403 protein-coding genes, 4 tRNA genes, 3 pseudogenes and 1 riboswitch (1 of these 411 only partly in view) are annotated in these 453,735 nt (G+C 65.8%); of the genes and pseudogenes, 219 read left to right on the forward strand and 191 right to left on the reverse strand.

Features of this window, described 5'->3' with window-relative positions; all coding sequences use genetic code 11:
• The first annotated feature begins 143 nt into the window (after positions 1-143).
• Positions 144-1,028: an SMP-30/gluconolactonase/LRE family protein gene (locus tag ACLB1G_RS13640; protein ID WP_491627767.1), complete on the forward strand. Its 885-nt coding sequence runs from the start codon at positions 144-146 to the stop codon at positions 1,026-1,028.
• A gap of 11 nt (positions 1,029-1,039) precedes the next feature.
• Positions 1,040-1,990: a LysR family transcriptional regulator gene (locus tag ACLB1G_RS13645; RefSeq protein ID WP_491627768.1), complete on the forward strand. Its 951-nt coding sequence runs from the start codon at positions 1,040-1,042 to the stop codon at positions 1,988-1,990.
• A 96-nt stretch (positions 1,991-2,086) separates the two neighbouring features.
• Here the strand turns inward: ACLB1G_RS13645 and ACLB1G_RS13650 are convergent, their stop codons facing one another.
• Entirely contained in the window at positions 2,087-4,933 is a 2,847-nt protein-coding gene (locus tag ACLB1G_RS13650) for a TonB-dependent receptor domain-containing protein (protein ID WP_491627769.1), read from the reverse strand.
• Between the two features lie 721 nt (positions 4,934-5,654).
• On the opposite strand from ACLB1G_RS13650, the gene ACLB1G_RS13655 reads away from it, so the two are divergent.
• Positions 5,655-8,474 (forward strand): TonB-dependent receptor, encoded by a 2,820-nt coding sequence (locus tag ACLB1G_RS13655; RefSeq protein ID WP_491627770.1) that lies wholly within the window; start codon positions 5,655-5,657, stop codon positions 8,472-8,474.
• Between the two features lie 163 nt (positions 8,475-8,637).
• Here the strand turns inward: ACLB1G_RS13655 and ACLB1G_RS13660 are convergent, their stop codons facing one another.
• Positions 8,638-11,436: a TonB-dependent receptor gene (locus tag ACLB1G_RS13660; RefSeq protein ID WP_491627771.1), complete on the reverse strand. Its 2,799-nt coding sequence runs from the start codon at positions 11,434-11,436 to the stop codon at positions 8,638-8,640.
• A gap of 444 nt (positions 11,437-11,880) precedes the next feature.
• On the opposite strand from ACLB1G_RS13660, the gene ACLB1G_RS13665 reads away from it, so the two are divergent.
• From ACLB1G_RS13665 to truB, 9 genes are all read left to right on the forward strand, one after another.
• Positions 11,881-12,834, forward strand: a complete 954-nt coding sequence (locus ACLB1G_RS13665) for a VTT domain-containing protein (RefSeq protein ID WP_491627772.1) — start codon at positions 11,881-11,883, stop codon at positions 12,832-12,834.
• A gap of 176 nt (positions 12,835-13,010) precedes the next feature.
• Positions 13,011-14,036 (forward strand): glucokinase, encoded by a 1,026-nt coding sequence (locus ACLB1G_RS13670; protein WP_491627773.1) that lies wholly within the window; start codon positions 13,011-13,013, stop codon positions 14,034-14,036.
• A 289-nt stretch (positions 14,037-14,325) separates the two neighbouring features.
• Complete coding sequence (gene scpB / locus ACLB1G_RS13675; RefSeq protein WP_491627774.1) at positions 14,326-15,075, forward strand: SMC-Scp complex subunit ScpB; 750 nt, start codon at positions 14,326-14,328, stop codon at positions 15,073-15,075.
• Positions 15,062-17,245, forward strand: a complete 2,184-nt coding sequence (locus ACLB1G_RS13680) for a pseudouridine synthase (protein ID WP_491627775.1) — start codon at positions 15,062-15,064, stop codon at positions 17,243-17,245. Before scpB ends, ACLB1G_RS13680 begins: the two co-directional genes overlap by 14 nt.
• A 291-nt stretch (positions 17,246-17,536) precedes the next feature.
• Entirely contained in the window at positions 17,537-18,025 is a 489-nt protein-coding gene (rimP, locus tag ACLB1G_RS13685) for a ribosome maturation factor RimP (protein ID WP_491627776.1), read from the forward strand.
• Positions 18,022-19,587, forward strand: a complete 1,566-nt coding sequence (nusA, locus tag ACLB1G_RS13690; protein ID WP_491627777.1) for a transcription termination factor NusA — start codon at positions 18,022-18,024, stop codon at positions 19,585-19,587. Before rimP ends, nusA begins: the two co-directional genes overlap by 4 nt.
• Before the next feature lie 44 nt (positions 19,588-19,631).
• Positions 19,632-22,472, forward strand: a complete 2,841-nt coding sequence (gene infB / locus ACLB1G_RS13695; RefSeq protein ID WP_491627778.1) for a translation initiation factor IF-2 — start codon at positions 19,632-19,634, stop codon at positions 22,470-22,472.
• 87 nt (positions 22,473-22,559) lie between these two features.
• A complete protein-coding gene (rbfA, locus tag ACLB1G_RS13700) occupies positions 22,560-22,955 on the forward strand; it encodes a 30S ribosome-binding factor RbfA (RefSeq protein ID WP_491627779.1) in 396 nt (131 codons plus the stop codon).
• A gap of 10 nt (positions 22,956-22,965) precedes the next feature.
• A complete protein-coding gene (truB, locus tag ACLB1G_RS13705; RefSeq protein WP_491627780.1) occupies positions 22,966-23,889 on the forward strand; it encodes a tRNA pseudouridine(55) synthase TruB in 924 nt (307 codons plus the stop codon).
• On the opposite strand, the gene ACLB1G_RS13710 is transcribed toward truB, so the two are convergent.
• Positions 23,886-24,185 carry a hypothetical protein gene (locus ACLB1G_RS13710; RefSeq protein ID WP_491627781.1) on the reverse strand — a complete coding sequence of 100 codons (300 nt, stop codon included), beginning with the start codon at positions 24,183-24,185 and terminating at the stop codon, positions 23,886-23,888. The genes truB and ACLB1G_RS13710 overlap by 4 nt on opposite strands.
• A 60-nt stretch (positions 24,186-24,245) precedes the next feature.
• A complete protein-coding gene (locus tag ACLB1G_RS13715) occupies positions 24,246-24,638 on the reverse strand; it encodes a hypothetical protein (protein WP_491627782.1) in 393 nt (130 codons plus the stop codon).
• A gap of 262 nt (positions 24,639-24,900) precedes the next feature.
• Between ACLB1G_RS13715 and typA the strand changes: the two genes are divergently transcribed.
• From typA to ACLB1G_RS13770, 11 genes are all read left to right on the forward strand, one after another.
• Positions 24,901-26,736, forward strand: a complete 1,836-nt coding sequence (gene typA, locus ACLB1G_RS13720; RefSeq protein WP_491627783.1) for a translational GTPase TypA — start codon at positions 24,901-24,903, stop codon at positions 26,734-26,736.
• A gap of 211 nt (positions 26,737-26,947) precedes the next feature.
• Positions 26,948-29,254: a DUF3141 domain-containing protein gene (locus tag ACLB1G_RS13725; protein WP_491627784.1), complete on the forward strand. Its 2,307-nt coding sequence runs from the start codon at positions 26,948-26,950 to the stop codon at positions 29,252-29,254.
• Entirely contained in the window at positions 29,251-30,201 is a 951-nt protein-coding gene (locus ACLB1G_RS13730; RefSeq protein WP_491627785.1) for a phosphate acetyltransferase, read from the forward strand. The genes ACLB1G_RS13725 and ACLB1G_RS13730 overlap by 4 nt, the downstream gene beginning before the upstream one ends.
• 2 nt (positions 30,202-30,203) lie before the next feature.
• Entirely contained in the window at positions 30,204-31,397 is a 1,194-nt protein-coding gene (locus tag ACLB1G_RS13735; RefSeq protein WP_491627786.1) for an acetate/propionate family kinase, read from the forward strand.
• Positions 31,394-32,176 carry an enoyl-ACP reductase FabI gene (gene fabI, locus ACLB1G_RS13740; RefSeq protein ID WP_491627787.1) on the forward strand — a complete coding sequence of 261 codons (783 nt, stop codon included), beginning with the start codon at positions 31,394-31,396 and terminating at the stop codon, positions 32,174-32,176. Before ACLB1G_RS13735 ends, fabI begins: the two co-directional genes overlap by 4 nt.
• A gap of 9 nt (positions 32,177-32,185) precedes the next feature.
• Positions 32,186-32,476 (forward strand): RNA recognition motif domain-containing protein, encoded by a 291-nt coding sequence (locus ACLB1G_RS13745; RefSeq protein WP_491627788.1) that lies wholly within the window; start codon positions 32,186-32,188, stop codon positions 32,474-32,476.
• Between the two features lie 216 nt (positions 32,477-32,692).
• Complete coding sequence (gene dusA, locus ACLB1G_RS13750) at positions 32,693-33,712, forward strand: tRNA dihydrouridine(20/20a) synthase DusA (RefSeq protein ID WP_491627789.1); 1,020 nt, start codon at positions 32,693-32,695, stop codon at positions 33,710-33,712.
• Between the two features lie 394 nt (positions 33,713-34,106).
• Complete coding sequence (locus ACLB1G_RS13755) at positions 34,107-35,855, forward strand: methyl-accepting chemotaxis protein (protein WP_491627790.1); 1,749 nt, start codon at positions 34,107-34,109, stop codon at positions 35,853-35,855.
• Positions 35,856-35,961: 106 nt separating this feature from the next.
• Positions 35,962-36,291 (forward strand): energy transducer TonB, encoded by a 330-nt coding sequence (locus ACLB1G_RS13760; RefSeq protein WP_491627791.1) that lies wholly within the window; start codon positions 35,962-35,964, stop codon positions 36,289-36,291.
• An 85-nt stretch (positions 36,292-36,376) separates the two neighbouring features.
• The gene (locus ACLB1G_RS13765) at positions 36,377-36,718 is read left to right on the forward strand and encodes an energy transducer TonB (RefSeq protein WP_491627792.1); all 342 of its coding nucleotides are present in this window, start codon (positions 36,377-36,379) and stop codon (positions 36,716-36,718) included.
• A 151-nt stretch (positions 36,719-36,869) separates the two neighbouring features.
• Positions 36,870-37,259 (forward strand): hypothetical protein, encoded by a 390-nt coding sequence (locus ACLB1G_RS13770; RefSeq protein ID WP_491627793.1) that lies wholly within the window; start codon positions 36,870-36,872, stop codon positions 37,257-37,259.
• A gap of 72 nt (positions 37,260-37,331) precedes the next feature.
• Here ACLB1G_RS13770 and ACLB1G_RS13775 read toward each other — a convergent pair whose 3' ends face one another.
• The 8 genes from ACLB1G_RS13775 to ACLB1G_RS13810 all read right to left on the reverse strand — a co-directional run bounded on the left by ACLB1G_RS13775 (position 37,332) and on the right by ACLB1G_RS13810 (position 44,605).
• Complete coding sequence (locus tag ACLB1G_RS13775) at positions 37,332-37,463, reverse strand: hypothetical protein (protein WP_491627794.1); 132 nt, start codon at positions 37,461-37,463, stop codon at positions 37,332-37,334.
• 137 nt (positions 37,464-37,600) lie between these two features.
• A complete protein-coding gene (locus ACLB1G_RS13780; RefSeq protein ID WP_491627795.1) occupies positions 37,601-38,047 on the reverse strand; it encodes a hypothetical protein in 447 nt (148 codons plus the stop codon).
• A 137-nt stretch (positions 38,048-38,184) separates the two neighbouring features.
• Entirely contained in the window at positions 38,185-39,528 is a 1,344-nt protein-coding gene (locus ACLB1G_RS13785; RefSeq protein WP_491627796.1) for an amino acid permease, read from the reverse strand.
• A gap of 51 nt (positions 39,529-39,579) precedes the next feature.
• Positions 39,580-41,151 carry a GH39 family glycosyl hydrolase gene (locus ACLB1G_RS13790; protein ID WP_491627797.1) on the reverse strand — a complete coding sequence of 524 codons (1,572 nt, stop codon included), beginning with the start codon at positions 41,149-41,151 and terminating at the stop codon, positions 39,580-39,582.
• 148 nt (positions 41,152-41,299) lie between these two features.
• Positions 41,300-41,375, reverse strand: a tRNA-His gene (locus ACLB1G_RS13795).
• A 108-nt stretch (positions 41,376-41,483) separates the two neighbouring features.
• Entirely contained in the window at positions 41,484-42,317 is an 834-nt protein-coding gene (gene murI, locus ACLB1G_RS13800; protein WP_491628219.1) for a glutamate racemase, read from the reverse strand.
• Positions 42,318-42,447: 130 nt separating this feature from the next.
• Complete coding sequence (locus ACLB1G_RS13805) at positions 42,448-43,977, reverse strand: fumarate hydratase (RefSeq protein ID WP_491627798.1); 1,530 nt, start codon at positions 43,975-43,977, stop codon at positions 42,448-42,450.
• Between the two features lie 16 nt (positions 43,978-43,993).
• The gene (locus tag ACLB1G_RS13810; protein ID WP_491627799.1) at positions 43,994-44,605 is read right to left on the reverse strand and encodes a TIGR00645 family protein; all 612 of its coding nucleotides are present in this window, start codon (positions 44,603-44,605) and stop codon (positions 43,994-43,996) included.
• A 210-nt stretch (positions 44,606-44,815) separates the two neighbouring features.
• On the opposite strand from ACLB1G_RS13810, the gene acs reads away from it, so the two are divergent.
• The 3 genes from acs (at position 44,816) to ACLB1G_RS13825 (ending at position 47,666) form a co-directional block, all read left to right on the forward strand.
• Complete coding sequence (acs, locus tag ACLB1G_RS13815) at positions 44,816-46,804, forward strand: acetate--CoA ligase (RefSeq protein ID WP_491627800.1); 1,989 nt, start codon at positions 44,816-44,818, stop codon at positions 46,802-46,804.
• Positions 46,805-46,876: 72 nt separating this feature from the next.
• Positions 46,877-46,967, forward strand: a tRNA-Ser gene (locus ACLB1G_RS13820).
• 267 nt (positions 46,968-47,234) lie between these two features.
• Positions 47,235-47,666, forward strand: coding sequence for a hypothetical protein (locus ACLB1G_RS13825; protein ID WP_491627801.1), 432 nt, complete (start codon positions 47,235-47,237; stop codon positions 47,664-47,666).
• Between the two features lie 429 nt (positions 47,667-48,095).
• Here ACLB1G_RS13825 and udk (ACLB1G_RS13830) read toward each other — a convergent pair whose 3' ends face one another.
• Both udk (ACLB1G_RS13830) and udk (ACLB1G_RS13835) read right to left on the reverse strand, forming a co-directional pair.
• Entirely contained in the window at positions 48,096-48,737 is a 642-nt protein-coding gene (gene udk, locus ACLB1G_RS13830; RefSeq protein WP_491627802.1) for a uridine kinase, read from the reverse strand.
• Positions 48,738-48,785: 48 nt separating this feature from the next.
• A complete protein-coding gene (gene udk / locus ACLB1G_RS13835) occupies positions 48,786-49,427 on the reverse strand; it encodes a uridine kinase (protein ID WP_491627803.1) in 642 nt (213 codons plus the stop codon).
• 158 nt (positions 49,428-49,585) lie between these two features.
• Here udk (ACLB1G_RS13835) and ACLB1G_RS13840 point away from each other — a divergent pair, with 158 nt between their 5' ends.
• A complete protein-coding gene (locus ACLB1G_RS13840) occupies positions 49,586-50,875 on the forward strand; it encodes a glycoside hydrolase family 28 protein (RefSeq protein ID WP_491627804.1) in 1,290 nt (429 codons plus the stop codon).
• A 24-nt stretch (positions 50,876-50,899) separates the two neighbouring features.
• On the opposite strand, the gene ACLB1G_RS13845 is transcribed toward ACLB1G_RS13840, so the two are convergent.
• Positions 50,900-51,784 (reverse strand): MBL fold metallo-hydrolase, encoded by an 885-nt coding sequence (locus tag ACLB1G_RS13845; RefSeq protein ID WP_491627805.1) that lies wholly within the window; start codon positions 51,782-51,784, stop codon positions 50,900-50,902.
• 99 nt (positions 51,785-51,883) lie between these two features.
• Here ACLB1G_RS13845 and ACLB1G_RS13850 point away from each other — a divergent pair, with 99 nt between their 5' ends.
• The gene (locus ACLB1G_RS13850; RefSeq protein ID WP_491627806.1) at positions 51,884-52,795 is read left to right on the forward strand and encodes a LysR family transcriptional regulator; all 912 of its coding nucleotides are present in this window, start codon (positions 51,884-51,886) and stop codon (positions 52,793-52,795) included.
• Here the strand turns inward: ACLB1G_RS13850 and ACLB1G_RS13855 are convergent.
• Positions 52,782-53,027: a hypothetical protein gene (locus ACLB1G_RS13855; protein WP_491627807.1), complete on the reverse strand. Its 246-nt coding sequence runs from the start codon at positions 53,025-53,027 to the stop codon at positions 52,782-52,784. The two genes, ACLB1G_RS13850 and ACLB1G_RS13855, sit on opposite strands and share 14 nt — an antisense overlap.
• Positions 53,028-53,125: 98 nt before the next feature.
• Positions 53,126-55,903 carry a glycosyl hydrolase 115 family protein gene (locus ACLB1G_RS13860; protein WP_491627808.1) on the reverse strand — a complete coding sequence of 926 codons (2,778 nt, stop codon included), beginning with the start codon at positions 55,901-55,903 and terminating at the stop codon, positions 53,126-53,128.
• 134 nt (positions 55,904-56,037) lie between these two features.
• Between ACLB1G_RS13860 and ACLB1G_RS13865 the strand changes: the two genes are divergently transcribed.
• The gene (locus ACLB1G_RS13865; protein WP_491627809.1) at positions 56,038-57,216 is read left to right on the forward strand and encodes a multidrug effflux MFS transporter; all 1,179 of its coding nucleotides are present in this window, start codon (positions 56,038-56,040) and stop codon (positions 57,214-57,216) included.
• Between the two features lie 54 nt (positions 57,217-57,270).
• Here ACLB1G_RS13865 and ACLB1G_RS13870 read toward each other — a convergent pair whose 3' ends face one another.
• Together ACLB1G_RS13870 and ACLB1G_RS13875 are read right to left on the reverse strand one after the other, a co-directional pair.
• A complete protein-coding gene (locus ACLB1G_RS13870; RefSeq protein WP_491627810.1) occupies positions 57,271-57,453 on the reverse strand; it encodes a hypothetical protein in 183 nt (60 codons plus the stop codon).
• Positions 57,454-57,523: 70 nt separating this feature from the next.
• Positions 57,524-58,246 carry a TetR/AcrR family transcriptional regulator gene (locus ACLB1G_RS13875; RefSeq protein ID WP_491627811.1) on the reverse strand — a complete coding sequence of 241 codons (723 nt, stop codon included), beginning with the start codon at positions 58,244-58,246 and terminating at the stop codon, positions 57,524-57,526.
• A 114-nt stretch (positions 58,247-58,360) separates the two neighbouring features.
• Here ACLB1G_RS13875 and ACLB1G_RS13880 point away from each other — a divergent pair, with 114 nt between their 5' ends.
• From ACLB1G_RS13880 to ACLB1G_RS13900, 5 genes are all read left to right on the forward strand, one after another.
• A complete protein-coding gene (locus tag ACLB1G_RS13880; protein ID WP_491627812.1) occupies positions 58,361-59,482 on the forward strand; it encodes an HlyD family secretion protein in 1,122 nt (373 codons plus the stop codon).
• Between the two features lie 15 nt (positions 59,483-59,497).
• Positions 59,498-61,111: a DHA2 family efflux MFS transporter permease subunit gene (locus ACLB1G_RS13885; RefSeq protein WP_491627813.1), complete on the forward strand. Its 1,614-nt coding sequence runs from the start codon at positions 59,498-59,500 to the stop codon at positions 61,109-61,111.
• A gap of 41 nt (positions 61,112-61,152) precedes the next feature.
• The gene (locus ACLB1G_RS13890; RefSeq protein WP_491627814.1) at positions 61,153-62,640 is read left to right on the forward strand and encodes an efflux transporter outer membrane subunit; all 1,488 of its coding nucleotides are present in this window, start codon (positions 61,153-61,155) and stop codon (positions 62,638-62,640) included.
• Positions 62,641-62,915: 275 nt separating this feature from the next.
• Positions 62,916-64,616, forward strand: a complete 1,701-nt coding sequence (locus ACLB1G_RS13895) for a DUF8614 domain-containing protein (protein WP_491627815.1) — start codon at positions 62,916-62,918, stop codon at positions 64,614-64,616.
• 101 nt (positions 64,617-64,717) lie between these two features.
• Positions 64,718-65,401 (forward strand): hypothetical protein, encoded by a 684-nt coding sequence (locus tag ACLB1G_RS13900; RefSeq protein WP_491627816.1) that lies wholly within the window; start codon positions 64,718-64,720, stop codon positions 65,399-65,401.
• Here ACLB1G_RS13900 and ACLB1G_RS13905 read toward each other — a convergent pair.
• Positions 65,388-65,711, reverse strand: a complete 324-nt coding sequence (locus tag ACLB1G_RS13905; RefSeq protein ID WP_491627817.1) for a hypothetical protein — start codon at positions 65,709-65,711, stop codon at positions 65,388-65,390. The two genes, ACLB1G_RS13900 and ACLB1G_RS13905, sit on opposite strands and share 14 nt — an antisense overlap.
• Positions 65,712-65,874: 163 nt before the next feature.
• On the opposite strand from ACLB1G_RS13905, the gene ACLB1G_RS13910 reads away from it, so the two are divergent.
• From ACLB1G_RS13910 to ACLB1G_RS13920, 3 genes are all read left to right on the forward strand, one after another.
• Positions 65,875-66,591 (forward strand): BON domain-containing protein, encoded by a 717-nt coding sequence (locus ACLB1G_RS13910; RefSeq protein WP_491627818.1) that lies wholly within the window; start codon positions 65,875-65,877, stop codon positions 66,589-66,591.
• A 152-nt stretch (positions 66,592-66,743) separates the two neighbouring features.
• The gene (locus tag ACLB1G_RS13915) at positions 66,744-68,045 is read left to right on the forward strand and encodes an MFS transporter (protein WP_491627819.1); all 1,302 of its coding nucleotides are present in this window, start codon (positions 66,744-66,746) and stop codon (positions 68,043-68,045) included.
• Positions 68,046-68,137: 92 nt separating this feature from the next.
• A complete protein-coding gene (locus ACLB1G_RS13920; RefSeq protein ID WP_491627820.1) occupies positions 68,138-70,264 on the forward strand; it encodes a metallophosphoesterase in 2,127 nt (708 codons plus the stop codon).
• 45 nt (positions 70,265-70,309) lie between these two features.
• Here the strand turns inward: ACLB1G_RS13920 and ACLB1G_RS13925 are convergent, their stop codons facing one another.
• The 6 genes from ACLB1G_RS13925 to ACLB1G_RS13950 all read right to left on the reverse strand — a co-directional run bounded on the left by ACLB1G_RS13925 (position 70,310) and on the right by ACLB1G_RS13950 (position 77,429).
• Positions 70,310-72,430 carry a dipeptidyl-peptidase 5 gene (locus tag ACLB1G_RS13925; RefSeq protein WP_491627821.1) on the reverse strand — a complete coding sequence of 707 codons (2,121 nt, stop codon included), beginning with the start codon at positions 72,428-72,430 and terminating at the stop codon, positions 70,310-70,312.
• Between the two features lie 107 nt (positions 72,431-72,537).
• Entirely contained in the window at positions 72,538-73,287 is a 750-nt protein-coding gene (locus ACLB1G_RS13930) for a substrate-binding periplasmic protein (protein ID WP_491627822.1), read from the reverse strand.
• A gap of 709 nt (positions 73,288-73,996) precedes the next feature.
• A tRNA-Lys gene (locus tag ACLB1G_RS13935) sits at positions 73,997-74,072 on the reverse strand.
• Positions 74,073-74,137: 65 nt separating this feature from the next.
• Complete coding sequence (tfpB, locus tag ACLB1G_RS13940; RefSeq protein WP_491627823.1) at positions 74,138-75,946, reverse strand: type IV pilus assembly ATPase TfpB; 1,809 nt, start codon at positions 75,944-75,946, stop codon at positions 74,138-74,140.
• 54 nt (positions 75,947-76,000) lie between these two features.
• Positions 76,001-76,801, reverse strand: a complete 801-nt coding sequence (locus ACLB1G_RS13945) for a spermine/spermidine synthase domain-containing protein (RefSeq protein ID WP_491627824.1) — start codon at positions 76,799-76,801, stop codon at positions 76,001-76,003.
• Positions 76,802-76,913: 112 nt separating this feature from the next.
• Positions 76,914-77,429, reverse strand: a complete 516-nt coding sequence (locus ACLB1G_RS13950) for a glycine zipper 2TM domain-containing protein (protein WP_491627825.1) — start codon at positions 77,427-77,429, stop codon at positions 76,914-76,916.
• A gap of 450 nt (positions 77,430-77,879) precedes the next feature.
• Here ACLB1G_RS13950 and ACLB1G_RS13955 point away from each other — a divergent pair, with 450 nt between their 5' ends.
• The 5 genes from ACLB1G_RS13955 (at position 77,880) to ACLB1G_RS13975 (ending at position 83,026) form a co-directional block, all read left to right on the forward strand.
• Positions 77,880-78,278 carry a barstar family protein gene (locus ACLB1G_RS13955; RefSeq protein ID WP_491628220.1) on the forward strand — a complete coding sequence of 133 codons (399 nt, stop codon included), beginning with the start codon at positions 77,880-77,882 and terminating at the stop codon, positions 78,276-78,278.
• Between the two features lie 112 nt (positions 78,279-78,390).
• Positions 78,391-79,005 carry a phosphoribosylglycinamide formyltransferase gene (gene purN, locus ACLB1G_RS13960; protein ID WP_491627826.1) on the forward strand — a complete coding sequence of 205 codons (615 nt, stop codon included), beginning with the start codon at positions 78,391-78,393 and terminating at the stop codon, positions 79,003-79,005.
• 16 nt (positions 79,006-79,021) lie between these two features.
• Entirely contained in the window at positions 79,022-80,311 is a 1,290-nt protein-coding gene (locus ACLB1G_RS13965) for an RsmB/NOP family class I SAM-dependent RNA methyltransferase (protein ID WP_491627827.1), read from the forward strand.
• An 85-nt stretch (positions 80,312-80,396) separates the two neighbouring features.
• A complete protein-coding gene (locus tag ACLB1G_RS13970; protein ID WP_491627828.1) occupies positions 80,397-81,716 on the forward strand; it encodes a mechanosensitive ion channel family protein in 1,320 nt (439 codons plus the stop codon).
• A 107-nt stretch (positions 81,717-81,823) separates the two neighbouring features.
• Positions 81,824-83,026: a DesA family fatty acid desaturase gene (locus ACLB1G_RS13975; RefSeq protein WP_491627829.1), complete on the forward strand. Its 1,203-nt coding sequence runs from the start codon at positions 81,824-81,826 to the stop codon at positions 83,024-83,026.
• Between the two features lie 387 nt (positions 83,027-83,413).
• On the opposite strand, the gene rpmG is transcribed toward ACLB1G_RS13975, so the two are convergent.
• From rpmG to radC, 3 genes are all read right to left on the reverse strand, one after another.
• Positions 83,414-83,581 carry a 50S ribosomal protein L33 gene (gene rpmG, locus ACLB1G_RS13980; protein ID WP_005665735.1) on the reverse strand — a complete coding sequence of 56 codons (168 nt, stop codon included), beginning with the start codon at positions 83,579-83,581 and terminating at the stop codon, positions 83,414-83,416.
• A gap of 13 nt (positions 83,582-83,594) precedes the next feature.
• Positions 83,595-83,831, reverse strand: coding sequence for a 50S ribosomal protein L28 (gene rpmB, locus ACLB1G_RS13985; RefSeq protein ID WP_491627830.1), 237 nt, complete (start codon positions 83,829-83,831; stop codon positions 83,595-83,597).
• Between the two features lie 161 nt (positions 83,832-83,992).
• Positions 83,993-84,667 (reverse strand): RadC family protein, encoded by a 675-nt coding sequence (gene radC, locus ACLB1G_RS13990; protein ID WP_491627831.1) that lies wholly within the window; start codon positions 84,665-84,667, stop codon positions 83,993-83,995.
• Positions 84,668-84,837: 170 nt separating this feature from the next.
• On the opposite strand from radC, the gene ACLB1G_RS13995 reads away from it, so the two are divergent.
• The 6 genes from ACLB1G_RS13995 (at position 84,838) to ACLB1G_RS14020 (ending at position 90,218) form a co-directional block, all read left to right on the forward strand.
• Positions 84,838-85,293, forward strand: a complete 456-nt coding sequence (locus ACLB1G_RS13995; protein WP_491627832.1) for an FKBP-type peptidyl-prolyl cis-trans isomerase — start codon at positions 84,838-84,840, stop codon at positions 85,291-85,293.
• Between the two features lie 6 nt (positions 85,294-85,299).
• Positions 85,300-86,292: a 4-hydroxy-3-methylbut-2-enyl diphosphate reductase gene (ispH, locus tag ACLB1G_RS14000; RefSeq protein WP_491627833.1), complete on the forward strand. Its 993-nt coding sequence runs from the start codon at positions 85,300-85,302 to the stop codon at positions 86,290-86,292.
• Between the two features lie 266 nt (positions 86,293-86,558).
• Entirely contained in the window at positions 86,559-87,488 is a 930-nt protein-coding gene (locus tag ACLB1G_RS14005) for a branched-chain amino acid ABC transporter permease (protein WP_491627834.1), read from the forward strand.
• A gap of 10 nt (positions 87,489-87,498) precedes the next feature.
• Positions 87,499-88,716, forward strand: a complete 1,218-nt coding sequence (locus ACLB1G_RS14010) for an ABC transporter permease subunit (RefSeq protein WP_491627835.1) — start codon at positions 87,499-87,501, stop codon at positions 88,714-88,716.
• Between the two features lie 12 nt (positions 88,717-88,728).
• Positions 88,729-89,496 (forward strand): ABC transporter ATP-binding protein, encoded by a 768-nt coding sequence (locus ACLB1G_RS14015; protein ID WP_491627836.1) that lies wholly within the window; start codon positions 88,729-88,731, stop codon positions 89,494-89,496.
• Entirely contained in the window at positions 89,496-90,218 is a 723-nt protein-coding gene (locus ACLB1G_RS14020) for an ABC transporter ATP-binding protein (RefSeq protein WP_491627837.1), read from the forward strand. Before ACLB1G_RS14015 ends, ACLB1G_RS14020 begins: the two co-directional genes overlap by 1 nt.
• A 46-nt stretch (positions 90,219-90,264) precedes the next feature.
• Here the strand turns inward: ACLB1G_RS14020 and phaP are convergent, their stop codons facing one another.
• Positions 90,265-90,825 carry a TIGR01841 family phasin gene (phaP, locus tag ACLB1G_RS14025; RefSeq protein ID WP_491627838.1) on the reverse strand — a complete coding sequence of 187 codons (561 nt, stop codon included), beginning with the start codon at positions 90,823-90,825 and terminating at the stop codon, positions 90,265-90,267.
• A 357-nt stretch (positions 90,826-91,182) separates the two neighbouring features.
• On the opposite strand from phaP, the gene ACLB1G_RS14030 reads away from it, so the two are divergent.
• The 3 genes from ACLB1G_RS14030 to pbpG all read left to right on the forward strand — a co-directional run bounded on the left by ACLB1G_RS14030 (position 91,183) and on the right by pbpG (position 94,018).
• On the forward strand, positions 91,183-92,079 hold the full coding sequence (locus tag ACLB1G_RS14030) for a DMT family transporter (protein WP_491627839.1): 897 nt from the start codon (positions 91,183-91,185) through the stop codon (positions 92,077-92,079).
• A 1-nt stretch (position 92,080) separates the two neighbouring features.
• Complete coding sequence (locus tag ACLB1G_RS14035; RefSeq protein ID WP_491627840.1) at positions 92,081-92,776, forward strand: nitroreductase; 696 nt, start codon at positions 92,081-92,083, stop codon at positions 92,774-92,776.
• Positions 92,777-92,929: 153 nt separating this feature from the next.
• A complete protein-coding gene (pbpG, locus tag ACLB1G_RS14040) occupies positions 92,930-94,018 on the forward strand; it encodes a D-alanyl-D-alanine endopeptidase (protein WP_491627841.1) in 1,089 nt (362 codons plus the stop codon).
• Positions 94,019-94,066: 48 nt separating this feature from the next.
• Here the strand turns inward: pbpG and ACLB1G_RS14045 are convergent, their stop codons facing one another.
• Complete coding sequence (locus ACLB1G_RS14045; protein WP_491627842.1) at positions 94,067-94,846, reverse strand: IclR family transcriptional regulator; 780 nt, start codon at positions 94,844-94,846, stop codon at positions 94,067-94,069.
• Positions 94,847-94,997: 151 nt separating this feature from the next.
• Between ACLB1G_RS14045 and ACLB1G_RS14050 the strand changes: the two genes are divergently transcribed.
• From ACLB1G_RS14050 to ACLB1G_RS14095, 10 genes are all read left to right on the forward strand, one after another.
• The gene (locus tag ACLB1G_RS14050) at positions 94,998-95,375 is read left to right on the forward strand and encodes a diacylglycerol kinase (RefSeq protein WP_491627843.1); all 378 of its coding nucleotides are present in this window, start codon (positions 94,998-95,000) and stop codon (positions 95,373-95,375) included.
• A 115-nt stretch (positions 95,376-95,490) separates the two neighbouring features.
• A complete protein-coding gene (locus ACLB1G_RS14055) occupies positions 95,491-96,498 on the forward strand; it encodes a sulfate ABC transporter substrate-binding protein (protein WP_491627844.1) in 1,008 nt (335 codons plus the stop codon).
• A gap of 12 nt (positions 96,499-96,510) precedes the next feature.
• Positions 96,511-97,101, forward strand: a complete 591-nt coding sequence (locus ACLB1G_RS14060; RefSeq protein WP_491627845.1) for an RBBP9/YdeN family alpha/beta hydrolase — start codon at positions 96,511-96,513, stop codon at positions 97,099-97,101.
• Between the two features lie 16 nt (positions 97,102-97,117).
• On the forward strand, positions 97,118-97,756 hold the full coding sequence (locus ACLB1G_RS14065; protein ID WP_491627846.1) for a peroxiredoxin: 639 nt from the start codon (positions 97,118-97,120) through the stop codon (positions 97,754-97,756).
• Positions 97,757-97,849: 93 nt separating this feature from the next.
• The gene (locus ACLB1G_RS14070) at positions 97,850-98,638 is read left to right on the forward strand and encodes a sulfite exporter TauE/SafE family protein (RefSeq protein WP_491627847.1); all 789 of its coding nucleotides are present in this window, start codon (positions 97,850-97,852) and stop codon (positions 98,636-98,638) included.
• A gap of 134 nt (positions 98,639-98,772) precedes the next feature.
• Positions 98,773-99,645, forward strand: a complete 873-nt coding sequence (gene cysT / locus ACLB1G_RS14075) for a sulfate ABC transporter permease subunit CysT (protein WP_491627848.1) — start codon at positions 98,773-98,775, stop codon at positions 99,643-99,645.
• 1 nt (position 99,646) lies between these two features.
• A complete protein-coding gene (cysW, locus tag ACLB1G_RS14080) occupies positions 99,647-100,570 on the forward strand; it encodes a sulfate ABC transporter permease subunit CysW (protein WP_491627849.1) in 924 nt (307 codons plus the stop codon).
• 2 nt (positions 100,571-100,572) lie between these two features.
• Positions 100,573-101,640 carry a sulfate/molybdate ABC transporter ATP-binding protein gene (locus ACLB1G_RS14085; protein WP_491627850.1) on the forward strand — a complete coding sequence of 356 codons (1,068 nt, stop codon included), beginning with the start codon at positions 100,573-100,575 and terminating at the stop codon, positions 101,638-101,640.
• Positions 101,637-102,569, forward strand: coding sequence for a CysB family HTH-type transcriptional regulator (locus ACLB1G_RS14090; protein ID WP_491627851.1), 933 nt, complete (start codon positions 101,637-101,639; stop codon positions 102,567-102,569). Before ACLB1G_RS14085 ends, ACLB1G_RS14090 begins: the two co-directional genes overlap by 4 nt.
• Before the next feature lie 169 nt (positions 102,570-102,738).
• Positions 102,739-104,466 (forward strand): methyl-accepting chemotaxis protein, encoded by a 1,728-nt coding sequence (locus ACLB1G_RS14095; protein WP_491627852.1) that lies wholly within the window; start codon positions 102,739-102,741, stop codon positions 104,464-104,466.
• 64 nt (positions 104,467-104,530) lie between these two features.
• Here the strand turns inward: ACLB1G_RS14095 and ACLB1G_RS14100 are convergent, their stop codons facing one another.
• Positions 104,531-106,969, reverse strand: a complete 2,439-nt coding sequence (locus tag ACLB1G_RS14100) for a TonB-dependent receptor plug domain-containing protein (protein WP_491627853.1) — start codon at positions 106,967-106,969, stop codon at positions 104,531-104,533.
• Between the two features lie 221 nt (positions 106,970-107,190).
• Here ACLB1G_RS14100 and ACLB1G_RS14105 point away from each other — a divergent pair, with 221 nt between their 5' ends.
• Positions 107,191-107,571, forward strand: a complete 381-nt coding sequence (locus tag ACLB1G_RS14105; protein ID WP_491627854.1) for a VOC family protein — start codon at positions 107,191-107,193, stop codon at positions 107,569-107,571.
• 2 nt (positions 107,572-107,573) lie between these two features.
• Complete coding sequence (locus ACLB1G_RS14110; RefSeq protein ID WP_491627855.1) at positions 107,574-108,314, forward strand: AraC family transcriptional regulator; 741 nt, start codon at positions 107,574-107,576, stop codon at positions 108,312-108,314.
• A gap of 74 nt (positions 108,315-108,388) precedes the next feature.
• On the opposite strand, the gene ACLB1G_RS14115 is transcribed toward ACLB1G_RS14110, so the two are convergent.
• From ACLB1G_RS14115 to ACLB1G_RS14135, 5 genes are all read right to left on the reverse strand, one after another.
• Positions 108,389-109,435 carry an aldo/keto reductase gene (locus ACLB1G_RS14115; protein WP_491627856.1) on the reverse strand — a complete coding sequence of 349 codons (1,047 nt, stop codon included), beginning with the start codon at positions 109,433-109,435 and terminating at the stop codon, positions 108,389-108,391.
• 17 nt (positions 109,436-109,452) lie between these two features.
• Positions 109,453-110,493 carry a quinone-dependent dihydroorotate dehydrogenase gene (locus ACLB1G_RS14120; RefSeq protein WP_491627857.1) on the reverse strand — a complete coding sequence of 347 codons (1,041 nt, stop codon included), beginning with the start codon at positions 110,491-110,493 and terminating at the stop codon, positions 109,453-109,455.
• A gap of 32 nt (positions 110,494-110,525) precedes the next feature.
• Positions 110,526-111,254, reverse strand: coding sequence for an arginyltransferase (locus tag ACLB1G_RS14125; RefSeq protein ID WP_491627858.1), 729 nt, complete (start codon positions 111,252-111,254; stop codon positions 110,526-110,528).
• 82 nt (positions 111,255-111,336) lie between these two features.
• A complete protein-coding gene (gene aat / locus ACLB1G_RS14130) occupies positions 111,337-112,065 on the reverse strand; it encodes a leucyl/phenylalanyl-tRNA--protein transferase (RefSeq protein WP_491627859.1) in 729 nt (242 codons plus the stop codon).
• A 3-nt stretch (positions 112,066-112,068) separates the two neighbouring features.
• The gene (locus ACLB1G_RS14135; RefSeq protein WP_491627860.1) at positions 112,069-112,626 is read right to left on the reverse strand and encodes an NUDIX hydrolase; all 558 of its coding nucleotides are present in this window, start codon (positions 112,624-112,626) and stop codon (positions 112,069-112,071) included.
• Positions 112,627-112,783: 157 nt separating this feature from the next.
• Between ACLB1G_RS14135 and ACLB1G_RS14140 the strand changes: the two genes are divergently transcribed.
• Positions 112,784-112,860: transfer RNA gene (locus ACLB1G_RS14140), tRNA-Met, on the forward strand.
• 76 nt (positions 112,861-112,936) lie between these two features.
• Here ACLB1G_RS14140 and ACLB1G_RS14145 read toward each other — a convergent pair.
• The 6 genes from ACLB1G_RS14145 to ACLB1G_RS14170 all read right to left on the reverse strand — a co-directional run bounded on the left by ACLB1G_RS14145 (position 112,937) and on the right by ACLB1G_RS14170 (position 118,521).
• Positions 112,937-113,398: a DUF29 domain-containing protein gene (locus tag ACLB1G_RS14145; RefSeq protein WP_491627861.1), complete on the reverse strand. Its 462-nt coding sequence runs from the start codon at positions 113,396-113,398 to the stop codon at positions 112,937-112,939.
• A 73-nt stretch (positions 113,399-113,471) separates the two neighbouring features.
• Positions 113,472-114,464: a MerR family transcriptional regulator gene (locus ACLB1G_RS14150; protein ID WP_491627862.1), complete on the reverse strand. Its 993-nt coding sequence runs from the start codon at positions 114,462-114,464 to the stop codon at positions 113,472-113,474.
• 31 nt (positions 114,465-114,495) lie between these two features.
• Positions 114,496-115,368 (reverse strand): acetyl-CoA carboxylase, carboxyltransferase subunit beta, encoded by an 873-nt coding sequence (accD, locus tag ACLB1G_RS14155; RefSeq protein WP_491627863.1) that lies wholly within the window; start codon positions 115,366-115,368, stop codon positions 114,496-114,498.
• 109 nt (positions 115,369-115,477) lie between these two features.
• The gene (locus ACLB1G_RS14160) at positions 115,478-116,518 is read right to left on the reverse strand and encodes a DNA-3-methyladenine glycosylase family protein (RefSeq protein ID WP_491627864.1); all 1,041 of its coding nucleotides are present in this window, start codon (positions 116,516-116,518) and stop codon (positions 115,478-115,480) included.
• Positions 116,515-117,405: a DMT family transporter gene (locus tag ACLB1G_RS14165; protein ID WP_491627865.1), complete on the reverse strand. Its 891-nt coding sequence runs from the start codon at positions 117,403-117,405 to the stop codon at positions 116,515-116,517. The genes ACLB1G_RS14160 and ACLB1G_RS14165 overlap by 4 nt, the downstream gene beginning before the upstream one ends.
• Before the next feature lie 69 nt (positions 117,406-117,474).
• Positions 117,475-118,521 (reverse strand): XdhC family protein, encoded by a 1,047-nt coding sequence (locus ACLB1G_RS14170; protein ID WP_491627866.1) that lies wholly within the window; start codon positions 118,519-118,521, stop codon positions 117,475-117,477.
• 37 nt (positions 118,522-118,558) lie between these two features.
• Between ACLB1G_RS14170 and ACLB1G_RS14175 the strand changes: the two genes are divergently transcribed.
• Positions 118,559-118,720, forward strand: a complete 162-nt coding sequence (locus ACLB1G_RS14175; RefSeq protein WP_491627867.1) for a hypothetical protein — start codon at positions 118,559-118,561, stop codon at positions 118,718-118,720.
• 2 nt (positions 118,721-118,722) lie between these two features.
• Here ACLB1G_RS14175 and ACLB1G_RS14180 read toward each other — a convergent pair whose 3' ends face one another.
• From ACLB1G_RS14180 to ACLB1G_RS14250, 15 genes are all read right to left on the reverse strand, one after another.
• On the reverse strand, positions 118,723-119,121 hold the full coding sequence (locus ACLB1G_RS14180) for a surface-adhesin E family protein (protein WP_491627868.1): 399 nt from the start codon (positions 119,119-119,121) through the stop codon (positions 118,723-118,725).
• Positions 119,122-119,131: 10 nt separating this feature from the next.
• A complete protein-coding gene (locus ACLB1G_RS14185; RefSeq protein WP_491627869.1) occupies positions 119,132-120,232 on the reverse strand; it encodes a M48 family metalloprotease in 1,101 nt (366 codons plus the stop codon).
• A 17-nt stretch (positions 120,233-120,249) separates the two neighbouring features.
• Positions 120,250-120,699: a dUTP diphosphatase gene (gene dut, locus ACLB1G_RS14190; RefSeq protein ID WP_491627870.1), complete on the reverse strand. Its 450-nt coding sequence runs from the start codon at positions 120,697-120,699 to the stop codon at positions 120,250-120,252.
• A 57-nt stretch (positions 120,700-120,756) separates the two neighbouring features.
• The gene (coaBC, locus tag ACLB1G_RS14195; RefSeq protein WP_491627871.1) at positions 120,757-121,977 is read right to left on the reverse strand and encodes a bifunctional phosphopantothenoylcysteine decarboxylase/phosphopantothenate--cysteine ligase CoaBC; all 1,221 of its coding nucleotides are present in this window, start codon (positions 121,975-121,977) and stop codon (positions 120,757-120,759) included.
• Between the two features lie 115 nt (positions 121,978-122,092).
• Positions 122,093-122,596: a signal peptidase II gene (gene lspA, locus ACLB1G_RS14200; RefSeq protein WP_491627872.1), complete on the reverse strand. Its 504-nt coding sequence runs from the start codon at positions 122,594-122,596 to the stop codon at positions 122,093-122,095.
• 127 nt (positions 122,597-122,723) lie between these two features.
• Positions 122,724-125,606 (reverse strand): isoleucine--tRNA ligase, encoded by a 2,883-nt coding sequence (ileS, locus tag ACLB1G_RS14205; protein WP_491627873.1) that lies wholly within the window; start codon positions 125,604-125,606, stop codon positions 122,724-122,726.
• Between the two features lie 65 nt (positions 125,607-125,671).
• Complete coding sequence (locus ACLB1G_RS14210) at positions 125,672-126,649, reverse strand: bifunctional riboflavin kinase/FAD synthetase (RefSeq protein WP_491627874.1); 978 nt, start codon at positions 126,647-126,649, stop codon at positions 125,672-125,674.
• A 240-nt stretch (positions 126,650-126,889) separates the two neighbouring features.
• Positions 126,890-128,113 carry a tetratricopeptide repeat protein gene (locus tag ACLB1G_RS14215; protein WP_491627875.1) on the reverse strand — a complete coding sequence of 408 codons (1,224 nt, stop codon included), beginning with the start codon at positions 128,111-128,113 and terminating at the stop codon, positions 126,890-126,892.
• Positions 128,114-128,185: 72 nt separating this feature from the next.
• Positions 128,186-128,617, reverse strand: coding sequence for an ExbD/TolR family protein (locus ACLB1G_RS14220; protein WP_491627876.1), 432 nt, complete (start codon positions 128,615-128,617; stop codon positions 128,186-128,188).
• Positions 128,618-128,677: 60 nt separating this feature from the next.
• Positions 128,678-129,106 (reverse strand): ExbD/TolR family protein, encoded by a 429-nt coding sequence (locus ACLB1G_RS14225; RefSeq protein WP_491627877.1) that lies wholly within the window; start codon positions 129,104-129,106, stop codon positions 128,678-128,680.
• Between the two features lie 6 nt (positions 129,107-129,112).
• A complete protein-coding gene (locus tag ACLB1G_RS14230) occupies positions 129,113-130,030 on the reverse strand; it encodes a MotA/TolQ/ExbB proton channel family protein (protein WP_491627878.1) in 918 nt (305 codons plus the stop codon).
• 86 nt (positions 130,031-130,116) lie between these two features.
• Positions 130,117-130,779, reverse strand: coding sequence for an energy transducer TonB (locus ACLB1G_RS14235; RefSeq protein ID WP_491627879.1), 663 nt, complete (start codon positions 130,777-130,779; stop codon positions 130,117-130,119).
• A 500-nt stretch (positions 130,780-131,279) separates the two neighbouring features.
• A complete protein-coding gene (locus ACLB1G_RS14240) occupies positions 131,280-132,818 on the reverse strand; it encodes a SpoVR family protein (RefSeq protein ID WP_491627880.1) in 1,539 nt (512 codons plus the stop codon).
• A complete protein-coding gene (locus ACLB1G_RS14245; protein WP_491627881.1) occupies positions 132,818-134,086 on the reverse strand; it encodes a YeaH/YhbH family protein in 1,269 nt (422 codons plus the stop codon). Before ACLB1G_RS14245 ends, ACLB1G_RS14240 begins: the two co-directional genes overlap by 1 nt.
• A 181-nt stretch (positions 134,087-134,267) precedes the next feature.
• On the reverse strand, positions 134,268-136,190 hold the full coding sequence (locus ACLB1G_RS14250) for a PrkA family serine protein kinase (RefSeq protein WP_491627882.1): 1,923 nt from the start codon (positions 136,188-136,190) through the stop codon (positions 134,268-134,270).
• A 530-nt stretch (positions 136,191-136,720) separates the two neighbouring features.
• On the opposite strand from ACLB1G_RS14250, the gene ACLB1G_RS14255 reads away from it, so the two are divergent.
• Positions 136,721-137,728, forward strand: a complete 1,008-nt coding sequence (locus tag ACLB1G_RS14255; RefSeq protein ID WP_491627883.1) for an adenosine deaminase — start codon at positions 136,721-136,723, stop codon at positions 137,726-137,728.
• Between the two features lie 3 nt (positions 137,729-137,731).
• On the forward strand, positions 137,732-140,263 hold the full coding sequence (locus ACLB1G_RS14260) for an ABC transporter permease (RefSeq protein WP_491627884.1): 2,532 nt from the start codon (positions 137,732-137,734) through the stop codon (positions 140,261-140,263).
• 8 nt (positions 140,264-140,271) lie between these two features.
• Here ACLB1G_RS14260 and ACLB1G_RS14265 read toward each other — a convergent pair whose 3' ends face one another.
• Positions 140,272-141,273, reverse strand: coding sequence for a response regulator (locus tag ACLB1G_RS14265; RefSeq protein ID WP_491627885.1), 1,002 nt, complete (start codon positions 141,271-141,273; stop codon positions 140,272-140,274).
• Positions 141,274-141,281: 8 nt separating this feature from the next.
• The gene (locus ACLB1G_RS14270) at positions 141,282-142,568 is read right to left on the reverse strand and encodes a sensor histidine kinase (protein WP_491627886.1); all 1,287 of its coding nucleotides are present in this window, start codon (positions 142,566-142,568) and stop codon (positions 141,282-141,284) included.
• Positions 142,569-142,728: 160 nt separating this feature from the next.
• On the opposite strand from ACLB1G_RS14270, the gene cqsA reads away from it, so the two are divergent.
• The 3 genes from cqsA (at position 142,729) to ACLB1G_RS14285 (ending at position 145,749) form a co-directional block, all read left to right on the forward strand.
• Positions 142,729-143,958 carry an alpha-hydroxyketone-type quorum-sensing autoinducer synthase gene (gene cqsA / locus ACLB1G_RS14275; RefSeq protein WP_491627887.1) on the forward strand — a complete coding sequence of 410 codons (1,230 nt, stop codon included), beginning with the start codon at positions 142,729-142,731 and terminating at the stop codon, positions 143,956-143,958.
• A 64-nt stretch (positions 143,959-144,022) separates the two neighbouring features.
• Positions 144,023-144,421 (forward strand): group II truncated hemoglobin, encoded by a 399-nt coding sequence (locus ACLB1G_RS14280; RefSeq protein WP_491627888.1) that lies wholly within the window; start codon positions 144,023-144,025, stop codon positions 144,419-144,421.
• Positions 144,422-144,447: 26 nt separating this feature from the next.
• A complete protein-coding gene (locus ACLB1G_RS14285) occupies positions 144,448-145,749 on the forward strand; it encodes a DNA recombination protein RmuC (RefSeq protein ID WP_491627889.1) in 1,302 nt (433 codons plus the stop codon).
• A 3-nt stretch (positions 145,750-145,752) separates the two neighbouring features.
• Here the strand turns inward: ACLB1G_RS14285 and moeA are convergent, their stop codons facing one another.
• The 3 genes from moeA to ACLB1G_RS14300 form a co-directional block, all read right to left on the reverse strand.
• Positions 145,753-147,669: a molybdopterin molybdotransferase MoeA gene (moeA, locus tag ACLB1G_RS14290; RefSeq protein ID WP_491627890.1), complete on the reverse strand. Its 1,917-nt coding sequence runs from the start codon at positions 147,667-147,669 to the stop codon at positions 145,753-145,755.
• Between the two features lie 2 nt (positions 147,670-147,671).
• Complete coding sequence (gene moaA, locus ACLB1G_RS14295; protein WP_491627891.1) at positions 147,672-148,781, reverse strand: GTP 3',8-cyclase MoaA; 1,110 nt, start codon at positions 148,779-148,781, stop codon at positions 147,672-147,674.
• A 141-nt stretch (positions 148,782-148,922) separates the two neighbouring features.
• Positions 148,923-152,240: an Rne/Rng family ribonuclease gene (locus ACLB1G_RS14300; protein WP_491627892.1), complete on the reverse strand. Its 3,318-nt coding sequence runs from the start codon at positions 152,238-152,240 to the stop codon at positions 148,923-148,925.
• Positions 152,241-152,853: 613 nt separating this feature from the next.
• On the opposite strand from ACLB1G_RS14300, the gene rluC reads away from it, so the two are divergent.
• From rluC to ACLB1G_RS14320, 4 genes are read left to right on the forward strand one after another with little or no spacing between them, the layout of a single operon-like run.
• Positions 152,854-153,900 (forward strand): 23S rRNA pseudouridine(955/2504/2580) synthase RluC, encoded by a 1,047-nt coding sequence (gene rluC / locus ACLB1G_RS14305; RefSeq protein WP_491628221.1) that lies wholly within the window; start codon positions 152,854-152,856, stop codon positions 153,898-153,900.
• 30 nt (positions 153,901-153,930) lie between these two features.
• Positions 153,931-154,590 carry an HAD-IIIA family hydrolase gene (locus ACLB1G_RS14310; RefSeq protein WP_491627893.1) on the forward strand — a complete coding sequence of 220 codons (660 nt, stop codon included), beginning with the start codon at positions 153,931-153,933 and terminating at the stop codon, positions 154,588-154,590.
• A complete protein-coding gene (locus ACLB1G_RS14315) occupies positions 154,590-154,961 on the forward strand; it encodes a Rieske (2Fe-2S) protein (protein WP_491627894.1) in 372 nt (123 codons plus the stop codon). Before ACLB1G_RS14310 ends, ACLB1G_RS14315 begins: the two co-directional genes overlap by 1 nt.
• Positions 154,962-155,013: 52 nt before the next feature.
• Complete coding sequence (locus ACLB1G_RS14320; protein ID WP_491627895.1) at positions 155,014-156,054, forward strand: S49 family peptidase; 1,041 nt, start codon at positions 155,014-155,016, stop codon at positions 156,052-156,054.
• Between the two features lie 111 nt (positions 156,055-156,165).
• Here ACLB1G_RS14320 and ACLB1G_RS14325 read toward each other — a convergent pair whose 3' ends face one another.
• Entirely contained in the window at positions 156,166-156,456 is a 291-nt protein-coding gene (locus tag ACLB1G_RS14325) for a hypothetical protein (RefSeq protein WP_491627896.1), read from the reverse strand.
• 136 nt (positions 156,457-156,592) lie between these two features.
• On the opposite strand from ACLB1G_RS14325, the gene ACLB1G_RS14330 reads away from it, so the two are divergent.
• The 9 genes from ACLB1G_RS14330 to motD all read left to right on the forward strand — a co-directional run bounded on the left by ACLB1G_RS14330 (position 156,593) and on the right by motD (position 166,494).
• Positions 156,593-157,309, forward strand: coding sequence for a pseudouridine synthase (locus ACLB1G_RS14330; protein WP_491627897.1), 717 nt, complete (start codon positions 156,593-156,595; stop codon positions 157,307-157,309).
• 126 nt (positions 157,310-157,435) lie between these two features.
• On the forward strand, positions 157,436-158,617 hold the full coding sequence (flhB, locus tag ACLB1G_RS14335) for a flagellar biosynthesis protein FlhB (RefSeq protein WP_491627898.1): 1,182 nt from the start codon (positions 157,436-157,438) through the stop codon (positions 158,615-158,617).
• Positions 158,614-160,728, forward strand: coding sequence for a flagellar biosynthesis protein FlhA (gene flhA, locus ACLB1G_RS14340; RefSeq protein ID WP_491627899.1), 2,115 nt, complete (start codon positions 158,614-158,616; stop codon positions 160,726-160,728). The genes flhB and flhA overlap by 4 nt, the downstream gene beginning before the upstream one ends.
• Before the next feature lie 44 nt (positions 160,729-160,772).
• Positions 160,773-161,771 carry an RpnC/YadD family protein gene (locus ACLB1G_RS14345; protein ID WP_491627900.1) on the forward strand — a complete coding sequence of 333 codons (999 nt, stop codon included), beginning with the start codon at positions 160,773-160,775 and terminating at the stop codon, positions 161,769-161,771.
• 210 nt (positions 161,772-161,981) lie between these two features.
• Positions 161,982-163,400, forward strand: coding sequence for a flagellar biosynthesis GTPase FlhF (flhF, locus tag ACLB1G_RS14350; RefSeq protein WP_491627901.1), 1,419 nt, complete (start codon positions 161,982-161,984; stop codon positions 163,398-163,400).
• Positions 163,393-164,217: a MinD/ParA family ATP-binding protein gene (locus ACLB1G_RS14355; protein ID WP_491627902.1), complete on the forward strand. Its 825-nt coding sequence runs from the start codon at positions 163,393-163,395 to the stop codon at positions 164,215-164,217. The genes flhF and ACLB1G_RS14355 overlap by 8 nt, the downstream gene beginning before the upstream one ends.
• Before the next feature lie 15 nt (positions 164,218-164,232).
• On the forward strand, positions 164,233-164,964 hold the full coding sequence (locus ACLB1G_RS14360; RefSeq protein ID WP_491627903.1) for an RNA polymerase sigma factor FliA: 732 nt from the start codon (positions 164,233-164,235) through the stop codon (positions 164,962-164,964).
• Positions 164,946-165,692, forward strand: coding sequence for a flagellar motor protein (locus ACLB1G_RS14365; protein ID WP_491627904.1), 747 nt, complete (start codon positions 164,946-164,948; stop codon positions 165,690-165,692). Before ACLB1G_RS14360 ends, ACLB1G_RS14365 begins: the two co-directional genes overlap by 19 nt.
• A 1-nt stretch (position 165,693) precedes the next feature.
• Positions 165,694-166,494, forward strand: a complete 801-nt coding sequence (gene motD / locus ACLB1G_RS14370) for a flagellar motor protein MotD (protein WP_491627905.1) — start codon at positions 165,694-165,696, stop codon at positions 166,492-166,494.
• A gap of 133 nt (positions 166,495-166,627) precedes the next feature.
• On the opposite strand, the gene ACLB1G_RS14375 is transcribed toward motD, so the two are convergent.
• The 3 genes from ACLB1G_RS14375 to flgA form a co-directional block, all read right to left on the reverse strand.
• Entirely contained in the window at positions 166,628-167,092 is a 465-nt protein-coding gene (locus ACLB1G_RS14375) for a flagella synthesis protein FlgN (protein WP_491627906.1), read from the reverse strand.
• Positions 167,093-167,100: 8 nt separating this feature from the next.
• On the reverse strand, positions 167,101-167,412 hold the full coding sequence (gene flgM, locus ACLB1G_RS14380; protein ID WP_491627907.1) for a flagellar biosynthesis anti-sigma factor FlgM: 312 nt from the start codon (positions 167,410-167,412) through the stop codon (positions 167,101-167,103).
• Positions 167,413-167,515: 103 nt separating this feature from the next.
• Complete coding sequence (flgA, locus tag ACLB1G_RS14385) at positions 167,516-168,211, reverse strand: flagellar basal body P-ring formation chaperone FlgA (protein ID WP_491627908.1); 696 nt, start codon at positions 168,209-168,211, stop codon at positions 167,516-167,518.
• A 158-nt stretch (positions 168,212-168,369) separates the two neighbouring features.
• Here flgA and flgB point away from each other — a divergent pair, with 158 nt between their 5' ends.
• The 11 genes from flgB (at position 168,370) to flgL (ending at position 179,199) form a co-directional block, all read left to right on the forward strand.
• Positions 168,370-168,795, forward strand: coding sequence for a flagellar basal body rod protein FlgB (gene flgB, locus ACLB1G_RS14390; RefSeq protein ID WP_491627909.1), 426 nt, complete (start codon positions 168,370-168,372; stop codon positions 168,793-168,795).
• On the forward strand, positions 168,795-169,199 hold the full coding sequence (gene flgC, locus ACLB1G_RS14395; RefSeq protein WP_491627910.1) for a flagellar basal body rod protein FlgC: 405 nt from the start codon (positions 168,795-168,797) through the stop codon (positions 169,197-169,199). The genes flgB and flgC overlap by 1 nt, the downstream gene beginning before the upstream one ends.
• Positions 169,200-169,201: 2 nt before the next feature.
• Positions 169,202-169,876, forward strand: a complete 675-nt coding sequence (locus ACLB1G_RS14400) for a flagellar hook assembly protein FlgD (RefSeq protein WP_491627911.1) — start codon at positions 169,202-169,204, stop codon at positions 169,874-169,876.
• Between the two features lie 24 nt (positions 169,877-169,900).
• The gene (locus ACLB1G_RS14405; protein WP_491627912.1) at positions 169,901-171,448 is read left to right on the forward strand and encodes a flagellar hook protein FlgE; all 1,548 of its coding nucleotides are present in this window, start codon (positions 169,901-169,903) and stop codon (positions 171,446-171,448) included.
• A gap of 20 nt (positions 171,449-171,468) precedes the next feature.
• Positions 171,469-172,209 (forward strand): flagellar basal-body rod protein FlgF, encoded by a 741-nt coding sequence (gene flgF / locus ACLB1G_RS14410; RefSeq protein WP_491627913.1) that lies wholly within the window; start codon positions 171,469-171,471, stop codon positions 172,207-172,209.
• Positions 172,210-172,284: 75 nt separating this feature from the next.
• The gene (gene flgG, locus ACLB1G_RS14415) at positions 172,285-173,067 is read left to right on the forward strand and encodes a flagellar basal-body rod protein FlgG (RefSeq protein ID WP_491627914.1); all 783 of its coding nucleotides are present in this window, start codon (positions 172,285-172,287) and stop codon (positions 173,065-173,067) included.
• 8 nt (positions 173,068-173,075) lie between these two features.
• Positions 173,076-173,726 carry a flagellar basal body L-ring protein FlgH gene (locus tag ACLB1G_RS14420; RefSeq protein WP_491627915.1) on the forward strand — a complete coding sequence of 217 codons (651 nt, stop codon included), beginning with the start codon at positions 173,076-173,078 and terminating at the stop codon, positions 173,724-173,726.
• Positions 173,727-173,734: 8 nt separating this feature from the next.
• Positions 173,735-174,904: a flagellar basal body P-ring protein FlgI gene (locus tag ACLB1G_RS14425; RefSeq protein ID WP_491627916.1), complete on the forward strand. Its 1,170-nt coding sequence runs from the start codon at positions 173,735-173,737 to the stop codon at positions 174,902-174,904.
• 10 nt (positions 174,905-174,914) lie between these two features.
• Positions 174,915-175,871, forward strand: coding sequence for a flagellar assembly peptidoglycan hydrolase FlgJ (flgJ, locus tag ACLB1G_RS14430; protein ID WP_491627917.1), 957 nt, complete (start codon positions 174,915-174,917; stop codon positions 175,869-175,871).
• Positions 175,872-175,964: 93 nt separating this feature from the next.
• Positions 175,965-177,914, forward strand: coding sequence for a flagellar hook-associated protein FlgK (gene flgK / locus ACLB1G_RS14435; protein WP_491627918.1), 1,950 nt, complete (start codon positions 175,965-175,967; stop codon positions 177,912-177,914).
• A 22-nt stretch (positions 177,915-177,936) separates the two neighbouring features.
• Positions 177,937-179,199 (forward strand): flagellar hook-associated protein FlgL, encoded by a 1,263-nt coding sequence (flgL, locus tag ACLB1G_RS14440; protein WP_491627919.1) that lies wholly within the window; start codon positions 177,937-177,939, stop codon positions 179,197-179,199.
• Positions 179,200-179,329: 130 nt separating this feature from the next.
• On the opposite strand, the gene ACLB1G_RS14445 is transcribed toward flgL, so the two are convergent.
• The 14 genes from ACLB1G_RS14445 to fliF all read right to left on the reverse strand — a co-directional run bounded on the left by ACLB1G_RS14445 (position 179,330) and on the right by fliF (position 201,197).
• Positions 179,330-188,962 carry an SPM autocatalytic domain-containing protein gene (locus tag ACLB1G_RS14445; RefSeq protein ID WP_491627920.1) on the reverse strand — a complete coding sequence of 3,211 codons (9,633 nt, stop codon included), beginning with the start codon at positions 188,960-188,962 and terminating at the stop codon, positions 179,330-179,332.
• Positions 188,963-189,026: 64 nt separating this feature from the next.
• On the reverse strand, positions 189,027-189,899 hold the full coding sequence (fliR, locus tag ACLB1G_RS14450) for a flagellar biosynthetic protein FliR (protein ID WP_491627921.1): 873 nt from the start codon (positions 189,897-189,899) through the stop codon (positions 189,027-189,029).
• Positions 189,900-189,933: 34 nt separating this feature from the next.
• Positions 189,934-190,203, reverse strand: coding sequence for a flagellar biosynthesis protein FliQ (gene fliQ, locus ACLB1G_RS14455; protein ID WP_491627922.1), 270 nt, complete (start codon positions 190,201-190,203; stop codon positions 189,934-189,936).
• Positions 190,204-190,212: 9 nt separating this feature from the next.
• Entirely contained in the window at positions 190,213-190,971 is a 759-nt protein-coding gene (fliP, locus tag ACLB1G_RS14460) for a flagellar type III secretion system pore protein FliP (protein ID WP_491627923.1), read from the reverse strand.
• On the reverse strand, positions 190,961-191,656 hold the full coding sequence (fliO, locus tag ACLB1G_RS14465; protein WP_491627924.1) for a flagellar biosynthetic protein FliO: 696 nt from the start codon (positions 191,654-191,656) through the stop codon (positions 190,961-190,963). The genes fliP and fliO overlap by 11 nt, the downstream gene beginning before the upstream one ends.
• Positions 191,653-192,081, reverse strand: coding sequence for a flagellar motor switch protein FliN (gene fliN / locus ACLB1G_RS14470; protein WP_491627925.1), 429 nt, complete (start codon positions 192,079-192,081; stop codon positions 191,653-191,655). The genes fliO and fliN overlap by 4 nt, the downstream gene beginning before the upstream one ends.
• 18 nt (positions 192,082-192,099) lie before the next feature.
• Entirely contained in the window at positions 192,100-193,080 is a 981-nt protein-coding gene (gene fliM, locus ACLB1G_RS14475) for a flagellar motor switch protein FliM (protein ID WP_491627926.1), read from the reverse strand.
• Between the two features lie 36 nt (positions 193,081-193,116).
• Complete coding sequence (gene fliL, locus ACLB1G_RS14480) at positions 193,117-193,632, reverse strand: flagellar basal body-associated protein FliL (protein WP_491627927.1); 516 nt, start codon at positions 193,630-193,632, stop codon at positions 193,117-193,119.
• A gap of 205 nt (positions 193,633-193,837) precedes the next feature.
• Entirely contained in the window at positions 193,838-195,799 is a 1,962-nt protein-coding gene (locus ACLB1G_RS14485; protein ID WP_491627928.1) for a flagellar hook-length control protein FliK, read from the reverse strand.
• A 41-nt stretch (positions 195,800-195,840) separates the two neighbouring features.
• Positions 195,841-196,281, reverse strand: a complete 441-nt coding sequence (gene fliJ, locus ACLB1G_RS14490) for a flagellar export protein FliJ (RefSeq protein ID WP_491627929.1) — start codon at positions 196,279-196,281, stop codon at positions 195,841-195,843.
• 35 nt (positions 196,282-196,316) lie between these two features.
• Positions 196,317-197,711, reverse strand: coding sequence for a flagellar protein export ATPase FliI (gene fliI, locus ACLB1G_RS14495; protein WP_491627930.1), 1,395 nt, complete (start codon positions 197,709-197,711; stop codon positions 196,317-196,319).
• A gap of 1 nt (position 197,712) precedes the next feature.
• Complete coding sequence (locus tag ACLB1G_RS14500; RefSeq protein WP_491627931.1) at positions 197,713-198,477, reverse strand: flagellar assembly protein FliH; 765 nt, start codon at positions 198,475-198,477, stop codon at positions 197,713-197,715.
• A complete protein-coding gene (gene fliG / locus ACLB1G_RS14505; RefSeq protein WP_491627932.1) occupies positions 198,470-199,468 on the reverse strand; it encodes a flagellar motor switch protein FliG in 999 nt (332 codons plus the stop codon). The genes ACLB1G_RS14500 and fliG overlap by 8 nt, the downstream gene beginning before the upstream one ends.
• Positions 199,461-201,197: a flagellar basal-body MS-ring/collar protein FliF gene (gene fliF, locus ACLB1G_RS14510; RefSeq protein WP_491627933.1), complete on the reverse strand. Its 1,737-nt coding sequence runs from the start codon at positions 201,195-201,197 to the stop codon at positions 199,461-199,463. Before fliF ends, fliG begins: the two co-directional genes overlap by 8 nt.
• Before the next feature lie 224 nt (positions 201,198-201,421).
• On the opposite strand from fliF, the gene fliE reads away from it, so the two are divergent.
• Positions 201,422-201,775 carry a flagellar hook-basal body complex protein FliE gene (gene fliE, locus ACLB1G_RS14515; RefSeq protein ID WP_491627934.1) on the forward strand — a complete coding sequence of 118 codons (354 nt, stop codon included), beginning with the start codon at positions 201,422-201,424 and terminating at the stop codon, positions 201,773-201,775.
• Between the two features lie 314 nt (positions 201,776-202,089).
• Here the strand turns inward: fliE and ACLB1G_RS14520 are convergent, their stop codons facing one another.
• The 11 genes from ACLB1G_RS14520 to ACLB1G_RS14570 form a co-directional block, all read right to left on the reverse strand.
• On the reverse strand, positions 202,090-202,851 hold the full coding sequence (locus tag ACLB1G_RS14520; RefSeq protein WP_491627935.1) for a flagellar brake protein: 762 nt from the start codon (positions 202,849-202,851) through the stop codon (positions 202,090-202,092).
• Positions 202,851-203,201 (reverse strand): EscU/YscU/HrcU family type III secretion system export apparatus switch protein, encoded by a 351-nt coding sequence (locus tag ACLB1G_RS14525; protein WP_491627936.1) that lies wholly within the window; start codon positions 203,199-203,201, stop codon positions 202,851-202,853. The genes ACLB1G_RS14520 and ACLB1G_RS14525 overlap by 1 nt, the downstream gene beginning before the upstream one ends.
• Positions 203,194-204,924: a flagellar hook-length control protein FliK gene (locus ACLB1G_RS14530; protein ID WP_491627937.1), complete on the reverse strand. Its 1,731-nt coding sequence runs from the start codon at positions 204,922-204,924 to the stop codon at positions 203,194-203,196. Before ACLB1G_RS14530 ends, ACLB1G_RS14525 begins: the two co-directional genes overlap by 8 nt.
• Positions 204,925-204,938: 14 nt before the next feature.
• A complete protein-coding gene (locus ACLB1G_RS14535) occupies positions 204,939-205,268 on the reverse strand; it encodes a flagellar protein FliT (protein WP_491627938.1) in 330 nt (109 codons plus the stop codon).
• Between the two features lie 5 nt (positions 205,269-205,273).
• A complete protein-coding gene (fliS, locus tag ACLB1G_RS14540; RefSeq protein ID WP_491627939.1) occupies positions 205,274-205,708 on the reverse strand; it encodes a flagellar export chaperone FliS in 435 nt (144 codons plus the stop codon).
• A 17-nt stretch (positions 205,709-205,725) separates the two neighbouring features.
• Positions 205,726-208,410 (reverse strand): flagellar filament capping protein FliD, encoded by a 2,685-nt coding sequence (fliD, locus tag ACLB1G_RS14545; RefSeq protein WP_491627940.1) that lies wholly within the window; start codon positions 208,408-208,410, stop codon positions 205,726-205,728.
• Positions 208,411-208,633: 223 nt separating this feature from the next.
• Positions 208,634-209,011 (reverse strand): flagellar protein FlaG, encoded by a 378-nt coding sequence (locus tag ACLB1G_RS14550; RefSeq protein ID WP_491627941.1) that lies wholly within the window; start codon positions 209,009-209,011, stop codon positions 208,634-208,636.
• Positions 209,012-209,102: 91 nt separating this feature from the next.
• A complete protein-coding gene (locus ACLB1G_RS14555) occupies positions 209,103-210,641 on the reverse strand; it encodes a flagellin N-terminal helical domain-containing protein (protein WP_491627942.1) in 1,539 nt (512 codons plus the stop codon).
• A gap of 359 nt (positions 210,642-211,000) precedes the next feature.
• Positions 211,001-212,557, reverse strand: coding sequence for a GGDEF domain-containing protein (locus ACLB1G_RS14560; RefSeq protein ID WP_491627943.1), 1,557 nt, complete (start codon positions 212,555-212,557; stop codon positions 211,001-211,003).
• 147 nt (positions 212,558-212,704) lie between these two features.
• Positions 212,705-213,352: a response regulator gene (locus ACLB1G_RS14565; protein ID WP_491627944.1), complete on the reverse strand. Its 648-nt coding sequence runs from the start codon at positions 213,350-213,352 to the stop codon at positions 212,705-212,707.
• A gap of 11 nt (positions 213,353-213,363) precedes the next feature.
• Complete coding sequence (locus ACLB1G_RS14570) at positions 213,364-214,545, reverse strand: sensor histidine kinase (protein ID WP_491627945.1); 1,182 nt, start codon at positions 214,543-214,545, stop codon at positions 213,364-213,366.
• 108 nt (positions 214,546-214,653) lie between these two features.
• Between ACLB1G_RS14570 and greB the strand changes: the two genes are divergently transcribed.
• Complete coding sequence (greB, locus tag ACLB1G_RS14575; protein WP_491627946.1) at positions 214,654-215,220, forward strand: transcription elongation factor GreB; 567 nt, start codon at positions 214,654-214,656, stop codon at positions 215,218-215,220.
• A 3-nt stretch (positions 215,221-215,223) separates the two neighbouring features.
• Positions 215,224-216,123 (forward strand): hypothetical protein, encoded by a 900-nt coding sequence (locus ACLB1G_RS14580; RefSeq protein ID WP_491627947.1) that lies wholly within the window; start codon positions 215,224-215,226, stop codon positions 216,121-216,123.
• A gap of 60 nt (positions 216,124-216,183) precedes the next feature.
• Here the strand turns inward: ACLB1G_RS14580 and ACLB1G_RS14585 are convergent, their stop codons facing one another.
• The 6 genes from ACLB1G_RS14585 to ACLB1G_RS14610 form a co-directional block, all read right to left on the reverse strand.
• Positions 216,184-218,277, reverse strand: coding sequence for a RelA/SpoT family protein (locus ACLB1G_RS14585; RefSeq protein ID WP_491628222.1), 2,094 nt, complete (start codon positions 218,275-218,277; stop codon positions 216,184-216,186).
• 383 nt (positions 218,278-218,660) lie between these two features.
• The gene (gene rpoZ, locus ACLB1G_RS14590) at positions 218,661-218,864 is read right to left on the reverse strand and encodes a DNA-directed RNA polymerase subunit omega (protein ID WP_005665923.1); all 204 of its coding nucleotides are present in this window, start codon (positions 218,862-218,864) and stop codon (positions 218,661-218,663) included.
• 19 nt (positions 218,865-218,883) lie between these two features.
• Positions 218,884-219,522 carry a guanylate kinase gene (gmk, locus tag ACLB1G_RS14595; protein WP_491627948.1) on the reverse strand — a complete coding sequence of 213 codons (639 nt, stop codon included), beginning with the start codon at positions 219,520-219,522 and terminating at the stop codon, positions 218,884-218,886.
• 81 nt (positions 219,523-219,603) lie between these two features.
• Positions 219,604-220,401: a DUF72 domain-containing protein gene (locus tag ACLB1G_RS14600; RefSeq protein ID WP_491627949.1), complete on the reverse strand. Its 798-nt coding sequence runs from the start codon at positions 220,399-220,401 to the stop codon at positions 219,604-219,606.
• 91 nt (positions 220,402-220,492) lie between these two features.
• A complete protein-coding gene (locus ACLB1G_RS14605; protein WP_491627950.1) occupies positions 220,493-220,888 on the reverse strand; it encodes a nuclear transport factor 2 family protein in 396 nt (131 codons plus the stop codon).
• Between the two features lie 108 nt (positions 220,889-220,996).
• Complete coding sequence (locus tag ACLB1G_RS14610; protein WP_491627951.1) at positions 220,997-221,887, reverse strand: YicC/YloC family endoribonuclease; 891 nt, start codon at positions 221,885-221,887, stop codon at positions 220,997-220,999.
• A gap of 88 nt (positions 221,888-221,975) precedes the next feature.
• On the opposite strand from ACLB1G_RS14610, the pseudogene ACLB1G_RS14615 reads away from it, so the two are divergent.
• The 5 genes and pseudogenes from ACLB1G_RS14615 to ACLB1G_RS14635 all read left to right on the forward strand — a co-directional run.
• Positions 221,976-222,083: pseudogene (locus ACLB1G_RS14615) on the forward strand (serine/threonine protein kinase); the annotation flags it as partial.
• A gap of 99 nt (positions 222,084-222,182) precedes the next feature.
• On the forward strand, positions 222,183-222,917 hold the full coding sequence (gene rph / locus ACLB1G_RS14620) for a ribonuclease PH (protein WP_491627952.1): 735 nt from the start codon (positions 222,183-222,185) through the stop codon (positions 222,915-222,917).
• A gap of 3 nt (positions 222,918-222,920) precedes the next feature.
• On the forward strand, positions 222,921-223,502 hold the full coding sequence (rdgB, locus tag ACLB1G_RS14625; RefSeq protein WP_491627953.1) for an RdgB/HAM1 family non-canonical purine NTP pyrophosphatase: 582 nt from the start codon (positions 222,921-222,923) through the stop codon (positions 223,500-223,502).
• Positions 223,499-224,818: a radical SAM family heme chaperone HemW gene (gene hemW, locus ACLB1G_RS14630; RefSeq protein WP_491627954.1), complete on the forward strand. Its 1,320-nt coding sequence runs from the start codon at positions 223,499-223,501 to the stop codon at positions 224,816-224,818. Before rdgB ends, hemW begins: the two co-directional genes overlap by 4 nt.
• A gap of 253 nt (positions 224,819-225,071) precedes the next feature.
• On the forward strand, positions 225,072-225,392 hold the full coding sequence (locus ACLB1G_RS14635; protein ID WP_491628231.1) for a hypothetical protein: 321 nt from the start codon (positions 225,072-225,074) through the stop codon (positions 225,390-225,392).
• A gap of 478 nt (positions 225,393-225,870) precedes the next feature.
• Here ACLB1G_RS14635 and ACLB1G_RS14640 read toward each other — a convergent pair.
• The 8 genes and pseudogenes from ACLB1G_RS14640 to tal all read right to left on the reverse strand — a co-directional run.
• Positions 225,871-226,866, reverse strand: a pseudogene (locus ACLB1G_RS14640) (IS5 family transposase); the annotation flags it as partial.
• A gap of 161 nt (positions 226,867-227,027) precedes the next feature.
• A complete protein-coding gene (locus ACLB1G_RS14645) occupies positions 227,028-228,785 on the reverse strand; it encodes a methyl-accepting chemotaxis protein (RefSeq protein ID WP_491627955.1) in 1,758 nt (585 codons plus the stop codon).
• Between the two features lie 128 nt (positions 228,786-228,913).
• Positions 228,914-229,996 (reverse strand): patatin-like phospholipase family protein, encoded by a 1,083-nt coding sequence (locus ACLB1G_RS14650; RefSeq protein WP_491627956.1) that lies wholly within the window; start codon positions 229,994-229,996, stop codon positions 228,914-228,916.
• A gap of 47 nt (positions 229,997-230,043) precedes the next feature.
• On the reverse strand, positions 230,044-230,310 hold the full coding sequence (locus ACLB1G_RS14655; RefSeq protein ID WP_491627957.1) for a hypothetical protein: 267 nt from the start codon (positions 230,308-230,310) through the stop codon (positions 230,044-230,046).
• Positions 230,311-230,382: 72 nt separating this feature from the next.
• The gene (locus ACLB1G_RS14660; RefSeq protein ID WP_491627958.1) at positions 230,383-231,840 is read right to left on the reverse strand and encodes an efflux transporter outer membrane subunit; all 1,458 of its coding nucleotides are present in this window, start codon (positions 231,838-231,840) and stop codon (positions 230,383-230,385) included.
• Complete coding sequence (locus ACLB1G_RS14665) at positions 231,833-234,985, reverse strand: efflux RND transporter permease subunit (RefSeq protein ID WP_491627959.1); 3,153 nt, start codon at positions 234,983-234,985, stop codon at positions 231,833-231,835. Before ACLB1G_RS14665 ends, ACLB1G_RS14660 begins: the two co-directional genes overlap by 8 nt.
• Before the next feature lie 12 nt (positions 234,986-234,997).
• Complete coding sequence (locus ACLB1G_RS14670) at positions 234,998-236,200, reverse strand: efflux RND transporter periplasmic adaptor subunit (RefSeq protein WP_491627960.1); 1,203 nt, start codon at positions 236,198-236,200, stop codon at positions 234,998-235,000.
• Positions 236,201-236,354: 154 nt separating this feature from the next.
• Complete coding sequence (gene tal / locus ACLB1G_RS14675; protein ID WP_491627961.1) at positions 236,355-237,287, reverse strand: transaldolase; 933 nt, start codon at positions 237,285-237,287, stop codon at positions 236,355-236,357.
• A 266-nt stretch (positions 237,288-237,553) separates the two neighbouring features.
• Here tal and ACLB1G_RS14680 point away from each other — a divergent pair, with 266 nt between their 5' ends.
• Positions 237,554-240,973 carry an MHYT domain-containing protein gene (locus tag ACLB1G_RS14680; protein WP_491627962.1) on the forward strand — a complete coding sequence of 1,140 codons (3,420 nt, stop codon included), beginning with the start codon at positions 237,554-237,556 and terminating at the stop codon, positions 240,971-240,973.
• Positions 240,974-241,103: 130 nt separating this feature from the next.
• On the opposite strand, the gene ACLB1G_RS14685 is transcribed toward ACLB1G_RS14680, so the two are convergent.
• From ACLB1G_RS14685 to zwf, 4 genes are all read right to left on the reverse strand, one after another.
• Positions 241,104-241,529 carry a response regulator gene (locus ACLB1G_RS14685; RefSeq protein ID WP_491627963.1) on the reverse strand — a complete coding sequence of 142 codons (426 nt, stop codon included), beginning with the start codon at positions 241,527-241,529 and terminating at the stop codon, positions 241,104-241,106.
• A 22-nt stretch (positions 241,530-241,551) separates the two neighbouring features.
• Positions 241,552-242,991: an ATPase domain-containing protein gene (locus ACLB1G_RS14690; protein WP_491627964.1), complete on the reverse strand. Its 1,440-nt coding sequence runs from the start codon at positions 242,989-242,991 to the stop codon at positions 241,552-241,554.
• Positions 242,992-243,115: 124 nt separating this feature from the next.
• Positions 243,116-243,970, reverse strand: coding sequence for an SIS domain-containing protein (locus ACLB1G_RS14695; RefSeq protein WP_491627965.1), 855 nt, complete (start codon positions 243,968-243,970; stop codon positions 243,116-243,118).
• A gap of 112 nt (positions 243,971-244,082) precedes the next feature.
• Positions 244,083-245,555 (reverse strand): glucose-6-phosphate dehydrogenase, encoded by a 1,473-nt coding sequence (gene zwf, locus ACLB1G_RS14700; RefSeq protein ID WP_491627966.1) that lies wholly within the window; start codon positions 245,553-245,555, stop codon positions 244,083-244,085.
• Between the two features lie 402 nt (positions 245,556-245,957).
• Here zwf and ACLB1G_RS14705 point away from each other — a divergent pair, with 402 nt between their 5' ends.
• Entirely contained in the window at positions 245,958-247,427 is a 1,470-nt protein-coding gene (locus ACLB1G_RS14705; protein ID WP_491627967.1) for a methyl-accepting chemotaxis protein, read from the forward strand.
• Between the two features lie 31 nt (positions 247,428-247,458).
• On the opposite strand, the gene ACLB1G_RS14710 is transcribed toward ACLB1G_RS14705, so the two are convergent.
• Positions 247,459-248,361 carry an SMP-30/gluconolactonase/LRE family protein gene (locus tag ACLB1G_RS14710; protein WP_491627968.1) on the reverse strand — a complete coding sequence of 301 codons (903 nt, stop codon included), beginning with the start codon at positions 248,359-248,361 and terminating at the stop codon, positions 247,459-247,461.
• Positions 248,362-248,371: 10 nt separating this feature from the next.
• Positions 248,372-250,021 (reverse strand): glucose-6-phosphate isomerase, encoded by a 1,650-nt coding sequence (pgi, locus tag ACLB1G_RS14715; RefSeq protein WP_491627969.1) that lies wholly within the window; start codon positions 250,019-250,021, stop codon positions 248,372-248,374.
• Between the two features lie 256 nt (positions 250,022-250,277).
• On the opposite strand from pgi, the gene edd reads away from it, so the two are divergent.
• Entirely contained in the window at positions 250,278-252,197 is a 1,920-nt protein-coding gene (gene edd, locus ACLB1G_RS14720; RefSeq protein ID WP_491627970.1) for a phosphogluconate dehydratase, read from the forward strand.
• Position 252,198: 1 nt separating this feature from the next.
• A complete protein-coding gene (eda, locus tag ACLB1G_RS14725) occupies positions 252,199-252,822 on the forward strand; it encodes a bifunctional 4-hydroxy-2-oxoglutarate aldolase/2-dehydro-3-deoxy-phosphogluconate aldolase (protein ID WP_491627971.1) in 624 nt (207 codons plus the stop codon).
• 65 nt (positions 252,823-252,887) lie between these two features.
• Here eda and ACLB1G_RS14730 read toward each other — a convergent pair whose 3' ends face one another.
• From ACLB1G_RS14730 to ACLB1G_RS14745, 4 genes are read right to left on the reverse strand one after another with little or no spacing between them, the layout of a single operon-like run.
• Complete coding sequence (locus ACLB1G_RS14730; RefSeq protein ID WP_491627972.1) at positions 252,888-253,121, reverse strand: BrnA antitoxin family protein; 234 nt, start codon at positions 253,119-253,121, stop codon at positions 252,888-252,890.
• 42 nt (positions 253,122-253,163) lie between these two features.
• Positions 253,164-253,391 (reverse strand): BrnT family toxin, encoded by a 228-nt coding sequence (locus tag ACLB1G_RS14735; protein ID WP_491627973.1) that lies wholly within the window; start codon positions 253,389-253,391, stop codon positions 253,164-253,166.
• A gap of 53 nt (positions 253,392-253,444) precedes the next feature.
• On the reverse strand, positions 253,445-254,407 hold the full coding sequence (locus ACLB1G_RS14740; RefSeq protein ID WP_491627974.1) for a GGDEF domain-containing protein: 963 nt from the start codon (positions 254,405-254,407) through the stop codon (positions 253,445-253,447).
• Positions 254,408-254,409: 2 nt separating this feature from the next.
• Positions 254,410-255,030 (reverse strand): chemotaxis protein CheC, encoded by a 621-nt coding sequence (locus ACLB1G_RS14745; RefSeq protein WP_491627975.1) that lies wholly within the window; start codon positions 255,028-255,030, stop codon positions 254,410-254,412.
• Between the two features lie 178 nt (positions 255,031-255,208).
• Here ACLB1G_RS14745 and rpiA point away from each other — a divergent pair, with 178 nt between their 5' ends.
• On the forward strand, positions 255,209-255,880 hold the full coding sequence (gene rpiA, locus ACLB1G_RS14750) for a ribose-5-phosphate isomerase RpiA (protein WP_491627976.1): 672 nt from the start codon (positions 255,209-255,211) through the stop codon (positions 255,878-255,880).
• A 152-nt stretch (positions 255,881-256,032) separates the two neighbouring features.
• On the opposite strand, the gene ACLB1G_RS14755 is transcribed toward rpiA, so the two are convergent.
• Both ACLB1G_RS14755 and argA read right to left on the reverse strand, forming a co-directional pair.
• Entirely contained in the window at positions 256,033-256,305 is a 273-nt protein-coding gene (locus ACLB1G_RS14755) for an oxidative damage protection protein (RefSeq protein WP_491627977.1), read from the reverse strand.
• Positions 256,306-256,342: 37 nt separating this feature from the next.
• Positions 256,343-257,653 (reverse strand): amino-acid N-acetyltransferase, encoded by a 1,311-nt coding sequence (gene argA / locus ACLB1G_RS14760; RefSeq protein ID WP_491627978.1) that lies wholly within the window; start codon positions 257,651-257,653, stop codon positions 256,343-256,345.
• A gap of 57 nt (positions 257,654-257,710) precedes the next feature.
• On the opposite strand from argA, the gene hrpA reads away from it, so the two are divergent.
• Both hrpA and ACLB1G_RS14770 read left to right on the forward strand, forming a co-directional pair.
• Entirely contained in the window at positions 257,711-261,871 is a 4,161-nt protein-coding gene (hrpA, locus tag ACLB1G_RS14765; protein ID WP_491627979.1) for an ATP-dependent RNA helicase HrpA, read from the forward strand.
• Positions 261,872-261,973: 102 nt separating this feature from the next.
• Complete coding sequence (locus tag ACLB1G_RS14770) at positions 261,974-263,212, forward strand: extracellular catalytic domain type 1 short-chain-length polyhydroxyalkanoate depolymerase (protein ID WP_491627980.1); 1,239 nt, start codon at positions 261,974-261,976, stop codon at positions 263,210-263,212.
• A 3-nt stretch (positions 263,213-263,215) separates the two neighbouring features.
• Here the strand turns inward: ACLB1G_RS14770 and ACLB1G_RS14775 are convergent, their stop codons facing one another.
• The 3 genes from ACLB1G_RS14775 to imuA are packed head-to-tail and all read right to left on the reverse strand — an operon-like array spanning position 263,216 to position 266,660.
• On the reverse strand, positions 263,216-264,460 hold the full coding sequence (locus ACLB1G_RS14775; RefSeq protein ID WP_491628223.1) for a putative Na+/H+ antiporter: 1,245 nt from the start codon (positions 264,458-264,460) through the stop codon (positions 263,216-263,218).
• Between the two features lie 57 nt (positions 264,461-264,517).
• Positions 264,518-265,987, reverse strand: coding sequence for a Y-family DNA polymerase (locus ACLB1G_RS14780; RefSeq protein WP_491627981.1), 1,470 nt, complete (start codon positions 265,985-265,987; stop codon positions 264,518-264,520).
• Positions 265,920-266,660, reverse strand: a complete 741-nt coding sequence (gene imuA / locus ACLB1G_RS14785) for a translesion DNA synthesis-associated protein ImuA (protein WP_491627982.1) — start codon at positions 266,658-266,660, stop codon at positions 265,920-265,922. Before imuA ends, ACLB1G_RS14780 begins: the two co-directional genes overlap by 68 nt.
• Before the next feature lie 130 nt (positions 266,661-266,790).
• On the opposite strand from imuA, the gene ACLB1G_RS14790 reads away from it, so the two are divergent.
• On the forward strand, positions 266,791-267,591 hold the full coding sequence (locus ACLB1G_RS14790) for an alpha/beta hydrolase family protein (RefSeq protein WP_491627983.1): 801 nt from the start codon (positions 266,791-266,793) through the stop codon (positions 267,589-267,591).
• 73 nt (positions 267,592-267,664) lie between these two features.
• Here the strand turns inward: ACLB1G_RS14790 and ACLB1G_RS14795 are convergent, their stop codons facing one another.
• On the reverse strand, positions 267,665-268,003 hold the full coding sequence (locus ACLB1G_RS14795) for a hypothetical protein (protein ID WP_491627984.1): 339 nt from the start codon (positions 268,001-268,003) through the stop codon (positions 267,665-267,667).
• Between the two features lie 34 nt (positions 268,004-268,037).
• On the reverse strand, positions 268,038-269,927 hold the full coding sequence (locus ACLB1G_RS14800; RefSeq protein ID WP_491627985.1) for a M61 family metallopeptidase: 1,890 nt from the start codon (positions 269,925-269,927) through the stop codon (positions 268,038-268,040).
• A 191-nt stretch (positions 269,928-270,118) separates the two neighbouring features.
• On the opposite strand from ACLB1G_RS14800, the gene ACLB1G_RS14805 reads away from it, so the two are divergent.
• The 5 genes from ACLB1G_RS14805 (at position 270,119) to coaD (ending at position 275,636) form a co-directional block, all read left to right on the forward strand.
• Positions 270,119-270,574 (forward strand): Hsp20 family protein, encoded by a 456-nt coding sequence (locus ACLB1G_RS14805; protein WP_491627986.1) that lies wholly within the window; start codon positions 270,119-270,121, stop codon positions 270,572-270,574.
• A 270-nt stretch (positions 270,575-270,844) separates the two neighbouring features.
• Positions 270,845-272,353, forward strand: a complete 1,509-nt coding sequence (locus ACLB1G_RS14810; RefSeq protein WP_491627987.1) for a DegQ family serine endoprotease — start codon at positions 270,845-270,847, stop codon at positions 272,351-272,353.
• A gap of 48 nt (positions 272,354-272,401) precedes the next feature.
• Positions 272,402-273,061, forward strand: a complete 660-nt coding sequence (locus tag ACLB1G_RS14815; protein WP_491627988.1) for a response regulator — start codon at positions 272,402-272,404, stop codon at positions 273,059-273,061.
• Positions 273,058-274,455, forward strand: coding sequence for an ATP-binding protein (locus tag ACLB1G_RS14820; RefSeq protein WP_491627989.1), 1,398 nt, complete (start codon positions 273,058-273,060; stop codon positions 274,453-274,455). Before ACLB1G_RS14815 ends, ACLB1G_RS14820 begins: the two co-directional genes overlap by 4 nt.
• Before the next feature lie 32 nt (positions 274,456-274,487).
• Entirely contained in the window at positions 274,488-275,636 is a 1,149-nt protein-coding gene (gene coaD / locus ACLB1G_RS14825) for a pantetheine-phosphate adenylyltransferase (protein WP_491627990.1), read from the forward strand.
• A gap of 64 nt (positions 275,637-275,700) precedes the next feature.
• On the opposite strand, the gene ACLB1G_RS14830 is transcribed toward coaD, so the two are convergent.
• The 7 genes from ACLB1G_RS14830 to ACLB1G_RS14860 form a co-directional block, all read right to left on the reverse strand.
• Positions 275,701-276,216, reverse strand: coding sequence for a hemerythrin domain-containing protein (locus ACLB1G_RS14830; RefSeq protein WP_491627991.1), 516 nt, complete (start codon positions 276,214-276,216; stop codon positions 275,701-275,703).
• Positions 276,217-276,301: 85 nt separating this feature from the next.
• Positions 276,302-276,592 carry a type II toxin-antitoxin system RelE/ParE family toxin gene (locus tag ACLB1G_RS14835; RefSeq protein WP_491627992.1) on the reverse strand — a complete coding sequence of 97 codons (291 nt, stop codon included), beginning with the start codon at positions 276,590-276,592 and terminating at the stop codon, positions 276,302-276,304.
• Positions 276,593-276,599: 7 nt separating this feature from the next.
• On the reverse strand, positions 276,600-276,863 hold the full coding sequence (locus ACLB1G_RS14840; protein WP_491627993.1) for a CopG family transcriptional regulator: 264 nt from the start codon (positions 276,861-276,863) through the stop codon (positions 276,600-276,602).
• A gap of 72 nt (positions 276,864-276,935) precedes the next feature.
• Positions 276,936-277,298: a DUF2844 domain-containing protein gene (locus ACLB1G_RS14845; RefSeq protein ID WP_491627994.1), complete on the reverse strand. Its 363-nt coding sequence runs from the start codon at positions 277,296-277,298 to the stop codon at positions 276,936-276,938.
• 82 nt (positions 277,299-277,380) lie between these two features.
• Complete coding sequence (locus ACLB1G_RS14850; protein WP_491627995.1) at positions 277,381-277,911, reverse strand: GNAT family N-acetyltransferase; 531 nt, start codon at positions 277,909-277,911, stop codon at positions 277,381-277,383.
• A 65-nt stretch (positions 277,912-277,976) separates the two neighbouring features.
• Positions 277,977-280,346 carry a TonB-dependent receptor plug domain-containing protein gene (locus ACLB1G_RS14855; protein WP_491627996.1) on the reverse strand — a complete coding sequence of 790 codons (2,370 nt, stop codon included), beginning with the start codon at positions 280,344-280,346 and terminating at the stop codon, positions 277,977-277,979.
• Between the two features lie 135 nt (positions 280,347-280,481).
• On the reverse strand, positions 280,482-281,270 hold the full coding sequence (locus ACLB1G_RS14860; protein WP_491627997.1) for a PhzF family phenazine biosynthesis protein: 789 nt from the start codon (positions 281,268-281,270) through the stop codon (positions 280,482-280,484).
• Positions 281,271-281,329: 59 nt separating this feature from the next.
• On the opposite strand from ACLB1G_RS14860, the gene ACLB1G_RS14865 reads away from it, so the two are divergent.
• The gene (locus ACLB1G_RS14865) at positions 281,330-284,500 is read left to right on the forward strand and encodes an error-prone DNA polymerase (RefSeq protein ID WP_491627998.1); all 3,171 of its coding nucleotides are present in this window, start codon (positions 281,330-281,332) and stop codon (positions 284,498-284,500) included.
• Between the two features lie 25 nt (positions 284,501-284,525).
• Here ACLB1G_RS14865 and ACLB1G_RS14870 read toward each other — a convergent pair whose 3' ends face one another.
• A complete protein-coding gene (locus tag ACLB1G_RS14870; protein ID WP_491627999.1) occupies positions 284,526-284,948 on the reverse strand; it encodes a PRC-barrel domain-containing protein in 423 nt (140 codons plus the stop codon).
• Positions 284,949-285,115: 167 nt separating this feature from the next.
• Here ACLB1G_RS14870 and pyrG point away from each other — a divergent pair, with 167 nt between their 5' ends.
• The 7 genes from pyrG to ACLB1G_RS14905 all read left to right on the forward strand — a co-directional run bounded on the left by pyrG (position 285,116) and on the right by ACLB1G_RS14905 (position 291,389).
• Entirely contained in the window at positions 285,116-286,780 is a 1,665-nt protein-coding gene (gene pyrG, locus ACLB1G_RS14875; RefSeq protein ID WP_491628000.1) for a CTP synthase, read from the forward strand.
• On the forward strand, positions 286,777-287,631 hold the full coding sequence (gene kdsA / locus ACLB1G_RS14880; protein WP_491628001.1) for a 3-deoxy-8-phosphooctulonate synthase: 855 nt from the start codon (positions 286,777-286,779) through the stop codon (positions 287,629-287,631). Before pyrG ends, kdsA begins: the two co-directional genes overlap by 4 nt.
• Positions 287,632-287,752: 121 nt before the next feature.
• Positions 287,753-289,036, forward strand: coding sequence for a phosphopyruvate hydratase (gene eno / locus ACLB1G_RS14885; protein WP_491628002.1), 1,284 nt, complete (start codon positions 287,753-287,755; stop codon positions 289,034-289,036).
• A gap of 89 nt (positions 289,037-289,125) precedes the next feature.
• Complete coding sequence (gene ftsB, locus ACLB1G_RS14890; protein WP_491628003.1) at positions 289,126-289,455, forward strand: cell division protein FtsB; 330 nt, start codon at positions 289,126-289,128, stop codon at positions 289,453-289,455.
• Positions 289,456-289,561: 106 nt separating this feature from the next.
• Positions 289,562-290,257, forward strand: a complete 696-nt coding sequence (locus ACLB1G_RS14895; RefSeq protein WP_491628004.1) for a substrate-binding periplasmic protein — start codon at positions 289,562-289,564, stop codon at positions 290,255-290,257.
• Between the two features lie 19 nt (positions 290,258-290,276).
• Entirely contained in the window at positions 290,277-290,840 is a 564-nt protein-coding gene (locus ACLB1G_RS14900) for a hypothetical protein (protein ID WP_491628005.1), read from the forward strand.
• Positions 290,841-290,855: 15 nt separating this feature from the next.
• Complete coding sequence (locus tag ACLB1G_RS14905; protein WP_491628006.1) at positions 290,856-291,389, forward strand: gamma carbonic anhydrase family protein; 534 nt, start codon at positions 290,856-290,858, stop codon at positions 291,387-291,389.
• Positions 291,390-291,692: 303 nt separating this feature from the next.
• Here the strand turns inward: ACLB1G_RS14905 and ACLB1G_RS14910 are convergent, their stop codons facing one another.
• Both ACLB1G_RS14910 and ACLB1G_RS14915 read right to left on the reverse strand, forming a co-directional pair.
• The gene (locus ACLB1G_RS14910; RefSeq protein WP_491628007.1) at positions 291,693-292,907 is read right to left on the reverse strand and encodes a glycerophosphodiester phosphodiesterase; all 1,215 of its coding nucleotides are present in this window, start codon (positions 292,905-292,907) and stop codon (positions 291,693-291,695) included.
• A complete protein-coding gene (locus tag ACLB1G_RS14915) occupies positions 292,907-295,342 on the reverse strand; it encodes a TonB-dependent receptor (protein WP_491628008.1) in 2,436 nt (811 codons plus the stop codon). Before ACLB1G_RS14915 ends, ACLB1G_RS14910 begins: the two co-directional genes overlap by 1 nt.
• A 149-nt stretch (positions 295,343-295,491) precedes the next feature.
• Between ACLB1G_RS14915 and ACLB1G_RS14920 the strand changes: the two genes are divergently transcribed.
• Entirely contained in the window at positions 295,492-295,842 is a 351-nt protein-coding gene (locus ACLB1G_RS14920; protein WP_491628009.1) for a hypothetical protein, read from the forward strand.
• Positions 295,843-295,845: 3 nt separating this feature from the next.
• Here ACLB1G_RS14920 and ACLB1G_RS14925 read toward each other — a convergent pair whose 3' ends face one another.
• From ACLB1G_RS14925 to ACLB1G_RS14945, 5 genes are read right to left on the reverse strand one after another with little or no spacing between them, the layout of a single operon-like run.
• Positions 295,846-296,478 (reverse strand): TetR family transcriptional regulator, encoded by a 633-nt coding sequence (locus tag ACLB1G_RS14925; RefSeq protein WP_491628010.1) that lies wholly within the window; start codon positions 296,476-296,478, stop codon positions 295,846-295,848.
• Between the two features lie 15 nt (positions 296,479-296,493).
• Positions 296,494-297,411, reverse strand: coding sequence for an ABC transporter permease (locus ACLB1G_RS14930; protein WP_491628011.1), 918 nt, complete (start codon positions 297,409-297,411; stop codon positions 296,494-296,496).
• A complete protein-coding gene (locus tag ACLB1G_RS14935; RefSeq protein ID WP_491628012.1) occupies positions 297,411-298,484 on the reverse strand; it encodes an ABC transporter permease in 1,074 nt (357 codons plus the stop codon). Before ACLB1G_RS14935 ends, ACLB1G_RS14930 begins: the two co-directional genes overlap by 1 nt.
• Positions 298,481-300,055 carry an ABC transporter ATP-binding protein gene (locus tag ACLB1G_RS14940; RefSeq protein WP_491628013.1) on the reverse strand — a complete coding sequence of 525 codons (1,575 nt, stop codon included), beginning with the start codon at positions 300,053-300,055 and terminating at the stop codon, positions 298,481-298,483. The genes ACLB1G_RS14935 and ACLB1G_RS14940 overlap by 4 nt, the downstream gene beginning before the upstream one ends.
• Positions 300,056-300,057: 2 nt before the next feature.
• Positions 300,058-301,053, reverse strand: coding sequence for a BMP family protein (locus tag ACLB1G_RS14945; RefSeq protein ID WP_491628014.1), 996 nt, complete (start codon positions 301,051-301,053; stop codon positions 300,058-300,060).
• Between the two features lie 91 nt (positions 301,054-301,144).
• Here ACLB1G_RS14945 and ACLB1G_RS14950 point away from each other — a divergent pair, with 91 nt between their 5' ends.
• The 5 genes from ACLB1G_RS14950 to ACLB1G_RS14970 are packed head-to-tail and all read left to right on the forward strand — an operon-like array spanning position 301,145 to position 306,471.
• Positions 301,145-301,933: a cysteine hydrolase family protein gene (locus ACLB1G_RS14950; protein WP_491628015.1), complete on the forward strand. Its 789-nt coding sequence runs from the start codon at positions 301,145-301,147 to the stop codon at positions 301,931-301,933.
• Positions 301,933-303,207, forward strand: coding sequence for an amidase family protein (locus ACLB1G_RS14955; protein ID WP_491628016.1), 1,275 nt, complete (start codon positions 301,933-301,935; stop codon positions 303,205-303,207). The genes ACLB1G_RS14950 and ACLB1G_RS14955 overlap by 1 nt, the downstream gene beginning before the upstream one ends.
• Positions 303,204-304,475: an amidase gene (locus ACLB1G_RS14960; protein WP_491628017.1), complete on the forward strand. Its 1,272-nt coding sequence runs from the start codon at positions 303,204-303,206 to the stop codon at positions 304,473-304,475. Before ACLB1G_RS14955 ends, ACLB1G_RS14960 begins: the two co-directional genes overlap by 4 nt.
• An 18-nt stretch (positions 304,476-304,493) precedes the next feature.
• Positions 304,494-304,898: an oxalurate catabolism protein HpxZ gene (gene hpxZ / locus ACLB1G_RS14965; RefSeq protein WP_491628018.1), complete on the forward strand. Its 405-nt coding sequence runs from the start codon at positions 304,494-304,496 to the stop codon at positions 304,896-304,898.
• Positions 304,888-306,471 carry a gamma-glutamyltransferase family protein gene (locus tag ACLB1G_RS14970; RefSeq protein WP_491628019.1) on the forward strand — a complete coding sequence of 528 codons (1,584 nt, stop codon included), beginning with the start codon at positions 304,888-304,890 and terminating at the stop codon, positions 306,469-306,471. Before hpxZ ends, ACLB1G_RS14970 begins: the two co-directional genes overlap by 11 nt.
• A gap of 5 nt (positions 306,472-306,476) precedes the next feature.
• Here the strand turns inward: ACLB1G_RS14970 and hslO are convergent, their stop codons facing one another.
• Both hslO and ACLB1G_RS14980 read right to left on the reverse strand, forming a co-directional pair.
• Positions 306,477-307,442, reverse strand: coding sequence for an Hsp33 family molecular chaperone HslO (gene hslO / locus ACLB1G_RS14975; RefSeq protein WP_491628020.1), 966 nt, complete (start codon positions 307,440-307,442; stop codon positions 306,477-306,479).
• A 3-nt stretch (positions 307,443-307,445) separates the two neighbouring features.
• Positions 307,446-307,970 (reverse strand): gamma carbonic anhydrase family protein, encoded by a 525-nt coding sequence (locus ACLB1G_RS14980; protein ID WP_491628021.1) that lies wholly within the window; start codon positions 307,968-307,970, stop codon positions 307,446-307,448.
• Between the two features lie 145 nt (positions 307,971-308,115).
• Between ACLB1G_RS14980 and ACLB1G_RS14985 the strand changes: the two genes are divergently transcribed.
• The 9 genes from ACLB1G_RS14985 (at position 308,116) to bamC (ending at position 316,390) form a co-directional block, all read left to right on the forward strand.
• On the forward strand, positions 308,116-309,000 hold the full coding sequence (locus tag ACLB1G_RS14985; protein ID WP_491628022.1) for an alpha/beta fold hydrolase: 885 nt from the start codon (positions 308,116-308,118) through the stop codon (positions 308,998-309,000).
• A 166-nt stretch (positions 309,001-309,166) separates the two neighbouring features.
• Positions 309,167-310,000: a 3',5'-nucleoside bisphosphate phosphatase gene (locus tag ACLB1G_RS14990; protein WP_491628023.1), complete on the forward strand. Its 834-nt coding sequence runs from the start codon at positions 309,167-309,169 to the stop codon at positions 309,998-310,000.
• Between the two features lie 136 nt (positions 310,001-310,136).
• Positions 310,137-311,015: a protease HtpX gene (gene htpX / locus ACLB1G_RS14995; protein ID WP_491628024.1), complete on the forward strand. Its 879-nt coding sequence runs from the start codon at positions 310,137-310,139 to the stop codon at positions 311,013-311,015.
• 3 nt (positions 311,016-311,018) lie between these two features.
• Positions 311,019-311,642: an L-threonylcarbamoyladenylate synthase gene (locus ACLB1G_RS15000; protein WP_491628025.1), complete on the forward strand. Its 624-nt coding sequence runs from the start codon at positions 311,019-311,021 to the stop codon at positions 311,640-311,642.
• 81 nt (positions 311,643-311,723) lie between these two features.
• Positions 311,724-312,392 (forward strand): site-2 protease family protein, encoded by a 669-nt coding sequence (locus tag ACLB1G_RS15005; protein WP_491628026.1) that lies wholly within the window; start codon positions 311,724-311,726, stop codon positions 312,390-312,392.
• Positions 312,393-312,399: 7 nt separating this feature from the next.
• A complete protein-coding gene (locus ACLB1G_RS15010) occupies positions 312,400-313,602 on the forward strand; it encodes a tryptophan--tRNA ligase (protein ID WP_491628027.1) in 1,203 nt (400 codons plus the stop codon).
• Positions 313,599-314,168: a class I SAM-dependent methyltransferase gene (locus ACLB1G_RS15015; protein ID WP_491628028.1), complete on the forward strand. Its 570-nt coding sequence runs from the start codon at positions 313,599-313,601 to the stop codon at positions 314,166-314,168. The genes ACLB1G_RS15010 and ACLB1G_RS15015 overlap by 4 nt, the downstream gene beginning before the upstream one ends.
• Before the next feature lie 72 nt (positions 314,169-314,240).
• Positions 314,241-315,119 (forward strand): 4-hydroxy-tetrahydrodipicolinate synthase, encoded by an 879-nt coding sequence (dapA, locus tag ACLB1G_RS15020; protein WP_491628224.1) that lies wholly within the window; start codon positions 314,241-314,243, stop codon positions 315,117-315,119.
• 86 nt (positions 315,120-315,205) lie between these two features.
• Complete coding sequence (gene bamC, locus ACLB1G_RS15025) at positions 315,206-316,390, forward strand: NlpB/DapX family lipoprotein (protein WP_491628029.1); 1,185 nt, start codon at positions 315,206-315,208, stop codon at positions 316,388-316,390.
• 132 nt (positions 316,391-316,522) lie between these two features.
• On the opposite strand, the gene ACLB1G_RS15030 is transcribed toward bamC, so the two are convergent.
• Both ACLB1G_RS15030 and ACLB1G_RS15035 read right to left on the reverse strand, forming a co-directional pair.
• Positions 316,523-316,774, reverse strand: coding sequence for a hypothetical protein (locus ACLB1G_RS15030; RefSeq protein WP_491628030.1), 252 nt, complete (start codon positions 316,772-316,774; stop codon positions 316,523-316,525).
• A gap of 325 nt (positions 316,775-317,099) precedes the next feature.
• A complete protein-coding gene (locus ACLB1G_RS15035; protein WP_491628031.1) occupies positions 317,100-318,221 on the reverse strand; it encodes a ribosomal protein uL16 3-hydroxylase in 1,122 nt (373 codons plus the stop codon).
• A gap of 93 nt (positions 318,222-318,314) precedes the next feature.
• On the opposite strand from ACLB1G_RS15035, the gene ACLB1G_RS15040 reads away from it, so the two are divergent.
• Positions 318,315-318,854 carry an FKBP-type peptidyl-prolyl cis-trans isomerase gene (locus ACLB1G_RS15040; protein ID WP_491628032.1) on the forward strand — a complete coding sequence of 180 codons (540 nt, stop codon included), beginning with the start codon at positions 318,315-318,317 and terminating at the stop codon, positions 318,852-318,854.
• 59 nt (positions 318,855-318,913) lie between these two features.
• Here ACLB1G_RS15040 and ACLB1G_RS15045 read toward each other — a convergent pair whose 3' ends face one another.
• The 6 genes from ACLB1G_RS15045 to ACLB1G_RS15070 all read right to left on the reverse strand — a co-directional run bounded on the left by ACLB1G_RS15045 (position 318,914) and on the right by ACLB1G_RS15070 (position 325,935).
• Positions 318,914-319,900 carry a hypothetical protein gene (locus ACLB1G_RS15045; protein WP_491628033.1) on the reverse strand — a complete coding sequence of 329 codons (987 nt, stop codon included), beginning with the start codon at positions 319,898-319,900 and terminating at the stop codon, positions 318,914-318,916.
• On the reverse strand, positions 319,897-322,596 hold the full coding sequence (gene mutS, locus ACLB1G_RS15050; protein WP_491628034.1) for a DNA mismatch repair protein MutS: 2,700 nt from the start codon (positions 322,594-322,596) through the stop codon (positions 319,897-319,899). The genes ACLB1G_RS15045 and mutS overlap by 4 nt, the downstream gene beginning before the upstream one ends.
• 332 nt (positions 322,597-322,928) lie before the next feature.
• On the reverse strand, positions 322,929-323,150 hold the full coding sequence (locus ACLB1G_RS15055; RefSeq protein WP_491628035.1) for a hypothetical protein: 222 nt from the start codon (positions 323,148-323,150) through the stop codon (positions 322,929-322,931).
• A gap of 213 nt (positions 323,151-323,363) precedes the next feature.
• Positions 323,364-323,987, reverse strand: coding sequence for a cytochrome c (locus tag ACLB1G_RS15060; RefSeq protein ID WP_491628036.1), 624 nt, complete (start codon positions 323,985-323,987; stop codon positions 323,364-323,366).
• A complete protein-coding gene (locus ACLB1G_RS15065; protein ID WP_491628037.1) occupies positions 323,984-324,859 on the reverse strand; it encodes a hypothetical protein in 876 nt (291 codons plus the stop codon). Before ACLB1G_RS15065 ends, ACLB1G_RS15060 begins: the two co-directional genes overlap by 4 nt.
• Before the next feature lie 32 nt (positions 324,860-324,891).
• Complete coding sequence (locus ACLB1G_RS15070; RefSeq protein ID WP_491628038.1) at positions 324,892-325,935, reverse strand: hypothetical protein; 1,044 nt, start codon at positions 325,933-325,935, stop codon at positions 324,892-324,894.
• A gap of 96 nt (positions 325,936-326,031) precedes the next feature.
• Here ACLB1G_RS15070 and ACLB1G_RS15075 point away from each other — a divergent pair, with 96 nt between their 5' ends.
• From ACLB1G_RS15075 to ACLB1G_RS15090, 4 genes are all read left to right on the forward strand, one after another.
• On the forward strand, positions 326,032-326,475 hold the full coding sequence (locus ACLB1G_RS15075; RefSeq protein WP_491628039.1) for a DUF6152 family protein: 444 nt from the start codon (positions 326,032-326,034) through the stop codon (positions 326,473-326,475).
• A 132-nt stretch (positions 326,476-326,607) separates the two neighbouring features.
• Complete coding sequence (locus tag ACLB1G_RS15080) at positions 326,608-329,247, forward strand: TonB-dependent receptor plug domain-containing protein (protein WP_491628040.1); 2,640 nt, start codon at positions 326,608-326,610, stop codon at positions 329,245-329,247.
• Positions 329,248-329,257: 10 nt separating this feature from the next.
• The gene (locus ACLB1G_RS15085) at positions 329,258-329,746 is read left to right on the forward strand and encodes a DUF6644 family protein (protein WP_491628041.1); all 489 of its coding nucleotides are present in this window, start codon (positions 329,258-329,260) and stop codon (positions 329,744-329,746) included.
• 9 nt (positions 329,747-329,755) lie between these two features.
• Entirely contained in the window at positions 329,756-330,226 is a 471-nt protein-coding gene (locus tag ACLB1G_RS15090) for a DUF6644 family protein (RefSeq protein ID WP_491628042.1), read from the forward strand.
• 38 nt (positions 330,227-330,264) lie between these two features.
• Here the strand turns inward: ACLB1G_RS15090 and ACLB1G_RS15095 are convergent, their stop codons facing one another.
• On the reverse strand, positions 330,265-330,903 hold the full coding sequence (locus tag ACLB1G_RS15095) for a glutathione S-transferase N-terminal domain-containing protein (RefSeq protein WP_491628043.1): 639 nt from the start codon (positions 330,901-330,903) through the stop codon (positions 330,265-330,267).
• A 104-nt stretch (positions 330,904-331,007) separates the two neighbouring features.
• Here ACLB1G_RS15095 and ACLB1G_RS15100 point away from each other — a divergent pair, with 104 nt between their 5' ends.
• Positions 331,008-331,322, forward strand: a complete 315-nt coding sequence (locus ACLB1G_RS15100) for a winged helix-turn-helix transcriptional regulator (protein ID WP_491628044.1) — start codon at positions 331,008-331,010, stop codon at positions 331,320-331,322.
• 2 nt (positions 331,323-331,324) lie between these two features.
• On the opposite strand, the pseudogene ACLB1G_RS15105 reads toward ACLB1G_RS15100, so the two are convergent.
• A pseudogene (locus ACLB1G_RS15105) lies at positions 331,325-331,438 on the reverse strand (LysR family transcriptional regulator); the annotation flags it as partial.
• 29 nt (positions 331,439-331,467) lie between these two features.
• On the opposite strand from ACLB1G_RS15105, the gene ACLB1G_RS15110 reads away from it, so the two are divergent.
• From ACLB1G_RS15110 to ACLB1G_RS15125, 4 genes are all read left to right on the forward strand, one after another.
• Positions 331,468-332,274 carry a helix-turn-helix transcriptional regulator gene (locus tag ACLB1G_RS15110; protein ID WP_491628045.1) on the forward strand — a complete coding sequence of 269 codons (807 nt, stop codon included), beginning with the start codon at positions 331,468-331,470 and terminating at the stop codon, positions 332,272-332,274.
• Positions 332,275-332,343: 69 nt separating this feature from the next.
• On the forward strand, positions 332,344-333,741 hold the full coding sequence (locus ACLB1G_RS15115; RefSeq protein WP_491628046.1) for an NAD-dependent succinate-semialdehyde dehydrogenase: 1,398 nt from the start codon (positions 332,344-332,346) through the stop codon (positions 333,739-333,741).
• A 94-nt stretch (positions 333,742-333,835) separates the two neighbouring features.
• Positions 333,836-334,861, forward strand: coding sequence for a glycoside hydrolase family 53 protein (locus tag ACLB1G_RS15120; RefSeq protein ID WP_491628047.1), 1,026 nt, complete (start codon positions 333,836-333,838; stop codon positions 334,859-334,861).
• Positions 334,862-334,997: 136 nt separating this feature from the next.
• Complete coding sequence (locus tag ACLB1G_RS15125) at positions 334,998-335,651, forward strand: hydrolase (RefSeq protein ID WP_491628048.1); 654 nt, start codon at positions 334,998-335,000, stop codon at positions 335,649-335,651.
• A 29-nt stretch (positions 335,652-335,680) separates the two neighbouring features.
• Here ACLB1G_RS15125 and ACLB1G_RS15130 read toward each other — a convergent pair whose 3' ends face one another.
• The gene (locus ACLB1G_RS15130; RefSeq protein ID WP_491628049.1) at positions 335,681-336,328 is read right to left on the reverse strand and encodes a response regulator; all 648 of its coding nucleotides are present in this window, start codon (positions 336,326-336,328) and stop codon (positions 335,681-335,683) included.
• Positions 336,329-336,464: 136 nt separating this feature from the next.
• Here ACLB1G_RS15130 and ACLB1G_RS15135 point away from each other — a divergent pair, with 136 nt between their 5' ends.
• Positions 336,465-337,370 (forward strand): alpha/beta fold hydrolase, encoded by a 906-nt coding sequence (locus ACLB1G_RS15135; protein ID WP_491628050.1) that lies wholly within the window; start codon positions 336,465-336,467, stop codon positions 337,368-337,370.
• 68 nt (positions 337,371-337,438) lie between these two features.
• Entirely contained in the window at positions 337,439-340,546 is a 3,108-nt protein-coding gene (locus ACLB1G_RS15140) for a sensor histidine kinase (protein WP_491628051.1), read from the forward strand.
• 159 nt (positions 340,547-340,705) lie between these two features.
• Here the strand turns inward: ACLB1G_RS15140 and ACLB1G_RS15145 are convergent, their stop codons facing one another.
• On the reverse strand, positions 340,706-342,937 hold the full coding sequence (locus tag ACLB1G_RS15145) for an NADP-dependent isocitrate dehydrogenase (protein WP_491628052.1): 2,232 nt from the start codon (positions 342,935-342,937) through the stop codon (positions 340,706-340,708).
• Between the two features lie 244 nt (positions 342,938-343,181).
• Complete coding sequence (locus tag ACLB1G_RS15150) at positions 343,182-343,409, reverse strand: hypothetical protein (RefSeq protein ID WP_491628053.1); 228 nt, start codon at positions 343,407-343,409, stop codon at positions 343,182-343,184.
• Between the two features lie 212 nt (positions 343,410-343,621).
• Here ACLB1G_RS15150 and ACLB1G_RS15155 point away from each other — a divergent pair, with 212 nt between their 5' ends.
• Together ACLB1G_RS15155 and ACLB1G_RS15160 are read left to right on the forward strand one after the other, a co-directional pair.
• The gene (locus ACLB1G_RS15155; protein ID WP_491628054.1) at positions 343,622-344,371 is read left to right on the forward strand and encodes an alpha/beta fold hydrolase; all 750 of its coding nucleotides are present in this window, start codon (positions 343,622-343,624) and stop codon (positions 344,369-344,371) included.
• 80 nt (positions 344,372-344,451) lie between these two features.
• On the forward strand, positions 344,452-344,877 hold the full coding sequence (locus ACLB1G_RS15160; RefSeq protein ID WP_491628055.1) for a MarR family winged helix-turn-helix transcriptional regulator: 426 nt from the start codon (positions 344,452-344,454) through the stop codon (positions 344,875-344,877).
• Positions 344,878-344,885: 8 nt separating this feature from the next.
• Here the strand turns inward: ACLB1G_RS15160 and ACLB1G_RS15165 are convergent, their stop codons facing one another.
• Positions 344,886-346,061, reverse strand: a complete 1,176-nt coding sequence (locus ACLB1G_RS15165) for an MFS transporter (RefSeq protein WP_491628056.1) — start codon at positions 346,059-346,061, stop codon at positions 344,886-344,888.
• Positions 346,062-346,241: 180 nt separating this feature from the next.
• On the opposite strand from ACLB1G_RS15165, the gene ACLB1G_RS15170 reads away from it, so the two are divergent.
• The 7 genes from ACLB1G_RS15170 to ACLB1G_RS15200 all read left to right on the forward strand — a co-directional run bounded on the left by ACLB1G_RS15170 (position 346,242) and on the right by ACLB1G_RS15200 (position 352,431).
• Positions 346,242-347,003: an alpha/beta fold hydrolase gene (locus ACLB1G_RS15170; protein ID WP_491628057.1), complete on the forward strand. Its 762-nt coding sequence runs from the start codon at positions 346,242-346,244 to the stop codon at positions 347,001-347,003.
• Positions 347,004-347,209: 206 nt separating this feature from the next.
• Entirely contained in the window at positions 347,210-347,881 is a 672-nt protein-coding gene (locus ACLB1G_RS15175; protein WP_491628058.1) for a heavy metal response regulator transcription factor, read from the forward strand.
• Positions 347,878-349,299: a heavy metal sensor histidine kinase gene (locus ACLB1G_RS15180; RefSeq protein WP_491628059.1), complete on the forward strand. Its 1,422-nt coding sequence runs from the start codon at positions 347,878-347,880 to the stop codon at positions 349,297-349,299. The genes ACLB1G_RS15175 and ACLB1G_RS15180 overlap by 4 nt, the downstream gene beginning before the upstream one ends.
• A gap of 88 nt (positions 349,300-349,387) precedes the next feature.
• Positions 349,388-349,861 (forward strand): VOC family protein, encoded by a 474-nt coding sequence (locus ACLB1G_RS15185; protein ID WP_491628060.1) that lies wholly within the window; start codon positions 349,388-349,390, stop codon positions 349,859-349,861.
• A gap of 10 nt (positions 349,862-349,871) precedes the next feature.
• Entirely contained in the window at positions 349,872-350,285 is a 414-nt protein-coding gene (locus ACLB1G_RS15190; protein ID WP_491628061.1) for a YciI family protein, read from the forward strand.
• 72 nt (positions 350,286-350,357) lie between these two features.
• Positions 350,358-351,167 (forward strand): YciI family protein, encoded by an 810-nt coding sequence (locus ACLB1G_RS15195; RefSeq protein WP_491628062.1) that lies wholly within the window; start codon positions 350,358-350,360, stop codon positions 351,165-351,167.
• 37 nt (positions 351,168-351,204) lie between these two features.
• Entirely contained in the window at positions 351,205-352,431 is a 1,227-nt protein-coding gene (locus ACLB1G_RS15200; RefSeq protein ID WP_491628225.1) for an RNA polymerase sigma factor, read from the forward strand.
• A gap of 106 nt (positions 352,432-352,537) precedes the next feature.
• On the opposite strand, the gene ACLB1G_RS15205 is transcribed toward ACLB1G_RS15200, so the two are convergent.
• The 3 genes from ACLB1G_RS15205 to ACLB1G_RS15215 all read right to left on the reverse strand — a co-directional run bounded on the left by ACLB1G_RS15205 (position 352,538) and on the right by ACLB1G_RS15215 (position 354,612).
• Positions 352,538-352,945, reverse strand: a complete 408-nt coding sequence (locus ACLB1G_RS15205; protein ID WP_491628063.1) for a response regulator — start codon at positions 352,943-352,945, stop codon at positions 352,538-352,540.
• Positions 352,946-353,144: 199 nt separating this feature from the next.
• The gene (locus tag ACLB1G_RS15210; RefSeq protein ID WP_491628064.1) at positions 353,145-353,651 is read right to left on the reverse strand and encodes a GAF domain-containing protein; all 507 of its coding nucleotides are present in this window, start codon (positions 353,649-353,651) and stop codon (positions 353,145-353,147) included.
• A gap of 82 nt (positions 353,652-353,733) precedes the next feature.
• Positions 353,734-354,612, reverse strand: a complete 879-nt coding sequence (locus tag ACLB1G_RS15215) for a LysR family transcriptional regulator (protein ID WP_491628065.1) — start codon at positions 354,610-354,612, stop codon at positions 353,734-353,736.
• Between the two features lie 87 nt (positions 354,613-354,699).
• On the opposite strand from ACLB1G_RS15215, the gene ACLB1G_RS15220 reads away from it, so the two are divergent.
• From ACLB1G_RS15220 to ACLB1G_RS15250, 7 genes are all read left to right on the forward strand, one after another.
• Positions 354,700-355,680, forward strand: a complete 981-nt coding sequence (locus tag ACLB1G_RS15220; protein ID WP_491628066.1) for an aldo/keto reductase — start codon at positions 354,700-354,702, stop codon at positions 355,678-355,680.
• Positions 355,681-355,820: 140 nt separating this feature from the next.
• Entirely contained in the window at positions 355,821-357,506 is a 1,686-nt protein-coding gene (locus tag ACLB1G_RS15225) for a RecQ family ATP-dependent DNA helicase (RefSeq protein ID WP_491628067.1), read from the forward strand.
• 74 nt (positions 357,507-357,580) lie between these two features.
• Positions 357,581-358,771 (forward strand): ligase-associated DNA damage response exonuclease, encoded by a 1,191-nt coding sequence (locus tag ACLB1G_RS15230; protein ID WP_491628068.1) that lies wholly within the window; start codon positions 357,581-357,583, stop codon positions 358,769-358,771.
• The gene (locus ACLB1G_RS15235) at positions 358,764-360,407 is read left to right on the forward strand and encodes an ATP-dependent DNA ligase (protein WP_491628069.1); all 1,644 of its coding nucleotides are present in this window, start codon (positions 358,764-358,766) and stop codon (positions 360,405-360,407) included. Before ACLB1G_RS15230 ends, ACLB1G_RS15235 begins: the two co-directional genes overlap by 8 nt.
• On the forward strand, positions 360,404-362,890 hold the full coding sequence (locus tag ACLB1G_RS15240; RefSeq protein ID WP_491628070.1) for a ligase-associated DNA damage response DEXH box helicase: 2,487 nt from the start codon (positions 360,404-360,406) through the stop codon (positions 362,888-362,890). Before ACLB1G_RS15235 ends, ACLB1G_RS15240 begins: the two co-directional genes overlap by 4 nt.
• Complete coding sequence (gene pdeM, locus ACLB1G_RS15245) at positions 362,887-363,684, forward strand: ligase-associated DNA damage response endonuclease PdeM (protein WP_491628071.1); 798 nt, start codon at positions 362,887-362,889, stop codon at positions 363,682-363,684. The genes ACLB1G_RS15240 and pdeM overlap by 4 nt, the downstream gene beginning before the upstream one ends.
• 138 nt (positions 363,685-363,822) lie before the next feature.
• Complete coding sequence (locus ACLB1G_RS15250) at positions 363,823-364,137, forward strand: KGG domain-containing protein (protein ID WP_491628072.1); 315 nt, start codon at positions 363,823-363,825, stop codon at positions 364,135-364,137.
• A gap of 111 nt (positions 364,138-364,248) precedes the next feature.
• Here ACLB1G_RS15250 and ACLB1G_RS15255 read toward each other — a convergent pair whose 3' ends face one another.
• Positions 364,249-364,767 (reverse strand): pyridoxamine 5'-phosphate oxidase family protein, encoded by a 519-nt coding sequence (locus ACLB1G_RS15255; protein WP_491628073.1) that lies wholly within the window; start codon positions 364,765-364,767, stop codon positions 364,249-364,251.
• A 122-nt stretch (positions 364,768-364,889) separates the two neighbouring features.
• Between ACLB1G_RS15255 and ACLB1G_RS15260 the strand changes: the two genes are divergently transcribed.
• From ACLB1G_RS15260 to ACLB1G_RS15280, 5 genes are read left to right on the forward strand one after another with little or no spacing between them, the layout of a single operon-like run.
• Positions 364,890-365,537: a PepSY-associated TM helix domain-containing protein gene (locus ACLB1G_RS15260; protein ID WP_491628074.1), complete on the forward strand. Its 648-nt coding sequence runs from the start codon at positions 364,890-364,892 to the stop codon at positions 365,535-365,537.
• A 19-nt stretch (positions 365,538-365,556) separates the two neighbouring features.
• Positions 365,557-366,075, forward strand: a complete 519-nt coding sequence (locus ACLB1G_RS15265; RefSeq protein WP_491628075.1) for a DUF2271 domain-containing protein — start codon at positions 365,557-365,559, stop codon at positions 366,073-366,075.
• Between the two features lie 17 nt (positions 366,076-366,092).
• Positions 366,093-366,959, forward strand: a complete 867-nt coding sequence (locus tag ACLB1G_RS15270) for a DUF4198 domain-containing protein (RefSeq protein ID WP_491628076.1) — start codon at positions 366,093-366,095, stop codon at positions 366,957-366,959.
• Between the two features lie 20 nt (positions 366,960-366,979).
• On the forward strand, positions 366,980-368,005 hold the full coding sequence (locus tag ACLB1G_RS15275; RefSeq protein ID WP_491628077.1) for an FAD:protein FMN transferase: 1,026 nt from the start codon (positions 366,980-366,982) through the stop codon (positions 368,003-368,005).
• Positions 368,002-369,366 carry a sulfite reductase subunit alpha gene (locus tag ACLB1G_RS15280; protein WP_491628078.1) on the forward strand — a complete coding sequence of 455 codons (1,365 nt, stop codon included), beginning with the start codon at positions 368,002-368,004 and terminating at the stop codon, positions 369,364-369,366. Before ACLB1G_RS15275 ends, ACLB1G_RS15280 begins: the two co-directional genes overlap by 4 nt.
• Before the next feature lie 208 nt (positions 369,367-369,574).
• Here the strand turns inward: ACLB1G_RS15280 and ACLB1G_RS15285 are convergent, their stop codons facing one another.
• The 6 genes from ACLB1G_RS15285 to ACLB1G_RS15310 all read right to left on the reverse strand — a co-directional run bounded on the left by ACLB1G_RS15285 (position 369,575) and on the right by ACLB1G_RS15310 (position 373,847).
• The gene (locus ACLB1G_RS15285; RefSeq protein ID WP_491628079.1) at positions 369,575-370,891 is read right to left on the reverse strand and encodes a DUF2325 domain-containing protein; all 1,317 of its coding nucleotides are present in this window, start codon (positions 370,889-370,891) and stop codon (positions 369,575-369,577) included.
• Between the two features lie 20 nt (positions 370,892-370,911).
• Positions 370,912-371,241, reverse strand: a complete 330-nt coding sequence (locus tag ACLB1G_RS15290; protein WP_491628080.1) for a hypothetical protein — start codon at positions 371,239-371,241, stop codon at positions 370,912-370,914.
• Positions 371,242-371,331: 90 nt separating this feature from the next.
• Positions 371,332-371,526: a hemin uptake protein HemP gene (hemP, locus tag ACLB1G_RS15295; protein WP_491628081.1), complete on the reverse strand. Its 195-nt coding sequence runs from the start codon at positions 371,524-371,526 to the stop codon at positions 371,332-371,334.
• Positions 371,527-371,683: 157 nt separating this feature from the next.
• Positions 371,684-372,472 carry a Crp/Fnr family transcriptional regulator gene (locus tag ACLB1G_RS15300; RefSeq protein ID WP_491628226.1) on the reverse strand — a complete coding sequence of 263 codons (789 nt, stop codon included), beginning with the start codon at positions 372,470-372,472 and terminating at the stop codon, positions 371,684-371,686.
• 266 nt (positions 372,473-372,738) lie between these two features.
• Positions 372,739-373,383 (reverse strand): response regulator, encoded by a 645-nt coding sequence (locus ACLB1G_RS15305; protein ID WP_491628082.1) that lies wholly within the window; start codon positions 373,381-373,383, stop codon positions 372,739-372,741.
• The gene (locus ACLB1G_RS15310; RefSeq protein WP_491628083.1) at positions 373,380-373,847 is read right to left on the reverse strand and encodes a universal stress protein; all 468 of its coding nucleotides are present in this window, start codon (positions 373,845-373,847) and stop codon (positions 373,380-373,382) included. Before ACLB1G_RS15310 ends, ACLB1G_RS15305 begins: the two co-directional genes overlap by 4 nt.
• A 402-nt stretch (positions 373,848-374,249) precedes the next feature.
• Between ACLB1G_RS15310 and ACLB1G_RS15315 the strand changes: the two genes are divergently transcribed.
• The 22 genes from ACLB1G_RS15315 (at position 374,250) to ACLB1G_RS15420 (ending at position 396,278) form a co-directional block, all read left to right on the forward strand.
• Positions 374,250-375,086 carry a protein phosphatase CheZ gene (locus ACLB1G_RS15315; protein ID WP_491628084.1) on the forward strand — a complete coding sequence of 279 codons (837 nt, stop codon included), beginning with the start codon at positions 374,250-374,252 and terminating at the stop codon, positions 375,084-375,086.
• On the forward strand, positions 375,086-376,984 hold the full coding sequence (locus ACLB1G_RS15320) for a chemotaxis protein CheA (RefSeq protein WP_491628085.1): 1,899 nt from the start codon (positions 375,086-375,088) through the stop codon (positions 376,982-376,984). Before ACLB1G_RS15315 ends, ACLB1G_RS15320 begins: the two co-directional genes overlap by 1 nt.
• 225 nt (positions 376,985-377,209) lie before the next feature.
• Positions 377,210-378,613, forward strand: a complete 1,404-nt coding sequence (leuC, locus tag ACLB1G_RS15325; RefSeq protein ID WP_491628086.1) for a 3-isopropylmalate dehydratase large subunit — start codon at positions 377,210-377,212, stop codon at positions 378,611-378,613.
• Between the two features lie 66 nt (positions 378,614-378,679).
• Positions 378,680-378,811, forward strand: coding sequence for an entericidin A/B family lipoprotein (locus tag ACLB1G_RS15330; RefSeq protein WP_491628087.1), 132 nt, complete (start codon positions 378,680-378,682; stop codon positions 378,809-378,811).
• Between the two features lie 54 nt (positions 378,812-378,865).
• The gene (leuD, locus tag ACLB1G_RS15335; RefSeq protein WP_491628088.1) at positions 378,866-379,513 is read left to right on the forward strand and encodes a 3-isopropylmalate dehydratase small subunit; all 648 of its coding nucleotides are present in this window, start codon (positions 378,866-378,868) and stop codon (positions 379,511-379,513) included.
• 10 nt (positions 379,514-379,523) lie between these two features.
• Positions 379,524-380,597: a 3-isopropylmalate dehydrogenase gene (gene leuB / locus ACLB1G_RS15340; protein WP_491628089.1), complete on the forward strand. Its 1,074-nt coding sequence runs from the start codon at positions 379,524-379,526 to the stop codon at positions 380,595-380,597.
• Between the two features lie 142 nt (positions 380,598-380,739).
• Positions 380,740-381,867 carry an aspartate-semialdehyde dehydrogenase gene (asd, locus tag ACLB1G_RS15345; RefSeq protein WP_491628090.1) on the forward strand — a complete coding sequence of 376 codons (1,128 nt, stop codon included), beginning with the start codon at positions 380,740-380,742 and terminating at the stop codon, positions 381,865-381,867.
• Positions 381,868-382,047: 180 nt separating this feature from the next.
• Positions 382,048-384,450, forward strand: coding sequence for a motility hub landmark protein FimV (locus ACLB1G_RS15350; protein ID WP_491628091.1), 2,403 nt, complete (start codon positions 382,048-382,050; stop codon positions 384,448-384,450).
• 69 nt (positions 384,451-384,519) lie between these two features.
• A complete protein-coding gene (gene truA / locus ACLB1G_RS15355) occupies positions 384,520-385,320 on the forward strand; it encodes a tRNA pseudouridine(38-40) synthase TruA (protein WP_491628092.1) in 801 nt (266 codons plus the stop codon).
• Between the two features lie 18 nt (positions 385,321-385,338).
• On the forward strand, positions 385,339-386,031 hold the full coding sequence (locus ACLB1G_RS15360) for a phosphoribosylanthranilate isomerase (protein ID WP_491628093.1): 693 nt from the start codon (positions 385,339-385,341) through the stop codon (positions 386,029-386,031).
• Positions 386,015-387,262 carry a tryptophan synthase subunit beta gene (gene trpB, locus ACLB1G_RS15365; protein WP_491628094.1) on the forward strand — a complete coding sequence of 416 codons (1,248 nt, stop codon included), beginning with the start codon at positions 386,015-386,017 and terminating at the stop codon, positions 387,260-387,262. Before ACLB1G_RS15360 ends, trpB begins: the two co-directional genes overlap by 17 nt.
• A 37-nt stretch (positions 387,263-387,299) precedes the next feature.
• Positions 387,300-388,097 carry a tryptophan synthase subunit alpha gene (trpA, locus tag ACLB1G_RS15370; RefSeq protein ID WP_491628095.1) on the forward strand — a complete coding sequence of 266 codons (798 nt, stop codon included), beginning with the start codon at positions 387,300-387,302 and terminating at the stop codon, positions 388,095-388,097.
• A 143-nt stretch (positions 388,098-388,240) separates the two neighbouring features.
• The gene (locus ACLB1G_RS15375) at positions 388,241-388,519 is read left to right on the forward strand and encodes a BrnT family toxin (protein ID WP_491628096.1); all 279 of its coding nucleotides are present in this window, start codon (positions 388,241-388,243) and stop codon (positions 388,517-388,519) included.
• A complete protein-coding gene (locus ACLB1G_RS15380; protein ID WP_491628097.1) occupies positions 388,519-388,758 on the forward strand; it encodes a hypothetical protein in 240 nt (79 codons plus the stop codon). The genes ACLB1G_RS15375 and ACLB1G_RS15380 overlap by 1 nt, the downstream gene beginning before the upstream one ends.
• A gap of 137 nt (positions 388,759-388,895) precedes the next feature.
• The gene (locus tag ACLB1G_RS15385) at positions 388,896-389,174 is read left to right on the forward strand and encodes a BrnT family toxin (RefSeq protein ID WP_491628098.1); all 279 of its coding nucleotides are present in this window, start codon (positions 388,896-388,898) and stop codon (positions 389,172-389,174) included.
• Positions 389,174-389,419: a hypothetical protein gene (locus ACLB1G_RS15390; protein ID WP_491628099.1), complete on the forward strand. Its 246-nt coding sequence runs from the start codon at positions 389,174-389,176 to the stop codon at positions 389,417-389,419. Before ACLB1G_RS15385 ends, ACLB1G_RS15390 begins: the two co-directional genes overlap by 1 nt.
• A gap of 109 nt (positions 389,420-389,528) precedes the next feature.
• A complete protein-coding gene (accD, locus tag ACLB1G_RS15395; protein ID WP_491628100.1) occupies positions 389,529-390,401 on the forward strand; it encodes an acetyl-CoA carboxylase, carboxyltransferase subunit beta in 873 nt (290 codons plus the stop codon).
• Positions 390,402-390,479: 78 nt separating this feature from the next.
• A complete protein-coding gene (gene folC, locus ACLB1G_RS15400; RefSeq protein WP_491628101.1) occupies positions 390,480-391,769 on the forward strand; it encodes a bifunctional tetrahydrofolate synthase/dihydrofolate synthase in 1,290 nt (429 codons plus the stop codon).
• Positions 391,770-391,787: 18 nt separating this feature from the next.
• Positions 391,788-392,867, forward strand: coding sequence for an SPOR domain-containing protein (locus ACLB1G_RS15405; RefSeq protein ID WP_491628102.1), 1,080 nt, complete (start codon positions 391,788-391,790; stop codon positions 392,865-392,867).
• Between the two features lie 31 nt (positions 392,868-392,898).
• Positions 392,899-393,387 carry a CvpA family protein gene (locus ACLB1G_RS15410; RefSeq protein ID WP_491628227.1) on the forward strand — a complete coding sequence of 163 codons (489 nt, stop codon included), beginning with the start codon at positions 392,899-392,901 and terminating at the stop codon, positions 393,385-393,387.
• A 52-nt stretch (positions 393,388-393,439) separates the two neighbouring features.
• On the forward strand, positions 393,440-394,966 hold the full coding sequence (gene purF, locus ACLB1G_RS15415) for an amidophosphoribosyltransferase (RefSeq protein ID WP_491628103.1): 1,527 nt from the start codon (positions 393,440-393,442) through the stop codon (positions 394,964-394,966).
• Between the two features lie 67 nt (positions 394,967-395,033).
• Positions 395,034-396,278 (forward strand): cystathionine gamma-synthase family protein, encoded by a 1,245-nt coding sequence (locus tag ACLB1G_RS15420; protein ID WP_491628104.1) that lies wholly within the window; start codon positions 395,034-395,036, stop codon positions 396,276-396,278.
• A 72-nt stretch (positions 396,279-396,350) separates the two neighbouring features.
• Here ACLB1G_RS15420 and lexA read toward each other — a convergent pair whose 3' ends face one another.
• The gene (lexA, locus tag ACLB1G_RS15425; RefSeq protein ID WP_491628105.1) at positions 396,351-396,992 is read right to left on the reverse strand and encodes a transcriptional repressor LexA; all 642 of its coding nucleotides are present in this window, start codon (positions 396,990-396,992) and stop codon (positions 396,351-396,353) included.
• Positions 396,993-397,228: 236 nt separating this feature from the next.
• Between lexA and rpsF the strand changes: the two genes are divergently transcribed.
• From rpsF to ACLB1G_RS15465, 8 genes are all read left to right on the forward strand, one after another.
• Positions 397,229-397,615, forward strand: coding sequence for a 30S ribosomal protein S6 (gene rpsF, locus ACLB1G_RS15430; protein ID WP_491628106.1), 387 nt, complete (start codon positions 397,229-397,231; stop codon positions 397,613-397,615).
• Between the two features lie 17 nt (positions 397,616-397,632).
• A complete protein-coding gene (gene priB / locus ACLB1G_RS15435; protein ID WP_491628228.1) occupies positions 397,633-397,953 on the forward strand; it encodes a primosomal replication protein N in 321 nt (106 codons plus the stop codon).
• Position 397,954: 1 nt separating this feature from the next.
• Positions 397,955-398,245, forward strand: coding sequence for a 30S ribosomal protein S18 (gene rpsR, locus ACLB1G_RS15440; RefSeq protein WP_072781043.1), 291 nt, complete (start codon positions 397,955-397,957; stop codon positions 398,243-398,245).
• 30 nt (positions 398,246-398,275) lie between these two features.
• Positions 398,276-398,728 (forward strand): 50S ribosomal protein L9, encoded by a 453-nt coding sequence (rplI, locus tag ACLB1G_RS15445; RefSeq protein ID WP_491628107.1) that lies wholly within the window; start codon positions 398,276-398,278, stop codon positions 398,726-398,728.
• 151 nt (positions 398,729-398,879) lie between these two features.
• Positions 398,880-400,265: a replicative DNA helicase gene (locus ACLB1G_RS15450; protein WP_491628108.1), complete on the forward strand. Its 1,386-nt coding sequence runs from the start codon at positions 398,880-398,882 to the stop codon at positions 400,263-400,265.
• Positions 400,266-400,341: 76 nt separating this feature from the next.
• Positions 400,342-400,968 carry a DUF47 domain-containing protein gene (locus ACLB1G_RS15455; RefSeq protein WP_491628109.1) on the forward strand — a complete coding sequence of 209 codons (627 nt, stop codon included), beginning with the start codon at positions 400,342-400,344 and terminating at the stop codon, positions 400,966-400,968.
• Positions 400,969-400,998: 30 nt separating this feature from the next.
• A complete protein-coding gene (locus ACLB1G_RS15460) occupies positions 400,999-402,012 on the forward strand; it encodes an inorganic phosphate transporter (protein ID WP_491628110.1) in 1,014 nt (337 codons plus the stop codon).
• 142 nt (positions 402,013-402,154) lie between these two features.
• On the forward strand, positions 402,155-402,787 hold the full coding sequence (locus ACLB1G_RS15465; protein ID WP_491628111.1) for a hypothetical protein: 633 nt from the start codon (positions 402,155-402,157) through the stop codon (positions 402,785-402,787).
• 20 nt (positions 402,788-402,807) lie between these two features.
• Here the strand turns inward: ACLB1G_RS15465 and ACLB1G_RS15470 are convergent, their stop codons facing one another.
• Entirely contained in the window at positions 402,808-403,704 is an 897-nt protein-coding gene (locus ACLB1G_RS15470) for an MBL fold metallo-hydrolase (RefSeq protein ID WP_491628112.1), read from the reverse strand.
• Positions 403,705-403,894: 190 nt separating this feature from the next.
• Here ACLB1G_RS15470 and ACLB1G_RS15475 point away from each other — a divergent pair, with 190 nt between their 5' ends.
• The 6 genes from ACLB1G_RS15475 to ACLB1G_RS15500 all read left to right on the forward strand — a co-directional run bounded on the left by ACLB1G_RS15475 (position 403,895) and on the right by ACLB1G_RS15500 (position 413,896).
• Positions 403,895-406,144: a heavy metal translocating P-type ATPase gene (locus ACLB1G_RS15475; RefSeq protein WP_491628113.1), complete on the forward strand. Its 2,250-nt coding sequence runs from the start codon at positions 403,895-403,897 to the stop codon at positions 406,142-406,144.
• Positions 406,141-406,554 carry a Cu(I)-responsive transcriptional regulator gene (gene cueR, locus ACLB1G_RS15480; protein WP_491628114.1) on the forward strand — a complete coding sequence of 138 codons (414 nt, stop codon included), beginning with the start codon at positions 406,141-406,143 and terminating at the stop codon, positions 406,552-406,554. Before ACLB1G_RS15475 ends, cueR begins: the two co-directional genes overlap by 4 nt.
• A riboswitch (cobalamin riboswitch) is annotated at positions 406,549-406,762 on the forward strand. Its footprint overlaps the gene before it by 6 nt.
• 161 nt (positions 406,763-406,923) lie before the next feature.
• Positions 406,924-407,490: a MotA/TolQ/ExbB proton channel family protein gene (locus ACLB1G_RS15485; protein WP_491628115.1), complete on the forward strand. Its 567-nt coding sequence runs from the start codon at positions 406,924-406,926 to the stop codon at positions 407,488-407,490.
• Positions 407,491-407,494: 4 nt separating this feature from the next.
• Positions 407,495-407,830 (forward strand): DUF2149 domain-containing protein, encoded by a 336-nt coding sequence (locus ACLB1G_RS15490; protein ID WP_491628116.1) that lies wholly within the window; start codon positions 407,495-407,497, stop codon positions 407,828-407,830.
• On the forward strand, positions 407,817-411,866 hold the full coding sequence (locus tag ACLB1G_RS15495; protein WP_491628117.1) for a cobaltochelatase subunit CobN: 4,050 nt from the start codon (positions 407,817-407,819) through the stop codon (positions 411,864-411,866). The genes ACLB1G_RS15490 and ACLB1G_RS15495 overlap by 14 nt, the downstream gene beginning before the upstream one ends.
• Entirely contained in the window at positions 411,863-413,896 is a 2,034-nt protein-coding gene (locus tag ACLB1G_RS15500; protein WP_491628118.1) for a TonB-dependent receptor, read from the forward strand. The genes ACLB1G_RS15495 and ACLB1G_RS15500 overlap by 4 nt, the downstream gene beginning before the upstream one ends.
• Here the strand turns inward: ACLB1G_RS15500 and ACLB1G_RS15505 are convergent, their stop codons facing one another.
• The gene (locus ACLB1G_RS15505) at positions 413,897-414,661 is read right to left on the reverse strand and encodes a sulfite exporter TauE/SafE family protein (RefSeq protein WP_491628119.1); all 765 of its coding nucleotides are present in this window, start codon (positions 414,659-414,661) and stop codon (positions 413,897-413,899) included. It abuts the gene before it with no gap.
• 163 nt (positions 414,662-414,824) lie between these two features.
• Between ACLB1G_RS15505 and ACLB1G_RS15510 the strand changes: the two genes are divergently transcribed.
• Both ACLB1G_RS15510 and ACLB1G_RS15515 read left to right on the forward strand, forming a co-directional pair.
• Complete coding sequence (locus ACLB1G_RS15510; protein WP_491628120.1) at positions 414,825-415,547, forward strand: glutathione S-transferase; 723 nt, start codon at positions 414,825-414,827, stop codon at positions 415,545-415,547.
• Positions 415,548-415,698: 151 nt separating this feature from the next.
• Positions 415,699-421,284, forward strand: coding sequence for a DUF3320 domain-containing protein (locus ACLB1G_RS15515; RefSeq protein WP_491628121.1), 5,586 nt, complete (start codon positions 415,699-415,701; stop codon positions 421,282-421,284).
• On the opposite strand, the gene ACLB1G_RS15520 is transcribed toward ACLB1G_RS15515, so the two are convergent.
• The 12 genes from ACLB1G_RS15520 to ACLB1G_RS15575 all read right to left on the reverse strand — a co-directional run bounded on the left by ACLB1G_RS15520 (position 421,281) and on the right by ACLB1G_RS15575 (position 432,388).
• Positions 421,281-421,481, reverse strand: coding sequence for a heavy-metal-associated domain-containing protein (locus ACLB1G_RS15520; protein ID WP_491628122.1), 201 nt, complete (start codon positions 421,479-421,481; stop codon positions 421,281-421,283). The genes ACLB1G_RS15515 and ACLB1G_RS15520 overlap by 4 nt on opposite strands.
• Before the next feature lie 62 nt (positions 421,482-421,543).
• On the reverse strand, positions 421,544-421,825 hold the full coding sequence (locus ACLB1G_RS15525) for a type II toxin-antitoxin system HicB family antitoxin (RefSeq protein ID WP_491628123.1): 282 nt from the start codon (positions 421,823-421,825) through the stop codon (positions 421,544-421,546).
• 161 nt (positions 421,826-421,986) lie between these two features.
• A complete protein-coding gene (locus tag ACLB1G_RS15530; RefSeq protein ID WP_491628124.1) occupies positions 421,987-423,837 on the reverse strand; it encodes a PhoH family protein in 1,851 nt (616 codons plus the stop codon).
• 263 nt (positions 423,838-424,100) lie between these two features.
• Positions 424,101-424,583 (reverse strand): peroxiredoxin, encoded by a 483-nt coding sequence (locus tag ACLB1G_RS15535; RefSeq protein WP_491628125.1) that lies wholly within the window; start codon positions 424,581-424,583, stop codon positions 424,101-424,103.
• A gap of 65 nt (positions 424,584-424,648) precedes the next feature.
• Positions 424,649-425,620, reverse strand: coding sequence for a polysaccharide deacetylase family protein (locus ACLB1G_RS15540; protein ID WP_491628126.1), 972 nt, complete (start codon positions 425,618-425,620; stop codon positions 424,649-424,651).
• Positions 425,621-425,623: 3 nt separating this feature from the next.
• Positions 425,624-426,676, reverse strand: coding sequence for a bifunctional UDP-4-keto-pentose/UDP-xylose synthase (locus tag ACLB1G_RS15545; protein ID WP_491628127.1), 1,053 nt, complete (start codon positions 426,674-426,676; stop codon positions 425,624-425,626).
• A 19-nt stretch (positions 426,677-426,695) separates the two neighbouring features.
• A complete protein-coding gene (locus tag ACLB1G_RS15550) occupies positions 426,696-427,670 on the reverse strand; it encodes a formyltransferase (protein ID WP_491628128.1) in 975 nt (324 codons plus the stop codon).
• Entirely contained in the window at positions 427,663-428,658 is a 996-nt protein-coding gene (locus ACLB1G_RS15555) for a glycosyltransferase (RefSeq protein WP_491628129.1), read from the reverse strand. Before ACLB1G_RS15555 ends, ACLB1G_RS15550 begins: the two co-directional genes overlap by 8 nt.
• An 11-nt stretch (positions 428,659-428,669) precedes the next feature.
• Complete coding sequence (locus ACLB1G_RS15560) at positions 428,670-429,803, reverse strand: DegT/DnrJ/EryC1/StrS family aminotransferase (RefSeq protein WP_491628130.1); 1,134 nt, start codon at positions 429,801-429,803, stop codon at positions 428,670-428,672.
• A gap of 74 nt (positions 429,804-429,877) precedes the next feature.
• Positions 429,878-430,249, reverse strand: coding sequence for an SMR family transporter (locus ACLB1G_RS15565; RefSeq protein ID WP_491628131.1), 372 nt, complete (start codon positions 430,247-430,249; stop codon positions 429,878-429,880).
• A gap of 62 nt (positions 430,250-430,311) precedes the next feature.
• Complete coding sequence (locus ACLB1G_RS15570) at positions 430,312-431,973, reverse strand: glycosyltransferase family 39 protein (RefSeq protein WP_491628132.1); 1,662 nt, start codon at positions 431,971-431,973, stop codon at positions 430,312-430,314.
• Between the two features lie 40 nt (positions 431,974-432,013).
• On the reverse strand, positions 432,014-432,388 hold the full coding sequence (locus ACLB1G_RS15575; protein ID WP_491628133.1) for an Mth938-like domain-containing protein: 375 nt from the start codon (positions 432,386-432,388) through the stop codon (positions 432,014-432,016).
• A 146-nt stretch (positions 432,389-432,534) separates the two neighbouring features.
• Here ACLB1G_RS15575 and ACLB1G_RS15580 point away from each other — a divergent pair, with 146 nt between their 5' ends.
• On the forward strand, positions 432,535-433,767 hold the full coding sequence (locus ACLB1G_RS15580; protein WP_491628134.1) for a pyridoxal phosphate-dependent aminotransferase: 1,233 nt from the start codon (positions 432,535-432,537) through the stop codon (positions 433,765-433,767).
• Positions 433,768-433,836: 69 nt separating this feature from the next.
• Positions 433,837-435,159 carry a homoserine dehydrogenase gene (locus tag ACLB1G_RS15585; RefSeq protein ID WP_491628135.1) on the forward strand — a complete coding sequence of 441 codons (1,323 nt, stop codon included), beginning with the start codon at positions 433,837-433,839 and terminating at the stop codon, positions 435,157-435,159.
• A gap of 50 nt (positions 435,160-435,209) precedes the next feature.
• On the opposite strand, the gene ACLB1G_RS15590 is transcribed toward ACLB1G_RS15585, so the two are convergent.
• From ACLB1G_RS15590 to ACLB1G_RS15640, 11 genes are all read right to left on the reverse strand, one after another.
• Positions 435,210-436,139, reverse strand: coding sequence for an ATPase (locus ACLB1G_RS15590; protein WP_491628136.1), 930 nt, complete (start codon positions 436,137-436,139; stop codon positions 435,210-435,212).
• Positions 436,140-436,157: 18 nt separating this feature from the next.
• Entirely contained in the window at positions 436,158-436,379 is a 222-nt protein-coding gene (locus ACLB1G_RS15595) for a hypothetical protein (RefSeq protein ID WP_491628137.1), read from the reverse strand.
• Positions 436,380-436,587: 208 nt separating this feature from the next.
• A complete protein-coding gene (locus ACLB1G_RS15600) occupies positions 436,588-436,908 on the reverse strand; it encodes a BON domain-containing protein (protein ID WP_491628138.1) in 321 nt (106 codons plus the stop codon).
• Between the two features lie 227 nt (positions 436,909-437,135).
• Positions 437,136-438,608, reverse strand: a complete 1,473-nt coding sequence (locus tag ACLB1G_RS15605) for a sigma 54-interacting transcriptional regulator (protein ID WP_491628139.1) — start codon at positions 438,606-438,608, stop codon at positions 437,136-437,138.
• Entirely contained in the window at positions 438,605-439,186 is a 582-nt protein-coding gene (locus ACLB1G_RS15610; RefSeq protein WP_491628140.1) for a hypothetical protein, read from the reverse strand. The genes ACLB1G_RS15605 and ACLB1G_RS15610 overlap by 4 nt, the downstream gene beginning before the upstream one ends.
• Positions 439,176-440,615, reverse strand: a complete 1,440-nt coding sequence (locus ACLB1G_RS15615; RefSeq protein WP_491628141.1) for a sensor histidine kinase — start codon at positions 440,613-440,615, stop codon at positions 439,176-439,178. Before ACLB1G_RS15615 ends, ACLB1G_RS15610 begins: the two co-directional genes overlap by 11 nt.
• A gap of 291 nt (positions 440,616-440,906) precedes the next feature.
• Positions 440,907-441,248 (reverse strand): ribonuclease E inhibitor RraB, encoded by a 342-nt coding sequence (locus ACLB1G_RS15620; RefSeq protein WP_491628142.1) that lies wholly within the window; start codon positions 441,246-441,248, stop codon positions 440,907-440,909.
• Positions 441,245-441,571 (reverse strand): nucleotidyltransferase domain-containing protein, encoded by a 327-nt coding sequence (locus tag ACLB1G_RS15625; protein ID WP_491628143.1) that lies wholly within the window; start codon positions 441,569-441,571, stop codon positions 441,245-441,247. The genes ACLB1G_RS15620 and ACLB1G_RS15625 overlap by 4 nt, the downstream gene beginning before the upstream one ends.
• Positions 441,561-441,971, reverse strand: coding sequence for a nucleotidyltransferase substrate binding protein (locus ACLB1G_RS15630; protein WP_491628144.1), 411 nt, complete (start codon positions 441,969-441,971; stop codon positions 441,561-441,563). The genes ACLB1G_RS15625 and ACLB1G_RS15630 overlap by 11 nt, the downstream gene beginning before the upstream one ends.
• A gap of 38 nt (positions 441,972-442,009) precedes the next feature.
• Positions 442,010-443,488 carry a sensor histidine kinase gene (locus ACLB1G_RS15635; RefSeq protein WP_491628145.1) on the reverse strand — a complete coding sequence of 493 codons (1,479 nt, stop codon included), beginning with the start codon at positions 443,486-443,488 and terminating at the stop codon, positions 442,010-442,012.
• Positions 443,489-443,492: 4 nt separating this feature from the next.
• Complete coding sequence (locus ACLB1G_RS15640) at positions 443,493-444,197, reverse strand: response regulator (RefSeq protein WP_491628146.1); 705 nt, start codon at positions 444,195-444,197, stop codon at positions 443,493-443,495.
• A gap of 178 nt (positions 444,198-444,375) precedes the next feature.
• Here ACLB1G_RS15640 and ACLB1G_RS15645 point away from each other — a divergent pair, with 178 nt between their 5' ends.
• The 5 genes from ACLB1G_RS15645 to ACLB1G_RS15665 all read left to right on the forward strand — a co-directional run bounded on the left by ACLB1G_RS15645 (position 444,376) and on the right by ACLB1G_RS15665 (position 450,633).
• The gene (locus tag ACLB1G_RS15645) at positions 444,376-445,437 is read left to right on the forward strand and encodes a porin (protein WP_491628147.1); all 1,062 of its coding nucleotides are present in this window, start codon (positions 444,376-444,378) and stop codon (positions 445,435-445,437) included.
• A gap of 9 nt (positions 445,438-445,446) precedes the next feature.
• Positions 445,447-446,454: a tripartite tricarboxylate transporter substrate binding protein gene (locus ACLB1G_RS15650; protein WP_491628148.1), complete on the forward strand. Its 1,008-nt coding sequence runs from the start codon at positions 445,447-445,449 to the stop codon at positions 446,452-446,454.
• 143 nt (positions 446,455-446,597) lie between these two features.
• On the forward strand, positions 446,598-447,686 hold the full coding sequence (locus tag ACLB1G_RS15655) for an ABC transporter substrate-binding protein (RefSeq protein WP_491628149.1): 1,089 nt from the start codon (positions 446,598-446,600) through the stop codon (positions 447,684-447,686).
• Positions 447,687-447,739: 53 nt separating this feature from the next.
• Positions 447,740-449,515 carry an ABC transporter permease gene (locus ACLB1G_RS15660; RefSeq protein ID WP_491628150.1) on the forward strand — a complete coding sequence of 592 codons (1,776 nt, stop codon included), beginning with the start codon at positions 447,740-447,742 and terminating at the stop codon, positions 449,513-449,515.
• 47 nt (positions 449,516-449,562) lie between these two features.
• Positions 449,563-450,633, forward strand: coding sequence for an ABC transporter ATP-binding protein (locus ACLB1G_RS15665; protein WP_491628229.1), 1,071 nt, complete (start codon positions 449,563-449,565; stop codon positions 450,631-450,633).
• 6 nt (positions 450,634-450,639) lie between these two features.
• On the opposite strand, the gene ACLB1G_RS15670 is transcribed toward ACLB1G_RS15665, so the two are convergent.
• The gene (locus tag ACLB1G_RS15670; protein WP_491628151.1) at positions 450,640-451,302 is read right to left on the reverse strand and encodes an energy transducer TonB; all 663 of its coding nucleotides are present in this window, start codon (positions 451,300-451,302) and stop codon (positions 450,640-450,642) included.
• 120 nt (positions 451,303-451,422) lie between these two features.
• Here ACLB1G_RS15670 and ACLB1G_RS15675 point away from each other — a divergent pair, with 120 nt between their 5' ends.
• From ACLB1G_RS15675 to ACLB1G_RS15685, 3 genes are all read left to right on the forward strand, one after another.
• Entirely contained in the window at positions 451,423-452,070 is a 648-nt protein-coding gene (locus ACLB1G_RS15675) for a response regulator transcription factor (RefSeq protein ID WP_491628152.1), read from the forward strand.
• A 4-nt stretch (positions 452,071-452,074) separates the two neighbouring features.
• Entirely contained in the window at positions 452,075-453,358 is a 1,284-nt protein-coding gene (locus ACLB1G_RS15680; RefSeq protein WP_491628153.1) for a sensor histidine kinase, read from the forward strand.
• A gap of 75 nt (positions 453,359-453,433) precedes the next feature.
• Positions 453,434-453,735: the start of a TonB-dependent receptor gene (locus ACLB1G_RS15685; protein WP_491628154.1), read on the forward strand. Its footprint extends 1,846 nt past the window's final position; only the first 302 of its 2,148 coding nucleotides appear in the window; it begins with the start codon at positions 453,434-453,436; its stop codon lies beyond the right edge, outside the window.

Below are 453,735 nucleotides of genomic sequence, written 5' to 3' on the forward strand. Positions count from 1 at the left end.
CCCCCCCCCCCCCCCCCCCCCCCCCCCCCCCCCCCCCCCCCCCCCCCCCCCCCCCCCCCCCCCCCCCCCCCCCCCCCGCTCTTCCTTGTGTGCCGGGTTCGCCGTATGATGGCGGCTCGGGAATCTCTACCGGAGCGGACTTGATGAGCAACTACGACGTGCAATGCCTCTGGGAGGCGAAAGCGCAGCTGGGCGAGGGTCCGCTGTGGGTGGCGGAACAGAAACGCCTGTATTTCGTGGACCTGAAGGGCAAGACCCTGCACGGCTATGACGCCCTGGATGGCAAGACCCACAGCTGGGCCATGCCCGACTACATCTGCTGGCTGGTGGCGCGCCGCGATGGCGACGGCTTCATGGCCGGCCTGCGCGACGGCATCGCCCGCCTGTGGCTGGAGCCGGAACTGCGCATCGACTACATCGCCCGTCCGTTCGCCGAAGGCGACGGCCTGCGCATGAACGACGCCAAGGCCGACCGCCATGGCCGCATCTGGGCCGGCTCCATGCACAACACCGACTACGCCCAGGCCGTGGGCCGCTTGTTCCGCCTCGATCCCGACCTGTCCCTGCACGTGGCCGACGACGGCTACCACATCTGCAACGGCCCGGCCTTCAGCCTGGACGGCGCCACCATGTACCACACCGACAGCTACGAAGGCCGCACCTACGCCTATCCGCTGGCGGCCGACGGCAGCCTGGGCGCACCGCGCGTGTGGCGCCAGTTCGACGCCGACAGCGAAGGCTCGCCGGACGGCATGACGGTCGACAGCGAAGGCTGCGTGTGGATAGGCCAGTGGGGCGGCGCCCGCGTGTGCCGCTACAGCCCGGATGGCGAACTGCTGCAGACCATCCCGGTGCCGGCCCGCAATCCGGCCTCCGTCGCCTTTGGCGGCGCCGACCTGAAAACCCTGTACATCGTCAGCGCAGCCGAGGACAACAGCCCCCAGCAGCTGGCCGACTACCCGCTCACCGGCGCCCTGTTCTCGGTGCGGGTGGAGGTGGCCGGCGTGAACCAGCCGCGCTTCGGCTGACGGGAGCGCGCATGGCCGACATCAGCAGCAGCGCGCGCAGCCTCAAGACGCGCCTGAAGACCCGGCAGCTGCTGTTGCTGATCGCGCTGGACGAGCAGCGCAACATCCACCGCGCGGCGGAGGAGATGGACATGACCCAGCCGGCCGCCTCCAAGCAGCTCAAGGAGCTGGAGGAACTGCTGGACGTGCAGCTGTTCGAGCGCACCACGCGCGGCGTGCTGCCCACCGTGTTCGGCGAAGCCATGATACGGCATGCGCGCATGGCCCTGGCCAACCTGGCCAACGCCCACGAGGACCTGGCCGCGCTCAAGGCCGGGCTGGTGGGACAGGTCAACATCGGCGCCATCATGACGCCCAGCGTGACCCTGCTGCCGGCCGCCGTCACCCGGGTCAAGCAGCACTCGCCGCTGCTGCGGGTGGGCATACAGGTCGACATGAGCAATACCCTGATCGGCCAGCTGCAGACCGGCGCCCTGGACTTCGTGATCGGCCGCCTGCTGGAGCAGCAGAGCAAGGCCCTGTTCCACTACGAGGAGCTGGCCAGCGAGCCGCTGTGCGTGGTGGCGCGGGTCGGCCATCCACTGCTCAAGGAACCGCGGCTGACGCTGCAGCAGATCGCCAGCTATGGCTGGGTGCTGTCGCCGCCGGGCAGCGTGCTGCGGCATAAATTCGACCTGATGTTCCGCCGCCTCGGCATCGAGCCGCCCAACAACGTCATCGAGACCAGCGAGATCCCCGTCATCAGCGAGCTGCTGCACCAGTCCGACCTGCTGCACGCCTTCCCGCGCGAACTGGCCAGCAACTACGCGCGCCTGAAAATCTTCGCCATCCTGCCGATCGACCTGCCGTGCCAGATGGATGCCTTCGGCATCATCACGCGCCAGAACCAGCTGCTGTCGCCGGGCGCCACCAGCCTGCTGAACGCGATCCGCGCCGTGGCCGGCGAAATCTACCCCCGATAAGACACTGGCCGCGAGCGCGGCCAGTGGTGCATCGATGTCCCGCCTGAGGCGTGGCGGGAGACGGCTGCTACCTTCCGTCCCCGCCGTGCCGCCATATCAGAACTTGTACTGCGCCGTCACGTAGAAGGTGCGGCCCAGGGGATCGGCGTAGCGGCCGTCGTAGCCGACCTGGTTGCCGCCGCCCGAGTTACGCACCGAGAACGGCGGGTCCTGGTCCAGCAGGTTGCGGATGCCGGCCGTCACGGTCAGGTTCTTCACGTAGTTCAGCTTGGCCTGGTAGTCCACCGTGGTGTAGGACTTGACGTCGCGCACCATGGCCGATACCGCGCCGATGCTGCCATCCGCGTTGACCACGCGCACCTGGGCGTCATCCTCGGTCAGCGGCTTGTCGTGGTAGCCGGAGCGGTAGTTGATGGTCAGCGAGTTGCTCAGCTTGTCCGAGGTCTTGAGCGCGAAGATCATGCGGCTGACCACGCGGAACACCACGTCGTCATAGGAGTTGAAGCGGCCGATGGATTTTTCCACGCCCACGCCCGGGGTTTCCTGCTCGGCTTTCAGCATGTAGGTGCCGGTCCAGTTGACGCTGGCCTTGCCGATCGGGGTGGCGGCGCGCAGGGTGGTGTCCCAGTCCAGGCCCTGGAAGTGCGAGGTTGCCAGGTTCATTGGCTGGCGTATCGCCACCAGCACATTGCTCTTCTGGATCGGATCGGCGTACACGGCGATCCACTGGTTGGCCAGGGTCGGGTTGGTGTACAGCTGGTCCTGCGAGAAGGTGCGGATCTGGTTCTTGAGCTTGACGTCCCACCAGTCCAGGCCGACCGACAGGGCGCTGAACGGCTCCAGGCGGAAGCCCAGCGTGGCTTGCTTGGAGGTTTCCGCCTTCAGCGCGTTGGCGCCGGTGGCCGGGTTGCCGCTGTCGAGCAGGCCGTATTCGGACGAGCCCGGACGGCAGTACACGGCGCGCGGATCGGGCGCCTTCACCGGGCAGGGGAAGGCGTTCGAGGAGCCGGCGTTCTTCAGCGGGTCGGCGATGTTGTTCATGGTCGGCGCCTTGAAGCCGGTGCCGTAGGAACCGCGCAGCAGCAGGGCCTGGCTCGGGGTGTAGCGCACGGCCAGCTTGTAGGTGGCTTTGGCCACGTCCTCGCCCAGTTTGCCGCTCTGGGCCACCTTGCCGGCCGTGTCGTAGCTGACGTTATGCTTTTGCACCGCGTCGTAGCTGTCGTAGCGGACTGCCGTGGTGGCTTCCAGGTTGGTGGCCACCGGCATCAGCAGTTCGGCAAACGCGCCCCAGTTGTTGCGGCTGGCGTCGAGCGCCTGCGAGCCGGTGCCGCCGCCGATTTCCACGTCGGTCCAGCCCGGGTTGCCGGGGCCGGGACCCATGGCGATCTGGGACGGGGTGTCCTCGTATTTCTGCTTGGTGTAGTCGGCGCCCAGGCCCAGGGCGGCCCTGCCGCCGGGCAGGTCGAACACTTCGCGCGAACCGTGCACGCTGACCACGTCCAGCTTGGACTTGATCACTTCCAGGTCCTGGTGCAGCACGGCCGGGGCCAGGATGGAGGCGGCGTTGGCAGTCGAGGCGAAGGGATTGTAGGCGCCGGTGCGTATCAGTTCCTCGAACTTGTTGCCGCTCATGTAGCCGGCCAGGGCCTTGTCGGTCTGCTTGTTCTGCGAGTGGGTATAGGCGGCGCCCAGGTCCCAGCCCGCGTAGTTGCTGTCCACGCCCAGCACGAAGTGAGCGGCGTCGGTGCGGTATTCGTCGGTGCGGCCGCCGGCGTCGGCGCCGCGGTAGTACAGGAAGGCGTCGGTGGCGTCGGCCGCGTTGATGCCCTGGCTGGCCAGCAGCGGCACGATGGACTTGTTGTAGGCGCCGATGTAGGCGCTGTTGATGGTCTTGACCTTGGTCACGGGGTCGGTGCTGAACACGGTCAGCGGCTGGGCCGCCGGCGCGTAGCGTGCGGTGTTGGTGAACTTGGACAGCACCAGTTCGCTGTAGGCGGTGGTGTCCTTGCCCAGTTTCAGCGAACCGTTGGCGAACACGCTGTCGCGTTTGAGTTCGGGCAGCAGCTGCACGGTGGCGGCGTAGTCGAAGCGGCAGGCGCCGCTGCGCGAGAAGGTGTTGGCCTGGGTGCAGGCCTTGTTGTTCAGCAGGTCGGTATTGAGCACCACGTCGTCATCGGCAGTCACCACCTCGACGTTGGCCGGGGTCGAGTTGATACTGGTCTGCCAGGTCACGTACTTCTTGCCGTTGTGGGTGAACGGCAGCACGCCGGACTTGGCGAAGTCGCGCTGGCTGGCGTTCAGCTCTTTCTGCTCGTCGTGGGCATAGGACAGCTGGACGTTGAAACCGTCATTGTCGAGGTTGCCCCAGCCCTTGCTGATCGAGAAGTTGCTGCTCTTGCCGCCCGATTTCTGCGGCGAGTTGTAGGTGCCTTCGACCACCAGGTCGGTCTGGTTTTTCTTCAGGATGAAGTTGATCACGCCGGCAATCGCGTCCGAGCCGTACAGGGTGGACGCGCCGTCGGTCAGGATCTCGACGCGCTCGACGGCCGCCAGCGGGATGCTGGCCAGGTTGACGGCGCTGCCGGTGCCGTAAGGCGCCATGCGGCGGCCGTTCAGCAGCACCAGCGTGTACTGGGTGCCGATGGCGTGGATGGAGGCGGTCTGGACGCCGCCGCCGCCGCCGTTGACGGAAGCCGAGGAAGTGATGAAGCCCTGCATGGAGGGCAGTTGCGCCACCAGGTCGGCCACGTTCTGCACGCCGCTCTGCTCGATATCGGAACGGGTCAGGGTCTGCACCGGCAAGGCGCCCTCGGCGGCGATGCGCTTGATCGAGGAGCCGGTGATTTCCACCCGCTGCATGGGGGCGTCTTCCGTCTGCGCCAGGGCGCCGGTGACGCCCAACAGCAGGCCACTTGCGCAGATCAGGCGGACTGAGCGCGACAATACAGTTTCCATCATCATTATTTCTCTACTCCCAATGTGTTTATTGGCACGTGTCGTGATTTTTTTATTTGCGGCGCAGCACCGCCGGCAGACCTTGTGTGTCTTACCTAAACGTCATCAAAGCACCGCGCTTGGCACAGTGTCAATGCACAAAATGGCCCTGTTGGGGCATGCAGAGGCTGCGCCGAATTGCACTGGAATAGTGCGCAAAACGCTCTAATTTGGTGCTGATAAGAAAATTAACGCGCCAAAACACCCAAAACAGGATTTTCAATGTTGAAAATCCGGCACGCCTTACTTGGGATGAAATATTTTGGTGCGTGAATACGAGCAATTGCCCGGTATTTTTGGCGAGAAATGTCTAGACGACGCGTTACTTTTATACGACAACGGAAGACGGTTTTATGCTGCGAAGCAGCAATTTAATGCATTCATGGAAACGTTTTCCGCAAAAAACAACAGTTTCATGTCTCATGAGCGTAGACCAGAATAAGGCCAGTTTCCGCATGATGCACCCATGCACGATAGAAAATGTAGTTTATTTGTGTATCAAATTGTAGCCTGTTGTTTGTGACAAACGGGTTACACGGCAGGCGTTGACCCCGGCTCCGGCCCCATGGTTTGATGGTTAATCGGGCAATAATTGCATTTATGAAATAAGTGTAATTTGGCAATCCACCCCATTCCTTGCCCGACCCTATCGTCCCATAAGGAGTTTTTGATGAAGTTGAAAATGAAGTCCATGCCGCTGGTAATCATGCAGCTTGCCGCCAGCGGCGCCCTGTCGGCGGCCATCAGCGCACCGGTCCTGGCCCAGAGCGGCGACGAGTCCATGCAGCGCGTGGTGGTGACCGGCTCCTACATCACCCGCGCCGACAAGGAAACCTCCAGCCCGGTGCAGGTCATCACCGCCGATGAGATGAAAAAGCAGGGCTACACCACGGTGTCCGAAGTGCTGCGCGACCTGACCGCCAACGGCCAGGGCACCATCTCCCAGAGCTTCAACCGCGCCTTTGCCGGCGGCGCCTCGGGCGTGTCGCTGCGCGGCCTGACGGTGGGCGCCACCCTGGTGCTGATCGACGGCCACCGCATGGCGCCGTATCCGCTGTCGGACGACGGCCAGCGCTCGTTTGTCGACATCTCCAACATCCCCTTCGACGCCATCGACCATATCGACGTGCTCAAGGATGGCGCTTCCTCCACCTACGGCTCGGATGCGATTGCCGGCGTGGTCAACGTGGTGCTGAAGAAAAGCTTCAAGGGCACGGCCATCAGCGCCGAGGGCGGTACTTCCGAGGCCGGCGGCGGCGAGACCGGCCACGTGACCCTGACCCATGGCTGGGGCGACCTGGACCAGGATGGCTGGACCGCCTTCGGCAGCATCGAATACCGCAAGCAAAAGAAAATCATGCTGACCCAGCGCGCCGACAAGGACTGGGCCCGCACCGACTGGCGCGGCGAGGGCGGCCTGGACCTGACCCCGGGCGCCGTCAACGACCTGACCCCGTTCCCGCGCACCCTGGTGCCGTATCTGTACAACCCGACCACGCGCAAGTACGCCATCTATGCCGGCGGCTGCCAACCCAGCGCCAGCAGCTGCGACTTCACCGACCCCTGGGCCCAGATCCAGCCGGAGACCTCCAACCTCAACGTGGTGGGCAGCTTCGTCAAGAAACTGGCCGGCGACTGGCAGCTGAACCTGAAGGCGTCCATGATGCAGAGCAAGGACGCGGTCGAGACCACGCCCGTGTTCTACCCGGCCGGCAGCTATGCCGGCAATACGGCGCTGGCGCCGGGCGTGGCCCCGACCCAGGTCGGCGTGATCCCGTCCTTCCTGGTGCCGGCCAACTACCCCGGCAACACCACCGGCGGCCCGGCCCGGGTGTACGGTTACCTCACCGACCTCGGCGGCCGCATGGACAATGTGGATTCCAAGTCCTACCGCGTGGTGGGCGAGGTGAGCGGCAGCGCCGCCGGCTGGGATTTGTCGGCAGCGCTAGGCTATACCCGCATCAACACCACCCAGACCTATAGCGGCTATGTCGACCGGCTGGCCCTGTACAACGCGCTGAACGACCCCACCAATCCGTACAAGATCACGGGCGGCAACAGCGCGGCCGCCAATGCCGCCATCTCGCCCACCTTCAGCTCGCGCCAGACCGACGAACTGGACTTCGCCGAAGTGCACGGCTCGCGCGCCATTGCCCAGCTGCCGGGCGGCGACCTGTCGCTGGCCCTGGGCGCTTCCTACATCTACAAGAAGCTGAACGCGCCGGCGGCCAACGAGTTCGCCAGCGGCCAGATCAACGGCAATACGGCGTTCGCCATGGGCACGGAGAAAAATGCCGCCGTGTTCGGCGAGCTGCGCGGCCTGGCGCTCAAGGAACTCGAGCTGGGCCTGTCCGGCCGCTACGACCATTACGACACCTATGGCCACTCGGCCACTCCCAAGGCCGACTTCAAGTACACGCCGAATAACTGGATCTCGGTGCGCGGCACCTATTCGCGCGGCTTCCGCGCGCCTGGTCCGGCCGAGAACGGCACCGCCGGTTCCAGCTTCAGCTTCAACCAGGTCAATGATCCGCAGCTGTGCCCGGGCGGCGATCCCAAGGCGGCTGGCGTGGTGTCGCAGTACTGCCTGTTCTCGCCCGGCTATGTGCAAGTCACCAGCAAGGACTTGCAGCCCGAGAAATCCAAGTCGCACACCCTGGGCCTGATACTGGAGCCGGTCAAGGGCTGGAGCACCACCATTGACTACTACTCGATCGAGATCAAGAACCAGATCGTGACGGCGGCCTCGTTGCCCGGCTATGTGCCGGCCTTCGTGCGCGGCACACCGACCCCGCAGGTGTATTCGGACGGCAAGGGCGGTACCTATGTCGCCACGCCGTCGGTGGGCCAGATCCTGTACGCCACCTCGGGCTACGTGAACGCCAACGCCACCAAGACCACCGGCGTCGACCTGAACACGGAATACACGTGGAAGAAGGGTGACCTGGGCAACTTCAAGGCCGGCCTCAACCTGAGCCACATGATCAGCTACACCCTGACCGCCGGCGGCCAGGACTATGAGCTGGCCGGCACCCACGGCCCCACCGTGATCTCGGGCGACACCGGCAATCCCAAGAACCGCGCCCAGCTGACCCTGGGCTACGAGAAGGGACCGTTCACCGCCAGCGCCACGGTCAACTGGATAGACAGCTACAGCGTGCTCGATCCGTCCACCGGCGGCGCCAACGACGATTGCGAGACTTCGCTGCAGAACTCCAACCTGTACTTCGCGTCCAGCACCTACCCGACCCACTACTGCCGGGTGAACTCGTTCACTACCACCAACCTTAACCTGACCTACAAGGTGAACGACAAGCTGACCCTGCGCGGCTCCATCCTCAACCTGTTCGACCGCCAGGCCCCGATCGACGCCCAGACCTACGGCGGCACCTCGATCGCGTCCGGCACCAACGCGCCCTACAACCCGTCGCTGCACCAGGCGGGCGCCGTGGGCCGCTACTTCAGCGTGGGCGCGAACTATACGTTCTAAGCCGAACGAACCACGTTCCCGTTGTATTGGCCCCGGGCTTGCCCGGGGCTTTTTTTTATGCGCGGCCCATGAAAAAAGGGACGGTGTCGCCACCGTCCCTGTGAGTTGCGCGCCAGGCCCAGCCCCGGCGCGCGGTGTATCCTTCTAGTTGGCTGTTATCCCATCAGAAGAACTTGTAGCTGGCGCCCAGCTTGAAGTAGCGGCCGATCGCGCCGGAGGCGTCCATCGGGTTGTAGCTCATGCCGCCGTAGGTCAGCGGGTCCAGCGGTGCGATCTTGTCGAACACGTTGTTGACCGATGCGAACAGCTGCAACTGCTTGCTGTAGTTCCAGCGCGCCGACATGTCGACCGTGGTGAACGAGGCGATCTTGCAGCCGTTCGGGGCGGCGGCGCCGCTGGCCAGGCTCGAGGCGCACAGGTCGCCTTCGAACAGCACGTTCTTCATGTCCGAACGGTAGTTGGCGATGGCGCTGAAGTTCCAGGCCTGGTTCGGATCCCAGGATGCGTTCAGGCTGATCTTGTCCTTGGGCGTACCGGCGCAGTTGGAGGTGTCGCAGTTGCCATGGGTGCCGGCGAACTGGTAGCGGGTGGTGGCCGACTCGGCGCGCACCCACGATGCCACGTGGGTCCAGGTCAGGCCGACCGAACCGCGGCCGTAGTCGCCCAGGCGCAGGCGCTGTTTCACGTCCAGGTCGATACCCTTGACTTCGGTGAAGCTGGAGTTGCGGTACGGGGCCTTGGTGATCAGCAGGGTGCCGGTGTTGGGCACCACCACGCCGTTGATGGTCAGGTTGTTGTCAGCACGCACGGCGGTCGGCAGGGCGGCCGCTTCGTTGTACGGCAGCGGGTTGATCTCGTCGGAACGCTTGATCTTCCAGCCGTCCAGCGACATCGACAGGTCGTTCAGCGGGTCCCACACCAGGCCCAGGGTGAAGCCTTTCGAGGTTTCCGGACGCAGGTTCGGATCGCCGATCTTGACCGCGGCCACCGAGGCGGCGCAGTCGGTCGAGGTCGCGCCCGGCAGCGGGGTGCCGTTCGGGCAGCGCACCGGATCGCGCACGGTCGAGGTGCCGGTCGATTGCGACTGCGCGCTGCTCTCGGCGGGGCCGGGAGCACGGAAGCCTTCCGAGTAGGTGCCGCGCAGGGCGAAGCTCTTGACCGGGGTCCATTTCACGCCGGCTTTCGGGGTGGTGGACGAGAAGCGGTCGTATTTGTCGTAGCGCACGGCGGCCGACAGTTCCACCGTCTTCAGCACCGGGGCCAGCAGTTCGACCGAGACGGCCGACACCTTGCTGTCGCCGAAGGCGGCCACGTAGCTGGAGTTGATGGTGCCGTTCTCGGTGCCCGACAGCGACGGGTTGGACAGCTTGTCCTTGCGGTGCTCGGCGCCGATTGCCAGGCCCAGGTCGCCGCCCGGCAGGGTCATCAGGCTACGGCTGGCCTTGAAGTCTATGATGTCCAGCTTGGTGACCGAATGCGAGTAGGCATGGGTGACCATGGCGGCGTACAGCGAGGCCGGATTCTTGTAGGCCTGGTCGCCGATGTAGTACGGGAAGTACTTGCTGGTCGGGTCGCCCAGGGCGGCTTTCACCACCGCCATGTTCAGCATGTTGCTGTAGTCCAGGTCCAGCTTGGACTCGGAGTGGGTAAAGCCGGTGTCGAAGTCCCAGCCGTAGGCCGAGCCTTTCAGGCCGACCACGAAGCGGGTGAAGTTGTTGTCCACGGCGCGGGTGCTGGGGCCGACGTCGAAGGCGGAGTAGCGCACGCGGGCGGCGGCGCCGAACGGGTTCTGCGGGTGCGACGGGGCCAGCACGATGGTGGTGCCGGCGCCCGAACCCCAGTTGATCACGCCGGACGGATTGCTGGCGTTGGGCGGGAAGGCCACGGTCGGGGTGATCGACGGCGGCACCAGGGTGAAGGCGGTGTTGCGCTGCGAGTAGCCGGCTTCGGCGTAAGCCTGGGTGGTTTCATTGATCTGCCAGGTGCCGCGGGTGTACAGGTTCACGCCTTCGATGTTGGGCTGCATGGAGCGGAACTGGTCCGCGTACCACAGGCAGCCGCCTTTCGGGTCTTGTGGCGAGGCGGTCGACAGTTTGGAGCAGCCCGGCAGCGACACGTAGTCGTTGGTGACCGGGTTGCGGATCGAGCCGGCCGGGCTGGCGGCGGCGTTGTTGTTGCCGCTGATGTAGCCGGACGCGAACTGGGTGCCGATCGGGTAGCCGTACGGACGCAGGTCGCCCTTGCCGATCCAGGCGCGGTCGGCGCGGTCGCTGTTCATCAGCATCTCGGACTTGAAGTATTCGGCGTTGATGACGACGTTGTACTTGTCCTCGTCCAGGTTGCCCTTGCCCCAGGTGATGGAGGCCTTGTGCTGCTTGGCGTCGCTGTAGCGCGAGGTGCCGGTGTCGCCCTTGACGGTCAGGCCGGTGAAGTCCTTGCGCAGGATGATGTTGACCACGCCGGCGATGGCGTCCGCGCCGTAGGTCGAGGAAGCGCCGTCCTTGAGGATCTCGATGCGCTCGACGATCTGCATGGGGATGGTGGACAGGTCGGTGAAGCTCTTCTGGCCGTCATCGGCGCGGGCGAACGGGGCCATGCGGCGGCCGTTCAGCAGCACCAGGGTCGAGGTGGCGCCCAGGCCGCGCAGCGAGATGGCGGTGGAGCCGGCCGCGAAGCCGTTGCCGAAGCCGGTAGGCAGCGAGCCGGCGCCGTCGGCGGTCAGGGTCTGCAGGTAGTCGGCTACGGTGGCCTTGCCGGATTTCAGCAGGTCGTCGCGGCTGATCACCTGGACCGGGGAGGCGGTTTCGGCGCTGGCGCGCTTGATGCTGGAACCGGTGATTTCCACGCGCTGCAGCGCGCCCTGGTTGTCCTGGGCCTGGGCCGCGCCGGCCAGGGTGGCGGCAGCCAGGCCGCCGGCGAACATCAGGCGCACCGAGCGCGCCAATACAGTCTCTATCATCATCGTTGATCTACTCCCGGAGTGGCTTTCTTGTTGAACGTTAAACGTTGCGATATGCTGAGAATTGCAATTTTTCTCAAGCGCGCCTATCAGATCACCCGTGGAAAATTGCGTCAATGCGGTGTTTTCCCGTATTCTTATGTGGTGAGCAACATTGGTGAAATGTTGTTGTAAGCGTGCAACACGGTATATTCCGGCTTCCTGCCTGCTTCTCCTTGTAATTTCCGGCAATTCGCGGCGCCGATTTGTTGTGTCAAACACAATTAGTTTCATGGAAACGCTTTCAAAATAAAACTCTTGCAATCCATAAATGTGCGATGCAAACCACACTTTGGGGATAAGATCAACCTTTCATGGGTAAAGTAATGTAGCTGAGCGTAAATTCATGTAAAGAGCTCCCGCCGATGGCGGGGCGCGGGACGCCGCGTTTTGCGTTAAGATATGAGGATGGCAAACTTAATCCTCCTGCTGCAGCAATACGGCGTACTGATCGTGTTCGCGGTCGTGCTCGTCGAGCAGATAGGCTTGCCCATCCCTGCCTTTCCCATCCTGATCGTGGCCGGCGCGCTGTCGGTGGACGGCGACAGCAATTGGCTGGCGGTGCTGGCGGTCAGCATGGCGGCCTGCTTGATCAGTGATTATTTCTGGTTCCGCGCCGGCCGCTACTACGGCAAGCGCATCCTCAAGCTGCTGTGCCGCATTTCCTTGTCCCCCGACTACTGCGTCAGCCAGACCGAGGACAATTTCAAGCGCTGGGGTCCCAAGGCCCTGGTGGTGGCCAAGTTCATCCCGGGCTTTAACACCATCGCGCCGCCGCTGGCCGGCGCCATGGGTACCCGCAATCCCGTGTTCCTGGGCTACAGCGTGCTGGGAGGCATGGTGTGGAGCGGGGCCGGGATCGCCATCGGCGCCTATTTCCACACCAGCGTCGACCAGGTGCTCGATATCCTCAGCACCATGGGCAGCACGGCGCTGATCGTGCTGGGCGTGCTGCTGGCCCTGTTCGTGGCCTTCAAGTATGTGGAGCGCAAGCGTTTCCACCAGTCGGTGCAGATAGGCCGCATCAGCATGGACGAACTCAAGGCGCTGCTGGAGCAGGGCCGCGAACCGGTGCTGGTGGACGCCCGCAGCGCCACCGCCCAGCTGCTCGAACCCGCCATCCCCGGCGCGCTGCTGTTCAATGGCGGCGAACCGAATGCCGAGATTTCCGCGCTGGACAAGGACCGTCATATCATTGTGTATTGCAGCTGCCCCAACGATGTCTCGGCCGCCCATGTGGCCAAGGAGCTGCATGGCCACGGCTTCCTGCGCGCCCGCCCCCTGCACGGAGGGCTCGATGCCTGGAACGCCGCCTTCCCCCGTGCTTCGGTGCTGGACGCCGAAGACCCCGCTTCCGTCTGACCATCGCTTCCCCGGCTGCCGTCCGGCACGGAGGTGTCAACGGCTGAGTAGTTGAACTACGCCAAAAAATCATCACTTTGTGTAAATCCGGTCATGGATGTACTAAAACTACAAACTTTGCTTGCGCAGGGATCAAGAAAACTTTAAGCTTGAGCCTCAACCATCACTGATCCATCATGACCGCACAGCCTTCGTCCACGCCTGCCTTCACCACTGCCAACTACGCCGGCGGCCCGCGCCTGCTGGCCGACGTGGGCGGCACCAATGCGCGTTTTGCGCTGGAGCCGGCGCCGGGCAAGGTCGAGGCCATCGAGGTGCTGGCCTGCGCCGACTATCCGACCCTGGCGGCGGCGCTGCTGGCCTACCTGGCTCTGCCCCAAGTGGCGGCGGCCGTGGCCGGCGGCATCCGCCATGGCGCCATCGCCATCGCCAATCCGGTTATCGGCGACTTCGTGCGCATGACCAACCATCACTGGGCCTTCTCCATCGAGGCGCTGCGCCGCGAAGTCGGGTTCGATACCCTGCTGGTGGTGAACGATTTCACGGCGCTGGCCCGTTCGCTGCCGCTGTTGTCGGCCCACCAGAAGCGCCAGGTGGGTGAGGGCGCTCCGGTACCAGGTACTCCGCTGGGCCTGATCGGCGCCGGCACCGGCCTGGGCGTGTCCGGCCTGGTGCCGGGCAAGGATGGCTGGACCGCGCTGCTGAGCGAGGGTGGCCATGTGAGCTTTTCGCCCGTCAACGAGCAGGAAGTGGCCATCCTGCGCTTTGCCTGGCGCGAGTTCGAGCACGTGTCGGCCGAGCGCCTGATGTCGGGCGTGGGCATAGAACTGATCTACCGCGCCCTGGCGGACCAGGCCGGCCAGGCGGCCGAGTCCTTGAGCGCGGCCGAGATCTCGCGCCGCGCCCTGGGGGGCGAGTGCCCCCTGTGCGATGAAGCCATCGAAGCCTTCTGCCGCATGCTGGGCACCATTGCCGGCAACCTGGCCGTGACCCTGGGCGCCCAGGGTGGCGTGTACATCGGCGGGGGCATCGTGCCCAAGCTGGGCCAGCGTTTCGACCGCTCCGGCTTCCGCGCCCGCTTCCAGCACAAGGGCCGCTTTGCCGGCTACTTGTCGCAGGTGCCGACTTTTGTGATCACGGCGCAGTACCCTGCTTTTGTTGGCGTTTCGGCAATCTTGTCCGAGAAACTTTCTCAATCGTAAGCGCTGTTACATTAAAGCGCGGAGGGAATTGCGCTTTTCTATCTTTTATCAGGTACAATTCAGGCAGTTTGCTTCGCGCCTGTCCGCCCGGACGTGCAAGCCTAGATAGTCCCGGATCGCGTTCCAGCCCGGTAGCATGTCTCTCTCTCCCGCCCGGCGCATGGCTCCGGGCGTCGGAAAAAACAGCTTCAGCGAGTCTTCCCGCCAGGCGGCATGGCCATGCCGGCCACCGCCTCACTGAATGTGATTGATTTCTTTCCTGCATGAGAATGCAGCCACAAGATAGCTTATGGATACAGCAGAGGCGAAAAAGGTCCTCGAAACCGCGTTGCTATGCGCGCATGAGCCGCTCTCGATCCACAGTCTGAAGAAGCTGTACGTCGAACTGGACGACCAGGGGGAAGCGCTGGGTCCGGGACTGGGCACGGAGACGCTCAAGGAGTTGCTGGAAGAATTGCAGTCGGACTGGTCCGGCAGGGGAGTGGAGCTGGTCAGCCTGGCAAGTGGCTGGCGTTTCCAGAGCCGCCCCGGCATGAAGATTTACCTGGACCGGCTGAACCCGGAAAAACCGCCCAAGTACTCGCGGGCGACGCTGGAGACCCTGGCCATCATCGCCTACCGCCAGCCGGTCACGCGCGGCGATATCGAGGAAATCCGCGGCGTGACCGTCAACTCGCAGACGATCAAGATGCTGGAAGACCGGGGCTGGATAGAAAGCATAGGCTACCGCGATGTGGTCGGCCGGCCCGCCCTGCTGGGCACCACCCGGCAGTTCCTGGATGACCTGGGCTTGAATTCGCTGTCCCAGCTGCCGCCCTTGCAGCAAATCAGCGATGGGCAGGGAAGCGGGCCGGACATGGCTGCGCTGGAAGCGGCCCTGCAGGAGAATTTTGAGAAGGCAGCGCACGACGCTGTGCAACAACCCGATGGTACGGAAGGCGCGGCGGCAGCGCCCGCCGCCGCTTTGACCCACGATATTGCGCCAGATTTAACGGTTGACGCTGAGCACAACCAAGATACGAACAATGAACAAACCTGATACCCAAGAGACGGTCGGCCAACAGGCCGATGTAGCGGCCAAACCCAAGCGCCGCACCAAGGCCCAGATCGAGGCCGACAAGGCGGCCGCCGCTGCTGCTGCTGTTGCCGCCGACGCGGCCGGCGCCGCCCCCGCCGCCAAGCCGAAGCGCAAGACCAAGGCCGCCGCCGCTGCCGGGGACGCCGAAGCGCCGGTGGCGGCTGCCGCCGCCGAACCCCAGGCTGATGCCCCGGCGCCCGTGAAGAAGCCGCGCGCCAAGGCCGCCAGGAAGACTGCCGAGGCGCCCGCAGTGGAAGCCGCCGCCGCTCCGGCAGCCGCCGCACCCGCGCCCGCCGGCGCTGCCGCACCTGCAGCCGTTGCTGCCTCGGCCCCCGCAGTTGCCGATGGCGCCGGCCCGGCCCGTGCGCGTGCCCGCAAGCCCAAGGCCGCCGCGCCGGCGTTTGCGTCTGAAGCCCAGGCTGCCGCTCCCGCCGCCGCTGCCGCCGACACGGCCCAGGCAGGCCAGGCGCCCGCCGCTGACGGCGAAGCCCGCCAGCGCGGCCCGCGCGGCCCGCGCCAGATGCGCGAGCAGCGCGCAGTGCGCCAGGCCCAGCAGCAGCAACAGCGCGCCGAACAGGGCGCCGCAGGGGAGGCCGCAACTGAAGGCGAAGCCGCCGCCGCGCCGGCTGGCGACCAGCCGCGCCAGCCCAGGGATGGCAAGCAGCGCCAGGAGCGCGGCCAGCGCAACGAGGCCCGTGGCGAACAGCGCAACGGCAAGCAGAAGGGCAAGAACAAACAGCAGCACGGCGGCAAGAACGGCGCCAAGGGCGGCGGCAAGGAAAACGAGGCTGACGCCGCGTTCTCGTTTGTCACCTCGGACGCCTACGACAGCGAGGATGGCGCCAAGGGCCGCACCCCGCAAAAGCCGGCGCGCCGCGACCTCACTGCCGAGGATGACGCGCCCAAGCTGCACAAGGTGCTGGCCGAGGCCGGCCTGGGTTCGCGCCGCGACATGGAGGAGCTGATCCTGGCCGGGCGCGTCTCGGTCAATGGCGAGCCGGCCCACATCGGCCAGCGCATCCTGGCCACCGACGCGGTGCGCATCAACGGCAAGCTGATACAGCGCCGCGTGAGCAAGAAGCCGCCGCGCGTGCTGATCTACCACAAGCCGGCCGGCGAGATCGTCAGCATGGACGATCCGGAAGGCCGCGCCTCGGTGTTCGAGCGCCTGCCCACCATGAAGTCGGGCAAGTGGCTGGCCGTCGGCCGCCTCGACTACAACACCGAAGGCCTGCTGCTGTTTACCACCTCGGGCGACCTGGCCAACCGGCTGATGCACCCGCGCTACGGCATCGACCGTGAATACGCGGTGCGCACCCTGGGCGTGCTGGAAGAAGGCATGCGCCAGAAGCTGCTGGCCGGCGTCGAGCTGGAAGACGGCGTGGCGCAATTCTCCAAGATCGCCGACGGCGGCGGCGAAGGCGTCAACAAGTGGTACCGGGTGGTGATCGGCGAGGGCCGCAACCGCGAGGTGCGCCGCATGTTCGAAGCCATCGGCCTGACCGTGTCGCGCCTGATCCGCACCCGCTACGGCGCCCTGACCCTGCCAAGCAGCCTCAAGCGCGGCCGCTGGGAAGAGATGGATGAGCACGCCGTGCGCGCGCTGCAGGCCGCCTACGGCGTCGAGAAGAAGGCCGAGGGCGACAAGCCGCCGCTGAACAAGGGGCCCAAGGCCAAGGGCGGCAAGCCCCAGCAACAGCCCCGGCAGCAGGCCAACGGCAACCGTGGCAACGAGCGCGACTACGACGATGACGACGAGGACGACGAGGACGAGCCGAACTTCAACCGCCTGGACCTGGACAACGGCAATGCCCTGCCGTTCGCCAAGCCCGCGCGCAACAAGAACCGCGGTGGCCAGGGCGGCCAGAATGGACGTCCGGGCGGCCGTCCGCAGGGCGTGGCCGGCTACGGCGGCGGCCGTCCTCTGGGTGAGGCGCCCGGCCGTGGCAACCGCAGCCAGGGCAGCCAGGGTGGCCAGGCCAAGGCCAAGGCGCCGCAGCAGCAGCGCGGCCCGCGCCAGCCCGATCCCTTGCAGACCACCTTCGGCTTCGGCGGCCCGTCGGCCCCGCGCCGTGGCCAGCCGCCGCGCGGCGGCGCCATGGACCACGGCGCGCGTCGCCGCAAGGGTTGATTTGGGTGCGTCCGGCCACATCTGTGGTGGCTGGACGCCCGTTTTGGCCTGTGCTGGCCAGTGTTTTGCCTCTGTTGTAACGTTATCCCAGCTGCTGTGCGGCATTGCAGCGTAATCAAGTTGGCGTTATAATAGGCAGCCTAGCAAAGTTTATCCCCGGCTAAACGCCTTGGTGGACTTGCATGAGGTGGCAACACAAGAAGATGGGCAATAGCCCATTTTTTTTTTGGTGTACCGTTTTGTATGGCCCGCTTTTGAGTATCAGAAACGGGTTTTGATCTGGAGAATTTCTTGCAGCTGCCGGAACTAATTGAAAAGACCGTATCGGGTCTGGGCTATGAGCTGGTTGATGTCGAACGGGCCGAGCGCGGACTGCTGCGCGTCTATATCGATTTCAGCGCCGCCGACGCCGAGGAAAAGGGTCCGATCACCGTGGAGGATTGCGCCACGGTCAGCCATCAGCTGTCGCACGTGCTGACGGTCGAGAACGTGAATTACGAGCGTCTCGAAATCTCGTCGCCGGGGCTGGACCGTCCGCTGCGCAAGCTGGCCGACTTCCAGCGCTTCGCGGGCTGCGAGGCGATCGTCAAGCTGCGCATCGCCATGCCGGGTACGAACAACCGGAAATCGTTCCAGGGCATCCTGCAGGAGCCCGAGGGCGAGCAATTGTCGTTGGAATTTGAAACTAATGAAGGTCCGGCCCAGCTGCAGTTCACGCTGGCCGACATGGATAAGGCACGTCTGGTGCCGCAGGTGGATTTTAAGGGACGCAAAGCATGAGTCGCGAAGTTTTGTTATTGGTGGACGCGCTGGCGCGTGAGAAAAACGTCGACAAGGAAGTCGTTTTCGGCGCACTGGAATTCGCGTTGGCGCAGGCCACGAAGAAACGCTATGAGGGTGAAGTGGACATCCGCGTTTCGATCGACCGCGAGTCGGGTGAGTTCGAATCCTTCCGCCGCTGGCACGTGGTGCCGGACGAGGCGGGCCTGCAGCTGCCGGACCAGGAAATCCTGCACTTCGAAGCCAAGGAACAAATCCCCGATATCGAAGTGGACGACCACATCGAGGAACCGATCGAATCCGTGGAATTCGGCCGCCGCTTCGCCCAGGACACCAAGCAGGTGGTCCTGCAGCGCGTGCGCGACGCCGAGCGTGAACAGATCCTGGCCGACTTCCTGGAACGCGGCGACTCGCTGGTCACCGGCACCATCAAGCGCATGGAGCGCGGCGACGCCATCGTCGAATCGGGCAAGATCGAAGCGCGCCTGCCGCGCGACCAGATGATCCCGAAAGAAAACCTGCGCATCGGCGACCGCGTGCGCGCCTACATCCTGCGCGTGGACCGCAATATGCGCGGCCCGCAGGTGATCCTGTCGCGCACCGCGCCCGAATTCATCATGAAGCTGTTCGAGCTGGAAGTGCCTGAAATCGAACAAGGCATGCTGGAGATCAAATCCGCCGCCCGCGACGCCGGCGTGCGCGCCAAGATCGCCGTGTACACGGCCGACAAGCGCATCGACCCGATCGGCACCTGCGTCGGCATGCGCGGTTCGCGCGTGCAGGCCGTGACCGGCGAGCTGGGCGGTGAGCGCGTGGATATCGTGCTGTGGTCGGAAGATCCGGCCCAGTTCGTGATTGGCGCGCTGGCCCCGGCCAATGTCTCGTCCATCGTGGTCGATGAAGAGAAGCATGCCATGGATGTGGTGGTGGACGAGGAAAACCTGGCCATCGCCATCGGCCGCTCCGGCCAGAACGTGCGCCTGGCGTCGGAACTGACCGGCTGGAAGATCAACATCATGACGGCCGAGGAATCGGCCGACAAATCGGCCGCCGAAACCGCCGCCGTGCGTGCCCTGTTCATGGAAAAACTGGACGTCGACCAGGAAGTGGCCGACATCCTGGTGGAAGAAGGCTTCGCCAGCCTGGAAGAGATCGCCTACGTGCCGATCTCGGAAATGCTGGACATCGAATCGTTCGACGAAGACACCGTCAACGAGCTGCGCACCCGCGCCCGCGACGCCCTGGTGACCGAGGCCATTGCCTCGGAAGAGGGCCTGGAGGGCATGGAAGAGGCGCTGGTGGGCCTGGAGGGGATGGACCGCATCACGGCCGGCAAGCTGGGCCTGGCGGGCATCAAGACTGTCGCAGGCTTCGCCGGTCTGGCCTACGACGAATTCGGCGCGATCCTGGCCCTGTCGGCCGACCGCGCACGGGAACTGATCAAGACTGAATTTGCAGATGTGACCGATGATGAGATGAAGCTGGTCGACGCCAAGTACGACGACCGCGCCAAGGCCCTGCAGGCCAAGGCATGGAGCCTGGCGGAAGCGGCCAAGGCTTGAGCAATATCTTTATCATCTACGCGACACATAGAAAAGAGGACTGAATGGCGAGTAACAACGTAGCCCAATTTGCCACCGAACTGAAGATGCCTGCAGACTTGCTGCTGACGCAGCTGCGTTCCGCCGGCGTCGAAAAAAGTTCGGCGTCAGATCCATTGTCGAAAGAGGATAAGGATAAGCTGCTCGATCACCTGCGCCGTACCCACGGCGCCAGCGCGGACACGGAAAAGAAAAAGATCACCCTGACCCGCAAGGAAACCACCGAGATCAAGCAGGCCGACGCCACCGGTAAATCGCGCACCATCCAGGTCGCGGTGAAAAAGGTGCGCACCTTCGTCCAGCGCGACGACGTGCCGCCGCCGGCGCCGCCCGCTCCCGTGGTGGACGCGGCTGAAATCGCCCGCCGCGAGGAAGAGGCCCGCAAGCAGGCCGAGCTGATCGCCCGCCAGGAAGCCGAGCTGCGCGAGAAACAGGAGCGCCTGGCCAAGCTGGACGCGGAGAAGGAAGCCCAGGCCAAGGCCAACGCCGAAGCCGAGGCACGCGCCAAGAAGGCCGCCGAGGACGAGGCCGCGCGCGCCGCCGCCGCCAAGTCGGCTGCCGCCAACGCCAGCGCCGCCGCCGCCGCCGAGGATGCGCAGAAGAAAGCCGCCGCCGAGGAAGCCAAGCAGAAAGCTGAAGCCGCCGCCAAGGAAGCGGCCGAACGCGCCGCCGCCACCGAGCGTGCACGCAAGGCCGTGGCCGACGAAGTGGCCCAGATCAAGGCCATGATGAACGCGCCGCGGCGCGCCATCAAGGCGCCGGAACCGGCCCCGGCCCCGGTCAAGCCCAAGGTGGCGGAAGGTACGCTGCACAAGCCGGCGGACAAGAAGCCGGCCGCCGGCGCCGCCACGGACAAGAAAGACGACAAGAAACCCGCCACCGGCGACAAGAAATCCATCAAGTCGGCCAATGTGTCGTCGACCTGGTCGGACGACGCCAAGAAGCGCGGCGCACCGGGCCCCAAAGGCCGTGGCGGCGCCAACGCCAACGCCAACGGCCGCGACAGCTGGCGCGGCGGCGCCAAGGGCGGCCGCCGCCATGGCCACTCGGAAGAACGCGAAAGCAACTTCCAGGCCCCGACCGAGGCCGTGGTCAAGGACGTGTACGTGCCGGAAACCATCACCGTGGCCGAACTGGCGCACAAGATGTCGGTCAAGGCATCCGAGGTCATCAAGCAGCTGATGAAGCTGGGCCAGATGTGCACCATCAATCAGGTGCTGGACCAGGAAACCGCCATGATCGTGGTGGAAGAAATGGGCCACAAGGCGCACGCTGCCGCCGAGGACGATCCGGAAGCCATCCTGGCCGACCAGGGCGAGCACGCCCACTTCGAGGCCACCCCGCGCGCACCGGTCGTCACCGTGATGGGCCACGTCGACCACGGCAAGACCTCGCTGCTGGACTACATCCGCCGCGCCAAGGTGGCATCGGGCGAAGCGGGCGGCATCACGCAGCACATCGGCGCCTACCACGTGGACACCCCGCGCGGCATGATCACCTTCCTGGACACCCCGGGCCACGAGGCGTTCACCGCCATGCGTGCCCGCGGCGCGAAAGCGACCGACATCGTGATCCTGGTGGTGGCGGCCGACGACGGCGTCATGCCGCAGACCAAGGAAGCCATCGCCCACGCGAAAGCGGCCGGCGTGCCGCTGGTGGTGGCGATCAACAAGATCGACAAGCCGGGCGGCAACGTCGACCGCGTCACCCAGGAACTGGTGGCCGAAGGCGTGGTGCCGGAAGAATACGGCGGCGATTCGCCGTTCGTGCCGGTGTCGGCCAAGACCGGCGTCGGTATCGACGCCCTGCTGGAACAGGTGCTGCTGCAGGCCGAGGTGCTGGAACTGACCGCGCCGGTGGAAGCCCCGGCCCGTGGCCTGGTGGTGGAAGCCCGCCTGGACAAGGGCCGTGGTCCGGTGGCCACCATCCTGGTGCAGTCCGGTACCCTGAAGCGCGGCGACGTGGTGCTGGCCGGTTCCTCCTATGGCCGCGTGCGCGCCATGCTGGACGAGAACGGCAAGCCCATCAGCGAAGCCGGTCCTTCGATCCCGGTCGAGATCCAGGGCCTGACCGAAGTGCCGGCCGCCGGCGAGGAAGCCATGGTCATGGCCGACGAGCGCAAGGCGCGTGAAATCGGCCTGTTCCGTCAAGGGAAGTTCCGCGACGTGAAACTGGCCAAGCAGCAGGCCGCCAAGCTGGAGAACATGTTCGACCAGATGGCCGAAGGCGAAGTGAAGAACCTGCCGCTGATCGTCAAGACCGACGTGCAGGGTTCCCAGGAAGCGCTGGTCAGCTCGCTGCAGAAGCTGTCGACCTCGGAAGTGCGGGTGCAGATCGTGCACGCGGCCGTGGGCGGCATCTCGGAATCGGACGTCAACCTGGCGGTGGCCTCGAAAGCGGTCATCATCGGCTTCAACGCCCGTGCCGACGGCCAGGCCCGCAAGCTGGCCGAGTCGAATGGCGTGGACATCCGCTACTACAACATCATCTACGATGCGATCGAAGAGGTGAAGGCTGCGCTGTCGGGCATGCTGGCGCCGGAGAAACGCGAAACCATCACCGGCCAGGTGGAAATCCGCCAGGTCATCCTGGTGTCCAAGGTCGGCGCCATCGCCGGCTGCCTGGTCACCGATGGCGTGGTCAAGCGTTCCTCGTCGGTACGCCTGCTGCGCAACAACATCGTGGTGTGGACCGGCGAGATCGATTCGCTCAAGCGCTTCAAGGACGACGCCAAGGAAGTGCGCGCCGGCCTGGAATGCGGCCTGTCGCTGAAGAACTACAACGATATCCAGGTTGGCGACACCCTGGAAGTGTTCGAAGTCCAGGAAATCGCCCGTACCCTGTAATCTGGCAGGACCGGGTAGCATCAAGGTGAAGTGGACGGGGGCGTCGCAGCTCCCGTCCATTTGCCGTTTTAGAAAGCAGTCGCCATCATGGCCAAACACAGCAAAAACATTCCACAGCGCGGCCTGCGCGTGGCGGACCAGATCCAGCGCGACCTGTCCGAAATCATCGCCTTCGAACTGAAGGATCCGCGCATCGGCATGGTGACCTTGACCGAGGTCCAGCTGACGCCCGACTATGCCCACGCCAAGGTGTATTTCACCCTGCTCAAGGACAGCCCGGAAGAGGTGAAGAACACCCTGGACGGCCTGACCAAGGCGGCCGGCTTCATGCGCAACCTGCTGGGCAAGCGCCTGCACATCCACACGCTGCCCTCGCTGCACTTCGTGCACGACCGCTCGACCGCGCGCGGCATGGAGATGTCGGCCCTGATCGACCAGGCCAACGCCACCCGCGCCCTGGACGATGGCGAGGACGCCGAGTAATTCCCACAGCATGAACAAACCGATGAAGAAGCCGCGCGACCTGGTCGACGGCGTGCTGCTGCTCGACAAGCCGGTCGGCTTTTCCAGCAACGACGCCCTGATCAAGGCCAAGCGCGTGCTCAACGCCAAAAAGGCCGGCCACACCGGCACCCTCGATCCCTTCGCCACCGGCCTGCTGCCGCTATGTTTTGGGGAAGCCACCAAGTTCTCGCAGGACTTGCTGGAAGCGGACAAGACCTACGAAACCATCGTCCACCTGGGCATCACCACCGACACCGGCGACACCGAAGGCGAGGTGCAGGAAACGCGTCCGGTGGACGTGAGCCTGGCGCAGATAGCGCAGGTGCTGGAACGCTTCCGGGGCGCTATCGAGCAAGTGCCGCCCATGTACTCGGCCCTCAAGCGCGACGGCAAGCCGCTGTACGAATACGCGCGCGCCGGCATCACGCTGGAGCGCGAGGCGCGCCACGTGGTGATCCACAAGCTGGAACTGGTGTCGTACGAAGCGCCGTTCCTCAAGCTGTCGGTCACCTGCAGCAAGGGCACCTACATCCGCGTGCTGGGCCAGGACATCGGCAAGGCGCTGGGCTGCGGCGCCCACCTGAACGCGCTGCGCCGCACCCAGGTCGGGGCCCTGACGGCGGACGGCATGATCACGATGGAAGCCCTGCTGGCGCATGAGGCGCCGCTGTCACTGCTGGCCCCGGTGGACGCGCTGCTGCAATCGTTCCCGGCCATCATGCTGACGGCAGAGCTGGCCAAGCGCTTCCTGCAAGGCCAGCGCCTGCCGCTGGGCAAGGAGCCGGCGGTACAGGTGCCGGCCGAGCAGGGCAGGGTGCGCATCTACCAGGATGGCAAGCTGCTGGGCACCGGCCAACTGGGCGAGTACAGCATCCTCGCCCCCGAACGCCTGATCGCCGCCGCGCAGAGTTAAGCGGCCAGGGCCGGATCGATAACGCGTCCGGCTTCGGCGGCAGGAATGCCGAACAGCTTGATGAAGCCGTCGGCGCCCAGCACGGCCTCGCAGCGCAGGGCTGTGATGCGCTGCGCTTCCGAGTTCAGGTTCAGGTAATCAGCCTTGGCCAGGGAACCCAAGCTCAACTGCTTATACAGCGAGGCCAGTGAAGCGCGCAACTCGGTCTGCAAGGCCTGGATTTGCTCAAGCTTGTCTTCGTCGAAGCCAGCCCCGAGCGTGGCCTTGGCCATTTCCTTGAATTCGGCGTCCATCATTGCACCTCCTGAGAAGTAAATCCGATAAGCCTTTTAACAAATATACGCCACTTAAAAAAGTTAGGGGCGTCTGCACATTTGTAATTGGCGCCATGGGCGCCGTACTGGATGACAGGACTTGAAGCTGGCCGCATCCAGCCCGTACGGTCCGTACACAAACACCGACCAGCCGTAGCCGCGCGCCCCGCAAACGGTCTGGCCGCAGGCGTACAGTATCCTGTTGGCTATCTGATGGCACACCCCGGTCACGCTGTACACGATGCCGGCCTGGTTATCCGCCCCAGCGAGGCAACGCGCCAGCCGCAGGTTTCCTGGCGCCTGGCAGATCAGCGCGCCGCCAGCGCAGCGGCCGCCGCACGGCCACCTGTCTCCGGCATCGCTGAGGGCATAGGTGTGATCGGCGGGTAGGCCCGGGATAGCGATTGCGTATCCTTTAAGTAATTGGTTGGACATGGCCTGCTCCCTGTGGTCGCGTATCCAGCAGCGTCCCACTCATCCACGCAGGCCAATATCGATTTCATCAAAGCGGCTGCGAATATTTGTCGCATCGCCGCGCTGTAAAAGCAACCCTTTGAAAATATTCAGGATTTCCCCGAGGGGTTGCAGCGCAACATGGTATACTACGCGGTTTCAGAAAATCGGCTCCGGCCACCCCTCTTGCCTGCGCCCGCGTGGGCCGGCTATCCAGCAAGACTATCAGCACAATATAACGATCATGTCTAATACTAAACGCGCAATCCGCAACATCGCCATCATCGCCCACGTGGACCATGGCAAGACCACCCTGGTGGACCAACTGCTGCGCCAGTCCGGTACCTTCCGTGAAAACCAGGCCGTCGACACCCGCGTCATGGACTCCAACGACCTCGAAAAAGAGCGTGGCATCACGATTCTGTCGAAGAACTGCGCCGTCGAGTACGAAGGCACCCACATCAACATCGTCGACACCCCCGGCCACGCCGACTTCGGCGGCGAGGTGGAGCGCGTGCTGTCCATGGTCGACTCCGTGCTGCTGCTGGTCGACGCCCAGGAAGGCCCGATGCCGCAGACCCGCTTCGTGACCCGCAAGGCGCTGGCCCTGGGCCTGAAGCCCATCGTCGTGGTCAACAAGATCGACCGCCCCGGCGCGCGCGCCGACTGGGCCATCAACCAGACCTTCGAACTGTTCGACAAGCTGGGCGCCACCGATGAGCAGCTGGACTTCCCCATCGTCTACGCCTCGGGCCTGAACGGCTACGCCGGCCTGACCGAAGACGTGCGCGGCGGCGACATGAAGCCGCTGTTCGAAGCCATCCTGAAATACGTGCCGGTGCGCGACGACAATCCGGACGGCCCGCTGCAAATGCAAATCACCTCGCTGGACTACTCGTCCTACGTGGGCAAGATCGGCATCGGCCGCGTCTCGCGCGGCCGCGTCAAGGCCGGCATGGACGTGGTATTCCTGAACGGTCCCGGCGACACTCCGACCAAGGGCCGCATCAACCAGGTGCTGAACTTCAAGGGCCTGGAGCGCGTGCTGGTCGATGAAGCCGTGGCCGGCGACATCATCCTGATCAATGGTATCGAAGACATCGGCATCGGCTCCACCGTGTGCGCCCCGGATACCCCGGAAGCGCTGCCCATGCTGACCGTGGACGAGCCCACCCTGACCATGAACTTCATGGTCAACACCTCGCCGCTGGCCGGCCGCGAAGGCAAATTCGTGACCTCGCGCCAGCTGCGCGACCGCCTGGACAAGGAACTGAAATCCAACGTGGCCCTGCGCGTGCTGCCGACCGACGACGACACCATCTTCGAAGTCTCGGGCCGCGGCGAGCTGCACCTGACCATCCTGATCGAAAACATGCGCCGCGAAGGCTTCGAGCTGGCCGTGTCGCGTCCGCGCGTGGTGTTCAAGATGGTCGACGGCGTGCGCCATGAGCCGTACGAAATGCTGTCGGTGGATGTGGAAGAAGCCAATCAGGGCGGCGTGATGGAAGAACTGGGCCGCCGCCGTGGCGACCTGCAGAACATGGAATCGGACGGCAAGGGCCGCGTGCGCCTCGAGTACCGCATCCCGGCCCGTGGCCTGATCGGCTTCCAGGGCGAGTTCATGACCCTGACCCGCGGCACCGGCCTGATGAGCCACGTGTTCGACGCCTACGCCCCGGTCGACACCTCGAAAGGTGAGCTGGCCGGCCGCCGCAACGGCGTGCTGATCTCGCAGGACGACGGCGCCGCCGTCGCCTACGCCCTGTGGAAGCTGCAGGACCGCGGCCGCATGTTCGTCGAGCACAACACCCCCGTGTACGAAGGCATGATCATCGGTATCCACTCGCGCGACAACGATCTGGTGGTCAACCCCATCAAGGGCAAGCAGCTGACCAACGTGCGCGCTTCCGGTACCGACGAAGCCGTGCGCCTGGTGCCGCCCATCCAGCTGTCGCTGGAATACGCGGTCGAGTTCATCGAGGATGACGAGCTGGTGGAGATCACCCCGAAATCGATCCGCCTGCGCAAGCGCTACCTGAAAGAGCACGAGCGCAAGAAGGCTTCGCGCGAAGGCGCATAAGCACAGCGCCCCTGGGCGCCGCCGCACCAGAAACCCGCCGCCGGCGGGTTTTTTTTCGGCCCCGGTATGTTGCATCGCGCAAGAGACTGAGGATACGGAGGGTTAACGATTTTGCAGTGCTATACTAGCGCGCAGGTCGTGGCTCCGGTCAGGATGGACCGGACGCGTATGGTGCGGTGCACAGCGCCGCTAATGGCATGGAGGAGTGCGTGTGACTGACTTCAAGTTCGAACCGCTGCAAAGCTGGTTTCCCTTCAACTTCGCCGCCGCCGCACAGCCGGCCGCGTCCGCTTCCTGGCCCGGCTGGCCGGCCAACCCGTTTGAACTGGGCAAGCAGGCCGTCGAATACTGGACCGACGCCACCCAGCGCTCCATCCTGTTCCTGGACGTATTGCGCCAGCGCGGCGACGACTACAACCAGCGCGCCGCCCAACTGGCGCCCAATGTGCTGCACTTCGGCCATGAGCTGATCATGTCCGGGCGCGACCTGGAGCGGCCCTGCAACTATGGCCTGCTGCGCATCGCCAACCCCGAGGGCATGCCCGAGCCCGATCCGTGCAAGCGTCCCTTCATCGTGTTCGACCCGCGCGCCGGCCACGGCCCCGGCATCGGCGGGATGAAGCAGGACAGCGAGATCGGCGTGGTGCTGCGCGCCGGCCATCCCTGCTATTTCGTCGGCTTCACCCCGCATCCGGTGCCGGGCCAGACCATCGAGGACGTGTGCTCGGCCGAGGCCCAGTTCATTGCCAAGGTGGCCTCGCTGCATCCGCATGCGGACGGCAAGCCGGCCCTGATCGGCAACTGCCAGGCCGGCTGGCAGATCATGATGACCAGCGCCCTGCATCCGGACCTGACCGGGCCGCTGGTGCTGGCCGGCGCGCCGCTGTCCTACTGGGCCGGGGTGCGCGGCAAGAATCCGCTGCGCTACCTGGGCGGCCTGCTGGGCGGCACCTGGCTGACCTCGCTCTCGGGCGACCTCGGCAACGGCATCTTCGACGGCGCCCACCTGGTGCAGAATTTCGAGAACATGCATCCCTCGAACACCTACTGGGGCAAGAACTACAATGTGTATTCCAAGATCGACACCGAGGCGCCGCGCTTCCTGGAGTTTGAAAAATGGTGGGGCAACCCGGTACTGCTGAACGCCGGGGAAATCCAGTACATCACCGATTCCCTGTTCGTCGGCAACCGCCTGAGCGACGCCGCGCTGCTGGACAGCCAGGGCCGCCGCATCGACCTGCGCAACGTCAAGGCGCCCATTGTCGTGTTCTGCTCCTGGGGCGACGACATCACCCCGCCGCAGCAGGCGCTGGGCTGGGTGCTGGACCTGTACGAGGACGACGAGGCGCTGGTGGCGGGCGGCCAGACCATCATCTATTGCATGCACGAGACCATAGGCCACCTGGGCATCTTCGTGTCGGCCTCGGTGGCCAACAAGGAGCATGAGGAATTCACCGAAGCCATGGACATGATAGACATCATGCCGCCCGGGCTGTACGAGGCCGTGTTCCTGGAAAAGAACGAACACACCGTGCACTCCGACATGCTGGACGGGAATTACGTGCTGCGCTTCGAGCGCCGCAACCTCGATGCGCTACGGGCACTGGGCGGCAACGACGTCAACGACGAGCGCCGCTTCGCCACCGTGGCGCGCCTGTCGGAAATCAACCAGGGCCTGTACCGCACCTTCCTCAGCCCGCTGGTGCGCGCCTCAGTCAACGACGCCAGCGCCGAGCGCATGCGCGAGCTGCATCCGTCGCGCCTGCGCTACCGCCTGTACTCCAGCCAGAACCCGCTGCTGCACGGGATCGAGGGCCTGGCAGCCCAGGTGCGGGCGCGGCGCCAGCAGGCCGCGCCGGACAATATCTTCCTGCGCCTGCAGGGCATCGTCTCGGACCAGATCATCGCGGCCTGGGACGGCTACCAGCAGGTGCGTGACACGGCGGTGGAGAATTTCTTCCTGTCCGTGTACGGCTCGCCGGTGCTGCAGGCCCTGGTCGGGCTGCGCACCGATGGCGGCCGCCCGCGCCGCATCGGCCGCGACATCGCGCGCGAAGCCGCCATCCAGGCCCACAAGCACGCGCTGGCGCAGCGCACCGCCGAGGGCGGCGTGACCGAGGCCATCGTGCGCGCGCTGCTGTACATCTACCGCAGCCCGGAAATGAGCGCGGCCGACGAACGCGCCTTCGCCACCCTGCGCGAGCTGCGCCTGCGGTCCTCGGGCGGCGCCGACCTCAGCCTGGTGCAATTCAAGACTATCGTGCGCGAACAGTACGTGATCCTGCAGCTGGCCGAGAAGGAAGCGCTGCGCGACCTGCCGCTGCTGCTGCCGGAAAGCCAGGAAGGGCGCGAACACGCCTTGGCCGTGGTGCGCCAGGTGGCCGGCGCCGAGGGCGCGCTGTCCGGCGACGGCGCCGAGCGCCTGCGCCGCGTCGAAATCCTGTTCGGCCACACGGCGCCGCAGCTGGCCGCGCCGCGCGCCAAGGCCAGGGCCAGGGCCGTGAAGGAGAATGCATGACCGGGTCCGCCGTACCGCACCCGCATTACGACCGCCTGATCGCCGCCGCCCGCGCCCGTCCCGCGACCCGCGTGGCGGTGGCCCATCCCTGCGACCGCTACGCGCTGGAGGCGGCGCTGGATGCCGCCGGCATGGGCCTGATGGCGCCGCTGCTGGTGGGACCCGAGGCGCGCATCCGCCAGGCCGCCGACGAGGCGCGGCTCGATATCTCGGGCCTGCCGCTGGTCGATACCGAACACAGCCACGCTTCGGCCGAGCGCGCCGTGGCCCTGGTGCGTGAAGGGCAGGCCGCCGCCCTGATGAAGGGCAGCCTGCATACCGATGAACTGATGGGCGCCGTGGTGCGGTCCGACACCGGGCTGCGCACGGCGCGCCGCCTGAGCCACTGCTTCGTGATGGACGTGCCGGGCTATCCCGACCCGCTGATCGTCACCGACGCCGCCGTCAACATCGTGCCCACCCTGGCCGACAAGGTGGACATCGTGCAGAACGCCATCGACCTGGCCCAGGTGCTGGGTTTCGAGCAGGTCCGGGTGGCCATCCTGGCGGCGGTGGAAACCGTCAATCCCAAAATGCCCAGCACCATCGAGGCGGCGGCCCTGTGCAAGATGGCCGACCGGGGCCAGATCACGGGCGCCGTGCTGGATGGCCCGCTGGCCATGGACAACGCCGTCAATCCGCAGGCGGCCGCCGTCAAGCACCTGGTGTCGCCGGTGGCAGGGCGCGCCAACGTGCTGCTGGCGCCCGACCTGGAGGCCGGCAACATGCTGGCCAAGAGCCTGACTTTCATGGCCGGCGCGGCGGCGGCCGGCATCGTGCTGGGCGCGCGCGTGCCCATCATCCTCACCAGCCGCGCCGACAGCGTGGCGGCGCGCCTGGCCTCGTGCGCCGTGGCCTCGCTGATCGCGCACCACCGCGCCGCGCACACACCGCTGGCGGGGAGCTGAGCATGGCGCCCAGCGATTGCATCGTCGTCATCAATGCTGGCTCGTCCAGCATCAAGTTCTCGCTGTTCATCGGCGACGGGCTGGACGTGGGGCTGACCGGCAAGGTCGAAGGCCTGGGCACGCCGCATGCCCATTTCATCGTGCGCGACGCGGCCGGCGCCGTGGTAGGCGAGCGGCGCTGGGAGCATGGCCTGACCCATGCCGAGGCCATGGCCTTCCTGGTCGATTTTTCGCACGGCCACCTGGACGGACACCGGGTGGCCGCCATCGGTCACCGCATCGTGCATGGCGGCGCCAGCTACAGCCGTCCGCTGGTGCTGGATGCGGAAGTGGTCGAACAGTTGGAGCGCTTGACGCCGCTGGCGCCGCTGCACCAGCCGCACAACCTGGCGCCGGTGCGCGCCATGGCCGCGATGGCGCCGCAGGTGCTGCAGGTGGGCTGCTTCGACACAGCCTTCCACACCACCCAGCCACCGCTGGCGCAGGCCTATGCGCTGCCGGCCTCGGTCACCTCGCGCGGCGTCAAGCGTTATGGCTTCCACGGGCTGGCCTTCGAATACCTGGCCAGCCACTTGCCGCAGGCCGACGCCCGGCTGGCCGGCGCACGCGTAGTGGCCGCGCACCTGGGCAATGGCGCCAGCATGTGCGCGCTGCAGGGCGGACGCAGCGTGGCCGCCACCACCGGTTTTACCGCGCTGGACGGCCTGCCCATGGGCACCCGCTGCGGCGCCCTCGATCCCGGCGTGGTGCTGTACCTGATGGAGGAACTCAAGATGGAGCCGGCCGCCATCGAACACCTGCTGTATGCGGAATCGGGCCTGCTGGGCGTGTCCGGGCTGTCGTCCGACATGCGCGAACTGGAGGCCAGCGACGATCCGCGCGCGCGGCTGGCCATCGAACTGCTGGTGTACCGTATCGGCCGTGAGCTGGGGTCGCTGGCGGCGGCGCTGGGCGGCATCGACGCGCTGGTGTTTTCCGGCGGCATAGGCGAGAACAGCGTGCGCTTGCGCGCCGCCGTCTGCGCTGGCGCCGCCTGGCTGGGCGTGGCGCTGGACCAGGAGCGCAACCGCACGCCGGGCGCCGGCGTGGAACGCATCAGCACCCCGGACAGCCGGGTTGCCGTGTGGGTGGTGCCGGCCAACGAGGAATTGATGATCGCGCGCCACACCCTGGCGCTACTGGAGCGGCAGCCATGAGTATCCCCACCAAATATCCCATCCTGCAGGGCAAGCGCGCGCTGGTGGTCGGCGTCGCCAACGAGCATTCGATCGCCTATGGCTGCGCCAAGGTATTCCGCGAACTGGGCGCCGAGCTGGCGCTGACCTATCTGAACGACAAGGCCAAACCGCACGTGGAGCCGCTGGCGCGGGAACTGGAGGCGCAGCTGCTGCTGCCGCTGGACGTGGCGCACCCCGGCCAGCTGGAAGCGGTGTTCGCGGCCGTGGAGCAGCAGTGGGGCGGGCTGGACATCCTGGTGCACTCGATCGCCTACGCCCCCAAGGACGATTTGCAGGGTGGACTGCTGGACTGCTCGCTGGACGGCTTCCTGGGCGCCATGGACGTGTCCTGCCATTCCTTCGTGCGCATGGCCAAGCTGGCCGCGCCCCTGATGCCGCATGGCGGCAGCATGTTCGCCATGAGCTACCACGGCGCCCAGAAGGTGGTGGCCAACTACAACGTGATGGGGCCGGTGAAGGCGGCGCTGGAAGCGTGCTGCCGCTACCTGGCCTTCGAGCTGGGACCGCGCGGCATCCGCGTGCATGCGGTGTCGCCAGGCCCGCTGCAGACGCGCGCGGCGTCCGGGCTGAAGGATTTCGACCTGCTGCTGTCGGAAGCGGTGGCGCGCGCGCCGATCGGCGAGCTGGTCGACATCATGGACGTCGGCGCCACCTGCGCCTACCTGGCCTCGCCCTACGCCAGGCGGCTGACCGGCAGCACCGTCTATGTGGACGGCGGCCTCAACATCGTGGCCTGAGGAGGGCGCATGCAGATCATCCTGTCCGGCCTGACTGGCGACGTCACTGAAGACAGCATTCAGCATGAGCTGTCGCGCTTCTTCCATGTCGTTGGCGTGCGCCTGGTGCGCGAGGGCGACGGCGACAGTCCGTGGGCGCTGGTGGAAGTCTGCGATCCCTATGCCCACGTCTGGAACAAATGCAACCAGCTGCGCGGCGTATTCCACCGCGGCAAGCGACTGCACTTCTACATCCCCATGCACCAGGAAGAACAGCCCTACGAGCTGCTGCATCCGCACGAGCGCATCGACATCGCCTGAGTGCCGCCTGCGGGCAAACCGGCGCCGGACCAGTTCGCCCCGCCGCGCCCTGCAGCCGGCGGCGGCGCGGGCCGGCTCAGCCGGCTGACTGCGTAGTCATGCCATCCACCGCCTGCGCGGCTGCGCCGTGCTGGCGCTCCGGCCGGGCTCGCATGCGCTCCGTGCCGGCCTGGCGTATAATGACGGCCCTTCATCAGTTCCCATATAGTTGCCGTCATGACCATCATTGCCACCGCCGACACCGCCGCGCCCGCCATCGGGACTGGCCGCCGCCTGTCCGTGGCCCCGATGATGGACTGGACCGACCGCCACTGCCGCATGTTCCACCGCGCCATCACCCGTCACACCTGGCTGTACACGGAGATGGTCACCACCGGCGCCCTGGTGTATGGCGACGTCGAGCGCCACCTGCGCTTCAACGAGGAAGAGCACCCGGTGGCCCTGCAACTGGGCGGCAGCGATCCGGCCGACCTGGCCACCAGCGCCAGGCTGGGCGAGCAATGGGGCTATGACGAGATCAACCTGAACTGCGGCTGCCCCTCGGAACGGGTGCAGAAGGGCGCTTTCGGCGCCTGCCTGATGGCTGAGCCGCAACTGGTGGCCGACTGCGTGAAAGCCATGCGCGACGCCGTCAGCATCGATGTGACGGTCAAGCACCGCATCGGCATCGACAAGAACGAGAGCTATGACTTCGTGCGCGACTTCGTCGGCACGGTGGCCGAGGCCGGCTGCACGACCTTCATCGTGCACGCCCGCAACGCCATCCTGAAGGGCTTGTCGCCCAAGGAAAACCGCGAGATTCCACCGCTGAAGTACGAGGTCGCCTATCAGCTCAAGCGCGACTTTCCTGACTTTGAAATCATCATCAACGGCGGCATCAAGACCGAGGCCGAGATCGATGTGCACCTGCAGCATGTGGATGGCGTCATGCTGGGCCGCGAGGCTTACCACAACCCCTTCCTGATGGCCACCTTCGACCAGCGCTACTATGGCGGCGCGGCGCCGGCGCCCACCCGCGAGCAGGTGCTGCAGGCCATGGTGCCGTATATCCAGGCCCAGCTCGCCAAATATGGCCCGCTGGGTTTGAAGCTCAATTCCATCACCCGCCACATGCTGGGCCTCATGCAAGGCCTGCCCGGTGCGCGCACCTTCCGCCAGACCCTGTCGGACTCCAAGAAGCTCGCCGCAGGCGACGCCCAGCTCCTGCTGGAAGCGGCCGCGCGCCTGCGCGCCTGAGGTTTGCTGACTGAGCGGCTTGCGCTGTGCAAGCGCAGCATCTGCGTCAGCGGTAAACCCAAAATTAATTTCCGTCAAGAAAAATAATTTTCTGTTGTTATTTCCACGCAGAAATCTTCACTGTGCATTTTTCAGGCAGTATTTGCTTGCCCTACGGAAAAATTTGCATCTATAATTCACGAATACACACACATATCCACCGTTGTTCTGCGTCTGTGTAGGGCAGTTTTAATGCTAGTTGGCCGGGGTGGAACAGCCAAGTTTGCATGCGCAGTCAAGTGTGGCGAAGCCTAAAAAAGTGCTTGTCACAAAGGTACGGTGGGGCCGCCAGGCGTACAGGAGCAGGCCGGCGGTCCTGGGGAAATATAAGCAGTGTCACTTACGAAGAGACCAAATGAATTTATCCAAAATGAAAGTCGGTATGCGCCTGGGCCTCGGATTCGCCCTGGTACTGATCTTCCTGGTCGCCGTCACCGCCGTCGGCATCGTGCGCATGGCGCAGATCCAGGACCGTCTCGACCACGTGATCAGCGTGAACAATGTGGTGTCGCGCCTGGTGGTCGACATGCGCAACAACGTCAGCGAACGCATCAACTCGCTGCGCGTGCTGACCATGATCGCCGATCCGGCCGACATGGAAGCTGACCTGAACCGCATCAAGGATCTGGCTGCCAAATACGCCGATCAACAGAACAAGCTGAGCGCCCAGTTCGCCAAGGAATCCAGCGCGGAAGAAAAAGCCCTGCTGGCCACCGTGAAGGAAAGCGAAGCCGTGGCCCTCCCGGCCATTGCCAAGGCCTCGGAACTGTGGCTGGCCGGTAAGGCCGAGGAAGCCACCCGCGTGCTGGTGAAGGAAATCCGTCCGGCCCAGAAAAAATGGATGACCGCTCTGGAATCCCTGGGCGGCCTGGAAGACAAGCTCAACGCCCAGATGCAGGTGGACGCCGCCAACGGCTTTTCCAGCGCCCGCACCTTCATGATCATCATGGGCCTGCTGGCCGTGGCGATCTCCGTGACCGCCGCCATCATCATCACCCGTGGCCTGCTGAAGCAGCTCGGTGGCGAGCCTGACTACACCGCCTCCATTGCCGGCAGCATTGCCAACGGCGACCTGTCGATCGCCATCGACACCAGCAGCGCTTCGAAAGACAGCCTGCTGTCCGAAATGGACGCCATGCGTAACAGCCTGGTCAGCATCGTCGGCCAGGTGCGCACCGGCACCGAGACCATCGGTACCGCCTCGCGTGAAATCGCCGCCGGCAACATCGACCTGTCCTCGCGTACTGAAATGCAGGCCAGCTCGCTGGAGAAAACCGCCTCGGCCATGGAAGAGCTCACCTCGACCGTGAAGCAGAACGCCGACAATGCCCGTGAAGCCAACCAGCTGGCCTCGGCCGCCTCCGACGTCGCCATTCGCGGCGGCAAGGTGGTCTCGCAAGTGGTCGACACCATGAGCTCGATCGACGCCTCCGCCAAGAAGATCGTGGACATCATCGGCGTGATCGACGGCATCGCATTCCAGACCAACATCCTGGCGCTGAACGCCGCTGTCGAGGCAGCCCGCGCCGGTGAACAAGGCCGCGGCTTCGCCGTGGTGGCTTCCGAGGTGCGTAACCTGGCCCAGCGTTCGGCCGGCGCCGCCAAGGAAATCAAGTCGCTGATCGATGACTCGGTCGAGAAAGTCGGCGCCGGCACCAAGCTGGTCGGCCAGGCCGGCGTGACCATGGATGAAGTGGTGTCCTCGGTGCGCCGCGTGACCGACATCATGAGCGAGATCGCCAACGCCAGCCAGGAACAAAGCGCCGGCATCGCCCAGGTCAACCAGTCCATCATCGAGATGGACGCCATGACCCAGCAGAACGCCGCGTTGGTGGAAGAAGCCGCCGCCGCCGCCCAGAGCCTGCAGGACCAGGCTTCCGAGCTGCAGCGCGTGGTCAGCATCTTCAAGCTGGCCGAAGGCGACCAGCCGGCTCCTGTGGCTGCCGTGGCCGCCCCGGTCAAGGCCGTGGTCAAGCCCCTGGCCCGTCCGGTCAAGAAGCTGGCCGCCGCCGCACCGGCCGCAGCGCCCGCCGCGCCGGCCCGTCCCAAGAAAGTCGCCGCCGCTGCCGCCACCGCCGGCAATGACGAGTGGGAAGAGTTCTAAGTTTTAGTTGTTCAGTTTCTCAGTTTTTTAAGTGGCCGGGATTTCCGGCCGAATCGAACCCCAGCAGCCACCGGCTGCCAATAACAAGATCGTAGGAATCCATATCATGAACAAATTTATCGCCGCCATCATCCTGACCGCCACCAGCGCCGCCGCTTTCGCCGCCGAAGTGCCCGCCACCGTCGACGCCTCCAAGTGCAAGGCTGAATACCCGAAAACCTCGCTGCTGAACGAAGAGCAGGGCACCGTCAGCATGGCCTTCCTGGTCGGGGCTGATGGCAACGTGGTGGACTCCAAGATCGACAAGTCGAGCGGTTTCAAGAACCTGGACAAGGCCGCCATCAAGGCCCTGACCGCATGCAAGTTCAAGCCGGGCACCAAGGATGGCGCCGTGGCGCAAACCTGGGCCAAGGTCGATTACGCCTGGAAGCTGTAAGTTTTTGTAGTAGCGAGCGGCGCATGGGGCGCCGCATAAATCAAGCTGTTGTCCATATAAATCATTGAATTATTGGGGAAAACAAATGTCTACTAAAAAAGTTCTGATGGGTCTGGTTGCTGCCGCCGTGGTGTCGGGTTCCGCTTTCGCCGCCGAAGTGCCGGCCAGCTTCGATTCCAAAAACTGCAAGGCCGAATATCCGAAAGCCTCGCTGATGAATGAAGAGCAGGGCACCGTGACCATGATGTTCCTGGTGAAACCCGACGGCACCGTGGCCGATTCCAAGATTGACAAGTCGAGCGGCTTCAAGAACCTGGACAAGGCCGCCATCAAGGCCCTGTCCGCCTGCAAGTTCAAGCCGGGCACCAAGGATGGCGCCCCGGCCGAGACCTGGACCAAGGTCGACTACGCCTGGAAACTGGACTGATTATTTCCCCGCCGGCCTAGCCGACGTTTGCAAGGGACCGCGCTGCGGTCCCTTTTTTATTTCGTGTTGCTGCGGCGTGTAACAGGCTGTAAATCTGCGTACGGGACCCGGAAACGGATTTATAGTACGGGAATCAAGGAGGATGTTTACCATGAAAGCTTTGTTCGCAGTGGCCGCCGTGGCGGCCTTGGCAGGCTGCGCCGTACAGCAGCCGCAATATGCGCGTGTCGTGCAGCCGTCCGATCCCTACCAGTGGCACACGGTGTCGGTGGAGCCGTCCAACCGGGTGTCCGGCAGCCCGAACGTGGTGTACAGCACCGAGCCGGTGGTGCAGCAACAGGCATCGACCACCGTGGTGTACACCGAGCCCGTGTACGCATCGCCGGTGTACAGCCCGGTGTACGTGGCGCCGCCCGTGTATGCCGCGCCGTCCTACTACTACCCGCCGGTGACGGTCGGTTTCGACTTCGTGTTCGGCAACTGGGGCCACCGCTGGGGCGGCTACAGGGGCGGTTACCGCGGCGGCTACCACCACCGCTAAGCAACTGCTACACCAATAGAAAATCCCGCTGGGGCTTGCGCCGCAGCGGGATTTTTTATTGGGGCCCGCACTTTAGCGCACCAGGTAAAGCGAGGTATGGCTGGCGGTCATGGTGGGGGTGTCGTCGGACACCACCACGTAGGTGGAAACGGCTGCAATGCTCAGCAGCAGGGTACCGTATGCGAGGGGGAGATAGCGTGCCATGGTGTGCTCCTGTCGGTCCTGGGTGGATGGAAAGTCGGTATGACTCCAGCATAGGACAGGCAGGGCTGAGCCGGCATCGGCCTATAGTCCGAGATCTTGTAGGACTAGAAGCCGTGTTATTTCCTACTGAAAATTCTTTATTTCTTACCCCAGACTACCACCGCGTCGGCCGGCGCCGTATCGAGGGCATTGGCCAGCGCCAGCCATTGCTGCAGGCGTTCCGGGCGCTTGAGATTGATGCCCATGCCGTCGATGGTGCCGATCTGTTCCAGCATGCGGGCGTCGATCTTGGCCTTGGAAACGGTGGGGGCGCTCATCACCATGCGGTCATAGGCCTTGCGGGCCTTGTTTTCCCACTTGTGCAGGCTGGTTTCGTCGAAGCGGTTGCCTTCGAAGTAGACGGTGAGGGAGCCATCGGGGTTGCCGAAGCCGACAATGCCGGAACCCTTGCGGATGGCGGCATTGGCGGCGGCGTCAAAGGCCTCGGTGGGGACGAACACGCCGGCGCGGCCGTCGGTGTCAGGGCGGCCTACGGGAGTATCCTTGCTGTAGGTGCTGACTTCGGAGAGTTTGATGTCGGACATTGGCTTTGATGCCCCGCGCGACGCTTGGGCGCGGCGGCAATCCTTGTAGAGGGTCTGTTTGGCTTTGCATGGGGATGCAAAGGCTATACATATTGTAGCCGCAAACTAATTCCACATGGCAATAGCCAGCGGGAATTTTATGTAACAGCGCGGTAGCGGTATCCTAGCGCCAGGGCCGCCAGCCAGGCCGGTATCAGGTACACGGACAGGCGCAAGTCCGGCGTCAGGAACATCACCACCAGGATGCCGGCCAGGAAGGCCATGCACAGGTAATTGGTGAGCGGATAGCCCAGGCTGCGGAAGCCCGTGGCCTGCCCGGCGGCGCGCTTGGCGGCACGGAAGCGCAGGTGTATCCAGCTGATCATGCCCCAGTTGATGATGAGGGCCGACACCACCAGTCCCATCAGCAGTTCAAAGGCCTTGCCGGGAATGAAGTAGTTGACCGCAACGCAGATCGCCGTGGCGCCGGCCGATACCGCCAGCGCCGCCAGCGGCACGCCGCGCGCGTTCACCCGCAGCAGCAGGCGCGGCGCGTTGCCCTGGCGCGCCAGGCCGTACAGCATGCGGGTGTTGCTGTACACGCAGCTGTTGTAGACCGACAGGGCGGCCGTCAGCACCACCACGTTCAGCACATGGGCCACGGCGTTGCTGTTCAGGGCGTGGAAGATCAGCACGAAGGGGCTGCCGCCGCCGGCCACCTTCTGCCACGGATACAGCGACAGCAATATGCCCAGCGCGCCGATGTAGAAGATCAGGATGCGGTAGATGGCCTGGTTGGTGGCGCGCGGGATGGAATGCGCGGGATCGTCGGCCTCGGCCGCCGTGATGCCGACCAGCTCCAGTCCGCCAAAGGAAAACATGATCACGGCCATGGCCATCACCAGGCCGCTGGCGCCGTTGGGGAAGAAGCCGCCGTGCCGCCACAGGTTGGCCACGGATGCTTCCGGCCCGGCCGCGCCGGACAGCAGCAGCCAGCCGCCAAATCCTATCATGCCGACGATGGCGGCCACCTTGATGATGGAGAACCAGAATTCCATCTCGCCAAAGGCCTTTACGTTGCTGAGGCTGATGGCGTTGATGATGAGGAAGCAGGCCAGCGCCGACGCCCAGGTCGGGATGCCCGGCCACCAGTACTGGATGTAGATGCCGACCGCCGTCAGCTCGGCCATGCTGACCAGCACATACAGCACCCAGTAGTTCCAGCCCGACATGAAACCCGCCCAGTGGCCGCAATACTTGTCGGCAAAATGGCTGAAGGAGCCGGCCACAGGTTCATCGACCACCATTTCGCCCAGCTGGCGCATGATGAAGAAGGCGATCATGCCGGCCACGGCATAGCCCAGCAGCACCGAGGGCCCGGCCATCTGTATGGTCTGGGCGATGCCGAGGAACAGGCCAGTGCCGATGGCGCCGCCCAGGGCGATCAGCTGGATGTGGCGGCTCTTGAGGCCCCGCTTGAGTTCTGTGCTGCCTTGATGCATGGGGATCCCCCGTAAGTACAAGCGGGCGATCTTTTCATAATTAACCAGGCATTACAAGTCTTTCTTGGGGGCCAGCTTGACCAGCACCACGTCGTTGCGGCGCATGGGGATGGTGAGCACGGCCCGGCCGCGCGCGTCGGCGCGCACGGTGCGCGTTTCGGGGCGGTCGGCCGTCAGCGACTGCAGCTGCGCCAGCTGCTTGCTGTCCAGGGTGACGGGCGAGCCCATGCGCAGGTAGGCGGTATGGGCGTCATTGGCCTGGTAGCCGGTGCGGTCGATCTGCACCGCGTAGCGGCCCGGGCGCAGGCCCTGGAATTGCAGGCGCAGCGAGGGCGCCGGCGTGGCCGGCTGCACGCTGGTGTACCAGGGCCGGTTGCTGCGGTCCTGCTGCGGCGTGGTGAAATCCCAGGCCAGCACCTGCAGGGCCTGGCCGCTGCGGGCGATATGGCTGCGGGCGTCGGCGCCGGCCAGGGCGGTGTCGCCCAGCTGGTGCAGGTATTTATAGGCGAACCAGGCCGGCTTGCGTATGCCCTGCGGGTTCATCAGGCCGAAGCCGCCCTGGAAGGGCGCCGTGGGCGGGCCGGGTTCCTCGAACAGGTCGCTATAGGTCCAGTAGCTCATGCCCTGGGCCAGGCCTTGGGCGGCTTTCAGCTTGTCCAGGATGTAGGCCGCGCTGAGATAGGCATCGTGCACCGGGTCGCGCGGCGTGTAGCTGGTGCTCCATTCGGTGAAGTACAGCGGCAGGTTGGGCAGGTGGCTGGCCTGGATTTGCTGGCGCACGCGGCGCACGTCGCCCGTGATGGCGTCCGGGGACGGGGACAGCTTGGTGTCGTCCTTGCCCTGTTCGTCGAGGAAGCCGCCGTCCACGCCATAGGTATGGGTGGTGACGAAATCGACGGCGCTGCCGCTTTGCCTGGCATGGGCCAGGAATTCCGGCACCCAGGCCGCGCCGGCTGTCGAGGGGCCGCCCACGCGCAGCGCGGGGTCGATGGCCTTCAGGGTGCGGGCGGTGACATCGTACAGGGCGAAATAGGCGGCCTGGTCGGCTTTTTCCCAGAAGCCGTCCAGGTTGGGTTCGTTCCAGACTTCGAACGGCCAGGAGCGCACTTCCTCGGCGCCGTAGCGCTGGCGCAGGTGGCGCACGAAGGCGTCCACCAGGGCTGCCCACTTGGCCGGATCGGGATGGGATGTATTGCCCTTCCAGTAGAAAATGGTTTGCTCGGACGAGCGCATGGCGTGCGGCGTGAAGCCCAGTTCGACAAAGGGCTTGATGCCTATCTTCAGCATGCGGTCGTACAGGGTATCGATCTTGCTCCAGTCGTAGACCGCCTGGCCGTCCACTTCCTTGTAGGTGCCCAGCACGTCGTGGAAGATGGCGTGGAAGCGCAGGTAGCGGAAGCCCAGTTCATCGTGGGCGGTCTTCAGCTGCGCCAGGCTGTCCTCGCGCAGCAGGGTGCCGGGATAGTCGGAGCCCACCGACAGGTCGGCAAACTTGTCGCGCGGCGTGGCGGGTGCGTTGGCGTCCACGGTGATGGTGCGTATGCCCTGCGCCCAGGCGGTGTGGGCGGACAGGGCCAGCAGCATGGCGGCGGCCAGCGCCGCGCCCGGCTTTTCGATCTGCATCGGTGTCGTCTCCGTGATGGGAATGCAGACCACATTCTGCGAGGCCGTGCTGGGGGCGGCAATTGCGAAATCCACCAAGCGGGGAAACGATATCCGGCAGGCGCGGAAAAAGAAAAAGCCGGCTTGCGCCGGCTTGATCTTGAAATCTTGGGGTGGCTGATGGGACTCGAACCCACGACGACAGGAATCACAATCCTGGACTCTACCAACTGAGCTACAGCCACCACTGGTGTATTTCTCTCACTGCCTTCGCGTTAGCAACGGCAGGCCCGCATTATACAAGCCGGGGTGCTTTCATGCAAACCCTTATTGTGGATTATTTTTCCTGGTGCCTAAATGGCAAGTTCTTCCACCTTCACCTCCAGCCCCAGCAGGGTGCGGAAGGCGCTGCCCAGGGCTGCCGCGCTGCCGGTGGTGTAGCCGACGATCTGGCCCTGCGCGGCCGGGCGCTGCAGGGCGCCGGCTTCCAGCAGGCGGTTGAGCTGGCGCGCCACGGCGGTGCCGGTGTCGATCAGCTCGATGGGGCCACCGGCAGCCTGCGCGGCCACCTGGCCTATCGCATCCTTGACGAAGGGGTAGTGGGTGCAGCCCAGCACCAGGGTGTCGGCGCCCTGTGCGATCAGTGGGTCGACGTAGCGGTGCAGCAGTTCCATCGTGGCCGGCGTATCGAGCTGGCCTTCCTCGATCAGCTGCACCAGGCCGACGCAGGGCTGCAGCAGGAATTCGGCCTGGGTGGCGGCGTGGATCTGGTCGCGCAGCAGCAGGAATTTTTCGCCGCGCAGGGTGCGCGCTGTGGCCAGTACGCCGACCTTGCCGCTGTGAGTGGCGGCCGCGCCGGGCTTAAGGCCCGGTTCTACGCCCACCACCGGTAATTCCGGATAGCGCGCCCGCACAGCCTTGATGGCGGCCACGGTGGCGGTATTGCAGGCCACCACCAGCGCCTTCACGCCGCGCTCCACCAGGAAGGCGGCCACGGCCAGGGCGCGCCCGGCCACGTAGTCCTCGGTCTTGTCGCCGTAGGGGGCGTGGGCGGTGTCGGCCACGTAGATCAGGTGTTCGGCGGGCAGCAGCGCGCGGATGTGGCGCAGCACCGACAGGCCGCCGACGCCGGAATCGAAGATGCCGACCGGGGCGTCGGCGGGATCGCTGAAGGGAGGCAGGGGGATCAACTCGGGTGTCCTTGTTGAGAGGCGCGGCGGGAGTCCAGGCGGCGGGTTCGCGGATTCAGCATGGAGGAAATCCGGGTAGTGCCCGGATTTCCGCGTGCGCGGCGGTCCGCCGATGCGGAGTGATGGATCAGGCGGTGACGATGGGCACGTTCAGCTGCTCGATCTTGGCTTGCCACTCTTTCGGGCCGGTGTTGTGCACCGAGGTGCCGGAGGCATCCACGGCCACGGTCACCGGCATGTCTTCCACCTCGAACTCGTAGATGGCTTCCATGCCCATGTCGGCAAAGCCCAGCACCTTCGATTGCTTGATCGCTTTCGACACCAGGTAGGCCGAGCCGCCCACCGCCATCAGGTAGGCCGACTTGTGCTTCTGGATCGCCTCGATGGCGGCCGGGCCGCGCTCGGCCTTGCCGATCATGGCGATCAGGCCGGTCTTCTCCAGCATCATCTCGGTGAACTTGTCCATGCGGGTGGCGGTGGTCGGACCGGCCGGACCCACCACTTCGTCGCGCACCGGATCGACCGGACCCACGTAGTAGATCACGCGGTTCTTGAAGTCCACCGGCAGCGGCTCGCCCTTGGCCAGCATGTCCTGGATGCGCTTGTGGGCGGCGTCGCGGCCGGTCAGCATCTTGCCATTCAGGAGCAGGGTCTGGCCTGGCTTCCACGAAGCGACTTCTTCCTTGGTCAGGGTGTCCAGGTTGACGCGCTTGGATTTCTCGGTATCCGGCGCCCACGACACATCAGGCCAGGTCGACAGCGGCGGCGGGGTCATGTAGGCCGGGCCGGAGCCGTCCAGCACGAAGTGGCCGTGGCGGGTGGCGGCGCAGTTGGGGATCATGGCGACCGGCTTGGAGGCGGCGTGGGTCGGGTAGGTCATGATTTTCACGTCCAGCACGGTGGTCAGGCCACCCAGGCCCTGCGCGCCTATGCCGAGGGCGTTGATCTTGTCGCACAGTTCGATACGCAGTTCTTCCAGCTTGTTCTGCGGGCCGCGCTGCTTCAGTTCGAACATGTCGATGTCTTCCATCAGCACTTCCTTGGCCATCAGCATGGCTTTCTCGGCGGTGCCGCCTATGCCTATGCCCAGCATGCCCGGCGGGCACCAGCCTGCGCCCATGGTCGGCACGGTTTTCAGCACCCAGTCCACCAGCGAGTCGGACGGGTTCATCATGATCATCTTGGACTTGTTCTCGGAGCCGCCGCCTTTCGCCGCGACCTTGACGTCGACGGTATTGCCTTCGACCAGTTCCATGTGGACCACGGCCGGGGTATTGTCCTTGGTGTTCTTGCGGTCGAAGTGCGGGTCGGCCACGATGGAGGCGCGCAGCTTGTTGTCGTCGTAGTTGTAGGCGCGGCGCACGCCTTCATTGACGGCGTCGGTGACGGTGCCGGTGAAGCCTTCGAAGCGCACACCCATGCCGATCTTCAGGAAGACGTTGACGATGCCGGTATCCTGGCAGATCGGACGCTTGCCCTCGGCGCACATGCGCGAGTTGGTCAGGATCTGCGCGATGGCGTCCTTGGCGGCCGGGCTCTGCTCGTATTCGTAGGCGCGCGCCAGGTGCTCGATGTAGTCGGCCGGATGGTAGTAGCTGATGTACTGCAGGGCGGCGGCGACGGATTCGATCAGGTCTTCTTGCTTTATGATGGTCATGATGTTCTCGCGAGAATTAATGGTGTTTGGATTCGTTGTGGGTGTTGGTCGTAATGCGGTCGGTGTAGGCGATGGCCAGTGCCGACAGCAGGAATACGATGTGGATCACGGTCTGCGAAATCAGTACCTTGGGCTCGTAGACGGCGGCGTTGATGAAGGTCTTCAGCAAATGGATGGACGAGATGCCTATGATGGCCATGGCCAGCTTGGTCTTCAGTACGGAGGCGTTCACATGCGACAGCCATTCCGGCTGGTCCGGGTGGCCTTCCAGGTTCATGCGCGAGATGAAGGTTTCGTAGCCGCCGATAATCACCATCACCAGCAGGTTGGAGATCATGACCACGTCGATCAGGCCCAGCACCACCAGCATGATGGTGGTCTCGTTGAGTTTGTCCGGTACCGGCGCGCCCGGCACGGCGACGGCCTGGAAGATGTGCTGCAGCGAAGCCTCATTGCCCATGGCGGCGCCGATCAGATCCTTCAACTCGACCCAGAAGTGGAACACGTACACGCATTGCGCCAGGATCAGGCCGATGTAAAGCGGCAGCTGCAGCCAGCGCGTCATGAAGATGAAGGCCGGGATGGGGCGCAGTCTGGGTTCTGGTTTCTTGGAATACGGATCGGTCATGCGGCGGTTCTCCGGAAAGGGGCAAAATCGAACTGCCGACATTTTACACGGGCTGAGGGGCAATCGCACTGGCGCAGGGCCCGTCGGCGCAAATGAAAGATTGGTAGAATGGCCAAGGCGCTGTCCGTCCAGCCAGCGCCGTTATGTAAGGCATCAGTAAGCGATGGCAGTTAAGGTATTAGCAAACGATTACTACACTGGAGACCCAACATGAGCAGCACCACCACCCAGCAAGGTCCACAAGAATCCCGCGTGTTCGCCCCGCCGGCCGCCTTCGCGGCGCAGGCCGCGGTCTCCGGGATGGAGGGCTACAACGCCCTGTGCGCGGAAGCGGAAGCCGACTACGAAGGCTTCTGGGCGCGCCTGGCGAAGGAGCACATCGAATGGAAGCAGCCCTTCACCCGCACCCTGAACGAAGACAACGCGCCGTTCTACAAATGGTTCGAGGACGGCAAGCTGAACGTCTCCTACAACTGCCTGGACCGCAACCTCGCCAACGGCAACGCGGACAAGACCGCCATCATCTTCGAGGCCGACGACGGCCAGGTCACCAACGTCACCTACAAGCAGCTGCACGAGAAGGTCTGCAAGTTCGCCAACGGCCTGAAAGCGCGCGGCATCAAGAAGGGCGACCGCGTGGTGATCTACATGTCGATGTCGGTGGAAGGCGTGGCCGCCATGCAGGCGTGCGCGCGCATCGGCGCCACGCACTCGGTGGTGTTTGGCGGCTTCTCCGCCAAGTCGCTGCAGGAGCGCATCATCGACGCCGGCGCGGTGGCGGTGATCACGGCTGACGAACAATCGCGCGGCGGCAAGCACTTGCCGCTGAAAGCCATCGTGGATGAAGCGCTGGCGCTGGGCGGCTGCGACACCATCAAGGACGTGATCGTCTACAAGCGCACTGGCGGCAACATCAACTTCAAGGAAGGCCGCGACCTGTGGCTGCACGAGCTGGTGGAAGGCCAATCGGCCGAGTGCGAGCCGGAATGGGTGGAGGCCGAGCATCCGCTGTTCATCCTGTACACCTCCGGTTCGACCGGCACCCCGAAAGGCGTGCAGCACTCGTCGGGCGGCTACCTGCTGTGGGCCGCGCTGACCATGAAGTGGAGCTTCGACATCAAGCCGTCCGACGTGTACTGGTGCACGGCGGACATCGGCTGGGTGACGGGCCACAGCTACATCGCCTACGGCCCAACGGCGGTGGGCGCGACGCAAGTGGTGTTCGAAGGCGTGCCGACCTATCCCAACGCGGGGCGCTTCTGGGAGACCATCGCCAAGCACAAGGTCAGCATTTTCTACACGGCGCCGACGGCGATCCGGTCGCTGATCAAGGCCTCGGACGTGGACGCCAAGGTGCATCCGAAGAATTTCGATTTGTCCTCGCTGCGCCTGCTGGGCACGGTGGGCGAGCCCATCAATCCCGAAGCGTGGATGTGGTACTACACGCAGGTCGGCGGCGAGCGCTGCCCCATCGTGGACACCTTCTGGCAGACCGAGACGGGCGGCCACATGATCACCCCGCTGCCGGGCTCGACGCCGATGGTGCCGGGTTCCTGCACCTTGCCGCTGCCGGGCATCATGGCGGCCATCGTGGACGAGGTCGGGCATGACGTGCCGAACGGGCAGGGCGGCATCCTGGTGGTGAAGCGTCCGTGGCCGTCCATGATACGGACCATCTGGAACAATCCGGACCGCTTCAAGGCCGGCTACTTCCCGGAGGAGCTGGGCGGCAAGATGTATCTGGCCGGCGACGGCGCCATCCGCAACAAGGATACCGGCTACTTCACCATTACCGGGCGCATCGATGACGTGCTGAACGTGTCGGGCCACCGCATGGGCACGATGGAGATCGAATCGGCGCTGGTGGCCAACCCGCTGGTGGCCGAGGCGGCGGTGGTGGGCAAGCCGGACGACACGACGGGCGAATCGATCTGCGCCTTCGTGGTGCTCAAGCAGGCGCGGCCGACCGGTGAGGAAGCGAAGAAGCTGGCGCTGGAGCTGCGCAACTGGGTCGGCAAGGAGATCGGTCCGATCGCCAAGCCGAAGGAAATCCGCTTCGGGGACAACCTGCCCAAGACGCGTTCGGGCAAGATCATGCGGCGGCTGCTGCGGGTGCTGGCCAAGGGCGAGACGATCACGCAGGATGTGTCGACCCTGGAGAATCCGGCGATCCTGGAGCAGCTCAAGGAGACTTCGTAACGCGGCCTGGAAAAGGGTTGGTGGTACGGAAAATCTTTGCTATAATACGCCGCTCCCGAATGCGGGAGAGCAGGAGAGATGGATGAGTGGTTTAAGTCGCACGCCTGGAAAGCGTGTATAGGTTCATAGCCTATCGGGGGTTCGAATCCCCCTCTCTCCGCCAGGAACACAAATGTAGAAAGGCCACCCTCGGGTGGCCTTTTTGCATTTGTTTCATGGCGGAGAGAAGCAAGGCCCCTGCGGGCCTTGCGCGGGGGATTCGAAGGGCTCCGCTTGCAAGCGGAGCCCTCTCCGAATCGCCCATCTGCCACCGCTGCGCGGTGGCGCGCCGGGAGGCGCCGGGGCAAAGCGCAAAATTCCTGACTAGAAAACGACGGCAGGCCCCAGAGCGCGATATAATATTGACAATCAACCACTGCCTTTGTCGATCATGAAATTTTCGACCCTGCTGTCGAACACCATTCGCGGCATTTCAATGACGTTTGGATGCCTTATAGTCGTCGCAAGCATCCCGCTGGCGCTACTCGGTGGCGCAGCGCCTCAGGATACGGTCCCCACCTTCTCGCCATTGCTGACTACACCTCTGGCTGCTTTTATTCTGGCATCCGGCTTCTTTTACGTCGCCATATTTGGACGGCGTCTTGCCACATCTCGGTGGCAATATTGGTTCGGCGGTTTACTGCTCGCAATACCATTGGGCGTGGGCATCTCGCTTTTGCGAACCCCTGAAGAGCAAAGATTGCACTTTCCGGGCCTTTTCTTCTTTGTTCCCGCATGCCTGTTATTCCTATGCTCAATCTGGCCGCTGCAGCTGACGGTGCTGGATAGTAAAAAAGACAAAAGTCGAAAGTCGGCCACATAGCGATCAAAAATGCCGTTCAGCAAAAACTAAGCGCTGGTTAGGCGTGCATGCACCCGGTTGACTGCCATACTGATCAACGAAGCAGCCAGATAGTGAAATCCGACCCAGCCTAGCAGGCAAAAAGCCCAGCCGACTCCACTGGGAAGGCATATGAAATTGGCGCAGGAAGACAACTTCATCCCCATCCATTCCAGTATCAGAGCCGGTCCCATCGCAGCGATGAGCCAGAAATCCCACATCAATTCGACCGCAAACCAAGTCAGGATCAAGTGAGAGCTAACTAACGCTACAAACAGCGTCCATTTCACATGCGATGAGCTGCGCATACCTACCCTCCATACGTTCTGTTGGCGAAAGCCAAGCATGAACGTTCTCGTAGGGTGTGGTTCTGCGCTATCTAAACTTGCGTTGAGATTGGTGACATGAACCTCAATCCCGCTGCGCCTGCCCAATCACACTAGCCACCTTGGTGGTAATCATATCCACCGCCGGCCCATTGGCTCCGTGCGGAATGATGATATCGGCATGGCGCTTGGTCGGCTCGATGAATTGCTTGTGCATGGGCCGCACGGTCTCCAGGTATTGCCCGACCACGCTGGCCACCGAGCGCCCGCGCTCAGTGATGTCGCGCTGCATGCGCCGGATGAAGCGGATATCCGACGCGGTATCGACAAAGATCTTGAGCGACATCATGTCGCGCAAATCCGGGTCATACAGGGCGAACAGCCCCTCGATCACGATCACCGGCGCCGGCTTGACGCGGATGGTGCGGGTGGAGCGGTTGTGGATGGTGAAGTCGTACTCGGGCATGTCGATCGCCTCGCCATTGCGCAAGGCCTGGACATGCTGCACCAGCAAGGGCCACTCGAAGGCCTCGGGATGGTCGTAATTCTTCTGGTCGCGGACTTCGGGGCTGACGTGGGTCTGGTCGCAATAGTAGTCGTCCTGCATCACTACCGAGACCATCTCCGAGCCGAACGCGGCCAGCACTTTCTGGGACACGGTGGACTTGCCACTGCCGCTACCGCCTGCGACACCAATGATAAACGGTTGGAAAGAAATCGTATTCATGCCGAATGATACCGGAACTGCGGCCGCAGCGGCAGGCCCCGGGCGCTATTACGGCCGCTGCAACTGCCCGATCACACTGGCCACCTTGGTGGTGATCATGTCCACCGCCGGCCCATTGGCGCCATGTGGAATGATGACGTCGGCATGGCGCTTGGTCGGCTCGATGAACTGCTTGTGCATGGGCCGCACGGTGCCCAGGTACTGGCTGACCACGCTTTCCACCGAACGTCCGCGCTCCGTGATATCGCGCTGCATGCGGCGGATGAAGCGGATGTCGGAAGCGGTGTCGACGTAGATTTTCAGCGACATCATGTCGCGCAAGTCGGGGTCGTACAAGGCGAACAAGCCCTCGATCACGATCACCGGGGCCGGCTTGACGGGGATGGTGCGGTCGGAGCGGTTGTCGATGGTGAAATCGTATTCCGGCATGGCGATCGGCTCGCCATTGCGCAGGGCCTGGACGTGCTGCACCAGCAGGGGCCAGTCGAAAGCCTGGGGATGGTCGTAGTTCTGCTGGCGGCGCACTTCCGGGGTGAGGTGGGTCTGGTCGCAGTAGTAATCGTCCTGCATGACCACCGAGACCATGTCGGCGCCAAACGAAGCCAGCACTTGCTGCGACACCGTGGACTTGCCGCTGCCGCTGCCGCCGGCAACGCCGATGACGAAAGGAGAGAAAGAAATCGTGCTCATGCTGAATGATACCGGAATCGCGCCCAGGCTGACAGTAGCCCATATGACAGGCAGTCCCATGCCGAGGGTCCAATAATCAGCAAATTGAACCACAAAATGCGCTCTATCCGGGCTGCTTGCCTTAGCATGGCGATCGTCACCCATCTCGGAAGGTTTCCATGACCACCAACGCCATCACCCGCCGCCGTTTGACCCTGTCCATGCTTGCCGCGCCCCTGCTGGCCGCCGTCCCGGCAATTGCCCAGGAACCCAAACGCGCCAACATCACCGATTTCGGCGCCGTGGCAGACGACGCCACCATCAACACCCGGGCCATCCAGTCCGCCATCGACCAGCTGGCCGCGCAGGGGGGCGGCACGGTGGTGGTGCCGCCTGGCGTCTTTGTCAGCGGCGCGCTGTTCCTCAAGCCCGGCGTGCACCTGCATCTGGACCAGGGCGCGGTGCTGAAGTGCTCGACCGACATGAGCAACTTCCCGCCCCGTCGCACCCGCATCGAAGGCCACTTCGAGGACAAGTTCAATCCGGCCCTGATCAACGCCAGCGGCTGCGACGGCCTGAGGATCACCGGGCAAGGCACGCTGGACGGCGCCGGCCGCCCGATCTGGGACCTGTTCTGGAAGCTGCGCGCCCAGGTCAAGGACCAGGGCAACTTCCCCAACCTGGGCGTGCCGCGCGCGCGTCTGGCGCTGATCGACAACTCGCGCGGGGTGGTGGTGGAGGGCGTCACCTTCAAGGATTCGCAATTCTGGAATCTGCACCTGTACCGCTGCCAGGACGTGGTGGTGCGCAACGCCCGCTTCCAGGTGCCGGACGACTACAAGCAAGCGCCCAGCACGGACGGCATCGACCTGGACAGCTGCCAGAACGTGCTGGTGGAAGGCTGCCATTTCTCCGTCACCGACGACTGCATTGCCGCCAAGGGGTCCAAGGGCCCGCGCGCCATGGAAGACCAGGACAGCCCGCCTGTCGAGCACATCCTGGTGCGCAATTGCGTGTTCAGGCGCGGCCACGCCATGATGACGGCCGGCAGCGAGGCGACCATCGTGCGCGACGTCATCGTGGAAAACTGCACGGTGCAGGATGTCGGCATCGTGCTGCACCTGAAGCTGCGGCCGGATACGCCGCAGCGCTACGAGAACATCCACATCCGCAATATCACGCTGGATGCGCGGGACGGGCGCATCATTTCCATCGTCCCTTGGAGCCAGTACAAGGACTTGAAGGGCGAGGCGCCGCCCAAGTCCACGGTGCGCAACATCAGCGCGATCGGCGTCAAGGGACGCTTCGGCAGCTTTGGCGCCATCCAGCCCAATCCAGGCCAGACCACCATCAGCGACATCCTGTTGAAGGACTTCGACGTGACGCTGGGGCAGGCCCAGCTCCAGGTGACGGGCGCCACTAACGTGGTGAAGGAAAACGTCACCGTCAACGGCAAGCCGGCCGCTTGATGGCGCCCGCTTGCCGCCGCAGGCTTACCACTGCATCTCGCCCTTGTTGACCTTGGCGCCGATGTCGAGCGCGATGCCCAGGCCGGCCTGCGGATAGGCTTGCTGCATGGCGGCGATCAGTTCGGCGCTGTTGCGGGCCTTGGCCGCTTCGCTCTCGAAGCGCTGCAGGTAGTTGCGGGTGTAGCGCACGGCGCTCACGTCCAGCGCCGTGCCGGCCGCCATGTGGCCAGGGATGACGGTGGCCGGATGCAGGGCTTCGATCTCATCGAGCTGCGCCAGCCAGGCCTTGCGTTCGCTGGCCTTCTGCGTATCGGCAGTCCACACGTGCAGGTTGCCGAAGATGGCGATATTGCCTGCCACGGTCTTGATCGACGGGATCCAGACGTAGGGCCGATGCGCCAGTTCGCCCGTGGTGCCGCGCAGTTCAACGGTTTCGCCATCCACGCTCAGCGTGTTGCCGGACAGGGCTTCCGGCACGATGGGCTGGCGCGGCGCGTTGGCGCCCATCTTCGGCCCCCAGAAAGCCAGCTTGCCGGCCAGCTTGGCCTGGATTTTTTCGCGCACGGCAGGCGTGGCCACCACGCGCGCTTGCGGGAAGATGGTTTTCAGGGTCTCGGCGCCGAAGTAGTAATCGGGATCGGCGTTGCTGACGAGGATGGTTTTCAGGGTCTTGCCGCTGTCCAGCACGTTGGCGGCCACGCGCAGGGCATCGGCGCGGGTAAAGCCGCTGTCGATCACCAGTGCTTCGCTCTTGCCGCTGACCACCACGGCGTTGACGTGGAAGCTGTTGGCGTCGGCGTTGTAGACCTTGATGGTCAGGGGCGGGGTGTCGGCGGCGCTGGCGGCGCCGGCGGCCATCACGGCCATGGCTGGGAAGACGAGGCGCAGGAATTTGCTGGTGTAGGACATGCTGGGCTTTCAGTGTGGTTGTAGTGAGCACACTGTAAGTCCGGCGAACTATTTGATAAAGTTCACTGTAATTGATTATTTATTGCGTGGATCGATGAAATGGATAGGTTGACGGCAGCAAAAGTCTTCGTGGCGGTGGCTGACCGGGGCAGCCTGACCCAGGCGGCCGAGCACCTGGACATGTCGGCCGCCATGGTCAGCCGCTACCTGGCGGCCATCGAGGAATGGTTTGCCGCGCGCCTGCTGCACCGGACCACGCGCAAGGTCAGCCTGACCGACGCCGGGCTGGCGGCGCTGCCGGCCTGCCGCCAGATGCTCGATATCGCGGAGGAGGCGCGCCACCTGGCGGCCGAGCGCAGCCGCGAACCAGCCGGCGTGCTGCGCGTGACCACGGCCAGCTCCTTTGCCGACGCCCAGCTGACGGACGCGCTGGTGGACTTCCAGCGCCTGTACGAGCAGGTGGAAATCGTGCTGTCGGTGGGCGACAAGGCGGCCGACCTGGTGGGCGACCGGGTCGACCTGGCGGTACGCATCACCAACACGCTGGACCCGGCCATGATCGCGCGCCCGCTGGCGCGGTGCCGCTCCATGCTGTGCGCCTCGCCCCAGTATTTGGAGCGCTACGGCGTGCCGGTCACGGTGGACGAGTTGCGCAAGCACCGCTGCATCGCGCACGCTTTCGGCATCGGCAAGCAGTACCGGTTCACACGCGATGGGGTGACGCGCGAGGCGCCCGTGCAATGGACTTTCCACACCAACGAAACCTCGGTGCTGCGGCGCGCCGTGCTGTCCGGCGCCGGCATCGCCATGCTGCCGACTTACTACCTGGGCGATGATGTGCGCAGCGGCCGCCTGGTCCAGCTGCTGCCGGACGAGGAGCCGGAAGTGCTGGGCATACACGCGATTTATCTATCGCGCCAGCACCAGCCGCTGGCCTTGCGCCTGCTGGTGGATTTCCTGGCGCAGCGCTTCGGCGGCCCGGTGGCGCCCTGGGATGCTAAGCCGCGCTGAGCAGCTGGCAAGCGTCGTCGCGCGAGACGTGGGCTGATTCGACATACACCACCATGCGGGTGGCCGAGGTGAGGTTGAACCAGCGCCCGGTGCTGCCTTCCTGATCGAGCTTGCCGCAGAGAACATCCCCCGGTGACGCGTTGCCGACCAGGAGGTTGCAGACGCTGTAGCCGCCGTCCGTTTCGACGGCGATGCGGCAGTGCTTGTCCGTGAATCCGACCGTGCCTTCCATGCTGATCTCCTGAAGAAAATCATGGTGTACGAAGTTTATGTTAGCGCGGTTTTACACGAAAATCGAGTGATATTTTGCGTTGCACAAAAGCAGTGTTTTCAGCGCAGCGCCGCCTTCCCGTAGTACACCGGGGCGCCGTCGTAGCTGATTTCCACCCGGTCCAGCACGAAACCGGGATCAAGCGCATGGATGGCCAGTTGGTGGCGGCCCGGGGGCAAATCGGGCAGCGCCAGTGTGCGCACGGCGGCGTTGGAAAGCACATTGTTCTTCCATTCGTCGCTGCGGCCGTGGGTGGCATAGTCCAGCACCTGCCAGGGCTGCTGGTCGATGCGCACGGCAATGCGCAGCTGATTGCCGGCGGTCAGGGGATGCACCGGCACCGCGACGATTTTCAGCCGGGCCGCGCCCTTGCTGTTACTTTGGAAGGCGTAGCGCAGCGCCGGTGCGGCTTCGGCCTGCGCCGCATCGCGCGAGGGCAGGGACAAGTCCGAGCGCATGGCCGTGCCGAAGCTGCCCACGTCGATGGCGGACCAGCCTGCGCTTGCGCTGGCCGTGGCGGCGGGCAGGGTGATGATGCTCTCGTGCTCGGTGGCCAATCCGTCCGGCGCGCCGGGCGCCAGCTGTACCTTGACTTGCAGTTGCGCCGCGCCGCAGCGGATGCGCAGCGGCGTGACGGCGCCCTTGCCGTCGTAGCGCACGTCGATGCGCTGTTCGTAGCCATTGGCTTCCTCCAGCTTGCCGCCGCTGGCGGACAGCCCCAGTCCCGCCGGCGCAGACGCCGACCAGTCCAGCGGCGTGGCGCCATACTGGATCACGGTCAGGGTCTTGGTCTCGGGACGGCCGCTGGTGTAGGCCAGCGTGGCGCCCTGTGCCGACAGCGGCGTCGGGTAGGCCAGGCCGCAGTCGCTGCGCGCCGGCTTGCCGTAGCTGGGGAACAGCGGTGGCAGGAACACCGGCAGGCGGCGCGGAGCAGCGTCCATCATGGCGCGCCACTTGCCGCCCTTGAGCGCGTTGTAGTGCGCCGTATCGGCGGCAATGGCGTCCTGCGCGGCCTGCGCCTGGCGCGCGTACAGCTGGGCCGAGGGCCGCCCCATGCGGGCGTATTGCGCGGCCAGGTCCAGCTTGAGGATGCGCGTGTTCAGGCTGGCGGCGGCGCGCACCGGGTACAGCACCAGCTGGTAGTAGGCGTCCTGGCGTTCGGCTGGCAGGTCGGCGGCGACGGCTTGCGCGCGCAGTGTGAGCGCCTGGTAGCGCGCCAGGCGCTGCTCGGCTTCCTCGCCACCGGACTGCAGGTAGTCGGTCTGGCGCGTGGGCGTGGTGGGTTCGGTCTGGCTAAAGCCCATGAATTCCGGGCGCCGTTCCCAGGCCAGGTCGTAATATTCCTGCAGGATGTCGGCAATGGCGCCGGCCTGGCGCTGGCCGAACTGGATGGCGGTCCAGGCTTGCAGGTGCTGCCTGGCGCCTTGCCCCAGCAGGCGGTGGTCGAAGGCCAGGTCGAGGAAGTACTGGGTCAGGTATTCGCCGGGCTTGATGTCGCCCACGTTGGCGATCCAGAGGCGGTCGGACCCGGTAGCGGCGGCGCGCTGCAGCTGGTCGCGCACCAGGCCCGGATGGGTAGTGGCCAGCCACAGGTAGTCATGCGGGCGGCCCCAGTAGGACAGGTGGTAGTAGATACCCGCGCCGCCGCCGCGCCTGGCCTCTGCCGGGGTGCTGAGCTGGTGCAGGTAGCCATAGTTATCGTCGGGCCAGACCAGGGTGATGTCGTCCGGGAGCTGCAGGCCGCTGTTGTAGATGTCCAGCACCTCCTTGTACACGGTGAGCGCCTGCGGCACCTGTGCCGGCGGCTTGCCGGTTGCGCGCGACAGCAGGCCGCGCTGGATATCGATAACGCCCGCCACGCCCTCGCGCGCCTGGTCCACGGTGGTTGCACCCTCCATGGCCGAGTCGTGCACGCCGCGTATGCCCACCGAGTAGATGTTTTCGTGGTCCTTGACCTCATGTACGCGCTGCTCCCAGTAGCGCACCAGGGCGTCGCGGTTGGTGAAGAAGTTGAATGCGCCATCGCTTTTTTGCCATTCGCGCACGTTGTTGCGCATCATGGGCTCGGCGTGCGAGGTGCCGACCACGATGGCGTACTCGCTGGCTGTCCTGGCGTTGCCTTCGATCTGGTAAAAGGGTTTGGTGGAGTCATGCATGGCGGGCCAGATGGTGTTGGCCTTGAGGCGCCACAGCAGCTCGAAGATGCGGGCATAGGTGGTGGGGCCGATGTCGTGCACCGGGTCGTGGGTCCGGGCGGCCCAGGGCTGCAGGCCCCAATCCTCGTCGTTGAGGAAGATGCCGCGATAGCGCACCGAGGGTCGTTGGGAGACGATGCGTGCGGCGCTGACCTCTACCTTGCTGCGCGCCGTGGGCGTGACGTCGGCCCACCATTCCCAGGCCGAGACGCCCAGGTCGCGGGTCAGGTCCACCACGCCGTAGATGGCGCCGCGCGCGTCGGAACCGGCGATCACCAGCAGCTGCGTGCCGGGCTTGCCCTTAGGCGTGGCGACGGTGCGCACGTAGCGCTCCCATTCGCCCTGGAGCGGGGCGAAGTCCAGCTGCTCGCGCTGCGCCAGCTGGCGCAGCAGCGGTGCGTCATGCCGGCCGATGACGATGCAGACCCGGGCGCAATCGTCCAGCCGGGTGATGGTGCGTACCTCGCGGCCGGCGACGGCCTTCAGGTCGCGCCGCAGCAGGTCGGCGGCCAGGCGCATGGTGGCGTCATCCTCGGCCAGGACGGTGGCGGCGCCTTGCGGGCCGGACAAGGCTATGGTGGCGGCGTGCGCCGGGCCGGCCAACAAGGCGAGGAGCAGGGCAGGGCGCCAGAAAATCGGCATGCTTGGACGGGCTGAGTTGGGATACTAAAATATTAGCATGTGCAAGCGTGCATATATTGCAGGCAAAGCTCATCCGGCTGATTGTTTGTAATTCTGATATAGTCAGGCAGCCTGATTAACTAGCTGGACTTATTTTGTATTCCTGGACCCTCACCATCACGCTGGCCGGCCTGGCGATGATAGGCGCTTTTTCCGTCGATACCTTCCTGCCATCCCTCCACGCGATCGGAGCCGAATTCGGGGTCGGCATGGCGACCGTGCAGCAGACGCTGAGCGCCTACCTGCTGGCGTTCTCCTTCATGAGTTTGTTCTACGGCACGCTGTCCGACGCCTTCGGGCGGCGGCCCGTGATCCTGGTGTCGCTGGTCATGTTCACTCTAGCCTCGGCCGGGGCGGCGTTCGCGCCCAGCTTCGGCTGGCTGCTGGTATTCCGCGTGCTGCAGGGCTTGTCGGCCGGGGCCGGGCGGGTGGTGGGCCAGGCCATCGTGCGCGACCGCTTCCAGGGCGCCGATGCGCAGCGCCTGATGGCCCACATCACCATGGTGTTCGGGCTGGCGCCGGCCATCGCGCCGGTGATGGGCGGCTACCTGCAGGCGGCCTTCGGCTGGCGTTCCGTGTTCTTTTTCCTGACCCTGGTGGGGGCCGTGCTGCTGCTGGCCACCTGGCGCGGCGTGGCGGAAAGCCTGCCGCCGGCAGGCCGGATCGCATTCCATCCGGCGATTTTGCTGCGCAACTACGGGCGCGCGCTGCGCCATCCGCGCTTTTTGGCCGGGGCGCTGGCGGTCAGCTGCGCCTTTGGCGGCCAGGCCATCTACATCGCCTCCGGCGCCAGCTACGTGGTCAACATCCTGGGCCTGCCGGAGACCGCCTTTGCCTGGCTGTTCGTGCCCATGATAGGCGGGCTGGTGATCGGTTCGGCCGCCAGCGCGCGCCTGGCTACGCGCATGGCGCCCGCGCGCGTGATACGGCTGGGGATGATCTGCCTGGGCGTGGCGGCGCTGGCCAACGTGGGCTACAACAGCCTGCTGCCGCCGCTGCTGCCGTGGTGCGTGCTGCCCATGATGCTGTTCGCCTTTGGCCTGGGTTTGAGCCTGCCGTCCATGAACCTGGCCACGCTGGACATCTTCCCCGAAATGCGCGGCCTGTGCGCCTCGCTGGTGACCTTCATCCAGATGCTGGTGTTCACGGCCATTTCCGGCCTGGTGGCGCCGCTGGTATTCGATAGCGCCCTGCATCTGGGAGGGGTGGAACTGGCTTGCTTCCTGCTGGCGCTGGCGTGCTGGACTTACGCGTCGCGACCGTCCGTGAAGTAAAGAGGTAAGAGAGTGGAATGCGGGCCGCGCGGACGGCGGCCCGGGAGTGGTGGTTTAGCTGGCGATGAATTGGCTGGGGATTTCGATGCCGCCGTTGCGGGCTGCCTCGGCATACGCCTGCAGCTGCTTGATGGCGGCGTCCAGCTGTTCCTCACCAGGATTGGCCTGGAAGGTCTTGATGCTTTCGTTCAGCAGGGATACCTGCCGGCTCCAGTCCAGTCGATTACTCTTGCTCATAATGGCTCCATGCTAAAAAAACCAGTATAGACCAAATGATAAAGTTTCTCTGCGTACCAACGCACATTTCTTAGCGCAATACGCTGCGCAGGAAGAGATCGACGCCCAGCCGTGCCTGCGCCTGCAGTGACGCCTCGTCCGGGTCCTGCGCGCGCGGGAACAGCATGCGCATCATGCTGTCGCCCATGATGCAGTTCAGCAGGTGCACGCACAGCACTTCGGTGCCGAGCTCGGGCCGCAAGCGGGCGCGGATGTCGGGCCGTGAAAACAGCTTGGTCAGCTCGTCGCGGGTGCGCTTGGGACCGGCCTCGAAGAAGGATTCGGCCAGTTCCGGGATGGCGATGGCCTCGGCCACCACCATGCGGTGCAGGCTGAGAAAGGACGGAGCGCTGACCAGGTCCAGGAAGCGCAGGGCGAACCCGTCCAGGATGGCTTCCAGCGGGCGGCTGTCGGTTTCCATGCTGTCCATGCCGGCGAAGAAGCGCGCCCGTCCGGCCGCGATCACGGCCTGCAGCAGCCCGGCCTTGCCGCCGAATTTCACATAGATGGTGCGCACCGCCACGTGGGCCTCGCGGGCGATCATCTCCAGGCTGACCTTGCTGTAGCCCTTTTCCAGGAACAGGCGGCCGGCCGTCTCCAGCAGCGCCAGCAGGCGCGCCTCCTTGTCGGCGGCGCGCGGCCGCCCGGCCGGCGGCTTGAGGCAGGGCAGGATGGCGTCGCTGATATTGACCCCGTTCAGTTCCGGACAATCCAGGTCCGGTTCTGCGGCAGCCGTGGGTGTGGTCGTATTCATGGCCTGTATTGTCGGCCAAATTAAAATGAAATGCAATCGTTTCATTTCTTGACTTTGGCCGGCAGCTCGCCAATAATGCACCTATCTCATTTCATTTATTCCCTGGAGTAGCCCATGTCCACCCCCCAAGCAGACCAAAAAGTGCTCAGCGCCGTGCCTCCGACCGCCGCGCCCGCGCCGGCCGCCGCTCCAGCAGCCCCTGCCAAGTCCAACCGCAAGGTGCTGATCGGCGCCGCCGTGGTGGCCGCCGTGGCCATCGGCGTTGGCGGCCATATGTGGTACCGCAGCGCCAACTTCGTCGAGACCGAGAATGCCTACGTGGCCGGCCACGTGCACCCGGTCTCGTCGCGCATTGCCGGCGTGGTGACCAAGGTCTACATCGATGACAACCAGATGGTGAAGGCGGGCGACCCGATCGCCGACCTGGATCCGTTCGACCAGGGCGTGAAAGTGGAGCAGATCCAGGCCCAGATCGCCAGCGCCGAGCAACAGGTGCAGCAGCAGGACGCCCAGATCGCCCAGGTGAAAGCCCAGGCCAGCGCCGCCGCCGCCCAGGTGGCCCAGTCGGAAGCCCAGCTGGTGCGCGCCAAACAGGACGCCGAGCGCTACGGCCAGCTGTACAACAGCCAGATGAAAGCCGTGTCCAAGGCCGAACTGGACGCCGCCGTGGCGGCCCGCGCCAGCGCCACCGCCGACGTGGCCGCGCGCCGCGACAGCGCTGCCGCCGCCAAGTCGCAGATTGCCTCGGCCACCGCCGCACGCGACGTGCTGAAAGCCCAGGTCAATGTGCTGAAGGTGCAGCTGAAGGACGCCCAGCAGCAGCTGGCCTACAACAGGATCGTGGCGCCGGTGTCGGGCCGCATCGGCAAGCGCACCCTGGAAGTGGGCCAGCGCGTCACGGCCGGCCAGTCGCTGACCGCCATCGTGCAGGAAAACGTATGGCTGACCGCCAACTTCAAGGAAACCCAGCTGGCCAGCATGAAGCCCGGCCAGGAAGTGAAGGTCACCATCGACGCCATCCCCGGCAAGGAATTGATCGGCAAGGTGGACAGCTTCGCCCCGGCTTCGGGCGCCCAGTTCGCACTGCTGCCGGCCGATAACGCCACCGGCAACTTCACCAAGATCGTACAGCGCGTGCCGGTCAAGATCACCTTCAAGCCGGAAGACGTGAAGGCTCTGAGTGGCCGCCTGGTGCCGGGCATGTCGGCCATTGCCGAAGTCAAGATCAAGCAGTAAGCGCGGGGTTCCGACATGAGCAGCACCACACAACAACTGCCCGCCGGCGCCAGGCCGCTGGGTCCGCCGGCCGTGGGCGAGAAGGTGTCCGGCCGCACCTGGATCGCAGTGGCGGCCGGCATGCTGGGCGCCTTCATGGCGGTGCTCGACATCCAGATCACCAACTCCTCGCTGAAGGATATCCTCGGCACGCTGTCCGCCACCCAGGAGGAGGGTTCCTGGATCGCCACCGCCTACCTGGTGGCGGAAATCATCGTGATTCCCATGACCGGCCTGCTGACCCGCGTGTTCGGCATGCGCGCCTACATGATGGGCACCACGGCGCTGTTCCTGGGCTTTTCCACGCTGTGCGGCTTCGCCTGGAACCTGCCGTCCATGATCGCCTTCCGCATGCTGCAGGGCTTCACCGGCGGCGCCCTGATCCCCATGGCCATGACGCTGGTGATGGCCAAGCTGCCGGCCTCCAAGCGCGCCACCGGCATGGCCATCTTCGGCCTGACCGCGACCCTGGCGCCGTCCATGGGCCCGACCCTGGGCGGCTACCTGAGCGAGCTGTATGGCTGGCCCTCCATTTTCTACATCAATTGGGTGCCGGGCCTGCTGCTGATCGGCGGCATCGCCTATGGCCTGGATAGCGAGAAGGCCAGGCTGGAGCAGCTGTTCAATGCCGACTGGCTGGGCATCGCCTTCATGGCCGTGGGCCTGGGCAGCCTGACCGTGTTCCTGGAAGAGGGCAACAGCAAGGACTGGTTCGATTCCGCCTTCATCAACACCTTTGCCGCGCTGGCCGTGGTTGGCCTCTTGGGCTGGGTGGTGACGGCCGCCACCCGCAAGCAGCCCTTCGTCAACCTGGGGCTGTACGGCCAGCGCAACTTCTTCGCGGCCACCGCGCTGTCGATGGCGATGGGCATGGGCCTGTACGGTTCGGCCTTCATCCTGCCGCTGTTCCTGGCGCAGATCCCCGGCTATTCGCCCATGCAGATCGGCGAGGTGATCATGTGGGCCGGCCTGCCGCAGCTGTTCATCATGCCTTTCGTGGCCAAGCTGTCGGCCAGGATCGACAACCGCATCCTGTGCACCTTCGGCCTGCTGCTGTTCGGCGGCTCCTGCCTGATGAACGCCTACATGGACGCCACCACCGGCTACGACCAGCTGCTGGTGTCGCAAGTGGTGCGCGCCCTGGGCCAGCCCTTCGTGATGCTGACCCTGTCCAACTTCGCCATGAACGGCATCGCGCCCAAGGACATTCCGTCGGCATCGAGCCTGATCAACATGACCCGCAACCTGGGCGGCTCGATCGGCATCGCCCTGCTGGCCACGGCGCTGACCTCGCGCGAGCACTTCCACTCGCAGCGCATCGGCGAATCGGTGACCGGCTACGCGGCCGCCACCCAGGAGCGCCTGGATGCGCTGACCGCGTCCTTCATGAGCAAGGGCTTCGATTCCACCGCGGCCTACGACATGGCCCTGAAGGCGGTGGACGGCATCGTGCGGCGCGAGGCTTACGTGATGGCCTATAACGATGGCTTCTTCCTGGTGGCCGCCGTGCTGTTCGGCTGCATCGCCGTGCTGTGGTTCTCCGACAAGGTCAAAGCCCCTTCCGGCGGCGGTGGCGGCGGCGCGCACTGAACGCCCGCGCTGAAAACAATTTATACAAATTCGAGGTAGCCATGCAAACATCCCTGAACTCCGCCCTCAAGCGCCTGACCGCGGCCGTGGCCGTGGCGCTGGCCGCCACCGGCTGCGCCACCGTGGGCACTGACTTCACCGCGCCGAAAAACGTGGCCGACGCCAGCTTCCGCCACGCCCCGCAAGGTGCGGCACAGGACAGCGCCGCGCGCCTGCCGGCCCAGTGGTGGACCGTGTTCAACGACGAGACCCTGAACCGCCTCGAGCAGACCGCGCTGCGCGACAACCCCAGCGTCAAGGCCGCCGCCCAGCGCCTGGTGCAGGCGCAGCAGCAGTCCAACCTGTCGCGCGCCAACGAGCAGGTCAACCTGAGCGTGAACGCCGGCATATCCAACTCGCGCACCTCGGCCAACACCTCGCAGGGCCTGGCCCTGGGCGGCCGTTCCATCGAAGGCAACAACTACCAGGTGGGCGCCGCGCTGTCGTATGAAGTCGACCTGCTGGGCCGCGTGCGCCGCCTGGTCGAAGCATCGGACGCGCAAGCGCTGGCGGCCGAGGCGGACCGCGACGGCGTGCTGCTGGTGCTGTCCTCGCAACTGGCCACCACCTACTGGCAGCTGCGCGGCCTGGATGCGGAAATCGCCATCCTGAACGGCGCCCTGGACACCCGCAAGGAAAGCGAGGAACTGGTGACGGCACGCTTCGACGCCGGCCTGTCGAATGAGCTGGACGTGTCTCGCGCCCGCATCGAGCGCGCCAACGCCCAGGCCGACCTGCACGAGGTGCAGCGCCAGCGCAACCTGCTGGAGCACACCCTGGCCACCCTGGTGGGCGCCTCGCCCTCCAGCCTGCAGCTGCCGGCCACCGCCAGCGCCCAGGCGCTGCCGCAGCCGCCGGCCATTCCGGTCGGCTTGCCGGCCAGCCTGCTGTCCCAGCGTCCCGACCTGGCCGGCAGCGTGGCCACGCTGCGCGCGGCCAATGCCCAGATCGGCGTGGCCGAAGGCGCCTTTTATCCTTCGCTGTCGCTGACCAGCAATTTCGGCTTTGCGTCCGAGAGCCTGCGCGAACTGGCCAAGGGCGGTTCGCGCCAGTTCAGCGTCGGCCCGCTGGCGCTGTCGCTGCCCATCTTCGACGGTGGCCGCAACAAGTCCAACCTGGCCATCGCCAAGTCGCGCTACGAGGAAGCCATCGCCAACCACGAGGGCAAGCTGCTGACCGCGCTGCGTGAAGTGGAAGATGCGCTGTCCGACGTCCAGCAGCGCCAGCTGCAGGGCCAGGCGCAGCAGGCGTCGCAAGTGGCGGCGGCGCGCGGCTACCTGGTGGCGCGCGCCCGCTACGAGCGCGGCGTGTCGACCTACCTGGACGTGACCGACGCCCAGCGCAGCGCGCTGGCGGCCGACCGCGCCGCCGTGCAGATCCAGACCCAGCGCCTGCTGGCGACGGTGGCCGTGGCCCGTTCGCTGGGCGCCGGCTGGCAGCCTTCGCCGGCGCTGGCCTCGGTGGCGCAGAACGGCGGCATCAAGCAGTAAGAACCCGTTGCAAAAAGACCATGGCGTCGTTGCCGCTCCTTGCCGTGCAGGCGCACCGCCTGCGTCGCCGCGCCTGGCCCTGCTCATTTTGAAACGGGTTCCAAGCCACGCTTCAAACGGTTACGCGAAGAGGCCAGCGGCAGCGGTGCCGCTGGTCCGTAGCGTTACCGATGCCAGGCGTGCACGGGGGGCTGGCCGTAAAGGTTTGCAAGGTCTGGCAAGGCGGGGGTGGAAATGGCACAATGGCCCGCTACCATCACCACCCCTTAGGCCCCATGAAAAAACTCCTGATTCCCCTGGCCCTGGCTGTCGCCGGCGCCAGCGTACAAGCGGCGCCCGCCAGCTTGGACGACCTGGCCAAGATGACACGGCGCTATGCGCCGGTCGAACTGAAAGCCGATACCTCCCACCTGTCCGCCGGCGACAAGCGCGCCATCGCCAAGCTGATCGAAGCGGCCAGGATCCTGGACGTGCTGCAGTTGCGCCAGCGCTGGGAAGGCAACGAAGCCCTGTGGGCCGCGCTGAAGAAGGACACCACCCCGCTGGGCAAGGCGCGCCTGGACTACTTCTGGCTCAACAAGGGCCCGTGGTCCATCCTGGACGACCACCAGTCCTTCCTGCCGGCCGAGGTGGGCGGCGTGCAGGTGCCGGCCAAGAAGCCGGAAGGCGGCAATTTCTATCCGGCCGGTGCCAGCAAGGCGGCGCTGGAGAGCTGGATGAACGGCCTGCCGGCCGACCAGAAAAACCAGGCGCAGTGGTTCTTCACCACCATCCGCAGCGGCGCCGATGGCCAGTTCAAGATCGTCAAGTATTCGGATGAGTACCGGCCCGAGCTGGAAAAGGCCGCCGCCCTGCTGCGCGGCGCCGCCGCCGATACCGATAACGCCTCGCTGAAGAAGTTCCTGAGCCTGCGCGCCGATGCGCTGCTGTCCAACGACTACCTGGCGTCGGACTTCGCCTGGATGGACCTGGACGCCCCGGTCGACATCACCTTCGGTCCCTACGAAACCTACAACGACGAGCTGTTCGGCTACAAGGCCGCCTTCGAAGCCTATGTGAACGTGCGCGACGAGAAGGAAACCCGCAAGCTGGACTTCTTCGCCAAGCACCTGCAGGAGCTGGAGGACAACCTGCCGCTGGACGCCCAGTACCGTAATCCCAAGGTGGGCGGGGCGGCGCCCATGGTGGTGGTGAACCAGGTTTACGGCGCAGGCGATGGCAACATGGGCGTGCAGACCGCCGCCTACAACCTGCCCAACGATGAGCGCATCATCAGCCAGCGCGGCTCCAAGCGCGTGATGCTGAAGAATGTGCAGCAGGCCAAGTTCAAGGCCACCTTGACGCCCATCGCCAGGCTGGTGCTCAAGCCTGCGGACCAGAAGGATGTCGATTTCGATTCCTTCTTCACCCACATCCTGGCGCACGAGATCACGCACGGCCTGGGACCGCACATCACCAAGGCGGGCGGCAAGGAATCGACCCCGCGCCAGGACTTGAAGGAAGCCTATTCCACCATCGAGGAAGCCAAGGCCGACATCACCGGCCTGTACGCGCTGCGCTACATGATGGACCAGGGCCAGTTGAAAGGCGTGCTGGGGCAGGGCGAGGCGGCCGAGCGCAAGCTGTACACCACCTTCCTGGCTTCCGGCTTCCGCACCCTGCATTTCGGCCTGACCGACTCGCACGCGCGCGGCATGGCGATACAGATGAACTACCTGCTGGACAAGGGCGGCTTCGTCTCGCACGGCGAAGGCACCTTCGCGGTGGACTTCAGGAAGATCAAACAGGCCGTGGCGGACCTGGACCGCGAGTTCCTGACCATCGAAGCCACCGGCGACTATGCGCGCGCCAGGGACATGATGGCCAAGTACGTGGTGATACGTCCCGACGTGCAGAAGGCGCTGGACAAGATGAAGGCCGTGCCCAACGATATCCGCCCATCGTTCACGACGGCCAATAGCTTGTTGGGCAAGTAACTGTACAGTTTCGTCTACGTAGTAATAAATCTGTTGTACGCATGCCTTGCGGCAATTTGATTGCTGTAAGGCATGCTAGAGTGGGTGCAAGGACTCCAGCCATGCACAAACTCATCTACTCCCTGTTTTCTTCTCTATGCCTGCTGAGCGGCGGGTCTTGCGCGGCTGATCTCACTGAGATGGAAACGCGCTGGCTGACCGCCGCGCTGCCGGTCATCAACTACGCCAAGCAGGAATTGAAGCTGCCCATGGATATCGTGGTGCAGCCGCAAGCCGGTCCCAACGACGTGCCGCTGGCCATGGGCTACATGAACGGGCGCTGCAAGCTGGTGCTGTCGCTGCGCGGCAATCCGGCTGCCGAAACCATCCTGGAAAAACTGCCGCAAGCGCAGCGCGGCCTGATGATAGAAGCCATGGCGGCGCATGAAATTGGCCATTGCTGGCGCCAGGCGCAGGGTGTGTGGCACGAGTTGCCGGCCGGTTTCGCGGCATCCGCGCAGAACAGCCTGCAGGCCGAGCAGTTGCTGCAGACCCAGCGCGAGGAAGGCTACGCCGACCTGCGGGCGCTGGCCTGGATGCAGCAGCGCCATCCGGGCCAGTATGCCGAGGTGGCCGGCTGGCTGCGCCAGGTGCGCGAACCGGAGCCCGGCGCGGCAGTGGCGATTTCGCACGATACCCGGAACTGGCTGCAACTGGCCGCCAGCGGCGCAGCCTTTGAAGCGGCGTTGCCGCTGACCGAGCAGGCCGGCCAGCTGTGGCGCAGGGGTTTGGCTAGCGGGGAGTGATGGCAGCCGCTGGTGGTGGCTGCGGTACGGCGGTATAGGGCGGCGCAGCCGTGCGCGCAATAAAATATGTTACCGCCACCAGACTTGCCACCACGCCTATCAGCTTCCATAGCAGGGCATTGGTCGCCTTGAGCAGGTCGTCTTTTGTCACGTAGTTGGACTTGATCACAGCCACTTCCGCAGCCAGTTTTGCCAGGTCTTCCTTGGTCGCCGAATTCGCGCGCATGACTGCGGCGCTGAGTTCTAGCGTGCCTAACCGCTCGGCCATATTGTCGGCGACTTCCTCGGGAATGTGTGGGCGATCAGTCATCCGGCCATGGTGTTCCCGCGCCCCATTCCTGTCAATGAAATGCATCAAACCGCGCGTGTTTCGTTGCGCAACAGATAGCATTCTGCGTACGTTCCCGCACAGATAGTCTGTTATCGCGGAGGTTTAATGGACACCGTTAACCACCACAACAAAGGGATGCATCATGAAAAAGCTAGTCTTCCTCGCTCTGGCCAGCGCTGTCAGCGCCAGCTTCGCCGCTACCGCTCCGAATAATGACAAGGTGGCTTATAAACAAATGGTCGACCAGGCCGCCGCCGACTACAAGACCGCCAAGGCGGCCTGCGACTCGCAATCCGGCAACGCCAAGGATGTGTGCCAGGAAGAGGCCAAGGCCAACCGCGCCCGCGCCGAAGCCGACGCCACCATGAAATACAAGAACGATAAAAAGTCGGTGCAAAAAGCCCGTATCGACGTGGCCGACGCCGAGTACGACGTGGCCAAGGCCAAGTGCGCTCCCATGGCCGGCGCCGACAAGGACTCCTGCCTGAGCTCGGCCAAATCGACCCAGGTCGCCGCCATCAACGACGCCAAGGCGGACAAGCAGGCTGCCGACATGGCCCAGACCGGCGAGGATTGCAGCAACCTGAGCGGCACCGAAAAAGCCTCGTGCATGACCCGCACCAAGACTGCCCTGGCAGCCGACGCCGTGGCCGATTCCGTCATCACCACCAAGGTGAAAGCGGAACTGGTGGCCGAGCCGGCCCTGAAATCCATGGATGTGCACGTGGAAACCCAGAACGGCACCGTGATGCTGAGCGGCTTCGTGCCCTCGCAAGCCGAGGTGGACAAGGCCGTCAATGTGGCCAGGAACGTCAAGGGCGTCAACAATGTGCAGAGCTCGCTGCGCATCAAACAATAACAGCCAGAAAAACGCTGACCATCCGTGTAGAGGCAGGGCGTCCATCGGACGCCATTGCCGGACTTGGGGCCGCCGCTGCGGCCCTTCTTTTTGATTGCATTCATGATGACCGTAATTTAAAATGGCTACCCATCCATTTTCGAGGACGCATCATGCTTGCACGACCACTGGCCGGCTGGCTGCAGCGGCGCGGCATCCATTTTTCCTGGGTGATTGTCGCCATCACCTTCCTGACCGCGCTCAGTTCCTCCGCCGCGCTGGGCCTGCCCGGCGCGCTGCTGCAGCCGCTGAGCCGCGAGTTCGGCTGGGACGTGGAGCAGATCTCGTCCGCGCTGGCGGTGCGCTTCGTGCTGTTCGGGCTGATGGGGCCGTTCGCGGCCATCCTGATGGAGCGTTTCGGCCTGCGCAACGTGGTGGTGACGGCGCTGGCGCTGGTGGCCGGCGGGCTGGGCCTGGCCACGCAAATGACGCAGTTCTGGCAGCTGGTGCTGTTCTGGGGCGTGATGCTGGGCGTGGGTTCCGGCATGACGGCCCTGGTACTATCCGCGGTGGTGTCCAACCGCTGGTTCGACACCCATCGCGGCCTGGTGGTCGGCATCCTGACCGCCAGTTCCGCCACCGGGCAGCTGATCTTCCTGCCGGTCGGCGCCTGGCTGATCGAACACTTCGGCTGGCGCATGGCGGTGCTGCCGGTGCTGCTGGCCAGCGCCGTGATGGCGGTGCTGGTGTTCCTGCTGATGCGCAACCGTCCGGCCGATCTCGGACTGGCCCCGTATGGCGCCGCGCCCGGCACGCCGCCGGCCGCCCCCCCGGCCATGAAGATCACCTTCGCTACCCCGTTCCAGATCCTGGCCGGCGTGGCCACCAACCGCGTGTTCCTGATCCTGTTCGCCACCTTCTTCATCTGCGGCCTCAGTACCAACGGCCTGATCCAGACCCACTTCATTTCGCTGTGCGGCGACGCCGGCCTGGGGCCGGTGCCGGCCGCCTCGGTGCTGGCCATGATGGGCGCCTTCGACCTGGTCGGCACTGTCCTGTCGGGCTGGCTGTCTGACCGCTACGACAACCGCAAGCTGCTGGCCTGGTACTACGGTCTGCGCGGGCTGTCGCTGCTGTGGCTGCCGTATTCGGAATTCACGCTGTACGGCCTGTCGCTGTTTGCCATGTTCTACGGCCTGGACTGGATAGCCACCGTGCCGCCCACGGTGCGCCTGGCGGGCGCCACCTTCGGCAAAGAGAGGGCGGGCATGGTGTTCGGCTGGGTGTTTGCCGGCCACCAGCTGGGCGCTGCCGTGGCCGCCTATGGCGCCGGCCGCGTGCGCACCCTGATGATGACCTACAACCCGGCCCTGTTTGCGGCCGGTGCGGCTTGCCTGGTGGCGGCCGGCATCATCATGCTGATACGGCGTCCGGCGGCGGCAGCCGTGGCTACTCCCGCCAAGGCTGCCGCATGAAAAATGTATGAGAGCGTTTCCATTTTGTAGTCAGCCTGTCATTTTTGCATGTGAGAATCGCGCTCCATTACACAACCATAATGGAGTAGAGCATGAAAACAAAGCTACCCGCCGCGCTCGTGCTGGCGACGGTGCTGGCCGGCTGCGGCAGCGATGGCAAGCCGCCCGTCACGGCGGCCACCGAGGATCCGGTGCTGCTGCCCAGCGTGGCGTTCATGAGCGACGTGCACTTTGAGAATGTGTACGGCGACCTGAAGAGCAGCAAATTCTCCGGCATCCCGACCAAGGATGGCCGCAACGCCACCATCCGCACCATGTATGCGCAGCTGACCTCGACCCGGCTGTTCAACGAAAACTACTTCGCCTTCCGCGCCGCGCTCGATGACGCCTACGCCAGGAATATCCGCTTCGTCGGCCTGCCGGGCGATATCTCGGACGACGCCCAGCCCATCAACATCGATGGCATTACCGACATCCTCAAGGAATACCAGGCCAAGGGCATGCGCTTCTTCATCGCGCCAGGCAACCACGATCCGAACGAGCCCTACGATGACGACGAGGCCGGCAAGAACGACTTCCTGACCAAGGATGGCAAGGAGCAGAAGATCTACGCCACCGGCGCGGCCGCCTGCAAGGCTGGCGACGCCAGCGTGGTATGCACCAACCAGCTGATGGAGCAGGGCTACCAGAAGCTGATCGCCAAGCTGGGCGATTTCGGCTACATGCCGAGCAAGTCCGACGTGTACTGGGAAACCCCGTTCAGCAGCTATGCCGACGGCAAATACAGCTACGAGGCGGCCCAGGCCGCCGCCGACGTGGCCAAGCGCCAGTTCGAGATCTGCACCGAAGGCGAGGGCGGCAAGTACAAGGTGGCCGGCAAGACCTACACCAACTGCACCAGCATCACCGATGCGTCCTACCTGGTGGAGCCGGTCAAGGGCCTGTGGCTGCTGTCGCTGGACGTCAATGTGCACGTGCCGAACGCCAAGTTCGACCCGGCCAATCCGACATCCTTCAAGGGCTTCGACAACGCGGGCGACGCCGGCTGGAACAAGATGCTGACCCATAAGATCCACCAGATGGAATGGGTCAAGTCGGTGGTGGCGCGCGCCAAGGCGCAGGGCAAGCAGGTGATCTCGTTCTCGCACTATCCGACCATGGACTTCTACGCCAACCAGACCGACGCCATGAAGGCCGTGTTCAAGCCGGGCGCCTTCCAGGTCACGCGCATGCCGGCCGCCGCCACCACCACGGCGGTGGCCAATACCGGCCTGCGCCTGCACATGGGCGGCCACATGCACTTCAACGGCACCAATGACTACCAGGATGCGTCCGGCAACTACCTGGTCAACGTGCAGTCGCCTTCGCTGGCCGTGTTTGGCGCGGCCTACAAGATCGTCACCTTCCTGGACAAGGATCGGGTCGACGTGCAGACTGTGGGCCTGGACACGGTCAAGGGCTACAACGAGCTGTTCCCCTACTACCAGGTGGAGTACGACTACCTGCAGGGCAGCACGGCGGCGTCCGACATTGCCAAACGCTGGAATCGCGGCATCCTGGACAGCAAATCGTATGGCGAATTCACCCGTACCTATTTCGGCGAGCTGTCGCGCCTGCGCTTCATGGGCGATTACTGGCCGTGCGAAATGAAGGAAGCGGCCATGGCGCTGGACGCGCGCCAGATGCTGATACTGTCGCAGCTGCAGACCAAGGTTACGCTGGCGCAGCTGAAGGACAATCCGGGCGTGCTGCCGCTGACGGCCAGCTGCGCCGCCAAGGGCACGGCCTCGGGTACGACGGTTGCCGCCAGCCAGCTGACGGCCGACTGGGCCGACGCCACCGCCAGAGCTGACAAGCTGGCCACGGCGGCCGGGTTGAAACTCGATGATTTCGCCAAGGTCACGGCATATGAGTTCTACGGCGACTTCCACCGCACCGTGTATGCGGGCGAGCTGGCCCTGCGCGACATGGGCGCCCAGCGCGTGGCCATGTACAAGGTGCTGATGTCGGCCTTCCCGGCGGCGCCGGCCGCCATCGTGAAGATCGGCGACCAGCCTTCGGACCAGAATGCCGTGCACGTGCTGTTCCAGAACCAGTTCAAGCAGGTGTTTGCCATCTTCAAGGGCCTGGGATCGGCCAAGCCCAGCGACCACTTCATCATCGACTACAAGGCCAGGACCCTGACCAACGCCAACACGGGCGGCCTCAGCTTCAACTGAAGAAGCAGTTGATGCAAGCGGCGCCTGCTGGCGCCGCCACCCGGCTTACTTCAGGTACTTGGCCAGCCAGCCGTGCACTTCGCTGTAGAAGTAGCGGCTGTTCTCGCCCTTGAGTATCCAGTGGTTCTCGTCCGGGAACACCAGCAGCTTGCTGGGCACGTTCAGGCGCTGCTGGGTGGCGAAGTTCATCAAGGCGTTGTTGGCCGGGACCCGGTAATCGAGCTCGCCCACCGAGATCAGGATGGGCGTGAGGAAACCGGTGCCCTTGTCGTGGTTCCCGGCTTGCATCACCGGGCTTTGCTCGCGCCACACCTTGAGGTCGCTCCACACCGGGCCGCCGCTGTTGACTTCGCGGCCGTGGATGCTGTCGCTGGTGCCCCACTGCATGACCAGATCCATCTCGCCCGCGTGCGAGACGATGGCCTTGTAGCGCGTGGTGGTGGCTTGCAGCCAGTTGGCCAGGTGGCCGCCGTAGCTGGCGCCGCCGGCGGCCAGCTTGCTGCCATCGATGAACGCGTATTTTTTGATGGCTTCATCGACAGCCTCGTTGATTTCATCGGCCGGTCCCTTGAGCGGATCGAACTGGATGGCGCGCGCGAATTCCTCGCCGTAGCCGGTCGAGCCCTTGTAGTCGGTCAGCAGCACCACGTAGCCGGGCTGGGCCAGCAGATGGTAGTTCCAGCGCAGTACGAACTGGTCGCGCCACATATTGGCGGCGCCGCCGTGGATCACGGCAAACAGCGGATACTTCTTGCTGGGATCGAAGTTGGCCGGCTTGACGATCATGTTGTGTATCATGCGGCCGTCCGAGGCCTTGAACCAGAAGTGCTCGGGCGGCTGCCAGTCGATGGCGGCGGCCTTGTCCACGTTGAAGGAGGTCAAGCGCCTGGGTTCGCCCTTGGCGCCGCCGTTGAAGGCGTACACCTCGGGCGGGTTGATCGACGATTCCCACACGCCGACCACGGCCTTGCCGCCGGCGCTCAGCGAGCCTATGCTGCCGGTGGGCAGCGATGCTTCCTCGCGCACCTCGCCGCCGCCGTAGGCCACCGAATACAGTTTTTCCAGGCCGGCGTGCTCGTAGCTGAAGACCACGCGGTTGCTGCCGGCCGGCAGCACGAAGCGCGAAATCGAGCGGTCCAGCCTGGCCGTCAGGATGGTGGGCTGCGGCGACACCAGCGGCCAGGCGAAGCTGGCCAGCCTGGAAATGTCGTACACCTTGCCCTCCTCTTCGGCGTCGCTGAGGCAGAACAGGGTCTTGCCGTCGGCGCTGAATTTCAGGGAGTGGTAGCTGTGCTTGTCCTGGGTCAGCTGCCGGGCTTCGCCGCCATTCACGGGCAGGCTGAAGATCTGGGCGTAGCTGGCGGCACGCGCCATCTGGTCGCGGTTGGTGGAGGCGGAGAACACCACGGATTGGCCATCCGGCGCCCAGATGGCGTCCAGGTTCTGGCCATCGTCGCCCTGCGAGCCGCCGAAGCCGGGCAATGCGGCCAGCTTGGTGCCGGCCAGCAGGTCGCGCGGCTTGCCTCCCTGGGCGTCCACCACGAACAGGCGCACTTTCTTGTCATCGAGCCAATGGTCGAAGTAGCGCGGCGGGAAGCTTTCGTAGGCGCGCGCGCTGTATTTCCGATCCTTGCGTTCCTTGGCGGTTTTCTTGACGTCTTCCTCGCTGGTATTGCCGGGGAAGATATCGCTGATGAACAACAGCTGCTTGCCGTCCGGGCTCCATTTCGGCTGGCGCGCGCCCAGGGTCAGGGTGGTGACGCGCTGGGCGTCGCCGCCGGCCGCCACGTCCAGGCGGTAGATCTGGCTGGCTTCGTCGCCGTCGCGCTTGGCCGTAAACACCAGCTGCTTGCTGTCCGGCGACCATTGCACGCCGCCTTCGCCGCCCTTGCTGAAGGTCAGGCGGCGCGCCGGGGTGTCGTCCGTGAGCGACTTGATCCACAGGTCCGACCATTGCTCCTTGCTGTCATAGGCCGGATCGGTGACGGAAAACACCACCCAGCGGCCGTCCGGGCTGGCTTGCGGCGCGCCCAGGCGTTTCATCAGCCATACGTCCTCGTGAGTGATGGCGTGCCTGGTCACGGCAGTTTGTCCCTGTGCGCCGGTCGCCAGGATGGCGGCCACCAGCAGGGCCAGGAATGGAAGACGGAGTCGAGGTATAGTCATGGTGGTCAAGAAAATGTGGGCTGAATGTTGATGTTGGCCAAAACATTCGTTGCTGTCAATCAAACACCGACTATTCCATGGCCAGGAGACCCGCGCATACCGCCGTATTAATCCCAGCGCTTGACGATGCGCTCCAACTCGCCGGAGCGCTCCAGCTGGAACAAGGCTTGCTCGATGCGCGCGATCGCTGCGGGATCGGCCTTGGGGCCGGCGGCAAATACCATCTGGGCTTGATATAACACCGTGGGCAATATACGCACCTTGCCTGCCATCCCATTACGCTCCAGCAAGCGCGGCAATCCCGGTCCATGGTGGAAATACAGCCGGCCACGGCCGGCAATCAGCTTTTGCAGATTTAATTGCGGTGAGGCAGAGCTGGCATCGAATACCAGGCCGCCTATGTCGGACAGCATGGTGGCGGCGGCAAATCCCCGATTGGCCAGGACCACGCCGGCCTTTCCCAATTTACGCACATCATCCCAGTTATGGACAATAACAGGGTCGTCCATGCGTGCCAGCAGGTGATAATCGGTCTGATAAACAGCAGGCCCGAAAAAATGGAATTGGGCGGCGCGCTGTGGCGTATATTGAAGGGCGCAGGCAATATCTTCCTGCCCACTTAAAAGCTCAGAAAAAATCCGGGGCAGGGGTTTGACGGTCTGCTGGCCGATAAAGCTCAGCCCGGGCTGCAGTTTCTCCACCGCCTGCAATATATCGATACAGATCCCAACGACCTTTTGGTCGTCCGCCAATTGGAATTTGGGCTCCGTGCCTTCCTGTGCCGCCACCCGCACCTGCTGGGCGGCACATGGCAGGGCTAGCGCCAGATACAGCAGGCAGCCGGAAAATATGTGCATGGTGTCTCCCGCCCTGCTCAGGCAGGGTTCGTGTGATTCCAGTATCGGTCAGAACCAGGTGATTGGCAATGAGACAGCCAGTTCATGCTAGAAATGAGCTTGTTCAAGCCAGAATTTCGCTTGCTTGTCTGTTTCGGGCGTCATTTGAGAGACCAGGGCCATGCTGATGCCATGCATTCCCACGCGGACCGAGGCGGCGCGGACGGGGACTCATGCGCCCACCTCGCGGCCTGCGCGCCCAATAAGTGGAGTATCTGCCCGCCTTGGCAGCCGGCCCATCATGCCGGTATTTTTCGTTTTTTGACGGTTGTATCCGAAACCGATGATAACCGGCTCTTGCCGGGTTAAATGCACAGGCAAGCCACCGAATATTTATGCGATCACGCCCAGGGTGCGCACGAGCTCAATGAATACGCTTTGAATGCCCTTCATGCCATGGTTTGCGGAAACCACAGCCTAGTTATTTACGTGCCAGCGTGTGCAGTATTGGTGCGCGTTGCGGGCCGGAGCTGCAGAATTTCATCGCGTTTTTCCCGCGCGAATAGAGAGGCGCTGTTCAGAATTTTTATATTTGGTATGGGCGAGTATCGGCGGTCACGCCCGTGGAAAGGGCAGGGAATCACTGGCTTATTCCGAAGGGTGCGATTGACCAGCGCAAAAAAGCCCTACGCGCCGGAGCGGGTAAGGCTTTTTGGTACTGCTGAATTCGTGGTAGGCCGTGCGGGATTCGAACCTGCGACCAACGGATTAAAAGTCCGCTGCTCTACCAGCTGAGCTAACGACCCGAAAGAGGCCGTATTATATACAGCCCGGCTTCATTCTGCAAACACTTTTTTCCTGCGACAATATCTCAGGCGCCGGGCAGGCCCAGGGCGGCAGTCACCTTGAGCACTTCATCGGCCGTGGTCTCGCCCTGCTGCACCTTGAGCGCGCCGGCCAGGCGCAGCGGCTTCATGCCGTCCGCCACGCTCTGGCGGCGCAGGGCGTGGATGTCGGTTTCCTCCTGCACCAGTTCGCTGAACTGCTGGGTCACGGTCAGCAGCTCGTACAGGCCGGTGCGGCCCCGGTAGCCGGTCTGGCGGCACTCGGGGCAGCCGACCGGACGGTAAATCCGCCCAGGCTTGGGCAGGTGCCACGGCCCACCCAGGCTTTGCCACAGATCCTCGCTCAGTTCCCCGTCATCCTGCTTGCATTCGGCGCACAGGGTACGCACCAGGCGCTGCGCCATGATGCCGATCACGGTCGCTTCCAGTAAATAATAGGGCACGCCCAGTTCCAGCAGCCGCATCACGGCCGAGGGCGCGTCGTTGGTGTGCAGGGTGGACAACACCAGATGGCCGGTCAGGGCGGCCTGTATGGCCATCTCGGCCGTGGCCAGGTCGCGGATTTCGCCCACCATGATGATGTCCGGATCCTGGCGCATCAGGGCCCGCACGCCGTCGGCAAACGATAGCTCGATGCCAGGCTGCACCTGCATCTGGTTGAAGGAGGGCTCCACCATCTCGATCGGGTCCTCCACCGTGCAGACGTTGACTTCCGGGGTGGCCAGCGCCTTGAGCGTGGTGTACAGGGTGGTGGTCTTGCCTGAGCCGGTGGGGCCGGTGACCAGGATGATGCCGTGCGGGCGCTGGGTCAGCGCATCCCAGCGCGCCGCGTCGTCGGGCGGCAAACCCAGTTCGGGCAGGGTCTTGACCACCACGTCCGGGTCGAAGATGCGCATCACCAGCTTTTCGCCGAAGGCCGTGGGCAGGGTGGACAGGCGCAGCTCGACTTCCATGCCGCCAGCGGTGCGGGTCTTGATGCGGCCATCCTGCGGGCGGCGCTTTTCGATCACGTCCATGCGGCCCAGCAGCTTGATGCGGGCCGTGATGGCGATCATTACAGTGGCCGGCACCTGGTAGACCTGGTGCAGCACGCCGTCGATGCGGAAGCGCACGGCGCCGAACTCGCGCTTGGGTTCCAGGTGGATGTCCGAGGCGCGCTGTTCGAAGGCGTACTGCCATAGCCAATCGACAATATTGATCACATGCTGGTCGTTGGCGTCGACTTGCTTGTTGCTCTTGCCCATCTCGACCAACTGCTCGAAATTGTTGCGCAGCGCCAGGTCGTGGCCGCTGGCCTTGTTGGCTTGCTTGATGGACTTGGCCAGGCTGAAGAACTGGGTGATGTACTGGGCGATATCGAGCGGGTTGGCGATCACGCGGCGGATGGCGCGCCGCGACACCTTGGCGATTTCCGCCTCCCATGCGGTGGCGTAGGGATCGGCCGTGGCCACCACCAGGGTATCGGCCGTCAGCTCCACCGGCAGGATGTTGAAGCGGGTCGCGTAATTGGCGGACATGACGTCGGCCACCCGGGTGAAATCGATTTTCAGCGGGTCGATGCGGACGAAGGGCAGGGCCACACGGTCTGCCAGCCATACGCACAAGGCATCGAGGGTCAGCAGCTTGTGCGGCGGCCGCGCCGACAGCAGCTTGCAATGGGCCACGGCCGCCAGCGGGTGCATATGGCCGGCAGTGCTGCGCAGGATGCCCTGGGCCTGGGCGTAATGGGCCTGGACTTCGCTCTTGCGCACCATGCCGTCGGCCAGCAGCCAGGTGTAGATGTTCTGCAGGTCGAGCGGACCATGGGCGGCTGGGACGGGGGAGGCTGCTGACATGGTGTTGTGCCACTTTCAGGAACCGGCAGCTCCAGCCGCTGCCCTGGCTTTGCTTCAGGCCCGCGCGCTGCCCTGCTTGATGCCGGGTTGGATGCCCTTTACCCAGGACTTGGCGGGCAGCTTGGTCTCGGCCACGATCTGCGCCGCACGCGCGGCCAGCGTTTCCAGGTCAAGTATGCGTTCGCGCTTGAAGGCGATGGCCACCACGTTACCATCATGCACCTCCGGCAGGCAAACGACCTGCGCAAACGCGTAGCGCATGGCCTTGATGTTTTTCGCATAGCTGGGGTGGTCGCCGAACAGGTTGACGGTCATGACGCCATCCTCGGCCAGGCAGGCGTTGCAGGCGCTATAGAACTCGGGCGTGTCCAGCACCGGCCCGCGCGCAGTGGCGTCGTACAGGTCGACCTGCAGGGCGTCCAGGGTGCCGTGGTGGGCGCTGTCGTTGACATAGTCCAGGGCGTCCATTTCGACCACCCGCAGGCGCGCGTCGTTGGGCGGCAGCTTGAACATGGAGGCGCAGATGGCGATCACGGAGGGATTGAGCTCCACCGCCGTCACCTCGGCCTGCGGGAATTGCTTGTAGCAAAACTTGGTCAGGGCCGCCGTGCCCAGGCCCAGCTGGGCGATGCGCGCCGGCGCCGGTATCCACAGCATCCAGCTCATCATCTGCTGCGCGTATTCCAGTTCCGGCCAGTCCGGCTTACGGATGCGCATGGCGCCCTGCACCCATTCGGTACCGAAATGCAGGTAACGCACGCCATCCTGCTCGGACAGGGTGACGGGCGCATATTTCGGCTTGCGGGCCGGACGCGAGGATTCTTCTTTTTCGATGGATTTACGTTTGATTAACATGAGGCGGCCTGCGGAGAGTCGGCATTCATTATCCCGCGCGGCCTTGCTTGAAGGCAAGCGAGATAAAAAAAGCCGGTCCCGGGACCGGCCTTTCCACTACGCAGATGGCGGCTTAGCGCTGCACCGGTTCCACCAGCACGCGCAGGCGCACGCGCTCGCCCGGGTCGTAGGACATCACGTCGGTATAGCTGCGGCCACGGTAGTCGTAGGTCACCTGGTAGCCGTTGGTGCGCGATTCCCAATGGTCGACTGTGCGGCACTGCTTGACGGCCTGCTCGGTTACGGGGCCGCTGGTCGGGGTATTGGCGTTGTCGACACGGTCGCCGACCACGGCGCCGGCGATGGCGCCAGCGGCGGTGGCCACCGAGCGGCCGGTGCCGCCGCCGATCTGGTTACCGGCCAGGCCGCCGACGATACCGCCGATGATGGAGCCACCCACGCTGCGCTGCGGCGCCGGTTGCTGCACCTGCACGTATTCGGTACGGCATTCCTGGCGAGGCACGTTGACTTGCTGCACTTGCGGGGTCACCTTGGTCACGCGGCCGAAATCCTCGAAGTCGGCAGCCTGAGCGAATGGCAGGGCGCCCACGCACAGGACGGAGGCGATTAATTTGGCTTTTACGTTCATGTTGGTACCTCTCTGTCTAGGATGGCTTATCAGGAATCTGATATGGCATGGAGAGTATGGTAATCCGCCTGCCCGGGCTAAACCAGTCTCCCATTAGTCCTTCTGGCAACAAATTGTAACAGCAACACAGTCATGGCGCGGTAGTTGTAACACCTGCTCTCCATAGGGAAAGCCGGACATTTCTCCCAAAAAACACCGGGATTTACTTCCGTTTTTTACAAATCTTGCGTTACACATCATATTCGTGTTGATTCAGGAGGAACAACACGTTACCCTAATATGTGTATGGGATTGGATTGATAAAAAAGCAACGTCTGTCATCCGCCGCCCGCGCATAGCCCCGCTGGCGATGTCTAGTGTACAGGTGCAACTCCAGAAACTATTTATACTATTTATAGCATGCAGGCACCCACGGCAAACCCTTACATAACAGGTCCAATTGAGGGAGAAATGAGTTTGTTACTGACCGTGCCGCCCAACCTTGTCCAGTCCATCCGAGCGTTCCGCGTCACCGAACTGCAGGAAGAGGCGGCCCGCCTGGGCCAGCACTTTTTGTACGCCCACTGTATCGCCGGTGCAACCAAGCAGCAAGTTCTTGGCATCATCGCAGAATCGTTCCTGTTTCCTAAAGGCATAGGCAAGAATTTCGACGGTTTGCGCACCACCCTGACCGACACCATGTACCAAGCGGGCCAGCAGACCGGTTTCCTGATCGTGCTGGAGCAATTGCCCAATACCCAAAAGTTTGACAAGGAAGCACGCGAAACCCTGCTCGACGTGTTCCGTGACGCCGCCGATTACTGGGCCGAGAAAAAAGTGCCATTCCGCGTCTTCTACTCCTTCGAGTAAGCGCGCCAGCCTCCCCCCTAAGCCGCATCGCGGCGTTCCGCGTTCGTCCAGTTGATGCTGCGCCGCACCATTTTTGGCTCCAGCGGCCTGAAACGCGGTACAATGGCAGGTTATGAAAAACATCGTCATCCTCATTTCCGGCCGTGGCAGCAATATGGAAGCCGTGGTGCGCGCCTGCCAGGCCGAGCAGTGGCCAGCCCGCATCGCCGCCGTCATCAGCAACCGTGCCGATGCGGCCGGCCTGGCCTTTGCCGCCGCGCAGGGAATCGAGACCGCCGTCGTGTCCAACAAGGATTATGACAGCCGCGCCGCCTTCGACGCCGCGCTGCAGGCCGCCATCGACCGGTTCCAGCCGGATCTGGTGGTGCTGGCCGGCTTCATGCGCATCCTGACCGCGCCCTTCGTGCAGCATTACGAGGGCCGCATGCTGAACATCCACCCCTCGCTGCTGCCGCTGTTCCCGGGCCTGCACACGCATGAGCAGGCGCTGGCCGCCGGCCATGCCGAGCATGGCGCCACGGTGCACTTCGTCACCGCCGAGCTCGATCATGGTCCCATGGTGGACCAGGTGCGGGTGCCGGTGCTGGCGGGCGATACGCCGCAGACGCTGGCGGCCCGGCTGCTGGTGCAGGAGCACGAGCTGTACCCGCGCGCGGTGCGCTGGTTCGTGGAAGACAGGCTGACGATAGACCAGCAGGGCAGGGTCCTAGTGGACCACACCAAATAATCAACCAAGGATTTCCATGAGATTGCCTCCAGCGATACTCGCCAACGCCGAAGAAGTGTTGCGCGAGATTTTGCGCTTTGCCGCGCCCGCCGACACCACCCTGTCGCGCTACTTCAAAGACCATCCGCGCCTGGGCGGCCGCGAACGCGGCGCCATCGCCGAAAGCGTGTACGCGGTGCTGCGCAACAAGAACTTCTACACCGAATTCTCCGAAGGCAATGGCGGCGCCACCATGCGCCGCCTGACCCTGCTGGGCATGGCCGACGCGGTCGGTATCGATGCCCTGGGCGGCCTGACGCCGGATGAGTTGGAATGGCTGCAGCGCGTGACCCAGATCGACCGCAAGCTGATGCACAAGTCCATGCGCTCCAATATGCCAAAATGGCTGTTCGAGAAGCTGGTGGCCCAGTTCGGCGAAGAGGAAACCCTGGAACTGGCCGACGCCATGAACACCCCGGCGCCGCTGGACCTGCGCGTCAACGCCCTCAAGGGCAACCGCGAGGAAGTCGCCGAACAGCTGGCCCAGGCGCCCATCCGCAGCACCCCGACCCCGTTTGCGCCCAACGGCTTGCGCGTGTTGCAAAAGCCGGCCCTGCAGAACCTTCCCCTGTTCAAGGAAGGCGTGATCGAGGTGCAGGACGAAGGCAGCCAGATCCTGTCGCAAATTGTCGGCGCCAAGCGCGGCGAGATGGTGGTGGACTTCTGCGCCGGCGCCGGCGGCAAGACCCTGTCGCTGGGGGCGGCCATGCGCAACACCGGCCGGCTGTACGCCTTCGACGTGTCGGAAAAGCGCTTGTCCAAGCTCAAGCCCCGGCTGGCGCGCAGCGGCCTGTCCAACGTGCATCCGGTGCTGATCGCGCACGAACGCGACGCCAAGATCAAGCGTTTGGCCGGCAAGATCGACCGCGTGCTGGTGGATGCGCCGTGCTCCGGCCTGGGCACCCTGCGCCGCAATCCGGACGTGAAATGGCGTCAACATGAGAGCGCGGTAGCGGAATTGCAAGCCAAGCAGGCTTCCATCCTCGATGGCGCGGCCAAGCTGATCAAGGGCGGCGGCCGCCTGGTGTACGCCACCTGCAGCTTCCTGAACGAGGAAAATGACGAGATCGCCGCGCAATTCCTGGCATCGCACCCCGATTTCGAGCTCATCCCCATGAGCAAGGTGCTGGCCGAGCAGAAAATCCCGCTCGAGATGGGCGATTACCTGAAGCTGCTGCCACACAAGCACCAGACCGACGGCTTCTTCGCCGCCGTGTTCGAGCGCAAGCCGATGGCAAAGAAAGCCGCCGAGCCTGACGCGGAATAAGACTGCCCAGCGCAGCCAGCCAGGCCGGGACTTCCCGGCCTTTTTTCTGTAACCTTGTCATCGGGATCAACTCTTGCCAGCACGTATGAATCAACAGCCTCTCCTGAACTTGATTGCCGACCTGAGCGGAGATTTGCGCGAACCCGGCCTGCTGTGGCAACTAGGCGCCATCATCCTGTCCATCGTGCTGGGGTGGGGCGTGGCGCGGCTGCTGCGCCAGCGCTATGGCCGGCGTGAACATGCCGATGGCGTGCTGCGCCTCGGCGTGGAGAGCTTTGCCCGGGTGCTGGGCCCGCTGCTGATCGTCAGCCTGCTCTGGCTGTCCAAGCTGGCGCTGACCAAATACCACCATGTCAACCTGCTCAAGGTGGCCATCCCGATTTTCGGTTCGCTGGTGGTGATACGCTTCACCTTCTACCTGCTGCGCCGCGTGTTCGTGCGCCAGGGCCAGGTGGGGCAGGCCATGCTGACCTTCGAGAAGGTATTCCAGTTGCTGGTGTGGCTGGCTTTCGTGCTGTATGTGACCGGGCTGTGGCCGGACATCCTGGATTTCATGGATAGCACCGAGCTGCACCTTGGTAAATTCAAGGTCTCCATCGCTTCCATCCTGCAGGGCGCCGTGTCGGTGGCCGTGACGCTGATGCTGGCGCTGTGGGCCGGCGCCGCGCTGGAAGAGCAGCTGATGAAAGTGCAGGGCATGCATACCAACTCGCGCGTGGTGGTGGCGCGCACCAGCCGCGCCATCCTGATCCTGGCGGCGGTGCTGGCCAGCCTGTCGCTGGTGGGCATAGACCTGACCGTGCTGTCCGTGTTTGGCGGCGCGCTGGGCGTCGGGCTGGGCCTGGGTTTGCAAAAGATCGCCAGTAATTATGTGTCCGGCTTCGTCATCCTGCTGGACCGCAGCCTGACCATAGGCGACATGATCACGGTCGACAAATACAGCGGCATGGTGACGCAGATCAATACCCGCTACACCGTGCTGCAGAGCCTGGACGGGGTGGAATCCATCGTGCCCAACGAGATGCTGGTGTCCGGCGCGGTGCAGAATTCCTCCCTGACCACCAGTATCGTGGCGCTCTCGACCAAGGTCTCGGTGGCCTATGACAGCGACTTGGACATGGTGCTGCCGCTGCTGGAGGAAGCCGCGCGCAGTGTGGAGCGCGTGCTCAAGGACAAGCCACCCTCGGCCCAGTTGCTGAGCTTTGGGGCCGACGGCCTGGATCTGCAAGTGAACTTCTGGATCAACGATCCGCAAAACGGCCGTGGCGGCGTGACATCAGATGTCAATCGCGCAATATGGCGCGCGTTGAAAGCAAATAACGTCTCGATTCCCTTCCCGCAGCGGGAAATGCGCATCATAGGCGCCACGCCCGCGCAGGAAAGCACGACCGTGCTCAAGGAATAATCAGTGTCGGGGGGAAATGCAACCGCAATGGCTGGGTTTTCATCGTACAATGGCGTCCAATATCCAAGAATATTCCTCTTCCCCGCAGCACCCTCTTTGGAGCAGTAATGAGCTTTAGTTTGCACGCAGTCCTTGAGTTCCTGAACAATGGCATCACGGGATTCAGTGGCTGGCAGGTGTTTTTCTACACCTTGATTGTTACCCATATCACCATTGCCAGCGTCACCATCTACCTGCACCGCCACCAGGCGCACCGCGCGCTGGAATTGCACGCCATCCCCAGCCACTTCTTCCGTTTCTGGCTGTGGCTGACCACCGGGCAGGTCACCAAGGAATGGGCCGCCGTGCACCGCAAGCACCACGCCAAGTGCGACACCGAGGAAGATCCGCACAGCCCGGTGACGCGCGGCATCAAGAAAGTATTCTGGGAAGGCGCCGAGCTGTACCGCGCCGAGTCCAAGAACAAGGAAACCCTGGAAAAATACGGCCACGGCACCCCGGACGACTGGATCGAGCGCAACCTGTACACGCGCTTCAGCTGGCAGGGCGTGGCGGCGCTGCTGGTGCTGAACGTGGTCTTGTTCGGCGTGATTGGCATTACCGTGTGGGCGGTGCAAATGCTGTGGATACCGGTGACGGCGGCCGGCATCATCAACGGCATCGGCCACTACTGGGGCTACCGCAACTACGAGTGCTCGGATGCGGCCACCAACATCATTCCGTTCGGCATCCTCATCGGTGGCGAGGAACTGCACAACAACCACCACACCTTCGCCACCTCGGCCAAGCTGTCGTCCAAGTGGTACGAGTTCGATATCGGCTGGGGCTACATCCGCGCCCTGGAAATGCTGGGCCTGGCCAAGGTCAAGAAAAAGGCGCCGGAACCCAAGTTCGCCAAGGGCAAGCTGGAAGCCGACTTCGATACCCTGCAATCGGTGATCGCCAACCGCTACGACGTGATGGCCAAGTATGCCAAGTCGATCAAGGCGGCCTGGAAGGAAGAGCTGGAACACTTGCGGGACAAGGCTGAGCTGGAGCACCGCTTTTTGAAATCGTCGCGCAAGCTGATGCAGCGCGAGCCGGCCAAGCTGGAAGCGCCGCAGCAGCAGCAGCTGAGCGAGCTGTTCCAGCACAGCCAGGCGCTGGAAACCATGCACAACATGCGCGTGGAACTCGGCATGATCTGGGAGCGTTCGCACTTCACCCGCGACCAGTTGCTGCACAAGCTGCAGGACTGGTGCGCACGGGCCGAAGCGTCCGGTATCAAGTCGCTGCAGGAATTCTCGCTGCGCCTGCGCAGCTACGCCTGATCCGGGGCGCATCCAGCCAAGGACCCTGCGGGGTCCTTTTTTTTGTTCTTCACTGGCCCGACTTGGGCGCCAAACCTGTGTCACAAACCGGAAACCGGGAAACCGGTGTCAGGTCTGCCATAAACCGGTGTCCATAAGCCGGTGTAAGGTCTGCCATCATAAACCGGTGTCTAAACCGGTAAACCGGTGTCACGGTAAACCAGTGTCAGGTCTGCCATTGGTACATGAGTACGCTTGAATTAAGCGAGCCCATGTACCAATGGCAGACCTGACACCCGCGGGGGTGACACGGGGGTAACACCCTGGGGGGGAGGGCGGGCACTGCGCGATACGATGAGACGAAAAAAAACCGCTCCGGAGAGCGGTTTTTCGTGGAGACCTGATCGATTACTTGATCTTGGTTTCTTTGTAGATCACGTGCTTGCGTGCTTTGGGATCGAACTTGGTGATCTCCATTTTAGCAGGCATGGTGCGCTTGTTCTTGGTCGTGGTGTAGAAGTGACCAGTACCAGCGGTCGATTCCAGCTTGATTTTGTCGCGGCCAGTTTTTGCCATGATAGCTCCCTATTTAGACTTTTTCGCCACGGGCGCGCAGGTCGGCCAGGACGGCGTCGATGCCGACTTTTTCGATCACGCGCAGACCGGCGTTGGACAGACGCAGGGAGACCCAGCGGTTTTCAGATTCAACAAAAATGCGACGATTCTGCAGGTTAGGCAGGAAACGACGTTTGGTTTTGTTGTTTGCGTGGGAAACATTGTTGCCGACCATCGGCTTCTTCCCAGTAACTTGGCAAACACGTGCCATGACGCACTCCTTAAAAGACATTCCACAATTGGAAAAACGAGAGTATATCCAAAAAACTGAGGTTTATCAATCACTTGCGAAAAAAAATTGTGTCCTGAAAATTTGCGTGAATTTAACAATTTAAACCCCGGGTTTACAGAGTGGCAAACCGGGTGCCGGCGCTAGAGCTGGCCGTGCTCGGCGAAGGAGTAAACGCGGTGGCCGGCCACCACAAAATGGTCCAAGACGCGGATGTCCACCAGGGCCAGCGCCTGTACCAGGGCGCGCGTGAGCAGCAGGTCGGATTCGCTGGGATCCGGTGTGCCGGACGGGTGGTTGTGGGCCAGCATGACGCTGGCGGCGTTGCACACGAGGGCTTGCTTGACCACCTCGCGCGGGTAGACGCTGGTGTGGGTGAGGGTGCCGCGAAACATTTCGCGCGCCTCGATCAGGCGGTTCTTCACGTCCAGGTAGAGCACGTGGAAGGATTCGGCGGCCCGGCCTCTGAACACCGCGCGCAGGTATTCCTTGACGGCGCCCGGCGAACCCAGCGTGGCGCCGCTCTTGAGTTCCTCCATCAGGGCGCGGCGCGCCAGCTCCATCACGGCCTGCAGCTGGGCGAACTTGGCGCTGCCCAGGCCGTGCACGGCGCTGAACTGTTCCAGGCTGGCGGCAAACATCTGGTTCAGCGAGCCGAAGTGATGCAGCATGTCGCGGCCCAGCTCGACAGCGTCCTTGCCCTTGACACCCACCCGCAGGAACACGGCCAGCAATTCCTGGTCGGACAGGACAGAAGCGCCCTCGGCAATGAGCCGTTCGCGCGGGCGCAGGTGCAAGGGCCAATCCGGTATCGCCATGATGGTCTCCTGGCGGCGTGGAAGGGGCCGCGTGCGGACGATTATGGCGCAGCGCGGGACACCGGATGCTGATCTAGCTATAAACCAGCAGCGAAAACCGCGCCATCCGACCGGCGCGCCCCCAAGCTGGCTTACAATAGCGCTTTGCCTGTACTATCGAGTCACCATCCATGTCTAATGCGCAACCTGCGGTCGTCACCCCGTCGGCCTACCTTACCCTGCACTATCGCCTGGCCAAGCTGGACGGTACTGATATCGTCACTACCTTCGGCGGCAACCCGGCCACCCTGATGCTGGGCCAGGGCCAGCTGGCCCCGGTGCTGGAGGAGTTGCTGATCGGCCTGCCCGAAGGCACGCACCGGACTTTCGACCTGCCGGCCGGCAAGGGCTTCGGCGAACGCAATCCGGAGCTCATACGCGAAGTCACGCGCGCCACCCTGGAGGAAAACTCGGCCCCGGACGCCGACTACAAGATCGGCGACCTGGTTGATTTCGCCGCCCCCGGCGGCGGCCGTTTCTCGGGCATATTGCGCGAATTGCGCGATGATGCCGCCCTGTTCGACTTCAATCACCCGCTGGCCGGCCAGCCGGTGCGGTTCGAAGTCCAGTTGATTTCCGTGCTGTGAGGACCCATGAGCGATAAAGAGATCCTGCTGGCCCAGCCGCGCGGCTTTTGCGCCGGCGTGGACCGCGCCATTGAAATCGTCGAACGCGCCCTGCAGCAGTTCGGCGCGCCCATCTATGTACGCCACGAGATCGTGCACAACGCCTACGTGGTTGCGGATTTGCGCGCAAAAGGCGCCATTTTTATCGAAAAGCTCGAGGACGTCCCGCCTGGCAACACCCTCGTGTTCTCCGCCCACGGCGTGCCCAAGGCGGTGCGGGTGGAAGCCGAGGCGCGCGGCCTGAGCGTGTTTGACGCCACCTGTCCGCTGGTCACCAAGGTGCACGTGGAAGTGGCCAAGATGCGCAAGCAGGGCTGCGAGATCATCATGATAGGCCACGATGGCCACCCGGAAGTGGAAGGCACCATGGGCCAGGCCGAGGAGGGCATGTACCTGGTCGAAACTGTGGCCGACGTCGATACGCTGCAAGTCAATAACCCTGAACAGCTGGCCTACGTGTCGCAAACCACGCTGTCGGTGGACGACACGGCCGACATCATTACCGCCCTCAAGCGCAAGTTCCCCGCCATTATCGAACCCAAGAAGGGCGACATCTGCTACGCCACCACCAACCGCCAGGAAGCCGTGAAATTCATGGCTCCCCAGGTGGAAGTGGTGATCGTGGTCGGCAGCCCCAACAGCTCCAACTCCAACCGCCTGCGCGAGGTGGCCGACAAGATGGGCACGCCGGCCTACATGGTGGACAAGGCTGACCAGATCGACCCGGCCTGGCTGGAGGGCAAGCTGCGCGTGGGCGTGACGGCCGGCGCCTCGGCGCCCGAAGTGCTGGTGCAAGCGGTGATCGACCGCTTGAAGTCGTACGGCGCGCGCAGCGTGCGGGCATTGGACGGGGTGCAGGAAGCGGTCACCTTCCCCTTGCCCAAGGGCCTGGAAGGCGGCAAGATTGCACCAAAAGAGGGCGCACCCGGCGTGACGAAGGCGGCCTTCGTTGCGAAATAATATTCAGTCAGTCCTGAGTTATTCCGCAATTAGTTTTCCCCGATAATCGTTATCATTGCCTCGCCCAAAAAACCTTGTCGTTTCTGCTTGTTTTAGGGATCAGGATGGCAAGTCCTGGCATGAAAATTGCACCGTAGCTATGCAGTAGTAGGTGGTTGCAAGAGGCGCGTCACTCAAGCGGCGGCACTGCGAGGTTTTCCTCGGGTGCCGTTTTTGTTACCCGCGCCGCCTTGCTGACCCGGTTCAACAATGAATAAGGCAGGCACATGGATACTTTTATCCAACAAATTATCAACGGGCTGGTGCTGGGCAGCATGTACGCACTGGTCGCGCTCGGCTACACCATGGTGTACGGGGTCTTGAACCTGATTAACTTCGCCCATGGGGACGTGCTCATGGTGGGCGCCATGGTGGGCTTGAGCATCCTTAACCTGCTCAACAACCACGCGCCCGAGCTGCCTGGCTTCGTCAAGCTGGCCATCGCCATCGGCGGCGCCATCCCCGTCTGCATGCTGGTCAACGTGCTGATCGAGCGGGTCGCCTACCGCCGCCTGCGCAATGCGCCGCGCCTGGCGCCGCTGATCACGGCCATCGGCGTGTCCATCCTGCTGCAGACCTTTGCCATGATGATCTGGGGCCGTAACCCGCTGCCATTTCCCACCATGCTGCCCACCGATCCCATCATCGTGGCCGGGGCCCTGATCTCGCCGACCCAGGTGCTGCTGCTGGTGCTGGCCGCCCTGTCCATGACCGGCCTGGTGTTGCTGGTGGAGAAAACCAAGATGGGCCGCGCCATGCGCGCCGTGGCGGAAAACCCGCGCGTCGCCGGCCTGATGGGCGTGGACGCCAACAAGGTCATCATCGCCACCTTTGCCATCGGCGCCGGCCTGGCCGCCGTGGCCGGGGTGATGTGGGGCGCCAACTATGCATCCATCCAGTTCGCCATGGGCTTCGTGCCCGGCCTGAAAGCCTTCTCGGCCGCCGTGCTGGGCGGCATAGGCAATATCTACGGCGCCATGATAGGCGGCATCCTGCTGGGCATAATCGAAAGCCTGGGCGCCGGCTACATCGGCGACCTGACCGGCGGCTTCCTCGGCAGCCACTACCAGGACATCTTCGCCTTCGTGGTGCTGATCATCGTGCTGACCGTGCGGCCGTCCGGCATCATGGGCGAGCGCGTGGCGGACCGGGCATAAGGAGAGCGACATGGCACTGTTGAATTTCGACGTCTCCCGCAATCCGCGCAAGGCCTACGCCAGCATGGCGCTGCTGCTGGCCGTGCTGCTGGTGTTCCCGTTCGCGGCCGCGCCCTTCGGCAACTCCTGGGTGCGCATCGTGGACATGGCGCTGCTGTACATCATGCTGGCGCTGGGCCTGAACATCGTGGTCGGCTTCGCCGGCCTGCTGGACCTGGGCTACATCGCCTTCTACGCCGTGGGCGCCTACCTGGCCGGCCTGCTGGCCTCGCCCCAGTTCGCCACCCTGCTGGAATCCATCATCAACCAGTACCCGGTGCTGGGCGAGTCGCTGGTGGCCATCCTCGGCCCGGAAATCCAGCAAAACGGCATCCATTTGTCCGTGTGGCTGATCGTGCCGCTGGCGGCGGCCCTGGCCGGCCTGTTTGGCGCGCTGCTGGGCGCGCCCACCCTCAAGCTGCGCGGTGACTACCTGGCCATCGTGACCCTGGGCTTCGGCGAGATCATCCGCATCTTCATGAACAACCTGAACGAGCCGATCAACTTCACCAACGGCCCGCAGGGCATCAACCTGATCGACCCGATCAAGGTGTTCGGCGTCAACCTGGCGGGCGAAGCCGGGTCGCGCGCCACGGTGGTGGTGGGCGGCCTGTCCATGCCTTCCGTGAACGCCTATTACTTCCTGTTCCTGGCCCTGTGCATCGCCGTGGTGTTCGTCACCTCGCGCCTGCAGCACTCGCGCCTGGGACGGGCCTGGGTCGCCATCCGCGAGGACGAGATCGCGGCCAAGGCCATGGGCATCAACACCCGCAACGTCAAGCTGCTGGCCTTCTCCATGGGCGCCTCGTTTGGCGGCGTGGCAGGCGCCATGTTTGCCGCCTTCCAGGGCTTCGTGTCGCCGGAATCGTTCTCGCTGACGGAATCGATTGCCGTGCTGGCCATGGTGGTGCTGGGCGGCATAGGCCATATCCCGGGCGTGATCATGGGCGGCGCGCTGCTGGCGGCGCTGCCGGAAATCCTGCGCCACGTGGTCGAGCCGCTGCAGGAAAAACTGTTCGGCCACATCCTGATCGAGGCCGAGGTGCTGCGCCAGCTGCTGTACGGCCTGGCCATGGTGCTGATCATGCTGAACCGCCCGGCCGGCCTGTGGCCCGCGCCCAAGCATGAGGACCGTCCGGACGGCGATTCGGACACCAAGCAACAATCGTCCGGCGTGATGGCCGCCTGAGGAAAAGCAAAGATGAGCGAAGTCATACTGAATATTGCCGGCGTCAACAAGCGCTTTGGCGGCTTGCAGGCCCTGACCGATGTCGGCATCAAGATCATGCGCGGCCAGATCTACGGCCTGATCGGCCCCAATGGCGCCGGCAAGACCACCTTTTTCAATGTCATCACCGGCTTGTACCAGCCCGATACGGGCACCTTCGAGCTGGCCGGCAAGCCGTATTCGCCGTCCGCCCCGCATGAGGTGGCCAAGGCCGGCATCGCCCGCACCTTCCAGAACATCCGTTTGTTCGGCGAGATGACGGCGCTGGAAAATGTGATGGTGGGGCGCCACGTGCGCTCCAAACAGGGCGTGTTCGGCGCCGTGTTCCGCCACAAGGCGGCCCGCGAGGAAGAGGCCGCGATCCGCAAGCGCGCCCAGGAATTGCTGGATTTCGTGGGGATAGGGCAGTTTGCCCACCGTACCTCGAAGTTCCTGTCCTATGGCGACCAGCGCCGCCTGGAAATCGCGCGCGCCCTGGCCACCGATCCGCAGCTGCTGGCGCTGGACGAACCGGCCGCCGGCATGAACGCCACCGAAAAGCTGGCCCTGCGCGAGCTGCTGGTCAAGATCAAGAACGAGGGCAAGACCGTGCTGCTGATCGAGCACGACGTGAAAATGATGATGGGCATGTGCGACCGTCTGATGGTGCTGGAATACGGCAAGCCGATCGCGGAAGGGCTGCCGGCCGACATCCAAAGCAACCAGGCCGTGATCGAAGCCTATCTGGGAGGGGCGCATTAATGAGCGACAACGTTCTTAAAGTATCGGGACTGAAAGTCGCATATGGCGGCATCAAGGCCGTCAAGGGCATAGACCTGGAAGTGAATAAGGGCGAGCTGATCGCCCTGATCGGCGCCAACGGCGCCGGCAAGACCACCACGCTGAAGGCCATCACCGGCACCCTGCCGCCCTGCAAGGTGGAGGGCACGGTCAGCTACAAGGGCGAGTCGCTCAAGGGCAGCAAGTCCTTCCACCTGGTGGAGAAGAAGCTGGCCATGGTGCCCGAGGGGCGCGGGGTGTTCACCCGCATGTCCATCGAGGAAAACCTGCTGATGGGCGCCTACACCCGCGACGACAAGGCCGGCATACAGGCCGATATCGCCAAGTGGTTCGACGTCTTCCCGCGCCTCAAGGAGCGCGCCGCGCAGATGGCCGGCACCCTGTCCGGCGGCGAGCAGCAGATGCTGGCCATGGCGCGCGCCCTGATGTCGCATCCGGAACTGTTGCTGCTGGACGAGCCGTCCATGGGTTTGTCCCCCATCATGGTGGAAAAGATTTTCGAGGTGATACGCAATGTCTCCAAGGAAGGCATCACCATCCTGCTGGTGGAGCAGAACGCCAAGCTGGCCCTGGAGGCGGCGCACCGGGGCTATGTGATGGATTCCGGCAATATCACGATGACGGGCAAAGCCCGCGACATGCTGGATGATCCGCGCGTGAAGGCGGCCTATCTGGGAGAGTAGGCATAAAAAAACCGGCCGGGGCCGGTTTTTTTTACGCAGGCAGCGCTTATTTCTTCAGCGGGCTGACCTTGGCGGCGGCGGCCTGGAACTGGTTCACGGCGCTGGCCAGGTTGGTCTCGAAGGATTCGGCAACTTGCTTGGCGGTCTTGGTGAACTGCTCGTAACCGGCGGTGGCGTTGCCGATGGCCGATTTGAACAGGGCCACGGCGTTTTCGGTGCCGGCCGGGGCGTTCTTGCTTACTTCGTCCACCAGCGAGATCACCTTGCGGTTGGTTTCGGCGATCTGGATTTCGGCGGCCTTGCTGAATTCAGCCTGGGTGCCGGAAGCGATGGTGGCCAGGTGGCGGCCATAGGCCAGGGCTTTCTCGGCGGTCGGCTGGGCCTGGGCGGCGGTCAGCGAGAAGAATTCCTGCGGGTCCTTGGCGGCCAGCAGCTGCTTGGTGGTGACCGAGGATTCTTCCAGCGATGCCTTGGCGGCGGTCAGGTTCAGGTCGACGAACTTTTCCACGCCTTCGAAGGCCTTGTTGGTCAGGGTCGAGAAGATGGCAAACTGGGCTTCCAGGTTGGCTTTGGTCGCATTGGAAAATTGCTCAGGAATCGAGGACATTGATACTCTCCAGAAAATAGTTAGATTGGCTTTGGATGTGCTGCTGTTCCCACCGGCCGGTGAGAAACAGAACCGCGTTTCAGACCGAACAACAATTGTGCAACGCAACAAACCCGATTTTACGGCCTTGGGAAATTAAGTCAAGCGATTTTTTGTGCGTTGCGTCAAAGCATGTTCTCTCGTTTTGGAGCAGCTTTTTTCAGCCCTCCTGTTAACTGAAAACAAAGCTTGGCTGCAGGGAAAACGGGGCCTGCGCCACGCCGCGCGGCGCAGCGTGATAGACTGCCGCATCCGCCGGATGGCTGTTGCAGAAATGCCTATCCCGCCTTTCAGTCAGCTAGCCAGTGTTGCGCCTCCATGTCCCAGTCCGCCAGCGGCCGCCCGGCCAGTTTGATCTCGCCCATGCCCCTGTTGTTCGTGCTGTTGTGGAGCAGCGGTTTCATCGTGGCCAAGTTCGGTTTGCCCTACGCGCCGCCGCTGACTTTCCTGATGCTGCGCTTCCTTGGCGTGCTGCTGTTCCTGGTGCCGGCCGTGCTGGTGCTCAAGGCGCCGTGGCCACACGGGAAAATAGGGCATATCGCGCTGGCCGGGCTGCTGGTGCAGGCAGGCTACCTGATCGGTGTGTGGTGCGCCATCAAGCAGGGCATGCCGGCTGGCTTGTCAGCCCTGATCGTCGGCATGCAGCCCATCCTGACCGCCTTTGCCGCGCCGCTGGTGGGCGAGCGGGTGCTGCCGCGCCAGTGGCTGGGCCTGGTCTTCGGCCTGGGCGGCGTGGCGCTGGTGGTGGCGGCCAAGATACAACTGGTCGGCCTGGGCCTGGACAGCATCCTGCTGTGCGTGCTGGCGCTGCTGGCCATCACGGCCGGCACCCTGTACCAGAAGCGCTATTGCCCCGCATTCGATCTGCGTACCGGCACGGTGGTGCAATTTACATCTTCGCTGTTGCTGGTGCTGCCGCTTGCTGTAGTATTCGAGGGGTGGACGCCGGCGTTTGCTGCGGTGCAGTGGACACCCCGTTTCCTGGGCGCCTGGCTGTGGTCGGTGCTGGGCTTGTCGATAGGCGCGATTTTCCTGCTGTTCGTCCTGATACGGCGCAACGACGCCACCCAGGTCACCAGCCTGCTGTACCTGACGCCGCCAACCACTGCCCTCATGGCCTGGCTGATGTTTGGCGAAGCCTTCAACCTGATGGGCATGGCCGGCATGCTGCTGGCCGTGACCGGCGTGGTATTCGTGGTCAAGAAAAGGAACTGAGATGAGTGTGGCCAGCAACCAGGAAGCGGTGGACGCCGCCATTACCTCGCGCCGGTCTATCCGCGCCTTCCTGCCGCGGCCGGTGCCGCGCGCGGATCTGGAGCGCATCCTGGAAGTGGCGGCGCGGGCGCCGTCCGGCACCAATGTCCAGCCGTGGAAAGTGTATGTGCTGAGCGGCGAAGTCAAGCGCCGGCTGTCGGCCACCATCCTGGCCGCCCACAACGATCCGGAACTGGCGCGCCAGCACACCGAGGAGTACGCCTATTATCCGCGCGAGTGGATTTCGCCCTATATCGAGCGGCGCCGCAAGGTGGGCTGGGACCTCTACGGCCTGCTGGGCCTGACGCGCGAGGACAAGGCCGGCATGGCGGCCCAGCATGGCCGCAACTATGAATTCTTTGGCGCCCCGGTGGGCCTGATCTTCACCATGGACCGCGTCATGGAGCAGGGCTCCTGGCTGGACTGCGGCATGTTTTTGCAAAACATCATGGTGGCGGCGCGCGGACGCGGCCTCGATACCTGTCCGCAGGCGGCGTTTACCCAGTATCACCGCATCATTGCCGAGGTGCTGGAACTGCCGGCCAACGAGATCGTCGTGTGCGGCATGGCCCTGGGCTATGCCGATCCCGGCAAGATCGAAAACACGCTGGTGACGGAACGTGCGCCACTGGCGGAATTTGTTAAATTTGTGGATTGAATCACGCTTGCAAGTAACACTGCGCCAAGCTTGCCATTGTCGTATGGCGCAAACGCAACCGGCTGGCGCACGAATGTTAAATTCGCTTGCGCTGGCACGGCATTTTGCTACACTGCAACGACTAATGCTCGGCCTTTTTTCTAGGGGATAGGAATGTACAAACTTGCCTTGGGCGCCATCATCACCGCACTGTTCGTTTCCCTGCCGGCTGCCGCTGCCAGCCAGGAGGGGGCCAGCGCCGCGCCCCGCAAGGCCAGCGTGAAGAAGGGCCATGTGGTGCGCCGTGCGGCTGCCGACAGCGGCGAGCGCGTGGTCAAGCGCGTTGCCAAAGTCAACGGCAAGCGCAAGGTGGTCTACCAGCGCGTGCTGGCTGCCGCCCCGGCCCTGCCGACCATGGGCGACCTGGCCGGCCTGAACCTGACCCACGACCCGCTGGACCTGAAGTCCAACGTGGCGTTCGTGCTGGACCAGGCCAATTCGGAAGTGCTGTTTGAAAAGAATTCCAATGTGGCCCTGCCTATCGCTTCCATCACCAAGATGATGACGGGCCTGGTCGTGGTCGAGGCCAAGCAGGACATGGACGAGGTGCTGACCATCACCGACGAGGACGTCGACCGCGAAAAATTCTCCAGCTCGCGCCTGAAAGTGGGTTCGCGCCTGACGCGCGCCAACATGCTGCACATCGCCCTGATGAGTTCGGAAAACCGCGCCGCCTCGGCCCTGGGCCGCAATTACCCGGGCGGCCTGCCGGCGTTTGTGGAAGCCATGAACGCCAAGGCGCGCGAGCTGGGCATGAACGATACCCATTACGTGGATTCCAACGGCCTGTCGAAAATGAATGTGGCCAGCGCGCGCGACCTGGCCAAGCTGGCCATGGCCGCCTACCAGCAGCCGCTGCTGCGCCAGTATTCCACCGACGCCAAGGCCATCGTGGAATCGAATGGCCGTCCCATGCAGTTCGGCACCACCAACCATTTGGTGGCCAGTCCGGGCTGGTCCATCGGCTTGCAGAAAACCGGTTTCATCAACGAAGCGGGACGCTGCCTGCTGATGCAGGCCGTGATCGAGGGCCGCTCGGTGATCATGGTATTCCTCGATTCCAAGGGCAAGCAGTCGCGCACCGCCGATGCCGGCCGCATCCGCAAATGGCTGGAAGCGCTCAAGCCGGCCGCGCTGGGCGGCGGCGCCACCCTGACCACCGGCGCGGTCGGCGCCGCCGCGGCGCCGGTGACCGGAATGTAAGGCCAGCCCTTTGGACTGTGCAAGAGAGGCGGCGCTGGCCGCCTTTTTTTATTCCCCCGGGTTGTAGCCCAGCGTGGCGGAGATCTGGTTGGCCGTTTGCACCAGGTCTTCCAGCCACTCATCCTGCAGGCGGTCGGCCGGGGCCGAGATCGACAGGCCGGCCACCAGCTTGCCGGAGTCGTCGCGGATGCCGGCCGCCATGCAGCGCACCCCCAGTTCCAGCTCTTCGTTGTCGCGCGCATAGCCGCGCGCCTTCACCAGGCTGAGCTCGCGCTCGAGCCGCGCCAGATCCGTGATGGAATTCTTGTTGTGGCCGGCCAGCCCGGTGCGGGTGGCGTAGGCGCGGGTGGCCTTGGGGTCGTCCACCGACAGGAACAGTTTTCCGGTCGAGGTCAGGTGCAGCGGCGCGCGACCGCCAATGGCGCGCACCACCTGCATGCCTGAGCGCTCCGAGAAGGAACGGTCGATGTACACGATCTCGTCGCCCTGGCGCACCGACAGGTTGATGGTCTGCTGGGTCTTCTTGTGTAGGGTGCGCATGAAATCCAGCGCCGCCTCGCGCACCGAGAGCCGGCTCTTGACGACATTGCCCAATTCCAGCAGCCGCATGCCGAGGCGGTAAGTGCCCGGTTCGATGCGGTCGACAAAGCGGGTCAGCACCATGTCGTTCAGGATGCGGTGGGCGGTGGACGGGTGCAGGCCCGAGACCTTGGACAATTCCTTGAGGCTGACCGGATCAGGATATTTCGCCAGCGCATCGAGCAGGGCAACCATGCGTTCGATCACCTGTATCGTGGTCTTTTGCTCGGGTACGTTCTCGATTTTCATGATGTGGTTTGTGCAGTGCGGTATTGGATAGGGGATTTATACCATAATGTGAAAAAAATGGGAATTGTATCGAGGCCACACTCGAAAACCATGATGCTTGCGTCACTGTTGTGCATAATGGGCTGCCTCCAGTTTTCACAATCTTATTCTTATGCAACCCGGCAATCACACCAACAAGGGCCTGAAACGCATCCTGGCCGCCATCCGCTATTCCATCGACGGCTTCCGCGCCGCCTGGCGCCATGAGGAAGCGTTCCGGCAAGAGGTGGTGGTGCTGGTGGTGGGCACCATCATCGCCTGTGTGCTGCGCATCTCGGCCTTCGAGCGCCTGATGCTGATCGGCGTGCTGGTGCTGATCTTGATCATCGAACTGATTAATTCCTCCATCGAGGCGGTGGTGGACCGGGTGTCGCTGGAGCGTCATCCGCTGTCCAAGAACGCCAAGGATTTCGGCAGCGCGGCCGTGCTGCTCGCCTGCGTGTTGGCGACTGCGGCTTGGGCGGTGGTGCTGTTCAACCGGTTTTACTGAGTTTTCTTTGCCTTATAAGGTTTGGGTATATCAAAGTACCAAATGCTTAGTTCTCAATCATAAGGCTTGGTTTTAATCTAGGGCTTCTTGTTGCATAACCATACGGGGAATCCTGATGCTGTCCAAAAAAATCATCGCCGCTGCCGTCCTTGCCTTCACCGCTGCCGCGCCGGCCTTTGCCGCCGATGTCACGCTGCTGAACGTGTCCTACGATCCGACCCGCGAGCTGTACCAGGACGTCAACGCCGCCTTTGCCAAGAGCTGGCAAGCCAAGACCGGCGACACGGTCAAGATCAAGCAATCGCACGGCGGTTCGGGCAAGCAAGCCCGCTCCGTGATCGACGGCCTGGAAGCCGACGTGGTGACCCTGGCCCTGGCCTATGACATCGACGCCATCGCCGACCACAAGCTGATCAATCCCGACTGGCAAAAGCGCCTGCAGTTCAACAGCTCGCCCTACACCTCGACCATCGTGTTCCTGGTGCGCAAAGGCAACCCCAAAGGCATCAAGGACTGGAACGACCTGGTCAAACCTGGCGTGGCCGTGATCACGCCGAATCCGAAAACCTCGGGTGGCGCCCGCTGGAACCACCTGGGCGCCTATGGCTACGCGCTGCGCCAGCCTGGCGGCAACGAAGCCACGGCCAAGGAATTCCTGCGCAAGCTGTACAAGAACGTGCCGGTGCTGGACTCCGGCGCCCGCGGCGCCACCACCACTTTTGTCGAGCGCGGCATCGGCGACGTGCTGATCGCCTGGGAAAACGAAGCCCTGCTGGCCATCAAGGAACTGGGCCCGACCAAGTTCGACATCGTGGCGCCCTCGGTCTCCATCCTGGCCGAGCCGCCGGTGGCCGTGGTCGACAAGATCGTCGACAAGCGCGGTACCCGCAAGGTAGCCGAGGCCTACCTGCAATTCCTGTACACCGATGAAGCGCAGGAAATCATCGCCAAGAATTACTACCGTCCGGCCAACCCCAAGGAAGCCAAGAAATACGCTGCCCAGTTCCCCAACGTGAAGCTGTTCACCATTGCCGACGTGGCCGGCGACTGGGCCAAGGCCAACAAGACCCACTTCGCCGACGGCGGGCTGTTCGACCAGATCTACCAGCCCGGCGCCAAATAAGGAGAGCGGACCATGAGTGCCGGCGTGCTTGCAGAATTCCGCGTGCTGATCGCGCCCGGCCTGCACAACAGCGGGCCGGCCCACTGGCAGAGCCGCTGGCAGTCGCTGTTTGGCTGGCAGCGCATCGTGCAGCAGGACTGGGAACAGCCCGACCTGGCGCGCTGGTCGGCGCGGGTGGATGAGGTGCGGCGCCTGGGCGCCGACAGCCGCCCGCTGATCATCGTGGCGCACAGCTTCGGCTGCCTGGCAACGGCCCACGGCGTGGCGCGCGACCCAACCGGCGTGGCCGGCCTGCTGCTGGTGGCGCCGGCCGATCCCGACAAGTTCGGGGTGGCGGAGCAGCTGCCGCATACCGGCCTGCCGGTACCTTCGATCATGATAGGCAGCAGCAACGATCCCTGGATGGCCGCGCCGCGCGCCGCGCTGTGGGCGCGCCGCTGGGGCAGCCGTTTCCTGGATGCCGGCGCCCTGGGCCACATCAATGCCGACTCCGGCCTGGGCAACTGGCAGGATGGCCTGGAAAGTTTGTACATATTGGCAAATCAGGCGCACAATAACCGGCTCGCGGCCAGCACGGATTCCCTGTACAGCCTGCATTTTTAACCTTTTGGAGACCACCATGACTTTACGCCTGGGCGACACGGCGCCAGATTTCACGCAAGACTCCTCCATCGGCCCCCTGCATTTCCATGAATGGGCGGGCGACTCCTGGGTGGTGCTGTTCTCCCACCCGGCCGACTACACTCCGGTGTGCACCACCGAACTGGGCCTGACGGCCAAGCTGAAGCCGGAATTCGACAAGCGCAATGTAAAAGCGTTGGCGCTGTCGGTGGACGGCGTGGAGTCGCACACCGGCTGGATCAAGGATATCGAGGAAACCCAGCAGACCGTGGTCGGCTTCCCCATCGTGGCCGACCATGACCGCAAGGTAGCCACCCTGTACGACATGATCCACCCCAACGCTTCGGCCACCGCCACTGTGCGCACCCTGTTCGTGATCGATCCGGCCAAGAAAGTGCGCCTGTCCATCACCTATCCGATGAGCACCGGCCGCAACTTCGACGAAGTGCTGCGCGTGATCGACGCCCTGCAGCTGACTGATGGCTACACCGTGGCCACCCCCGGCAACTGGAAGGATGGCGACGACGTCATCATCCCCCTGACCGTGCAGGATCCGGAAGTGATCAAGCAGAAATACCCGAAAGGCTATACCGCGCCGCGCCCCTACCTGCGCGTGACGCCGCAGCCGAACAAGTAAGCTTGCTCACTGGCTGCATAAGCTAATAAGCATTTCGTTGTTTGGAAATTCCCCCCGAGTCAGTAGGCTGTGCGCCTGCCTCGGGGGGAATGGATGAGTTTATCGTTCGATGTTTCGTTTGTCGTGTCGGGTTTTGCCGTCGGCCTGCTGGTGGGCATGACGGGCGTGGGTGGCGGATCGCTGATGACGCCGCTCTTGACCCTGCTGTTTGGTGTCACGCCGTCGGTGGCGGTCGGCACCGACCTCGCTTTCGCTTCGATTACCAAGGGCGTGGGCACCTTCACCCACCGCCTGCGCGGCACCGTCCACTGGGACATCGTGGGCCGCTTGTGCCTGGGCGCGCTGCCGGCCGCGTTGCTGGCCAGCCTGGCGCTGCAGCGCTATGGCGCCCTCAGCCAGGAAATTGGCCAGGTCATCCGCTATTCCATTGCCGGTTCGGTGCTGCTGACCGTGATTGCCCTGCTGTTCCGCAAGCGCATGCTGGACTGGATCATGGCCCATCCCGAGCGCCAGCTGCAGGGCAGGGCGCTGCACCTGGCCACAGTGGCCTGCGGCGCCGTGCTGGGCACGCTGGTGACGGTGTCCTCGATAGGCGCCGGCGCCATCGGCGCCACCCTGCTGGTGATGATGTATCCACGCCTGACCCCGGCCGAGATCGCCGGTACCGATATCGCCTACGCCGTACCGCTGACCGCCATTGCCGCCGTCGGCCATTGGTGGCTGGGTTCGATCAACTGGATGCTGTTGCTGACCCTGCTGATAGGCTCGGTACCCGGCATCACCCTGGGCGCCTATGCAGCCCGCGCCGTGCCGGAACGCCTGCTGCGCGGCATGCTGGCCGTGACCCTCGTCACCGTCGCGGTAAAGTTGATCGCGCATTAACTACCGTCAGAGGCGCGCCAGTCCACGCTTATAGCTTAACCATCTAACCAAATGAGAAATGCTTCGTTTGTGTTATGTGGCTTCAATGAGAATATGCTGTCCTCATAGAAGAATTTGTAATAAGTGGGGGTCCAATGTCTGCAGTCCTGTCCCAGCCGGTTCCGGCTGGCAAAGCCAGTTCCGGCGCGCCATTCCGGGTCATGCCCGGGTTCCGCCTGTCGCTGGGTTTCACCCTGTTCTACCTGGCGCTGATCGTCCTGATCCCGCTGTCTGCCGTGTTCATCAAGACCTTCACCCTGAGCTGGGAAGGCTTTGTGCACACCGTGACCTCGGAGCGGGTGATCGCTTCTTACAAGCTGACCTTTGGCGCCTCGCTGCTGGGCGCCGCCATCAACGCCGTGTTTGGCGGCATCGTGGCCTGGGTGCTGGTGCGCTATGAATTTCCCGGCAAGCGCATCGTGGACGCCCTGGTGGACCTGCCGTTCGCCCTGCCCACGGCCGTGGCCGGCATCACGCTGACGGCGCTGTACTCGGCCAACGGCTGGTTCGGCCGCATCCTGGAAGGCCAGCTGGGCCTGAAAGTGGCCTTCACCCCCATCGGCGTGGTGATCGCCCTGACCTTCATCGGCCTGCCATTCGTGGTGCGCACCGTGCAGCCAGTGCTGGAGGATGCCGAGCGCGAACTGGAGGAAGCCGCCGCCAGCCTGGGCGCCAATGCCTGGCAGACCTTCTCGCGCGTGGTGTTCCCCACCATCCTGCCGTCGCTGATGACGGGCTTCGCGCTGGCCTTTGCGCGCGCCACCGGCGAATACGGTTCCGTGATCTTCATCGCCGGCAACATGCCCATGGTGTCCGAGATCACTCCGCTGTTCATCATCACCAAACTGGAGCAGTACGACTATGCCGGCGCCACCGCGATCGCGGTGGTGATGCTGGTGGTGTCCTTCATCCTGCTGCTGGCCATCAATCTGCTGCAAGCCTGGGCGCGCGGCAAATCGGGAAAATAATATGAGCGCTGTCATTTCCACCCCTGCCAACGCGGCTGCGGCCGCCCCGGTACGCCGTGGCGAACTGCCGACCCAGACCAATGTGCTGGAGCCGGCCTGGGTGCGGCTGGCGCTGATTGCCGTGGCGCTGGTATTCCTTACCGTGTTCCTGTTCGTGCCGCTGGTGGCCGTGTTCACGGAGGCCCTGCGCAAGGGCTGGGACGCCTACGCGGCCGCCATCGTCGAGGAGGATGCGCTGTCGGCCATCAAGCTGACCCTGCTGACGGCCGTGATTGCCGTGCCGCTCAACCTGGTGTTCGGCGTGGCCGCCTCCTGGTGCATCGCCAAGTTCGAGTTCCGCGGCAAGAGCGTGCTGCTGACCCTGATCGACCTGCCGTTCTCGGTCTCGCCCGTGATTTCCGGCCTGATCTACGTGCTGCTGTTCGGCGCCCAGGGCTGGTTCGGTCCCTGGCTGCAGGAGCACGACATCAAGATCCTGTTTGCCGTGCCCGGCATCGTGCTGGCCACCATCTTCGTCACCTTCCCCTTCGTGGCGCGTGAGCTGATTCCGCTGATGCAGGCCCAGGGCAGCGAGGAAGAGGAAGCCGCCATCGTGCTGGGCGCCTCCGGCTGGGACACCTTCCGCCGCGTGACCCTGCCCAACATCAAGTGGGGCCTGCTGTACGGCGTCATCCTGTGTAACGCGCGCGCCATGGGCGAGTTCGGCGCCGTGTCGGTGGTGTCCGGCCACATCCGCGGCGAGACCAACACCATGCCGCTGCAGGTGGAGATCCTGTACAACGAATACAACTTCGCCGCCGCCTTTGCCGTGGCCTCGCTGCTGGCCCTGCTGGCGCTGGTGACCCTGGCCCTGAAAACCTTTATCGCCTGGCGCTTGAACGAGACTGTCGCCGACGCCTACGCAACCCGCACCACGGAGCACTGATCATGACCATCGCCGTTAAGAACATCAACAAGCGCTTCGGTGAATTCACCGCCCTGAACAATGTGTCGCTGGATTTCCCGTCCGGCGAACTGACCGCGCTGCTGGGGCCGTCGGGCTGCGGCAAGACCACGCTGCTGCGCATCATCGCCGGCCTCGAGCATCCGGATTCGGGCCAGGTCTTGCTGGACAATGTGGACGCCTCGGACCGCCATGTACGCGAGCGCCAGGTCGGCTTCGTGTTCCAGCACTACGCCCTGTTCAAGCACATGACCGTGTTCGAGAACGTGGCCTTCGGCCTGCGCGTGAAAAAGCGCAGCGAGCGTCCGTCGGAAGACGTGATACGCCGCAAGGTCAAGGATTTGCTGGAGCTGGTGCAGCTGGACTGGCTGGCCGACCGCTACCCGCCGCAGCTGTCCGGCGGCCAGCGCCAGCGTATCGCCCTGGCGCGCGCGCTGGCGGTGGAGCCGCGCGTGCTGCTGCTGGACGAACCGTTTGGCGCGCTGGACGCCAAGGTACGCAAGGAACTGCGGCGCTGGCTGCGCCGTCTGCACGACGAGCTGCATGTCACCTCCATCTTCGTCACCCACGACCAGGAGGAAGCGCTGGAAGTGGCCGACCAGGTGGTGCTGATGAACAAGGGTAACGTGGAGCAGATCGGCGCCCCCGAGCAAGTGTACAACCAGCCGGCCTCGCCCTTCGTGTACGGCTTCCTGGGCAATGTGAACATGTTCCACGGGCGAGTGCAGGATGGCGTGCTGGCCAGCGGCGACACCAGCTTCACGGTGCCGGGCCAGGCCCGCGACGGCAAAGGCACGGCCTATGTGCGTCCGCACGACCTGGACGTCGAGCGCTACAGCCCCGGCGCGGAAGGCATCGTGGTCAAGCTGCGCCGCGCCCACGCCATCGGCCCGCTGGCCCAGTTGGACCTGGAGCGCGGCGACAACGCCGAGCTGATCGAGGCCGTGATCCCGAATGAACGCTACAGCCACCTGCAGCTGAAAGAGGGAGACACCCTGGTGGTGCGCCCGAAACGCCTGCACGTGTTTGTCGATGGAGGCGCCGCCATATGAATTTTCAGCAGTTACGATCGATACGCGAGGCGGCCCGGCGCGGCTACAACCTGACCGAGGTGGCCAACGCACTGTTCACCTCGCAACCCGGCGTGAGCCGGCAGATCCGCGAGCTCGAGGACGAACTGGGCGTGGTCATCTTCGAGCGCAACGGCAAGCGCCTGACCGGCATGACGGAACCCGGCAAGGGCATCCTGAAGATCATCGACCGCCTGCTGATCGAGGCGGAAAACCTGCAGCAGGCCAGCCTGGAGTACACCGGCCAGAACAGTGGCACCCTGGCCGTGGCCGCCACCCACACCCAGGCCCGCTACGCGCTGCCGAAAGTGGTGCAAGGCTTCCGCGCCGCCTTCCCGGACGTGCGCATCGCCCTGCAGCAGAGTTCGCCCGAACACATTGCCGAGTGGGTCCTGTCCGGCAAGGCCGACATCGGCATCGCCACCGAGGGCCTGTCGGCCTTCCCCGACCTGGTGTCCTTCCCTTGCTACCGCTGGAGCCATTTGATCGTGGTGCCGGAAGGCCATCCGCTGCTGGCGCGCTCGCCGATCCGGCTTGAAGACCTGGCCGAGTTCCCGCTGATCACCTACGACCTCGGTTTCACCGGGCGCGGCCATATCGACGACGCCTTCGCCAAGGCCGGCGTGCAGCCAGACATCGTGCTGACCGCCATGGATTCGGACGTGATCAAGCAGTATGTGACCCTGGGCCTGGGGGTGGGCATTGTGGCCTCCATGGCCTTCGACCATGGCCGCGACCAGGGCTTGCGCGCGGTGGAGGCCTCGCATCTGTTCGCATCCAATACCACCCGGCTGGCGGTGCGGCGCGGCGCCTACCTGCGCTCCTACGCCTACCACTTCATCCAGGAATTCGCGCCCGAGCTGAGCCGCGCCGACATCGACGCCGCGCTCAACCACGACACCGCCGCCTGATTCTGTTGCGGCCGTGTGGCGTACGCGCACATGGCCCGCATAAATCGCCGCTGCCCGGCGGGAATGGTCCTATACTGGCTGGCAATGCCTGCCGCGACAGTTCCCCAAACCCCGATTCCGTCGCCCTGCATCCAAGACTGTCTGCGTTGTTTTCTCATGGGAGCACGTTATGCGCAATTGGAAGATCGGCGCCAGGCTGGCGCTGGGACTGGGTATTTCCTTGATATTCATGCTGCTCATCGCCGGGGTCGGTATCTACAACCTTGGCAAGCTCAACAGCGACACGGAGGACCTTGCGACGGACAAGGTCCCCAAGATGGTGCTGGCCTATGAAACCATCGGCGGCTTGAACGATATCGCGCGCGCCATGCGCAATGCCATGCTGTCGAACGACCCCGAGACGGTGCGCAAGGAGCTGGAGCGGGTCGACCTGCGCAAGCAGGACAACGCCGAGCGCCTGGCCCAGCTGGGCAAGCTGGTGGCCGATGACCCCGAGCCGGAGAGCCACACCAAATACCAGGCCGTGCTGGATGCACGCAGCAAGTACCTGGTGGTGCAGGAAAGCTTTTTGCAAATGTCGCGCGACGCCGCCCGCCGCGATGAATCCGTCAAATACCTGTTGACGACGGTGCGCAAGGAGCAGACCGCCTATCTCAATGCGCTGACCGAGCTGGTCAAGTACCAGAACGAGGCCGTCGGCCAGGCCAGCCTGTATGCCGAGCAAGCCTACAGCGGTTCGCGCTGGACCATGCTGCTGCTGACGGCGGCGGCGGCCGCGCTGTCGGCCTGGGTGATCTACACCATCACGCGTGGCATCACCCGACCGCTGAACCGGGCCGTGGACATGGCGCAGGCCGTGGCCGGCGGCGACCTGACCCGGCGCGTGGAATGCGACACGCGCGACGAGACCGGCCAGCTGCTGCGCGCCCTGGTCGACATGAGCGATAGCCTGGAGCGCACCGTGGGGCAGGTGCGGGCCGGCTCGGACACCATCAGCCACGCTTCGGGCGAGATCGCCAGCGGCAATATGGACTTGTCCAGCCGCACCGAGCAGCAGGCCTCCAGCTTGGAGGAAACCGCTTCCTCGATGGAAGAACTGACTTCCACCGTCACGCAGAACGCGGAGAATGCACGCCAGGCCACCAAGCTGGTGCTGGCCGCCTCCGACTTCGCCAACAAGGGCGGACAGGTAGTGGGCCAGGTGGTCAGCACCATGGGCGCCATCAAGGATAGCTCGAACAAGATCGTGGACATCATTTCCGTGATCGATGGCATCGCATTCCAGACCAATATCCTGGCGCTCAACGCGGCGGTGGAGGCGGCCCGCGCCGGCGAGCAGGGGCGCGGCTTTGCCGTGGTGGCCTCCGAGGTGCGTACGCTGGCGCAGCGCTCGGCCACGGCGGCCCGCGAAATCAAGGAATTGATCGGACAGTCGGTGCAGACTGTGGACGAGGGCGCGCGCCTGGTCGACGAGGCCGGCGCGACCATGGACGGCATCGTGCAGTCGGTGCGCCAGGTGGCCGACATCATGACCGAGATCAGCGCCGCCAGTTCCGAGCAGAGCACCGGCATCGAGCAGGTCAACCAGGCCATCGTCACCATCGACGATGTGACGCAGCAGAATGCGGCCCTGGTAGAGGAGGCGGCTGCCGCCGCGCAAAGCATGCGCGACCAGGCCGAGCTGCTGGCGCAGGCGGTCAGCGTGTTCAAGCTGGCCAGCCAGCAAAGCTACGCGCCGCCGCCGCGCAAGTCGCAGTCAGCGCGGGCGGCCGCAGCTGGGCCTGCCGCGCCCAAGCCGTCCGCCAGGCCGGCCGCGCCGGCGGCAGCCAAAACGAGCACGCCGCCCCGGCTGGCCAGCGCGGCCAGCAGCAAGGACGACGGCTGGGAAGAGTTCTAGGCGGAGCGCCGCCCAGCGGTTCGCCGCCCGGCGGTTCGTCGCCCGGCGGTTCGTCGCCCGGTGCTCACCAGGTGTACGAGGCTTTGGCGTAGTAGTAGCGGCCGTTGAAGCCGTTGGGCGCGAAGCCGCTGTACGGGTTGATGCCGTTGTTGTTCAGGTTGCCCGCTGAGGTGACCTGGTCCGGATAGCGGTCGGTGGCGTTGTCGATGCCTGCCGTCAGTTTCCAATTGTTGGCCAGCTTGACGCTGCCCGAGATGTCCAGCACCCATTGCGGATCGTAGGTCTGGTCCAGGGTGGCGTTGTTCTGCGGGACGGTGAAGCGGCCATAACGGGTCGCCACGGCGCGCGCGCCCCAGATGCCATAGCTGTAATCTGTCGACAGGCTCAGCTTGTCCTTGGGCGAACCGACGGTCAGGCGGTTGATGGTCTGGCGGTCGATCACGGTCAGGCCGTTGGTGGTCAGGATGGCCGGGTTGGCGGCCACGCGCTCGACTTCATTCTTGTTGTGGTTGTAGGCCAGGGTGAAGTCCGTGCGTCCCGCGCTTTTCAGGTCCAGGCGGTAGGTGCTGACCACGTCCACGCCGGTGGTGCGGGTGTCGATGGCATTGGTGAAGTAGCGGCCGGCGCCAACCAGGATGCCCTGCTTGGCCAGCGCATCCTTCAGGGTCTGGTTCAGGGTCATGTTGGCCGACAGCGCGATGCGGTTGTCGATATCGATGCGGTAGGCGTCCACCGTGATGGTCCAGTTGCGGGTCGGCGACAACTGCAGGCCCAGGCTGTAGTTGCGGGCTTTCTCGGCCTTGAGCGGCTGCGCGCCGAGCGCGGCGGCGGCGGCGCTGCCAACCGCGAAGGTGCCGGTCTCGATGGCCGTGTTGGTGCCGTTCACCACCGAGAAGTTGGTGGTGGTGATGGTGTAGAACTGCTGCGCCAGCGACGGGGCGCGGAAGCCGGACGAGGCGGTGGCGCGCAGCGAGACCGCGTCGTTGAAGGCGTAGCGGGCCGAGCCCTTGGCCGAAGTGGTGTTGCCGAAGTCGCTGTAGCGTTCATGGCGCAGCGCGGCCGAGGCCGAGAACTGGCGCGTGATGTCCGCTTCCAGGTTGGCGTACACCGATTCGTTGTGGCGGCTGTTGCTGCCTGCGTTCACGGGGCGGAAGCCGGAAAAGCCCTGCGCGCCGGTGCCGGTGTAGGAGGCGGCGTCGCCGGCGCCGATCTCGTATTTTTCGTGGCGCGCCTCGGCGCCGAAGGCCACGGTCAGCGGGCCGCTCAGGCCGTCCACCGGGAATTCGCGCGCGATGTCCACATTGCCCAGCACTTGCGTGTTGATCAGCTTGCCGGCGTAAAAGTGCGTCGGGCTGGATGCGCCCAGGTCCTGGTTGACGGTGTTGTCCAGGTCCAGCTTGAACTCATTGCGGCCGTAGTTGATGCTGGCGTCCCAGCGCCAGCCGGCCGCTTCGCCGCGCAGGCCGGTGACCAGGGCGCTGTCGGTGGAGGTCGAGTTTTCCAGCGGCAGGAAACCGTTCGGATAGATGGGCGTGCGCTGCGTGTACACGGTGCGCGCCGGCGTGGTTGCGGTGGCCGGGATGGTGGTCGCCACCAGCGCCGTGCGCCAGGTGGCGGCGGCTGAGGTGTCGCGCTGGCCGTAGTTGGCAAAGGCGTACCAGTCGACGCTGTCGTTGATGCGGTATTGGCTGTTGACGAACAGGTAGCGCGGCCTGGTTTGCGGATCGCCAAAGCGCTGCACCACCTTGCCGTACAGCGGTTCCAGCGTGTTGCGGGTGTCGGCGCCGGCGCGGTTGGTGGGATCGCGGTCGGACGATTCCAGCGCGATGCGCACCCAGCCATCGTTGCCCAGGTCGAAGCCGGCCGAGCCGCGCAGCGACGTCTGCTTGCCGTCGTGCTCGCGGTACTGGCCATAGCCGGCTTCCACTTCGCCGCCCGCCGCGCCTTTCTTCAGGATGATGTTGATGACGCCGGCAATGGCGTCGGAACCGTATTGGGCGGCCGCGCCGTCCCGCAGCACTTCGATGTGGTCGATGGCCGACAGGGGTATGGCGTTCAGGTCGGCGGGGGCCGAGCCGCGTCCTTGTGTGCCGTTGACGTTGACCACGGCCGAGGTGTGGCGGCGCTTGCCGTTCACCAGCACCAGTACCTGGTCGGGCGACAGGCCGCGCAGCTGGGCCGGACGCACGGCGTCGCTGGCGTCGGCGCCGGACGGGCGCGGGAAGTTCACGGACGGCAGCACCCGCGCCAGCACCGTGGCCAGCTCGGTCGAGCCGGACGCTTGCAGTTCACGTGCGCTGATGATGTCCACCGGCGACTCGGAATCGACCGTGCGGCGGTTCTTGGCATAGGTGCCTGTCACCACCACGGATTGCAGTTCCCCGCTGGCGGCGCTTTCCTGGGCCATGGCGTCGATGCCGGTGGCGGCGATCAGGCCGGCCAGCAGCAGGGCGCGTGGCAGGGGAGCGAGGGAAAACAGGGCGGAGGGGTGGCGTGCATCCATGATAAGGTTCCAAGAAGATGTAATGTTGAAATCCTATATGCCGGAAATACAGCTTGCACAGGAATAGTTGGCAATTAACATATGTGAGAATTGAATAATGTCCTTACGGCGTGGATGTTTTCGCGCATTTGGCGCTGTAGCGTGCATTTGTGGCATTTTGACGGCAGCGCGCCGCCTTCGGGCCGGATATAGTGGACGTGTCAATTTTTCAGGGAGGTTGTATGGCCGCCACACTGCGCCACTTCGCCATCAACGCCGACGATGTCGGCCGCGCCAAAACCTTTTACGAGAGCGTGTTCGGCTGGCGCTTCGACCCCTGGGGGCCGCCCGAGTTCTATCAGGTCAGGAATGCCGGCCAGGGCGTGCTGGGCGCGCTGCAGCAGCGCCGTGAGCTGGCGCACGGGGTGCGCATGGCCGGCTACGAGGCCAGCATGGGCGTGGAAGACCTGCGAGCGACCATGGCCGCCATCGAGGCCGGCGGCGGACGCATCCTCATGCAGCCCTACCGTATCGAGGGTGTTGGCGAATTGATTTATTTCGAGGATACCGAAGGCAACCTGGTGGGCGCCATGCAGTACGAGCCGGATTTCCGCTTCCCCTGAACATGGATGGCGACGGTTACGACGTGCGCTCGCTGGCGCTGGGCATGCGCGCCGGCGCCGTCATCGGCGAGCACGCGCACGCATGGGGCCAGCTGGTGTATGCGGCCGCCGGCGTGATGCGCGTGGCGACGCGGGAGATGGCGTGGCTGACCCCGCCCACGCGGGCGATCTGGGTGCCGGCCGGGGTGCGGCACCGTATCGAGATGGTGTCGGCCGTGTCCATGCGCACCTTGTACCTGGACGCCGTGCGGGCCGCGCCGCTGCCGCAGGCGCCTGTGGTGTTGGCCGTGGCGCCGCTATTGCGCGAACTGATCCTGCACATTCTGGCGCTGCGCATGCTGGCGCCGGACCAGTCGCCGCAGGCCAGGCTGGCCGGCGTGCTGGTCGATCTGCTGCTGGAGGCGGGAAGTGAAGACCTGGCGCTGCCGCTGCCGCGCGATGCGCGCGCCTTGAAGCTGGCGTTGCACTGGCAGCGCCAGCCGGATGATGAGCGCGGCATTGCCCTGCTGGCGCAGGAAGCGGGGGCCAGCTTGCGCACCCTGCAGCGCATCTTTCCGCAGGAGACAGGCATGACGCTCGAAGCCTGGCGCCAGAGAGCGCGCCTGCTGCATGCGGTGGCGCGGCTGTCGGCGGGGGATAGCGTGACGCAGGCGGCGCTGGCCTGCGGCTACCGCAGCCTGGCCGCGTTCGGCAGCGCGTTCCAGCGCCAGTTCGGGGTCACGCCGGGCCGCTACCTGGCCTAGCGGGAGGGGGCGGCATGGTGCTGCCGGGCATGCGGCAGCCCCGGCACGCTGCGCTGCATGGGGCCACGGTGCGCTTATTGGCCCGGATTGGGCAGCGTGGCGTGGATCGCGTCGACCTCGGCAATGATCTCGGGCGAGAGCTTGAGGTCAAACGCGTCCATGTTTTCCTCCAGCTGCGCCAGGCTGGTCGCGCCTATGATGGTGGAGGCCACGAACCAGCGCGAGCCGCACCAGGCCAGGGCCAGCTGGGCCGGCGTCAGGCCGTGCTCGCGCGCCAGTTTGGCGTACTTCGCCACAGCCGCCAGCACGCCGGGACGCGAGTAGCGCGGGCTCCAGCCGGCCGGAAAGATGTTCAGGCGGCCATGGGCCTGCGGATCGTCGTGGTACTTGGCCGTCAGCTGGCCGAACGCCAGCGGGCTGTAGGCCAGCAGGCTGACCTGCTCACGGTAGCAGGTCTCGTCCAAGAGGCTGGTCTCGAAGTGGCGCGCGGTCAGGTTGTACAGGTTCTGGATGGTGGCGATGCGCGGCAAGCCCTTCATTTCCGACTGCTTGATGAATTCCGACACGCCCCAGTTCGATTCGTTGGACACGCCGATGGCGCGCACCTTGCCGGCATCGACCAGCTTGCCCAGCTCGGCCAAGGTGTCCTCCACCGCCACGCAGGGGCGCTCGGCCTGCGGGTTGTACACGTTGTTGCCGAAGATGGGCGCGTTGCGGCTGGGCCAGTGCAGCTGGTACAGGTCGATGTAATCGGTTTGCAGGCGCTGCAGGCTCGCTTCCAGCGCCGCGCGGACGTTGGCCGGATCGAGGTCGTTGCGGCCGCCGCGTATCCAGCTCATGCCGGGATTGGGACCTGCCACCTTGGAGGCCAGCACCAGCTGCTGGCGCTTGCCGCTTTTCCTGAGCCAGCTGCCGATGTGGCGCTCAGTGTCGCCATAGGTCTCGGCGCGCGCCATGACGGGATACATTTCCGCCGTGTCGATGAAGTTCACGCCGCGTCCCACGGCGTAGTCGAGCTGGCTGTGGGCTTCCGCTTCCGTGTTCTGTTCACCGAAGGTCATGGTGCCCAGGCAGATTTTGGTGACGCGCAGGGCGCTGGTTCCGAGTTGGATGGTGTCCATGCTGGCTTTCGACAGGTTTAGTGGCGGCGCACGGCTTCGGCGCAATCGCGTATCAGGGCCGGGCCGGCGTAGATCAGGCCGCTGTACAGCTGCACCAGCTGGGCGCCCAGGTCCATTTTCGCCCTGGCGTCGGCGCCGCGCATGATGCCGCCCACGCCGATGATGGGCAGGGCGTCGCCCAGCTCGGCCTTGAGCAGGCGGATCACGGCGTTGGATGGCTCGAACACCGGCGCGCCCGACAGGCCGCCCGCTTCGGCGCCATGCAGCATGCCTTGCACGGCGGTGCGGCTGAGCGTGGTGTTGGTGGCGATCACGCCGTCTATCTTGTGGCGTACCAGGGCGTCGGCGATGTTCTTGACCTGGTCGCCATCCATGTCGGGCGCGATCTTCAGGGCCAGCGGTACGTAGCGCTTGTGCTCATCGGCCAGGCGCGACTGGGCGTCCTTGAGCTGCGCCAGCAGGCCGTCCAGCTCGGAGCCGCCCTGCAGCTGGCGCAGATTCTTGGTGTTGGGCGAGGAAATGTTGACCGTCACATAGCTGGCGTAGGGATAGACCTTGCGCAGGCAGTGCAGGTAGTCGTCGGCCGCGTTTTCGATAGCCGTATCGGCGTTCTTGCCGATGTTCAGGCCCAGGATGCCGAGCTTGTCCTGGTAGAAGCGCGAGGACTGCACGTTGGCGACAAAAGCGTCGACACCGCCGTTATTGAAGCCCATGCGGTTGATGATGGCATTGGCGGCCGGCAGGCGGAACATGCGCGGCTTGGGATTGCCGGGCTGGGCGCGCGGCGTCACGGTGCCGACTTCGATCGAGCCGAAGCCCAGGTCGGCCAGGGCATCGATGTAGGCGCCGTCCTTGTCCAGGCCGGCGGCCAGGCCGACCGGGTTCTTGAACTGCAGGCCCATGACGGTGCGCGGATCGGGACGCGGCTGGCTGGCCAGCTTGGTCAGGCCCAGCGCGGCGGCGCGTTTCAGGGCGGGCAGGGTGAAGTGGTGGGCCGCTTCCGCGTCCATGGAGAACAGCAGCGGGCGGGCCAGGGAATACAGGAATTTTTCGGACATGACGGGCTCTTATTTGAATTGCCCGTATTGTACTAGGGTTCCAACACGCTCCAGACGCCCTTGATACGCGCTTCGAGAGGCCGGAAATTGGTCTTGTACGACATTTTCGGGCTTTCCGCGATCCAGTAGCCGAGGTAGACGTAGGGCAGCTTGAGCTCGCGCGCCTGGGCGATCTGCCACAGCACGTTGAAGGTGCCGAAGGAGGCGCCTTCCACGTCCGGATCGAAGAAGGTGTAGACCGAGGACAGCCCGTCCGACAGCATGTCGATGATGCTCACCATGCGCAAGGTGCCGTCAGGCTCGCGGAATTCCACCAGCCGCGTGTTGACCCGGCTTTGCAGCAGGAACTGGGCGTACTGGTCGCGGCTGTCCTGGTCCATGCCGCCGCCGGCGTGGCGTCGGCTCTGGTAGCGCAGGTAGAGCTCGTAGTGTTCATCCGAGAACGACAGGCTGGCCACGCCGGCCAGCAAATCGCCATGTTTGACCCAGGCGCGGCGCTGGCCGCGGCTGGGCTTGAACTCATCCGCCACCACCCGCACCGGGATGCAGGCCTGGCAGCCATCGCAATAGGGACGGTAGGTAAAGATGCCGCTGCGGCGGAAACCGTTCTTGACCAGCTCGGAATAGACGTCGGCGTTGATCAGGTGCGAGGGCGTGGCCACCTGCGAGCGGGCCTGGCGCGCGTCCAGGTAGCTGCAGGGATAGGGCGCCGTGGTGTAAAACTGCAGCGTGGCGAAGGGCAGGTCGTTCAGGTGCGTCATGCGCGTCCTAGTATTGCAGTAACAATTGCAGGAACATCAAGTCGTGGAAAGGTGAACCGATCATAGCATGGCCAGCTCCAGCTTAACCAACCTGAGGCAGCGGTGCAATCGGTTCCCACTTCGTGATTTGCGGCAATTCAATACTGTTGCGCAGATGCGCCAGGAAAGCCGCGCGCGGGATGGGGGCGGCGCCCAGCGAGGCCAGGTGGGAAGTCTCCTGCTGGCAGTCGATCAGCTGCACGCCGTGGCTGTGCAGGAAGCGCACCAGGTAGGCCAGGGCGACCTTGGAACCGTCGCTGACGCGGGCGAACATGGATTCGCCATAGAACATGCGCCCTATGCTGACCCCGTAGGCGCCGCCCACCAGCTCGCCGTCCAGCCACAGCTCCGACGAGTGGGCGTAGCCCATGCGGTGCAGCCCGGTATAGCCGGCAATGATGTCGTCCGAGATCCAGGTGCCGGGGCCGTCGCGGCGCGGCGCAGCGCATTCGCGCATGACGCGCTCGAAAGCGCTGTCGAAGCGTAGCTGCCAGCGGCCGCCCTGCTGGCGCTCGCGCTCCACCTTGCGCAGGGTTTTCTTCAAACTATCGGAAATGCGGAAATCCGCGGTTTTCAGCACCATGCGCGGATCGGTGCTCCACCACAGGATGGGCTGGCCCTCCGAGAACCAGGGGAAGATGCCATGGCGATAAGCTTGCAGCAAGCGCATGGGCGACAGGTCGGCGCCGGCCGCCAGCAGGCCGGGCGCCTCGGTGGTGAGCGCGGTGGAGACGTCGGGAAAGGGCGTGTCGCGGTCCAGCCAGGGGATCATCGCTTACACATCCCGCATGGGCTGGTTGATGTCCCGCGTGTGGAAGCCGTAGCGGCCGCAGGCGCGGTCGGCGAAGAACAGTTCCAGCGTGGTGCGGATGGTGGGGAAGGCCAGGTCGTCCCAGGGAATTTGCGCCGCCGTGAACATTTGCACGTCCAGGCTTTCCTCGCCGGGGGCGAAGTCCAGGTCGCGCAGGGTGGCCAGGTAGAACATGTGGACCTGGTGCACGTGGGCCACGTTGAGCAGGGTGTACAGCGGCCCCAGTTCGATGTTGGCGCCGGCTTCCTCCACGGTTTCGCGGATGGCGGCCTCGGCCGTGGTCTCATTGTTTTCCATGAAGCCGGCCGGCAGGGTCCAGTAGCCGTAGCGCGGTTCGATGGCGCGCTTGCACAGCAGCACCTGCAGTTCGCCGTCCCGCTCCCACACCGGGATGGAGCCCAGCACCATTTTCGGGTTCTGGTAATGGATGGTGGCGCAGTTGCCGCATACATAGCGCGGGCGGTTGTCGCCCGCCGGGATGGCCAGGGACACGGGGGAAGCGCATTCGGAACAAAATTTCATGGAAGCAGGGACTCAAGTCGGTTTTATGCTTACTTTACACTGATTGCGTGCGCAGCGGCATGCCTGCTGCGAAAGCGGATTTATTCGAACTATCGTAGAGCAAGCGAGGATTGATATTGCCTAAAGGCGCAATCTGGCCTATAATACTTCCATCAGACGCGGGGTGGAGCAGTCTGGCAGCTCGTCGGGCTCATAACCCGAAGGTCACAGGTTCAAATCCTGTCCCCGCAACCAAATTCGAAGCCGTTGATGCCGTGAGGGATCAGCGGCTTTTTCGTTTCTGCGGTGACCGGCAGCGTAGATTGCCCATTCAGCTGCCAGGTATGAAGTCCGGGTCCAGGATTTGCTCCGTAGTCCATGGGCAGCTGCCGGGGAAAGTGGAAGCCGGTAATCCGGTCTCGCTGCTGGTATGCCGCGCCGCATAAGCGTAGGCATCCGCTATTTCCTGTTCCAGCAGCGGCCGCAGGCTGGGAGCCGTGAGCAGCAGGCGGCTGATGCGGCGCCGCTGCTCGGCCATCGTCCTGCGCCAGCTTTTGCTCATGCGGCCGGATTGGTACTGGCATTTCAGCATGTGCGTCAGCAACACGTCCATACGGTGCAGCAGTTCCAGCTTCAATGCGCGGCCCATATCGGTAATCTCCTCGACGAGATGGCCCAGGTCCAGCTGATCGAATTGCCCTGTTTGCAGCAGCCCGACCTGGGTGTTGAGCCAGATCAGGAAGTCGCTGTCGTACAGGCTGCTGTCGTTCAAGCTCATTTCGCGTGTGTTCATGCCCCCTCCGGGATGGTATGCGGCCGCCAGGGATCAATTTAATCCAACGCAGGAGCGTGCGCAAACGCGTGCGTCATGCCAGCGCGGCGCGGATGTAGTCCAGCATGGCATCAGTGATCCAGGTGCCGGCCAGCAGGTCCGGATCGCCCTCATGGGCGCGGCGCATGCTGTCCTGCATGGCGGGGTCGCTGCCAGCGCGCAGCTGGAACAGCCGCATCCATTGCCGGGCCACGGCGCGCGCCTCGGGCGTGTGCGGTGCGACGCCGTCGGCCATCAGCCGGTGCACCTCGGCGATCAGCGTGATCCATTCCTTGCCGTGCAGCTTGGCGCTGGCGCGCAGCCGGGCCAGCTGCCCCGCGCTGAGATAGGGCGCATAGCGCGACAGGCGGAACGCGGCCAGGCCTTGCAGCATGTATTGCTTGAGTTCTTCCGTGATGCCGGTCAGGCACCGCGCGGCCGGCTCCATCTCCACCATGGCCGAGATGCGCAGCGCATGGCCGGGATGGGCCCCGGTGTCGCGCTCCAGTAGCCGCATCCAGCGCAGCGCCAGCTGTTGCGTGTGCTCGCTGTCGGCGGGCGCGCCGCTGTCCATCTGAGCCTGCAGCTGCCGTATCAGGTCCGGCCATTCGGGGCTGCGCGCGGGCAGGCTTTGCAGCTCCTCCGGCGTGAAGTATTTGTCGTACAGCGCCATCAGCTCCAGCGTTTCCAGCGAGCTGTCCAGGCCCGGCGCGGCGCCGTCCGCCAGCTGGCGCTGCAGCTGCCTGAGGCGCTGGTGCAGTGCGGTGGCCTGCGCGATCTGCTGCTCGAGCGCGGCGATCTGCTGCGCGACGATGCGGGCGAAGGGCGCATCGGGCCGCGCGAGCACGGTGGCGATATCGGCCAGCGCCATGCCGAATCGCCGCAGCGCCTGTATCTGGTGCAGGCGCGCGATGTCCTCCTCGCTGTAGAGGCGGTAGCCGGCCCCGCTGCGCGCGGACGGACGCAGCAGGCCGATGCGGTCATAGTGATGCAGCGCGTGCACCGTCAATCCGGAACGCCGCGCCAGTTCGCCGACTTTGAGTGCCACTGGATTCAAGATATGCAGCTTGGGGACGCCATCATGCCACAGCATCGCGGGGGAGCTTCAACAGCAGCGCCATCAGGGCCGCCAGTTCGGCGCGCATGTCGCGGCGGTCGACGATCATGTCGATGGCGCCGCGCTCGAGCAGGAATTCGCTGCGCTGGTAGCCCTCCGGCAGGGTGACGCCCAGCGTGCTCTTGATCACGCGCGCGCCGGTGAAGGCGATCAGCGCCTTCGGCTCGGCGATCACGATGTCGCCCAAAAAACAGAAGGAGGCCGAGATGCCGCCCGAGGTCGGGTCGGTCAGCACCGAGATGAACGGCAATCCGTGTTCGGCCAGCTTGCCCAGCATGGCCGTGGTCTTGGCCATCTGCAGCAGCGATATCAAGCCTTCCTGCATGCGCGCCCCGCCGCTGGCCGTGATACAGATGAAGGGCGCGCGCTGGGCTATGGCCGCCTGCACGCCGCGCACGAAGCGTTCGCCCACCACCGAGCCCATGGAGCCACCCATGAAGCTGAATTCGAAGCAGGCCGCCACCGCCGGCACCGACAGGATGCTGCCGCTGATGACCACCAGCGCGTCGGTCTCGCCGGTGCTGTCCATGGCCTCGCGCAGGCGTTGCGGGTAGCTTTTGCTGCCCTTGAACCTGAGCGTGTCGACCGGCAGCAGTTCGAGGCCGATCTCGTGGCGCCCGCCGCTGTCGAGCAGGGCGTCCAGGCGCGCGCGGGCGCCGATGCGCATGTGGTGCGCGCACCTGGGACAAACGTGCAGGTTGGCTTCCAGGTCGGCGCGGTACAGCACCGCCTCGCAGGCCGGGCATTTCAGCCACAGTCCGTGCGGGATGGCGGCGCGCGGCGCGGACGCGGTGCGTTTGATCTGCGGCGGCAGCAGCTTTTCCAGCCAGCTCATGGTCACTCCTGGTTGTCGATAGGGAGTGCAAGGCTAAAGCCTGACGCTGGGTCAGGGTCAAGCGGCAGGCGGCAGGCGGCAGGAGCAGGAGCAGGAGCAGGCGGCAGGGTCAGGCTTCGGTGCCGCGCGGATGCAGGCTGGCCCACAGGTGGGCGGCCGCCATGGTACGGTGCGGACGGTAGCGCTGGAGGAATTGTTCGGCCTGCGCGATGCCGGGACGCTGTTCGCCGCCCAGCAGCGCGTGCAGCGCGGCGCGGATGGCGACGTCGCCGTGCAGCGAACAGTCGGCATAGGCGTAGCCGCGCAGCAGGCCGTAATTGACGGTCCACGGACCTATGCCTTTGACTGCCAGCAGCGCGGCCGAGATCTGTTCGATGCTGTGGTCCGGGCCCGGCTCCAGGCGTAGCGCGCCGTCGGCCACCAGGCGCGCGAAGCGTGCCAGGGTCTCGGCCTTGGCGCGTGAGAACTTGAGGCCGCCCAGCTGCTCGGGCGCCAGCCGCGCGGCGTCGGCCGCCGCCGGGTAGCACCACAGGCCGCTGCTGTGCTGGCGCCCGGCCTGCAGGATGAAGCTGCGGCGCAGCGAGATGGCGAACGGCAGGTTGATTTGCTGCCCGATGATGGCCCAGGTCAGCGCTTCGAACACGGTGGCCGACTGCACCACGCGCAGGCCAGGCTGGGCGCGCACGATGGCGCCCAGCAGCGGGTCATCCGCCACTGCGGCGCTGAATGGTGCGGGATCCAGGCGCAGTCCCAGCATACCCAGCGCGGCCTGGCGCGCCTGCGCTTCGGCGGCCGGCGTCAGGGCGCCATCGGCGTTGATGGTGACGCTGGCGGCAGCGCCCGTGCCGGCTGTGGCGCCCGGCGTTTCAATGGCTTGGCCGGCGTACGGCTGCCCTGCGGCCTCGCCGCCCGGCCTGGCACTGGCCAGGCTGGGGCCCGGCACCGCTGCCGCCGCGCCGCCGGCGGACAGCGCCGCCAAAGGTGGCAGCACGATATCCAGCACTACCGGCACGCCGTCCAGCAGCATGCCCTTGCGCAGCCGCTGTGCGCTCACTTCCTCGGCCACGCTGTGCGCGTCGCGGCTGTGGAAGGCCAGGATGTCGTGCAGCCGGTAGCCTTCCGGCAGCGGCAGCTCGTAACTCAGCGTCATGCGGAGGAGGCCTTGCGCAGCAAGCCCAGGCCGGGCCTGAACCCCGTCACCAGCGCGGTGCCGGCAATCACGATGGGCGCGCCCACCAGCGTGTTCCAGCCTATGTGTTCGCCCAGGAACAGCACGCCCCACAGGATGCCAAACAAAGGGCTGAGGAAGGTGACGGTGAGCGCCGAGGCCGGACCCACGTCCTGGATCAGGCGGAAGTAAATCAGGTAGGCCACGCCGCTGCACAGGATGCCCAGGGCCAGCACGGCGCCCATGATGCCGATGGTGGGCTGGCCCGGCGCCGGCGCGAACGGCAGCACCGGCAGCACCAGCAAAGTGGCGGCCCACATGCTGCCGTGCGCATTGGCGAAGGGTTCGACCGTCTTGGCCTGCTTGGCGTAGTTGCTGGCCACGCCGTAGTTGAAGGAGGCGAACAGCACGGCGGCAATCGCGATGCCGGCGCCCGGTTTGGCGCTGGCGTGGTCGAAGCCGACCAGCAGGGCCACGCCGCAGGCGCCCAGCAGCAGCCCCGCCAGCACCTCGCCGGACACCATGTGGCGCGTCCACACGGCCGCTACGATGGCGCCGAACAGCGGCGTGGTGGCGTTCAGTACCGCCAGGATGGAGGCCGACAGGGTGCGCGCCGCATAGGCGAACAGCAAAAAGGGCAGGGCGGAATTGAACAGGCCCAGTATCAGGTAGTGCTTCCAGTGGCGGCGCAGCTCCAGCGGCTTTTTCATCAGCAGTGCGATGGCGGCCAGGAACAGGGAGGCAAACAGCACGCGGTATTCGATCAGCTGGGCCGCGCCCAGCACCGGCGCGGCAATGCGCATGAACAGGAAGGAGCCGCCCCAGATGGCGGCCAGCAGTATCAGTTTGAACAGGTTGGTGGTGCTCATGCGCTTTCCTGGTGGACGGTCGGTCCGCTATTGTCCGGCGGCGCCCGTCCGCGCGCCAGTCCATTCTTGCTATTGAATTGTGCGCGCTGGCGCCTGGACGGGCGGCGGCTCGGCGGCGCAGGCAGTGTCGCCCGGCGTGGCGGTGGTGGCGGCGTGCGTGATGCGCAGCGCGTCCGGTACGCCGTTCTTGATCGCCGTCATTTCAGCCAGGATGGAGATGGCGATTTCGGCCGGGGTCTTGCTGCCGATGTACAGGCCGATGGGACCGTGCAAACGGTCTATCTGCTGCGGCGTCAGGTCGAACTGCAGCAGGCGTTCGCGGCGCCTGGCATTGTTCAGGCGCGAGCCGATCGCGCCCACATAGAAGGCGGGCGACTTGAGCGCCTCCATCAGGGCCAGGTCGTCCAGCTTGGGATCGTGGGTCAGCGCCACCACGGCGCTGCGGTGGTCCAGCTGCATTTCCGTCACCAGGTCGTCCGGCATGGCGTGCACCAGCCGCACGCCGTCGACCTGCCAGCCGGCGCGGTATTCCTCGCGCGGGTCGCACACGGTGACGTGGTAATCCATGGCGGTGGCGATCTGCGCCAGGAAGCGCGACAGCTGGCCGGCGCCTATCACCAGGAGGCGCCAGCGCGGGCCGTGCACGGTGGCCAGGGCTTGCTGGTCGAGCTGCAGCTGGGCGCCCGGCGCGGCGCGCGACAGTGCCACCGCGCCCGTTTGCAGGTCGAGGCGGCGCAGCACCAGTTCGTGGCGCTCCAGCCGCTGCAGCAGTTCGGCGACGCGGCTGTGTGCGCCCAGCGGCTCGATCGCCAGCTGTATGGTGCCGCCGCAGGGCAGGCCGAAGCGGTGGGCTTCGTCGGCCGTGATGCCGTAGGTGACGATTTCCGGCGCGCTGCGCTCGATGCCGTGGCTGCGCACGCGGGCGATCAGGTCGTCCTCGATGCAGCCGCCCGAGACCGAGCCTATCACCGTGCCATCCTCGCAGATTGCCAGGGTGGCGCCCACCGGGCGCGGGCTGGAGCCCCAGGTCTTGATGACGGTGACCAGCTGGCAGCGGCGGCCGGCGGCGATCCAGCTGGCGCTGGTCTTCAATACTTCGAGATCGATGCTATCCATGGCAGGGGCTTCCGGGTGGTGAGCGATGGACTATACTATGGCTACGTCCATCCTGCAGGAAGCCCCCATGAGTGAGAGCAATCGTAGCGACGATAGTCCCAAGTTCGGCCGCCTGCTGGCGGTGCTGGTGGCGGTGGTGCTGTTCTGCGTGGCCCTGACCTGGGTCATGGCCACTTACTTCCCCAACTTCCCGGCATAGCCTTATTTGCACACCCGCGCCAGCGCTGCATCCTGCGGCGTATCCGGCACGATGTCTTCGGGCGTGAATTTTTCGTACTTGTAGTTTTCGACCTGCTCGCCCTTGCCCATGGCGTCGCTGTAATAGACCTGGGCCAGCAGCACCGTGGTGCGCTCCTCGCAGGAATACAGGTGCAGGGCCTTGAGCGAGCGGTAGGGACGGCCCTCCGGGCTGCTCTGGGGCTTGGCGTAGTTGGACAGCGACCAGACCTTGCGCGTCTTGTCCTGCTTGATCACGCTGCCACGGTCGATATAGAAGGTGTTGCCGCCATTGCTGCCCACCTTGGTCCACTGGGCTGCCTTGACCCAGCTGGAGGCCACCACCATCATGGCCAGTATCATCAGCAGGCTGAATCGTTTCATGCTTCGCTCCTCAGGGCAGCAGCGGGCGCTTGGCAGCCTGCTTGGACCGGATCTCGGCCACCGTCTTGTCGATCGCCGCTAGGCGGTAGTTGACCGCCGGATGGTTGGCGGTATAGCCGTTCAGCACCGTGGCCGGATATTGCGTGGCCAGCCGCTGCCAGAAGGCGCGCGCGTGGCCCACGTCGTAGCCGGCGCGCGCCACCATGTACAGCGACAGCTGGTCGGCCGCCGCATCCAGTTCCTGCGGCATGGGCTTGACCCCGGCGCTGCCGATCAGCATGGACAGGTCGGGCCGCACCGTCACCAGGTTGTCGATGATGCTGCCTATGGTGTAGGCCTGGCGCGTGATGGCGGCGTGGCCCAGCACATTGTGGGCGATGTCCTTGGCCAGCACGAAGGCGATGGCTTCGTCGCTCTGGGCGAAGTTGACCATGCCGCGCGTGATCAGCACGCGCGAGCCGTCGGCATAGGAATTGATGTTGTCGGCGTTGCCGATGTCGATCTTGAAGGCGCAGGCCCGCGTCACCGGGATGCTGACGCTCTGCGTGGCTTCGCCGCGCTGCACCTGCAGCTTGATGATCTGGCGCGTGGATACCAGCGGCCCGAACACGGCGGCCGCCGCGGTCTCCGCGTTGGGACCGGTGGGCAGCGGCTTGTTCTCGGCGGCCAGCAGGGCGTCGCCCTTGCGCAGGCCGGAGCGCGCTGCGCCGCTGCCGGCCAGGACGCTGGACACCACCAGCTTGTCGCCATAGCCCAGCGCGGCCTGGGCCGCGTCGGCGTATTCGCCCGGATAGGAATACTTGTTCTTGGCCGTGAAGCCCAGCAGGTTGCGGGCCTGGGTCTTGCACAGGTCGGCGTTGTTGATCAGGATGGGCGCCGCCACCCGGTACAGCCGGTCCTGCAGCGCCACCATCTGCTCCAGGGCCTCGCGCGCCGCCGCCATTTTGGGCGTGACCACCGGCGCTTCCTCGCGCACGGGCGGACGCGGCGCCGTCACCGGCTCCTCGGGCAGGGGCGTGGAGTGGAAGGTGGAGCAGGCCGGCAGCAGCACGGCCAGGGCGCCCAGCGCCAGACCACGAATGGGGAAGGAAGTGAGCTTGTGCCTGGCCATGCGTGCCGTCTCCTGTTTTAGTGTTTGCCGGTGCTGCCGAAACCGCCGTCGCCACGCTCGCTGGCGCCGAACTCCTCGACCACGTTGAAGCCGACCTGCAGCACCGGCACGATCACCAGCTGGGCCAGGCGCTCCATGGGGTTGAGCGTGAAGGCGTTCTGACCCCGGTTCCAGGTCGATACCATCAGCTGGCCCTGGTAGTCGGAGTCGATCAAGCCTACCAGATTCCCCAGCACGATGCCGTTTTTATGCCCCATGCCGCTGCGCGGCAGGATCACGGCGGCGTAGCCGGGATCGGCCAGGTGGATGGCCAGGCCGGTGGGGATCAGCACGGTCTGGCCGGCTTCTATGGTGATGGGGGCGTCTATGCAGGCGCGCAGGTCCAGGCCGGCGGAACCGGGAGTGGCGTAGGCCGGCAGCTGGTCCTTCATGCGCGGGTCGAGGATTTTGATGTCGATGGTTTTCATGGCGGTGTGGGATGCCGGGGACGGGCGCAAGCGCCGCGCCGCCCTGGCTGGACTGGGTTACTGGAACAATGACTGCGCATTGATGCGCTTGGAAATTTCCGAGATCAGCTGGCGCGCCAGGGTCAGCTTGTCGGCGCGCGGCAGGATGGTGTGGCCGGCCTCGTCGAACAGGATGATGGTGTTGTCATCCTGGCCAAAGGTGTGGTGGCCGATATTCCCTACCAGCAGGGGTATGCCTTTCTTCTCGCGCTTGTCGGCGCCGAACTGCACCAGGTTTTCCGATTCGGCGGCAAAGCCCACGCAGTAGGGATGGCCCGCCAGCGTGGTGCGCGCCGCCACCTTGGCCAGGATGTCGGGGTTCTGCTCGAACTTCAGGTCCGGCACCGAGCCGTCATCCTTTTTCTTGAGCTTGTGGTCGCTGGCGTTGGCCACGCGCCAGTCGGCCACGGCCGCAACCGCAATGAAGATGTGCTGGCCGTCCACGTGCGCCATGACGGCGTCGTGCATCTGCTGGGCGCTTTGCACATTGATGCGCTGTACGCCGTGCGGGGTAGGCAAGGCCGTGGGGCCGGACACCAGCACCACCTCGGCGCCGGCTTCGCGCGCGGCGCGCGCCACGGCGTAGCCCATCTTCCCCGAGGACAGGTTGGTGATGCCGCGCACCGGGTCGATGGCCTCGAAAGTAGGGCCGGCTGTGATCAGCATGCGCTTGCCCGCCAGGACCTTGGGCTGGAAGGCCGCCACCACTTCCTCCAGCAGCTCGCTGGGTTCCAGCATGCGGCCCAGGCCCGTTTCACCGCAGGCCTGCTGGCCGGCGGCCGGGCCGAAGATCACGATGCCGTCATCGCGCAGCTGGGCCGCGTTGCGCTGGGTGGCGGGGTTCTGCCACATTTCCACGTTCATGGCCGGCGCCACCAGCAGCGGCACGTGGCGCGGGCGCGCCAGGCACAGGGTGGATAGCAAATCGTCGCACACGCCGTGCGCCAGCTTGACCATGAAGTCGGCCGAGCAGGGCGCGATCAAGATCGCGTCGGCGCCGCGCGTCAGGTCGATATGGGCCATGTTGTTCTCCACGCGCGCATCCCACTGGCTGCTGTACACGGTATTGCCGGACAGGGCTTGCATGGTGACGGGTGTGATGAAGTGGGTGGCGGCGTCCGTCATGACCACCTGCACCGAGGCGCCGGCCTTGGCCAGCGCGCGGCACAGCTCGGCGGCCTTGTAGCAGGCCACGCCGCCGGACAGGCCGAGGACGATTTTTTTGCCGGATAATTCCATGATGCTGCTCCCTTGGAAGGTGTTTCAACATGAGCGTGGCTAGGCGCGGCTCCGAAGACAGTGCGCCTGCACGGCGAGGAGCCGCAACAACGCCACGGTCATGTTGAAACGGATTCTAGCGATTGACGCGGCGCAGTTCGTCCAGGATAAACAGGGCGGCGCCCAGGCAGATGGCGGAATCTGCGATGTTAAAGGCCGGGAAGTGGCCCCAGCCGGCCCAGTGGAAATCGAGGAAGTCGATCACGTGGCCGTACAGCAGGCGGTCGATCACGTTGCCGATGGCGCCGCCCAGTATCAGCGCCAGGGCCCAGCAGAACAGGCGCTGGCCGGCGTGCTTCTTGAGCAGGTAGATGATGAAGGCGGCGGCGGCCAGGCCGATGCCGGTGAAGAAGTAGCGCTGCCAGCCGCTTTCATTGGACAGGAAGCTGAACGCGGCGCCGCGGTTGTAGGCCAGCACCAGGTTGAAGAAGGAAGTCACCACCAGTTCCTCACCCAGGCGGAACAGCTTGGCGATGGTGATCTTGCTCAGCTGGTCCAGCAGGATGACGATGACGGCAATGCCCAGCCACGGGGTCAGGCTGCTGGACGATTTGGTGGTGAAGCGGTTTTTAGTGGCCATTGTGCTGGAAGTGGTTCATCAATATAGTCGCCGTCATTCCCGCGAAAGCGGGTATCCATGCTGAGCGTGCGTTACTGGCAGTGCACGCCCGGCATGGACCCCCGCGTGCGCGGGAGCGACCGGCAGTTTAAGCGAATTTGCGCTTTTCGCCCGCACCAAACAGGTTGCTATGGCAGCGGCCGCACAGGGTCGGATGGTCGGCGTGGCTGCCGACGTCGGCGCGGTAGTGCCAGCAGCGCTCGCACTTGGGCGCGCTGGACGCCGCCACCGCGACTTCTTCGGCCGCCTCGTCGGCCACCTCGCTCACCTGGGCCAGCGAGGTGATGAAGATGAACTTGAGGTCATCCTCCAGGCTGGCCAGCAGCCGGTACTTGTCGCCGGCCGCCTTGATGGAGAGCTCCGCCTGCAGCGAGGAACCAATGGCGCCCGAGGTGCGCAAGTCTTCCAGCTGCTTGGTGACGCCGGCGCGCACCGCGCGCAGGGCCGCGTACTTGGCCAGCAGCGCCTCGCTGTCGGCCAGTTCCGGCAGCTGCCACCAGGTCTGGGTAAAGATGGTTTCGCCGCTGGCGGCGTAGGTTTCCGGGCCGGCAAAGATGGCCCAGGCTTCCTCGGCCGTGAAGGACAGGGCCGGCGCCATCAAACGCAGCAGGCTCTGCGTCAGGTGCCACAGCGCGGTCTGGGCCGAGCGCCGCGCCTGGGAGGTCACGCCGGTGGTGTACAGGCGGTCCTTGAGGATGTCCAGGTAGAAGCCGCCCAGGTCTTCCGAGCAGTAGTTCTGCAGCTTGGCCATGACCGGCTGGAACTCGTACTGCGCGTAGTGGGCCTGCAGCTCCTGCTGCAGCGCGGCCATGTTGGCGATGGCGTAGCGGTCGATTTCCAGCAGTTCAGCCACCGGCACCGCATCCTTGGCGGCGTCGAAGTCGGACAGGTTGGCCAGCAGGAAGCGCAGGGTGTTGCGGATGCGGCGGTAGGCTTCCGTCACGCGCTTGAGGATCTCGTCCGAGATCGACAGCTCGCCGGTGTAGTCGGTGGACGCCACCCACAGCCGCAGCATGTCGGCGCCCAGCTTGTTCCACACGTCCTGCGGCGCCACCGTGTTGCCAATGGACTTGGACATTTTCTTGCCTTCGCCATCGACCACGAAGCCGTGGGTCAGCAGGGCCTTGTACGGCGGTGCGCCGTTCAGCATGGAGGAGGTCAGCAGCGAGGAGTGGAACCAGCCGCGGTGCTGGTCCGAGCCTTCCAGGTACAGGTCGGCCGGGAAGGCCGACTGCTCCTTGTGTGAACCGCGCAGCACGGTCTGGTGGGTGGTGCCGGAATCGAACCACACGTCCAGGGTGTCCTTGTTTTTCTCGTACTGGGTCGCCTCGTCGCCGATCAGGTCCTGCAGGTCCAGCGCCTGCCAGGCGGCGATGCCGCCCTGTTCGATCAGCCTGGCCACCTGCTCCAGCAGTTCCGGAGTGCGCGGGTGCAGGGCGCCGGTTTCCTTGTGCACCACGAAGGCCATGGGCACGCCCCACTGGCGCTGGCGCGACAGGGTCCAGTCGGGACGGTTGGCGATCATGCCGTGCAGGCGCGCCTTGCCCCAGTCGGGGAAGAACTGCGTGTCATCGATGCCCTTGAGCGCAGTCTGGCGCAGGGTGGGGCCGCCATCCTTGGGCTGCACGTCCATGCCGGCAAACCACTGCGAGGTGGCGCGGTAGATGATGGGCGTCTTGTGGCGCCAGCAGTGCATGTAGCTGTGGTCGAACATCTTCAGTTCGAACAGGGCGCCGGCTTCCCTGAGCGCGTTGCAGATCGGCTTGGAGGCCTCCCAGATGGTCAGGCCGCCGAACAGGGGCAGGGTGGAGGCGTATTTGCCGTCGCCCATGACCGGGGTCAGGATGTTCGCATCCTTCATGCCGTGCGCGCGGCAGGAGATGAAGTCGTCCAGGCCGTAGGCCGGGGCCGAGTGCACCACGCCGGTGCCGCTGTCCGTGGTCACGTAGTCCGCCATGTAGACCGGCGACAAACGGTCGTAGAATGGGTCGGCCGCATGCAGCGGGTGGCGGAAGCTGATGCCGTCGAAAGCGGCGCCGTGGCAGGTGGCGATGGTGGTGCCTTCCAGCTTGTAGCGCGCCAGGCAGGCTTCGACCAGGTCCTGGGCCAGGATCAGCAGCAGCGGCTGGCCGTCGCGCTCCGTCTGCACCAGGGCGTAAATCACTTCCGGATGCACGTTCAGCGCCTGGTTGGACGGGATGGTCCAGGGCGTGGTGGTCCAGATCACGATGTAGCCGTTCTCGGTGGGCAGCTGCGGCAGCTGGAAGGCGGCTGCCAGCTTGTCCATCTCGGCGAACTTGAAGCCCACGTCGATGGCCGGGTCGCGCTTGTCCTTGTACTCCACCTCGGCCTCGGCCAGGGCCGACTGGCAGTCGAAGCACCAGTTGACCGGCTTCAGGCCGCGGTACACATAGCCCTTCTCCAGCAGGGCGCCGAGGGCGCGCAGTTCGTCGGCCTCGTTGGAGTAGTTCATGGTCAGGTAGGGGTTCTGCCACTCGCCCAGCACGCCCAGGCGGATGAAGTCCTTGCGCTGGCGGTCCACCTGTTCCAGCGCGTAGGCGCGGGCCTTGGTCAGCACCTCGGCGGTGGGCAGGTTCTTGCCGTACTGTTTTTCGATCTGGATCTCGATCGGCATGCCGTGGCAATCCCAGCCCGGCACATAGGGCGCATCGTAGCCGGACAGGGTGCGCGACTTGACCACCATGTCCTTCAGGATCTTGTTGACGGCGTGGCCGATGTGGATGTCGCCGTTGGCGTACGGCGGGCCGTCGTGCAGGATGAACTTGGGCCGGCCGGCGGCCGCCTTGCGGATGCGTTCATAGATCTTCTTGTCCTGCCATTGCTGCACCCAGCCCGGTTCGCGCTTGGCCAGGTCGCCGCGCATGGGGAAGGGGGTTTCGGTCATGTTGACCGGGTATTTGCTCTCGGGCTTGGCGCCCTGTTTCGGTTTCTGCTCTTTGGAGTCGGACATGATCATTCTTCAGTGTGACGTAGACGTATTCGGGAGGGTCGCCGGCGCGCGTGGCGGTCGCGCGCTCAAATTCGGTCGGTGGCGTTGATGCTGCCGTGGGCGGCGCGGCGGGCGAAGAATTCGCGCGCCATGTTGGAGTCGCGGGCGATGGCGGCGGTGAGCGCTTCCAGGCCCTCGTATTTTTCCTCGTCGCGCAGCTTGTGCAGGAATTCGACCCGCACCTGGCGCCCGTAGGCCTGCTGCGCATAATCGAACACATGGACTTCCAGCAGCACGCGGCCGCTGTCGTCCACCGTCGGGCGCACGCCCAGGCTGGCCACGGCCGGCAGCGGATGTTCGGCCAGGCCGTGCACCTGGACCACGAAGATGCCGGCCAGGGCCGGGCGGTGCGGCACCCGCAGGTTGAGGGTGGGGAAGCCCAGGGTGCGGCCCAGCTTCTGGCCGTGCACCACGTGGCCGGACATGGAATAGGGATGGCCCAGCAGGGCCTCGGCATGCAGGAAGTCGCCCTGCGACAGGGCGGCGCGCACCGCCGACGAGGAGATGCGGGTGTCGCCGTTCATCACCGTGGGCAGGGTTTCGACCTGGAAGCCGTGGCGCTGGCCGGCCTCGGCCAGCATGGCGACATTGCCGGCGCGGCGGGCGCCGTAGCAGAAGTCGTCGCCCACCATCAGCCATTTCACGTGCAGGCCGTCGACCAGCACTTTTTCCGTGAAGTCCTGCGGTGTCAGCGCGGCGAAGCTGGCCGAGAAGTGTTCGACGATGACGCGGTCTATGCCATTGTCGGACAGCGATTGCAGCTTGTCGCGCAAGTTGGCGATGCGGGCCGGGGCCCTGGACAGGTCGCCGGCGCGGCGGGCAAAGAATTCGCGCGGATGCGGTTCGAAGGTCATCACGGCCGCTTCCAGGCCCAGGCGGTCGGCTGCAGAGCGCACGCGGGCCAGCAGGGCCTGGTGGCCAAGGTGCACGCCGTCGAAGTTGCCTATCGTGAGGGCGCACGGCGCACGCGCCGCCGCGTTGGGAAGACCGCGAAATACCTTCATGGGAATCCGGAAAAACTGTCGCTAAATCATGGATTATACGGGCTGTTGGCCGGGAACACACCGGCCGCCGCCCATCCCGGGGGCAAAACCGGGGCTGGACAAGAAAAAAGCGCTGTTCGCACGGGGCGGACAGCGCTTTGAGGGTGTTTCAAAATGAGCGTGCCTAGGCGCGGCTCCGAAGACAGTGCGACTGCACGGCGAGGAGCCGCAACGACGGCACGGTCTTTTTGTAACGGCCTCTTACAGCGGGTGGTTGATGTTGGCGATCCAATAGCGTGCCAGGTCGGCGGCGCCGTTCTCGCCCTTGACGGTTTTCAAGGTGGCGATGGCGGCCGGTTTCTTGCCGGCGTTGGCCTGGGCGATACCGTAATGCAGCTTCAGCTCTTCCGGACGCTTGGCGGTACCCATCTTCACAGCCTGGTCCATCAGGGCCAGGCCCTTGTCGGTCTTGCCGGCGGACACCAGGGCAAAGCCCACGTTGCCCAGCGAATCAGCATCCTTGGCCTTGGTGGCTTCCGCTTCGGTGGCGGCCGACTTGGCGTCGAACTCGCTCTGGGTCTTGGTGGCCAGGTCCTTCAGGCGCTGGTGGCGCGAAGCATCGCTACCGGTGCCCAGGGCGCCCTTCTTGTAGCCCTGGTCGATGATCTTGATGGCTTCGGCCGGATTGCCCACTTGCAGGGCCAGCTGGCTCATTTCCATGTATTCATTCGGCTTGGACAGCAGGCCGAAGGCCAGCTTCAGGCGCAGCAGGTCCAGCGACAGGGTGGACGAGAAGCCCGGCTTGGTCTGCACGCGCTGCAGCAGGTCGGCCCAGGTCTTGGCGTTGGGGTAGGTGGCGGCCCAGCGCTCCAGGGTCTGCACGTAGCCAGCCTTGTCGTTCTGCTTCAGCTGGATGTTGGCCAGCATGCCCAGCTGGGCTTCGGTCAGGTTCTTGCTGCCTGCCAGTTCCTTGGAGGCTTCGGCGTACTTGCCGCTGATGTAGTAGGTCTGTATCAGCAGCTCGTGCATGGCGGCGTTGTTCGGGTTGTCCTTCAGGACGCGCTGCAGGTAGGTGATGGCCTTGGGGTAATCCTTGATGCGGTAATAGATGCTGGCCAGGGCTTCGGTGATCTTGGGCTGCTCGGCCGGCGACAGCTTGCCGGAGTTGACCACCACTTCGAAGGAGCGGGCGGCGGTCTCATAGTCGCCGGCGGCGCCAGCGATGGAGCCGCGGGTGCGCTCGATCAGATAGGTTTCATTGGCGTTCTTGCCGCCCACGCTGTCGGTTTCCTTCAGCTTGGCCAGCGCTTCCTTGTTCTTGCCGGACGCTGCCAGCTTTTGTGCTTCCTGCAGGGGCTTGCCGATTTCAGCCCGCAGGGTTTCAGCGGCGTGGGCCACCGAGATCACACCGGTCAGGGGAGCGGCAGCGGTAAAACCGAGAGCGGCCAGGGCCAGGCCGAGATGCGCGAGACGAAACTTGGTCATGAGGAAGTTTTCTTTCATCTAAAAAGCGAAATAGGCAGGAAAGTCCTGCCTATTTGGTCATCAAATAGCGATTTATTGGAACTGCTCGTTACCGACCAGGCCAATCTTGGTCACGCCCAGGCGCTGGGCCGAAGCCATCACGCCAGCCACGACTTTGTACTCCACCAGCTTGTTGGGGCGCAGGTGCACCTCAGGCTGGTCCGGTTGCGCGGCGACCTCGGTCAGCTTTGCTTCCAGGCTGGCACGATCGGGGACCACTTGGTTGTCCCACAGGATGGTGCCGTCGAAGTCCACGTCGATGGTGACCACGACCGGTTCCTTGGTCGGGGGCGGCGGGGTGCCGACCGGCATGTTCAGATTGACCGAGTGGTTGGCTTTCGGAATCGTAATGATCATCATGATAATCAGCACCAGCATCACGTCGATGAGGGGCGTCATATTCATTTCCATCATTGGTTCCGGATCCGCGCCACCGCTCGATGGGGAGCCGACATTCATACTCATGGATGTTTCCTTTTAAGAAGTGTCTGGGCCCGCCGCGGACTGGCCGCGGCGGGCAGGGGATTAACCCTTGTCAGGCGGTTCGGTGATGAAACCGACCTTCTGAATGCCAGCACGCTGGGTGGTGTAGATGACTTTGCCGATTGCTTCGTAGCGGGTTTCTTGGTCGCCACGGACATGCACTTCCGGCTGGGGCAGCTTCACCGCTTCCACCTTCAGAAAATCGAACAGCTCATTCGCGTCACGCATTTTCTTCTGATTCCAGTAGATGTCACCATCTTTGCTAACAACGATGTTGACGTCTTCCGGCTTGGTCTGGATAACCTGGTTGGTTTCCTGGGGCAGCTGGATCTTGATCAGCTTCAGGACCACCGGGCTCGTAATCAGGAAGATGATCAGCAGAACCAACATGATGTCCACAAGGGGCGTCGTGTTGATTTCCGACATGACCTGGTCTTCGCCTCCGTCTTCGGAGCCTACGGACATCGACATGATTAATTACCCGATCTTTTTAGCACCGGCGGTGCGGGCAGCGGCTTCGCTGGTCGACATGGCGCCGGAGATCAGCACCGAGTGCACGTCAGCCGAGAAGGAACGCACGTCTTCCATGGCGGACTTGTTGCGGCGCACCAGCCAGTTGTAGCCCAGCACGGCGGGAACTGCAACGAACAGACCGAAGGCGGTCATGATCAGTGCTTCACCCACGGGACCTGCCACTTTGTCGATCGAGGCGTTACCGGACATGCCGATGGCGATCAGTGCATTGTAAATACCCCACACGGTACCGAACAGACCGATGAACGGTGCGGTCGAACCCACGGTAGCCAGGAAAGACAGGCCGTCTTGCAGACGCGACTGGACTTTGTCCACGGCGCGCTGGATCGACATGGTCACCCAGGTCGACAGGTCGATCTGCTCCAGCAGGGCGCCGTCGTGGTGGGCGGTGGCCTTGGTGCCGGTTTCGGCGATGAAGCGGAACGGCGAGCCTTCAGCCAGGGTAGCCGAACCAGCGGCGATCGAGGAGGCTTTCCAGAACTTGGCGGTGGTTTCTTTCGACTGCTTGAAGATCTTCATCTGGTCGATCAGCTTGGTCACGATGATGTACCAGGAACCGATGGACATCAGCGACAGGATGATCAGGGTGCCGCGCGACACGAAGCCCGCTTCCCACACGGCGGAGAAGCCGTAGGGGTTATCCACTTCTTCCTTGCCGCCGTGCGCCGCAGGAGCTGCAGCTTCAGCTGCCGGCGCAGGTGCTGCTGCCGCATCCGCTGCCGGCGCGGCGGCGGGTGCCGAAGCGGCTGCCGAGGCGGCCGCATCCTGGGCGAACGCAGGAGCGCTCACCAGGGCGGTAGCTGCGGTCACCGAGAACAGCACAGCGGCCAGTACAGCAGACAAACGGGTATTCTTAAACATGCTTCCTCCAAATTGATAAAATAATCAGATCGCTGAACGTAATGCCAACGAAACTACTACTGTTTGAGACGGTGTTCTGTCTCGGCTTACTCCAGCGTCCAGACATATTGCATCTGCTGCCAGGCTTGTTGCGGTACGCCGTCGATGGTGCCGGGTTTGAAGCGGCACTTACTGATGCCAGCCACCGCTGCTTTGTCCAGGTCGCGGAAACCACTGGATTTCACAACCTTGGAGTCGGCCACACGGCCGTCGGTCCCGATCAGGAACGACAGGGTCACGGTGCCCGTTTCTTCGTTACGCAGGGACGACTTCGGCCACTCCGGCTTGGCGCAGGTGCTGAAGTCGACCACCGCAGCAGTGGTCACGCCGGTCTTTGCCGGACCAGGCGGGGCCGCTGGAGGCGCCGGAGGCGCTTTCTGGATCTCCGTCGTGGCCGGTTTCACGTTAGTCGCGTTCTGGATAACGTTTTGCGGCGGCGGCGGTTGCTGCACGTTCACTTCGACCGGCGGGATGAACGGCGGCGGCGGTGCCTTCATTTCCGGCGGAGGTGGCGGTGGCGGGAGCTCTTTCGGTGGCGGAGGCTTGACTTCCTCGATGATCTTGGTCTCCACCGGTGCGACCATCTTGGCGACCAAACGCTTACCCAAGCCCGTCACGATTCCGTAAGCGACCAAAAGGTGCAACAAAACGACAATTGTGATGCCTGTAAAGTTCTTCCCGGCGTTTTTTTCGTTGTGCGTGAAATTCATGCCTGCTTTCTCCAATACCAACTCTTTTTGGTGCTACTGAACCCCCAAAATGGCGACGCAAAACAACGGTCGCATCCGGGACGTCGGCGAATTATACATACGAATTCTTGATTTTACATAGATTTTTCACCCCAAAAAGCGGTTAATTTTCATGCGTTTAGCCTCTGTGATAGCGCTCACTTTGCACCGCTGCGGCGCAGCATGCAAGTGACTGGGACCCAGTTTTGGGGCGTGCGCAGTCATACTATCACTAAGTTTTCTGATAACGAAGAAAACGGAATAATCTCAACGTAACTTTACTACAGACGATGGAAAATTCGCCCACTTCCGTTTCTTCCGTGAAATAATCAGCAATCTGTCTATACAAGATTCCCTCCCTCGGTGATTGACTTTCCCCTTGTTTCGTGCTTAATGGAAAAAGCAAGCGGGGCCGGGCTGTTTCCAGCCCGGCCCCGCGTCCGCCACCGGGCGCGCCGGTGGCCTTGCCGCCTCCGGTGCGCCTAGCTGCGGGCGCGTTTCTCCCGTTTCACCTCCAGCGTGGACACCACGTCCCCCGAGGGGGAGACGGTTTCCAGGCGCACATCGAAGCCCCACAGCCGGGCCACGTGCTTGAGCACCTCATGGGCCTGCTGGTTCAGCGGCCGGCGCTGGAACTGGGTATGACGCAAGGTTAATGCCCGGTCGTCGCGGGTGTTGACCTGCCACACCTGGATGTTGGGTTCCCGGTTGCCAAGATTATATTGTTCCGCCAGCTGCTGGCGCACATATCGGTAGCCCATCTCGTCATGGATGGCGGAAATCGCCAGTTTCTCGTTGTTGTCGTCGTCCAGCACGGCAAAGAAGTGGAAATCGCGTATCAGCTTGGGCGACAGATACTGTGCAATGAAACTTTCGTCCTTGAAATTGCGCATGGCAAAGTCCAGGGTCTTGCGCCAGTCGCTGCCGGCGATGTCCGGGAACCATACCCGGTCCTCGTCGGTCGGGTTCTCGCAGATGCGGCGTATGTCCGTCATCATTGCGAAGCCCAGGGCGTAGGGGTTGATGCCGCTGTAATAGGGGCTGGCCACAGGGGGCTGGTAGACCACGTTGGTGTGACTCTTGAGGAATTCCATCATGAAGCCGTCGCCCACCACCCCCTCGTCGTACAGCTGGTTGAGGATGGTGTAATGCCAGAAGGTGGCCCAGCCCTCGTTCATGACCTGGGTCTGGCGCTGCGGATAGAAGTATTGCGAAATCTTGCGCACGATGCGCACCATCTCGCGCTGCCAGGGTTCCAGCAGGGGCGCGTACTTTTCGATGAAGTACAGCAGGTTTTCCTCCGGCTCGGGCGGGAAGCGCGGCGCCGGGCGGTTGACTTCCTCCTCCTCGCGCCGGGGCAGGGTGCGCCACAGCTCGTTGACCTGCGATTGCAGGTAGGCTTCGCGCTCCTTCTGGCGGGCCCGCTCCTGGGCCAGCGACAGCTTGGCCGGCCGCTTGTAGCGGTCCACGCCGTAGTTCTGGATGGCGTGGCAGGAATCGAGCAGCAGCTCGACAGCCTCGATGCCGTGGCGCTGCTCGCATTCGGCAATATAGTTCTTGGCGAACACCATGTAGTCGACGATGGCTTCGGCATCGGTCCAGGTGCGGAACAGATAATTGCCCTTGAAGAAGGAATTGTGCCCATAGGCAGCATGGGCTATCACCAGCGCCTGCATGGTCAGGCTGTTTTCCTCCATCAGGTAGGCAATGCAGGGCGAGGAATTGATGACGATCTCGTAGGCCAAGCCCATCTGGCCGCGCTTGTAGCCTTTCTCGGTGGCCAGGAAATGCTTGCCGAACGACCAGTGGTGGTAGGACACCGGCATGCCGACCGAGGTGTAGGCATCCATCATCTGCTCGGCCGTGATGATTTCCAGCTGGTTGGGATAGGTGTCCAGCCCGAAGCCCTCGGCCACGCGGCGGATCTCCTCATGGGCCTGCTCGATCAGCTCGAACGTCCACTCCGACTGCTCGGGCAGGGCGCGCGGGTGGCGCGGCTTGGGGGGGGTCATATCGTTCATTATTTCGGCTGCTTCTTGAAGAGTTCGCGGAACACCGGGTAGATGTCGGCCGGCGTGACGATTTTCTGCATGGCGAAATGCGGGTGGTGATCGGGCACCTGGGAATACTGTTCCCACAGGTTTTGCGGCGGCCCGTCCGTGATCTCCACATAGGTGTAGTACTGGACCTTGGGCATGATGGTGTTGACCAGCAGCTGGCGGCACAGCACCGAGTCGTTGTCCCAGTTGTCGCCATCCGAGGCCTGGGCCACGTAGCTGTTCCAGCTGCCGGCGCCGTAGCGCTCGGTGATGATCTTGTCCAGCAAGTGCAGCGCCGAGGACACCACCGTGCCGCCCGACTCGCGCGAATGGAAGAATTCATCCTCGTCCACCTCGGAGGCGGCCGTGTGGTGGCGGATGAACACCACCTCGATCTTGTCGTACACGCGCTTCAGGAACAGATACAGCAGGATGAAGAAGCGCTTGGCCGTGTCCTTGCGGGTCTCGTCCATGGAGCCGGACACGTCCATGATGCAGAACATCACGGCCTGGGTCATGGGCTTGGGCACCTTGACCCGGTTGGTGTAGCGCAGGTCGAAGGGATCGATATAGGGGATGGCCAGGATGCGCGTGTGCAGATGGTGTATCAGTTTCTTGAGCTCCACCACCTGCGGATCGGACGGCGGCACATCCGCTTCCAGCAGCGCCTCCAGCTCGGCCTCGGCTTCGGCCAGGCGCCGCCGCGACGGCCCGCCCACCGCGATGCGCCGCCCCAGGGCCCCGCGCAGCGAGCGCAGCACGTGGATATTGGACGGCGTGCCGGACACCGTGTAGCCGGCGCGCTGGTTCTTGAACTCGGTGGTGGCGGTCAGCTGGGTCTTGACCAGGTTGGGCAGTTCGAGGTCCTCGAAGAAGTAATTCATGAATTCTTCGCGGGACAGTTCGAAGATGAAATCGTCCTCGCTGGTCTGGTCGCTGTTGCCGGCCTTGCCACGCCCGGCCCCGCCGCCGCCCTTGGGCCGGTTGATCAGGTCGCCCTTCTGGTATTCCTCGTTGCCGGGATTGATGGTTTCCCACACGCCGCCATGGGCGTGGCCAAACGAGGGCTCGCTCACATCCTTGACCGGGATGGAGACTTTTTCGCCATTCTCGATGTCGGTGATGGAGCGGCCCTTGATGGCCCTTCCCACCGCATCCTTGATCTGCGACTTGTAGCGCCGCAAGAAGCGCTCGCGGTTGACCGCGGACTTGTTCTTGCCTTGCAAACGACGGTCTATGAGGTAAGTCAAAAGATGCCTCCTGCTGCCAATTGAGGGAGTTAAAACCTACTGCGCGGCCCGCTATCGCCGCTGCGTTGCTCAGCGTACCTCCGTACGCTTGCGCTACTCCCGACGATAACGAACCGCTCGCTACGGTTTTTAAAAGTCCCTTTGTGGGGCTGGCGCCGCCGAGGGAGGCGCCAGGCTGCCCTTAAGACGACTTCCTCACCCGCAGATACCATTCGCACAGCAGACGCACCTGCTTGGCGGTGTAGCCCTTCTCCACCATGCGCGCCACGAAGTCGGCGTGCTTGTTGGCGTCCTCGGCGCTGGCCTTGGCGTTGAAGGATATCACCGGCAGCAGCTCCTCCGTGTTGGAGAACATTTTTTTCTCGATCACGGTGCGGAACTTCTCGTAGCTGGTCCAGGCCGGATTCTTGCCGCCGTTGTTGGCCCGCGCCCGCAGGCCGAAGTTGACGATTTCGTTGCGGAAGTCCTTGGGATTGGAAATCCCTGCCGGTTTCTCGATCTTCTCCAGCTCGTTGTTCAGGGCTTCGCGGTCGAAGCTCTCGCCGGTGTCCGGATCGCGGTATTCCTGGTCCTGTATCCAGAAGTCGGCAAACGTGACGTAGCGGTCGAAGATGTTCTGGCCGTATTCGGAATAGCTCTCCAGGTAGGCGGTCTGGATTTCCTTGCCGATGAATTCGACGTAGCGCTGCGCCAGATGTTCCTTGATGAAGGAGAAGTATTTCTGTTCCGTTTCTGGCGGGAACTGCTCACGCTCGACCTGCTGCTCCAGCACGTACAGCAAATGCACCGGGTTGGCCGCCACTTCCGTGTTGTCGAAGTTGAAGACCTTGGACAGGATCTTGAAGGCGAAGCGGGTCGACAGGCCGTTCATGCCCTCGTCCACGCCGGCGTAGTCCACGTATTCGTGGATGGACTTGGCCTTGGGATCGGTGTCCTTGAGGTTTTCGCCGTCGTACACCAGCATCTTGCTGAACAGGCTGGAGTTCTCCGGCTCCTTCAGGCGCGACAGGATGGCGAACTGGGCCATCATTTTCAGGGTGCCCGGCGCGCACGGCGCCTTGGCCAGCGAGGAATTGAGCAGCAGCTTGTCGTAGATCTTGATCTCGTCCGTCACGCGCAGGCAGTACGGGACCTTGACGATGTAGATGCGGTCCAGGAAGGCCTCGTTGTTGCGGTTGTTCTTGAACGACTTCCATTCCGACTCATTGGAGTGGGCCAGGATGATGCCGTCGAAGGGGATGGCGCCGAAGCCTTCCGTTCCCTTGTAGTTGCCTTCCTGGGTGGCGGTCAGCAGCGGATGCAGCACCTTGATCGGGGCCTTGAACATCTCGACGAATTCCATCAGGCCCTGGTTGGCCAGGCACAGCCCGCCCGAGTAGCTGTAGGCGTCCGGATCGTCCTGCGAATAGTCTTCCAGCTTGCGGATGTCGACCTTGCCGACCAGCGAGGAAATGTCCTGGTTGTTCTCGTCGCCGGGCTCGGTCTTGGAAATGGCGATCTGCTTGAGCACGGAGGGATAGCGCTTGACCACGCGGAACTGGTTGATGTCGCCATTGAATTCGTGCAGGCGCTTGACGGCCCACGGGCTGGGGATGCCGCGCAGGTAGCGGCGCGGGATGCCGTAGTCTTCCTCCAGGATGACGCCGTCTTCCTCCTCGTTGAACAGGCCCAGCGGCGACTCGTTGACCGGCGAGCCTTTCAGGCAGTAGAAGGGCACATGTTCCATCAGCGACTTGAGCTTCTCGGCTATCGAGGACTTGCCGCCGCCCACCGGACCGAGCAGGTAGAGGATCTGCTTGCGCTCCTCCAGGCCCTGGGCCGCATGGCGGAAGTAGGACACCACCTGCTCGATGACTTCCTCGGTGCCGTAGAACTCGCGGAAGGCGGGATAGATCTTGATGACCTTGTTGGCGAAGATGCGTGACAGCCGGGTATCGTTGCGGGTATCGACCAGGGTGGGTTCGCCGATCGCGGCCAGCATGCGCTCGGGCGCGCTGGCGTAGGCCATCTTGTCTTTCTTGCAGAGTTCGAGATATTCCTTCATGGACATCTCTTCCTCTTTGGTCCGTTCATACCGTGCAGCGTAGTTATCAAAAATGGTCATTTGAATGTCCTTTATGTGAACCTACAAAGTCACGGGTCTTGGCAGCCTGTGCGCACCGCCCTGGCCCTTGGTGTTGTGCTTGCTCCTCTTGAATATTCTTGTTCTTGGTCCTCAGCTACCCTATGGCGGTACGGATTGCCCGTACCTTGGCGCTGGCATTGTTATGTGCCGGGCTGGGGTGGTTGCCGGCGTTTTGTGTGCTCTTCGTAATGCCTCTTACGTTGATGAAATTGATTATTGCTCTATTGGTGCAGGAAGTCAAAAGGTATGTCGCATTATGCTTAAAAATTAAATGTAATACCTTGATTTAAAAGAAGAAAATCCGCACGATACAATCAAATTCCATGGATTTTATGGCATTTTCCGGCGCTGTTTTCGCCACACGCCATGCCACAGTATCACGCCTGCCGCGCAGTTGCTGACGGCACGATAGCGGCGCCCCGGCGCGCCGCCCCGCCGGTGCCGCTGCCCTGGGGCCGTCCTTGCGTTAATATGCTGCGATCGACAGCTTTAACAGACAGGAACAGAACATGATGAATGACCAACTGCGCGCCGCCATCACCGGCATGCCCAAGGCGGAACTGCACATCCATATCGAGGGGTCGCTGGAACCGGAACTGATTTTCGCGCTGGCCGAACGCAATGGCGTGCAGCTGGCCTATCCGAACGTGGAAGCGCTGCGCGCGGCCTATGCCTTCACCGACCTGCAGTCTTTCCTCGACATTTATTACGCCGGCGCCAGCGTGCTGCTCCAGGAACAGGATTTCTATGACATGACGGCGGCCTACCTGAAACGCGCCGAAGCGGACAACGTGCGCCACACCGAAATCTTCTTCGACCCGCAGACCCACACCGCGCGCGGCGTGCCCATGGAAACGGTGATCAACGGCATCCACCGCGCCTGCCAGGACAGCCCGGTCAGCGCCACCCTGATCTTGTGCTTCCTGCGCCACCTGTCCGAGGAGGATGCGCTGGCCACGCTGGAAGCGGCGCTGCCCTACCGCGACAAGTTCATCGGCGTCGGCCTGGATTCGTCCGAGGTCGGCAACCCGCCCGAGAAATTCGCCCGCGTGTTTGCACGCAGCCGCGAACTGGGCCTGCACCTGGTGGCGCACGCCGGGGAGGAGGGCCCGCCGGCCTATATCGCAACGGCGCTGGACCTGCTGCAGGTGGAGCGCATCGACCACGGCGTACGCTGCCTGGAGGATGCGGCGCTGACCGCGCGCCTGGCGCGCGACCAGGTCGCGCTGACGGTGTGCCCGCTGTCCAACATCAAGCTGTGCGTATTCAAGGACATGGAACAGCACAACTTGCTGCAGCTGCTGGACGCCGGCCTGGCCGCCACCGTCAACTCGGACGACCCGGCCTACTTTGGCGGCTACCTGAACGACAATTTCATTGCCACCTTCGAGGCGCTGCCGATGGGCCTGTCGCATGCGCAGCGCCTGGCGCGCAACAGCTTCCAGGCCGCCTTCCTGCCGGACCAGCAGAAGCAGCGCTACCTGGCCGAGGTGGACGCTTACTTCGCGGCGCTGTAGGCCATGCTGCTCCAGGCCCTGCGCATGACGGCGCGCGACTGGCGCGCCGGCCAGCTGCGCTTCCTGCTGGTGGCGCTGACGGTGGCGGTGGCGGCCCTGTCGGCCACCGGCTTTTTCATCGACCGCCTGCGCAGCGGGCTGGAACGCGACGCCCACCAGCTGCTGGGCGCCGACGTGGTCATCAGCGCCGACCTGCCGGTGCGCGCCGAATGGCGCGCCGAGGCGCTGCGGCGCGGCCTGGCCGTGACCGACACCGTGACCTTCCCCAGCATGGCCTCGGCCGGCCAGGGCGAGCAGTCGCAATCGCAGCTGGCCGCCATCAAGGCGGTCGGTCCCGGCTATCCGCTGCGCGGCCAGCTCAAGACCACCACCGATCCGGTCCAGGCCGAGCAAAGCCAGGGCCAGCCGGCCGGGGACATCCCGGCGCGCGGCACGGTGTGGGCCGATCCCGGCCTCCTGGGCGCCATCCATACCCGGGTGGGCGGCACCATACGCCTGGGCGAGCGCAGCTTCACGGTGGCGCGCCTGATCGCCTCCGAGCCGGACAAGGGCGCCTCCTTCATGAATTTCGCGCCGCGCGTGATGCTGGCGCTGGACGACCTGCCGTCCACCAATCTGATACAGCCCGGTTCGCGGGTCGGCTACCGCCTGCTGGCGGCCGCCCCCACGGCGGCCCAGGCGCCGCGCGCGGCCGCATTCGAGCAATGGCTGCAGGCACAGATCAAGCGTGACAATATCAAGGGCGTGCGGGTCGAGTCGCTGGAGTCGGGCCGGCCCGAGATGCGCGCCACCCTGGAGCGGGCCGACCGCTTCCTGTCGCTGGTGGGCTTGCTGTCGGCCATGCTGGCGGCGGTGGCGGTGGCCATGGCGGCGCGCCGCTTCATGCTGCGCCACCTGGACGCCTGCGCCATGCTGCGCTGCCTGGGCCTGACCCAGAACCAGGTCAGCGCCATCTACCTGCTGGAATTCCTGCTGGTGGGCCTGGCCGGCAGCGCGCTGGGCGTGGCGGTGGGGTTCGGCGGCCACTACGTGCTGCTGGAAGTGCTGGGCAAGCTGGTCTCGGCCGACCTGCCGCCGCCCACCGTGTGGCCGGCCCTGCAGGGCGTGGCCACCGGCATGCTGCTGCTGGTGGGCTTTGCGCTGCCGCCCGTGCTGCAGCTGCGTAACGTGCCGCACAACCGGGTGATACGGCGCGAGCAGGGCGCGCCACGCCCCATGGCGCTGGCCACCTACGGACTGGGCCTGGCCAGCTTCGGCGCCCTGCTGTACTGGCAGGCCGGCGACCCCCAGCTGGCGCTGTACACCGGCCTGGGGTTCCTGGCCGCGCTGGCCCTGTTCGCGCTGGTGGGCTGGCTGGGGCTGGCCTCGCTGAAATCGCTGCGCGGCGCCATCGACCATCAAAGCTGGCGCTTTGCCGTCACCTCGCTGCAGCGCCGCCCCGGCGCCACCGTGGTGCAGATCGTGTCGCTGGCGCTGGGCCTGATGGCGCTGCTGGTGCTGACCGTGGTGCGCGGCGATCTGATGGACGCCTGGCGCAAGGCCACGCCGCCCGATGCGCCGAATCGCTTCATCATCAACATCCAGCCGGAGCAGCAGGCCGATATCGCCCGGCGCCTGCGCGCCGCCGGGGTGGCCTATGCGCCGCAATATCCGATGATACGGGGCCGCCTGACGGCCGTGAACGGCAGGCCGGTGACGGCCGAGACCTACCAGGAAGACCGCGCGCGCGGCCTGGCCGACCGCGAATTCAACCTGTCCACCATGGCCACCATGCAGGCCGAGAACAAGCTCAGCGCCGGGCGCTGGTTCCAGGACCGGCCGGGCCAGCCCGAAGCCTCGGTCGAGGAGGGCATCGCCAAGACGCTGCGCTGGAAGCTGGGCGACCAGCTGCGCTTCGATATCGCCGGCACTCCGGTGGACGTCACCATCACCAGCCTGCGCAAGCTGGACTGGGGTTCCATGCGGGTCAACTTCTTCGTCATCATCAACCCGGCCGCGATGACCGAGGTGTCGCAAAGCTGGATCACGGCCTTCCACCTGCCGGCTGGACAGGGCGCGGTGATGAACGCCCTGACGCGCGACTATCCCAACCTGACCGTGGTCGACGTCAGCGGCCTGCTGCGCCAGGTGCAGGCGGTGCTGGACCAGGTGGTGATGGCGGTGCAGTTCCTGTTCATCTTCACCCTGGCCTCCGGGGTGCTGGTGCTGTACGCGGCCCTGATGGGATCGCAGGACGAGCGGGTCCGCGAAGCCGGCCTGCTGCGCGCGCTGGGGGCGACCCGGCGCCAGCTGTCGCAGGCGCAGCTGATCGAGTTCGCCCTGGTCGGTTCGGTGGCGGGCTTGCTGGCGGCCAGCGGCGCGGCCGCCATGGGCTGGGCCCTGGCCACCTGGCAGTTCAAGTTCGAGTGGAGCTTCAGTCCCGTGGTGTGGGGCGCCGGCCTGCTGGCCGGGGCCGCCTGCGCCATCGCGGGCGGATGGCTGGGCCTGCGCAACGTGCTGCGCCAGCCGCCCCTGCAGACCCTGCGCGAGGCCTGAGCCCGGTCCTAGTTTCCGCCGGCCCGGTGCTGGCGCAGGAAATCGCTGTAGGCCCAGGGCTGGCGGCTGAAATAGTGGGGCGGCAGCTCGAACAGGGCCCACAGGTAGCGCTCGCGGCCCTGGCACACCTGGGGCGCGGCGCAATAGCGGTGCCAGCTGTTGCCCACGCGCGGCTGGTACATGCCGTCGCCGCCGGCGTCGCTGAAAAAGGGCAGTATCCGCCTTTCCTGCAGGGCCGCCAGCAGCGAGGGCGGCGCCTCGCTGTCGCGCGCGATCTCGAACTGGGCGCACATGCCCTGTTCGGTCTCGACCACCATCAGCGTGGCCTTGCCATGCTTGTCCAGGAACAGGATGCCGCTCGGGTTGGGAAAGATGTAGTGCTCGACAAAGCCATGCTCGCGGCACAGCGAGCGCACCAGGGCCGCCAGCGCCGGGTCGCCCAGGAAGCGGAAGTCGTGCTGCAGCACCAGTTCGCGCAGGCTTTCGGACTGGGCCGCGAAATACGCCTGTTGCAGCTCGTGGATGGAGGCTTCCAGCAGGTCCAGGGCGCCGTCGTCGCTTTTCTTGATGTAGCGGTCGATCAGGCCGCGGTTGAAGGCGGTGACGGCGATTTTCTCGTCGGCCGCGCCGGTAAACAGGATTTTCCTGCACGGCAGGCCGCGCAAGGCCAGGCAGAATTCCAGCCCGTTCATCTGCGGCATGGAATAGTCCACCACCAGCACCGAGGGCGTGGCGAAGCGCTCCGGATATTCGCACAGGCGGTAGATGCGCTCCACGTCCAGCGCCACGTTGCGCTGTTCGGCGCCCAGGTTGGGCGCGTCGAAATCGGCGTGCAGCGGAGCCCGTCCGGCGCCCGCATGGCGGCCCATCCACTCCAGCGCCGCGTGGCTGTCGTGGAAGGTGCGCGCGGCCAGCATGGGATCGAGCTGGAACGACAGGCTGCTGAGGAAGGAATCGCTGTCGTCCACCAGCACGGTCATGGTCGGATGGGCGTACACGGGCAGTTGCATGGCGGACCTCAGCGGGGCGGGATGCGGGGGAAGTCGAGCACGAACACGGCGTAGGCGCTCTCGCGCGAGACGCAGCGGATGCCGCCGTCCCACGCCTGCACGATGTCGCGGCACAGGGCCAGGCCGATGCCGGTGCCCTGGTGCCTGGGATGGGAATAAAAGCGTCGGAAGATCAGCGCCTGGTGGCGCGCCGCCACACCGCAGCCGGTGTCGATGAACAGCAGGCGCGGGCGCGCGCGGGCGCCGTCCACGATGATGCGCACCCGGCCCTTGCCGGCGCGCTGTACGGCCTTGAGCGCGTTGCGCAGCAAATTGAGCAGCACCACCACCGCCAGGTCGGCCTGGCCGGCGAACAAGAAGTCGCGCCGCACCTCCACCGCCACGCTGCGCTGCTGGGCCGCGCTGCCGAACGGGTAGCGCCGCATCATCTGCTCCAGGCTGTGCGCCATGGAGACCTGCTCGCGCGGCCCCAGCGGCCGTTCGGCCGCGGTGGCGCTGTGCAGGAACAGGTCTATCATGTGGTTCATGTGGCGCACCTCGAACTGGATGCGGGCCAGCGCGTCCATGCTGTCGATGCGGGGCGCCGGCCCGGCCGCCGGCCCGCCCGCGCCGGCCGCCAGCTGGCGCAGCAGGCCGCGCACATTGGCCTCCACGCTGACCAGCGGCGTGCGCAGCTCGTGCGACACGGTGGCCAGTCCTGCCCCCAGGCCGGCCAGGCGCTCCTGCTCCAGGGCGTCGCGGCTGATGCGGGCCGCCGACAGCACGGCAATGGCGAACAGGTGGATGGGCGGCTGCACCAGCATGGCCGGCTGCAGCAGCAGTTCGCCCATGCCCTGCGCCGCCACCGCCGCGCAGGCCGCCGTGATGCCCAGCAGGTAGGCGCTGGCGGCGATCCAGAAATCGAAGTGGAACACCACCACCACGCTGACCAGCAGCGACTCGGTCCAGATCGGCCCGGCATGGTTGCGCAAGCACATGTAGGTGAAGAAGAAGGGCAGGATGTAGGCCAGCGCCACCACCAGGTAGGCGTCCAGCCAGCGCCGGGGAAAGCGGCGCGCGAACAGGCCCAGCAGGCACAGCGCCATGGCCACCGCCCGCAGCGGCAGCGATTCATATTCGGCCGGCCAGACCCGGTGCCACAGCAGGTAGCACAGGGGATTGCCGAGCGCGCCGATGCGCGCCAGCAGCAGCACGCGCGTGACCGCGTAGCTGGTACGGCTGTCGCGGGCGGCCGGACGCAGCTGGCGCCAAGTTCGGCGCCAGCGGCTGGGAGCGGGCAAAGGGTCGCTGTACATGGTGGGCTTTGATTTCGATCAAGGCCCCATCATCTCCCGGTTTTGCAACGGAGTTCTGTGTTTCAGGGCAATCATTGATACGAATCAATTCCCCTGTGTGGCCCTGGCGGCATGTTCTTGCTGTAGCTCACTAAAAACCAACTAGGGGATGATGATGACCATGACGATCAGTAAAGGTGCCGCCGAGCACCGCCTGCCCGACTATGTGCGCCGCCGCATGGATGGGCATTACGTGACCCGCATCGAGCAACTGCTGGGCGGCGAGCATCCGCATGCATGGCAGCCGGTGCCGCCCCAGGCCATCCTGCTGGCCGGCAACGATTACCTGTGCCTGGCCGGCGAGCCGGCCCTGGTGCAGGCGCAGGCGCGCACCCTGCAGGCCGGCGGCCAGGGCGGACTGCTGATGTCGGCCGTCTACCTGCAGGAGGGCAGCGCCCAGCACCGGCTGGAGGCCCGGCTGGCCTCCTTCATGCGTGCCGAGGATGGCATCCTGACCCAGTCCGGCTGGACCGCCAACACGGGCCTGGTGCAATGCCTGGCGGCCGAAGGCGTGCCGGTCTACCTGGACATGCAGGCGCACGCCTCGCTGTGGGAGGGCGTGCAGTCGGCCGGCGCCACGCCGCTGGGCTTCCTGCACAACGACCTGGAGCACCTGGAGCGCCAGCTGCGCAGGCACGGCGGCGGCGTGATCGCGGTGGACGCCGTCTACAGCACCGACGGCAGCGTGGCCCCGCTGGCCGGGGTGGTGGCCCTGGCCGAGCGTCACGGCTGCGTGCTGATCCTGGATGAATCGCACTCGCTGGGCACCCACGGTCCGGGCGGCGCCGGGCTGGCGGTCGCTTGCGGGCTGCAGGACCGGGTGCATTTCCGCACCGCCTCGCTGGCCAAGGCCTTTGCCGGGCGCGCCGGCTTCATCACCTGTTCCAGCCGCTTCAAGGGCTATTTCCTGGCCGAGTCGCGCCCGGCCATATTCAGTTCCTGTTTGCTGTCGCACGAGCTGGCGTGGTTCGACGCCGCCATCGACTTCATCGCCGCCGCCGACCTGCGCCGCGCCCGGCTGCAAGAGCACGCGCGCCGCTTGCGCGCCGGACTGGAGGACCTGGGCTACCACCTGGAGGGCAGCGAGCAGATCGTGGCGCTGGAACCGGGTTCCGAGCCGCGCACGCTGGCGCTGCGCAAGGCGCTCGAGCGGCACGGCGTGTACGGCGCCATGTTCTGCGCCCCGGCCACGGCCAGGAACCGTGCGTTGGTGCGGCTGACCCTGAACGCCGGCCTGAGCCAGGCCCAGATGGCGCAGCTGCTGGGCGCCTGCGCCGCCGTGCGCGAGCAGCTCGACCTGGCCAGCTGGTCGTCGACCCGGCGCGCGCGGCGCCAGCTCGCTGCGGCGTGAGGGCGGGCCGCCCGGGCGGGGCCGCCCAGGCGGGGCCGCCCAGGCCGGGCCCGGGTGCGCTATGATGGCGCCTATGACTGAATCACGCACCCTGTATGAAGTGATCGGCGGCGAGGCGCGCGTGCGCGACATGGTCGACCGGTTCTACGACCTGATGGAGCTGGAGCCGGAATTCGCCCAGCTGCGCGCCACCCATCCCCCCACGCTGGACAATGCGCGCGAGCGGCTGTTCATGTTCCTGAGCGGCTGGATGGGCGGACCCGACCTGTATATCGAAAAGCACGGCCATCCGCGCCTGCGCATGCGCCACATGCCGTTCGCCATCGGCACCGTGGAGCGCGACCAATGGCTGCGCTGCATGGCCTGGGCCATGGAGGATGTCGGCATAGCGGAGGCCCTGCGCGTGCGCCTGATGGAATCGTTCTACCAGACTGCCGACTGGATGCGCAACAAGCCCGACTAAGGTGCGCATATGCAGGTATCCATCCCATGAACGCCATTGAATTCTATGTGCTGCTGGCGCTGGCCGTGGCGGTGCTGGCGCTGCAAGCCGCGCTGCTGCTGCGCCGGCGCGGCGCCGACGGTGCGGTGGCCGAACGCATCGAGCGGGTCGAGCGCGAGGTGCGCCTGCAGCTGCAGGCCACGGCGCAGGCGGCCGGAGTCGCCAGCGCCCAGCAGTTCGAGGCCATGCGGCGCCAGATCGAATCGCAGGCCCTGAGCGGGCGCGAGGAGCAGGCTCGCAGCCTGAAACTGTTCGCCGACAGCACCAACCAGACCCTGGCCCGCCTGGCCGAATCGCACGCCCAGCGCATGCAGGAAGTGCGCGCCACGCTGGAGCAAAAGATCCGCGAGCTGCAGGCCGACAATGGCCAACGCCTGGAGGAGATGCGCAAGACCGTCGACGAAAAGCTGCACACCACGCTGGAAACGCGCCTGAGCGAGTCGTTCCGCCAGGTGTCGGAGCGGCTCGAACGCGTGCACCAGGGCCTGGGCGAAATGCAGCAGCTGGCCCTGGGCGTAGGCGACCTCAAACGCGTGCTGACCAATGTCAAGGCGCGCGGCACCTGGGGCGAGGTGCAGCTGGAAATGCTGCTGGAGCAGGTCTTGACGCCCGACCAGTATGGCAAGAATGTGGAAACCATCGCCGGCAGCGGCGCCCGGGTCGAGTTCGCGCTCAAGCTGCCGGGCCAGGCCGAGCGCGGCGCGCCCGTGTGGATGCCGATCGACGCCAAGTTCCCCAAGGAGCAGTACGAGCGCCTGCTGGACGCGGCCGATCGGGCCGACGCCGACGGCGTGGCGGCCGCTGGCCGCGAGCTGGAAAAGGCGGTGCGCACGGAAGCGAAAACCATTGCGGAAAAATACCTGGCGCCGCCGCACACCACCGACTTCGCCATCCTGTTCCTGCCTACCGAGGGCTTGTACGCGGAAGTGATGCGCCGTCCCGGCCTGGCCGACGAGCTGCAGCGCACGCAGCGCATCAGCATTGCCGGGCCGTCGACCCTGGCGGCCCTGCTCAACAGCCTGCAGATGGGCTTCCGCAGCCTGGCGCTGGAGCGCCGCTCGTCCGAGGTGTGGCAGGTGCTGGGCGCGGTCAAGACCGAGTTCGCCAAGTTCGGCGATGTGCTGTCCAGCACCCGGCTGGCGCTGGAGCGCGCCGCCAGGAATATCGAATCGGCCGAAACGCGCAGCCGCCAGATGACGCGCAAGCTCAAATCGGTGGAAGCCCTGCCCAGCGAGGCGGCCCAGCTGCTGCTGGGGCCTGACGGGACCGACGACGCCGATCCCGCCTAGCCGCTACAGCAGGCCGTGGAAGGGGATGATGTCCACGGTGGCGCCGGCCGCCACCGCGCCCTGTTCCTCGGGCAGCACCACGATACAGTTGGCCTCGGCCATGGAGCGCAATATGCCCGAGCCCTGTTCGCCGGTCAGGCGCACCTGCGGGCGGCCATCCCCCCCGGTGGACAGTATGCCGCGCTGGAATTCGGTGCGGCCGGGGCGCTTGCGGATGGGCGCCTGGGCGCGCGCCTGCAGCAGCGGCAGCGGCGCCTCGGCCCCCATCATGCGCAGCAGGGCCGGGCGGGCGAAGAAGTAGAACGACACCATCACCGCCACCGGGTTGCCGGGCAGGCCGAACAGCCAGGCGCCGCCGCTGCCGCCGGTGCCGCCGATGCGTCCGAAGGCCAGCGGCCGGCCGGGGCGCATGTTGAGCTGCCAGAACGCCACCTCGCCCAGCCTGGCCATGATGTCGCGCGTGTAGTCGGCCGCGCCCACCGAGACCCCGCCGGACGTGATGACGGCGTCCGCATGGCCGCTGGCGGTGCGCAGCGCCTGCTCCAGCGCGGCCGGATCGTCGCGCACGATGCCCATGTCGATGAGGTCGCAGCCCAGGCGCTGCAGCATGCCGTACAGGGTGTAGCGGTTGCTGTCGTAGACGCAGCCGTTGTCCAGCGGTTCGCCCAGCGAGCGCAGTTCGTCGCCGGTGGAGAAGAAGGCCACCCGCAGGCGGCGCCGGACGGCCACTTCGGCCAGGCCCAGCGAGGCCACCAGGCCCAGGTCGGCCGGACGCAGCACGCGGCCGGCGGCCAGCGCCACGCCGCCGGCCTTCAGGTCTTCGCCGGCGTAGCGGCGGTTGTCGCCGGTGCGCACCGCGCCATGGGCGATGGTCACGCTGTGATCGGTGATGGCGGCCGCCAGCTCCTGCGGCAGCACGGTGTCGCAGCCGGCCGGGATGGCGGCGCCGGTCATGATGCGCACGCACTCGCCGGGCGCCACCTCCAGGCTGGCCGGGCGCCCGGCGTAGGCGACGCCGGCCACGCGCAGGGTCACGGGCGGCGCGCCTTCGGCCGGCAGGTCGGCGCCGCGCAGGGCGTAGCCGTCCATGGCCGAGTTGTCGTAGGCCGGCACGTTGATGGGAGAGACGATGTCCTGCGCCAGCACCCGGTCCAGGGCGCTGCGCAGCGCCACCTTCTCGTAGCCGGTGACGGGAGCGACGGCGCCGTTGATCAGGCGCTGGGCGTCGCGCACGGCCAGGGCGTTGGCGTCATAGCCGGGCAGGGCGGCGGTGGCGGCGGCCAGGGTGGCCTGGGCATGGCGCTGCAGCTCCTCCAGGGTGTTGAGGTTGCGGAAGGCTGCCGCGTCCTCGAACAGCACTTCGGCCGTGCGCAGGGTCTGGAACCAGCCTTCCATGCGGCGCGCGCCGGTGGACAGGTGGGCCTCCAGCTGTGGCAGCAAGCCGGTTTTCAGCAGGGCGAACACGGGATGGAGCTGGCGCCGCGGCGCGCCGTCCTCATCGGGCTCCATGGTCACGGCCACGGCCAGGTCGGCGTCCTGCGCCGCCAGCGCCTGCAGCAGGCGCTGCGCCAAGTCGGGCGGCAGGAAAGGGGTGTCGCAGGGCGCGGTCAGCAGCAGCGCGGTGCGGCAATGGCGCAGGCCCGCATGCAGGCCGGCCAGCGGGCCCTCGTAGCTGCCCACTTCATCGGCCAGCACGGGGGCGGCGGCGCGGCCGGTGGCATCCAGCAGGGCCTGGTACTGGGCCTGGTTGCGGTTGGCGTTGACCAGCAAGCCGTCGACCTGCGGCGCCAGCCGTTCCAGCACATGGTCCGCCAGTGTGGCGCCCCGGAACGGTTGCAATCCCTTGTCGACGCGGCCCATGCGGGTCCCGCGTCCGCCGGCCAGCAGCAGGCCGGTGATCTGGTAGTCTGGTTGCGACAAGCTCATCCCCCGATATAAGACATTTCCACTTTGTTTGCACGGCGCGACAGGCCGGCCGTGTCGATGGTGCGCAGTTCCGAATAGCGGTCGGCGCGGCGCCGCCACAGCTGGGCCAGCGCATTGGCGATTTCCAGGTCGCTGCGGCCGCCGCGCAGCAGGGCGCGCAGGTCGTGGCCGCTGCTGGCGAACAGGCAGGTGTAAAGCTTGCCTTCGGTCGACAGGCGGGCGCGCGTGCAGTCGCGGCAGAAGGCCTGGGTCACGCTGGAAATGACGCCGATTTCGCCGGCGCCGTCGGCGTAGCGCCAGCGGCTGGCGGTCTCGCCGCTGTAGTTGGCGTCCAGCGGCAGCAGCGGCATCTCGGCCGAGATGCGGCGCACCACCTCGGACGAGGGGATCACCTCGTCCATCTTCCAGCCGTTGGAGGCGCCCACGTCCATGTATTCGATGAAGCGCAGGATGTAGGGCGAGCCCTTGAAATGGCGCGCCATGGGCAGGATCTCGCCATCGTTCATGCCGCCCTTGACCACCATGTTGACCTTGATCGGCCCCAGGCCGGCCTGGTGCGCCGCGTCCAGTCCCTCGAGCACGTCCCCGACGTCGAAATCGACGTCGTTCATGCGGCGGAATACCTGGTTGTCGAGGGCGTCCAGCGACACGGTGACGCGCTGCAGTCCGGCATCCTTGAGCGACTGCGCCTTGCGCGCCAACAGCGAGGCATTGGTGGTCAGGGTCAGGTCCAGCGGCTGGCCGCTGGCGGTGCGCAGTTCGGCCAGCATGCCGATCAGCCGTTCCAGGTCCTTGCGCAGCAGCGGTTCGCCACCGGTCAGCCGTATTTTTTCCACCCCATGCTGGACGAAGATGCGCGCCAGGCGCGTGATTTCCTCGAACGACAGCAGGGCGTGGTGCGGCAGGTAGGGGTAGTCCTTGTCGAAGATGTGCTTGGGCATGCAGTACACGCAGCGGAAATTGCAGCGGTCCGTGACCGAGATGCGCAGGTCGTGCAGCTGCCGCCCCAGGCTGTCGCCCAGCAGGCCGCTGGGTTGTTCCAGCCGCTCGGGAATGGGCGGCGCGACCTGGCGGTGGTCGGCGACGAGGATGATCTTTTCAGCCATGTTTGCAGTCTTAGCTTGGTTATGCGTAGCAATAAGCGGGTAACCATATCACGAGCGCCGCGCCGCCGTCATTGACCGCGGCAAAGCAGCATGAAAAAAGGGAAGCCGGAGCTTCCCTTTTTTTGCTGCGGCAGTCCGCGATCAGCGGCGGGTGCTGACCTGGACCAGCGGCTCGTCCACTTGCGGCGGCAGCGGCTTGCGCTCGCGCGGCACGCGCACCGGGGCCGGCGCCTGGGCGGCCGCTTCCTGGGCCGCGCGCAGCTTGGCCGGGTCGGTGGCGGCCAGGGTCAGTCCGGCGGCGCTGAGGATGGCTTGCAGGTCGGCGCTGGCGCTGGAGGGCGCTGCGGCGGCCGGAGCCGAAACTGGAGCCGGAGCCGCAGCTGGCGCCGGAGCCTGGGCGGCGGCGGTTACCGGTGCGGGGGCGGGAGCCACGGGCGGGACCGCCGACAGGGCGGCCACCGGATCGTCCGACACCTTGGGATCGGCCGAGGCCGGTTCCACGGCTTCGGCAGCCGGTACGGCGTGCGCCACGGCTGCCGGCGCAACCTGGGCTACGGCGGGCGCGGGCGCCGGTTCAGCAGCGCCCGCCGGCGCTGCTGCCGGTTCCGCGGCTGCTGCGGCAGGCGCGGCAGATGCTGGAGGCGCTGAGGCGTTGGCTTCGGCGGACACTGCGGCCGGGACTTCCGTCACGGCGGTCGGCGCGGGGGCGGCGTCAGCAGCCGGCTTCTCGTAGGCGTATTCCGCTGCGGGAGCCGGTTCCGGGTCGGCCAGGGCGGCTACCACGGGCGCGGCCTCGGCCAGCACCGGGGAGCTGCCTGCAGCGCCAGCTTCCACCGGTGCGGGCGCCGTGGTGGCGCCGGCTGCAGGCGCAGCAGCAGCCTCGGCTGGCTGGACAGCGTCAGCCACAGCTGCCGGGGCTTGCTCCGCCACGGCTGGGACGGCTTGCCCCGCAGCGGCCGGGGTCTCAACAGCAGCTGCCGGGGCCTCTACAGCAGCGGCCGGGGCCTCCACAGCAGCGGCCGGTGGGGCTGCCACAGGAGCGGCTTGCCCGGCGTTCTCTGCCGCCGCCTGCGGCGCGCTGGCGGCAGGAAGTTGTGCGCCCTCGGCGGCTTCCGCCGCCACTGGCTGGCCGGCTTCGCCGTCCACGCCGTCCTGGCCTTCCACGCCTTCCACACCGTCGCGCTCGCGGCGGTTGCGGTTACGGCCGCCACGGCGGCGGCGGCGGCGCGGTTCCTCGCCGTCCACGGCTTCCACTTCCTCGCCATCGGGGCCGGTTTGCGGCGCCGATTTCGGGATGGCGGCGTCGACGGCCGGGTCGTTGCCCGGCACCGGAGCGGCGGCGTTCAGCGCCAGTTCCTCGGCTTTGTCGGCGGATTGGGCCTTGTCGGCGCGCGGTTCACGCGGCGGACGCGGCGGGCGTTCGGCGCGCTCGCGCTGCACCGGGGCCTCGGCGTTGGCGGCGCTGGCGCCGTCGCGCGCTTCACGCGCCGTGTCCCGGCCTTCACGCGGTTCGCGCGGCGGACGCGGCGGACGGGCCGGACGGCCTTCGGCCGCCTTCACGCTGTCTTCCTGGGCCGGACGGGCCGCGCCCGGCTCGCGCTCGTCGCGCGCCTTGCCGTTGCGGCCGCGGCTGCGCTGGCCACGGCCATTGCGGTCGGTGGCGGCGGCGCGCTCGCCGGACGGGGCCTTGACCACGATGGTGGGCGCCACCGGGGTGGGGGCCGGGGCCGGTCCCGGGTTCAGGAAGCTGAACAGCTTCTGGAAGAAGCCCTGCTTGACCGGGGTCGGGGCCGGCGCCGGTGCGCCCACGGTGACCGATTCGATCTGCTTGTTGCGGTCCACCATGGGAGCCGGCTGGTCCGGGGTGATGGTCTTGACCACGGCTTCCTGGCGCGGCTTGGCTTCTTCCTTCTGGCGCTTGTTGTAGGCCATGTCGGTTTCGGCCTGCTCGGCCAGGGTGTAGCTGGCGGCGCTGTCTTCCAGGCGCGGATCGTCGTGCTTGATGCGTTCCAGCTTGTAGTGCGGGGTTTCCAGGTGCTTGTTGGGCACCAGGATCACGGTGATGCGGTGGCGGGTCTCGATCTTCAGCACTTCGCCGCGCTTTTCGTTCAGCAGGAAGGCCGCCACGTCCACTGGCACCTGCACGTGGATGGTGGCCGAGTTTTCCTTCATGGCCTCTTCCTGGATAATGCGCAGCACCTGCAGGGCGGACGATTCGGTATCGCGGATGTGGCCGGTGCCGGAGCAGCGCGGGCAAGTCACGTGCGAGCCTTCCGACAGCGACGGACGCAGGCGCTGGCGCGACAGTTCCATCAGGCCGAAGCGGGAAATCTTGCCCATCTGGACGCGGGCGCGGTCGTGGTGCAGGGCGTCTTTCAGGCGCTGCTCGACTTCGCGCTGGTTCTTGGCCACTTCCATGTCGATGAAGTCGATCACGATCAGGCCGCCCAGGTCGCGCAGGCGCAGCTGGCGGGCCACTTCCTCTGCCGCTTCGCAGTTGGTGTTGAAGGCGGTGGTTTCGATGTCCGAGCCGCGCGTGGCGCGGGCCGAGTTGACGTCCACCGACACCAGCGCTTCGGTGTGGTCGATCACGATGGCGCCGCCGGAGGGCAGCGGCACGGTGCGCGAATACGCGGTTTCGATCTGGTGTTCGATCTGGAAGCGCGAGAACAGCGGCACGTCGTCGCTGTAGCGTTTCACGCGGTGCACCATGTCGGGCATCACGTGGCTCATGAACTGGTGGGCCTGCTCGTAGATATCGTCGGTATCGATCAGGATTTCGCCGATATCGGGCTGGAAGTAGTCGCGGATGGCGCGGATGACCAGCGACGATTCCTGGTAGATCAGGAAGGCGCCCGGGGCCGACTTGCCGGCGCCCTCGATGGCGCGCCACAGCTGCATCAGGTAGTTCAAATCCCACTGCAGTTCATCGACGTTGCGGCCGATGCCTGCCGTGCGGGCAATCACGGACATGCCAGGCGGCAAGTCCAGCTTGTCCATGGTTTCGCGCAGTTCCTGGCGTTCCTCGCCCTCGACACGGCGCGATACGCCGCCGCCGCGCGGGTTGTTGGGCATCAGCACCAGGTAGCGGCCGGCCAGGGAGATGAAGGAGGTCAGGGCGGCGCCCTTGTTGCCGCGCTCTTCCTTTTCCACCTGGACCATGATTTCCTGGCCTTCGCGCAGGGCTTCCTTGATGGTGGCGTTGCGCACGTCCACACCTTCGCGGAAGTAAGTGCGGGCTACTTCCTTGAACGGCAGGAAACCGTGGCGATCTTCGCCGTAGCTGACGAAGCAGGCTTCCAGCGAGGGCTCGATGCGGGTGATCACGCCCTTGTAGATATTGGATTTGCGCTGCTCGCGGCCGGCGGTTTCGATGTCGATGTCGATCAGTTTCTGACCATCAACAATTGCGACGCGCAATTCTTCTTGCTGCGTCGCATTAAACAACATGCGTTTCATTTTTATTAACTCCGCGACCCTAAGGCCATCTGTGCCGCTCCGGAGAGCGGCGTGGTACAGGGATATACGCGCGAATTAATCTGCTTGCGGGGGTATGCCCGATAATGCGGCGCAGTGGCTGGCACTGCCGCACAGGGCGCTGAGGTCGATCGTCATGCCGCGGGCTCGGCATCACCTGCGCCGCTTCCATGCTGCCGGTAAACGGCGCAGAGAGGCGCAGGCGGTGAGCGTCAACACGGCCGGATCCTGGCCAGGCTTGCATATCACAAGTGCAACAACTTCGGCTGTCATCAGCCGTCAGTCAATAGCTTGCAATAAAGCATGGGGTCCGGCAAACACGGCAAGCGTTATCAACTTCATCATCAGCCAGCCCCAACTCTTGATTGGGCTGGCCGGTGTGTATCCTTACTATCCAAGCATTCCAATTCTTCAATCCTGCACGCCCTCCGATGGCAACTGCGGTGCGACCTGGAAGCGGGCAGGAAGGTGCGTATACATTTTTCCTCTGAATTTGCAATTTGGCGAGGCCAGTGGAGACGCCCCTGTGTAAAATATGCTCTTCTTCTTACACTTGCCGCAGATAGAACCGCAGCGAAACAATTATATATTCAAAATGAAGGACTTAGAGAGATTTTCTGGAAGAGCCAGGCAAACGGCATTGCAAAATGACCCCGCCCGGCCTTCGAACCCGGTCCTGCCGCAAGCCCAATTCGTTACCATTACTGAAGAAGAAGCTGGCCAGCGCATCGACAACTACTTGTTGCGCGTTTGCAAAGGCGTGCCAAAAAGCCACGTGTACCGCATCCTGCGCTCGGGCGAAGTGCGGGTCAACAAGGGCCGCATCGACCAGCTGTACCGCCTGTCCGAGGGCGACGTGGTGCGCATCCCGCCCGTGCGCATCGCTGAGAAGGCGGCCGGCGCCATCCACGTGCCGGCGGCCGAATTCGCCATCATTTTCGAGGATAGCCATTTGCTGGTGATCGACAAGCCGGCCGGCGTGGCCGTGCACGGCGGTTCCGGGGTGTCGTTTGGCGTCATCGAGCAGTTGCGCGCGGCGCGCCCGGACGCCAAATTCCTGGAACTGGTGCACCGCCTGGACCGTGAAACCTCGGGGCTGCTGTTGTTGGCGAAGAAACGTTCTGCCCTGACCAGCCTGCACGCGCAGATGCGCGACGGGGTCACCGACAAGCGCTACCTGACCCTGGTGGCCGGCGACTGGAAAAATGCCCGGCAGCATATCAAGCTGCCCCTGCACAAGTATACGACTGCCGATGGCGAGCGCCGGGTGTCCGTCCAGGCGGACGGCATGCCCTCGCACACGGTGTTCAGCCTGCTGCGCAAGTACCGGGACTTCGCCCTGCTGGAAGCCGAGCTGAAAACCGGGCGCACCCACCAGATCCGCGTACATCTGTCATCGTCTGGTTTTCCCATCGCAGGCGACGACAAATACGGCGATTTCGCCTTGAACAAGGCGCTGCAGAAAGCCACCGAAGAGCGCGGCGCGCTCAAGCGCATGTTCCTGCACGCGCACCAAATTACCTTCGAGCATCCCGACACCGGTAAAAAAATGACACTGAACGCGCCGCTAGCCGCCGAATGTGAGCGATTCTTGGTAAGCTTGGGGAAACCTCTTACTCATATAGCAGCGACCCATCATTAAGGAGCCGGCGGCGCGGTGCGGCCGGGATACATGGCAAGAAAGCAATTTGATTTAATCGTCTTTGATTGGGATGGTACGTTGATGGATTCCACATCAACGATCGTGAAGTGCATACAGGCGGCCGCGCGCGACCTGCACTTGCCGGTGCCGCGCGACGACGTGGCCGCCCACGTCATCGGCCTGGGCCTGCATGAAGCCATGCAGGCCGTGCTGCCCGAGATCGATCCGGCCATGTATCCGCGCATGGTGGAGCGCTACCGCTACCACTTCCTGTCGCGCGACCATGAGTTGGCCCTGTTCCCCGGCGTGCGCGAGATGCTGCAGGAATTGTCGCAGGATGGTTATTTCCTGGCCGTGGCCACCGGCAAGAGCCGGGTCGGACTGAACCGCGCCATGAACGACGTCAAGGTGCTGTCCCTGTTCGACGCCACCCGCTGCGCCGACGAAACCTTCTCCAAGCCGCATCCGGCCATGCTGCAGGAATTGACCCGTGAGCTGGGGCAGGACATGCGCCGCACCCTGATGATAGGCGACACCACCCATGACCTGCTGATGGCCAGCAACGCCGGCGCCGCCTCGGTGGCGGTGCAGTACGGCGCCCATCCGCCCGAGCTGCTGGCCGGCTGCAGCCCGCTGTACTCGGCCACCACCGTGGCCGAGCTGCACCGGTGGCTGAGCGAGCATGCCTGATGGATGGCGATGAAATCCTGATCTGCGCCGCCGGCCAGCTGGCCGACGGCGGCAAGGGCGTGCGTTTCCCCGTCACGGCGGGCGGCGAGGACGCCACCGCCTTCGTGGTGCGCCACGGCGGGCGCGCCTACGCCTACCTGAACCGCTGCGCCCACGTACCGATAGAGCTGGACTGGGCCGAGGGCGAATTCTTTGAGTCTGGCAAACAATTCCTGATGTGCTCCACCCACGGCGCCATCTACACGCCCGAGACCGGGGCCTGCGCCGGCGGTCCCTGCCGAGGCGGCCGGCTGCGCTCCATCGCCGTGAGCGAGCACGACGAGCAGGTGTACTGGCTGCCGGACGACTATGTACGCCCGGTGCGCGCCTGAGACAGGACCCAGCCAGGCCTGATACGCCGAATTTACCAATAATAGACAGATCATGAGCGACGATACACGCGATGAGCGCAGCGACCAGCCCAGCGGCAAACAGCCTGCCGAGGCGGCCCCTCCCCAGCCGGAGCGGCGTGGGGCCGCCGTGCCCGGCAACTGGGAGCGCGAGGTGCTGGAAAAGCTGGTGTTCGCCACCTTGCAGGAGCAGCGCGCCTCGCGCCGCTGGGGCGTGTTCTTCCGCTTCCTGACCCTGCTGGTGGTGGTGATCGGGCTGGCGGCCTATTTCGATTTCAGCTGGCCCGGCGGCGACTCCGAAGTGCTGGGCCGCCACACGGCCTTGATCGAGATCGAGGGCAGCATCGAATCGGAGGGCAGCGGCGCCGCCTCGGTGGTGATACCGGCCCTGAACAAGGCCTATTCGGACAGCGGTTCGGTGGCGGTGGTGCTGCACATCAACAGCCCGGGCGGCAGCCCGGTGCAGGCCGGCATGATCGTCGACGAGATCAACCGCCTGCGCAAGGGTTACCCGAACAAGCCGCTGTACGTGGTGGTGGACGAGATCTGCGCCTCGGGCGGCTATTACATCGCCTCGGCGGCCGACCGCATCTATGTGGACAAGGCCAGCATCGTCGGCTCCATTGGCGTGCTGATGGATGGTTTCGGCTTTACCGGCATCATGGAAAAGGCCGGCGTCGAGCGCCGCTTGCTGACGGCGGGCGAGAACAAGGCCTTCATGGATCCGTTCAGCCCGCTGACGCCGCAGCACCGCCAGTACGCCCAGGCCATGCTCAACGACATACACCAGCAATTCATCCAGGTGGTGCGCCAGGGGCGCGGCAAGCGTCTCAAGGAGAGCCCGGAAATCTTCTCCGGCCTGTTCTGGACCGGGGCGCGCGCCATCGACCTGGGCCTGGCCGACGCCTACGGCACCGTGGACAGCGTGGCGCGCGACGTGGTCAAGGCCGAGGACATCGTCGACTACACCCAGCACGAAGGGCTGCCGGAGCGGGTGCTGAAGAAGTTCGGCGCCGCCATGGGCGCAGGCGCCGTCAAGTCCGCCATGGAAGGGGTGAAGCCAGCCTTACGCTAACGAGGTTGGCGGATTGATTAACCTTATCAATACAGTCTTGTTTTGCCTTGCAAGCCGCGCCGGGTGGACTATAGTGGTGGTGTAGTTTGCACGGCAAAAATTTGTACGGCACTACTTGGCCGCATCGTTCATGCGGAGCAGAGTGAATTTCAATTCCTCGTCAGTAGCCCCATCCCGGGGTTGAGAACAGCGGCGCAATGCCGCTGTTTTCGCTGGCACGGGAGGCACGGCCTTGAAGCCGCCCGCGTCCAGCCAGGCGACAAAATCCCGGTTGACCTGTTCGTGCCAGCGGGCCTGGGGACTGGCATCCGGCGTGGCGCTGTCGCGCCAGCGCGCCACCGCCTGCTGGGCGAGATGGGCGGCGGCCTTGGCGCGGGACAGGCTGTTTTTGAGGGTATGCATTTGGTTGTATTCCTAAAAATGATTAGGCCGATTCCTAATGGTGTTTCAGTCTATCAATGGAAAATCCGGCGGGTTTGATCTGCGTCAATAGTGCAGCCTGCTGGCTGGGCTTGCGGCCATCCTGTAAAATCCTGCCATGAGTAAATTATCGCTAGACCGCATCCTGCAATCGCAGGGATTCGGCACCCGCAAGTACTGCCGCGCCCTGATCGAGGATGGCGATGTCAGCATCGCCGGCATAGTCCAGGACAATTACCGCTCTACCGTCGAGACCGACGGCCTGGTGCTGACCGTGTTCGACGAGGAGTGGGTGTACCGCGAACACCTGTACATTGCCCTGTACAAGCCGGCCAACTATGAGTGCTCGCGCAAGCCCAGCCACCATCCCGGCGTGCTGACCCTGCTGCCCGAGCAGTTCAGCTGGCGCGAGGTGCAGCCGGTGGGGCGCCTGGACCACGACACTACCGGCATGCTGCTGATGTCGGACGACGGTCCCTTCATCCACGCCCAGTCCTCGCCCAAGCGCCACGTGCCCAAGGTGTACCAGGCCACTACCGCCGAGCCGGTGACCGATGCCCTGGTGGCAGCCATGCTGGGCGGCGTGCAGCTGCATGACGAGCCGGCCCCGCTGGCGGCCCTGGTGTGCGAAAAGCGCGGCGAGCACCAGCTGGAAGTGGTGCTGGAGCAGGGCAAGTACCACCAGGTCAAGCGCATGCTGGCGGCCGCCGGCAACCACTGCAGCGCGCTGCACCGCTCCGCCATCGGCGGCCTGACCCTGGCCTCGCTGGGGCTCAAGGAAGGCGAGTGGTGCTACCTCACTGACGAGCAATTGGCCCTGCTGGCCCCCGCCTGATCCCGTGCTAAATTGCTCCTCGGAATCAACGAGCAAACCCCTAAACACCGCCGTATTCCACTGATGCCCGTCCCGGCCCCGCCGGGATAATGGCAGGGTTGACCATAGTGGGGCATGGAGCGGTAGATGGCAGAAGACAGCGACGCAGAAAAGACCGAACCGGCGTCTCAGAAGCGCCTCGAGCAGGCGCGTGAGGAAGGCGACGTTCCCCGGTCGCGGGAAGTGGCGACGTTTACCGTGCTGATGGCGGCCGGCGCCGGCCTGTGGCTGACCGGCGGCGGGCTGATACGCGAGCTCTCCGCCGTGCTGGTGTCGGGGCTGTCGCTGACCCCCGCGCAAGTATTCGATTTCGACGTGCTGATGCGGCGCATCACGGTGGACGTGGTGCACGTGCTGCTGGCCTGTTTGCCGCTGGGCGTGGCCGTGATGGTGGTGGCGCTGGCCTCGCCGCTGCTGGTGGGCGGCTGGCTGTTCAGCGCCAAGTCCTTCATGCCGCGTTTCGGCAAGCTCAATCCCATGACCGGCATTGGCAACATGTTCTCCACCAATTCGCTGGTGGAGCTGGTCAAGGCCGTGGCCAAGACCATCCTGGTCGGCTTCGTCGCCTACCTGGTGGTGATGCGCCAGAAGGATGCCGTCATGACCCTGGCGCTGGAGCCGCTCAAGCTGGGCACGGTGCACCTGCTGGACATGCTGGCCTCCAGCTTCCTGTTCATCGTCGGCGCCCTGGGCGTGATCGCGCTGCTGGACGGCCCCTACCAGATCTGGCACTACGCCAACAAGCTGAAGATGACGCGCCAGGAGCTGATCCAGGAATCCAAGGAATCGGACGGCAATCCGCAGATCAAGGCCAAGATCCGCCAGCTGCAGCGCGAGATGGCCAAGCGCCGCATGATGGCCGACGTGCCCACCGCCGACGTGGTGGTGACCAACCCGACCCACTACGCGGTGGCGCTGAAATACGCCGACGGCTCGCGCGGCGCGCCCAAGGTGGTGGCCAAGGGCACCGACGAGGTGGCGGCCAAGATCCGCGAGATCGCGCGCGAGCACCAGGTCGCCATCCTGGAAGCGCCGCCGCTGGCGCGCGCCCTGCACAAGCATACCGAGATCGGCGACGAGATACCGGAAGGCCTGTACGCGGCCGTGGCCGAAGTGCTGGCCTATGTCTACCAGCTGCGCGTGTACAACAAGCGCGGCGGCAGCCGTCCGGCCGAGCCCAAGAAAGTCGATGTCCCGGCCGAGCTCGACCCCCTGAACCCGGCCGCGGCCAAACAGCCGCCCGGCATGAATAATGGAGCACCCGCATGAACGCCCTCAGCAATGTAAAACTGCCACCCTGGCTGCAGGGCCTGGCCAAAGGCGCCAACCAGAGCCTGGCCGCGCCTGTCCTGATCATCATGCTGCTGGCGCTGATGATACTGCCGCTGCCGGCCTTTTTGCTGGACCTGTTCTTCAGCTTCAACCTGGCCCTGTCCATCGTGGTGCTGCTGACCAGCTTGTACACGGTCAAGCCGCTGGACTTCATGGCTTTCCCCACCGTGCTGCTCATTTCCACCATGCTGAGGCTGTCGCTGAACGTGGCGTCCACCCGCGTGGTGCTGACCGAGGGCCACACCGGTCCGGACGCGGCGGGCAAGGTGATCGAGGCCTTCGGCCACTTCCTGATCGGCGGTAACTACACGGTTGGTATCGTGGTGTTCGTGATCCTGACCATCATCAACTTCGTGGTGGTGACCAAGGGCGCCGGCCGTATCGCCGAGGTGGGCGCACGCTTCGCCCTGGACGCCATGCCCGGCAAGCAGATGGCCATTGACGCCGACCTCAACGCCGGCCTGATCGGCGAGGCCGAGGCCCGCAAGCGCCGCAGCGAAGTGGGCCAGGAAGCGGAATTCTACGGCGCCATGGATGGCGCCAGCAAATACGTGCGCGGCGACGCCGTGGCCGGCATCCTGGTGACCGTCATCAACGTGGTGGGCGGCCTGCTGGTCGGCATCATCCAGCACGACATGGCGTTTGGCGACTCGGTCAAGAACTACACCCTGCTGGCCATCGGCGACGGCCTGGTGGCGCAGATCCCGTCGCTGATCATTTCCATCGCGGCCGGTATCGTGGTGTCGCGCGTGGCCAGCGAACAGGACATCGGCAGCCAGCTGGTGGGCCAGCTGTTCGGCAAGCCCGAGGTGCTGTACATCACGGGCGGCATCATTGCCGGCCTGGGCCTGATCCCCGGCATGCCCAACCTGGTGTTCCTGCTGCTGGGCGGCCTGATGATAGGCTCGGCCTACCTGATGACGCGCCGCCGCACCCAGGCCGCCGAAGCGGCCGAAGCGGCGCCGGAAGCGCCGCCGCCGGCCGCCGCCAGCGAGCAGGAGGAAGCCACCTGGCAGGACGTGCTGCCAGTCGACACCCTGGGCCTGGAAGTGGGCTACCGCCTGATCCCGCTGGTGGACAAGAACCAGGGCGGCGAGCTGCTCAAGCGGATCAAGGGCATACGCAAGAAGTTCGCGCAGGAGGTCGGCTTCCTGGCGCCGCCGGTGCACATCCGCGACAACCTGGAGCTGAAACCCTCGGCCTACCGCATCACGCTCAAGGGCGTGGAGGTCGGCGCCGGCGAAGCCTTCAACGGCCAGTACCTGGCCATCAACCCGGGCATGGCCAGCGGCACGCTGCCGGGCCTGTCCACGGCCGATCCGGCCTTCGGCCTGCCGGCCACCTGGATCGAGGCCGGGCTGCGCGACCAGGCCCAGGGCATGGGCTACACGGTGGTGGACGCCGGCACCGTGGTCGCCACCCACCTGAACCACCTGATCACCACCCACGCGGCCGAGCTGCTGGGCCGCACCGAGGTGCAGCAGTTGCTCGACCACCTGGCCAAGGAATCGCCCAAGCTGGTGGAGGACCTGGTGCCCAAGATGGTGTCGCTGTCGACCCTGCAGAAAGTGCTGCAGAATTTACTGGCCGAAGGGGTGCACATCCGCGACATGCGCTCCATCATCGAGGCGCTGGCCGAGCATACCGGCCATACCCAGGACCCCAACGACCTGACCGCGCTGGTGCGCATCGCCCTGGGCCGCGCCATCGTGCAGCAGCTGTTCCCGGGCAGCGGCGAGCTGTCCGTGATGACCCTGGACAACCGCCTGGAACGCTTGCTGATGCAAGCCCTGGCGGCCAGCGGACCGGACGGGGCCGGCATCGAGCCTGGCCTGGCCGACACCATTGCCCAGCAGGCCCAGCAGGCCGCCGCCCAGCAGGAAGCGCTGGGCCTGACGCCGGTGCTGCTGGTGCCGGGACCGCTGCGCGCGCTGCTGTCGCGCTTCCTGCGGCGCGCGCTGCCGCAGCTGAAAGTGCTGTCGCATGCGGAAATCCCGGAAAGCAAAACCATACGGGTGACGGCGCTGGTCGGACAGCAGCCGGGCTGACGCAAGTCTACAGCCGATGGCGCCATGCGGCCTACACTGGCCGCATGGCCACCCCGAACGACGACTACGACACGCCCTGGAAGCAGGCGCTGGAGCGTTACTTCCCCGAATTCCTGGCGTTTTATTTTCCCGCCGCCCACGCGGCGGTGGACTGGTCGCGTCCGCACGTTTTCCTGGACCAGGAACTGGCCCGCTTGCGGCGCGCCCGCGGAGGCAAGCGCATCGTCGACAAGCTGGTGCAACTGCCCATGCTGGACGGCGCCACCTCGTGGGTGCTGGTGCACGTGGAAATCCAGGGCCGGCGTGAACGCCACTTTGCCGAGCGCGTGTTCACCTGCAACTACCGCATCTATGACCGCTACCGGCGCCCGGTCGCCAGTCTGGCGGTGCTGGCCGACGCCGGACCGGGCTGGCGTCCCGGTGCGTTTGAATATGCGGTGCTTGGCAGCCGCATGCGGCTGGATTTTTCCGCAGTAAAGCTGCACGACTATGGCGCCGACCTGGACGCCTTATACGCCGATCCGAATCCGTTCGCGCTGGTCACTGCGGCGCATTTGCTGACCTGGCGTACCCGTGGCCAGGTGCACAAGCGGCGCGCGCTGAAATGGCGGCTGGCCAAGCTGCTTTACCAGCGCAACTGGGACAAGCAGCGTATCATCGACTTGTTCATGGTGATAGACTGGATGATGCAGCTGCCGGATGAACTGGAACAAAGGATCTGGCAAGGCATCGGCATTTTGGATAGGAGAACGATCATGCCATACGTCTCGTCGGGGGAGCGCATAGGCCGCAAGGCCGGGCGCGAAGAAGGGCTGAAGGAAGGCAGGCAGGAAGGACGGCAGGAAGGACGGCAGGAAGGACGGCAGGAAGGACGGCAGGAAGGGCAGGCTCAGATGCTGTCGGCCTTGCTGGAACGCCGGTTTGGCGCGCTGGATGAGGCGCTGCGGCGGCGCGTCGCCAGCGCCGGCACTGACGAATTGCAGCGCTGGGCGCTTAATTTTGTCGGCGCCGCAGCGCTGCAGGATGTGTTCCGCGACGCCTGACGTTCGAGGCCTGGCGCATGGCGCCGGAAGCGCGCCGAAATGAAGCCGGTTTCCCCGCCTGTTCGCCGCATGGTTTCTTTGATGCATCGTCAATAATGGCACTGTCAGAGCAGAGCGTCCCGTGTCGAGGCCGCCGCTCACGCTACAGGAGTCGATGATGATGGCCACCATCCAGCTTGCACGCGCTGCCCGCACCACCGGGAGCCGGCCATGAACGTGAAAAAATTCAGCGCGCCCACCTCGCGCGAAGCGCTGCGCAAGGTGCGCGACGCGCTCGGCCCCGACGCCGTGATCCTCTCCAACCGCCAGGCCGACGGCGTGGTGGAAATCCTGGCCCTGGCCAATGACGACGCCGCCTCTCTGGCGGCGCCCGCGCCGCACTCGCCCATGGCCGCGCCGCAGCCGCGCCTGGACCTGCGCGAGGAACCCGTGCTGGGCCGGGCCATGGAGCCGCTGCTGGAACCGCAGGCGGCCATGCCGCGCATGCCTCAGATGCCGGCGCAGCCGCAGCGCCGTGTAGTGGCCTCGCATGCTTCGTATGCCGGCGCCAGTGCCGCCGCCGCGCCGGCCCAGCCGCCGCGCGCTCCCGCCGCTCCGTCCTTGGACATGGAGCGCATCTCCGCCATGGTGGCCGACGCCGTGGCCGGCGCCAAGCAGAACGCCGTGGCCGAAATGCATGGCATGATGAACGAAATCCGCGCCATGCGCGGCATGATGGAAACTCAGTTGGCCGAAATCGCCTGGGGCTCGGCCCAGGCCCGTGAACCGCACAAGACCGCCGTGCTGCGCGAGATGCTGGCGGCCGGTTTCTCCGCCAGCCTGGCGCGCTACCTGATAGAGAAACTGCCAGCCCGGCGCGATGGCGATGAGGCCCTGCGCTGGATCAAGACCGTCCTGGCGCGCAACCTGCAGGCCATGGCCAACGAGGAAGCCCTGATCGAGCGCGGCGGCGTGTTCGCCCTGGTCGGTCCGACCGGCGTCGGCAAGACCACCAGCACCGCCAAGCTGGCCGCGCGCTGCGTGATGCGCCACGGCCCCGACAAGCTGGCCCTGATCACCACCGACGCCTACCGTATCGGCGCCCACGAGCAGCTGCGGATCTACGGCAAGATCCTGGGCGTGATGGTGCACTCGGTGAAGGACGAGGCCGACCTGCGCATCGCCCTCAAGGAATTGAAGAACAAGCACACCGTGCTGATCGACACGGTGGGCGTGAGCCAGCGCGACCAGATGGTGGCCGAGCAGGTCTCCATGCTGCAGGGCGCCGACGCTCCTGTGCAGCGCCTGCTGTGCCTGAACGCCACCGCCACCCAGGACACCCTCAACGAAGTGGTGCGCGCCTATCAGGGCAGCGGCCTGGCCGGCTGCATCATGACCAAGCTGGACGAGGCGGCCGCGATCGGCAATGTGCTGGACGTGGTGATACGCCACAAGCTCAACCTGTTCTACGTGTCGAGTGGGCAGCGGGTGCCGGAAGACCTGCACCTGGCCGACCCGGCCTGGCTGGTGGAGCGCGCCTTCAAGCTGCGCAGCAGCCACGGCGGCGCCAGCCAGTACCTGGACACCGAATTGCCGCTGCTGATGGCCGGCGCGGCCGACCCCGCACTGCGCGAGGTGCACCTTGGCTAACTTCGATTTCGACCAGGCCGAAGGCCTGCGCCGCATGCTGGCGGGGCCGCAGCCGCGCATCGTCACGTTCCTGTCCGCCACCCCGCAGGACGACAAGGGGGCCATGCTGGTCAACCTGGGCGCTTCGCTGGCGCGCGCCGGCAACGAGGTGCTGCTGGTGGACGCCTGCGCCAGCGCCCACGGCGTGGCCAGCCGCCTCGGTGTCGATGGCGGCCACAGCCTGCTGCACGTGGCGCGCCAGCAGTGCGCCCTCAACCAAATCATCCATGAAGTGCCGCAGGGCTTTGCCGTGGCGTCCATGACACGCGGGGTCAAGCCGGCCGGCGCCGACGACACCCGCCGCCTGGCCAAGGCCTTCGACGTGCTGGCCAAGCAGAGCGGGGTGGTGCTGGTGGACGGCGAATTCGACGGCCAAGCCTTCCCGGTGCCGGTCATGGCCAGTTCCGAGATCGTGGTCCAGGTGTCGAATAGTGCTACCTCGATCACGGCTGCGTACAGTATGATCAAGCGTTTGAACCAGGAGCTGGGGCGGCGCCCGTTCGGCATCCTGGTGACGGGCGCTTCCGAATCCGAGGCAGAAGTGGTATACGATAACATGGCGCAAGCGGCAAGCCGTTACCTGGCTGTCAACCTGGTATCCATGGGATCGGTGCCGGCCGACGAATACCTGCAGCGCGCGGCCCGCCTGGGGCGGGCCGTGGTCGATGCTTTTCCGCTGGCCGGTGCGTCGGTCGCGTTTCGTCAACTGGCGGGCCGCTTTGCGCTGGCCGGCTCGCCTTCATTCCGTACGGGGAGCGGCAACCAGTTCAGTGCTTAACGAATAACGAGATTTATGTATACGGCCAAAGGGAAAACGGAAAAGGACTCTTTGCTGACGGAGCACATGCCGTTGGTGAAACGCCTTGCCCACCACATGAAGGCCAAGCTGCCGCCCAGTGTCGAAGTCGATGACCTGGTGCAGGCCGGGATGATAGGCTTGCTTGACGCTATCAACCGCTACGAGGAAAACCACGGCGCCCAGTTTGAAACCTACGCCGTGATGCGCATCCGCGGCGCCATGCTGGACGAACTGCGCAACAGCGACTGGCTGCCGCGTTCCATGCGCCAGAACATGCGCAAGATCGAGAACGCCATGGCCACCCTGCAGCAGCGCCTGGGCCACCCGCCCAGCGAGTCGGAAGTGGCCAAGATGCTCAAGCTATCGCTGGCCGACTACCAGGAAATGCTGTCCGACGGCGGCGGCCACCAGCTGGTCTACTACGAGGACTTCCACGCCGATGACGGCAACGACAGCTTCCTGGACCGCTATGTGGCTGACGAGGAGGCCGATCCGCTGCGTTCGCTCATGGACGGCGGTTTCCGCCAGGCCGTGATCAACGCCATCGAGGCCCTGCCGCCGCGCGAGAAAATGCTGATGGGCCTGTACTACGAAGAGGAATTGAACTTGAAGGAAATCGGCGCCGTCATGGGAGTATCGGAATCGCGCGTGTCGCAGCTGCACACGCAGGCCGTGGCCCGCCTGCGCGCCACCTTGCGGGAGGGGTCATGGACTGGGCCAGCATAGCGGGTCTGCTGCTGGGCCTGGCCGGGGTGATCCTGGGCCAGGGCATGGAAGGCGGGCGCTTGTCCTCGCTGTTCCAGCCGGCCGCCTTTTCCATCGTGGTGATCGGCACCTTTGGCGCCGTGCTGCTGCAGACCCGGTCCCACACCTTCATGCGCGGGCTGCGCATGCTGCGCCTGGTGTTCCGTCCCCCGGCCGACAGCCGCGCCGCGCTGGCGCGCGACATCCAGGCCTGGAACCTGGCCGCGCGGCGCGACGGCCTGCTGTCGCTGGAGCGCTACATGCTGGCGTCCAAGGACGCCTTCAACACCAAGGGCCTGCGCCTGATCGTGGACGGCATCGCGCCCGACAAGCTGCGCCAGCTGCTGGACACGGAAATCACGGCCTACGAGACCGAGGAGCGCCAGGCAGTGCGCATCTGGGAGTCGGCGGCCGGCTACGCGCCCACCATCGGCATCCTGGGCGCCGTGCTGGGCCTGATCCACGTGATGGAAAACCTGAGCGACCCGTCCAGGCTGGGCGGCGGCATCGCCGTGGCCTTCGTCTCCACCATCTATGGCGTGGGCCTGGCCAACCTGGTGTTCTACCCGGTGGCCAACAAGCTCAAGGCCATCGTCACCCAGGCCGTGCATCAGCAGGAAATCACCGCCGCCGTGTTCTACGACATCGCCACCGGCGACCACACCCGCGTGATCGACGAGCGCATCGCCACCCTGATGCGGGAACCCTGACATGCAGTACCGCCGCGCGCGCCGCAAGTTCGACGATGAACCGGAAAACCACGAGCGCTGGCTGATCTCCTATTCGGACTTCATCACCCTGCTGTTCGCGTTCTTCGTCGTCATGTACGCGGTTTCTTCCGTCAATATCGGCAAGTACAAGGTGTTTTCCGACGCCCTGGGCGACGCCTTCGGCGGCCAGGGCGCGGCCCAGCCCATCAACACCCAGGTGCAGAACCTGCCCATCCCCAATCCCGGCCTGAAGCGCCGTACCGAGCTGCTGCGCAAGGAAAAGGAGCACATGACCAAGCTGGCGCAGGACCTGCTGTCCACCATGGCGCCGCTGGTCAAGGAAGGCAAGGTAAGGGTCACCCAGAACAGCCGCGGGGTCAGCGTGGAAATCAACGCCAGCGTGCTGTTCGGGCCCGGCGACGCGCGCCTGGCGCCGGAATCGGCCGAAGCCCTGCGCGCCGTGGCCGCCCTGCTGAAGAACGATAGCCACGACGTGCAGGTCGAGGGCCATACCGACAACGTCCCGATCCGCAATCCGCTGTTCCCGTCCAACTGGGAGCTGTCGTCCACCCGCGCCGCCACCGTGGTGCGCCTGTTCATCGATGCCGGCGTGGCGCCGGCGCGCCTGACGGCGGTCGGCCATGCGGCCAACCATCCGGTGGCCGATAACGGCAATGCCGAGGGCAGGGCCCGCAACCGCCGGGTGGCGGTGACCATCCTGTCCGGGATACCGGAAACGGTGACGGAATTGCCGACCCAGCCGCCGCCGGAGACGGCCGCGCGCCAGCCGGCGGCGCAGTAAGGCCTGCATGCCAGGCCACCATGTCTTGGGATGCGCCGCACACGGGGCATGGAGGCGCGGCCGTGCGTACGCTGGGCCGGTACGGCGTATGGCGGCAACGGCGCCGTGGCGCCGGGTGGGTAGGGACCGTGTTTCAGCCGGCCAGGAAGCCGCGGCTGCGGGGGGCGGACGAGGTCAGGCCGCTGGGGCCGTAGACGGCGGCGCTGCTGCCGCGCGGGCGCAAGGCGTCCAGTGCGCCCTGGGTGTAACTCATTTGCTTGTTGATCAGCATGCCGTTGACGCGGTTGAGTTCCTTGGCGGCGCGCGTTTGCTCCAGCAGGGATTGCCACATCGGCAGCGCTTCGGTCTCGCCGCTGGCGGCGATCCAGGCGTCCATGCCGGCATCCTGGTTGAAGTGGCCGGCCTGTTCCAGGGCCTGGTGACGCAGCTGGGACAACTGGCTCATCTGGCCGACCAGGGCTGATTTGCCAGCGGTCAGGGTGGCCAGGGTGTCGATATCAGCCGCAATCAGGCATTGCTGTTCCTGGCGCAGCACATCCAGCAAGGCCGCCATGACCTTGGTTTCTTCGCGCAGGCTGTTGATCGGGCTGAGGGGCATGGTGGATCCTATCGTTTTCTGGAGTGCAGCAGATCCTTGACCGTGTCAAGCAATCCATCCGCCACTTTTTCGGAATTGACCTGGAACTGCCCGTCGGCAATGGCCAGCTTGATGCGTTCGACCTTCTTGGTGTCGAACACGGCGCTGGCGCCGCTGGACGAGCTGGCCGCCAGGGCCTGGCCTTGCGCCGACAGGCGCACACTGTCGCCGGTGCTGCTGGGCGCCGCTTCCGCTGCCTTGTCCGCGCTGCGTGCGTTGGTGGCAGTGGCGGAAGACGCCGGCAGGCCGGGAGTGGTCTTTACTGCATCATTGATTTTCACGACATCATCCTCGTCTGGTTGGAGCATACACTCCGGGTATCTACCCCTGTAACGGCGCGCCGGGCCAAAACTTTAGCCCGCGTTCCGTGCCCCCGCCAGCGCCTTAAAACGCCACTTCCACCAGTCCACCCATCTTGGCGATGCCGGAAATCTGTTGCCCGGCCGCCGTTTTTACCTGCACCACCTGGCCGTCGCCGGCCGTGCCCATGGCGCGCGCCTCGGCCGATACACTGAAGCCGGGGCCGCTGGACACCAGCCGCACCAGCTGGCCGGACTGCACCACCGGCTTGCTGCGCAACATATCCAGCCGCAGCGGCGTGCCGGGCGCCAGCGAGGAGGTGGCGCTGCGGCCCACCACCTGGCCCACGTCGGTGGCGATCCCGGCCGGCAGCATGGTCAGGTCGCCCTTGAGCGTGGCCAGCTGCGAGGCCTCGATGGGCTGGCCCTGCACCAGCGGCACGGCGGCCGCCACGTACTCGGCCGTCACACTCACCGTGGCTTGAATATATACCGTCCACGCGGAAGGCGCCGCACAGCGCACGCCCACCGTGGTTTTGCCCCAGGCGCGCGCGCCAGGCATCAGGAAGGCTTCCGGCGCCGGGCAGGCGGCCAGGCTCATGCGGCTGTCCACATTGCCTACCGCGACCTTGACTTCACCCGGCAGGCCGGCGGTCTGCACTTGCAGGAACTGGGCAACGGCCTGCTTGAGCACGGCGGTATCCTGGCGCGCGGCCGGCTGCTGGGCCGCGGCGCCGGCTGCGGCCAGGATCAGGGCGAGGAGGGAGGATACTGTTTTCATGGCAATGTTTTCCGCTGCGATACTGCCATCATAGCCGTCCCGTGGCCAGCCCAAGCCCCGAATAGGCTGGAAAAGCAGGTGCTGCTCACCGGATGGCCGCGCATTGCCCAGCCGTATCATCGTTCCTGTCATAACCAGATGCTGTCACGGAGCCTGCCATGGTGGGGAAACTAGACGATTATTTGCGCTTCAACGAAACCGCCCTGAGCGTGCGTGCCCAGCGCCAGAGCGTGCTGGCCTCCAACATGGCCAATGGCGACACGCCCAATTACAAGGCGCGCGACATCGATTTTTCCAGCGCCCTGCAGAACGCCCTGTCGCGCAGCGCCGGCGCCACCCAGGCCACCTTGGCCACCACCGCCGCCAAGCACTATCCCAACCCGCAGCAGGACGCCGGCACGCTGGCGGACGGCACGCCGCTCCTGTACCGCGGCATCGTGCAGGGCGCGGTGGACGGCAATACGGTGGACATGGATGTGGAGCGCAACCAGTTTGCCGACAACGCCCTGCGCTACGAGGCCGGCATCACGCTGATCAACGGCCAGATCAAGAGCATGATGGCCGCCATCCAGGGAGGTAACTGATGAGCCTGTTTAATATCTTCAATGTCTCCGGTTCGGCCATGAGCGCGCAGTCGCAGCGCCTGAACGTGGTGGCCTCCAACCTGGCCAACGCCGACAGCGCCACCAGCGCCAGCGGCGAAGCCTACCGCGCGCGCCAGGTGGTGTTCGAGGCCACGCCCAGCGAGAACGGCGCCGCCACCGGGGTGCGCGTCAAGCAGGTGATCGAGGACCCGTCGCCGCTCAAGCAGGTGTACGACCCCAAGCACCCGATGGCGGACGAGCAGGGCTATGTCTCCATGCCCAATGTGAACGTGGTCGATGAGATGGTCAACATGCTGTCGGCCTCGCGCTCCTACCAGACCAATGTGGAAACCATGAACGCGGCCAAGACGCTGCTGTTGAAAACCCTGACCATAGGCCAATAACAATGAGCATCATCGATACCCCGGTGTCCCTGAACACCACGGCCACGACCACCAGTACCACCAGTTCCTCGTCCAGCAACAGCGTGCAGGCCGACCAGGACAAGTTCATGAAGCTGCTGGTGACCCAGCTGCAGAACCAGGATCCGCTCAACCCGCTGGACAATGCCCAGGTCACCAGCCAGCTGGCCCAGCTGTCGACCGTGACCGGCATCAACAAGCTGAACGAAACCCTGGAGTCGCTCAAGACCGATTACACCTCGACCCAGACCCTGACCGCCACCAATCTGATCGGCAAGAGCGTGCTGGCGGCCGGCAACGCCATCACCCTGAGCGACAGCGCCAGCGTGTTCGGCGTGGACCTGGCCTCGGCGGCCGAGAAGGTCACCATCGAGATCAAGAATGCCAGCGGCACCACGGTGCGCACCATGAGCATGGACAATCCCGAGGCCGGCAGCTACCCGCTGACCTGGGATGGCACCACCGACGCCGGCGGCAAGGCGGCCGACGGCAAATACACCTTCAAGGTCAGCGCCACCAGCGGCGGCAAGACCCTGACCGACGCCACCGCCCTGACCCTGGGCCTGGTGGCCAGCGTGTCGACCGGCGCCGCCGGCGTCAAGCTCAACGTACCGGCCATCGGCCAGCTGACCCTGGCCGATGTCAAGGAAGTGCTGTAACCAGTTTACCAATAGGGGAATACCATGTTCCAACAAGGATTGAGCGGCCTGAACGGCGCATCGAAATCGCTGGATGTGATCGGCAACAACATTGCCAACGCCAGCACAGTCGGCTTCAAGGGCTCGCAGGCGCAGTTTGCGGACCTGTACGCCAACTCGCTCAATGGCGTGGCCGGCAATAATGCCGGTATCGGCGTGAGCGTGACCAAGATCGCACAGCAGTTTACCCAAGGTAATATAGAGACCAGCAGCAATCCGCTTGACGTCTCCATCAACGGCGGCGGCTTCTTCCGCCTGACCGTGAATGGCGCGGTGCAGTACAGCCGCAACGGCCAGTTCCACGAAGATAATACCCACACGCTGGTGAACGCCCAGGGCGCCCAGCTGACCGGCTACCTGGCCGACAAGAACGGCACCATCCTGCTGGGCGCGCCCACCGCGCTGACCCTGGACAAGTCCGACCTGTCGCCCAAGGAAACCACCGAGGCCAATTTCTCGCTCAACCTGAGCTCGACCTCGACCACGCCCAAGACCACCCCGTTCAGCGCCACCGACCCGACCAGCTACAACAAGCAGTCGCTGGTCGATGTCTATGACAGCCTGGGCAATGCGCACGTGCTGTCCACCTACTACGTCAAGACCTCCGCCAACAACTGGGATGTGTACGCCGCCAGCGACGGCACCGAAGTGGTGGCGCAGGCGGTGGCCTCGGCGGTTACCACCGACCAGGCCACCATCGATGCGCGCGCCGCCTACACGGCCGCCGTGGCCGCCAGCCCGGCCACCGACCAGGCCACCATCGACCAGCTGGCGGCCGACTACGCCCAGGCCGCCGGCGCCGCCATGTATGCGGCAGCCCAGGCCGCCAACGCCTCGCAGGAACAACTGGACAAGCTGGCCCTGGCCTACGACCCCACCAGCGGCGTCGGCACCCAGAGCGGCGCCACGCCGGACACCATCAACGCCGCCCTGGCGGCCGCCGTCGCGGTGCCGGCCGTGAAAATCGGCAGCCTGGTGTTCGATACCAGCGGCAACCTGAGCTCGGCCGGCATGGCCAACTTGACCCCGCCGCAAAGCCTGCCGTTCACCGTCACGCTGCCGATCTTCCCCAGTTCCGGCTCCAAGGAGCCCATGAGCCTGAGCGTGAACTGGAGCGGCACCACCCAGTACGGCAGCGCCACCAGCGAACGCGAACCGTCGCAGAACGGCTATTCGGCCGGTTCCCTGCAGCGCTACTCGATCGACGAGAACGGCGTCATCCTGGGCCAGTACAGCAACGGCAAGTCGCGCCCCCTGGGCCAGATCGCCATGGCCAACTTCGCCAGCGTGGACGGCCTTATCCCGCTCGGCAACAACGCCTGGGCCGAGAGCTCGGCCTCCGGCCCGCCGCAGATCGGCGTGCCCAATTCCGGCTCCATGGGCGCGCTGCGCGCCAGCTCGGTGGAAACCTCGAACGTGGACCTGACCGAGGAGCTGGTCAACATGATCACGGCGCAGCGCGTGTACCAGGCCAACGCCCAGACCATCAAGACCGAGGATTCGGTCCTGCAGACCCTGGTCAACCTGCGTTAAGCATAGCCCGGGGCGCGATCATGGACCGCTTGATCTATACCGCGATGACGGGGGCGCGCCACGTGGTGGAGCAGCAGGCCACGGTGTCCAACAACCTGGCCAACGCCACCACCACCGGCTTCCGGGCCCAGCTCGACAGCTTCCGCGCGGTGCCGGTGGTGTCGGAAGGGCTGGCCACGCGCGCCTTCGTGGTCGATTCCACCGTGGGGGCGGACTTGCGGCCCGGCCCCATCGAGACTACCGGACGCAACCTGGACGTGGCCGTGCGCGGCGAGGGCTGGCTGGCGGTGCAGTCGGCCGACGGGTCCGAGGCCTATACCCGCAACGGCAGCCTCAAGGTCAGCCAGAACGGCCTGCTGCAGACCAGCGGCGGCCTGACCCTGCAGGGCGAGGGCGGGCCGATCGCGGTGCCGCCCGACACCGCCGTCACCATTGCCAGCGACGGCACGGTGAGCGCCGTCACCAACGACTACATGCCGGGCCCGGCCAATGTGCTGGGACGCGTCAAGCTGGTCAACCCCGATCCCAAGAGCCTGGTGCGCGGTGACGACGGCCTGTTCCGCCTGACCAGCGGGGCGCCGGCCGACAACGACGCCGGCGTGCGCCTGGTCGATGGCGCGCTGGAGGGCAGCAACGTCAATCCGGTCGATTCCATGGTCAACATGATCAGCCTGGCGCGGCAGTTCGAGATGCAAATGAGCCTCCTGAAGAACGCCGAGAATAACGCCGCAAAAGCTACCCAGATCCTGGCTTTGACTTGATGGGCGCTCCCGCATAATGCTTGCGTGGGAAGGGTTTCCGCCGCGTTGGCGGGCCGCCCGCGCAGGAGAGGGAAAATGATACGCTCACTTTGGATCGCCAAGACCGGCATGGAGGCGCAGCAGACGCAGCTGGACGTGGTCTCGAACAACCTGGCCAACGTCAGCACCAACGGCTTCAAGAAGTCGCGCGCCGTGTTCGAGGACCTGCTGTACCAGAACGTGCGCCAGCCCGGCGCCCAGTCCTCGCAGCAAACCCAGCTGCCGTCCGGCCTGCAGATCGGCACCGGCGTGCGTCCGGTGGCCATCGAGCGCGTCTTCACCCAGGGCAATCCCCAATCGACCGGCAACGACAAGGACCTGATGGTCAACGGCAACGGCTTCTTCACCGTGCTGCTGCCGGATGGCAGCACCGCCTACACCCGCGACGGCTCCTTCCAGCGCGACAGCAACGGCCAGATGGTGACCTCGGAAGGCTTCGTGCTGCAGCCGGCCATCACCATCCCGATCCAGGCCCAGAGCATCACGGTGGCGCGCGACGGCACCGTGTCCGTGACCCTGCCGGGCCAGACTGCGGCCCAGCAGATCGGCAGCCTGCAGCTGGCCACCTTCATCAATCCCACCGGCCTGGAATCGAAGGGCGAAAACCTGTACGTGGAAACCGGCGCCTCCGGCGCGCCGCAGCAGAACACCCCGGGCACCAACGGCGCCGGCGTGATCCTGCAGGGTTATGTGGAAACCTCGAACGTGAACGTGGTGGAAGAGATGGTCAACATGATACAGACCCAGCGCGCCTACGAGATCAATTCCAAGGCCATCACCACCTCCGACCAGATGCTGCAGAAGCTGTCGCAGATGTGAGGACCGCCATGCGTACCCAGCTTGCCCTCCTGTCCGCCTGCGCCGCGCTGGCGGCCTGCAGCACCACTCCCACCAGCATTGTCCAGCAGCCCATGTCGGCGCGCCCGCTGGCGGCGGCCCAGGCCCCGGCCAACAATGGCGCCATCTACCAGGGCAATGTGTTCCGCCCGATTTTCGAGGACCGCCGTGCGCGCCACGTAGGCGACGTGCTCACCATGGTCATCACGGAAAAGACCGCGGCCGTGACGGCCGGCGCCAGCTCAGGAAACAAGTCCGGCAGCGTCAGCGCCAGCATGCCCAAGCCGCTGCAGGGCACTTTTGGCGCCAGCCTGTCATCCAGCACCAAGAACAGCTATGCCGACGGCGACAACCAGTCCGCCAGCAATACCTTTTCCGGCACCATGGGCGTGACGGTGGTCGAGGTGCTTCCCAACGGCAACCTGATCGTGGCCGGCGAAAAGCAGATCGCCATGAACAAGGGGGTGGAATTCATCCGCTTCTCCGGCATGGTCAATCCCGACAACATCGCCACCGGCAACACCGTGTCGTCCACCGCCGTGGCCGATGCCCGGGTCGAATACCGCACCAACAGCCGCATCGACCGCGCCGAGATGACGGCCATGGTGTCGCGCTTCTTCCAAAGCCTGCTCCCGTTCTGAGGCCGACCATGGACCAACTTCAACCGATGACCGAGGGCGTACGCCGCACCGCCCACGCCTGCAAGCTGATCGCCGTGCTGCTGGCGCTGGCGCTGCTGGGCCTGCTGGTGCAGCCGGCCCGCGCCGAGCGCATCAAGGACCTGGCCAGCATTGCCGGGGTGCGCCAGAACCAGCTGATCGGCTACGGCCTGGTGGTGGGCCTGGACGGCAGCGGCGACCAGACCACCCAGACCCCGTTTACCGTGCAAAGCGTGGTCTCCATGCTGCAGCAGCTGGGCGTCAACCTGCCCCAGGGCACCAGTTTGCAGCTGAAAAACGTGGCGGCCGTGATGGTGACCGCCTCGCTGCCGCCGTTCGCCCAGCCGGGCCAGACCATGGACATCACGGTCTCGTCCATGGGCAATGCCAAGAGCCTGCGCGGCGGCACCCTTTTGATGACGCCGCTCAAGGGCGCCGACGGCCAGGTGTACGGCATGGCGCAGGGCAATGTGCTGGTGGGCGGCGTGGGCGTGCAGGCCGGCGGCGCCGGGGGCGGCGGCAGCTCGCTGACCGTCAACCACTTGAGCGTGGGCAAGATCTCCGGCGGCGCCACGGTGGAACGGGCCGTGGCCTCCAACCTGGGCGAGGGCAACAGCATCCGCCTGGAGCTGAACACGGCCGACTTCGCCACCGCCAGCCGGGTGGTGGAAGCCATCAACGAAAAATACGGCGCCGGGATCGCCTACGCGCTGGACAGCCGCGTGATACGGGTGCAGTCGCCGTCCAGCAGCGACCAGCGCGTGAGCTTCATCGGCACCCTGCAGGACATGCAGGTCAATCCGGCCGAGCAGCCCGCCAAGGTCATCATGAACGCCCGCACCGGCTCGGTGGTGATGAACCGCGCCGTGACCCTGGACACTTGCGCCATTTCGCACGGTAACATGTCGGTGTCGGTCACGGCCGATCCCCAGGTCAGCCAGCCCAACGCCCTGTCCGGCGGGCGCACCGTGGTCACCAACAATCCCACCGTGGACATCAAGAAGGAGGGCGGCAAGGTCATGCTGGTCAAGGGCGGCGCCTCGCTGGCCGACGTGGTCAAGGCCCTCAACGCCATCGGCGCCACGCCCCAGGACCTGCTGTCCATCCTGCAGGCCATGAAGGCGGCCGGTTCGCTGCACGCCGAACTGGAAATCATTTGAGGCGCCGGCCATGAGCAACAGCACCCCCGATATCAACAATCAGCTGGCCCTGGACATCAAGGGCATGGGCGCCATGCGCCAGTCGGCCCGTGCCGGCAGCCCGGAAGCGCTGAAGAACGCGGCCACCCAGTTCGAAGCCCTGTTCGTCAACATGATGTTGAAAAGCATGCGTGACGCCACCCCGCAGGATGGCTTGATGGATAGCCAGCAAAGCAAGATGTTCACCACCATGCTGGACCAGCAGACCAGCCAGAACATTGCCAAGAAGGGCATCGGCCTGGCCGACGTGCTGGTGCGCCAGCTGTCGCAGCAGGGCATGGGCCAGGTGGCCGGGGCCGACGGCCTGCCGGCCGACCCGTTTGCCTCGGCCCTGGGCAGCGGCATGGTCGATGCCAAGCTCAAGCGCGCCATCGAGGCGGCCGGCGGCATGGCCGAGGCCGGCGCCAGCGCGTCCACCAGCAGCGCCAACGCCAGCGCCAGCGAGCGGGCCGGCGCCCGCAGCCAGGCCCCGCACGTGCGCGAATTCCAGGACAAGCTGGGCGCCCACGCGGAGGAAGCCAGCCGCGCCACCGGCATCCCGGCCAAGTTCATGCTGGGCCAGGCGGCGCTGGAAAGCGGCTGGGGCAAGCGCCAGATCCGCGGCCGCGACGGCACCGCCAGCAACAACCTGTTCGGCATCAAGGCCGGCCCCGACTGGAAGGGCAAGGTGGTGGTCACGGCCACCACGGAATATGTGAACGGCAAGCCGCAGACCAGGATGGAGCGTTTCCGCGCCTACGACAGCTATGCCGACAGCTTCAAGGATTACGCGAAACTGCTGGCCAGCAACCCGCGCTACGAAAAGGTGCTGGCCAGCGCCGGCGACGCCGCCAGCTTCGCCCAGGGCCTGCAGCGCGCCGGCTATGCCACCGATCCCCACTACGCCAGCAAGCTGACCCGCATCATCCGGCAGTCGCTGGTCGGGTAGGGAGGCGAACATTGCCGGACACCATTGCCTGCGGGCATTTCAAGATTTGGCGCAGTCTGCCGTAAACTGCATCTATAGCGTAAAGAAACCATCATGTCACTCCTGAGTATCGGCAAAAGCGGCTTGCTCGCGGCCCAAGTGCAGCTGTCCACCACTGGCAATAACATCACCAATGCCAACGTGGCCGGCTACAGCCGCCAGCAGGCCATCCAGAACGATACCCCAGCCCAGTATTCCGGCGCCGGATACACGGGGACGGGTACCGAGGTCAGCACTGTGCGCCGGTATTACGATGATTTCCTGGCCAACTCGCTGCGCGCGGCCGAGGCCACCCAGTCCACGCTGGACACCTACACCACCCAGATCGCCCAGGTCGACAACCTGCTGGCGGACACCACGGCCGGGCTGTCGCCGGCCTTGCAGGATTTCTTCAACGGGGTGCAGGACGCCGCTTCCAACCCATCCTCGGCCGCTTCGCGCCAGGCCATGCTGTCGGCCGCTGATTCGCTGGTGTCGCGCTTCCAGAGCATGAGCGCGCGCGTCAACGAGATCTCGGCCGGCATCAATGCGGAAATCGGCTCCACCGTCAGCGAGATCAACAGCTACAGCAAGCAGCTGGCCACCATCAACAACACCATCGCTGGCCTGAGCGTCAACCAGAACCAGCCGCCCAACGACCTGCTGGACCAGCGCGACCAGATCCTTACCGAGCTCAACAAGCTGGTCAAGATCGACGTGGTCAAGGCCGACAACGGCATGGTCAACGCCACCTTCGGCACCGGCCAGCCGCTGGTAATCGGCGCCACCTCCTACCAGCTGGCCGTGACCAGTTCGCCGACCGACGTCAGCCGCATGGTGCTAGGCTACGCCACCGCCAACAAGACCAGCACCCTGCCGGACAACCTGTTCACCGGCGGCCAGCTGGGCGGCCTGCTGCAGGTGCGCGACGGCGCCCTGGACCAGGTGCAGAACCAGCTGGGCCAGGTGGCGGCCTCGCTGGCCACGGCCTTCAACGCCCAGCACGTACTGGGCCAGGACCAGAACGGCGCCCCGGGCGGACTGTTCTTCGCCGAAGTCAACGCCACCGTGGGCGCCAACGTCAACAATTCGCCGGCCAGCACGGCGGTGGTGACCGGCAAGGTGGTGGACGCCAGCGCGCTTACCGCCAGCGACTATAGCGTGGACTACGACGGCACCAATTTCACCGTCACCCGCTTGTCGGACAACAAGAAAACCCTGATCGATCCCTATCCGCAGACGGAGCCGCAGGTGATCGACGGGGTCGAATACACCATCACCGGTACCGGCGTGGTGGATGACAATTTCCTGGTGCGTCCCACCGCCAGCGCCGCCAGCAACCTGCAGCTGCTGATCAGCGACCCGACCAAGGTGGCCCTGGCCGCGCCCGTCAGCACGGCCGCCACCACCGGCAATACCGGCAGCGCCAAGATTTCGCCCGGCGCGGTGGACGCCGGCTACCTCGGCAATCCGCTAGCTTCCAGCGTAACCATCAGCTATGACAAGGCCAGCGGCAGCCTGAGCGGTTTCCCGGCCGGCCAGGACGTGACGGTGACCGCCAACGGCAGCAGCACCACCTATCCGGCCGGCACCGCCGTGCCCTACACGGATGGCGCCACCATCAGCTTCGGCGGCATCAGCTTGCAGATCTCGGGGACCCCGGCCGATACCGACAGCTTCACGGTGGGCCCCAACATCTCGGGCACCGGCGACAGCCGCAACGGCACCCTGCTGGCCGCGCTGCAGACCAAGAACCTGATGAACAACAACACGGCCACCTTCCAGACCACCTACGCCCAGATGGTCAACTACGTGGGCACCAAGGCGCGCGAGGCGCAGATCGCCGGCACCGCCGCCGACGCCGCCGTGACCCAGGCCACCAACAGCCAGCAGTCCGTGTCCGGCGTCAACCTGGACGAGGAAGCGGCCAACCTGCTGCGTTACCAGCAAGCCTACCAGGCGTCGGGCAAGGTGATACAGATCGCCAGCCAGCTGTTCGACACCCTGATCAGCCTGGGCAACTAACAGGTAACCAAGGACCAGCATCATGAGCATGCGCATCAGCACCAAGACCCTGTACGACATCGGGACCACGCAGATCGGCAGCCTGCAGACCTCGCTGTCGCGCACCCAGCAGCAAATGTCCACCGGCCGCAAGAACCTGACGGCGGCCGACGACCCCATCGCCAGCGCCCGTGCGCTGGAGGTGACGCAGTCGCAATCCATCAACACCCAGCTGGAGACCAATCGCGCCAATGCGCGCAACCCGCTGTCGATCGAAACCACGGCCCTGGCCAGCGCCACCTCGCTGCTGCAGGACATCAAGACCCTGGCGGTGGACGCCGGCAACGGCTCGCTGACCCAGAGCGACCGCGAAGCCAAGGCGGTCGAGCTGGAGGGCCGGCTGAACGACCTGCTGGGCGTGGCCAACACCCAGGATGGGGTGGGCAACTACATATTTTCGGGCTACAAGGAAACCATCAAGCCTTTCAGCCTGACCGCCACCGGCGCCGCTTATTCCGGCGACCAGGGCCAGCGCGAACTGCTGGTGGGGCCCAGCCGCAAGGTGCCCATCAGCGATTCCGGCGCTTCCGTGTTCGAGAACAACGCCACCGGCAACGGCACCTTCCAGACCGGCGCCGACCCGGCCAACTTTTCGCGCGGCGGCAGCGGCATCATCGGCCCCGGCTCGGTGACCGATACCACCAAGCTGACCGGGCACAACTACCAGCTGGTGTTTTCCGTGACCCCGGCCACCAGCACCTCGGAGGCCGTCACCACCTACACGGTGCAGGACCTCACCACCGGCAATCCGGTCCCGGCCGCGCCCAATCCGCCCGATCCCATCCCCTATACCAGCGGCCAGAGCATCACCTTCGACGGCCTGCAATTCGACATCAAAGGCAAGCCGGCCGACGGCGACACCTTCACCGTGCAGCCCAGCACCAAGCAGTCGGTGTTCACCACGGTGACGGATTTCCTCAAGGCGCTGCGCTCGAACGGCAGCGGCGCGGCCGGCCAGGCGGCGCTCAACAATGTGCTGAACCAGGTGCAGTCGAACATCGACAACGCCACCGACAACCTGCTGGCAGTGCAGGCCCAGGTCGGCTCGCGCCTGAAGGAGCTGGACTACCTGGACAGCAATGGCGACGACATGAATTTGCAGTATTCGGCCACCCTGTCGGACCTGCAGGATCTCGATTATGTGAAGGCCACTTCGGAATTCACCCAGCAGCAAACCATCCTGGACGCGGCCCAGAAGACCTTCAAGGCGGTCAGCGGCCTGTCCCTGTTCAACTACATCGGCTGAGCAGCCCTGCAATAAAAAGCCCCGCCGGCTTGCGCCCGCGGGGCTTTTTTCATCCGTGCGGCCTGCAATCCGGTACCACACGGCCAGGGCGCCGTGGCGGCGCCACTCCCTTGCCGTGTTGCACGGGCGCCTATTTTGCGGCCAGGATGCCCTGGCTGGCCAGCCTGCGGCCCAGTTCCTCGTGCTGCAGCGCGCTGGCCGCACTGTGACCGGCGTCGCCCGGGGCGCCGAACTGGCGCAGCTGGCGCGCCAGCTCGGCCACGTGGCCGGCCAGCGTGCCTTCGCCGGCGGCGGCGGCTTGCCGCGCGGCCGTGTCCGACAGGTCGGCGCCGGCCGCCGCCGTGTTGTCCGCATCGGCCTGGGCGTAGGACGTGATGGCCTGCGACAGTGCGCTGGCCTGGGCCGCGCGGCTGGTGCGGAACCAGACGTCGGCCACCTGGCCCTGGCTGCCGTCGGTTTTCGTGTAGCTGGAGCGCAGGCCTATCCAGTTACCGTTGTCATCCTCGGCCACCTTCGCGGCCGGGACCGTCAGGCTGGCGATGCCCAGCGACGCCAGGGTCTTGAGCTCGCCGGCCTGGCTGACGCCGTCCGCGTTGGCGTCCACCCACACGCGCAAGTCCTGGAATTGCGCGTCCTGGCTGTCGACCACACCGTCGTGGTTGCTATCCAGCTCGCCCAGGGCGGCGAAGCCGTCCGCGCTGTTGCCGCCGTCGCCGCTGCGGGTGGCGGTGCCGAACAATTCGCTGCCATCGTTGATGACGCCGTCGTGGTTGCGGTCCAGGGCCAGCAGGCCGTCGCCGGACCCGACCCAGCCGGTACCGACCTGGCTGCCCTCGGCATACAGGTCGAACTGCACCCCGGCCGACAGCGCCAGGGTGGCGATGCCATTGCCGTCCAGGTCCAGTACCAGCGGGCTGCCCACCGGCAGCACGGCCAGCTGGGCCGCCGTCATGGCCGCCTTCTGGGCTGCCGTCAGGGCGTCCACCTGGGCCGCCGTGAGGGCCGCCACTTCGCTCAGTGTCAGGCTGGGGATCTGGCTGGTGGTCAGGGCCGCCACCTGGGTGGCGCGCAGGGCGCGGATCTGCTGCGTGCTCAGGGCGGCGAGCTGGTCCGTCTCCAGGGTCACCAGCTGGGCCGTGGTCAGGGCGCTCACCTGGGCCGTTTTCAGGGCCGCGATCTCGCTGACCGTCAGGCCATCGAGCTGGCTGCTGGTCAAGGCGGCAAAGGCCCGGGTCGAGATGGCGGCGATCAGCGCTGGATCGATTTGCGCGATCTGGCTGGAACTGAGCCCGGACAGCTGGGCGCTGCCCAGCGCCGCCACCTGGGCCGTGCGCAGGCCGCCCAGCATGTCGATGCTGAGGCTGGCGAACTGGGCCGACGTAAAGCCCAGCAGCTGGGCCGTGCCGAAGGCCGACAGGCTGCCCAGCGCCGCCAGCTGCGATGTGCTCAGGCCCTTGACCTGGGCAGTGGCCAGCGCGGCCAGCTGGCGCGTGCTGAGCGAGGTGATCTGGTCGTTGCTGAGGCCGCCCAACTGCAGCGTGTTCAGCGCCAGCAGCTGGCTGGTGCTGAGTGCCGACACCGAGCCCAGGCTGAGCGCGCCCAGCTGGGTGGAACTGAGCGCGGCGATGGCCTCCTGGCTCAGGCCGCGTGCCTGCGCCGTGCTCAGGCTGGCGATCTGGCTGGTGTTCAGGCTGGCGACCTGGCGCGTGGACAGCACCGCCAGCTGGGCCGTCTTCAGGGTGCCGAAGTGGTCCAGGTCGATGGCTGCCAGCTGGCTGGTCTGCAGCGCGCGCACCTGGTTGGTGGTCAGCGCCGCCAGCGTGCTGAGCATGTTGATCTGGTCGGTGGTCAGGGCGCTGATTTCCTGGGTGCCGAGGCCGGCCAGCTGCTGGGTGCGCAGGGCGGCCACCTGGTCGGCGGTCAGCAGGGTGATCTGGGTGGTGCTCAGTGCGTTCAGCTGCGCCGTGCCGAGCGCGGCCACGTCCTCCAGCTCGACCGCGCGCAACTGGTCGCTGCCCAGCGCGGCCATGCCGGCCTCGGTCAGCGCGCGTACCTGGGCGGTGCTCAGGCCGGCGATCTGGGCCGTGGTCAGCGAGGCCACCTGGGCCGTCTTCAGGGCCGCGATCTGGATGGTGCGCAAGGTGTTCAGCTGGTCTACCGTGAGGCTGCCCAGCTGTGCGCTGGAGAGCGTGCCCAGCTGGGTGCTGGTCAGGGTGGACAGGCTGGCCAGGGCGCCCAGCTGGGCGGTGCTCAGTACCCTGACCTGGGCTGCCGTGAGGGCCGCCAGTTCCTGGGTGGTCAGGGCCGCCAGTTCGTCGTTGGTGAGGGCGCTGATCTGCGTCGTGGTCAGCGAGGCGACCTGCGCCGTACTCAGGGCTGCCAGGTCGTCCAGCGCCAGGCCGGCGATCTGGTCGGCGGTGAGGGCGCGCAGGGTGGCGGTGCTGACCGCCTTCCATTGGGCCGCGCTCAGTGCCTGCAGCTGGGTGATGGACATGGCGCTGATCTGGGCCGTGGTCAGCACCGCCACCTGGCGCGTGGTCAGCGAGGACAGCTGCACCTCGTTCAGGGCCGCGATGCGTTCCGGGGTCATCTGGGCGATCTGCTGGGTACTCATGCCGCCCAGGGCGCCCAGCACCAGGAACTGGTCGGCGCTGAAGTAATTCATCTGGGCCGAACTCAGGGCGGCCACCTCGGCCGCCGTCATGGCTTGCAGCTGCTCGTTGGTCATGGCCTGCAGCTGGTCCGAGGTCAGGGCCTGGACCTGGTCGGTGCGCAGGGCGGCGATATCCTCGGCCTCGATGGTGGCGAACTGGGCTGCCGTCAGGGCCCGCACGGTCTTGGTCGACAGGGCGCGCACCTGGCGCGTGGTGAGCGCAGCCAGCTGGGCCGCCGTCAGCACGCTGGCCTGGTTGGCCGAGAGCACGGCGATGGCCGAGGTGCTGATGGCGGCGATCTGGTCCACGGTCAGGGCCGCCACCTGGTCGGTGTTCAGGGCTTGCAGCTGCGACGACTTGAGCGCGGCCACGTCCGCCACCTCGATGGCAGCCACCTGGTCGGCGGTGAGCGCGGTCAGGGCGCGGGTGCTGATGGCGCCGACCTGGGCCGTGGTCAAGGCAACGATCTGGTCGGTGGTCAGGTAGGGCAGCTGGCTGTTGCTGATGGCGCCAATCTGGTTGGTGCGCAGGTCCAGCAACTGGTCCAGCGAAATCACGGCGATCTGGTCGCTGCTCAGGGCCCGCACCTGGGCCGAGCTGAGACTGCGCAGGCTGGACAGCGCCTGGATCTGGTCGGTGTTCAGCGCCGCGATCTGCTGGACCCGCAGGGCAGCGATCTCGGCCGTGGTCAGCGCTGCGACCTGGGCCGTGCTGAGCGCCATCACCTGGGCCGTGCCCAGGGCCTGCACCTGCGCCGTCTTCAGCGCGGCGTAGTCGATGGCGTCGATGAAGGGCAGCTGGTCGGTGCTGAGGGCGGCGAGGGCGCGCGTGGTGAGGGCGGCCAGCTGGTCGCCGCTGAGGGCGGCCAGCTGGTCGCTATTGAGCACCGATACCTGGGCGGCGCTCAGGGCTGCGACCTGGCGCGTGCTCAGCAGGCCGATGTCGTCCGTGGTCAGCACGATGATGCGGTCGGTCGACATGCCGGCGATCTGGGCCGTGTTGTACTCGGCCAGGTTGCCCAGGGCGTTCATCTGGTCGGCGGTCAGCGCGTCCAGCTGGGTCTTGGTGAAGGCGGCAATGCCGGCGCTGGACAGGGCGTGCAGCTGGTCGGTGGAGAGCGCCGTCATCTGGTCGGTGGTCAGGGCACGCAGCTGGGCCGTGGTCAGGGCGCGGAAGTCGGCCGCCTCGATGGCGCCCACCTGGTCCAGGCTGAGCGCGGCGATCAGCCTGGTGGACAGGGCGCGGATCTGGGACGTGGACAGCAGCGCCACCTCGGCCACGGTCAGCCCGCCAGCCTGGCTGGCCAGCAGGCCGCTCAGCTGGCGGGTGGTGAAGGCGGTGAAATCGTCCTGCGACAGGGCGGCGATCTGGTCGGTGGTCAGGCCCGCCATCTGGTCGCTGCCCAGCGCCGCCAGGGTGGACAGGGCATCGATCTGCGCCACGCTGAGGAAGCCGATCTGGCGCGTGCTCAGGGCCGCGATCCCGGCCGTGCTCAGCACGGCGTACTGGTCCAGCGTGAGGGCGGCCAGCTGGTCGCTGTTCAGGACCCGGATCTGGGCCGTGCTCAGGGACGGCAGGTCGTCCAGCTCGATGGCCGCGACCTGGTCGGTGTTCAGGTTGGCAATGGCGCCGGTGGACAGGGCGCGCAGCTGGGCCGCGCTCAGGCCCGCCACCTGGGCGGTGGTCAGGAAACCGGCCTGGCCCGGGCTCAGGGCCGCCACCTGGCTGGTTTTCAGGGCGCCCAGCTGGTCCAGGCTGAGGGCCGCCAGCTGGTCGCTGTTGAGGGCGCGCAACTGGGCCGTGGTGAGGCCGTAAACGGCGCTCAGGGCATGGATCTGGTCGGGGTTCAGCACGCTCAGCTGGTGGGTGCTCAGGGCCGCCACCGAGCGCGAGTTCAGCGCGCCCAGCTGGTCGCTGGTCAGGCCAGGCAGCAGCCTGTCGCCCAGGGCGGCCAGCTGCGCGGTTTTCAGGGCGGCGATGTCGCCGGCTTCGATGGCGGCTATCTGTACGCTGTCCAGGCCGTTCAGGGCGCGGGTGCTGAGGGCGCCCACCTGGGCGGCGCTCAGGGCGATCAGCTGGTCGCTGTTGAGGATGCTGGCCTGGGTCGCCGACAGGGCCGCGATCTGGCGCGTGCTGAGCAGGGCGATATCGTCCGTGCTGAGCGCTGCGATGCGGTTGGTGGACATGGCCGCGATCTGCAGCGTGTTGTATTCGGACAGGTTGCCCAGCGAGCTGAGCTGCTCGTTGCTGAGCACCGACAGCTGGGTCTGGGTGAAGGCGGCGATGCCGCTGCTGCTCAGGGCGTTCAGCTGCCGGGTCTGCAGGGCCACCATCTGGTCGGTGGTCAGGACACGCAGCTGGTCGGTGGACAAGGCGCGGAAGTCGGCCGCCTCGATGGCGGCCACCTGGTCGGTGTTCAGCCTGGACAGGGTGGCCAGCGCCAGGGCCCGCACCTGGGCCGTGCTGAGGGCGGCGATCTGGTCGGTGGAGAGGCCGGCCGCCTGGCGCGCCGCCAGGGCCGCCACCTGGCGCGTCGACAAGGTCAGCAGGTCGTCGCTGCTGAGCTGGCTGATCTGGTCGCTGTTGAGCGAGGAGAATTGCAGCGTGGTGAGCGCGTTCAGGCTGGACAGGGCGTCGATCTGGGCGCTGTTCAGGTAGCTCAGCTGGCGCGTCGTCATGGACGCGATCTCGGCCGTGGTCAGGGCGCCGACCTGGTCTAGCGACAGGGCCGCCAGCTGGTCCGAGGTAAAGGCCGACATTTGTGCCGTGCGCAGCGCCGCCAGGTCGCCCAGTTCGATGGCGGCCACCTGGGTGATGCTCAGGGACGCCAACGCCTGGTTGGACAGGGCGCGGATCTGCCCGGTGCTCAGGGCCACGATCTGGTCGGCGCTGAGCCAGCTGATCTGGGTGGTGGAAAAGGCTGCGACCTGGCTGGTGCGCAGGGCCGCGATCTGGTCCGGCGACAGGGCCTCGATCTGGGCCTGGGTCAGGCTGCCGACCTGCAGGGTGGTCAGGCTAGCCAGCGAGCTCAAGGCGTTGATCTGGTCCGGACTGAGCACGCCCAGCTGGCGGGAGCTCATGGCGGCCACTTCCTGGGTGGTCAGGGCGGCCAGCTGGTCCAGGGTCAGGGCCTGGACCTGGTCGGTGCGCAGGGCGGCGATCTGGGCCGTTGTCATCATGCGCAGGTCGCCGGCCTCGATGGCGGCCACCTGCTCGGGCGCCATGGCGGCCAGGGTGGCGGCATTCAGGCTGCGCACCTGGGCCGAGCTGAGGCCAATGATCTGGTCGGTAGTCAGGGCGCCGATCTGGGCGCTGGTCAGGCCGGCGATCTGCCCGGTCTTCAGGGTGGTGATCTTGTCCACCGCCAGGCTGGCGATCTGGTCGGTGGTCAGGGCCGCGATCTGCGCGCTGGTCAGCGGCGCCAGGCTGCCGAAGCTGGCCACCTGGGTCACGCTGAGCGAGGCGATCTGGCGCGTGGTCAGGGCCGCGATGTCCTGGGTGCTGAGGGCGCCGAACTGGTCGCTGGTCAGCCAGCCCAGCTGGTCGGTGGTGAGGGCGCGGATCTGGCCGGTGGACAGGGCCAGCAGGTCGGCAATCTCGATGGCCGCCACCTGGTCCGCATTCAGGGCGGCCAGCTCGTCCGCCGTCAGCGAGCGGAAATGGGCCGTGGTGAGGGCGGCGACGGCGGCCGGGGTCAGGGCCGCGACCTGGTCGGTGGTTAGCGAGGCCACCTGGCGGGTGGTCAGCTGGGCCAGCAGGCCCAGCGGCATGTTGGCGATCTGGTCGGTGGTCAGGCTGGCGATCGCCACCGTGCTGAAGCTGGCCAGGGTGGACAGCGCCGCCAGCTGGTCGCTGCGCAGGGCGGCTTTCTGGGCCGGCGTCAGCGCCGCGATCTCGGCACTGGTGAAGGCCGTGAACTGGGCGGTCGACAGGGCGGCGATCTGGGCCGTGCCCAGCGCCACCACCTGGCGGGTCGAGAGCGAGGCCAGCTCGGCCGCCGTCAGGCTGCCCACCTGGTCGGTGGTCAGGGCCGCGATGGCCGCCGTGGACAGGGCCCGCAGCTGCGCCGTGGACAGCGCCGGCAGCAGGGCGGTGTTGAGCGCCACGGCCTGGTCGGTGCTGAAGGCGGCCAGCTGGGCGGTGCGCAGCACGGCCAGGTCGGCCTGGTTCAGGCTGGCGATCTGGGCCGTGGTCAGGCTGGCGATCTGGCGCGTGGTAAGCGCCGCCAGGCTGGCCAGGGCGTCCAGCTGGGCCCCGTTCAGGCTGCCCAGCTGGTCGGCCGTCAGGGCCGCGATTTCCTGGGTGGTCAGGGCCGCCAGCTGGCTGCTGCTGAAGGCCAGCAATTGGTCGCTGGACAGGCTGGCCAGCTGGCGCGTGCTCATGGCGGCAATATCGGCATTGCGCAGGGCCGCGATCTGGTCGCTGTTGAGGGCCATGATGGCGCTGCTGGACAGGGCCCGCATCTGGGCAGTACTGAGCGCGGCGATCTGGTCCACGTTGAGGCCGCCGATCTGGCTGGCGGCCAGGGCCGCCACCTGGGCGCTGGTCAGGGTGGTGAAGGCGCGTGTGCTGAGGCTGGTCAGCTGGTCAGTGGTCAGATTGGCGATCTGGCGCGTGGTCAGCACGGTCAGGGTGGACAGGGCCGCGATCTGGGCCGTGTCCAGGGCCTGGAGCTGGTCGGCCGACAGGGCCCGCACTTCGGCGCTGTTGAGGGCCGCCACCTGGGCGGTGGTCAGGGCCGCCACCTGGCTGGTTTTCAGGCCCGGCAGCTGGGCGGTACGCAGGTTGGCGATGTCGCGCGTCTCGATGGCGGCGATCTGGTCGGTGCTGAGCAGGCCCAGGTTGTCGCTGCTCATGGCGCGCAGCTGGTTGCTGCCCAGCGCGATGATCTGGTCGGTATTCAGGGCCTGCACCTGGGCGCCGGCAAGGGCGCCGATTTGCTGGCTGGACAGGCTGGCGATGTCTGCCGTGTTGAGACCACTCAGCTGCGCCGTGGTCAGGGCCCGGATTTGGCGCGAGCTCAGCCGGTTCAGGTAGGCCAGGGCGTCCAGCTGCTGGTCGCTGAGGGCGGCGATCTGGTCGTTGGTGAGGGCCAGGGTGGCGGCCGTTCCCAGGGCCGCCACCTGGGCTGTACCCAGGGCCACGATCTGGTCGGTGGTGAGCTTGTTGACCTGGTTGCTGTTCAGGGCCGCGATATCGCGCGTTTCAATAAAGCCGACCTGGTCGGTGGTCAGGGCCGCCAGCGCATCTGAATTCAGGGCGCGGACCTGGTCGGTGGACAGGGCCGCCAGCTGGTCGGAGTTCAGGGCCTGGATCTGGTCGGAATTGAGCACGCGGAGCTGGCTCGATCCCAGGGTGGACAGGCCGCGGGTCGACAGGTTGCTCAGCTGCTCGGTGGTGAAGGCGCCGATCTGGGCCGTGGACCAGGTCGACAGGCTCGACAGGGCGGACAACTGGTCGGTGGTCAGCGCGCCGATCTGGTCGGTGGTGATGGCGACTATGGCGGCGGTGGACAGGGCGCGGAACTGGTCGGTGGTCAGCGCTGCCAGATGGTCGGCCGACAGGCGGGCGATTTGCGTGCTGGTCAGGCCGCGCAGGTCGCGCGTCTCGATCAGGACGATCTGGTCGGTGGACAGCAGGTTCAGGGTGGCGGTGGCCAGGCCCGCCACCTGGGTGGCCGTCAGGCCGATGATCTGGTCGCTGTTCAGGGCCAGTACCTGGTCCTCGGTGAGCGCCGCCAGCTGTTCGTTGGTCAGGGTGGACACCGCGCGCGTGGACAGCGAGGTCACCTGGTCGGTAGTCATGGCCTGGATCTGGGCCGTGGTCAGCGGCACCACGGTGCGCAGGGCGGCGATCTGGTCGGTGCTGAGTACGGCGACCTGGTCGCCGCTCAGGGCCGCCTCGTCGGCCGTGGACAGGGCGGCCATCTGGGGGCTGGTGAAGGCGCGCACCTGGTTCAGGGACAGGGCGCGGATCTGGGCCGTGGTCAGGCGCGCGAAGTCGCGCGTTTCGATGGCCGCCACCTGGTCGGTGGTGAGCATGGCCAGGGTGTTGCTGCCCAGCGCTACCACCTGGGCCGTGGTCAGCGCGATGATCTGGCTGTTGGTCAGCGACTGCAGCTGGTAGTCCTGCAGGGCGGCGATCTGGGCGCTGCCGAGGCTGGCCACATCGTCGGTGCCGAGGGTGGACAGCTGGTCGGTGCTCAAGGCCTGCAGCTGGGCCGAATTCAGGGTGGCGATGGTGGGCAGGGCGGCGATCTGGTCGCTGCTGAGCACGGCGATCTGGTCGGCCGTCAGATAGGCGATGGTGGCGGTGCGCAGGCCGGCCATCTGGGTGGTGGTCAGGGCCGCCACCTGGTCCTGGCTCAGCACCCGTACCTGGGCGCTCTTGAGGGCAGCCAGGTCGCGCGTCTCGATATTCTGGATCTGGTCGGTGCTCAGCCAGGCCAGGCTGTTGGTGGCCAGGGCGCTGAACTGCAGGGTGCTGAGGCCGACGATCTGGTCGCTGGTGAGGGCGAGCAGCTGGTCGTAGCCGAGTGCGTTCAGCTGGCTGGAGCTGAGCTGGCCCAGCGCCGCCGTGGTGAGGGCGGTCAGCTGGTCGGTGCCCAGGCCGGCGACGGCCGCCGTGGCCAGGGCGCGCAGCTGCACGGTGGACATGGCCAGCAGCTGGTCGGTGGTCAGGCCGCCGGCCTGGTCCGGACCCAAACCCGCGATCTGGGCCGTGGTCAGGGCGCGCACGTCGGAGGCCTCGATGGCCTGCAGCTGCGCCAGGTTGAGGGAGTTGATCTGGTCGGTGCGCAGGGCCGCCACTTCGCGCGTGCTGAGCGCCACGATCTGGTCGGTGCTGAATGCCGTGAGCTGGGCCGTGGTCAGGGCCCGCACCAATGCCGTGCTCAGCACCGGCACCTGGTCGGAGCTCAGGCCGGCCACGCCGGCCTGGCCGAGATTGCTCATTTGTAAAGTCGTCAGCACCCGCAGCTGGTCGCTGGACAACACCGCCACCTGGTCCGAGCTCAGGGCGCGCATATCCTCCGTCGTCAAGAGGACGATCTGATCAGTCCGTAAGGAGATGATCTGGTCGGTGGTGAGGTCGTTGACGATGGTGGTCATTACAGGTTCTCCGAGCGGTTCCTCATGATACGCTTCAACTTGCCGCGTGGAAACCAAAAAAGTGTTACCGTGGGGCTGGAACGGGCTGCGGGCGCGCCATCGCCGGACCGTCCGGCCAGCGCGCCGGTGGCGCTTGCGCACCCCGCACTGGCCGCTCCGACCAGGTGCGCGGCAGCAGCCGGGCCCGTTCTATCCCTTCTGACATCAGGTTCTGCAAGGGCGTGGCCAGGTAGGTCAGCGACATGGCCAGCACCAGCATGCCCACGCCCAGCGTGATCGGAAAACCAATTCCGAACAAATTCAGTTGCGGCGCGGCGCGAGTCAGTATCCCCAGCGCCACGTTGGTTATCAACAACGCGGCCACGATGGGCAGCGACAGCTGCACGCCCGTGCTGAAGATCTTCGCGCCCCAGTCCGCCACCTGCTTGAACCCGCCCGAATAAAGGGGCTGGGCCGACACCGGCAGGCTGTTGAAGCTTTCCACCAGGGCCGCCAGCAGTACCAGGTGGCCGTTCACCGACACGAACATGGTGGTGGCGGTCAGGGCCAGGAACTGGCTGATGGCCGACGAGCGCCCCTGGGTGCCCGGGTCGAAAAAGGTGGCGAAACCCAGGCCCATGGTCAGGCTGCTGATCTCGCCCGCCATTTCCACCGCCGCGAACACCACCCGTATCACGAAGCCCATGGCCAGCCCCACCAGCAGCTCCTGCACCAGGATCAGCATGCCGGCCAGCGACATCGGGTCGGCCGCCGGCAGGGCCGGCACGGTGGGCGCCACGATGGCCGCCAGCGCCACCCCCAGCAGCACCTTGACCGTGGCCGGCACACTGGAGTGGCCCAGCACCGGAGCGGCCGCGATCAGGCCCAGGATGCGGGTGAGCGGCCACAGCAGCGCAGCCATCCACGTGTTGATATCGGCAGCGGACAGCGTAATCATGAGGGTTGAGTGACTGTAACATTTGTTACAGTCATCAATTCACCAGGAAGGGGATGCCGCCGAAGACTTCGCGCATGTAGTCCAGCATGATGGCCAGCATCCACGGTCCGGCCACCACCAGGGCCACGAAGATGCCGACCAGCTTGGGAATGAAGGACAGGGTGGCTTCGTTGATCTGGGTGGCGGCCTGGAAGATGGACACCACCAGGCCGATCACCAGGGCCACCAGCAGCAGCGGGGCCGAGATCATCAGGGTTACCTCCATGGCGTGCCGCCCCATGGTCATCACGCTTTCCGGTGTCATGCCAGCCTCCTAGTAAAAGCTCTGGGACAACGAACCCAGCAGCAACTGCCAGCCATCCACCAGCACGAACAGCATCAGCTTGAACGGCAGGGAGATCACGGCCGGCGACATCATCATCATGCCCATCGACATAAGGACAGAGGCGACCACCATGTCGATAATCAGAAATGGAATGAAGATGGCGAAGCCGATCTGGAACGCGGTTTTCAGTTCACTGGTGACAAAAGCAGGGATCAGCACCCGCAGCGGCACGTCTTCCGGCCCTTGCAGGGCCGGGCCGCGCGAGATTTTCACGAACAGGGCCAGGTCGGCCTGGCGCGTCTGTTTCAGCATGAACGCCTTGAGCGGCGCCGCCCCTTTTTCCAGGGCCTGCTGCATGGTGATCTTGTTTTCCTGCAAAGGCTGATAGGCGTCGGTGTAGATCTTGTCGAACACGGGACCCATCACGAACAGGGTCAGGAACAGGGCCAGGCCCACCATCACCTGGTTGGGCGGGGCCGACTGCGTGCCCAGGGCCTGGCGCAGCAGCGACAGCACGATGATGATGCGGGTGAAGCAAGTCATCATCAGCAAGGCGGCGGGAATGAAGGACAATGCTGTCAGGAACAGCATGGTCTGGATCGGCAGCGTGTAGTTGGTGCCGCCGCCCGGCGCCGGGGTGGCGTTGAAGGCCGGAATGCCGGGTTCCGCGCCGGCCCACAGCGGCAGGGCCAGCAGGCCCAGCACCGCGCCGCAGCGCAGGAGGTTCAGGTACTGCTTATTTGCCATTGCGCTTTTCTATCGTCTGTTTGAACCATTCGGCGAAGTTGGCGCTGGCCGGCGGGGTGGCGCCGCCGTTTCCCGGGATGGGGCCTTCCTGGCGCGGCATGGTGGCCAGCGCATTCATGCGGCCGGGCGAGGCGCCCACCACTATCCATTGCTCGCCCACTTCCACCACCAGGATGCGTTCGCGCGCGCCGACGCTGAGCGCGCCGACCAGCTTGACGGTATTGTTGCCGCCGCCGAAGTTGCGCGGGCCGAAACGGCGCAGCAGCCAGGCCAGGCCCACCAGCAGGGCCAGCACGAACAGCAGGGCCAGGGTGGTCTGCAGCAGGCCGGCGGTGGCGCTGGTGGACGGCGCCGGCCCCATGCCCAGCGCGGCAGGGCCGGTGGCGGAAGGTGCGGCAGCCGGTGCTGCGGCAGCCGGTGCCGCGCCGGCGGTTCCGGTGGCGGCCGTGGCGCCAGCGGCTGCCGCGGCCGGCGGCGCGCTGGACAGGCCGGCGGCAGGGGCAGGGATGGGGTTGTCGGCCTTGGCCGGCGCTGTGGCGGACGGCGTGCCGGCCGAGGCCGCCTCCTGGGCGGCGTGCGCCGCGCCTATGGTGCCGGACACGCTGCGCTGGGCCTGGGCCGGCAGGGCCGCAGCCGCGATGGCCGCGCCCGCCAAGGCGGCGAGTATGAAGGAGGACAGCTTCATTTATTCAGTTTGCGGATGCGTTCGGACGGGGTGATGATGTCGGTCAGGCGGATACCGAACTTGTCGTTCACCACCACCACCTCGCCCTGGGCGATCAGGCAGCCGTTGACCAGCACGTCCATGGGTTCGCCCGCCAGGCCGTCCAGTTCCACCACCGAGCCCTGGGCCAGCTGCAGCAGGTTCTTGATGGCGATCTTGGTGCGGCCCAGCTCCACCGTCAGCTGGACCGGGATATCGAGGATGAAATCGATATCGTTATGGGTCTCGGTCTTGTTCGGATGGCTGGAAAAATCCTTGAACACGGCGGCCGTGGCGGTCTGGGTGGCCTGTTCCTTGGCCAGCGCCTCGGCCTCGGCCTTGGCCTGCTCGGCAATGGCCGCGCCCCAGTCGTCGTCCAGGCTCTGGTCGTCTTGATTGTCGGACATGTTTCTCTCCTGCGGTACTTATTTGATGTTATCGGAATTGGCCAGCAGCTTTTCCACCTTCAAGGCGTATTGTCCGTTGAGCACGCCGTAGCTGCAATCCATGACCGGCACGCCGTCCACCGTGGCCGAGATGAATTCTGGGATGTTGAGTGGGATGATGTCGCCCACCCGCATGTTCAGGATATCGTCGAAATTGGCCTTGGCCGTGCCCAGGGTGGCCACCAGCTCCACCTCGGCGATCTGGATCTGCTGCGTCATCAGGCGTATCCAGCGCTTGTCCACTTCCAGCGCCTCGCCCTGCAGGCTGGAGGTCAGCGAGTCGCGTATCGGTTCTATCATGGAATACGGCATGCAGAAGTGGATCTGGCCCGACACCGAGCCCAGCTCGACCGTGAAAGTGGACGCCACCACCACCTCGTTGGGGGTGGCGATGTTGGCGAACTGGGTGTTCATCTCGGAGCGGATGTACTCGAACTCGACCGGATATACCGGCTCCCACGACTTGGTGTAGGCCTCGAACACGATGTCCAGGATGCGCAGGATGATGCGCTGCTCGGTCTGGGTGAAATCGCGTCCCTCGACCCGGGTGTGGAAGCGGCCGTCGCCGCCGAACAGGTTGTCCACCAGCAGGAACACCAGGCCCGGGTCGAACACCATCAGGGCGGTGCCGCGCAGCGGCTTCATGTGCACAAGGTTGAGGTTGGTCGGGACCACCAGGTTACGGATGAATTCGCTGTACTTGGACACCCGCACCGAACCCACCGACACCTCGGCGCTGCGGCGCAGGAAGTTGAACAGCCCCACCCGCAGCAGGCGGGCGAAGCGCTCGTTGATGATTTCCAGCGTGGGCATGCGCCCGCGCACGATGCGTTCCTGGGTCGCCAGGTTGTAGGTGCGTACACCGGCCACGTCCTCCTGGGTCTGGACGTCGTCCTGGTCGCCGTTGACGCCCTTGAGCAGGGCATCGACTTCCTCCTGTGACAGAAAATTATCGGCCATGGCTTGTTTTGTACTTACTCTGTGCTTACTGGGTTGTTACTGGATGATGAAGGACGTAAACAGCACGTCATCCACTTCCTGCGGCGAGCCGCGCGCTTCGAACGGTTCCCGCAGCTTGGTGACGATTTCCTCGGCCAGCTTCTGCTTGCCCTCGGGCGTGTTGAGCTCGGACGCATGCTTGCTGGACAACAGCAGCAGCATGCGGTTGCGCACGATGGGCATGTTTTCCTTGATGTTTTTCTCTTCCTCGGCGCTGCTCAGCTGCAGGGTCATGGCCAGCTGCAGGTACTGGTCGCCGGCGTCCTCTGGCTGCAGGTTGACGGTGAAGGGATCGACCACGGCAAACACGGGCGGTCCGGCCTTTTCTTTTTTCTTCTTTTTCTTGGCCGGCGCGTGGTCCTCTTCCTCGGCCGCGTCCGCTTTGCCGTGCAAGAAATACCAGGCCGCGCCGCCGCCGGCGCCGCCCAGCAGCAGCACCACGGCCAGGATGATGATGATCAGTTTCTTGCTGCCGCCACCGGCCGGCGCCTCCACCTTTGCTTCGGCTTTCATCTTGGGATTCGCTTTCAAAGTGTCCTTTGTTTTCTGCTGGAATGGTTTACCACGCCATTATGTCATTATCGGCAAACAGCGCGGGCAAGGATACGCGGAAAAGAGGGGCGATCCGCACGCTGATTGACGTTTCCATGACGAAATAAACAACGGCCAGGGCCGGGGCCGCGCGCGCGGCGCGTCCCGGCCCTGGCCGGACCTGGGTTCAGGCGAAGATGTCGACCGCGCCGGCCGCGCTGCGGCGCACCGGCTGGCTGGCCGGCGCCACCGCGTCGCCGCCATCGCTGGCGTTGCCGTAGCGGGCCGGGGCGCCGTTGCCGCCGCCGCTGTGATTGGACGAGCTGGCCTGGGCATAGGCCCGGCCCTGGTCCGACATGCCGGACGAGACGGTGGCATTGCCCAGCTGGATGCCGGCCTCGCTCATCATTTCCTTGAGCTTGGGCAGGGCCGATTCCAGCGCCTGGCGCACCTCGGGCACGGCGGAACTGAAGGCGGCCGTGGCCTGGTCCTTGGACACGCTCAGCACCACCTGCAGCGGACCCAGGTCGGGCGGATTGAGCTCCAGGGTGGCGCTGGCGTCGCCGCCAGCCGCCATGTAGACGATTTTCTGGCCCAGCTGCTGGTCCCAGGCGCTGCTGCCAACGCGGGCGCTGAGCTTGTCCGCCGGCATGGCGCTGGCGGCGGCCTTGGCCACTTCCAGGGCGGAATGGGCTACCGGCGCGGCGTTGACGGTCGCCATGGCTTCCTTCTGGATGATGGCGGTCTCGGCCTCGCCGGCCGGGCGCTGCGCCATGGCCGCCTCGGGCTGGGCCTGGACCGTGGCGGGGGCTGCCGGGGTGCTGGCCTTGCCATCGGCGGCCGCCACGGCTGCGGCGCCGGGCGGGGCGGCCTGCAGGGCGCCGGCTTCGGCACTGGTGGCGTTGCCGCTGTCGGCCTGCGCGGCAATGGCGCCATCCGCCTTGACGGCGCCGGCGGCGCTGCTGTCCGCTTGCGTATCGGCGGTGGAAGCAGCCCGGGCCTGGGCTGCCATGAGCGCCTTGGCGGCCAAGGTGGCGGCGCCGGCCGCCTGGGCCATATCGGCGGCCGGCAGTGCGGCGCCCTGCGCGGCAGTGGCCTTGCCGTCGGCGGCGGCCAGGGGGGCGGCGCTGGCTGCAGCCGCGGCGCCGTTATCGGCGGCCGGTACGCTGCCGGCGCGGACCAGGGCGGCTCCCAGGTCCTCGGCGAAGCTGGCGGCGCCAGCGTCAGCGCCGGTCACGGCGCCGCTGGCGGCCGTGTCCAAGGGAACGGCGCCCAGCGCGGCGCCAGCGAGGGCGCCGCCAGCGAAGGCGGCGTTTTCCTGTACGGCGCCTGCCAGCGCGGCGCCACCGGGGGCGCCACTACCGAGGGTGGCGTCTTCCTGTGCGGCGCCTGCCAGCGCGGCGCCACCGAGGGCGCCACCACCGAGTGCGGCGTTTTCCTGTGCGGCGCCTGCCGGCGCGGCGCCACCGGGAGCCGTGCTGTCCTGCGCGACGTCCTGCGGGGTGCCGTCCAGAACGGCATTCCGGCTGTCGCCCGCAGCCAGCAGGGCGGCCGCCGAGGCGCTTGTTGCCGTGGCGGCGGCGCCCGCAAGGGCCGTGGCCGGATCGGCGGAACCGCTGGTTGCGGCGGCGCCCGCGGCGGCTTGCGCCACGGCGCTGGCCGGCGGATTGAAGGCTGCCACCAGGGCCAGCAGGTCGGCCACGCTGCCGCTCATGGCGGCCTGGACGTCGCTGTCGGCGCCGCTGTCGCCATCCTGGCCGCTGTCGGCGCCGGTGGACGCGGCGCTGGCGGACGTGGCGCCGCTGGCGCCAGCGCCGGCGCTGCCTTTGCCATCCTGCTGGTTTTGCTGGCTGGCCTGCTTGACCGGGGCGGACTGCTTGTTGGTGCTGGTATTCGGATTGCTGCGCACGGGCGCGCTGCCTTCCCTGCCGTGGTTGACGTTGCCGCCGGTGCTGCTATTGGCCTGGCTGCCGGCGCCATTGCCTGAGCTGGCGCTGGCGGCCGGGCCGGCCGACGCCTGCTGCGCCATTTCACGCGACAGGGCGCTCTGGAACTGGCTGTCCGGCGTGCCGGAATTCAGGCTGACCCTGGACGCGGCGGCTGCGCTGGCGGAAAAAGTGGGGAGCTGGAGCGAGGTTGGGGTCTGCATGGTGCGCCGTGGTGGTTGAGCCGCCGCCTCTGGACGGGCGGTCAGCGTTTATAAAAAGCCTGCCGTGCTGCGTGTTCGTCCATCTGTTTCTGGTCGCGCTTGGCTTCGAGCTTCATGGCCTGGGCCTGGGCCCGGTCGCTCAGGGCCGAATACGACATGCGCTTGCGTTCGGCAGTCTGCCACGCCTGCTTCTCCTGCGCGCTGCGGGCCTGCGCATGGCGCACCATTTCCAGCTGGCCCCTGATGGCCGTGTCCAGCTTGTCCATGAAGGCCTGGAAGTTGCGGTAGGCCATGGGCGTGATGCCCTGGGCCTGGGCCGCTTCGAAGCGCTTGCTGTACTCGTCCCGGTAGCTGACCAGCATCTTGTGCTTGTCCTCGGCGTCCGAGACCGCCTTCAGGGCCACGCCCAGCCGCTTGGCGGCATCGTCGGTCTCGCGCCGCGCCAGGTCCATCAGGGTTTCAAGTTGGGATAGCGATGCCATGGTGGTAAATTATAGGGAAGGGGCGGGCTGTTCAATCACTGGAACAGAGAGGTAAGTTGGGCCAAGCTCTCGTCCATGGTCACGCGCTCCGTGATTTGCTGTTGCAGGAAATGCTCTATCCTGTCGTGCAGTTCGATCGCCTTGTCCAGCACGGGATCGGTGCCGGCCGCGTAGGCGCCCACGCTGATCAGGTCGCGGCTGCGCTCGTAGCGCGAGAACAGCTGTTTCACCATGCGGGCCCGGGTCTGGTGCTCGTGCGAGGTGATCGAGTGCATGGCGCGGCTGATCGATTGTTCAATGTCGATGGCCGGGTAGTGCCCGGCCTCGGCCAGGCGGCGGTTCAGGACGATGTGGCCGTCCAGGATCGCACGCGCCGAGTCGGCGATCGGGTCCTGCTGGTCGTCGCCCTCGGTCAGTACAGTATAGAACGCCGTGATCGATCCGCCACCCAGTTCGCCATTGCCGGCCCGTTCCACCAGCACCGGCAGCTTGGCGAACACGGACGGCGGATAGCCCTTGGTGGCGGGCGGTTCGCCGATCGCCAGGGCGATCTCGCGCTGCGCCATGGCGTAGCGGGTCAGCGAGTCCATGATCAGCAGCACATCCTTGCCCTGGTCGCGGAAATGCTCGGCGATGGCGGTGGCATAGGCCGCGCCCTGCATGCGCATCAGGGGCGGGGTATCGGCCGGGGCCGCCACCACGACGGAGCGCGCCAGGCCTTCCTCGCCCAGGATCTGCTCGATGAATTCCTTGACCTCGCGGCCCCGCTCGCCGATCAGGCCGACCACGATCACGTCGGCCACCGTGTAGCGCGCCATCATGCCCAGCAGCACCGACTTGCCGACGCCGGAGCCGGCAAACAAGCCCATGCGCTGGCCGCGCCCTACGGTGAGCATGGCGTTGATGGCGCGCACGCCCACGTCCAGGGTGTCGACGATGGGCGCCCGGCCCAGCGGATTGGCAGGCCGCACATTGATGGGCGCGCTGTCGCTGGCGTGGATGGGGCCCAGGTTGTCCAGCGGCCGGCCGGCGCCGTCCAGCACCCGGCCCAGCAGTTCCATGCCGACCGGCAAGTGGCGGGCCCGGTCGCTGGGGCGCCGCCTGGGATGGCTGACGCTGCCGGGGCGGGGGATGCTGGGCTCGACGGGAAATACCCGGGTGCCGGGCACCACGCCTTCGACGTCGCTTTGCGGCATGAGGAACAGCTTGTCGCCCTCGAAGCCCACCACTTCGGCCTCGATCTTGCCGCCGGCCGGCAGCGGCACGGTGCAGGCCGCGCCAACCGCCAGGCGCAGGCCGACCGCTTCCATCACCAGGCCGGCCACGCGCGTGACCCGGCCCGAGACTTGCATCGGCTCGACAAAGCCGACCAGGGCGCTGCAATCGCCCAGGTAGGCTTGCCAGCGCGCGGTGTGAGGATTGCCGTCCATGTCAGGCCAGCCAGTCCACGTCCTTGCCCAGGGCGTGGGTCAGGCGCTGCCAGCGGGCGGCGGCGGTGGCGTCGATCTGGTTGCTGGCGGTGTCCACCTTGCAGCCGCCGCGGCCCACGGTGGCGTCCTCGGCCAGTTGCCAGCCGCCCTTGTCCAGTTCGTCGGCCATGGCCTCGCGCACGATCGGGGCGTCGTCCGGGTGCAGCATCAGCACGGCCGGGGCCTGCACCACGGGCAGGTAGCTGATGGCGTCGCGCACGATGGGCACGATCAGGTCGGGCTTGACCTGCAAGGCCTGCTTGAGCATGCCCTTGGCCAGCTGCAGCGCCAATTCCAGCACGTCGGCGGCGATGGCCTGGTCGGCGTCCTGCAGTGCCGCGGAAAAGCTTTGCACCAGCGCGCGCATGGGTTCCAGTTCGGCCACCAGGGCTTTCCTGCCCGCTTCCTGCGCCTCGGCGCGGCCCGCTTCCAGTCCTTCCGCGTGGCCCTCGGCGTGGCCCGACTGGCGGGCCTCCTCGCGGATGGCTTCCAGTTCCTCCACGGTGGGATACTCGGGCGGCAGCGGCGCGGCCGGCCCCATTTCCATCTGTTCCTGCTGGGCCGCCAGGGCTTCCTGCATGCGCTGCTCCAGCAGCTCCTGGGCGCGCTGCGCTTCGCGCGCGCGTTCCTCGGCCTCGCGCTGGGCCACCGCGCTCGGGCGGTTGTCGCCGAACGAGGTCATTTCCCAGCGCTGGTAGGCCGGCTGCTGTTTCGGTAAATTAGACAAACGAATCCTCACCCTTACCGCCTAGCACGATCTGGCCTTCATCGGCCAGGCGCCGGACGATCTGCAATATCTGTTTCTGCTGCGTTTCCACCTCGGACAGCCGCACCGGTCCCTTGGATTCCAGGTCCTCGCGCATCATCTCGCTGGCGCGCGCCGACATGTTCCTGAAGATCTTGTCGCGCAGTTCCTGCGACGCGCCCTTGAGCGCGATGATCAGCATGTCGGACTGCACCTCGCGCAGCAGCAGCTGGATGCCGCGGTCGTCGACGTCGATCAGGTTGTCGAACACGAACATCTCGTCCATGATCTTCTGCGCCATGTCGTTGTCGTAGTTCTTGATGTTGTCCATCACCGAGTTTTCCTGCTCGCCGCTCATGAAGTTGAGGATCTCGGCCGCCGCGCGGATGCCGCCCAGCGTGGATTTCTTGATGTTTTCGTTGCCGGACAGCAGTTTGGTGAGCACGTCGTTGAGCTCGCGCAGGGCGGCCGGCTGCACCCCGTCCAGGGTGGCGATGCGCAGCACCACGTCGTTGCGCAGGCGGTCGGTGAAATTGCCCAGGATTTCGCAGGCCTGGTCGCGCTCCAGGTGCACCAGGATGGTGGCGATGATCTGCGGGTGCTCGTTGCGTATCAGCTCGGCCACGGACTGGGCGTCCATCCACTTCAGTGATTCGATGCCGGAAGCGTCCTTGCCGCCCAGGATGCGCGACAGCAGCACCGAGGCCTTGTCGTCGCCCAGCGCCTTGGTCAGCACCTGGCGGATGTATTCGTCCGAATCCAGGCCCACGGTGGAGGCGGCCGCCACCATGTCGCGGAAGTCGTCCAGGGTGCCCACCACCTGCTCGTGCGGCACGTTCTTCATGGTGGCCATGGCCGCGCCCAGCTTGAGCACCTCGCGCGGTCCCAGGAATTTCATGACCTCGGCCGCTTCGCTCTCGCCCATGGCCAGCATTAAAATGGCCGCCTTCTGTAGTCCGGTGTTCTCAGTCATTTGCGCCTATCCATTCCTTGATCACGTTGGCAACGATGCGCGGATCCTCGGCAGCCAGTTTCTTGGCCATGGCGAGGTTGTCGCGGTAGGTGCGCTGGGTGCTTTCTTCCATCTTGCGCAATTCTTCTTCCGCAATGAGGGCCTCGTCCGGTTCCTCGATGACGGGTTCCGGCTCCGGTTCCGGTTCCGGCTCCGGCGCGTTGATCTCGTCGATCTTCTTGAACACGGGCCGCATCATGGGCTTGACGATGCGCAGGAAGATGTACAGCAGGATCAGGGCCGTGATCAGGAACTTGGCCAGTTCCTTGGCCATGGGCAGGTTGGCCGGGTCGCGCCACCAGTCCATGCGCTCGAACGGTTTGTCGACACCGTCGAACGGGGAATTGGCCACGCTGACAGCGTCGCCGCGCTCCTGGTTGTAGCCCATGGCCTGCTTGACCAGGTCGTTGATCTTGGCCATCTCTTCCGCAGTATAGGGCTTGACCGTGACCTTGCCATCCTTGTCCACGATGCGGCGGTAGTTGACCACCACCGCCACCGTCAGGCGGCGCAGCGCGCCCATGCCGCGCGTCTCGTAGCGCACCGTCTTGTCGACCTCGTAGTTGGTGGTCGATTCCTTGTGGGAGGGACCGGCGGCGGCGCCGGTGGCGGCGGCGCCGGGCGGGGTGCCGGGGACTGGCGCCGTGCCGGGCAGGGCGGTGTTGGTCAGCGGCGCGGTGGCGGTGCCGGGCGGCTGGTTGGACAGGGCGCCCGGAATGCCGCCCGGGTTGTTGCCGTTGGCGTTGCCATTGGTTTCGCTGCTTTGCTGGCTGCGGATGGCGGAGGCGGCCGGCGGCGAGTTCGGCTTGTAGGTCTCGGCAGCCTGCTCCATCTGCGAGAAATCGACGTCGGCGGTGGCCTCGGCCCGCACATTGCCCTCGCCCACGATGGGGTTGATGATGGACTCGACCTGCTTGATGATCTGGGTCTGCATGTCCTTCACGTACTTGAGCTGGGTCGCGTCCATGTTCTTCGCGTTCAGCCCGCCATTGCCATTCTTGTTCTGGTCCGAAATCAGGTTGCCGGCCTGGTCCACCACGGTGACGTTGGCCGGCAGCAGCTCCGGCACGCTGGACGCTACCAGGTGCACGATGGCGCCGACCTGCTGCGGGTCCAGCATGCGGTTGGGATGCAGGGTGACCAGCACCGAGGCGGTCGGCTTCTGCTGGTCGCGCACGAATACGGACGGCTTGGGCAGGGCCAGGTGCACGCGCGCATTCTCGACCGCCGCCAGCGACTGCACGGAGCGCGCCAGCTCGCCTTCCAGGGCGCGCTGGTAATTGACCTGTTCCAGGAACTGGGACACGCCCAGCTTCTGGTTTTCCATCAGCTCGAAGCCTACGTTGCCGCCCTTGGGCAAGCCCTGGGCCGCCAGTTTCAGGCGGATGTCGTGCACCTGCTCGGCCGGCACCAGGATGGCCTGGCCGTTTTCCGAGAATTTGTGCTTGATGTTCTGCTTGTCCAGCTCGGCCGTGATGGCGCCGCCGTCGCGGTCGGTGAAGTTGGAAAACAGGACCGCGTATTCGGGCGGCTTGTTCCACAGGTAGAGCGCCACCAGCACGGCAATGATGGCCGCCGCGCCGCCCGCGCGCACGAAGATCTTGCCCATCGGCGACTGCAGGAAGGGCAGCTTTTCCTCGCCGTCGGCATCGTCGACGGGCTCATTTACGATAGGTTCGGCTACGGCCATGATGGTGTTCCGGGAACAGGATGAGGATGATGGAACATATTATCGGTCAGCAACATAGTTCGCCATCACTGGAACAGAGCGGCGTTTACCGGCCTGCTCGGCCCAGCGGGGTGGCGCGCTGCTTGTTATTCTGCTAGCACTGAGAAAGGCCTTTCCCTATTGTAACTCCGGCGTGGCGGAGTAGGGGCTTTTCATTCCGTTTAAGCAATATTTGGAGTCGCAGAATGAAGACAGGTGGCATAAATGGGGGCATCGATAGCAGCCAGATCCAGGCCATGATTGCCCAGTTGAAGGCGCACGCCACGCGGCCGCAGGCCACCCCGCCGGTGGTGCAGACCGAGACCGCTGCCGCCAAGGTGGAGTTTGGCGATGCGTTGAAGACTGCGCTGGATGCGGTCAACACCAGCCAGGTGCAGGCCGACCAGCTGGGCAAGAAGTTTTCCATGGGAGATGACAGCGTCAGCCTGTCGGACGTGATGATCGCCGGGCAGAAGGCCAGCATTGCCTTCCAGGCCACGGTGCAGGTGCGCAACAAATTAGTGCAGGCTTACCACGACATCATGAACATGCAGGTGTAGCGGCTTGTTCAAAGCGCCCATGGCGTCGTTGCCGCGCCTCGCCGTGCAGGCGCACTGTCTTCGGCGCGGACGCCTCGCCCTGGGCGCTTTGAACAAGCCTTGGTTCAGGCCGGTAAGCGCCCATGGGGTCGTTGCCGCGCCTCGCCGTGCAGGCGCACTGTCTTCGGCGCGGACGCCTAGCCCTGGGCGCTTTGAACAAGCCTTAGTTGAGGCTGGTTGTACGCTGCTTCGGCATGGGCTGCCGCGCGCGCGGCAGCGACGTGCAGCCGCCGCCGTCGCTGCCGCGAAAGCGGCAGCCCATAGTGAGCTGGCAATTAGTTCAGTCCGGCGATGCGCGCGTTGCGCTCGCGTTCCAGGCGGGTGATGTAGCGCTGTACCAGGTTCAGGGCGCCGCGCTTCATGTCCACGAACTGGCAGCCCAGGCGGCGGTTGGTCTTGTTGTTGAGCAGGGTCAGGTCCAGCGAGTTGCGGATCTGCAGCGAGGTCTCGATGATGGCGCTGTCGGTCAGCTCGATGCGGCAATCCGTGTAATTCTTGCCTATGGTGTCGCCCAGGATGCGCTTGTTGTCCAGGATGGCGATGCCGCCGCAGCTGATGTCGGCCAGCGGGAAGCCGGTGCTGCCGCCGCCCAGCTCGGCCGGCAGCGGTATTACCACCCGCACCGGATTGCTGACCGGGGTGGGCATGCGGTAGAACTCGCGCCGCTGCAGCCGTATCAGCGAAGGCGGGATGGCGATGCGGAAGGCCGGATTGCCCTCGAAGGTGGCGCTTTCCACTTTCTCGGCCGCGAACAGGATGCGGATCTTGTCCAGCGAGGTCTCGAACGACAGCCGGCGCGATTGCAATACGCGCAGGTTCTGCTCCTGGTTGATGGAGCAGTCCAGCAGCACGCTGTTGCTGGCCTCGTCCACGTGCACGATGGTGGTGACGCAGACATCGGCCTCGCCCTGTATCAGCATGCGGATCAGCTGGTTTTTCTCGCCGATGGCGCGCAGCAGGGCGATGATCTCCCTGCGTGACTCGACTTCGAAGTCGTGCCAGTTTTCCAAACGCACATCTTGCAGATTTGAGTCCATCAGGAAGCTTCGTCTTGTTCTTGTTCGAGGGGGTGGCTGGTGTCCGGAGGCTTGGGCAGAGGCAATCCAGATTTCTTGGCCGATTCAATATGATATAGCCAGGCCAACAGTTCCGCAATTGTCCGGTAGAGGGTGGGCGGAATCTGCTTGTCGAGGTCTATGTCCATCAACAAGGACACCAATTCCTTCGATTCGTGCACATACACGCCCGCTTCCTCGGCCACCGCGATGATCTGCTCGGCCACCAGCCCGCGGCCCTTGGCCACCACCTTGGGCGCCATGGTGCCGGCCTGGTAGGCCAGGGCCACCGCTTCCTGCGGCGGCCGGTGGCGCGGCGGCTGCTCAGCCATGGCCGTGCTCCGCGCCCGTCGACGCCGCTTCCGGAGGCTGCTCCTGCCCTATGCTGAGCGAGGCCAGCGGGGCGCCGGCGGCGGCCAGGGCCTGCTCCAGTCTTCCGGCCCAGGCACGCAGGGTCTGGGCGCTGTCGCCGCTGCCGGCCTGGACCTGGATGTGGACCTGCTCGCCGATCAGGGTGACGGCGGCCGCCACCTCGCCCAGCAGGGGAAAGCGGAAGCGCACGCCGCTGCGCCAGACCTGGGGTTCATCCTCGGCCTGCTGCTGGCGGCCGCCGCCGCCCTGGCGCTGGTCGCGCCGGATTTCCCACTGCATGGGCTGGCCTGGCCAGGCTTCGCCGTGCCATTGCACCCGCGATTGCTCGTGGGCGTGCAGCTGCATGTTGATCATTTGTGCCGAGGACAGGTCGGGGCCGGCGGCGCGCGCGGCCGCCTCGCCGCCCTGGGCCAGGCGCTGCATCTGCGGTTCGCGCGCCAGATCGGCCAGGCTGCGCTCGCCCTTGACCCAGTCGGTGACGTGGGATTCGTAGAACAGCCCGCTGTGGCCCACGGTGTCCTTCAGGGTCTGGGCCAGCTGCCCGGGATCGGGGGCGCCGGACTGCACCAGCGGGGTTTTGCCAGTCAGGACGGCGGCTGCACCCGGCGTATTGGCGGTCAGTACCGTGCTCAGCGCTTGCGCCGCGCTGCTCAGGGTGGGCAGCGGGGTGTTGGGGCTGAGGATGGGCAGTTCGCTGGCCGGTATCAGCGGCGCCCGGGCCAGCAGGAGGGCACCCGGGCTGGGCGGCCGGGCGGCCGCCGCCGCGTTGCCGGCGCCGCCAGCCTGCGGGCCTGCCGATAGCGCGCCGCCCCCGGGGCTGGCGCCCTGGGGCGTGGCCGGATTGGCAGCCGCGCCGCTTGCCGGATGGGCGCCTGGCGTGGGCGCCTGATTGGCGGCCTGGCTGGCCGCCGGATTAGCGGTTTGATTCGGCGCCGGATTGGCGGCCGAATTGGCGGCTTGATTGGCGGCCTGGCTGGCCGCTGGATTGGGGTGGGAATTCGGCGCCGGGGTGGCAGCTGGGTTGGCAGCTGGATTGGCAGCCTGATGCCCGGCTTGGCCTGGCGCCGGATTGGCTGCCTGGCCAGCAGCGGCGCCAGGCTGGGCCCCGCTCTGGACCCCAGCTTGGGCGGGGCCGCCCCCCGCGCCGGGCTGGCTGCCCAAGGCTCCTTGCGGCAGGGCTTGGCCACTGCCGCCCGTGGCGGCGCCGGGCCCTTCGCCGGCTGCCTGCGCGCCCGGCTGGGGCCCCGCCGCGCCGGGCTGGCCGGTAGCCGGCTGGGCTGCCTGTCCGGCTGCGGGCTGGCGTCCCGGCACGTAACCGGCAGGCTGCTCCTGCGAAGGCAGCAGCAGGCCCGGTTCAGCGTCGGAATACACCAGCGGCGGCGTACCCGGCGGGCGGGCGCCGCCCAGCTGGAAAGTGGGGCGCGGGCTGGCCGCGATCACGGTCAGCGGCAGCTCGGCGCCGACCTCGGTGCCGGCCGGCAGCTGCATGCGCACGGCATTGTCGGCCACCTTGACCAGGTAGCTGCCATCCTGCAGCTTGGACATGACCTGGGCCGGCACGCTTAGCCCGACCAGGCTGGACAAGGCGCGCTGGAGCGCCGCCTGGCGCCCGTCCGCCGCAGGGATGGCCTGGCCGGCCGGGGTGGCCGGCGCGACGGTCGCGTCCAGGCGCGGCGGGATCATGGCGCCGGCCAGTGTCAGACGCTACCGTAAGCGTTGATGACGCGCCGCTCGGTGCCGGTGCTGTTGATCAGTTTGGACAACTGGGCCATCCACGGCAGGGTCAGGTCGCGGATCTGGCGGTCCGCATTGAGCATACGGCGTATCAGGGCCAGCTTGCGCTCGCGCTCCTCCCCCTGCATGGGCGCGGCCGGTTCCTGGGCGCGCAGCAGCTGTACATGGGCCGCGCAGCGCTGCTCCAGCTGCACCAGGCGGTCCCAGTCGCTGTCGGTGGCGGCGCCCACCATCTGGTCGGTGAGCTCGGCCATGGCGCCGTACACGGAGAGGATTTCTTGGCTAGTCATCATGGACATCAGGCGTTGGCAAGTTGGGGTGGGCGGGCGCCGCGCGCGGCGGGGGTGTCGGCGATGGCGTTCCAGGCGTCGCGCAGCTCGGTCAGCAGGCGCTGCACTTCCTCGATGATGGCCGGATCGTTCTTCAGGTTGGCCGTCAGCAGGCGGCCGCTCATGTATTCGTACAGGGCGTCCAGGCTTTCCGCGATCTCGCCGCCGGCTTTCTTGTCCAGGCTGGCCCGCAGGCCGCTGTCGATGATCATGATGGCCTTGGACAGGGCCTTGCCCTTTTCCGGGATATTGTTCTCGCGCATGCCGAACAGGGCCGCGTTGAGCGCCTGCAGGGCGCCGTCAAACAGCATCACGATCAGCTTGTGCGGGCTGGCGGCGGCGACGCCCGTTTCCATGCCTATCTTGGCATAGGCGTTGACGCCGGTTTGTCGGGTTCCGAACATAATGGTCTCCGGGTTAATCAGCTCTTGGACAGGGCCGCGAACTGCTGCGTCAGGAAGGACGCGGTGGTGTTCATGCTGGCGATCGAGGTGTCGAGCGCCGAATACTGTGCCCGGTAGCGGGCTTCGATGTCGGTCAGGCGGTCGTTGAACTCTTCCTTTTTCTTGGCGATATCGTTGACCGACTTGTTCAGGCCGGTGGTGCGGCTGGCGATGTAGCCGCTGCCTCCCAGATAATTGCCGGCCAGGGTGTTGAGCTGGTAGGCATAGCCCTGCGAGAAGCCCAGCGTGCCGCGCGAACCGATGGTGTCGCCGGTGATGGTCAGCTTCAGACCCGTGGTGGGGGCGCCGGCCGCGCCGCTCAGGGTCTGGCCATCGCCGGTGGCCGAGTAGCCGCCTATGGTGCCGGCCACGTCCACGCCGGTGCTGGCCGTGGCGCTGCCGAAGATGGCCGAGACGGCGGTGCCGGTGTCGCTGGTCAGGGTCAGGTTGGACTTGGAGCCGTACTTGTTCGAGGTCAGCTTGATGGTGCCGTCGTCGTTCAGGGTGGCCGCCACCGTGGCGCCGGCCGAGGAAAAGGCGCTGACCCCGTTGATGGTCGATTGCAGCAGCGTGGTCAGCTGGCTGGGCGTGTAGCGCCCCGCCGGCAGGCTGATGGTGGCGGTGTTGGCGGCCGTGCTGGGCGAGGTATCGTTCAGGGTCACGGTCCAGGTGGTGTCATCGTCGATGACGGTCTCGGCCGCCAGCGGGCTGGTGCTGGTCATGCTGGCCTGGGTGGCCAGCTGGGTGATGTCGATGGCATAGTCGCCGGCCTTGGTGGCCGAGGTCGAGCTGACGAACTTGACGTTGCTGTCGGTGCTCTTGCCGACCGCCGCGAACAGGCCGGCAATGTCGTTGAAGTTGTCCGTGATGGCCTTGTTGAACTTGGTGCTGTCCAGGGTCAGCGTGCCATCCTTCTGGAACGAGATGCCGATCTGCGACAGGTTGGTCAGGTTGCCCTTGAGGCCGGTGATCGATTCCGACAGCTGGCGCCGGATCGCGGCCTGCAGGCTGCGCACGGTGGAGTCGCCCAGCAGCGGGCCGCCGGTCTTGGTGCTGGCGTCGTAGGAGGTGAGCGAGCTGATCTGCGTCTGCAAATCGTTGTAGGCCTTGACGAAGCCGTTGACCGAGGTGGTCAGCGAGGCGCTGTCCTTGGCGATGGTCAGGCTGGAGCTGCCCACCTTGAGCGCGCTGATGCTCACGCCCTCGATGGCGCCGCCTATGCTGGTGCTGGAGCTGGTCACGGCAATGCCGTTGACGGTGCCCTTGGTGTCCATGGCCGCTGCCTTCTGGCCCAGGTTCTGGGCGCCGCCCGGATCGTAGCCCAGCAGCTTGACCAGGTCGGGATCGGGATCGGCGCCGTCCGAGCCGGACAGGGTGATCTTCATGGTGGACGAGGCGCCGGTGGCGGTCGAGGTCAGCACCAGGTGGTAGGGCGTGGCGCTGGTGCCGGTCGAGCCGTCCGAGACAATGGTGGCGGTGACCCCGAAATTGCCCTTGTTGATGGCCGCCATGATGCCTTGCAGCGTGTTGTTGGTGCTGTCGATCACGATGTTGCCGCTGGTACGGTCGGCGTCGGCTGTAAAGCTGGCGCCGATGTAGGCGCCGCCGGTGCCGGCCGTGAAGCCGGCCGCGGTCGGATTGCTGCCGCCCACGGTGATCGGGCTGGCGTCGGCCGACACCAGCGAGATCGAGCTGACCGCCGTGGTGGTGGAGCCGGTGTTGGCCGTGCCGCTGTTGCCGACACCGCCGGTGACCGCGCCCGAGACGCCCTCGGCAACGGTGATGTTGTTGCCGTCCGCATTGCTGAAGCGCAGGGTGCCATCGGCGGCGCTGCCGGTGAAAGTAATGTTGGCGTCGGCCAGCGCGCGCGTGACCGCCGTGTTGCCGGTCAGGGCGGTGTCGATCGCGGCCGCCGTGACGCCGGCGCCGGCCGCCACGCCGGCCGCCTGGCTGGCGATCTCGACCCCGCCAACGGTCAGGGTGTAGGTGCCGCCGCCGCTGGTGTCGATGTCGCCGAAGGAGCTGGCGCCACCGCTGCCGAACAGGGTGGCCGAGGTCTGGGTTGCGGCCACCGTGGCCGAGACTCCGGTGGTGCTGCTCTTGGCGTTGATGGCGTCGGCCAGCAGACGCGCGCTGCGGGTGCCGCCGTCGGTGGCGATGGCGGTGCCGTTGATGGTCAGGGCGCCCGGGGTCAGGCCGGAGCTGAGCAGGCTGGCGCCCAGCTGGGCGCCGGTCAGGCCGAAGGCGCCGCCGCTGGTGGTGCCGAGCGAAAAGTTGATGGTGGTCTTGCCGCCCACGCCGATGGCCGAGGTGGTGGCCTTGAAGCCGTCCGAAGCCAGGCTCTGGGCTTGGGCCACCTGGGTGATGTTGACCCGGTAGGTGCCCGGCGTGGCCGAGCTGGTGGCGTTGGCCGTGATCACGCTGGCGTCGCTGGGCGTGCTGGTCAGGGTCTGGAAACCGGACAGCGAGGTCAGGCCGGACAGCGAGCCCTGGAAGCTGCTCAGGGCCGAGGACAGGTTGCCGAAGGCCGACACTTGCGACAGGTAGCTGGCCGACTGCTTGTCATAGTCCGCCAGCGGGGCGGACTCCACCGCCATCAGCTTGCTGACGATGGTGTTGACGTCGATGCCGGAGCCTACGCCGGGGGAGGAAATACTGGCCACGTGTCACTCCTGTGTAAAGCAATAATATAAGCCAATATCGGCAGAATCAAACAGGACTTGAGAGGGGGGAATACCGGCCAGTTCGGGGACTGCGCGCATCGGTTGCGGAGCGGCGCGCGGGCGCGGCATCGGCCCACGGCATGAGCTTGCCATGGATGGAGGAGGGGCGGCGCGCCGCTGGAAGGCGCCGGCAGGCACGCCCCCGGTGCGCCGCCGGGGCGGCTCAGGCGGTTTGCTGGATCAGCAAACCCTTGGCGCTGGCGTCCAGCGCCTTGGCAATGCGCAGCGCCTCCGGTGTGGGCATTTGCCGCAGCACTTCCTTGGTTTCCTGATCGACAACCTTCACCACCGTCATCTTGGTGTCCTTGTCGACCGAAAACTCGACGCCCTGGGACTTGGCCTGGGCCGCCTGGTTCAGCTGTGCAACCGCTTCATCGACCTGATCCGCGGTGTGCGCGGCGCCGGCCCCGGTAACGGCGTTGGCCGTCTCCAGGGCGGTGGCCGGGGCCCGGGCGCTGGACGCGGCCGGGGCCGTGTCCGCGACGGGGGCGGCGCTGCGTTCGGGGCGCAGCGCGGCGGAGCCTATGGAATCGATAGTCATGATGCTTCCTTTGCGAAAAATCCCCGGCCGCCTTCAAGACAGCCGGGGAGCCGGTCAGTACGGATCTGCGATCCTTACCTCATGGTCTTGATTAACGCAGCAGCGACAGCACGCCGTTCGGCAGCGAGTTCGCCTGCGCCAGGATGGCGGTGCCGGCCTGCTGCAGGATCTGGCCGCGGGTCAGCGACGCGGTTTCCGCAGCGAAGTCGGTGTCCTGGATGCGGCTGCGCGATGCCGACAGGTTTTCCGTGGTCGTTTGCAGGTTCGAGATGGTCGAATTGAAACGGTTCTGGATGGCACCCAGGGCGGCGCGGTTGCTGTTGATCTGGTTCAGGGCCGAGTCGATGGTTTGCAGGGCCTTGTTGGCGCCGTCCACCGAGCTGACGTCGATCTTGGACACCGACTGCAGGTCCGAACCGGTCGATGCGGCCACGATGTCGGTGCTGGTCGAGGACAGGGTGAAGCCGCTGTCGGAGGAGAAGTCCAGGTGGCCGCCGACGGTGATGCTGCCGGTGCCCACTGCCAGGGCCGCGCCCGGCACGGCGGCGACCGAGCCGTTGGCGGGCTGGGTGGCGCCGGCCAGGGTGGCGGCGGCCAGGGCGTCGTCGGAGGCGCCGTTGGTGTTGGTGATCTGGATGTCCGCGCCGGAAGAATTGCTCAGTTGCAGTTCCTTCTGGTTGGTGGTGGTGTTCAGCTTGATCGCGGCGCTGATGCCGGTGGTGCCGGTCTGCGCGTTGATGGCCTGGGCCACGGCCGACAGGTCGCCGCCTTTCACCTTGGCCGAGATGGTCACGGCGGTGGAGTTGGCGTCGTTTTCCACCGAGTTGTCGCCGCGCAGGGTGAACTGCACGGAACCGTCGGCGGTGCCGGTGGTGCCGCCCAGGCCGGCGAGGGTGGCGGTGGTGCTGGCGGTCGCTTTTACGCCGCTGGAGCTGCTCAGGGCGTTGACGTTGGCGGCGATGCGCTTGGCGCTGTCGCCCAGTTTCACGTCCACCGTGGTGGTGGTGCCGGTGCCCGAGGTGAAGGTCAGGGTCTGGGCGGTGACGTTGTTGGCGGTGCCGGTGACCGAGGTGGCGATCGAGGAGGCGGTATTGCCGTACGACGAAGCCAGGGTGTTGTTGCCAATGTCGGAAGCCTTGGCCGATTGCACGCCCACGTTGATGGTCTGGTGCGAGTTGGCGCCGACCTGGAACTGGGCCGCGGTCAGCGAACCGTCCAGCACGTTCTGGCCGTTGAACTGGGTGGTGTTGGCGACACGGTCCAGTTCCTGCGACAGGGCCGACACCTCGCCCTGGATGGAGGCGCGGTCGGAATCGGAGTTGGTGCCGTTGGCCGATTGCACGGCCAGTTCGCGGATACGCTGCAGCAGGTCGCCGGCGGTGCTCAAACCACCTTCAGCCGTTTGCGCCAGCGAGATACCGTCGTTGGCGTTGCGTGCTGCTTGCTGGTTGCCGCGGATCTGCGACGTGAAACGCTCGGAAATCGCCAGGCCGGCGGCGTCATCCTTGGCGCTGTTGATACGCAGGCCGGACGAGAGGCGTTGCAGCGAGGTGGACAGGGCTGCTTGCGAGCTGTTCAGGTTACGTTGCGAGTTCAGCGAAGCGATGTTGGTGTTGATGGTTTGTGCCATGATGTTTCTCCAGACTTAGATTGGGCGACTTGCTCATTTCACTTTGGTCTGCCTCGCTGTTCCGAGACAATCAAACCGCTGTTGAAACTGGTAACGGTTTCCACACGGGAAAATTGAGGGAGAAAATCTGGCTAAATTTTATTTTTTGGCCCTAAACTCCGGCGCACGCATCCCGCTTAGTCGGCCGCGGAAAACGATACTTTAGGGCTAAAAAAAATTATTTTAATGCGTAAGCGGGCATGAAAAAAGCCCGGTAGGGCCGAGCTTTGCTGTCAAAACGGCAAGCGCTTTCGCTTGGGGGGGCAACATCAACGTGGCCAGGAGCTGCAACCACGCCATGGTGATGTTGAAACGTCCTTTTAATCGGCCACCACTACGCGGTTCTTGCCGGTTTGCTTGGCCTGGTACATGGCCTTGTCGGCGCGCTTGACCAGTTCGCCCTGGTCCTCATTGGGCCGGCGCAGGGCCACGCCGGCGGAAAAGGTGATCAGGACTTTCTCGTTATCGGCCAGGAAGAAATGCTTGGTCAGCTCGCGCTGCAGGCGGGTCATGGTGGCCGAGGCCGCCTCCACCGTGGTTTCCGGCATCAGGATCAGGAATTCCTCGCCGCCAAATCGGGCGATCACGTCCATGGAGCGCAGGGTGTCCTTGACGATCTTGACCAGGTGCTTCAAGGCCGCGTCGCCGGCGATGTGGCCGTAGGTGTCGTTCAGGCGCTTGAAGTCATCCAGGTCCAGGAGGGCGATGCACAGGGGTGTGCCGCGCCGGTCGGAACGGGCCGTCTCGCGCTCGAACACGTCGTCCAGGCCGCGCCGGTTCAGGCTGCCGGTGAGCTGGTCTTCGCGCACCAGCTCGCTCATGTGCTGCAACTGGGCTTCCAGGGCGTGGATGCGGGCCTCGGCATCCTGCACTTCCTGGCGCGCCGCCATCATGTTGTCGCGCGCCTTGAGGGCTTCGCCCTGGACGATGCGGGTTTCGCGCAGCACCTCGTCGAGGATCTGGTTCAGTTCGGTGATATTGTCGGCGCGGCTGATCTTTTCCGAGTAGCCGCCTATCTTGGCGTGGAAATCGCCGGTCGAGGCCGCCACTTGGCCGAGGCGGTCGATAAAGGTCATCATCATGTTCTTGACGGTGAGCTTGACGTCCGACAGGCTGTGCTTGAGCTGGCCCTGCTTGTAGATCACGTCCTTCAGGCTGCGGGTGGCGTCTTCCAGGGCGCGCACGTCCAGCGGGCCGCTGATGAGCTGCTGCACCGACTCGATCTGGCCGCGCAGCCAGCTGTCGTCGTCCAGCAGTTCGCCGACGTTCTCCAGCAGCAGCTTGAACAGGCGCAGCAGCAATTCCTGGGTCTCGCCGGTGTCGCCGCTGCGCAATTCGATCTGGAAGCACAGCTGCTTCAGGCGCGTGGCGATCTCAGCCAGCGCTTCCTCGCTGTGGGCCACCTTGGTGGCCGCGCCCAGGGCCTCGGCCTCGGCCGCCAGGGCCGGAGCGCCGCTCAGCAGCGAGGCCACGGCGTAGCCCAGGGTGCGGCTCAGCAGTTCGCGCAGGGTGCGGCTGGTGTCGTCGTCGCCGGGCGCCAATTCGATGCCCTTGCGGGCCGGGGCGGCGGACTGGCGCTCGACCAGCTGGACCAGGGCCCTGGCGTAGCTGTCCCAGTCGCGCGCCTTGATGGCGCGCTGGAAGCGGCGGCCATAGTCGCCCAGCTCGCCTCCACCGTCGGCCAGGCGCCCGGCCAGCTGGCCCAGCACCGTTTCCGGACCCGGATCGGCGGCCGCCGCCGACGCCGGCGGGGGCAGGCCGGCGATCTCGTCGTAGATCTCGCGGTAGGCTTCCGGGGTGGGGGCGACGCGCCGCAGGGCCAGGGTGCGGAATGCTTCGCGTGCGATGTCGGCGGGAGAGGTGGGTTTGCTGGACATGGACGGTCTTCTCGTTAGGACTGACTGCCGACATGATAGGCGAGCCGTGCGGCGCGCCATGCCCCGATAAAGGGCGGAAAGCCTGTGCAACTTTCCGTTATGAAACTTCGCCGGGCCGGCGGCGCCATCAGCCGCTACTATAGCGCCTTATTCAATCAGCTGGTTCTTGATCGCGTAATGGGTCAGCTCGGCGCTGTTCTTGAGTTTCATTTTGACCAGCAGGCGGGCGCGGTACTCGCTGACGGTCTTGACCGACAGCGACAATTCCTTGGCGATGGCGCCTACCGTCTTGCCGGAGGCGATCATGGTCAGGGTCTGGTATTCGCGGTCCGACAGCGAGTCGTGCAGCGGCGCTTCATGGTCCTCGCCGACGTGGTTGGCCAGCTCCTGGGCCAGGGCGGCGCTTATGTACTTGAGGCCGCCGGCCACCTGGCGGATGGCGGTCACCAGCTCGCGCGGCGCGCTCTGCTTGGTCAGGTAGCCGGCCGCGCCGGACTTGAGCGAACGGATCGCGTACTGGTCCTCGCGGTGCATGGATAGCATGAGTACCGCCAGGTCCGGCTTTTCCTTCTTGATCTGCTTGAGCACCTCGATGCCGTTGCGGTCCGGCAGCGAGATATCGAGCAGCATCACCTGGCAGTCTGACTTGCGGAACAGCTTGACGGCGTCCAGGCCGTTCTCGGCCTCGCCGGCCACGACGATGTCGCGCGTTTCGGCCAGGATTTGCTTCAAGCCCTCGCGCACGATGGCATGGTCGTCGGCGATGAAGACCTTGATGATGGCTTTTTCGCTCATGGTGGGTTTTATTATTTCAATAGAGAAATGTTCTCTTTTGCTATTGTAGCGCCAGCGGCGCCCGCCAAGAAGGGCTGCTCGTCCTCCAGCCTGATTTTCACGGTGACCACGGTGCCGCCGCCGGGCGCATGGCTGATCGCGAGCGTGCCGCCCAGGGCGCGTGCGCGTTCGGCCATGCCGCGGATGCCGAACGAACCCGGCTTGACGCGGTCGGCCTGCCACACGCCGCCGCCGTTGTCGCTGATTTTCAGACTGATCTGCTGGCGGGTGCGCGCCAGCTTCACCTGGACCTGGCTGGCGTGGGCGTGCTTGGCGATATTGGTGAGCGCTTCCTGGGCGATGCGGAACAGCGGCGTGGCCACGTCCGGATCAAGGGCGATCTCGCGCCGGTTGGCGGTAAAGCTGCAAGTCAGGCCGGTCTGCTGCTGGAATTCGCGCACCTGCCACTCCAGCGCCGGCACCAGGCCGAAGTCCAGCAGGGGCGGGCGCAGGTCGAGCGAGATGCGGTGCACGGCCTCGATGGTGCGGTCGACCAGCTGGTCCACGTAGGCGGCTTTCTGCTGCAGGGCGGCATCGCCCTGGTCGAGGCGGGCGCCCAGCATGGCCAGGGCCATCTTGATGGCGGTCAGGTTGCCACCCAGCTCGTCATGGATCTCGCGCGCGATGCGGGTGCGCTCCTGCTCCTTGACCTTGTCGATGTGGGCGGTCAGCTCGGCCAGCCGGGCGCGCGAGCGGCGCGCCTCCTCCTGTTCCTGGCGGCTTTCGGTGATGTTGGTCATGATGCCGTCCCAGCGCACCCCGCCGCCCTGGCAGTCGGGCAGCTTGTGCGGGGTGCAGCGCAGGTTGATCCACTTGACGTCCTTCCACGCATCGACCCAGATCCGGCCTTCCCAGTTCCAGCTCCACAGCGCGGCGGCCGAGGCCAGCATGGCGTCCAGGTAGGACTTGCGGTCATCCACCAGGATCAGTTCCAGGAAGCGCTCGGGCGCCGCGTGCAGCTCTGCCGCCGTCAGCCCCAGCAGGGCCTGGCAGCCGTCGCTCAGGTAGGGGAAGCTGACATGGCCGTCGGCGTGCAGCACGAACTGATACACCAGGCCCGGCGTGTTGGTGACGATGGCGTCGAAGCGGGCCTGCAGCGCCTGCAGCTGGGCTTGCAGTTCGCCCGGCTGGTCGGGGGAGGGCTCGGCATTCATGCGTGGTCTGGTCTTGTCTGTCTGGCAGCATGATACGTGAAATCGACGCCGGCCGGGGCCGCACGCTAGCGTCTGTTCCACGCCGCGGGTAGCCGTTACAATAGGGCGATGAACAAAGCCTTCGTCAAAGAATCGGAGCAGGACGACGATGAGGATGGCGCCAACCTGGCGCCGCCGATACCGCCCGGCTCGAAAAACTACATCACCCCGTCCGGCTACCAGCGCATCAAGGATGAGCTGCTGCAGCTGATCGATGTCGAGCGCCCGGAAGTGGTGAAGGTGGTGCACTGGGCCGCCTCCAACGGCGACCGCTCGGAAAATGGCGACTACATCTACGGCAAGCGCCGCCTGCGCGAGATCGACCGCCGCATCCGCTTCCTGACCAAGCGCCTGGACCTGGCGGCCGTGGTCGATCCCAGCCTGCACCACGGCAGCGACCAGGTGTTCTTTGGCGCCACCGTCACCTACGCCAACCAGCATGGCGAACAGCGCACCATCACCATCGTCGGCATCGACGAGCTGGACCCGCTGAACGGCAAGATCAGCTGGGTGGCGCCGGTGGCGCGCGCCCTGACCAAGGCGCGCGAGGGCGATGTGATCACTTTCCAGGCGCCGCACGGGCTGGAAGAGCTGGAGATACTGGAAGTCAGCTACCCGCCCCCGGCGGCGGACTGAGCCATGACAACGCCGGCGGCTCCACCGTGCCCGCAGCGCCGGCGCGTGCTGGCGGCCGTGCTGGCGGCGCCGGCCGTGGTGCGGGCGGCAGGCCAGCCCGACCTGTACCTGATCGATCCGCAATCGAACAAATCGGCCTACCACGCCGGCCATGTCAGCGCCCTGGCGCGCGCCGCGCTGGACGCGTCCTGGGCGCGCTATGGACCGTATGAGCTGCGCCAGGCGCCCATCCGCATGGAGCGCGACCGCCTGTTGCAGGAAATCCGCAGGGGCGGGCTGGTGAACCTGGCGGCCCAGGTCACGTCGGCGCAGTGGGAGCGTGAGCTGCTGGCAGTGCGCATTCCTATCGACAAGGGCGTGACCGGCTACCGCATAGGCCTGATCGACGGCCGCCGCCAGGCCGAGTTCAGCGCCATCCGCAGCCTGGCCCAGCTGCGCAAGGTGAGCTTTGGCGGCGGCCGCCAGTGGAGCTCCACGGCCGTGATGGCGGCGGCCGGCTTCAAGGTGGTGGAGGGCAATTCCTCGGCCGGCCTGCACAGCATGCTGGCGGCACAGCGCTTTGCCTATTTCCCGCGCGCGCTGGACGAAGCCTGGTTCGAGCAGGAGGCCCATGTGGCGGCGTTTCCGGCGTTGTCGGTGGAGCGCAGCCTGCTGCTGTACCTCCCGCTGCCGCGCTATTTCTTCCTGCCGCCAGGCCAGCCGCGCCTGGCGCAGCGTCTCGAATACGGCATGCAGCAGCTGGCCGCGGACGGCCGCTTCGACCGCATCTTCCACGCATACTACGATCCTGTGATTGCCCGCAGCGGCTTGCGCCAGCGGCGCTTGTTCAGGCTAGCCAATCCCTTCCTGACGCCGCAGACGCCCCTGTCCATCAAATCGTACTGGTACGACCCGTTCGCGTGAGGCGCGGCCATGGCCGCGCCGGCACAGGGTGTGCAGTGCGGGAATACGCGCGGCCGCGCGCTAGCCGCGTTCGCGCTGTATGCGGTTGACGCCGGCCACGCGGCGCACATTGCGCAGCAGTCCGGCCAGATGGACGCGGTCCTTGACCTGGATGGTGAAGCGCAGCTGGTGCAGAACGTGTTCCTTGTCCTCGTCCATGCCGACGTAGATGATGTTGGCGTCCGACTCGCCGATCTCGGCGGCCACGCGGGCCAGGATGCCCTTCTCGTTGTTGATCAAGAGCTTGATACGGCTGTCGAAGCGGCGGTTCAGTTCCGTGCCCCACTTGACGGCGATCCAGCGGTCCGGCTCCTTGACCTTCTGGCGCTTGGCCACGGTGCAGTCGTGGGTATGCACCAGCAGGCCCTGGTCGCGCCGCAGCTGGCCGATGATGGAGTCGCCCGGGATCGGCAAACAGCACTGGGCCAGCTGCACCGATACGCCCTCGCTGCCGCAGATGGTGACCGGATCGAGTTCGGCCGCGCTGTTGTGGTCCACCGGCGCGCTGGCCGATTCGCCGCCGCGCAGGCCGAAGATGTGGCGCGCCACCAGGGCCGCCATGCGCTTGCCGATGCCGATGTCGGCGTACAGGTCGTCCAGCGACTTGGCGCTCGATTCATTCAGCAGGCGCTCGGTCAGGTGTTCTTCCAGCTCGGCCTGCATGCCCAGGCTGGACAGCGCCTGTTCCAGCAGCTGGCGGCCCAGCACGATGGACTCCGGCAGGTTGATGGTGCGCAGGTGGTGGCGGATCGCCGAGCGCGCCTTGCCGGTGCGGACAAAGGATAGCCAGGCCGGGCTGGGGCGCGAACTGGTGTCGGTGATGATCTCGACGATGTCGCCGTTGCGCAGCTCCGTGCGCAGCGAGGATGCCTCGTGGTTGATGTTGACCGCCACCGTGTGGTCGCCGATGCCGGTGTGGATGGCGTAGGCGAAGTCGACCGGGGTGGCGCCGCGCGGCAGGGCGATGATCTTCGATTTCGGCGTGAACACGTACACGGAGTCGGGGAACAGGTCGACCTTGACATGCTCCAGGAACTCGGCCGAGTCGCCGGTCTGCTGCTGGATGTCCAGCAGCGACTGCAGCCAGGCGTGGGTACGCTGCTGCATGTCGCTCATGTTGGCGTCGGTGTTCTTGTACAGCCAGTGCGCGGCCACGCCGGATTCGGCGGTGCGGTGCATTTCCTGGGTGCGGATCTGGAATTCCACCGGGGTGCCGTAGGGGCCGATCAGGGTGGTGTGCAGCGACTGGTAGCCGTTCAGCTTGCGGATCGCGATGTAGTCCTTGAACTTGCCCGGCATGGGCTTGTACAGCGAGTGCAGGGTGCCCAGCGCCACGTAGCAGTTGGGGAAGCTGTCCACCACCACGCGGAAGCCGTACACGTCCAGCACCTGCGAGAACGACAGGTGCTTGTTGCGCATCTTCTTGTAGATGCCGTACAGGGTTTTTTCGCGGCCGTAGACTTCGGCCGGAATGCCGGCCATGGCCAGGGTGTTGGTGACCGACTCCAGGATTTTCTTGACCACCTCGCGGCGGTTGCCGCGCGCCGCCTTGACAGCCTTGCCCAGCACCCGGAAGCGCAGCGGGTGCAGGTGCTCGAAGGACAGGTCCTGCAGCTCGCGGTAGATATTGTTCAGGCCCAGGCGGTGCGCAATGGGCACGTACACTTCCATGGTCTCGCCGGCGATGCGGGCCTTCTTGGCCGGCGCCATCACGTCCAGGGTGCGCATATTGTGCAGGCGGTCGGCCAGCTTGATCAGGATCACCCGCACGTCCGAGGCCATGGCCAGCAGCATCTTGCGGAAGTTCTCGGCCTGGGCTTCGATCTGGCTCTGGAACTCGATTTTCTCCAGCTTGGACAGGCCGTCCACCAGGTTGGCGACGGGGGCGCCGAAGCGCTCGATCAGCTCTTCCTTCTTGACGTCCTGGTCTTCCATGACGTCATGCAGCAGGGCCGCCATGATGGCTTGCGCATCGAGCTTCCAGTCGGCGCAGATCTCGGCCACCGCGATCGGGTGCGAGATATACGGCTCGCCCGACTTGCGCAGCTGGCCCAGGTGCATCTCGTCCGAGAAGCGGTAGGCTTCCTTGACCTTTTTCAGGTCGGCGGCCGGCATGTACTCGGCCAGCTTCTCGGTCAGGTGGGTGACCGAGGCGACACCGGCGGTCAGCGTGGGCGCGGCCAGCGGCGAAGTCGAAATGACGGGCGTGATGGGCGCGACGGGCGCCGTGGTGGGCTGCGAGGCGGGGGCGGCGGATACTGGTGCAGAGGGTGAAGCAGGCGCGACCTGACCGGCGCTGGACGCGCCGTTCACCTGCGCCGACGGGCCCGTGGAGGGCCGCTTGTCCGCGCTGGCGGGTTTGCCGGTGATGGTCTGGTCGGCAGGATGATTCATACGTGTTGCGTTCCGTCGCAGTGTGTAGGGTTCCATACTACCCGAGGGCAAGAGCTGCTGCTACCGTCCGCACCAAAACACACTACAGGAACGCCGGTCCCACCTTACATGGGCACCTTTTTCAGCATTTCCAGGCCGACTTTGCCGGCCGCGATTTCACGCAGGGCCACCACGGTCGGCTTGTCCTTGGCTTCGACCTTGGGGGTGTGGCCTTGCAGCAGCTGGCGGGCGCGGTAGGTGGCGGCCAGGGTCAGCTGGAAACGGTTCGGTACGTTTTTCAGGCAATCTTCAATCGTGATACGGGCCATCAGTTACTCCTAAATCTCATTATTCAGCGTGGATACCCAGTTGGGCGAAAAGCGAGGCGTTGCGGGCCGCCTGCTGCGCGAAGCGGCAGCGGGCCGCTCGCACGATCGCCGTCAGCTCGGACAGGGCGACCGAAAATTCTTCGTTGATAATAGCATACTCGAACTCCGGGGCGTGGGCGATTTCGCCGCCGGCCGCCAGCAGACGGCGTGTGATAACGTGCGGTTCGTCGGTGGCGCGCTTGTTCAAACGCTCTTCCAGCGCGGCAATCGAGGGCGGCAGGATGAAGATGCCGGCCGCCTGCGGGAATTGCTTTTTCACCTGGCGCGCGCCCTGCCAATCGATTTCCAGCAGGATGTCGGTGCCGCTTTTCATCTGCTCCTCGACGCGGATGCGCGAGGTGCCATAGTAATTGCCATGCACCTCGGCCCACTCCAGGAATTCGCCGGCCTGCACGCGGGCCTGGAAGTCCTCGACGGTAGTGAAATAGTATTCCTTGCCGTGGGTCTCGCCCGGACGCGGTGCGCGGGTGGTGGTGGAAATCGACAGCTTGATGGCCGGTTCCTGGGCCAGCAGGGCGTTGACCAGGGTCGACTTGCCGGCGCCCGAGGGCGCCACCACCATGAACAGGCTGCCCGAGAAGGCGTTAGGTTGGCTCATGATTAACTTTCCAAATGAACAGGCAGCGCCAGGCGTCGCCCAAAGGCGTATTTTACCAAGAGCAACGAGCGCTTGCCACTGTCAGGACAGGAGGCCGATCAAGCCTTGCGCGGCGGCCGGGGCGCGTTCCTTGGCGCCGTTGATGAAATAGACATAGACATCGCGGGCCTTGGCCGCGCCCGCCCTGGCCACCTGCGGCAGGTCGTCCGGCGGCTGGCCAGCGGCCCAGCCGCTGGCGCGCCGCGCCCATTGTTGCAGCTCGGCTTGCGGGTAGCCGCTGACGATGTCGCTCCTGGCGTCCATCAGGCGGGCATAGACAAAGTCGCCGGTGAGGTCTGCATAGGAGGGGAACTTGGGCGAGTCGGTAAACACGGTGCCGACCTTGTGCTTGCGCGCCAGCTTGACGTACTCCTCGCACATGAAGGAATCGTGGCGGGTATCGAGCACGTGGCGCAGCTTGCGCGTGCCCAGCCTGGCGGGCAGCAGGGCGAAGAAGGCGGCCAGGTCGTCCGGGTCGAACTGCTTGGTGGGCGCCAGCTGCCACAGGATGGGGCCGAGCTTGACGCCCAGTTCCTCCAGGCCGGACGCCATGAAGCGCTCCACCGACTCGCCGGCCTCGGCCAGCACCTTGCGGTTGGTGGCGTAGCGGCTGGCCTTGACGGAAAACACGAAGTCGTCGGGCGTCTGCGCGGCCCAGGAGGCGAAGTGCTCGGGCTTGGCGTTGCGGTAGTAGGTGCCGTTGATTTCGATGCTGCTGACCTGGCGGCTGGCATATTCCAGCGCGCGGCGCTGCGGCACATCCTTGGGATAGAAGGTCTCGCGCCAGGGGGCGAAATCCCAACCGCCTATGCCCACCCGCACCACGCCCGCTTTCGCCATCCGCGCCTCCCTTGTGATGCAGGGATGATAACCCGGACGGCGCGGCGCACGTTAGCGCGGCGCACGTTAGCGCGGGCACGTTTACCCGCGTTCAGGCCGGCGAGAAGGCCAGGTAGGCGGCGTGGGTGTCGAGCGCCTCGCGCAGCAGCTGTATCTTGCCGTTGGCGGCCACCAGGCGGCCGGCGTAGGTCTGCTTGTAGGTCTTGCCGGTGGACAGCACCTTGGCCTCGACACTGTATTCGCCGAACACCTGGTCCGGGGTTTCGATCAGCAGCTGGATGTCGTGGAAGCGGAAGTCCGGCACGCTTTTCAGCAGGCCGGCAATGAAGGCCTCGATGGCAGCCGGACCAACGGCGCGCGCGTTGATACCCAGCGAGGACAGCGAAGGCAGCTCCAGCACGCCATCCTCGGCAAACAGGGCGGCGGCGTCGGCGGGGGACTGGATGTTGGCGAGGTAGCTATGGAGCAGTTGGGCAGCGGTTTTCATGGTGGCACTCTCTTAAAAAGGAAGAAGTGCCTCCACTGTATGCTTTCCTGTTAGGTGGATAAAGGTGTTGAATCTGAATACTTCATACAGCCGCATGGATAATGGGGCTTACTCCAGGTTCTGCACCTGCTCCCGCATCTGCTCGATCAGCAGTTTGAGTTCCATCGACGCGTCAGCCAGCTCCTTGACCGAGGCCTTGGCGCCCAGGGTGTTGGCTTCGCGGTTGAGCTCCTGCATCATGAAGTCCAGGCGCTTGCCGACCTGGCCGCCTTTCTTCAGGATGTGGCGGGTTTCGGCCAGGTGCGCCGACAAGCGGCCCAGTTCTTCGGCCACGTCGATGCGGATGCCGTACAGGATCACTTCCTGGCGGATGCGTTCCAGCGCGTCCTGGCGCGACAGCGAGGAATTGTTGCCCTGGCAGGCCAGGCCCAGCGCATCCTGCATGCGTTCCACCGCCTTCTGCTGGAAGGCCGACACCACTTGCGGGATCAGCGGGGTAATGCGCTTGACGATCTGCTCCATGGCGTCGATGCGCGAGGTCAGCATGGCTTCCAGCGCCGCGCCCTCGCGCTGGCGGCTGGTGACGAAGGCGGCCAAGGTGCGCTTCATGAGGGCGGCAACGTCGGCCTGCAGGGTATCCTGGGCAATCTCCGCTTCCTCGATCACGCCCGGCCAGCGCAGCAGCTCGGCCACCGTCATGCGCGGCGCATCAGCGAATACCTGGCTCACTTCCTGCTGCAAGCGTTGTAATTCCGCCAGCAAGGGCTGGTTCAGCGCCTGGGTGCCGGCGGCGGCCGCCTTGCGGCCAAAGCTGAGGCGCAGCTCCACCTTGCCGCGGGTAATGGCCGCCATGATGGCGGACCGTAAATCGGGTTCGAGCGCGCGTAAATCGTCGTTTATGCGGAACTGGAGATCAAGAAAACGGGAATTGACGCTCTTGATTTCGATCGTCAGGGTGCCCGCCGCGCTTTCGCTTGTGGCAACCGCGTAGCCTGTCATGCTGGAAATGCTCAATGGATATCCCCGATTTTATCTTTACAAAACAGTGGTTTATCCACACTATCGGGTCAGGCTAGGCGAGCAAAGCTTGGCTGCAAAAAACAACGCCCCCCTGCCAGATGGTCTGGAAGTTGCTGGATATTGCATTGTAAAGAAAATTACGGGCGGTGGGTTCAGTATTGTTTACCTCGTATATCTGCCCGCCCTGCCGGGACTGTCGCAGTGCGGGGCAATGTTATGATGCGCGCTGATCGCGCGGCCGCCAGCGCCCGCTGAACTTTTTGACAGGATAACCATGAGCTTTGAATCCCGCCCCAGCGGCCGCGCCGTCGACGCCCTGCGCAGCGTGCGCCTGACCCGCCACTACACCAAGCACGCCGAGGGTTCGGTGCTGATCGAATGCGGCGACACCAAGGTGATTTGCACCGCCAGCATCGAGGAAAAGGTGCCGGGCTTCCTGAAGGGGAAGGGCCAGGGCTGGATGACGGCCGAATACGGCATGCTGCCGCGCTCCACCCACAGCCGGATGGACCGCGAGGCCGCGCGCGGCAAGCAGTCCGGCCGCACCCAGGAAATCCAGCGCCTGATCGGCCGCTCGCTGCGCGCCGCCTTCGACCTGCAAGCCTTCGGTGAACGCACCCTGCACATCGATTGCGACGTGATCCAGGCCGACGGCGGCACCCGCACCGCGTCCATCACCGGCGCCATGGTGGCGGCCTATGACGCCTTCGCCAGGCTGGTGGAGCGCGGCCTGGTGCCGGCCATCCCGCTCAAGCATTTCGTGGCCGCGATCTCGGTCGGCGTATACCAGGGCATGCCGGTGCTGGACCTGGACTATGTCGAGGATTCTGGCTGCGACACCGACATGAACGTGGTCATGACCGACGCCGGCCACTTCATCGAAGTGCAGGGTACGGCCGAGGGCGCGGCCTTCGACCGCGCCGGCATGAACCGCCTGCTGGACCTGGCCCAGGCCGGCATTGCCGACCTGGTCAAGCTGCAGAAGCAGGCGTTGGGACTGGAGGGCTGATCCGTGCGCAAACTGGTACTGGCCTCCAACAACAAGGGCAAGCTAAAGGAATTCAACGAACTGCTGTCCACGGTTGGCTACGAGGTGCACGCGCAGGCCGAATTCGGCGTGCCGGAGGCGGACGAGCCTTTTCAGACGTTTGTCGAGAACGCGCTGCAAAAGGCCCGCCATGCGTCCCGCCTGACCGGTTTGCCGGCCCTGGCCGACGATTCCGGCGTGTGCGTCAACGCCCTGGGCGGCGCGCCCGGTGTGTATTCGGCGCGCTACGCGGGTGAGCCCAAGTCGGATGCGCGCAACAATGCCAAACTGATCGCCGACCTGGCGCCGCACGCCGACAAATCGGCGTATTACTACTGCGTGCTGGTGTTCGTGCGCCATGCCGACGACCCGCAGCCGGTGATCGCGGACGGCCGCTGGCATGGCCAGATCGTGGCCGAGGCGCGCGGCGAAGGCGGCTTCGGCTACGATCCGCACTTCCTGCTGCCGGAATTGGGCAAGCACACGGCGGAACTGGGCGCCGACGAGAAGAACCGTTTGTCGCACCGGGGCCAGGCCTTGCGCGCGCTGGTAGAGAAGCTGAAATGATACCGATCAAAGTCGTGGGCGCTATGGGCGCAGGCGCTGGCGGGCATGAGCACGGCGCCGCCTCCAGGAACGCGCCCGGGGTGCCCGCCTCCGAAGCGGCCGCCATGGCGGCCGGCCTGGGCGACGCCGCCGGCGCCGCGCTCAAGTACCTGCAGGCGGGCGCGCTGAACCTGGCGGCGCTGCCGCCGCTGTCGCTGTACATCCATTTCCCGTGGTGCGTGCGCAAATGCCCTTACTGCGACTTCAACTCGCACGAGGCCAAGGGCGGCGGCTTCCCGGAGCAGGAATACCTGGATGCGCTGCGCGCCGACCTGGAAATGGCGCTGCCGCTGATCTGGGGCCGCAAGATACACACCATCTTCATCGGCGGCGGCACGCCCAGTTTGATGTCGGCGGCGGGCCTGGACCGGCTGATGTCGGACGTGCGCACCCTGCTGCCGCTGGACGGCGATTGCGAAATCACGATGGAGGCCAATCCCGGCACCTTCGAGGCCGAGAAGTTCAAGTCCTACCGCGCCAGCGGCATCAACCGGCTGTCGATCGGCATCCAGAGCTTCAATGCGGCGCACCTGAAGGCGCTGGGCCGCATCCACGACGATGGTGAGGCGCGCCGCGCAGTGGAGATCGCCCAGGCTAATTTCGACAACTTCAACCTGGACCTGATGTACGCGCTGCCCACGCAGACGCTGGAGCAGGCGCGTGAGGACTTGCAGGCCGCGCTGTCGTTCCAGCCGCCGCATTTGTCGCTGTACCACCTGACCATGGAGCCGAACACGGTGTTCGCCAAGTATCCTCCGGCGCTGCCGGACGACGACGCCAGCGCCGACATGCAGGATTTGATCGCGCAGATGATGGGCGATGCCGGCTACCGCCATTACGAAGTCTCGGCCTATGCCCAGCCGGGACGGCGCGCCAGGCACAACCTGAATTACTGGGAGTTCGGCGACTATCTCGGCATAGGCGCGGGCGCACACTCCAAGCTGTCCTTCCCGCACCGCATACTGCGCCAGGCGCGCTACAAGCAGCCCAAATCCTATATGGAGCAGGTGCGGCTGGGCGCGCCGGTGCAGGAGGAGCGCGAGCTGGGGCGTGATGAGCTGGGCTTCGAGTTCATGCTCAATACCCTGCGCCTGGTGGATGGCTTCGATGCGCGCCTGTTTGCCGAGCGCACCGGGCTGGGCATCAACGCCATCGAGAAAACCCTGAACGCGGCCGAGGCCAAGGGGCTGCTGTACCGCGATCACATCGTGATCAGGCCGACTGAGCTGGGGCAGCGCTTCCTGAACGACCTGCAGGAGATGTTCCTGGCGGCGTGAGCCGCCGGGCGCTGGCCAGGCATGGGCTGCCCCGGGCGCGGCCGCGGCCTGCGGGCACTGGCGCAGCGGCCCGGATCGATCAAAGCAGAAATAACTGCATTACATGCGCAGTACGTGGCCGCAGGGGACTCGCAGGCGGCAGGACTCAACAAGGCAGCTAAGTATATTGCCAATAAATATGGAATAGCTTATTACGAGGGGAGCAATGGTGTATTTTCAAAAACTCCTTAGCCGATTATTTTATTTATTGCTGATGTCTTTGCTTCTCCACTCTTGTGCTGAACATCTGCCATTATCGCAGGCGGATGATATCGTCGCTGCCGAGGCTTATGCGAAGCAAGCTGAAATATATTTTGCAGACGGAAGCTTCTTGGATGCCATTAAGCTTTCAAGAAAAGGTATTTTATTGATGGAAAAAAATGATATTACTTCCGGGATGGTTGACGACACAGAGGTTAAAATGAATATCGCAAATATTGAAGAGAGAAAGGGTAATTCAAGGACAGCTGCTGGGCTATTATTAACCGTTCTTTCTTCCAAGCTCGCGTTGGCAAAATCCAGAGAATCTCGATAGAACCGGAGCTCTCGTCCAAAGTTTTGTAGCGATGTTTTTTTGAGGCGCATGGGTACTCGCGGTGGTACGACTTTGCCGCGTGTTATCCCACGCAGCCCAGCCCGGCGCATCAAGATCTCCACCGTGCAGCGAGCCATCTTGAAGCGCTCGCGGAGCAGCTGCCCAAACGTCAGGACTTGGGTGCACTCATAAAAAATGTTTGCCCCGTATCCGCATGACGGACCGAACCGTTGTGCCACCTTGGCGAGAGACTCCCGGCCGCGAAATGTCCCATTGCTTCGCCCTACTATCTTGCCCGCCGTTGCGGGGACCGCCCCGATGGCTTAACCGTGTTTTACGTTCCACTGCACCTCAAACCCCGCATTCGCGCCGTCGATTTCATCCAGTGCGAATCAGATTGCCAGTAAATCGAGGTGCCCTATTGTCGCCCCCATTTTCTCAGATTCAAACGGGGCGACAACTATTCTGACACCGGGGGCATCACCTGGCGCATGGCACCGACCGACTTGGCCCAGCCGAAGCCTGGCTCGACGAGCTTGCGCTTTTGCTGCGAGATCGCGTAGCCCTCGCTCCGGGCAATCGTGTCAGGCACTGCCGAGCTGCGCCCCGAGGTGTTCTGCGCCACGTGCGGCACGACATTCATGGCCTGGCAGGCCTGCACGAACTCCGCCGCGTCATAGCCCTTGTCGGCGCCGAGCGTGATCGCGCGCGCCGGTTCATTCAAGGCCTGGCGCGCATCGTTAATCATGGCCTTGGCGGCTTCGCGCTCGGCATAGCCATCGGCCCTGGTCACCATGGCGTTGGCGATCAGGCCGTGGCGGTTGTCACTGAGGGTACGGCCCATGTAGCGCAACTCACTGCCAGTGCTATTGCCCTTGCGGTACAAGCGTGAATCCGGATCAGTCTTCGATTGGTGGGTCTCGTTGCTGCGCTTGCTGCCCTTGAAATTGCCGCCTTCGCCGTTCTGGTCGTCGCCATCCTTGCGCACAAAACTCTTGTGTCCGGCCCAGACTTGGATCAGCGTGCCATCGACGCTGAAGTGCTCGCCGGAGAGCCAGTTCTTGTTCTCGGCGATGGCCAGCACTTCGTTGAAAAACTCGATGACCGCATCGTGTTTGATCAGCCGCTCGCGGTTCTTGGTGAACACCGTGGGCACCCACACGGCATCATCCATGGACAGTCCGATGAACCAGCGATACAGCAGGTTGTTCTGGGCCTGTTCCATCAACTGGCGCTCCGAGCGTATGCTGTAGAGCACCTGGAGCAGCATGGCGCGCAGCAGCTTTTCAGGTGCGATGCTGGGGCGGCCACCTTTGATATCGGCCTCGTACATGGCCGAAAACAAACCATTCATTTTTTCCAAGGCCGTATTGGCCATCTGGCGTATCACTCGTAGCGGATGCCCGGCTGGAATGAAGTCTTCCAGCTTGCGCATCGTGAACAGGCTTTCGGTGAAGGTGTCGGGACCGCGCATCGGTGCTCAGGATCAGGTGGGGAATTCAGGATACCATCAACAGCCCTTCCAGCGAGGGCTGGGAGGCGGTATTTCAGCAGCCTGCTAGGCGCGGCGACGAAGACAGTGCGCCTGCACGGCGAGGAGCTGCAACAACGCCATGGTCATTTTGAGATGTCCTCTTAGAATTCCTCCCAGTCCTGGTCGCCGCCCACGGTGGCCGGCTTGCGCGGGCCGGGTTTGACACTGGTTTTTGCACTGGCCACCGCTGCGGCGGCAATGCGGCGCGGGGCCGGCGCCGCGGCCCGTTTCGATGCGGCGGGAGCAGCCGCTGCGGGCCGCTGGGCCGGCTTGGCCACAGCCTTGAGCGCCGCCGGCGCGGCATGGCCATCGCCCAGCTTGAAGATGGCCGCCACTTCGGCCAGCCGCGCCGCCTGTTCCTGCATGCTGCCGGCCGCCGCTGCCGCCTGTTCCACCAGCGCGGCATTTTGCTGCGTGACCTGGTCCATCTGCGTGATGGCGGTGTTGACCTGGTCGATGCCGGCGCTTTGTTCGGTGCTGGCGCTGGTGATCTCGCCCATGATGTCGGTCACGCGGCGCACACTGGCCACCACCTCGTCCATGGTGCTGCCGGCCTGCTGCACCAGCTTCGCTCCCACGTCGACCTGGTCGACCGAATTGTTGATCAGTTCCTTGATTTCCTTGGCCGCGCCGGCCGAGCGCTGCGCCAGGTTGCGCACCTCGGACGCCACCACCGCGAAACCGCGCCCTTGTTCCCCTGCGCGCGCCGCTTCCACCGCCGCATTGAGCGCGAGGATATTGGTCTGGAACGCGATGCCGTCGATGACCGAGATGATGTCCGCGATCTTGCGCGAGGATTCGTTGATGGTGCCCATGGTGCTGACCACCTGGCCGACGATGTCGCCGCCGCGCTCGGCCACTTCGGACGCGGTCTGCGCCAGCTGGTTGGCCTGGCGCGCGTTGTCTGCGTTCTGGCGCACGGTGGACGTCAGTTCCTCCATGGAGGACGCGGTTTCCTCCAGCGAGCCGGCCTGCTGCTCGGTGCGGTTGGACAGGTCCAGGTTGCCGGCCGCGATTTCATTGGAAGCGGTGGCGATGGTCTGGGTGCCGCTCTGCACTTCGCTCACCACCTTGCGCAGCGCATCGTTCATGGTCCGCAGGGCCGTCATCAGTTCGCCGATCTCGTCGCGGCTGGTCTGCTGGTCGAAGCGCGTGGTGAGGTCGCCGTTGGCGACGTTGGCGGCGATCTCCAGCGCCGACTTGAGCGGCGCTGTGATGGAGCGCGAAATCACCCAGGCCGCCAGCACACCCAGGGCCAGCATCAGGCCGGCCAGCAGCATCAGCAAAGCGCTGGAACGCTGGTGCGCGGCGGCGATGGCCTGTGCGCTGTCGTCTATGGTCTTGCGCTGCAAGGCAAGGAATTCCTTGACCTTGGCGTCGTAGGCCTTGGCGGCCGGGGTGTAGACGTCGTTGAAGTAGCGGATGGCTTCCTCGGCGTTGCCGGCCTTGCGCAAGTCCTGCACCTGGTTCTTGGCCTTCTGGTAGACGGCGCGCTGGCTGACCACGGCGTCATACAGGGCTTTTTCATCGTCGCTGGTGATCATGCCCTTGATCGAGTCCATCATCTCGCCGCCGCGCTTGGTGCTTTCGGCAATGGAGTCGGCAAAGGTCTTGGCCAGGTCCTGGTCGCTGCTGCGCGCAATCAGCGTGGTGCGCACGATGCCGGAATAAATCAACACCGACCAGTCGGACACGATGCGCTCCTTGGCCAGCGGCGTTTTCAGCAAGGTCTCGGTGGCGCTGGCCGCGTTGCGCGAATTGACCAGGGCCACGGCGGTGGCGACGATGGACAGGACCAGCACGATGGCGAAACCCAGCGCGAGGCGGGTGCCGATACGCAGATTGGAAAGGAAATTCATGGTCTACTCCTGTGTGGCGCGAGGGGGAAGACGGACGTGGCGACATCCGGCAAGCAACTTAGTATGCGCCGGATCGAATTTCCATAGGTAAATTATTTTTACTTTCGTTGCTTTTTGTGAACGCAAACTCAGCCTGCTGAATATTCCTTTGCCAAGTCCAGGTCCGGTTTTTCGCACCAGCGCGCGAAGGCTTCCGCCAGCCGTTCGCTCTCGGCCACGGCGCGCAGCCAGTCGCGCTGGCGGCCTGCATGGTCCTGGCCATAGACGTGGAAATCGCGGCGGTCCGGCAGTTTGCCGTTGGGCAGGGTGGCTACCCATTCCGGCGACGGCGCGACCAGGATCACATTGTCCAGGGCGGCGTCGCGGGCGCGGCGCCAGGGCAGCGACTTGTCCAGCCAGCCGGGCACGATGTGGTCGGCGAAGTGCGGATACAGCACCAGGCCGGGATCGCGCTGGTAGGGCAGGTGCAGGTGGTAGTCGATCAGGCCGCCGTCCCAGTGCGGGCCGGGCGGGGCGCCGGCGATGTCGCGCACCGCCTGCAGCACCAGCGGGATGGAGCCGGACGCTTGCAACGCGTCGCGCAGGTTGTCTTCCGACAGGGCGGCGAAGTGGGCCTGGAAGGGGTCGAAGGGTTGGCGCAGCCAGGCGGCATCGTCGCGCTGGTCATGGAAAACCACCCGCTCCAGGGCCCCGGCCAGGCGCCGGCGCGAGACGGCGTTGCCGGCAGCCGCCAGCAGGAAGCCGGCCAGTTCGCGCCAGCGGCTATCGTTGCTGCCAGCCAGGACGCCGATGCCGCGCACAGCCAACACGTTGAGGCGGTAGTGCGGCGAATGCAGGGCCTGGCTGGCGCGGCCGTCCAGCAACTCGTCCAGCAGGGCGCGGATGGTGCGGCTGACGTAGTCCGGCGTGACCTTGGCCGGATAGCGCTGGCCGGCGTACAAACGGGCCAGGCGGCGCTGGGCCTCGGCCGCATCGTCGAAGGCGGCGGCCGCCATGCGCCAGGCGCCGATCGAGGCGCCTACCAGCTTGCGCTCGCGCGGCGCCTGCTTGAGCCAATGGCCGAACAGCCAGATATCGAGGCCATTCAGGATCAGGCCCTTGGGACCGCCGGCAGCGGCGGGAATGATGGCAATGTCCTCGGGCCGCACGCCTTCGGCGGCGATGCGCTGGCGGGCCCGGGGCCCCAGGCGGATGGTGATGGCTGACTGCATGCGGCGCAAGGCTGGAATGGCGATCCGCCATTCTACCGCCGGCGCTGCTATTTGGCGGCTGGCGCGGCTTGGATGTAAATAATGATAAGCACTGGGGGTGGTGTGGGCACAGCCGCGGCCATTGGGGGCGGCCAGGGATACGGGTTGGTCATCCCAATGATGCCTGCAAAGCCGACGGCCACGCTCACTAAGCCTATGATCAGGGTAATGAAATCGATCGCCATCCAGCGGTGGAGTTCACGAAATTCCGTGTGGCTTCCCGTTTTGCCTAAAGGAAGTTCGCTATCGTGAGTAGGGTCTTCCCAGGGGAACATGGCCGTCTCCTGTGCGGGGATCGGGCCATGGTATGCCTCTGGCGCCCGTTGTCAAGCAAGCCCGTCAACACATTACTTCAGGCCGCCACCCAGGGAACGGTACAGGTCGATCGCGCTGGTGGTGCGCAGCAAGCGGGCCTGGACCAGGGTCTGCTGGGCGCTGAACAGCTCGCGCTGGGCGTCCAGCACGTCCAGCGAACTGGCCACGCCGTTGTCGAAGCGCAGCTGCAAGAGGCGCAGGCGGTCCGCTTGCGCATCCTGCACGGCGCGCTGGGCCGCCACCTGTTCGCCCAGGTAGTCGCGCGCGGCCAGCGCGTCCGCCACTTCGCGGAAGGCGGTCTGTATGGTCTTCTCGTAGTCGGCCACGGCCAGGTTCTTGCGCACCTCGGCCAGGGTCAGGTTGGCCCGGTTGCGGCCGGCGTCGAAAATCGGCAGGGTCAGCTGAGGCGCGAACGACCAGCTGCCCGAGCCGCTGTCGAACAGCCCGCCCAGCGAGGGGCTGCTGCTGCCGATGGCGGCCGTCAGGCTGATGCGCGGGAAGAAGGCCGCGCGCGCCGCGCCTATGTTGGCGTTGGCCGCCTTCAGCCGCTGTTCGGCGGCGCGGATGTCGGGCCGGCGCGTCAGCAGGTCGGACGGCAGTCCGGCCGGCAGGCTGCTCATCAGGTCGAGCTGGGCGTCGCTGGCCAGGGCGCCGGCGGCGGGCTGGGTGGCCGGCTGCGTAGTTGGCTGACCCACCAGCAAGGTCAGCGCGTTCTCGGCCTGGGCGCGCTGGCGCGCCAGGGTCAGGGCGGCGGCGCGCGCGGTCTGCATCAGGGTTTCGTTGGAGCGCAGGTCCAGCTGTGAGGACGCGCCCACTTCGGCGCGCTGCCGGGTCAGCTGGTAGGTACGGGCGCGCGCCTCGTAGGTCTGCTGCGCCAGCGCGTATTGCTCGGCGTAGGCGCGCTCGGTGTAATAGGCCTGCGCCACTTGCGCCACCAGCGCGATCTGGGCCGACTGGCGCGCCTCGTCGGTGGCGAGATACGTGGCCAGGGCGGCGTCGTTCAGGCTTTTTACGCGGCCGAAGAAATCCAGCTCGAAGGAGGACACGGACAGGCCGGTGTCGTAGCGCTTGCCTATGGTGCTGCGGCCGCTGGAGGACAGGAAAGCCGGGGTCTTGGCGCGGGTCTCGCCGGCGCTGGCGTTGACGTTGGGCAGGCGGTCGGCGCCCTGCACGTCGTACTGGGCGCGCGCTTCCTCGATGCGCAGCACGGCGCTGCGCAGGTCGCGGTTGTTGTCCAGCGCGGCGGCGATCAGCTGCTGCAGGCGCGGATCGGTGAAATAGTCGCGCCAGCCGGTATCGACGGCGGCCTGCTGGCCGGTGGCTGCGGCAGCGCCGGTTTTGGCGGCGGCGCCTGCGGTATCAATCGGGAAGGAGGCCGCCACCGGCGCCTCGGGGCGCTGGTAGACGGGCGCCATGGAGCAGGCGCCCAGCAGGGCGGCGCCCAGCAGCCCGGCCGCCAGCATGGCGCGGCGCAGGGAAGGATTAGTCATGGGTGTCATACGATTTGTGGTCCAGTTCATGTGCGGCCAGCTTGCACTGGCGTTCGCTGCCCTTGAAGATGCGGCGGATGACGACGAAGAACACCGGCACCAGGAATACTGCCAGCACGGTGGCAGTGATCATGCCGCCCATCACGCCGGTACCGATGGCGCGCTGGCTGGCCGAGCCGGCCCCGGTGGCGATCACCAGCGGCAGCACGCCCAGGATGAATGCCAGCGAGGTCATGATGATGGGGCGGAAGCGCAGGTGCACCGCCTCCAGCGTGGCTTCGATCAGCCCCTTGCCTTGCGCTTGCAGGTCCTTGGCGAATTCGATAATCAGGATCGCGTTCTTGGCCGACAGGCCGATGATGGCGATCAGGCCGACCTTGAAGTACACGTCGTTGGGCAGGTCGCGGATGTATGCGCCCAGGAGCGCGCCCAGCACACCCAGCGGCACCACCAGCAGCACCGCGATCGGGATCGATTCGCTTTCATACAGCGCCGCCAGCACCAGGAAGGCGGCCAGCAGCGACAGCGCGAACAGGGCCGGGGCCTGCGAGCCCGAGGTCTTTTCCTCCAGCGACTGGCCGGTCCATTCGATGGAGAATCCCGGCGGCAGCTGGGCCGCCAGCTTTTCCAGCTCGGCCATGGCCTCGCCGGTGCTGCGGCCGGGCGCGGCGTCGCCGGTCAGCTTGATGGCCGGGTAGCCGTTGTAGCGCACCAGCTGCACCGGTCCCGTGATCCAGTGCGAGCTGGCGAAGGACGAGAATGGCACCATGCTGCCATTGGCGCTGCGCGCGTGCAGCTTCATGATGTCTTCAGGCTGCAGCCGGCGCGGGGCGTCGGCCTGCACGATCACGCGCTGCTGGCGGCCGGCGCTGGCGAAGTCGTTCACGTAGGAGGAGCCCAGGGCGCTGGACAGCATGGCGTTGATGTCGGCAAAGGTCACGCCCAGGGCGTTGGCCTTTTCGCGGTCGATGTCGACCTGCAGCTGCGGCGCATCTTCCAGGCCCTCGGGGCGCAGGCCCTTGATGGCGCTGCTCTTGCCGGCCATGCCCAGCAGCTGGTTGCGCGCCGCCACCAGGGCGTCGTGGCCGGCCGCGCCGCGGTCCTGCAGGCGCGCCGTGATGCCGGTGGCGTTGCCCAGCTCGCGGATGGGTGGAGGGCTGAGCGGGAACACGATGGCGTCGGCGATGCCGGACAATTCCTTCATGGCGCGTCCGGCAATGGCCTGGGCCGAATCTTCCGGCCCGCGCTCCTTCCAGTCCTTGAGCGGCACGAACACCAGGCCGGCGTTCTGGGCGTTGCCCGAGAAGCTGAAGCCGGCCACGGCGATGGTGCGCGCCACGCCGGGCTGCTTGCGGAAGTAGGCGTCGGCCTGGGCCAGCACGGCCTGGGTGCGGCTGGTGGAGGCCCCGGGTGGGAGCTGGACGTTGGCGATCAGGTAGCCCTGGTCCTCGTTGGGGAGGAAGGACGAGGGCAGGTGGGCGTACAGCCAGCCCACCACGCCCAGTATCAGCACGAACACCACCATGAAGCGGCCGGTGCGCTTGAGCATGCGCGCGATCACGCCCTGGTAGCCGGTGGCGCTGACGGCGAAGCGGCGGTTGAACCAGCCGAAGAAGCCTTTCTTTTCCTGGTGGTGGCCGGCCTGCACCGGTTTCAGCATGGTGGCGCACAGGGCCGGGGTCAGGGTCAGCGCCATCAGGGCCGAGAACAGCATGGCCGACACCATGGCCAGCGAGAACTGGCGGTAGATGGCGCCCACCGCGCCGCCAAAGAAGGCCATGGGGATGAACACGGCGATCAGCACCAGCGTGATGCCGATGATGGCGCCGCTGATCTGGCCCATGGCCTTGCGGGTGGCGTCGCGCGGCGACAAGCCTTCCTCGCTCATGATGCGTTCCACGTTTTCCACCACCACGATGGCGTCATCGACCAGGATGCCGATCGCCAGCACCATGCCGAACATGGTCAGCACGTTGATGGAAAAGCCGAACAACTGCATGGCGGCGAAAGTGCCCATCAGGGCCACCGGCACCACGATGGTGGGGATCAGGGTGTAGCGTATATTCTGCAGGAACAAATACATCACGAGGAACACCAGCACCACGGCTTCCAGCAGGGTCTTGACCACTTCCTCGATGGAGATCTTGACGAACAGCGAGGTGTCGTAGGGGATGGTGTATTTCACGCCGGGCGGGAAGTAGCGGGACAGCTCATCCATCTTCTCGCGCACGGCGGTGGCGGTCTGCAGCGCATTGCCGGTCAGCGACAGCTGCACGGCGATGGCCGAGAACGGCGCCCCGTTCAGGCGCGCGTTGATGTTGAAATTGGCGCCGCTCATCTCGATGCGGGCCACGTCCGACAGGCGCACCAGCGAGCCGTTGGTGTTCGAGCGCAGCACGATCTTGGCGAATTCATCGATCGACGACAGCTGGCCGCGCACCACGATGGGCGCGGAATAGGTTTGCTGGGCCGGGCTGGGCAGGTCGCCCAGGGTGCCCGAGGTGACTTGCGCGTTCTGCGCCTTGATGGCGGCGGTGACGTCGGCCATGGTCATCTTCAGGCCGACCAGCTTGGCCGGATCGACCCAGATGCGCATGGCGCGCTCGGTGCCGAACAGCTGGGCCTGGCCGACGCCGGGAATGCGCTTGATCTCGTTGACCACGTTGCGCGCCATGTAGTCGCCCAGGCCGGTCGGGTCGAGCCGGCCGTCGGTGGACGACAGGCCGACGAACATCAGGATGTTGGAGCGGGCCTTGTTGACCTGCACGCCCTGCTGGGTGACGGCGGCCGGCAGGCGCGACTCGACCCGCTTGATGCGGTTCTGCACGTCCACCGAGGCCAGGTCCGGATTGGTGCCGGGCACGAAGGTGACGGTGATGGTGACGTTGCCGTTGGCCTCGCTCTGCGATTCGATGTACTGCAGCCCATCGGCCCCGTTCATCTCCTGTTCGATCACGCTGGTGACGGCGTCGTCCAGCACCTGGGCCGTGGCGCCAGGGTAGGTGGCGGTGATGACGATGGACGGCGGCGCGATGGTCGGGTACTGCGCCACCGGCAGCACCGTGATGGCCAGCGCCCCGCCCAGCAGGATGAACAGCGCGATCACCCAGGCGAACACCGGGCGGTCGATGAAGAATTTTGCCATCTGTGCTCCCGCTTATTTGGTGGCGGCCGGCTGGGCGGCAACAGCAGGGGCAGCAGCGGCGCCAGGGGCGGCGGCGCCCACCGGGCCTTTCCATGGCGACGGATTGACCGTGGCGCCCGGCTTGGCCTTCTGGAAGCCCTCCACCACCACCCGTTCGCCGCCCTTGAGGCCGGAGCTGATCACCCAGCTGCCGTTCTGGGCGCCGCCGGTGGTGACCGGTACCGAGGCCACCTTGTTGTCGGCGCCCACCACCAGCACCGAGGCGCCGTCGGCGCCGCGCACCACGGCCTGCTGCGGCACCGTGATGGCCGCTTCGTTCACGCCCTGATCGAGGCGGGCGCGTACGTACATGCCGGGCAGCAGGGTGCGCTGGGGATTGGGGAATTCAGCGCGCAGGGCCACCGCGCCCGAGCTTTCATCGACCGAGACGTCGGCAAACAGCAGCTTGCCAGGGTGCGGATACACCTGGCCATCCTCGGTCACCAGGGTGACCCTGGCCTGGTCCTTGCCGGCGCTTTTCAGCTTGCCGTCGGCCAGGGCCTGCTTCAGTTTCAGCAGCTCGGTGGAGGATTGGGTGATGGTGACGTATATCGGGTCCAGGGTCTGCACCGTGGCCATGGGCGTGGCTTCGCCCTGGCCCACCAGCGCGCCCTCGGTCACCAGGGCGCGGCTGACGCGGCCCGAGATCGGCGCGGTGACGGTGGCGTAGCCCAGGGTCAGGCCGGCGTTGGTGCGGGCGGCCTTGCTGGTGGCCAGGTCGGCGGCGGCCTGTTTCTGGGCCGTGACGGCGTCGTCGTATTCCTGCTGGCTGACGGCGGATGCGGCCAGCAGCGGCTTGTAGCGTTTCACTTTCAGCTCGGCCTGGGCCAGGTTGGCCTCGGCCTTGGCCACCGCCGCCTGGGCGCTGTCGTAGGAGGCCTGGAAGCTGGCCGGGTCGATGCGGAACAGCACCTGGCCGGCCTTCACGTCGCTGCCTTCCTGGTACACGCGCTGCAGCACGATGCCGGCGGTGCGGGCCCGCACCTGGGCGATGCGCGAGGCTTCCAGCCGGCCCGGCAGTTCGGTGGTCAGGGTCAGCGGGGCGGGGGCGACGGTGACGTAGGCGACCGGCGGCGGTGGGGGAGCGGCGGCGGCCTGGTCGCCGCCTTTCCCACCGCAGGCGCTCAGGGACAGGGTCAGGATGGCGCAAACGGCGTAATGCGGGACAGATCTCATGGATGGTCTCGTGGATGGCTGATGATAAGGCTGGCAACATTGTAATACACGGGTCAGTGTAACGTTTTGTATATGGCAATTGCTACTGTGACCCGGTACGCACCGCATGAAAAAAGGGAGCGCGCACGCTCCCTTGGTCTGCCCCGGCCGCCGCTCAGCGCATGCTGGAGACGATTTGCTGCAGCTTGCTGGAATCGGCGCAGAAGGCGCGTATGCCCTCGGCCAGCTTCTCGGTGGCCATCGGGTCCTCGTTGAGCTGGTAGCGGAAGGTTTTCTCGTCCAGCACGGCGCCGGCCACCGGGGTGGCGGCGCTGTCCTGGTTCAGCTTGCGTTCCACCGTGCCGCTGGCGTCGGCCAGCTGCTGCAGCAGGTCGGGGCTGATGGTCAGCAGGTCGCAGCCGGCCAATTCCAGGATCTGGCCGACGTTGCGGAAGCTGGCGCCCATGATCTCGGTCTGGTAGCCGAACTTGCGGTAGTGGTTGTAGATGCGCTTGACTGACTGCACGCCCGGATCCTCGGCGGCGGCGTATTCCAGCCCGGTGGATTTCTTGTACCAGTCGTAGATGCGGCCCACGAAGGGCGAGATCAGCTGGGCGCCGGCCTGGGCGGCGGCGATCGCCTGCGGCAGCGAGAACAGCAGGGTCATGTTGCAGTGGATGCCATCCTTTTCCAGCACGCGCGCGGCCTGCACCCCTTCCCAGGTGGTGGCCATCTTGATCAGCACGCGCTCACGCTCGATGCCGGCTTTCTCGTACAGCTTGATCAACTCGCGGCCCTTGGCAATCGAGCCGTCCACGTCGAACGACAGGCGGGCGTCGATCTCGGTCGAGACCCGTCCCGGGATGATGCGCAGGATTTGCTTGCCGAAGGCGATCAGCAAGTGGTCTATGGTGTCCGACACGGTGCCGTCCAGGTTGTCGCGCACGGCTTTTTCCAGCAGCGGCTTGTACTCGTCCTTTTGCACCGCCTTCAGGATCAGCGAGGGATTGGTGGTGGCGTCCTGCGGCGCATACGCCTGAATGGACTGGAAGTCGCCGGTGTCGGCAACCACGGTGGTGTATTTCTTCAGCTGTTCGAGTTGGTTCATGTGCATGCCGTTATGTTAAGGAGGAGCGTCCCTTATTGTATGGCCTGCCCGGCGCGCAGGTAAACCACAACAAACCCGTAACGCGTCCGGCACGATTTTGTAACAGCAGCGGATTTATTTTCAGAAAGCAACTATAATTGCCCAATTCGGCAGTTCCCTGCACTGGCGCCATATCCCCGCCCCAGTCCGAGCCTCGGTTCCCCCCATTGAACCGGCCACAGCGCTCCTTGAAACTTTCTACCCTGATGATGCATACCCTGGCTGACATGTTCACCGACCGTTCGGCGTCCGTCGCATATTTGTCCGGCGCCCACGACCCGTGGCTGGTGCTGTTTTCGGTCGTGCTGGCCATGTTCGCCTCCTTCATGGCGCTGCAGATAGGCGGCATGGCGCGCGACAGCGACCACCGGCTGCAGCGCCAGACCGCCATCGCCACCGGCGCCGTGGCGCTGGGCGGCGGCATCTGGTCCATGCACTTCATCGGCATGCTGGCCTTCGACCTGTGCACCCGGGTGGCCTACGACCCCGCCATGACCCTGCTGTCCATGCTGCCCGGCATGGCGGCGTCCTGGGTGGCGCTGTCCCTGCTGTCCAGCTTGCGCATCAGCCGGCGCCAGGTGCTGGGCGGCGGCCTGCTGGTGGGCGCCGGCATCGGCTCCATGCACTACAGCGGCATGGCCGCCATGCGCACCGCGCTCACCATGCAGTACGATTTGCCGCTGTTCCTGCTGTCGATCGCGGTGGCGGTGGTGCTGGCCATGCTGGCGCTGTGGATACGCTTCGGAATGGAGCGGCTGAACTTGAAGCCGATGGCGCGCCTGCTGGCCAGCGCCGCCGTCATGGGCCTGGCAATCTCCGGCATGCACTACACGGGCATGCTGGCATTGCGCTGGTCCGGCACGCCGGAGCCGGGCGCCGGCCTGATCACCCTGCAGGCGCCGTTCGTGGCGCTGGCGGTGGGCATCATCACGGTCACCCTGACCGTATTCGTGGCGGCCGCCAACGGCCTGCTGCGCTACCGCCAGCTGCTGCGCCATTCGGCCGACAGCGAGCGCCAGTACCGCACCCTGATCCGCAACATCCCGGGCGTGTCCTTCCACGCCGGCTACGGCGGCGAGTGGCCCATGCTGTTCATCAGCGACGCCGTCACCACCCTGACCGGCTGGACCCCGGACGACTTTACCTCCGGCCGGGTGCACCTGAAAGACCTGTTCCACCCGGACGACCGCCAGCGCGTCCACGACACCTGCGTGCAGGCCGCCACCGCCAGGCGCGACTTCGAAAACGTGTACCGCATCGTGCATCGCGACGGCCGCGAACGCTGGGTGCGCGAAAGCAGCGGCCCGGTGCCGGACAGCGCCGGCGTGGTGCGCTGGATAGATGGGGTGCTGATCGACATCACGGAAAGCCAGCTGCGCACCGCCGAATACGAGGGCAAGGTGACCGCCATCGGCCGCGCCCTGGCGGTGATCGAGTTCGACCTGCAGGGCACCATCCTGACCGCCAACCAGAACTACCTGGACCTGGTCGGCTACCGGCTGGACGAGATCGTGGGCCGCCACCACCGCATGTTCTGCGAGCCGGACTACGTGGCCTCGGCCGCCTACCAGGGCTTCTGGGACCACCTGGCGGCCGGCGGGTTCGACGCCGCCGAGTACCGCCGCCTGGGCAAGGATGGCAGGGAAGTCTGGATAGAAGCGTCCTACAATCCCATCTTCGACGCCGACGGCAAGCCGTTCAAGGTGGTGAAGTTCGCCACCGACGTCAGCGGCCGGCGCGCCATGCAGGAAAGCCTGCGCATGGCCAAGGAGCGCGCCGAGCAGGCCGCCGCCGCCAAGACCGCCTTCCTGGCCAACATGAGCCACGAGATCCGCACGCCGATGAACGCCATCATCGGATTCACCGAGGTGCTGCTGGGGACCGACCTGGACGAACTGCAACGGCGCCACCTGGGCACGGTGCGCAAGTCGGCGCGCTCCTTGCTGGAGCTGCTCAACGATATCCTGGATACGGCCAAGCTGGAAAAGGGTGCGGCCGAGCTGGAACTGGCCGATTTTTCGCTGCCCGAGGTGATAGGGCAGGTGGTGGAAGCACTGCACGTCACGGCGCGCGACAAGCAGCTGGAACTGGGCGTGGACTACGACACCGGCGCCGGCCAGTACTTCGTGGGCGACGCGCGCCGCCTGCAGCAGGTGCTGACCAACCTGGTGGGCAACGCCCTGAAGTTCACCGAGCGCGGCGCGGTGCGCATCGCGGTCGGGCGGCGCCAGGGCCAGCTGCACATTGCCGTGCGCGACACCGGCATCGGCATCGCGGCCGACCGCCTGGACAAGATCTTCGCACCCTTCACCCAGGCCGATTCCTCCATGAGCCGGCGTTTCGGCGGCACTGGCCTGGGCACCACCATCTCGCTGCAGCTGGTGGAACTGATGGGCGGCACCATCACGGTCGAGAGCACCCTGGGCGTGGGCAGCGTGTTCCATGTGCTGCTGCCGCTGGCGCGCGGCAAGCCGGTGGCGCCGGCGGCCGAGCTGCGCGAGACGCCGCTGCCGCCGCTGCGCATCCTGGCCGCCGACGATGCGGCGCAGAACCTGGAACTGCTGCAGATCCGCCTGGGCCAGGGCGGCCACCAGGTCACCCTGGCCGGTGACGGCGAGCACGCCGTGCGCGCCTACCGCGAGGGCCGTTACGACATCGTGCTGATGGACGTGCAGATGCCGAATATGGACGGGCTGGAAGCGACGCGCCAGATCCGCGCCTACGAGCGCGCGGCCGGACGCGCGGCCACCCCGGTGATCGCGCTGACCGCCAGCGTGCTGGAGTCCGACCGCCGCGCCGCCCGCGAGGCCGGCATGAACGGCTTCGCCTCCAAGCCGCTGGAAATGCACAGGCTGACGGCGGAAATCGCCCTGCTGCTGGGCCTGTCTCCGGCCGGGGCCGGCGCCGGGGCGGCGCCGGCGGCCGCCGCCAGCGCCCAGGTCGACTGGCAGCGCGGCAGCGCGCTATGGGGTGGCCGCGACACCCTGCGCAAGGCCATCGTCCGCTATTGCGAGGCCCATGCCGACACCGCCGCCCGCCTGGCCGCCGAGCTGGCGCGCGGAGACGCCAAGGCCGTGCACCAGCGCCTGCACCGGGTGCGCGGCGCGGCCGCCAACCTGTGCCTGACCGAAATCGAGCGCACCCTGGTGGCGCTGGAACAGGCCACCGGCCAAGGCGAGCCTGCCGGGCGATTGCTGTCGGCGCTGGACGCGGCGTTCGCGGCGCTGGCCCGGGAGCTGGCGCAGGAGGGGCAGCCTCAGCTTGGGCAGGCGCAGCCGGACACGCCGGCGGAGCAGGGCACGCAGACCGAGACCGACACGCCGGCGCAGCAGGCCGCTCAGGCTCGGCGCGCCGGGCGAGAGCAGCCCGGGCACGCAAGCCGGGTCGGGGCGGCGGCAGCGCCAGCGGCCGTGGCGGCGCTGGCGGCAGTGGAGCGCGAGGCAGCGCTGGCGGCGCTGGATGCCCTGGACGCCATCCTGGCCAGCGGCCAGGTGGACGACAACGCGCTGGCGCAGGTCAGCGCGCTGTTCGCGCCCCATGGCCAGCAGGCGCAGCTGGACGCCATGCGCGCCGCCATCGATGACTTCGAGCTGGAACGGGCTCGCGCCCTGCTGCAGTCGCTGCGCTTGGATGATGTTTCAACATGACCATGGCGTCGTTGCAGCTCCTCGCCGTGCAGGCGCACTGTCTTCGGAGCCGCGCCTCGCCACGCTCATGTTGAAAGCTCCTACCATGGCGTCGTTGCGGCTCTGCCCACGCTCATGTTGAAACGTCCTCTCAGGGCTGCCGCCCGGCGCCCTGGCCGCCCGAGGCTTGCTCGATGAGGCGGCCGATCTCGGCCAGCAGCTGGTCGAACGGGGCCGGCTTGCGGAAGAAGGCGTCGTAGGGCAGGCCGTCCAGGTCGCGCACCAGGCCGGCGCTGGTCAGCACGAAAGGGATGGGCGCCAGCAGCGGATTCTGGCGCCACGCGCGGCACAGCTGGCCGCCATCCATGACCGGCATCATGTAGTCGGACAGTACCAGGTCGGGCCGCTGCTGCTCGGCCAGGGCCAGCGCCTCGCGGCCGTTGGCGGCCGTGATGGTCCTGTAGCCGTGGTACTCGAACAGCAGGCTGTAGGTACCCGTGACGTCGAACTCGTCATCCACGATCAGGAGCAGCTTGGCTGCGGCGCCGGGCGCGGGCGAGACGGTGGCGTCGGTCATGATGGACAGCGGCGTGGGCCGTTCAAAGTTGTGGCGGCTGGGCCAGCACGCCGGCGCCCAGCCCTTCGATGGTCAGGCCGCGGTCGCTGATGCGCAGCAGATGGCTGGCCGCGTCGTAGCCATTCTCGCGTAGCTTGAGCACGCCGATCTGGCGCTGGTGCACGCCGCTGCTGTCGGCGTAGCGCAGCAGCAGGATGTTTTCAAACAGTACCGAGTCCGACACCGAGGGCTGGCCCGGCTGGCCGCCGAAATACGGCAGCTCCTGGGTGAAGAAGGTGGTCACGTCGCGGCAGCGCAGCTCGTTGACGAAGGCGGCCAGGAAGCCGCGCGCGCGGCCATGGTGCACGATCAGGTCGCGCAGGCCGTCCAGGCCGTCGATGAACAGGCGCGACACCTGGTGGCTGGACACTTGCCGCAGCACGCGGTGGGCCACGCCGTCCACCAGTTCCTCCAGCGGCGGATGCCACATGATGCGCAGGGCGCCGCTCTCGAGATAGGGCGCCAGCTGCAGGCCGATGCTGCGCGCCTTTTCCAGCAATCGCGCCGGCGATTCATAAAAGCCCAGCACCATGCAGGATTCGCCCTTGCGCAAGCCCTCATGGATGAAGTGCAGGCCCAGCAGGGTCTTGCCGACGCCCGGATTGCCCAGCAGGTTGGTGGTCGAGCCGCGCGCCACGCCGCCGTTGGTGAGCTGGTCCAGCCCGGCCACGCCGAAGCCCAGGCGGCGCAGGTCCACCTGCGGCGCCGGCACGGTCTGGGCCGCGATGGCTTCCAGGCGCGGGTAGATGGCGATGCCGCCGCGCCCCATCTCGAACAGGTGGCGGCCTAGCAGGTGCTTGCTGCCGCGTATCTTGAACACCTTGATCTCGCGCACCAGCTGCAGGTCCCGCTCGTACTGGCGCAGTTCGATCAGGCCGTCCACCAGGGTGTTTTCCGACTCTGCCACATTGCCTTCTGTGGGCGAGAGCAGGAAGGTGGTGCAGCGCATGGTGGATACCAGGGAATTGAGCGACAGCATGAACTCCGACAGGTCGAGGTCGGACGGACGGGCGTCGCGCACGCTGCGGAAGCCGTCCACGATCATCAGGTCCGGATTCTGGCTGGCCAGGGTGTCGGCGATGGACTTGAGCAGTTCGCGCAGGCCGCCCTTGGCCAGACTGCTGTAGGCGCCGATGAAGCTCAGGTGCTGGTCCACCAGCGACTCGTCGAAGAAGGAAAAGTTGCTCAGGTGGTTGAGCATCTTGCCGTGGGTTTCGGCGATCAGGGTCAGCACCAGCACTTTCTTGCCCTGGCGCGCATGGTGGAAGCCGATCTGGCTGGCCAGGGTGGTCTTGCCGCTGCCCGCCAGGCCCTGGATCAGGTACAGGCTGTGGGCCGGGAAGCCGCCGCCCAGGATGGCATCCAGGCCCGGCACGCCAGTGGGCAGCAGGGTGATGCGGTCGTTGCTGGGAGTATCGGTCATCGCTACGGTCCGGTGTTGGTATGGGCTGGGCGCTTGCCAAGTTCGCAAGATTACGCACCAGCCCCCACTGTAGCGCATACTCGCCGATTGCGGAAGCGGCGCGCGCTGCCGTGCGGTGGCCTGGCTAACCGATGAAGGAATCGAATTGCAGGTCGAATTCCTGCAGCGCCTTCTGCGCGTGCTGCATTTTGCGGCGGAAATCCGGACCGCGCTTCAAGGCCAGGCCGACCGCCAGCACGTCGATCACCACCAGGTGCGCCAGGCGCGCCGAGATCGGGGTGTAGGGGTCGGTGTTGAACACCAGGTCGATGGGGATCAGTACCGTGGCCAGTTCCGCCATCGGGGTGCCGGACGGCGCCAGCACGATCACGTCGGCGCCGCCGGTGCGGGCCAGCTTGACGGAGCGCACCAGGGCCGGGCTGTTGCCGCGCTGGGAAATCGCCACCACGCAGTCGCCTGCCCGCAGCAGGGCGGCGGCGATGCTGTGGATGGTGGGGTCGGCGTAGGCCACGGTGGGCACGCCGGAGCGGAAGAACTTGTGCTGGGCGTCGGCCGCCACGATGCCGGACGTGCCCTGGCCGTAGAACTCGATCTTGCTGGCCTTGGACAGGATGTCGAGCGCCTGCTGTATGGTGTCCGCGCGCAGGTTGTTGCGCAGGTCGAGCAGGGTGTTGATGGAGCGGCTGCAGATCTTGTTGACCAGGTCGGCCGCCAGGTCGTCCTGGGCCGGCTGCTCGTTCAGGCCGGGCAGGGCCAGGGCCAGGCCCTGGGCCAGCTTGAGCTTGAACTCGTGCCAGCCGTCGTAACCCAGGGTGCGGCAAAAGCGCACCACGGTAGGCTCCGACACCTGGGCGCTGCGGGCCAGCGCCGTGATGTTCTCGTTCACGGTCTGGGCCGGGTGCTCAAGCACGGCCAGCGCCACCTTGCGTTCCGATTTGGACAGCGAGTCGAGCTGGGTGCGGATGGAGTCCAGGAGCATTCGTGGTTTCCGTTAATCTTCTGGAAAGGGTGGAGCAGGGGTTTCGCGGAGCAAGCTCCGCGCCTGCGGAACGGGCCGGCCTTGCAAGGCCGGCCTCCTTGCGTTGCTGACTTCAGTCTTCAGGCAACGCTTCTTCACGCCACTGCAGGCCGTCGCGGCCGATCAGGGCAGAGGCGGCGGCCGGGCCCCAGGTGCCGGCGGCGTAGGGGATGGGCATGGAATCGTCCTGCTCCCAGTTATCGAGGATCGGTTCCACCCATTCCCAGGCCGCTTCCAGCTCGTCGCCGCGCATGAACAGGGTCAGCTGGCCGCGCAGCACGTCCAGCAGCAGGCGCTCGTAGGCGTCCATGCGCGGCGCCTTGAACTGTTCGCGGAAATCCAGCTCCAGCTCGGCCTGCTTCAGGCGCATGCCGTCGCCGGGCGTCTTGGCCATCAGGTTCATGCGCAGGCCTTCGTCCGGCTGCAAACGTATCACCAGCGAGTTGGGCGCGAAGCTGGAGGTCGGCTGGTTGAAGATGGAGTGCGGGATCTGCTTGAAGCGCACCACGATCTCGGCCAGCGAATCGGCCATGCGCTTGCCGGTGCGCAGGTAGAACGGCACCCCGGCCCAGCGCCAGGTGTCGATTTCGGCCTTCATGGCGACAAAGGTCTCGGTGCGCGAGGATTGCGGCGCATCCGGCTCGTCACGGTAGCTGGGCACGGCCTGGCCGTCCACGTGGCCGGCGCGGTACTGGCCGCGCACGATGTTCTGCGCCAGCGTGGTCGGGGTGAAGCGCTTGAGCGAGCGCAGCACCTGCAGCTTGGCGTCGCGCACGGCGTCCGGCGCGATCGAAGTGGGCGGCTCCATGGCCACGATGCACAGCAGCTGCAGCAGGTGGTTCTGCAGCATGTCGCGCAGCGCGCCCGAGGTGTCGTAATAGCCCATGCGGTTGCCCACGCCCAGCTTCTCGGCAATGGTGATCTGCACGTCGGAGATCCACTCGCGGCGCCACAGCGGCTCGAACAGCACGTTGCCGAAGCGCAGGGCCAGCAGGTTCTGCACGGTTTCCTTGCCCAGGTAGTGGTCGATGCGGTAGATCTGCGACTCGTTGAAGACCTTGCCGACCTCGAAATTGATCTGCTTGGCCGATTCCAGGTCGCGGCCCAGCGGCTTTTCCAGTACCACGCGGGCGTTGGGGGTGGCCAGGCCGTTATCCTTGAGGTTGTCGCAGATCTGGGCGAACAGGTGCGGCGGGGTGGCCAGATAATAAACCCAGGTCACGCCGCCATCCTTGCGCAGGGTCTCGGCCAGCGGGCCGTAGCTGCCGGAATCGGTGGCGTTCAGCGAGACGTAGGTGATGCGCGCTGTAAAGCGGGCCCAGGCGGCCGGGGTCACGGCCGGCGACTTGATCAGGGGACGCGAGGTACTGTCCACGATCTTGAGGAATTCCTCCTGGCTGCTGTCCTGGCGGCCCACGCAGATGATGCGGGCGGTGGGCGGCAGGTCGTTGGCGACATCGCGGGCATACATCGCGGGCAGCAGCTTGCGCATCGCCAGATCGCCGCTACCGCCAAACAAAACCAGGTCAAAGTCGTTGAGAGCCATAATCGTGTGTAAAAGTGTGGTGGGCCGGAAGAATTGTGTAAATTTACTACGTTGCAAGTCGTGATGCAAGAAAATTTACTACGGCATGGACGTCGTGGGCTGGGCTGACATGCGGCGCAAACGCCACGCTTGACGGGCACACAGTTGCTCAACGGAAAATAAGTGCTACAATTTCGCTTCTAGTGCATGCGATCCGCGACGGTCCGCGCCCCATTGCGTTGCGACTCCGCTCATCACGCCAGCATGCGCCGCCCTTACGCGGCACCCTACACCGCGGCCCCCTACCTGCCGCAGCCCTTGTCGACGTTTATTGTCCACGCGGTCATCGCCCACGCAATCATGGGCCACGCAGACATTTCCATTATAGCTGTGCCGCACGCCGTGCCGCGCTATGGAGTATCCATGAAAACTACCTACGATCCCTTGCAAGTGATAGCCGTCCAGGCCGACCGCATGATGCTGTGCGTGCTGTGGGCCCTGATGCTGTTCTCGCTGGCCCTGGCCGGCTTGCACGATACCTGGCTGCTGGCGCTGCTGGTCGGCCTGCCGGCCGCCGGCCTGCCCACCGTACTGTATTTCAGCGCGTCCGGGGCGCTGCCGACGCGCTGCGTGGTGGCCACCTCGGTGATGGTGTTCGCCGGCCTGAACATCCATCAGGGCGCCGGCCTGACCGAGTTGCACTTCGGTATCTTCGTCTACCTGGCCTTCCTGCTGGCCTACCGCGACTGGCGCCCCATCGTGGTGGCGGCCGGGGTGGCCGCGGTGCACCACCTGAGCTTCCATTATTTGCAGGAGTGGGGCTATGGCGTGCTGTGCTTCACCCGTCCGCAGCTGTCGACCGTATTCATCCACGCGGCCTACGTGGTGGTGGAGTCGGGCGTGCTGATCTTCCTGGCCACGCTGCTGCGGCGCGCCGCCACCCAGGCCGCCGAGCTGGAAACCATCGTCTCCGCGCTGGCCGCCATCGAGGGCCGCATCGACCTGTCCGTAGCGGGCCCCGAGCCGCGCAGCCGCCTGGCGCGCTCGCTGCGCCAGATGATAGGCACCATGCGCAACACCCTGTCCGGCGTGCGCGACGGCGCCCACACCATCGCCGACGCCTCCAGCGAAATCGCATATGGCAATGCCGACCTGTCGCGCCGCACCGAGCGCCAGGCCAGCAGCATAGAACAGACCGCGTCCTCCATGGCGCGCCTGGCGGCCGCCGTGCGCGAGAACAACGAGAACGCCCGCCAGGCTAACGAGCTGGCGCAAAGCGCCTCCACCATCGCCCAGAAGGGCGGCGAGGCGGTGCGCGAGGTGGTGGCCACCATGGGCGACATCCACGCCTCCTCGCGCCAGATCGTGGACATTATTTCCGTGATCGACGGGATTGCCTTCCAGACCAACATCCTGGCCCTGAACGCGGCCGTGGAAGCGGCCCGCGCCGGTGAGCAGGGCCGCGGTTTCGCCGTGGTGGCCTCCGAGGTGCGCAACCTGGCGCAGCGCTCGGCCGGCGCCGCCCGTGAAATCAAGGAATTGATCGGCAATACCGTGCAGACGGTGGAGGGCGGCCACAAGCTGGTCGAGGAAGCCGGCGCCACCATCCTGCAAGTGGTGGACAGCGTGCAGCGCGTGACGGCCATCATGGGCCAGATGAGCAACGCCAGCCAGGCGCAGAACGAGGGCATAGAGCGCATCAACAGCGCCATTGGCGAATTCGACGAGAGCACCCAGCAGAATGCCGCCCTGGTGGAAGAGGACGCGGCGGCGGCCGAGGCGCTGGCCCAGCAGGTGCATCACCTGACCGGGCTGGTGGCGGCCTTCAAGCTGGAGGGCGGCAATGATGGCCGCGAAGACGGCGGCCAGCGCCGCCTGGCGCTGCAGGGTTGAGCCATGTGCCCCTATCGTGGCACGCCCGTGGCTACGCGCGGTAGGCGGGCTCCGCGCGGCCCGGCACCGGCAGCCGCACGGACAGCAGCTTGCCGTTCTGCGCGTACTGTTCCAGTTCGGCTGCAGGCCGCGCGCCGGCGCTCGTGATGTAGAGCGTGCGCAGGTCGGCGCCGCCAAACGCCACCATGGTGGGGCAGCGCGCCGGCAGCGCGATCTGGTCCAGGATCTCGCCTTCCGGCGAGAGCTTGACGATGCGGGCGCCTTCGAACTGGGCGCTCCAGTAATTCCCTTCGCTGTCGACGGCGGCGCCATCGGGACGGCCGCCGTAATGGTTGGCCTTGTCGGTGGAGAACTGGCGCAGCAATCGCTGGTTGGACGCCGTGCCCGTGGCCAGGTCGTAATCGTAGCGGCGCACCTGGTGCGAGGTGGTGTCTGCGTGGTACAGGATGGTCTGGTCCGGGCTGAAGCCCAGGCCGTTGGAGACCGTGGCGCCGCCGGCCCAGGCCAGGCGCACCTTGCCCTTTTCAAGCACATACATTTCCGCGGCCTGGCGGTCGCGCGGCTCGTAGATGGTGCCGACCCAGAAGCGGCCGGCGCCGTCCACCCGGCCATCGTTGTAGCGGGTGGTGGCGGTGTCGTAGGGCGCCGGCGCGATGGACGTGAGCACCGGCGCGTCGCCGGCTGCGGCCGTGTCCAGGTGGGCGAAGCCGCTGCGCAGGGCCACGACCAGGCCGCCCCGGTCGCTGTGCGCCAGCGCGGCCGGCTCGCTGTCCAGCTTCCACTGGCGGCGCGCGCCCGTGGCCGGATCCCAGCGGTGCACGGTAAAGGCCGGAATGTCGACCCAGTACAGTACCTGCTCCACAGGATGCCAGAGCGGGCATTCGCCGGTCTGCATCACCTCGTCGACCGCCACTTCCACTTGATACTTGCTCATACGCCGTTCCTCAGATGTGCCGGGCGGCCTTGGCCATGGCGATCAGGCCGTTGGTCGAGCTGTCATGGCGGGCTGGCTCGGCCTCGCCGGCCAGTTCCGACTGTATGGTCTTGGCAAGCACCTTGCCCAGTTCCACGCCCCACTGGTCGAAGCTGTTGACGTCCCACAGCACGCCCTGCACAAAGGTCTTGTGCTCGTAGAGGGCGATCAGGGCGCCCAGCGCGGACGGGGTCAGCTGGTCCATCAGGATGGTGTTGCTGGGACGGTTGCCGGGGAAGGTCTTGTGCGGCACCAATGCCACGATCTCGGCCTCGGACAGCTTCTGCGCCTGCAGGTCGGCGCGCACTTCGTCGGCGGTCTTGCCGGTCATGAAGGCTTCCGACTGGGCGAAGCAGTTGGCCAGCAGGGCGTCGTGGTGGCCGGCCAGGTCGTGGGTGGGGCGCAGGGCGGCGATGAAGTCGATGGGCGTGACATCCGTGCCCTGGTGCAGCAGCTGGAAATAGGCGTGCTGGGCGTTGGTGCCGCACTCGCCCCACACCACCGGGCAGGTCGGGGTGTCGACTTCGGCGCCGCCGGTGGTGACGCGCTTGCCGTTGCTTTCCATTTCCAGCTGCTGCAGGTAGGCCGGGAAGCGGTTCAGGTCCTGGTGGTAGGGCGCGATCGACAGCGAACCTGCGCCCAGGAACTGGCGGTTCCAGAAGCCGACCAGGGCCAGCAGCACCGGCATATTCTGTTCCAGCGGCGCGCTGCGGAAGTGCTCATCCAGGGCGTGGGCGCCGGCCAGGAAGTCGCTGAAGTAGCCGAAGCCCACCGCCAGCGCCACCGGCAGGCCGATGGCCGACCACACGGAGTAGCGGCCGCCCACCCAGTCCCAGAACGGGAACATGTTGGCGGTGTCGATGCCGAACCGGCTCACGGCTTCGGTGTTGGTGGACACGGCCACGAAATGGCGCGCCAGCGCCTCCTCGGCGGCGTGCTGCAGGAACCAGGCGCGCGCGGTGCCGGCGTTGAGCATGGTCTCGGCCGTGGTGAAGGTCTTGGAGGCGACGATGAACAGGGTGGTTTCCGGATTGACCTGGCCCAGCACGGCGTCCATGTCATGGCCGTCCACGTTGGACACGAAGTGCATCTTCAGGCGCGGGTGGGCGTAGGAGCGCAGCGCCAGCACGGCCATTTTCGGACCCAGGTCGGAGCCGCCTATGCCGATGTTGACGATGTCGGTGATGGGCTTGCCGCTGTGGCCCAGCCAGGCGCCATTGCGCACGCGGTCGGTGAAGTCCTTGATGCGGTCCAGCACGGCGTGCACGTCGCCAGTGACGTCCTGGCCGTCCACGTGCAGGGCTTTGCCGCGCGGCAAACGCAGCGCCGTATGCAGCACGGCGCGATGTTCGGTAAGATTGATGCGCTCTCCGGCGAACATGGCGTCGCGGCGCTGTTCCACGCCGCGCTCGCGCGCCAGGTCCAGCAACAGCGCGATGGTGCCGGCGTCCAGGCGGTTCTTGGAATAATCGAGGAACAGGCCGGCCGCCTCCACGCTCAGCTTGTCGAAGCGCTGCGGGTCGGCGGCAAACAGCTGGCGCAGCTGCCAGTGGCGGGCGTGGTCGGCGTGGGATGCTAAGGCAAGGAAACTGGCGGTGGAAGTCAGGGCAGGCTGGCGCATAATGGTCGGCGTGGTCTAGGGTTGGGACTTGTCAACAAGTCCATTATTGCGAATCATACAGGATAATGCGGTAAATTCACTACAGTTCCGTGACATGCCGTGCCGGCACGCATTTACGGGGCAAGGCGTTCATGACGTTCTGAAACTGGTTTACATGGGTTGGGCTCATAAACAATCCCAAGCATAATAAAATGCGTTGTATGCAACCATTTTGTAGTAAAATTTCACGGAATTCATCCATACAAGGAAACCGATCATGGCGGTGCACCCAGTTCTCGAATCCGTAACAGCGCGCGTCATCGAGCGCAGCAAGCCTTCCCGCGGCGCCTACCTGGCGCACCTGGAGGCGGCCCGTTTCAAGGGCGTACAGCGCGGCGCGCTGGCTTGTACCAACCTGGCGCACGGCTTCGCGGCCTTCCCCGCCAACGACAAGCTGGCCCTGCGCGAACTGCGCAAGCCCTCGGTGGCCATCGTCTCGGCCTATAACGACATGCTGTCGGCGCACCAGCCCTTCGAGACCTTCCCGAAAATAATCAAGGACGCCGTACGTGAAGTGGGCGCGGTGGCGCAATTCGCCGGCGGCACGCCGGCCATGTGCGATGGCGTGACCCAGGGCCAGCCGGGCATGGAACTGTCGCTGTTCTCGCGCGACGCGATCGCCATGGCCACCGCCGTGGCGCTGTCGCACAATATGTTTGACGCCGCCGTGTACCTGGGCGTGTGCGACAAGATCGTGCCGGGCCTCTTGATCGGTGCGCTGCACTTCGGCCACCTGCCGGCCGTGTTCATCCCCGCCGGCCCCATGACCACCGGCATCTCGAATTCGGAAAAAGCCAAGGTGCGCCAGCTGTACGCCCAGGGCAAGGTTGGCCGCGAGGAGTTGCTGGAGGGTGAATCGCGCTCCTACCACGGGGCAGGCACCTGCACCTTCTACGGCACCGCCAACAGCAACCAGATGCTGATGGAAGTGATGGGCCTGCACCTGCCGGGCGCCGCCTTCATCACCCCCAACACCCCGCTGCGCGATGCGCTGACCGCCGCTGCCGCCCAGCGCGCGGCCCAGATCACCGACCAGGGCGGCGAATACCTGCCGGTCGGCCATGTGATCGACGAGAAAGCCATCATCAACGGCATCGTGGCCCTGCTGGCCACGGGCGGCTCCACCAACCACACGCTGCACCTGGTGGCGATCGCGCGCGCGGCCGGCATCGTGATCGACTGGAATGACTTCAACGAGCTGTCGGCCGTGGTGCCGCTGCTGTGCCGCATCTATCCGAACGGCGAAGCCGACGTCAACCACTTCCACGCGGCCGGCGGCACCGGCTACGTGATCCGCGAACTGCTGGACGCCGGCCTGCTGCACGAGGACGTCAAGACCATCCTCGGTTTGGGCCTGCGCGCCCACTGCACCGAACCCTTCCTGGCCGAAGGCGGCAAGGGTGTGGTGTGGAAGGAGGCGGCGCCCGTGTCCGGCGACGACAAGGTGCTGCGCCCTGCCAGCGCGCCATTCTCGCCGGATGGCGGTATGCGCCTGGTGCAGGGCAACCTGGGCCGCGCCGTGATGAAGGTGTCGGCCGTCAAGCCCGAGCATCAGACCGTGGAAGCGCCGGCCATCGTGTTCGATTCCCAGGAAGCCTTCATGGCGGCCTACAAGGCCGGCCAGCTGGACCGTGACTTCGTGGCCGTGGTGCGCTTCCAGGGCCCGCGCGCCAACGGCATGCCGGAACTGCACGCGCTGACCCCGGCGCTGGCCAACCTGCAGGACGCCGGCCGCCACGTGGCGCTGGTGACGGATGGCCGCATGTCGGGCGCGTCGGGCAAGGTGCCGGCCGCCATCCACGTGTCGCCCGAGGTCCTGGCCGGCGGTCCGCTGGGCCTGGTGCGCACCGGCGACATCATCCGCCTGTGCGCCAAGGACGGCACGCTGGAAGCCAAGGTCGACTCGGCCACCTGGCATGCGCGTTCGCAGGCCACGGCCGACCTCAGTCCGAATACCATCGGCATGGGGCGCGAGCTGTTTTCCATGTTCCGCCAGTGCGTGAGCGAGGCCGAGCAGGGCGCCGCGACCTTCCCGCTGCCGTCGCCGGTGGGCACCACGGTCGAGCTGCACGCCGAGGAAGCCGTCACCAAGGTGCCCGGTTCCGATGAAGATTTCCTGATCAAGAAAGAAGCCTGATATGACCCTGTCCCTGCTCGATATTATGCGCACCTCGGCCGTGATCCCCGTGATCGCGATCGACGATCCCGACCACGCCGTGCCGTTGGCCAAGGCCCTGGTGGCGGGCGGTATCCGGGTGCTGGAAGTGACCCTGCGCACCGCGCACGGCCTGGGCGCGATCCGCGCCATGTCGGAAGTGGAGGGCGCCATCGTCGGCGTCGGCACCCTGACCAAGCCGGAGGAATTCGCCCAGGCGCGTGACGCCGGCGCCGTGTTCGGCGTGTCGCCCGGCCTGACCCCGTCGCTGGTCGCGGCGGCCAAGAGCAGCGGCCTGCCGCTGCTGCCAGGCGTGATGACGCCGTCCGAGGTGATGGCGGCGCGCGAGCAGGGCTTTTATCAACTGAAGCTGTTTCCGGCCGTGCCCGCCGGCGGCGTGGGCATGCTGAACGGGATTGCAGGCCCGCTGCCGGACGTGACCTTCTGCCCCACCGGCGGCATCTCGCAGGAAACGGCGGCGCAGTTCCTGGCGCTGAAGAACGTGGCCTGCGTGGGCGGCTCCTGGCTGACCCCGAAGGACGCCATCGCCGCCGGCGACTGGGACCGCATTACCGAGATTGCCAAGGCCGCCAGCAGCCTGCGTTAAGAGGCCATTTCAAAAAGACCGTGGCGTCGTTGCGGCGCCTCGCCACGCTCATTTTGAAACGCCCTCTAAGCCTGCCGTAAACGTGCTGGAAGTCCCGCCGCCTCGCGTTCGCGGATTTCCAGCATTGCCGTCTTCAGCGCGCTATTCATCAGAAACTGGTAGCCGCATCCTTGTTTCAGCGCTTGCGCTTGAAAAAATTCGATTACCTCGTTGTCCAAGGCAATAGGCAGTCGTGTTTGGTTCGGCGCTGCAACTACGGGACCCCGAACGCCTTTGCTGAAGTCATATTCCCTGCGCATGATATTTCCTCGCTTCACTGGCACTGGCTTTGCGCGCGGTGATCAGCCGGGTACATGCGCCGCGCGGAGTATGGACGACAAATAATACCCGGCTATGGTATCCGCGCCCAGCGTGATGAAACGCTGTTCGCCTATGGCGTCGCTATCCTCTATCGTGATGGAATAAGGATCCCGCAGTGCTTCTTCCGCTTTGGTGAAGCTCACTTTGTGCTTGCGCAGGTTGGCATCGGCTTTGGCGGGATCGAATTCGATGTGCGAATAAGTATGCATAGGCATACCTATACCGTCAAGCGACGCCAGGCGCTGTGCGCCAGCTCAATCGCCTAGCTGGCGCAGCGGTTGCGGCCGGCGCGCTTGGCCTGGTACAGGGCGCGGTCGGCTGCGCCGATCAGGGCGGCGACGTCGATCTCATCGCCTGGGTGCTGGGTCGCCACGCCTATGCTGACCGTCACGTGGCGCAGGCCGCCGCTGTGGCGTTCGTGCGGGATGGCCAGTTCCAGCGCGCGGGCGCGCAGGGTGTCGGCCAGCGCCGCCGCCTGCGCCGCCTCCGTCTCCGGCAGGATCACGGCGAATTCCTCGCCGCCGTAGCGCGCCATCAGGTCGCAGGGGCGCTTAAGCATACCCGACAGCGCGGCCGTCACCTGCATCAGGCACTGGTCTCCCTTCTGGTGGCCGTAGTGGTCGTTATAGGCCTTGAAGTGGTCGATGTCTATCATCAGCAGCGACAGCGCGGTGCCGTTGCGGCGCGCGCGGCGCTGCTCCTTTTCCATGGCCACGTCGAAATGGCGGCGGTTTGCAATGCCGGTCAGCCCGTCCGAGAAGGTCTGCGAGCGCAGCACCATGGCCTGCTCGCGCAGCAGCTTCTCGCGCCCGACCGCCAGGCTGACATCGCTGATCTGGATCAGGCAGTGGCGGCTGCCGCCGGGCACCGCAATGGGGCTGACTTCCAGCGCCTGCTGCAGCCTTTCCCTGCCGCCGCCGGCTGCGTCCACGGCCGGGTTGGCGTACAGCGGGAACGGCGCCTTGTTCAGGCTTTGCGACAGCAGGGAGGGAAAGTTGTTGTGCAAGGCCTGGCCGATGGCGGCGTCCACGCGCTGGCCGCGCAGTTCGGGGAACAGCTCGAACAGCTCGCGCCCCAGTACAGCCTCCGCCGCCAGCCCGCTGTGTCGCACCATCCAGCTGTTCCACAGCACGATGCGGCGTTCGCCGTCCAGCACCACGGCGCCCAGGTTGACCGAGCACAGCACGCTGTGCAGCAAGCCTTGCCTTTCGATGGGGGCGTCCATGCTCAGCCTTGTCCCATCGCGCGCGCGATGTAGAGCTTGATATGGTCCTGCAGGTCCGCTTGCGCCACCACGTCCAGCACAAAGGCGACGTAGCCATGGATCTGGTGTTTCTCCAGCACGAAGTCGATGTGCAGCATCAGCACCACCTCGCTGCCGCCGCCGGCATTGAGGATCTGGCCGCTGGTGCCAATGTGGTAGCGGGGCAGCGATCCGCTCAGCTCGCGCTGGAAGATGGTGGCCATGGCGCCGACGCAGGAATTGAGGATGATGTTGCCGATCTCGCACAGGGCTTCCTGTTCCATCTCGGTCAGCTCCTGCAGCGGGATGGCTTCGCCTATCATCAGGCGCACGATTTCCAGGCTTTTATCCTCGGGGAACATGACCAGGGCCTCGGTCTGGAATTCGCCGGCGTATTGCTGGCTGACCCCGCAGATGCGCTCGGGGCCGGGCTCGGAACGGCCCAGCTGGCGCGCCACCTCCCCGCGTTCCACGAAGTTGATGGAGGGCACCGACAAGCGCACCGGCTCACGTACGATGGTGCTCATGGCCGCCGCCGCCTGGGTGGCGCCGATGTTGAAGATTTGCACCAGCGCATCGCTCTCCAGTTCGGACAGGGCGATCATGGCAGACAGGGGCCGAGGTAAGAGGTGCAGAAGTAAGTATTGGTCGTTCTCATGTCGTCTTTCCGGCGATCTTGAAGTACTGGACCCTAGCGTGGCCATTTTCGCACAAGCGCGGTGGAAAATGCACTATCCGTTAAAATAGCGGCACTCCAGCTTTCTCCTTTCTATTTTAGCAATCATGACTCAAGACGAACTGAAACAGGCGGTGGCCCGCGCGGCCATCGAATACGTGGTCGATGGTGAAATCATCGGCGTCGGCACCGGCTCGACCGCGAACTTCTTCATCGATGAACTGGCCAAGATCAAGGACCGCATCAAGGGCACCGTGGCGTCCTCGGAAGCGACGGCGGCACGCCTGCGCGGCCATGGCATCCCCGTGTTCGACCTGAACGACGTCGAGTCCATCGCGGTGTACATCGACGGCGCCGACGAGATCGACGCTTCCGGCGCCATGATCAAGGGCGGCGGCGCGGCCCTGACCCGCGAGAAGATCGTGGCCTCGGTGTCCAGGCAGTTCGTCTGCATTGCCGACGGCTCCAAGCTGGTGGAAGTGCTGGGCAAGTTCGCCCTGCCGGTGGAAGTGCTGCCCATGGCGCGCAACGCCGTGATGCGCCAGCTGGCGGCCCTGGGCGGCCAGCCCAGGCTGCGCCTGAAGGACGGCCAGCCCCACATCACCGACAATGGCGGCGAGCTGATCGACGTGTCCGGCCTGGCCATCGCCGATCCGAAAGGCCTGGAACAGCAGATCAACCAGATCGTGGGCGTGGTGGCGGTGGGCCTGTTCGCGGCGCGCGGCGCCGACGTCTGCCTGCTGGGCACTGCCGACGGCGTGCGCAAGCTCACCTTCTAGAACCCGTTTCAAAAAGACCATGGCGTCGTTGCCGCTCCTTGCCGTGCATGCGCACTGCCTGCGTCGCGGCGCCTAGCCCTGCTCATTTTGCGACAGGTTCAATGAAAACGGCCCGCGCAGGCGGGCCGTTTGCAGGCAAGGGCGCAGGGCGCTCAGGCGGTGGGCGGCACGTAGCCCATGGCCTGGTCGGCGCCTTCGCCGAAGAAATGCTTCTCCATTTGCGTGGCCAGGTATTTGCGGGCGCGCACGTCGGCCAGGTTGAGGCGGTTTTCATTGACCAGCATGGTCTGGTGCTTGAGCCACGCGGCCCAGGCTTCCTTGGACACCGACTCGTAGATGCGTTTGCCCAGCTCGCCCGGATACGGCGGGAAATCCAAGCCTTCGGCTTCCTTGTTGAGTTTAATGCAATGAACGGTGCGGGCCATCGGGGTTGCTCCTGAAACGGTGGGTGTAAAACAGCGATTATAAGGTTTTAATCAAAACCTGGGATTTGCGCTGCCAGTTATACATGCGCTGGCGGTCCTTGGGCAGGGCGTCCACCGTGGCCGGAGCGAAGCCGCGCTTGATGAACCAGTGTGCGGTACGGGTGGTCAGCACGAACAGCTTGGTCAGGCCCAGGGCGCGGGCGCGGTTTTCCATGTGCTTGAGGATGCGTTCGCCGTCGCCCTGGGCCTGCACCTCGGGATTGACGGTCAGGCAGGCCATTTCGGCCATCTTCTGCTCCGGGAACGGATACAGGGCGGCGCAGCCGAAGATCACGCCATCGTGCTCGATCACGGAGAACATCTCGATCTCGCGTTCGATCAGCTCGCGGCCGCGCTTGACCAGGGTGCCATCGGCCTCCAGCGGCTCGATCAGCTTGATGATGCCGCCCACGTCCTCGATGCTGGCCTGGCGCAGCGATTCCAGGTTCTCGTGCGAGATCATGGTGCCGACGCCATCGTGGGTGAACAGTTCCAGCAGGGCCGAGCCGTCCATCGCGAAGGGCACGATGTGCGAGCGCTCGACGCCGTTGTCGCAGGCCTTGATGCAGTGCTTGAGGTAGAAGGCGGTGGCGTCCGGCAGGAAGCCGGCCTGCAGCACGGCCTCGGCCTGGTGCGAGGACAGTTCGTGGATCTCGACCCCGGCGGCGTCCTTCATCATCTCGGTCTCGGTGATGAAGATCAGCTTGTCGGCGTGCAGGGCGATGGCGGCGCTGCAGGCCACGTCTTCCATGGTCAGGTTGAACGCTTCGCCGGTGGGCGAGAAGCCCAGCGGCGACAACAGCACCAGGCCGTCCGAGCCGAGGATGGAATGGATGGTCTCGGCGTCCACCTTGCGCGTCACGCCGGTCAGTTCCAGGTCCACGCCGTCGATCACGCCCAGCGGCTTGGCCGTGATGAAGTTGCCGGAAATGATACGGATCGCCGCGTTCGACATGGGTGTGTTGGGCAAGCCCTGGCTGAAGGCGGCCTCGATGTCCAGGCGGAGTTCGCCGGCGGCTTCCTTGGCGCATTCCATGGCGGCCGGATCGGTGATGCGCACGCCGTTGTGGAAGCGCCCTTCTACGTTGCGCAGGGCCAGTTGCTCGGCCACCTGGGGCCGCGAGCCGTACACCACGGTCACGTTGATGTCCAGTGCGTGCAGCAGCGACAGGTCGTGCGCCAGCACCTGCAGGGCGCCGGCCGCCACCAGTTCACCGGGGAAGGCGACCACGAAGGTCTTGCCACGGAAGGCGTGGATGTAGGGCGCGACAGAGCGCAGCCATTGGACGAATTGGGTAGGGTTTTCCATTGGCCGCATTATAATTCGCTGCGCGACTTGCGCGCTAAAAAATACTTGTAAAAAACAATGTCTGAAGCCAGCAACAAACCTCAAACTCCGAGCAACTCTCCCGCATCGTCCTCCGACCGCCGCCCACCGCGCCCGCAAGGGCAGGAGGGCAGGGGCGGGCATCCGCGTGGCGGACGAGGTGACGGCGTCCCGGTGGGCGAGGGCGCGCCGCGCGCCGCCACTGCTGGCGAGACGCGCCAGCGTGGCGGCCGCCCGCCGCGCCTGACGCCGGAAGAGCAGGCCGCCAGGGCGGCCGAAGCGGCGTTCCGCAATCCGCTGCCGCCCATCACCTATCCTGAGGATTTGCCGGTATCGGGCCGGCGCGGCGAGATTGCCGAGGCCCTGCGCCGGCACCAGGTCATCATCGTCTCCGGCGAGACCGGTTCCGGCAAGACCACCCAGCTGCCCAAGATCTGCCTGGAGCTGGGACGCGGCCAGGCCGGCCTGATCGGCCACACCCAGCCGCGCCGTATCGCGGCCTCGTCCACCGCCAAGCGCATCGCCCAGGAACTGGGCTCGCCGCTGGGCGAGCACGTGGGCTTCAAGGTGCGCTTCACCGACACCCTGAACAAGGGCGCCTCGGTCAAGCTGATGACGGACGGTATCCTGCTGGCCGAGACCCAGACCGACCCGCTGCTCAAGGGCTACGACACCATCATCATCGACGAGGCCCACGAGCGCAGCCTGAACATCGATTTTTTGCTGGGCTACCTCAAGCAGCTGCTGCCGCGCCGCCCCGACCTGAAGGTGATCATCACCTCGGCCACCATCGACGCCGAGCGCTTCGCGCGCCATTTCGCCATGCCGGACCGGCCGCCGGTGCCGGTGATCGAAGTGTCTGGCCGCTTGTACCAGGTGGAGGTGCGCTACCGCCCGATCGAGACCGATGTGCCGAACAAGGCCAACCCGGGCGGCAATGCGGTGGCCATCGCCAACGCCGAGGGACGCGGCGCCCGCACCGCCGCCGCGCGCGAGAAGCGCGACCTGATGGATGCCGTGGTCGATGGCGTCGACGAGCTGTGCCGCATCGGTTCCGGCGACGTGCTGGTGTTCCTGCCCGGCGAGCGTGAAATCCGCGACTGCGCCGAGGCGCTGCGCAAGCATCATCCGCCGCATGTGGAAATCCTGCCGCTGTTCGCCCGCCTGTCGGTGGAAGAGCAGGAGCGTGTGTTCCGCACGACCAATGCGCGCCGCATCGTGCTGGCCACCAACGTGGCCGAGACCTCGCTGACCGTGCCCGGCATCCGCTACGTGGTGGACGCCGGCCTGGCGCGCGTCAAGCGCTACAGCTACCGCAACAAGGTCGAGCAGCTGCAGATCGAGCCCATCGCGCAATCGGCCGCCAACCAGCGCGCCGGCCGCTGCGGCCGCGTGGCCGACGGCGTCTGCATCCGTTTGTACGACGAGCAGGATTACCTGCAGCGGCCCAAATTCACCGAGCCGGAAATCCTGCGCTCGTCGCTGGCCTCGGTCATCCTGCGCATGAAGACGCTGCACCTGACCGATGTCGAGAGCTTTCCCTTCATCGAGCCGCCGCTGGCGCGCGCCATCGCCGACGGCTACCAGCTGCTGCAGGAGCTGGGCGCGGTGGACGAGTACAACCAGCTGACGCCCCTGGGCCGCAAGCTGGCCAAGCTGCCGCTGGACCCGCGCGTGGGCCGCATGATACTGGCCGCGCATGAGAACGTGTGCCTGGACGAGGTGCTGATCATTGCCTCGGCGCTGTCGGTGCAGGACCCGCGCGACCGGCCGCTGGAAGCGCAGCAGGCGGCCGACGAGGCCCATAAAAAATTCGCCGATGAAAAGTCCGAGTTCACCAGCTACCTGAAGATCTGGCGCTGGTTCGAGAACGCCATCGAGCACAAGAAAACCAACCGCCAGCTGCAGGACAATTGCCGCGCCAACTTCCTGTCCCAGGTGCGCCTGCGCGAGTGGCGCGACGTGCACTCGCAGCTGCTGACCATCGTCAAGGAGCAGGGCTGGCGCCTGAACGACAGCCCGGCCACCTACGAGAACCTGCACCTGGCGCTGCTGACCGGCCTGCTGGGCAACGTGGGCTTCAAGCAGGAGGAAGAGGCAGGCGCCGGTTTCCTCGGCGCGCGCGGCATCAAGTTCCATATCTGGCCCGGTTCCTCGCTGCTGAAAAAGCCGGGCAAGTGGATCATGGCGGCCGAGCTGGTGGACACCACCCGGCTGTACGCGCGCTGCGTCGCCAAAATCGAGCCGGAATGGCTGGAGAAGGTGGGCGGCCATTTGCTGAAGAAATCGTGGGGCGAGCCGCGCTGGGAAAAGCGCTCGGCGCAAGTCACGGCATCGGAACGCGCCACCCTGTACGGGCTGGTGGTGTACAGCCAGCGCCGCATCAACTACGGCAAGTTCAATCCGGCCGAGGCGCGCGAGATCTTCATCCGCGACGCCCTGGTCGGCGGCGACTACGAGACCCGTGCGCCGTTCTACGCCCACAACCACAAGCTGGTGAAGGAAATCGAGAACCTGGAGCACAAGTCGCGCCGCCAGGACGTGCTGGTGGACGAGCAGCTGATTTTCGCCTTCTACGACAAGCTGATACCGTCCGAGGTGGTGAACGGCGCCGGTTTTGAAAGCTGGCACAAGGAAGCCACCGCCGCGGAACCCAAGCTGCTGTACCTGAACCGCGACGAGCTGATGCGCCACGAGGCGGCCGGCGTGACCACCGACCTGTTCCCCAAGACCATGTCGGTAAGCGGACTGGAACTGCAGCTGACCTACCACTTCGAGCCGGGCAGCGTGCGCGATGGCGTGACGCTGGCGGTGCCGCTGTATGCGCTGAACCAGCTGTCGCGCTCGCGCGCCGAATGGCTGGTGCCGGGCATGCTGAAGGAAAAGGTGCATTTGCTGCTGAAATCCCTGCCGCAGAAGCTGCGCCGCCATTGCGTGCCGTTGCCGGAGTACGCGGCCAAATTCTGCGAGCGGGTGCAGGAAGCGCACGCCTTCGGACGGGGAGAGCTGGTCGATGCCATCATCGACGATATCCGCGAGCAGCTGACCATCCGCGTGCTGACCACCGACTTCAAGCCGGAGACCCTGCCCGCCCACCACTTCATGAACTTCAAGGTGATCGACGAGCATGGCCGCCAGCTGGACATGGGCCGCAACCTGGCCACGCTGCAGGCCGAATACGGCCATCAGGCGCGCGACAGCTTCCAGAAAATGGCCGAGGCATCCGGGCCCCAGTCCACGGTGGCGGCGCGCGCCGTCAGCCCGGCGCCTGTGGCTGCCGCAACCGGCAAGGCCTCCGCCAAGGCCGCGCCAGCTGCTAATGCTGCGGCTGCGCCGGCCAGCAACATCACGCTGACCAACCTGACCTCGTGGACCTTTGGCGAGCTGCCGGAAATCCTCGAAATCCAGCAAGGCAAGCTGACCCTGATCGGCTTCCCGGCGCTGGTGGACAAGGGCACCTGCTGCGACCTGGAAGTGTTCGACGATCCCACCGTGGCCGAGCGCACCCACCGCACCGGCCTGCGCCGCCTGTTCGCGCTGCAGATGAAGGACCAGATCAAGTTCATCGAAAAAAGCATCCCCAACCTGCAGCAGATGGGCATGCAGTTCATGTCCATGGGCACCCAGGAGGAGCTGCGCGAGCAGATCATCAACAAGGCGCTGGACATCGCCTGCCTGCAGGACCCGCTGCCGCTGGATGCGGCCGCCTTCGCCAAACGCAAGGACGAGGGCAAGTCGCGCCTGGTGCTGCTGGTGAACGAGATCGCGCGCCTGCTGTCGCAGGTGCTGACCGAGTTCCACGGCCTGCCCAAGCGCCTGCAGGGCTTGCCGCAGCAGGCCGCGCAGGACATGCAGCAGCAGCTGCAGGGCCTGGTGCACAAGCGCTTCCTGTCCGAAAACGACTACAGCCAGCTGGCGCACTTCCCGCGCTACCTGAAGGCCATGAACGTGCGCATGGAGAAGCTGCGCGCCGATCCGGCCCGCGACGCCAAGCTGATGGCGGAATGGCAACAGGCCGCCGCACCCTATTTGCGCGCCAGCCGCGACAAGCAGGCCGGCAAGAACACCGATCCGAAGATGGTGGAATTCCGCTGGATGCTGGAGGAGCTGCGGGTGTCGCTGTTCGCCCAGGAGCTGCGCACGCCGATGCCGGTATCGGCCAAGCGCCTGCAGAAAGTGTGGGAGTCCATGCTGCGCTGACGCCCCCTAAAGCGGGGTGGCGTACCGACGCGCGGACGGCGTGGTGCCAGACTGTCCGCTGCACGGGAGGAGCGCGATGAAGGCCGATATCGGGAATACGTCATGGTGAAGCTGGCGCCGGGAGTGCGCCTGCTGCGCAGCCTGGCCAAGGGCGGCAAGGCCCAGCGCCGCGCCATCGGCAAGGCTACCGAGGCGCTGCTGGCGCCCCTGTTGTCCGCGCCGCCGCGCCGCGCCAAGGCGGGAGCCAAGGCGGGAACCAAGGCGGGAACCAAGGCGGGAACCAAGGCGGCGGTCAAGTCCAAGCCATCCGCTGCCAAGCCGTCCATACCCAAACCCGTCCACACATCGCCGGCGGCGCCGAAGCCCGTGCCCAGGGCCCGTGCTGCCGCCGCATCGTCCGCTGCCGGTGCGCGCGCCGTCGCCCCGGCGCCGGCGCCGGGCAAATGGCTGGCGGCGCAGCACACGGTGGCGGCCGGCTCAGGCCTGCCGGCCCAGCGCATCAACTACTGGCTGTATTTGCCCGATCAGCCCACCCCGCCGCAAGGATGGCCGCTGGTGGTGATGCTGCATGGCTGCCAGCAGACCGCCACCCAGTTCGCGCAGGGCACGCGCATGAACCAGGTGGCCGAGCGCATGGGCTATGCGGTGCTGTATCCGCAGCAGTCGCTTGGCAACCATGCGCAGCGCTGCTGGAAGTGGTACGAGCGCGCCACCCAGCAGGGCGGCGGCGACCTGCCCCTGGTGATGGGCGTGCTGGGCGAGGTGATGGCGCAGTATGCAATCGACCGTAGCCGCATCTACGCCGCCGGCATATCGGCCGGCGCCGGGATGGCGCACATCCTGGCGCTGCATCGTCCCGAGCTGATCGCGGCGGTGGGCCTGCATTCCGGCCCGGCCTTCGGCGCCGGACACAGCCCGGTGGGCGCGCTGGCCGTGATGCGGCATGGCGCGGGACTGCGCACCGAGGCCGCCATCCACGAGCTCATGCAGGCGCGCGCGCGCTTTCCGGTCCTGCCCACCATCCTGATCCAGGGCTGGGGCGATACCGTGGTGCGGCCGGTGAACCAGCAGCAGCTGGTGCGCCAAAGCCTGCTGCTGAACGGCCTGCCGCCCTCGGCGCCGCCCAGGGTGACGCTCAAGCCGGGACGCGGCGCGCGCCACGGCGCGCATCGGATCGAGGATTACCACGATGGCCGCAAGCTGGTGCTGCGCGTGGCCCGGGTGGACGACCTGCCGCATGCCTGGAGCGGCGGCGACGCTACCCACAAGTTCAACCACGCGGCCGGGCCGGATGCCAGCAGGATGCTGCTGGACTTCTTCAAGCGCCAGCGCCGGCGCTGAACATCACAACAGCAAAAAGGCGGCAGCCGCCACGGCGGTCGGCGCCAGGGCGCCCAGCAGCAGCGCGCCTGCGCCTATCGATGCATCGTTGAAGCCGCGCCGCAGCAGCGCCACCCCGGCCGGATTGGGGGCGTTGGCGATCACGGTCAGGCCGCCGCCGGTGACGGCGCCGGCCATCAGCATGTATTGCGAGCCCGGCGATATGCCGTCTATCAGCGAGCCGAGATAGGTCAGGGCGGCGTTGTCGGTGATGGCGGTCAGCGCGGTGGCGCCGAAGAACAGGGCCAGCGGCGACAGGCTGGACACGATGGGCTGCAGCCACCATTGCTGCATCCCGCCCAGCACCACCAGCCCGGCCAAGAAAAAGCCCACCAGCAGGCCTTCCTTGATGATCAGGGGCGACTGGTAGCGTTCATAGGCCTGGGTGAAGCCCAGGAACAGCAGGAACAGGCCGAGGAACAGCACCGGATGGTGGCCCAGCACCACCATGGCGGCCAGGAAGCCCAGGTGGATCAGGCTGACCAGCAGCGGCGCCCGCTCCTGTTCCTGCGCCTGGTGGCCAGCCGCAGGCGGGGACAGGTGCTTGCGCAGCACGGCGGTCGCCACGCTGGCGTTGAGCAGCACCGCCAGGGCGGCCTTCCAGCCGAAGTGCGCGGCCATGAAGGCGCTGTCCCACTGCCAGGTGGACGCCACCATCAGCACTGGCGGCGCGGCATAGGAGGTCAGGGTGCCGCCGATGGAGACGTTCACGAACAGCACGCCCAGGGCGGCGTATTTCAGCCATTCCGGCACGCCGTCGCGGAACACCAGCGGCGCCAGCATCAGGGCCGCCAGGGTCATGGCGGCCGGCTCGGTGATCAGGGAGCCGGTCAGCGGCACCAGGGCCAGTCCCAGCCAGGTCATGGCGACCTCGGTGCGCAGCGGCAGCAGGCGGGCGATGGCGCGCAGCAGGCGCTGCACGATGTCCAGCACCGGGCGCGAGGCCGCCACCACCATCACCACGAACACGAACAGCGGCTCGGTGTACTGGCGCGATTCGGCGTAGGCGGTGGCCGCCTGGCCGCCCTGCAGCAGCGCCATGAACAGCACCAGGAGGAAGGCCCAGAAGCCGAACACCACCTCGACCTCGCCCAGCAGGTGGAACAGGCCGGCGTGGCGCGGGTGGCGGTGCGCCAGGGCCTCGAACGACTTGGCGGCGAAGGTGTGCAGCAGGGCCAGTCCGAACAGGATGGCGCCGGCCAGTTGCATGGTGTCCAATGGTAGTCCTGTAACAATGGCGGAGTTGCCATGTTACCCCATTGCTGTTCAGGCATACAGCCCGTGCAGGAACCAGCGCGCCTGTGCGCCGCGCTCCAGGTACAGCCAGTAACAGGTGGCGTCGGCGCCCTGGCCGACGTAGTAGTCGCGCACCACGGTTTTTTCGCCCCACCAGCCGACTTCCATGCGTTCCGGGCCGCGTATCAGCTTGAGCGCACTGCCGTACCAGGGGCGTTCGTCGCGCATCAGCAGCGGCACCGGCCGGGCCAGCAGCCAGAACGGGCGGTCGGCCGCGATCACGCCGGGCTGCGCCGCCGGGCGTTTGGCGGTCGCTGGCGTCCAGGCGTTGCCCACCTCCGGGCGGTAGTCCTGAACCATGGCCGGCACCAGCACGTTGTCCGCGCCCAGGCGGGCGGTCAGCAGTTCCAGCAGGCGGTTGAAATCCTCCGGCGTGCCGCCCGGTTCGGGGAACAGCGATTCCGTCGGTGGGCGCATGGGTTCCAGCTTCAGCGTTTCCAGGCGCAGCGCGATCACCGGCGCGCTCAGTTCGACCTTGGCCAGGCGTTCCTTGAGCAGGCGTATCAGATGGCTGTCCTGCCAGGCCGGTTCGGCCAGCATGATCTCCAGCGGCGTGGGGGCGATGGCGGCGCGCCCGCGCTCGTGCTCCATCCACAGTGTGATGGCGCGGATGGCCAGCTGCTGCACCGTGAGCCAGCCGGCCAGCTGGGCCAGCAGCTGGGTGGCGCCATGCAGCAGCGCATGCGCGTGCTCGATGCGGTCGAAGGTTTCGATGCGGGCCGAAAAAGTCTTGGGCGCCTGCAGCCATTCGAACAATTCGGGCGCCTCGCCGTAGGCGCGGTCCAGGTCGGCCAGCAGGCGCGCGCTGGTGCGGCGCTGCAGGCCGGGGCGGGGCAGGGCGCGCAAGTCGCCCAGGCGGTGCGCGGCGATACCGTTGAGCCAGTCCGCGTACGGCAGGCTGGCATGCAGGAGTTCACAGGGCAGCTGGTCCAGGCGGCGCCGCAGGCGGTCCAGGCGCAGCACCCGGCGGCGCAGCGGCAGGCCGCGCTGGCGGCCGGCGCGCGCCAGCAGCCAGGCGCCCTGGGCGGTGGGGGCGGCGCCCAGCTGCGCGCTCAGGCCCAGCGCCGCCGTGCTGCGCGCCACGCGGCGGCACAGGGCGTGCGGACCGCCGAACAGGCGCAAGCTGGCCGAGACGTCCAGCAACAGGGTGGCGTCCTCCTGCGGCGTGACTTCCGGCGTGTACTGCATCAGGGCCAGTGCCAGGGCGTGCAGGGTTTGCTGTTCGCGCGCGGGATCGCGTTCCAGCACGCCGGTCTCGGGCGAGATGGCGGCCACGCCGCCGCCGCGCATGCCGGGCTGCACGCCGAGGGCGGCGGCCTCGGGCGAGACGGCCAGCACCCGGCCCTGGTCGATCACGGCATAGGGGCCGGGTTCACACCAGTTCGGGCGTAACGATTCGAGCGACAGCAGCGGCAGGTGCACGCTCAGCAGGAGCTTCATGATGGGCAGTCCGTGACAGGCGGTCGGCCGGCATGCCGGCCAGCGGGATGAACAGGGTACGCTCGCAGTGCGGGCCGCGGCGCTTGACGATATCGGCCTGGATGCCGCGCGCGGCCGGACGCAGGGCGATGCGCAGCGGGGCCGGCGACGGACTGTTGGCGGCGGCCAGCGGGCGCACCATCCAGAACAGGGTATCGGCGCCCTGGGCCGCCAGGGCGAGGCGGCGCAGGGCTTCCGGACGCAGCTGCGATTGCCACAGGATGAGGGCGCCGCAGCTGCCGTTGCGCAGCACCTGTTCGGCGGCCCACAGGGCGTCGCCACTGCTGTGCGGGCGTAGCCACAGCAGGTTGCGCTCGTCGAGTTCCCAGCTGCGGCAAGCCATGGCGTGCGGCTGGTAGGGCGGCTGGATGAAGGCCACGTGCTGGCGCGCCGACAGCAGGCGCAGCACCGGCTGCAGCAACTGCATCTCGCCGATGCCGGGCTGCTGGGGCAGCAGTTCTATCATGGCCGAGCGCGGCCAGCCGCCGTTGGGCAGTTCGCGGTCCAGCGGCCGGAAACCTGTCAGGCAGGTGGCCATGCCGGCCCGCGACAATTCGCTGGCGCGCCACACGTCGCGCAGCGCGTGCGGATCGGTGGAACTGGCGGCACTGGCAGGTAAGGGAGGGGCTAGCATGGCGGATTTCGGTGCACTGTGTTTTTATACAGTATAATTCGCGTCGGCGGTGCAGGCAAGTCGGCACCGCAGACCTTGCTCGGTTACGGCTTCTGATGCACAGTAATGTCTTTCTCAGTCAGGAACCACGATGCGGGTTGAACGTTTTGAATTCACCACCGTCAGCGGCCATCAGCTGGCGGCCCGGCTGGATGCGCCCAGGGAGGCGGTGCGGGCTTACGCCCTGTTTGCGCATTGCTTCACTTGCGGCAAGGACGCCATCGGCGCGGCGCGTGTGGCGCAAGCGCTGGCCGCGCACGGCATCGCCGTGCTGCGCTTCGATTTCACCGGGCTGGGCGCCAGCGGCGGCGACTTTTCCGACACCAATTTCAGCTCCAACGTGGACGACCTGGCCGCCGCCGCGCAGGTCATGCGCGAACGCTATGCGGCGCCGCAGTTGCTGATCGGCCATAGCTTGGGTGGCGCGGCCGTGCTGGCGGCCGCCGGCCAGATCCCGGAGGCGAAGGCAGTGGTCACCATGGGCGCGCCCAGCACGCCGGCCTATGTCACCACCATGTTCCGCGACCACCTGGACACCATTGCCGCCGAGGGCGAGGCCAGGGTGCAGCTGGCCGGGCGTCCGTTCGTGATCAAACAGCAGTTCGTGGAGGATGCGGCCAGCCATAGCCTGAAGGAGAGCATCGCCACCCTGCGGCGCGCGCTGCTGGTGCTGCACGCGCCCGGCGACGATACTGTGGCGCTGGCCAATGCCATGGAAATCTTCATGGCGGCCAAGCATCCGAAAAGCTTCGTGTCGCTGGACACGGCCGACCATTTGCTCACGCGCAGGGAGGATGCGGTGTATACCGCCAATCTGATCGCGGCCTGGGCCGACCGCTACCTGGAGCCAGCCGCCCAGGCTGAGAGGCCGTTTCAAAATGAGCAGGGCTAGGCGCCGCGACGCAGACAGTGCGCCTGCACGGCAAGGAGCGGCAACGACGCCATGGTCTTTTTGAAACGGACTCTTAAAAGTCTTCCGACAAGTCTTTCCAGCCCTTGCTGGCGGCAAAGGCGTTGAATTCGTCGGGCGCTTCCAGCACCAGCAATCGGCCTTCCTGCAGCACCGGATCGCCGGCCGCCAGGGCCGGGCCCTTGTAGCCGGCCGTGCGCAGCTGGGCCACCACGGAGTCGATCAGGGCGCGGTCCTTGTGCAGGCCGGCGATGGGCGCCTTGAAGTCGACGTAGACGTCGATGGCGCCATAGCCTTCGTCGAAGATGCGGATGGCCTTGGCCTCGTGGGCGCGGCCGGAACTGTCGGTGGCCTTGAACGGGCCGCTCAGTGTGATGTCGGTATCATTGCTCATGCCGCCAGCATACACCATACCGCGCCCGCGCCGCTTACTTGAGCGGCGCGAAGATGGCTTCCAGGCGGTCCGGCGTGCCCGGGATGCGTTCCAGGCGCGGGTATTTCAGGCCGCCGTGGTAGTCCAGCGCAACGCTGCGGTACAGGCTGCCGCGCTTGACCAGGATCTCGATGGGCGCCGTGCCGCCCTTGGCGGCGGTGACGGCGGCGCGCAGCAGTTCCGGCTTGTAGGCCTTGCCATTGACGGCCACGATCACGCTGCTGCCGGACAGGCCGGCCCGGAAGCCCACCCCATCCCACACGATGGCCTCGACCTTGCCGCCTTCGCCCACCGAGAAGCCCAGCGAATACTGGAAGTCGGCGCTCTTGCTCTGGTCCTCGCGCTGCTTGAGGAAGTCGGTCTGCTTGTCGGTGTAGACCAGTTTCCAGCCGGCGCGCGCCAGGCCGTCCAGTGGAGCGCCGGGGCCGTGGCCGTCCAGCCGGCTGCGCAGGAAGGGCGCCCAGTCGTAGGGCTGCAGCTTGTTCAGGGCCTGGACCACGTCCTCGAAGGTGTAGTGATTGGCCGTGTACTTGCCGTCGTCCACACCGAAGAAGGCCCGCGCGAAGTCGTTGAGCGAGCGCTTGTCCTTCGACAGTTCGCGGATTTTGGTGTCCACGTCCAGCCAGATCAGCATGCCTTCCTGGTAGTAGTCCTCGGCGCGCTGCCAGTTGTTCCACGGCTGCGGGCGGCGCGCGTTGACGATGGGGTCGTTGGTGGTGTCCTGCACGGCGCGCCACTCGCGGCCCTTGACGTTGTCGTAGCGGGCGGCGGTGACGGCAAACAGGTCGCGCATGTGGTCCGTCTTGATCAGGCCGGAGCGGGCCGACAGCACATTGCCCCAGTACTGGGTCTGGCCCTCGTAGACCCACAGCAGGGTGTTCTGCAGCGGGGTGTTGAAGTCGGGGACGTCCTGGTCGGCCGGGCGCATGAACTTGCCGTTCCAGGAGTGCGTGAATTCATGCGGCAGCAGCTCGCGCTGGCCTTCCTTCTTGGCCCATTCGCTGAAGTAGCCGGACTTGACGCCGTTCTCGCTGGACTCGTGGTGCTCACGCCCTATGGTGCCGAATTCGTCGCTGATCGAGAACAGGAAATCGTAGTGGCGGTAGTGCTTGGCGCCGAACAGCTTGTAGGCCTGCTGCACCATCTCGCGGTGCGGCGCGATCTGCTCGGGCGTGGCGTTGAGGGCTTCGGCATTGTCGGCCACCACGTTCAGGTGCACCGGCACCTTGGCGCCCGGATCGAGGTCGATGCGGCGGAAATAGCGTCCCGCAAACAGGGGCGAGTCGATCAGGGTTTCCAGGTCCAGCGGCTTGAAGGTGACCTCGTCGCCCTTGCGCTCGGCCGTCTCCAGCGCGCTGCCGTACTGCCAGCCGGCCGGCAGCTGCAGCTTGGGCTGGAAGGTGATGCGGCGGCTGTTGTGGCCGGCCGGATACAGCGCCACCGACTGCCATTGCACGCCCAGGATATCGTCGGTCATGGTGGTGCGGCCCTGGCTGGCCTCCACCGGGGACAGGTATTCGTAATCGAGTTCCAGCGTATCCACCCCGGCAGGCACGTCCAGGTGGAAGGCGTGCACGTTGACGGTGTCGCGCCGCCAGTCCAGCGGCTTGCCGTTGGCCGTGATGCGCAGGCCGGCGAACTGGTTCAGCGGCGCGCTGGGGCCATGGTTGCCGGGCACCCATTCCGGATACAGCAGGGTCAGCTTGCCGGGCCGCACCGGCAGGGTTTCATGGATGCGGAAGATCTGCTGCGCGGTGTTGGTGGCGTCCACCTTGATGACGATGGTGCCGGGGTAGGGCTGGTCCACCGGGGCGGGGATGGGATCGGCGTGGACGGCGCCGGCCAGGGTGGCGGCCAGCAGGGCGAGCTGGGTAAGCTTGAACATAGCGGGATAGGGCGGTTGGACAAGCCAAAGAGTGTAGCACGCGGGAAATTTTTCCCGGCCAAACGGCGCCTCAAAAAATTTTGAAAAAAACCCCTTGAAAGCCGTTAGCCCCACCCTATCTTGGATCCGTGGTTGCTGATGTCCTGGGGCCACAACACTTTATATCGCTTAACTTGAAAAGGATATCTATCATGCGTACTTTCGACCTGACTCCCCTGTACCGTTCCGCCATCGGCTTCGACCGCCTGGCCCAACTGCTGAACGACGCCCAACGCGGCGACGGCAGCCCCAGCTATCCCCCCTACAACATCGAACTGGTGGCCGAAGATAAATACCGCATCGTGATGGCCCTGGCTGGCTTCAGCCGCGAGGAAATCGACATCACCTTCGAGCGCGATTCGCTGCAAGTGGTGGGCCGCAAACAGCGCGACGGCGTGGAGCGCACCTACCTGCACCGTGGCATCGCTGCCCGCGACTTCGAGCAGCGCTTCCAGCTGGCCAACCACGTCAAGGTCACTGGCGCCACCTTCGAAAACGGCATGCTCAACATCGAGCTGGTGCGCGAAGTGCCGGAAGCCCTGAAGCCGCGTAAAATCGTTATCGACGGCGGCGACAATGTGACCGCCCTGGAGCAGCGCGCCGCATAAGGCCGCTTAAAAAAGATCGTGGCGTCGTTGCAGCTGCTCGCCGTGCATACGCACTGTCTTCGGAGCCGCGTCTCGCCACGTTCATTTTGAAGCGCGCTTGAAGAGCCCTTGAAGCGCGCTTCCTCAGTTTCATCCTGTAGCAACGACTGGCCGGGTAACCCCCGGCCAGTTGTACGTTGGGAACATCATTGTCTTTGGTTAAGCGGCGTTTAATTTTATTGCCGCATATTGGATACATCGATAAACCTTTCATCTATCAGGAGTGCAGCAATGAACTACGGATCGAAAACCTTCAAGCGGACCCTGGCAGCCCTGGCCGTGGTCGGTGTGCTCGGTGCGGCGGGCGCGGTTGCTGTGCACCAGAACGCCGCCACGGCGGCCGCTACTCCGGTAGCCGCCGCCGTGGCCCCGGCCGCCGCGCCGGGCAGCGGCGTGGCGGTGCCGGCTCCCGGCATCACCTTGCCCGACTTTAGCGTGGTGGCGGCCCACAACGGCCCCGCCGTGGTCAACATCAGTGTCACCGGCAGCACCCGCGCCGTGTCCATGGACGGCCCCGACCTGCGCGGCCGCGGCGACCCGATGGACGACCCCTTCTTCGAATTCTTCCGCCGCTTCCAGGGCCCGCAGGGCGGCCAGCGCTCGGTGCCCACGCACGGGATCGGCTCCGGCTTCATCATCACCCCGGACGGCGTGATCCTGACCAATGCCCACGTGGTGCGCGACGCCAGCGAAGTGACCGTCAAGCTGACCGACCGCCGCGAATTCCGCGCCAAGGTGCTGGGCTCCGATCCCAAGACCGACGTCGCCGTGCTGAAAATCGACGCCAAGAACCTGCCCGTGGTGCCGCTGTCCCGGACCAATGACCTGAAAGTGGGCGAATGGGTGCTGGCGATCGGCTCGCCCTACGGCCTGGAGTCCACCGTGACGGCCGGCGTGGTCAGCGCCAAGGGCCGCTCCCTGGGCGGCGAAGACAGCACCGTGCCCTTCATCCAGACCGACGTGGCGGTCAACCCCGGCAACTCGGGCGGCCCGCTGTTCAACACGCGCGGCGAAGTGGTCGGCATCAACTCGCAAATTTATAGCCAGAGCGGCGGCTACCAGGGCTTGTCGTTCGCCATCCCGATCGAGGTGGCGTCCAAGATCGCCGACCAGATCGTCAAGACCGGCAAGGTGGCGCACGCCAAGCTGGGCGTCTCGGTGCAGGAGGTCAACCAGGGCTTTGCCGACTCCTTCAACCTGGCCACGCCGGAAGGCGCGCTGGTGGCCAACGTGGAGCGCGGCGGCGCCGCCGACAAGGCCGGCCTGAAACCCGGCGACGTGATACGCAAGGTGAACGGCAACAAGATCGTCGGTTCGGCCGACCTGCCGGCCATCGTCGGCCTGGCCCTGCCCGGTGATAAGATGACGCTGGAAGTCTGGCGCCAGGGTAAGAACGTGGAACTGCCTGTGGTGCTGGGCAACGCGGCCGACAAGGCGGCCCCCGGCGCCGACCAGCGCGCCAGCGCCAGTGCGCCGCTCAAGCTGGGCCTGGCCCTGCGTCCGCTCGACCCGGTCGAGAAGCGCCAGTCCGGCATCCCCGGCGGGCTGGTGATCGAGGATGCCAACGGCGCCGCCGCCAGCGCCGGCGTGATCCCGGGCGACGTGCTGCTGTCGGTCAATGGCCGCCCGGTGAACAGCGTGGAACAGGTGCGCGAGGTGGTCGGCAAGTCCGACAAGTCGGTGGCATTGCTGATACAGCGCGGGGATGAGAAAATCTTCATCCCGGTGCGCCTGGGCTAAGCGGCTCCCCGGCACAGAACGCAACATAAAAACGGAAAGGATAAAACCATGCGGCTGCTGCTGGTGGAAGACGATACGATGATAGGCGAAGTGGTGCTCGACCTGCTGCGGGCCGAGCACTACGCGGTGGACTGGGTCAAGGACGGCGCCATGGCCGACACGGCGCTGCAGACCCAGACTTACGACCTGGTGCTGCTGGACCTGGGCCTGCCGCGCAAGGATGGCCTGGAAGTGCTGCGCTCGATGCGGGCCCGCAAGGAGCTGACCCCGGTGCTGATCGCCACCGCGCGCGACGCCAAGGAAGACCGCATCGCCGGCCTGGACGCTGGCGCCGACGATTACGTGCTCAAGCCCTACGACCTGGACGAGCTGCTGGCCCGCATCCGCGCCCTGCTGCGGCGGGCCGCCGGCCGCGCCGAGCCCATCTTCGAGCACAAAGGCGTGACCGTCAATCCGCAAACCCGCGAAGTGCTTGCCGAGGGCAAGCAGGTCAACCTGTCGGCGCGCGAGTGGGCGGTGCTGGAGGCGCTGATCGCGCGCCCCGGCATCGTGCTGTCGCGCCATCAGCTGGAGGAAAAGCTGTACAGCTGGAAGGATGAGGTCAACAGCAATGCGGTCGAGGTCTACATCCACGGCCTGCGCAAGAAGCTGGGCAGCGACCTGATACAGAATGTGCGCGGCCTGGGCTACATGGTTCCCAAGCTATGAGAGTGAAGGTCAAGGTGCCGCCGTTGCCCAAGGTGACGGTGACGCACTCGCTGCGCGGGCGCCTGCTGTGGTTCCTGCTGGCTGCCATCACCATGGCGGCGCTGGCGCAGGCCGCCATCGCCTACCGCACCGCGCTGGTCGACGCCAACGATATTTTCGACTACCACATGCAGCAGATGGCCATGTCGCTGCGTTCCTCCGCCCCCAGCTCCAGCAAGGCCGCCGATCCCGACAGCGATAGCGGCAACGACGACATGGTGGTCCAGGTCTGGACCGCCGACGGCGTGCAGGTATTCCGCTCGCTGTCGCGCGCCGCCCTGCCGCAGCGCGCCGTGCTGGGCTTCTCCAATGTGCAGGTGAAGAACACCACCTACCGGATATTCTCGGTGCAGACCGCCAACTCCACGGTGCAGGTGGCGCAGGACATGGCGGTGCGCCAGCGCATGGCCGGCAACCTGGCCTTGCGCACGGTGGGGCCGATCGCCGTCATGGCGCCGGTGCTGATGCTGGTGGTGTGGTGGGTGGTGAGCGGCTCGCTGGCGCCGGTGTCGCGGGTGCGGCGCCAGGTGGCGGCGCGCCAGGCCGACGATTTGTCGCCGGTGTCGGAAAACGATTTGCCGGACGAGGTGCGGCCGCTGGTGCACGAGCTCAACCTGCTGTTCGGCCGGGTGCGCACCGCCTTCGACGCCCAGCAGCACTTCGTGGCCGACGCCGCGCACGAACTGCGCACGCCGCTGGCCGCGCTCAAGCTGCAGGTGCTGAGCCTGGAGCGGGCCCAGGACGAGGCGGCGCGCAAGGTGGCCGTCGGCCGCGTCACGGCCGGCATCGAGCGCGCCACCCGCCTGGTGGAGCAGCTGCTGGTGCTGGCGCGCCAGGAAGGTTCGGCGGCCGACTTCAAGACCGAGCCGGTCAACCTGACCGAGCTGGCCAAGCGCACCCTGGGCGACTTGAGTGGCCTGGCGCAGGCGCGCCAGATCGACCTGGGCCTGGAGCATGCCGATGAAGTGTATGTGGCCGGCCAGCCGGACGCGCTGCTGATACTGCTGCGCAACCTGGTCGACAATGCCATCAAGTACACGCCGTCCGGCGGCACCGTGGATCTGGAGGTGCGGCGCGAGGCGCCCGCCGCCGGCACCGGCGGCGGCCTGGGCAAGGTGTTGCTGGTGGTGGCCGATTCCGGTCCCGGCATCCCTCCCGAGGAGCGCGAGCGTGTGTTCAGCCGCTTCTACCGGGTGCCGGGCAGCCAGGCCAGCGGCAGCGGGCTGGGCCTGAACATCATCCAGTCCATCGCCGAACGTCATGGCGCCAAACTGACGCTGGACAGTTCGGAGCGCCTGGGCGGCCTCAAGGTGCAGATAGAATTTCCCGAGACTGCGAGGCCCGCTCCCGGCTAGAATGGCGTTTTTGACCATCTGTCAGGCGCAGCATGAAGAAAATCGGTTTTTCCGGGACCCTGGACCCCATCACCAACGGCCACATGTGGGTGATCAACGAAGCCCGTGCGCTGGCGGACGAGGTGGTGGTGTTCCTGTCCGAGAACCAGGCCAAGAAACCCAAGTTCAGTGCCGAGGAGCGCCAGAGCATCATCCAGCTCAGCTGTGCTGAACAGGGCTGGGATAACGTCTCGGTGGTGATCGTGCGCGGCGACTACACGGCGCGGGCGGCGCGCAAGCACGGCGCCGAATACCTGATACGCGGCATCCGCAGCACCGCCGATTTCGACTACGAAAACCTCATACAGCAGACCAACGTGGAAGTGCTGCAGGGCCTGAAGACCATCTTCGTGATGCCGCCGCGCGACCTCGGTTCGGTGAGCTCCAGCTTCGTCAAGGCGCTGGAAGGCCCGATAGGCTGGAACTGGATCATGCAGAAATTCGTGCCCGGCCCCGGCTACCACGCCTGGATCATGAGCTGGCTGCGGCGCGAATGGGAAACCCTATGGGATTACGCGCACGCCGACGTCACCTCCATCAGCCATGCGGACGAGTGGTTCGCGCGCCTGACCGGGCCCGCATGCTATGGCGGGCCGGCGCGGCGCTACCACAACCTGGACCACCTGGTGCACGGGCTGAGCGAGATTCGCGCCTGGGCCGCCAACACCAGGCCCGATCCGCAGGCGGTGGATATCGTCAAGCAGGCGTTCTGGTTCCACGACGCCGACTACACCCCGGGCAGCACGGTGCCGGATGCGCCCACCAGCGAGGAAGCGAGCGCGCGCCTGTGGCAGGGCAGCGGCCTGCATCACGACACCAGCGACGCGGCGGCCCTGATACGCGCCACCGACCACTTCCAGGAAGCGTCCATCATCCATCCGCTCAAGGACGTGCTGCTGAGCGTGGACCTGGCCATCCTGGGCCAGGACGAGGAAGTGTATGACAACTACGCCAGGGGCATACGGATCGAGTATGGCCACCTGGACGACGCCGAGTACCGGCGCCAGCGGGCCGGCGCGCTGGCCCACCTGAGCCGCAAGGCCGAGGCGGGACAGCTGTTCGGCGATCGGTATTTCTCGTCGCAGTACAACGAGCGCGCCATCGCCAACATGCAGCGCGAGATTGCAATGCTGCAGTCCTGACGGCTTGGGCCGCGCTGCGGGGGGGCGGCAAGGCGGCTTCCGGCTGCCGGCGCGAGGGCCGGTCTTAGTGCGTGCCGCCTTCCGGTAGTTCGACTTCTTCCTTGCGGGCGGCGATTTGCTGGCCCAGGTCCAGCAAGTCCAGCTTGGCCTTGCGGGCCTTGGGGAACATTTCCTCTTCTTCTTCCTTGACGTGGTGGTCGATCAGCTCGCCCAGCACCTTGACCTTGGCGTCGTACAGGTCTTCGGTGGGTTCCATGGACAGGATTTGTTCGATCAGGTCCTTGGCCGAGGCATGTTCCACCACGGCTTCGTCGACCATGTCCTCATCCTTGGTGGCGGCGCGCACGGCGGGGTAGAAGATCTCTTCCTCGGCCGTGGTGTGCTTGACCAGCTCGGTGCAGATCTGGATCGCCAGTTTCTGCTTGCTGATGTGGGCGCGGTCGCCCAGTTCCTCGTACTGCTCGAACATGGACTTGACCTTGTCGTGATCGTCCTTGAGCAGGGCGATGGCGTCCTGCGGATCGGTCTCGGTGGGAATGGGCTTGGGCAGTTTGTCTTGCGATTGGGAAGTGGTTCTCATGACGGCTCCTTGGGTGGCGATGAACAATGTGCTACCAAGGCCAGTCTAGGCCTGCCCAGCGGGCCGCTCTGTACGTTGCCCCACTCTAGGGTGGGTTGCCTAGCCGCTGGCTGCGGATCGCCAGCACGAACACGGTATCGATGTCAGGCAAATAGCGGTAGAGAACCCGGTACCCATGTGGACGCGAACCTATCAGCAGTTCTTGCTTGCCTCCTTGCGCCAGTCGCCCAATATTGGGGTTCTGGCCGAGGATGCGGAGGGAGGCGACAATATCACTGATTTTGGAAGCAGGATGACTTACATGATGGCTGACCAAATAGTCGAGTATGCGCTGCAAGTCGGCATCGGCTGTTGGCATTAATTCCAGTTTTGCCATGTCTTTCCTAGCCTGGCGGCGGGGATAATTCAGCGAGGCGCTGTTCCAAGCGCTTTTCCACGACATCGAGGGAAATGGATTTGCCGGTTTGTTGAAATTCAGCCCAGCGCCGATCTGCTTCTGCATCCATCCCGGCGTTTTGGAGCGCATCCTCAATTTTTTCCAACAGTGCCGCAAGTGCGAATTCGCTGGGAGACTGGCCTGCCTGGGTGGCTAATGCGGCAAGCCGGGCGTGCAGTTCATCGGCGAGGGAGAGGGTAATTTCCGGCATGGCTTTCTCCTGTAAGAGTGGGCGATTCTACTCTCTCAGGAGTGGTGCTTGCGCTGCGCTGTGTCAACGTGGTTAAAGATCGCTATCCGTATTGAAGCCGGCCGGCAGGGCGGCGGGGATCCAGGCTTTGCCGCCCGCGACCACCACCATGGGCGGCGCTTGCCTGTTGTCGCGGTGGGCGGCCAGCACGGTGGCAAGGTCCGGCATGTAGGGGCAGTCCCAGCGCACCGCGAACACGGCGCCGTCGCTGCTGGCATAGCGGCGCAGCACGCCGCCGCCATCCTCGGCGCTGACGTGGATGGCGTACAGGGCCGCGCCGGCTGCCCGTTGCTGGCGCTGCTGGAACAGCACCGGCGGCGCTGGCCCCAGCATGGCGTAGGCCAGTGCGCCCTGCAGCAGGGCCAGCAGCAGTAAGGAGATCAGTACCCGGTGCATGGTGTAGTCCTCGTAAAGGGCGTACCAGTGTAGGCCGGGTGGCTGTCAGTTGCCGTTAGCCGGCTGTAAGCAAACGTAACCGTCAGGGTATCAGTGACCACACGTGCGCGGCTACCGGGCCGCTGCGCAGGCGCAGGCGGTTGCGCGCCAGGCATTCGTACTGCGCGCCGGTTTTGCGCGCCACGGCCAGGCTGGCCTCGTTGCCCTCGGCAACCACGATTTCAACCCGCGTCAGCCTCAGCGGCCCGAAAGCGTGGCGCGCCAGCGCCGCCGCCGCACTGCTGGCCGCGCCCTGGCGCTGGGCCGAATCGCGCACCCAGTAGCCGAGGTTGCAGAAGCCGCAGGTGTTGTTCAGCTGATTCAGTCCTGCGCCGCCGATGAAGCGGGCGCCATCTGCGCTGAAGATGCCGAACTCGTGGGCCGTGTGGGCCGCGCGCGCGGTGTCGCACATGGTGAACCAGTCCAGCGCTTCCTGCTCGGTGTAGCCATCATGCCCCCACAGCATCCACGGCGCCAGGCTGGACATGGACTCGCGCACGGCAGCCGCAAAGGCCGCAGCATCGGTGCTGGTGTAGGGTCGGAGCAGGTAGTCGTCGGCGCGCAGCTGGAGCATATGGGATGGGCAGGAGTGAAAAAAACGGCGCCCGGAGGCGCCGCCGTGCTTGCAGTGTAACGCGCTTAGAACTTCACGTACAGGCGGCCGAAGTACGAGGCCCCGTTCAGGCCGAACTGCACCGACTCATACTTGAAGCCGTTGTCGGTCTCGTCCGGGTTCTGCGAGGTCGGCTTGACGTTGAAGATATTGTTGCCGCCGAACGAGAACTTGGTGTTCTTGTTGATGGTGTAAGTGAAGCTCAGGTCGGCCGAGGTCTTGGACTCGTAGTGCTGGTTGGCCACGCCGTTGGCGGTGCCGCTGTAGGTGCCCAGGGTCTGCGGGCCGAAGTGGATGATCTTCAGGTCGGTTTCCCACAGGGCATGGGTGTAGTCGAAGCCCAGCGTGGCCTTGGAGCGCGGCGCGCCCTGTTCGATGTACAGGCGTTCCTTCTCGGACAGCAGCACATCTTCGTAGCCCTTGAGCGAGGCCGGGGCGTGGATGCCGGTCACCTCGGTCTTGCTGACGTTCAGGGCCAGGAAGGTGGTCAGTTTGTCGGCGCCGAAGCTGGCCTTGTGCGAGGCGGTCAGGTCCAGGCCGCGGGTTTTGGTGTCCACCGAGTTGACGAAGAACTGCGCCTGGCCCACGCCCAGGGTGGCCAGCTTGGCAGCCAGGGCAGGGTAGTTGCTATCGTCGAAGCGGCCGGACAGCACGATGCGGTCCTTGATCTTGATCTGGTACAGGTCGGCCGTGACCGAAATCGCCTGGCTGGGCGTCCAGGTGCTGCCCAGGGTGTAGCTGGTGGATTTCTCTTCCTTCAGGCTGGGGATGCCGGCCAGCCTGGTGACGGCGCTGTTGTTGGGCGCCAGCACCACGTCGGTGGGTACGCCGCCGATGAAGTCGGTGAAGGTGGACGAGAAATACATCTGCTGCAGCGAGGGCGCACGGAAGCCGGTCGAGGCCGAGCCGCGCAGCAGCACGGCCGGCGCCACGCGCCAGCTGCCGGCCAGCTTGCCGGTGGTGGTGGTGCCGAAGTCGCTGTACTTCTCGTAGCGCACGGCGCCCTGGGCCTTGACCGTGTCGCTCAGGTCGGCTTCGAGGTCGAGGTAGGCCGCCGTGCTATGGCGGCTGGCGTTGACCTGGTCGGCCGGCTGGAAGCCGGGGAAGCCCTGGCTGCCGGCGTTGCCGCCCACGCCGACGCCGTCGGCGTCGATGTAGGAACCGGCTTCGCCGGCATAGATCTTGTAGTTCTCGTGGCGGTACTCGCCGCCGAAGGCCACGTTCAAGCCCTTGCCGATGGCGCCGTCGAAGTAGCGGTTGAAGTCCAGGTTGGTGGTCAGCTGCTCGAAGGCGAAGCCGCCGGCGTTGAAGCTGCTGGGGCTGACGCCCTTGCCGCCGGCCAGCAAGTCCTTGTTGGCGATGGACGCGTTCAGCGTGTTGCTGATGTCGTAGATCATCTTGTTGTAGCCGTAGGTCTGCGACAGGTCCATATTCCATTCGCCGGCCTGGCTGCGGTGTCCCAGGATGGCGTAGCGGTCGTCGATCCGGGCGTTGATGAAGGGAACGAAGCCGTTTGGGTACATGGCGGCCGAGTTGCGCGACGGGATATCGTCGCTGCCCACGCCGCCCCGGGCCCAGGCGCCCGAGGACGCATCGCGGCTTTGTGCGCCGGCCGTGAAATACAAACGGCCCGTGCCCACGGTGGGCAGTTCGCCGTTCAGGTAGATGGTCTGGTTTTCCGTCTTGCTGTCGCCTATGGTGCGCGGGTTATCGGCTTCGGCGCGGTTGGAGCGGCCGCGGTCCAGGTATTCGCCGGTCACGCCCAGCACGCCGCCGTTGCCGATCTCGAAGCCGCAATAGGCCGAGGCCAGGTAGTTCTTGCCGTCGCCCTTGCTGTACTGGCTGTAGCCGGCCACCGCTTCGCAGCCTTTGGATTTCTTCAGGCCGATGTCCATCACGCCGGCGATGGCGTCCGAGCCGTACTGGGCAGCGGCGCCGTCGCGCAGCACCTGCACATCCTTGATGGCCAGCATGGGGATGGCATTCATGTCGGTGCCGGTGTTGCCGCGGTTGCGGGCGCCGAACAGGTTGACCAGGGCCGTGGTGTGGCGGCGCTTGCCGTTGACCAGCACCAGGGTCTGGTCGGAGCCCAGGCCGCGCAGGGCGGCGGAATCGACCAGGTCGGCGCCGTCGGAGCCGGTCTGGCGGGTCGAGTTGAACGAGGGCGAAACATAGGTCAGGGTCTGGGCCAGGTCGAACTGGCCGCCTTGCTCGCCGGCCTTGGTCATGGGGATGACGTCGACCGGCACCACGGTGTCGGTGGCCGAGCTGGTGGCGCGGCGCGAACCGACGATGCTGACGGTTTGCATATCGGAGCTGGTCGTTTGTGCATAGGCTGCCGGGGCGGCGGCCAGGGCCAGCAAGACGGCTTTACGTAGGGTACAGGTTGCGAACACGTGTCGTCTCCCGATCAAAAAGTCCTGATTTTAGTCAAGCGGTGATCGGACACCTAGAAAACTGTATCGCGTGTGACTATTTTGCAAAAACAGCGTTTTTGCTGTGAAAACGCTACCACATCGTGTAGAAATCGGTTAAACGGCCGCGCCGCCGATCAATATGCGTCCATCCTGCCATTCCGTGCGTATCAGGCAGGGCTGGCCCAGGTTGGCGCCCTGGTGCAGCCGCAGGCCATGTCCCAGCAGCACGGTGAGGGCGCCGGCCGCCACGCCCGTGGCGCCATCCTCGGCGGCCGGATCGAGATGGTTGAAATTGCGGCCTTCCAGCGCGCCGTCAGGGCGGCGGCACCAGGCGTACGCTCCGCTCACGCCGTGCTGGCGGCCCCAGTCGGCAATGGCGGGCAGGTCGGGCGTGAGCGCCTGCAGTGCGGCGCTGTCGGCCACTTCCAGCAGCAGCTTGGGGCTGCCGACCGAGGCCACGGCCGGCGCCGAGGCGAGGGCGATGGCGGGCACGGCCAGCATGCGGGCCGCCAGGCCGGACTCGGCCGCTGCGGCCAGGGCCGTGTCCGCGACCGGCTGTGGCGCCAGACCGATGTAGACCTCGCCATCCTGCAGCAGCAACTCCAGTGCCTGGCCGCGCATGGCGGTATGCACGGTGAGGGCGGGGCGTTCGGGCGACAGCAGCACGCGCGCCGCCGCCAGGGTGGCGTGCAGGCACAGCGGGCTGCGCGTGTGCGGATAGAAATAATCGAGCACGATGGCGCCGCCGGGGGCGCGGTCGATGAAGACGCAGGCGGGCTTGTTGCGTTCGCGGGCGAACCGCTGGCGCTGCTCTACGCCGCCGTCGTCATCCTGTATCACCAGGGCCGGGTTGCCGCCGTTGGGGGCCGCGCCGAAGCATAGCAATTCTTGTACGGTAGTCATGCGCCCTAGTATAAACGCGGCCATGGTATAGAATACTGTACAAAAACACAGTATCCATCATGGCCTCCGATATTCCACTCCAGGGCTTGCCGGCCTATGCCGAGCTGTTCTGCCTGTCCAATTTCAGCTTCCTGCAGGGCGCGTCCCAGGCCGAGGAGCTGGTGGCGCGCGCCGTGGAGCTGGACTATGCGGCGCTGGCCATCACGGACGAGTGCTCGCTGGCCGGCGTGGTGCGGGCCCATGTGGTGGCCAAGGAGCATGGCTTCCCGCTCATCATAGGATCGCACTTCCATTTGACCAATCCGGATGGCAGCCCGGCCCTGTCGCTGGTGCTACTGGCGCGCAACCGGGAGGGCTATGGCAACCTGTGCGAGCTGATCACCATAGGCCGCAACCGGGTGCAGAAGGGCAGCTATTTGCTGCGTCCCGGCGACTTGGCGGCGCCTCCGCCGGAGTTTGAACACCTGCGCGGCGCGCCCGATTGCTGGGCGATTTTGCTGCCCCATTATCCGGCCCAGCGTCCGGAGGATATTGACCGGCTGCACACCCAGTCGGCGTGGATGGCGGCCTGCTTCGGCGAGCGCTGCCGCATCGGCCTGAACCTGCTGCAGCTGGCCCATGACGATGCGCACAAGGCCAGCGTGGCGGAGGTGGCGCTGCAGCACGGCATGCCGGTGGTGGCGGTGGGCCATGTGTGCATGCACGTGCGCTCGCGCAAGCCGCTGCACGATACCCTGGCCGCGATCCGGGCCGGCAAGCCGGTGGCCGAGTGCGGTTACGCGCTGGCGCAGAATGCCGAGCAGCATTTGCGGCCGCGCTTGCGGCTGGCCAACCTGTATCCGCCACAGGCGCTGGCGGAGACGCTGCGCATGGCGCAGGCGTGCACGTTTTCGCTGGATGAATTGAAGTACGAGTATCCGGACGAGCTGGTGCCGCCCGGCCATACACCGGCCAGCTATTTGCGCGAACAGGTTTACCTGCACGCGCCCCAGCGGCTGGAGCATGGCTTGACGGAGGAGATGCGCGAGCGTATCGAGAAGGAACTGGCGCTGATCGCCGAGCTGCGCTATGAGCCGTTTTTCCTGACCGTGTACGACATCGTGCGCTTTGCCCGCGAGCAGAAGATCCTGTGCCAGGGGCGCGGCTCGGCCGCCAATTCCGTGGTGTGCTACTGCCTGGGCGTGACCGCCGTCGATCCGGGGCGCGCCAACACGCTGATGGAACGCTTCATTTCGCGCGAACGGGCCGAGCCGCCCGATATCGACGTCGACTTCGAGCACCAGCGGCGCGAGGAAGTGATCCAGTACATCTACGCCAAATACGGGCGGCGCCGCGCGGCGCTGGCGGCGGTGGTGATCAGCTACCGGCCGCGCAGCGCACTGAGGGACAGCGGCAAGGCCCTGGGCGTGGACCTGGCCATCGTCGACCAGGTGTGCAAGTCGCACCGCTGGTTCGACAGCAAGGCCGACCTGCTGGCGCGCCTGGAGGAATGCGGGCTGGACCCGGCCTCACAGATCGCCCAGCAGTGGGCCGCGCTGGCGCTGCGGCTGCTGAGCTTTCCGCGCCACTTGTCGCAGCATCCGGGCGGCTTCGTGATCTCGCAGGGCAAGCTGTCGCGCCTGGTGCCCATCGAGGCCGCCACCATGGCGGACCGCAGCGTGATCCAGTGGGACAAGGACGACCTGGAATCGCTGGGACTGCTGAAAGTGGATGTGCTGGCGCTGGGCATGCTGTCGGCCCTGCGGCGCGGGCTGGACCTGGTCAGTGCGCGCCATGGCAAGCGCATGGAGCTGCACCAGATTCCGTCCGAGGACAAGGCCACTTACGAGATGATGTGCAGGGCCGACACCATGGGCGTGTTCCAGATCGAGTCGCGCGCGCAGATGAGCATGCTGCCGCGCCTGAAGCCGCACAAGTTCTACGACCTGGTGGTGGAGGTGGCGCTGGTGCGGCCGGGCCCGATACAGGGCGGCATGGTGCATCCCTATTTGCAGCGGCGCATGGACCCCAGACTGATCGACTATCCGCCCGGGCTGAAGCCGGCGCTGGAGCGCACCCTGGGCGTGCCCATCTTCCAGGAGCAGGTGATGCAGATCGCCATGCTGGCGGCGGACTATACGGCCGGTGATGCTGACCGCTTGCGGCGCGATATGGCGGCCTGGAAGCGCAAGGGGAATATCGAGCAGCATGAGGCGCGCATCAAGGCGGCCATGGCGAAGAATGGCTACGACGTGGACTTTGCCAGCGCCATCTGCGAGCAAATCAAGGGCTTCGGCGAATACGGCTTTCCCGAGTCGCACGCGGCCAGCTTCGCCCTGCTGACCTATGCCAGTTCCTGGCTCAAGTGCCACGAGCCGGCCGCCTTCCTGTGCTCGCTGCTGAACAGCCAGCCCATGGGTTTCTACAGCCCGTCGCAGCTGGTGCAGGACGCCAAACGGCACGGCATAGCGATACGCCCCATCGACGCCGCCATCAGCGCTTGGGACAGCACGCTGGAGGAATTGGACGACACCCGCACGCAACAGCCTGCCGTGCGCCTGGGATTGTCCCTGCTCAAGGGCATGCGCCAGGAGGCCGTCGAACGCATCATGGCGGCCCGCGCGCATGGACCGTTTGCGGACGTGGCCGACCTGGCGCGCCGCGCCGCGCTGGAACGCCACGACCTGCAAGTGCTTGCCGCCGGCAACGCCCTGCAACAACTGGCCGGACACCGCCGCCAGGCCCTGTGGCAGGCCGTGGGCGCGGCGCCCGAGCGCGATTTGCTGCGCCCCACCGTGCCGCGCGAGGACATCCCGGTGCTGGCCGCGCCGTCCGAGGCCGACGACATCCTGGCCGATTACCGCTCGCACGGCCTGACCCTGGGCCGCCATCCGCTGGCGCTGCTGCGCGCCGCCCTCAAGGCGCAGCGTTTCATGCCGGCCGAGGTGCTCAACCACTACAGCAACGGCGCGCTGGCGCGGGCCTGCGGCATCGTCACGGTGCGGCAGCGGCCCGGCACGGCCAAGGGCGTGATCTTCATGACTTTGGAGGACGAGACCGGCAACGTGAACGTCATCATCTGGCCGGCCTTGCTGGAGCGGCAGCGGCGCGAAGTGCTGGGCGCGCCGCTGCTGGGGGTCTATGGCATCTGGCAGGAAGAAAGCGGCGTGCGCCACCTGGTGGCCAAGCGGCTGGTGGACATGTCCCATTTGCTGGGACAGCTGCCCACCCGCAGCCGCGATTTCTGTTAATGCCTGTTTGGATGCGGCATCTGGATCAGCGCAGGCCGGTGCCCAAGTCCGTGCCTCTGGTGCCGTAGTAGCTGTGCACCTGGCTGGCCCAGGTCTGGTTGGCCATGTCGGGCCAGTGGTCGGGATCGAAGCCGGGGGCGGCCTCGATGCGTTCCTTGTCGATATTCATGGTGAAGCGCTTGTTGGCGGTGTCCAGGGTCAGGGCTTCCCACGGCACGGCAAACAGTTTTTCGCCTATGGTGAGGATGCCGCCGGACGCCATCACGGCGTAGGCAATTTTGCCAGTTTGCATATCGAGCATGATTTCCTTGATGGTGCCCAGGTGCTCGTTTTTCAGGTTGTGCACATGGTCGCCGATCAGGGTGTCGGCGCCCATCAGGGACGGGCCGGGGCCCACGCTGCCGGTGTCGACATAGGTGCCGTCTGCATCCAGGGTTTGGTAGCTCATGATTGCCTCCTGTTGTGTAAAATGCCAGTCTGGACCCGCCCGCAAAGCTGGTCTGTACGTTATGCCACGCTGGTGCGTAGCCCCCCGTAGCCGCCGCGATGATGAAGAATCGGACGTTTTAGGATATAATTTCAATTTCCCGCACGTGCCGTCCGGCACTATCCGCAATGACCAAATATGTATTCGTCACTGGTGGCGTCGTGTCTTCCCTGGGCAAGGGGATCGCCGCCGCCTCCCTCGCTGCGATCCTTGAATCGCGCGGCCTCAAAGTCACCATGCTCAAGCTCGACCCGTACATCAACGTGGACCCGGGCACCATGTCCCCCATGCAGCACGGCGAAGTGTTCGTCACCGACGACGGCGCCGAGACCGACCTGGACCTGGGACATTACGAGCGCTTCATCAGCACCCGCATGCGCAAGGTGAACAACTTCACCACCGGCCAGATCTACGAATCCGTGATCCGCAAGGAGCGCCGCGGCGAATACCTGGGCAAGACCGTGCAGGTCATCCCCCACATCACCAATGAAATCCAGGATTACATCCGCCGTGGCGCGGAAGGCTACGACGTGGCCCTGTGCGAAATCGGCGGCACCGTGGGCGACATCGAGTCGCTGCCCTTCCTGGAAGCGGCGCGCCAGCTGAGCCTGCGCGCCGGCCGCAAGAACTCGGCCTTCGTGCACCTGACCCTGGTGCCCTACATCGCTTCCGCCGGCGAACTGAAAACCAAGCCTACCCAGCATTCGGTGCAGAAGCTGCGTGAAATCGGCATCTCGCCCAACGCCCTGCTGTGCCGCGCCGACCGCCGCATCCCGGAAGACGAGCGCGCCAAGATCTCGCTGTTCTCCAACATCGAAGAGCAGGCCGTGATTTCCGTGTGGGACGTGGACACCATCTACAAGGTGCCGCAGATGCTGCACGACCAAGGGCTGGACGCCATCATCTGCGAGGCGCTGGACTTGAACCCGGCGCCGGCCGACCTGTCCGTGTGGAGCAAGCTGATCCACACCCTCGAGCATCCCAAGGCGGAAGTATCGATCGGCATGGTCGGCAAGTACGTGGAACTGACGGAATCCTACAAGTCGCTGACCGAGGCCCTGCGCCACGCCGGCATCCACACCGAGTCGCGCGTCAACATCGAGTACATCGACTCCGAGGAAATCGAGAGCACCGGCTGCGCCGGCCTGGCCAAGTTCGACGCCATCCTGGTGCCGGGCGGCTTCGGCAAGCGCGGCGTGGAAGGCAAGATCATGGCGGCCCAGTTCGCCCGTGAAAACAAGATCCCCTACCTGGGCATCTGCCTGGGCATGCAGGTGGCGCTGATCGAATACGCACGCCACATGGCTGGCCTGACTCACGCCAACTCGACCGAATTCGACCTCGGCACCCCGCAGCCGGTGGTGGCCCTGATCGACGAGTGGCAAGGCCAGGACGGCAAGGTCGAGAAGCGCGACGAGAATTCCGACCTGGGCGGCACCATGCGCCTGGGCGCCCAGACCTGCGCCATCAAGCCGGGCACCCTGGCCTCGGAAATCTACGGCGCCGTGGTGACCGAGCGCCACCGCCACCGCTACGAGGCCAACAACCACTACCTGCCGCGCGTGGAAGCGGCCGGCCTGGTGGTGGCGGCCCGCACCCCGACCGAAGACCTGTGCGAAATCATGGAACTGCCGCGCAGCGGCGACAACGCCCACCCCTGGTACATGGGCGTGCAATACCACCCCGAGTTCAAATCGACCCCGCGTGACGGCCACCCGCTGTTCACCTCGTTCATCAAGGCGGCCCTGGCGCACAAGGCGGCAGCAGCCACCCAGCAAGGAGATGCGGCATGAAACTGTGCGGCTTTGACGTCGGCCTGGATCAGCCATTCTTCCTGATCGCCGGCACCTGCGTGATCGAATCGCGCCAGATGGCCTTCGACGTGGCCGGCGCCATGAAGGAAATGACGGCCGAACTGGGCATACCCTACATCTACAAGTCGTCCTTCGACAAGGCCAACCGTTCCTCCGGCACCTCGTATCGCGGTCCCGGCATGGACAAGGGCCTGGAAATCCTGGGCGACGTCAAGCGCGAGCTGGGCGTGCCGGTGCTGACCGACGTGCACTCGATCGAGGAAATCGCCGCCGTCGCCTCGGTGGTGGACGTGCTGCAGACCCCGGCCTTCCTGTGCCGCCAGACCGACTTCATCGTGGCCTGCGCCGAGTCCGGCCTGCCGGTCAACATCAAGAAGGGCCAGTTCCTGGCCCCGCACGACATGAAGAACGTGATCGAGAAAGCCCGAGCCGCCGCGCGCGCCAAGGGCTTGAACGAAGACAACTTCATGGCCTGCGAACGCGGCGCCTCGTTTGGCTACAACAACCTGGTGTCCGACATGCGCTCGCTGGCCATCATGCGCGAATCGAACTGTCCGGTGGTGTTCGACGCCACCCACTCGGTGCAGCTGCCGGGTGGTAACGGCACTTCCTCGGGCGGCATGCGCGAGATGGTGCCGGTGCTGTCGCGCGCCGCCGTGGCGGTGGGCGTGGACGGCCTGTTCATGGAAACCCATCCGAATCCGGCCTGCGCGCTGTCGGACGGCCCCAATGCGGTGCCGCTGGGCCGCATGAAGGAGCTGCTGTCGGTGCTGATCGAACTCGATCGCGTCACCAAGAAAGCCGGCTTCCTGGAAAACAGCTTCAACTGACATCTCCGCCCGGGTGTTGCTGGCCCGGGCGTCACCAGCAGCATCCCCCGCAGATTGCGTCCCGCCTTGGCGCGTCTAGACGCAAGGTGCGCCCCCGTTTTGCTTAACTTTGGAGAATGACATGAGTGCTATTGTTGACATCATCGGCCGTGAAGTGATCGACTCGCGCGGTAATCCCACCGTCGAATGCGACGTGCTGCTGGAATCGGGCGTGATGGGCCGCGCCGCCGTGCCGTCCGGCGCCTCGACCGGTTCGCGCGAAGCCATCGAGCTGCGCGACGGCGACCCGAAACGCTATTTCGGCAAGGGCGTGCTGCAAGCCTGCGAGAACATCAACACCGAGATCTCGGAAGCCATCATGGGTCTGGACGCCAATGAGCAAGCCTTCCTGGACCGCACCCTGATCGAGCTGGACGGCACCGAGAACAAGTCGCGCCTGGGCGCCAACGCCATGCTGGCCGTGTCCATGGCCGTGGCCAAGGCCGCCGCCGAGGAAGCCGGCCTGCCGCTGTACCGCTACTTCGGCGGCTCCGGCGCGATGCAGCTGCCGGTGCCCATGATGAACGTGATCAACGGCGGCGCCCACGCCGACAACAACCTGGACATCCAGGAATTCATGATCATTCCGGTTGGCGCACCGTCGTTCAAGGAAGCCATCCGCTATGGCGCCGAGGTGTTCCACACCCTGAAGAAAATCCTGCACAAGCAGGGCCTGAGCACCGCCGTTGGCGATGAAGGCGGCTTCGCTCCGTCGCTGGCCTCGCACGAAGATGCGATCAAGCTGATCATCCAGGCCATCGAAGACGCCGGCTACGAGCCGGGCACCCAGGTCGCCATCGGCCTGGACTGCGCCGCCTCCGAATTCTACAAGGATGGCAAGTACGAGCTGGAAGGCGAGGGGCTGTCGCTGACGGCCACCGAGTTCACCAACCTGCTGGCCACCTGGTGCGACAAGTACCCCATCATCTCGATCGAGGACGCCATGCACGAAGGCGACTGGGAAGGCTGGGCCATCCTGACCGAAGCGCTGGGCAAGAAAGTGCAGCTGGTGGGCGACGACCTGTTCGTCACCAACACCAAGATCCTGAAGGAAGGCATCCAGAAAGGCATCGCCAATTCCATCCTGATCAAGATCAACCAGATCGGCACCCTGACCGAGACCTTCGCCGCCATCGAGATGGCCAAGCGCGCCGGCTACACCGCCGTGATCTCGCACCGCTCGGGCGAAACGGAAGACTCGACCATCGCCGACATCGCCGTGGGCACCAACGCGCTGCAGATCAAGACCGGTTCCATGTCCCGTTCGGACCGCATGGCCAAGTACAACCAGCTGCTGCGCATCGAGGAAGACCTGGGCGACATCGCGTCCTACCCTGGCCGCGACGCGTTCTACAACCTGAAGTAAAAGGCAGAGCCCGGTTCCTGCGCGGCGCCGGGTTATAATCGCCTGCATTGCCACACGCGGCCGGGAAACACCCGGCCGCTTTCACTCCCATGCGTCTGATTACCCTGGTCCTGGCTGTTTTGCTGCTGCTGATCCAATATCCCCTGTGGTGGGGCAAGGGGGGCTGGCTGCGCGTGGCCGATTTCGAAGCCCAGGTCAAGGAGGCGCATCAGAAAAATGCTGCCCTGGCCGCCCGTAACGCCAAGCTCGATTCCGAAGTGCGCGACCTCAAGGACGGCACCGGCGCCGTCGAGGAACGGGCCCGCTACGAACTGAACATGATCAAGCAGAACGAGATCTTCATCCAGATCGTCGGCAAGGGCCAGGACGAGCCCAAGGCGCCGCTGGCGCCGCGTCCCGAACAGCCGCCCTTGCACTAGCAACGCCATGGCATCCCGTTCCCTTTTCCCGTGCTTGCTGGCCGCCTGCGCGGCGCTGAGTGTTTCCGCCATGGCCGCGCCCTGCATCCCACTCAAGGTTGGCTACATGGACCAGGACCGTCCGCCATTCTGGCTGGGCAGGGGCGAGACTGTGCCGGAACCGCCGGGTGCGGCGGTCGACCTGATCCGCGAGGCGGTGGCCGGAGCCGGTTTCGGCTGTCCGCCCACGCTGGTGCGGCTGCCGGTGGCGCGGCTGCGCCTGGCGCTGCAGCAGGGCGATATCGACATGACCACCTTGGGCCAGATGCCGTCCTATCCGCCCGGTATCGCCCTGCCGCGCGACAAGGCCGGTAACATCGACAATGAGCGCGCCATGCAGAACGTCCTGATTGTGCTGGTGCGCGCCGCCGACAAGATCCCGGCAGGTATCAATCCCCAGCAATATTTCAAGGGCAAGGTGCTGGGCGCGCCGCAAGGCGCCACCACCAACGCCACGCTGCGCGGGCTGGGCCTGACCGTGGACGATGGTGCGCGCGACCTGGAGCGCAACCTTGAAAAGCTGCGCCTGGGGCGCATCGATGGCGTGGTGGCCAGCACCGTCAAGCCGGAATACCTGGATGGACTGCTGGCGCGCTACCACGGCGAGGTGGTGCGCCTGCCGCAGCCGCTGGTCAACGTGCGGGTCTGGCTGGCCTTCAACCAGGCCTATTACCGGCGCCACCGCGAGCAGGTAGAGGCCTTGTGGACCTGGCTGGACGTCAATCGCGGCACGCTGGGCCACGTTATGCAAAAATACCGCTGACTCTTAGCGGATACTACCTATGAAAACATTATTGCTGCTGGCTGCGGCGCTGCTGCCCACGATGGCCCAGGCCGGCTGGGTGGACGCCAACGGCAAGCCCCTGCCCGACACCGACAGCATGCGCAGCCTGGGAGACTTCGGCGTGCAGCTGGTGCTCACTGCCGACGAGCGCCAGTTCCGCCGCAGCTGGGCAGGGCGCGAGCTGCCGGTGCTGCCGCGGCTTCCTGTTACGCAGAGCGTGGCGCGCGGCGCCAATCTCACCGGCCTGATCCTGTTCCACGGTTGCAAGGCCGGCCCGCTGGGCGCCTGCGACCTGGTGGCCGAGCTTGCCATCGAAGGGCCGGACGGCAGCCGCACCCCGGTCGGCGCCAGCAATGTGTGGTCGGCCTCGCCGCCGGCCGGCGGCGCCTCGCAGCTGGGCAGCGACAGCGTCGGCATGGGCATAGACCCGGCCGATCCGCTCGGGGCCTACCGCCTGGTGGCCCTGGTGCGCGACCGCGTGGCCAATACCAGCCTGACGGTGGCGGCGCGCTTCGTGGTGACCGACGCCGCTGCTCCCGCCAAGACCGACGACGCCAATTAGCAAAGACTGTCCTACATGCCCTTATCTTCCTACCTGAATACCCATCCCGCGCTGGACCAGGACGTCTACGTGCACGAGACCGCCCACATCATCGGCGACGTTGCCATCGGCCGCGACAGCTCGGTGTGGCTGAACGCCGTCATCCGTGGCGACGTCAACCGCATCAGCATAGGCGCCTGCAGCAATGTGCAGGACTTCGTCATGTGCCACGTGTCGCACAAGAACCCGTCCAAGCCGGACGGTTCGCCGCTGGCCATAGGCGATTACGTCACCATAGGCCACTCGGCCATCCTGCACGGCTGCACCATAGGCAACGAGGTGCTGATCGGCATGGGCGCCGTCATCATGGACGACGTGGTGGTGCAGGACCGCGTGATGGTGGGGGCGGGCAGCCTGGTCCCGCCGGGCAAGGTACTGGAAAGCGGCCACCTGTACGTGGGGCGTCCCGCGGTCAAGGTGCGCGCGCTCAGCGATGAAGAACAGGCCCGCCTCAAGTACTCCGCCGAGCATTATGTGCGCGTGAAAAACAATTACCTCAAGCCGGCCTGAAGCCGCCTCCAGGGCAGGCACAACCAATCCTACCGCCTAATTCCGGTAACCCCGGTAACCCCGGTAACCCCGGTGTCAGATCTGCCATTGGTACATGAGCTTGCCTGCTTAGGCGAGCTCATGTACCAATGGCAGATCTGACACCAACAGGTGCCGACACCAACAGGTGCCAACAGGTGGGTGGACACCAACAGGTGGACACCAACAGGTGGATCGATCTGACACCAGCAAGGTGGACACCAGCAGGTGGACACCAGCGGGGACGCTAGTGGTGCCCCAGCGGTGCCGGGGAGGCCGGGTGGATCAGGCGCCGATGGCGGCTCTACCGAGGGCCGGGTCGTCGGTGAAGAAGCCGTCCAGTCCGGTGGCGATGTAGCGCCTGATTTCGGCGATGGAGCCGGCTTCGTTGCGCGCGTGTTCGCCGCCGCCGTCGCGGAAGTCGGCCGCCAGGAAGCGGTTCTCGGGACGGAAGGTCCATGGCTCGATGCGCAGGCCGGCCTTGTGGGCGTCGTCCACCAGCGAACTCGGCGCATCCAGGCTGCCATCCTTCTTCAGCGGGATCAGGGCGCGCGTGGGCGGGGCAATCACGTCGGCGTATTGCGCCACCTCGCGCAGCCCGGCCGGAGTGCACATCTGGGCGAAGGTCAGGCTGCCGCCGGCCGCCGCCACATCCATGGGGCGCACGTTCTCGGTGATCACCAGCTGCATCAGGCGCAGGTTGGCGCGCCGTCCCAGCTTGCCGCGCAGGTATTTTAGGTTGGCGATCTCGAACGACTGGATCTCGACCGGATTGCGGCGCGTATAGTCGTGCGCGGCCAGGATGGACAGGAAGCGGTCCTCCAGCGGCAGGCCCACGCTGGCAAAATATGTGGAGTGCTTGAGCTCCGGCACGATGCCGATCAGCCGTCCGCGCGCCGCCGCCTCGGCCGCCACGAAGTCGATGATTTCTTCAAAGGTCGCTACCTGGAACATGCCGTTGTAGCGCGCGCTGCCCGGACGGTCCTGCGGGATGCGTTCGACCGCGCGCAGGGTCTTGAGCTCGGCCAGCGTGAAGTCGTCCACGAACCAGCCTTCGTGCGTTTCGCCGTCTATGGTCTTGCGGGTGCGGCGGCTGGCGAATTCGGCCCGCGTGACTACATCCGTGGTCTCGCTCAGGAACGCTTCATGGCGCGCCACCAGCACGCCATCCCTGGTCGAGACCAGGTCCGGCTCGACGTAGTCGGCGCCGTCGGCAATGGCTTTTGCGTACGAAGCCAGCGTGTGCTCGGGGCGCAGCGCGCTGGCGCCGCGATGGCCGAACACCAGCGGACGGCTTTGCGGCGCCAGCGGCGCCACGTCCGGCAATCCGGACAGGTCGCCCGTGGCCTGTCCGGCCAGCGCCGCGCCCAGCTGGGCCGCGCCGGCGGCGGGCAGCAGCGCGGCACTGGCCACAACACCGGCCGCCACACCGGCCACGGCGCCGGCCGCCTGGATGAAACCGCGCCGTGACAAACGCGATGGTAAATGGAGTTTGTTCATCAGAAGTCAGCCGTCAAAGTCAGGAAGCCCTGGCGGGGCGGGATAGGATAGGTATTGTACGTGCCGCTGGCCGCGCCGACCACCACTTGCAGGTCGCCGCTGCGGTTGGCCAGGTTGGTGACGTTCAGGCGGTAGCGCGCATTCTTCACCCAGCCGCCGTTCAGGAATGGCAGCTTGCCCGACACGCCCAGGTTGAGCAGGAAGTAGCTGTCCACCTGCAGGTCGTTGGTGTAGGTGGCGTAGCGCTTGCCGACGTAGTCGCCGCCGAGCTGGAATTCGGTGTCGGCCACGGTCAGGCTGGCCACGAATTTATCCATCCATTCCGGGCTGTTCGGAACCTTCTTGCCGGCCGTCTGCACGGTGGCCGTGCCGCTCATGTAGTTGTCGTCATACTTGGACTGGTTGTACGACAGCGCGTTGTACAGCGAGAAGTTGCGGCCGAAGTGCAGGGTGCCGGAAAAGTCCACGCCATTGGTCTTGACGCTGCCGACGTTGGTCAGCACCGCCAGGTTGCCGCCTATGATGGACGAGATCACCGAGGTGGGGCTGATCTGCAGCAGGCGGTCCTTGAAGTCCACGTGGTAGAAATTGAGCTGGCCGTCGAAGCCGGTCAGCGCGCCGCCGTCGACCTTGTGGCTGCTGCGCAGGCCCGCTTCATAGGTGATCGAGGTTTCCGGCTTGGCGGTGGACTTGAACAGGTCAAACGCGGCCTGGCTGGACAGGCTCCACGGCGACACGCCGCCGCCGCCATACGTCACGAACTGGCGCATGTTCTTTTGCACGTTGAAGAAGGCCTGGTCCTGGGCGCTGATGTCCCAGCGGCCGCCTATCTGCGGCAGTAACCATTTTTTGGTGATGATCTCGCCCACCGGCAGCGCGGTGGAGCCTGAAATGGCGCCCGCTTTCGGCTGCACCGGGAACTGGCCGTCGGCAAACTGCAGGCTGGATTTGAAGCCGGCCTGCAGCGCCACGTCGGGACGCATCCGCCATTCATCCTGCAGGTGCAGCTGGGCCACCTTGTTGTCGATCTCGCTGCCGTACTGGGTGATCAGCGGATTGCCGGGACGGTCGTAGGGCGAGGTCGGCTTGTTCACGTCCAGCGCGTACCAGCGGCGGTAGGCCGAGGAGCGGTTGTGCTCCAGCCAGAAGCCGGCCTGCAGCTTGTGGTCGCCGATCTCGCTGCGAAGGGTGGACAGCCAGCCATTGCGGTTGATCGCGTATTCGGTGGTGCGCACGGCGTAGCCGGAATTGCCGAACACCTGCTTCAGGTTCTGGCCCGGGAAGTAGACCGCGAACAGGGCCGGCAGGCCGGCCACGCCGATCGGACCGGCCACCACGCCCACGCCGTCGTCGTTGTGGTAGTAGACCTGGTTGGACCAGCTGGTGTTGTCGCTGATGTTCCAGTCGTACTTGGCGTAGGTGAGATAGTCGGTGCGCTGCGCGTCGCTGTAGTAGTTGCGGTAGTTGTTGCCGTCCGCGGCGGGCGTGGCGCCGGTGGCCGACAGGTAGTTCAGCGCCTGCTGGAAGTTGGGGTACATGAAGGGGCGGGTGTCGGGCTGGTACTTCTCCGTGGCCGAGCGCACCGTGCTGTCCTCGTTGGGCTCTATCTTGTCCGAGTACGCGAAGTACAGGGTCAGGCGGCCGTTGTTGCCGTTGTTGACGAACTTGGCGTTGACCTGGTCGCCGCCCTGGCGGCCGTCGAAGTCCCAGGCCTTCTGCTCGTGGTGCACGGCCGAGATGTAGGCGCTGTTGCCGTCGCCGAAGCTGCCCGTGTCGTAGCGCAGATAGGTGCGCGAGGTCTTGTGGCTGCCCACGGTCTGCTGCACGGCCAGGTTACGGTTGGGCAGCGGGTTGCTGGAAAAGGTTTCGATGGTGCCGCCCAGGTTGCTGGTGGAGGCGGTGGCCAGGTCGCCGGCGCCGGACGACAGGATCACGCTGCCCACGTTCTCGCTGGTGATGGCGCGCTGCGGCGACAGGCCATTGTAGTTGCCGTACTGCTGGTCGCCCAGAGGCACGCCATCCAGGGTGTAGCCCAGCTGCTGGCCGCTGAAACCGTGGATGAACAGCGACAGGTTTTGTTCATTGTTTCCCCACGGGTCCGCGGTCTGGAAGCTGACGCCCGGCAGGGTTTGCAGCGCTTTCAGTGGATTGATACCCGGTAGTATCTTCTGCATCTCGGTCTTGCCCAGTTCGACCGAGGAGCGGCTCTTGCGGGTGGCCACTTCCACGGTGGCGATGGGGCCGGCGGCGGCTGCGGCGGCCTCGCTGCCATCGGCGGCGGCAGTGTCGGCGGCCGGCACAGCTGCGGCAACGGGCGCGGCGGCGCCCGGCGCCTCCATCTCGGCCACGGCGGCGGCGACGTTGGCGGCCATGGCCATCAGGGGAACGAGGAGGGCGGCGCGCAGCGCGCAGGCCGGGACGGATTGCTTGTTCATGTTTGCTTTCATGCCAGATTGAGGGAACTTCAACGGCAGGCATGGTAGGCAGCCAGTGTGACGGCGTGATGACTTGCGGACGGAAAGCAACGTGGACATTGCCCCTGCCCCCCGCTACACTGCGGATACGCTAACAGGAAAGGACAGGCATGCGTGCTTGGAGATGGATGATGGCGGCAGCGGCAGCGGCCACGGCGGCTGCCACGGCGGCGGCCATGAACGGCTGCGCGAACAAGCCGGTGACGGTGGACCAGGACGAGCTGCCGCGCTTCGTGGCCCGCTTGCTGCCGCCCGGACTGCCCATGGAGCAGGCCATGGTGCGCGTGGACGAGGAAGGCTTTTTATGCCAGCCCCCCGTCAACGGCCAGATCGTCTGCAGCCGCAAGCAGCAGCGTTTGTTCCGCACCCCATGCCAGGACACCCTGGTCATCCTGCGCAGCAATTCCTCCGCGCCGGTGCTGCAGTCGGCCGCCATCAGCACGGCCTGCCGGCCGCTGTGACCTTCAGGCCTGCGGCGCCAGGAAGCTGAACAGCATCTGCTGCGCCTGCTCCTTGTGCTGGCGCTGCCATTCAGCGTCCAGCAGGTCGCGCCGGAAGATGTGCGACAGGGTGTAGGCGTTGGACTTGTGGAAGTAAGCCATGCTGACCATGGCCACGTACAGGTGCAGGGGATCGACGCCGGCGCGGAACTGCCCCTGGGCCTCGCCTTCGCGTAGCAGCCGGTCCAGCAGCGCGATCACGGGCGAGGCGCGCTCCGGGATGTGGGAGGAATGCTGCAGGTAGCGCGCCTGGTTCAAATTCTCCCACGACAAAAGGCTCATCAGTTCCGGATGCGCGGCGAAGTGGCCGTGGATGAAATCGAAGATGGCGCGCATGCCGTCCACCGGCGAGCCTTCCTCGAAGTCCAGGCGCAGCTCGTCGCTGCGCAGGCTGTCCAGTACGTGCTCCAGCACTTCCACGTACAGCGCTTCCTTGTTGCCGAAGTAGTGGTAGATCATGCGGATATTCGATTGCGCGTTGCGCGCGATGGCGTCGGTGCGCGCGCCGCTAAATCCCTTGCCGGCGAATTCGGCGATGGCGGCCTGCAGGATGCGCTCGCGCGTGCCGGGGGTGTTCTCGGTGTTCGTTTCTGTCATTACTAGGCTTTCGAATCAGGCTCTCAGGTAGGGCTGGGTCAGCGCTTCGGGCGCGGTCTGGCGGCCGGTCAGTCCCGCCACCGCCAGCAGCGCCAGCACGTAGGGCAGCATGATGGGCAGCGCGGCGGGCACTTGCACGCCGATGGACGGCAGGAAGAACTGTAACGCACTGGCGGCCCCGAACAACAGGCAGGCCAGCGCCATGCGCCCCAGTTTCCAGTTGCCGAAGATGATGGCGGCTATCGCCAGGTAGCCGGCGCCGCCGGTCATGCCCTCGGTGAAGGTGTGGATGTCGCCGATGGAGATGAAGCAGCCGGCGATGGCGGCCATCACGCCGCTGAACATCACGGCGCCGTAGCGCACGCGGCGCACCGCCACGCCGGCCTTGTCCAGCGCCGACGGATCGGCGCCGCTGGCGTGCAGCGCCAGTCCCCAGGAAGTATTCCTCATCATCCAGGCGCTGGCGGCCAGCACGGCCAGGCCCAGGTACAGCAGCCAGACCTGCTGCAGCACGCTGCCCAGCAGCGGGATGTCGCGCAGCAGCGGCGGCGACCAGGTCGACAGCGCCGGGATGGCGGCGTCCGAGCGGCTGCCGAACACGACACGGTAGGCCAGCGTGGTGCCGCCCAGCGCCAGGATGTTCAAGCCTATGCCGGTGACGATCTGGTTGGCGCCCAGGCTGATGCTGAGCCAGGCCTGCAGCAGCGCCAGCGGCACCACCGCCAGCACGCCTGCCAGGAGGCCCAGCAGCGGATCGCCACTGGCCCAGGACCCCAGGGCGCCGGCGAAGGCGCCGGTCAGCATCATGCCCTCCAGGCTCATGTTCAGCACACCGGCGCGCTGGCTGACCAGCTCCCCGGTTCCTGCCAGCAGCAGCGGCGCCGCCAGGCGGATCGCCGATCCCGCGAAGACGGCGGAGGTATCAAAATCCATCAATGTGCTCCTTTGCCTGAGTTGGCTGCGTTCCTGGCCGCGCCGGCCACCGTCAAAATGATCACGCCCTGCACCACCAGCACCAGCGCCGACGGCACCGCCGCCACCATCTCCATGTTGATGCCGCCCGAACGCAAGAAGCCGAACAGCAGCGCCCCCGCGCACACCCCGGTAATCGAGCCGCGCGCCAGCAGGCCGACCACCAGGCCGTCGAAGCCGTAGCCGGACGAGAAGCCGCTTTTCAGCACGTACTGCTCGCCCTGCAGCATGACGGCGCCCGCCAGTCCGCCCAGCGCGCCGGCCAGCATCATGGCCAGTACGATGGTGGAGGCGATCGGCATGCCGGCGCGGCGCGCCGCCAGCGGATTCAGGCCGACCGCGCGCAGGTGCAGTCCGAACAGGCTGCGTCCCAGCAGCGCCGCCACCAGCACGGCAAGCACCACGGCCAGCGGCAGGCCCACGTGCAGCGGCATGGATACGTCGAACAGCAAGGGCAGCCTGGTGGACAGCGGTATCTCGGGCGACTCCGGCAGGGTGCCGGAATTGCTCATGGGCTGGCGCAGCAGGGCCACCGATTGCACGCTCCAGTACAGCAGCCAGGTGCCGATAAAGGACAGCATCAGGGTGCTGATCACTTCATTGGCCCCGGCCCTGGCCTTGAGCGCCCCGGCGATGCCGCCCCACAGCCCACCGGCCAGGGCGCCGCCCAGCATGGGCAGGAGGTAGGCCAGGCCGCCCGGCAGTCCGGCCACGTGGCCGTGCAGGCTGATGGCGGTGGCCGCCATGCCGCCGACGGCGATCTGGCCTTCGCCGCCGACATTGGTCAGGCGCGCGCGGTCGGCCAGCACGAAACCGGCGCCGACCAGGGCCAGCACCAGCGCGCGGTTCAATGACGCGGCAATGGCGTAGGGCGTACCGGCCGCGCCATCGATAAACGCTTCCAGCGCCTCGCCCACCGGGGCGCCGGTCAGCGCCACCAGCGCCACGCCCAGCAGCAGGGCGCCGGCGACGGCCGCCAGCGGCAGCAGGGCGGCGCCGGATGGCAGCCGCAGGGTTGAAGTGTGAGTGGTCATGCAGTTTGTCCCGCCATCATGGCGCCTATGCGCTCGCGTTGATCTTGCCGCGCCGGGCATACGCCCATGATGCGGCCCCGGTACAGTACGACGATGCGGTCCGCCACCGCCAGCAGTTCGTCCAGCTCGGACGAAATCAGCAGCACCGCCACGCCCTGGGCGCGCGCGGCGCGGATGTGGCCATACACGGCGGCCACCGCGCCCACGTCCAGCCCACGCGTGGGCTGGGCCGCCACCAGCAGCGCCAGGTTGGGTAGCGTCAGTTCGCGTCCCAGCACGGCCTTCTGCTGGTTGCCGCCCGAGAGGCCGCTGAACGGCGTGTCCTCGCTGGCGGCGCGCACGTCGAAGCGCGCCATCAGTGCGCGGGCGGCGGCGCGCATGGCCTTGCGGTCCACCCGGCCCCAGCGCGTGAACTGGCGCATGCGGTTCAGGAACAGGTTCTCGGCCACGCTCAGCGCCGTGATGCAGCCCACCGCGTGGCGGTCTTCGGGCACGATGCCGACCCCGGCCGCCGTGATCTCTTTCGGCGTTCGACCGGACAGCAGTTCGCGCTTGAGGTAGTAGCGTCCGGCCGCAGGCTGCACCATGCCGGCCAGCGCCGCCGCCAGTTCGCTTTGGCCATTGCCCTCGACCCCGGCCACGCCCACGATCTCGCCCTTGTTCAGCACCAGGGTGAAGTTGTCCAGGCGGCGCGCGCCCAGCGCGTCGTCCACGCACAGGCCGTCCACCTGCAGCACTTCGTCCTGCAGGCCGGCCGCTGCGCGTTCGTGCGCTTGCGGCGCCGCCGCCTCGGCCAGGCTGGTGCTGGCGGCGTCGCGGCCTATCATGGCGCCCACCAGCCGGTCCAGGTCGGCCGCCGGCTGCGCCGACGTCGCCACCACGCGCCCGGCGCGCAGCACGGTGGCGCGGTGGGCCACCTGGCGTATCTCGGCCAGCTTGTGCGTTACCAGCACCACGCTGCAGCCCTGCGCCGCCACCCGCTTGCATACTTGCAGCAGGGCCGCGATTTCATCCGGCAGCAGCACGGCGGTGGGCTCGTCCAGCACCAGCAAACGCGGCTCGCGCATCAGGCATTTGACGATCTCCACCCGCTGGCGCTGGCCGACAGACAAATCGGCCACGCGCGCATGCGGATCGGGTTCCAGGCCGTACTGGCGGCCCAGCGCCACGATGCGGGCCGCCATTTCCTTGCGCCGCAGCAGGCCGCCGGCCTGGCCCAGCATCAGGTTGTCGACCACGGTCATGTCGCGCACCAGGCTGAAATGCTGGTGCACCATGGCGATCCCGTCCTGCAGCGCCTGCGCCGGGCCCTGCGGCTGGTAGGGCTGGCCGTCCAGCGCCATGGCCCCGCCGTCGGCGCCGTGCACGCCGAAGATCACATTGCACAGGGTTGATTTGCCGGCGCCGTTCTCGCCCAGCAGGCAATGGATCTCGCCCGGCGCGATTTCCAGGTCGACCGCGTGCAGCACCTGCAGCTGGCCGAAGCGCTTGACGATACCGCGCAAGGACAGGCGCGCCGCCGCCGGCGCCGCCAGTGCATCAGGCGCGTCGCGGGTCAGGATCGCCTCCATGGTCAGCCCTCCAGCACCTTGATTTTGCCTTCCAGGATGTCTTTCTTGATCTGGTTCAGCTTCTCGGTCATGGCGGGCGTGGGCTGGCAGGTTTTCATGTCGGCCGCCTGCGGACCCATCGCCAGGCCGAAGGGCTTGTAGCCCGGCTTCCACGATCCGGCCACGGCCTGCTCGATGGCGTATTGCGCCTGGTAGCCGACGCCGGTGATGCTGAAGGCGATGTACAGCGGATCGCTGCCGCAGCGGTCGCTGTAGCTGCCGATGATGTGGGTGTGCTTTTCCTTGGCCGCCTGCTCCATGCCGCGCAGGCCCAGGTTGAGGATGTGGTAGTGCACGTCGGCGCCCTGGGCGATAGCGGCCAGGGTGGCTTCCTTGGCCTTGGTCACGTTGTCGAAGTCGCCCGTGTAGTTCTCGATGAACTTGATGTTGGGCTTGATGTAGCGCGCGCCGTTGCCGAACTCCTTGCCCGCGTTGACGATGGAGGGCAGCTCCATGCCGCCCACGTAGCTCACCACGCCGCTCCTGGACAGCATGGCGGCCGCTGCGCCGGCCACGAAGGCGATCTGCGCCTGCTTCACGTCGTAGCCGGCCACGTTGGGCGGGGCCTCGGTCTGGTTGCCGCCCACGATGGTGAACTTCTTCCTGGGGAAGCGCTTGGCGATCTTGATCACGGCGGCCTGGGTCTGGCCGCCTATGCCGATGATGAGGTCATTCTTGGCCGCCAGATTGGTCAGGGCCTGCTCCATGTCGGCATAGTTGATGTTCTCTATCATCTGCACCTTGATCTTGCCGCCTTGAGCTTTCTCTGCGGCGGCCACGCCCTCGTAGCCGGACTCCATCCAGCCCTTGTCGCTGCGCGAGCCGGGCAGCAGCACGCCGACTTTCAACGGGTCCGCGGCAGCGGCGGGGAAGGGCAGGGCGGCAGTGGCGGCCAGGGTGAATGCGGCAATAACGTTGGAAGCTGAGCGGGGCACTGAGCTAACGGGGAAGCTTTTCATCTGGCACTCCTTTTGCTTGATTGATGAGGTAAGTAAGTTTTTACTTCATTGCTTTTCGTAAGCAAGTTCGGTGCCAACAAGGGAGGAATAGATGGGTACAACGCGTTATGCAGGGGTGCTGGGAGGCAGCGTCCATAATCAGTGGCACGCCAATGCGGAGCTGGTGGACATGGCGCCGCCCGTGCCGGCGCCGGTGCGCGCACGCATCGAGGCGGCGCCGCAATCGGTGATCGTCAACCTGCGCCAGACGGCCATCATCGTGGTCGACATGCAGAACGATTTCTGCACCAGGGATGGCTGGGTGCACCAGATTGGTGGCGATCCCACGCCCAATCGTGCACCGATTGCACCATTGCAGGGATTGCTGCCCGCGCTGCGCGCTGCCGGCGTGCCGGTGATCTGGCTGAACTGGGGCAACCGCCCGGACCTGGCCAATATGCCGCCCAACCAGATCCATTTGTACAAGCCCAAGGGCGAGGGCATAGGCCTGGGCGACCCGCTGGCCGGCAGCGGCGCGCCGGTGCTGCAAAAGGATTCCTGGGCCGCCGCCGTGGTCGACGAACTGGCGCAGGAGCCGGGCGACATCCATGTCGACAAATACCGCATCAGCGGATTCTGGGATACGCCGCTGGACAGCATCCTGCGCAACCTGTCGGTAAAGACCATTTTGTTCGCCGGCGTGAACATCGACCAGTGCGTGCTGCATACCCTCACCGACGCCAACTTCCTCGGCTACGGCTGCGTGATGCTGGAGGACTGCTGCGCCACCACCTCGCCGGCCTTCTGCGCCGAGGCGGCGCTGTGGAATGTGAAGAAATGCTTCGGCTTCGTCAGCGATTCGGCCAGCATGCTGCGCGCGCTGGCAGGGGCGCAGGCGTGATGCATGAACGCGTCGATGGGGGCGCCTTCGTGCCGGGAGCGTGGTGCGAGGCGGCGCCGCTGGGCAGTGGACCGCTGGATGGATTGCGCATCGCGGTCAAGGACTTGATCGACGTGGCGGGCCATGTGACCGGCGGCGGCAATCCCGATTGGGCCGCCGCCCAGCGGCCCGCCGCGCGCCATGCCGCCGCCGTCCAGCGGCTACTGCGCGCCGGCGCCACGGTGGCGGGCAAGACCATCACCGATGAACTGGCGTTCAGCCTGGAGGGCGAGAACTGGCATTACGGCACGCCGCGCAATCCGCGCTGTCCGGACAGTCTCCCTGGCGGCTCATCCAGCGGCTCGGCCGTGGCGGTGGCGGCAGGCCATGTGGACGCCGCGCTGGGCACGGACACGGGCGGCTCGGTGCGCGTGCCTGCGGCCTTCTGCGGCCTGCCCGCCATGCGGCCCACCCACGGCCGCATCCCGCTGGATGGCGTGTTGCCATTCGCGCCGGGCTACGACACGGTGGGCTGGTTCGCACGCGATACCCGGATATTGGAGCGCGTGGGCCTGGCGCTGCTGGGCGGCCGCGCGCGGGAGTCCCACGCGTCCGTATCTTTGGCGCGGCACGCCGGACGGCCGGCCACGGCGCCGCACCCGGATGTGCCGGCGCCGTGGCTACCGGTCCGGCTGCTGCTGGTGCAGGATGTATTTGCGCTGACCGAACCGGCGCTGGCCAGCGCCATGCGCACGGTCGCCGCTGCACTGGCGCCGCAAGGTGAAGTTGCCGTGTTCGGCGGCCGCCACGCCGACTGGCTGCGCTGCTACCAGGTGCTGCAGGGCGCGCAGATCCGCGTCTCACTGGGGCGCCAGCTGGAGCGGCACCGTCCGCGCTTCGGTCCCGCCATTGCCGAGCGCTTTGCCGGACTGGCCGCCATCAGCGAGGCCGAGGCGCTGGAGCAGTTCGCGGTACGTGAGCAGATGCGCCAGCGCCTGTACGCCCTGCTGCAGCCGGGCGTGGTGCTGGTGCTGCCGACCACGCCCAGTACGGCGCTGCCGAAAAACGCGGACGGCGCGGCGCGCGGCGCCTTCTACGCGGCCGCATTGGCCATCAACGCCATCGCGGGACACGCCGGCTTGCCGCAGCTGGTCCTGCCGGCGGGCGAGGTGGGCGGCAAGCCCGCCAGCCTGTCCTTCATCGCCGCGCGCGGCGCGGACGAATTGCTGCTGCATCACGCGCACGCCTGGACGGCGCGTATCGCGGCGGCCAGTAATCTGGAGACAGCAGCATGATGCAAGCAATGCGCGGCGCGGACCGCGATCACGATTTACCCCGCGATTTCCCCATCAACGATACGGTGGGCGCCTGGGTGCCGCATGGCCGTTTCGTCCAGCGCGGCGCCGGGACAGGTCCGCTGGCGGGACTGGCCTTTGCCGCCAAGGATGTCTTCGACGTGGCCGGCCACGTCACCGGCGCCGGCAATCCCTGCTGGCTGGCGACGCACGAGGCCGCGGCCGCGACCGCGCCACTGGTGCAGCGCCTGCTCGACGCCGGCGCCACGTTGGTAGGCAAGACCCTGACCGACGAACTGGCCTACAGCGTCCACGGCGACAATATGCATTACGGCACACCGCTCAACGTGCGTGCGCCGGGCCGGGTGCCGGGCGGCTCGTCGAGCGGCTCGGCGGCGGCGGTGGCGGCCGGCCTGTGCGACTTTGCGCTGGCCACCGACACCGGCGGCTCGACCCGCGTCCCGGCCAGCTATTGCGGCCTGTGGGGCCTGCGCACCACGCATGGCCTGCTGCCGCGCGCCGGCATGGTGCCGCTGCACCCCGGCTTCGACACACCCACCTGGCTGGCCGACGACGCCGGCGTCTTCCAGCGCGTGGGCCAGGTCCTGCTGCCGGCGTGGCACGGCCCGCGCCTGGGCCGCGTGCTGATGCTGGACGACCTGCTGGCCCAGGCCGATCCTGCCTTCCATGCCGCCGCCGAGCGCGTGTACGCCAAGCTGGCGGAGGGTATGAGCGTACGCCGCACGCAGGTCACGGGCGCGAGCGCCGGTGGTGGCAGCGAACATGCGGGCGCGATACTGGAATCCTGGCGCAAGGCCTACGTCACCGCCTCCGCCCGCGAGGGCTGGCTGGCCCATGGCGAGTGGATCACCGCCACGCAGCCGCGCTTTGGCGCCGCCATCGCGGGACGCTGGGACATGGCGCGCGCCACCAGTGAAACCGACGCCATCGAGGCCCGCGCCCTGCAGGCCGAAGTGCGCGCCGCCGTGCGCGAACTGCTGGGCGAGGACGGGATCGCCGTGCTGCCCTCGGCCGCCAGCATCGCCCCGCGCCTGGACGCCAGCGAGGCCGAGATCGACCGCATCCGCGCCCGCACCTTCCGCATCACCTGCGTGGCCGGACTGGCCGGCCTGCCGCAGGTGAGCATCCCGCTGCGCTCACCCGAGGGCCTGCCGATAGGCATATCTCTGCTGGGCCCCGCCGGCAGCGACCTGGCCCTGATCGCAGTGGCCGCCAAGTTGGCAGCCGAGTTGGCCGCACCGCTTTAAACGAGAATGGAAACCACCATGGTATACCCGATCAACCTGCCCGAGGTGCTGGCCGAAGTCAGCGCCGAATTCGCCCGCTACGAACGCGCCCTGACCGGCAACGACGTGGCCGAACTGGACGCCCTGTTCTGGGACAGTCCGCACACCCTGCGCTACGGCGCGGCCGAAAACCTGCATGGCTACGACGCCATCCGCGCCTACCGCGCATCGCGCCCCGCGGCGGGACTGGAGCGCACCCTGCGCAACACCGTCATCACCACCTATGGCCGCGACTACGCCACCGCCAACACGGAATTCACGCGCGAGGGCAGCACACGCATAGGCCGCCAGAGCCACACCTGGCTGCGCCTGCCGCAGGGCTGGCGCATCGTGGCGGCCCACGTCTCCCTGATGGATGAACCGGGAGGCGGCCATGCAGCGTAGCCTCACCTGCGTGGGCGGCATGGTCACCGCCCCGCACCACCTGGCCGCGCAGGCCGGCGCGAGCGTGCTGCGCGAGGGCGGAAACGCCATCGAAGCCATGGTGGCGGCGGCTGCCGCCATCGCCGTGGTCTACCCGCACATGAACGGCATAGGCGGCGACGGCTTCTGGCTGATCAGCGAACCGGGCAAGCCGGTGCAAGCCATCCGTGCCTGCGGCCAGGCGGCCACCCTGGCGACCCCGGAGTTCTACGCCACGCACGGCGACAGCGCCATTCCGACGCGCGGGCCGCGCGCCGCGCTCACGGTGGCGGGCGCCATCGGCGGCTGGGATGAAGCGCTGCGCCACGCGCGCGCCGCCGGCGGCAGGATGCCCTTGCCTCGCCTGCTGGAAGACGCCATCCGCCACGCGCAGCAGGGCGTGCCGGTGACGCAGTCGCAGGTGGAGCTGACCGCCGCCAAATGGGCGGAACTGGGCGCGCAGCCCGGCTTTGCCGACACCTATGCCGCGCAAGGCTTGCCGGTGCTGGGCTCCGTGCTGCGCCAGCCGGTGCTGGCCGCCACGCTGCGCCAGCTGGCCGAGGCGGGCCTGGATGATTTCTATCGCGGCGGCCTGGCGCGCACGCTGGCGCAGGGCCTGCTGGACTGCGGCAGCCCGCTGCGCCTGCAAGATCTCGAACAGTACCGCGCCCTCACCACCGCGCCGCTGGCGATGGAGACTGGCGCGGGACGCCTGTACAACCACGCCCCGCCCACCCAGGGCGTATCCTCGCTGATGATATTGGGGATCTTCGAGCGCCTCCAGGTGCAGGAGGCGGACAGCTACGCCCACGTGCACGGGCTGGTGGAAGCCACCAAGCGCGCCTTCATCCAGCGCAACGCCCATGTCGGCGATCCGGGCCGCATGAAGGTGGATCCGGGCGCCTGGCTGCATGCCGATGCGCTGGCGCGCGAAGCGGCCGCAATCGACCCGCACCGCGCCGCACCCTGGCCGCACCCGGCCAAGCCGGGCGACACCATCTGGATGGGCGCCGCCGACCGCGACGGCCGCGTGGTCAGCTACATCCAGAGCATCTTCTGGGAGTTCGGCAGCGGCGTGGTGGTGCCGGATACGGGCGTGGTATGGCAGAACCGGGGCGCCAGCTTTACCCTGGGCGAAGGCCCCAACCAGCTGGGGCCGGGCCGGCTGCCGTTCCATACCTTGAATCCCGCGCTGGCGCGCCTCAAGGATGGCCGCACCCTGGCCTACGGCACCATGGGCGGGGAGGGGCAGCCGCAAACCCAGGCCGCCATCTACACGCGCCATGTGCTGTTCGGCCAGGACATGCAGGCCGCCATCAATGCGCCGCGCTGGCTGCTGGGCCGCACCTGGGGCGCCGACTCGACCAATTTGAAGCTGGAGGGGCGCTGGCCGCCGGAACTGGTACGGCAGCTGGAGCGCGCCGGCCACGAGGTGGAACTGGTGGCCGATTACAGCGACATGATGGGCCACGCCGGCGCGGTGGCCGTGCATGGCAACGGGATGATGGAGGCCGCCACCGATCCGCGCGCGGACGGCGCCTGCGCGGCGGCCTGACACCCTCAGTGCTTGGCTTCGCTGGGGTGCAGCAGTACCTCGGCCGGCGCATCGCTGGTGAACAGCTGGGCGCAATCGACCTTGTCGTACTCGTAGTGCTGGCCGCAGAAGTCGCAGTTCACGCCCACGTGGCCCTGCTCGGCCAGCACCGATTCCACCTCCGCCTGGCCCAGCATCTTGAGCATGTTGCCGACCTTCTCGCGGGTGCAGGTGCAGTGGAATTCCGGATGCAGCGGATCGAACACGCGGATGGTCTCTTCCCAGAAAAGGCGCTGCATCAGCACGTCGATGGTGGTCTCCAGCAGCTCCTGCTCCTTGAGCGTCGTGCCCAGCATGACGGCGCGGTTCCAGGTTTCCAGCGCCTCGTCCTCGGACACCTGCGTGGCGTCGGCCTTGCCGCCGTGGTAGGGCAGCTTTTGCAGCAACAGGCCGCGCGCCACGCTGCTGTCGGCGGCCAGCCACAGCTTGGTGTCCAGCTGCTCGGAGCGCAGCATGTAGTTCTCGATCACGGTGGCGACATCGTCGCCGTCCAGCGGCACCACGCCCTGGTAGGGCTGCTGGCCCGGCGCCTTGTCGTTCGGGTCCAGCGTGATGATGAAGCGGCCATTGCCGTTTTCATTGAGCAGCGCGGTCAGGCCGGCGTCGGTGGCGATGGCGGTGGCCGCGTTCAGCTTGGCGGTGGCGCGCAGGCGCAGCTCGGAATCGCATTCGACCACCAGCAGGCGCACCGGCCCGTCGCCGTGGATCTGCATGATGATGGAGCCGTCGAATTTCAGGTTGGCCGACAGCAGGGCGGCGGCCGACACCATCTGGCCCAGCAGGCGCTGCACGGCCGTGGGGTAGTCATGGCGTGCGACGATCTCGCGCCAGGTGGCCGACACGTCGACGAACTCGCCGCGTACGGCGGCGTTCTCGAACATGAATTTCTGCAGGGTGTCCTGGGCCGGGTTGGCGGGCAGGGTGGTGGTCATGGTTTATCCTATCTTCTTGAGTTGCGTCTTGTACATCCGGCCGCGCGCCGCGTAATGGTCGGCGTTGGCCTGCAGGCGGGCGGCGTCGTCCGGACCCAGCGTGCGGATGGCCTTGGCCGGCGCGCCCACGATCAGGGTATTGTCCGGGAATTCCTTGCCTTCCGTGACCAGGGCGCCGGCCCCCACCAGGCAGCCCTTGCCGATCTTGGCCCCATTCAGTATCACGGCCTGTATGCCGACCAGGGCGCCGTCGCCGATGGTGCAGCCGTGCAGCATGGCGGCGTGGCCTATGGTCACGTTCTTGCCCAGCGTGAGCGGGTAGCCCATGTCGGTGTGCATCACGGTGGCTTCCTGCACATTGCTGTTTTCGCCTATGGTGATGCGCTCGTTGTCGCCGCGCAGGATGGCGCCGAACCACACGCTGGCGTTGGCTTCCACGCTGACCTTGCCGATCAGGGTGGCGGTATCGGCCACATAGGCCGTCTCGGCGATGTCGGGGGCGTCGTCGCCCAGTTGGTATATGGTCATGGCAGGGCCTGTGTAGGGGGATGGCGCTATTGTACGCTGCGCGGTCCCACGGTTTGAGAACGGTCGTGCTATTATTTTGCCTTGCAGCCGGCGGTTTGCACATCGATCTCCCGATATGGCGCTGGCGTTCCCCATTTCAAGGCTGATGACCATGACACCGTCCCGTTCCGAATTCCTGTCCATCCGCGGCCTGCGCCTGCACCTGCGCCACTGGGGCCGCGAGGGCGCGCCCAAGCTGTTCATGATGCATGGCTGGATGGATGTCTCGGCCTCGTTCCAGTTCGTGGTCGACCACCTGAAGCAGGACTGGCACGTGATCGCGCTGGACTGGCGCGGCTTCGGCCTGTCGCAGCGCTCCGGCCAGGATACCTACTGGTTCCCAGACTACCTGGCCGACCTGGACGCCGTGCTGCGCCATTATTCGCCGGAGGAGCCGGTCAACCTGCTGGGCCACAGCATGGGCGGCAACATCGTCAGCATGTATGCGGGCGCGCGGCCGCAGCGCATCCGCAAGCTGATCAACCTGGAGGGGGCTGGCCTGAAGGCCAGCAAGCCGCACCACGCGCCGCGCCGCTACGCCGAGTGGCTGGACAACGTACAGGCCGGGGCCGAGATGCGCGCTTATCCCTCGCTGGAGGCCGTGGTGCAGCGTTTGCAAAAGACCAATCCGCGCCTGAGCGATGAGCGCGCCGCCTTCCTGGCCCGGCACTGGTCGGAGCAGAAGGCGGACGGCCGGTGGGAAATCCTGGGCGATCCGGTGCACAAGCAGCCCGGCCCCCTGCTGTACCACGCGGACGAGCACATGGCCTGCTGGAGCGCCGTCACGGCGCCGGTGCTGTGGGTGGAAGCCGAGCAGACCAATATGTGGGAATGGATGGGCGAGCGGGACGGCGTGCGCACGGAACTGGAACGCCGCCTGGCCCATTTCGCTGATCTCACCTGCAGGAAGCTGCCGGACGCCGGCCACATGCTGCACCACGACCAGCCGGAAATGCTGGCCGCGCTGATCGAGGAATTCCTCGCGTCCTGATCGCGCGCACCATGGCTGGCGGCTGAACGCGTACAATGGGCACTTCATCCTATCAAGGAAGCTGTTTCAAAATGAGCAGGGCTAGGCGCGGCGACGAAGGCAGTGCGCTTGCACGGCGGGGAGCCGCAACGACGCCATGGTCATTTTTAAACAGCTTCCCAAAGCCATGCTGAAAGTCGATCTTCATTGCCATTCCAACGTCTCCGACGGTGTCCTGGCCCCGGCCGCCGTGGCCGCGCACGCGCGCGCGGGCGGCGTCGATGCCTGGGCCCTGACCGACCACGATGAAGTGGGCGGCATCGCCGCCGCCCGCGCCGCCGCGCAGGAGCAGGGCATGCGCTTCGTCACCGGGGTGGAGATTTCCATCACCTGGGCCAGGGAGACGGTGCACATCGTCGGCCTGCAGATCGACGAGACCAATGCCGAGCTGGTGGCCGGCCTGGCCCGCACCCGCTCCGGCCGCGATAACCGGGGCCGCGAGATCGCGCGCCAGCTGGAGCAGGCCGGCATCCCTGGCGCCTATGAGGGCGCGCTGAAATTCGTCGGCAATCCGGACCTCATGTCGCGCACCCATTTCGCCCGCTTCCTGGTGGAGCAGGGCGTGTGCACCGACATCCCGGACGTGTTCCGCCGCTACCTGTGCGAGGGCAAGCCGGGCTATGTGCCGCATGCCTGGGCCACGCTGGAGGATTGCGTGCGCTGGATACGCGGCGCGGGCGGCATCGCCGTGATCGCCCATCCGGGCCGCTACCGCTTCAACCAGACCGCCCAGGGCGCGCTGTTCGACGAATTCAAGCAGCTGGGCGGCAGCGCCATCGAAGTGGTCACCGGCAGCCACACGCCGGAGCAGTATCCGGTCTATGCGCAGCTGGCCAACAGCTATGGCTTCCTGGCCTCGCGCGGCACCGATTTCCATGCGCCGGGCGAGGCACGGGTCGATTTCGCCAAGCTGCCGCCGCTGCCGGCCAACGTCAAGCCGGTCTGGCACGACTGGTTCTGACGGTAATTCCGTCACTGTTTTGCCGGCCATGGACGTATTGAAATAAGGCCGGTTTGGCCCTACCTTGTGATCATCTGTCCAATTATTTGTTCAATTATTTGTTCAATTGTGAGGCGCACCCGCGCCCGGAGACCCCATGAAACGCATCATCCTGTTCATTGCCACCAACCTCGCCGTGATGCTGGTGCTGTCCATCATCCTGTCGCTGCTGGGCATAGGCCGGCCGGGCGCGGGCGGCCAGCTGCAGCTGGGCCAGCTGATGGCGTTCTCGCTGGTGGTGGGCTTCACCGGCGCCATTTTCTCGCTATTGATCAGCAAGCCGATGGCCAAGTGGTCCACCGGCGCCCGCGTCATCACGCAGCCCGGTTCCTCCACCGAGATGTGGCTGGTGAATACCGTGGGCCGGCTGGCTGAACGGGCCGGCATCGCCATGCCGGAAGTGGCCGTGTACGATGGCGAACCGAACGCCTTCGCCACCGGCGCCTTCAAGAACTCGGCCCTGGTGGCGGTGTCCACGGGGCTCCTGGAAAGCATGAACCGCGACGAGGTGGAAGCCGTGCTGGCCCACGAGGTGGCCCACGTCGCCAATGGCGACATGGTCACCATGACCCTGATACAGGGCGTGGTCAACACCTTCGTGGTGTTCCTGGCGCGCGTGGTCGGCTTTTTCGTCGACAAGGTGCTGCTCAAGGGCGAGGACCGCCGTGGTCCCGGCATAGGCTATACCATCACCGTATTCGTGTGCGAGCTGGTGTTCGGCATCGCCGCCTCGCTGATCGTGGCCTGGTTCTCGCGCCAGCGCGAATTCCGCGCCGACGCCGGTTCCGCCAGGCTGCTGGGCAGCAGCGTCCCCATGCAGCACGCCCTGATGCGCCTGGGCGGCATGGAGCCGGGAGCGCTGCCGCAGTCGATCGCGGCGGCCGGCATCACCAATGGCGGCGGCTGGAGCGCGCTGTTCTCCACTCACCCGCCGTTCGAGCAGCGCATTGCCGCGCTGCGCAATGTGGTAGTGTGATTCATGAGCCAATTCTTCCAGATACATCCCGTCAATCCGCAGGGCCGCCTGATCAAGCAGGCGGCCCAGATCATCCATGGCGGCGGCATCGTGGCCCTGCCCACCGATTCCTGCTACGCGCTGGTATGCCACCTGGATGACAAGGCGGCCGTGGAACGCCTGCGCCGTATCCGCGGCATTGACGAGAAGCACCACCTGACCCTGCTGTGCCGCGACCTGAGCGAGCTGGGCGAGTATGCGCGCGTGGACAACCGCCAGTTCCGCCTGCTGAAGGCAGCCACGCCCGGCCCTTACACCTTCATCCTGGAGGCGACCAAGTGCGTGCCGCGCCGCCTGAGCCACCCATCGCGCAAGACCATAGGCCTGCGGGTGCCGGAAAATCCCATCGTGGAGGCGCTGCTGGCCGAGCTGCAGCAGCCGCTGCTGGGCACCACCCTGATACTGCCCGGCGACGAGGACACCCTGACCGACGCCGACACCATCCGCGAGCGGCTGGAAAAGCAGGTCGACCTGATCGTCGACGGCGGCGCCTGCAGTTTCGAACCGACCACCGTGATCGACCTGACCGGCCCCGACGCCGTGCTGGTGCGCCAGGGGCGGGGCGATGTCGCCGCCTTCGGCCTGTAGGAGTGCCTCCAGGTTACGTCCAGCGGGCGGCCCCGGCCGGGGCCGCCCGGCTTGTTCCCCGCCTCTGGTAAAATCCCCCCCATGAGTGAATTCGACATCGCCGTCCGTACCATCACGGTCTACCTGATCCCCGTCCTGTTTGCCATCTCGCTGCACGAAGCGGCGCATGGCTATGTGGCGCGTTATTTCGGCGATCCGACCGCCGCCAACGAAGGCCGCCTGAGCCTGAACCCGATCCGCCACATCGACCCCTTCGGCACCGTGCTGCTGCCGCTGCTGCTGCACTATATCGGCTTGCCGCCGTTCGGCTATGCGCGCCCGGTGCCGGTGGATTTCGGCCGCCTGCGCAACCCCAAGAAGCAGATGGCCTTCGTGGCCGCCGCCGGTCCGGGCGCCAACTTCGCCATGGGCCTGGCCTGGATGGTGTTCTGGGTGGTGCTGCTGGCGCTCGACGCGCCGGACTTCTTCGTGCAGATGGCCAAGGCCGGCGTCAGCGTCAATTCCGCCATGTGCGTGTTCAACCTGATTCCCATTCCGCCGCTGGACGGCGGGCGCATCGTCACCGGCCTGCTGCCCATGCCGTATGCGCGCCAGTTCGCGCAGATCGAGCGCTACGGCTTTTTCGTGTTCATCGGCCTGATCGTGCTGATGCAGCTGGGCGTGCTGAATGGCGCATTGCTGGCCGGCATGACGGCCGTGCAGCAGGTGTTCTACTTCTTGGTCACGCCCCTGATTTACCTACTCAATTAAAACCCCTATGTATCCCGATCGCGTTGTTTCCGGCATGCGCCCCACGGGCGCCATGCACCTGGGCCACTACCACGGTGCATTGACCAACTGGATCAAGATGCAGACCGAGCTACCCTGTCTGTTTTTCGTGGCTGACTGGCACGCCCTGACCACCCACTACGACGACCCGCGCGTGATCGAGCGCAGCACCTGGGACATGCTGGTGGACTGGCTGGCGGCCGGGGTCGATCCCTCCCAGGCCACGCTGTTCATCCAGTCGCGCGTGCCCGAGCACGCCGAGCTGCACTTGCTGCTGTCCATGGCCACCCCGCTGGGCTGGCTGGAGCGCGTGCCTACCTACAAGGACCAGATCGAGAATTTGGCCAACCGCGACCTGGCCACCTACGGCTTCCTCGGCTACCCGCTGCTGCAGGCGGCCGACGTGCTGATCTACCGCGCCAGCCAGGTGCCGGTGGGCGAGGACCAGGTGCCGCACATCGAAATGATGCGCGAGATCGCGCGCCGCTTCAATCACCTGTACGGCAAGGAAGCGGGCTTCGAGGACAAGGCCCTGGAGGCAGTGAAGAAACTGGGCAGCAAGCGCGCCAAGCTGTACCACGAGCTGCGCACCGAATACCAGCAGGAGGGCAAGGACGAAGCCCTGGCCCAGGCCAAGGCCATGCTGGACGACGCCCAGAGCCTGTCCATGGGCGACCGCGAGCGCCTGTTCGGCTACCTGGAGGGCAGCCGCAAGCTGATCCTGGTCGAACCGCAGGCGCGCCTGACGGCCGCTTCGCGCCTGCCCGGCCTGGATGGCCGCAAGATGTCCAAGAGCTATGGCAACGCCATCGCCCTGCGCGAGGAAAAGACCGTGCTGGAAAAGAAAATCCGCACCATGCCGACCGACCCGGCCCGGGTGCGCCGCAGCGACCCCGGCGACCCGGAGCGCTGCCCGGTATGGCAATTCCACCAGGTGTATACCGACCAGGATACGCGCGAGTGGGTGCAGAAGGGCTGCACCTCGGCCGGCATAGGCTGCATCGAGTGCAAGCAGCCGATGATAGCCGCCATCGTCAAGGAGCAGGAGCCCATGCACGAGCGCGCCCAACCCTACCTGGACGACCCCTCGCTGGTGCGCGCCATCGTGGCCGATGGCAACGACGTGGCCCGCAAGCTGGCCCAGGACACCATGCGCGACGTGCGCGAAGCGATGGGATTGGCCTACACATGAGTCACGACATCGACACTGTTTCACCCTGGGTGCGGCGCTGGGCGCCCCTGGTGCCGGGCGGCGAGGTGCTGGACCTGGCCTGCGGCAGCGGCCGCCATTCGCGCCACTTGGCCGCCCTGGGCCATGCCGTGGTGGCGGTGGACCGCGATCCGCAGGCGCTGGCCGCCGCGGCCGGGCCCGGCATCACCATCTCGGAAATCGACCTGGAGGCGCCGGGCGCGGCCTGGCCGTTCGGCCCGGCGCGCTTTGCCGGCATCGTCGTCACCAACTACCTGCACCGGCCGCTGACGGCGGGCATGGTGGAATCGCTGGCGCCGGGCGGCATGCTGATCTACGAAACCTTCGCGGACGGCAATGCGCAGTTTGGAAAGCCCTCCAATCCCGCCTTCCTGCTGCAGCCGGGCGAACTGCTGGAATGGGCGCGCCAGCACGGCTTGCGCGTGGTGGCGTTCGAGGAAGGCGTGCAGGCAGCGCCAAAAGCTGCCATGGTGCAACGTATCTGCGCCGTGAAGCCGGAATTCCCCCGCGAGGCCGCCATCTTGCCGCCTTTAGGGGCCGATTTCTAGCGCCGGAATGCACCACAGGCGCGGCCTATCGTCTACAATCGTTGTTTTAAAATCTTTGTAGTGGTTTCCTCTATGATCAAGGGCAGCATAGTAGCAATCGTCACCCCCATGCATGCGGACGGCAGTCTGGACTTCGAAGGTCTGAAGCAGCTGATCGACTGGCATATTGCCGAGGGTACGGATTCCATCGTCATCGCCGGCACCACTGGCGAATCGGCCACCGTCAGCGTCGAAGAGCACTGCGCGCTGATCAAGGCGACGGTCGAACATGCCAAGGGCCGCATCCCCATCATCGCCGGCGCCGGCGGCAATTCGACCGCCGAAGCCATCAAGCTGACCCGCTACGCCAAGGAAGCCGGGGCCGACGCCACCTTGCAGGTGGTGCCCTACTACAACCGCCCCACCCAGGAAGGCATGTACCAGCACTTCAAGGCCATTGCCGAAGCGGTGGACCTGCCGGTCATCCTGTACAACGTGCCCGGCCGTACCGTGGCGGACATGAGCAACGAAACCATTCTGCGCCTGGCCGCCATCCCCGGCATCGTCGGCGTGAAGGATGCCACCGGCAATATCGCCCGTGGCTACGACCTGCTGCGCCTGGCGCCCAAGTCCTTTGCCGTGTACTCCGGCGACGATCCGACCGCCATGGCCCTGATGCTGGCCGGTGGGGCCGGCAATATCTCGGTCACCGCCAACGTGGCGCCGCGCGCCATGCACGAACTGTGCAAGGCCGCCATGGCCGGCGAGGTGGCGCGCGCCACCGAGATTAACAACAAGGTGTTCCCGCTGCACCAGAAACTGTTCGTGGAACCCAATCCGGTGCCGGTCAAGTGGGCGCTGGCGGAAATGGGCAAAATGCCTGCCGGCATACGCCTGCCCCTGGTGCCCCTGGCGGCCGACTACCACGCAGCCGTGCGTGCCGCCCTCCACGAAGCCGGCGTGCTGGCCTGAGCTTCGTACACCAAGAGGACGTCCTCTAAGCCCCGGCCGCCCCTGGCCGGGATCTTCCCTGAATTGGCTGCATGCAGCTTGAAGACATGACTAAACGCAAGATCGCAACGATTTCCTCGCAGCGCGCCCTGGTAGTGGGCGCCTTGATGACCAGCCTGACCGGCTGCGGCATGATCGGTTCCGTCGTCGGCAATGACAAGGTCGATTACAAGTCCACCAAGAAGGCCAGCACGCTGGACGTGCCGCCCGACCTGACCCAGCTGCAGAAAGACAACCGCTATTCGCTGCCCGATTCGAACAATGGCGTGGCCACGGCCTCCGGCTACAATGCCCAGAAGGCGGCCCAGTCCGGAGCCCTGGGCGGCGCTGCCGTGTCCGGTCCCGTATCGGCCGTGCCGGTCGTGCCGTCCATGGCCGACATCAAGGTCGAGCGCGCCGGCAACCAGCGCTGGCTGGTGGTCAAGCAGACTCCGGAGCAGCTGTGGCCCCAGCTCAAGCAGTTCTGGGAAGATTCGGGCTTCACCCTGGCCGTGGATGCGCCCAATGCCGGCATCCTGGAAACCGAGTGGAACGAGAACCGCGCCAAACTGCCGAATGACTTCATCCGCAACACGCTGGGCAAGGTGTTCGATTCCCTGTATTCGACCGGCGAGCGCGACAAGTTCCGCACCCGCGTCGAACGCAACCCGGACGGCACCACGGAAATCTACATCTCGCACCGCGGCGTGCAGGAAGTCCTGACCGGCAAGGAAAAGGATGGCTCCATGTGGACCCCGCGTCCCACCGACCCGGGCCTGGAAGCGGAATTCCTGGCGCGCCTGATGACCAAGCTGAGCAATTCTGAAGATGCGCAGCTGGCGCAGGCCAAGACTGCCGTCAACAACGCCATCGTCCAGCCGCAGCACGCCACCCTGGTGGGCGCCGGCACCGAGCGCGCCGTGTCGGTGGACGAGGGCTTCGACCGCGCCTGGCGCCGCGTCGGCCTGGCGCTGGATCGCGCCGGCTTCACCGTGGAAGACCGCGACCGCAGCCAGGGCATGTACTTCGTTCGCTATGTGGACCAGGACTCGGCCGAAAGCAAGGGCTGGTTCAGCAAGCTGTTCAGCTGGGGCTCGTCGGAAGCCGACAAGGAAGCGCAGCGCTACCGCATTTCCGTCAAGGCCGGCGAGGGCACGACCAGCGTGGTCAAGGTGCTCAACAACCAGGGCCAGCCGGACACCAGCCCGGTGGCCGAAAAGATCCTCGTCTTGCTGCACGAACAGCTCAAATAAGCTGTTGCAATGCACAAAAAAACCGGCCGAGGCCGGTTTTTTTGTGCCTGCAGGCTGACTACCGCAGGGCAGGGCAAAAAGCTGGGCGAAAAAAAACCGGCCCGCAGGCCGGTCTTTTCTTCTGCTGAAGAATTACTTCGAAGCAGCAGGAGCGGCAGCAGCCGAAGCGGCTTGCGAAGCAGCAGCAGCAGCGTCAGCAGCGGCCGAAGCAGCTTGCGAAGCGGCAGCAGCAGCGTCAGCAGCAGGAGCGGCCGGAGCAGCGGCAGGAGCAGGAGCGGCTTCAGGAGCGGCAACAGGAGCCGGAGCAGGAGCAGCTTCTTCTTTCTTGGCGCAAGCAGCCAGAGCAACGGCCAGCAGGGAAGCGATCAGCAGGGATTTTTTCATGGGGTTTTCCTTAATTAATTCAAATTAAAAACAACTGTGTTGCGATTAATAATTACCGGTAATTATCGCTCATTAGGTCGTCGTCTACGACGGCTCTTACCATGGAAATGGTGCAAGCCAGACAATGGAAACTTCCTAACCGCATATTATAGCGATTTTTAGTGCGTCGCAATAGCACAAGCAGTGGTCGGCTCAACTATTTTGCGGTATCGCAACTTTTGCTTTGCGGGCCACCTGCTGCTGCGCCGCACCCTACCGGTATGCGCCTCGAGCGCCGTTATTTTACCTATAAAAATGCGATTGTTGCACACAATCCGGCTTGCTCTCAGCGCAATTCCAGCCAGCCATCCTGGTACCAGGTGTAGAGGGCTTCGAGGACGTCGTCGGAGGCGGCCGCCACCTGGGCGCCGTCCAGCGCGCGCTGGTTGGCCAGGGCTTCCAGTGTGGGCTTGTCAGCCCGCCCCACGCCAAAGGATTCCCCATTGATGAACACGTTTTTGCCCCGGTACAGCATCAGGGTCTTGCGCGACAGGGTCACGCCCTTGTCCAGGGCGCGCTGCTGGAACTTGCCCACCGTGAGCGGCTTGGCCGGGCCGGTGAAGAAGACATTGTGCTTGGGCTCGGACAAGTACTCGCCCAGGAAGATGGTGACGTCGTCCTCGGTGAAGCGCACCTTGTTCAATTCATCGGCGATGGTGGCCAGCATGTGGCGCGGGATCTCGGCCGGCTTACTGCTGGTTTCCAGGTCCGGATCGGCATAGCGGCCCGGGAGGTCGATAGAGTCGGCCATGAATTGCAAAAAGGCCTCGCCCAGTTCCTGGTAGGACGGCGAACGGAAGCCGATCGAATAGGTCTGGCACTCGCCCTCGGCCACGCCGTCGTGGGCGTAGTGCGGCGGCAGGTACAGCATGTCGCCCGGCTCCAGCACGAATTCCTGTTCGGCCTGGAAGTTGGACAGTATCTTCAGCGGCAGGCCCTCGACCAGGCTGAGGTCCTTCTGGGCGCTGATGCGCCAGCGGCGCTTGCCCTGGGCCTGCAGCAGGAACACATCGTAGGAATCGAAGTGCGGGCCGACGCCGCCGCCGTCGGTGGCGTAGCTGACCATCAGGTCGTCCAGGCGCGCGTCCGGCACGAAGCGGAACTGGCGCAGCAGCGCGTCGGCCTTGTCGTTGTGCAGGTTGACGCCCTGCACCAGCATGGTCCATTCGCGCTGGGTGGCGGGCGGCAGCTCGGCCAGCGGGCCGTGTTGCATGTCCCAGCCGTTGGCGCCGGCCGTCACCAGGCGCGACTCCACGTAATTGTGGGTGGCCAGCGTTTTCAGGGCGTCCAGCGACAGCAGCGGCTTGAAGCCGGGGATGGCCTGGCGGATCAGGAGGGGTTGCTTGTGCCAGTAGTCGCGCAGGAATTGCGCGGGCGTGATATTGCCGAGTAAGGGTAATTTTTTCATACGCCATTATACCCAGCGGGGCGGGCGGCGCGGCAGGGGGGCTGGCGATCAGGGTATAATCGCGCAGCTAACATCATACAAGGAAGCCCCAACATGAAGATCGCCAAGAATACCGTCGTGACGGTGAACTACACGCTGTCCGACGCGCAGAACAACCTGATCGAGGACGGCCGTCAACCGATGGTTTACCTGCACGGCGGCTACGAGAACACCCTGCCCAAGATCGAAGAAGAACTGGACGGCAAGGAAGTGGGCTACGCCTCCACCATCCAGATCGAGCCGGAAGATGCCTTCGGCGACTACGACCCCAACCTGGTCAAGGTCGAGCCGCGCAACCGCCTGCCCGAGCCCCTGGAAGTGGGCATGCAGTTCGAAGGCACCCCGGACGGCGACAGCGACGAGGAATCGATGATCTTCACCGTGACCGACATCGCCGACGACAAGGTGGTCCTGGACGGCAACCACCCGCTGGCCGGCATTGCCCTGCGCTTCAGCCTGGAAGTGGCCGAGGTGCGCGAGGCTACCGAGGAAGAAGTGGCCCACGGCCACGTGCACGGCGCCCACGGCCACCATCACGACGATGAGGATGATGGCGAAGAGGGCGATCACGTCGCCATCCACCCCATCCACTAAGGCTGCCGTTTCAAGACGAGCGTGGTGGCGCGGCGCCTGGCCACGCTCGTGTTAGCCTTCTATTGAGGTTCGGCGCCGCCCTTGAGCGTAAAGAGGGCGGCGTCTCCCGGCCTCACTTTCACCTCCACCCACGCACTGCCCACGCCCAGGTGGCCCACATTGCCGCGCCACTGGATGACCGGTTCCGCATTGCCTCCCTGCGCATCGACCAGCAGCACCTTCCCCTGGAATTTTTCCGCCATGGCGCGTATCTGCCGCCGCGGTTCGGCGTAGCCATCCTGTTTGGTGTTGAAGCTTTTCAGCAGCGAGAAGCCTTCCTCCTGCAGTACACCGGCGTCGCCGTCCGAGAACAGCACCAGCCCATGCAGCTTTTCACGCTGCGCAAGCGTGAACAGGCGGTGCAGCCACGCGCGGTTGGCCACCAGCCGGTCCTCGTACTCGCTGTTGCGGCCTGCTTCCGGGCGGTAGTGGTTGTTATTGGCCGGCAGGTTGATGGTGGCGTACAGCACCTTGCCCACCTCCCAGTGCGAGTTCTCCGCATAGCTGCGGAACTTGGCGCTGGACGACAGCCGCGTCACGCCCAGCTGGCGCAGGCCCAGCGATTCGCTGTCGGGATAGAACAGTTCGCGCAACCGGTTCAGGCGTTCGATGGCGTTCGAGCGTCCGGCCGAATTCAGGCAGGCGCTCCAGTCGCTGCCGGCCAGCGACACCACCATGGGCGCTTCCGAGGCCGCCAGGATGGCGCGCCGCTGGCTGTACAGCTTGTCGCTGCACGGCTCGGTGGCGGCCTTGATGCCGGTGGCCACGATGAAGGCCGGATTGCCCTGGTTGAGTTCCTCCACGCCGCGCTTGAGCGCGCTCTCGTCCGAGACATTCTTGAAGGTGTGGCCGACCACGCCGAAGCTGTAGGCCTTGGGGGGCGCGCCCTTGGCGGATGGGGCGGCGGCGGCCGGCATCAGCGCGGCCAAGCAGAGCACGGCTGCCAGCAGGCCGTGCCCCGCCGCGCGGGCGGCCGGGAACGGCAGGCTGCGCGCCGGCCGGCTCATGCGAGCGCGGGCTGCGCCAGGCGCTTGAGCTGGTACAGCTGCTCCAGCGCTTCGCGCGGGGTGAGGGCGTCCGGATCCAGTCCGGCCATGGCGTCCAGCAGGGCGCGCACGGCCGGGTGCTCCGCGGCTGGCTGCGCCGCCTGCGGCGCCTCGTCGTCGTTGGCGTCGGCCACGGGCGCGGCGAACAGGTCCAGCTGGGGCGTGGCGTCCAGCGCCTGCGCTTCCAGCCGCGCCAGGTGCTTGCGGGCGGCCTTGATCACCGGCTGCGGCACGCCGGCCAGCTGCGCCACCTGCAGGCCGTAGCTTTGCGAGGCCGGACCGTCCTGCACCGCATGCAGGAACACGATGCTGTCCTTGTGCTCCACGGCCGACAGGTGCACATTGGCGGCGGTGGGATGGCTTTCGGGCAGCTGGGTCAGTTCGAAGTAGTGGGTGGCGAACAGCGAGAAGCTGCGGCTGGTGTCGATCAGGTGGCGGGCGATGGCCCAGGCCAGCGCCAGGCCGTCGAAGGTCGAGGTGCCGCGTCCGATCTCATCCATCAGCACCAGCGAGCGGTCGGTGGCGCCGTTGAGGATGGCGGCGGCTTCCGTCATCTCCACCATGAAGGTCGAGCGGCCGCCGGCCAGGTCGTCGGTGGCGCCGATGCGGGTGAAGATACGGTCTATGGGACCGATCACGGCGCTGGCGGCCGGCACGTAGCTGCCCATGTAGGCCAGCAGCGTGATCAGCGCGACCTGGCGCATGAAGGTCGATTTACCGCCCATGTTGGGGCCGGTGATCAGCAGCAAGCGGCGCTCGTCGACGAAGCGGCAATCGTTGGCGATGAAGCGCTCGATCTGGTTTTCCACCACCGGATGGCGGCCGGCCGTGATGTTCAGGCACGACTCCTGCACCAGCTGCGGCGCGCACCAGTTGTGGCGCAGCGCGTGGTCGGTGAGCGCGGTCAGCGTGTCCAGCTGGGCCAGGGCCTGGGCAATGGTCTGCAGCTGGCCGATGTAGGGCGCCAGCTCGGACAGCAGCTGGTCGTACAGCATCTTCTCGCGCGCCAGGGCGCGGTCCTGGGCCGACAGCGCCTTGTCCTCGAAGGCCTTGAGCTCGGGCGTGATGTAGCGTTCGCAATTCTTCAGGGTCTGGCGGCGGCGGTAGTCGTCCGGCACCTTGGTGGCCTGGCCGTTGGTGACCTCGATATAGAAGCCGTGCACCTTGTTGTATTCGACGCGCAGGTTGGCGATGCCGGTGCGGGCCCGTTCGCGCGTCTCCAGGTCGACCAGGAACTGGCCGGCGTTTTCCGACAGCGCGCGCAGCTCATCGAGTTCGGCGTCGTAGCCGCGCGCGAACACGCCGCCGTCGCGCACCATGGCCGAGGGTTCGGGCGCGATGGCGCGCTGCAGCAGGTCCAGGCAATCGTCCGGCGTGGCCAGGGCCGTGTGGATGGCGTCCAGCAGGGCGCTGGCGCCGTGCCGGCCCGGCTGCAGGCTGCGCTGCATGGTCTGGCGTAGCATGGGCAGCTGCTGCAGGCCGTCGCGCAGGCTGGCCAGGTCGCGTGGACGGGCCGACAGCAGCGCCACGCGGGTGGTGATGCGTTCGATGTCCGGCACCTGCGCCAGCGTGTGTGACAGGGCGCCCGTCACGTCGCTGTCGGCCAGCGCGGCAATGGCCTGGTGGCGCGAGCGTGCGACGTTCTGGTCGCGTTTCGCATGATGCAGCCAGTAGCGCAGCAGGCGCGAGCCCATGGCGGTGCGGCAGTGGTCCAGCAGCGAGAACAGGGTGGGCGATTCCTGGCCGCGTATGGTCTCGGTCAGTTCCAGGTTGCGGCGGGTGGCGGCGTCCAGGCCGATGAATTCCGATTCCGACTCCACCGCCAGCGCGCGCACGTGCTGCAGGCCGCGTCCCTGGGTCGATTGCGCATAGCGCAGCAGGGCGCCGGCCGCGCCGAAGGCGGCGCCCAGGCCGTCTGCGCCGAAGCCGGTCAGGGTCGCCACCCCGAGCTGCTCCAGCAGCGCGCGGTGGCCGCCGACCACGTCGAAGTGCCACTCGGGCACGCGGTTGACGTGGCAGGGCGCCGGCTCCTCCTCGAACAGGTCGGCGCCGTCGCCGCGCAGTATCTCGGCCGGCGAAATGCGCTCCAGTTCCTGGCGCAAGCGGGTCTGCACGGTGCGGGTGTCGCCCGAGAATTCCATCAGGCGCAGCGCGCCGCTGGCCAGCGACAGCCAGGCCAGGCCGGCGGTGGCCACCTTGCGCTGGCTCAGGATGCACATGGCCAGCAGCGGGCGTTCGGCTTTTTCGGGCAGCAGGTCGGCGTCGGTCAGGGTGCCGGGCGTGACCACGCGCACCACCTTGCGCTCCACCGGTCCCTTGCTGGTGGCCGGATCGCCGATCTGCTCGCAGATGGCGCACGATTCACCGATTTTCACCAGCTTGGCCAGGTAGCCCTCCAGCGAGTGGAAGGGCACGCCGCACATCTTGATCGGCTGGCCGTTCGAGGTGCCGCGCGCGGTCAGCGTGATGTTCAGGATGCGCGCGGCTTTTTCGGCGTCGTCGTGGAACAGCTCGTAGAAATCGCCCATGCGATAGAACACCAGCATGGTCGGATACTCGCCCTTGATGCGCAGGTATTGCTGCATCATGGGAGTGACCTTTTCGGTCGGACTATTCTTGACGGCGGCGGCGTTGATTTCGTTCGGGACGGTGGTCATTGGTTCTGTGGTGTAGCGGCAAGTCCGGGTTGGGCGGCGGCCGTCAATGGCCCCGCACGTAACCCGTCATTTTACCGCTTTCGTTCCGCAGCGATGAACTTTTGCCATGCGGCTTATTGCCTGGGCTTCCACGGGCGCTCTGCCGCGACTTGGGCCGGAGTGTTGCCCACTGCTGTGGGGAGGTCTTTGAGCGTCACTGCGTGCGCCAGTATGTCTTCAACTCTTTGATCTGACAGAGCCGGGATCGGCGTCGTCATAGTTCGTCAGCTCCTCTTGAGCCGCAGGTAAGCCGTTGAAAAAGTCGATCAGAATGTTGGTGTCGAAAAGTACCTTTACCATTCTGCGCGTATTTCTTTTTGATAGGCCACACCGTCTTTGGGTTTGGTAGGATCGTCCTTCCACATGCCGAAGCTGTGCGTCATTGCCGCTTTACGGGAGTTTCGTCTCGCCTGCACGGCTTCCGGACTGTTTGGATCGATGCCCTGGTCAATCCGCAGTTCTTGAGCTACTTGCTTCTGATTAGCAGTATGGTTTGCATTCGCCGGTTTGTTCATGATTCCCTCCAGGGAAATGGGCTGCTTATGCATGTCAGTATGTTCCCAGCTTCGGGCTCAACGGCCGCGGATCCCGTACTTTCGGCTTCCATGGCTAAGGCCCGCCTTTTCGGTTCATTCATAGCTAGTTCCTGGAAGACGGCCTTGAATAGTCGGGAGCTCAGATAGCTTACTCCTTTTGCCGTCCCGGCGCAGCCGGAAGCGCGGCGTTTTTTACGGCGAAGGCGGCTTCAACGGCGGGTAGGGCACTTTTTCATTCGGATACCAATACGTCTTGTGACAACCCTCGCAAGCCTGGTCCAGTACATCCCCCAACGCCAGCAGGGACTGAACGTCGCGCGTGTCGGTGGCCTTGAGCAGCTGTTGGGCCGCGCCGCGCAGGTTCATGGCCAGGCCGTTGAAGGCGGCGCGGCGCGTGTCGATTTCTTGCTGGATTTCAGCCGAGCTGTACACACCGGGGCCAGCCGATTCAAACGGCTTGTCGGCCACTTTACGGTCAGGTATCAGCAGCAGATTGCTGGCCTCCAGCAGACGCACAACGGCGCGCCGTTGCGCTTCCCAGTCCTCATCGGTCTTGGGGGCGCGTTCGACGATGCCTTTCTTGGTGGCGACGGAACCGGTGGCGTTCCAGATCACGTCGGCTTCAGGATCGATGATCTGGTTCATCAGATCCTGCAGCGTGATCTGCGCCGCATAGGGCGGCACATTGGCGAACTCAGCCGGCGGCGGCGCCAATTGCTTCTCCGCTTGCGTCTCCGCTTGCGGCTTGCACGCGGCCAGCAGCACGAACGCCGCCAGTCCGGCCGCGCGCCGGAGTTTGGTTGCTCGCATCATCATAAGCCGTAGGAATCCGGGCCGGGCGGCGTTTTGGGCAAGGGCGCGTTATAGCCAAAACCGCGATTGCCGTCCGGGCCGATCACGCCGGCCCCCGGTCCGATATGTTCGCGCTCGACATTGTTTTCGTTGCAGGAGTATTCGCCCACGCCGCGCCCGTCGCCGCCGTAATTCCACTTGCGGGTAAACTTGAACGGCTCCCGATAGTACTTCGGATCGATCACGGTTTCTTCCAGCTGCAGGTGGTGGTAGTCGGGACGCGACCAGCGCTCTATCACCGTGGTCTGGTCGCTGGTGGGATTGCCATTTTCATCCAGCCAGATTTTTTCAAAGGACGAATCGCGCAATCCCGTGGTTTCTATCACCAGCGTATCGCCATCCCAATAGGCCACGCTGGTGCCGAAATAGGTTTTCGTCACCTGGTCCCTGGGCGGCAGGGCGCGTTTGGGGCCGACCGTCGCGGAGCGGTGCGTGGTGTAGTGATAGAGCGTGCTGAAACGGTCGGTGGTCTGCAATATCTCGAATGGCAATCCGCTGCTATTGTGGCGGGGAATGCCGCCATTGATGCAGACCGCTTCCGGATCGGGCGCATGGTTTTGCGAGTAAATCATGGCGCGCTTGCCCTTTTCGCTCAGCGGCAAAATAAAGCCCGGCTGGTCCTTGCCGTGGTTCCCGCCAGGGACGCCTTTTTCACGCACACCCTGCCAGAATCCGCTAAAATCCGGCTTGCCATCGGACAGGCGCGGCGTCGCCACTGGCGGTCCCTTGTAGATAAAAGGCCTGAACATTTCAGTTTCCGCATCGCCCGTATCGGCCTGCGGCGGACGGCTGGGGTTTGGTTTTTGCGCCAGCGCGTGGCCGCCCAACGCGGCCAATACGCTGAACAACACGATACTGTTTATACTATTCACTGGGCCTCCGGTTTAGCTGGCAAATCCGATGGTTTCGGTTTGTTTTTGCGATACAGCCAATAGCCGGTGCCGCGTCCATCATCGTCCACCGCGCCCAGCGGCCAGTCCGGGACGATTTGTTTGTCAGATCCGAAATAGCGATTGCCGTCGGCGTCTATCTTGCCCGGCCCCGGCTCCAACTGCGTGGTGACCCAGTAGGTATTCCATTCGCAGGAAAACTCCTTCAGCGTTTCCCCCTCGGGGGCCAGCACGAACCTGCGCGAGTACTTGATGGGCTTGCTGTAATACCTGGGATCGGTCAAGGTCAATTCCAGGCTCAGGTGGTGATAATCTGGACGCGTCCAGCGTTCCACCACCACCGCTTCGCTGCTGATGGGATTGGCATTGTCATCCGCCCAGACACGTCCATCCTTGCTGTCCTTGAACGCGTGCGAACGTATCACCAGGGTGTCGCCCTCCCATTTGCCGATGCCGTTGCCGCCGTAGCGCGGATCGGGGTCGGCGGCCGGCTTGCGCTCGTCCAGCCAGACCAGGCGATGCCAGCCGAGCTGGTGAAAGCTGGCGAAGCGCACGCCGTTATGCTGTATTTCAAACGGCAGCACGGCGGTCAGGGCGCGCGGAATGCCGGTGATGATGCAGCGCGCTTCGGGATCGACCACCTTGACATTGGCGGCCAATGCGGCCTTGCCAGCTGCCGTATAAGGCAGCTGGAAATCCGGCTGATCTTTTCCCAGGTTGCCATCCGGCTTGCCCGTTTCATGCAGCAGCTTCCAATAGCCATTGAGCAGGGGTTTGCCTTTGGCGTCACGCGGTGTGCTCACCGGCTGGCCGCTATATTCGGTACCCAGCCAGATTTTCTCGGATTTGGCGGTGATGCTATCGGGCCTGGCTTCATCGCGGTATTGCGCGTAGGCCGATAGGCCCGCCGCGCACAAAGCCAAGCCAACCGCCATCTGCAGCGGATTGATTCGAACAGGCATGGGATACTCAGGGGAGTTAATCGAAGGCGTAATTTGCCAGCAAGCCCGGTTACAGTCCAATAAGCTTATTGCATATCCATATCAAAAGTGCGCGTTTGGCCGGGCGCTTATTTGGCGTTAAGCTGCAAGCCATTTTGTCCGTTATGGGAGCTTATCTTGAAGAAGAATTTCACCCGCGCAGCGCTGATACTGGCGGCTTTGTCCCTGGGGCCGCTGGCATCCGCCCACCATTCCTTTGCCGCGCTGTTCGACGCCAATAAACCGATACGGCTGAAAGGGACCTTGACCAAGATTGAATGGACCAACCCGCACAGCTATTTCCACCTGGACGTGGTCGACAGCAAAGGCGTCACCAATAACTGGGCGGTGGAAGGCGCGGGTCCCGGCGCTTTATCGCGGCGCGGTTTCAAGAAGGGCGACGTGCAAATAGGCGATACGCTGATCGTGGACGGCTACCTGGTCAAGAAAGCCGGCGTGCGACTGATCGACGGCCGCGTGGTCACCTTGCCCGATGGCCGCATCATCAATGGCGGCACCGATGGCGATGGCGGCCCTGGCGATAATAAACCGGCGGACCCGCAGAAACCCGCCGGCGCCTGATGCCGTGCGCGCTTCGATAATGTAATTAGCTTAAGCAGCAGCGCCACATATCGGTGTGAGTTTTTATTCTTCGACATTGATGTGTGCCGCATAGAAAATCGGGCTTTCGTTATTCACATGGAAAGCACCGACATGAGTTCACATCAGAGAGACCACCACCTTCCCTTGACCGCGCTGGCCCTGGCGGTATCCATGGCCCTGGCCGCGCCCGCCGGGGCGCAGACAGCCGAGGTTGGCAGCACGGGGAGCGTGGTGGTGGTCACCGGTTCGCGCGCGGGCGGGCGCACCGTGGAGAACAGCGCCTCGCCCATCGATGTCCTGACCCAGGAAGACCTGGCCCGCAGCGGTTCGGACAACCTGCTGGGTGCCCTGGTCGCCCTGGTGCCATCCTTCAATCTGCCGGGGCAATCGCCGCAGCCCGACCTGGGCAGCATCGTGCTCGGTGTGCAGCAGCGCAACCTGTCGCCCGCGTACACGCTGGTGCTGATCAACGGCAAGCGCCGCAACACCACCGCCGTGGTCAGCGAAAACGGTTTTGCCGGTTCGGCCGCCGTGGACCTGGGCTTGATACCGACCAGCGCCATCGACCACGTGGAAGTGCTGCGCGATGGCGCATCGGCCCTGTATGGTTCCTCCGCGATTGCCGGCACCGTCAACGTCATCCTCAAGCACGGGGCGCAGGGTGGCGGCCTGAGCGTCAAGGGCGGCTCCACCTTCAAGGGCGGCGGCGAGAATGGCAGCGTCGCCGTGGACAAGGGCCTGGCCCTGGGCGACAGCGGCTACGTCAGCCTGTTTGCGCAATTGAGCAAGCAAAGGCCGGCGGTACGCAGTTCGCCGCTCAATCCCGGCTATTTGTACTACCCGGCGGTCAAGGCCGACGGCACACTGTCCACCACCCTGGGCGCGAACAACTCGCTGCCAGCGGGGACCACGCCGAATCCCAAGGAAGCCTCGCGCGACAATGCGCCGTGGAAGAACAGCGGCCAGAAACTGGATGTCCGTAGCGCCAGCGCCGGTTTCAATGGCGAGCTGGAGCTGGGCCGCGAGCTGACCCTGTACAGCTTCGGCACCTATGCCGACCGGCGCAGCTATTCGGCGCAGAACTTCCGCAGCCCTTACGCCATCTACAGCAATGCCCTGGCCCGCAACAACGGCTGGTACGCGTTCTATCCGGACGGGTACACGCCCAGGGAATCCACTTCCGACCATGAGGGACAGTTGGTGGCCGGCCTGCGCGGAGTGCTGGCGGGCTGGAACTGGGACTTGAGCACCAATTACGGCCAGGACAAGTCCGACGTCTACACGGTCAATTCCGCCAATTACGCACTGCCCGCGTCCACCGGCCAGACCGATTTCTACATCGGCCAGAATGCCTACACGCTGTGGTCCAACACCCTGGACCTGACCCGCAGCGTGGAGACCGGCTGGACCGCCAAACCCTTGAACTTGTCCGCCGGCGTTGAATACAGCCAGGAGCACAGCCAGTTGAAGCCCGGCGAGCCCAACGCCTACCTGGGCGTGATCCCCGGCGATGGCGGCGGCGGCAGCGGCGGGGCGCAATCGCTGCCCGGCTATCTGCCGCGCGACGCCTCCGATACCAAACGCCACAGCTATTCCGGCTATGTGGGCGCCGGCGCCAATATCACCGACGCATGGTTCCTGGATGGCGGCCTGCGCGGCGAGAATTACTCGGATTTCGGCAGCAGCGGCGCGATAGGCAAGCTGTCGACGCGCTATGACTTCAGCCCCGCGTTTGCGATACGTGGCACGGCCAGCAATGGCTTCCACGCACCGGCGCTGCAAACGGTCTCGTTCAGTAACACGTCGGGCCGTCCGAACGGCCTGATTTCCTCGCTGGTGCGGCCGGATTCGGCGGCCGGCCTGGCGCTGGGAGCGGCGCCGCTGGCGCCGGAAAAAGCCAAGGGCTACACCCTGGGCATCACCGGCGACATCTCGCCGCAGTTCACGCAGTTTAATTACGCGCTGGACCTGTACCAGACCGAAGTGCAGCACACCCTGGGCACCTCGGCCTCCATCGGCCTGGACCGCACCAACGCAGACGGCCAGTTTCGTGACGCCACCGGCGCCGTGCTGACCCCGGCCCAGCTGGCCATCCTGCAAAGCTACTTCACGGCGGCCGGGCTGGCCATCCCGCAGCAGGGCAACGGGTTGACGGCACACTACTTTACCGATGTCGGCGACGTGCGCAGCCGTGGCCTGGACTTGACTCTCGACGGCAGGCACAAGCTGGGCGCCGGCGTGCTGAAGTGGAACTTCGCGGCCAATGTCAACAGCAGCGCTTTCACGCGCATTTCCGGCATCCCGGCCAAGCTGCAGGGGCTGCCCAACATCAGCACCTTGTCGCTGACTAACCAGCAAAACACGCTGTACCTGGCCCCGCGCGACAAGCAAGTCCTGAACGTGAATTACAAGAGCGGCGCCTTCACGGTCAACGTGCTGGAAACCCGCATCGGCAAGGTGCGCCGCTTCTGGACCAATGCCGACAACGCCGCCCTGGGCTTGCCCACCACGGGAGAGTGGAACGCCGGCAAGCTGTGGACCACCGACCTGACCTTGGGCTGGAACCTGGGACACGGGCTGGAGGCCAGGCTGGCCGCGTTCAACCTGTTCAACGAACGTGCCCGGCGCGTGCCGGAGATCTCGCGCACCAACGCATCCAAGGCCCAGTATGCGTACGCCTACGACACCAGCGGACCGCTGGGGGCCGACCTGGGCACGCAGTATGCCGCCACGCTGAATTACAAGTTCTGAGGGGGCATCGATGTCGCTTGGCGTTTTATTCGAGGCGCTGGCTGCGCTGCCTGTCAGCCTGGTCATAGCCGAGTCGCTGAACCTGTTCAACGCGCTGGATGTGATACACGTGCTGGGCGTCCTGCTGCTGGCGGGCAGCATCGCGGTGGTGGATTTGCGCTTGCTCGGCTTCGTGTTTCCCGAGGTCGGGGTGGGTGCCGTGCAGAGGCAAGTCCTGCCGATCACCATCATCGGCGCCGTGCTCACCATCCCCAGCGGCATCGGCCTGTTCCTGCCGCAAGCGGGCAGGATTTGGGAAAACCCGCTGCTGCAGGCCAAGCTGGTGCTGCTCATACTGGCCGCGCTGAACATCGTCTATTGGCACTACAACTTCTCGCGCCATGCGCAGTGGAGCAGTGCGCCCGTGCTGCCCTGGCAAGCCAGGTTCGCCGGGGCTTCTTCGCTGCTGTTATGGACCGCCATCCTGTTGGCCGGCCGCCTGATTGCTTTTTATATCTGAGGAACCACGATGTCTGTCCCTACGCATCCGGCGCTCATCGAATGGTTGGCGCACACTGCGGTTGCCCACGCCTTCAATGAAGCCGATCCCTGGGTTTTCGCCGCCGCCATGAGCATCCATTTGCTGGGCATCGCGCTGGCATTCGGCGCCTCGCTGATATTGGATTTGCGCCTGGTCGGTATCGGGCTGCGCGCCAGTCCGGCGGCGGATATCGCAAAGAATTTGCAGCCGTATTTGCTGGGTGGCTTGGGCATCGCCTTGCTCAGCGGCTTCTGGCTGTTCGTTGCCGATGTCTTGAAATTCTGGGTCAACCCGGTCTTCAAGACCAAGCTGGTTCTGCTCATCTTCATTACCGTGGCGCAGACTTGGCTGCTGTACCGCGCAAAGAACGAGGCCGCGCCGGTGCGGCCGATAGCCGCGATGGCGGCGCTGGCCTGGCTGGCGGCCATCGTTGCCGGCCGCTTGATAGGCTTGATCTGAGCAGTGCAGCGTATGCAGAAAACCAGGCACTGACGTCATCAGCCGGTGCGCAGCCCTTCATCCGCCATGGCCTGCCGTATTGCCGGCCGCTCCCGCAGGCGCAAGTACCAGGCCTGGAGCCGGCTCAAACCGTCGAAGCGGATGCTGGTGCGGTAGACCGATTGCAGCCAGTCGGCCTGGCCCCATTGCGTCAACGCGTACAGGTAGGCGTCGGCGGTGGTGTAGCGGTCGCCCATCAGGTATTCTCGGCTGCCCAGTAGTTCATTGATCCAGGCGTAGCGCTGTTCCAGCCTGGGCTTGGCGGTGTCGGTGCCGTATGTGCCGGCCAGGGTGGCGTACAGCAGCGGGATGAAACCTTTGTGGATCTCCGAATTCAGGAAGCACAGCCACTCCTGCAGCTGGTAGCGCGCCATGCTGCCGTTGGGCGGCGCCAGCCCGGATCCGGGCTGCAGATCGGCAAGGTATTGCAGGATGGCCGGGACTTCGCGCAGCGTTGCGCCATCGTCCAGCTCCAGCAGCGGGACATAGCCGAACGGACTCAGTTGGCGGAAATCGCGGCCGTCTTCCGTGGTGTGGGTCTTGTGGTCCACCTTGACCAGTTCGGCCTCCAGGCCCAGTTCCTTGCAGACGATGTGGGGCGCGAGCGAGCACGCGCCGGGCAGGTAATAGAGCTTCATCTTGCATCCTGTGGTTGGGGTGCGCCCATCATAGGGCGGGCAGGATATTTTTTGAAGAAGGCACTAAAATGTGATGTAGGTACAAAATTTATACTGGAGTCCCCATGAAGGAAAGCGTCACCGGCTGCTCGGTGGAAGAAGCCATGCGCTTGCTGGGCGGCCGCTGGCGGCTGCTCATCGCGTCCTATCTGCTCGATGGCCCCAAGCGCTTTAACGCGCTGCGGCGCCTGATTCCCGCCATCTCGCAGCGCATGCTGACGCTGGATCTGCGCGCGCTGGAGGAGGCCGGGCTGGTCAAGCGCACCGTATTTCCGACGGTGCCGGTCACCGTGGAGTACGAACTGACCGATGACGGCAAGCGGCTGCAGCCGGTGGTTGGCGTGATGCAGGAATTCGGCTTGTGGCTGAAGGCGCGCTAACCGTTCTGCGGCAGCCATGCGCCGGCCCCGGTGGGCGAGACGCTGCGCGTGGTGCGCGTCAGCAGCCGCACGCCCAGGCGCGCTTCCAGGGTGCGGATGATGTGTGTTCCTGAGGAGGAGGGGGTACACGCTTTATAATGCCTGCATGCCCAAGACACCTACCCCGGAACAGCGGCGCGAACTGGGCGCCTTCCTCAGCAGCCGGCGCGCGCGCCTGCAGCCCTCCGACTTCGGCCTGCCGGAGGGCCAGCGCCGCACGCCAGGCCTGCGGCGCGAGGAAGTGGCGGTGCTGGCGGGCGTGAGCGTCAGCTGGTACACCTGGCTGGAACAGGGCCGCGAGATCAAGCCATCGGCCGACGCCCTGCGCCGCATCGGCAAGGTGCTCAAGCTGGATGAGGCGGAGTCGGCCCATTTGTTCGCGCTGGCGGCCCGCTCGGCGCCGGTGGCGGCGGCCAGCGGCCGTGTCAGCGACGGCCTGGAAATGCTGGTCCGTTCGATGGACGTGCCGGCCTATGTGCGCAACACGCGGCTCGACATCCTGGTGTGGAACGACGCCGTGGTCGACATGCTGATCGACTATGGCCAGCTGCTGCCGCACGAGCGCAACACCCTGCGGCTGCTGTTCACGCACCAGCCCTACCGCAGCCAGATCATCGCCTGGGAACAGGTGGCGCGCGGCATGATCTCGACCTTCCGCGCCGCCCGCGCCCAGGCCGAGGACAAGGCGCCGTTCGACCAGCTGGTGGAAGAATTGCTGGAACTGAGCCCCGAGTTCCGCGAATGGTGGCCGGACACCGGCGTCAGCCTGTTTGCCGAGGGCGGCAAGAGCCTGCGCATGCCGGGCGGCGGCCAGGTGGACTACACCTACATCGCGCTGACGCCGGTGGGGCGGCCCGACCTGTCGCTGGTGACCTACATCCCCAGGCACGCTGCCTATGACCCGCAGTCATAGGATAAGAACACGCCTTCCTCACCCCGCAGCGGCCTTCTAGACTGATGGCTCAACGTCATTGGAGGCCGTATGTCGAACCTGAATATTCCCGCCGGCGCGATCTCGCGCAATCCCGCCACTGGCGAGTTGATCGCCACCCATGCCTATCACACCCCCGCGCAGGTCGAGCGCCTGCTGGACGATAACGCGGCGGCCCAGCGCCTGTGGCGCGCCACCCCGCTGGGCGAGCGCGTGGCCGCCTACCGCCGAGTGGCCGCCGCCTTGCGCGAGCGCTCGGACAGCCTGGCCGCGCTGATCACGGCGGAAATGGGCAAGATCACGGCCGCCGCCCGCTTCGAGGTCGAGAAATGCGCTTCCACCATCGAGTGGGTCGCAGACTACGGCCCGGCCATCCTGGCCGACGAACCGGCGCCTATCGAAGGCGACGATACGGTCTACGTCTCCTACCTGCCAATCGGCAGCGTGCTGGGCGTGATGCCGTGGAACTTCCCGCTGTGGCAGGTGATACGCGCGGCCGCGCCCATCATGTTGTCCGGGAATGGCTTCGTGCTCAAGCACGCGCCCAACGTCATGGGCGCGGCCTACGCCCTGCAGGACATCTTCGAGCAAGCCGGCTTCCCGCAAGGCTTGTTCGTGAGCCTGAACGCCGATAACGACACAGTGGCGCGCGTGATCGCCGATCCGCGCATCGCCGCCGTCACACTGACCGGCAGCGCCCGCGCCGGTTCCGCCGTGGCCGCGCTGGCCGGCAAGGCGCTCAAGAAAAGCTTGCTGGAGCTGGGCGGTTCGGACGCCTTCATCGTGCTGGCCGACGCCAATATCGACCTGGCCGTGAAGGCCGCCATCCAGGCCCGTTTCCAGAACGCCGGCCAGGTCTGCCTGGCGGCCAAGCGCTTCATCGTCGAGCGTCCGGTGGCCGAGGAATTCACCCGCAAGTTCGTGGCGGCGGCGCGCGCCCTCCAGGTCGGCGATCCTCTCGATCCGGCCACCGTGGTGGGACCGATGGCGCGCGCCGACCTGCGCGACGAGCTGCACGCCCAGGTCGAACGCACGCTGGCGGCCGGCGCCACGCTGCTGCTGGGCGGACGCAAGATAGCAGGTCCCGGCAACTACTACGAGCCCACCGTGCTGGCCGACGTGGCGCCCGGCATGGCGGCGTTTGACGAGGAAACCTTCGGTCCGGTCGCCGCCATCACGGTGGCGGACGACGCCGAACACGCCATCGCGCTGGCCAATAACAGCGAGTACGGCCTGGGCGGTGCGCTGTGGACCAGCGACACGGCGCGCGCCCAGCGCATCGCGCGGCGGCTGGAGACGGGCGGCGTGTTCGTCAACGGCATCTCGCTGACCGACCCGCGCATCCCCACCGGCGGCGTGAAGAAAAGCGGCTATGGCCGCGAGCTGTCGCACTTCGGCCTGCGCGAGTTTACCAATCCGCAGGCGGTGTGGGTCAAGTCCGTCGGCTAAGACGCCGCCGATGCGTGCGATCCATATCGTATCGTCATGGATCGCGTGAATTTCCCCATAGCTGGCGCGGGCCGCAACGCGCTAGCATGGCGGGATGAAAATACTCCCGCCCCTGTTGATGGCCCTGGTCCTGTGCTCGTGCGCGGCGACCGGGCCGCGTACCGCCCAGCCGCCGTTTGCCAAGGGCGCCGATGTCGGCTGGTTGCCCCAGATGGAAGCTACAGGCTACGTCTTCCGCGACCAGGATGGCGTGCCGCGCGACTGCCTGGCCATCCTCAAGGGCTACGGCATCGACACCATCCGCCTGCGCACCTGGGTCCACCCGTCCGCCGACAAGGCCAGCGGCCATAACAGCCGCGACGAAACCGTGGCCATGGCGGTGCGCGCCCAGCGCATGGGCATGCGCATCATGATCGACTTCCATTACAGCGACAGCTGGGCCGACCCGGAAAAACAGGTCAAGCCGGCCGCCTGGGCAGGCCACCCGTTCCCGCAACTGCTGGACGACGTCTACCACTACACGCACGACGTCATGAGCGCCCTGGCCCGGGCCGGCGTCACGCCCGAGTGGGTACAGGTAGGCAACGAGATCCCGGGCGGCATGATCTACCCCGAGGGTAGCGTGGACAACTGGCCGCAGCTGGCGCAACTGATCAACCGTGGCTACGACGCCATCAAGGCCGTCAGCCCCTCCTCCAAGGTGGTGCTGCACCTGGACCGCGGCAACGACCGCGAGCGCTTCCGCACCTGGTTCGACAATGCCCGCGCCCATGGCGCCAGGTATGACGTGATCGGCCTGTCCTACTATCCCTACTGGCTGCCGGGGCGGCCCGACTACACGGCCTCCATCGACGACCTGGGCGCCAACCTGAACGACCTGGCTGCGCGCTACGGCAAGGAAGTGATGGTGGTGGAAGTGGGCGGCGAGGACAGCCAGCCGCAGAATACCCACGACATGCTGGCGGCGGTGCTGCGCAAGGTCAGGGCGGTGCCGGACGGGAAGGGACTGGGCGTGATTTACTGGGAGCCGCAGGGCGCGCGCAGCTGGAGCCATTACGCGCTCAGCGCCTGGGGCGATGATGGCCGCCCGACCCGGGCCATGGACGCCTTTCGTGAATAATCGAAAATTTCGACAATAGGGCGGAAAATTTTCCGCTTTTTGATGATGGTTTGCTCGCGCATAATTCGTTTCACCAGCGCAGGACACTGCGCAGAACGAATCGAAATTATCGAAACTAACTCAAGGAGCAACCGTCATGCCTACCGCCATCGCCCAACCCGGAAAAACCCTGCTGTCCCCGGCCAACCACGCCCTGATCATGATAGACCACCAGTCGCAGATGGCGTTTGCGACCAAGTCCATCGACCCGGTCCAGCTGCGCAACAACGTGGCGCTGGTGGCCAAGGCGGCCAAGGAATTCAAGGTGCCCACCATCCTGACCACGGTGGCGGAGAAATCGTTCTCCGGCCCCATCTTCAACGAGATCAAGGAAGTGTTCCCGGACCAGGTGGCAGTCGACCGCACCACCATGAACACCTGGGAAGACCCGCGCATCGCCGAGCGCGTGAACGCCATAGCCAAGGACAAGATCGTGCTGGCCGGCCTGTGGACCTCGGTGTGCATCGTGGGACCGGCGCTGTCGGCCCTGGACCAGGGTTTTGACGTGTACGTGATCACGGACGCCAGCGGCGACGTGTCCGACGAAGCCCACGAGCGCGCCGTGCAGCGCATGGTGCAGGCCGGCGCCCGTCCCATGACGTCGCTGCAGTATCTGCTGGAACTGCAGCGCGACTGGGCCCGCGGCGAGACCTACAACGAAACCGTGGCCACCTCCATTGCCCACGGCGGCGGCTACGGACTGGGCCTGATCTACGCCAAGACCATGTTCAACGCGGCCGAAGGGCACTAAGCAGGCAAGCCGGCCCGGCGCTGCCGGGGTCAGCGCCCGCCATCGTCCTCCAGGAAGCCGCGCCGCAGGGCGATGGTGACGGCGTGGGTGCGGTCGCGCGCGCCCAGCTTGGCCAGGATGGTTTTCATATGGGCCTTGATGGTGTCTTCCTTCAGGCCCAGCCGGGCGCCGGTGAGCTGGTTGGTGTGGCCCTCGGCCACCAGTTTCAGCACCGCGATCTCGCGCGCGGTCAGGGCTTCGCTGGGCAGGGCCGCCGCCAGTTCGCGCGCCACCGGCTGCGGCAGGTGGCGTCCGCCGCCGTGGATGCGCTGGATGTAGGTGGCCAGGTCCGTACGCGCCATGTTCTTCAGCAGGTAGCCGCTGGCGCCGGCTTCCAGCGCCCGCGCGATGTGGGCGTCGCCGCTGTAGGTGGTGAGGATGATGATGCGCGCGCCGGGATCGATGGCGCGGATGGCGATGATGGCCTCCAGCCCGCCACGGCCCGGCATCTGCAAATCCATCAGCGTGATGTCGGGCCGGTGCCGCTGGAACAGCGCGACGGCCTGGTCGCCATCCTCGGCCTCGGCCACCAGCTCCAGTCCCGGCGTGCAGGCCAGCACCGCCGCGATGCCGCTGCGTAGCAATGGGTGGTCGTCCGCGATCATCACGCGGATCGCGCCTGGACTTTGGTCAGACATGGCCCTGTCCCTCATGGTGAAAAGGCAGTGTAGCACCGCTATTCCGCCTTGCCGCTACCCGATCGGGTATGGTCGGCCGCCAGGGCCTCTTCTACGATGGATTTTCCCATCTAGACACAACCACGGAGGCTCCACCATGAAATCATCCTTCTTTAGGTCGCTGTGCGGCGGCTTATTGATGCTGGCCGCGCTGATCGGCCCGGCGCAAGCGCAAGCACCCAAGAGCAATTTCGCGGAAGTCAACGGCGTCAAGCTGCACTACCTGTCGGCAGGCAAGGGCGATCCCGTCATCCTGCTGCACGGCTACACGCAAAGCAGCCATATGTGGCTGCCGCTGATCGCCGAACTGTCCAGGAACCATCTGGTGATCGCGCCCGACCTGCGCGGTTTCGGCCAGTCCGCCACGCCGGCCGGCCCCTACACCAAGTCGGTGATGGCGCAGGATGTGCACGCGCTGGCCACCAGCCTGGGCATCAAGTCGGCCAAGGTGGTCGGGCATGACATCGGCCTGATGGTGGCCTATGCCTACGCGGCCCAGTATCCGTCCGAGGTCAGCAAGATCGCCCTGCTGGACGCCTTCCTGCCTGGCGTGGGCAACTGGAAGGACGTCTGGCTGCTGCGCGACCTGTGGCATTTCCACTTCTATGGCGAGACGCCGCTGGCGCTGGTTAAGGGCCGCGAGCGCACCTACTTCGAACACTTCTGGAACGACTTCGCGGCCGACAAGACCAAGTCGCTGAGCGAGGCCGACCGCAAATTCTACGCCGCCGAATACGCCCAGCCCGACCACATGCGGGCCGGCTTCGAAGTGTTCCGCGCCTTTGCCAAGGATGCCGAGGAATTCGCCGCCTACGCCAAGAAGCCGCTCAACATCCCGATGCTGGTGCTGACCGGCGAGAAGGCGTCCGGCAATGTGCTGATCGAGCAGGCGCGCCTGGTGGATACCCAGGTCGAGGGCGTCGTCATCAAGGGCAGCGGCCACTGGCTGATGGAGGAGGCGCGCGGCGAGGTAGTGCCCAGGCTGGTGCAGTTCCTCAAGTAGGCGGGGACGACTCGCGGCCTTGTTGGTTTGCTATAGAATGTGTCGTCTGGAGAACTCCTCGGCACATCATGGCGGTTGAACGGTACGCGCGGCGCTGGTTTATCCTGGTGTGGCTATGGCTGCCGGGCAGCTTGCTGGCCGCGCCCGGCCAGCAGGCGCCTACCCCCGCCGTGGCGATGCATCATGTGGCATGGGCCGCGCGCGATGGCGCGCCGCAGTCGGTGCTGACCATGGCCCAGACCGCGGATGGATGGCTGTGGCTGGGCAGCCCGAACGGCCTGTTCCGCTTTGACGGCGTGCGCTTCGAGCGGTACGCGGAGCCATCCCGGCCGCTGCCGGCCGCCAGCATCAGCATACTCAGCGCCCAGTCCGGCGGCGCGCTGTGGATAGGCTATCGCAACGGCGGCGTCAGCGTGCTCACGCCTGCCAGCTTGCGCAATTACAGCGACAAGGATGGCTTGCCCCCCAGCGCGCCGGTGTGGGGCCTGGAACCGGATGCCAGCGGCCGCATGTGGGCCGCGACCAGCGAGGGCATGTATTCCCTGGCAGCCGGCCGCTGGCAGCCTGCCGGCGCCGATACCGGCCTGCCGTTCTCGAAGTACAAGACCCTGATGCGCGACCGCGACGGCAACCTCTGGGCCCAGGGCGGCATGGGCGTGTTCAAGCTGGCGCCGGGCGCCAGTCGCTTTGTCCAGGCCATCCCCGAGAAAGGCACCGGCGTGCTGTTCCACGCACCCGACGGCAGCGTGTGGAGCTGGAACGCGCTGTACGACCATTTGAACCGGATTACCGCGCCTGCCCATGGGACCGTCCCCCAGGAGTGGCATATCGGCGGCGAAGTGGCCAGCATGCTGTTCGACAGCCATGGCGACGTGTGGGTGGGCCGGCCCGACGGCATCTCCTACTACGGCCGGGACGGGGCCGCGCAGCACAGCGGTCCGGAGCAGGGCCTCAGCGGACGCCGGGTGGCCGCCATCTTCGAGGATCGCGAGGGCAATGTATGGATCGCCACCGCCACCGGCATCGACCGTTTCCGGCGCCAGCGCATCGCGGCCGTGGCGGCGCCGGAAGTGCCGGACGACGAGCCGCTGGCGGCCGGACCCGGCGGCGCGGTCTGGATAGGACGCCACCTGGTGCCGCCGCCCGGACGTGCCTCATCGGCGCCGCCCACCTCGCCCAGCTTCGCCTTCCACAATATGACGACCAGCGGCTACCTCGATCCGGACGGCGTGCTGTGGCTGGGCGGCTATGGCGGCTTCTGGCGCAAGGATGGCGCGCTGGAGCAGCGCCTGCAATATCCTTCCTCGCCGGAGCGGCTGGCCGTCAACAGCATGGTGCGTGGGCCGGACGGCATGCTGTGGGTGGCGCTGCTGCCGAACGGCTTGTACCGCTACGGCCACGGCGGGCAGTGGCAGCGCGCCGACGGCGATACCCTGCTGCCGGGAGAAAGCCCGCGCGTGCTGGCCGCCTCGGCCGAGACCGGCATGTGGCTCGGCTATCCGCGCAGCCGGGTGCTGCAATGGCGCGATGGACACTGGCGCCTGTATGGGCCCGAGCATGGACTGGCGGTCGGCATGGCGGCTGCCCTGCACCTGCGCGGCGCGCATGTCTGGGTGGGAGGCGAGAACGGGCTGGCGCTGCTGCACGGCGGGCGCTTCATCACGCTGCGCGGCGGCGATGGCCAGCGCTTCGAGGGCATTACCGGCATCGTGGAACTGGCCAACGGCGACGTATGGCTGAACGCGGCAGAGGGACTGTTCCGGCTACCGGCCCAGGACATCGCGCGCCTGCAAGCGGCGCCGGTGGAAAGCGTGCGCTACGAGCGGCTCGACAGCCTGGATGGGCTGAGCGGCAGCGCCGCGGTGCGTACCCCGACTCCGTCGCTGGTGGAAGCCTCGGACGGCCATCTCTGGGTGTCCACCACCACCGGCGTGTTCCGCCTCGATCCCATGCGCCGTCCTCCGCCCACGCCGTCCACGCCGGTGCTGATACGCGGCCTGGGCTATGCCGGCAAGATGGCGCCGCCGCAGGCCGGCATGCGGCTGGCGCCCGGCACCAGCGCCCTGCAGATCGATTACACCGCCTTGTTCCTGGCCATACCTGAGCGGGTGGGCTTCCGTTACCGTCTGCAGGGCGTGGACCAGGATTGGCAGTATGCGGGCGAGCGCCGCTCCGCCTACTACAGCAACCTCGGGCCGGGGCAGTACCGCTTCCAGGTGATGGCTTCCGGCTATGACGGCGCCTGGCCGGCGGACGCCACCACGCTGGAATTGAGCATCGCGCCCACGCTGACGCAGAGCTGGTGGTTCCGGGCGCTGTGCGCCCTGGTGCTGTTCCTGGCGGGCCTGTTGGCCTACCGGCGCCGCATGGCCAGCGTGGCGGCGCGCCTGACCGAGCGCCTGGAAGCGCGCACCCAGGAGCGCGAACGGATCGCGCGCGAGCTGCATGACACCCTGCTGCAATCGGTGCAGGGGCTGGTGCTGCACGTACACGCGGCGGCGCGCCGCCTGCCGGGACCGGAGCCGGTGCGCGGCATGATAGAAACTGCCCTGCAGCAGGCCGACGATGTGATGCGCGAAGGGCGCGACCGGGTGCGCGACCTGCGCAGCGAAGGCGAACCGTGCGACCTGGCGGCCGCGCTGGAAGCGGCCGGTGCGCGCATGCGGCCGCCGGACGCGCCCGCATTGCAGGTGCGCTGCGAGGGCCGCCAGCGCCCGCTGCGTCCGGCCGTGCACGAGGAAGTGCTGGCGATCGCCTGCGAAGCCATCGCCAACGCCTACCGCCACGCCCAGGCCGGCAGCATCGAGGTGCTGCTGCACTACGGGCGCGGCGAGCTGCGCGTATGCGTGCATGATGACGGCCAGGGAATCGAGGAGGGTGTGCTGGCCGCAGGCGGACGCCAGGGCCATTGGGGCATGCGCGGCATGCGCGAACGGGCCGCGCGCATCAAGGCCAAACTGGCGCTGCACAGCAGTGCCGGCAGCGGTACCGAATGGAGGCTGACGCTGCCCGGGGTCCTGGCTTACCAGCCGGCGCCGGACCGGCTGCGCTGGCTGCGGCCGCGCTGGCCGCTCGGCAGGCGGGGGGCGCCAACCGGTAGCGCTGGTCCGCACCCGGCGGCCCGCATCCGGAGGACCGCATCCGGAGGACCGCATCCGGAGGACCGCATCCGGTGAACCGCATACGGTCACAGGCCCCCGCTGGCTGGCACACCCCGGGCCGGCGCCCCGCAGGCCGGCGCTCCGGTGGCTGGCCCCGAAAAGCAAACCGGCCGCGCAGGGCGGCCGGTTGCGGGTGGCAGGGCGGACAGGTCCGCCCGCTTCAGGGGTTCAGGATCAGATCGAGTCCAGCACCGCGTTGAAGGTGGCGCTGGGGCGCATCACGGCTTCGGTCTTGGCCGGATCGGGGTAGTAGTAGCCACCGATGTCCTGCGGCTGGCCCTGGACGCTGTTGAGCTCCTCCACGATCTTGGTTTCGTTTTCCGACAGGGCCTTGGCCAGCGGCGCGAAGTAGGCCTGCAGTTCAGCGTCCTCGGTCTGGGCGGCCAGGGCCTGGGCCCAGTACAGCGACAGGTAGAAGTGGCTGCCGCGGTTGTCCAGCTCACCGGTGCGCGAAGACGGCGACTTGCTGTTGTCCAGCAGCTTGCCGGTGGCTTCGTCCAGGGTCTTGGCCAGGATCTTGGCCTTGGCGTTGCCTTCCTTGATGCCCAGCTCTTCCAGCGACACGGCCAGCGCCAGGAACTCGCCCAGCGAATCCCAGCGCAGGTGGTTTTCTTCCACCAGCTGCTTGACGTGTTTCGGAGCCGAACCGCCGGCGCCGGTCTCGTACATGCCGCCGCCGGCCATCAGGGGCACGATGGACAGCATCTTGGCCGAGGTGCCCAGCTCCAGGATGGGGAACAGGTCGGTCAGGTAGTCGCGCAGGATGTTGCCGGTCACCGAGATGGTGTCCAGGCCGCGCGAAACGCGCTCCAGGGTGTAGCGCATGGCGCGCACTTGCGACATGATCTGGATGTCCAGGCCGGTGGTGTCGTGTTCCTTGAGGTACACCTGGACCTTCTTGATCACTTCGTTCTCGTGCGGACGGTAGGGGTCCAGCCAGAACACGGCCGGCATGCCGGAGTTGCGGGCGCGGGTGACGGCCAGCTTGACCCAGTCGCGGATCGGGGCATCCTTGACCTGGCACATGCGCCAGATGTCGCCTTCTTCCACGGTCTGGGTCAGCAGTACTTCGCCGGTTTCCAGGTCGGTGATGTTGGCGATGCCGCCTTCCGGCACTTCAAAGGTCTTGTCGTGCGAGCCGTATTCCTCGGCCTGCTGGGCCATCAGGCCGACGTTGGGCACGGTGCCCATGGTGGTCGGGTCGAAGTTGCCGTGCCATTTGCAGAAGTTGATCATCTCCTGGTAGATACGGGCGAAGGTCGATTCCGGCATTACGGCCTTGACGTCGGCGGTGCGGCCGTCGGCGCCCCACATCTTGCCGCCGATGCGTATCATGGCCGGCATCGAGGCGTCCACGATCACGTCGTTGGGCGAGTGGAAGTTGGTGATGCCCTTGGCCGAATCGACCATGGCCAACTTGGGACGGTGCTCCAGGCAGGCGTGCAGGTCCTTCAGGATCTCGTCCTTCTGCGAGGCCGGCAGCTTCTCGATCTTCTCGTACAGGTTGACCATGCCGTTGTTGACGTTCACGCCCAGTTCATCGAACAGCTTGGCGTGCTTCTCGAACGCATCCTTGTAGAAGATGCGCACGCAGTGGCCGAACACGATGGGGTGCGAGACCTTCATCATGGTGGCTTTCACGTGCAGCGAGAACATCACGCCGGTCTTGTAGGCGTCGTCGATTTCCTTCTCGTAGAACTCCAGCAGGGCTTTCTTGCTCATGAACATGGAGTCGATGATCTCGCCGGCCTGCAGGGCGACCTTGGGCTTGAGCACGATGGTCTTGCCCGAGGGGGTGATCAGTTCCATCTTGACGTTGCGGGCCTTGTCCAGGGTCATGGACTTTTCGCCGTGGTAGAAGTCGCCGGCGTGCATGTGCGACACGTGGGTGCGCGAAGCCTGGCTCCATTCGCCCATCGAGTGCGGGTGCTTGCGGGCGTATTCCTTGACAGCCTTGGGAGCGCGGCGGTCGGAGTTGCCTTCGCGCAGGACCGGGTTCACGGCCGAACCGATGCACTTGCTGTAGCGCGCCTTCAGGGCTTTCTCTTCGTCGGTTTTCGGATCTTCGGGGAAGTCGGGCAGGGCGTAGCCCTTGCCTTGCAGTTCGCGGATGGCGGCCTGCAGCTGGCCCACAGAGGCCGAGATGTTGGGCAGCTTGATGATGTTGGCTTCCGGCTTCAGGGTCAGGGCGCCCAGTTCGGCCAGGTTGTTCGGGACCTTCTGCGCGTCGGTCAGGTACTCCGGGAATTCGGCCAGCACGCGGGCGGCCACCGAGATATCGCTGGAGACCACGTCCACGGCGGCGGGGGCGGTGAACTTCTTAATGATGGGCAGCAGGGAATACGTCGCCAGCAGCGGTGCCTCGTCTGTCAGCGTGTAAATGATCTTTGGATTTTGTGTTGCCATGGTTATTCCCTCGTATGCGGTTGGTGCCTGACTCCCGGCAGGCACATCGTCGGTAATTGTCCGTCCCGGGCGGCTGAGGTGCTGGGCGCCAGGCGCCATCCCACCCAAATTCCCTTATTTTATGCGGTGCGGACCGGCAACCACAATACCAGAAACTCGGAATATGAGACCCCATTCCACATGGTGGAATAAATGCCGGGCAAATGTGACGTCGGTTAAGCCGCCGGGATGGTGCTCGGCGGTATCAGCGGATCTTGCGGGCGTATTTGTCGCGTACGTATTTATTGAGGTAGGTGGCCAAGCCGCGGCCGGCTTCGGCCAGGCGCTGCATGGCGGTGACGTGCTCGGCGCCGCTGCTGTCGGCGTCGTACAGGTAGACATGGCCATCGTTGAAGCGCAGCTTGATGCAGTCCTCCCCGACTTCGTAGGCGGCGATGGCGGAGTTTCCGTTGAGATCGGCATAGCGTTTCATGGTGGGATGATGCTACCGCCGGCGCTCCGTGGCGTGCGTGCGCCGGACCACATAATCAGGGACACAAAAAAAATACAAAAACAGTTTGCGCGCTAATGAATTGTGCGCTATATTTATAGCCATGGACGCGCCGCACACAATCAGGCGCGTTTTTAAAACCCAGTAAGTTAGTGCGCTAACTATTAATTCTTCGACCAGAAAGGGAGTACATCATGAAACGCACCACCATCGCCGCCGTTCTCGCCACCACCCTGTTCGGCGCCGCCGCCCAGGCCGCTCCCGCGGAGCAAACCACTGTCGTGCTGGTGCACGGCGCCTTCGCCGACGGTTCCAGCTGGGACAAGGTGATCCCCATCCTGCAAGCCAAGGGCTATAAAGTGGTGGCGGTGCAGAACCCGCTGAGCTCGCTGGCCGACGACGTCGCCGCCACCCAGCGCGTGATCGACGCCCAAAGCGGCAAGGTGGTGCTGGTCGGCCACTCCTGGGGCGGCACCGTGATCACCCAGGCCGGCACCAGCGACAAGGTCAGGGCCCTGGTCTATGTGGCCGCCTTTGCCCCCTCGGAAGGTGAGAGCACCGCCCAGCAAGGCAAGGATTACGCCGTGCCGCCGGGCATCGCCACCCTGCAGGCCGACGCCGGCGGCTACCTGTGGCTGCCGGCCGATTCGGTCGCCAGGAACTTCGCCCAGGACGTGCCGGCCGCCACCGCCTCGCTGATCGCCGCCACCCAGGGCCCGATCGCCGGCAAGGCCTTTACCGACACCACCAGCGTCGCCGCCTGGAAGAACAAGGCCAACTACTACATCGTGGCCAGCGAAGACCGCATGATCGCGCCCGCCCTGGAGCAGGCTTACGCCCGGAAAATCAACGCCACCACCACCACGCTGAAAACCAGCCACGTGCCCATGGTGTCGCAGCCGGCCAAGGTGGCCGAGGTGATCATCGCCGCCGCCCAGCGCTGATCATGTGATGGAACACCGTTGCGTGGCGGCCGTCCAGCCGCTACGCTGTCGGGTTACTACACACCGCCGCAGAGATTCCCATGTCCCACCCGCCCAAGCTAGCCGAGATGCTGTGCTTTAATCTGTACAGCACCTCGCTCAGGATGACCCAGCTCTACAAGCCCATGCTGGCCGAGCTCAATCTGACCTATCCGCAATTCCTGGTAATGGTGATGCTATGGGAGCGCCAGGGCCTGGGCATGAAGGATATCGCCGCCCGCCTGCAGCAGGACCCCGGTTCCGTCACCCCGCTGGTCAAGCGCCTGGAAGCCCAGGGCTACATCAGCCGCAGCCGCGACCCGCGCGACGAGCGCAACATGGTCTTGAGCCTGACCCCGGCCGGCGAGGCGCTGCGCGAGGCCGGCGCCCGCGTCGGCCAGGCCATAGCCGACAACTGCTCGCTGCAAATGGAAGAGTACACGCGCATGATGGCCGATATCGCCAAACTGAACAAAAAACTGGGCTGAGCCGGCGCTCACAGCGGCCGCTGGCCGGCCAGCGGCGCCGGACTGGCCGCCGCGCGGCCGGCAAACACCAGCAGCAGGCCCGTGCCCGCCAATGCAGCCCCCGCCAGCGGCACCGCCGCGTAGCCCCAGCCGGACGAAATCACCAGGCTGCCCAGCGCCGCCCCGAGCGCGTTGCCGAGATTGAAGGCGCCCACGTTGACCGAGGACGCCAGTCCCGGCGCTTCGGCCGCCGCGTGCATGACGCGTATCTGCACCGGCGGCACCAGCGCGAACGCGGCCGCGCCCCACACCAGCACGCCGGCCAGCGCGCCCCAATGGCTGCGCATCAGCAGCGGCAGCGCCAGCATGACCACGGCCAGCACCGCCAGGAAGATCCTGGTGCTGCCCTCGAGCGACCAGTCGGCCAGCTTGCCGCCCAGGCCATTGCCCAGGGTGAAACCGACGCCGATCAGCACCAGCGCCGCCGTGATGAACAGGGTCGACGCGCCGGTCAGGCTGGTCAAGATAGGCGCGATATAGGTGTAGACGGTGAACATGGCGCCGGCACCCATCACCGTGGTGGCCATGGCCATCAGCACTGCCGGCCGCGCCAGCACGCGCAGTTCACGCGGCAGGTCCGGCATGGCGCCGGCCTCGCCGCGCGGCAGGGTCCAGGCCAGCGCCGCGATGGCCAGCAGTCCCAGTCCCGCCGTGCCGGCAAACGCCATGCGCCAGCCTATGTGCTGGCCGACCCAGGTGGCGGCCGGCACGCCGCCGATATTGGCGATGGTCAGGCCCATGAACATGGTGGCCACCGCGCTGGCGCGCTTGTCGGGGGCGGCCAGGCTGGCCGCCAGCACCGAACCGATGCCGAAGAAGGCGCCGTGATTCAGGCTGGTGACCACGCGCGCCGCCAGCAGCGTCCAGTAATTGGGCGCCACTGCCGACAGCAGGTTTCCCACCACGAAAACCGACATCAGCAGCATCAGCGCCTGCTTGGCGCGCAGGCGCGACAGGCCCAGCGTCATGACCGGCGCCGCCAGCATCACGCCCAGCGCATAGGCGCTGATCAGCAGGCCGGCGGTGGGGATGGAGACGTGGACGCCGTCGGCTATCACCGGCAGCAATCCCATGGGAGCGAATTCGGTGGTGCCGATGCCGAAGGCGCCGACGGCCAGGGCGAGCAGGGACCAGATCGGATTCATGGCGGTGTCCTGGGGGAGTGGCAAAGCCTGCATTATTGCTGAAAGGGGAATGGTCTGCCGATACCCCAAAGGGTATCAGCCGATGAAAGCGTTGTAATGATCCTGTAATGGCGGCGTCATGTTGGCGTCAGCGCGGGGTTTTTATACTGGCTCGGCTATCCCCCTCATCAAGGAGTCTCCATGAAACGCCGCACCGTCTCCCTGCTGGCCGCCGCGCTGTTTGCAGCGCTGTCGGCCGCCAGCGCCGCCAGCTTCGCAGCGCCCGCTGTCCACAACGTCGTGCTGGTGCACGGCGCCTATGCCGACGGCTCGTGCTGGGCCGACGTCATCGCCCGCCTGCAGGCGGCCGGGATGAACGTCACCTCGGTACAGAATCCACTGACCTCGCTGGCCGACGACGTGGCCGCCACCCAGCGCGCGCTGGCGCTGCAGGACGGCCCCACCGTGCTGGTGGGCCATTCCTGGGCCGGCACCGTGATCAGCGAAGCGGGCCTGGACGCCAAGGTGGCTGCGCTGGTGTACGTGGCGGCGCGCGCGCCGGACGCAGGCGAAGACTACACCGCGCTGGCCGCGACCTTCCCGACGCCGCCCGCCACGTCCGGCCTGGTGAAAAGCGGCGGCTACGCGCAGCTGAGCGAAGCCGCCTTCCTGCGCGACTTCGCCGGCGACCTCGAACCGGCCAGGGCGCGCGTGTTGTACGCGGCGCAGGGGCGCATCTCCACCAGCCTGTTTGCCTCGCGCACCACCCAGGCCGCGTGGCGCGTCAAGCCCAGCTGGTACGCGGTCTCCACCCAGGACCGCACCACCTCGCCGGAGCTGGAACGCTACCTGGCCAGGCGCATGAAGGCGCACACCATCGAGGTCGAGTCCGGCCATTTGTCGCTGATCTCCCACCCGGATGTGATCGCCAAGCTGATCCTGGAAGCGGCCGGCCACAACTAAAAGTAAAATCGGTGTCCAAAAACCGGTGTCAAAAACCGAAAAAGCCGGTGTCCGGAAAAGCCGGTGTCAAAAGCCGGTGTCAGATCTGCCATTGGTACATGAGTCTGTTTGAATTAGCGGGCCCATGTACCAATGGCAGATCTGACACCATGGTGTGGACACCATGGTGTGCCATGGTGTGCGACACCATGGTAGAGAGAGGAATCATGCGCATATTGATCGTGGAAGATGAAACCAAGGCCGGCGATTATCTGGTCAAGGGCCTGCAGGAGTCCGGCTATGTGGCCGACCTGGCGCGCAATGGCGCCGATGGCTTGAACCTGGCGCTGGAGCAGCACTACGACCTGGTGGTGCTGGACGTGATGCTGCCGCAGCTCGATGGCTGGGCCGTGCTGGCCCGCCTGCGCGAACGCAAGGACACGCCGGTGCTGTTCCTCACCGCCCGCGATGAGGTGGCCGACCGCGTCAAGGGCCTGGAACTGGGCGCCGACGACTACCTGGTCAAGCCTTTCGCCTTCGCCGAGTTGCTGGCCCGCATCAAGACCCTGCTGCGGCGCGGCCCGGTGCGCGAACCGGAAACCTACCGCGTGGCCGACCTCGAGATCGACGTGCCCAAACGCCGCGTCACCCGCGCCGGGACCCGCATCGAACTCACCGCCAAGGAATACGCCCTGCTGCAGCTGTTGGCCAAGCGCCAGGGCGAGGTGCTCTCGCGCAGCCAGATCGCCTCGCTGGTGTGGGACATGAACTTCGATTCCGACACCAACGTGGTGGACGTGGCCATCCGCCGCCTGCGCGCCAAGGTCGACGATCCCTATCCGCACAAGCTGATACACACCATGCGCGGCATGGGCTACCTGCTGGAGGACAAGCAGTGAGCCGTCCGCTGTCGCTCACCGCGCGCCTGGCCCTGCTGTTCTCCGGCGTGGCGGTGGTGACCCTGCTGGCGGTCGGCCTCTACCTGTACCAGATGCTGGCGCGCCAGATGTCGCAGCGCGACGACCTGGAACTGGTGGCCAAGGTGGCCCAGCTGCGCCAGCTGGTGCAGGAAATGCCGTCGCCGCAGGCCCTGGCGGCCGATCCGCGCATGCTGCGCGAGGTCCTGATGGGCCACAACGATTTCATCCTGCGCCTGACCGGCCCGGACGGCGCGCCGCTGGTGCAATTGGCCGAACCGTCGCGCGAGCTGCCGGCCATGGACAGCGTGCCGCTGCGCCGTCCCGCCACCCTGGCCGACGTGCGCGACTGGCGTCCCATGCATGGCGGCGGCCGCATGCTGAGCGCCGATGGCACCGTCGGCGGCGCGCAAGGCCAGCCGGTGCGCATCACGCTGGCCCGGGAGCGCTCCGACCGCCTCAAGATCCTGGTGGCCTACACGCGCGACCTGGCCTGGGCGCTGGGCATAGGCGCGGCGCTGGCCACCTTGCTGGGCTACGCCGTGGTGCGCTTCAGCATGCGGCCGCTGCGCTCGGTGGTGGCCAAGGCCGACGCCATCAGCACCAGCCGCCTGAACACCCGCCTCTCGGTGCAGGATGCGCCGGTCGAACTGCGTGAACTGGGCATGGCCTTCAACGCCATGCTGGACCGCCTGGAGGATGGCGTGCAGCGCCTGTCCGGCTTTGCCGCCGACCTCGCGCACGACCTGCGCACGCCCATCAACACGCTGATGGTGGAAACCCAGGTGGCCCTGTCGCGCCCGCGCACGGTGGACGAATACCAGCAGCTGCTGGTCTCCAACTCCGAGGAGTACGAGCGCCTGGCGCGCATGGTGGAAAACACCCTGTTCCTGGCGCGCGCCGACAACGCCCAGCTGGCGCTCAAGCGCGAGGACCTGGACCTGGAGGCGGAGCTGGGCCGCATCCACGAGTACTTCGAGCTGCTGGCCGAGGATGCCCGGGTGACGCTGACGGTGCACGCGGCCGGCTTGCATGCCAGCGCCGACCCCGTGCTGCTGCAGCGGGCACTCGGCAACCTGCTGTCCAACGCCCTGCGCCACACGCCGCCGGGCGGGGCGGTGCGTCTGGCGGCGCGCGCCGTGGCCGGTGGCGTGCAGCTGGAGGTCGGCAATTCCGGCGACGGCATCCCGCCCGCGCATCTGCCTCATATTTTCGACCGCTATTACCGGGGCGACGCCGCCCGCAGCGCCAGCGCCCATTCCGCCGGACTGGGCCTGGCCATCGTGCGGGCGATTATGGAGTTGCATGATGGAAAAGTCTGGGCCGAGAACGCGCCCCGGCCCGACGGTGGCGTAATCGCCACATTCTTCCTGTTCTTCCCCGCGCAACAAAATAATTAAAAAAAAATCGCGCACCGTGTCGATTTCAGCCGGGTTGGTTCGTCGTAGCATTAAGGTCCGCGATGGACCGTAACCCTAGGAGACCGACATGAGTGCACAAGTGAAACCTATTCCCGATGGCATGAACACCGTTACCCCGCACCTGGTGTGCGAAGGCGCCGCCGAGGCCATCGACTTCTACAAGAAAGCTTTCAGCGCCGTCGAACTGGCGCGCTTGCCCGGCCCGGACGGCAAATTGATGCATGCGGCGGTGCGCATCGGCGATACGGTCGTCATGCTGGTGGACGCCTTCCCCGAGTGGGGCAGCGTCGGGCCCAACACCCTGAAGGGGACGCCGGTGACCTTGCATATCTACACCGAGGATGCCGACCAGCTGTACTCGCAAGCCGTGGCGGCAGGCGCCACCGCCAGGATGCCGTTGCAGGACATGTTCTGGGGCGACCGCTATGGCCAGGTGCAGGATCCGTTCGGCCACATCTGGTCCATCGCCACCCACAAGGTGGATATGACGCCGGAGCAGATGCAGGAGGCGATGAAAAACATGCAACCCGAATGCAAATAAGGAGAATGGCATGCGCTTCATGGTGATCGTCAAGGCCACGCCCGAGTCCGAGGCCGGCCAGCTGCCCAGTACGGAACTGATGCAGGCGATGGGCAATTTCAACGAGGAAATGGTCAAGGCCGGCGTGCTGCTGGCCGGCGAAGGCCTGCACCCCAGCTCCAAGGGCGTGCGTATCCGCTTCCAGGGTGAGCAGCGCAGCGTGGTCGACGGCCCGTTTGCCGAGACCAAGGAGCTGGTGGCCGGGTTCTGGCTGATCCAGGTGGGGTCGAAGGAGGAAGCCGTGCAGTGGATGAAACGCTGCCCCAAGCCGCACGACGGCGATTGCGAGATCGAGATTCGCCAGGTCTATGAACTGGACGATTTTGGCGACGCCGCCACACCCGGGGTGCGGGAACAGGAAGAACGGCTGCGGGCCGCGCTCTGAGGCTGGTATAGTTGTCGGCTGCGGGAGCGTTCCCGCAGTCCAGCCCAATCCAGCCCAGACAGGAGTTCAGCAATGCAGTTCATGGTCATCCGGCGCGCCAACCAGATCACGGAGTCGGGCGCATTGCCGCCGGCGCTGGAGCCGGGAGTCTATTTGAAACCTAGCGCCGGCGGCGCCCGGCTGATGCGCCGCAACGGCGAATGGAGCCAGGAGGAGGGCCCGTTCCCCACCCGGGAACTGGTGGCCGGCCTGACCCTGATCGAGGCCACCTCGCGCGAGGACGCCATCCGCCAGGTGCGCAACTGGCCCACGGCCGACAGCGGCGCCGTGTTCGAGCTGCGCGCGGCCGGCTGCCCCGGCGGCTGTGTCGGCTTCGACGAACGTGGCACGGCGGCCGGCACCATCCCGCAGCGCAACCCGGACCTGAAGCGCTATGTGGTGATGATCAAGTCGGACGAGAATTCCGAAATCGACCGCCAGCCGCTGCCATCCTTCATCGACGCCATGAACCGCAGGAACGAGGCCGACGTGCAGGCCGGGGTGCTGCTGGCCGGCGAGGGCCTGCGCAGCACCGCCCTGGGCGTGCGGGTGCACTTCTCGCACGCGCACAGCACGGTGGTGGACGGCCCTTTCACCGAGGTCAAGGAGCTCATTGCCGGCTACTGGCTGCTGCAGGCCGCCAACCGCCAGGAAGCCATCGAATGGGCCAGGAATTATCCCTATCCGGGCAATAACGATCTCACCCTGGAATTGCGCGAGGTGTGCGAGCCCGACCTGTACCGCTTCTTCTCCACCGCCATGCGCGCGGCCGAGGAACGCATGCGCGCCGAACAGCTGGAGGCGGGCCTGCTGGACGCCTTCGACAAGGCCGCCGGCGGCTGAGGTGTCGGTCCACAAGGTGATCGAGGCGGTGTGGCGGATGGAGTCCGCCCGTATCACCGCAGTGCTGGCGCGGATGCTGCGCGAGGTCGGTCCGGCCGAGGAATTGGCGCAGGATGCGCTGGTGCAGGCGCTGGAGCGCTGGCCGGACAGCGGCGTGCCCGATCATCCGGCCGCCTGGCTGATGGCGGTGGCGAAGAACAGCGCGCTGGACCTGCTGCGCCGCCGTCAGCTGCACCAGGACAAGGAATCCGCCATCACCTACGAGATCGAAGTCCAGCTGCAGGACGCTGCGCCGGACCTCGAGGCGCAGGTGGCTGCCGCGCTGGAGGACGATATAGGCGACGACCTGCTGCGGCTGGTGTTCACCGCCTGCCATCCGCTGCTGCCGGCCGAAGGCCGGGTGGCGCTCACCCTGCGCATGCTGGGCGGCTTGTCCACGGCCGACATCGCGCGCGCCTTCCTGGTGCCGGAAGCCACGGTGGCCCAGCGCATCGTGCGCGCCAAGCGCAGCCTGGCCGAGGCCAGGGTGCCGTTCGAGGCGCCGCGCGGGCCCGAGCTGGCGGTGCGCCTGGCCTCGGTGCTGCAGGTGGTCTACCTGATCTACAACGAAGGTTATGCGGCCAGCGCCGGCGGCGACTGGATGCGTCCCGCCCTGTGCGAGGAAGCGCTGCGCCTGGGCCGCATCCTGGCCGAACTGGCGCCGGACCAGGCCGAGGTGCATGGCCTGGTGGCGCTGATGGAAATACAATCCTCGCGCGCCCGCGCGCGGCTGGGTCCCAACGGCGAGCCGATACTGCTGCTGGAGCAGGACCGGGCGCGCTGGGACCAGTTGCTGATACGGCGCGGCCTGGCAGCGCTGCACCGCGCCGAACAGACCGGGCACGGATTGGGGCCCTACGGCGTGCAGGCCGCCATCGCCGCCTGCCATGCGCGGGCGCGCAGCGCGCAGGACACGGACTGGGAGCGCATCGCCGCCTTGTACGGCGTTCTGGCGCAGCTGATGCCCTCGCCGGTGGTGGAACTGAACCGGGCGGTGGCGCTGTCCATGGCCCATGGCCCGGCGGCCGGGCTGGAACTGGCCGACCAGCTGCGCGACGCCCCGGCGCTGAAACATTACCATCTGCTGCCCAGCGTGCGCGGCGACCTGTTGGCCAGGCTGGGCCGGCATGCCGAGGCGCGCGCCGAATTCGAACGGGCCGCCGCCCTCACGCAGAACCTGCGCGAACGCGAACTGCTGCTGGCGCGTGCCGCCGCCAGCGCCTGAGCCGCGACGCAGCCGTCTGTCCGGCCCGGTAGCGGGCCGGCGACCAGTGCTGACGCCGTGGGCGCCGCTGCAGGCGGCCCTGCCAGCCCGTTTGCCAGCTGCCCAGCTACTGCAAGCGTGCGGCACGCGCCGTGATCGCCCGCGTCATCGTGTCCAGGATGGCATCCAGGCTTGCCGGCTTACCCAGATGTGCGGCAAAGCCTGCCTCCCGGGTGCGCTTGAGCGTTTCAAAGTCGTTGTGCGCGGTAAATGCGACCACAGGCGTGGCGGCAAAGGCTGGAATCGCTTGCAGTGCACGCAGCACGGCGTAGCCGTCCATGGCCGGCATATGCAGATCGAGCAGCACCACATCGGGCAGGAAGGCGGCTGCCTGCTGCAGCGCGTCGGGCCCGTCAAAGGCGGCCTGGCATTGATGGCCGACCAGCATCAGCAGTTCTATGATGAGTAACGCGGCTTCGCGATTGTCATCCACCACCAGCACGCGCAGGGTGGCATTGGTTACAGGAATGTTCATTTCAACGTCACGGCCATAAGGGAGTGACCGGCGTAGATTGGGCCGGGAGAGGGAGGCCGGCCAGCTTGCGGGGCGTGGGGAGATGGAGGGGCTTCTGCCATCGACTATAGCATCATCCGTCCATTCCCAGTGGAAATATTCAACCCTGTGCCCGTGGCTGTGGCGGCGATGCACGCTATCGCCGCCGGAAAACTTGGGGTCAGGCCAGGGTGGCTTCGAAAATGGCCACCAGTGACTGTATGCCGTCGGCGTCGGTCTGGTCGAAGCGCTTGGGCAGGGGGCTGTCCAGGTCGAACACGCCCATCACCTGGCCGTCGCGGCCGCGTACCGGCACCACCAGTTCGGAGCGCGAATTGACGTCGCAGGCGATGTGGCCGGGGAATTCGTGCACGTCCGGCACCACGATGGCCTCGCCCTTGACCACGGTGCTGCCGCACACGCCGCGGCCTTTCTTGATGCGGATGCAGGCCGGCTTGCCCTGGAAGGGGCCCAGCACCAGCTCGTCGCCCTGCAGGAAGTAGAAGCCGGCCCAGTTCAGGCCCGGCATGGTGTTGAACACCAGGGAACTGAAGTTGGCGCTGTTGGCGATCTGGTCGGATTCGCCGGCCACCAGGCCTTGCAGCTGCGAGCGCAGGTCGCTGTACATGGCCTGCTTGGCTGCTGGGGTATCGGTGCCGTAGGCGGTGTCGCTGAGGTGGAAAGTCATGATGTTGAATGAAAAATAAGCCGCGCGGGTGCGCCAATCCGCTATGGTAGCGCGTCGGCGCACGGCCTGTCAGGACGGCCTGTCAGGACGGCGTCCCCAACGCCTGTTCGGCCAGCCGGGCCAGCTCGCGCAGGCGCGCCGCCGGGTAGCCTTCCGCCACCGCCAGCCCCAGGGTGAGGGCCAGTTCCCCGCCCTCGGCCAGCTTGCGGTAGGCCAGGCCGTTGCGGCGCAGGGCGGCGAAGGAGGCCGGCAGCAGGGCGATTCCGGCGCCAGCCGCGACGTCCCCCAGCAGCACGTGGTGGTCCAGCGGCTCGCGCAGGAAGATAGGTGTCCAGCCGTGGCGGCGGAACACGGCGTGGCAGTGGTCGAAATAGGCGGGCTGGCGGGCCCGTTCGAACCAGTACACGGACTCGCCGACCAGGTCGGCCAGCGACAGGAGGCGCCGCCGCGCCAGCACGTGGCGGCTGGACAACGCCACCATCAGCGGCTGCTGCACCAGCGGCAGCACGCGCAGCTCGTGGCTGCGGCAGGGCAGGGCGATCACGGCGGCGTCCAGGCGGTGCGCGCGCAGCGCGGCCACCAGCCGGGGCGATGTCGCGAACTGTGTTTGCGCCTGCGGCAGGGCGGCGGTGAAAGCGCGGTACAGGCCGGGATCGACCGAGGTGGTCAGGCCCAGGCGCAGGCGTGGCGCCTGCCGGCGGCGCCGCAGTCCGGCCTCGGCCTGGTCCAGCAGCGCCAGGATGTGCAGGGCCTGGGGCAGCAGTTCGGCGCCGGCCGGCGTCAGCGCCACGTGCTGGGTGTCGCGCTCGAACAGGGCCACGCCCAGGCGCTGCTCCAGCTGGCGCACGGCGCGGCTGAGCGGCGGCTGGGTCAGGTGCAGCTGCTCGGCGGCCTGGCGGAAGCTCAGGCAATTGGCCACGGCGGCGAAGATCTGCAGGGAGCGGGTGTCGAGGGCGCGCATGATACCGCAAAGGTATCACGTTTTTGCTCATTCCATCCGGCTCCGCCCGGAGGCACACTGCGGCCATCACCCCAAAGGAGAACCGCAATGAACACCCGCAAAAATACCAGCGTGAGCGTCCGCATGGGACTGGGCTGCATGGGCATGTCCGAATTCTATGGCGCCACCGACGATGCGCAATCGCTGCACACGCTGGAGACGGCGTTCGGGCAGGGCGTGACGTTCTACGACACCGCCGATTCCTACGGCCACGGCCACAATGAGGAACTGCTGGGCCGCTTCCTGCGTGGCAAGCGCGGCCAGGTCCGCATCGCCACCAAGTTCGGCCTGGTGCGCGCGCCGGGCAGCTATGCACGCCGCATAGACAACAGCCCGGCCTACATTGCGCAGGCGGTGGAAGCCTCGCTGCGCCGCCTGGGCGTGGAGCACATCGACCTGTACTACATGCACCGCCTGAACCTGGCGGACACGCCGCTGGAGGACAGCATGGGCGCCCTGGCGCGCCTGAAGGAGCAGGGCAAGATAGGCGGCATCGGCTTGTGCGAAGTGTCGGCTGGCACCCTGCGCAAGGCGGCGGCCGTGCATCCGGTGGCCGCCGTGCAAAGCGAATATTCGCTGTGGACGCGCGATCCGGAGCGCGAAGTGCTGGCCGCCGTGCGCGAACTGGGCGCGCTGTTCGTTGCCTACAGCCCGCTGGGCCGGGGCTTCCTTACCGGCGCGGTGGATGCCGCCACGCGCTTCGGCGCCGGCGACTTCCGCAGTTTCAATCCACGCTTCGACGCCGCCAACCTGGCCCGCAACCAGCGCCTGGCCGGCGCCGTGCGCGCCCTCGCTGCCGAGCGCGGCTGTACGCCGGCGCAGCTGGCCCTGGCCTGGCTGCTGGCCCAGGGCCAGGACGTCGTCCCTATCCCCGGCACCAAGCGCGTGCCCTACCTGCTGGAGAACCTGGGCGCGCAGGCCATAGCGCTGAGTCCGTCTGAGGTCGCGCACATCAGCGCACTGCTGCCGCCTGGCGCCGCAGCAGGCGAGCGCTACAGCACGGAAGGCATGCAAGGACTGGATGCATAGCGAATTACGATGCCCTCCTACGTCAAGTGTAGGCGCTGTCCTATGGCGCGGCTGCGGCCGCAGGGCTAATCTCGTGGGCATGGTGCGGCGCGTCCGGTGAGGCGCGCTGCCTTCCCCTGACCAGAGAAAATGGATACGCCATGGCTACCAGCAAGCAAACCCAGACTGCCCTGCAGCACGGCCGCAAGATCAAACAGGTGCTGCGCACCATGTTCGGCGTGGAGGAACTGCGTGACGGCCAGCGCCGCGTGATCGACAGCGTGCTGTCCGGCCGCGACACGCTGGCCGTCATGCCTACCGGGAGCGGCAAGTCGCTGTGCTACCAGGTGCCGGCCGCGCTGCTGCCCGGCGCCACCATCGTGGTGTCGCCGCTGATCGCGCTGATGAAGGACCAGCTGGAAAAGCTGGAGGAAGCCGGCTACGACAGCGCGGCCCAGCTGAACAGCAGCCTCAAGCGCGAGGAAGAGCGCGAGGCGCTGGACAGCATACAGCGCCACAGCACCGACCTGATCTTCTGCACGCCGGAGCGCCTGGTCCATCCGGACTTCCTGGCCCTGCTGAAAACCATGGAAATCAGCCTGCTGGTGGTGGACGAGGCCCACTGCATCTCGCAATGGGGCCACGACTTCCGCCCGGCCTACCTGGAAATCGGCGCCGCGCTGGACGCCCTGGGCCGCCCGCCGCTGCTGGCGCTGACCGCCACCGCCACGGATGAAGTGATAGACGATATCGCGCGGCAGCTGGGCACGCGCAAGCTTGCCGTGATCAACACCGGCATCTACCGGCCCAACCTGCACTACCGGGTCAAGCAGGTCACCAACCCGGATGAAAAGATGATGAGCGCCCTGCAGCTGGTGCGCGAGACGGAGGGTGTGGGCATCGTCTACGCCGCCACCGTCAAGGCTGCCGAGGAAATGTACCAGGTGCTGGAGAACGCCGGCGAGAGCGTGGCGCTGTACCACGGCAAGCTGCCGGCCGCCCGCCGCACCGAGAGCCAGAACGCTTTCATGAGCGGCGAGAAGCGCGTGATGGTGGCCACCAACGCTTTCGGCATGGGCATAGACAAGAGCGACACCCGCTTCGTCATCCACCTGCAGGTGCCGGCCAACCTGGAGGCGTACTACCAGGAGTCGGGCCGCGCCGGACGCGACGGCCTGGACGCCACCTGCACGCTGCTGTACTTCCACGGCGACAAGCGCGTGCAGCAGTTCTTCCTCGGGAAGCACTATCCGGGAGAGGACGAGCTGCGCGCCGTGTACGACGCGGCCCGCGCGCTGGGCAAGGAGCGCGGCGAATTCACGGCCGCCGACCTGAAGGCGCACATCGGCGGCATGGCCGACAGCCAGCTGAAGATCTGCCTGAAGATGCTCAAGGACGCCAAGCTCCTCAAGCGCAACCGCAAGCTGGCCTATTTGCTGGCGCCGGGCGAGGAGCCCAAGGCGTCCCGCTACGCCGAGCTGGCCCAGGTCTATGGCGACAAGCAGGAGCGCGACCGCGAGGCGCTGGAGCAGATGGTAGCCTATGCGCAGAGCGGCTATTGCCGCTGGAAGCTGCTGCTGGAGTACTTCCACGACCTGCGGCCCGGCTTCGAACACTGCGGCTGCTGCGACAACTGCCAGGCCCCGCCCACCATCATCGAGACGGCGGAGGACGTGGCGCAGGCAGCGCAGGCCAGCGAGCCGGCGCCTATCACGGTCGGCAGCCAGGTCAAGGTGCCGCGCTTCGACATCGGCACCGTGCTGTCGGTGGCGGGCGACCGCATCACCATCGAATTCCCGGAAAACAGCGCCAAGACCTTCATGGCGGAGTTCGTCCAGCCCATCTGAGTGCGGTAAGTGACACAGCGCGGCGCCGCAGGGCTCTACAATGTAGCCTCGTCCATGACCACACGTTTAGCGCTATGCCCAATCCGTCCGACATGGTGGTAGTCCGCAAGGAAGGCCTGTACTGCGTGCCGGGCCAGTTCTACATCGATCCGTGGCGGCCGGTGGAGCGCGCGGTCATTACCCACGGCCACGGCGACCATGCGCGCTACGGCCACCGGCACTACCTGACCGCCAGCGCCGGCGTGCGGGTGCTGGAGTCGCGGCTCGGCCAGGTCAGCGTGCAGGGCCTGGAGTATGGCGAAACGGTGCGCCACAATGGGGTGACGGTGTCGCTGCATCCGGCCGGCCACGTGCTCGGCTCGGCCCAGGTCCGCATGGAATACCAGGGCGAGGTGTGGGTGGCCTCAGGCGACTACAAGGTCGAGGCGGACGCCACCTGCGCGCCGTTCGAGCCGGTGCGCTGCCACACCTTCATCACCGAATCCACCTTCGGCCTGCCGATCTACCGCTGGCAGCCGCAGCAGGAGATTTTCGACGACATCAACCGCTGGTGGCGCGCCAACGCCGACCAGGGCCGCGCCAGCATCATGCTGTGCTACGCCTTCGGCAAGGCGCAGCGCATCCTGAGCGGCCTCGATCCTTCCATCGGTCCCATCGTCTGCCACGGCGCGCCGGAGGCGCTCAACCAGGTCTACCGCGACAGCGGCGTGGCGTTGCCGCCCACCGCCATGGTGCAGCAGGTGGACAAGGCCGCGCTGGCGCAGGCCATGGTGATCGCGCCGCCCTCGGCGGCCGGCTCGCCCTGGATACGCCGCTTCGGCGACTACAGCGACGCCTTTGCCAGCGGCTGGATGCAGCTGCGCGGCGCGCGCCGCCGGCGTGGCGTGGACCGCGGCTTCGTGCTGTCCGACCATGCCGACTGGCCCGGGCTGATGAGCGCCATTGCCGCCACCGGCGCCCAGCGCGTGATCGTCACCCACGGCGCGGTGGCGGTCATGGTGCGCTGGCTGCAGCAGCAGGGCCTGCAGGCCAGCGGTTTCGAGACCGAATATGGCGACGACGAGTCCAGTGAATCGGCGCAGGAATCGCCGGCGCAGGAAGGCGCCGCGCAGGAAGGCGCCGCGCCGGAGCCGAACGCCCGCGAGCAGAACGGGCGCGAGCGGAGCGGGCGCGAGCCCTACGATGTGGCGCGCGCCCTGGCCGCCGAGGCGGCGGCCGAGGAGCGCCAGGCCCGCAACGCCGCCGCAGGAGGCGAGCATGCGTGACTTCGCCCGCCTGTACGCGGAGCTGGACGAAACCACGGCCACCAACCGCAAGCTGGCCGCGCTGCAGGAATACTTCCGCCAGGCCGCGCCGCAGGACGCCGCCTGGGCCGTGTACTTCCTGGCCGGCGGCAAGCCGCGCCAGGCGGTGCCGGTCAAGCTGCTGCGCCAGTACGCCATCGAATTTTCCGGCCTGGACGACTGGCTGTTCGATGAGTGCTACCACGCCGTCGGCGACCTGGCCGAGACCATCGCCTACATCCTGCCGGCACCCACCCAGCGCAGCGACAGCGGCCTGGCCGACTGGATAGAGCTGGGCATCGCGCCATTGCGCGGCGCCGCGCCGGAAGCCATCCGCACCGCCCTGTTCCTGTACTGGGACCAGCTGGAGACGCGCGAACGCTTCCTCCTGACCAAGCTGATAGGCGGCGGCATGCGGGTCGGTGTCTCGCGCCTGCTGGTCACGCGCGCCCTCAGCAACGTGGCCGGACTGGACTCCAAGCTGATCGCCCAGCGTTTGATGGGCTGGACAGACGGCAGCGTCAGCCCGACGGCGGCCGGCTACCTGCAGCTGCTGGCGCCCGCCACCGACAACGAGCACGCCCTGCGCGGCGGCCAGCCCTATCCCTTCTTCCTGGCGCATGCGCTGACGCAGGACCCGGCCCAGGCGCTGGGCCAGCTGGCCGACTGGCAGGTGGAATGGAAGTACGACGGCATGCGCGCCCAACTGGTCAGCCGTGGCGGCCAGGTATGGCTGTGGTCGCGCGGCGAGGACCTGGTGACCGGGCGCTTTCCTGAACTGGCCGCGCTGACTCTGCCGGACGGCGTGGTGATCGATGGCGAGCTGCTGGTGTGGCGCGCCGGCGCCGTGCCGGCCCCGTTTGCCGACCTGCAGAAGCGCATGGGCCGCAAGACCGTGTCGGCCCGGCTGCTGGGCGAATTCCCCGTGGTGCTGGTGGCCTACGACCTGCTGGAACTGGATGGGCGCGACCTGCGCGGCGAACCGCAGCACGAGCGGCGCCGCCTGCTGGAGCAGTTCCACGCCATGATGGTGGCGCAGCGCGGCGTGCCGCAGCTGCGCCTGTCGCCGCTGGTGCAGGCCGGCAGCTGGCAGGACCTGGCGCGCATCCGCAACGAGTCGCGCGAGCGCGGCGTGGAGGGCATGATGCTCAAGGCGCGCGATGCGCGCTACGGCGTGGGCCGCACCAAGGATGTGGGCACTTGGTGGAAGTGGAAGATCGATCCCTACAGCGTGGACGCGGTGCTGATCTACGCCCAGGCCGGGCATGGCCGCCGCGCCTCGCTGTACACCGACTACACCTTCGCCGTGTGGGAGGATGACGGCGGCGGGCGCAAGCTGGTGCCCTTCGCCAAGGCCTATTCCGGCCTGACCGACGCCGAAATCGCGCAGGTCGACCAGGCCATCCGCAAGACCACCATCGAGAAGTTCGGGCCGGTGCGCAGCGTCACGCCCAGCATGGTGTTCGAGATCGGCTTCGAGGCCATCGCCCCGTCGCCGCGCCACAAGTCCGGCATCGCGGTGCGCTTCCCGCGCATCCTGCGGCGGCGCGAGGACAAGACCATAGAGGAAGCCGACACCCTGGATGCGCTGAAAAACCTGCTTCCGCCCACGCCATGAGCGCCAGCCGCGAGCCCGATGCGCTGCGCCGCACGGAGGACTGGTTCGCGCTGCGCGGCTGGAGCGTGTTCGGCTTCCAGCGCGAGGTGTGGCAGGCGGTGCGCGAGGGCCGCTCCGGCCTGCTGCACGCCGGCACCGGCTCCGGCAAGACCTATGCGGTCTGGTTCGGCGCCCTGCAGCGGGCCGCCGGAAGGCCTGCCGCACGCGCCGGCCAGCGCGCTGGGTTGCGGGTGCTGTGGCTGACGCCCATGCGTGCGCTGGCGGCCGACACCCTGCGCGCCCTGCAGCAGGGCGCAGCCGGGCTGGCGCTGCCCGGCCAGGCGCCCTGGCAGGTCGAGATCCGCACCGGCGACACCGGCTCGGCCCAGCGCGCGCGCCAGGACAAGCAGCTGCCCGAAGCCCTGGTCACCACCCCGGAAAGCCTGACGCTCATGCTGAGCAAGGCCGACGCCCGCAGCCGGTTCGCCCAGCTGGACATGGTGATCGTCGATGAATGGCATGAGCTGATGGGCAACAAGCGCGGGGTGCAGACCCAGCTCGCGCTGGCGCGCCTGCGGCGCTGGAATCCGGCGCTGGTGGTGTGGGGCTTGTCCGCCACCCTGGGCAACCTGCAGCAGGCCATGGAGGTGCTGGCGCCCGATGGCGCGCTGGTGCAGGCGCCGTCCGGCAAGGACATCCGCATCGACACCCTGATTCCCGACCATCCCTCGCGTTTTCCCTGGGGCGGCCACCTGGGCCTGCAGATGCTGGCGCCGGTGGTGGCCGAGATCGAACAGAGCGCCACCACCCTGGTGTTTGCCAACACCCGTTCCCAGGCCGAACTGTGGTACCAGAACCTGCTGGACGCGCGCCCCGACTGGGCCGGCCTGATCGCCCTGCACCACGGTTCGCTGGACAAGGAAGTGCGCGAGTGGGTCGAGCTGGGCCTGAAGGAGGGCAAGCTGAAGGCCGTGGTCTGCACGTCCAGCCTGGACCTGGGGGTGGATTTCCTGCCGGTGGAGCGGGTGCTGCAGGTCGGCAGCGCCAAGGGCGTAGGCCGGCTGCTGCAGCGCGCCGGGCGCAGCGGCCACGCGCCGGGCCGGGTCTCGCGCTTGACGCTGGTGCCCACCCACAGCCTGGAGCTGCTGGAGGCGGCCGCCGCCAGGCAGGCCGCCGCCGAGCGCCGCGTGGAGGCGCGCCTGGCGCCGGACAAGCCGCTGGACGTGCTGGTCCAGCACCTGGTGACCATGGCCCTGGGCGGCGGCTTCCGCTCGCAGGACATGTATGACGAGGTGCGCAGCGCCTGGTCCTATCGCGCCCTGACGCCCGGCGAGTGGCAGTGGGCGCTGGATTTCGTGGCGCGCGGCGGCCAGACCCTAGCGGTCTATCCCGAATACCGGCGCGTGCTGCCGGACGAGGAGGGCGTGTATCGGGTGCCGGACGCCGGCATCGCGCGCCGCCACCGCCTGGGCATAGGCACCATCGTTTCGGACGCCTCGGTGCAGGTCAAGTACATGAGCGGCGGGCGCCTGGGCAGCGTGGAGGAATCGTTCATCTCGCGCCTGAAGGCGGGCGAACACTTCCTGTTCGCTGGCCGCATCCTGGAATTCGTGCGCATGCACGAGATGACGGCCTATGTGAAGCGGGCCAGCGGCAACAAGGGCGCCGTGCCGCGCTGGAACGGCGGGCGCATGCCGCTGTCGTCGGAACTGGCGCGCGCCGTGCTGGAGCAGCTGCGCCAGGCTGCCGATGGCCATTACGCCGGCCCGGAAATGCAGGCCATCCGGCCGCTGCTGGAGATACAGCAGCGCTGGTCCTCGCTGCCCACCGAGGAGGTTACGGTGGTGGAGAGCATGAGCAGCCGCGAAGGCCATCACCTGTTCATGTATCCGTTTGCCGGGCGCGCCGTGCACGTGGGGCTGGCGGCGCTGCTGGCCTGGCGGGTGGCGCGCGCGGCGCCGGCTTCGTTCTCGATTGCCGTCAACGATTACGGATTCGAGCTGCTGGCGCCGCAGGCGCTGGACTGGGCCGCCGTGTTCCGGCCCGACGCGCAGGGCCGCATCGCCCTGTTCGACACGCAGCAGCTGCTGGAGGATGTGCTGGACAGCCTGAACGCCAGCGAGCTGTCGCAGCGCCGCTTCCGGGAGATCGCCCGCATTGCCGGGCTGATCTCGTCCGGCTACCCGGGCCAGCAGAAAAGCGCGCGCCAGCTGCAGGCCTCGTCGGCCCTGTTCTTTGAGGTGTTCCGCAAGCACGATGCCGGCAACCTGTTGCTGAACCAGGCCCAGCGCGAGGTGCTGGAGCAGGAACTGGAACTGGGCCGCCTGCGCGCCACGCTGGAACAGCTGCAGGCGCGCCGCGTCAGCTTCCACGCCACCGCGCGCGCCACCCCGTTCGGCTTCGCGCTGATGGTGGAGCGGCTGCGCGAAAAGCTCAGCACCGAGAAGCTGTCCGAACGGGTGGCGCGCATGCTGGGCGCGCTGGAAAAGGCGGCCGGGCCATGAGCGGCGGTGCCAGTGGCGGCAACGGCGCGCCGGGCGGTGGCATGGGCGCGGCATCTGGTAACGGCGCACCCGGCGGCGCGGCAGGCGGCGGCAATGGTGTAGCGGGAGCAGGCCATGGCGCGCCGGGCGGCGCCGGCGTAGCGGCCTGCGTCACGCTGGCCGGCGAGGCCGTGATGCTGCTGCCGCAGAAGGCGCTGTACTGGCCGCGCCGAAGCATGCTGGTGGTGGCCGACATCCATTTCGGCAAGGCAGCCGCCTTCCGCGCCCTGGGGGTGCCGGTCCCGGGCGGCACCACGGCCGCCAACCTGGCTGCGCTGGACCTGCTGCTGGCGCAATGGGAAGCCGATCACATCGTGTTCCTGGGCGACTTCCTGCACGCAAGGACGGCGCGCACGCCGGCCACCCTGGCCACCATCGAGGACTGGCGCAGGCGCCACCCGCAGCTGCGCCTGACCGTGGTGCGCGGCAACCACGACCTGCGCGCCGGCGATCCTCCCGCCAGCCTGGGCGTGGAGATGGTGGACGAGCCCTGGCTGCTGGCGCCGTTCGCCTTCTGCCACCATCCCGACCTGGCGGCGCCGGCCTATGTGCTGGCCGGCCACGTGCATCCGGTGTGCCGGCTGCGCGCGGGCTGGGAGCGTTTGACGCTGCCATGTTTCGTGCTGGGGCAGGCGCGGGCCGTGCTGCCCTCGTTTGGCGCCTTTACCGGCGGTCACGCGCTGGCGCCGCAGCCGGGAGAGAAAATCTGGGTCAGCACCGGCGATGCGGTGCTGGCGGTGCCTGAGACTTGGTAAGGCTGAGCTACCAGTCACCGGAAGCTTCCTACAGGTCTTGCTAGCAGTGTCCTATATCCGCTGTCTAAGCGCTGCACTACCATGGCTGCTCCCTGGCGCACGGCAGGGCAATCCCGCAATCAACGACAGGAGGCAAGCGTGGCTAACCAAGGTAACAAGCAAGGGGGCAATCAGGGCGGCAATCAGGGCGGCAATCAGGGCAGCAATCAGAGCACCAACCAGGGCAGCAAGCAAGGCGGCGGCGCCAGCAAGCGCGGCTTCGCTGCCATGGACCCGGAGCAGCAGCGCGCCATCGCGGCGCTGGGCGGCCGCGCCGCCCACGAGAAGGGCAGGGCGCATGAATTCACCTCGGAGGAGGCGCGCCGCGCCGGCGCCATGAGCCACAAGAACGATGGCAACCGCCAGAACGGCGGCGCCGGTTCGCGCTCCGGCGGCGGCTCAGGCAATTCCTGAACGGCGGTCAGGCCGGGCCAGGCGTGGCCCGGGCGGACCTGCGCTGGGCTAGCGTGACCGCACAAGGCAAGGCCCGGCCAGGCAGGTAGCCCCGGGCCTGGTTCGGACACACTAGAGGCAGATGGTGGTGTGGCGCGCCATGGCGCCAGACCGGGTCCCGGTGAAAGCCGCCTTGGCCATGGCGAACAGCTGCGTCATGCGGCTGGTGGTGGCGTCCCAGTACTCGGCCGATTCGATGCGCACCCGCAGCAGCAGCAAACGCGGGTCGTCCGGCCCGCTGAACCAGCCGCGCGCCAGCGGATTCCACAGCTCCCTGGCCCTGGCCGGATCGCGCAAGGTGTAGGCCTGTCCCGCCACCGACAGGTACAGCTGGTGGGTGGGATCGGCAAAACTGATGTTCACGCCCGGATGCTCGTGCAGGTCCAGCACGAATTCGGCGTCGTCGGCAATCAGGAACCACATATTGCCCTGGTTGTCGACTTGCTGGCAGGGGAGCGGACGGCTGGTCAGCGTGGCGCTGCTATCCTGCGTGGTCAGCATGCCGAACTTGACGTGTTTGATCCTGGACGTGATGGCCTGGATCTGGTCCTGGGTGTACAGCGGCACGGCGTCCTCCTTCAGATTCGTCATGCTGCCACCATATAATCTTTGCCCGGATGCTTCTGTACGAAACATAACGCTACAAACAAGCAATTGACGCCGCAAATGATAATCATTATCATTTATTCCTTGAATTATTCGAGGGAACCTTTGTGAGCGTTCAACACGCTGCGCCGCCGCGCAACGCCAGCCGGGCCGTCTGGCTCAAGCATCTGCACCAATGGCACTGGGTCAGCTCCGCGCTGTGCCTGCTGGGCATGTTTTTGTTCGCCATCACCGGCATCACCCTCAACCACGCTTCCCAGATCGAAGCCAAGCCCACCATCACCCGCAAGCAGGCCACGCTGCCGGCGCCGCTGGCGGCCCAGCTGCGCGCCTATGCCGAAGCCCACGACGGCGCCAGGGAACCGCTGCCGCCCGCCGCCGAGCAGTGGCTGGACGCCACCTGGAAGGTGCAGGCCGGCGGCCGCGTGGCCGAATGGGCGCCCGACGAAATCTACCTGGCCATGCCCAAGGCCGGCGGCGACGCCTGGGTCCGCATAGCGCTGGAGGACGGCGCGGTGGAGTACGAGAACACCGACCGCGGCTGGGTATCCTGGCTGAACGACGTCCACAAGGGCCGCAACACGGGCGCGGCCTGGAACTGGTTCATCGACATCTTCGCCGCCGCCTGCCTGGTGTTCTGCATCACCGGCCTGCTGATCCTGAAATTCCACGCCAATAACCGGCCGTTCACCTGGCCCATGGTCGGACTCGGCATCCTGATTCCCTGTGTTATCGCACTGCTGTTCATCCATTAAACCTACCGACAGGAACACCATGAAATTACGCTATTCCATCGCGCTCAGCCTGCCCCTGGCCAGCGCCTCCGCCATGGCTGCCGATCTCGCCCTCAAGCTGGAAGTGCCGCAACTGAACGTGGCCGAGTACCACCGCCCCTACATCGCGGCCTGGCTGGAAAACGCGGACCAGAAGGTGGTGGCCAACCTGGCCGTCCTGTACGACACCAAGAAGCGCGACAACGCCGGCACCAAGTGGCTGAAGGACATGCGCCAGTGGTGGCGCAAGACCGGCCGCGAGCTGGAGATCCCGCTGGACGGCGTCTCCGGCGCCACCAAGGCCCCGGGCGAGCACACCCTGGCCGCCGCCGGCGCAGGCAAGGCCGCGCTGGACAAGCTGCCGCCCGGCCAGTACACGGTGGTGGTGGAAGCCGCGCGCGAAGCGGGCGGGCGCGAAGTGGTGAAGGTGCCGCTGCAATGGCCGCCGAAATCGGCGCAAGGCTACAGCGGCCAGGGCAAGGAAGAACTGGGCGCCGTCACGGTCCAGGTCAAACCATAACCGGATAGGGGATAGAGATGCTGAAACTGAATCAAACCCTGGCCGCGCTGGCGCTGGCCGGCCTGTCGCTGAGCGCCCAGGCCCACCGTCCCTGGATACTGCCTTCGTCCACCGAAGTGGAAGGCAAGGAAGCCTGGGTCACCTTCGACGCCGCCATTTCCGAAGGCCTGTTCGACATCGACCACATGCCGTTGAAAGTGGATGCGGTCACCGCCGTCGGTCCGGACGGCGCCAGGCTGCCGCTGGAAAACGTCAGCACCGGCAAGCTGCGCACCACCTTCGATCTCAAGCTGCCTAAGCCCGGCACCTACAAAATCAGCCTGGTGCAGCAGAACGTGATGGGCAGCTACAAGGACAAGGGTGGCGAGATGCGGCGCTTCCGCGGCACCGAGGAAACCCTTGCCAAGGACGTGCCGGCCGACGCCACCGAGGTCAGGATCAGCCGCACCGTCAGCCGCCTGGAGACCTTCGTCAGCACCGGCACGCCGGACTTCGCCGTCTTCAAGCCGACCGGCAAGGGCCTGGAGCTGGTGCCGGTCACCCATCCGAACGAACTGCGCGCGGGCGAGAAAGTCACCTGGCGCTTCCTGCTGGACGGCAAACCGGCCGCCAACCAGGCCTTCAGCCTGATCCCGGGCGGCGTACGCTATCGCGGCACCCTGGGCGAAATCCGCAAGACCACCGACGCCAAGGGCGAGATCACGTTCGAGGCGCCCGCTGCCGGCGCCTATCTGGTCAGCTCCAGCTGGCCCAACATCCAGCGTGGCGAAGGCGGCCAGGGGGGCGGGCAGGGTGGTCCCGGCGCCGGCGGTCCGGGCGGCGGCATGAACATGCCCGCGCTGCGCGTCACCTATTCCGGCATCGTGGAAGTGCTGCCGCAGTAATGCGGGGTTAACGCCAGCTTATGCGCCGGGTACTCCTGCCACATTCCATTTCAGCAGACCCGGCGCCGCAGGGCGCGGCCATCCACGACTTGCGCGGGCTCACCATGGGCACCAGCTGGTCGGTGCGCCTGGCTGCATCTTCCCTGCCGGCCGGCGTGGACTTGCAGGCCGGCCTGCAGGCGCAGCTCGATGCCGTGGTGGCCGAGATGAGCCATTGGGAAGCGGATTCCGACCTGGGGCGCTACAACCGCGCCCCGGCCGGCAGCTGGCAGCAGCTGCCGCCGGCTTTCTACGACGTGCTGTCGTTCGCCCTGTCCGTGGCCCGCGATTCCGGCGGCGCCTACGATCCCTGCGCCGGCAGCCTGGTCAACCTGTGGGGCTTCGGCCCGCACGGGCGCCATGGCCAGCCGGATTTCGTTCCGCCCGGCGCCGGGCAGGTGGCGGCGGCGTGCGCCGAACTGGCGCTGCGGCGCGTGGCGGTGGACCCGGCCAGCCGGCGCGCCCTGCAGCCGGGCGGCGTGCAGCTAGACCTTTCCGCCGTGGCCAAGGGCTATGGCGTGGACCGCCTCGCGTATTACCTCAAGTCGCAGGGCATTGCGCACTTCCTGGTGGAGGTGGGCGGTGAATTGCGCGGCGCCGGCGTCAAGCCGGACGGCCAGCCCTGGTGGGTGATGCTGGAGCAGCCGCCCCATGAGGACAGGGCCGGCGCCGTGCCCGACGAGATTGTCCTCGCGCTGCACGGCCTCTCGGTGGCCACCTCCGGCGACTACCGGCGCTACTTCCTGCATGGGGGCCGGCGCTACGCGCACACCATCGATCCGCGCAGCGGCCGGCCGGTGGACAACCGGCTTGCCTCGGTCACCGTGGTGCATCCGCACTGCATGGCGGCCGACGCGTGGTCGACGGCGCTGTATGTTCTGGGCCCGCAGGCCGGGCTGGCACTGGCCGAACGCCTCGGCCTGGCGGTGCGCTTCGTGGTGCGCACTGAAACTGCTTATACCGAATCCATGAGCCCCCATTTCCGCAGCATGTTGAACGACGAATGATCTGGACCCATGACCCCACCCGCCTGGCGCTGGCGGCCGCGCTGGCGGCCAGCTATGCGCTGGTCTGCCTGGCGCCTTACCTGCGGGTGCGCCGCAAGCAGCGGGCCGCGCGCCAGGCCAGGGCCGAGGCAGCCGCCTCGCCCGGCTGGATCGTGGCCCATGCCAGCCAGACCGGCAATGCCGAGGAACTGGCCGGGCAGACCGCCGCCACGCTGAAGCTGGCCGGCATCCCGGCGCGGCTGTGTGAACTGTCCGAGCTGGGCGCCGACGACCTGGCGCAGGCCGAACGCATCCTGTTTGTGGTGTCCACCTATGGCGAGGGCGATGCGCCCGATGCGGCGGCCGCCTTTGCCGGCCGCCTGATGGACATCGGGCTGCCGCTGCCGCGCCTGCACTACGCGGTGCTGGCGCTGGGCGACAGCAGCTACACCCGGTTTTGCGGCTTTGGCCGCGCCCTGGACCAGTGGCTGCAGGCGCAGGGCGCGCAAACCCTGTTCCCGCGCATCGAAGTGGACCGCAGCAGCGCGGCCGCCATCGCGCAGTGGCGCCAGCAGCTGAGCCACCTGGCCGGCACCAGCGACGCTCCCGACTGGAGCGCACCGGCGTTCGAACAGTGGATGCTGGTCGAGCGCATGCTGCTCAACCCGGGCAGCTCGGGCGCGCCGCTGTACCACCTGGAGCTGGCCCCCCGGGGCGGCGCATTGCCGACGTGGGAGTCGGGCGACCTGGTGCAGGTGGCCGCGCCCGCCGATCCGGACCGGCCGCGCGAATACTCGATCGCCTCCATCCATGCCGACGGCCGCGTGCACCTGCTGGTGCGCCTGCACCGGCACCCGGATGGCAGCCATGGCGTGGCCTCGGGCTGGCTCACGCAGCAGGCCGCCGTGGGCGATATGGTGCAGCTGCGCCTGCGCGCGCACCGCCGCTTCCGCCTGGAGTATAACGTGGCGCGGCCGCTGATCCTGGTCGGCAACGGCAGCGGTATCGCCGGCCTGCGCGGTCACCTGAAGGCGCGCGCGCTGGCCGGCCAGGGCCGCAACTGGCTGTTGTTCGGTGAGCGCAACGCGGCCCACGACTACCACTACAAGGCGGAGCTCGACGGCTGGCAGGCCGCCGGCATGCTGGAGCGGCTGGACATGGTGTTCTCGCGCGACCAGGCCGAACGTGTGTACGTGCAGGACCGCCTGCAGCAGCAGGCTGCCGACGTGAAGACCTGGGTGCAGCGGGGCGCGGCCATCTATGTGTGCGGCTCGCTGGACGGCATGGCCGGCGGCGTGGATGACGCGCTGGAGCAGGCGCTGGGGCGCGCGGCGCTGGATGCGCTGGCGGCCGAAGGGCGCTACCGCAGGGATGTGTACTAAGAACCCGTTTTAAAATGACCATGGCGTCGTTACGGCTCCTAGCCGTGCAGGCGCACTGTCTTCGTCGCCGTGCCTAGCCCTGCTCATTTTGAAACAGGTTCTAAGCGGGCCGGCGCGCGGGAGGCTCGGCATGGGCTGCCGCGTGCGCAGCAGCGGCGCACCGCGCCGCGCTGGCGGCAGCCTCCAATGGGTGTGCGGGCCCGCGGCCTTACTCGGTCACAGCCTGTTCCAGCCCGCGCTGAAGGCTGCTGATGCTGGGGTTGTCCACAAAGACGCAGCGCTTGCCGTTGCGCTTGCAGTAGTCCTTCACGCGCCAGTAGGCGCTGTGGCTGATGCAGCCGGTCTGGCAGATCACCAGGTCGGCCGCCGCCAGGCTGGCTTCCAGGCGGTTGGCGTTGTCTTCCAGGCCGCCATCGTGGTGGGCGAACTGGGCTCCCACCTTCTCGATCAGCTCACGGTAGGTGGCCACGTTGCCGCTGCGTCCGCCCACGCACAGCACCGCCTGGTCGGTCAGGCGCACCGGCATGCGTACCACATGTTCCACCACCGGCGGCGCCGGTTCGGCCTGCGCCGGGGCCTCGGCGGCGGCGCGCGCCGCGTCTGCCTTCAGCTCATTGATCTGGTTGCGCAGGGCGCGTTCGCGCTCCTCCATGCGGGCCAGGCGCTCGGCCAGGCGGGTGCGCGTTTCCAGTCCCGGGATGGACTCGCGCAGCTGGTCCAGCTCGATGCGAAGGGAGTCGATCATTGAATCCTTGCCCACCAGCTGGGCGCGCAGCTGCATCAGCTGGACCGCGTGGCGCTCGGTGTCGGCGGTCTTTTCCACCTGCAGGGCGGCGGCGCGGGCCTGGGCCCGGGCCAGTTCGCGCGCCAGGCGGGTATTCTCTGCCAGGGTGGCGTTGAACTTGTTCAGGTCCGCGCGCACGCAGGCGCCGGCCTGGTGCTGCACCATGTGGAGGTCGCGGCACATCTGCTCTTCCAGCTCGGGCCCACAGCGCGGATGGGTCAGGCCGGCCCAGAAGGCGCCGGCCACGTCGCCGGCCGCCACGGCGGCACGCCACAGTTCGCCCACCTCGGCCGTGGTCCTGGCGGCGCGGAAGCGCTGCACCACAGGCGCGTAGCGGCGTTCCAGTTCCTTCTGCAGCGCTTCCGACAAGCGGTTACGGGCGCCGCATTCGGTCACGGCGCCCACGTGCACTTCATAGTCGTCGGCCAGCACGGCGCCGCCGCCCCGGTTCTGGGCCACGGCCTTGTCCACCAGCTTGCGCAGCACGCCTAGTGGAAATCCGACGCCGACCAGCGGGCAGTGGCAGGCATGGCTTAGTTCCCACAGGCGCCGGCGGCGCGAGGTATGCGTCCCGGCCTTGGCGTCGGCCTGTTCCGGCACGTTGTGGACCTTGTTGACGACGGGTTTGATTGGCTGCGAGCCGGGCGTCTTGAGGGCTGGCTGCGGGCGCTGGGCGGCCGCCATGGCCGCCACGGCGGCGCCATGGGCCAGCGCGGCTAGCGGATCGTGTTTTTCGCACATGGGGGAAACTCCGGTTTGCTTCAGAGCGGCGCGGGCGCGGTACGGGCGCGCGCCATGATACGGGTGAGGAAATTGGCCTTGTCGGGGCAGGGCAGCCGGCGTTCGACCAGGCTGGCCCATTGCTCGGACAGTTGCTGGCAGGTGGCGCGCAATACCGGCGCCAGTTCGGGCAACTCGGCCAGCGCCTTCAGGTGGCGCTCGATCACCGAGGCCAGCTTGACGCAGCCGCCGCTGTCGTCGCTGGTGCTGTAGTGCGACATCAGGTGCAGCACGGCCGACACCATCAGTTCAGGATTGGGACCGCCCGTTTGCGGGGCGAGGAATATGGGATTGCTGCGGTCTATGGCCATCAAACGCTCCTTGGGACGATGGGGTTTGGCTGGCTGGCCGCAAGGGGAGGAGCGGTTGGCTGGCGCGGCGGCCCGCAGGGGCCGCCCGGCTCAGGCGGTGAGGATGAGCTTGTTCAGTTGGGTGACGCGCAGGCGGTAGATCTTTCCGCTGTGCTCGATTTCGAGCTCGCGCCTGCCCTCCATCAGCGCGGCGCTGTTGATACGCTGTACCGGGGCAGCCGGCACTGCGGCGGAGACCGGAACGCGGGCGGGGAGGGCGGGTGCGGCAGTGGCGTAGGTAGGCATCGGTGGCTCCTTAAATAAGAATGATTCGCATTTCCATTATTCTGCAAGCTGGCAGGAATTGCAAGCGCTATTTGAAGCGTGTGCGATGCGTGCGCCGTGCGCCGGACATAAAAAAAAGCCCGGCGCACGGCCGGGCGTAAAGGGTGGTACACGGAACTTATAGGGTCGCCAGCAGCTGGGCGGCGGCGCTTTCGCCGCCCTTGCCCTTGGCGCCTGGCTGCTTGCCGCGCGTGCGCGAGGGCGGCAGGCGGCGCAGGGTCTTGAGCGCCTCGGCATCCTTGATGCCTATGGTGCGCTGGTCCACACTGATCAGGCCGATTTCGTTAAAGGCCGACAAGGTGCGGCTGACGGTTTCCAGGGTCAGGCCCAGGTAGCTGCCGATTTCGTGGCGCGTCATGCGCAGGTTGAACAGCTTGCTGGAATAGCCCATCTGGGCGAAGCGTTCGGCCAGGGAGATCAGGAAACGCGCCACGCGGGCTTCGGCGCTCAGTGCGCCCAGCATGCCTATCATGGCCTGCTCCCGCACCAGCTCCCGGCTCATCACGCCGTACATCATGTTTTCCATTTCCAGGTGGGTGCGCCCGAGGGCGGCCAGCTTCTTGAATGGCAGCAGTATCAGGTCGCAGTCCGAGAGCGCCACCGCTTCCGACGAGTAATGCCGGGTGTGGATGCCGTCCACGCCCAGCATGTCGCCCTTCATGGGAAAGCTCAGCACCTGCTCGTTGCCGTATTCGTCGATGAGCACGGTCTTGAGGAAGCCGGAGTTGACCACGTAGAGCGTGTCGAACGGCTGGCCTATGGTGTGGATGCGCTGCCCGGTCTTGAACTGCACGTGCTGGAACAACAGTTCCTCACCGCCGATGGAGATCGCCGGGATGTGCAGCAGGTCGCACACTTCCTTCAGGTTGGACCAGAGCCGTCCTTGCCGCTGGCGTCCGGCTTCCATCGAGGAGGACTGCACCGAAGTGCCGGGCCGGAGTTCGGTCAGTTGGTTGGACAGCATATAGGGCTCCTGTGGGTCTGGCATATCGGTAGGAAGAAGCGGACGGTACAGCGTCGGCGTGGCCTGGATTGATGTTGCTCCATGACAGTTATTCGCCATGCATGGTTTCAGTATGCCAACTAGGGGGGGAGATAGATATCAGCAATGGCTGAATATGCCCTAGGAGCCAGCTTGCTCGTGTAGGATTCTTCCTAGGGGTGGGGCCGGAATCAGTTCTTGAAAGGGGACAGCAGGCGGTGCGCCACGGCATACTGGACCATTTCGGACAGCGATCCCATGCCCATCTTCTGCATGATGCGGGTCTTGTGGGTGCTGACGGTCTTGACGCTCAGGTGCAGGCTGTTGGCGATTTCCGTGATGGACTTGCCTGCCACCAGCAGCGAAAACACTTCGAACTCGCGGTCCGACAGCTGCTTGTGCAGCAGGCTCTCGTTGGGCATCATGATGTTCAGGGCCAGCTGCTCCGCCACCTCGGTGCTGATGTAGGGCCGGCCCGAGGCCACCTTGCGGATCGCGCCCACCAGCTGGGTGCCGGCGCTTTCCTTGGTCAGGTAGCCCTGGGCCCCGGCGCGGATGGCGCGCACGGCGTACTGCTCCTCCTCGTGCATGGTGAGGATGAGGATGGCCAGCTTGGGCGCCTCGCTCCTGACCTGGCGGATCAGGTCGACCCCGCTGCGGCCGGGCATGGACAGGTCCAGCAGCAGCAGGTCGAAACCGCCGTTGCGCACGTGGCTCAGCACCTCGAAGCCGTCGATGGCCTCGCCCACGATGTCGATGTCGGGCGCGCCGTCGAGGATGCGCTTGAGGCCTTCGCGCATGATGGTGTGATCGTCGGCGATGACTATGCGTATCATGGGGGGCTGGGCTCCTGGATCAGGCGGTGCACCAGCACCGGGATGCGGGCGTGCTGCAGCACCTTGCTGGTGACGCTGCCCAGCAACAGCTGGCCCCAGCCGCTGCGTCCGTGGGAACCCATGAAAATCAGGTCGCAGCCGTGCTCCGCGGCCACCTTGACGATCTCGGCCGCGGTGCTGTCGGCGAAAGTGGTCAGGGCCTCGCACGGCACGCCGCGGCGGGCGCAGGATTCGATGATGTCCTGTGTATGCTCCTGGCCGGCGCGGCGCATGGCGGCCGTGTATTCCTTCTCGCTGGGATAGCTGGGCGGGATGATTTCCACGTAAATCGGGTACTGGTAGCCTGGCGCGACAAACAGGGCCAGCACCTCGGCGCCCATCTGCTGGGCAAAGGCGACCCCGGCGCAGGCGGTCTTGCTGGAGACGGCCGAGCCGTCGGTGGTGATCAGGATCTTGCGGTACATGACGGTCTCCTCGCGGACGTGGCCTCGCTCCATTGTAGTCCGGATTTGCATTATTGCTGGTATGGAAACACTTGATATTTATCAATCGCACTGCGAATTTCCCTGTCCGGCGATGTCCAGTCCGTACTTTGGACGGCGTTTTTTTGCACCAAAGCACTACTTTTGTGGCGGACGCCGCACTTTGGCAGGGGAAGCGATGTTAGTATCTGCAAATACAACAGTATCGCGTGGCGCCGGCCCTCTGGCAGGGGCGGTGTGCACCTTTCCCGTCGCGGAGATTGAACAACCGGGCGAGGCCCTGCTACACTCGCGTAAGCGGAATATATTGCCGGAAGTCATCACCCCGGGGTGGTGGGCACCGGTGCAGGGCAGCAATTTTACAAACATGGAGAAGCACGGATTATGACCAACGCCGCTGATGATTTCGACGCATTATTTGAGGAAGTGTCTGCGCAGAGCAAGACGGCCGCGCCCGCTCCAGCGCCTGCACCGGCGCCCGCCGCCGCGGAGGATGACCTGGAAAGCCTGTTCGAGCAGGTGGCCGCCAGCGCCGCCGCACCGGCTCCCGCGCCCGCGCCGGTAGCGGCGCCCGCGCCCGCGCCGGCTATCACCGAGGAAAGCGGCGGCGAAGGCGAAGGCGAAGGCAAGGCCATGTTCGAACGCCTGGGCGGTATCGTGCGCCTGTTGCACGACTCGCTGCGCGAACTGGGCTACGACAAGGCTTTGACCGAGGCTTCCTCGCAAATCGTCGACGCCCAGGACCGGCTGGAATACGTGGCTTCGCTGACCGAGCAGGCCGCCAACAAGGTGCTCAACACCCTGGACGACGGCATGCCGGCCCAGGACGTGCTGTCCAAGCAGTCCAAGGACATGGAAAACCGCTGGGCCGACCTGTTCGCGGGCAAGCTCAGCCTGGAGGAATTCAAGAAGCTGGCGGGCGATTCGCAAGCCTTCGCCATTGCCGTGTCCGAAGCCACCGAGGCTGAAAAGGCGCGCCTGCTGGAAATCATGATGGCGCAGGACTTCCAGGACATCACCGGCCAGCTGATCAAGAAGGTGGTGGCCATCACCAAGACCGTGGAATCGGAACTGGCCCAGCTGCTGCGCGACAATGCGCCCTCGGCCGTGCGCGAGAAGCTGGCGCAGAAAGAAGCGCCCCTGATGCAGGGCCCGTCCGTGCCCACGGCGGCCCTGAGCCAGGATAGCGTCGATGACCTTCTTGCCGATCTGGGGTTCTAATGGACGATATGCTGAAGGACTTCGTCGTCGAGGCGATGGATCTGGCGGTCAATGTCGAGGAGCACCTGTTGCGCCTCGAACGCGACCCCGACAACAAGGAAACCCTGAACGCGGTGTTCCGCTCCTTCCACACCATCAAGGGCGGGGCCGGCTTCATGGGCTTGCCCGCGCTGGTGGCCGCCTGCCACCTGACGGAAAACCTGTTTGACGCCCTGCGCAACGGCACTGCCCCGGTGACGCCGCTGGCGATCGACGCCGCGCTGCAGGCGTCCAGCTTCGTGGCCGACCAGCTCAACGAGCTGAACAACGGCGCCGAGCCGGACAGCCTGCCGGCCATGCCGGGCGACCTGGAAGCCATCCTGACCGACGCTATCGAGGGCAAGCAGGGCGCCGCCAAGCCGGCCGCTGCGCCTGCGCCCGCCGCCGCTCCGACGCCGGCGCCCGTGGCCGCCGCGCCTGCCGTGGCTCCGGCCCCCGCCGCCACCGCGGCCGGCGGCCTGGATTGGGAAGGCATGTACGAAGCCGTGATGCCGGCCGGCAGCTATACCCGTCCCGCCATCGCCGCCGTGCCCAGCCCGGCGCCGGCCGCTGCAGCGCCGGCCCCCGCCACCCTGGCCGACGTGGCCGCAGCCGCCGCAGCCGCGCCCGCTCCGGCCCCGGCCCGCCGCGAGAGCGCCGAAAAACGCGAGGAAGCCCGCCCGCACACTCCGCCCGCCAAGGAAGAGAGCATCCGTATCGACGCCGTCAAGCTGGACGCCCTGCTGGAAGTGGCCGGCGAGTCGGTGCAGGCCGCCAACCAGGCCGCCGTGCTGCTGGAACGCCTGATGCAGTTCAAGTTCGAGGGCCAGGCCCAGACCCTGATGGCGACCCTGTCGGAAACCCTGGAGCGCGCCTCGCGCTACTCGACCGAACTGCAGCGCGCCACCCTGGCCACCCGCATGCAGCCGGTCGGCCGCTTGTTCCAGAAATTCCCGCGCCTGGTGCGCGAGCTGGCCAAGGACCTGGGCAAGGAAGTCGAACTGAACATCGAAGGCGCGGAGACCGAGGTCGACCGCGTGGTGGTCGATTCGCTGTACGACCCGCTGGTGCACATGCTGCGCAATTCGCTGGACCATGGCGTGGAAACGCCGGAAGAGCGCGCCAAGGCCGGCAAGCCCATCAAGTCCTTCATCCAGCTCAAGGCCTGGCAGGAAGCCAACAGCGTCATGATCGTGCTGCAGGATGACGGCAAGGGCATGGACCCGGTGCGCCTGCGCCAGAAGGCGCAGGAAAAGGGGCTGATCTCGGAATCGGCGCAGTTATCCACCGACGAGTGCCTGCAGCTGGTATTCTTACCGGGTTTTTCGACCAAGGAAGTGGCGTCCAGCGTGTCCGGGCGCGGGGTCGGCATGGACGTGGTGAAGACCGCCGTGGAGAAAAACCGCGGCGCCATCCAGATCGAATCCGAACTGGGCAAGGGCACCAAGTTCTCCATCCGCCTGCCGATCGAGCTGTCCATCGTGCCGACCATGCTGGTGTCGACCTCGGGCGCGGCCCTGGCCCTGCCCATGGCCGTGGTGCAGCGCGTGGTCGAGCTGCCGGAAGTGTTCATGGAAGTGGGCGGCGCCCCGGTCCTCAAGGACCAGGGCCGTCCGCTGCCGGTACGCTCGCTGGCGGGCGCGCTGGGCTACGAGGCTTGCCGCGAGAAGGTGGGTATTGTTGTGGGCGCACCACAGCCCTACATCCTGGCGGTGGAAGCCGTGGACGGCACCGCCGACCTGGTGATCAAGCCCATGACCGCCATCGCGGTCGAGGGCATTACCGGCACGGCCCGCTCTGCAGAGGGCGAGCTGGTGCTGGTGGTCGGCCTATCGTTCCTCATGGACGGCAGCAGGAGCAGTGTACGCATGGCGGCCTAGCGCAAGCAAAGCCCGGCAAGAACACCAAGGCCTGCGCAACCCGCAGGCTTTTTTTATTGTTGTATTGTTTTATATTGTTTTACCAATTTCGGGTCATACACGTGGCGGCAAGGCGCGGAACCGCATCGGCTCATGAGGCGGGAGGGGGTGTCTGCTATTGCATTGCACAATATGGCATAATAAAAGTGGATCACTCACACAGGCTGTAGCAGTACTGCACATATCATGATCAAGACGCTTTACGACAAACTCTGGGAATCCCATGTGGTGAAGGCCGAGGATGACGGCACCACCATCCTCTACATCGACCGCCACCTGGTGCACGAAGTCACCAGCCCGCAAGCCTTCGACGGCCTGCGCGCGGCCAATCGCCAGCCGTGGCGCCTGTCGGCCAACCTGGCCGTGGCCGACCACAACGTGCCCACCACCGACCGTACCCAAGGCATCGCCGACCCGGTCTCGCGGCTGCAGGTCGAAACCCTGGACAAGAACGCCAAGTCCTATGGCCTGACCTATTTCAACATGAACGACAAGCGCCAGGGCATCGTGCACGTGATCGGTCCCGAGCAGGGCGCCACCCTGCCCGGCATGACGGTGGTGTGCGGCGACTCGCACACCTCCACCCACGGCGCCTTCGGCGCGCTGGCGCACGGCATCGGCACCTCGGAAGTCGAGCACGTGCTGGCCACCCAGACCCTGCTGCAGAAAAAATCCAAGGCCATGCTGGTCCAGGTCGATGGCGCGCTGCCGGCCGGCGTGACCGCCAAGGACATCGTGCTGGCCGTGATCGGCAAGATAGGCACGGCCGGCGGCACCGGCTACTGTATCGAATTCGGCGGCTCCACCATCCGCGCCCTGTCCATGGAAGGCCGCATGACGGTCTGTAACATGGCCATCGAGGCGGGCGCCCGCGCCGGTATCATCGGCGTGGACGACATCACCATCGAGTATGTCAAGGGCCGCCCCTATTCCCCGGTCGGTCCGCAATGGGAGCAGGCGGTGGCCTACTGGCGCACCCTGCATTCCGACCCGGGCGCGAAATTCGACCTGGTGGTGACCCTGGACGCGGCCCAGATCAAGCCGCAGGTGACCTGGGGCACCTCGCCCGAGATGGTCACGTCCATCGACGGCCGCGTCCCCGATCCCGACCAGGAACGCGACAGCGTCAAGCGCGACGCCATGGAAAAGGCCCTGGTCTACATGAACCTCAAGCCCAACACGGCCATCGAGGACATCCGCATCGACAAGGTGTTCATCGGCTCCTGCACCAACTCGCGCATCGAGGACTTGCGCGCCGCCGCCGCCGTGGTGCGCGGCAGGCAGCGCGCCTCCAATGTCAAGCTGGCGATGGTGGTGCCGGGCTCCGGCCTGGTCAAGGAGCAGGCCGAGCGCGAAGGCCTGGACCGCATCTTCAAGGACGCCGGCTTCGAGTGGCGCGAACCGGGCTGCTCCATGTGCCTGGCCATGAACGCCGACCGCCTGGAACCGGGCGAGCGCTGCGCCTCGACCTCGAACCGCAACTTCGAGGGCCGCCAGGGCCAGGGCGGACGCACCCACCTGGTGTCGCCCGCGATGGCGGCGGCGGCCGGTATCGCCGGCCATTTCGTGGACGTGCGCGCGCTGCGCTGAGCTGAACCGATTATGAGAGCGGCCGAGGCGCCGCCCGTTTTTTGACCCCTGAAACCAGAGACCATCATGAAAAAGATCATCGCCCTGACCCTCATCGCTACCTTCGCTGTCATTGCCACCGGCTGCAACACCATCGCCGGCGTGGGCAAGGACATGCAAAAAGCGGGGCAGGCGGTGCAGGGCGCCTCAGGCCATTGATACGAATACGATGGCCGCGGCCCGGCGCCGCCGCCATCCCTCAGATAGAGCATCATGGAAAAATTTACCGTTTATGAAGGCCTGGTGGCGCCGCTGGACCGCGCCAATGTCGATACCGACGCCATCATCCCCAAGCAGTTCCTGAAGTCCATCCACCGCACCGGCTTCGGCCCCAACCTGTTCGACGAGTGGCGCTACCTGGACCACGGCGAACCGGGCATGGACAACAGCAAGCGTCCCCTGAACCCCGATTTCGTGCTCAACGAGCCGCGCTACCGGGGCGCCTCCATCCTGCTGACCCGCAAGAACTTCGGCTGCGGCTCCTCGCGCGAGCACGCCCCGTGGGCCCTGGACCAGTACGGCTTCCGCGCCATCATCGCGTCCTCGTTTGCCGACATTTTCTTCAACAACTGCTTCAAGAGCGGCTTGTTGCCCATCATATTGCCTGAATCGCAGATCGACCATCTGTTCAATGAAGTCAAGGCCTTCCCCGGCTACCGCCTGGTGGTGGACCTTGAACAGCAGCGCATATCCACCGCCAACGGCAGCGTCTCCTACCCCTTCGAGATCGACGCCTTCCGCAAATACTGCCTGATGAACGGGCTGGACGATATCGGCCTGACCCTGCGCCACGCCGACGCTATCCGCGACTTCGAACAGCGCCATCTGGCGAACCAACCATGGTTGGCTAACGTCATCTAATCTCGACATCATGAAAATTGCTATCCTCCCGGGCGACGGTATCGGCCCGGAAATCGTCAGCCAGGCCGTCAAGGTCCTGAATGTGCTGGGCGAATCGTTCGAGCTGGAAACCGCCCCCGTCGGCGGCGCCGGCTACAAGGCCCACGGCCACCCGCTGCCGGAAGGCACGCTGGCGCTGGCCAAGGCCGCCGACGCGGTGCTGTTCGGCGCCGTCGGCGACTACGCCTACGACAACCTGGAGCGCGCGCTGCGCCCTGAGCAGGCCATCCTGGGCCTGCGCAAGCAGCTGGGCCTGTTCGGCAACCTGCGTCCCGCCATCCTGTACCCGGAACTGGCTGGCGCCTCGACCCTGAAGCCGGAAGTGGTGTCCGGCCTGGACATCCTGATCGTGCGCGAACTGACCGGCGACATCTACTTCGGCCAGCCGCGCGGCGTGCGCGAGTGTCCGGACGGCCCCTTCAAGGGCCAGCGCGAAGGCTTCGACACCATGCGCTACGCCGAAGGCGAAATCCGCCGCATCGCCCACGTCGCTTTCCAGGCCGCGCGGAAGCGCGATAAACGCCTGACCAGCGTGGACAAGGCCAATGTGCTGGAAACCTTCCAGTTCTGGAAAGACATCGTCACCGACGTGCACAAGGAATATCCGGACGTGGCGCTGGACCACATGTACGTGGACAACGCCGCCATGCAGCTGGTGCGCGCACCCAAGAAATTCGACGTCATTGTGACCGGCAACATGTTCGGCGACATCCTGTCCGACGCGGCCGCCATGCTGACCGGCTCGATCGGCATGCTGCCCTCGGCCTCGCTGGACGCCAACAACAAGGGCCTGTACGAGCCCTCGCACGGCTCCGCGCCCGACATCGCCGGCAAGGGCATCGCCAATCCGCTGGCCACCATTTTGTCGGCCGCCATGATGCTGCGCTTCACCTTCGACAAGGCCGAGCAGGCCGACCGCATCGAGACCGCCGTCAAGAAAGTGCTGGCCCAGGGCCTGCGCACGGCCGACATCTACGAGGAAGGCACCACCAAGGTGGGCACCGAGCAGATGGGCGACGCGGTGGTCGCGGCGCTGGCGAACTGAGGCTTCCGCACGTCATTCCCGCACACGCGGGAATCCATGCCGAGGGCGCCTGGCCGCCGGCTCGGCATGGGCTCCCGCCTGCGCGGGAGCGACGCCAGTGGGTAATGATGTAAACGCTATATAAAATATTCAAGGGATTAACATGAAACTCGTAGGTCTGGTAGGTTGGCGCGGCATGGTCGGCTCGGTGCTGATGCAGCGCATGCGCGAAGAAGGCGATTTCGACCACATCGAACCGGTGTTTTTCACCACCTCCAATCCTGGCGGCGCGGCGCCGTCCATGGCCAAGAATGAAACCACGCTGAAAAGCGCGACCGACATCGAAGCACTGAAAAAGTGCGAGATCATCATCTCGTGCCAGGGCGGCGACTATACCTCGGAGGTGTTCCCCAAGCTGCGCGCGGCCGGCTGGAACGGCTACTGGATCGACGCCGCTTCCACCCTGCGCATGGAAAAGGATGCCGTGATCGTGCTCGATCCGGTCAACCTGCACGTGATCAAGGATGCGCTGGGCAAGGGCGTGAAAAACTTCATCGGCGGTAACTGCACCGTGTCCTGCATGCTGATCGGCCTGGGCGGCCTGTTCAAGGAAGGCCTGGTCGAGTGGATGACTTCCATGACCTACCAGGCCGCATCGGGCGGCGGCGCCCAGCACATGCGCGAGCTGCTGACCCAGTTCGGCACCATCAACGGCGCCGTCAAGCCGCTGCTGGACGATCCGGCTTCCGCCATTCTGGAAATCGACCGCCAGGTGCTGGCCACCCAGCACGGCCTGTCGGCGGAAGAAACCAAGCAGTTCGGCGTGCCGCTGGCCGGCAACCTGATCCCCTGGATCGACAAGGACCTGGGCAACGGCCAGTCCAAGGAAGAGTGGAAGGGCGGCGCCGAGACCAACAAGATCCTGGGCCTGGGCGCGGACTTCGGCTCCAAGGCGATACCGGTCGATGGCCTGTGCGTGCGCATCGGCGCCATGCGCTGCCACTCGCAGGCGCTGACCATCAAGCTGACCCGCGACGTGCCGCTGGACGAGATCACCGACATCCTGGCTTCCGCCAACCAGTGGGCCAAGGTGGTGCCGAACACGCGCGAAGCGTCCATGAAGGACTTGTCGCCGGCCGCCGTTACCGGCAGCCTGACCATCCCGGTGGGCCGTCTGCGCAAGCTGTCCATGGGCAACGACTACCTGTCCGCCTTCACCGTGGGCGACCAGCTGCTGTGGGGCGCGGCCGAACCGCTGCGCCGCATGCTGCGCATCGTGCTGGACCAGTAAGGGCGGGCGTGTAAAGCCTGCCTGAAGTTGGCATGGAGGTGACATATCCTGCTCCAGAGCTTGCGTGCTCTGGAGCATGGTGTTATGTTGGTATATCCGGGAAAGTAACATTTTCCCATTGATAACTTAACGCCGCCTACTATGCCTGTAAAACATCGTCCCCGCATCGTCTCCACCGCGTTGAAATCACTGGCAGGCGCCGTCGCCGCCGCCGTGCTGATGGTTCCGGGGGCGCATGCGGCGGGGCTGGGCAAGCTGACCGTGCTGTCGGCGCTGGGCCAGCCGCTGCGGGCCGAGATCGAGCTGAGCGCGGTCACGCCCGAGGAAGCCAGCGGCCTGTCGGCCAAACTGGCGCCGGCCGAGGCCTTCCGCCTGGCCAATATCGATTTCAATCCCACCCTCAATTCGCTGCGCTTCGAGGTCGAACAGCGCGGCGGCCGCCAGTTCATCCGCATCAGTTCCAGCCAGCCCGTCAACGAGCCTTTCGTGGACATGCTGCTGGAGCTGAACTGGAATGGCGGGCGCATGGTGCGCGAATACACCTTCCTGCTCGATCCGGCCGAGACGCGCGCCACCCAGTCGGCCCAGGTGGCGCCGGTGGATGTGCTCAACCGCCAGGGCGCGCCGGCCGCCGGCCAGCCCGCCACCGCAGGCGCGCCTGCCGCAGCCGCCAAGCCCGCCAAGCCGGCCAGGCCGGCCGCCGCCGAGGCGCCCAAATCCGGCGCCGGCCAGTACGAGGTCAAGCGCGGCGACAACCTCAGCCGCATCGCCAGCCAGCTCAAGCCGGTCGACGTGTCGCTGGACATGATGCTGGTGGCCCTGTACCGCGCCAATCCGGACGCCTTCATGGGCAAGAACATGAACCGTTTGAAGTCGGGCCAGATCCTGGCCGTGCCGGACGCCGACGCCATTCGCGCCAGCGCCGGCGGTGAAGGGGAGGCGCACGGCGTGGTGGTGGCGCACGCCACGGACTTCGCCGCCTACCGCTCGCGCCTGGCCGGCCAGGTCGCCACCAGCGCGCCGGCCAGGGAGCCGCAAGCGGTGCAGAGCAAGGGCGGCAAGATCACGGCCAAGGTCGAGGAGCGTCCGACCGCCGCCAATGAGAGCAAGGACCAGCTCAAGCTGTCCAAGGCCGGCGCCGACAAGGCCGCCGGCGGCAAGACCGGCACCGCCGAGGAAGACAAGATCGCCCGGGAAAAGCAGATGTCCGAGGCGTCGGACCGCGTCAAGGAGCTGGAGAAAAACGTCAGCGACCTGGAAAAGCTGATGGCGGTCAAGAGCAAGAGCGGCAGCGAGGCGGCCAAGCCGGCCGCGTCGGCCCCGGTGGTCGAACTGGACAACACGCCCCCGGCCGCCAAGCAGCCACCCGTGGCGGTGCCCAAACAGGAATTACAGCCCAGCTGGACCGATAAGCTGCGCGACAACATCAAGCCCATCGCCATCGGCGCCGCCGCCGTGCTGGCAGGCCTGCTGGCGCTGGCCGCCTCGCGCCGGCGCAAGCAGAACCTGGTGCTGCCGCCCGACGAACCCAGCATCCTGGGCGCGCCGCCCGCCGCACCGCAGCCCTTGGCCGCTGAGGCCGATAGCGCCGGCGTGGATGCCGGCAACAGCGTGTTCAATGCCGATTTCGCCCCCGCAGCCAGCCAGCTGGACGCCAACGAGGTCGATCCGGTGGCCGAGGCCGATGTCTATATCGCTTATGGCCGCGACGCCCAGGCCGAGGAAATACTCAAGGAAGCCCTGCGCGCCCACCCTGAGCGCCATGCGGTGCGCCTGAAACTGCTGGAAATCTATGCAGCCCGCAACGATGCGCGCGCCTTCGAGGCCCAGGCCTCGGAAATGTACGCCCAGACCAAGGGCCATGGCGAGGAGTGGGCGCAGGCGCTGGCCCTGGGGCTGGCCCTGGATCCCACCAATCCGCTGTACTCGCTGGGCGTGGCCGACGCCGCCGCGCCTTCCGTCGAGGGGGCGGCCGACACGCCGGCCGCACCGGACATGGCTGCCGAGCCCTTCGATCCATCGATGTTCACCCCGCCAGCGCAGGACAGTCTCGCAGGCCAGTCCTATGGCGAGCCGGCGCCGGCCGCCGGTATGGACTTCGATAGCGGAGACCTGGACCGTACCGCGCTGCCGCAGGAGCCCACGCCGGCCTCGGTGGCGGCCAGCGACCCCGAACAATTCCTGGACTTCGACCTCGATGGCCTGAGCTTCGACGCGCCGGCCCCCGGCGCCGTATCCACCGCGCCACCGTCGGCGGCGGCAGCGCCGGCCCCGGCCGACGACTTCGGCATCGATGTCGGCATCGACCTGCCGCCCCCCCCGGCGCCGGTGGAAGCGCCCGAATTCGACCTGTCCGGTATCGACCTCGACTTGGGCGCCCCGCCCGAAACACCGGCTGCCGCCCCGCGCGAGGAAGTGCTGTCGGCCCACCACATGGAAATGGACACCAAGCTGGACCTGGCCGTGGCCTACCAGGAAATCGGCGACAAGGAAGGCGCACGCGAGCTGTTGGACGAAGTGCTGCGCGGCGGCAGCGATGAGCAGGTGGCCAAGGCCAACGCCATGAAAGCGCAGCTGGGCTGAGGCAGCGCCGCGGTAGTGGCGCCAGTGTCGATATATAATGCCCCGGTTAACTTTACGAGCGGGCAGCAATTGAAACGGATAGCAATCGGGGTCCAGTACGACGGGACCGCGTGGAACGGGTACCAGACCCAGCCCCACGGCCAGACCGTGCAGGACCAGCTGGAGCAGGCGCTGGAGCGCTTTGGCCGCACGCCGTTTTCCACCACCTGCGCCGGCCGCACCGACGCCGGCGTGCATGGCATCGAGCAGGTGGTGCACTTCGATACCGAACTCGACCGCGACCCGTATTCCTGGGTGCGCGGCGTCAACGCCTTCCTGCCGCCCAGCATAGGCGTGCGCTGGTCCAGGGAAGTGACGGTGGCCCCCGGCGAGGAAGAATTCCACGCCCGCTTTTCGGCCCGGGCCCGCACCTACCATTATGTGATGTACAACAATCCGACCCGCTCGCCGCTGCTGGAAGGGCGGGCCGGCTTCTGTTTCCGGACGCTGGACGTGGAACTGATGCGCGCCGCCGTGCCGCCGCTGCTGGGCTGGCACGATTTCACCTCCTTCCGCGCGGCCCAGTGCCAGGCCAAGTCTCCTGTCAAGTTGATGCATTCCATCGATATCGCGCGGCGCGGCGACATCATCGTGTTCACCATCAAGGCCTCGGCCTTTTTGCACCACATGGTGCGCAACCTGGTCGGCTCGCTGGTGTTCGTCGGCACCGGCGCCCGCCCGCCCGAATGGCTGGGCCAGTTGCTGGAGGCGCGCGACCGCCACGAGGCGGCGCCCACCTTCATGCCGGACGGCCTGTACCTGGCCAAGATAGATTACGACGATAAATGGCAGCTGCCGCTGGAAGCCGGCGCGCCGCTGCCCTGGTTCTGACTGCAGAGGAAGAGCGCCATGCCCCGCACCCGCATCAAGATTTGCGGCCTGACCCGCCCGGAAGACGTACAGGCCGCCGTGACCGCCGGCGCCGACGCCATCGGCTTCGTGTTCTATGACAAAAGCCCGCGTTACGTGACGCCGCAGCAAGCCGCCGCCCTGATCGCGGCCGTGCCGCCCTATGTCAGCAGCGTCGGGCTGTTCGTCAACGCCACGCCGGACCAGGTGGCGGCCGTGCTGCGGGTGGCGCCGTTGTCGCAGATACAGCTGCACGGCGACGAGACGGTGGCCGGGTCGGCTGCCATCGCCGCCGCCTGTGGACGACAGTTCACGCGCGTGTTCCGCGTCAAACCTGACACCACTCCGGCCGAGCTGCTAGAATATGAAGCCATATGCCGCGCAGCCAGCCCATTGTTCTCCAGCCTGTTGCTGGACACCTATGTGGATGCCTACGGCGGCGCAGGAAAGGTATTTGATTGGTCTCTCATCCCAAAAGAGCTCGCGCCTCGGGTCGTTTTAAGTGGTGGATTGAGCGTAAGCTCCGCGACTGACGCGGTGCTGCGCGTACGCCCCTACGCGGTCGACATCAGCAGTGGTGTCGAAGCGTCCAAGGGGATCAAGGACGCCCGCAAGATAGCCGGTTTCATTGCCGCCGTGCGGGCCGCCGATGCCATCATCGAGAGAGAACACCACCATGAAAACCCTGTCTGACCGCGGCCTGGCCGCACCCCTGTTCCACGCCACCGACTACCAGCTGCCCAATGCCCAGGGCCATTTCGGCCCCTACGGCGGCTCCTTCGTGGCCGAAACCCTGACCTACGCCCTGGCCGAGCTGAACGAAGCCTATGCCCGCTACAGCCAGGACCCGGCCTTCCTGGAAGAATTCCGCTACGAGCTCAAGCACTTTGTCGGCCGTCCCTCGCCCATCTACCACGCCAAGCGCTGGTCGCAGAAGGCGGGCGGCGCGCAAATCTACTTCAAGCGCGAAGACCTGAACCACACCGGCGCCCACAAGATCAACAACGTGATCGGCCAGGCCCTGCTGGCCAAGCGCATGGGCAAGCCGCGCATCATTGCCGAAACCGGCGCCGGCCAGCACGGCGTGGCCACCGCCACCATCTGCGCCCGTTTCGGCCTGGAGTGCGTGGTGTACATGGGCAGCGAGGACGTCAAGCGCCAGGCCCAGAACGTGTACCGCATGAAGCTGCTGGGCGCCACCGTGGTGCCGGTCGAGTCCGGTTCCAGGACGCTCAAGGATGCCTTGAACGAGGCCATGCGCGACTGGGTGACGAATATCGAGAACACCTTCTACATCATCGGCACCGTGGCCGGCCCGCACCCTTACCCGATGATGGTGCGCGACTTCCAGTCCGTGATTGGCGAGGAATGCCTGGTGCAGATGCCGGAACTGGCCGGGCGCCAGCCGGACTATGTGCTGGCCTGCGTGGGCGGCGGTTCCAACGCCATGGGCATTTTCTATCCGTATATCGACCAGAAGGATACCCAGCTGATTGGCGTCGAGCCGGCCGGGGAGGGCATCACCAGCGGCAAGCACGCGGCCTCGCTGACGGCCGGCGTGCCGGGCGTGTTGCACGGCAACCGCACCTATCTGCTGCAGGATGGCAATGGTCAGATCATCGAGACCCATTCGGTCTCGGCCGGCCTGGATTACCCGGGCGTGGGCCCGGAACACGCCTGGCTCAAGGACAGCGGCCGGGCCCAGTACGTGACCATCACGGACGAAGAAGCGCTGCAGGCCTTCCACGATTGCTGCCATATCGAGGGCATCATCCCGGCGCTGGAATCGTCGCACGCCTTGGCCTACGCGGCCAAGCTGGCGGCCACCCTGCCGCAGGACAAGATCGTGCTGGCCAACCTGTCGGGCCGGGGCGACAAGGACATGCACACCGTGGCGGAGAGGATGGGGCTGAAGTTCGGCTGATCCATCCCTCTCCATTCATTCGCTAAGGAAAAACACCATGTCCCGTATTGCCCCGACTTTCGCGGCCCTCAAGGCCGCCAATAAAACCGCGCTGGTCACCTTCATCACGGCCGGCGACCCGGCCCCCGAATTGACCGTGCCGCTCATGCACGCCCTGGTGGCGGGCGGCGCCGACATCCTGGAGCTCGGCGTGCCGTTCTCCGATCCCATGGCCGAAGGCCCGGTCATCCAGCGCGCCTGCGAACGCGCGCTGGCCTTTGGCGTCAGCATGAAAGACGTGTTCGCCTATGTGGCCGAGTTCCGCAAGACCAACCAGAACACGCCTGTGGTGCTGATGGGCTACGCCAACCCCATCGAACGCATGGGCCAGCAGGAATTCATTGCCGCCGCCAAGTCGGCCGGCGCCGATGGCGCCATCGTGGTCGATTACCCGCCCGAGGAGTGTGAGGAGTTCGCCGCCTCCATGCGCGCGGCCGAGCTGGACCTGATCTTCCTGCTGGCGCCGACCTCGACCGAGCAGCGCATCGCGCAGGTGGCCAAGGTGGGCGGCGGCTTCAGCTATTACGTGTCGCTGAAGGGCGTGACCGGCGCCGGCCACATCGATACCGCCGAGGTCGCGCAGCGCCTGACGGCCATCCGCAAGCACGTGCAGCTGCCGGTGGGCGTGGGCTTCGGCATCCGCGACGGCGCCACCGCGCGCGCCGTGGCCGAGGTGGCGGACGCCGTCGTGATCGGCAGCCGCATCATCCAGGAGATAGAAAACGCGGGCAAGGAAGGCGCGGTGGCCGCCGTCCAGGACTTCGTGACCGGCATCCGCACCGCCCTCGACGCCTGATACCCTCCGGCGGCCAGTCCTTGGCCGCCATCACCCCCGCCACCCAGCTTGACACTCGCGGCAGCCGCTCCTTGGCCGCCATCAAATCGCCCCGCCCAGCTTGACGCATAGTGAATGTTGACTATGTTGAAAGAGGAGCGGCCATGCGCTTCGAATGGGATCCCGCCAAGGCGGCTGCCAATGTGCGCAAGCATGGTATCAGCTTTGAGGAAGCGGCCACGGTATTTGACGATTTCGGCTTGATGCTGGTCACCGATGGCCCACACTCCGATGACGAGGAGCGCTTCTGGGCCATAGGAATGAGCAGCGCAAGACGAATGCTGCTGGTCTGCCATTGTTACCGCGACGTCGACGTCGTTCGCATATTTTCAGCCCGGAAAGCCAAGCCACGCGAATACAAATTGTATCGGGGAGGTGTGTGATGAATGAAGAAGATCTGGACTTGTCGACGTGCGCGGCAGTTCCGCATCCGGTGGCGAAGATCATGGGAAGGCCTGTCCATATAGGCTTGGCTAACTCCGTGATCGACTATTTCGACAGGATAGGAGCGGAAGTTGGACTCCCAGCCGAACGCGTCATGGAACTCTACCTTCGCCACATGGCTTATACGGGCTACCGGCTGTCTATCGATATGGACGACATGAAAGCCGGAAGCATCTAATTTGTCTCACGGTTTACCCGCCATCAAATCCCCCCGGCCAGCTTGACGCTCGCGGCTACCGCTCTTTGGCCGCGATCAAAGCCGCCGGGTCAGCTTGACGCATAGTGAATGTTGACTATGTTGAAAGAGGAGCGGCCATGCGCTTCGAATGGGATCCCGCCAAGGCGGCTGCAAATGTGCGAACTCACGGCGTCAGCTTCGACGAGGCGTCAACCGTCCTGCTGTCCGATGATGCCGCGTTTATCTTCGATGGCGCCAATTCTGTGTTGGAAGACCGCTATCTGGCCACCGGCCTCAGCGACCGCCTCAGGTTGATAACGGTGTGTCATTGTTATGAGGGCTCGCGCGTGCGCATCATCTCGGCGTGGAAGGCCACGGCTCGCGAGACTAGACGTTTTCAGGAAAGGGGAGTGTGATGCTGACTCGGGAACAGGAACTGGCGCTCAAGAGGGGTGAGGTGCTGCGCAACCCGCATGCGAGCGAAGTCACGGCTGCTTATACCGTGCGCCTCGATGAGGCCACGGTGGCGTTTTTTAAGAATTATGCCGCGGAGCTGGATATTCCGTGGGAAAGCATGCTGAGCGCCTATCTACGATCGTGCGCGCACTTCGAGCTCAAAATCCCGCAGGAGCTTCCAACCCGCATAGTGGATTCCCTCTAAACGCCATTCCAGGCCGTGACGGGCGGGGAAGATTATTGTAAGGCAATGTTCGACAGGGCGGCGGGAAACGGCTACACTTCGGCCCACGAATGTGCTGCAAGGAGAAAATATGAGTTGGTTGGAAAAATTGCTGCCCCCCCGCATCCAGCGTTCCGACGCCGGCGCCCGCAAGACCATGCCGGAAGGCCTGTGGGTCAAATGCCCCTCGTGCGAGGCAGTGCTGTACCGTACCGACCTGGAATCGAACCTGCACGTCTGCCCCAAGTGCGACCACCACATGCGCATCCGCGCCCGCGAGCGCCTCGACAGCCTGCTGGACGCCGGCGGCCGCTATGACATTGGCCAGGACACCCTGCCGGTCGATACCCTGAAGTTCAAGGATTCCAAGAAATACCCCGACCGCCTGAAACAGGCCATGGAAGCCACCGGCGAAACCGACGCCCTGGTGGTCATGGGCGGCGCCATCATGAGCCTGCCCGTAGTGGTGGCCTGCTTCGAGTTCGAATTCATGGGCGGCTCCATGGGTTCCGTGGTCGGCGAGCGCTTCGTGCGCGGCGCCCAGGTGGCCCTGGAACAGAAAGTGCCCTTCATCTGCATCACCGCCACCGGCGGCGCCCGCATGCAGGAAGGCTTGCTGTCGCTGATGCAGATGGCGAAAACCACCTCCATGCTGACCAAGTTGTCGGAAAAGAAACTGCCCTTCATCAGCGTGCTGACCGATCCCACCATGGGCGGCGTGTCGGCCTCGTTTGCCTTCATGGGCGACGTCGTGATTGCTGAACCGAAAGCCCTGATCGGCTTTGCAGGCCCGCGCGTGATCGAGAACACCGTACGCGAGAAGCTGCCGGAAGGTTTCCAGCGCGCCGAATTCCTGGTGCAGAAGGGCGCCGTGGACATGATTGTCGACCGCCGCAAGATGCGCGAGGAAATCGCCCGCCTGCTGGCCTTGCTACAAAATCAACCAGCAGAGGTTATTGCTTAAAGCGGCACCCCGCCCCACGCAACGGCGCGCAATCGGATATCATCCGGCCTGCGCGCCGTTTTCCATTTCAGAGTCATCATGCAGAATCTCCCCACTACCTTGCCAGCCTGGCTGGCCCTGCTCGAATCCCGCCACGCCGAGACCGTCATCAACATGGGCCTGGACCGGGTGCGCGCCGTCAAGGAACGCATGGCGCTGGCCTTCAGTTGCCCGGTCATCATGGTGGCCGGCACCAACGGCAAGGGCTCGACCTGCGCCATGCTGGAATCCATCCTGCTGCGCGCCGGCTACAAGGCCGGCCTGTACATCAAGCCGCACTTCCTGGACTTCAACGAGCGCGCCCGCGTCAATGGCGAACTGGCCAGCGACGAAGCCCTGGTTGCCAGCTTCAACGTGGTGGAAGCGGCCCGTGGCGAGACCACGCTGACCTATTTTGAATTCACCACGCTGGCCATCATGCACCTGATGTCGCAGGCCGGCCTGGACGTGGTGATACTGGAAGTGGGCCTGGGCGGCCGCCTGGACGCGGTCAATGTGGTGGACGCCGACGTCGCCATCGTCACCAGCGTGGACATCGACCACACCGACTACCTGGGCGACACCCGCGAAGCCATCGGCTTCGAGAAAGCCGGCATCTTCCGCCCCGGCAAGACGGCCATCTGCTCCGACCCGCTGCCGCCCAAGTCGCTGATCGCGCACGCCGAAGCCATAGGCGCCGACCTGTGGCTGATGGGGCGCGACTTCAACTACGCGGGCGACAAGCAGCAATGGAACTATGGCGGCCGCGGCCAGCGCCGCAACGCCCTGGCTTACCCCAGCCTGCGCGGCGCCAACCAGATACTGAACGCCTGCGCCGCCCTGGCCGCGCTGGAAGCGCTCAAGCTGGAGCTGCCGGTGGGCGCCCAGGAAGTGCGCACCGGGCTGGTGACTGTGGAGCTGCCGGGCCGCTTCCAGGTGCTGCCGGGCCGTCCGTCCGTGATCCTGGACGTGGCGCACAACCCGCACGCGGCCTCGGCCCTGAACCAGAACCTCGGCAACATGGGCTTTTACCGCTACACCTACGCCGTGTTCGGTTCCATGCACGACAAGGATATCGATGGCGTGATTGCCGCCATGTCCGAGCATGTGGACCACTGGTGTCTGACCGATTTGCCCTCGCCGCGCGCGGCCAGCGCCTCCGAACTGGCGGCCAAGGTGCAGATCGTGCAGCCGGAACGGGCCGAACGGACTATTGAAATATTTCCCGATCCGGGGCAGGCCTACGCAAATGCCCTCAGCCGTGCCGGTGAGGATGATAGAATTGTGGTCTTTGGATCTTTCATCACCGTCGCCGGCGTCATGGCGGCCCGAAAATCCTCACTTCATTGACACCGAACGACATCACGCATGGGCTTGTTCTCGAAATCCGGTAAAAACAAGCAGGACGCCAGCCAGGACAGCGGCTATTACACCAGTCCCGACGACCAGGCCTTGTCCGAGCGCGCCCGTTCCAAACGTGCATCCTCCGAGGGCAACACGCGCGGGCGCGGCAGCCGTGGCAGCCGCGAAACTGATGATCCCGTCTTGCCGGAAAAGAAACGTGCACGCCGCCGCCTGGTGGGCGCTGTCGCGCTGGCGCTGGCCGTCGCCGTCGGCCTGCCCATGATACTGGACTCCGAGCCCAAGCCGCTGGCGTCCGACATCGACATCAAGATACCGTCCAAGGACAAGCCTGCCCCGGCGGCGGCCAGCGTCGCCGCCAGCGCCGCGCTGGACAGTTCCGAGGAGATCGTCGACGATGCCAAGCTGAAGGCTGCCGCTCCCGCCGTGGCCGCCGTTGATGCGTCCAAGGCCAGGGAAGCCAGGGCCGAGCCCGAGTCCAAGGGCGAGCCCAAGGCCGTGGCCGGGGCCAAACCCGAGCCCAAACCCGAGCCCAAGCCGGAAGCCAAACCCGATCCCAAGGCCGTGGCCGACGCCCGCGCCGAAACCGAGGCGCGCCAGAAAGCCGAAGCCCGCCTGAAGGCCGAGAGTGAAGCGAAGGCGAAGCAGGAAGCGCTGGCCAAGGCCAAATCCGAGGCCGAGGCCAAGGCCCGCGCCGAGCGCCTGGACAAGGAAAAAGCCGACGCCGAACGCAAGCTGGCCGAAGCCCGCGCCGCCGCCAAGGCCAAGGAGGAGGCCAAGCCCGCCGCCGCCTCGGACGACGCCGCGCGCGCCATGGCCATACTGGAAGGCAAGCAATCGGCCAAGCCGGCGGCCGCCGACAACCAGAAATACGTGCTGCAGGTCGCGGCCCTGTCGGCGCAGGACAAGGTCGACGAGCTGCAGGCCAGATTGCGCGAGGCCGGCATCAAGTCCTATACGCAAAAAACACCGTCGGGCGACGCCACCCGCATCAAGGTCGGCCCCTTCAACAACAAGGAGGAGGCCGAGAAGGTGCGCGCCAAGCTGGGCAAGATGGGCTTGAACGGCAGGCTGGAGCCGGTCTGAGCCGGCGTGGTGCGACGTGAGCCCGTTTGACTTGACGCTGTTCGACTACCTGGTGCTGTTCGTGCTGGTCACCTCCGTCATTATCAGCACCATGCGCGGCGTGGTGCGCGAGGTGCTGTCGCTGCTGAGCTGGGTGGTGGCCTTTGTCGCCGCCAACGCCTACAGCCCGCAGCTGGCGGCCATGCTGCCGGCAGCGATACCGGGCGAGGCCATCCGCTTGATGGTGGCCTTCGTGGCCATGTTCTTCGGTGTGCGCATCTTGATGGGCCTGCTCGGCATGGCCGTGGGGGCGCTGATCGAGGCAGGCGGCCTGTCGCTGGTGGACCGCGGCCTGGGCGCTTTTTTCGGGCTGGGCAAGGGGCTTGTGATTGTGCTGGCCGCCGTCATCTTGTGCGGGATGACGTCCTTGCCCAAGCAGGCATTCTGGCGCGACGCGGTGTTGAGCCCGTTCGCGGAAAGCGGCGCCCGCGCCGTGAAACCCTGGTTACCCGCTGCGCTGGCGCAGCATGTGAATTTTTAAGCATCGTTTTTCAGCATTATTAAATCCGTAGCACCAGTTCAGGAGCACTACCATGTGTGGCATCGTCGGCGTCGTATCCCATCAACCTGTCAACCAACTGCTGTATGACGCGCTGCTGCTGCTGCAGCACCGCGGCCAGGATGCGGCGGGCATAGCGACCAATCACAGCAGCATGTTCGCCATGCACAAGGCCAATGGCCTGGTGCGCGACGTTTTCCGTACCCGTAACATGCGTACCCTGCAAGGCAACACCGGTATCGGCCACTGCCGCTATCCGACCGCCGGTTCGTCCAGCGAAGAGGAAGCGCAGCCGTTCTACGTGAACGCCCCCTACGGCATCACGCTGGCGCACAACGGCAACCTGACCAACTGGGAACAGCTCAAGGAAGAGATGTTCAAGAACGACCGCCGCCACATCAACACGGATTCCGACTCGGAAGTGCTGCTCAATGTGCTGGCGCACGAAATCCATAAGGCCACCACCGGCCTGTCGCTGACGGCCGACGCCATCTTCGAGGCGGTCACGGTGCTGAACCGCCGCGTGCGCGGCGGCTATGCGGCGGTGGCGCAGATTGCCGGCGTGGGCATGCTGGCCTTCCGCGATCCGCACGGCATCCGTCCGCTGTGCCTGGGCATCAACGAAACGGCCCAGGGCAATGAATACCTGATCGCCTCCGAATCGGTGGCGCTGGAAGGCATGGGTTTCCGCTTCGTGCGCGACATCGCGCCGGGCGAAGCGGTGTTCATCGACGCCGACAAGCAGCTGCACAGCCGCATCTGCGCCGACAATCCCTCGCTCAACCCCTGCGTGTTCGAATTCGTCTACCTGGCCCGTCCCGATTCCGTGATCGACGGCGCCTCGGTGTACAGCACCCGCTTGAAAATGGGCGAATACCTGGCCGAGAAGATCAAGCGCGAAGGCCTGGCCGACGATATCGACGTGGTGATGCCGATTCCCGATTCCTCGCGTCCGGCCGCCATCCAGCTGGCGCTCAAGCTGGGCAAGGAGTACCGCGAAGGCTTCATCAAGAACCGCTACATCGGCCGCACCTTCATCATGCCGGGCCAGGCCATGCGCAAGAAATCGGTGCGCCAGAAGCTGAACGCCATTGTCGATGAATTCAAGGGCAAGAACGTGCTGCTGGTGGACGACTCCATCGTGCGCGGCACCACCAGCCGCGAGATCGTGCAGATGGCGCGCGAATCGGGCGCCAAGAAAGTGATCTTCGCCTCGGCCGCGCCGCCGGTGCTGTACCCGAACGTGTACGGCATCGACATGCCGACCCGCGACGAACTGATCGCCCACGGCCGCAGCACCGAGGAAGTGTGCCGCGAAATCACGGCTGACGCCCTGGTGTACCAGGACCTGGACGCGCTCAAGCGCTCGATCTCGGACGTCAATCCAGCCCTGACCAAGTTCGAGGCATCCTGCTTCGACGGCGTCTACATCACCGGCGACGTGTCCAGGGATTACCTGGACAAGATCGAGCATGCGCGCCACAACCCGACCAAGGCCCCGCTGCCGGAAGACGCCGCGCGCACCCAGCTGAACCTGAACCTGGCGACATCGGAAGCCTGATGCCGCAGCCCGGTGCCCCACGGTACCGGGCTTTTTTTTCGCCTCACCGCAGCACTCGGAATCCCACATGAACGACAAGAAGAACTACGGTTTTACCACCACCATCCTGCACAACGACCGCCAGAAGGGCATAGAGCACGGCTCGCTGCACAAGCCCATCCACACCTCGGTGGCCTTCGGCTACGCCGACGCGCGCCAGCTGGCCGCCGTGTTCCAAAGCCGCGAGCCGGGCTTCCGCTACGGCCGCCAGGGCAATCCCACCATCTCCGCGCTGGAGGACAAGATCAGCAAGATGGAGCAGGGCGTGGGCAGCATCTGCTTCGCCACCGGCATGGGCGCCATCGGCGCGGTGTTCCAGGCGCTGCTGCGCGCCGGCGACCACGTGGTGTCCTCGTCCTTTTTGTTCGGCAATACCAACAGCCTGTGGCAGACCGCCATCAGCCAGGGCGTGGATGTAAGCTTCGTGGACGCCACCGACGTGGCCCAGGTGGCGGCGGCCATCACGCCGCAGACGCGGGTCGTGTTTGTCGAGACCATCGCCAACCCGCGCACCCAGGTGGCGGACTTGAAGCGCATCGGCCAGCTGTGCGCCGAACGCGGCATCCTGTACGTGGTGGACAACACCATGACCTCGCCCTATCTGTTCCGCCCCAGGGCGGTGGGCGCCGGGCTGGTGGTCAACGCCCTGACCAAGTCCATTGCCGGCCACGGCAACGCGCTGGGCGGCGCCGTCACCGACACCGGGGTGTACGACTGGACCCGCTATCCCAACATCTACGACAACTACAAGAAGGCCGCCGCGCCGCAGTGGGGCCTGGCGCAGATCCGCGCCAAGGGCTTGCGTGATTTCGGCGCCTCGCTGGCGCCGGAAGCGGCGCACCATATCGCCGTGGGCGCCGAGACGCTGGCGCTGCGCATGGAGCGCACCAGCGCCAATGCCCTGGCCCTGGCGCGCCTGCTGGAATCGGATGAGCGCGTGGCGGCCGTGTACTACCCGGGCCTGCCCTCGCACCCGCAGCACGGCATCGCCACCGAGCTGTTCCTGAGCTATGGTTCGCTGCTGAGCTTTGAGCTGAAGGAGGGCATAGACTGCTTCGACTTCCTGAACCGCCTCAAGCTGGCAATCCCGGCCTCCAACCTGGGCGACACCCGCACCCTGATCATCCCGGTGGCGCATACCATCTTCTACGAGATGGGCCCGGAACGGCGCGCCTCCATGGGCATAGCCGAATCGCTGATACGGGTCTCGGTCGGCATCGAGGATACCGAGGACTTGCTGGGCGACTTCAGCTGCGCCCTTGAAGGATGTTAAGAAAAAAAGGGATCTCCCAATCAGCCTGAACGCGCTCAAGATCGCGCTCAGCGCGGATTGAGAGCCCCTTTTTTAATGCCAAGTACGCAGCAAGCCGACCGCCAGGCCTTCCAGCGCGAACTCGTCGGCTTCCGGATCGACCTGTATCACCTTGAAGTCGGGATTCTCGGGCAGCAGCTCGACCAGGCCGCCGGTCTTGCGGTAGCGCTTGACTGTCACTTCGCTGCCGATGCGCGCCACCACGATCTGGCCATTCTTGGCGGTGTCCACCTTTTTCACGGCCAGCAGGTCGCCGTCCATGATGCCGACGTCGCGCATGGATTCGCCGCGCACCTTGAGCAGGTAGTCCGGCCTGGCCGAGAACAGGTTGGGATCGACCGCGTAGCTGGTCTCCAGGTTTTCCTGCGCCAGGATGGGCGAGCCGGCCGCCACCCGGCCGATCAGCGGCAGCGACATCATGGCGTTGGGCGGCGGCATGCGCGACGGGGCCGGCTCGGCGTGCGCGCCGAGCAGGCGGATGCCGCGCGAGGTGCCGGCCGCGATTTCGATGGCGCCCTTGCGCGCCAGCGCCTGCAGGTGCTCCTCGGCCGCGTTGGCGGACTTGAAGCCCAGCTCGTTGGCGATTTCGGCGCGGGTCGGCGGGAAGCCGGTGTTGTCGATGGCGTCCTTGATCAGGTTGAGAATTTGTTCTTGCCGTGCGGTGAGCTTGATCATGGGAGCGGGGCCCTCTGGCCTGTGGATATAAACAGTCTGTATTTTTGTACAGTGCGAGAGGGAATGCAAGGGGATTTCTTGTTTTGGACGAAATATTTTCATGCGCGCCGCCCGGCGCGCCCCGGGCGGCTGCTTGTTTTGGGGGCAAAACAGTGCTATAGTCGCGGGCTTACCTCTTCCCACACCTGTCTTGACGCCAGGGTGGGCTATTTCTTCAAGTCCTTAAGGGAGTTTACATGCGTCACTACGAAATCGTTTTTATCGTCCATCCGGACCAGAGCGAGCAAGTGCCCGCCATGATCGAACGCTACAAAGCTAGCGTCACCAGCCGCGGTGGCAACGTGCACCGCGTCGAAGACTGGGGCCGCCGCCAAATGGCTTACTCGATCCAGAAGCTGGCCAAGGCACACTACATCTGCATGAACATCGAATGCGACAACGAGACCCTGGTCGAGCTGGAAACCGCATTCAAATTCAATGATGCCGTGCTGCGTCACCTGACCGTGAAAATGAAGAAAGCGGAAACCGCTCCTTCGCCGATGATGAAGTCGGTGCAACGCGAAGATGCAGCGAAATCCCACCGCGCTGAAGCCGCCGCTGCTCCCGCAGCCGCTGCCGCTTAATTTGCTGGGAACCTGAGCTGAACCAGCTCCAGATCATCGCCTTGATCGCCGAGCGGGATACCCTGCGGTACACCCCGGCCGGCATGCCGATCGTGAACGCTGTCCTGCAGCACCGGTCGCAGCAAATCGAGGCCGGCATCGCCCGGCTCAGCGAGTTCGAAGTGTCCGCGATAGCCGCGGGCGAGATTGCGAACCGCTTCGGGCAGGCGTCTCTGGGAGGGCTGTATCAGTTCAGCGGTTTTCTGAACAAGAAAAACCGCAACAGCAAAAGCCTGGTATTTCACATCATTGATTTCAGTGCTGTCGCAGACAGCGCCCATTTAGATACAGGAGCCTAAAATGGCATTCGGTAAAAAGTTCGACAAAAACAAGCTCAAGCTGAAAGAAAAGCGCAAGCAACAAAACCCTCTGTTCAAGCGCAAGAAGTTCTGCCGCTTCACCGCCGCCGGCGTGGAACAAGTGGACTACAAAGACGTGGACACCCTGAAGGACTTCATCCAGGAAAACGGCAAGATCATGCCGGCCCGCCTGACCGGCACCAAGGCGCACTACCAGCGCCAAGTGGACACCGCCATCAAGCGCGCTCGCTACCTGGCCCTGCTGCCTTACACCGATCTGCACAACGCCTAATCCGCGCCGCAGACCATCCTGGAGAGAAACATGCAAATCATTCTGTTGGAAAAAGTTGTCAACCTGGGCAACCTGGGCGAAGTCGTTAAAGTCAAGGACGGTTACGCACGTAACTTCCTGATCCCGCAAAAGAAAGCCCGCCGCGCTACCGCCGCTGCCGTGGCTGAATTCGAAGTGAAGCGCGCCGAGCTGGAAAAAGCCGCCGCCGCCAAGCTGGCTGAAGCACAAGGCCAGGGCGAGAAACTGGCCGGCCAGACCGTGACCGTGACCCAGAAAGCCGGCGTTGACGGCCGCCTGTTCGGTTCCGTGACCAACTTCGACATCGCCGAAGCCCTGAGCAAAGTCGGTTTCGCCGTTGAAAAAGCCAACGTGCGCCTGCCGAACGGCCCGCTGAAAACCACCGGCGAACACCCGGTGAGCGTGGCCCTGCACACCGACGTGGTGGTCGACGTGACCATCGCCGTCGTGGGCGAAGCTGCCTAAGAACGGCGTCCGGCCCTGCGGGGCTGGTGTCGTGCAATACCTAAAAAAGCCGGGGAACCCCCGGCTTTTTTCATGCATTTTTCATTTATGCAACAAAATTTTTTAGCGGCACTTTTTTTGCCGCCGTAGCTAAGCAGGTATAATGCCCGCCATGAACGCCCCCTCCGATCCACAGGTAGACTCGATCCGCGTACCGCCGCATTCCATCGAGGCGGAACAGTCCGTCATCGGCGGCCTGCTGCGCGATAACGCCGCTTTCGACCGTATCGCCGACTTCATGCAGCCGGAGGATTTCTACCGCTACGACCACCGCATCATCTTCGAGCAGATGGTCAGGCTGATCAACGCTTCCAAGCCGGCCGACGTGATCACGGTGTACGAGGCGCTGGTCCAGCTGGGCAAGGCGGAGGAAGTGGGCGGCCTGGCCTACCTGAACGCGATGGCGCAAAACACGCCGTCGGCGGCCAATATCCGGCGCTACGCCGAGATCGTGCGCGACCGCGGCGTGCTGCGCCAGCTGATCACGGTGGCCGACGATATCTCGGGGCAGGCGTTCAACCCGCAGGGCAAGGAAACCAAGGAAATCCTGGACGAGGCCGAATCGCGCATCTTCGCCATTGCCGAGCAGGGCGCGCGCGGCGCGGCCGGCTGGCTGCCGGTGCAGCCGCTGCTGACCCAGGTGGTGGAACGCATCGACGAACTCTACTCGCGCGAGAACCAGTCCGAGATCACGGGCGTGCCGACCGGCTTCATCGACCTGGACCGCATGACTTCCGGCCTGCAGGGCGGCGACCTGGTGATCGTGGCCGGACGCCCGTCCATGGGCAAGACCGCGTTCTCGGTCAACATCGGCGAGAACGTGGCCATCGAAGCGGGCCTGCCGGTGGCCGTGTTCTCCATGGAGATGGGCGGCGCCCAGCTGGCCATGCGTATGCTGGGTTCGGTCGGCCAGCTGGACCAGCACCGCCTGCGTACCGGCCGCCTGATCGACGAGGACTGGCCGCGCCTGACGCACGCCATCCAGAAGATGAACGACGCCCAGATCTTCATCGACGAAACCCCGGCCCTGAACCCGATCGAGATGCGGGCCCGCGCGCGCCGCCTGGCGCGCCAGTGCGGCAAGCTGGGCCTGATCATCGTCGACTACCTGCAGCTGATGCAGGGTTCCAAGCCGGGCGACAACCGCGCCGCCGAGATCTCGGAAATCTCGCGTTCGCTCAAGGGCCTGGCCAAGGAGCTGGGCTGCCCGGTGATCGCGCTGTCGCAGCTGAACCGCTCGCTGGAGCAGCGCCCCAACAAGCGCCCCGTGATGTCGGACTTGCGCGAATCCGGCGCTATCGAGCAGGACGCGGACGTCATCATCTTCCTGTACCGCGACGAGGTCTACAACCCCGATTCGCCCGAGAAGGGCACCGCCGAGATCATCATCGGCAAGCAGCGTAACGGCCCGATCGGCGCCGTCCGCCTGACCTGGATAGGCGCATACACCAAGTTTGGCAACTACGCCGGTAACCTGGCGACTTACCAAGGCGACTAAGCGCCGGTGCGCCCGACCCGGGCGCGGCCGGCAAGCAACACGTATCGCAACACGTATCGATAAACGGAGAAAGACAATGTTCGGACGCTTGATGCCCTCTGAGGGCAAATTTTTTGACCTGTTCAACCAGCACGCCGAGTTGTGCGTCAAGGGCGCCAAGGAAATGCTGGGCCTGATGACCAACTTCGACGACCTGGAAAACCGCGTGCACGCCATCGAAGGCGTGGAAAAACAGGCCGACAAGATCACCTACGCCACGGTGGACCTGCTGCACAAGACCTTCATCACCCCCATCGACCGCGACGACATCCACAAGCTGATCACCAAGATGGACGACATCCTGGACCTGCTGGAAGATGCGGCCCAGACCGTGTCGCTGTACGACCTGCACTCGGTGACCCCGGAAGCCAAGCGCCTGGCCGAGCTGGTGCTGGCCTGCACCGAGAAGGTCAAGGAAGCGGTCGGCATGCTGCACAACATGGACAACTCGCGCCAGATCGTCGCCGTGTGCGAAGAGATCGACCGCCTGGAATCGGACGCCGACCACGTGATGCGCGCCGCCATGTCCAAGCTGTTCCGCGACGAGCCGGACGTGCGCAACCTGATCAAGATGAAAGCCATCTACGAAATCCTGGAAACGGTGACCGACCGCTGCGAAGACGTGGCCAACATCATCGAAGGCATCATCGTCGAAAACGCCTGATCGTCAGACCGACAGCGAGAATAATTTTACATGCACACTCTGACCATCAGTCTGTACGCCCTGGGGCTGCTCGTGGCCCTGGCGCTGATATTCGACTTCATGAACGGCTTCCACGATGCGGCCAACGCGATCGCCACCGTGGTTTCGACCGGCGTGCTCAAGCCGCAAACGGCGGTGGCCATGGCCGCCCTGTTCAACTTCGTCGCCATTTTCGTGTTCCACCAGCTGACCGTGGCCGCCACCGTGGGCAAGGGCACCATCGATCCGTCCGTGGTGGACCAGTACGTGATTTTCGGGGCCCTGGTGGGCGCCATCGTCTGGAACATCTTCACCTGGTACTACGGCATTCCATCCTCGTCCTCGCACGCCCTGATCGGCGGCCTGGTGGGGTCGGCCGTGGCCAAGAGCGGCACCGGCGCCCTGATCTCGGCCGGCCTGCTCAAGACCGTGCTGTTCATCGTGCTGTCGCCGCTGCTGGGCTTCATCTTCGGTTCGCTGATGATGCTGCTGGTGTCGTGGATTTTCGTGCGCTCTACGCCGCGCCGCGTGGACAAATGGTTCCGCCGCCTGCAGCTGTTCTCGGCCGCCTCCTACAGCCTGGGCCACGGCGGCAACGACGCCCAGAAAACCATAGGCATCATCTGGATGCTGCTGATCGCGGCCGGCTATTCCAGCGCCACCGACACCATGCCGCCGCTGTGGGTGATCATCTCCTGCTACACGGCGATCTCGTTCGGCACCCTGTTCGGCGGCTGGCGCATCGTGAAAACCATGGGCCAGAAGATCACCAAGCTCAAACCCGTGGGCGGCTTCTGCGCCGAGACCGGCGGCGCCATCACGCTGTTCACGGCCACCGCGCTGGGCGTGCCGGTATCGACCACCCACACCATCACCGGCGCCATCGTCGGCGTCGGCTCGGCCCAGAAGATGTCGGCCGTGCGCTGGGGTGTCGCGGGCAATATCGTGTGGGCCTGGATCTTCACCATCCCGGCGTCCGCCTTCGTGGCGGCCATCGCCTGGTGGATAGGGCATCACATCATGTAAGCAACAAGGGAGCCGCGGCTCCCTTTTTAATTTCCAGCTAAGCGAGTGTAAGCCGGGTCTTACAGTGACGCCCGCCCGTCGCCGATGGGCAAGCTTCGGTGTGCATCCCATAATGTGGCCTGATATTAAAGAAAGCCGCATCATGAGAATCATAGATCACCGCTACCTGCAAGAACACAACCGCTACGCCAACAAACCCTGCCTGCTGGCCATCCTGGAACTGGATGCCGACCGCGAGCTCTGCGCCGAACAGCGCGCCGCCTTCGAAGCGCGCCTGCATGCGGCGCTGCCGGGCCTGGAGCGCCAGCGCGTGCTGGTCAATACGCTGGGCGAGGATGAGATTCCCTACCTGGCCGGCGTGGTCCAGCAAGCCGCCATGGAACTGCAGCGCCTGGCCAGCCGTGAGCAGATGGTGGGCTTCATCGGCGTGCTGCCGCGCAGCGAGGGCCGCTACCGCCTGGTGCTGCCGTTCAGTTCCGCCATCCTGGCCGGCGCCGCGCTGTCGCTGGCGACCCAACTGGTGGACGCCTTGCTGCAGGGCCGCGAATTTGCGCTGGAGGCCGGCCTGGCCCAGCTGCGCATGCTGGCCGAGCGCCGCACGGAGCCGGCCGATCCCTACGAACAGCCGGCCGTGTCGCGGCGCCGCATCTCGCGCCGCCACAATATCGACCGCAGCGTGCCGCACGGCCGCCGCCGTCCGGCGCCGGGCCAGCCGCCCGCCGGTCCTTACCTGGCCATGCTGTCCAGCTCCACCCGCCACTTGCTGGCGGCCTAGAGTCCGCGCCATCGCCGCAGCTAGCCCAGCCTGACTTCCATGCCCTCGTAGGCCAGCACCACTTTCAGGCCGCCCAGGCGGTCCGCATAGCGCGCCATCACATCCGCAAACGCGGCTTCCAGCTCGTCGTCGCTGCGGGTCGGTTCGTGGTGGGTGCAGTACAGGGCCTTGGCGCCCGTGCGTAGCGCCATCTCGAAGGCGGAATCGAAGGTGCCGTGGCCCCAGCCTATCTTGGACGGGTATTCTTCGCGGGTGTAGGAGCAGTCGACGATCAGGGCGTCCACGCCGCGCGCCATGTTGTCGATGGCGTCGCGCTCGGCCCGTATCCATTCCTCGCAAGCCTGGTATTCGGGATGGCCGGGAGCGTGCGGGTTGTAGTGCGGTTCGTGGTCGCCGGTGAAGAACAGGGACTTGCCGTTGCAGTCGATGCGGTAGCCCAGGTCGATCACGGGATGGCTCATCACCACGTTGCGCACCACGGCGTCGCCGACTTCCAGGCTTTCGCCCACGGCCACGGTGCGGTATTCGATGGTGGCGGCCATCTGGGTTTCGCTGACGGGGAAATAACTGTTTTGCAACTGCACGCCCATCACGTGCTCGATGCCGTGGCCGGTGTCGGGATCGGTCACGCCATGCAGGCGCACCCGGCTGCCGCGCATGAACAGCGGGCTGAAAAAGGGCAGGCCGTGGATGTGGTCCCAATGGCTATGGGTGATGAAGATATTCGCTTCAATCGGGCGCACCGGCGACTGCACCAGCGACTGTGCCAGCGAAAAGATGCCGGTGCCGCCGTCGAGCACGATAAGGGTGTTGTCGTCCGTGCGGACTTCGATGCAGGTGGTATTGCCGCCGTAGCGCGCGGTGCGCGGGCCGGGCGACGGGATGGAACCGCGCACTCCCCAAAAAATGAATTTCATGCTCTCGCCTCGGTGTTTGCCATACTGAGGGTGTTTATTGTCGGTATCGCCAGATCATAGCTGCTTTTATCGCCCCCGGGTGGCCAAGTCAGGCAAATACTGACGCCGCTCAGGCCCGGAAAAAAGCTTGACCTTCCCATCATGGGAGGGTTGATGCTACGCTGGTCATGATAGCCAGCCGGATACCGCCATGAGCCAGAATACCGTTACCCATCCCTCCAACACCCTGTCGGTCAAGATCGCCGGCATGACCTGCGCCTCCTGCGTGCGGCGGGTCGAGCGCGTGCTGGCCAGGGTCCCGGGCGTGGAACAGGTCAGCGTCAACCTGGCTACCGAGCAGGCCAGGCTGGAGTCGTCCGGGCCGCTGGATTTCGCGGCCGTCGCGCAGGCGGTGGAGAAGGCGGGTTACCAGGCCAGCCTGCCAGCCCCGCCTGAGGCCAGGCCGGATGCCGAAGCTGCCGGCAGCGGCGGGAAGGCGGTGCTGCTGGCCGCGCTGCTGTCGCTGCCGCTGCTGGCGCCCATGCTGCTGGAGCTGGCCGGCGTGCACTGGATGCTGGACGGCTGGCTGCAGCTGCTGCTGGCGACGCCGGTGCAGTTCTGGCTGGGAGCGCGGTTCTACCGGGCCGGCTGGAAGGCTGCGCTGGACCTCAGCGGCAATATGGACCTGCTGGTGGCGCTGGGCACCAGCGCCGCCTATGGCCTGAGCCTGTGGCAGCTGCTGGCGCGGGGCGGGGCCATGCCGCACCTGTACTTCGAGGCGTCGGCGGTGGTCATCACCCTGGTCCTGCTGGGCAAGTGGCTGGAGGCGCGCGCCAAGCGCCAGACCGCGTCCGCCATTCGCGCCCTGCAGGCGCTGCGGCCGGACACGGCCCGGGTGCGCCGCGCCGGGCTGGATGTGGATGTGGCGCTGGCCCAGGTGCGCGTGGGCGAGCTGGTGGTGGTGCGGCCCGGCGAGCGCATCGCCACCGATGGCGTGATCGAGGAGGGCGCCAGCCATGTGGATGAATCGCTGATCACCGGCGAGAGCCTGCCGGTGGCGCGCCAGCCCGGCGGCAGGGTGACGGGCGGCGCCATCAACGGCGAAGGGCAGCTGCTGGTACGGGTGAGTGCGGTCGGCGCCGAAAGCACGCTGGCGCGCATCATCCGCCTGGTGGAGGATGCGCAGGCGGCCAAGGCGCCGGTGCAGCAGCTGGTGGACAAGGTCAGCGCCGTGTTCGTACCGGTGGTGCTGGTGCTGGCGCTGCTGACCCTGGGCGGCTGGTGGCTGGTGTCCGGCGACGCCGAGCGCGCCATCATCAATGCGGTGGCGGTGCTGGTGATCGCCTGCCCGTGCGCACTGGGGCTGGCGACGCCGGCCGCCATCATGGCCGGCACCGGGGTGGCGGCGCGCCACGGGATATTGATCAAGGACGCGGAGGCGCTGGAACTGGCGCACCGCGTCACCACCGTGGTGTTCGACAAGACCGGCACGCTGACCGAGGGCAAGCCCTCGCTGGCCGCGCTGGTCCCGGCCGGAATCGGCGAGCAGCGCCTGCTGCAGCTGGCCGCCGCCATCCAGCGCGGCAGTGAACACGCGCTGGCGCGCGCGGTGCTGGAAGCCGCAACGCGCGCGGCGCCATCCGCCGCTGAGGGCACGCCTGTTGCGCCTGCGGCTCAAGACGCGGCGCCCGTTGCCAGTGAGGTGAAGGCGCTGCCGGGGCGGGGCGTGGGTGCGCTGGTGGACGGGCGGCGCCTGGTCCTGGGCAGCACGCGCCTGATGGCGGAGCAGGGCGTGGATACGGCGCCGCTGTCGGCCCGCGCCGCCGAGCTGGAAGCGCAGGGCCTGACCATCTCCTGGCTGGCGGCCGAGCAGCCGCCGCAGCTTCTGGGCCTGCTGGCCTTCGGCGACCGCCTCAAGCCGCAGGCGCGGGCCGCCGTGCAGGCCCTGCGCACGCGGCACATCCGCACCGTGCTGCTGACCGGTGACAACGCCGGCAGCGCCGCCGCCGTGGGCGCCGCGCTCGGCATGGACCAGGTGGTGGCCAACATGCTCCCCGCTGACAAGGCCGCCCGCGTGGCCGCGCTCAGGCAGGACGGCGAGCGCGTCGCCATGGTGGGCGACGGCATCAACGACGCGCCCGCGCTGGCCGCCGCCGATGTCGGCGTCGCCATGTCCAGCGGCACCGACGTCGCCATGCATGCGGCCGGCATTACCCTGATGCGCGGCGATCCGGCCCTGGTGGCGGCCGCCATCGATATCTCGCGCCGCAGCTACGCCAAGATACGCCAGAACCTGTTCTGGGCCTTCATCTACAACCTGGTGGGCATCCCGCTGGCGGCCCTCGGCCTGCTCAATCCCATGGTGGCCGGCGCCGCCATGGCGCTCAGTTCCGTCAGCGTGATCAGCAATGCCCTGCTGCTGCGCCGCTGGCGTCCCGCCACCGGCAAGGAGGACAGATGAACATCGGACAAGCCGCCACCGCATCCGGCGTCTCCGCCAAGATGATACGTTACTACGAGAGCATCCAGCTGATCCCGCCCGGACGGCGCAGCGAGGCCGGCTACCGCCTGTACGGCGAAAACGAGCTGCACACGCTGCGCTTCGTCAAGCGCGCCCGCAGCCTGGGCTTCTCGCTGGAGCAGATCCGCAACCTGCTGTCGCTGTGGCAGGACCAGGAGCGCGCCAGTGCCGACGTCAAGGGCATCGCGCTGCAGCACGTCGAAGAACTCAACCAGCGCATCGCCGAACTGACCGAGATGCGCGACACCCTGCAAGCCCTGGCCCATTGCTGCCACGGCGACGGCCGCCCCGACTGCCCCATCCTCCAAAGCCTGGCCGAATCCCCGCCGGATCACGATAAGCACGTATAATGGCGCCCGTTTGGTGCCCGCGCATCCGCCCGGATGCGCAGTTAAACGGGAAGCAGGAAGCCGACTAGGCCAACCTGCGCTGCCCCCGCAACGGTAAGCAAGCGTCGCCCCGCGACTAGCCGGTTCGTTACACCACTGTGCGCAAGCATGGGAAGGTCAACCGGTTCGACTTGCCAGCCCGGATACCGGCCAGACAGGTGGAAGCGCCCGCGCTTCCGATCAGCCAGCTCACGGGGAGGTGAGCCGGGTTGCTACTGCTGGACCTCACTCAATGACGAAATCTTGCGCCTGCCGGCTTTGCCGTGAGGCGGCCGTGCCTGGCGCACGCGCCGCTTGCCTGCGCGCGTCCTTCACTTCCGGGATCATTCCATGCTGAACCTCACCGCCGACGCGGCCGTGCGCTCGATCGAGACGCTGCTGTATTCCATCTCCACCATCCTGTACCTGCCGGTCCTGCTGGGCATCGCGCTGCTGGTGCTGCACATGCTGGTCTGCCTCGGCATCTTCGGCGCCGAGGCGCTGGAGCGCTGGCGCGGCGTGCGCGTGCTGGTGGCCGCCGCGCGCAAGGACATGCACAACGCGCTGGCCGAACAGGACGGCCAGCCCGGCCTGGACGCACGCCTGGAGCGCGTGGTGCAGCACGCCGACAGCGCCGGCATGCGCCGCCTGGACAAGGTGCGCTTCGTGGTGCGTGTCGGCCCGGCGCTGGGCCTGATGGGCACCCTGATCCCGATGGGCATCTCTCTGGCCGGCCTGGCCCAGGGCAACCTGCCCAGGATGGCCGAGAGCATGACCACCGCCTTCACCGCCACCGTGGTCGGCCTGGCCTGCAGCGTGTGCGCGTATGTGCTGGCGCTGGTGCGCGAACACTGGCTGCGCAGCGACCTGACCGAGATCGCCTACGCCGCCGAAACCCTGCTGGCCTCGAAAGGATAAGGGCATGCGCTACCTGAACCGCCACCGCTACAGCCGCCAGGGCGAACAAGGAGACGATCCGCTGGCCGGCGTCGCCAACCTGTTCGACGCCAGCATCGTCTTCATCGTGGCCATGATGCTGGCCCTGTTCTCGGCCTGGAACATGATGGACTTGCTGGACCCCAACTCCGAAGTCACCATCGCCAAGAAAAGCGCCGACGGCCATGTCGAGGTGCTGACCAAGAAGGGCGCCGAGATCAAGGTGAGCCGCGTCAGCGATAAGCCCTTGTCGGGCTCCGGCAAGCGCCTGGGCACCGCCTATCAACTGCCGGACGGGAAGGTGGTCTATGTACCGGAATAAGCTGTGGGCCCAGGCCCTGCTGGTCTTGCTGATAGCTGCGCTGTGCCTGGCCAGCCGCCTGCACGCGGCGCCGGCGACGCGCACGGTGGCGCTGATGCTGGGCGACGTGGAATCGCGGCCGGCCGTGCTGGCCGTGCGCGGCCTGCAGGCGGAATTGCAAGCCATGCATGTGGCGGTGCGCATCATTCCCGTCAACGGCCTGTCGCCGGCCGACCGCGCGGCGCTGACCGGCGCCGACGTCGCCGTCATCAACGCCAAGGGCCGCCAGGCCATGACCGGCATTGCCGCCGAGCTGCTGGCGCTGCGGAAAGCGAAACGGCCGGTGTTTGCCGTGGGCGGCGCCATCGACGACAGCCTGCTCGAACAGGGCGTGCGCGATGAGCCGCAGATCCAGGCCTATGCGCGCGAGGGCGGCATCGAGAACATGGGCAATCTGCTGCGCTACCTGCTGCGCAACAGCCTGGGCGGCACGCTGGAAGTAGGCGCGGTGCACGCCATGCCGGAGGCCGGCCTGTACGACGTGGCGGCCAACCGCACCGTCTCCAGCTACGACGACTATGTGCGCGGCTATGCCCGGCACAAGCCGGGCGCGCCGTGGATCGCGGTGCCGTTCTACCGGGCCAGTTTGGTGGCCGGACAGACCCTGCCGCTGGCCGCCATCGTGCAGCGGCTGGAGGCGGGCGGCTACAACGTGCTGCCGGTGTTCGGCTATCCCTACGAGGTGCCGCTGCGCTACCTGCTCGATGAAAGTGGAAAGAGCCGGGTGGAGCTGATCGTCGCGCTGGGCATGAAGGTGGGTGGCACCGCCGGCACCGGCAAGCTGCTGGACCAGATCGGCGTCCCGGCCATCAACGCCATCACGCTCAGCCAGCAAAGCGTCCAGCAGTGGCAGGACTCCAAGGTCGGCCTGGACCTGATCGAGCGCACCTGGCAACTGGCCGGCGCCGAGGTGGCGGGCCTGATACAGCCCACCGTGGTGGCCAGCCGCGAACGCGTGTCCGACGCCCAGACCGGCCTGGCCTATGTAGAGGAAACGCCGATTGCCGAGCGCATCGAACGCCTGGCCCGGCGCGTCGATGCCTGGATGGCGCTGCGCCACAAGGCCAATGCCGACAAGCGCATCGCCATGATCTACTTTAATTATCCGCACGGCTCGGAAACCATAGGCGCGGCATACCTGAACGTGCTGCCGGACAGCCTGTGGCAGATCGTCCAGCGCCTGAAGCAGGAAGGCTATGCCACCGGCGACGCGCTGCCGGCCGAAGCGCTGGAATTGCAGGGCGCCATCCAGCAGTGGGGCAATTACCCGGGCAAGGCCAGGGGCGACTACATGGCGGGCCTCAAGCACCTGGCCGAGAGCGGACAGGCGCTGCTGGTACCGCTGTCCGACTACCAGCAATGGTACGCCGCCCTGCCGCAGGCGCTGCGCTCGTCCATCGAGCAGTCCTGGGGCAAGCCGGAAAAAGCGCCGGTGCTGTGGCGCGACGCCCAGGGCGTACCGTACTTCGTCTACCCGGCGCGCCGCTACGGCAATGTGCTGATGGCGCCGCAGCCGGGCCGCGCCTGGGAGCAGAACCTGGAAAAGCTGCACAATGAAGTGAGCATGCCGCCCAGCCACGAGTACATCGCCTTCTACCTGTGGCTGCAGCGCGCCTACCATGCCGACGCCGTCATGCACATCGGCACCCACGGCACCCAGGAATGGCTGACCGGGAAAGAGGCCGGCCTGTCCGGGGCCGATCCCACCGAAGCCCTGATCGGCGCCATGCCCAACATCTATCCCTACGTGATGGACGACGTGGGCGAGGGCATACAGGCCAAGCGGCGCGGCATGGCCGTCATCGTCGACCACCTGACGCCGCCGTTCGACGTGGCCGGCCTGAATCCGGACCTGCGCGAACTGGGCGCGCTGCTGAACGACTACCGCGTGGCCGAGCAAAAAAGCCCTCTGCTGGCGCGCAGCCACCTGCTGGCCATCAACCGCCTGGCGGCGAAGGCCGGGGTGCTCAAGGACATGAAGAAGAAGGAACTGAAGTCCGAAGCCGACATGGAAGCGCTGGAGGAATATCTGGACGACACCGGCAGCAAGCTGACCCCGTTCGGCCTGCACACCTTTGGCGTGGCGCCCGCGCCGCAGCAGCGCAACGCCACCGCGCGCGCCGTGGTCAGCATGGACGACAGCGCGACGGCGGAGCAAAAGCAGCGCCGCATCGCCCAGTTGGAAACCGATATCGAGCGCAGCGCCGGGCTGGAGCTGCAGCGCTTGATGGAGGCCCTGTCCGGCCGCTATATCCCGACCGGCGCCAGCGCCGACCTGGTACGCAATCCGGACGCGCTGCCCACCGGCCGCAACTTCTTCGGCCTGGACCCGGCGCGCATCCCCAGCAAGACCACCTACGAAGCGGGCGCCAGGCTGGCGCAGCAGCTGGTGGAGGATTACCGCAAGCGCCACGGCGTGTATCCCGACAAATTGAGCATGAATTTGTGGGGCGTGGAGACCTCGCGCCACGAGGGCATCATGGAGGCGCAGGCCATGGCGCTGCTGGGCGTGCGTCCGACCTGGGACGACCGTGGCCGCGTGACCGGGGTGGTAGCCATCCCGCGCCAGCAGCTGGGCCGCCCGCGGGTGGACGTCACCTTGATTTCGTCCGGCCTGTTCCGCGACCTGTTCGGCAATGTGCTGGCCCTGATGGACCAGGCGGTGCAGCTGGCGCAGAAACAGGACGACAGCGCCGACGGCGGTGGTGGTAACGTGCTGCAGGAGCACAGCCGCAAGGTGGCCGCCGCCATGCAGGCGCGCGGGGTCGGCGCCGAGGAAGCGCAGCGCATGGCGTCGGTGCGCATCTTCGGCCTGCCCAGCGGCGCCTACGGCACCCAGATCGAAAAGCTGATCCCGCTGACCAACGCCTGGCAGGACGAAAAGGAAGTGGCCGAGGTGTTCATCAACCGCATGAGCCATCCATTTGGCGGCGGCTACTGGGGCGATGATCAGGCCACACCGGCGCTGCGCCGCGAGCTGTTCCGCCAGGCGCTGTCCGGCAGCAAGGTGGCCCTGCACAGCCGCTCCAGCAACCTGTTCGCCACCCTGGACAACGACGACTTCTTCCAATACCTGGGCGGCACCGCGATGGCGGTGCGCGCCGTGGACGGCAAGACGCCGGAGGTGATGGTGAGCGACCTGTCCAATCCGCGCCGCCCCGGCCACAAGACGCTGGAACAGTACATGGGCCAGGAAATGCAGGCGCGCTACCTGAACCCGCGCTGGGCCGACAGCATGCTCAAGGAAGGCTATTCCGGTGCGCGTTATGTCAACCGCGTGGTCGATTACCTGTGGGCCTGGCAGGTCACGGTGCCGGAAGTGGTGGACGCCGGCAAATGGCAGCGCATGTACGAGACCTATGTGGCGGACCGCCACGGCCTCAAGGTGCGCGAACGCATCGCGGCCAGCGGCAACCTGCGCGCCTACCAGGCCATCACGGACCGCATGCTGAGCGCCATCGAACGCGGCTACTGGAAGCCTGCCGAGGCGGTGCGGCGCGACCTGGTGCGCCAGAACGCGCAAGCCATCAGGGAAGCGGGCGTGGCCTGCGGCGCCGATTCCTGCAGCCGCGAGACGCTGAAGATCGCGCCGCCATCCGGGGCGCAGTTCGCACCCAATCTCGGCGCCAACGCGGCAGTGGTGCACGGCGCCGTGAACGCGGCCCGCGCCGGCGGCTCGGCGCCGTCGCAGCAAGCCGCCGCCCAGGCGGCCGGCAAGGTGGCGCAGCAGCTGCAGGAGCTGCAGGCGCGCGCCGGGGCGCGGCCTGCGCCCACGCCGCCCAGCGCGCCGGCGAAAGCGGCGCCAGCAAAACCGCAACCCAAGGCCGACGCCCCCGACGCCAAGGTCAGCGGCTTCGAGATGCAGACCTTGTCCAACCTGACGCCGGCGCAGAAAACGGTGGGCACGCTGGCCCTGCTGGCGCTGGCCGGCGCCCTGGTCGGCGTGGGCTACGCCAGCCGCCGCAACAAGCTACGCAAACTGAAGGATTACTTATGAAGCTCAAAGCTATCGCCGCCACCCTGGCCGCCGCCGTGCCGGTACTCTCGCTGGCCGCGCCCGACGAGGAACCGCAAAAGGTCGAAGTGCTGGGCCATTACGACAATGGCGTCGGCACCTCGGGCGCCGCAAGCCAGGGCGTGGTGACGTCCGCGCTGATCGCCAACCGTCCTGCGTTGCGGCCCGGCGAGCTGCTGGAATTCGTGCCTGGCGTGATCGTCACCCAGCACAGCGGCGACGGCAAGGCCAACCAGTACTTCCTGCGCGGCTTCAACCTCGATCACGGCACCGACTTTGCCACCTATGTCGATGGCATGCCGGTCAATATGCGCAGCCACGCGCACGGCCAGGGCTACACCGACCTGAATTTCCTGATCCCCGAGATGGTCGACCGCATCAGCTACAGGAAGGGGCCGTACCAGGCCGACGATGGCGATTTCGCCTCGGCCGGATCGGCGCGCATGGGCCTGGCCAACAAGCTGTCCGCCAGCAGCGCCAGCCTAACGGTGGGTGAGCACCAGTATGGGCGCGCGGTGCTGACCGCTTCCACGCCGCTGGGTGTGGGCAACCTGGTGGCTGGCCTGGAGTCGGCGCACAACAACGGCCCGTGGCTGCTGCCGGAAGCCTTCCACAAAAACATCGGCGTGCTGCGCTACAGCCAGGGCGGCAGCGACGACCAGTTCAGCGTGACCGGCATGGCCTACCAGGGCGCCTGGCACGCCAGCAACCAGATTCCGCTGCGCGCGGTGGACAGCGGCGAACTGAATCCCTACGGCGCCATCGACAACAGCGACGGTGGCATCACTTCCCGCTACAGCCTGTCCGCCGCAATGCGCAAGCGCGACGCCGGCTCGCTGCTGCAGGCCAACGCCTACCTGGTGCAGTCCAGCCTCGCGCTGTACAACAATTTCACTTACTTCCTCGACGATCCGGTCAACGGCGACCAGACGCGCCAGACCGAGAAGCGGCGCATGGCCGGTTTTGAAGCCAGCAAGACCTGGTTCAACCAGGGCGGCAGCAACAAGCTCGGTGTACAGGCACGCCATGACCATATAGCCCCGCTGGCGCTGTACAGCACCGTCAGGCAGCAAATCACTGGCACGATCTCCGAGTCGCGCGTGGACGAAGGCAGCCTGGGACTGTATGCCGAGAACACGGTGCAGTGGACCGGCTGGCTGCGTTCCGTGGCCGGGCTGCGCCATGACCGCTACCGCTTCGACGTGCGCAGCAACCTGGCGGCGAACAGCGGCAAGGTGAGCGCCTCCATCACCTCGCCCAAGCTGTCGCTGGTGCTGGGGCCGTGGGACCAGACCGAATTGTTTGTCAACTACGGCGAGGGCTTCCACAGCAATGATGCGCGCGGCACCACCGTGCATATCGCGCCGCGCGAGCTGGTGGCGGTCGATCCGGTCACGCCGCTGGTCAAGACGCGCGGCGCCGAAGTGGGATTGCGGACTGAATTCATCCAGGGACTGCAAAGCTCGATGGCGCTGTGGAAGCTGCGGTCGGCCTCGGAGCTGGTGTTTTCCGGCGACGCGGGCGATACCTCGGCCAGCCGGGGCAGCCAACGTTACGGCATCGAGTGGAATAACCACTACATCGCCCGTCCGTGGCTGCTGTTCGACCTGGACCTGGCTTACTCGCGCAGCCACTACACGGAGCATGACACGGCCGGCGACCATATCCCCGGCGCGATCGGCAAGGTGGCCTCGTTCGGCGCCACCATCACCGATATCGGCCCATGGTCGGGCGCCTTCCAGATGCGCTACTTCGGCCCGCGTCCACTGGTCGAGGATGACAGCCGGCGCTCGGCCAGCACCGCCATCGCCTATGCGCGCCTGGGCTACCGCATCGACCGCCGCTGGTCGCTGGGCCTGGACGCCTTCAACCTGTTCGACCGCAAGGCCAGCGATGTCGATTACTACTACACCTCGCGCCTGCCGGGTGAACTGGCCGAGGGCGTGGATGACATCCACTACCACCCGGTCGAGCCGCGCACCGTGCGCCTGACGCTGCGCGCCGTGTTCTGATCAGGCGCGCGCGAACATCCACACCGTGAGCGTGGCGCCGATCAGCACCACCACCACGCGCATCAGCCTTTCGGGCAGGCGGTGCATCAGCCAGCCGCCGCACAAGCCGCCCACGATCCCGCCCAGGCACAGCGCCAGCGCGGCCGGCCAGCTGACCAGCGGCGACAGCGCGAACACCGCGGTGGCGGCCAGGTTCATGGCCGCCGCCAGCACGTTCTTGGTGGCGGTGGCGGTGCGCACCTGCTGGCCGGCGATGGTGAGCGCGGCCAGCATCAAAAAGCCGATGCCGCCGCCGAAGTAGCCGCCGTAGATGGAGATGCAGGCTTGCGCCAGCACCAGCTGCCAGCGCGGCATGGCGGACGCCGTGTGCAGCGGCTGCTTGCGGAAGCTGCCCCACGCGAACACGATGGTGGCGAACAGGATCAGCCACGGCACCAGCCGGGCAAAGAAGCTGGGCGGCGTGACCAGCAGCAGCAGCGCGCCCGCCACGCCGCCCGCCAGGCTGATGCCGACCATCTGTCCGAAGCTGAGGGGGCCGACGTCGCCGGCCAGCTTGCGCCCGGCCATGGCGGCCGTGGCCTGGCTGGGGAACATGGCGATGGTGGAGGTCATGTTGGCGGCCAGGGGATCGAGGCCGGCCAGCAGCAGGGTGGGGAAGGTGAGGAAGGAGCCGCCTCCCGCCAGCGCGTTCTGTATCCCGGCCACCAGGCCTGCGGCGGCAATCAGCAGCACGATGTGCAGGTCCAGCGGGGCGGGGATGGCCATGTGGTCGAAGATAGAGGATGGAGGGCGGGTTATTATAGCCAGATGGCAATCATCAGCCGGTTTCTCCGGGCCGCACCGGCTTCGTCCAGCGTAATCAGCGCTTGTATTTTGCCGCCTGCAGTGCCGTGCGTCGCACGCGGCGCGGCGGTGCTAGCATGCCGGCATGACGACTCCATACCAACTCTATTACTGGCCCGGCCTGCAGGGACGCGGCGAATTCGTGCGCCTGGCGCTGGAAGAAGCGGGCGTGCCCTACGTGGACGTGGCGCGCCGCAAGCAGGGCATGCCGGCGCTGATGGACAGCCTGGATGCGGATAAGGAGGATACGCCATCGTTCGCGCCGCCGGTGCTGCGCGCGGGCGGCCTGCTGATAGGCCAGACCGCCAACATCCTGATGTTCATCGGCGCCCACCATGGCCTGGCGCCGCGCGCGCAAGCAGGCAGGCTGTGGGCCAACCAGCTGCAGCTGACCATTGCCGACATCGTCAACGAGGCGCACGACACCCATCACCCGATTTCGATCGGCCTGTATTACGAGGACCAGAAGAAGGAAGCCAGGGCGCGTGCCCGGGAATTCCGCGAACAGCGCATCCCCAAATTCCTCGACTATTTCGAGCGCGTGCTGCAGGCCAATCCGGGGCGCGGCGGCTACATGCTGGGCTCGCGGCTGTCGTACGTGGATTTGTCGCTGTTCCAGCTGGTCGAAGGATTGCGCTATGCCTTCCCCAACACCATGGCGCGGCTGGAGCCGGGCTGGCCGGGATTGATCGCGTTGCGCGACAAGGTGGCGGCGCGGCCCAACATCGCCGCCTACCTCAAGTCCAAGCGCCGCATCCCCTTCAACGAGACCGGCATCTTCCGGCGCTATCCGGAGCTGGACAAGTAGCCATTGAATTTCCAGAGATGAATGTCCCCCGACTTCGGGTGTGGCTTTTTGTTCAAATTCCATCTCATCGGGCCGATTTGCCGATTGTAGTGGTATTCTGGCATTAAATGTGTTTTAAAATAAATAATACATTTGCCTGCCAGGAGAAGCCATGCCAGTAGTTGAGGATTTACAGTCGTCCAGCTTTTTGCAGGGAGGGCTTAGTCCCGAGCAAAAGCTTGAACGGGCCAGGACCGACCTACTGGATCTTTCCGCGCGCAATAGGTTACTCAACATCCCTCGTTCAGCCAAGTCTGCGAGAGTGATCGAGGTAGTGGACGAAAAGTCGTCCGAGATCTATCGGATACTTGTCACAGAAGGAAAGACCTTCACGTTTCTTCCAGGACGTGCGGCCTCAGTGAGCGCCAGCGCTCAACATGATGAGGATGAAATTACCGACTTGGCTCAACCGGATGACGACAGCGTCAACGAGCATGGCGTGCTTAGCCGACATGTTGATACAAAGCTCCAAACTAAGCTTACCTCCAAGGGGTTACAACGACGGCTGCTCGAGCTCTATTTCGATGCGCGCACGCTAGAGGAGGAGCAAGGGGTTAATATTCTGTTCTTGGTCTTGGGCACGTTGAAGTGGGTCGATCCCAGTAACGAAAAAAACATACGCTATGCTCCTCTTGTGCTCGTACCGGTCAACCTGGAGCGTGGAAACGCGGCAGAGCAGTTTAAACTGAAATGGCGGCAGGAGGACGTGGCGGCAAATCTGTCCCTTGAGGCCTATCTCGAGCGAGTTCATAGTCTGACATTGCCCGTCTTCGAGACCGGCGACGAGCTCAACGTGTCCAGTTATATCGATGCGGTGGCAGACGCTGTTAAGTCCAAGATAAACTGGTCTGTTCAGCCCGACGATATCGTACTCGGCTTGTTCTCTTTCGCTAAATTCCTTATGTATCGAGATTTGGACCCAGCAGTTTGGGCTCAGGAGGGAGGGCTGTTGTCGAAGCCGTTGATTAGCGGCTTACTTAGCACCGGATTCAGCAGTGCTGGTTCGTTATTGTCTGATGAGGTTGATCTCGACGCCTGCATTCCGGTGCCCGATCTCACTCATATCGTTGACTGCGACAGTTCGCAAGCACTTGCGGTCAATGATGTGAGAAAAGGTCACAATCTGGTAATTCAAGGACCTCCAGGGACGGGGAAATCGCAGACGATTGCGAACGTGATTGCATCAGCGATTGCCGATGGCAAGACGGTCCTATTTGTCGCGGAAAAAATGGCCGCATTGGAAGTGGTCAAGCGTCGTTTGGACCATGCCGGTGTGGGCGACGCGTGTCTGGAACTGCACAGCAATAAGGCCAACAAACGTATATTACTTGAAGAGCTACGTCGAACCTTCGAGCTTGGTCCTCCTAAGGAAGACTTCGAGTCTACACTAAATGCCCGTCTGGAAATTGGACGAGCGCTTTTGAATGCGCATGCTCGGAGACTTCATCGGCCTCATGATCGTGCTGGATTGACTCCTTACCAAGTAATTGGTGAGCTGGTGCGACTGCAACGGACACTGGGGAGTCCTGTTGACCTCCAGCTTGCCAATGCGTCTGATTGGACGGCAGATGGATTCTCTGACCGGCTCAAACTGGTCCGCGAACTGGCACAGCGGATTACCGACATTGGTGTCCCCGATGCCCATCCATGGCATGGTGTTGGACTGAATGTTATTTTCCCGACCGATGTGGACAGGTCGATACGGAAAATCATAGGCCTTAGTGAGCGTCTCTCTGTGATCCAGGGAGGTTATAAGCATGTGGCCACCCGGATGCAGATCCCGGCACCGAGCAGTCTGGCAGCTGTGGAACCTCTGGTGGTGTTAAGCCGCCGCATAGCTAGCGCGCCCCCAATCAGTGGGCATGCGTTGGCTGCGGATTGTTGGGAAACTGCGATTGCTCAATTAGATCAGGTTATTGCGGCTGGTGTTCGTTGGGATGAGTTGGCTGGATTTTTATCTCAACATATCCTGCCGGTGGCATGGAATTCCGACGTGAGTTCCTTGCAGTCCAGATTAGAGCTTTTGCCAGATCAGTTTGACGCGTGCTCATTCGCAGCACCGCTTCAGATAAAAAAGCTCTTGCCCGGACTCTTGAGTTCACTTGCCTTGTTTAAAGCCCAGTTGGGCTGGGCTGAACCGGATACCATTGCCGCGATACGCAGAAAAATTTCAGTGGCTGAACGGATTACCGAGGCTCCAGATGTTGGCCATGACGTGCTGGTTTCTGCCGTGTGGGATCAGGGCGTTGAGCAAGCTGCAGAGCTTGCTGACAACATAAGCATTCTTGCTGAACTGCGGGCGCGGTTGAGCAGCCATCTTACGGACGCCGCTTGGGATGTGGATCTGGCAGGAGCCAGGCAGACTTTAGCCATGCATGGGCAGGGTTTATTCCGTTTCTTTAGTAGTGATTGGCGTAGGGCGAATTCTTATGTCAAGTCTTTCCTGAAGAATCCTTCCGTACCGCTGCCAACTCAGCTTGAGCTTCTGGATTCCCTGGCCCAAGGGCAGAAGTGCCGTGAGCTTATTATCAAGCAAGATGATTTTGGTCGTGCGGCATTCGGGCCGGACTGGCGTTCGGAACGGTCCTCTTCAGAACCGCTCAAAAGACTGGTCGAGTGGATGCGCAGCCTTAGGGGCCTCGGCAACGAGCCGCGATTACTGGCTGTTCAGGTTACTGATAAGGGTGCGCTGCGGTCGCTTACGTCGCAGCTTAAGGCGATTTTTGAGCAGCTTCTGCCGCTTGTCCAGACATTATGGCGTGATGCTGACGGCGTTGCTGCGGTTTTTTTCCCGAACACTGCATCCAGTGAATCAATTTCCATAGATGATCTCGTCGGCGCCGTTCAAATGTTCGTGGCAATCGATGCCGAATTCGCAGCATTAGTATCGCCGGTTCCTGCGACATGCATGGCGCGTCGGCATTTGTTAGCGCAATTGGATGCTGCACAAGGCGCGCGGCGCGTGCTCGACGAGAACAGCGCCTTGTGTCAGGCTGCGTTTGGCGATTATTGGCAGCATGAGGCATCCAACTGGCAGCTCTTGGCCGAGACAGTTCAGTGGGTTAGGGACAATGCGGACATCCGCAAAGTCTGTGCTGCCCAACTAGATCGAGCAGAACCATATCAAAAGATGCAAGAGCTGGCGGCGCTCGTCGATGCATTCCTTGCGGAGTTGGTATCGCTGCAAAATGACCTCAAAACAAACTCGGCAAAATTATTCGATAGTGCGGATATACATGAGGTGCTGTTGGACAATATCGCGCGGCGATTCACCGCGTGGGTGCAACATTCCGAGCAGTTGTCAAAGTGGGTTGCTTACAAGGACCGTGCCGAGAAGGCGTGCTGGTTAGGGTTGGGCGATTTGGTCGGCAAGCTGGAATCCGGGCAATTGCAGCCCGTCGCCGCTGAGCCGACTTTCGAAATGGCATATTATGAATCGCTCTTCAGGAGTCAACTCGCCCAAGAGCCGGAATTAGGCCGGTTTGATGGGGCTCTCCATGGCCGGCACGTGGCCGAATTTGTGACCATGGACCGGCAGCGAATCAAGGCTGCCAGCTTAGAGGTGGTCAAGGCTCATTACCGCCGCATGCCAAAGGGAACCGGTGCCGTTGGACCACTGGGCGTATTGCGTGGCGAAATGGTCAGACGTCGCGGGCATATGCCAATTCGGCAGTTGATGGCCAAGGCTGCGCCCGCGGTACAAGCACTGAAGCCTGTGATGATGATGAGTCCGCTCTCTGTGGCGCAATTTCTGCCGCCTGGCAAATTAACCTTCGACTTGTTGGTAATGGACGAGGCGAGTCAGATCCAGCCTGTTGATGCTCTTGGCGCGGTGGCACGTTGTCGTCAAGTTGTAGTGGTCGGCGATGAGCGCCAGCTACCACCGACAAAATTCTTCTCGAAGGTGACCGGGCAGCAGGATGATGACGATGGAGACGAGGCGCAAGTCTCCGACGTGGAAAGCATTCTCGGCTTATTCTCGGCCAGGGGTCTGCCGCAGCGTATGCTGAGGTGGCATTATCGCAGCCGGCATCAATCGCTGATTGCAGTATCCAACAGTCAGTTCTACGAGAACAAGCTCTTCATTGTGCCAAGTCCATATACGCACGAAGCAGGGATGGGCCTGTTGTTTCGGCACCTTCCCGAGGGGGTATTTGACTCCGGTAATACCGGCACAAATCAGCTGGAGGCAGCTGCCATTGCTGAAGCCATCATTAAGCACGCGCGCGTCACCCCAGAGCTGTCACTAGGCGTCGCAACATTTTCCGTTAGGCAGCGGAAAGCAATACTAGACCAGCTTGAGGTTCTACGACGACAGAGCCCTGATACTGAGGGATTTTTTAGTACCCATCCAAGCGAGCCATTTTTTGTAAAAAATCTGGAGAACGTGCAAGGGGATGAACGCGATGTCATCTTCATCTCTGTCGGTTATGGTAAGAACGCTCAAGGGTACATGGCGATGCGCTTCGGTCCGCTCAGTGCGGATGGTGGAGAACGTCGCTTGAATGTGCTGATCAGCAGGGCCAAACGCCGCTGCGAGATATTTTCCTCCATTACTGACGAGGATATTGATCTGGAGCGCGGCAAAGGAAAAGGTGTGTTTGCCTTTAAACTGTTCCTGAGATTTGCTCGGACTGGTAAGCTGGATATCCCTACGTTGTCGGGACGGGATTACGATAGCGGTTTTGAAGCGCAGGTTGCTCAAGAATTAACGCAACTGGGCTACAAAGTGCATCCTCAAGTGGGTATTGCTGGATTCTTCATTGATCTTGCGGTTGTCGATCCCGATAATGCAGGCAGATACTTGCTCGGGATAGAGTGCGATGGTGCTTCTTACCATAGCTCGCGGTCGGCACGAGACCGGGACCGTTTGCGGCAGGCCGTGCTAGAGGATCATGGCTGGGTCATTCACCGAATCTGGAGCACTGAGTGGTTCCAGCGTCCCAAGGAACAATTGCAGACGTTGGTTACCGCGATTCAGGCAGCGAAGGCTGCCATCGATGTCGTAGAAGGGGAGCACAAGGCGATGCCGCGAACCGTCCCTAAAATTGTAACGATTGATCGCGGGGAGGTTACGGAAATAGGACTGATAGCGTCCTCACATTTCGACAGCAACAGCGTTGCATACGTCGAGGCCAGCCCTGCCCCTCCTGTTGGAGTTGGTGAACTGCATGAGGCGCCAGATTCGACCTTGGCGGATCTCATTCGCCACGTGGCTTTAATCGAAGCTCCTGTACACGTGGACGAGATTGTTGTGCGCCTGCGCAGTGCTTGGGGCCTAAAACGAGCCGGCGGGCGGATACAAGCGGCCATCGAGCGTGGCATGCGCGTGGCCTTGCAAGTGGAAGGACTGAAATTGCACGGTGGCTTTATTTCGCGCACCGACGGCGAAATAGTTGTGCGTGACAGAAGCGCTGTGAAATCGGACGGCCTAAGGAAGCCTGAGATGCTGCCGCCACAGGAACTCGATATCGCTATCGAACAGGTGGTACAGAAGAACTTCGGCGCCACTGTTGACGAGATCGTTCAAACGGTCGCAAGGCGGCTGGGTTATAAAGCCACGAGTTCGCAACTACGGGAACGTATTCAGTCGAGAGTAGATCATTTAACCCGGCAAGCGGCTTTGATACGGCAAGGAGACAATTTGGTATCGGGCGGCAGCGTTGCATCGCCCCCGATCCAAACAAAAGCTCTTTAGTGTGACGCCGTCACGGGGTAGCCGGCATCCTCGATGGCGCCCTTGATGGCGTCCAGCGGGCTGCCGCTGTCGACCTTGACGGTCTTGCCGGCCAGGTCCACTTCCACCCTGGCGCCGCCGTCCACGGCCTGCACCGCCTTGGTCACCGAGGCCACGCAGTGGCCGCAGCTCATGTCTTCCACCTGCAATTGATACATGAAACCCTCCTTCGATAGCACATGGCGGTACTGTACTCCTTCCCGCCATGGGAAGGTCAAGTTCAATCGGGCGGATCGTCCAGGCGCGCCAGGTCCAGGCTGACCAGGGCCCAGATGCCGCCGGCGTAGTCCGGCTCGCGCGACAGGGTTTCCACGGTGGTGGGGCGGATCTCGAACGGCCGCCCCTGTTCGACCAGCAGGCCGACGTGGCGGTGTATGGTCTTGGCGGCATTGCTCATTGCCTTGTCCACTGTCTCACCGCTGGTGACGCAGCCTGGCAGGTCGGGAACGGTGACGCCGTACTCGCTCGCGCCGTCCTTCTGTATCAAGATGGGGATGTCCATGTCTGCCTCAGCTGTGTGCGGCAAGGCTGCACCGGCCCTGCATACCCAGTGTCATACAGGATGCAGGCGGTATCAAGGCGTTTGTGGCGTGTAGTGGACAAAACAAAGAAAAAGCCCCGCCGCATTGCTGCGGGCGGGGCTTTGCGGCGGACTCAGCCGGCTTACAGCACGTCGGACGCGTGGTCGGCCAGGCGCGAGCGTTCGCCGCGCGCCAGGGTCACGTGGCCGCTGTGCGACCAGCCCTTGAAGCGGTCCACCACATAGGTCAGGCCGCTCGACCCTTCGGTCAGGTAGGGCGTGTCGATCTGGGCGATATTGCCCAGGCACAGGATCTTGGTGCCGGGACCGGCGCGCGTGACCAGGGTCTTGACCTGCTTGGGCGTCAGGTTCTGCGCCTCGTCGATGATCAGGAACTTGTTGACGAAGGTGCGGCCGCGCATGAAGTTGAGCGACTTGATCTTGATGCGCGAACGGATCAGGTCCTGGGTGGCGGCGCGGCCCCACTCGCCGCCGTCGGAATCGGACTTGTTCAGCACTTCCAGGTTGTCGTCGAAGGCGCCCATCCAGGGCGACATCTTCTCTTCCTCGGTGCCGGGCAGGAAACCGATGTCCTCGCCCACCGGCACGGTGACGCGGGTGACGATGATCTCGTTGTACAGCTTGGTCTCCAGCACCTGCGCCAGGCCGGCGGCCAGGGCCAGCAGGGTCTTGCCGGTACCGGCCTGGCCCAGCAGGGTGACGAAGTCGCACTCCGGGTTCATCAGCAGGTTGAGGGCAAAGTTCTGCTCGCGGTTGCGCGCCGTGACGCCCCACACGCTGTTCTTGTTGTGGCTGTAGTCGCGCAGGGTTTGCAGCACGGCGGTCTTGCCGTTGATTTGCTTGACCTGGCCGTAGAACGGCGCCTCGCCATTGTTCGGCTCCAGGAATACGAACTGGTTCACCAGCAGCGAGGGGATGAAGGGTCCGGTGACGCGGTAGAAGGTGGCGCTCTGGCCGTTCTTGTTCTCCTGCCAGGACTCCATGTCCTTGCCGTGCTTGTTCCAGAAGTCGTCCGGCAGCTGCACGATGCCCGAGTACAGCAGGTCGGTGTCTTCCAGCACGTGGTCGTTGAAGTAATCCTCGGCCGGCAGGCCCAGGGCGCGCGCCTTGATGCGCATGTTGATGTCCTTGGACACCAGCACCACGGGGCGGCCTTCCTGTTCGCCTTCCAGCGAGCGCACCACGGCCAGGATCTGGTTGTCGGCCTTGCCGACCGGCAGGCCGGCCGGCAGGTCGGCGTTCTGCAGCCGGGTCTGGAAGTACAAACGGCCCTTGGCGTCCTTGTTGCCCAGCTTGGACAGCGGGATGCCCTGCTCGATGGCGTCGTCGTCGGTGCCCGACATCAGCGCGTCCAGCGTGCGCGAGACCTGGCGCGCATTGCGGGCCACCTCGGTCATGCCTTTCTTGTGGTTGTCCAGCTCCTCCAGCGTCATCATGGGCAGGTAGACGTCGTGTTCCTCGAAGCGGAACAGCGAGGAGGGGTCGTGCATGAGCACGTTGGTGTCCAGCACGAACAGCTTGGTCAGGCCGCTGCGGTCGGCCTGGCGGCTGGTGGACGACTTGAGGTTGACCTCGGCCGGCTTGTGCTTGGCCACCTCGCCCTTGATCGGGGTAACCTTGGCGCGCGCCGGCGCCTTGGCTTTCACGGGCTTGGCGGCCGGCGTTGCGGCGGGAGCGGCGGCAGCTTCCTGGGCCGCCTGCAGGATGGCGGGCGCGGCTTGCAGCACGGCGGCCACGGCCTTGGATTTGACGGGCTTGGCCGCAGGCGCGGCCGCTGCCGGCGCAGCAGGGGCTGCGGCGGGCTTGGTATTGCTGACTGGAACTGCCTTGACGGGCGCCGCCTTCTTCGGCGCGGGGGCAACGTCGGCCACGGTAGCTATGGCGGGCTGGGCCGGGCGGGTGCCTGTCGCTTGGGGGTAATCTTTTGCCAACAGTATAGTCGCTGGCTTACTTGGTATTTTTGGCAGTGGCATCAGGATCTCGATCTAAGAATTACTGAGGAATCCGTCCATGGGCAGGCAGCGCGGCGCGCAAGCGGACGCGCCCCGGCCGGATGGGGTGGATGCTGGTGGTAAGGGAATATAAGACTGCCGGCGGGCCGGTCAAGGCCCGGAAAGTACCGCGTGGTGGCCGAGGCCACCATGGTGGGTGGGTTGAATGAAGAGGTACAGTGATGACTCAATTGGCGCTACACTGGGTTTCTGCTACGGTTGAGCAACTCCGGACTGTGGCCCGCCTAACTCTGACGCGCCACAAATTCCAGCACTTCGTCGGCGTGGCTTGCTACCTTCACGCCTCTCCATTCTTTCACCAATTGGCCGTTAGCGTCAATCACAAACGTACTGCGCTCTATGCCGCGCACGGTCTTGCCGTACAGCTGCTTCATCTTCATGACGCCGAACTGGGTGCACAGGGCTTCCTCCGGATCGGAAATCAGGTCGAACGGCAGGCCCAGCTTGGCCTTGAAGTTTTCGTGCGAGCGCAGCGAGTCGCGGCTGACGCCATAGACTTCCGCGCCGGCCGCGCGGAACTGCTCATGCAGGTCGCGGAAAGCCATGTTTTCGGTGGTGCAGCCCGGGGTGTTGTCCTTGGGGTAGAAGAACAGCACGGTGCTGCGCGCTGGACGGCCGGACAGCTGGAAGGTCTGGCCGCCGGTCATGGGGGCGCTGAAATCGGCGACGGGCGACGGGGGGGCAACGACGGTGGGGCTAGCAGCCACGGCTTATCTCCTGTGTGAACTTCGGCGTTGGATCGGTGCTGGCAACGCTACCAGGCGGCGCGCCCTCAGGCCGCGCCCTGTATCATCAGCTGGCCGGAGCGGCCCGGCAGTTCGCCCCAGGCGATGGGGCGCACCGGCAGCGGCTGGCCCTGGATCTTCGCATAATACTGTCCCATGGACGCCAGCCGGTAGCCCTGGGCCTTCCACCCAGCCAATAACCGCTCGAATATGGGGGCGAGTTTCTGTCCTTCAAGTTCGGCGTGCAGGGTATAGACGTGGTCGCGGCGCTGGTTCGCCGTCAGCTTGAGCAAATGATCGGCGATGTTGGCGGTGCTGATTTCCACGCCATCGATCTCGCGCCCCAGCAGCTCGTCCAGGGTGGGCAGGGTGGTCGGCAGCTGTACGCAGGACAGCACCTGGCCGCCGTCGCTGAGGCGGTGCGGGCCGTCCGACGGATGGGCCAGGCTGCCGTCCTCGTTCAGTACGCAGCGGCCGTCCGAGGCGTAGGCGTAGCCGGCCGTGTCGTGCTCGCGGAAGGCGGCTGCGTTCATCTGCCAGCCGGCCGCGCCGATGGTCGGGGCAGGCTTACCGAACACGGCCTCGTAGCGCTGCTGGGCCTGGCGCATCATGGCCGTGGTCCAGCCCGGCGCCGCCCTGGCCACATTGTCCTGCCAGCGCACGTGGTCCCAGGTGTGGATGCCGCATTCGAAGCCGGCGTCGCGCGCTGCGCGCAGTTCGGCCGCGCATGCCTTGCCGATGTCCGGACCAGGCAGCAGCACGCCGTACATCAGGGTTTTCAGGCCATAGTGCTCGACCACCGAGGTGCGCGACACCTTCTTGAAAAAGCCCGGGCGCAGGGCGCGCCGCAGGGCCCAGCCGGTATGGTCGGGTCCCAGCGAAAACAGGAAGGTGGCCTGGGCCTGGTGTGCGGTCAGCATGCGCACCAGATTGGGCGTGCCCTCGCGGGTGCCGCGATAGGTGTCGACGTCGATCTTGAGCACCAGCAGCGGCTGGTCCTCGTGCGCGGATAGCGTCAAGGCTCAGTCCACCAGCGCCTGGGCTTGCGCCACCTGGCCGCGGTAGGCGTCGAAGATTTTCTTCAGGGCCTCGGCCATGGTGGTGGTCGGCTTCCAGCCCAGTTCCTCGCAGGTGTTGGTGATCTTGGGCACGCGGTTCTTGACGTCCTGGTAGCCCTCGCCATAGTAGGCGCCGGAAGTGGTTTCCACGATCTGCACCTGCTTGGCGCCGGTGGCGTACTCCGGATATTGCTCGGCCAGTGCCAGCATCATGCCGGCCAGCTCGCGGATCGAGTAGTTGTTGACCGGGTTGCCGATGTTGTAGATCTTGCCGCTGGCGGCGCCGTTCTTGTTCTCGATGATCTTCATCAGGGCGTCGATGCCGTCGTCGATGTCGGTGAAGGCGCGCTTCTGGTGGCCGCCGTCCACCAGCGAGATATTCTCGCCGCGTACGATGTGGCCGAAGAACTGGGTCACCACGCGCGAGGAACCTTCCTTCGGGGTGTGGATGGAATCCAGGCCGGCGCCTATCCAGTTAAACGGGCGGAACAGGGTGAAGTTCAGGCCTTCCATGCCGTAGCCCCAGATCACGCGGTCCATCAGCTGCTTGGCGTTGGAATAGATCCAGCGCGGCTTGTTGATGGGGCCGCAGATCAGTTCCGAGTGCTCGGGGTCGAATTCCTCGTCGTGGCACATGCCGTACACTTCCGAGGTCGAAGGGAACACCAGGTGCTTGCCGTACTTGGCGGCCGAGCGCACGATGGGCAGGTTGGCCTCGAAGTCCAGCTCGAACACGCGCAGCGGCGCCTTGACGTAGGTGGACGGGGTGGCGATGGCCACCAGCGGCAGGATCACGTCGCACTTCTTGACGTGATATTCCACCCATTCCTTGTTGATGGTGATGTCGCCTTCGAAGAAGTGCATGCGCGACTTGTAGGCCTCGTTTTCCAGCACGTCGGTGATGCGGTCGGTGCTCATGTCCATGCCGTACACGTGCCAGTCGGTCGTCTCCAGGATGCGTTTCGACAGGTGGTGGCCGATGAAGCCATTGACGCCGAGGATGAGGACTTTTTTCATATGAATTCTCTCGTAATGTTCATTGCCCGCCAGTGGCCGACAGGGCGGCCAGGCGGGACTGCAACTGCTCGGCCGTGATGGGGTGGCCATCGGCGGTCAGGGCGGAAATGGCCAGCATGCGGCCATCGCCGCAAACGCCAAAGATGCAATTATCCACCACGGCCAAGCCCGGTGGCAAACCCAGGGAAACAACATTGCCGAAGTTGCCACGATGGTGGCCGGCCAGCCTGGCCCTTTCGATCACATAGCGCACGCCGCCGAGGTCGGTAAAGGCGCCAGGGTAGGGCGGGGCCACGGCGCGGTGCAGGTTGTACACCTGCAGGGCCGGCTGCGACCAGTCGATGCGGCCATCCTCGGGCTTGCGCCCGCCGAAGTAGCCGCCCTGCGTCAAGTCGTTGGGCAGGCGCGGCGCGCTGCCGTCCAGCAGGGCCGGCAGCACCCGCCACAGGCACTGCTCGGCGGCCACCGTGACCTTGCCGAACACCTCGTGCGCCGTATCGTCAGGCAGGATGGGCACTTCCACCTGCGACACGATGGCCCCCGCGTCCGGCTTGACCGTCATTTCGTGCAGGGTGGCGCCGGTTACCTCGGCGCCGTGCAGCACGGCCCAGTTGACCGGCGCGCGGCCGCGGAACTGCGGCAGCAGCGAGCCGTGCATGTTGAAGGCGGGCGCCACTTCCAGCAGGCTGGCCGGCAGCATGTGGCGGTAGTAAAAGCTGAACATCAGCTCGGGCGCGGCGTCCCTGACCTGTTGCAGCAGTTCTGGCGACCTGGCGTCGTCCGGCGTGATGTAGGGGATGCCCTCGTTGCGGCACAGGCTGATGACCGACTCGAACCAGATGTTTTCGCTGGCGCTGTCCTCGTGGGTGACCACCAGGGCCACGTCCACGCCGCCGGCCAGCAGCACTTTCAGGCAGCGCACGCCCACGTTGTGGTAGGCGAACACGACAGCGCGCTGGCGCTGCGGCAGGGAGATGGCTTCGGACTCAAGCATCGCGCGCCACCGTGCGTTTTTCACCGGTCTCGGGCAGCAGCGGCTGCTGCGCGCCCGGCACCTGCTGCAATATGGTCTGGATCACGTAGCGTGGCCGCGCCCGCACCTGCTGGAAGATGCGGCCTATGTACTCGCCCAGCAGTCCGATGCCGAACAGGATCACCCCCATGAAGAAGAACACCACGGCGAACAGGGTGAACACGCCTTCGGCCTCGGCGCCCAGGAACAGGCGGCGTATCACCAGCACCGTCACCAGCAGGCCGGAAATGATGGACATCAGCATGCCCATCATGGAGAAGAATTGCAGCGGCACCAGCGAAAAGCCGGTGACCAGGTCGAAGTTGAGCCGGATCAGGCTGTACAGCGAGTACTTGGACTCGCCGGCCGCACGCTCCTCGTGCTCGACCATGATCTCGGTCGGCTTGCGCGCGAAGCGGTAGGCCAGGGCCGGCACGAAGGTGTTGACCTCGCCGCACTGGTTGACCAGGTCGATCACGTTGCGGTGGTAGGCGCGCAGCATATTGCCCTGGTCCGTGATCTTGATGTTGGTGATGCGCTCGCGCAGCTGGTTCATGGCCTTGGAGGCATAGGTGCGCCAGGCCACGTCCTGGCGCTTGCGGCGTATCGAGCCCACGTAGTCGTAGCCCTCGCGCATCTTGGCCACCAGGTGCTTGATTTCCTCGGGCGGATTCTGCAGGTCGGCGTCCAGGGTCACCATGATCTCGCCGCGCGCCGCTTCGAAGCCGGCCAGGATGGCCATGTGCTGGCCATAGTTGCCGTTGAACAGCACCACGCGCGTGACGTCCGGCCGGGCCCGGAACTGCTCGGCCAGGATGGAGACGGAATTGTCGCGGCTGCCATCATTGACGAACACGATCTCGTACGAGGTGTGCATGGCGTCCATGGCCGGATACAGCCGGTCGAACAGGGCCTGCAGGCCGGCCTGTTCGTTGTAGACCGGGATGACGACGGAGATTTCTGGTTTCATCAGCGAGACGTTCATTTGATCAGGATGGCCTTCACGGCGGCCACCGCGCGCTCCACGTCGGCCTTTGTCATGGCGTAGAACATGGGCAGGGTCACGGTCAGGCGGCCGATTTTCTCGGACACGGGGAACATGCCTTCCTTGAAGCCGCGCTCGCGGTACAGGGTGAACAGGTGGATCGGCGCGTAGTGGTAGCCGGTGCCGATGTTGAACCGCTCCTGCATGGCGCGCATGAAGTCGGCGCGGGTGGTGGGGCCGCGGTCCGGCAGGATGATCTGGAACAGGTGGTAGTTGCTGGTGTCGAAAGCTTGCAGCGGCAGGCTGGCGCCGGACTGCGCCTCGAACTCGGGCCCGAACTGCTCGTAGTAATGGCGCGCCAGGTCGCGGCGGTGGGCCGTGATGGCATCCAGGTTCTTCAACTGCCCGAGGCCGATGGCGGCGTTAATGTCCGTCATGTTGTACTTCCCGCCCAGGACATCCACGTCGATGCCGTCCACGCCGCTGCGGGTCACGCCCTGCAGCCGGTACTTCTCGGCCAGGCGGGCTTCCTCGGCATTGTTGAGCACCAGGCAGCCGCCCTCGGCGGTGGTGAGGTTCTTGTTGGCCTGGAAGCTGAACGAGACGAAGTCGCCGAAGGAGCCGATGGGCTTGCCCTTCCACTGCGAACCCAGGGCCTGGGCCGCGTCCTCGACCACGCGCAAATTGTGTTTTTTCGCGATGGCGTACAGCCGGTCCATGTCGACGGGCAGGCCGGACAGGTAGACCGGGATGATGGCGCGCGTGCGCGGCGTGATCGCGGCTTCGAGTTTATCCAGGTCGATGTTGCGGGTGACGGGGTCGATGTCGGCAAACACGGGGGTGGCGCCCACTTCGATGATGACGTTGGAGGTGGCCACCCACGAGATGGGCGTGGTGATCACTTCATCGCCGGGACCGATGCCGGCGATGCGCAGGGCGATCTCCATGGTGCAGGTGCCGGAATTGAAGGTGCGCACCGGACGGCCGCCGAAATAGGCCGACAGCTGGGCCTCGAAGGCTTGCACCTTGGGACCGCTGGTGATCCAGCCGGAGCGCAGCACCTCGCCGACGGCGGCGATGGTTTCTTCATCGATGGTAGGCTTGGAAAACGGCAGGAAGGGCAGTGTCATGATGTTCTCTTGTCTGGAAATCGCATTCTAAAGCGTAAATGGCAAGCTGGACGATATGATAGCGGTCCGCCGCCTCAGCTGCGGGCCAGCAGCGCCACGCCGGCCAGGATGATGGCGATGGCGGCCACCCGCTGCAGCGACAGCACCTCGCCAAACAGGTACCAGGCGCCCACGGCCGCCACCACATAGCCCAGCGACAGCATGGGATAGGCCACCGACACGTCCACCCGCGACAGGGCCACGATCCACAGCACCACCGACAGCACGTAGCAGGCCAGGCCGCCGATGATGGGCAGCTGGGTCGCCACCTTGACGGCCAGCGGCAGCAGGTTCTGCAGGCTGATGTGGATTTCGCCCACGTTGCGGGCGCCGGCCTTGAGCAGCAGCTGGGCCACGGCGTTGAGCAGCACGCCGAAGACGATGAAACTGAAAGTTGCGATGTTCATATGTTACTCAAAGTGGTTCGCCCGCGCGGCGCGCAGCCGTGCGGTGCGGACGGGTTGGGAGGCTACAAGTTGGCAATCACGGCGCGGCGGCTGTCGCGCGCTACCACGCGCAGCGGCAGGCCGCGCGCCTGGAATTTTTCCACGTCCTCGCTGGCCACGATGGCCAGCGCCTTCACGCCGCGCGCGCGCTGGGCGTTCCAGTCGGCGATGAAACCCTCGACCTTGGGGATGGACAGTTCCGGCTGCTGCTGCAGGCCGAAGGTGAACTCGTCCCAGTAATCGACCAGGGTCACGGTGCGGCCCAGGTAGAAGGTCATGGACTGCTCGTAGGTGCCGACCGAATAGATGCGGGTGTCGGGCTTGAGCTCGGCCTGGATGGCGGGGATCAGCGCCTTGCCGGCGCGCATTTTGCCATAGGGTTCGAAGCCGGCCAGTATCAGCTGCACCGCGAGGAAGCCGGCCACGGCCAGGCTCAGCACGGCATGGTCGCGGCGCAGCTGGCGCGCATGGAAGATGGCCACGGCGCCGCCGGCGGCGGCCACGATGGCGGCCGCCAGCACCCAGGGCTGGTAGGCGTCCAGCAGGGCGCGCTCGGCGGCGTGGCGCACCGCCATGTGGGCCATGCGCGGCACGGCAGCCAGGCCGCCCACGCCGATCAGAAGCAGCACGGCGCCGGCGATGGTGCGGCTCAGGCGCGTAGCCTGCTCCAGCTGGCAGGCGATCAGCAGGGCCAGGGCCGGGAAAATGGGCAGGATGTAGCCGGGCAGCTTGGAGCTGGACTTGGTGAAAAAGGCCATGATGAACACGGTCCACACCAGCAGCAGCATTTTCGGCTGGAACACGGCGCCGCTGGCGCGGCGGCCGGCCGCCAGCAGGCTTTGCGGCAGCACCCCCAGCCAGGGCACGATGCCGGGCAGCAGCAGCACCAGGAAGTAGTACCAGGCGCCCTCGCGGTGGTGTTCCTTGAGCAGGAAGCGCTCGAAGTGCTCGTGGATGAAGAAGAAATGCGGCTGCTCGGGATTCTTCAGGCCGACCAGCACGAACCAGGGCGTGGCGATGGCGAAGAACAGCAGCAGGCCCTTGCCCAGGTGCAGCCGGGTCCAGATGCCCCAGTCGCGCGCCGCCACCGTGTAGAACACCAGCACCGCGCCCGGGATCACGACGCCGATCAGGCCCTTGGCCAGCACCGCCAGCGCCATCCCTGCCCAGCAGGCCAGCATCCAGTTGCGCCGTTCGCCGGCGCTGGCGCCGTCATGCTGGGCCAGCAGCAGGGCGCACAGGGCCAGGGTGGTCATGCCGGACAAGCCCATGTCGAGCGAATCGATCTGGCCGCAGGCCACCCAGAACAGGCTGGAGCCCAGCACCAGGGCGGCGTAGAAGCCGGCCCGGGCGCCAAACACGCGCGTGCCGGTGTAACCGGCCAGCAGCACGCCCCCTATGCCGCACAAACCGGTCCACAGGCGCGCCTGCCATTCGCCCACGCCAAACACGGCAAAGGTGAGGGCGTTCATCCAGGTCTGCAGCGGCGGCTTCTCGAAGTACTTGATGCCGTTCAGGCGGGTGGTGATCCAGTCGCCGCTGGCCAGCATTTCGCGCGCCATCTCGGCATAGCGGCCCTCGTCGGGCGGCACCAGGGAGCGCACGCCCAGCGCGTACAGCGAGACCAGGATAAAAGCCGCCAGCAGCGGCCACAGCAGCTTCTTGTTGTTATGCAGGTCGTTCATCAGGCCTGTCGTTCTAGTTTTGGGTGGTTGGTATGGGCGCTCAGTTCTTGAGCAGCAGGGCCAGGGTGACCTTGCGGCCTTCGCCCATCAGGATGTTGTAGGTGCGGCAGGCGGCCTGGTTGTCCATGCATTCGACGCCGATGCGGCGCGAGGTCAGGGCCATGGTCAGGCGCGGATGCACGAAGCGCTGGCGCTCGCCGGTGCCCAGCAGCACCACGTCGGGCGCGTCGGCCAGGATTTCGTCGAAGTGCTCGGCCGTCAGGCTGTCGAAGCCGGTGGCGCTCCAGGCGCGCGGCTCTTGCTCGGGCAGCACCAGCAGGTTGTAATCATAATGCTGCGCATTGATTTCCACCCCGCTGGCGTCGTAGCCGGTCACGGTCTGATATTGTTTGGTATTGCTCGGATGCAGCTTCATGGTGAAAACGGTGGGCAAAAGAAGCGCCATTGTATCGTTTTTCCGGGGCTGCCTACCCTGAAAGGTTGATTAAATGGGAGGCTTTCGGCAGAATGGGTCTTTTCGCAATGCAGCATGGCAGTGCCTTAACAGAGACGGGATTTACCTTGCGACAGATACAGAAATCGAACAAGCTTGCCGAAGTGTGCTACGAGATCCGCGGCCCGGTGCCGGAAAAAGCCCGGCAAATGGAGGAAGAAGGCCACAAGATCACGAAGTTGAATATCGGCAACCTCGCCATGTTCGGTTTCGACCCGCCGGACGAGATCGTGCACGACATGAAGGTCAACCTGGCCGACGCGGCCGGCTACACCGATTCCAAGGGCATGTTCGCGCCGCGCAAGGCTGTCATGCACTACACCCAGGGCAAGAAGATCGCCGGCGTCGGCATCGACGACATCTATCTGGGCAATGGCGCTTCCGAGCTGATCGTGATGTCCATGAACGCCCTGCTCAATACCGGCGACGAAGTGCTGGTGCCGGCCCCGGACTACCCGCTGTGGACCGCCGCCGTCAGCCTGTCGGGCGGCACCCCGGTGCATTATGTGTGCGACGAGCAGCAGGACTGGTTCCCCGACATCGCCGACATCCGCCGCAAGATCACCTCCAATACGCGCGCCATTGTCGTCATCAACCCGAACAACCCGACCGGGGCCTTGTATCCGGTGGAACTGCTGCTGCAGATCGTGGAGCTGGCGCGCCAGCACCAGCTGATCGTCTATGCGGATGAAATCTACGACAAGGTGCTGTACGACGGCGCCCAGCACGTCTCCATCGCCTCGCTGGCGGACGACGTGCTGTTCGTCACCTTCAATGGCTTGTCCAAGAACTACCGTGCCTGCGGCTACCGCGCCGGCTGGATGGTGGTCTCGGGCGAGAAAAGCCATGCCAAGGATTACATCGAGGGCCTGAACATGCTGGCCTCGATGCGTTTGTGCGCCAACGCGCCCGGCCAGTTTGCGATCCAGACTGCGCTGGGGGGCTACCAGAGCATACAAGACCTGGTGGGACCTGGCGGGCGCCTGCTGAAACAGCGCGACCTGGCTTACCAGCTGCTGACCGATATCCCGGGCGTCACTTGTGTCAAGCCCAAGGCTGCGCTGTACATGTTCCCGCGCCTCGATCCCAAGGTCTACCCGATCGCGGACGACCAGCAGTTCGCCTACGAGCTGCTGGCGGAAACCAAAGTGCTGATCGTCCAGGGCAGCGGCTTCAACTGGATCGCCCCGGACCATTTCCGCGTGGTGTTCCTGCCCAATACGGACGACATGACGGAAGCGTTCGGCCGCATGGCCCGCTTCATGGAGGGCTACCGCAAGCGCCACGGCGCCAGCGCGTAAGCCGCTCCGCAACCGCTCAACCCGACCGCACCGGTTCAGGCTGGCGCGGTCCGCAACGAAACGAAGAATATGAAACCCATCAAAGTAGGTCTGTTAGGCACCGGCAACGTTGGCGGCGGCACGTTCGATGTGCTGCAGCGTAACCAGGAAGAAATCCGCCGCCGCGCCGGACGCGGCATCGAAGTGGTGGCCGTGTCGGCCCGCAACCTGGAGCGCGCCAGGCAGCGCACCGGCGGCAAGGTCAACGTGGTGGCCTCGCCGTTCGACATCGTCAACGATCCCGAGATCGATATCGTCGTCGAGCTGATCGGCGGCTACGACCAGGCCAGGGAGCTGGTGCTGCAGGCGATTGCCAATGGCAAGCACGTGGTCACCGCCAACAAGGCCCTGCTGGCCGTGCACGGCAATGAAATCTTCGCCGCCGCCCAGGACAAGGGCGTGATGGTGGCCTTCGAGGCTGCCGTCGCCGGTGGCATCCCCATCATCAAGGCGCTGCGCGAAGGCCTGACCGCCAACCGCATAGCCTGGCTGGCCGGCATCATCAACGGCACCACCAACTTCATCCTGTCCGAGATGCGCGACAAGGGCCTGGACTTCGCCACCGTGCTCAAGCAGGCCCAGGAACTGGGCTATGCGGAAGCCGACCCCACCTTCGACATCGAGGGTGTGGATGCGGCGCACAAGGCCACCATCATGTCGGCCATCGCCTTCGGTATTCCGGTGCAGTTCGACAAGGCGCACGTGGAAGGCATTTCCAAGCTGAACGCGGTGGACATCAAGTACGCCGAGCAGCTGGGCTACCGCATCAAGCTGCTGGGCATCGCCAAGCGCGCCACGGTCAATGGCGTGGAGGGCGTGGAGCTGCGCGTGCACCCGACCCTGATCCCGTCCAAACGCCTGATCGCCAACGTGGAAGGCGCGATGAACGCAGTACTGGTGCAGGGCGACGCCGTGGGCGCCACGCTGTACTATGGCAAAGGCGCCGGCGCCGAGCCGACCGCCTCGGCCGTGATTGCCGACCTGGTCGACATCACCCGCCTGGCCACCGCCGATCCCGAGCACCGCGTGCCGCACCTGGCGTTCCAGCCCAACGCCATGACCGACATCGAGATCCTGCCGATGTCGGAAGTGACCACCAGCTACTACCTGCGCATGAACGTCAGCGACGAGCCCGGTGTGCTGGCAGACCTGACCCGCATCCTGGCCGACGCCACCATCTCGATCGACGCCATGCTGCAGAAGGAGCCGGCGGAAGGCGAGACCCGCACCGACATCATCTTCCTGACCCACCAGACCCAGGAAAAGAACGTGGTGGCCGCCATTGCCAAGATGGAAGCGCTGTCCACCGTGGGCGGCCCGGTTACCAAGATTCGGTTGGAAAACCTGAGCTGATGTGCTGTGCAGGCTTGCGCGAAAGCCGCTCAGTTAGCATTGAGCGGCTTTTATATTCCGACAACTGGCGCAGCATTTATGGCGTATTGCACGCGGAGTTGACGGCCTTGCTCAAAGTAAAATGGCGGGCCATCACGGGACGTTTGCAGCATCAATTGGTCGTGAATTACATGCTTGCAAGTCGCTATGTCGAAATGAACAACGTAGTTATCTGATACATCGGTGATTTCACCTGCATAGGTCCCGTAGAGTTCGTCAGCATCAACAAGCTCTGCAACCTGCAGTTGGTGCAGCTCTCTGGCCGACTGACGTTCCTGCAATGGCCAGATAAGCTTTTCAAATAGCCACTCTTTGGACTGCTGAGTAACGGCCAAGCCTGTTTGAGCTTCTACAATTGCCTGCAACTGCGCCTTGGAAAAATCTTCGGAGTTATCGTAAATGAAAACTGCGTCGGCAACTTCCACTGCTTTTGGTAGCAATGCCAGGGTGCGGTGGTAGCGATCGCGGACTTTATCTGGAGCGACAAAGTGGCCCGTTGTGGTGTTGGTCTCGTAACGAAGCCGCACACGCGCCACATTCTTTTCTGGATTGTCGGTGGTGATGAACGTGAGGATGACCTGATAGCCTTGCTCTTTCAGATAGAGCATTTCCGAGATTCTTGATGTATGGGAAAGAACGGTTTCGAATGCAAACGATTGGCCACTGCTGATTGCCTGGCGCCGTTCAGCGACCGCCAACCGGGCTGCGGCCCTGTCCCTATCTGCTTGTGTCGGGAAGTTGCCGGTCATGTCTTTGGCGACTTGGTCGGGATTGATAAAGCGCTCGGGGATTTTGTAGACCCTATTGACTGACTGGAGACCTGTTGCTTTCACCTCATCGATAAGAGAGGTTTTGCCAGAGCCATTAGGGCCGCCAAAAACGATGACATGCCGCTCGATGTTCTTAGGATCGAGACCGGAGCCAGGATAGAGGCCAGCCACCAGTTCGGCCTCCGGTAATCAGCGTTGGTGCAAACTCGCTGATACCGAACTCGCAACATCAAAGACTGTCGCGTTCGCTACATCTCGCTTTACACCCGACTCAGCCAAAAGCTTGACGCGCTGCAAAGTGATCGCCATATTCCCTGTCAATGCTGCATCCCACTCGGCAGCCGTGGCCCCTAGCACTTTCGTATTGTTACGCAGTACAGTGGGTTGGTCGTAGCGTACGAACTTGGGCATGGCTAAACTCCTGCAGAAATCTCAGGGTCATTATAGACCTGTTTAGGTAGATCAGTACGACGCGATGGACTCGTTATGGGCAAAAAAACGGGCGGCTGTGTGGGCCGCCCTAAAGGGTCTACTGCTTTGCCTTGCTACATACTGCTACTACTGGGAAACACTAAGGGTATTGAGGGAGCGCTCTCCTTCCATGCTAGGTACTGAAAACTTATTTGCTGGCCACGGTCAGCTCGGATTTCACTTCCTTCACGCCGGGAACGGCGGAGGCCAACTGTATGGCTTTGGTACCGGCGTCGGTGCTGTCCACGGTGCCGGTCAGCACGACCACGCCGTCGGTGGTGGTCACGCCGATTTGTTTCTGGTCCGCCAGCGTCGATTTCACTTTGGTGGTGATGGCGGCATCATCGGTGGCGGCAGCCTTGGTGGCGCCGGCCATGGCGGCCTCCTGCTGGGCATAGGCTGCGCCGACGGAAGCGGCGGTCAGGGAGGCGGCAACCAGCAGGCGGGCGATCAGTTTCGAGTTCGTCATGATGAGCTTTCCTTTCATTGTTTGGGAAGATAACGCCGTTGTGACGTATCTCCCTTACAGCAAAGGGCGTGCCAGCTCATAAAAACCATTGTAAATCAATGGCTTATACGCGAACTTGCTTGTGGGGATTGAAATATTGCAAGATCCGGCCCGGAACCGGGCCGGATTTGTCGGGAAACGGCGACAAGCCTACGCTTTAACTAGCCAAGTATTTGATTTTAATCGGATTATTGTTGTCGCTCAGAAGCGACAGCGCTGCCGTCGCCACGGAACAGGCTGGCATCGAGGTCGTATTTCTGCAGCAGGCGGTAGAACTCGGTACGGTTGCGCTCGGCCAGGCGGGCGGCGTCGGCGACATTGCCGTCCGTCAGTTTGAGTAGCTGGACCAGGTAATTGCGCTCGAAGCGCTGCTTGGCCTCGGTGTAGCTGAGCACTTCCAGCGAGGGCACGCGCAGGGCCCGCTGCACCAGCGACAAGGGCACCAGCGGCGCCGTGGCCAGCGCGCACACGTGCTCGACCACGTTGTACAGCTGGCGAACGTTGCCGGGCCAGGACGCCGTGGTAAGCGCCTCCAGCGCTCCCGGTGCGAAGCCGTGCACCGTCTTGCCATACTTGGCCGCCAGCCGGGTCAGGAACTGGGTCGCCATGGGCGCGATATCCTCGCGCCGCTGCGACAGCGGCGGCAGGTTCAGGGTGATCACGTTCAGGCGGTAGTACAGGTCCTCGCGGAACTGGCCCTCGCGCATGGCCACATCGAGGTCGCGGTGGGTGGCCGACAGGATGCGCACGTCCACCGGGCGGCCCACGTCCGAACCCAGCTGGCGCACCACGCGCTCCTGCAGCACGCGCAGCAGCTTGACCTGCAGCAACAGCGGCATGTCGCCTATCTCGTCCAGGAACAGGGTGCCGCCGTCGGCTGCCTGCACCAGGCCCTCGCGGCTGCCGGTTGCGCCCGTGTACGCGCCTTTGACGTGGCCGAACAGCTCGGACTCCAGCAGGGCCTCGGGGATGGCCCCGCAATTGACCGCAATAAAGGGCGCCTTGCTGCGCCGGCTGGCGCGGTGGATGGCGCTGGCCAGCAATTCCTTGCCGGTGCCGCTCTCGCCGCGTATTAGCACGCTGGCGTCCGACACCGCCACCAGGCGCGCCTCGGCCAGCAGCTCGGCCATGCACTGGCTGCGGCTGATGATGCCGGCGCGCCAGGCTTCGTCCGCCGCCGCCGGACCGGGCTCGGGCGCGGCCAGGCTCAGGGCCTGGGCTATGCGCTCCAGCAACACCTTGGCGTCGAAGGGCTTGGTCAGGTAGGCGTAGGCGCCCAGGGTGGTGGCCTCGACCGCGTCCGGGATGGTGCCGTGCGCGGTCAGCAATATCACGGGCAGGGCCGGGTACTGGGCGCGGATTTCCTGGAACAGGGCCATGCCGTCGCGGTCCGGCAGCCGGATATCGCTGATCACCAGGCGCGGCAGCTCGATCGACAGGCGCGCCAGAGCGGCCTCGGCGCTGGTGACGGCCGTGACGCGGTAGCCGTTGGCCGACAGCCGCATGGACAGCAGGCGCAGCAGGTCCGGATCGTCGTCCACCACCAGCAGGTGGGCGCCGCGCCCGGTGTCCGCGGCGCCGCCCCTGGCCGCACCGCCACCGGCCGCAGCGCCGTAGTCCGCGCCCTCGGCTGCCGCGCTCATGTGCAGGCGCCGCCTCATTTGGTCACCTGCTGGGCCGGCACGGCGGAACGGGCCGGCAGGTTGCGCTCGATGGCCTTGAGCGCTTCCACCGTTTCGCTCAGCTGGTCGGTGCGCTTCTGGTTGTCGCGCAGCTGGGCCGCCAGCTTGTCGTTGTGCTCGGCCAGGCGCCGCGCCTCGGCGCAGCTGCTGGACAGCACCTGGGCCAGGGCCTTGTAGGGCCCGGCCTCGGCCTCGCCGGATGCGGCCACGCCGTCCAGCAGGGCCTGGGCCTTGGCCATGTCGCCGCTGGCGCGGGTCAGCATCAGGGCCATGGCGGTCTGCATGGACACCCGCGCGCCGCGCGGCTGCTGGTTCAGGCTGGACAATTCCTTGAGCAGCTCGCCCTGGCTCATGCGCCGCAGCGACTGGTGATAGGCCAGCAGCGGCGGCAGCGGATCCAGGGGCGGCTTTTCCACCACCACCACCGGCGGCGTGGGAGCGGGAGCAGGCTTGGGCTTGGCCGCCGCCTGGACGGCGGGCTTGCTGGCGCAGCCGGCCAGGGCCAGCGCCAGCAGCAGGCCGGCGGCTTTCAATGGTAAGGGACTGTCAGTTTTCATAAGGTAGCTCGATACGGAAATGGGCGCCCCTGGCGGTCGGCAGCAGCAGCAGCAGGCCGCCGTGGGCGGTGATGTATTCATGGACGATGGACAGGCCGATGCCGTTGCCGCGCCGCGCGCCGGCCGGCTGGCGCGCACCCTGGTAGAAGGGCTCGAAGATGTGGGCCGCGTCTTCCGGCGCCACGCCCGGCCCCTCGTCGGCGCAGTCGAGCAGCAGGCGGCCGGCCCGTTCGCCCAGCCGGAAGCGGATGGCGCCGCCGGGCGGACTGAAGCGTACGGCGTTGGACAGCAGGTTGGCGATCGCCACCGACAGTTTCTCGGGATCGAGCGCGATCGGCGCGGCGTGGCCGTCGGCCGCCACCGCCAGCCCGGCGGCCTGCCACTGCAGGCGCTGGCTGTCGATCACCTGTTCCAGCAGCGGCAGCACGTCGGTATGCTGGCGCCGCAGCCGCTGCGCATCGAAGGTGGCCGTGTTGTAGCGCAGCAGGGCTTCGATCTGGTTCTGCAGCGACACCGTGTTCTGGTTCAGGATGCGGGCGATCTCGCGCTGGTTGGGCGACAATGCGCCGGCCACGCCATCCTCCAGCAGGGCCACGCCCTCGCGCAGCGCCGCCAGCGGGGTTTTCAGCTCGTGCGAGATGTGGCGCAGGAAGCGCGCCTTGTCTTCCTCCAGGTCGGACAGGCGCTGGCGCAGCCAGTTCAGCTGCTGGCCCACGCGCCGCAGGTCGCTGGGGCCGCGCACCTCGATGGCTTGCTCGTAGCGGTTGGCGCCCAGCAGGTCGATGGCGCCCTCGATCTGGGCCAGCGGGCGCGACAGCCACAGGCCGAAGCCGCCCGCCAGCAAGGCCGCCAGCGCGATGGCGCCCGCCACCTGGGCCGTCAGGGCCGTGCGGCGCAGCTCCAGCTCGGCCAGCAGGCCGCTGTTGCGGCGCTCGACCTCGGCCTTGATCTCGCTGGCCAGCAGGTCGTTCAGGCCAGGCAGGGGCGCCAGGGCCCGGTCCAGCGCCGCCTGGCGCGCCTGGCGTTGCTGCTGACGGGTCTTGGGCGGGGTCGGCATCTGCAGCACGTTCCAGGCGTTGTCGCTGTTGCGGCGCCAGTCGTCGAACAGGCCGGGGGGCGCCAGCGGCAGCGCCGCCGCCACCGCCTCCAGCGCCTGCAGCGCCTCGCGCGCGCTTTCGGCATAGCGGCCGCGGAAGGCTGGATCGTCCAGCACCAGGAACTGGCGCGCGCTGCGCGCCATGGCCACGGTGCGCTCGCCCAGCTGCTGCACGCTGGCCGTCAGCGCCACCGCCACCCGGCCGTTGTCGCGGCTGCGTGCGATCAGCTGGTCCAGGGTCCACAGCGCGCGCAGCGACACGGCGCTCAGCAGGAGGGCGATCAGCAGGAATACGCCCAGCAGCAATTGGCGAAACGAAAGTCTGGAAAACATGGCGGTACGGTGTGATGAGAGGGCGCGCAGATATGGCGCACGGGACATAACGCATGTCTGCCTCATCATATTAGGAAAACGCTATTTCCCGCCGTCCGATTGAACAGGAGGAGCCGCGCACGGGCGCTGGCTGCGCCATTGCGGCAAAGTGTGGGGCGCTGGGCGGCGTTGGGGCCTGGCTGCGGGTTCAAGCCGGAGGCCAGGACCCTGCGGTGAGGGCGTGACGCGCAGGCGCCGCCCAGGACGGCGGCGCCGGGTTCCCGCTGGAGACGGCGGTGGCGCGGCCGCAGTTCAGCTGGCGGGGCCGACGTCCATGCCGTCGTAAGCCTCGATCTGGTGTTCCTCGGCGAACTTGTAGAATTCCTGGTTGCGCGCGTGCAGGGTGTCCACCGTGTGCTTCTCGACCTTTTCCACGTGCAGCCACCACAGGGCGGGATTCTCGCCCTCCGGCTTGGAGTCGTAGATGCCGACCTGCTGGTAGCCCTTGGCGGTCAGCAGCCTGGCGGCCGCTTCCAGCTTGGCCTTGGCGGGATCGGCGAAAAAGTAGCCCCACAACAGGGGCTTGTTGATGTCCCAGGGGGCATTCTGCTTCATGTCGGCAAACAGCGCGACCATTTCTTCTTTGGTAATCATGTTTGTTCCTTTGCGCGCTGGTAGAAAATGGCGCCGGCGCGCGCTATGTGTGAGAGGAGTTCAGGATTGTCGATGTGGTGGTAAAGGGACAGGTCGATCTGGTAGGGCAGCAGCAGGTCGTCCAGCGCCATGTCTATCCGCAGCAAGTCGGTGGTGGACAAGCCGCCGCCCACCATGCACAGGTCGATATCCGACCATTGCTTGAAATTGCCCTTGGCGCGGGAGCCATACAGGATGACCTGTTCGACGTGCTGGCAGCGGGCGAAAATGGCGGCGATTTGGGCGACGGCCTCCGGCTTGAGGCCATGGCGCTCAGGCGTCACGGGACAGCTCCGTCATCCTGGCTTCCAGCGCGCTGAACAGTCCGAAATAGTGCGAGACTATCAGGGCGCCGATGGCGTCAGCGGTGTCCTTGTTGTAGGTATGGGCGGACTGGTTGCGGCTTTTGATCATGCCCATCCAGGTGTCGCCATCGCCGATCAGGTTCATGCGCAGCGCCGCCCGGGTCGCGTCACGCGAGTCGGTAATGCTGTTGTCGCCCTGATACTCGAAGTAGTCCTTCAGTACGTTCCATGCCAGCTCGTGGGTGAACTCGAAGGCCTTGATCAGTCCCTGCTGCTCAAGCTCGTTCAGCTCACCCTTGTCGATGAATTTCTTCAGCTGGGCCAATGCGCGCCGGTAGTTCGACAGGCGCTGCAGCCAACGCACGTCTTGCTCGCTCATGTGATGCCCCAATAGAAAGTACGTATTCCGCTATTTTATCAAATGGGGGCAGGGGGGAAGCGCACCGTGGCCTTCAGTCCTTTGCCGTGGACGCCGTCGCCCAGGGTGATGGTGGCCCCGTGCACGCTGGCGATGTCGCGCACGATGGCCAGCCCCAGGCCGGCGCCGCCCGGATTGCGCTCCAGCGTGGCGGCGGCGCGGTAGAAGGGCGCAAACACTTTTTCGCGCTCGGCCGGCGCGATGCCCTGGCCGCTGTCCTCCACTTCCAGCAGCACGTCGCCGTTCTCCTCGCGCGTGCGCAGCACCACGCTGCCGCCGGGCGGCGTGTAGCGCAGCGCGTTGTCGGCCAGGTTGGACACCAGCTCGTGCAGCAGGAAGGCCTGGCCGTGCACGCTGCAGGCGCTGTCCGCTTCCAGCGACAGGTCGATCTCCCGGGCCAGCGCGGCCGGCGCCAGTTCCAGCCCGACCTGGCGCGCCACGTCGCGCAGCGCCACCGGCCCGGCCGGTTCGCCGCCGGTCTGGCCGCCGTGCTCGATGCGCGCCAGGGTCAGCAGCCGGTTGGCCAGGTTGACGGTGGCGTCGGTGGTGGCCGCCATGCTGTGCACGATGTCGCGCAACCCGGCCTGCAGCGCGGCGGCGTCGGCATGCGGACGGCCGCATTCGCGCAGCGCCAGTTCGGCCTGGGTCTTGAGCACGGTAAGCGGAGTGCGCAGCTGGTGCGAGGCGTCGGCAATGAAGCGGCGCTGGCTGGAGACCAGGCGCTGCAGGCGCGCGCTGGAATTGTTCATGGCCGCCACCAGCGGCCGCACTTCCTTGTGCACCAGGGCCGGATCGACGCCGGACGTGTCGTTCAGGCCGCGCGTCTCCACCGCCGCCTTGAGCCGCATCAGCGGCCGCAACACCAGGCGCACGGCAAACCACACCAGCAGCGCCACCGAGGCCAGCAGGCCGGCCTGCCAGGCCAGGGTGTCGAACAGGATCTGGTTGGACAGGCCGCGCCGCGCATCCAGGGTTTCCGCCACCTGGATCAGGGCGATGCCGCGCATGCTGTCGTCGTACACCGGCTGCAGCAGCGCGGCGATGCGCACCGGCTGGCCGTTGTAGCTGGCGTGATAGAAGCGCACCAGCGCCGGATAGTTTTCCGAGCGCGGCACATCGGCCGGCACCGCCGGCAGGTCGCCGTAGCCTGACACGGTCTCGCCCTGGATGCCGGTGACCTTGTAGTAGATGCGGCCCAGGGTGTCGGTCTCGAAGGAATCGAGCGCCACGTAGGGCACGTCGGCCACCACCTTGCCGTCCACCACCGTGACCCGCTCGGCCAGCGCCCGGGTCGAGGCCAGCAGCGAGCGGTCGTAGGCCATGTCGGCCGCGTCCAGCGCATTGCGATAGACCGACACGGCGTTCAGCGCCACCAGCACCACCAGTGGTCCCAGCAGCCAGCGCAGCAGCTGGCCGCGCAGGCTGCCCAGCGGCGCGCCGGGGCCCCAGCGCCGCAGCAAGGTGCCGGCCATGGACATGGCGTCAGGACCTGGCCGGGGATTCGCCGCGCGGCTGCAGCACATAGCCTATGCCGCGCAGGGTGGTGATGGCGGCGGCGTCGGGTGTGCCGAGGTCCAGCTTCTTGCGCACCCGGTGGATGTACAGGTCGATGGCGTCCAGGCTGGCGTCGTCGGCCAGCGCGAACACTTCGTCGAACAGCTTTTCCTTGGAAACGGCGCTGCCGGCGCGGGTGATCAGGGTTTCCAGCACGGCGTGCTCGCGCGGCGTCAGCGCCAGCGCATGGCCGGCGTAGCTGAACATGCGGGTCACGGTGTCGAAACTGAGGGCGCCGCAGCGGTGCACCAGCGCCTCGTTGCCGACGCTGCGCCGCAGCAGGGCCTTGACGCGCGCCTCCAGTTCGGCCAGTTCGAAGGGCTTGGCCAGGTAGTCGTCCGCACCCAGGTTGAGGCCCTGGACGCGGTCTTCCAGGCCGCCGCGCGCGGTCAGTATCAGCACCGGCGTCTTGCCGCGCTGGCCGCCGCGCGCACGCAGGCGCTTGAGCACCTCGAGGCCGTCCATGCGCGGCAGGGTCAGGTCCAGCACCACCAGCGCGTAATCCTGGGTGTGCAGGAGGGCGTCGGCGTCGGCGCCGTTGTCGGCGCATTCCACGGTCAGGTTGGCTTCGCGCAGGGCCCGGGCCAGCCAGTGCTGCAATTCGGTGTGGTCTTCGACTAGCAAGATGCGCATGGCGGCCCGCGGGAGGATGGCAGAGGATGCGTATCATGGCGCGCCGGCGCCGAATTGGGAAGGGTTGTGGCGGCGCCGACACAGTGAAAGGGAATTGAAAGGATGGCCGTCCTATAGTGGAGTCCTGGGCGCAACCCTGTGGTGCGCACCAGCACAATAACTATACTCTGGAGACAGCATGAAGACATCCCACCTGCCGCTGGCGGCCCTGTGCCTGGCCGCATCCGCAGCGCACGCACAATCGAACGTCCAGGTCTATGGCCTGTTGGACCTGGGCGTGGACACCGTCAACAACGCCGCCGCCGGCGGCGGCAACCTGACCCGGGTCAGCTCCGGTGGCATGAACACCTCGCGCTGGGGCCTGCGCGGGACCGAGGACCTGGGCGGCGGGCTCAAGGCGGTGTTCAACCTCGAAGGCGGCATCCTCATGGATACCGGCGCCCAGGACGGCAACCTGTTCAAGCGCCAGGCCAACGTCGGCCTGGAAGGCAGCTACGGCCGCGTGATCCTGGGCCGTTCCTTCACCAGCGTGTACGACACCATCATCGGCTTCGATCCCATGGGCTTCGCGCCCAACTACTCCTGGGCCACCTCCGGCCCGGCCACCGGCCCTTCCAAGTACGGCTTCACCACCCAGTTCGACAACCTGGTCAAGTACAGCGGCAGCTTCGGCCCGCTCAAGCTGGGCGCCAGCTACGGCTTCGGCGAACAGACCACCGGCGTGCGCGACAGCGCCAAGGCGGCCTTCAGCACGGTCTACAATCCGCTCCAGGGCCTGAACCTGACGGCGACCTGGGAACGCATCAATGGCAATACCGTGGCCGCCACCGGCAACCGCGACCAGACCACCGTGTGGCACCTGGGCGGCAGCTACGAGCAGGGCGCCGCCAAGGGCTTCCTGATGATGCGCGACTACAAGCTGGTGGCCGGCAAGGCCGCCACCGCCGACGTGGACGCCACCACCTGGTGGGGCGGGCTGGCCTACAAGCTCGATCCCGCCACCACCCTGACCGGGGCGGTCTACCACATCAATGTCAAGAATGTCGCGGCCGGCAAGGATGCCGATCCCACCTTGTATGTGCTGCGCTACCGCTACGCGCTGTCCAAGCGCACCGACCTGCACCTGACCGGCGGCTACGCGAAGGCGAAAAACAGCCAGCTGACCGGCCTGTCGCGCGACGACGCCGGCTTCGGCACCTCGCAGCGCGGCCTGATGGCGGGCATCCAGCACCGCTTCTGATGGAACGCCGTGGTCAAGCCCGGGCGTAACCGTGTGGCCAGGCTGCCGGCCCTCGTGCTGATACTGCTGCTGTTGCTGGCGCTGGCGGCGCAGCCGGGCCACGCCGCCGCAGTGGAGTGCGTGGTGCCGTCCAAGCCGGGCGGCGCCATGGACCTGACCTGCAAGCTGGCCCACAACGGGCTGCTGGCGCTCAAGGGCCAGCCGCACGCGCCGCCGTCCGACATGCACATCAGCTACCTGCCCGGCGGCATAGGCGCGGTGGCCTGGCATTCGCTGGTGTCGCGCCGCCGCGCCGAGCCGAATACGCTGGTGGCGTTTTCCGGCGGTTCGCTGCTCAACCTGGCGCAGGGCAAGTTCGGCAAGGTGCGCGCCGATGACGTGCGCTGGGTGGCGGCGCTGGGGGCCGATTACGGCATGATCGCGGTGCGTTCCGATTCGCCCTACCGCAGCCTGGCCGAACTGCTGGCGGCCCTGAAGCGCGAGCCGCGCAAGGTCCTGATCGGCGTGTCCGGCACCATCGGCAGCCAGGACTGGCTGAAGATGGCGCTGCTGGTGAAGGCGGCCGGCATCGATCCCAAGGTGCTGCGCTTCGTGGCGCTGGAAGGCGGCGGCGAAGCTTTCACCGCCATGCACGCCAACTTCGTGCAGGTGGTGTCGGGGGACGCCTCGGAGGCAGCCCTGTACTCGGCCGGCGGCAACACCCGGGTGCTGGCGGTGCTGTCCGAGCGGCGCCTGCCCGGGGTGTTGTCGGCGGTGCCGACCGCCAGGGAACAGGGCGTGGACGTGGTCTGGCCCATCATCCGCGGCGTGTGGATGGGCCCCCAGGTGCCGGAGGCTGACTACCGGCGCTGGGTGGCTTATTTTGAGCGCGTGCTGGCCACGCCGGACTTTGCGCGGCTGCGCGCGGCCGCCGGGCTGTATCCCTACGGCCTGACCGGCGATGCGCTGACGGCGCATGTGAAAAAGGCGGTGGCGGAATACAGCCGGCGAGCAGCCGAACTGGGACTGATGCGCTGAGAGGGCGCTTCAACATGACCATGGCGTCGTTGCAGCTCCTCGCCGTGCAGGCGCACTGTCTTCGGAGCTGCGCCTGGCCATGCTCATGTTGAAACGCCCTCTTTGTGCAAAATGGAAACAACGCAAACAACAATGGAGACTTCATGAAACTGCATACCATCATCATGGCCGCCTGCGCGGCCGCCGCCAGCGCCGGTGCGCTGGCACAGGCGCCGGCCGGCTATCCGGCCGACTACCAGAAGATCATCGACGCCGCCAAAAAAGAAGGCAAGCTGGTGATCTACGGCGCCACCGACAGCAAGGCTACCCAGCCGCTGATCAAGGATTTCAACGCGCTCTATCCCGGCATCGTGGTCGAGTACAACGACATGAACACCACCGAGGTGTACAACCGCTACATCTCCGAGGTGGCGGCCGGTGGCGGCAGCGCCGACGCCGTATGGTCCTCGGCCATGGACCTGCAGATGCGCCTGGCCTCGGACGGCTATGCCCTCAAGTACAAGTCGGTGGAAGCTCCCGCCATCCCCGGCTGGGCGGTGTGGGACGACCAGGCCTACGGCACCACCTTCGAGCCGGCCGCCATCGTCTACAACAAGCGCCTGGTGGACCCCAAGGAAGCGCCGCAGACGCACGCCGATTTCGTCAAGCTGATCCAGCAGCCCAAGTTCCGCGACAAGGTCACCACCTACGACATCGAAAAGTCCGGCCTGGGCTTCATGTTCATGACCCAGGACGCGCGCGAATACGGCAAGTTCCCCGAACTGGCCAGCGCCTTCGGCGTGGCCAAGGTGCGGGTGCAGTCTTCCACCGGCACCATGATGGAGCGCATTTCCTCGGGCGAGAACCTGATCGGCTACAACGTGCTGGGTTCCTACGCCCTGGTGCGCGCCAAGACCGATCCCTCGATCGGCGTGGTGCTGCCCAAGGATTACACGCTGATCATGTCGCGCGTGCTGTTCATCAGCAAAACCGCCAAGAACGTCAATGCCGCCAAGCTGTGGCTGGACTATACGCTGTCCAAGCGCGGCCAGACCGTCATCGCCAATGAATCCAAGCTGTTCGCGATCCGCGCCGACGTCAGCGGCGAGACCACCTCGGCTGACCTGATCAAGCAGATCGGAAAGGAAAACATCAAGCCCGTGCCGGTGCACCCCATGGTGCTGCAGTATCTCGGCCCGGCCAAGCGCATGGCCTTCCTCAAGCAGTGGAAAGACTCGGCAGTCAAGAAATAAGCCGTGCGGCGGCCGCACCCGCGCGCCGCCATCCTCAACCCCTGGGACCCATTATGACCACACTGACCCTGACCGGCACCGGCCGGGCCGGCCTGAACTGGCCGCGCGGGGTGGTGGTGGCGCTGACCGCGCTCGCCATCTTCCTGCCGCTGTACCTGATTTTCTACCAAAGCTTTTTGTCGGCGCCGTTCTTCGCGCCGGTCAAGGAGCTGGGCTTGGATTCCTACCGCTTCATCTTCGAGGATCCGGACTTCGCCCTGGCCTTCGAGAACGCCTTCCTGCTGGCCACCGGCCTGACCGCCATCGCCGTGCCGCTGGGGGGCATGCTGGCCTTCCTGATGATACGCACCGACCTGCCTGGCCGCAGCTTCATCGCGCCCATGCTGCTGGTGCCCATCTTCGTGTCGCCCATGGTGATGGGCTTCGGCTACGTGGTGTCCATGGGCCCGGTGGGCTTCTACTCGCTGTGGGTCAAGGACCTCCTCGGCTTCATCCCCTGGAACATCTATTCCTTCACCAGCATCGTGGTGATCGCCGGCCTGACCCACGTGCCGCACGTCTACCTGTACGCCTCGTCCGCCCTGAAAAGCCTGGGCTCGGACGTGGAGGAGGCGGCCCGCGTGAGCGGCGCCTCGCCGCTGCAGGTGATGTTCAACGTCTCGCTGCCCATGGTGACGCCGGCCCTGGCCTATGCCGCGGTGCTGGTGTTCTTCCTCGGCTTCGAGGTGTTCGGCCTGGTGCTGGTGCTGGGCGACCCGGAGGGCCACCTGGTGCTGGCCACCTACCTGTACAAGCTGACCAACAAGCTGGGCACGCCGTCCTATCACCTGATGGCCGCCGTGGCCGTGTGCCTGGTGATGGTGACCCTGCCGCTGGTGCTGATACAGCGCCGCCTGCTGAAGTCGGCCAACAAGTTCGTGTCCATCAAGGGCAAGGGCGCGCGCAGCAAGCCCATGCCGCTGGGGCGCTGGAAGTGGCTGGCCTTCGGCCTGATCTTCGCCTGGCTGGCCTTCACCATCATCATGCCGGTGTCGGGCATCGCGCTGCGCGCCTTCGTGCAGTACTGGGGCGAGGGCGTGCGGCTGGCCGACGTGCTGACCCTGCAGCACTTCCGCGAGATCCTCGAGCATCCCGGCCTGGTGCGCGGCATCTTCAACACGGTGCTGATCGGCGTGGTGGGCGGCGGCCTGGCCGTGATCTGCTACTGCGCCATCGCGCTGGCCATGCACCGCAAGCCGGACACCATCACCCGCCTGCTGGACTACAGCGTGCTGGTGCCGCGCGCCGTGCCCGGCCTGCTGGCGGGCCTGTCCTTCCTGTGGGTGTTCCTGTTCGTGCCGAGCTGGCTGGACGGCATGCTCAAGGGCTGGGACAACGGCCTGGCGCTGTGGCTGAGCGAACACGCGATCCCGGCCCTGCGCTCGGTGCGTTCGACCATCTTCGCCCTGTGGCTGGCGTATTCCGTGGTATGGATGGCCTATGGCATGCGGCTGATCTCGACCGCGCTGCTGCAGGTGGGGCCGGAGCTGGAGGAGGCCGCGCGCGCGGTGGGCGCCCGCCGCGGCCAGGTCACCCGCGACGTCACGGTGCCGCTGGTCAAGTACGGCCTGCTGGGCGCCTGGCTGATGGTATTCCTGATCTTCGAGCGTGAATACTCGACCGGCGTGTACCTGCTCACGCCCGGCACCGAGGTGATCGGCGCGCTGCTGGTGTCGCTGTGGGCGACCGGCGCCACCGACCTGGTGGCCGCGCTGTCCTTCGTCAATATCACCCTGGTCGCCATCGGCCTGGGCATCGCGCTGCGCTTCGGCGTCAAGCTGCACCACTGAGCGCACCACCGCATAACGAGACCATGACCATGAAACGAGACCTCATGATGAATGAACTGACCGTCAACGACCTGCACCTGGAATACGGCAGCGGCGCCCACGCCAATCCCATCCTCAAGGGCGTGTCCATGCATTTGCAGAAGGGCGAAGTGGTGGCCCTGCTGGGCCCCTCGGGCAGCGGCAAGACCACGCTGCTGCGCGCCGTGGCCGGGCTGGAAAGCCCGCGCCTGGGCAGCATCGATATAGGGGAGAGGCGCGTGTTCGACGGCGCCGCCGGCCTGGAGCTGCCGGCCGAGCAGCGCAACCTTGGCCTGGTGTTCCAGTCCTACGCCCTGTGGCCGCACAAGACCGTGTTCGACAACGTGGCCTATGGCCTCAAGCTGCGCAAGCTGGGCAAGGCCGAGATCGAGCAGCGCGTCAACGACGTGTTGAAGAACCTCGGCCTGGGCCACCTGGGCCAGCGCTTCCCGCACCAGCTGTCCGGCGGCCAGCAGCAGCGCGTGGCCATCGCCCGCGCGCTGGTGTACAACCCTCCCGTGATCCTGCTGGACGAGCCGCTGTCCAACCTGGACGCCAAGCTGCGCGAGGAAGCGCGCGCCTTCCTGCGCGAACTGATCGTGCGCATGGGCCTGTCGGCGCTGATGGTGACCCACGACCAGGCCGAGGCGATGGCGATCTCGGACCGCATCCTGCTGCTCAACAACGGCAAGATCGAGCAGCAGGGCAGCCCGCAAAGCATGTACCAGACCCCCGAGACCCTGTTCACGGCCGAGTTCATGGGCAGTAACAACCGCCTGCCGGCCAAGGTGGTGGCGCGCGACGGCGCCCGGGTCACGCTGGAACTGGACGGCGCGCGCCTGCAGGCCAGCGGGCGCGGCCCCGGCCTGGCCGAGCCGGTGGCCATCATCCGCGTCGAGGAAGTGAAGGTGAGCGCCTCCGCCGCCGACAACGCCATCCAACTGCCGCTGCTGACCTGCATGTACCTGGGCGACCGTTACGAATGCCTGTTCAAGAGTCCGGCCGGCGGCGGCGTCAGCCTGCGCGCCTATTCCAAGTTCCGCCTGGACGCGGGCCACTACTGGCTGCAGTTGCCGCCCGAGGCCCTGTGGGTGTTCTGAGGCGCGTCAGTCGTCCAGGCTCCACAAGTACTGCATGCGCGTCCAGCTCTCGCGCGGGACGCCGTCCAGCGTCTCCGGCTTGAACCGGCACAGGCTCAGCCCCGTCTGGGCCGCCCGGTCCAGCTCACGGAAGCCGCTGGACTTCTCCACCCGCGAGTCGGTCACGCGGCCATCCACCCCCACCAGCAATTGCAGCGTGACGGTGCCGGTATCGCCGTTGCGCAGCGCATTCTTCGGATAGTCCGGCTTGCTGCAGGCCGAGGCGTCGACCACGGCCGGCACCCGCACCGGCCCCGCCTTGGCCGGGCCGGGCGTGGTGGCGGGGGCGCCGGTGGCGGCGCCGGCCGTGCTGGCTGCCGGCGGATTGTCGGGCATGGGATGGGCCGTCACCGTGGGCTGGGTGGTGGCCGCCACCGGTGTTTCCAGCACCGGCACATAGATCTGCGGCGTGGCCGGGGCCGGCATGGGCGGCGGATCGGGCAGGGCGGGCGGCGGCGGTGGCGGTGTCAAGGGCGTCTGCACCAGCTCGATTTCCGTGGGCTTCTGCCTGAACACGGACAGCCTGGAGCCGCTTGCCACCAGCACCGCCAGCAGCACATGGATGGCAAGCACGAAGGCGATGCCGGTGAGGTGTTTGTTGCGCTGGCCTGGAACTGGTGAGAAGTCCATATTGCTCTCCTATGGTAGGTGTTTTGCTACTGTATGGAAGTATACTATGCCAGGTTATAGAAATATGGAAGTGTGTTATTCTTCCATCTTCTGGTAAATTTCCATGCTACGAGGTGGTAGATGTATAACACAGGCAAGATCCGCGTACTGCTGGCGGACGACCATCCCATCGTGATGACGGGCTTCGCCATGTCCCTGCAGGGGCAGGGCCTGGACGTGGTGGGCCAGGCCCGCACGCCGCAGGAAGCGGTGCAGCAGTACGACGCCCTGGGTCCGGACGTGGCGGTGCTGGACTTGCGCTTCGGCGAGCAGCTGACCGGGCTCGATGTGGCAAAACAGATCCTGGCGGCCCATCCCGGCGCCGCCATCGTGTTCCTCAGCCAGTTCGACCAGGACGCCCTGATCAAGGAGAGCTACCGCATCGGCGGGCGCGCCTTCATCACCAAGGATTGCGATCCGGCCGACCTGGCGGCGGCCGTGCGGCGCGCGCACCAGGGCGAGCTGTACTTCCTTCCCGCCATTGCCGAGCGCCTGGCCAACCTGTCGGTGCGCGGCGAACTGTCGCCGCAGTCGCAGCTGGACGAGCGCGCGCTGGAAATCTTCACCCTGATGGCCGAGGGCCTGACCAATGCCGAGATCGCGGAAAAACTCGATGTGTCCACCAAGACCATCAGCAATATCAGCCAGGCCGTGAAGGAAAAACTCGGGGTCCACCGGCCCGCCACCATCACCCGGCTGGCGGTGCGGCACGGGCTGATCGAGCCCTGAGCGCATGCGTCTCTTGCCCTGGCGCGGCTGGAGCGATTGGAGCGTGCGGGCCCGCCTGCTGGCCATCACGCTGCTGCCGCTGGCCTACATGTTCTGCACCTTCGTCTGGTACGCCTACCAGTCGCGCCTGGCCGAGGTGCGCGAGGAGATGGCTGAACGCGGCCCGCTGGTGGCCAAGGTGCTGGCCGAGAGCAGTGAATACAGCCTGCTCTCGGGCCGCTACGACGACCTGCGCCTGACCATCAACGGCATGCTGCGCGCCGACGCCAGCATCCACCGCATCGAGGTGCTCGACGCCAGGCGCCAGCCGCTGGTGCGGGCCGCCGCCGCCCAGGCCGGCGAACCGGACGCGCGCGCCTGGGAGGCGCCCATCCAGAAGCGCCTGCTGTGGGTGACCATGCTGGACCCGGCCGGCAAGCCCTACCGCAAGAATGGCGCCGGCGCCGCCAGCGCCAGCACCGAGACCATGGGCTATGTGCGGGTCACCATGTCGCCCTCGTCCCTGCTGCTCAGGCAGACCCGCCGCTTCTACTGGGAGCTGGGGGTGGCCTGCCTGGGCCTGGGCGCCTGCGCGCTCTTGGCGTGGCGGCTGTCGCGCGGCCTGAACGACGCGCTGCAGGCTTCCATGCAGGCGCTGCGGGCGGCCGACGCCGAGAAGCGCCGCTTGATACGCCAGGTGGACACGGCGGTCGAGGATGAGCGCAAGAGCATCGCGCTGGAAATCCACGATGAGCTCAACGCCACCCTGGTGGCGGCGCGCCTGGAGGCGCAGCGCATCGCCGCCGTCTCGCCCGGGGGCGAAGTCAGGGAGCGCGCGCAATCCATCATCGCCCTGACCCTGGCCCTGTACAACAGCGGCCGCGCCCTGGTGCGGCGCCTGCGTCCGGAAGTGCTGGACATGCTGGGCCTGGACGGCGCCGTCGAGGAAATGGCGCGCCACCACGGGCAGGCGCATCGTCGCTGCCGCTACACGGTGTGCGCCAGCGGCGACTTCTCCCGGCTGGAGGGCGGCATGGCGATTTCGGCCTATCGCATCGTGCAGGAAGCCCTGTCCAACATCGTCAAGCATGCGCGCGCCGGCCAGGCCGTGGTGACGCTGGCCGTGGAGCAGGGCGGCCTGCGCATGGAGATCGTGGACGATGGCGCCGGCTTCGATCCCGCCCTGGCCTCGGCCGGCATCGGCCTGGTCGGCATGCGCGAGCGGGTGGCGGCCTACGATGGCGAGATCGCCATCGCCAGCGCCCTGCGGGCCGGCACCCGTATCGCGATCTTCCTTCCATTCCCTTGAAAATTGATATTGCAAATGTAAACGATTCTCATTTATTATTCTTTATTGGTAATAATTCTCATTCAATAAAGAGGGATGTCGATGCGTATCAAGGGGGTGGTGCTGGCGCTGGCTGGCGCGATGGGGGCGTGGCAGGCGCACGCCGACGAGGCGGTGGTGGAGCAGGTGGTCATCACCGGGGACAAGCTGAAACGCACGGAGACCGACAGCAGCGCCAGCGTCGGCGCGCGCAACCGGCGCCAGATCGCCGAGTCCGGCGTCACCACGCTGGAAGACGTGGCGGCGCAGATGGCCAACGTGGGGACGGCGGAGAACCTGTCCATCCGCGGCGTGCAGGCCTACGGGCCCACCGGCGGTTCCAGCCGCACCATCGCGCT

The organism is Duganella kummerowiae (genome assembly GCF_053572355.1).

Bases quoted from the DNA above. Each gene is read 5' to 3' on its own strand.
- ACLB1G_RS13640 (WP_491627767.1), top strand. From the start codon at position 144: ATGAGCAACTACGACGTGCAATGCCTCTGGGAGGCGAAAGCGCAGCTG.
- ACLB1G_RS13645 (WP_491627768.1), top strand. From the start codon at position 1,040: ATGGCCGACATCAGCAGCAGCGCGCGCAGCCTCAAGACGCGCCTGAAG.
- ACLB1G_RS13655 (WP_491627770.1), top strand. From the start codon at position 5,655: ATGAAGTTGAAAATGAAGTCCATGCCGCTGGTAATCATGCAGCTTGCC.
- ACLB1G_RS13660 (WP_491627771.1), bottom strand. From the start codon at position 11,436: ATGATGATAGAGACTGTATTGGCGCGCTCGGTGCGCCTGATGTTCGCC.
- ACLB1G_RS13665 (WP_491627772.1), top strand. From the start codon at position 11,881: ATGGCAAACTTAATCCTCCTGCTGCAGCAATACGGCGTACTGATCGTG.
- ACLB1G_RS13670 (WP_491627773.1), top strand. From the start codon at position 13,011: ATGACCGCACAGCCTTCGTCCACGCCTGCCTTCACCACTGCCAACTAC.
- scpB (WP_491627774.1), top strand. From the start codon at position 14,326: ATGGATACAGCAGAGGCGAAAAAGGTCCTCGAAACCGCGTTGCTATGC.
- ACLB1G_RS13680 (WP_491627775.1), top strand. From the start codon at position 15,062: ATGAACAAACCTGATACCCAAGAGACGGTCGGCCAACAGGCCGATGTA.
- nusA (WP_491627777.1), top strand. From the start codon at position 18,022: ATGAGTCGCGAAGTTTTGTTATTGGTGGACGCGCTGGCGCGTGAGAAA.
- infB (WP_491627778.1), top strand. From the start codon at position 19,632: ATGGCGAGTAACAACGTAGCCCAATTTGCCACCGAACTGAAGATGCCT.
- rbfA (WP_491627779.1), top strand. From the start codon at position 22,560: ATGGCCAAACACAGCAAAAACATTCCACAGCGCGGCCTGCGCGTGGCG.
- truB (WP_491627780.1), top strand. From the start codon at position 22,966: ATGAACAAACCGATGAAGAAGCCGCGCGACCTGGTCGACGGCGTGCTG.
- ACLB1G_RS13710 (WP_491627781.1), bottom strand. From the start codon at position 24,185: ATGATGGACGCCGAATTCAAGGAAATGGCCAAGGCCACGCTCGGGGCT.
- ACLB1G_RS13715 (WP_491627782.1), bottom strand. From the start codon at position 24,638: ATGTCCAACCAATTACTTAAAGGATACGCAATCGCTATCCCGGGCCTA.
- typA (WP_491627783.1), top strand. From the start codon at position 24,901: ATGTCTAATACTAAACGCGCAATCCGCAACATCGCCATCATCGCCCAC.
- ACLB1G_RS13730 (WP_491627785.1), top strand. From the start codon at position 29,251: ATGACCGGGTCCGCCGTACCGCACCCGCATTACGACCGCCTGATCGCC.
- ACLB1G_RS13735 (WP_491627786.1), top strand. From the start codon at position 30,204: ATGGCGCCCAGCGATTGCATCGTCGTCATCAATGCTGGCTCGTCCAGC.
- fabI (WP_491627787.1), top strand. From the start codon at position 31,394: ATGAGTATCCCCACCAAATATCCCATCCTGCAGGGCAAGCGCGCGCTG.
- ACLB1G_RS13745 (WP_491627788.1), top strand. From the start codon at position 32,186: ATGCAGATCATCCTGTCCGGCCTGACTGGCGACGTCACTGAAGACAGC.
- dusA (WP_491627789.1), top strand. From the start codon at position 32,693: ATGACCATCATTGCCACCGCCGACACCGCCGCGCCCGCCATCGGGACT.
- ACLB1G_RS13755 (WP_491627790.1), top strand. From the start codon at position 34,107: ATGAATTTATCCAAAATGAAAGTCGGTATGCGCCTGGGCCTCGGATTC.
- ACLB1G_RS13760 (WP_491627791.1), top strand. From the start codon at position 35,962: ATGAACAAATTTATCGCCGCCATCATCCTGACCGCCACCAGCGCCGCC.
- ACLB1G_RS13765 (WP_491627792.1), top strand. From the start codon at position 36,377: ATGTCTACTAAAAAAGTTCTGATGGGTCTGGTTGCTGCCGCCGTGGTG.
- ACLB1G_RS13770 (WP_491627793.1), top strand. From the start codon at position 36,870: ATGAAAGCTTTGTTCGCAGTGGCCGCCGTGGCGGCCTTGGCAGGCTGC.
- ACLB1G_RS13775 (WP_491627794.1), bottom strand. From the start codon at position 37,463: ATGGCACGCTATCTCCCCCTCGCATACGGTACCCTGCTGCTGAGCATT.
- ACLB1G_RS13780 (WP_491627795.1), bottom strand. From the start codon at position 38,047: ATGTCCGACATCAAACTCTCCGAAGTCAGCACCTACAGCAAGGATACT.
- ACLB1G_RS13785 (WP_491627796.1), bottom strand. From the start codon at position 39,528: ATGCATCAAGGCAGCACAGAACTCAAGCGGGGCCTCAAGAGCCGCCAC.
- ACLB1G_RS13790 (WP_491627797.1), bottom strand. From the start codon at position 41,151: ATGCAGATCGAAAAGCCGGGCGCGGCGCTGGCCGCCGCCATGCTGCTG.
- ACLB1G_RS13805 (WP_491627798.1), bottom strand. From the start codon at position 43,977: ATGACCATCATAAAGCAAGAAGACCTGATCGAATCCGTCGCCGCCGCC.
- ACLB1G_RS13810 (WP_491627799.1), bottom strand. From the start codon at position 44,605: ATGACCGATCCGTATTCCAAGAAACCAGAACCCAGACTGCGCCCCATC.
- acs (WP_491627800.1), top strand. From the start codon at position 44,816: ATGAGCAGCACCACCACCCAGCAAGGTCCACAAGAATCCCGCGTGTTC.
- ACLB1G_RS13825 (WP_491627801.1), top strand. From the start codon at position 47,235: ATGAAATTTTCGACCCTGCTGTCGAACACCATTCGCGGCATTTCAATG.
- udk (WP_491627802.1), bottom strand. From the start codon at position 48,737: ATGAATACGATTTCTTTCCAACCGTTTATCATTGGTGTCGCAGGCGGT.
- udk (WP_491627803.1), bottom strand. From the start codon at position 49,427: ATGAGCACGATTTCTTTCTCTCCTTTCGTCATCGGCGTTGCCGGCGGC.
- ACLB1G_RS13840 (WP_491627804.1), top strand. From the start codon at position 49,586: ATGACCACCAACGCCATCACCCGCCGCCGTTTGACCCTGTCCATGCTT.
- ACLB1G_RS13845 (WP_491627805.1), bottom strand. From the start codon at position 51,784: ATGTCCTACACCAGCAAATTCCTGCGCCTCGTCTTCCCAGCCATGGCC.
- ACLB1G_RS13850 (WP_491627806.1), top strand. From the start codon at position 51,884: ATGGATAGGTTGACGGCAGCAAAAGTCTTCGTGGCGGTGGCTGACCGG.
- ACLB1G_RS13855 (WP_491627807.1), bottom strand. From the start codon at position 53,027: ATGGAAGGCACGGTCGGATTCACGGACAAGCACTGCCGCATCGCCGTC.
- ACLB1G_RS13860 (WP_491627808.1), bottom strand. From the start codon at position 55,903: ATGCCGATTTTCTGGCGCCCTGCCCTGCTCCTCGCCTTGTTGGCCGGC.
- ACLB1G_RS13870 (WP_491627810.1), bottom strand. From the start codon at position 57,453: ATGAGCAAGAGTAATCGACTGGACTGGAGCCGGCAGGTATCCCTGCTG.
- ACLB1G_RS13875 (WP_491627811.1), bottom strand. From the start codon at position 58,246: ATGAATACGACCACACCCACGGCTGCCGCAGAACCGGACCTGGATTGT.
- ACLB1G_RS13880 (WP_491627812.1), top strand. From the start codon at position 58,361: ATGTCCACCCCCCAAGCAGACCAAAAAGTGCTCAGCGCCGTGCCTCCG.
- ACLB1G_RS13885 (WP_491627813.1), top strand. From the start codon at position 59,498: ATGAGCAGCACCACACAACAACTGCCCGCCGGCGCCAGGCCGCTGGGT.
- ACLB1G_RS13890 (WP_491627814.1), top strand. From the start codon at position 61,153: ATGCAAACATCCCTGAACTCCGCCCTCAAGCGCCTGACCGCGGCCGTG.
- ACLB1G_RS13895 (WP_491627815.1), top strand. From the start codon at position 62,916: ATGAAAAAACTCCTGATTCCCCTGGCCCTGGCTGTCGCCGGCGCCAGC.
- ACLB1G_RS13900 (WP_491627816.1), top strand. From the start codon at position 64,718: ATGCACAAACTCATCTACTCCCTGTTTTCTTCTCTATGCCTGCTGAGC.
- ACLB1G_RS13905 (WP_491627817.1), bottom strand. From the start codon at position 65,711: ATGACTGATCGCCCACACATTCCCGAGGAAGTCGCCGACAATATGGCC.
- ACLB1G_RS13910 (WP_491627818.1), top strand. From the start codon at position 65,875: ATGAAAAAGCTAGTCTTCCTCGCTCTGGCCAGCGCTGTCAGCGCCAGC.
- ACLB1G_RS13915 (WP_491627819.1), top strand. From the start codon at position 66,744: ATGCTTGCACGACCACTGGCCGGCTGGCTGCAGCGGCGCGGCATCCAT.
- ACLB1G_RS13920 (WP_491627820.1), top strand. From the start codon at position 68,138: ATGAAAACAAAGCTACCCGCCGCGCTCGTGCTGGCGACGGTGCTGGCC.
- ACLB1G_RS13925 (WP_491627821.1), bottom strand. From the start codon at position 72,430: ATGACTATACCTCGACTCCGTCTTCCATTCCTGGCCCTGCTGGTGGCC.
- ACLB1G_RS13930 (WP_491627822.1), bottom strand. From the start codon at position 73,287: ATGCACATATTTTCCGGCTGCCTGCTGTATCTGGCGCTAGCCCTGCCA.
- tfpB (WP_491627823.1), bottom strand. From the start codon at position 75,946: ATGTCAGCAGCCTCCCCCGTCCCAGCCGCCCATGGTCCGCTCGACCTG.
- ACLB1G_RS13945 (WP_491627824.1), bottom strand. From the start codon at position 76,801: ATGTTAATCAAACGTAAATCCATCGAAAAAGAAGAATCCTCGCGTCCG.
- ACLB1G_RS13950 (WP_491627825.1), bottom strand. From the start codon at position 77,429: ATGAACGTAAAAGCCAAATTAATCGCCTCCGTCCTGTGCGTGGGCGCC.
- ACLB1G_RS13955 (WP_491628220.1), top strand. From the start codon at position 77,880: ATGAGTTTGTTACTGACCGTGCCGCCCAACCTTGTCCAGTCCATCCGA.
- purN (WP_491627826.1), top strand. From the start codon at position 78,391: ATGAAAAACATCGTCATCCTCATTTCCGGCCGTGGCAGCAATATGGAA.
- ACLB1G_RS13965 (WP_491627827.1), top strand. From the start codon at position 79,022: ATGAGATTGCCTCCAGCGATACTCGCCAACGCCGAAGAAGTGTTGCGC.
- ACLB1G_RS13970 (WP_491627828.1), top strand. From the start codon at position 80,397: ATGAATCAACAGCCTCTCCTGAACTTGATTGCCGACCTGAGCGGAGAT.
- ACLB1G_RS13975 (WP_491627829.1), top strand. From the start codon at position 81,824: ATGAGCTTTAGTTTGCACGCAGTCCTTGAGTTCCTGAACAATGGCATC.
- rpmG (WP_005665735.1), bottom strand. From the start codon at position 83,581: ATGGCAAAAACTGGCCGCGACAAAATCAAGCTGGAATCGACCGCTGGT.
- rpmB (WP_491627830.1), bottom strand. From the start codon at position 83,831: ATGGCACGTGTTTGCCAAGTTACTGGGAAGAAGCCGATGGTCGGCAAC.
- radC (WP_491627831.1), bottom strand. From the start codon at position 84,667: ATGGCGATACCGGATTGGCCCTTGCACCTGCGCCCGCGCGAACGGCTC.
- ACLB1G_RS13995 (WP_491627832.1), top strand. From the start codon at position 84,838: ATGTCTAATGCGCAACCTGCGGTCGTCACCCCGTCGGCCTACCTTACC.
- ispH (WP_491627833.1), top strand. From the start codon at position 85,300: ATGAGCGATAAAGAGATCCTGCTGGCCCAGCCGCGCGGCTTTTGCGCC.
- ACLB1G_RS14005 (WP_491627834.1), top strand. From the start codon at position 86,559: ATGGATACTTTTATCCAACAAATTATCAACGGGCTGGTGCTGGGCAGC.
- ACLB1G_RS14010 (WP_491627835.1), top strand. From the start codon at position 87,499: ATGGCACTGTTGAATTTCGACGTCTCCCGCAATCCGCGCAAGGCCTAC.
- ACLB1G_RS14015 (WP_491627836.1), top strand. From the start codon at position 88,729: ATGAGCGAAGTCATACTGAATATTGCCGGCGTCAACAAGCGCTTTGGC.
- ACLB1G_RS14020 (WP_491627837.1), top strand. From the start codon at position 89,496: ATGAGCGACAACGTTCTTAAAGTATCGGGACTGAAAGTCGCATATGGC.
- phaP (WP_491627838.1), bottom strand. From the start codon at position 90,825: ATGTCCTCGATTCCTGAGCAATTTTCCAATGCGACCAAAGCCAACCTG.
- ACLB1G_RS14030 (WP_491627839.1), top strand. From the start codon at position 91,183: ATGTCCCAGTCCGCCAGCGGCCGCCCGGCCAGTTTGATCTCGCCCATG.
- ACLB1G_RS14035 (WP_491627840.1), top strand. From the start codon at position 92,081: ATGAGTGTGGCCAGCAACCAGGAAGCGGTGGACGCCGCCATTACCTCG.
- pbpG (WP_491627841.1), top strand. From the start codon at position 92,930: ATGTACAAACTTGCCTTGGGCGCCATCATCACCGCACTGTTCGTTTCC.
- ACLB1G_RS14045 (WP_491627842.1), bottom strand. From the start codon at position 94,846: ATGAAAATCGAGAACGTACCCGAGCAAAAGACCACGATACAGGTGATC.
- ACLB1G_RS14050 (WP_491627843.1), top strand. From the start codon at position 94,998: ATGCAACCCGGCAATCACACCAACAAGGGCCTGAAACGCATCCTGGCC.
- ACLB1G_RS14055 (WP_491627844.1), top strand. From the start codon at position 95,491: ATGCTGTCCAAAAAAATCATCGCCGCTGCCGTCCTTGCCTTCACCGCT.
- ACLB1G_RS14060 (WP_491627845.1), top strand. From the start codon at position 96,511: ATGAGTGCCGGCGTGCTTGCAGAATTCCGCGTGCTGATCGCGCCCGGC.
- ACLB1G_RS14065 (WP_491627846.1), top strand. From the start codon at position 97,118: ATGACTTTACGCCTGGGCGACACGGCGCCAGATTTCACGCAAGACTCC.
- ACLB1G_RS14070 (WP_491627847.1), top strand. From the start codon at position 97,850: ATGAGTTTATCGTTCGATGTTTCGTTTGTCGTGTCGGGTTTTGCCGTC.
- cysT (WP_491627848.1), top strand. From the start codon at position 98,773: ATGTCTGCAGTCCTGTCCCAGCCGGTTCCGGCTGGCAAAGCCAGTTCC.
- cysW (WP_491627849.1), top strand. From the start codon at position 99,647: ATGAGCGCTGTCATTTCCACCCCTGCCAACGCGGCTGCGGCCGCCCCG.
- ACLB1G_RS14085 (WP_491627850.1), top strand. From the start codon at position 100,573: ATGACCATCGCCGTTAAGAACATCAACAAGCGCTTCGGTGAATTCACC.
- ACLB1G_RS14090 (WP_491627851.1), top strand. From the start codon at position 101,637: ATGAATTTTCAGCAGTTACGATCGATACGCGAGGCGGCCCGGCGCGGC.
- ACLB1G_RS14095 (WP_491627852.1), top strand. From the start codon at position 102,739: ATGCGCAATTGGAAGATCGGCGCCAGGCTGGCGCTGGGACTGGGTATT.
- ACLB1G_RS14100 (WP_491627853.1), bottom strand. From the start codon at position 106,969: ATGGATGCACGCCACCCCTCCGCCCTGTTTTCCCTCGCTCCCCTGCCA.
- ACLB1G_RS14105 (WP_491627854.1), top strand. From the start codon at position 107,191: ATGGCCGCCACACTGCGCCACTTCGCCATCAACGCCGACGATGTCGGC.
- ACLB1G_RS14110 (WP_491627855.1), top strand. From the start codon at position 107,574: ATGGATGGCGACGGTTACGACGTGCGCTCGCTGGCGCTGGGCATGCGC.
- ACLB1G_RS14115 (WP_491627856.1), bottom strand. From the start codon at position 109,435: ATGGACACCATCCAACTCGGAACCAGCGCCCTGCGCGTCACCAAAATC.
- ACLB1G_RS14120 (WP_491627857.1), bottom strand. From the start codon at position 110,493: ATGTCCGAAAAATTCCTGTATTCCCTGGCCCGCCCGCTGCTGTTCTCC.
- ACLB1G_RS14125 (WP_491627858.1), bottom strand. From the start codon at position 111,254: ATGACGCACCTGAACGACCTGCCCTTCGCCACGCTGCAGTTTTACACC.
- aat (WP_491627859.1), bottom strand. From the start codon at position 112,065: ATGATCCCCTGGCTGGACCGCGACACGCCCTTTCCCGACGTCTCCACC.
- ACLB1G_RS14135 (WP_491627860.1), bottom strand. From the start codon at position 112,626: ATGAAATTTTGTTCCGAATGCGCTTCCCCCGTGTCCCTGGCCATCCCG.
- ACLB1G_RS14145 (WP_491627861.1), bottom strand. From the start codon at position 113,398: ATGAACACACGCGAAATGAGCTTGAACGACAGCAGCCTGTACGACAGC.
- accD (WP_491627863.1), bottom strand. From the start codon at position 115,368: ATGAGCTGGCTGGAAAAGCTGCTGCCGCCGCAGATCAAACGCACCGCG.
- ACLB1G_RS14160 (WP_491627864.1), bottom strand. From the start codon at position 116,518: ATGACGCTGAGTTACGAGCTGCCGCTGCCGGAAGGCTACCGGCTGCAC.
- ACLB1G_RS14165 (WP_491627865.1), bottom strand. From the start codon at position 117,405: ATGAGCACCACCAACCTGTTCAAACTGATACTGCTGGCCGCCATCTGG.
- ACLB1G_RS14170 (WP_491627866.1), bottom strand. From the start codon at position 118,521: ATGGATAGCATCGATCTCGAAGTATTGAAGACCAGCGCCAGCTGGATC.
- ACLB1G_RS14175 (WP_491627867.1), top strand. From the start codon at position 118,559: ATGGCTACGTCCATCCTGCAGGAAGCCCCCATGAGTGAGAGCAATCGT.
- ACLB1G_RS14180 (WP_491627868.1), bottom strand. From the start codon at position 119,121: ATGAAACGATTCAGCCTGCTGATGATACTGGCCATGATGGTGGTGGCC.
- ACLB1G_RS14185 (WP_491627869.1), bottom strand. From the start codon at position 120,232: ATGGCCAGGCACAAGCTCACTTCCTTCCCCATTCGTGGTCTGGCGCTG.
- dut (WP_491627870.1), bottom strand. From the start codon at position 120,699: ATGAAAACCATCGACATCAAAATCCTCGACCCGCGCATGAAGGACCAG.
- coaBC (WP_491627871.1), bottom strand. From the start codon at position 121,977: ATGGAATTATCCGGCAAAAAAATCGTCCTCGGCCTGTCCGGCGGCGTG.
- lspA (WP_491627872.1), bottom strand. From the start codon at position 122,596: ATGGCCACTAAAAACCGCTTCACCACCAAATCGTCCAGCAGCCTGACC.
- ileS (WP_491627873.1), bottom strand. From the start codon at position 125,606: ATGTCCGACTCCAAAGAGCAGAAACCGAAACAGGGCGCCAAGCCCGAG.
- ACLB1G_RS14210 (WP_491627874.1), bottom strand. From the start codon at position 126,649: ATGAAGGTATTTCGCGGTCTTCCCAACGCGGCGGCGCGTGCGCCGTGC.
- ACLB1G_RS14215 (WP_491627875.1), bottom strand. From the start codon at position 128,113: ATGACCAAGTTTCGTCTCGCGCATCTCGGCCTGGCCCTGGCCGCTCTC.
- ACLB1G_RS14220 (WP_491627876.1), bottom strand. From the start codon at position 128,617: ATGAGTATGAATGTCGGCTCCCCATCGAGCGGTGGCGCGGATCCGGAA.
- ACLB1G_RS14225 (WP_491627877.1), bottom strand. From the start codon at position 129,106: ATGTCGATGTCCGTAGGCTCCGAAGACGGAGGCGAAGACCAGGTCATG.
- ACLB1G_RS14230 (WP_491627878.1), bottom strand. From the start codon at position 130,030: ATGTTTAAGAATACCCGTTTGTCTGCTGTACTGGCCGCTGTGCTGTTC.
- ACLB1G_RS14235 (WP_491627879.1), bottom strand. From the start codon at position 130,779: ATGAATTTCACGCACAACGAAAAAAACGCCGGGAAGAACTTTACAGGC.
- ACLB1G_RS14240 (WP_491627880.1), bottom strand. From the start codon at position 132,818: ATGAACGATATGACCCCCCCCAAGCCGCGCCACCCGCGCGCCCTGCCC.
- ACLB1G_RS14250 (WP_491627882.1), bottom strand. From the start codon at position 136,190: ATGACCATTTTTGATAACTACGCTGCACGGTATGAACGGACCAAAGAG.
- ACLB1G_RS14255 (WP_491627883.1), top strand. From the start codon at position 136,721: ATGATGAATGACCAACTGCGCGCCGCCATCACCGGCATGCCCAAGGCG.
- ACLB1G_RS14260 (WP_491627884.1), top strand. From the start codon at position 137,732: ATGCTGCTCCAGGCCCTGCGCATGACGGCGCGCGACTGGCGCGCCGGC.
- ACLB1G_RS14265 (WP_491627885.1), bottom strand. From the start codon at position 141,273: ATGCAACTGCCCGTGTACGCCCATCCGACCATGACCGTGCTGGTGGAC.
- ACLB1G_RS14270 (WP_491627886.1), bottom strand. From the start codon at position 142,568: ATGTACAGCGACCCTTTGCCCGCTCCCAGCCGCTGGCGCCGAACTTGG.
- cqsA (WP_491627887.1), top strand. From the start codon at position 142,729: ATGACGATCAGTAAAGGTGCCGCCGAGCACCGCCTGCCCGACTATGTG.
- ACLB1G_RS14280 (WP_491627888.1), top strand. From the start codon at position 144,023: ATGGCGCCTATGACTGAATCACGCACCCTGTATGAAGTGATCGGCGGC.
- ACLB1G_RS14285 (WP_491627889.1), top strand. From the start codon at position 144,448: ATGAACGCCATTGAATTCTATGTGCTGCTGGCGCTGGCCGTGGCGGTG.
- moaA (WP_491627891.1), bottom strand. From the start codon at position 148,781: ATGGCTGAAAAGATCATCCTCGTCGCCGACCACCGCCAGGTCGCGCCG.
- ACLB1G_RS14300 (WP_491627892.1), bottom strand. From the start codon at position 152,240: ATGAAACGCATGTTGTTTAATGCGACGCAGCAAGAAGAATTGCGCGTC.
- rluC (WP_491628221.1), top strand. From the start codon at position 152,854: ATGAAGGACTTAGAGAGATTTTCTGGAAGAGCCAGGCAAACGGCATTG.
- ACLB1G_RS14310 (WP_491627893.1), top strand. From the start codon at position 153,931: ATGGCAAGAAAGCAATTTGATTTAATCGTCTTTGATTGGGATGGTACG.
- ACLB1G_RS14315 (WP_491627894.1), top strand. From the start codon at position 154,590: ATGGATGGCGATGAAATCCTGATCTGCGCCGCCGGCCAGCTGGCCGAC.
- ACLB1G_RS14320 (WP_491627895.1), top strand. From the start codon at position 155,014: ATGAGCGACGATACACGCGATGAGCGCAGCGACCAGCCCAGCGGCAAA.
- ACLB1G_RS14325 (WP_491627896.1), bottom strand. From the start codon at position 156,456: ATGCATACCCTCAAAAACAGCCTGTCCCGCGCCAAGGCCGCCGCCCAT.
- ACLB1G_RS14330 (WP_491627897.1), top strand. From the start codon at position 156,593: ATGAGTAAATTATCGCTAGACCGCATCCTGCAATCGCAGGGATTCGGC.
- flhB (WP_491627898.1), top strand. From the start codon at position 157,436: ATGGCAGAAGACAGCGACGCAGAAAAGACCGAACCGGCGTCTCAGAAG.
- flhA (WP_491627899.1), top strand. From the start codon at position 158,614: ATGAACGCCCTCAGCAATGTAAAACTGCCACCCTGGCTGCAGGGCCTG.
- ACLB1G_RS14345 (WP_491627900.1), top strand. From the start codon at position 160,773: ATGGCCACCCCGAACGACGACTACGACACGCCCTGGAAGCAGGCGCTG.
- flhF (WP_491627901.1), top strand. From the start codon at position 161,982: ATGAACGTGAAAAAATTCAGCGCGCCCACCTCGCGCGAAGCGCTGCGC.
- ACLB1G_RS14360 (WP_491627903.1), top strand. From the start codon at position 164,233: ATGTATACGGCCAAAGGGAAAACGGAAAAGGACTCTTTGCTGACGGAG.
- ACLB1G_RS14365 (WP_491627904.1), top strand. From the start codon at position 164,946: ATGGACTGGGCCAGCATAGCGGGTCTGCTGCTGGGCCTGGCCGGGGTG.
- motD (WP_491627905.1), top strand. From the start codon at position 165,694: ATGCAGTACCGCCGCGCGCGCCGCAAGTTCGACGATGAACCGGAAAAC.
- ACLB1G_RS14375 (WP_491627906.1), bottom strand. From the start codon at position 167,092: ATGCCCCTCAGCCCGATCAACAGCCTGCGCGAAGAAACCAAGGTCATG.
- flgA (WP_491627908.1), bottom strand. From the start codon at position 168,211: ATGAAAACAGTATCCTCCCTCCTCGCCCTGATCCTGGCCGCAGCCGGC.
- flgB (WP_491627909.1), top strand. From the start codon at position 168,370: ATGGTGGGGAAACTAGACGATTATTTGCGCTTCAACGAAACCGCCCTG.
- flgC (WP_491627910.1), top strand. From the start codon at position 168,795: ATGAGCCTGTTTAATATCTTCAATGTCTCCGGTTCGGCCATGAGCGCG.
- ACLB1G_RS14400 (WP_491627911.1), top strand. From the start codon at position 169,202: ATGAGCATCATCGATACCCCGGTGTCCCTGAACACCACGGCCACGACC.
- ACLB1G_RS14405 (WP_491627912.1), top strand. From the start codon at position 169,901: ATGTTCCAACAAGGATTGAGCGGCCTGAACGGCGCATCGAAATCGCTG.
- flgF (WP_491627913.1), top strand. From the start codon at position 171,469: ATGGACCGCTTGATCTATACCGCGATGACGGGGGCGCGCCACGTGGTG.
- flgG (WP_491627914.1), top strand. From the start codon at position 172,285: ATGATACGCTCACTTTGGATCGCCAAGACCGGCATGGAGGCGCAGCAG.
- ACLB1G_RS14420 (WP_491627915.1), top strand. From the start codon at position 173,076: ATGCGTACCCAGCTTGCCCTCCTGTCCGCCTGCGCCGCGCTGGCGGCC.
- ACLB1G_RS14425 (WP_491627916.1), top strand. From the start codon at position 173,735: ATGGACCAACTTCAACCGATGACCGAGGGCGTACGCCGCACCGCCCAC.
- flgJ (WP_491627917.1), top strand. From the start codon at position 174,915: ATGAGCAACAGCACCCCCGATATCAACAATCAGCTGGCCCTGGACATC.
- flgK (WP_491627918.1), top strand. From the start codon at position 175,965: ATGTCACTCCTGAGTATCGGCAAAAGCGGCTTGCTCGCGGCCCAAGTG.
- flgL (WP_491627919.1), top strand. From the start codon at position 177,937: ATGAGCATGCGCATCAGCACCAAGACCCTGTACGACATCGGGACCACG.
- ACLB1G_RS14445 (WP_491627920.1), bottom strand. From the start codon at position 188,962: ATGACCACCATCGTCAACGACCTCACCACCGACCAGATCATCTCCTTA.
- fliR (WP_491627921.1), bottom strand. From the start codon at position 189,899: ATGATTACGCTGTCCGCTGCCGATATCAACACGTGGATGGCTGCGCTG.
- fliQ (WP_491627922.1), bottom strand. From the start codon at position 190,203: ATGACACCGGAAAGCGTGATGACCATGGGGCGGCACGCCATGGAGGTA.
- fliP (WP_491627923.1), bottom strand. From the start codon at position 190,971: ATGGCAAATAAGCAGTACCTGAACCTCCTGCGCTGCGGCGCGGTGCTG.
- fliO (WP_491627924.1), bottom strand. From the start codon at position 191,656: ATGAAGCTGTCCTCCTTCATACTCGCCGCCTTGGCGGGCGCGGCCATC.
- fliN (WP_491627925.1), bottom strand. From the start codon at position 192,081: ATGTCCGACAATCAAGACGACCAGAGCCTGGACGACGACTGGGGCGCG.
- fliM (WP_491627926.1), bottom strand. From the start codon at position 193,080: ATGGCCGATAATTTTCTGTCACAGGAGGAAGTCGATGCCCTGCTCAAG.
- fliL (WP_491627927.1), bottom strand. From the start codon at position 193,632: ATGAAAGCCGAAGCAAAGGTGGAGGCGCCGGCCGGTGGCGGCAGCAAG.
- ACLB1G_RS14485 (WP_491627928.1), bottom strand. From the start codon at position 195,799: ATGCAGACCCCAACCTCGCTCCAGCTCCCCACTTTTTCCGCCAGCGCA.
- fliJ (WP_491627929.1), bottom strand. From the start codon at position 196,281: ATGGCATCGCTATCCCAACTTGAAACCCTGATGGACCTGGCGCGGCGC.
- fliI (WP_491627930.1), bottom strand. From the start codon at position 197,711: ATGGACGGCAATCCTCACACCGCGCGCTGGCAAGCCTACCTGGGCGAT.
- fliG (WP_491627932.1), bottom strand. From the start codon at position 199,468: ATGACTGAGAACACCGGACTACAGAAGGCGGCCATTTTAATGCTGGCC.
- fliF (WP_491627933.1), bottom strand. From the start codon at position 201,197: ATGGCCGTAGCCGAACCTATCGTAAATGAGCCCGTCGACGATGCCGAC.
- fliE (WP_491627934.1), top strand. From the start codon at position 201,422: ATGAAGACAGGTGGCATAAATGGGGGCATCGATAGCAGCCAGATCCAG.
- ACLB1G_RS14520 (WP_491627935.1), bottom strand. From the start codon at position 202,851: ATGGACTCAAATCTGCAAGATGTGCGTTTGGAAAACTGGCACGACTTC.
- ACLB1G_RS14525 (WP_491627936.1), bottom strand. From the start codon at position 203,201: ATGGCTGAGCAGCCGCCGCGCCACCGGCCGCCGCAGGAAGCGGTGGCC.
- ACLB1G_RS14530 (WP_491627937.1), bottom strand. From the start codon at position 204,924: ATGATCCCGCCGCGCCTGGACGCGACCGTCGCGCCGGCCACCCCGGCC.
- ACLB1G_RS14535 (WP_491627938.1), bottom strand. From the start codon at position 205,268: ATGATGACTAGCCAAGAAATCCTCTCCGTGTACGGCGCCATGGCCGAG.
- fliS (WP_491627939.1), bottom strand. From the start codon at position 205,708: ATGTTCGGAACCCGACAAACCGGCGTCAACGCCTATGCCAAGATAGGC.
- ACLB1G_RS14550 (WP_491627941.1), bottom strand. From the start codon at position 209,011: ATGACTATCGATTCCATAGGCTCCGCCGCGCTGCGCCCCGAACGCAGC.
- ACLB1G_RS14555 (WP_491627942.1), bottom strand. From the start codon at position 210,641: ATGGCACAAACCATCAACACCAACATCGCTTCGCTGAACTCGCAACGT.
- ACLB1G_RS14560 (WP_491627943.1), bottom strand. From the start codon at position 212,557: ATGTCCAGCAAACCCACCTCTCCCGCCGACATCGCACGCGAAGCATTC.
- ACLB1G_RS14565 (WP_491627944.1), bottom strand. From the start codon at position 213,352: ATGAGCGAAAAAGCCATCATCAAGGTCTTCATCGCCGACGACCATGCC.
- ACLB1G_RS14570 (WP_491627945.1), bottom strand. From the start codon at position 214,545: ATGAATGCCGAGCCCTCCCCCGACCAGCCGGGCGAACTGCAAGCCCAG.
- greB (WP_491627946.1), top strand. From the start codon at position 214,654: ATGAACAAAGCCTTCGTCAAAGAATCGGAGCAGGACGACGATGAGGAT.
- ACLB1G_RS14580 (WP_491627947.1), top strand. From the start codon at position 215,224: ATGACAACGCCGGCGGCTCCACCGTGCCCGCAGCGCCGGCGCGTGCTG.
- ACLB1G_RS14585 (WP_491628222.1), bottom strand. From the start codon at position 218,277: ATGCCGGCCGCCGACCTGAAAAAGGTCAAGGAAGCCTACCGCTTCTCG.
- rpoZ (WP_005665923.1), bottom strand. From the start codon at position 218,864: ATGGCCCGTATCACGATTGAAGATTGCCTGAAAAACGTACCGAACCGT.
- gmk (WP_491627948.1), bottom strand. From the start codon at position 219,522: ATGAGCCAACCTAACGCCTTCTCGGGCAGCCTGTTCATGGTGGTGGCG.
- ACLB1G_RS14600 (WP_491627949.1), bottom strand. From the start codon at position 220,401: ATGGCGAAAGCGGGCGTGGTGCGGGTGGGCATAGGCGGTTGGGATTTC.
- ACLB1G_RS14605 (WP_491627950.1), bottom strand. From the start codon at position 220,888: ATGAAAACCGCTGCCCAACTGCTCCATAGCTACCTCGCCAACATCCAG.
- ACLB1G_RS14610 (WP_491627951.1), bottom strand. From the start codon at position 221,887: ATGACAGGCTACGCGGTTGCCACAAGCGAAAGCGCGGCGGGCACCCTG.
- rph (WP_491627952.1), top strand. From the start codon at position 222,183: ATGAGCTTTGAATCCCGCCCCAGCGGCCGCGCCGTCGACGCCCTGCGC.
- hemW (WP_491627954.1), top strand. From the start codon at position 223,499: ATGATACCGATCAAAGTCGTGGGCGCTATGGGCGCAGGCGCTGGCGGG.
- ACLB1G_RS14635 (WP_491628231.1), top strand. From the start codon at position 225,072: ATGTCTTTGCTTCTCCACTCTTGTGCTGAACATCTGCCATTATCGCAG.
- ACLB1G_RS14645 (WP_491627955.1), bottom strand. From the start codon at position 228,785: ATGAATTTCCTTTCCAATCTGCGTATCGGCACCCGCCTCGCGCTGGGT.
- ACLB1G_RS14650 (WP_491627956.1), bottom strand. From the start codon at position 229,996: ATGCAGTCAGCCATCACCATCCGCCTGGGGCCCCGGGCCCGCCAGCGC.
- ACLB1G_RS14655 (WP_491627957.1), bottom strand. From the start codon at position 230,310: ATGTTCCCCTGGGAAGACCCTACTCACGATAGCGAACTTCCTTTAGGC.
- ACLB1G_RS14660 (WP_491627958.1), bottom strand. From the start codon at position 231,840: ATGACTAATCCTTCCCTGCGCCGCGCCATGCTGGCGGCCGGGCTGCTG.
- ACLB1G_RS14665 (WP_491627959.1), bottom strand. From the start codon at position 234,985: ATGGCAAAATTCTTCATCGACCGCCCGGTGTTCGCCTGGGTGATCGCG.
- ACLB1G_RS14670 (WP_491627960.1), bottom strand. From the start codon at position 236,200: ATGAGATCTGTCCCGCATTACGCCGTTTGCGCCATCCTGACCCTGTCC.
- tal (WP_491627961.1), bottom strand. From the start codon at position 237,287: ATGAACCAACTCGAACAGCTGAAGAAATACACCACCGTGGTTGCCGAC.
- ACLB1G_RS14680 (WP_491627962.1), top strand. From the start codon at position 237,554: ATGTTCACCGACCGTTCGGCGTCCGTCGCATATTTGTCCGGCGCCCAC.
- ACLB1G_RS14685 (WP_491627963.1), bottom strand. From the start codon at position 241,529: ATGACCGACGCCACCGTCTCGCCCGCGCCCGGCGCCGCAGCCAAGCTG.
- ACLB1G_RS14690 (WP_491627964.1), bottom strand. From the start codon at position 242,991: ATGACCGATACTCCCAGCAACGACCGCATCACCCTGCTGCCCACTGGC.
- ACLB1G_RS14695 (WP_491627965.1), bottom strand. From the start codon at position 243,970: ATGCTCCTGGACTCCATCCGCACCCAGCTCGACTCGCTGTCCAAATCG.
- zwf (WP_491627966.1), bottom strand. From the start codon at position 245,555: ATGGCTCTCAACGACTTTGACCTGGTTTTGTTTGGCGGTAGCGGCGAT.
- ACLB1G_RS14705 (WP_491627967.1), top strand. From the start codon at position 245,958: ATGAAAACTACCTACGATCCCTTGCAAGTGATAGCCGTCCAGGCCGAC.
- ACLB1G_RS14710 (WP_491627968.1), bottom strand. From the start codon at position 248,361: ATGAGCAAGTATCAAGTGGAAGTGGCGGTCGACGAGGTGATGCAGACC.
- pgi (WP_491627969.1), bottom strand. From the start codon at position 250,021: ATGCGCCAGCCTGCCCTGACTTCCACCGCCAGTTTCCTTGCCTTAGCA.
- edd (WP_491627970.1), top strand. From the start codon at position 250,278: ATGGCGGTGCACCCAGTTCTCGAATCCGTAACAGCGCGCGTCATCGAG.
- eda (WP_491627971.1), top strand. From the start codon at position 252,199: ATGACCCTGTCCCTGCTCGATATTATGCGCACCTCGGCCGTGATCCCC.
- ACLB1G_RS14730 (WP_491627972.1), bottom strand. From the start codon at position 253,121: ATGCGCAGGGAATATGACTTCAGCAAAGGCGTTCGGGGTCCCGTAGTT.
- ACLB1G_RS14735 (WP_491627973.1), bottom strand. From the start codon at position 253,391: ATGCATACTTATTCGCACATCGAATTCGATCCCGCCAAAGCCGATGCC.
- ACLB1G_RS14740 (WP_491627974.1), bottom strand. From the start codon at position 254,407: ATGGACGCCCCCATCGAAAGGCAAGGCTTGCTGCACAGCGTGCTGTGC.
- ACLB1G_RS14745 (WP_491627975.1), bottom strand. From the start codon at position 255,030: ATGATCGCCCTGTCCGAACTGGAGAGCGATGCGCTGGTGCAAATCTTC.
- rpiA (WP_491627976.1), top strand. From the start codon at position 255,209: ATGACTCAAGACGAACTGAAACAGGCGGTGGCCCGCGCGGCCATCGAA.
- ACLB1G_RS14755 (WP_491627977.1), bottom strand. From the start codon at position 256,305: ATGGCCCGCACCGTTCATTGCATTAAACTCAACAAGGAAGCCGAAGGC.
- argA (WP_491627978.1), bottom strand. From the start codon at position 257,653: ATGGAAAACCCTACCCAATTCGTCCAATGGCTGCGCTCTGTCGCGCCC.
- hrpA (WP_491627979.1), top strand. From the start codon at position 257,711: ATGTCTGAAGCCAGCAACAAACCTCAAACTCCGAGCAACTCTCCCGCA.
- ACLB1G_RS14770 (WP_491627980.1), top strand. From the start codon at position 261,974: ATGGTGAAGCTGGCGCCGGGAGTGCGCCTGCTGCGCAGCCTGGCCAAG.
- ACLB1G_RS14775 (WP_491628223.1), bottom strand. From the start codon at position 264,460: ATGCAACTGGCCGGCGCCATCCTGTTCGGACTGGCCCTGCTGCACACC.
- ACLB1G_RS14780 (WP_491627981.1), bottom strand. From the start codon at position 265,987: ATGAAGCTCCTGCTGAGCGTGCACCTGCCGCTGCTGTCGCTCGAATCG.
- imuA (WP_491627982.1), bottom strand. From the start codon at position 266,660: ATGCTAGCCCCTCCCTTACCTGCCAGTGCCGCCAGTTCCACCGATCCG.
- ACLB1G_RS14790 (WP_491627983.1), top strand. From the start codon at position 266,791: ATGCGGGTTGAACGTTTTGAATTCACCACCGTCAGCGGCCATCAGCTG.
- ACLB1G_RS14795 (WP_491627984.1), bottom strand. From the start codon at position 268,003: ATGAGCAATGATACCGACATCACACTGAGCGGCCCGTTCAAGGCCACC.
- ACLB1G_RS14800 (WP_491627985.1), bottom strand. From the start codon at position 269,927: ATGTTCAAGCTTACCCAGCTCGCCCTGCTGGCCGCCACCCTGGCCGGC.
- ACLB1G_RS14805 (WP_491627986.1), top strand. From the start codon at position 270,119: ATGCGTACTTTCGACCTGACTCCCCTGTACCGTTCCGCCATCGGCTTC.
- ACLB1G_RS14810 (WP_491627987.1), top strand. From the start codon at position 270,845: ATGAACTACGGATCGAAAACCTTCAAGCGGACCCTGGCAGCCCTGGCC.
- ACLB1G_RS14815 (WP_491627988.1), top strand. From the start codon at position 272,402: ATGCGGCTGCTGCTGGTGGAAGACGATACGATGATAGGCGAAGTGGTG.
- ACLB1G_RS14820 (WP_491627989.1), top strand. From the start codon at position 273,058: ATGAGAGTGAAGGTCAAGGTGCCGCCGTTGCCCAAGGTGACGGTGACG.
- coaD (WP_491627990.1), top strand. From the start codon at position 274,488: ATGAAGAAAATCGGTTTTTCCGGGACCCTGGACCCCATCACCAACGGC.
- ACLB1G_RS14830 (WP_491627991.1), bottom strand. From the start codon at position 276,216: ATGAGAACCACTTCCCAATCGCAAGACAAACTGCCCAAGCCCATTCCC.
- ACLB1G_RS14835 (WP_491627992.1), bottom strand. From the start codon at position 276,592: ATGGCAAAACTGGAATTAATGCCAACAGCCGATGCCGACTTGCAGCGC.
- ACLB1G_RS14840 (WP_491627993.1), bottom strand. From the start codon at position 276,863: ATGCCGGAAATTACCCTCTCCCTCGCCGATGAACTGCACGCCCGGCTT.
- ACLB1G_RS14845 (WP_491627994.1), bottom strand. From the start codon at position 277,298: ATGCACCGGGTACTGATCTCCTTACTGCTGCTGGCCCTGCTGCAGGGC.
- ACLB1G_RS14850 (WP_491627995.1), bottom strand. From the start codon at position 277,911: ATGCTCCAGCTGCGCGCCGACGACTACCTGCTCCGACCCTACACCAGC.
- ACLB1G_RS14860 (WP_491627997.1), bottom strand. From the start codon at position 281,270: ATGACTACCGTACAAGAATTGCTATGCTTCGGCGCGGCCCCCAACGGC.
- ACLB1G_RS14865 (WP_491627998.1), top strand. From the start codon at position 281,330: ATGGCCTCCGATATTCCACTCCAGGGCTTGCCGGCCTATGCCGAGCTG.
- ACLB1G_RS14870 (WP_491627999.1), bottom strand. From the start codon at position 284,948: ATGAGCTACCAAACCCTGGATGCAGACGGCACCTATGTCGACACCGGC.
- pyrG (WP_491628000.1), top strand. From the start codon at position 285,116: ATGACCAAATATGTATTCGTCACTGGTGGCGTCGTGTCTTCCCTGGGC.
- kdsA (WP_491628001.1), top strand. From the start codon at position 286,777: ATGAAACTGTGCGGCTTTGACGTCGGCCTGGATCAGCCATTCTTCCTG.
- eno (WP_491628002.1), top strand. From the start codon at position 287,753: ATGAGTGCTATTGTTGACATCATCGGCCGTGAAGTGATCGACTCGCGC.
- ftsB (WP_491628003.1), top strand. From the start codon at position 289,126: ATGCGTCTGATTACCCTGGTCCTGGCTGTTTTGCTGCTGCTGATCCAA.
- ACLB1G_RS14895 (WP_491628004.1), top strand. From the start codon at position 289,562: ATGGACCAGGACCGTCCGCCATTCTGGCTGGGCAGGGGCGAGACTGTG.
- ACLB1G_RS14900 (WP_491628005.1), top strand. From the start codon at position 290,277: ATGAAAACATTATTGCTGCTGGCTGCGGCGCTGCTGCCCACGATGGCC.
- ACLB1G_RS14905 (WP_491628006.1), top strand. From the start codon at position 290,856: ATGCCCTTATCTTCCTACCTGAATACCCATCCCGCGCTGGACCAGGAC.
- ACLB1G_RS14910 (WP_491628007.1), bottom strand. From the start codon at position 292,907: ATGAACAAACTCCATTTACCATCGCGTTTGTCACGGCGCGGTTTCATC.
- ACLB1G_RS14915 (WP_491628008.1), bottom strand. From the start codon at position 295,342: ATGAACAAGCAATCCGTCCCGGCCTGCGCGCTGCGCGCCGCCCTCCTC.
- ACLB1G_RS14920 (WP_491628009.1), top strand. From the start codon at position 295,492: ATGCGTGCTTGGAGATGGATGATGGCGGCAGCGGCAGCGGCCACGGCG.
- ACLB1G_RS14925 (WP_491628010.1), bottom strand. From the start codon at position 296,478: ATGACAGAAACGAACACCGAGAACACCCCCGGCACGCGCGAGCGCATC.
- ACLB1G_RS14930 (WP_491628011.1), bottom strand. From the start codon at position 297,411: ATGGATTTTGATACCTCCGCCGTCTTCGCGGGATCGGCGATCCGCCTG.
- ACLB1G_RS14935 (WP_491628012.1), bottom strand. From the start codon at position 298,484: ATGACCACTCACACTTCAACCCTGCGGCTGCCATCCGGCGCCGCCCTG.
- ACLB1G_RS14940 (WP_491628013.1), bottom strand. From the start codon at position 300,055: ATGGAGGCGATCCTGACCCGCGACGCGCCTGATGCACTGGCGGCGCCG.
- ACLB1G_RS14945 (WP_491628014.1), bottom strand. From the start codon at position 301,053: ATGAAAAGCTTCCCCGTTAGCTCAGTGCCCCGCTCAGCTTCCAACGTT.
- ACLB1G_RS14950 (WP_491628015.1), top strand. From the start codon at position 301,145: ATGGGTACAACGCGTTATGCAGGGGTGCTGGGAGGCAGCGTCCATAAT.
- ACLB1G_RS14955 (WP_491628016.1), top strand. From the start codon at position 301,933: ATGCATGAACGCGTCGATGGGGGCGCCTTCGTGCCGGGAGCGTGGTGC.
- ACLB1G_RS14960 (WP_491628017.1), top strand. From the start codon at position 303,204: ATGATGCAAGCAATGCGCGGCGCGGACCGCGATCACGATTTACCCCGC.
- hpxZ (WP_491628018.1), top strand. From the start codon at position 304,494: ATGGTATACCCGATCAACCTGCCCGAGGTGCTGGCCGAAGTCAGCGCC.
- ACLB1G_RS14970 (WP_491628019.1), top strand. From the start codon at position 304,888: ATGCAGCGTAGCCTCACCTGCGTGGGCGGCATGGTCACCGCCCCGCAC.
- hslO (WP_491628020.1), bottom strand. From the start codon at position 307,442: ATGACCACCACCCTGCCCGCCAACCCGGCCCAGGACACCCTGCAGAAA.
- ACLB1G_RS14980 (WP_491628021.1), bottom strand. From the start codon at position 307,970: ATGACCATATACCAACTGGGCGACGACGCCCCCGACATCGCCGAGACG.
- ACLB1G_RS14985 (WP_491628022.1), top strand. From the start codon at position 308,116: ATGACCATGACACCGTCCCGTTCCGAATTCCTGTCCATCCGCGGCCTG.
- ACLB1G_RS14990 (WP_491628023.1), top strand. From the start codon at position 309,167: ATGCTGAAAGTCGATCTTCATTGCCATTCCAACGTCTCCGACGGTGTC.
- htpX (WP_491628024.1), top strand. From the start codon at position 310,137: ATGAAACGCATCATCCTGTTCATTGCCACCAACCTCGCCGTGATGCTG.
- ACLB1G_RS15000 (WP_491628025.1), top strand. From the start codon at position 311,019: ATGAGCCAATTCTTCCAGATACATCCCGTCAATCCGCAGGGCCGCCTG.
- ACLB1G_RS15005 (WP_491628026.1), top strand. From the start codon at position 311,724: ATGAGTGAATTCGACATCGCCGTCCGTACCATCACGGTCTACCTGATC.
- ACLB1G_RS15010 (WP_491628027.1), top strand. From the start codon at position 312,400: ATGTATCCCGATCGCGTTGTTTCCGGCATGCGCCCCACGGGCGCCATG.
- ACLB1G_RS15015 (WP_491628028.1), top strand. From the start codon at position 313,599: ATGAGTCACGACATCGACACTGTTTCACCCTGGGTGCGGCGCTGGGCG.
- dapA (WP_491628224.1), top strand. From the start codon at position 314,241: ATGATCAAGGGCAGCATAGTAGCAATCGTCACCCCCATGCATGCGGAC.
- bamC (WP_491628029.1), top strand. From the start codon at position 315,206: ATGACTAAACGCAAGATCGCAACGATTTCCTCGCAGCGCGCCCTGGTA.
- ACLB1G_RS15030 (WP_491628030.1), bottom strand. From the start codon at position 316,774: ATGAAAAAATCCCTGCTGATCGCTTCCCTGCTGGCCGTTGCTCTGGCT.
- ACLB1G_RS15035 (WP_491628031.1), bottom strand. From the start codon at position 318,221: ATGAAAAAATTACCCTTACTCGGCAATATCACGCCCGCGCAATTCCTG.
- ACLB1G_RS15040 (WP_491628032.1), top strand. From the start codon at position 318,315: ATGAAGATCGCCAAGAATACCGTCGTGACGGTGAACTACACGCTGTCC.
- ACLB1G_RS15045 (WP_491628033.1), bottom strand. From the start codon at position 319,900: ATGAGCCGGCCGGCGCGCAGCCTGCCGTTCCCGGCCGCCCGCGCGGCG.
- mutS (WP_491628034.1), bottom strand. From the start codon at position 322,596: ATGACCACCGTCCCGAACGAAATCAACGCCGCCGCCGTCAAGAATAGT.
- ACLB1G_RS15055 (WP_491628035.1), bottom strand. From the start codon at position 323,150: ATGAACAAACCGGCGAATGCAAACCATACTGCTAATCAGAAGCAAGTA.
- ACLB1G_RS15060 (WP_491628036.1), bottom strand. From the start codon at position 323,987: ATGATGATGCGAGCAACCAAACTCCGGCGCGCGGCCGGACTGGCGGCG.
- ACLB1G_RS15080 (WP_491628040.1), top strand. From the start codon at position 326,608: ATGAGTTCACATCAGAGAGACCACCACCTTCCCTTGACCGCGCTGGCC.
- ACLB1G_RS15085 (WP_491628041.1), top strand. From the start codon at position 329,258: ATGTCGCTTGGCGTTTTATTCGAGGCGCTGGCTGCGCTGCCTGTCAGC.
- ACLB1G_RS15090 (WP_491628042.1), top strand. From the start codon at position 329,756: ATGTCTGTCCCTACGCATCCGGCGCTCATCGAATGGTTGGCGCACACT.
- ACLB1G_RS15095 (WP_491628043.1), bottom strand. From the start codon at position 330,903: ATGAAGCTCTATTACCTGCCCGGCGCGTGCTCGCTCGCGCCCCACATC.
- ACLB1G_RS15100 (WP_491628044.1), top strand. From the start codon at position 331,008: ATGAAGGAAAGCGTCACCGGCTGCTCGGTGGAAGAAGCCATGCGCTTG.
- ACLB1G_RS15110 (WP_491628045.1), top strand. From the start codon at position 331,468: ATGCCCAAGACACCTACCCCGGAACAGCGGCGCGAACTGGGCGCCTTC.
- ACLB1G_RS15115 (WP_491628046.1), top strand. From the start codon at position 332,344: ATGTCGAACCTGAATATTCCCGCCGGCGCGATCTCGCGCAATCCCGCC.
- ACLB1G_RS15120 (WP_491628047.1), top strand. From the start codon at position 333,836: ATGAAAATACTCCCGCCCCTGTTGATGGCCCTGGTCCTGTGCTCGTGC.
- ACLB1G_RS15125 (WP_491628048.1), top strand. From the start codon at position 334,998: ATGCCTACCGCCATCGCCCAACCCGGAAAAACCCTGCTGTCCCCGGCC.
- ACLB1G_RS15130 (WP_491628049.1), bottom strand. From the start codon at position 336,328: ATGTCTGACCAAAGTCCAGGCGCGATCCGCGTGATGATCGCGGACGAC.
- ACLB1G_RS15135 (WP_491628050.1), top strand. From the start codon at position 336,465: ATGAAATCATCCTTCTTTAGGTCGCTGTGCGGCGGCTTATTGATGCTG.
- ACLB1G_RS15140 (WP_491628051.1), top strand. From the start codon at position 337,439: ATGGCGGTTGAACGGTACGCGCGGCGCTGGTTTATCCTGGTGTGGCTA.
- ACLB1G_RS15145 (WP_491628052.1), bottom strand. From the start codon at position 342,937: ATGGCAACACAAAATCCAAAGATCATTTACACGCTGACAGACGAGGCA.
- ACLB1G_RS15150 (WP_491628053.1), bottom strand. From the start codon at position 343,409: ATGAAACGCTATGCCGATCTCAACGGAAACTCCGCCATCGCCGCCTAC.
- ACLB1G_RS15155 (WP_491628054.1), top strand. From the start codon at position 343,622: ATGAAACGCACCACCATCGCCGCCGTTCTCGCCACCACCCTGTTCGGC.
- ACLB1G_RS15160 (WP_491628055.1), top strand. From the start codon at position 344,452: ATGTCCCACCCGCCCAAGCTAGCCGAGATGCTGTGCTTTAATCTGTAC.
- ACLB1G_RS15165 (WP_491628056.1), bottom strand. From the start codon at position 346,061: ATGAATCCGATCTGGTCCCTGCTCGCCCTGGCCGTCGGCGCCTTCGGC.
- ACLB1G_RS15170 (WP_491628057.1), top strand. From the start codon at position 346,242: ATGAAACGCCGCACCGTCTCCCTGCTGGCCGCCGCGCTGTTTGCAGCG.
- ACLB1G_RS15175 (WP_491628058.1), top strand. From the start codon at position 347,210: ATGCGCATATTGATCGTGGAAGATGAAACCAAGGCCGGCGATTATCTG.
- ACLB1G_RS15185 (WP_491628060.1), top strand. From the start codon at position 349,388: ATGAGTGCACAAGTGAAACCTATTCCCGATGGCATGAACACCGTTACC.
- ACLB1G_RS15190 (WP_491628061.1), top strand. From the start codon at position 349,872: ATGCGCTTCATGGTGATCGTCAAGGCCACGCCCGAGTCCGAGGCCGGC.
- ACLB1G_RS15195 (WP_491628062.1), top strand. From the start codon at position 350,358: ATGCAGTTCATGGTCATCCGGCGCGCCAACCAGATCACGGAGTCGGGC.
- ACLB1G_RS15200 (WP_491628225.1), top strand. From the start codon at position 351,205: ATGGAGTCCGCCCGTATCACCGCAGTGCTGGCGCGGATGCTGCGCGAG.
- ACLB1G_RS15205 (WP_491628063.1), bottom strand. From the start codon at position 352,945: ATGAACATTCCTGTAACCAATGCCACCCTGCGCGTGCTGGTGGTGGAT.
- ACLB1G_RS15210 (WP_491628064.1), bottom strand. From the start codon at position 353,651: ATGACTTTCCACCTCAGCGACACCGCCTACGGCACCGATACCCCAGCA.
- ACLB1G_RS15215 (WP_491628065.1), bottom strand. From the start codon at position 354,612: ATGCGCGCCCTCGACACCCGCTCCCTGCAGATCTTCGCCGCCGTGGCC.
- ACLB1G_RS15220 (WP_491628066.1), top strand. From the start codon at position 354,700: ATGAACACCCGCAAAAATACCAGCGTGAGCGTCCGCATGGGACTGGGC.
- ACLB1G_RS15225 (WP_491628067.1), top strand. From the start codon at position 355,821: ATGGCTACCAGCAAGCAAACCCAGACTGCCCTGCAGCACGGCCGCAAG.
- ACLB1G_RS15230 (WP_491628068.1), top strand. From the start codon at position 357,581: ATGCCCAATCCGTCCGACATGGTGGTAGTCCGCAAGGAAGGCCTGTAC.
- ACLB1G_RS15235 (WP_491628069.1), top strand. From the start codon at position 358,764: ATGCGTGACTTCGCCCGCCTGTACGCGGAGCTGGACGAAACCACGGCC.
- ACLB1G_RS15240 (WP_491628070.1), top strand. From the start codon at position 360,404: ATGAGCGCCAGCCGCGAGCCCGATGCGCTGCGCCGCACGGAGGACTGG.
- pdeM (WP_491628071.1), top strand. From the start codon at position 362,887: ATGAGCGGCGGTGCCAGTGGCGGCAACGGCGCGCCGGGCGGTGGCATG.
- ACLB1G_RS15255 (WP_491628073.1), bottom strand. From the start codon at position 364,767: ATGACGAATCTGAAGGAGGACGCCGTGCCGCTGTACACCCAGGACCAG.
- ACLB1G_RS15265 (WP_491628075.1), top strand. From the start codon at position 365,557: ATGAAATTACGCTATTCCATCGCGCTCAGCCTGCCCCTGGCCAGCGCC.
- ACLB1G_RS15270 (WP_491628076.1), top strand. From the start codon at position 366,093: ATGCTGAAACTGAATCAAACCCTGGCCGCGCTGGCGCTGGCCGGCCTG.
- ACLB1G_RS15275 (WP_491628077.1), top strand. From the start codon at position 366,980: ATGCGCCGGGTACTCCTGCCACATTCCATTTCAGCAGACCCGGCGCCG.
- ACLB1G_RS15280 (WP_491628078.1), top strand. From the start codon at position 368,002: ATGATCTGGACCCATGACCCCACCCGCCTGGCGCTGGCGGCCGCGCTG.
- ACLB1G_RS15285 (WP_491628079.1), bottom strand. From the start codon at position 370,891: ATGTGCGAAAAACACGATCCGCTAGCCGCGCTGGCCCATGGCGCCGCC.
- ACLB1G_RS15290 (WP_491628080.1), bottom strand. From the start codon at position 371,241: ATGGCCATAGACCGCAGCAATCCCATATTCCTCGCCCCGCAAACGGGC.
- hemP (WP_491628081.1), bottom strand. From the start codon at position 371,526: ATGCCTACCTACGCCACTGCCGCACCCGCCCTCCCCGCCCGCGTTCCG.
- ACLB1G_RS15300 (WP_491628226.1), bottom strand. From the start codon at position 372,472: ATGGAAGCCGGACGCCAGCGGCAAGGACGGCTCTGGTCCAACCTGAAG.
- ACLB1G_RS15305 (WP_491628082.1), bottom strand. From the start codon at position 373,383: ATGATACGCATAGTCATCGCCGACGATCACACCATCATGCGCGAAGGC.
- ACLB1G_RS15310 (WP_491628083.1), bottom strand. From the start codon at position 373,847: ATGTACCGCAAGATCCTGATCACCACCGACGGCTCGGCCGTCTCCAGC.
- ACLB1G_RS15315 (WP_491628084.1), top strand. From the start codon at position 374,250: ATGACCAACGCCGCTGATGATTTCGACGCATTATTTGAGGAAGTGTCT.
- ACLB1G_RS15320 (WP_491628085.1), top strand. From the start codon at position 375,086: ATGGACGATATGCTGAAGGACTTCGTCGTCGAGGCGATGGATCTGGCG.
- leuC (WP_491628086.1), top strand. From the start codon at position 377,210: ATGATCAAGACGCTTTACGACAAACTCTGGGAATCCCATGTGGTGAAG.
- ACLB1G_RS15330 (WP_491628087.1), top strand. From the start codon at position 378,680: ATGAAAAAGATCATCGCCCTGACCCTCATCGCTACCTTCGCTGTCATT.
- leuD (WP_491628088.1), top strand. From the start codon at position 378,866: ATGGAAAAATTTACCGTTTATGAAGGCCTGGTGGCGCCGCTGGACCGC.
- leuB (WP_491628089.1), top strand. From the start codon at position 379,524: ATGAAAATTGCTATCCTCCCGGGCGACGGTATCGGCCCGGAAATCGTC.
- asd (WP_491628090.1), top strand. From the start codon at position 380,740: ATGAAACTCGTAGGTCTGGTAGGTTGGCGCGGCATGGTCGGCTCGGTG.
- ACLB1G_RS15360 (WP_491628093.1), top strand. From the start codon at position 385,339: ATGCCCCGCACCCGCATCAAGATTTGCGGCCTGACCCGCCCGGAAGAC.
- trpB (WP_491628094.1), top strand. From the start codon at position 386,015: ATGAAAACCCTGTCTGACCGCGGCCTGGCCGCACCCCTGTTCCACGCC.
- trpA (WP_491628095.1), top strand. From the start codon at position 387,300: ATGTCCCGTATTGCCCCGACTTTCGCGGCCCTCAAGGCCGCCAATAAA.
- ACLB1G_RS15375 (WP_491628096.1), top strand. From the start codon at position 388,241: ATGCGCTTCGAATGGGATCCCGCCAAGGCGGCTGCCAATGTGCGCAAG.
- ACLB1G_RS15380 (WP_491628097.1), top strand. From the start codon at position 388,519: ATGAATGAAGAAGATCTGGACTTGTCGACGTGCGCGGCAGTTCCGCAT.
- ACLB1G_RS15385 (WP_491628098.1), top strand. From the start codon at position 388,896: ATGCGCTTCGAATGGGATCCCGCCAAGGCGGCTGCAAATGTGCGAACT.
- ACLB1G_RS15390 (WP_491628099.1), top strand. From the start codon at position 389,174: ATGCTGACTCGGGAACAGGAACTGGCGCTCAAGAGGGGTGAGGTGCTG.
- accD (WP_491628100.1), top strand. From the start codon at position 389,529: ATGAGTTGGTTGGAAAAATTGCTGCCCCCCCGCATCCAGCGTTCCGAC.
- folC (WP_491628101.1), top strand. From the start codon at position 390,480: ATGCAGAATCTCCCCACTACCTTGCCAGCCTGGCTGGCCCTGCTCGAA.
- ACLB1G_RS15405 (WP_491628102.1), top strand. From the start codon at position 391,788: ATGGGCTTGTTCTCGAAATCCGGTAAAAACAAGCAGGACGCCAGCCAG.
- purF (WP_491628103.1), top strand. From the start codon at position 393,440: ATGTGTGGCATCGTCGGCGTCGTATCCCATCAACCTGTCAACCAACTG.
- ACLB1G_RS15420 (WP_491628104.1), top strand. From the start codon at position 395,034: ATGAACGACAAGAAGAACTACGGTTTTACCACCACCATCCTGCACAAC.
- lexA (WP_491628105.1), bottom strand. From the start codon at position 396,992: ATGATCAAGCTCACCGCACGGCAAGAACAAATTCTCAACCTGATCAAG.
- rpsF (WP_491628106.1), top strand. From the start codon at position 397,229: ATGCGTCACTACGAAATCGTTTTTATCGTCCATCCGGACCAGAGCGAG.
- rpsR (WP_072781043.1), top strand. From the start codon at position 397,955: ATGGCATTCGGTAAAAAGTTCGACAAAAACAAGCTCAAGCTGAAAGAA.
- rplI (WP_491628107.1), top strand. From the start codon at position 398,276: ATGCAAATCATTCTGTTGGAAAAAGTTGTCAACCTGGGCAACCTGGGC.
- ACLB1G_RS15450 (WP_491628108.1), top strand. From the start codon at position 398,880: ATGAACGCCCCCTCCGATCCACAGGTAGACTCGATCCGCGTACCGCCG.
- ACLB1G_RS15455 (WP_491628109.1), top strand. From the start codon at position 400,342: ATGTTCGGACGCTTGATGCCCTCTGAGGGCAAATTTTTTGACCTGTTC.
- ACLB1G_RS15460 (WP_491628110.1), top strand. From the start codon at position 400,999: ATGCACACTCTGACCATCAGTCTGTACGCCCTGGGGCTGCTCGTGGCC.
- ACLB1G_RS15465 (WP_491628111.1), top strand. From the start codon at position 402,155: ATGAGAATCATAGATCACCGCTACCTGCAAGAACACAACCGCTACGCC.
- ACLB1G_RS15470 (WP_491628112.1), bottom strand. From the start codon at position 403,704: ATGAAATTCATTTTTTGGGGAGTGCGCGGTTCCATCCCGTCGCCCGGC.
- ACLB1G_RS15475 (WP_491628113.1), top strand. From the start codon at position 403,895: ATGAGCCAGAATACCGTTACCCATCCCTCCAACACCCTGTCGGTCAAG.
- cueR (WP_491628114.1), top strand. From the start codon at position 406,141: ATGAACATCGGACAAGCCGCCACCGCATCCGGCGTCTCCGCCAAGATG.
- ACLB1G_RS15485 (WP_491628115.1), top strand. From the start codon at position 406,924: ATGCTGAACCTCACCGCCGACGCGGCCGTGCGCTCGATCGAGACGCTG.
- ACLB1G_RS15490 (WP_491628116.1), top strand. From the start codon at position 407,495: ATGCGCTACCTGAACCGCCACCGCTACAGCCGCCAGGGCGAACAAGGA.
- ACLB1G_RS15495 (WP_491628117.1), top strand. From the start codon at position 407,817: ATGTACCGGAATAAGCTGTGGGCCCAGGCCCTGCTGGTCTTGCTGATA.
- ACLB1G_RS15500 (WP_491628118.1), top strand. From the start codon at position 411,863: ATGAAGCTCAAAGCTATCGCCGCCACCCTGGCCGCCGCCGTGCCGGTA.
- ACLB1G_RS15505 (WP_491628119.1), bottom strand. From the start codon at position 414,661: ATGGCCATCCCCGCCCCGCTGGACCTGCACATCGTGCTGCTGATTGCC.
- ACLB1G_RS15510 (WP_491628120.1), top strand. From the start codon at position 414,825: ATGACGACTCCATACCAACTCTATTACTGGCCCGGCCTGCAGGGACGC.
- ACLB1G_RS15515 (WP_491628121.1), top strand. From the start codon at position 415,699: ATGCCAGTAGTTGAGGATTTACAGTCGTCCAGCTTTTTGCAGGGAGGG.
- ACLB1G_RS15520 (WP_491628122.1), bottom strand. From the start codon at position 421,481: ATGTATCAATTGCAGGTGGAAGACATGAGCTGCGGCCACTGCGTGGCC.
- ACLB1G_RS15525 (WP_491628123.1), bottom strand. From the start codon at position 421,825: ATGGACATCCCCATCTTGATACAGAAGGACGGCGCGAGCGAGTACGGC.
- ACLB1G_RS15530 (WP_491628124.1), bottom strand. From the start codon at position 423,837: ATGCCACTGCCAAAAATACCAAGTAAGCCAGCGACTATACTGTTGGCA.
- ACLB1G_RS15545 (WP_491628127.1), bottom strand. From the start codon at position 426,676: ATGAAAAAAGTCCTCATCCTCGGCGTCAATGGCTTCATCGGCCACCAC.
- ACLB1G_RS15550 (WP_491628128.1), bottom strand. From the start codon at position 427,670: ATGCTTGAGTCCGAAGCCATCTCCCTGCCGCAGCGCCAGCGCGCTGTC.
- ACLB1G_RS15555 (WP_491628129.1), bottom strand. From the start codon at position 428,658: ATGAAACCAGAAATCTCCGTCGTCATCCCGGTCTACAACGAACAGGCC.
- ACLB1G_RS15560 (WP_491628130.1), bottom strand. From the start codon at position 429,803: ATGACACTGCCCTTCCTGCCGTTTTCCAAGCCTACCATCGATGAAGAA.
- ACLB1G_RS15565 (WP_491628131.1), bottom strand. From the start codon at position 430,249: ATGAACATCGCAACTTTCAGTTTCATCGTCTTCGGCGTGCTGCTCAAC.
- ACLB1G_RS15570 (WP_491628132.1), bottom strand. From the start codon at position 431,973: ATGAACGACCTGCATAACAACAAGAAGCTGCTGTGGCCGCTGCTGGCG.
- ACLB1G_RS15575 (WP_491628133.1), bottom strand. From the start codon at position 432,388: ATGAAGCTGCATCCGAGCAATACCAAACAATATCAGACCGTGACCGGC.
- ACLB1G_RS15585 (WP_491628135.1), top strand. From the start codon at position 433,837: ATGAAACCCATCAAAGTAGGTCTGTTAGGCACCGGCAACGTTGGCGGC.
- ACLB1G_RS15595 (WP_491628137.1), bottom strand. From the start codon at position 436,379: ATGCCCAAGTTCGTACGCTACGACCAACCCACTGTACTGCGTAACAAT.
- ACLB1G_RS15600 (WP_491628138.1), bottom strand. From the start codon at position 436,908: ATGACGAACTCGAAACTGATCGCCCGCCTGCTGGTTGCCGCCTCCCTG.
- ACLB1G_RS15605 (WP_491628139.1), bottom strand. From the start codon at position 438,608: ATGAGGCGGCGCCTGCACATGAGCGCGGCAGCCGAGGGCGCGGACTAC.
- ACLB1G_RS15610 (WP_491628140.1), bottom strand. From the start codon at position 439,186: ATGAAAACTGACAGTCCCTTACCATTGAAAGCCGCCGGCCTGCTGCTG.
- ACLB1G_RS15615 (WP_491628141.1), bottom strand. From the start codon at position 440,615: ATGTTTTCCAGACTTTCGTTTCGCCAATTGCTGCTGGGCGTATTCCTG.
- ACLB1G_RS15620 (WP_491628142.1), bottom strand. From the start codon at position 441,248: ATGATTACCAAAGAAGAAATGGTCGCGCTGTTTGCCGACATGAAGCAG.
- ACLB1G_RS15630 (WP_491628144.1), bottom strand. From the start codon at position 441,971: ATGAGCGAGCAAGACGTGCGTTGGCTGCAGCGCCTGTCGAACTACCGG.
- ACLB1G_RS15635 (WP_491628145.1), bottom strand. From the start codon at position 443,488: ATGTCCATGGCCGGCACCTTGCTGCGGCGCTGGGGCCCCGGCGCGCCG.
- ACLB1G_RS15640 (WP_491628146.1), bottom strand. From the start codon at position 444,197: ATGCGCATCTTGCTAGTCGAAGACCACACCGAATTGCAGCACTGGCTG.
- ACLB1G_RS15645 (WP_491628147.1), top strand. From the start codon at position 444,376: ATGAAGACATCCCACCTGCCGCTGGCGGCCCTGTGCCTGGCCGCATCC.
- ACLB1G_RS15655 (WP_491628149.1), top strand. From the start codon at position 446,598: ATGAAACTGCATACCATCATCATGGCCGCCTGCGCGGCCGCCGCCAGC.
- ACLB1G_RS15660 (WP_491628150.1), top strand. From the start codon at position 447,740: ATGACCACACTGACCCTGACCGGCACCGGCCGGGCCGGCCTGAACTGG.
- ACLB1G_RS15665 (WP_491628229.1), top strand. From the start codon at position 449,563: ATGAATGAACTGACCGTCAACGACCTGCACCTGGAATACGGCAGCGGC.
- ACLB1G_RS15670 (WP_491628151.1), bottom strand. From the start codon at position 451,302: ATGGACTTCTCACCAGTTCCAGGCCAGCGCAACAAACACCTCACCGGC.
- ACLB1G_RS15675 (WP_491628152.1), top strand. From the start codon at position 451,423: ATGTATAACACAGGCAAGATCCGCGTACTGCTGGCGGACGACCATCCC.
- ACLB1G_RS15680 (WP_491628153.1), top strand. From the start codon at position 452,075: ATGCGTCTCTTGCCCTGGCGCGGCTGGAGCGATTGGAGCGTGCGGGCC.